Origin of the sequence: Streptomyces sp. 891-h, from assembly GCF_022760275.1 — a bacterium.
Lineage (GTDB): Bacteria > Actinomycetota > Actinomycetes > Streptomycetales > Streptomycetaceae > Streptomyces > Streptomyces spirodelae.
This window is the reverse complement of the sequence record NZ_CP050693.1, coordinates 1,890,190-2,351,562: the sequence shown is the minus strand read 5'-3', so window position 1 is coordinate 2,351,562 and position 461,373 is coordinate 1,890,190. Positions and strand designations below refer to the sequence as shown.

General features: G+C 70.9%; 377 protein-coding genes, 5 tRNA genes, 3 rRNA genes, 3 pseudogenes and 2 riboswitches (2 of these 390 cut by a window edge). Of the genes and pseudogenes, 262 read left to right on the top strand and 126 right to left on the bottom strand.

Features of this window, described 5'->3' with window-relative positions; all coding sequences use genetic code 11:
- From HC362_RS09910 to HC362_RS09895, 4 genes are all read right to left on the bottom strand, one after another.
- Window positions 1-129, bottom strand: partial view of a rodlin gene (locus HC362_RS09910; RefSeq protein WP_243088463.1) — the start only. Its footprint begins 279 nt before the window's first position; the window shows 129 of its 408 coding nt (coding positions 1-129); its start codon is at window positions 127-129; its stop codon lies beyond the left edge, outside the window.
- A 747-nt stretch (window positions 130-876) separates the two neighbouring features.
- The gene (locus HC362_RS09905) at window positions 877-1,515 is read right to left on the bottom strand and encodes a chaplin family protein (protein WP_243083538.1); all 639 of its coding nucleotides are present in this window, start codon (window positions 1,513-1,515) and stop codon (window positions 877-879) included.
- A 152-nt stretch (window positions 1,516-1,667) separates the two neighbouring features.
- Window positions 1,668-1,904: a chaplin gene (locus HC362_RS09900; RefSeq protein ID WP_243083536.1), complete on the bottom strand. Its 237-nt coding sequence runs from the start codon at window positions 1,902-1,904 to the stop codon at window positions 1,668-1,670.
- A gap of 323 nt (window positions 1,905-2,227) precedes the next feature.
- Window positions 2,228-2,629 (bottom strand): rodlin, encoded by a 402-nt coding sequence (locus tag HC362_RS09895; protein WP_243083535.1) that lies wholly within the window; start codon window positions 2,627-2,629, stop codon window positions 2,228-2,230.
- A gap of 512 nt (window positions 2,630-3,141) precedes the next feature.
- Here HC362_RS09895 and HC362_RS09890 point away from each other — a divergent pair.
- Window positions 3,142-4,143, top strand: a complete 1,002-nt coding sequence (locus HC362_RS09890; protein ID WP_243083534.1) for a universal stress protein — start codon at window positions 3,142-3,144, stop codon at window positions 4,141-4,143.
- Window positions 4,144-4,519: 376 nt separating this feature from the next.
- Complete coding sequence (locus HC362_RS09885) at window positions 4,520-5,632, top strand: hypothetical protein (RefSeq protein ID WP_243083533.1); 1,113 nt, start codon at window positions 4,520-4,522, stop codon at window positions 5,630-5,632.
- A gap of 101 nt (window positions 5,633-5,733) precedes the next feature.
- On the opposite strand, the gene HC362_RS09880 is transcribed toward HC362_RS09885, so the two are convergent.
- The 4 genes from HC362_RS09880 to HC362_RS09865 all read right to left on the bottom strand — a co-directional run bounded on the left by HC362_RS09880 (window position 5,734) and on the right by HC362_RS09865 (window position 9,096).
- Window positions 5,734-6,834 carry a branched-chain amino acid aminotransferase gene (locus tag HC362_RS09880; RefSeq protein WP_243083532.1) on the bottom strand — a complete coding sequence of 367 codons (1,101 nt, stop codon included), beginning with the start codon at window positions 6,832-6,834 and terminating at the stop codon, window positions 5,734-5,736.
- Between the two features lie 274 nt (window positions 6,835-7,108).
- Window positions 7,109-7,438 (bottom strand): hypothetical protein, encoded by a 330-nt coding sequence (locus HC362_RS09875; RefSeq protein WP_243083531.1) that lies wholly within the window; start codon window positions 7,436-7,438, stop codon window positions 7,109-7,111.
- 327 nt (window positions 7,439-7,765) lie between these two features.
- Window positions 7,766-8,245 carry a hypothetical protein gene (locus HC362_RS09870; protein ID WP_243083530.1) on the bottom strand — a complete coding sequence of 160 codons (480 nt, stop codon included), beginning with the start codon at window positions 8,243-8,245 and terminating at the stop codon, window positions 7,766-7,768.
- A 779-nt stretch (window positions 8,246-9,024) separates the two neighbouring features.
- Window positions 9,025-9,096, bottom strand: a tRNA-Arg gene (locus HC362_RS09865).
- Between the two features lie 149 nt (window positions 9,097-9,245).
- On the opposite strand from HC362_RS09865, the gene HC362_RS09860 reads away from it, so the two are divergent.
- The 24 genes from HC362_RS09860 to HC362_RS09735 all read left to right on the top strand — a co-directional run bounded on the left by HC362_RS09860 (window position 9,246) and on the right by HC362_RS09735 (window position 34,767).
- Window positions 9,246-9,701: a response regulator gene (locus HC362_RS09860; protein ID WP_243088462.1), complete on the top strand. Its 456-nt coding sequence runs from the start codon at window positions 9,246-9,248 to the stop codon at window positions 9,699-9,701.
- Between the two features lie 227 nt (window positions 9,702-9,928).
- A complete protein-coding gene (locus HC362_RS34895) occupies window positions 9,929-11,116 on the top strand; it encodes a DALR anticodon-binding domain-containing protein (protein ID WP_279240085.1) in 1,188 nt (395 codons plus the stop codon).
- A gap of 36 nt (window positions 11,117-11,152) precedes the next feature.
- Window positions 11,153-12,544 carry a diaminopimelate decarboxylase gene (lysA, locus tag HC362_RS09840; protein WP_243083527.1) on the top strand — a complete coding sequence of 464 codons (1,392 nt, stop codon included), beginning with the start codon at window positions 11,153-11,155 and terminating at the stop codon, window positions 12,542-12,544.
- A gap of 108 nt (window positions 12,545-12,652) precedes the next feature.
- Window positions 12,653-13,951: a homoserine dehydrogenase gene (locus HC362_RS09835; RefSeq protein ID WP_209264742.1), complete on the top strand. Its 1,299-nt coding sequence runs from the start codon at window positions 12,653-12,655 to the stop codon at window positions 13,949-13,951.
- Window positions 13,952-14,078: 127 nt separating this feature from the next.
- The gene (gene thrC, locus HC362_RS09830; RefSeq protein ID WP_243088460.1) at window positions 14,079-15,203 is read left to right on the top strand and encodes a threonine synthase; all 1,125 of its coding nucleotides are present in this window, start codon (window positions 14,079-14,081) and stop codon (window positions 15,201-15,203) included.
- Between the two features lie 352 nt (window positions 15,204-15,555).
- A complete protein-coding gene (gene thrB / locus HC362_RS09825) occupies window positions 15,556-16,572 on the top strand; it encodes a homoserine kinase (RefSeq protein WP_243083526.1) in 1,017 nt (338 codons plus the stop codon).
- 403 nt (window positions 16,573-16,975) lie between these two features.
- Window positions 16,976-19,078, top strand: a complete 2,103-nt coding sequence (rho, locus tag HC362_RS09820) for a transcription termination factor Rho (protein WP_243083524.1) — start codon at window positions 16,976-16,978, stop codon at window positions 19,076-19,078.
- Window positions 19,079-19,561: 483 nt separating this feature from the next.
- A complete protein-coding gene (locus HC362_RS09815) occupies window positions 19,562-20,734 on the top strand; it encodes an LCP family protein (RefSeq protein WP_243083522.1) in 1,173 nt (390 codons plus the stop codon).
- Window positions 20,735-20,937: 203 nt separating this feature from the next.
- Window positions 20,938-21,162: a 50S ribosomal protein L31 gene (gene rpmE / locus HC362_RS09810; protein ID WP_209264572.1), complete on the top strand. Its 225-nt coding sequence runs from the start codon at window positions 20,938-20,940 to the stop codon at window positions 21,160-21,162.
- Between the two features lie 134 nt (window positions 21,163-21,296).
- Window positions 21,297-22,367 carry a peptide chain release factor 1 gene (gene prfA / locus HC362_RS09805; protein ID WP_209264744.1) on the top strand — a complete coding sequence of 357 codons (1,071 nt, stop codon included), beginning with the start codon at window positions 21,297-21,299 and terminating at the stop codon, window positions 22,365-22,367.
- Between the two features lie 19 nt (window positions 22,368-22,386).
- Complete coding sequence (prmC, locus tag HC362_RS09800; protein ID WP_099884256.1) at window positions 22,387-23,232, top strand: peptide chain release factor N(5)-glutamine methyltransferase; 846 nt, start codon at window positions 22,387-22,389, stop codon at window positions 23,230-23,232.
- Window positions 23,232-23,879, top strand: a complete 648-nt coding sequence (locus HC362_RS09795; protein WP_209264574.1) for an L-threonylcarbamoyladenylate synthase — start codon at window positions 23,232-23,234, stop codon at window positions 23,877-23,879. Before prmC ends, HC362_RS09795 begins: the two co-directional genes overlap by 1 nt.
- On the top strand, window positions 23,879-24,541 hold the full coding sequence (locus HC362_RS09790) for a protein-tyrosine-phosphatase (RefSeq protein WP_243083521.1): 663 nt from the start codon (window positions 23,879-23,881) through the stop codon (window positions 24,539-24,541). Before HC362_RS09795 ends, HC362_RS09790 begins: the two co-directional genes overlap by 1 nt.
- Before the next feature lie 112 nt (window positions 24,542-24,653).
- The gene (locus HC362_RS09785) at window positions 24,654-26,006 is read left to right on the top strand and encodes an MraY family glycosyltransferase (protein ID WP_243083519.1); all 1,353 of its coding nucleotides are present in this window, start codon (window positions 24,654-24,656) and stop codon (window positions 26,004-26,006) included.
- 266 nt (window positions 26,007-26,272) lie between these two features.
- A complete protein-coding gene (locus HC362_RS09780) occupies window positions 26,273-26,698 on the top strand; it encodes a hypothetical protein (protein ID WP_209264576.1) in 426 nt (141 codons plus the stop codon).
- Between the two features lie 221 nt (window positions 26,699-26,919).
- Window positions 26,920-27,747 carry a F0F1 ATP synthase subunit A gene (gene atpB / locus HC362_RS09775; RefSeq protein WP_243083517.1) on the top strand — a complete coding sequence of 276 codons (828 nt, stop codon included), beginning with the start codon at window positions 26,920-26,922 and terminating at the stop codon, window positions 27,745-27,747.
- A gap of 78 nt (window positions 27,748-27,825) precedes the next feature.
- Window positions 27,826-28,080: an ATP synthase F0 subunit C gene (gene atpE, locus HC362_RS09770; protein ID WP_243083516.1), complete on the top strand. Its 255-nt coding sequence runs from the start codon at window positions 27,826-27,828 to the stop codon at window positions 28,078-28,080.
- Window positions 28,081-28,122: 42 nt separating this feature from the next.
- Window positions 28,123-28,686 carry a F0F1 ATP synthase subunit B gene (locus HC362_RS09765; protein ID WP_209239159.1) on the top strand — a complete coding sequence of 188 codons (564 nt, stop codon included), beginning with the start codon at window positions 28,123-28,125 and terminating at the stop codon, window positions 28,684-28,686.
- Window positions 28,683-29,498 carry a F0F1 ATP synthase subunit delta gene (locus tag HC362_RS09760; protein ID WP_243083515.1) on the top strand — a complete coding sequence of 272 codons (816 nt, stop codon included), beginning with the start codon at window positions 28,683-28,685 and terminating at the stop codon, window positions 29,496-29,498. Before HC362_RS09765 ends, HC362_RS09760 begins: the two co-directional genes overlap by 4 nt.
- Before the next feature lie 156 nt (window positions 29,499-29,654).
- Window positions 29,655-31,226 carry a F0F1 ATP synthase subunit alpha gene (gene atpA, locus HC362_RS09755; protein WP_243083514.1) on the top strand — a complete coding sequence of 524 codons (1,572 nt, stop codon included), beginning with the start codon at window positions 29,655-29,657 and terminating at the stop codon, window positions 31,224-31,226.
- Between the two features lie 2 nt (window positions 31,227-31,228).
- Window positions 31,229-32,167: a F0F1 ATP synthase subunit gamma gene (locus HC362_RS09750; protein ID WP_243083513.1), complete on the top strand. Its 939-nt coding sequence runs from the start codon at window positions 31,229-31,231 to the stop codon at window positions 32,165-32,167.
- 2 nt (window positions 32,168-32,169) lie between these two features.
- Window positions 32,170-33,612: a F0F1 ATP synthase subunit beta gene (atpD, locus tag HC362_RS09745; RefSeq protein WP_209264583.1), complete on the top strand. Its 1,443-nt coding sequence runs from the start codon at window positions 32,170-32,172 to the stop codon at window positions 33,610-33,612.
- Window positions 33,613-33,775: 163 nt separating this feature from the next.
- Window positions 33,776-34,159, top strand: a complete 384-nt coding sequence (locus tag HC362_RS09740) for a F0F1 ATP synthase subunit epsilon (RefSeq protein ID WP_243083512.1) — start codon at window positions 33,776-33,778, stop codon at window positions 34,157-34,159.
- 149 nt (window positions 34,160-34,308) lie between these two features.
- Window positions 34,309-34,767 (top strand): DUF2550 domain-containing protein, encoded by a 459-nt coding sequence (locus tag HC362_RS09735; protein ID WP_209264746.1) that lies wholly within the window; start codon window positions 34,309-34,311, stop codon window positions 34,765-34,767.
- Between the two features lie 52 nt (window positions 34,768-34,819).
- Here the strand turns inward: HC362_RS09735 and HC362_RS09730 are convergent, their stop codons facing one another.
- Window positions 34,820-35,506 carry a response regulator transcription factor gene (locus HC362_RS09730; protein ID WP_243083511.1) on the bottom strand — a complete coding sequence of 229 codons (687 nt, stop codon included), beginning with the start codon at window positions 35,504-35,506 and terminating at the stop codon, window positions 34,820-34,822.
- Window positions 35,503-36,834, bottom strand: a complete 1,332-nt coding sequence (locus tag HC362_RS09725; RefSeq protein ID WP_243083510.1) for a histidine kinase — start codon at window positions 36,832-36,834, stop codon at window positions 35,503-35,505. Before HC362_RS09725 ends, HC362_RS09730 begins: the two co-directional genes overlap by 4 nt.
- Before the next feature lie 250 nt (window positions 36,835-37,084).
- Here HC362_RS09725 and HC362_RS09720 point away from each other — a divergent pair, with 250 nt between their 5' ends.
- Both HC362_RS09720 and aac(3) read left to right on the top strand, forming a co-directional pair.
- Window positions 37,085-37,726, top strand: a complete 642-nt coding sequence (locus HC362_RS09720; protein WP_243083509.1) for a hypothetical protein — start codon at window positions 37,085-37,087, stop codon at window positions 37,724-37,726.
- A 39-nt stretch (window positions 37,727-37,765) separates the two neighbouring features.
- Window positions 37,766-38,617, top strand: coding sequence for an aminoglycoside 3-N-acetyltransferase (gene aac(3) / locus HC362_RS09715; RefSeq protein WP_243083507.1), 852 nt, complete (start codon window positions 37,766-37,768; stop codon window positions 38,615-38,617).
- Window positions 38,618-38,653: 36 nt separating this feature from the next.
- On the opposite strand, the gene HC362_RS09710 is transcribed toward aac(3), so the two are convergent.
- The 5 genes from HC362_RS09710 to HC362_RS09690 all read right to left on the bottom strand — a co-directional run bounded on the left by HC362_RS09710 (window position 38,654) and on the right by HC362_RS09690 (window position 42,454).
- Window positions 38,654-39,505: a hypothetical protein gene (locus HC362_RS09710; protein WP_243083505.1), complete on the bottom strand. Its 852-nt coding sequence runs from the start codon at window positions 39,503-39,505 to the stop codon at window positions 38,654-38,656.
- Window positions 39,506-39,533: 28 nt separating this feature from the next.
- Window positions 39,534-40,163, bottom strand: coding sequence for an HAD family phosphatase (locus tag HC362_RS09705; protein WP_243083504.1), 630 nt, complete (start codon window positions 40,161-40,163; stop codon window positions 39,534-39,536).
- Window positions 40,160-40,732: a cob(I)yrinic acid a,c-diamide adenosyltransferase gene (locus HC362_RS09700; RefSeq protein ID WP_243083502.1), complete on the bottom strand. Its 573-nt coding sequence runs from the start codon at window positions 40,730-40,732 to the stop codon at window positions 40,160-40,162. Before HC362_RS09700 ends, HC362_RS09705 begins: the two co-directional genes overlap by 4 nt.
- Before the next feature lie 69 nt (window positions 40,733-40,801).
- Window positions 40,802-41,557, bottom strand: a complete 756-nt coding sequence (locus HC362_RS09695) for an ABC transporter permease (RefSeq protein ID WP_243083501.1) — start codon at window positions 41,555-41,557, stop codon at window positions 40,802-40,804.
- A 108-nt stretch (window positions 41,558-41,665) separates the two neighbouring features.
- Window positions 41,666-42,454: an ATP-binding cassette domain-containing protein gene (locus HC362_RS09690; protein ID WP_243083499.1), complete on the bottom strand. Its 789-nt coding sequence runs from the start codon at window positions 42,452-42,454 to the stop codon at window positions 41,666-41,668.
- A gap of 80 nt (window positions 42,455-42,534) precedes the next feature.
- On the opposite strand from HC362_RS09690, the gene HC362_RS09685 reads away from it, so the two are divergent.
- The 5 genes from HC362_RS09685 (at window position 42,535) to HC362_RS09665 (ending at window position 49,374) form a co-directional block, all read left to right on the top strand.
- Complete coding sequence (locus HC362_RS09685; protein ID WP_243083498.1) at window positions 42,535-43,188, top strand: TetR family transcriptional regulator; 654 nt, start codon at window positions 42,535-42,537, stop codon at window positions 43,186-43,188.
- A 187-nt stretch (window positions 43,189-43,375) separates the two neighbouring features.
- Entirely contained in the window at window positions 43,376-44,224 is an 849-nt protein-coding gene (locus tag HC362_RS09680) for a 3-hydroxyacyl-CoA dehydrogenase family protein (RefSeq protein WP_243083496.1), read from the top strand.
- 405 nt (window positions 44,225-44,629) lie between these two features.
- Window positions 44,630-45,013, top strand: a complete 384-nt coding sequence (locus HC362_RS09675; RefSeq protein WP_243083494.1) for an STAS domain-containing protein — start codon at window positions 44,630-44,632, stop codon at window positions 45,011-45,013.
- Between the two features lie 106 nt (window positions 45,014-45,119).
- Window positions 45,120-47,645: an ATP-binding protein gene (locus tag HC362_RS09670; protein WP_243083492.1), complete on the top strand. Its 2,526-nt coding sequence runs from the start codon at window positions 45,120-45,122 to the stop codon at window positions 47,643-47,645.
- 118 nt (window positions 47,646-47,763) lie between these two features.
- The gene (locus tag HC362_RS09665; RefSeq protein ID WP_243083489.1) at window positions 47,764-49,374 is read left to right on the top strand and encodes a PH domain-containing protein; all 1,611 of its coding nucleotides are present in this window, start codon (window positions 47,764-47,766) and stop codon (window positions 49,372-49,374) included.
- On the opposite strand, the gene nucS is transcribed toward HC362_RS09665, so the two are convergent.
- Window positions 49,326-49,988, bottom strand: a complete 663-nt coding sequence (nucS, locus tag HC362_RS09660) for an endonuclease NucS (RefSeq protein WP_243083486.1) — start codon at window positions 49,986-49,988, stop codon at window positions 49,326-49,328. The genes HC362_RS09665 and nucS overlap by 49 nt on opposite strands.
- A gap of 218 nt (window positions 49,989-50,206) precedes the next feature.
- Between nucS and HC362_RS09655 the strand changes: the two genes are divergently transcribed.
- Window positions 50,207-50,599, top strand: a complete 393-nt coding sequence (locus HC362_RS09655; protein ID WP_243083484.1) for an SCO5389 family protein — start codon at window positions 50,207-50,209, stop codon at window positions 50,597-50,599.
- 204 nt (window positions 50,600-50,803) lie between these two features.
- Here HC362_RS09655 and HC362_RS09650 read toward each other — a convergent pair whose 3' ends face one another.
- Window positions 50,804-51,874 (bottom strand): LLM class flavin-dependent oxidoreductase, encoded by a 1,071-nt coding sequence (locus tag HC362_RS09650; protein WP_243083483.1) that lies wholly within the window; start codon window positions 51,872-51,874, stop codon window positions 50,804-50,806.
- 232 nt (window positions 51,875-52,106) lie between these two features.
- Here HC362_RS09650 and HC362_RS09645 point away from each other — a divergent pair, with 232 nt between their 5' ends.
- Complete coding sequence (locus HC362_RS09645) at window positions 52,107-52,469, top strand: ATP/GTP-binding protein (protein ID WP_243083481.1); 363 nt, start codon at window positions 52,107-52,109, stop codon at window positions 52,467-52,469.
- 38 nt (window positions 52,470-52,507) lie between these two features.
- On the opposite strand, the gene HC362_RS09640 is transcribed toward HC362_RS09645, so the two are convergent.
- The 7 genes from HC362_RS09640 to mce form a co-directional block, all read right to left on the bottom strand.
- Window positions 52,508-53,437, bottom strand: a complete 930-nt coding sequence (locus tag HC362_RS09640; RefSeq protein WP_243083480.1) for an ABC transporter permease — start codon at window positions 53,435-53,437, stop codon at window positions 52,508-52,510.
- Complete coding sequence (locus tag HC362_RS09635) at window positions 53,437-54,780, bottom strand: ABC transporter ATP-binding protein (RefSeq protein WP_243083478.1); 1,344 nt, start codon at window positions 54,778-54,780, stop codon at window positions 53,437-53,439. Before HC362_RS09635 ends, HC362_RS09640 begins: the two co-directional genes overlap by 1 nt.
- A gap of 127 nt (window positions 54,781-54,907) precedes the next feature.
- Window positions 54,908-55,678, bottom strand: a complete 771-nt coding sequence (locus tag HC362_RS09630; protein ID WP_243083476.1) for an ABC transporter permease subunit — start codon at window positions 55,676-55,678, stop codon at window positions 54,908-54,910.
- Window positions 55,675-56,745: an ATP-binding cassette domain-containing protein gene (locus HC362_RS09625; protein ID WP_243083474.1), complete on the bottom strand. Its 1,071-nt coding sequence runs from the start codon at window positions 56,743-56,745 to the stop codon at window positions 55,675-55,677. Before HC362_RS09625 ends, HC362_RS09630 begins: the two co-directional genes overlap by 4 nt.
- A gap of 205 nt (window positions 56,746-56,950) precedes the next feature.
- Window positions 56,951-57,901: a cellulose-binding protein gene (locus HC362_RS09620; RefSeq protein WP_209264603.1), complete on the bottom strand. Its 951-nt coding sequence runs from the start codon at window positions 57,899-57,901 to the stop codon at window positions 56,951-56,953.
- Between the two features lie 125 nt (window positions 57,902-58,026).
- Window positions 58,027-61,854, bottom strand: coding sequence for a polarized growth protein Scy (scy, locus tag HC362_RS09615; protein WP_279240084.1), 3,828 nt, complete (start codon window positions 61,852-61,854; stop codon window positions 58,027-58,029).
- A 413-nt stretch (window positions 61,855-62,267) separates the two neighbouring features.
- Window positions 62,268-62,711 (bottom strand): methylmalonyl-CoA epimerase, encoded by a 444-nt coding sequence (gene mce, locus HC362_RS09610; protein WP_243083472.1) that lies wholly within the window; start codon window positions 62,709-62,711, stop codon window positions 62,268-62,270.
- Window positions 62,712-62,847: 136 nt separating this feature from the next.
- Here mce and HC362_RS09605 point away from each other — a divergent pair, with 136 nt between their 5' ends.
- Both HC362_RS09605 and meaB read left to right on the top strand, forming a co-directional pair.
- Complete coding sequence (locus tag HC362_RS09605; RefSeq protein WP_243083470.1) at window positions 62,848-64,047, top strand: acetyl-CoA C-acetyltransferase; 1,200 nt, start codon at window positions 62,848-62,850, stop codon at window positions 64,045-64,047.
- A gap of 112 nt (window positions 64,048-64,159) precedes the next feature.
- The gene (gene meaB, locus HC362_RS09600; RefSeq protein WP_209264607.1) at window positions 64,160-65,119 is read left to right on the top strand and encodes a methylmalonyl Co-A mutase-associated GTPase MeaB; all 960 of its coding nucleotides are present in this window, start codon (window positions 64,160-64,162) and stop codon (window positions 65,117-65,119) included.
- Between the two features lie 46 nt (window positions 65,120-65,165).
- Here meaB and HC362_RS09595 read toward each other — a convergent pair whose 3' ends face one another.
- The gene (locus HC362_RS09595) at window positions 65,166-65,870 is read right to left on the bottom strand and encodes a PepSY domain-containing protein (protein ID WP_243083468.1); all 705 of its coding nucleotides are present in this window, start codon (window positions 65,868-65,870) and stop codon (window positions 65,166-65,168) included.
- Window positions 65,871-65,995: 125 nt separating this feature from the next.
- On the opposite strand from HC362_RS09595, the gene HC362_RS09590 reads away from it, so the two are divergent.
- Both HC362_RS09590 and HC362_RS09585 read left to right on the top strand, forming a co-directional pair.
- Window positions 65,996-66,676, top strand: a complete 681-nt coding sequence (locus HC362_RS09590) for a response regulator transcription factor (protein WP_243083466.1) — start codon at window positions 65,996-65,998, stop codon at window positions 66,674-66,676.
- Window positions 66,669-68,207 carry an ATP-binding protein gene (locus HC362_RS09585; RefSeq protein ID WP_243083464.1) on the top strand — a complete coding sequence of 513 codons (1,539 nt, stop codon included), beginning with the start codon at window positions 66,669-66,671 and terminating at the stop codon, window positions 68,205-68,207. Before HC362_RS09590 ends, HC362_RS09585 begins: the two co-directional genes overlap by 8 nt.
- A gap of 42 nt (window positions 68,208-68,249) precedes the next feature.
- Here the strand turns inward: HC362_RS09585 and HC362_RS09580 are convergent, their stop codons facing one another.
- From HC362_RS09580 to HC362_RS09560, 5 genes are all read right to left on the bottom strand, one after another.
- Complete coding sequence (locus HC362_RS09580; protein WP_209264611.1) at window positions 68,250-68,726, bottom strand: MarR family transcriptional regulator; 477 nt, start codon at window positions 68,724-68,726, stop codon at window positions 68,250-68,252.
- A gap of 145 nt (window positions 68,727-68,871) precedes the next feature.
- Window positions 68,872-69,663, bottom strand: a complete 792-nt coding sequence (locus HC362_RS09575) for an AIM24 family protein (RefSeq protein ID WP_243083462.1) — start codon at window positions 69,661-69,663, stop codon at window positions 68,872-68,874.
- Window positions 69,663-70,313, bottom strand: a complete 651-nt coding sequence (locus HC362_RS09570; protein ID WP_243083461.1) for an AIM24 family protein — start codon at window positions 70,311-70,313, stop codon at window positions 69,663-69,665. The genes HC362_RS09575 and HC362_RS09570 overlap by 1 nt, the downstream gene beginning before the upstream one ends.
- The gene (locus HC362_RS09565) at window positions 70,313-70,957 is read right to left on the bottom strand and encodes an AIM24 family protein (protein WP_243083460.1); all 645 of its coding nucleotides are present in this window, start codon (window positions 70,955-70,957) and stop codon (window positions 70,313-70,315) included. The genes HC362_RS09570 and HC362_RS09565 overlap by 1 nt, the downstream gene beginning before the upstream one ends.
- A gap of 9 nt (window positions 70,958-70,966) precedes the next feature.
- Entirely contained in the window at window positions 70,967-72,604 is a 1,638-nt protein-coding gene (locus HC362_RS09560) for a transposase (RefSeq protein WP_243083459.1), read from the bottom strand.
- A 273-nt stretch (window positions 72,605-72,877) separates the two neighbouring features.
- Between HC362_RS09560 and HC362_RS09555 the strand changes: the two genes are divergently transcribed.
- The 5 genes from HC362_RS09555 (at window position 72,878) to HC362_RS09535 (ending at window position 76,387) form a co-directional block, all read left to right on the top strand.
- Entirely contained in the window at window positions 72,878-73,276 is a 399-nt protein-coding gene (locus HC362_RS09555) for a DUF3817 domain-containing protein (RefSeq protein ID WP_209264615.1), read from the top strand.
- On the top strand, window positions 73,273-73,599 hold the full coding sequence (locus HC362_RS09550) for an MTH1187 family thiamine-binding protein (RefSeq protein WP_243083458.1): 327 nt from the start codon (window positions 73,273-73,275) through the stop codon (window positions 73,597-73,599). The genes HC362_RS09555 and HC362_RS09550 overlap by 4 nt, the downstream gene beginning before the upstream one ends.
- 20 nt (window positions 73,600-73,619) lie before the next feature.
- A complete protein-coding gene (locus HC362_RS09545) occupies window positions 73,620-74,159 on the top strand; it encodes a MarR family transcriptional regulator (protein WP_243083457.1) in 540 nt (179 codons plus the stop codon).
- A 71-nt stretch (window positions 74,160-74,230) separates the two neighbouring features.
- Window positions 74,231-74,566 carry a DUF3817 domain-containing protein gene (locus HC362_RS09540; protein WP_243083456.1) on the top strand — a complete coding sequence of 112 codons (336 nt, stop codon included), beginning with the start codon at window positions 74,231-74,233 and terminating at the stop codon, window positions 74,564-74,566.
- A gap of 120 nt (window positions 74,567-74,686) precedes the next feature.
- Entirely contained in the window at window positions 74,687-76,387 is a 1,701-nt protein-coding gene (locus HC362_RS09535) for a methylmalonyl-CoA mutase family protein (protein ID WP_243083455.1), read from the top strand.
- Window positions 76,388-76,423: 36 nt separating this feature from the next.
- On the opposite strand, the gene HC362_RS09530 is transcribed toward HC362_RS09535, so the two are convergent.
- From HC362_RS09530 to HC362_RS09520, 3 genes are read right to left on the bottom strand one after another with little or no spacing between them, the layout of a single operon-like run.
- Window positions 76,424-77,860 carry a HAMP domain-containing sensor histidine kinase gene (locus tag HC362_RS09530; protein WP_243083454.1) on the bottom strand — a complete coding sequence of 479 codons (1,437 nt, stop codon included), beginning with the start codon at window positions 77,858-77,860 and terminating at the stop codon, window positions 76,424-76,426.
- Window positions 77,857-78,564, bottom strand: a complete 708-nt coding sequence (locus tag HC362_RS09525) for a response regulator transcription factor (protein ID WP_243083453.1) — start codon at window positions 78,562-78,564, stop codon at window positions 77,857-77,859. Before HC362_RS09525 ends, HC362_RS09530 begins: the two co-directional genes overlap by 4 nt.
- Before the next feature lie 36 nt (window positions 78,565-78,600).
- Window positions 78,601-79,317 (bottom strand): TetR/AcrR family transcriptional regulator, encoded by a 717-nt coding sequence (locus HC362_RS09520; RefSeq protein ID WP_243083452.1) that lies wholly within the window; start codon window positions 79,315-79,317, stop codon window positions 78,601-78,603.
- 200 nt (window positions 79,318-79,517) lie between these two features.
- Here HC362_RS09520 and HC362_RS09515 point away from each other — a divergent pair, with 200 nt between their 5' ends.
- The 4 genes from HC362_RS09515 to HC362_RS09500 all read left to right on the top strand — a co-directional run bounded on the left by HC362_RS09515 (window position 79,518) and on the right by HC362_RS09500 (window position 83,925).
- Window positions 79,518-80,477, top strand: coding sequence for a tetratricopeptide repeat protein (locus tag HC362_RS09515; RefSeq protein ID WP_243083451.1), 960 nt, complete (start codon window positions 79,518-79,520; stop codon window positions 80,475-80,477).
- 684 nt (window positions 80,478-81,161) lie between these two features.
- On the top strand, window positions 81,162-81,779 hold the full coding sequence (locus tag HC362_RS09510; protein WP_243083450.1) for a DUF6230 family protein: 618 nt from the start codon (window positions 81,162-81,164) through the stop codon (window positions 81,777-81,779).
- A gap of 111 nt (window positions 81,780-81,890) precedes the next feature.
- Complete coding sequence (locus tag HC362_RS09505; RefSeq protein WP_243083449.1) at window positions 81,891-82,475, top strand: DUF6114 domain-containing protein; 585 nt, start codon at window positions 81,891-81,893, stop codon at window positions 82,473-82,475.
- Window positions 82,465-83,925, top strand: a complete 1,461-nt coding sequence (locus tag HC362_RS09500; protein WP_243083448.1) for an MSCRAMM family adhesin SdrC — start codon at window positions 82,465-82,467, stop codon at window positions 83,923-83,925. The genes HC362_RS09505 and HC362_RS09500 overlap by 11 nt, the downstream gene beginning before the upstream one ends.
- A 108-nt stretch (window positions 83,926-84,033) precedes the next feature.
- Here HC362_RS09500 and pyk read toward each other — a convergent pair whose 3' ends face one another.
- The 3 genes from pyk to pta all read right to left on the bottom strand — a co-directional run bounded on the left by pyk (window position 84,034) and on the right by pta (window position 88,927).
- On the bottom strand, window positions 84,034-85,455 hold the full coding sequence (gene pyk / locus HC362_RS09495) for a pyruvate kinase (RefSeq protein WP_243083447.1): 1,422 nt from the start codon (window positions 85,453-85,455) through the stop codon (window positions 84,034-84,036).
- A 70-nt stretch (window positions 85,456-85,525) separates the two neighbouring features.
- Entirely contained in the window at window positions 85,526-86,746 is a 1,221-nt protein-coding gene (locus tag HC362_RS09490; protein WP_243083446.1) for an acetate kinase, read from the bottom strand.
- Between the two features lie 42 nt (window positions 86,747-86,788).
- Window positions 86,789-88,927, bottom strand: a complete 2,139-nt coding sequence (pta, locus tag HC362_RS09485; RefSeq protein WP_243083445.1) for a phosphate acetyltransferase — start codon at window positions 88,925-88,927, stop codon at window positions 86,789-86,791.
- A gap of 356 nt (window positions 88,928-89,283) precedes the next feature.
- Between pta and HC362_RS09480 the strand changes: the two genes are divergently transcribed.
- A complete protein-coding gene (locus tag HC362_RS09480; RefSeq protein WP_243083444.1) occupies window positions 89,284-90,309 on the top strand; it encodes an ATP-dependent 6-phosphofructokinase in 1,026 nt (341 codons plus the stop codon).
- A 101-nt stretch (window positions 90,310-90,410) separates the two neighbouring features.
- Here HC362_RS09480 and HC362_RS09475 read toward each other — a convergent pair whose 3' ends face one another.
- Complete coding sequence (locus HC362_RS09475; protein WP_243083443.1) at window positions 90,411-91,604, bottom strand: MFS transporter; 1,194 nt, start codon at window positions 91,602-91,604, stop codon at window positions 90,411-90,413.
- 137 nt (window positions 91,605-91,741) lie between these two features.
- Here HC362_RS09475 and HC362_RS09470 point away from each other — a divergent pair, with 137 nt between their 5' ends.
- The gene (locus HC362_RS09470) at window positions 91,742-92,698 is read left to right on the top strand and encodes a LysR family transcriptional regulator (RefSeq protein WP_243088458.1); all 957 of its coding nucleotides are present in this window, start codon (window positions 91,742-91,744) and stop codon (window positions 92,696-92,698) included.
- Here HC362_RS09470 and HC362_RS09465 read toward each other — a convergent pair.
- Window positions 92,611-93,435 (bottom strand): carbohydrate ABC transporter permease, encoded by an 825-nt coding sequence (locus tag HC362_RS09465; protein WP_209264750.1) that lies wholly within the window; start codon window positions 93,433-93,435, stop codon window positions 92,611-92,613. The two genes, HC362_RS09470 and HC362_RS09465, sit on opposite strands and share 88 nt — an antisense overlap.
- A gap of 213 nt (window positions 93,436-93,648) precedes the next feature.
- Between HC362_RS09465 and HC362_RS09460 the strand changes: the two genes are divergently transcribed.
- Window positions 93,649-94,284 (top strand): LAETG motif-containing sortase-dependent surface protein, encoded by a 636-nt coding sequence (locus HC362_RS09460; RefSeq protein ID WP_243083442.1) that lies wholly within the window; start codon window positions 93,649-93,651, stop codon window positions 94,282-94,284.
- A 193-nt stretch (window positions 94,285-94,477) separates the two neighbouring features.
- Here the strand turns inward: HC362_RS09460 and HC362_RS09455 are convergent, their stop codons facing one another.
- The 4 genes from HC362_RS09455 to HC362_RS09440 all read right to left on the bottom strand — a co-directional run bounded on the left by HC362_RS09455 (window position 94,478) and on the right by HC362_RS09440 (window position 99,283).
- Window positions 94,478-95,377 carry a sugar ABC transporter permease gene (locus HC362_RS09455; RefSeq protein ID WP_243083441.1) on the bottom strand — a complete coding sequence of 300 codons (900 nt, stop codon included), beginning with the start codon at window positions 95,375-95,377 and terminating at the stop codon, window positions 94,478-94,480.
- Window positions 95,374-96,732 (bottom strand): ABC transporter substrate-binding protein, encoded by a 1,359-nt coding sequence (locus tag HC362_RS09450; RefSeq protein ID WP_243083440.1) that lies wholly within the window; start codon window positions 96,730-96,732, stop codon window positions 95,374-95,376. Before HC362_RS09450 ends, HC362_RS09455 begins: the two co-directional genes overlap by 4 nt.
- 200 nt (window positions 96,733-96,932) lie before the next feature.
- A complete protein-coding gene (locus HC362_RS09445; protein WP_243083439.1) occupies window positions 96,933-97,634 on the bottom strand; it encodes a response regulator in 702 nt (233 codons plus the stop codon).
- Complete coding sequence (locus tag HC362_RS09440; RefSeq protein WP_243083438.1) at window positions 97,631-99,283, bottom strand: sensor histidine kinase; 1,653 nt, start codon at window positions 99,281-99,283, stop codon at window positions 97,631-97,633. The genes HC362_RS09445 and HC362_RS09440 overlap by 4 nt, the downstream gene beginning before the upstream one ends.
- 174 nt (window positions 99,284-99,457) lie before the next feature.
- Here HC362_RS09440 and HC362_RS09435 point away from each other — a divergent pair, with 174 nt between their 5' ends.
- Window positions 99,458-100,861 (top strand): cation:dicarboxylase symporter family transporter, encoded by a 1,404-nt coding sequence (locus HC362_RS09435; protein WP_279240083.1) that lies wholly within the window; start codon window positions 99,458-99,460, stop codon window positions 100,859-100,861.
- A 131-nt stretch (window positions 100,862-100,992) separates the two neighbouring features.
- Here the strand turns inward: HC362_RS09435 and glgB are convergent, their stop codons facing one another.
- From glgB to HC362_RS09405, 6 genes are all read right to left on the bottom strand, one after another.
- The gene (glgB, locus tag HC362_RS09430; RefSeq protein ID WP_243083437.1) at window positions 100,993-103,242 is read right to left on the bottom strand and encodes a 1,4-alpha-glucan branching enzyme; all 2,250 of its coding nucleotides are present in this window, start codon (window positions 103,240-103,242) and stop codon (window positions 100,993-100,995) included.
- Between the two features lie 36 nt (window positions 103,243-103,278).
- Window positions 103,279-104,646, bottom strand: a complete 1,368-nt coding sequence (locus tag HC362_RS09425; protein WP_243083436.1) for a maltokinase — start codon at window positions 104,644-104,646, stop codon at window positions 103,279-103,281.
- Window positions 104,647-104,891: 245 nt separating this feature from the next.
- Window positions 104,892-106,601, bottom strand: coding sequence for a maltose alpha-D-glucosyltransferase (gene treS / locus HC362_RS09420; protein ID WP_209264639.1), 1,710 nt, complete (start codon window positions 106,599-106,601; stop codon window positions 104,892-104,894).
- On the bottom strand, window positions 106,588-108,645 hold the full coding sequence (locus HC362_RS09415; protein WP_243083435.1) for an alpha-1,4-glucan--maltose-1-phosphate maltosyltransferase: 2,058 nt from the start codon (window positions 108,643-108,645) through the stop codon (window positions 106,588-106,590). The genes treS and HC362_RS09415 overlap by 14 nt, the downstream gene beginning before the upstream one ends.
- 352 nt (window positions 108,646-108,997) lie before the next feature.
- A complete protein-coding gene (locus HC362_RS09410; RefSeq protein ID WP_243083434.1) occupies window positions 108,998-110,599 on the bottom strand; it encodes a M4 family metallopeptidase in 1,602 nt (533 codons plus the stop codon).
- Between the two features lie 294 nt (window positions 110,600-110,893).
- Entirely contained in the window at window positions 110,894-111,505 is a 612-nt protein-coding gene (locus HC362_RS09405; RefSeq protein WP_243083433.1) for a TetR family transcriptional regulator, read from the bottom strand.
- Window positions 111,506-111,620: 115 nt separating this feature from the next.
- Between HC362_RS09405 and HC362_RS09400 the strand changes: the two genes are divergently transcribed.
- The 5 genes from HC362_RS09400 to HC362_RS09380 all read left to right on the top strand — a co-directional run bounded on the left by HC362_RS09400 (window position 111,621) and on the right by HC362_RS09380 (window position 117,421).
- Window positions 111,621-112,697, top strand: a complete 1,077-nt coding sequence (locus tag HC362_RS09400; RefSeq protein WP_243083432.1) for an NAD(P)/FAD-dependent oxidoreductase — start codon at window positions 111,621-111,623, stop codon at window positions 112,695-112,697.
- A 265-nt stretch (window positions 112,698-112,962) separates the two neighbouring features.
- Window positions 112,963-114,174 carry an Ig-like domain-containing protein gene (locus tag HC362_RS09395; protein WP_347568429.1) on the top strand — a complete coding sequence of 404 codons (1,212 nt, stop codon included), beginning with the start codon at window positions 112,963-112,965 and terminating at the stop codon, window positions 114,172-114,174.
- 274 nt (window positions 114,175-114,448) lie between these two features.
- Window positions 114,449-115,723 (top strand): Ig-like domain-containing protein, encoded by a 1,275-nt coding sequence (locus HC362_RS09390; RefSeq protein WP_243083430.1) that lies wholly within the window; start codon window positions 114,449-114,451, stop codon window positions 115,721-115,723.
- A gap of 120 nt (window positions 115,724-115,843) precedes the next feature.
- Window positions 115,844-116,635: an enoyl-CoA hydratase-related protein gene (locus tag HC362_RS09385; protein ID WP_243083429.1), complete on the top strand. Its 792-nt coding sequence runs from the start codon at window positions 115,844-115,846 to the stop codon at window positions 116,633-116,635.
- Between the two features lie 285 nt (window positions 116,636-116,920).
- Complete coding sequence (locus HC362_RS09380; protein ID WP_243088456.1) at window positions 116,921-117,421, top strand: ATP-binding protein; 501 nt, start codon at window positions 116,921-116,923, stop codon at window positions 117,419-117,421.
- Window positions 117,422-117,470: 49 nt separating this feature from the next.
- On the opposite strand, the gene HC362_RS09375 is transcribed toward HC362_RS09380, so the two are convergent.
- Window positions 117,471-118,115 (bottom strand): dihydrofolate reductase family protein, encoded by a 645-nt coding sequence (locus tag HC362_RS09375; RefSeq protein ID WP_243083428.1) that lies wholly within the window; start codon window positions 118,113-118,115, stop codon window positions 117,471-117,473.
- 262 nt (window positions 118,116-118,377) lie between these two features.
- On the opposite strand from HC362_RS09375, the gene HC362_RS09370 reads away from it, so the two are divergent.
- From HC362_RS09370 to HC362_RS09345, 6 genes are all read left to right on the top strand, one after another.
- Window positions 118,378-118,710 (top strand): plasmid stabilization protein, encoded by a 333-nt coding sequence (locus HC362_RS09370; RefSeq protein WP_209264648.1) that lies wholly within the window; start codon window positions 118,378-118,380, stop codon window positions 118,708-118,710.
- A 504-nt stretch (window positions 118,711-119,214) separates the two neighbouring features.
- Window positions 119,215-119,736, top strand: coding sequence for a DUF1360 domain-containing protein (locus HC362_RS09365; protein WP_243083427.1), 522 nt, complete (start codon window positions 119,215-119,217; stop codon window positions 119,734-119,736).
- Between the two features lie 112 nt (window positions 119,737-119,848).
- Window positions 119,849-120,385, top strand: a complete 537-nt coding sequence (locus HC362_RS09360) for a DNA starvation/stationary phase protection protein (RefSeq protein ID WP_243088455.1) — start codon at window positions 119,849-119,851, stop codon at window positions 120,383-120,385.
- Window positions 120,386-120,676: 291 nt separating this feature from the next.
- On the top strand, window positions 120,677-122,758 hold the full coding sequence (locus HC362_RS09355) for a SpoIIE family protein phosphatase (protein ID WP_243083426.1): 2,082 nt from the start codon (window positions 120,677-120,679) through the stop codon (window positions 122,756-122,758).
- A 100-nt stretch (window positions 122,759-122,858) separates the two neighbouring features.
- Window positions 122,859-124,601 (top strand): glycosyltransferase family 2 protein, encoded by a 1,743-nt coding sequence (locus HC362_RS09350; RefSeq protein WP_243083425.1) that lies wholly within the window; start codon window positions 122,859-122,861, stop codon window positions 124,599-124,601.
- A 77-nt stretch (window positions 124,602-124,678) separates the two neighbouring features.
- Window positions 124,679-125,521 carry a potassium channel family protein gene (locus tag HC362_RS09345; protein WP_243083424.1) on the top strand — a complete coding sequence of 281 codons (843 nt, stop codon included), beginning with the start codon at window positions 124,679-124,681 and terminating at the stop codon, window positions 125,519-125,521.
- Window positions 125,522-125,658: 137 nt separating this feature from the next.
- Here HC362_RS09345 and HC362_RS09340 read toward each other — a convergent pair whose 3' ends face one another.
- The 7 genes from HC362_RS09340 to gcvT all read right to left on the bottom strand — a co-directional run bounded on the left by HC362_RS09340 (window position 125,659) and on the right by gcvT (window position 132,627).
- The gene (locus HC362_RS09340; protein ID WP_243083423.1) at window positions 125,659-126,129 is read right to left on the bottom strand and encodes a hypothetical protein; all 471 of its coding nucleotides are present in this window, start codon (window positions 126,127-126,129) and stop codon (window positions 125,659-125,661) included.
- Window positions 126,126-126,896 (bottom strand): NAD(P)H-binding protein, encoded by a 771-nt coding sequence (locus tag HC362_RS09335; protein ID WP_243083422.1) that lies wholly within the window; start codon window positions 126,894-126,896, stop codon window positions 126,126-126,128. The genes HC362_RS09340 and HC362_RS09335 overlap by 4 nt, the downstream gene beginning before the upstream one ends.
- Before the next feature lie 83 nt (window positions 126,897-126,979).
- A complete protein-coding gene (locus HC362_RS09330; protein WP_243083421.1) occupies window positions 126,980-127,951 on the bottom strand; it encodes a sigma-70 family RNA polymerase sigma factor in 972 nt (323 codons plus the stop codon).
- A 91-nt stretch (window positions 127,952-128,042) separates the two neighbouring features.
- Window positions 128,043-129,425: an L-serine ammonia-lyase gene (locus HC362_RS09325; protein WP_243083420.1), complete on the bottom strand. Its 1,383-nt coding sequence runs from the start codon at window positions 129,423-129,425 to the stop codon at window positions 128,043-128,045.
- Window positions 129,426-129,549: 124 nt separating this feature from the next.
- Window positions 129,550-130,824, bottom strand: coding sequence for a serine hydroxymethyltransferase (gene glyA / locus HC362_RS09320; RefSeq protein ID WP_243083419.1), 1,275 nt, complete (start codon window positions 130,822-130,824; stop codon window positions 129,550-129,552).
- A gap of 127 nt (window positions 130,825-130,951) precedes the next feature.
- Window positions 130,952-131,332 carry a glycine cleavage system protein GcvH gene (gene gcvH / locus HC362_RS09315; RefSeq protein WP_243083418.1) on the bottom strand — a complete coding sequence of 127 codons (381 nt, stop codon included), beginning with the start codon at window positions 131,330-131,332 and terminating at the stop codon, window positions 130,952-130,954.
- A 140-nt stretch (window positions 131,333-131,472) separates the two neighbouring features.
- Window positions 131,473-132,627: a glycine cleavage system aminomethyltransferase GcvT gene (gene gcvT, locus HC362_RS09310; RefSeq protein WP_243083417.1), complete on the bottom strand. Its 1,155-nt coding sequence runs from the start codon at window positions 132,625-132,627 to the stop codon at window positions 131,473-131,475.
- A 182-nt stretch (window positions 132,628-132,809) separates the two neighbouring features.
- Window positions 132,810-132,931: riboswitch (glycine riboswitch) on the bottom strand.
- A gap of 261 nt (window positions 132,932-133,192) precedes the next feature.
- Between gcvT and HC362_RS09305 the strand changes: the two are divergent.
- Window positions 133,193-133,723 (top strand): annotated as a pseudogene (locus HC362_RS09305) (AAA family ATPase); the annotation flags it as partial.
- A 187-nt stretch (window positions 133,724-133,910) separates the two neighbouring features.
- On the opposite strand, the gene HC362_RS09300 reads toward HC362_RS09305, so the two are convergent.
- Window positions 133,911-134,687 carry a hypothetical protein gene (locus HC362_RS09300; protein ID WP_243083416.1) on the bottom strand — a complete coding sequence of 259 codons (777 nt, stop codon included), beginning with the start codon at window positions 134,685-134,687 and terminating at the stop codon, window positions 133,911-133,913.
- A 165-nt stretch (window positions 134,688-134,852) separates the two neighbouring features.
- Here HC362_RS09300 and HC362_RS09295 point away from each other — a divergent pair, with 165 nt between their 5' ends.
- From HC362_RS09295 to HC362_RS09245, 11 genes are all read left to right on the top strand, one after another.
- Window positions 134,853-135,656, top strand: a complete 804-nt coding sequence (locus tag HC362_RS09295) for an enhanced serine sensitivity protein SseB C-terminal domain-containing protein (RefSeq protein WP_243083415.1) — start codon at window positions 134,853-134,855, stop codon at window positions 135,654-135,656.
- A gap of 117 nt (window positions 135,657-135,773) precedes the next feature.
- The gene (locus tag HC362_RS09290; RefSeq protein ID WP_243083414.1) at window positions 135,774-136,565 is read left to right on the top strand and encodes an enhanced serine sensitivity protein SseB C-terminal domain-containing protein; all 792 of its coding nucleotides are present in this window, start codon (window positions 135,774-135,776) and stop codon (window positions 136,563-136,565) included.
- A 384-nt stretch (window positions 136,566-136,949) separates the two neighbouring features.
- A complete protein-coding gene (locus HC362_RS09285) occupies window positions 136,950-137,948 on the top strand; it encodes an ABC transporter permease (RefSeq protein WP_243083413.1) in 999 nt (332 codons plus the stop codon).
- 68 nt (window positions 137,949-138,016) lie between these two features.
- A complete protein-coding gene (locus HC362_RS09280; protein WP_243083412.1) occupies window positions 138,017-139,768 on the top strand; it encodes an ABC transporter substrate-binding protein in 1,752 nt (583 codons plus the stop codon).
- 161 nt (window positions 139,769-139,929) lie between these two features.
- A complete protein-coding gene (locus tag HC362_RS09275) occupies window positions 139,930-140,928 on the top strand; it encodes an ABC transporter permease (protein ID WP_243083411.1) in 999 nt (332 codons plus the stop codon).
- Complete coding sequence (locus HC362_RS09270; RefSeq protein ID WP_243083410.1) at window positions 140,925-142,070, top strand: ABC transporter ATP-binding protein; 1,146 nt, start codon at window positions 140,925-140,927, stop codon at window positions 142,068-142,070. The genes HC362_RS09275 and HC362_RS09270 overlap by 4 nt, the downstream gene beginning before the upstream one ends.
- A gap of 26 nt (window positions 142,071-142,096) precedes the next feature.
- Complete coding sequence (locus tag HC362_RS09265) at window positions 142,097-143,230, top strand: dipeptide ABC transporter ATP-binding protein (protein ID WP_279240178.1); 1,134 nt, start codon at window positions 142,097-142,099, stop codon at window positions 143,228-143,230.
- An 85-nt stretch (window positions 143,231-143,315) separates the two neighbouring features.
- Window positions 143,316-144,008 (top strand): trimeric intracellular cation channel family protein, encoded by a 693-nt coding sequence (locus tag HC362_RS09260; RefSeq protein WP_243083408.1) that lies wholly within the window; start codon window positions 143,316-143,318, stop codon window positions 144,006-144,008.
- 24 nt (window positions 144,009-144,032) lie between these two features.
- Window positions 144,033-144,884 carry a thioesterase family protein gene (locus HC362_RS09255; RefSeq protein WP_243083407.1) on the top strand — a complete coding sequence of 284 codons (852 nt, stop codon included), beginning with the start codon at window positions 144,033-144,035 and terminating at the stop codon, window positions 144,882-144,884.
- An 86-nt stretch (window positions 144,885-144,970) separates the two neighbouring features.
- Window positions 144,971-145,447, top strand: coding sequence for a DNA starvation/stationary phase protection protein (locus HC362_RS09250; protein ID WP_243083406.1), 477 nt, complete (start codon window positions 144,971-144,973; stop codon window positions 145,445-145,447).
- Between the two features lie 80 nt (window positions 145,448-145,527).
- Window positions 145,528-146,715: a cysteine desulfurase family protein gene (locus tag HC362_RS09245; protein WP_243083405.1), complete on the top strand. Its 1,188-nt coding sequence runs from the start codon at window positions 145,528-145,530 to the stop codon at window positions 146,713-146,715.
- A 71-nt stretch (window positions 146,716-146,786) separates the two neighbouring features.
- On the opposite strand, the gene HC362_RS09240 is transcribed toward HC362_RS09245, so the two are convergent.
- Window positions 146,787-147,527 (bottom strand): peptidoglycan recognition family protein, encoded by a 741-nt coding sequence (locus tag HC362_RS09240; RefSeq protein WP_243083404.1) that lies wholly within the window; start codon window positions 147,525-147,527, stop codon window positions 146,787-146,789.
- Window positions 147,528-147,642: 115 nt separating this feature from the next.
- On the opposite strand from HC362_RS09240, the gene mnmA reads away from it, so the two are divergent.
- A complete protein-coding gene (gene mnmA, locus HC362_RS09235; protein WP_243088454.1) occupies window positions 147,643-148,725 on the top strand; it encodes a tRNA 2-thiouridine(34) synthase MnmA in 1,083 nt (360 codons plus the stop codon).
- Window positions 148,726-148,772: 47 nt separating this feature from the next.
- Here the strand turns inward: mnmA and HC362_RS09230 are convergent, their stop codons facing one another.
- Window positions 148,773-149,297, bottom strand: a complete 525-nt coding sequence (locus HC362_RS09230; RefSeq protein ID WP_243088453.1) for a TIGR00730 family Rossman fold protein — start codon at window positions 149,295-149,297, stop codon at window positions 148,773-148,775.
- 157 nt (window positions 149,298-149,454) lie between these two features.
- Here HC362_RS09230 and HC362_RS09225 point away from each other — a divergent pair, with 157 nt between their 5' ends.
- On the top strand, window positions 149,455-149,832 hold the full coding sequence (locus HC362_RS09225; RefSeq protein WP_243083403.1) for a hypothetical protein: 378 nt from the start codon (window positions 149,455-149,457) through the stop codon (window positions 149,830-149,832).
- On the opposite strand, the gene HC362_RS09220 is transcribed toward HC362_RS09225, so the two are convergent.
- Entirely contained in the window at window positions 149,813-151,324 is a 1,512-nt protein-coding gene (locus tag HC362_RS09220) for a class I SAM-dependent methyltransferase (protein WP_243088452.1), read from the bottom strand. The two genes, HC362_RS09225 and HC362_RS09220, sit on opposite strands and share 20 nt — an antisense overlap.
- A gap of 489 nt (window positions 151,325-151,813) precedes the next feature.
- Here HC362_RS09220 and HC362_RS09215 point away from each other — a divergent pair, with 489 nt between their 5' ends.
- The 5 genes from HC362_RS09215 (at window position 151,814) to HC362_RS09195 (ending at window position 159,507) form a co-directional block, all read left to right on the top strand.
- On the top strand, window positions 151,814-152,845 hold the full coding sequence (locus HC362_RS09215; RefSeq protein ID WP_243083402.1) for a rod shape-determining protein: 1,032 nt from the start codon (window positions 151,814-151,816) through the stop codon (window positions 152,843-152,845).
- 74 nt (window positions 152,846-152,919) lie between these two features.
- On the top strand, window positions 152,920-153,609 hold the full coding sequence (locus HC362_RS09210) for an SDR family oxidoreductase (protein ID WP_243083401.1): 690 nt from the start codon (window positions 152,920-152,922) through the stop codon (window positions 153,607-153,609).
- A gap of 4 nt (window positions 153,610-153,613) precedes the next feature.
- Complete coding sequence (locus HC362_RS09205) at window positions 153,614-154,660, top strand: methionine synthase (protein ID WP_279240082.1); 1,047 nt, start codon at window positions 153,614-153,616, stop codon at window positions 154,658-154,660.
- A gap of 14 nt (window positions 154,661-154,674) precedes the next feature.
- Window positions 154,675-156,912: an NAD-dependent DNA ligase LigA gene (ligA, locus tag HC362_RS09200; RefSeq protein ID WP_243083400.1), complete on the top strand. Its 2,238-nt coding sequence runs from the start codon at window positions 154,675-154,677 to the stop codon at window positions 156,910-156,912.
- 294 nt (window positions 156,913-157,206) lie between these two features.
- On the top strand, window positions 157,207-159,507 hold the full coding sequence (locus HC362_RS09195; RefSeq protein WP_243083399.1) for a bifunctional diguanylate cyclase/phosphodiesterase: 2,301 nt from the start codon (window positions 157,207-157,209) through the stop codon (window positions 159,505-159,507).
- Between the two features lie 128 nt (window positions 159,508-159,635).
- On the opposite strand, the gene HC362_RS09190 is transcribed toward HC362_RS09195, so the two are convergent.
- The 5 genes from HC362_RS09190 to HC362_RS09170 are packed head-to-tail and all read right to left on the bottom strand — an operon-like array spanning window position 159,636 to window position 163,452.
- Entirely contained in the window at window positions 159,636-160,670 is a 1,035-nt protein-coding gene (locus HC362_RS09190) for a serine hydrolase domain-containing protein (protein ID WP_243083398.1), read from the bottom strand.
- Window positions 160,667-161,596, bottom strand: a complete 930-nt coding sequence (locus HC362_RS09185) for a hypothetical protein (RefSeq protein WP_243083397.1) — start codon at window positions 161,594-161,596, stop codon at window positions 160,667-160,669. Before HC362_RS09185 ends, HC362_RS09190 begins: the two co-directional genes overlap by 4 nt.
- Window positions 161,593-162,561 carry a hypothetical protein gene (locus tag HC362_RS09180; protein ID WP_243083396.1) on the bottom strand — a complete coding sequence of 323 codons (969 nt, stop codon included), beginning with the start codon at window positions 162,559-162,561 and terminating at the stop codon, window positions 161,593-161,595. Before HC362_RS09180 ends, HC362_RS09185 begins: the two co-directional genes overlap by 4 nt.
- Window positions 162,558-163,262 (bottom strand): hypothetical protein, encoded by a 705-nt coding sequence (locus HC362_RS09175; protein ID WP_243083395.1) that lies wholly within the window; start codon window positions 163,260-163,262, stop codon window positions 162,558-162,560. The genes HC362_RS09180 and HC362_RS09175 overlap by 4 nt, the downstream gene beginning before the upstream one ends.
- A 10-nt stretch (window positions 163,263-163,272) precedes the next feature.
- A complete protein-coding gene (locus tag HC362_RS09170; RefSeq protein ID WP_243083394.1) occupies window positions 163,273-163,452 on the bottom strand; it encodes a hypothetical protein in 180 nt (59 codons plus the stop codon).
- Window positions 163,453-163,700: 248 nt separating this feature from the next.
- Here HC362_RS09170 and gatC point away from each other — a divergent pair, with 248 nt between their 5' ends.
- Genes gatC through gatB form a run of 4 tightly spaced genes read left to right on the top strand, consistent with a single transcriptional unit; the run spans window position 163,701 to window position 167,284 of the window.
- Window positions 163,701-164,000, top strand: coding sequence for an Asp-tRNA(Asn)/Glu-tRNA(Gln) amidotransferase subunit GatC (gatC, locus tag HC362_RS09165; protein ID WP_243083393.1), 300 nt, complete (start codon window positions 163,701-163,703; stop codon window positions 163,998-164,000).
- A gap of 5 nt (window positions 164,001-164,005) precedes the next feature.
- Window positions 164,006-165,502: an Asp-tRNA(Asn)/Glu-tRNA(Gln) amidotransferase subunit GatA gene (gene gatA / locus HC362_RS09160; protein WP_243083392.1), complete on the top strand. Its 1,497-nt coding sequence runs from the start codon at window positions 164,006-164,008 to the stop codon at window positions 165,500-165,502.
- Window positions 165,499-165,744, top strand: coding sequence for a hypothetical protein (locus HC362_RS09155; RefSeq protein WP_209264708.1), 246 nt, complete (start codon window positions 165,499-165,501; stop codon window positions 165,742-165,744). The genes gatA and HC362_RS09155 overlap by 4 nt, the downstream gene beginning before the upstream one ends.
- Before the next feature lie 31 nt (window positions 165,745-165,775).
- Window positions 165,776-167,284, top strand: coding sequence for an Asp-tRNA(Asn)/Glu-tRNA(Gln) amidotransferase subunit GatB (gatB, locus tag HC362_RS09150; RefSeq protein ID WP_243083391.1), 1,509 nt, complete (start codon window positions 165,776-165,778; stop codon window positions 167,282-167,284).
- 110 nt (window positions 167,285-167,394) lie between these two features.
- Here gatB and HC362_RS09145 read toward each other — a convergent pair whose 3' ends face one another.
- Window positions 167,395-168,360 (bottom strand): MBL fold metallo-hydrolase, encoded by a 966-nt coding sequence (locus HC362_RS09145; protein WP_243083390.1) that lies wholly within the window; start codon window positions 168,358-168,360, stop codon window positions 167,395-167,397.
- A gap of 93 nt (window positions 168,361-168,453) precedes the next feature.
- On the opposite strand from HC362_RS09145, the gene HC362_RS09140 reads away from it, so the two are divergent.
- Window positions 168,454-168,888: a DoxX family protein gene (locus tag HC362_RS09140; protein WP_243083389.1), complete on the top strand. Its 435-nt coding sequence runs from the start codon at window positions 168,454-168,456 to the stop codon at window positions 168,886-168,888.
- An 81-nt stretch (window positions 168,889-168,969) separates the two neighbouring features.
- Here HC362_RS09140 and HC362_RS09135 read toward each other — a convergent pair whose 3' ends face one another.
- Genes HC362_RS09135 through HC362_RS09125 form a run of 3 tightly spaced genes read right to left on the bottom strand, consistent with a single transcriptional unit; the run spans window position 168,970 to window position 172,192 of the window.
- The gene (locus tag HC362_RS09135) at window positions 168,970-169,722 is read right to left on the bottom strand and encodes an AIM24 family protein (RefSeq protein ID WP_243083388.1); all 753 of its coding nucleotides are present in this window, start codon (window positions 169,720-169,722) and stop codon (window positions 168,970-168,972) included.
- A gap of 31 nt (window positions 169,723-169,753) precedes the next feature.
- Entirely contained in the window at window positions 169,754-170,440 is a 687-nt protein-coding gene (locus HC362_RS09130; RefSeq protein ID WP_243083387.1) for an AIM24 family protein, read from the bottom strand.
- 12 nt (window positions 170,441-170,452) lie between these two features.
- A complete protein-coding gene (locus HC362_RS09125; RefSeq protein WP_243083386.1) occupies window positions 170,453-172,192 on the bottom strand; it encodes a TerD family protein in 1,740 nt (579 codons plus the stop codon).
- Between the two features lie 423 nt (window positions 172,193-172,615).
- Between HC362_RS09125 and HC362_RS09120 the strand changes: the two genes are divergently transcribed.
- From HC362_RS09120 to HC362_RS09105, 4 genes are all read left to right on the top strand, one after another.
- The gene (locus HC362_RS09120; protein ID WP_243083385.1) at window positions 172,616-174,910 is read left to right on the top strand and encodes an MMPL family transporter; all 2,295 of its coding nucleotides are present in this window, start codon (window positions 172,616-172,618) and stop codon (window positions 174,908-174,910) included.
- Window positions 174,870-175,457 carry a hypothetical protein gene (locus tag HC362_RS09115; protein WP_243083384.1) on the top strand — a complete coding sequence of 196 codons (588 nt, stop codon included), beginning with the start codon at window positions 174,870-174,872 and terminating at the stop codon, window positions 175,455-175,457. The genes HC362_RS09120 and HC362_RS09115 overlap by 41 nt, the downstream gene beginning before the upstream one ends.
- Before the next feature lie 191 nt (window positions 175,458-175,648).
- The gene (locus tag HC362_RS09110; protein ID WP_243083383.1) at window positions 175,649-175,843 is read left to right on the top strand and encodes a hypothetical protein; all 195 of its coding nucleotides are present in this window, start codon (window positions 175,649-175,651) and stop codon (window positions 175,841-175,843) included.
- A 42-nt stretch (window positions 175,844-175,885) separates the two neighbouring features.
- On the top strand, window positions 175,886-179,119 hold the full coding sequence (locus HC362_RS09105; protein WP_243083382.1) for a helix-turn-helix transcriptional regulator: 3,234 nt from the start codon (window positions 175,886-175,888) through the stop codon (window positions 179,117-179,119).
- On the opposite strand, the gene HC362_RS09100 is transcribed toward HC362_RS09105, so the two are convergent.
- The 3 genes from HC362_RS09100 to HC362_RS09090 form a co-directional block, all read right to left on the bottom strand.
- A complete protein-coding gene (locus HC362_RS09100; RefSeq protein ID WP_243088450.1) occupies window positions 179,007-179,249 on the bottom strand; it encodes a DUF6191 domain-containing protein in 243 nt (80 codons plus the stop codon). The genes HC362_RS09105 and HC362_RS09100 overlap by 113 nt on opposite strands.
- Before the next feature lie 22 nt (window positions 179,250-179,271).
- A complete protein-coding gene (locus HC362_RS09095; protein WP_243088449.1) occupies window positions 179,272-180,402 on the bottom strand; it encodes a PQQ-dependent sugar dehydrogenase in 1,131 nt (376 codons plus the stop codon).
- Window positions 180,403-180,671: 269 nt separating this feature from the next.
- On the bottom strand, window positions 180,672-181,667 hold the full coding sequence (locus HC362_RS09090; protein ID WP_243083381.1) for an aldo/keto reductase: 996 nt from the start codon (window positions 181,665-181,667) through the stop codon (window positions 180,672-180,674).
- Window positions 181,668-181,811: 144 nt separating this feature from the next.
- On the opposite strand from HC362_RS09090, the gene HC362_RS09085 reads away from it, so the two are divergent.
- The 6 genes from HC362_RS09085 (at window position 181,812) to serA (ending at window position 192,019) form a co-directional block, all read left to right on the top strand.
- Window positions 181,812-182,789, top strand: coding sequence for a 2-hydroxyacid dehydrogenase (locus HC362_RS09085; protein WP_243083380.1), 978 nt, complete (start codon window positions 181,812-181,814; stop codon window positions 182,787-182,789).
- A gap of 339 nt (window positions 182,790-183,128) precedes the next feature.
- Window positions 183,129-186,458 (top strand): EAL domain-containing protein, encoded by a 3,330-nt coding sequence (locus tag HC362_RS09080; protein WP_279240081.1) that lies wholly within the window; start codon window positions 183,129-183,131, stop codon window positions 186,456-186,458.
- Between the two features lie 283 nt (window positions 186,459-186,741).
- On the top strand, window positions 186,742-188,604 hold the full coding sequence (locus HC362_RS09075) for an acetolactate synthase large subunit (protein ID WP_243083379.1): 1,863 nt from the start codon (window positions 186,742-186,744) through the stop codon (window positions 188,602-188,604).
- A 31-nt stretch (window positions 188,605-188,635) separates the two neighbouring features.
- Window positions 188,636-189,160, top strand: a complete 525-nt coding sequence (gene ilvN / locus HC362_RS09070) for an acetolactate synthase small subunit (protein WP_099884516.1) — start codon at window positions 188,636-188,638, stop codon at window positions 189,158-189,160.
- 82 nt (window positions 189,161-189,242) lie between these two features.
- Complete coding sequence (gene ilvC / locus HC362_RS09065) at window positions 189,243-190,241, top strand: ketol-acid reductoisomerase (RefSeq protein WP_209264727.1); 999 nt, start codon at window positions 189,243-189,245, stop codon at window positions 190,239-190,241.
- Window positions 190,242-190,429: 188 nt separating this feature from the next.
- On the top strand, window positions 190,430-192,019 hold the full coding sequence (gene serA, locus HC362_RS09060; RefSeq protein ID WP_243083378.1) for a phosphoglycerate dehydrogenase: 1,590 nt from the start codon (window positions 190,430-190,432) through the stop codon (window positions 192,017-192,019).
- Window positions 192,020-192,141: 122 nt separating this feature from the next.
- Here the strand turns inward: serA and HC362_RS09055 are convergent, their stop codons facing one another.
- Window positions 192,142-193,344: a helix-turn-helix domain-containing protein gene (locus tag HC362_RS09055; RefSeq protein WP_243083377.1), complete on the bottom strand. Its 1,203-nt coding sequence runs from the start codon at window positions 193,342-193,344 to the stop codon at window positions 192,142-192,144.
- A 246-nt stretch (window positions 193,345-193,590) separates the two neighbouring features.
- Between HC362_RS09055 and HC362_RS09050 the strand changes: the two genes are divergently transcribed.
- The 3 genes from HC362_RS09050 (at window position 193,591) to HC362_RS34890 (ending at window position 196,652) form a co-directional block, all read left to right on the top strand.
- Window positions 193,591-194,517: a proline dehydrogenase family protein gene (locus HC362_RS09050; protein ID WP_243083376.1), complete on the top strand. Its 927-nt coding sequence runs from the start codon at window positions 193,591-193,593 to the stop codon at window positions 194,515-194,517.
- Between the two features lie 45 nt (window positions 194,518-194,562).
- Complete coding sequence (gene pruA / locus HC362_RS09045) at window positions 194,563-196,194, top strand: L-glutamate gamma-semialdehyde dehydrogenase (RefSeq protein ID WP_243083375.1); 1,632 nt, start codon at window positions 194,563-194,565, stop codon at window positions 196,192-196,194.
- A gap of 329 nt (window positions 196,195-196,523) precedes the next feature.
- The gene (locus HC362_RS34890) at window positions 196,524-196,652 is read left to right on the top strand and encodes a hypothetical protein (RefSeq protein ID WP_019355765.1); all 129 of its coding nucleotides are present in this window, start codon (window positions 196,524-196,526) and stop codon (window positions 196,650-196,652) included.
- A gap of 151 nt (window positions 196,653-196,803) precedes the next feature.
- On the opposite strand, the gene HC362_RS09040 is transcribed toward HC362_RS34890, so the two are convergent.
- On the bottom strand, window positions 196,804-198,399 hold the full coding sequence (locus HC362_RS09040) for a metallophosphoesterase family protein (RefSeq protein ID WP_243083374.1): 1,596 nt from the start codon (window positions 198,397-198,399) through the stop codon (window positions 196,804-196,806).
- Window positions 198,400-198,527: 128 nt separating this feature from the next.
- Here HC362_RS09040 and HC362_RS09035 point away from each other — a divergent pair, with 128 nt between their 5' ends.
- From HC362_RS09035 to cimA, 7 genes are all read left to right on the top strand, one after another.
- Complete coding sequence (locus HC362_RS09035) at window positions 198,528-199,595, top strand: 3-isopropylmalate dehydrogenase (RefSeq protein WP_243083373.1); 1,068 nt, start codon at window positions 198,528-198,530, stop codon at window positions 199,593-199,595.
- A 258-nt stretch (window positions 199,596-199,853) separates the two neighbouring features.
- Window positions 199,854-200,960, top strand: a complete 1,107-nt coding sequence (locus tag HC362_RS09030) for a branched-chain amino acid aminotransferase (protein WP_243083372.1) — start codon at window positions 199,854-199,856, stop codon at window positions 200,958-200,960.
- A 166-nt stretch (window positions 200,961-201,126) separates the two neighbouring features.
- Window positions 201,127-202,773 (top strand): alkaline phosphatase D family protein, encoded by a 1,647-nt coding sequence (locus HC362_RS09025; protein WP_243083371.1) that lies wholly within the window; start codon window positions 201,127-201,129, stop codon window positions 202,771-202,773.
- Window positions 202,774-203,298: 525 nt separating this feature from the next.
- On the top strand, window positions 203,299-203,757 hold the full coding sequence (locus tag HC362_RS09020) for a type VII secretion target (protein WP_243083370.1): 459 nt from the start codon (window positions 203,299-203,301) through the stop codon (window positions 203,755-203,757).
- Between the two features lie 92 nt (window positions 203,758-203,849).
- Window positions 203,850-206,075, top strand: a complete 2,226-nt coding sequence (locus HC362_RS09015; RefSeq protein ID WP_243083369.1) for a hypothetical protein — start codon at window positions 203,850-203,852, stop codon at window positions 206,073-206,075.
- Between the two features lie 197 nt (window positions 206,076-206,272).
- Window positions 206,273-206,770 carry a hypothetical protein gene (locus tag HC362_RS09010; RefSeq protein ID WP_243083368.1) on the top strand — a complete coding sequence of 166 codons (498 nt, stop codon included), beginning with the start codon at window positions 206,273-206,275 and terminating at the stop codon, window positions 206,768-206,770.
- A gap of 412 nt (window positions 206,771-207,182) precedes the next feature.
- On the top strand, window positions 207,183-208,787 hold the full coding sequence (gene cimA / locus HC362_RS09005) for a citramalate synthase (RefSeq protein WP_243083367.1): 1,605 nt from the start codon (window positions 207,183-207,185) through the stop codon (window positions 208,785-208,787).
- A gap of 135 nt (window positions 208,788-208,922) precedes the next feature.
- On the opposite strand, the gene HC362_RS09000 is transcribed toward cimA, so the two are convergent.
- From HC362_RS09000 to ureA, 4 genes are all read right to left on the bottom strand, one after another.
- On the bottom strand, window positions 208,923-209,471 hold the full coding sequence (locus HC362_RS09000) for a TetR/AcrR family transcriptional regulator (RefSeq protein WP_243088447.1): 549 nt from the start codon (window positions 209,469-209,471) through the stop codon (window positions 208,923-208,925).
- Window positions 209,472-209,611: 140 nt separating this feature from the next.
- Window positions 209,612-210,652, bottom strand: a complete 1,041-nt coding sequence (locus tag HC362_RS08995; protein WP_243083366.1) for an agmatine deiminase family protein — start codon at window positions 210,650-210,652, stop codon at window positions 209,612-209,614.
- A gap of 50 nt (window positions 210,653-210,702) precedes the next feature.
- Window positions 210,703-212,406, bottom strand: coding sequence for an urease subunit alpha (locus HC362_RS08990; RefSeq protein WP_243083365.1), 1,704 nt, complete (start codon window positions 212,404-212,406; stop codon window positions 210,703-210,705).
- On the bottom strand, window positions 212,403-213,146 hold the full coding sequence (ureA, locus tag HC362_RS08985; RefSeq protein ID WP_243083364.1) for an urease subunit gamma: 744 nt from the start codon (window positions 213,144-213,146) through the stop codon (window positions 212,403-212,405). The genes HC362_RS08990 and ureA overlap by 4 nt, the downstream gene beginning before the upstream one ends.
- A 183-nt stretch (window positions 213,147-213,329) precedes the next feature.
- Here ureA and HC362_RS08980 point away from each other — a divergent pair, with 183 nt between their 5' ends.
- From HC362_RS08980 to HC362_RS08970, 3 genes are all read left to right on the top strand, one after another.
- Complete coding sequence (locus HC362_RS08980) at window positions 213,330-214,832, top strand: cytosine permease (RefSeq protein ID WP_243083363.1); 1,503 nt, start codon at window positions 213,330-213,332, stop codon at window positions 214,830-214,832.
- 270 nt (window positions 214,833-215,102) lie between these two features.
- Window positions 215,103-216,743 carry an acyl-CoA carboxylase subunit beta gene (locus HC362_RS08975; RefSeq protein WP_243083362.1) on the top strand — a complete coding sequence of 547 codons (1,641 nt, stop codon included), beginning with the start codon at window positions 215,103-215,105 and terminating at the stop codon, window positions 216,741-216,743.
- 11 nt (window positions 216,744-216,754) lie between these two features.
- Window positions 216,755-217,012 carry an acyl-CoA carboxylase epsilon subunit gene (locus HC362_RS08970; protein WP_243083361.1) on the top strand — a complete coding sequence of 86 codons (258 nt, stop codon included), beginning with the start codon at window positions 216,755-216,757 and terminating at the stop codon, window positions 217,010-217,012.
- 166 nt (window positions 217,013-217,178) lie between these two features.
- On the opposite strand, the gene HC362_RS08965 is transcribed toward HC362_RS08970, so the two are convergent.
- Entirely contained in the window at window positions 217,179-217,352 is a 174-nt protein-coding gene (locus tag HC362_RS08965; protein WP_243083360.1) for a hypothetical protein, read from the bottom strand.
- A 578-nt stretch (window positions 217,353-217,930) separates the two neighbouring features.
- On the opposite strand from HC362_RS08965, the gene HC362_RS08960 reads away from it, so the two are divergent.
- From HC362_RS08960 to HC362_RS08900, 13 genes are all read left to right on the top strand, one after another.
- Complete coding sequence (locus HC362_RS08960; protein WP_243083359.1) at window positions 217,931-221,971, top strand: nitrate- and nitrite sensing domain-containing protein; 4,041 nt, start codon at window positions 217,931-217,933, stop codon at window positions 221,969-221,971.
- 9 nt (window positions 221,972-221,980) lie between these two features.
- Entirely contained in the window at window positions 221,981-222,394 is a 414-nt protein-coding gene (locus HC362_RS08955; RefSeq protein ID WP_169729596.1) for a roadblock/LC7 domain-containing protein, read from the top strand.
- Between the two features lie 67 nt (window positions 222,395-222,461).
- Complete coding sequence (locus tag HC362_RS08950; RefSeq protein ID WP_209268846.1) at window positions 222,462-222,872, top strand: DUF742 domain-containing protein; 411 nt, start codon at window positions 222,462-222,464, stop codon at window positions 222,870-222,872.
- A 67-nt stretch (window positions 222,873-222,939) separates the two neighbouring features.
- Window positions 222,940-223,524: an ATP/GTP-binding protein gene (locus HC362_RS08945; RefSeq protein ID WP_243088446.1), complete on the top strand. Its 585-nt coding sequence runs from the start codon at window positions 222,940-222,942 to the stop codon at window positions 223,522-223,524.
- 483 nt (window positions 223,525-224,007) lie between these two features.
- Window positions 224,008-227,199: a nitrate- and nitrite sensing domain-containing protein gene (locus HC362_RS08940; RefSeq protein ID WP_243088445.1), complete on the top strand. Its 3,192-nt coding sequence runs from the start codon at window positions 224,008-224,010 to the stop codon at window positions 227,197-227,199.
- Window positions 227,200-227,209: 10 nt separating this feature from the next.
- Complete coding sequence (locus tag HC362_RS08935; RefSeq protein ID WP_180289953.1) at window positions 227,210-227,623, top strand: roadblock/LC7 domain-containing protein; 414 nt, start codon at window positions 227,210-227,212, stop codon at window positions 227,621-227,623.
- A gap of 93 nt (window positions 227,624-227,716) precedes the next feature.
- On the top strand, window positions 227,717-228,457 hold the full coding sequence (locus tag HC362_RS08930) for a DUF742 domain-containing protein (RefSeq protein WP_243083358.1): 741 nt from the start codon (window positions 227,717-227,719) through the stop codon (window positions 228,455-228,457).
- Window positions 228,438-229,034, top strand: coding sequence for an ATP/GTP-binding protein (locus HC362_RS08925; protein ID WP_243083357.1), 597 nt, complete (start codon window positions 228,438-228,440; stop codon window positions 229,032-229,034). Before HC362_RS08930 ends, HC362_RS08925 begins: the two co-directional genes overlap by 20 nt.
- A 131-nt stretch (window positions 229,035-229,165) precedes the next feature.
- Window positions 229,166-229,957 (top strand): fumarylacetoacetate hydrolase family protein, encoded by a 792-nt coding sequence (locus HC362_RS08920; RefSeq protein ID WP_243083356.1) that lies wholly within the window; start codon window positions 229,166-229,168, stop codon window positions 229,955-229,957.
- Window positions 229,947-231,452 (top strand): glutamate--tRNA ligase, encoded by a 1,506-nt coding sequence (gene gltX, locus HC362_RS08915; protein ID WP_243083355.1) that lies wholly within the window; start codon window positions 229,947-229,949, stop codon window positions 231,450-231,452. Before HC362_RS08920 ends, gltX begins: the two co-directional genes overlap by 11 nt.
- A 165-nt stretch (window positions 231,453-231,617) precedes the next feature.
- Window positions 231,618-231,689, top strand: a tRNA-Gln gene (locus HC362_RS08910).
- A 46-nt stretch (window positions 231,690-231,735) separates the two neighbouring features.
- Window positions 231,736-231,808: transfer RNA gene (locus tag HC362_RS08905), tRNA-Glu, on the top strand.
- A 33-nt stretch (window positions 231,809-231,841) separates the two neighbouring features.
- Window positions 231,842-231,914: transfer RNA gene (locus tag HC362_RS08900), tRNA-Glu, on the top strand.
- Between the two features lie 59 nt (window positions 231,915-231,973).
- Here HC362_RS08900 and HC362_RS08895 read toward each other — a convergent pair.
- Entirely contained in the window at window positions 231,974-232,615 is a 642-nt protein-coding gene (locus HC362_RS08895) for a MerR family transcriptional regulator (RefSeq protein WP_243083354.1), read from the bottom strand.
- 102 nt (window positions 232,616-232,717) lie between these two features.
- On the opposite strand from HC362_RS08895, the gene HC362_RS08890 reads away from it, so the two are divergent.
- A complete protein-coding gene (locus HC362_RS08890) occupies window positions 232,718-233,206 on the top strand; it encodes a DUF4188 domain-containing protein (protein ID WP_243083353.1) in 489 nt (162 codons plus the stop codon).
- Between the two features lie 124 nt (window positions 233,207-233,330).
- On the opposite strand, the gene ndgR is transcribed toward HC362_RS08890, so the two are convergent.
- On the bottom strand, window positions 233,331-234,047 hold the full coding sequence (ndgR, locus tag HC362_RS08885; protein WP_099884559.1) for an IclR family transcriptional regulator NdgR: 717 nt from the start codon (window positions 234,045-234,047) through the stop codon (window positions 233,331-233,333).
- 166 nt (window positions 234,048-234,213) lie between these two features.
- Between ndgR and leuC the strand changes: the two genes are divergently transcribed.
- From leuC to HC362_RS08865, 4 genes are all read left to right on the top strand, one after another.
- The gene (gene leuC, locus HC362_RS08880) at window positions 234,214-235,638 is read left to right on the top strand and encodes a 3-isopropylmalate dehydratase large subunit (RefSeq protein ID WP_243083352.1); all 1,425 of its coding nucleotides are present in this window, start codon (window positions 234,214-234,216) and stop codon (window positions 235,636-235,638) included.
- 40 nt (window positions 235,639-235,678) lie between these two features.
- Window positions 235,679-236,272 carry a 3-isopropylmalate dehydratase small subunit gene (leuD, locus tag HC362_RS08875; RefSeq protein WP_243083351.1) on the top strand — a complete coding sequence of 198 codons (594 nt, stop codon included), beginning with the start codon at window positions 235,679-235,681 and terminating at the stop codon, window positions 236,270-236,272.
- 296 nt (window positions 236,273-236,568) lie between these two features.
- Window positions 236,569-236,823 carry a hypothetical protein gene (locus HC362_RS08870; protein ID WP_243083350.1) on the top strand — a complete coding sequence of 85 codons (255 nt, stop codon included), beginning with the start codon at window positions 236,569-236,571 and terminating at the stop codon, window positions 236,821-236,823.
- A 124-nt stretch (window positions 236,824-236,947) separates the two neighbouring features.
- Entirely contained in the window at window positions 236,948-237,577 is a 630-nt protein-coding gene (locus tag HC362_RS08865) for an HU family DNA-binding protein (RefSeq protein ID WP_243083349.1), read from the top strand.
- 249 nt (window positions 237,578-237,826) lie between these two features.
- On the opposite strand, the gene HC362_RS08860 is transcribed toward HC362_RS08865, so the two are convergent.
- Together HC362_RS08860 and cofC are read right to left on the bottom strand one after the other, a co-directional pair.
- On the bottom strand, window positions 237,827-238,030 hold the full coding sequence (locus HC362_RS08860; RefSeq protein WP_209267777.1) for a hypothetical protein: 204 nt from the start codon (window positions 238,028-238,030) through the stop codon (window positions 237,827-237,829).
- Window positions 238,031-238,039: 9 nt separating this feature from the next.
- The gene (gene cofC / locus HC362_RS08855; protein WP_243083348.1) at window positions 238,040-238,681 is read right to left on the bottom strand and encodes a 2-phospho-L-lactate guanylyltransferase; all 642 of its coding nucleotides are present in this window, start codon (window positions 238,679-238,681) and stop codon (window positions 238,040-238,042) included.
- 279 nt (window positions 238,682-238,960) lie between these two features.
- Between cofC and HC362_RS08850 the strand changes: the two genes are divergently transcribed.
- The 3 genes from HC362_RS08850 (at window position 238,961) to HC362_RS08840 (ending at window position 242,153) form a co-directional block, all read left to right on the top strand.
- On the top strand, window positions 238,961-239,815 hold the full coding sequence (locus HC362_RS08850; protein ID WP_243083347.1) for a lysophospholipid acyltransferase family protein: 855 nt from the start codon (window positions 238,961-238,963) through the stop codon (window positions 239,813-239,815).
- Window positions 239,812-240,858: an NAD(P)H-dependent glycerol-3-phosphate dehydrogenase gene (locus HC362_RS08845; protein WP_279240080.1), complete on the top strand. Its 1,047-nt coding sequence runs from the start codon at window positions 239,812-239,814 to the stop codon at window positions 240,856-240,858. Before HC362_RS08850 ends, HC362_RS08845 begins: the two co-directional genes overlap by 4 nt.
- A 158-nt stretch (window positions 240,859-241,016) precedes the next feature.
- The gene (locus tag HC362_RS08840) at window positions 241,017-242,153 is read left to right on the top strand and encodes a D-alanine--D-alanine ligase family protein (RefSeq protein WP_243083346.1); all 1,137 of its coding nucleotides are present in this window, start codon (window positions 241,017-241,019) and stop codon (window positions 242,151-242,153) included.
- Between the two features lie 67 nt (window positions 242,154-242,220).
- Here the strand turns inward: HC362_RS08840 and HC362_RS08835 are convergent, their stop codons facing one another.
- Entirely contained in the window at window positions 242,221-242,700 is a 480-nt protein-coding gene (locus tag HC362_RS08835; RefSeq protein ID WP_243083345.1) for a DUF3515 domain-containing protein, read from the bottom strand.
- Between the two features lie 65 nt (window positions 242,701-242,765).
- The gene (locus HC362_RS08830) at window positions 242,766-242,999 is read right to left on the bottom strand and encodes an Lrp/AsnC ligand binding domain-containing protein (protein ID WP_019355801.1); all 234 of its coding nucleotides are present in this window, start codon (window positions 242,997-242,999) and stop codon (window positions 242,766-242,768) included.
- A 256-nt stretch (window positions 243,000-243,255) separates the two neighbouring features.
- Between HC362_RS08830 and HC362_RS08825 the strand changes: the two genes are divergently transcribed.
- Both HC362_RS08825 and thiD read left to right on the top strand, forming a co-directional pair.
- Window positions 243,256-244,302 carry a thiamine-phosphate kinase gene (locus HC362_RS08825; RefSeq protein ID WP_243083344.1) on the top strand — a complete coding sequence of 349 codons (1,047 nt, stop codon included), beginning with the start codon at window positions 243,256-243,258 and terminating at the stop codon, window positions 244,300-244,302.
- Window positions 244,303-244,315: 13 nt separating this feature from the next.
- Complete coding sequence (gene thiD, locus HC362_RS08820; RefSeq protein ID WP_243083343.1) at window positions 244,316-245,167, top strand: bifunctional hydroxymethylpyrimidine kinase/phosphomethylpyrimidine kinase; 852 nt, start codon at window positions 244,316-244,318, stop codon at window positions 245,165-245,167.
- A 145-nt stretch (window positions 245,168-245,312) separates the two neighbouring features.
- On the opposite strand, the gene rpmB is transcribed toward thiD, so the two are convergent.
- Window positions 245,313-245,498 carry a 50S ribosomal protein L28 gene (rpmB, locus tag HC362_RS08815; RefSeq protein ID WP_016470082.1) on the bottom strand — a complete coding sequence of 62 codons (186 nt, stop codon included), beginning with the start codon at window positions 245,496-245,498 and terminating at the stop codon, window positions 245,313-245,315.
- A 281-nt stretch (window positions 245,499-245,779) separates the two neighbouring features.
- On the opposite strand from rpmB, the gene HC362_RS08810 reads away from it, so the two are divergent.
- The 9 genes from HC362_RS08810 (at window position 245,780) to mutM (ending at window position 255,356) form a co-directional block, all read left to right on the top strand.
- The gene (locus HC362_RS08810; protein WP_243083342.1) at window positions 245,780-247,495 is read left to right on the top strand and encodes a DAK2 domain-containing protein; all 1,716 of its coding nucleotides are present in this window, start codon (window positions 245,780-245,782) and stop codon (window positions 247,493-247,495) included.
- Between the two features lie 95 nt (window positions 247,496-247,590).
- On the top strand, window positions 247,591-249,867 hold the full coding sequence (recG, locus tag HC362_RS08805) for an ATP-dependent DNA helicase RecG (protein ID WP_279240079.1): 2,277 nt from the start codon (window positions 247,591-247,593) through the stop codon (window positions 249,865-249,867).
- Between the two features lie 168 nt (window positions 249,868-250,035).
- The gene (rsmD, locus tag HC362_RS08800) at window positions 250,036-250,635 is read left to right on the top strand and encodes a 16S rRNA (guanine(966)-N(2))-methyltransferase RsmD (RefSeq protein WP_243083341.1); all 600 of its coding nucleotides are present in this window, start codon (window positions 250,036-250,038) and stop codon (window positions 250,633-250,635) included.
- A gap of 53 nt (window positions 250,636-250,688) precedes the next feature.
- Window positions 250,689-251,168: a pantetheine-phosphate adenylyltransferase gene (gene coaD, locus HC362_RS08795; RefSeq protein WP_243083340.1), complete on the top strand. Its 480-nt coding sequence runs from the start codon at window positions 250,689-250,691 to the stop codon at window positions 251,166-251,168.
- Window positions 251,169-251,257: 89 nt separating this feature from the next.
- Window positions 251,258-252,436 carry an ATP synthase F0 subunit B gene (locus HC362_RS08790; protein ID WP_243083339.1) on the top strand — a complete coding sequence of 393 codons (1,179 nt, stop codon included), beginning with the start codon at window positions 251,258-251,260 and terminating at the stop codon, window positions 252,434-252,436.
- 161 nt (window positions 252,437-252,597) lie between these two features.
- Window positions 252,598-253,203 carry a DUF177 domain-containing protein gene (locus HC362_RS08785; protein WP_243083338.1) on the top strand — a complete coding sequence of 202 codons (606 nt, stop codon included), beginning with the start codon at window positions 252,598-252,600 and terminating at the stop codon, window positions 253,201-253,203.
- 2 nt (window positions 253,204-253,205) lie between these two features.
- On the top strand, window positions 253,206-253,379 hold the full coding sequence (gene rpmF / locus HC362_RS08780; RefSeq protein ID WP_016470089.1) for a 50S ribosomal protein L32: 174 nt from the start codon (window positions 253,206-253,208) through the stop codon (window positions 253,377-253,379).
- A gap of 19 nt (window positions 253,380-253,398) precedes the next feature.
- Window positions 253,399-254,367 carry a ribonuclease III gene (gene rnc / locus HC362_RS08775; RefSeq protein ID WP_243088442.1) on the top strand — a complete coding sequence of 323 codons (969 nt, stop codon included), beginning with the start codon at window positions 253,399-253,401 and terminating at the stop codon, window positions 254,365-254,367.
- 128 nt (window positions 254,368-254,495) lie between these two features.
- Window positions 254,496-255,356 (top strand): bifunctional DNA-formamidopyrimidine glycosylase/DNA-(apurinic or apyrimidinic site) lyase, encoded by an 861-nt coding sequence (gene mutM, locus HC362_RS08770; protein WP_243083337.1) that lies wholly within the window; start codon window positions 254,496-254,498, stop codon window positions 255,354-255,356.
- Window positions 255,357-255,365: 9 nt separating this feature from the next.
- Here mutM and HC362_RS08765 read toward each other — a convergent pair whose 3' ends face one another.
- Window positions 255,366-256,259, bottom strand: coding sequence for a CAP domain-containing protein (locus HC362_RS08765; RefSeq protein ID WP_243083336.1), 894 nt, complete (start codon window positions 256,257-256,259; stop codon window positions 255,366-255,368).
- Between the two features lie 251 nt (window positions 256,260-256,510).
- On the opposite strand from HC362_RS08765, the gene HC362_RS08760 reads away from it, so the two are divergent.
- The 4 genes from HC362_RS08760 to HC362_RS08745 all read left to right on the top strand — a co-directional run bounded on the left by HC362_RS08760 (window position 256,511) and on the right by HC362_RS08745 (window position 262,939).
- A complete protein-coding gene (locus tag HC362_RS08760) occupies window positions 256,511-256,801 on the top strand; it encodes an acylphosphatase (protein ID WP_209267797.1) in 291 nt (96 codons plus the stop codon).
- 310 nt (window positions 256,802-257,111) lie between these two features.
- A complete protein-coding gene (locus HC362_RS08755; protein ID WP_209267763.1) occupies window positions 257,112-257,318 on the top strand; it encodes a hypothetical protein in 207 nt (68 codons plus the stop codon).
- Between the two features lie 322 nt (window positions 257,319-257,640).
- A complete protein-coding gene (gene smc / locus HC362_RS08750; protein ID WP_243083335.1) occupies window positions 257,641-261,267 on the top strand; it encodes a chromosome segregation protein SMC in 3,627 nt (1,208 codons plus the stop codon).
- Window positions 261,268-261,505: 238 nt separating this feature from the next.
- Window positions 261,506-262,939 carry a sugar porter family MFS transporter gene (locus HC362_RS08745; protein ID WP_243083334.1) on the top strand — a complete coding sequence of 478 codons (1,434 nt, stop codon included), beginning with the start codon at window positions 261,506-261,508 and terminating at the stop codon, window positions 262,937-262,939.
- A gap of 97 nt (window positions 262,940-263,036) precedes the next feature.
- On the opposite strand, the gene HC362_RS08740 is transcribed toward HC362_RS08745, so the two are convergent.
- Window positions 263,037-264,056, bottom strand: a complete 1,020-nt coding sequence (locus HC362_RS08740; RefSeq protein WP_279240078.1) for an LLM class flavin-dependent oxidoreductase — start codon at window positions 264,054-264,056, stop codon at window positions 263,037-263,039.
- A 109-nt stretch (window positions 264,057-264,165) separates the two neighbouring features.
- Here HC362_RS08740 and ftsY point away from each other — a divergent pair, with 109 nt between their 5' ends.
- Window positions 264,166-265,392: a signal recognition particle-docking protein FtsY gene (ftsY, locus tag HC362_RS08735; RefSeq protein WP_243083333.1), complete on the top strand. Its 1,227-nt coding sequence runs from the start codon at window positions 264,166-264,168 to the stop codon at window positions 265,390-265,392.
- 85 nt (window positions 265,393-265,477) lie between these two features.
- Here ftsY and HC362_RS08730 read toward each other — a convergent pair whose 3' ends face one another.
- The gene (locus HC362_RS08730) at window positions 265,478-266,182 is read right to left on the bottom strand and encodes a bifunctional DNA primase/polymerase (protein WP_243083332.1); all 705 of its coding nucleotides are present in this window, start codon (window positions 266,180-266,182) and stop codon (window positions 265,478-265,480) included.
- Window positions 266,183-266,529: 347 nt separating this feature from the next.
- Here HC362_RS08730 and HC362_RS08725 point away from each other — a divergent pair, with 347 nt between their 5' ends.
- The 6 genes from HC362_RS08725 (at window position 266,530) to HC362_RS08700 (ending at window position 274,860) form a co-directional block, all read left to right on the top strand.
- On the top strand, window positions 266,530-268,158 hold the full coding sequence (locus HC362_RS08725; protein WP_243083331.1) for a hypothetical protein: 1,629 nt from the start codon (window positions 266,530-266,532) through the stop codon (window positions 268,156-268,158).
- Between the two features lie 243 nt (window positions 268,159-268,401).
- Window positions 268,402-269,712, top strand: a complete 1,311-nt coding sequence (locus tag HC362_RS08720) for an ammonium transporter (RefSeq protein WP_243083330.1) — start codon at window positions 268,402-268,404, stop codon at window positions 269,710-269,712.
- Window positions 269,709-270,047 carry a P-II family nitrogen regulator gene (locus HC362_RS08715; protein ID WP_099884599.1) on the top strand — a complete coding sequence of 113 codons (339 nt, stop codon included), beginning with the start codon at window positions 269,709-269,711 and terminating at the stop codon, window positions 270,045-270,047. The genes HC362_RS08720 and HC362_RS08715 overlap by 4 nt, the downstream gene beginning before the upstream one ends.
- A complete protein-coding gene (locus HC362_RS08710; RefSeq protein WP_279240077.1) occupies window positions 270,044-272,611 on the top strand; it encodes a [protein-PII] uridylyltransferase in 2,568 nt (855 codons plus the stop codon). Before HC362_RS08715 ends, HC362_RS08710 begins: the two co-directional genes overlap by 4 nt.
- A gap of 138 nt (window positions 272,612-272,749) precedes the next feature.
- Complete coding sequence (gene ffh / locus HC362_RS08705) at window positions 272,750-274,309, top strand: signal recognition particle protein (RefSeq protein ID WP_243083329.1); 1,560 nt, start codon at window positions 272,750-272,752, stop codon at window positions 274,307-274,309.
- A 32-nt stretch (window positions 274,310-274,341) separates the two neighbouring features.
- Window positions 274,342-274,860 (top strand): GNAT family N-acetyltransferase, encoded by a 519-nt coding sequence (locus tag HC362_RS08700; RefSeq protein WP_243083328.1) that lies wholly within the window; start codon window positions 274,342-274,344, stop codon window positions 274,858-274,860.
- Between the two features lie 55 nt (window positions 274,861-274,915).
- On the opposite strand, the gene HC362_RS08695 is transcribed toward HC362_RS08700, so the two are convergent.
- Window positions 274,916-275,725 (bottom strand): SAM-dependent methyltransferase, encoded by an 810-nt coding sequence (locus HC362_RS08695; RefSeq protein ID WP_243083327.1) that lies wholly within the window; start codon window positions 275,723-275,725, stop codon window positions 274,916-274,918.
- A gap of 299 nt (window positions 275,726-276,024) precedes the next feature.
- Here HC362_RS08695 and HC362_RS08690 point away from each other — a divergent pair, with 299 nt between their 5' ends.
- The 16 genes from HC362_RS08690 to HC362_RS08615 all read left to right on the top strand — a co-directional run bounded on the left by HC362_RS08690 (window position 276,025) and on the right by HC362_RS08615 (window position 290,111).
- Entirely contained in the window at window positions 276,025-276,690 is a 666-nt protein-coding gene (locus HC362_RS08690) for a hypothetical protein (RefSeq protein ID WP_209267753.1), read from the top strand.
- Window positions 276,691-276,889: 199 nt separating this feature from the next.
- On the top strand, window positions 276,890-277,348 hold the full coding sequence (rpsP, locus tag HC362_RS08685) for a 30S ribosomal protein S16 (protein ID WP_209267752.1): 459 nt from the start codon (window positions 276,890-276,892) through the stop codon (window positions 277,346-277,348).
- A gap of 2 nt (window positions 277,349-277,350) precedes the next feature.
- Window positions 277,351-277,590 (top strand): RNA-binding protein, encoded by a 240-nt coding sequence (locus HC362_RS08680; RefSeq protein ID WP_099884612.1) that lies wholly within the window; start codon window positions 277,351-277,353, stop codon window positions 277,588-277,590.
- 145 nt (window positions 277,591-277,735) lie between these two features.
- On the top strand, window positions 277,736-278,416 hold the full coding sequence (gene rimM / locus HC362_RS08675; RefSeq protein WP_243083326.1) for a ribosome maturation factor RimM: 681 nt from the start codon (window positions 277,736-277,738) through the stop codon (window positions 278,414-278,416).
- A complete protein-coding gene (trmD, locus tag HC362_RS08670; protein ID WP_243083325.1) occupies window positions 278,413-279,216 on the top strand; it encodes a tRNA (guanosine(37)-N1)-methyltransferase TrmD in 804 nt (267 codons plus the stop codon). Before rimM ends, trmD begins: the two co-directional genes overlap by 4 nt.
- Before the next feature lie 242 nt (window positions 279,217-279,458).
- The gene (rplS, locus tag HC362_RS08665) at window positions 279,459-279,809 is read left to right on the top strand and encodes a 50S ribosomal protein L19 (protein ID WP_209213468.1); all 351 of its coding nucleotides are present in this window, start codon (window positions 279,459-279,461) and stop codon (window positions 279,807-279,809) included.
- A 44-nt stretch (window positions 279,810-279,853) separates the two neighbouring features.
- The gene (lepB, locus tag HC362_RS08660) at window positions 279,854-280,570 is read left to right on the top strand and encodes a signal peptidase I (RefSeq protein WP_243083324.1); all 717 of its coding nucleotides are present in this window, start codon (window positions 279,854-279,856) and stop codon (window positions 280,568-280,570) included.
- A 475-nt stretch (window positions 280,571-281,045) separates the two neighbouring features.
- Window positions 281,046-282,035 carry a signal peptidase I gene (gene lepB / locus HC362_RS08655; protein ID WP_243088439.1) on the top strand — a complete coding sequence of 330 codons (990 nt, stop codon included), beginning with the start codon at window positions 281,046-281,048 and terminating at the stop codon, window positions 282,033-282,035.
- Between the two features lie 4 nt (window positions 282,036-282,039).
- Window positions 282,040-283,119, top strand: coding sequence for a signal peptidase I (gene lepB / locus HC362_RS08650; protein ID WP_243083323.1), 1,080 nt, complete (start codon window positions 282,040-282,042; stop codon window positions 283,117-283,119).
- A gap of 112 nt (window positions 283,120-283,231) precedes the next feature.
- Entirely contained in the window at window positions 283,232-283,969 is a 738-nt protein-coding gene (gene lepB / locus HC362_RS08645) for a signal peptidase I (protein WP_243083322.1), read from the top strand.
- Window positions 283,970-284,008: 39 nt separating this feature from the next.
- Entirely contained in the window at window positions 284,009-284,332 is a 324-nt protein-coding gene (locus HC362_RS08640) for a DUF2469 domain-containing protein (protein WP_027735391.1), read from the top strand.
- A 422-nt stretch (window positions 284,333-284,754) separates the two neighbouring features.
- Window positions 284,755-285,111: a YraN family protein gene (locus HC362_RS08635; RefSeq protein ID WP_209267792.1), complete on the top strand. Its 357-nt coding sequence runs from the start codon at window positions 284,755-284,757 to the stop codon at window positions 285,109-285,111.
- A complete protein-coding gene (locus HC362_RS08630) occupies window positions 285,111-286,730 on the top strand; it encodes a YifB family Mg chelatase-like AAA ATPase (RefSeq protein ID WP_243083321.1) in 1,620 nt (539 codons plus the stop codon). The genes HC362_RS08635 and HC362_RS08630 overlap by 1 nt, the downstream gene beginning before the upstream one ends.
- A 320-nt stretch (window positions 286,731-287,050) precedes the next feature.
- Window positions 287,051-288,319 (top strand): DNA-processing protein DprA, encoded by a 1,269-nt coding sequence (gene dprA, locus HC362_RS08625; RefSeq protein WP_243083320.1) that lies wholly within the window; start codon window positions 287,051-287,053, stop codon window positions 288,317-288,319.
- Window positions 288,320-288,616: 297 nt separating this feature from the next.
- Window positions 288,617-289,471: an RNA polymerase sigma factor WhiG gene (whiG, locus tag HC362_RS08620; RefSeq protein WP_243083319.1), complete on the top strand. Its 855-nt coding sequence runs from the start codon at window positions 288,617-288,619 to the stop codon at window positions 289,469-289,471.
- 100 nt (window positions 289,472-289,571) lie between these two features.
- On the top strand, window positions 289,572-290,111 hold the full coding sequence (locus HC362_RS08615) for a TetR/AcrR family transcriptional regulator (RefSeq protein WP_243088438.1): 540 nt from the start codon (window positions 289,572-289,574) through the stop codon (window positions 290,109-290,111).
- Window positions 290,112-290,361: 250 nt separating this feature from the next.
- On the opposite strand, the pseudogene HC362_RS08610 reads toward HC362_RS08615, so the two are convergent.
- Window positions 290,362-290,775: pseudogene (locus HC362_RS08610) on the bottom strand (M23 family metallopeptidase); the annotation flags it as partial.
- Window positions 290,776-291,553: 778 nt separating this feature from the next.
- On the opposite strand from HC362_RS08610, the gene rpsB reads away from it, so the two are divergent.
- From rpsB to HC362_RS08565, 9 genes are all read left to right on the top strand, one after another.
- Window positions 291,554-292,456, top strand: a complete 903-nt coding sequence (gene rpsB / locus HC362_RS08605; protein ID WP_243083318.1) for a 30S ribosomal protein S2 — start codon at window positions 291,554-291,556, stop codon at window positions 292,454-292,456.
- 159 nt (window positions 292,457-292,615) lie between these two features.
- A complete protein-coding gene (gene tsf / locus HC362_RS08600) occupies window positions 292,616-293,452 on the top strand; it encodes a translation elongation factor Ts (protein ID WP_243083317.1) in 837 nt (278 codons plus the stop codon).
- A 195-nt stretch (window positions 293,453-293,647) separates the two neighbouring features.
- Complete coding sequence (gene pyrH / locus HC362_RS08595) at window positions 293,648-294,403, top strand: UMP kinase (RefSeq protein ID WP_243083316.1); 756 nt, start codon at window positions 293,648-293,650, stop codon at window positions 294,401-294,403.
- Window positions 294,404-294,637: 234 nt separating this feature from the next.
- Entirely contained in the window at window positions 294,638-295,195 is a 558-nt protein-coding gene (gene frr, locus HC362_RS08590; RefSeq protein WP_209267741.1) for a ribosome recycling factor, read from the top strand.
- Between the two features lie 39 nt (window positions 295,196-295,234).
- Window positions 295,235-296,443 (top strand): phosphatidate cytidylyltransferase, encoded by a 1,209-nt coding sequence (locus HC362_RS08585; RefSeq protein WP_243083315.1) that lies wholly within the window; start codon window positions 295,235-295,237, stop codon window positions 296,441-296,443.
- 69 nt (window positions 296,444-296,512) lie between these two features.
- A complete protein-coding gene (gene rlmN, locus HC362_RS08580) occupies window positions 296,513-297,619 on the top strand; it encodes a 23S rRNA (adenine(2503)-C(2))-methyltransferase RlmN (RefSeq protein WP_243083314.1) in 1,107 nt (368 codons plus the stop codon).
- Between the two features lie 93 nt (window positions 297,620-297,712).
- Window positions 297,713-297,829, top strand: a riboswitch (TPP riboswitch).
- Window positions 297,825-298,901, top strand: coding sequence for a thiamine ABC transporter substrate-binding protein (locus tag HC362_RS08575; RefSeq protein ID WP_243083313.1), 1,077 nt, complete (start codon window positions 297,825-297,827; stop codon window positions 298,899-298,901). (Overlaps the previous riboswitch by 5 nt.)
- Window positions 298,902-299,098: 197 nt before the next feature.
- Complete coding sequence (locus tag HC362_RS08570; protein ID WP_243088437.1) at window positions 299,099-300,745, top strand: iron ABC transporter permease; 1,647 nt, start codon at window positions 299,099-299,101, stop codon at window positions 300,743-300,745.
- Window positions 300,746-301,786, top strand: a complete 1,041-nt coding sequence (locus tag HC362_RS08565) for an ABC transporter ATP-binding protein (protein ID WP_243083312.1) — start codon at window positions 300,746-300,748, stop codon at window positions 301,784-301,786.
- Here HC362_RS08565 and HC362_RS08560 read toward each other — a convergent pair.
- The 4 genes from HC362_RS08560 to HC362_RS08545 form a co-directional block, all read right to left on the bottom strand.
- On the bottom strand, window positions 301,764-303,017 hold the full coding sequence (locus HC362_RS08560) for a hypothetical protein (RefSeq protein ID WP_243083311.1): 1,254 nt from the start codon (window positions 303,015-303,017) through the stop codon (window positions 301,764-301,766). The genes HC362_RS08565 and HC362_RS08560 overlap by 23 nt on opposite strands.
- Complete coding sequence (locus tag HC362_RS08555; RefSeq protein WP_243083310.1) at window positions 302,999-303,778, bottom strand: ATP-binding cassette domain-containing protein; 780 nt, start codon at window positions 303,776-303,778, stop codon at window positions 302,999-303,001. The genes HC362_RS08560 and HC362_RS08555 overlap by 19 nt, the downstream gene beginning before the upstream one ends.
- 137 nt (window positions 303,779-303,915) lie before the next feature.
- Window positions 303,916-305,322: an aspartate aminotransferase family protein gene (locus HC362_RS08550; RefSeq protein WP_243083309.1), complete on the bottom strand. Its 1,407-nt coding sequence runs from the start codon at window positions 305,320-305,322 to the stop codon at window positions 303,916-303,918.
- On the bottom strand, window positions 305,307-305,795 hold the full coding sequence (locus HC362_RS08545; protein WP_209267733.1) for an Lrp/AsnC family transcriptional regulator: 489 nt from the start codon (window positions 305,793-305,795) through the stop codon (window positions 305,307-305,309). The genes HC362_RS08550 and HC362_RS08545 overlap by 16 nt, the downstream gene beginning before the upstream one ends.
- 170 nt (window positions 305,796-305,965) lie before the next feature.
- On the opposite strand from HC362_RS08545, the gene HC362_RS08540 reads away from it, so the two are divergent.
- A complete protein-coding gene (locus HC362_RS08540; RefSeq protein ID WP_209267732.1) occupies window positions 305,966-307,399 on the top strand; it encodes a gamma-aminobutyraldehyde dehydrogenase in 1,434 nt (477 codons plus the stop codon).
- Window positions 307,400-307,486: 87 nt separating this feature from the next.
- Here HC362_RS08540 and HC362_RS08535 read toward each other — a convergent pair whose 3' ends face one another.
- The 3 genes from HC362_RS08535 to HC362_RS08525 all read right to left on the bottom strand — a co-directional run bounded on the left by HC362_RS08535 (window position 307,487) and on the right by HC362_RS08525 (window position 309,742).
- Window positions 307,487-307,852 (bottom strand): zinc-ribbon domain-containing protein, encoded by a 366-nt coding sequence (locus HC362_RS08535; RefSeq protein WP_243088436.1) that lies wholly within the window; start codon window positions 307,850-307,852, stop codon window positions 307,487-307,489.
- Between the two features lie 73 nt (window positions 307,853-307,925).
- Window positions 307,926-308,675, bottom strand: a complete 750-nt coding sequence (locus HC362_RS08530; protein ID WP_243088435.1) for a glycerophosphodiester phosphodiesterase — start codon at window positions 308,673-308,675, stop codon at window positions 307,926-307,928.
- A gap of 29 nt (window positions 308,676-308,704) precedes the next feature.
- Complete coding sequence (locus tag HC362_RS08525; protein ID WP_243083308.1) at window positions 308,705-309,742, bottom strand: adenosine deaminase; 1,038 nt, start codon at window positions 309,740-309,742, stop codon at window positions 308,705-308,707.
- A gap of 118 nt (window positions 309,743-309,860) precedes the next feature.
- On the opposite strand from HC362_RS08525, the gene HC362_RS08520 reads away from it, so the two are divergent.
- The 7 genes from HC362_RS08520 (at window position 309,861) to HC362_RS08490 (ending at window position 318,527) form a co-directional block, all read left to right on the top strand.
- Entirely contained in the window at window positions 309,861-310,619 is a 759-nt protein-coding gene (locus HC362_RS08520) for a DUF4190 domain-containing protein (protein ID WP_243083307.1), read from the top strand.
- A 351-nt stretch (window positions 310,620-310,970) separates the two neighbouring features.
- Window positions 310,971-312,494: a gamma-aminobutyraldehyde dehydrogenase gene (locus HC362_RS08515; RefSeq protein ID WP_243083306.1), complete on the top strand. Its 1,524-nt coding sequence runs from the start codon at window positions 310,971-310,973 to the stop codon at window positions 312,492-312,494.
- 145 nt (window positions 312,495-312,639) lie between these two features.
- Window positions 312,640-313,881, top strand: a complete 1,242-nt coding sequence (locus tag HC362_RS08510) for a spermidine/putrescine ABC transporter substrate-binding protein (RefSeq protein ID WP_243083305.1) — start codon at window positions 312,640-312,642, stop codon at window positions 313,879-313,881.
- Between the two features lie 74 nt (window positions 313,882-313,955).
- A complete protein-coding gene (locus HC362_RS08505; RefSeq protein ID WP_243083304.1) occupies window positions 313,956-315,152 on the top strand; it encodes an ABC transporter ATP-binding protein in 1,197 nt (398 codons plus the stop codon).
- A complete protein-coding gene (locus tag HC362_RS08500) occupies window positions 315,149-316,120 on the top strand; it encodes an ABC transporter permease (protein ID WP_243083303.1) in 972 nt (323 codons plus the stop codon). Before HC362_RS08505 ends, HC362_RS08500 begins: the two co-directional genes overlap by 4 nt.
- On the top strand, window positions 316,120-316,965 hold the full coding sequence (locus HC362_RS08495; protein ID WP_243083302.1) for an ABC transporter permease: 846 nt from the start codon (window positions 316,120-316,122) through the stop codon (window positions 316,963-316,965). The genes HC362_RS08500 and HC362_RS08495 overlap by 1 nt, the downstream gene beginning before the upstream one ends.
- Window positions 316,966-317,102: 137 nt before the next feature.
- On the top strand, window positions 317,103-318,527 hold the full coding sequence (locus HC362_RS08490; protein ID WP_243083301.1) for an FAD-dependent oxidoreductase: 1,425 nt from the start codon (window positions 317,103-317,105) through the stop codon (window positions 318,525-318,527).
- A 7-nt stretch (window positions 318,528-318,534) separates the two neighbouring features.
- On the opposite strand, the gene HC362_RS08485 is transcribed toward HC362_RS08490, so the two are convergent.
- Together HC362_RS08485 and gabT are read right to left on the bottom strand one after the other, a co-directional pair.
- On the bottom strand, window positions 318,535-319,059 hold the full coding sequence (locus HC362_RS08485) for a phosphatase PAP2 family protein (RefSeq protein ID WP_243083300.1): 525 nt from the start codon (window positions 319,057-319,059) through the stop codon (window positions 318,535-318,537).
- A gap of 674 nt (window positions 319,060-319,733) precedes the next feature.
- Window positions 319,734-321,092 carry a 4-aminobutyrate--2-oxoglutarate transaminase gene (gene gabT, locus HC362_RS08480; RefSeq protein ID WP_243083299.1) on the bottom strand — a complete coding sequence of 453 codons (1,359 nt, stop codon included), beginning with the start codon at window positions 321,090-321,092 and terminating at the stop codon, window positions 319,734-319,736.
- Window positions 321,093-321,645: 553 nt separating this feature from the next.
- On the opposite strand from gabT, the gene HC362_RS08475 reads away from it, so the two are divergent.
- From HC362_RS08475 to HC362_RS08425, 11 genes are all read left to right on the top strand, one after another.
- A complete protein-coding gene (locus HC362_RS08475; protein WP_243083298.1) occupies window positions 321,646-323,727 on the top strand; it encodes an ATP-binding protein in 2,082 nt (693 codons plus the stop codon).
- Between the two features lie 105 nt (window positions 323,728-323,832).
- The gene (locus HC362_RS08470) at window positions 323,833-325,992 is read left to right on the top strand and encodes a PucR family transcriptional regulator ligand-binding domain-containing protein (protein WP_243083297.1); all 2,160 of its coding nucleotides are present in this window, start codon (window positions 323,833-323,835) and stop codon (window positions 325,990-325,992) included.
- A gap of 295 nt (window positions 325,993-326,287) precedes the next feature.
- Window positions 326,288-327,742, top strand: a complete 1,455-nt coding sequence (locus HC362_RS08465) for an aldehyde dehydrogenase family protein (protein WP_243083296.1) — start codon at window positions 326,288-326,290, stop codon at window positions 327,740-327,742.
- A 223-nt stretch (window positions 327,743-327,965) separates the two neighbouring features.
- Entirely contained in the window at window positions 327,966-328,571 is a 606-nt protein-coding gene (locus HC362_RS08460) for a TetR/AcrR family transcriptional regulator (RefSeq protein WP_243083295.1), read from the top strand.
- A complete protein-coding gene (locus HC362_RS08455; protein ID WP_243083294.1) occupies window positions 328,568-329,494 on the top strand; it encodes a phosphotriesterase in 927 nt (308 codons plus the stop codon). Before HC362_RS08460 ends, HC362_RS08455 begins: the two co-directional genes overlap by 4 nt.
- Window positions 329,495-329,640: 146 nt before the next feature.
- The gene (locus HC362_RS08450; protein WP_243083293.1) at window positions 329,641-330,411 is read left to right on the top strand and encodes a metallophosphoesterase; all 771 of its coding nucleotides are present in this window, start codon (window positions 329,641-329,643) and stop codon (window positions 330,409-330,411) included.
- A 107-nt stretch (window positions 330,412-330,518) separates the two neighbouring features.
- Entirely contained in the window at window positions 330,519-330,665 is a 147-nt protein-coding gene (locus HC362_RS08445) for a hypothetical protein (RefSeq protein WP_243083292.1), read from the top strand.
- Window positions 330,666-330,910: 245 nt separating this feature from the next.
- On the top strand, window positions 330,911-332,251 hold the full coding sequence (locus HC362_RS08440) for a histidine kinase (protein WP_243083291.1): 1,341 nt from the start codon (window positions 330,911-330,913) through the stop codon (window positions 332,249-332,251).
- Window positions 332,252-332,273: 22 nt separating this feature from the next.
- Window positions 332,274-332,963: a response regulator transcription factor gene (locus HC362_RS08435; protein ID WP_243083290.1), complete on the top strand. Its 690-nt coding sequence runs from the start codon at window positions 332,274-332,276 to the stop codon at window positions 332,961-332,963.
- Window positions 332,964-333,288: 325 nt separating this feature from the next.
- Entirely contained in the window at window positions 333,289-335,214 is a 1,926-nt protein-coding gene (locus HC362_RS08430; protein WP_243088434.1) for an acyl-CoA dehydrogenase family protein, read from the top strand.
- Window positions 335,215-335,345: 131 nt separating this feature from the next.
- Window positions 335,346-335,585, top strand: coding sequence for a hypothetical protein (locus tag HC362_RS08425; RefSeq protein ID WP_243083289.1), 240 nt, complete (start codon window positions 335,346-335,348; stop codon window positions 335,583-335,585).
- 75 nt (window positions 335,586-335,660) lie between these two features.
- Here HC362_RS08425 and HC362_RS08420 read toward each other — a convergent pair whose 3' ends face one another.
- Window positions 335,661-337,361 carry a translation initiation factor 2 gene (locus HC362_RS08420; protein ID WP_243083288.1) on the bottom strand — a complete coding sequence of 567 codons (1,701 nt, stop codon included), beginning with the start codon at window positions 337,359-337,361 and terminating at the stop codon, window positions 335,661-335,663.
- Window positions 337,362-337,644: 283 nt separating this feature from the next.
- Here HC362_RS08420 and dxr point away from each other — a divergent pair, with 283 nt between their 5' ends.
- The 6 genes from dxr (at window position 337,645) to HC362_RS08390 (ending at window position 345,045) form a co-directional block, all read left to right on the top strand.
- Window positions 337,645-338,949, top strand: a complete 1,305-nt coding sequence (dxr, locus tag HC362_RS08415; RefSeq protein ID WP_243083287.1) for a 1-deoxy-D-xylulose-5-phosphate reductoisomerase — start codon at window positions 337,645-337,647, stop codon at window positions 338,947-338,949.
- Window positions 338,946-340,250, top strand: a complete 1,305-nt coding sequence (locus HC362_RS08410) for a site-2 protease family protein (protein WP_243083286.1) — start codon at window positions 338,946-338,948, stop codon at window positions 340,248-340,250. The genes dxr and HC362_RS08410 overlap by 4 nt, the downstream gene beginning before the upstream one ends.
- Before the next feature lie 168 nt (window positions 340,251-340,418).
- Window positions 340,419-341,576 carry a flavodoxin-dependent (E)-4-hydroxy-3-methylbut-2-enyl-diphosphate synthase gene (ispG, locus tag HC362_RS08405; RefSeq protein ID WP_243083285.1) on the top strand — a complete coding sequence of 386 codons (1,158 nt, stop codon included), beginning with the start codon at window positions 340,419-340,421 and terminating at the stop codon, window positions 341,574-341,576.
- Between the two features lie 144 nt (window positions 341,577-341,720).
- A complete protein-coding gene (locus tag HC362_RS08400; RefSeq protein WP_243083284.1) occupies window positions 341,721-342,566 on the top strand; it encodes a GNAT family N-acetyltransferase in 846 nt (281 codons plus the stop codon).
- A gap of 85 nt (window positions 342,567-342,651) precedes the next feature.
- Entirely contained in the window at window positions 342,652-343,221 is a 570-nt protein-coding gene (locus HC362_RS08395; protein ID WP_243083283.1) for a GNAT family N-acetyltransferase, read from the top strand.
- Between the two features lie 114 nt (window positions 343,222-343,335).
- Window positions 343,336-345,045 carry a proline--tRNA ligase gene (locus tag HC362_RS08390; RefSeq protein WP_243083282.1) on the top strand — a complete coding sequence of 570 codons (1,710 nt, stop codon included), beginning with the start codon at window positions 343,336-343,338 and terminating at the stop codon, window positions 345,043-345,045.
- Window positions 345,046-345,101: 56 nt separating this feature from the next.
- Here the strand turns inward: HC362_RS08390 and HC362_RS08385 are convergent, their stop codons facing one another.
- The 3 genes from HC362_RS08385 to HC362_RS08375 all read right to left on the bottom strand — a co-directional run bounded on the left by HC362_RS08385 (window position 345,102) and on the right by HC362_RS08375 (window position 347,307).
- Complete coding sequence (locus tag HC362_RS08385) at window positions 345,102-346,055, bottom strand: aminoglycoside phosphotransferase family protein (protein ID WP_243083281.1); 954 nt, start codon at window positions 346,053-346,055, stop codon at window positions 345,102-345,104.
- 65 nt (window positions 346,056-346,120) lie between these two features.
- A complete protein-coding gene (locus HC362_RS08380; RefSeq protein WP_243083280.1) occupies window positions 346,121-346,630 on the bottom strand; it encodes a ferritin-like domain-containing protein in 510 nt (169 codons plus the stop codon).
- Window positions 346,627-347,307 (bottom strand): hypothetical protein, encoded by a 681-nt coding sequence (locus tag HC362_RS08375; protein WP_243083279.1) that lies wholly within the window; start codon window positions 347,305-347,307, stop codon window positions 346,627-346,629. Before HC362_RS08375 ends, HC362_RS08380 begins: the two co-directional genes overlap by 4 nt.
- A 302-nt stretch (window positions 347,308-347,609) precedes the next feature.
- Here HC362_RS08375 and rimP point away from each other — a divergent pair, with 302 nt between their 5' ends.
- The 9 genes from rimP (at window position 347,610) to HC362_RS08330 (ending at window position 359,629) form a co-directional block, all read left to right on the top strand.
- Window positions 347,610-348,170, top strand: a complete 561-nt coding sequence (rimP, locus tag HC362_RS08370) for a ribosome maturation factor RimP (RefSeq protein ID WP_243083278.1) — start codon at window positions 347,610-347,612, stop codon at window positions 348,168-348,170.
- 2 nt (window positions 348,171-348,172) lie between these two features.
- On the top strand, window positions 348,173-349,198 hold the full coding sequence (nusA, locus tag HC362_RS08365) for a transcription termination factor NusA (protein WP_243083277.1): 1,026 nt from the start codon (window positions 348,173-348,175) through the stop codon (window positions 349,196-349,198).
- Between the two features lie 148 nt (window positions 349,199-349,346).
- A complete protein-coding gene (locus tag HC362_RS08360) occupies window positions 349,347-349,643 on the top strand; it encodes a YlxR family protein (RefSeq protein ID WP_243083276.1) in 297 nt (98 codons plus the stop codon).
- Window positions 349,644-349,798: 155 nt separating this feature from the next.
- The gene (infB, locus tag HC362_RS08355; RefSeq protein WP_243083275.1) at window positions 349,799-352,840 is read left to right on the top strand and encodes a translation initiation factor IF-2; all 3,042 of its coding nucleotides are present in this window, start codon (window positions 349,799-349,801) and stop codon (window positions 352,838-352,840) included.
- A 145-nt stretch (window positions 352,841-352,985) separates the two neighbouring features.
- The gene (locus HC362_RS08350; protein WP_209268425.1) at window positions 352,986-353,282 is read left to right on the top strand and encodes a DUF503 domain-containing protein; all 297 of its coding nucleotides are present in this window, start codon (window positions 352,986-352,988) and stop codon (window positions 353,280-353,282) included.
- Between the two features lie 105 nt (window positions 353,283-353,387).
- Entirely contained in the window at window positions 353,388-353,888 is a 501-nt protein-coding gene (rbfA, locus tag HC362_RS08345) for a 30S ribosome-binding factor RbfA (RefSeq protein WP_209268424.1), read from the top strand.
- A 3-nt stretch (window positions 353,889-353,891) separates the two neighbouring features.
- Entirely contained in the window at window positions 353,892-354,818 is a 927-nt protein-coding gene (truB, locus tag HC362_RS08340; protein ID WP_243083274.1) for a tRNA pseudouridine(55) synthase TruB, read from the top strand.
- Window positions 354,819-355,051: 233 nt separating this feature from the next.
- Entirely contained in the window at window positions 355,052-358,561 is a 3,510-nt protein-coding gene (locus tag HC362_RS08335; protein WP_243083273.1) for a S1C family serine protease, read from the top strand.
- 120 nt (window positions 358,562-358,681) lie between these two features.
- A complete protein-coding gene (locus HC362_RS08330; protein ID WP_243083272.1) occupies window positions 358,682-359,629 on the top strand; it encodes a bifunctional riboflavin kinase/FAD synthetase in 948 nt (315 codons plus the stop codon).
- 92 nt (window positions 359,630-359,721) lie between these two features.
- Here the strand turns inward: HC362_RS08330 and HC362_RS08325 are convergent, their stop codons facing one another.
- The 3 genes from HC362_RS08325 to eccE all read right to left on the bottom strand — a co-directional run bounded on the left by HC362_RS08325 (window position 359,722) and on the right by eccE (window position 365,280).
- On the bottom strand, window positions 359,722-363,075 hold the full coding sequence (locus HC362_RS08325; RefSeq protein ID WP_243083271.1) for an SCO5717 family growth-regulating ATPase: 3,354 nt from the start codon (window positions 363,073-363,075) through the stop codon (window positions 359,722-359,724).
- A gap of 112 nt (window positions 363,076-363,187) precedes the next feature.
- Window positions 363,188-363,892, bottom strand: a complete 705-nt coding sequence (locus HC362_RS08320) for a hypothetical protein (protein ID WP_243083270.1) — start codon at window positions 363,890-363,892, stop codon at window positions 363,188-363,190.
- Complete coding sequence (gene eccE, locus HC362_RS08315; protein ID WP_243083269.1) at window positions 363,892-365,280, bottom strand: type VII secretion protein EccE; 1,389 nt, start codon at window positions 365,278-365,280, stop codon at window positions 363,892-363,894. Before eccE ends, HC362_RS08320 begins: the two co-directional genes overlap by 1 nt.
- Window positions 365,281-365,530: 250 nt before the next feature.
- Here eccE and eccB point away from each other — a divergent pair, with 250 nt between their 5' ends.
- The 11 genes from eccB (at window position 365,531) to HC362_RS08260 (ending at window position 382,367) form a co-directional block, all read left to right on the top strand.
- Window positions 365,531-367,048, top strand: coding sequence for a type VII secretion protein EccB (gene eccB / locus HC362_RS08310; RefSeq protein WP_243083268.1), 1,518 nt, complete (start codon window positions 365,531-365,533; stop codon window positions 367,046-367,048).
- 138 nt (window positions 367,049-367,186) lie between these two features.
- The gene (gene mycP / locus HC362_RS08305; RefSeq protein ID WP_243088433.1) at window positions 367,187-368,422 is read left to right on the top strand and encodes a type VII secretion-associated serine protease mycosin; all 1,236 of its coding nucleotides are present in this window, start codon (window positions 367,187-367,189) and stop codon (window positions 368,420-368,422) included.
- A gap of 218 nt (window positions 368,423-368,640) precedes the next feature.
- Window positions 368,641-369,180 (top strand): hypothetical protein, encoded by a 540-nt coding sequence (locus tag HC362_RS08300; RefSeq protein ID WP_243083267.1) that lies wholly within the window; start codon window positions 368,641-368,643, stop codon window positions 369,178-369,180.
- Window positions 369,181-369,213: 33 nt separating this feature from the next.
- On the top strand, window positions 369,214-371,052 hold the full coding sequence (locus tag HC362_RS08295) for a hypothetical protein (RefSeq protein ID WP_243083266.1): 1,839 nt from the start codon (window positions 369,214-369,216) through the stop codon (window positions 371,050-371,052).
- Between the two features lie 163 nt (window positions 371,053-371,215).
- Complete coding sequence (locus tag HC362_RS08290) at window positions 371,216-372,283, top strand: S8 family serine peptidase (protein WP_243083265.1); 1,068 nt, start codon at window positions 371,216-371,218, stop codon at window positions 372,281-372,283.
- A 70-nt stretch (window positions 372,284-372,353) separates the two neighbouring features.
- Entirely contained in the window at window positions 372,354-372,740 is a 387-nt protein-coding gene (locus HC362_RS08285) for a hypothetical protein (RefSeq protein ID WP_243083264.1), read from the top strand.
- Between the two features lie 112 nt (window positions 372,741-372,852).
- The gene (locus tag HC362_RS08280) at window positions 372,853-373,167 is read left to right on the top strand and encodes a WXG100 family type VII secretion target (RefSeq protein WP_243083263.1); all 315 of its coding nucleotides are present in this window, start codon (window positions 372,853-372,855) and stop codon (window positions 373,165-373,167) included.
- A gap of 161 nt (window positions 373,168-373,328) precedes the next feature.
- Entirely contained in the window at window positions 373,329-375,773 is a 2,445-nt protein-coding gene (locus HC362_RS08275; protein ID WP_243083262.1) for a PQQ-binding-like beta-propeller repeat protein, read from the top strand.
- A gap of 1,237 nt (window positions 375,774-377,010) precedes the next feature.
- Window positions 377,011-377,940: a PQQ-binding-like beta-propeller repeat protein gene (locus HC362_RS08270; RefSeq protein WP_347568425.1), complete on the top strand. Its 930-nt coding sequence runs from the start codon at window positions 377,011-377,013 to the stop codon at window positions 377,938-377,940.
- Between the two features lies 1 nt (window position 377,941).
- Window positions 377,942-380,200, top strand: a complete 2,259-nt coding sequence (locus HC362_RS08265) for a serine/threonine-protein kinase (RefSeq protein WP_243083261.1) — start codon at window positions 377,942-377,944, stop codon at window positions 380,198-380,200.
- 76 nt (window positions 380,201-380,276) lie between these two features.
- On the top strand, window positions 380,277-382,367 hold the full coding sequence (locus HC362_RS08260) for a serine/threonine-protein kinase (protein ID WP_279240177.1): 2,091 nt from the start codon (window positions 380,277-380,279) through the stop codon (window positions 382,365-382,367).
- A 17-nt stretch (window positions 382,368-382,384) separates the two neighbouring features.
- On the opposite strand, the gene HC362_RS08255 is transcribed toward HC362_RS08260, so the two are convergent.
- Both HC362_RS08255 and eccCa read right to left on the bottom strand, forming a co-directional pair.
- Window positions 382,385-382,651, bottom strand: a complete 267-nt coding sequence (locus HC362_RS08255) for a DUF397 domain-containing protein (RefSeq protein ID WP_243083259.1) — start codon at window positions 382,649-382,651, stop codon at window positions 382,385-382,387.
- 109 nt (window positions 382,652-382,760) lie between these two features.
- On the bottom strand, window positions 382,761-386,732 hold the full coding sequence (eccCa, locus tag HC362_RS08250; protein ID WP_243083258.1) for a type VII secretion protein EccCa: 3,972 nt from the start codon (window positions 386,730-386,732) through the stop codon (window positions 382,761-382,763).
- 298 nt (window positions 386,733-387,030) lie between these two features.
- Here eccCa and eccD point away from each other — a divergent pair, with 298 nt between their 5' ends.
- The 6 genes from eccD (at window position 387,031) to HC362_RS08220 (ending at window position 394,230) form a co-directional block, all read left to right on the top strand.
- Window positions 387,031-388,557 (top strand): type VII secretion integral membrane protein EccD, encoded by a 1,527-nt coding sequence (eccD, locus tag HC362_RS08245; protein WP_243088431.1) that lies wholly within the window; start codon window positions 387,031-387,033, stop codon window positions 388,555-388,557.
- 93 nt (window positions 388,558-388,650) lie between these two features.
- A complete protein-coding gene (gene rpsO, locus HC362_RS08240; RefSeq protein ID WP_016470189.1) occupies window positions 388,651-388,941 on the top strand; it encodes a 30S ribosomal protein S15 in 291 nt (96 codons plus the stop codon).
- Between the two features lie 330 nt (window positions 388,942-389,271).
- Entirely contained in the window at window positions 389,272-391,530 is a 2,259-nt protein-coding gene (locus tag HC362_RS08235; protein ID WP_243083257.1) for a polyribonucleotide nucleotidyltransferase, read from the top strand.
- Window positions 391,527-392,933 (top strand): pitrilysin family protein, encoded by a 1,407-nt coding sequence (locus tag HC362_RS08230; protein WP_243083256.1) that lies wholly within the window; start codon window positions 391,527-391,529, stop codon window positions 392,931-392,933. Before HC362_RS08235 ends, HC362_RS08230 begins: the two co-directional genes overlap by 4 nt.
- Before the next feature lie 69 nt (window positions 392,934-393,002).
- The gene (dapB, locus tag HC362_RS08225; RefSeq protein ID WP_243083255.1) at window positions 393,003-393,755 is read left to right on the top strand and encodes a 4-hydroxy-tetrahydrodipicolinate reductase; all 753 of its coding nucleotides are present in this window, start codon (window positions 393,003-393,005) and stop codon (window positions 393,753-393,755) included.
- Window positions 393,756-393,777: 22 nt separating this feature from the next.
- Complete coding sequence (locus tag HC362_RS08220) at window positions 393,778-394,230, top strand: tetratricopeptide repeat protein (RefSeq protein WP_243083254.1); 453 nt, start codon at window positions 393,778-393,780, stop codon at window positions 394,228-394,230.
- Between the two features lie 97 nt (window positions 394,231-394,327).
- On the opposite strand, the gene HC362_RS08215 is transcribed toward HC362_RS08220, so the two are convergent.
- Both HC362_RS08215 and HC362_RS08210 read right to left on the bottom strand, forming a co-directional pair.
- Window positions 394,328-394,882, bottom strand: coding sequence for a PH domain-containing protein (locus HC362_RS08215; RefSeq protein ID WP_243083253.1), 555 nt, complete (start codon window positions 394,880-394,882; stop codon window positions 394,328-394,330).
- A 137-nt stretch (window positions 394,883-395,019) separates the two neighbouring features.
- Window positions 395,020-395,256 (bottom strand): hypothetical protein, encoded by a 237-nt coding sequence (locus tag HC362_RS08210; protein ID WP_209268405.1) that lies wholly within the window; start codon window positions 395,254-395,256, stop codon window positions 395,020-395,022.
- 275 nt (window positions 395,257-395,531) lie between these two features.
- On the opposite strand from HC362_RS08210, the gene thyX reads away from it, so the two are divergent.
- The 8 genes from thyX (at window position 395,532) to HC362_RS08165 (ending at window position 406,746) form a co-directional block, all read left to right on the top strand.
- Window positions 395,532-397,178 carry an FAD-dependent thymidylate synthase gene (gene thyX / locus HC362_RS08200; protein WP_347568424.1) on the top strand — a complete coding sequence of 549 codons (1,647 nt, stop codon included), beginning with the start codon at window positions 395,532-395,534 and terminating at the stop codon, window positions 397,176-397,178.
- 283 nt (window positions 397,179-397,461) lie between these two features.
- A complete protein-coding gene (dapA, locus tag HC362_RS08195; protein WP_243083252.1) occupies window positions 397,462-398,361 on the top strand; it encodes a 4-hydroxy-tetrahydrodipicolinate synthase in 900 nt (299 codons plus the stop codon).
- Window positions 398,362-398,535: 174 nt separating this feature from the next.
- Complete coding sequence (locus HC362_RS08190) at window positions 398,536-400,221, top strand: ribonuclease J (protein WP_243083251.1); 1,686 nt, start codon at window positions 398,536-398,538, stop codon at window positions 400,219-400,221.
- Window positions 400,222-400,664: 443 nt separating this feature from the next.
- Window positions 400,665-402,196 (top strand): 16S ribosomal RNA (locus HC362_RS08185).
- Window positions 402,197-402,494: 298 nt separating this feature from the next.
- Window positions 402,495-405,615, top strand: a 23S ribosomal RNA gene (locus HC362_RS08180).
- 60 nt (window positions 405,616-405,675) lie between these two features.
- A 5S ribosomal RNA gene (gene rrf / locus HC362_RS08175) occupies window positions 405,676-405,792 on the top strand.
- The 16S, 23S and 5S rRNA genes sit together here, the layout of an rRNA operon.
- Before the next feature lie 98 nt (window positions 405,793-405,890).
- A complete protein-coding gene (locus HC362_RS08170) occupies window positions 405,891-406,604 on the top strand; it encodes a DegT/DnrJ/EryC1/StrS family aminotransferase (protein WP_243083250.1) in 714 nt (237 codons plus the stop codon).
- Between the two features lie 69 nt (window positions 406,605-406,673).
- Window positions 406,674-406,746, top strand: a tRNA-Thr gene (locus HC362_RS08165).
- A 93-nt stretch (window positions 406,747-406,839) separates the two neighbouring features.
- Here HC362_RS08165 and HC362_RS08160 read toward each other — a convergent pair.
- Window positions 406,840-409,461, bottom strand: a complete 2,622-nt coding sequence (locus tag HC362_RS08160) for a SpoIIE family protein phosphatase (protein ID WP_243088429.1) — start codon at window positions 409,459-409,461, stop codon at window positions 406,840-406,842.
- Between the two features lie 464 nt (window positions 409,462-409,925).
- Between HC362_RS08160 and HC362_RS08155 the strand changes: the two genes are divergently transcribed.
- The 9 genes from HC362_RS08155 to HC362_RS08115 all read left to right on the top strand — a co-directional run bounded on the left by HC362_RS08155 (window position 409,926) and on the right by HC362_RS08115 (window position 425,156).
- Window positions 409,926-415,607, top strand: a complete 5,682-nt coding sequence (locus HC362_RS08155) for a HAMP domain-containing protein (RefSeq protein WP_243083249.1) — start codon at window positions 409,926-409,928, stop codon at window positions 415,605-415,607.
- 248 nt (window positions 415,608-415,855) lie between these two features.
- A complete protein-coding gene (locus HC362_RS08150) occupies window positions 415,856-416,551 on the top strand; it encodes a response regulator (protein WP_243083248.1) in 696 nt (231 codons plus the stop codon).
- Window positions 416,552-416,749: 198 nt separating this feature from the next.
- Window positions 416,750-419,572 (top strand): DNA translocase FtsK, encoded by a 2,823-nt coding sequence (locus tag HC362_RS08145; protein ID WP_243083247.1) that lies wholly within the window; start codon window positions 416,750-416,752, stop codon window positions 419,570-419,572.
- 276 nt (window positions 419,573-419,848) lie between these two features.
- Window positions 419,849-420,652: a helix-turn-helix domain-containing protein gene (locus tag HC362_RS08140; RefSeq protein ID WP_243083246.1), complete on the top strand. Its 804-nt coding sequence runs from the start codon at window positions 419,849-419,851 to the stop codon at window positions 420,650-420,652.
- A gap of 157 nt (window positions 420,653-420,809) precedes the next feature.
- A complete protein-coding gene (gene rimO / locus HC362_RS08135) occupies window positions 420,810-422,519 on the top strand; it encodes a 30S ribosomal protein S12 methylthiotransferase RimO (protein WP_243083245.1) in 1,710 nt (569 codons plus the stop codon).
- Window positions 422,516-423,385, top strand: a complete 870-nt coding sequence (gene pgsA, locus HC362_RS08130; RefSeq protein ID WP_243083244.1) for a CDP-diacylglycerol--glycerol-3-phosphate 3-phosphatidyltransferase — start codon at window positions 422,516-422,518, stop codon at window positions 423,383-423,385. Before rimO ends, pgsA begins: the two co-directional genes overlap by 4 nt.
- Complete coding sequence (locus HC362_RS08125) at window positions 423,382-423,969, top strand: CinA family protein (protein ID WP_243088428.1); 588 nt, start codon at window positions 423,382-423,384, stop codon at window positions 423,967-423,969. The genes pgsA and HC362_RS08125 overlap by 4 nt, the downstream gene beginning before the upstream one ends.
- Before the next feature lie 130 nt (window positions 423,970-424,099).
- Window positions 424,100-424,480 (top strand): helix-turn-helix transcriptional regulator, encoded by a 381-nt coding sequence (locus HC362_RS08120; RefSeq protein WP_019360111.1) that lies wholly within the window; start codon window positions 424,100-424,102, stop codon window positions 424,478-424,480.
- 412 nt (window positions 424,481-424,892) lie between these two features.
- Entirely contained in the window at window positions 424,893-425,156 is a 264-nt protein-coding gene (locus HC362_RS08115) for a hypothetical protein (protein WP_243083243.1), read from the top strand.
- On the opposite strand, the pseudogene HC362_RS08110 reads toward HC362_RS08115, so the two are convergent.
- Both HC362_RS08110 and HC362_RS08105 read right to left on the bottom strand, forming a co-directional pair.
- A pseudogene (locus tag HC362_RS08110) lies at window positions 425,058-425,562 on the bottom strand (SDR family oxidoreductase); the annotation flags it as partial. The gene HC362_RS08115 and the pseudogene HC362_RS08110 sit on opposite strands and share 99 nt — an antisense overlap.
- 89 nt (window positions 425,563-425,651) lie before the next feature.
- Window positions 425,652-426,500: a DNA-formamidopyrimidine glycosylase family protein gene (locus tag HC362_RS08105; RefSeq protein ID WP_243083242.1), complete on the bottom strand. Its 849-nt coding sequence runs from the start codon at window positions 426,498-426,500 to the stop codon at window positions 425,652-425,654.
- Between the two features lie 156 nt (window positions 426,501-426,656).
- Between HC362_RS08105 and HC362_RS08100 the strand changes: the two genes are divergently transcribed.
- On the top strand, window positions 426,657-427,280 hold the full coding sequence (locus tag HC362_RS08100) for a MarR family transcriptional regulator (protein ID WP_243083241.1): 624 nt from the start codon (window positions 426,657-426,659) through the stop codon (window positions 427,278-427,280).
- 99 nt (window positions 427,281-427,379) lie between these two features.
- Here HC362_RS08100 and HC362_RS08095 read toward each other — a convergent pair whose 3' ends face one another.
- Window positions 427,380-432,260: a crosslink repair DNA glycosylase YcaQ family protein gene (locus HC362_RS08095; RefSeq protein ID WP_243083240.1), complete on the bottom strand. Its 4,881-nt coding sequence runs from the start codon at window positions 432,258-432,260 to the stop codon at window positions 427,380-427,382.
- Window positions 432,261-432,344: 84 nt separating this feature from the next.
- Here HC362_RS08095 and HC362_RS08090 point away from each other — a divergent pair, with 84 nt between their 5' ends.
- The 3 genes from HC362_RS08090 (at window position 432,345) to HC362_RS08080 (ending at window position 434,428) form a co-directional block, all read left to right on the top strand.
- Complete coding sequence (locus tag HC362_RS08090; RefSeq protein ID WP_243083239.1) at window positions 432,345-433,202, top strand: AraC family transcriptional regulator; 858 nt, start codon at window positions 432,345-432,347, stop codon at window positions 433,200-433,202.
- Between the two features lie 132 nt (window positions 433,203-433,334).
- On the top strand, window positions 433,335-434,126 hold the full coding sequence (locus HC362_RS08085; RefSeq protein WP_243088427.1) for an AzlC family ABC transporter permease: 792 nt from the start codon (window positions 433,335-433,337) through the stop codon (window positions 434,124-434,126).
- A complete protein-coding gene (locus HC362_RS08080) occupies window positions 434,123-434,428 on the top strand; it encodes an AzlD domain-containing protein (RefSeq protein WP_243083238.1) in 306 nt (101 codons plus the stop codon). Before HC362_RS08085 ends, HC362_RS08080 begins: the two co-directional genes overlap by 4 nt.
- A gap of 64 nt (window positions 434,429-434,492) precedes the next feature.
- Here the strand turns inward: HC362_RS08080 and HC362_RS08075 are convergent, their stop codons facing one another.
- Complete coding sequence (locus HC362_RS08075; protein ID WP_243083237.1) at window positions 434,493-435,398, bottom strand: hypothetical protein; 906 nt, start codon at window positions 435,396-435,398, stop codon at window positions 434,493-434,495.
- A 79-nt stretch (window positions 435,399-435,477) separates the two neighbouring features.
- Between HC362_RS08075 and HC362_RS08070 the strand changes: the two genes are divergently transcribed.
- The 3 genes from HC362_RS08070 (at window position 435,478) to recX (ending at window position 437,904) form a co-directional block, all read left to right on the top strand.
- Window positions 435,478-435,672: a DUF3046 domain-containing protein gene (locus HC362_RS08070; protein ID WP_243083236.1), complete on the top strand. Its 195-nt coding sequence runs from the start codon at window positions 435,478-435,480 to the stop codon at window positions 435,670-435,672.
- Window positions 435,673-436,017: 345 nt separating this feature from the next.
- Complete coding sequence (recA, locus tag HC362_RS08065; RefSeq protein WP_243083235.1) at window positions 436,018-437,184, top strand: recombinase RecA; 1,167 nt, start codon at window positions 436,018-436,020, stop codon at window positions 437,182-437,184.
- Window positions 437,185-437,187: 3 nt separating this feature from the next.
- On the top strand, window positions 437,188-437,904 hold the full coding sequence (recX, locus tag HC362_RS08060) for a recombination regulator RecX (RefSeq protein WP_243083234.1): 717 nt from the start codon (window positions 437,188-437,190) through the stop codon (window positions 437,902-437,904).
- A 151-nt stretch (window positions 437,905-438,055) separates the two neighbouring features.
- Here recX and HC362_RS08055 read toward each other — a convergent pair whose 3' ends face one another.
- From HC362_RS08055 to HC362_RS08030, 6 genes are all read right to left on the bottom strand, one after another.
- The gene (locus HC362_RS08055; protein ID WP_243083233.1) at window positions 438,056-440,134 is read right to left on the bottom strand and encodes a glycoside hydrolase; all 2,079 of its coding nucleotides are present in this window, start codon (window positions 440,132-440,134) and stop codon (window positions 438,056-438,058) included.
- A gap of 70 nt (window positions 440,135-440,204) precedes the next feature.
- A complete protein-coding gene (locus HC362_RS08050; protein WP_243083232.1) occupies window positions 440,205-441,947 on the bottom strand; it encodes an FAD-dependent monooxygenase in 1,743 nt (580 codons plus the stop codon).
- Between the two features lie 226 nt (window positions 441,948-442,173).
- Window positions 442,174-443,067, bottom strand: a complete 894-nt coding sequence (locus tag HC362_RS08045; RefSeq protein ID WP_243083231.1) for an amino acid ABC transporter permease — start codon at window positions 443,065-443,067, stop codon at window positions 442,174-442,176.
- Window positions 443,064-443,711, bottom strand: coding sequence for an amino acid ABC transporter permease (locus tag HC362_RS08040; protein ID WP_243083230.1), 648 nt, complete (start codon window positions 443,709-443,711; stop codon window positions 443,064-443,066). The genes HC362_RS08045 and HC362_RS08040 overlap by 4 nt, the downstream gene beginning before the upstream one ends.
- Window positions 443,712-443,874: 163 nt before the next feature.
- Window positions 443,875-444,786: a glutamate ABC transporter substrate-binding protein gene (locus tag HC362_RS08035; RefSeq protein WP_243083229.1), complete on the bottom strand. Its 912-nt coding sequence runs from the start codon at window positions 444,784-444,786 to the stop codon at window positions 443,875-443,877.
- 211 nt (window positions 444,787-444,997) lie between these two features.
- Window positions 444,998-445,783 carry an amino acid ABC transporter ATP-binding protein gene (locus tag HC362_RS08030; protein ID WP_243083228.1) on the bottom strand — a complete coding sequence of 262 codons (786 nt, stop codon included), beginning with the start codon at window positions 445,781-445,783 and terminating at the stop codon, window positions 444,998-445,000.
- A 351-nt stretch (window positions 445,784-446,134) separates the two neighbouring features.
- On the opposite strand from HC362_RS08030, the gene HC362_RS08025 reads away from it, so the two are divergent.
- Entirely contained in the window at window positions 446,135-446,860 is a 726-nt protein-coding gene (locus tag HC362_RS08025) for a response regulator transcription factor (protein WP_243083227.1), read from the top strand.
- 26 nt (window positions 446,861-446,886) lie between these two features.
- A complete protein-coding gene (locus HC362_RS08020) occupies window positions 446,887-448,314 on the top strand; it encodes a HAMP domain-containing sensor histidine kinase (protein WP_243083226.1) in 1,428 nt (475 codons plus the stop codon).
- Here HC362_RS08020 and HC362_RS08015 read toward each other — a convergent pair.
- Entirely contained in the window at window positions 448,280-451,345 is a 3,066-nt protein-coding gene (locus HC362_RS08015; protein WP_243083225.1) for a glycoside hydrolase family 38 C-terminal domain-containing protein, read from the bottom strand. The two genes, HC362_RS08020 and HC362_RS08015, sit on opposite strands and share 35 nt — an antisense overlap.
- Window positions 451,346-451,421: 76 nt before the next feature.
- A complete protein-coding gene (locus HC362_RS08010) occupies window positions 451,422-452,420 on the bottom strand; it encodes a TAXI family TRAP transporter solute-binding subunit (protein WP_243088426.1) in 999 nt (332 codons plus the stop codon).
- A gap of 363 nt (window positions 452,421-452,783) precedes the next feature.
- On the opposite strand from HC362_RS08010, the gene HC362_RS08005 reads away from it, so the two are divergent.
- From HC362_RS08005 to HC362_RS07995, 3 genes are all read left to right on the top strand, one after another.
- Window positions 452,784-453,212 carry an ATP-binding protein gene (locus tag HC362_RS08005; protein WP_243083224.1) on the top strand — a complete coding sequence of 143 codons (429 nt, stop codon included), beginning with the start codon at window positions 452,784-452,786 and terminating at the stop codon, window positions 453,210-453,212.
- A gap of 84 nt (window positions 453,213-453,296) precedes the next feature.
- Window positions 453,297-454,814, top strand: coding sequence for a tRNA (N6-isopentenyl adenosine(37)-C2)-methylthiotransferase MiaB (gene miaB, locus HC362_RS08000; protein ID WP_243083223.1), 1,518 nt, complete (start codon window positions 453,297-453,299; stop codon window positions 454,812-454,814).
- A gap of 193 nt (window positions 454,815-455,007) precedes the next feature.
- Entirely contained in the window at window positions 455,008-455,715 is a 708-nt protein-coding gene (locus HC362_RS07995) for a class III extradiol dioxygenase subunit B-like domain-containing protein (protein WP_243083222.1), read from the top strand.
- A gap of 159 nt (window positions 455,716-455,874) precedes the next feature.
- Here HC362_RS07995 and HC362_RS07990 read toward each other — a convergent pair whose 3' ends face one another.
- A complete protein-coding gene (locus tag HC362_RS07990) occupies window positions 455,875-456,147 on the bottom strand; it encodes an antitoxin (RefSeq protein WP_243083221.1) in 273 nt (90 codons plus the stop codon).
- Window positions 456,148-456,202: 55 nt separating this feature from the next.
- A complete protein-coding gene (locus HC362_RS07985; RefSeq protein ID WP_243083220.1) occupies window positions 456,203-456,544 on the bottom strand; it encodes a hypothetical protein in 342 nt (113 codons plus the stop codon).
- 182 nt (window positions 456,545-456,726) lie between these two features.
- On the opposite strand from HC362_RS07985, the gene miaA reads away from it, so the two are divergent.
- The 4 genes from miaA to HC362_RS07965 all read left to right on the top strand — a co-directional run.
- Window positions 456,727-457,686 (top strand): tRNA (adenosine(37)-N6)-dimethylallyltransferase MiaA, encoded by a 960-nt coding sequence (gene miaA / locus HC362_RS07980; protein WP_243083219.1) that lies wholly within the window; start codon window positions 456,727-456,729, stop codon window positions 457,684-457,686.
- Window positions 457,687-457,794: 108 nt separating this feature from the next.
- Window positions 457,795-458,337, top strand: coding sequence for a hypothetical protein (locus HC362_RS07975; protein ID WP_243083218.1), 543 nt, complete (start codon window positions 457,795-457,797; stop codon window positions 458,335-458,337).
- Between the two features lie 35 nt (window positions 458,338-458,372).
- Window positions 458,373-459,254: a diaminopimelate epimerase gene (gene dapF / locus HC362_RS07970; protein WP_243083217.1), complete on the top strand. Its 882-nt coding sequence runs from the start codon at window positions 458,373-458,375 to the stop codon at window positions 459,252-459,254.
- Window positions 459,255-459,435: 181 nt separating this feature from the next.
- On the top strand, window positions 459,436-461,373 hold the 5' portion of the coding sequence (locus HC362_RS07965; RefSeq protein ID WP_243083216.1) for an HD domain-containing protein. The gene runs 327 nt beyond the window's last position; only the first 1,938 of its 2,265 coding nucleotides appear in the window; the start codon lies at window positions 459,436-459,438; the stop codon falls past the right edge of the window.

Here is a 461,373-nt window from a genome sequence, read left to right as displayed (position 1 = left end):
GTCGGCGCCGTTGCCGTTGACCGTGGTCGGGCCGTGGTCGTTGCCGGTGGCCAGCGCCTGCGGGGCGGCCATGGCGGAGATGCCGACGAGCGACAGGGCCACCGTTGCGGTGGACAGGGCCTTCTTCATCATGGGTTCTACCGTTCTTCCTGGAATGGTGCGGAAGTCTGGGACGTCGGGTCTAACTGACTTCCGCCTCATGAGTTTTTCCTTTTCACCTGAATGGTGAGTGCGCCGTGACCCGAAAATGCGTTACCGGCGCGGGGCTTTCACTCGACCGGCGGAAGTCCTCCCAGCAGATTCCGGCCGTCGATCAGTTTCCCGCTCTTGAGGGGACGCTTCACCGCCTCCACCAATGCGTCGAACTGCGGACCTTCCACACCCACCGGAGGAGAGGCGGAAAGCAGCTCGCCACTTCCGAGCGCGTAATCGAGACCCCCGTTCAAACTCGCGCGAGGTCCGGCAGGCGGCCCGCTCGCAAAGGCGGGCGACGCTGCCCCCAGAGCCATCACAGAGCCCGCGATGGCGGCGGCCGTCCTTCTGTATTTCATAGGGTCTTTCTTCTCCCGGAAACTGTGTGATGTTCCGACGGTCCGCCCGGCGATCGATGGCGCGGCAAGCCGGAAACCGCACGCAGCGTGCATTACGCATCGGGCCGTACAGCTCGGGTCGCACAGCGCGCGACTCCCCACCCTTTTTTCGGGGCTGCGCATGCGCGGAACCGCGCGGATCGCGGAACTGCTCACAAAGCGAGAGTTCCGCGATCCGCTTATGTCCTCGCGTATGTCCTCGCGCGCGAAGAGAGCCGGCCGACGCGAAGAGAGCCGGCCGACCGGGCGCCGAGCCACAGTCGACGGGGCAGGCTGACCGGACGGGTCAGGCGCCGCGCCGGAGCGAGCGGCGGTAGAGCACCACGCCGCCCAGCAGCGTGCCCACACCGAGCGCCGCCGTACCCCAGGTGCCGCTCCCGCCGGTCGCCGCCAGGACATCGGACGCCGGGGCCTCGGGCTCCGGCTGGGGAGCGCCCGGGGCGGCCTCGTGGGCCGTACCGGCGGGCGGCATCTCCTTCTCGGCCTTCGGAGCACGCTCGTCGGCCTGCGGGGTCGCGGGCTTCTCGACGCGGTTCTCCACCGGCTCAGCGGGCCGCTCCGGAGCGCGCTCGGGCGGCTGCTCCTCGGCGCTTCCCGGTGGCTGCTCCTCCTCGGCCTGCTGCGGCGGCTTCGACGGCTTCTCCTGCGGCTTGTGGTGGTGCGGAGGGTGCTTGGCCGGGGCGTGCCCGTTGAAGCAGTTGTTGCCGAACGCCGGGTTGAGCAGCGCCACGATGTTCAGCGTGTTGCCGCAGATGCTGGCCGGTAGATGCACCGGAGCCTGGACCACGTTGCCCGATCCGACGCCGGGGGAGCCGGCGGCGCCACCACCGGCTCCCGCATCGGCCTGTGCGTATCCGGCTGCACTCGCGAGCGCTCCCGTAGCGGCGGCAGCGGTCAGGAGGCTGTTGCTCAAGACCTTTCGCATGGTCTCTTCCTGCTCTCAGTCTGGTGCGGAAGACGCGGAATTCTCCGAATCCCGTATCCGCGTATCAGGAAACCGGACGGCTCCGGCGCGTGGGCTCCACTCCCCGCACCGGAGCCGTCCGAACTGGTTCCCGCGCACGAGGGCGGGGAATGTCAGTCGGCGACGCAGGTGTTGCCGAACGCCGGGTTGAGCAGGGCAATGATGTTGACGGTGTTGCCACAGACCTGAACCGGAATGTGGATCGGAACCTGGATGACATTGCCCGAGATGACACCGGGGGAGTCGGCGGCGCCGCCCTGGGCACCCGAGTCTGCGAGGGCCGGAGCAGCGGCGGTGCCCAGGGCCATCAGCGTGCCTGCGGCAACGGTCGCGACCTTCGTGTACTTCACGTGGGAGTCCTTTCTCAAGCGGGGTTTCCCTGGACCACGGATTTCGTATGTCCACGAGTGCTGGCTGATCGCCCGCAACTCCGCTGTCGCCATTCGTAACGATGCCGCGATCCGTACGACACGAGTTATGCCGAATTACCTTCTTCATCCCTCCATTGGCGTAATGATGGGCACGGCTGCGTCACTCGATGTGAGTGTGTGCGCCTATGTGCACCCCCACCCGAGGGATGACGTCCGGTAATTGACTCGGAAAACAGCGGAAGGCCCGGGGCGAACGCCCCGGGCCCATTGCCCGCGTTCCGCTCTGGCCGCGGCCGTGCCGCTCAGCGGTTTCCGGTGCCGTTACCGGAGAGGAGGGGAATGTCCTGCAGGAAGTGCGACAGCGGCTCGTCGCCCTTCGTCTGGGTGGAGTTCTCGACGCACGTCTGAGTCTGCTTGCTGGACAGGAGGTTGATGTCCTGAACCGTGATCGGAATGAGGCCGATGAGCGAGCCCAGGTTGAGCTTGTCCGGCAGGGCGATGCACGGCTTGTTCAGCGAGCCCTGGATCAGCGCGAACTGCGGGCTCCAGTTCCCGTAGGTGGCCGAGTTGCCGTACATCTGGTCGGCGCCGTTGCCATTGATCGTGGTGGCGGCCTGGTCGTTGCCGGTGGCCATGGCCTGTGGAGCAGCCACGCCGACGACGGCTGTGGCGGCCGCCGCGGTGGCGAGCGCGTGCTTGATCATTGAAGTCCTCCTGACGTGGAGCTCGGACGCGGAGCGCACTGGACAACTTGGCTAAACCGGGTTAGTTGCGCATATTCACCCGGACGACAACACTCTGACCAGCCGATATGTGATCCTCGGTTGATCATTCCGGCCCTTTCCCACCCTCCTCCCGGCCCTTTTTCCATCCCCTTTTCCGGCCTTACTCGGAGCCGTTCAGCGGGCTGCCCGGTGGGCCGTTCGCACGCCTTCTGAAGGCCGTCCGTCGACCGTCTTCCGCCCGTCTGTCGGTCGGCTGTTCGCCGTCTGTCGGCCGTCTTCCGACCGGCTTCGGGTCGAGTCGTCGGCTGCCCCTCGACCGAGGAGCCCGCCCGTTCGGTGCAGTCGTTCCTGCCGTAACGGCGCATGGGCGGTATGCATGGAGGCGGTATGGATGGAGAGTCACGCAGGGGCGTGCGGCACCGCGCAGCGCGAGGCACGGAGAACGAGGCGCGGGGTGCGGCGGCAGGCGGGTCCCGGAAGGGAGCACGGCCGTGAGCGGGACCGTTGTGGTGGGCGTCGACGGCTCTCCGTCGAGCCTGGAGGCCGTCGATGTCGCCGCGCGAGAGGCGAGGCTCCGCGGGGGTTCGCTGCGCGTCGTGCACGCGTTCGTCTGGCCGACGACGAAAGTCCCGCTCGGCTCGTCCGCCACGGGACCGCCCGAAGAGGGCATGCGCAGCCTCGCCGACCGCACAACCGAGGAGGCCGCCGCCCGCGCCAAGAGCGTCCAGCCGACCGTGGAGGTCACCCACGCGGTCGTGCCGGGCGAGCCGCTATCCGTCCTCGCCACCGAGTCGCGCGACGCCGAGCTGGTGGTCGTCGGAACACGCGGGCTCGGCGGCTTCACCGGGCTGCTCGTCGGCTCGGTCGCCGTGTACCTCTCCGCACACGCCGAGTGCCCCGTGCTGGTCACCCGCGGCAGGAAGCACCCCGACGGGCCGGTGCTGCTCGGAGTCGACGGTTCCGAAGTGGGCGACGCGGCCGTCGGCTGGGCGTTCAAAGAGGCGTCGCTGCGCGGTGCCGCACTCGTGGCACTGCACAACTGGAACGCCTGGATGGGACCGATCGGGGTGGGCCCCGGCATCCAGGTGCCCACCTACTACGACGTGGACCTCTACCGGGCCGAGGAGGAGCGGGTACTGGCGACGGCGATCGCCGGGTGGCGCGAACAGTACCCGGACGTCGAGGTGACGCCCCGGCTCGTCCAGGAGTACACCAGGCAGGCACTGATCGCCGCCAGCGAGGAGTCCCAACTGCTGGTCGTGGGTGCGCGCGGCCGGGGCGGTTTCACCGGGCTGCTGCTCGGATCGGTGAGCCAGGCGGTGCTGCACCACGCGCACTGCCCCGTAGCGGTCGTACGGGCGCACCGCGAGCACGGGCATGGACTCGGGAACGGGCATGGACCCGGGCACGGGCATGGACGCGGACTCGGGCACAGGCACGGGCATGGCGGACATCGGCGCGGGCCCACGCAGGGGAACGAGGCCGCGGACTGAGACGAAGGCGACGGAGGGAGGCGTGCCATTCCGTGCCCGGACGTCCGCTACTGGGCATCGCTTGGCCAGATTCCCAGCCGACCCGATGTCTGTGAAGGGGAGTTGAGGCATCCTGCTCGGAGCGTGAACCAGTAGGTTCCGGGCCCGGACACCGACGGGGGTCCGTGTCCGCCGCCCGGCGACTCCGACCGCGACCATCCCGTCGGCCTTGCACTCGGGAGCCCCCACAACCATGTGTGCCTGCTGTCGCCCGTGCCTCCTCCGACGCCTGTCCCGGCGCCCGAAGAGCAACCCTGTACGCCGCAAACCGGCGCGCGGCGAGCCACGTCGCAACCCCCACCGGCGGGCGAGCCGTTCCGGGGCCTCCATCGCCACCGTGCTGGCCGTCGCGGCTGTTCTCCTCATCGGTACGGCGACCGGATGCGGCAGCGGAGACAGCCGTACCGACGGCCGTGCCAACGGTGGTACGAGCGCGCCGACGTGCCGCCCCCGCGCGGCCGTGACCTTCGCACAGGCGCGTCGTATCCTCGGCCGCTACGAGAGAGTCGCGGCCACGGCCGACCGGGAACGGGACGCCGCCCTGCTGGCCGATGTCGCGGCGGGCAACGCCTTGGAGCGCTCGAAGGCTGCCTACCGGCAGTACGCCTCACTCCCCGAGCGCGAACGGGCCGCGCTCACCCGCCCCGCCCACTACCGCGACCCGGAGTTCCATATCCCGGCAGGCGCTTCGTGGTTCCTGGTGACCGCAACCCGTATCCGTCCCACCCCGCAGCCCACCGTGCTGGTCTTCGAAGCGGAGCGGGGAGAGCACGCTCAACACACCGAGCACACCCCGCGGGCAGAGCGTGCGGAGCGCGCAGAGCGGGTAGAGCGGGCAGAGCGCGCCGACCAAGTGGACAGGCGAAAGCACGGCGCCGGCCGCAAGAAGAGCATCGGCGACGCGGCCTCATGGCGCCTGCGCGCCGCGCTCCCGCTGCAGGCCGGACCTCTGCCGCGCATCGCGACGACACCGTCAGGGCTGGCGACCGAGGCGGACCCCACCTCCCGGGCCCGTACGCCGCGCCCGTACGACATCCCGACGATGTACGAGGACCTGTGGCAGACGGGCGGCACACAGGAGGCCGCAGCACTCGCCCCCAACGCCGTGACGAAGGAGGCCCGGTCCACCTATCGGCACCGCGACGACGAACTCGGCGCCGAGGGGGCGCGAAGACGCTTCGTACCGACGCGGCCGCGCCATCGCGACAGCTATGCGCTGCGCACCGCGGACGGGGGAGTGCTGGCGGTCGTACCCCTCGCACACCAGCAGCGGCTGCGCGTCACCCGTCCCGGCTACCAGCTGACGCCGTCCGGCGAGGAGGCCGTCTACGACCCGACGCCGCGCTCCACCGTCATCAGCACCTTTCACGGCCAAGCTCTCGCTCACCTGCCGCGCAGCGGACGGCCGGCTGTGCTGTCGGCAAAGTACGCACTTGTCGACTCACGATGAGCACCCGGCCGAGGGCTCGAAATGCTGATGTGGACCTGGCCGAGAAACGCTGAAAAGTGCTGAACGCGGCACCAGCCTGTCAGAGGTGCGCGCTGGACGCCCTAGCACACGCGGTGCAGCCAGCCGTGCGTGTCCTGAGCACGGCCGTACTGGATGTCCAGCACATGCTCGCGCAGCTCGACCGTCTTCCTGCCCGGTGAGCCGTCACCGACGGTGAACTCGTATCCCTCGCCGCCGTCTCCCTCACCCTTGAACCCGGTGATCGGGGTGACCAAAGCCGCCGTACCCGCGGCGAACACCTCGACGAAGGTGCCGTCCGTGACGCCCGCGCGCAGCTCCCCGATGCTGACCGAGCGTTCCACCGGGGTCAGGCCGTGCTCGCCGGCCAGCGCCAGCAGGGTGTCGCGGGTGACGCCTTCCAGAATGGTGCCGAGCTCGGGGGTGACCAGCCGGCCGTCCGAGGTGACCAGGAGGAGGTTCATCGTGCCGGACTCCTCCAGATTTCCCTTGCCCGCACTGTCGAGGTACAGCACCTGGTCGCAGCCGTGCTCCGCCGCCTCGCGCTGTGCGGCCAGGCTCCCGGCGTAGTTGCCGCCGCACTTGGCAGCACCCGTACCACCCTCGGCCGCGCGCGTGTATGTGCTGGTCACCCACAGGGTCACGCCGGTGACACCGGACTCGAAGTACGGCCCGGCCGGGCTCGCGATCACGGCGTACTCGACGCGGGAGGCCGGTCGTACGCCCAGAAACGCCTCGGACGCGAACATGAACGGCCGCAGATAGAGGCTCTCCTCGCCCTCGGGCGCCGGAACCCACGGCTCGTCGACCTCCACCAGCGTGGCGACACTGGTGACGAAATCGTCCTCCGGCAGCACCGGCAGTGCCAGCCGCCGGGCGGAGCGGGCGAAGCGGCGCGCGTTCACCTCCGGCCGGAACAGCCACACGCTGCCGTCATCGTGCCGGTATGCCTTCAGGCCCTCGAAGATCTCCTGCGCGTAGTGCAGCACAGCGGCGCTGGGATGGAGCTGATACGGCTCCAGCGGGCCCACTTCGTGTCCCTCCCAGCCGCCCTCGGCCGTCCAGGTGGCCGCGGCCATATGATCGGTGAAGTGCCGCCCGAATCCGGGCGCCGCCAGGATCGCCGCCCGCTCCTCGGCCCCGACGGGCCGCCCGCTCCGCACCACGGCAAATTCAGCACTCACACCGACTCCTCCCGCCGCCACCCGCCACCTGGCGCTCGGCACCCGTCGCCCAGCACCCGTCATCACCCGGCACCGTCATCAGTACCGGCGCTGTCGCCGTACGACGCCCGGGCATCGTAAGTCGCCGGACCTCTCCACGACACGGCTTTGCACCCGGCACGGCGAGGCGCGCGCCTCGCCGTGCCGGGTGCGGCTGGACGGCGATGGGGCGGCTGGAGGGGATAGGGGGTGGCGCACGTACCGGTGCTCGCCCCCCCGCACCCCTTCTGCCGTTTTACGTCAAGCAGTCGTACGCGTACTCGGCGGTACCGCTGCCCTTCCAGTACACGGTGCCCGTTCCGTACGCGGGAATCGTCACGCACTTCGGGTTCTTGCCGGAGCTCAACTGCACGGAGCCGTCGATCTCCACGCCGCAGTCATTGCGCAGCGAGGCCCAGCCCGGCCCCTGATCGGTCAGCTCGGCGCAGGCACCCAGTATCTGCGGCGCCGCAGCCCCCGGCTCGGCGGCACCGGCGGCACCGGCGGCACCGGCGGCTTGAACAGGTACGACGACCAAGGTGGCGCCGGCCACCAGCGCACCCAGAGCGCGCGGAAGTCGGAACATGAACAGTCCTCCCCGTTGGCAGGTGCGGAAACAGACGTCACCGCCCGACCCGCACCCCCGGACGCGCCCTCAGCGGCGGCCGACCATCCGCCGCGCGACCTACGTGCGTACGCTCACGTACGCAACTGGTCTCGACCGATCATGACCACCGAGCCAGATCTTCACCCACCCCCCACCCCACCGCAAGCCCCCACCACGACTCACCTGGGCGCCAACTGCCCTGGCTGTCACTCCTGTTGGTCGGCCCCACCCCTGGCTCCGGCTGGGCCGCATTCGACCCCACCGTCACTCGAAAGACGCCACAGCACTCCCGTCCAGGACGTGAAATCACCGCACGTCGGCCGACGCGAGCTTTATGAAGCTCTCCAGCGCTTCCCGCGCACCGGTGCCACGAGCGTTCAGCTCTTGCTTGCTGGTGGCTTCGTGAGCCGCGGAGGTGAGGTCGTAGGCCCGCTGGGCCGCGTCCGTCAGAGACTGCTCGCTCGCTATGAGCTGGACCCGGAACAAGGCATGAAGGGCCACGCCACGCAGACGGTACGCCTCGACCCGGGCATCGAAGCAGGCCGAGCTCTCCGGGTCCTCGTTCTTGCGGTGCCAGCGATCGTGCTGCCCGCGACGGAACTCGGTCACCGCGCCGGCGAAGTCGCTGTAGACGGCCATCCGCTCGGCACGCAACTGCTGTTGCACAACGAACCGCTGATCCCGTGCCGCTGCTCTTCGCTGGAACACATGCGTCAGCCCCGCACCCAGGAGCGTCCCGCACACCGCGATGAGAGTCGAAAGAGCGCCATCCACGACCAGCAGCACACCACAAAGATCATCCCACTGCGACCACGGGCTGGCTCAGTTGCACCCGACAGGATCCGAACCTGCCCACCGACTACCTGCGGTCAGGGTTCGGAACACTTGGTGACCAGCGGCGGAGGACGAACGGCCGGCGCGGTAGTGAGTACGGAGACGCGCAAGCAGCGAGTACGACCCTCCGCGCTCAGCTCGCTGGCCGAGTCAGCCACCGGGAGTCCCCCGGGGGGCGAGAATCGGCGCCCGGTGACTCGAGCCCACCGACACTGCACGCTGAGCCGTCGATCATCCCTGCGCAGGCAGATACGACGGAGCTGAGGTCAAGCTGGTGCGCGGTGCGCGTTCCTGCTGAGCACACGGCCCCTCACCGCCTACGCGCCGGGGCTGCCCCAGCAGGGGCGGAACCGTCGAGCCTCCCGGAGCCTCTTGACATGGGCCACATTGCGTGGAAACTGGGAAATACACCAGAAAACCGGGGAATTGCACCGGCAGTGGAGACGTCCACTGGCAGGAGATTCCCGCAGGCTCTGGCCAGGCCCCCGAAGCCCCTCGCTACCGGAGCCTCAGCGACGACTGAGGCAGATGGCAACGGTGAGGACTCCGGGGACTGTTTTATGTCACGGCAGCAGAGATGAAGAGCGAGTGACAGCCCCCAAGCCCCGGACTGTTCCGGGGCTTTCGCCGTACTGGGGGCTGTCCGGCAGCCGCATCCCGCTGCACAACGAAAAACGCCCCGCAACCAGCATCCAACCTGGTCACAGGGCGTTTCGGTACTTAAATCAAAGTACCCCCGGCAGGATTCGAACCTGCGCACACGGCTCCGGAGGCCGTTGCTCTATCCCCTGAGCTACGGGGGCGTGGCCGTCTTGGCGGCGACAGGTAGAACACTACCAGGTCACCGGGGGTGGGGAGGAACGGGTTGTGCGGGAGGGTGGGGGCGGGGTGGAAATGGGCAAAACCCGGACGCAGGTGGAGAGGCGCGCCTACGCTTCTGGATGTGCCAGGTATGTCCGGCCGGGTGCTTGTTGTGGACGACAGCAGCGTCATCCGGCAGTTGATCAGGGTCAACCTCGAGCTTGAGGGCTTCGAGGTGGTGACCGCCGTCGACGGTGCCGAGTGCCTGGACGTGGTGCATCGAGTCCGGCCCGATGTCGTGACGCTCGATGCGGTGATGCCGCGTCTGGACGGGGTGCGTACGGCGGAGCGGCTGCGGGCCGATCCGCGTACGCGGCACCTGCCGCTCGCGCTCGTGAGCGCGTGCACCGAGCTGGAGGGCGGGGGTGTGGTCGGCGGCGAGAGAGGGGTGGACGCGTTTCTCGGGAAACCGTTCGAGCCCATGGACCTGGTGCGGATGGTGCGCCGCCTGATGCACGGGAGATCCGGCGGGGCGGGTGGAGACGATGACGGTCCCGCGGGTGCCGACGATGCCTTCGATGTCGTCTCCGAGGTCGTCGAACCGTAGGACCGAGCAAGAGGGCTGCGCGCGGGGGCGGAGGGGCGGAGGGGGCGTCGGTGGGCCCGAAGCGGTTGAGGAGCCGGGGCGGGCTCGCCGTGGGCACCCCGCTCCCGGTGCCGAGCGTCGTCCTCTCGCCGCACTGTGTGACCAGCGCCGCCGTGGTCGGTCGCGCTCGCGTCCAGGTGCCGAAACCGGCTCGCGCGTACCCACCCCACCTCCCATACGCTTGCTCTGTGACCCCCGCCCAGCTCTCCCGCGCCATCCGGCACACGCTGCCCCGTGTGCTCCCGGGTGAAGGCGCGGACGATCTCCGCGGCCGTACGCGCGTGGTCGTCGAGTCCCCGCCTCGGCGCGGTGACGGTGACTACGCGACCGGGGTCGCGTTCCAGGCCGCCGCGGCCTGTGGGCGTCCGGCGCGCGAGGTCGCGGAGGCGCTGGCCGCGCGACTGGTGCGGGACGAGGAGGCGATCGCGGCTGCCGAGGTCGTCGGCGCCGGTTTCGTGAACGTCACGCTCACGTCCGCCGGGCGTATAGCGCTGCTGCGCACCCTCGCCGATTCCGGACCGGACGGTGCTCTCGCCGAGTCCGCCTCGGTTGGCCATGCGTCCGCCGAGCCCGCCTTCGTCGGCCACCGCTCCGCCGAGCCCGCCGCGGTCGGCGCGGTCGGCGCGGTCGGCGCGCTTGCGGGGTCCGCCTCGGCCGGTGCTCTCCCCGGGCCCGCCGTGGCTGGCCACGAGGCAGCCGAGCCTGCCTCGGGCGGCACCTTCGCCGAGCCCGCCGTGGCCGGCCACGCGACCGTCGAATCCGCCTCGGCCGGCCACGGGCCCGGCGAATCCGCCTCCGCCGGCCACGTGGCCACCGAGGCCTGCATGGTCGGCGCCCCCGCCGAGGCCGCCCCTCCCGTCGAAACCCTCGCACCCCCCGCCCACCCCGGGCCCCCCGCACCCCGCGAAGCCACCCCACTCCCCACCCCCACCGATCACCCCGCACACGACATCGCCCGGTGGGCAAGGGTCACCGGGGAGGACCCCAAGCAGCTCGCCGTGCGCACCGAGCGGTGCAGCTCGCTCTTTCGGGTGCAGTACGCGCATGCGCGGATCTGTGCGTTGCTGCGCAACGGGCGCCGGCTCGGGCTGTGGCCCGAGCCGGCGAGCGCGGTGCCGCTCGGTGCCGCCGGTGCGCGGCTGCTGGCCCTGCTCGCCGACCGGGCGCGGATCACCGCGCCCGGCCCGCTGGCGCGGCATCTGGATGCCGTCGCGGGGGCGTTCGCCGTGTTCCATGACGTATGTGAGCCGCTGCCCCGGGGTGAGGAGAAACCCGGGGCCGTCCACCGCGGTCGGCTGGCCCTCGCCGAGGCCACCGGAGCGGTGCTGGCAGGCGGCCTGTCCCAGCTCGGCGTCACCGCACCCGCACATCTTTGAGACTTTGATCAGCAAAAGGGACACAGGGACACGATCATGAGCCGTTCCGCACACCCCGCAGGCCCCCGGCACGCAGACGTTCTGCCGGAGGGGCACTACACCGCGCCGCCGGCCGACCTCAACTCGCTCGACTCGCGCGTGTGGGCGCAGACCGTCGAGCGGACGCCGGAGGGGGCCGTCAGCGTCGGCGGGCTGGATGTCCGCTGGATCGCGGAGGAGTTCGGCACTCCCGCGTATGTGATGGACGAGACCGACTTCCGCGCCCGGTGCCGCGCCTGGCGTGAAGCGTTCGGGCAGGAAGCCGATGTGTTCTACGCCGGGAAGGCGTTCCTCTCCCGCGCGGTCGTGCGCTGGCTGCACGAGGAGGGGCTGAACCTCGACGTGTGCTCCGGCGGGGAGCTGGCGACCGCGCTGGCGGCCGGTATGCCGGCTGAGCGCATCGCGCTGCACGGCAACAACAAGTCGAACGAGGAGATCACCCGGGCCGTCGAGGCGGGCGTGGGGCGGATCGTGCTGGACTCGTTCCAGGAGATCGCCCGGGTCGCGCATGTCGCCGAGCGGCTGGGGCGGCGGCAGCCGGTGCAGATCCGGGTCACGGTGGGCGTCGAGGCGCATACGCACGAGTTCATCGCGACCGCGCACGAGGACCAGAAGTTCGGCCTGGCGCTGGCCGGGGGCCAGGCGGCCGAGGCGGTGCGCCGGGTGCTGATGCTGGACAGCCTGGAGCTGACCGGTATCCACTCGCACATCGGCTCGCAGATCTTCGACATGGCGGGCTTCGAGGTCTCGGCCCGTCGGGTGGTGGGGCTGCTGACGCAGATCCGGGACGAGCAAGGGGTCGAGCTGCCGGAGATCGACCTGGGCGGCGGCCTCGGGATCGCGTACACGCCCGAGGACGACCCGCGGGAGCCGCACGAGATCGCCAAGACGCTGGGTGACATCGTCACGCGCGAGTGCGAGGCGGCGGGCCTGGCGGTGCCGCGGCTCTCGGTGGAGCCGGGGCGTGCCATCGTGGGGCCGACGGCTTTCACGCTGTACGAAGTGGGCACGCTCAAGGAACTGGAGGGGCTGCGCACGTATGTGAGCGTGGACGGCGGTATGTCGGACAACATCCGCACGGCGCTGTACGACGCCGAGTACAGCGTGGCGCTGGTATCGCGGGCCTCCCAGGCGGAGCCGATGCTCAGCCGGGTGGTCGGCAAGCACTGCGAGAGCGGTGACATCGTCGTACGGGACGCGTTCCTGCCGGCGGACCTGGCGCCCGGCGATCTGCTGGCGGTGCCCGCGACCGGTGCGTACTGCCGGTCGATGGCGAACAACTACAACCACGCGCTCCGTCCGCCGGTCGTCGCGGTACGGGACGGGCAGGCGCGGACGATCGTCCGGCGCGAGACGGAGGAAGATCTTCTGCGACTCGATGTCGGGTAGCGAGATATACGTCCCACATACTGGACCAGGCGTGGAATCTCCGTTTCGGTAAGTGAGACTTGACAACCAACTGCTGTTGACGGGACAGACGGAAAAAGAGGTCAGATGATGCGTACGCGTCCGCTGAAAGTGGCGCTGCTGGGCTACGGGGTTGTCGGCTCAGAGGTGGCACGCATCATGACGACGCACGCCGAAGACCTCGCACAACGTATCGGCGCCCCCGTGGAGCTGGCGGGGGTCGCCGTACGCCGTCCCGACCGGGTCCGCGAGGGTGTCGACCCCGCGCTGGTGACCACCGACGCCGCGGGACTCGCGGCGCGCGAGGACATCGATGTGGTGGTCGAGGTCATTGGCGGCCTCGAACCCGCGCGGACCCTGATCACCTCGGCCTTCGAGCACGGCGCCAGCGTCGTGACGGCCAACAAGGCGCTGCTGGCCGAGGACGGCTCCACCCTCCACGAGTCCGCCGAGAAGTACGGCGTCGACCTCTTCTACGAGGCCGCCGTGGCCGCCGCCATCCCGCTGGTCCGCCCGCTGCGCGAATCCCTGGCGGGCGACAAGGTCAACCGGGTCCTGGGCATCGTCAATGGCACGACCAACTTCATCCTCGACCGGATGGAGTCCACCGGGGCCGGCTACAGCGAGGCGCTGGACGAGGCCACCGCGCTCGGCTACGCGGAGGCCGACCCCACAGCCGACGTGGAGGGCTTCGACGCGGCGGCCAAGGCCGCCATCCTGGCCGGCATCGCCTTCCACACCCGGGTACGCCTGGACGATGTGCACCGCGAGGGGCTGGCCGATGTGACGGCGGCCGACATCGCCTCCGCGAAACGCATGGGGTGCACCGTGAAGCTGCTGGCCATCTGCGAGCGCGCCGAGGACGGCCGCTCGGTGACGGCCCGGGTGCACCCCGCGATGATCCCGCTCAGCCACCCGCTGGCCTCGGTGCGCGAGGCATACAACGCGGTCTTCGTCGAGTCCGAGGCGGCCGGGCAGCTGATGTTCTACGGCCCGGGAGCGGGCGGCTCGCCCACCGCCTCGGCGGTACTGGGCGACCTGGTGGCCGCCTGCCGCAACAAGCTCAACGGCGGCAGGGGTCCGGGCGAGTCCGCCTACGCGCAGCTCCCCGTCTCGCCGATGGGCGAGGTGGTCACCCGCTACCACATCAGCCTGGACGTGGCCGACAAACCCGGCGTGCTGGCGCAGGTGGCCACGGTCTTCGCCGAGCACGGCGTCTCCATCGACACCGTGCGGCAGAAGGGCAAGGAAGGCGCGCACGACGGAGCCTGGCTCGTCGTCGTCACCCACCGGGCCCAGGACGCGGCGCTCGGCGCGACGGTCGAGGCCCTGCGCGGCCTCGACACGGTGCGCGGGGTGGCCAGCATCATGCGGGTCGAGGGGGAGTGAACGTGCCGAGCGCCGCGACCGACCGGCGGCGCGGAGCGCGAGCAGCCCGGCGCGGTGGGCAGCGTCGGACAATGGTCAGTAAGGGAGCCAAGGAACAGTGACCGTCATGGAGCCTCCGATGTCACAGATGCGCGCCGCAGGCGACGCCGACGCCTCAGCCGCGCCCGCCCCCGGGGCGGCGGGGCTCGCCGCGGGGCGCCCGCAGTGGCGCGGCATCATCGAGGAGTACCGCGACCGCCTGCCGGTCGCCCCCGAGACCACCCCCGTCACACTCCGTGAAGGCGGCACCCCGCTGGTGCCGGCCCAGAAGCTCTCCGAGCTGACCGGCTGCGACGTCCACCTCAAGGTCGAGGGCGCCAACCCGACCGGTTCCTTCAAGGACCGCGGGATGACGATGGCCATCACCCGCGCCAAGGAGGAGGGGGCCCAGGCCGTCATCTGCGCCTCCACCGGGAACACCTCGGCGTCGGCCGCGGCCTACGCCGTACGGGCCGGGATGGTCTGTGCCGTCCTGGTGCCCCAGGGGAAGATCGCGCTGGGCAAGATGGGGCAGGCGCTGGTGCACGGCGCCAAGATCCTCCAGGTCGACGGCAACTTCGACGACTGCCTCGAGCTGGCTCGCGGGCTGTCGGACAAGTATCCGGTGGCGCTGGTCAATTCGGTCAACCCGGTGCGGATCGAGGGGCAGAAGACGGCCGCGTTCGAGATCGTGGACATGCTCGGGGACGCGCCCGACATCCACGTCCTCCCGGTGGGCAACGCGGGCAACATCACCGCGTACTGGAAGGGCTACCGGGAGTATCACCAGGAGGGGCCCGCCACTCGCACCCCGCGGATGTGGGGCTACCAGGCATCCGGTGCGGCGCCGATCGTGCGTGGCGAGGCCGTCAAGGAGCCGAGCACCATCGCCACCGCCATCCGGATCGGCAACCCGGCGTCCTGGACGCTGGCAGAGCAGGCGCGGGACGAGTCCGGCGGCTTCATCGATTCGGTGACCGACCGTCAGATCCTGCGGGCCTACCGGCTGTTGGCCGCACAGGAAGGCGTGTTCGTGGAGCCGGCCTCCGCGGCGTCGGTCGCGGGTCTGATCCAGGCGGCCGAGCAGGGCAAGGTCGAGGCGGGGCAGCGCATCGTCTGCACCGTGACCGGCAACGGCCTCAAGGACCCCGACTGGGCGGTTGCGGGCGCGCCGCAGCCCATCGTCGTCCCCGTCGACGCTGACGCCGCCGCCGAGCGCCTCGGCCTCGCCTGAGCAGCGCGACACCTTCCGCCACTGGTCTGAACCGGTTGGGTTCAGGTCGGTTTCCCGGGGCCGGTACACGGGGCAGAACCTGTGTGCCGGTTCCGTCCCGGGCGGCAACGGACCGGTGCGCCGTACGTGTGTACCGTCGTGTGTACCGCGCGGAAGCACGGGGAGGCTCGCGACACGCATCGTGCGCCTCCCGTGCGCCCTATGTCGCCAGTGAACCCACCTTCGATAGGCTGAGTTTCACCCCGACTCCCGTACGTCCCCACCGCGGGTGAGCGCGGAGCCGTGACCGGTCCGGCGCAGCCGCGGTCGAGGGGATGCTCCGCAAACCCAAACCAAGGAGAGTCATCGAGAGATGGCCGGTCCCGCGTTCCGCGCCGCCGCCGTCCGGGTGCGCGTCCCCGCCACCAGCGCCAACCTCGGCCCCGGCTTCGACGCCCTGGGCCTCGCCCTGGGGCTGTACGACGACGTGGTGGTCCGCGTCGCCGACTCCGGTCTGCACATCGACATCGCAGGGGAGGGCGCCGACACCCTGCCCCGCGACGAGAACCACCTGCTCATCCGGTCCCTGCGCACCACCTTCGACCTGCTGGGCGGGCAGCCGCGCGGCCTGGAGGTGGTGTGCGCCAACCGCATCCCGCACGGCCGCGGCCTGGGCTCCTCCTCCGCCGCCATCTGCGCCGGCGTGATGGCGGCCCGCGCCGTGACCACCGGCGGCGAGGCCCGGCTGGACGACACCGCGCTGCTGGAACTCGCCACCGAGATCGAGGGCCACCCCGACAATGTCGCCGCCTGCCTGCTCGGTGGATTTACCCTGGCATGGACGGATGGGGGAGCGGCCCGCGCGCTGCGGATGGAACCCGCCGCGTCCCTCGTCCCAGTGGTCTTCGTTCCGGCGAAGCCCCTGCTCACACAGACCGCGCGTGGGCTGCTGCCCCGCTCCGTGCCGCACGTGGACGCGGCGTTCAACGCGGGGCGCGCCGCGCTGCTCGTCGAGGCACTGACGCGCCGCCCCGAGCTGCTGCTGGCCGCCACCGAGGACCGGCTGCACCAGGAGTACCGCGCCCCGGCGATGACGGAGAGTGCCGACCTGGTCGGGCGGCTGCGCGCGGACGGCGTCCCCGCCGTGATCTCCGGCGCCGGCCCGACGGTCCTGGCGCTGGCCGCCGACGACGGCGAGGCCGACAAGGTCTCCCGGCTGGCGGGAGAGGGCTGGACGGCCAACCGGCTGGCCCTCGACCTGGCGGGAGCCAGCGTCCTGCCGCTGTCCGCAGGCGGCCGGACCAGCGAAAACGCCGGAAGCAAGGGCTTGAGCGGGACCGAGGACGAAAACGGAAACACACCGGGAGGCACGGGCAGCGGGCCCCGGTGAGAGCGGGTTGCGGATCTTTGAGAGGGGGAATGTTTGTTGGATCCGGTAGTGTTAACCTCAAGTCTGCACTCGCAGTCTCGTGGGCCCCGCACAGGAAAGTGCGATGGTTCGAAGAGTGCGGTGCTTGCGTGTTCCCCTGGCAGCCCCAGCAGGGACCACCTCTTCTCCCAGGAGCCTCCCACACTGCTCGGCCCACTGCCGGGCAGGGGCGAACACGCTCCGGAGCCGACGTGAAGGACATCCATGTCGAGGCTTCACGCCGAACCCACGTACTGATCTCCCCGCCGTACATCCAGGCGGGACCACCGCCCCGGTCAGGTCCGCGAACACAGGACCCCATCCGGACAGCACAACCGGTCGCCGAGCCAGACTGGCCGACGTCCGCTCCAGGGAAGGACCCTTCGTGAGCGACACCACCGATCTGATGGGCGTGAACGCCGATACCGCAGCCGACGGTGCCGCGGCGCCCGCCGCTACGGACGCATCAGCCACGCCTGCCTCCGGTGCCGCACCCAGGCGTCGGCGCTCCGGCACAGGGCTCGAGGGCATGGTTCTGGCCGAGCTCCAGCAGGTCGCCTCCAGCCTCGGCATCAGGGGCACCGCGCGGATGCGCAAGAGCCAGCTGATCGAGGTCATCAAGGAGCGCCAGGCGGGCGGCAGTTCGGACTCCGCGCCCGCCGCCTCGGGCAAGAGCGCCAAGGCCGCCGACAGCAAGGCAGCCGACACCAAACAGAGCAAGGTCTCCGACAGCAAGCAGGGCAAGGCCGCCGAGAACGGCGCGCCCGCCGAGGAGACGAAGCCGAAGCGCCGCGCCACCTCCCGCGCCCGTACCGGCGACGCCGAGGCCGCGCAGCAGGACGCGCAGGGCAGCCAGCAGCAGATCGACATCCCCGGCCAGACCGAGGGCGACGCCAAGGCCGCCCAGGAGGGCGGCCGTGGCCGCCGCACCAAAGCCGAGGCCGCTGCCGACACCGCCGAGGGCCGTACGGACGCAAAGTCCGGCGGCGAGAGCGGCAAGCAGGGCGCCCAGGACGGCAAGCAGGCGGCTCAGGACGGCAAGTCCGAGCGGTCCGAGAAGGATGGCAGGGACGGCAAGGGCGGCCCCTCCGGCGACGGCAAGCAGCAGCAGGACCGTCCCTCCAAGCGCGAGCGCCAGCGCGACCGCGACCGCAACCGCAACAAGAACGACGGCGGCGGTGGCGGCCAGCAGAACCAGGCCGGTGGTGGCGGCGGTCGCCGGGACGGCCGGGACGACTTCGACGACGAGGGCGGCGGCGGCCGTCGCGGGCGGCGCGGCCGCTACCGCGACCGCAGGGGCCGGCGCGGCGGCCGGGAGGACTTCGAGCCGCAGATCGCCGAGGACGACGTCCTGATCCCCGTCGCGGGCATCCTCGACATCCTCGACAACTACGCGTTCGTGCGCACCTCCGGCTACCTGCCGGGGCCCAACGACGTGTACGTCTCGCTGGCCCAGGTCCGCAAGAACGGCCTGCGCAAGGGCGACCACGTCACCGGCGCCGTGCGCCAGCCGCGGGAGGGCGAGCGGCGCGAGAAGTTCAACGCGCTGGTCCGCCTCGACTCGGTCAACGGCATGTCGCCCGACGACGGCAAGGGCCGTTCCGAGTTCAACAAGCTCACCCCGCTCTACCCGCAGGAGCGCCTGCGGCTGGAGACCGAGCCGAACCAGCTGACCTCGCGGATCATCGACCTGGTCTCGCCGGTCGGCAAGGGGCAGCGCGGTCTGATCGTGGCCCCGCCCAAGGCGGGCAAGACCACGGTGCTGCAGTCGATCGCGAACTCCATCACCCGGAACAACCCCGAGTGCCACCTGATGGTCGTCCTGGTGGACGAGCGTCCGGAAGAGGTCACCGACATGCAGCGGTCGGTCAAGGGCGAGGTCATCTCCTCGACCTTCGACCGCCCGGCCGAGGACCACACCACCATCGCCGAGCTGGCCATCGAGCGGGCGAAGCGGCTGGTGGAGCTGGGCCACGACGTGGTGATCCTGCTGGACAACATCACCCGGCTCGCCCGCGCCTACAACCTGGCGGCGCCGGCCTCGGGCCGTATCCTCTCCGGTGGTGTCGACTCGACGGCGCTCTACCCGCCGAAGAAGTTCTTCGGCGCGGCGCGCAACATCGAGGACGGCGGCTCCCTGACGATCCTCGCCGCGGCGCTGGTGGAGACCGGCTCCCGGATGGAGGAGGTCATCTTCGAGGAGTTCAAGGGCACCGGCAACATGGAGCTCAAGCTCGACCGGAAGCTCGCCGAGAAGCGGATCTTCCCCGCGGTGGACGTGGACGCGTCCGGCACCCGTAAGGAAGAGATCCTCATGGCGAACGAGGAGCTCCAGATCGTCTGGAAGCTGCGGCGCGTGCTGCACGCCCTTGACCAGCAGCAGGCCATCGAGCTGCTGCTGGACAAGATGAAGCAGACGAAGTCCAACGCGGAGTTCCTGCTCCAGATCCAGAAGACGACACCGACCCCGGGCAACGGCCAGGACTGAGACCGACGGACGGAGTCCGTCGCAGCGTTCCGAAGCGTGGGAGGCCCCCAGGGCCGAGCACTGCGAGGGGCGCGGATGGAGGAGGGGCTCCAGAAGACGACACCGACCCCGGGCAACGGCCAGGACTGAGGTCCGCGGGTCCGGGGTCACCCGGACGGATGACGGCGAGGGCCGTCCCACCACACACGGTGGGGCGGCCCTCGCCGTCCGTTTTGGCTGCTGAGAGCTTGCCCACAGGCCCTCCTCGCCGGTAACCGGTGTCGTCTCGGCAGGCGCGGGTACGTCGTCGCAGGTAAAACGGGAGTAGTGCCGCGTTGCGGCCCGGTCCGTACGCCGCTGTCCCGTCACGTGCTCTCACCGTGCGCGATGGTCCGCTGTGCAACCCTTCCGGCGAGACGCAGCGTCCCCACGGGACAACGTCTCCACCGGACGACGTCCACACAGGGACAACGGCGCCACGAGGCAGGACTGAGGGAAGTGACCATGGCGGGCGACAGCTACGAGGGCGACACGGCGGGAGCACGCCGCTCCCGGGGCATACGAGCCTCCGGCCGTCGTCGCAGGCCGCTCAGCGGACGCCGGCGCGCAGTGCGGGCCGCAGCCTGGACCGTCGCGGGCGCGGTCGCGCTCGGCGGGACGAGCCTGGGGTTCGTCTATTTCAAGCTGGACGGCAACATATCCGGGGTCGACATCAACGCGGCCCTGGGCAAGAACCGGCCCGAGGACGTGCCGAACGGCTCCATGGACATCCTCGTGCTCGGCTCGGACAGCCGCGCCGGGGCCAACGCGAAGTACGGCAAGAACGAGGGCGGCGCCCGCTCGGACACCGCGATGGTGCTGCACATCAACGAGAAGCACGACAAGGCCAGCGTCGTCTCGATACCCCGGGACACCGTGGTGGACCGGCCCAGCTGCAAGGGCGACAAGTCGGAAGGCGGGAAAAACGTTCCGCCGCAGCGGGCCATGTTCAACTCGGCCTACAAGGTCGGCGGCCCGGCGTGCGCGGTCAAGACGGTCGAGTCCCTCTCCGGCGTCCGGATGGACCACTACCTCGAGGTGGACTTCGCCGGGTTCCAGCGGCTGATCGACACCCTCGGCGGCGTCGAGATGACCACGCACAAGGCGATCCACGACAAGGACAGCCACCTGAACCTCAAGGCGGGCACCCACCGCCTCGACGGCGAGCAGTCCCTGGGGCTGGTCCGCACCCGGCACGGCGTGGGCGACGGCAGCGACCTGGGCCGTATCCAGCTCCAGCAGGCGTTCCTGAAGGCGCTCATCGACCAGGTCAACAGCGTGGGCCTGTTCAGCAGCCCGAAGAAGCTCTACGACCTGGCCGACACCGCCACCTCGGCGGTCACCACCGACTCGGAGCTGAACTCGGTCGGCAAGCTGACCGGCCTGGCGAAGATGCTCAAGGGGATCAAGTCCGACGACATCCAGATGACGACGCTGCCGGTCGAGTACGACCCGCAGGACCCGAACCGGGTGATACAGGTCGACTCCAAGACCAAGAAGGTCTGGTCCGCGATCAAGCACGACCAGCCGGTGCCCAAGTCAGCGACGAAGGGTTCGGCGGCCGACAAGACCGATATAGGCGGGGTCGTGCGGGAAGAGCGCGGGACCGTGGAGGCCGGCAGCCAGAAGCAGGATTAGGGCCTCCTGCCCGGGGCCGCTCCGAAGCCTGTGCTGGATTCGGGCTGCCCTTGGCCGTGCGTTGCAGGGCGCGTGGGGAATAACCGGGTGCCGCCCCCGGTTTTGGGGGGTGCGGGAACCAGTGGCAAACTGGACCGTCGGCCCCGGTTCACGGGAAACAACCCGTCTCCCGACCCGGTGCCCTCCCGAACCTAGGAGTGACCTTGAAGCGCGACATCCACCCCGAGTACCGCGAGACCCAGGTGAGCTGCACCTGTGGCAACTCGTTCACCACGCGTAGCACCATGTCGGAAGGCGTCATCCGCGCCGACATCTGCTCGGCCTGCCACCCGTTCTACACCGGCAAGCAGAAGATCCTCGACACCGGTGGCCGCGTGGCCCGCTTCGAGGCCCGCTTCGGCAAGAGCGCCGGCAGCGCCAAGAAGTAGCGACACCGCAGCGCCGGTCCGCGGCTGCCCCTGCCGGGCAGCGCGGCCCGGCGCTCTTTTGGTGCTCAGCGCCCCGGCGCCGGCCGCCCCCGCGGCGAGGCGGCGCCTCCACTCATCAGTAAGGGATGGCCACGATGTTCGAGGCGGTCGAGGAACTCGTCGGCGAGCACGCCGACCTGGAGCGGCGGCTCGCCGATCCGGCGATCCACGCCGACCAGGCGGGTGCCCGTCGGCTGAACAAGCGCTACGCCGAACTCACCCCCATCGTCACCGCCTACAGCGAGTGGAAGCGGACCGGGGACGACATCGGCACCGCGCGGGAACTGGCCGCTGAGGACTCCGACTTCGCCGACGAGGTCAAGGAGCTGGAGCGGCGCAGGGAGGAGCTGACCGAGCGGCTGCGGCTGCTGCTGGTCCCGCGCGACCCCAGCGACGACAAGGACGTCATCCTGGAGATCAAGGCGGGCGAGGGCGGCGACGAGTCCGCGCTGTTCGCCGGTGACCTGCTGCGGATGTATCTGCGCTACGCCGAGCGCAACGGCTGGAAGACCGAGCTGATCGAGTCCAACGAGTCCGACCTGGGCGGCTACAAGGACGTCCAGGTGGCGGTGAAGTCCAAGGGCGCGACCGAGCCGGGGCAGGGCGTATGGGCGCGGCTGAAGTACGAGGGCGGGGTGCACCGCGTGCAGCGGGTGCCCGCGACCGAGTCCCAGGGCCGTATCCACACCTCAGCCGCCGGTGTCCTGGTGCTGCCGGAGGCCGAGGAGGTGGATGTGGAGATCAACCCCAACGATCTGCGCATCGACGTCTACCGCTCCTCGGGTCCCGGCGGCCAGTCGGTCAACACCACCGACTCGGCCGTGCGCATCACCCACGAGCCGACCGGCATCGTCGTCTCCTGCCAGAACGAGAAGAGCCAGCTCCAGAACAAGGAGCAGGCCCTGCGCATCCTGCGCGCCCGGCTGCTGGCCGCGGCGCAGGAGGAGGCCGAGAAGGAGGCCTCGGACGCGCGCCGCAGCCAGGTACGTACGGTCGACAGGTCCGAGCGGGTGCGCACCTACAACTTCCCGGAGAACCGGATCTCCGACCACCGCGTCGGGTTCAAGGCCTACAACCTGGACCAGGTGCTGGACGGCGAACTCGACCCGGTCATCCAGGCCTGTGTGGACGCGGACTCCGCGGCCAAGCTGGCCGCCGCTCAGTGACGCCCGGGAGGGGGACGGAGTGAACGTGCTGCTCGCCGAGGTGGCGCAGGCCACCCAGCGGCTGGCCGACGCCGGCGTGCCCTCGCCGCGCTTCGACGCCGAGGAGCTGGCCGCCTGGGTACACGGTGTCTCACGGGGCGAGCTGCATCGCGTCGCGGACGCCGACTTCGACGCGCGCTACTGGGAGGCGGTGGCCCGCCGCGAGGCCCGCGAACCGCTCCAGCACATCACCGGGCGGGCCTTCTTCCGCTACCTGGAGCTGCACGTCGGAGCCGGGGTCTTCGTGCCCCGTCCGGAGACCGAGTCCGTGGTCGGCTGGGCGATAGACGCGGTACGGGCCATGGATGTGGCCGAGCCGCTGATCGTGGACCTGTGCACCGGCTCCGGCGCCATCGCGCTCGCCCTGGCGCAGGAGGTGCCCCGCTCCCGGGTGCACGCCGTGGAGCTGGACGAGGCGGCGCTGGTGTGGGCGCGCAAGAACGTCGAGGGCTCGCGGGTGACGCTGCACCAGGGGGACGCACGCACGGCGCTGACCGAGCTGGACGGCCAGGTCGACCTCGTGATCTCCAATCCCCCCTACATCCCCCTGACCGAGTGGGAGTATGTGGCGCCGGAGGCCCGCGACCACGATCCGCAGATCGCGCTGTTCTCCGGCGAGGACGGCCTGGACGTCATCCGGGGCCTGGAGCGCACCGCGCACCGGCTGCTGCGCCCGGGCGGCGTCGTGGTCATCGAGCACGCCGACACCCAGGGCGGGCAGGTGCCCTGGATCTTCACCGAGGACCGCGGCTGGGCCGACGCCGCGGACCACCCCGACCTCAACAACCGGCCCCGTTTTGCCACCGCACGCAGGGAGGTGCCGTAATGGCACGGCGATACGACTGCTCCGACGCGACCGATCGCGCGACCGGGCTGCGTGAGGCGGCGTCGGCCGTCCGGCGCGGAGAACTCGTCGTGCTGCCGACGGACACCGTCTACGGCGTCGGCGCCGACGCGTTCAGCTCCGACGCGGTCGGCGACCTGCTGGAGGCCAAGGGCCGTGGCCGCGGTATGCCCTCGCCGGTGCTGGTGGGCTCCCCGAACACCCTGCACGGCCTGGTCACGGACTTCTCCGAGACGGCCTGGGAGCTGGTCGACGCCTTCTGGCCCGGAGCCCTCACCCTGGTGGCGCGCCACCAGCCGTCGCTGACCTGGGACCTGGGGGAGACCCATGGCACGGTGGCCGTGCGGATGCCGCTGCACCCGGTCGCCATCGAGCTGCTGACCGAGTTCGGCCCGATGGCCGTCTCCTCGGCGAACCTGACCGGGCACCCGGCGCCGATGGACTGCGACGCGGCCCAGGAGATGCTGGGCGAGTCGGTCGCCGTCTACCTGGACGGCGGCCCCACGCCGGACAGCGTGCCCTCGTCCATCGTGGACGTCACCGGCTCGGTGCCCGTACTGCTGCGCTCGGGCGCGATCGACGCCGACGAGCTGCGCAAGGTCGTACCGGGCCTGGAGGTGGCCCCGTAGTGACCGCCCCACCCGGGCGTGGGCCGGCCGAGGCCGGCGGCATAAGCGGCGCCGACGGCGCGTTCCGTATCCTCCACGTCTCCACAGGCAACGTGTGCCGCTCGCCGATCACCGAGCGGCTCACCCGGCATGCCCTGGCCGAACGGCTCGGGGAGGCCCGCATGGGCGGACTCGTGGTCGAGAGCGCGGGCACCTGGGGGCACGAGGGCGCGCCGATGGAGGAGAACGCGGTTGCCGTGCTGCTCGAACACGGCGCGGACGCCTCGGACTTCACCGGCCGGGAGCTGCTGGACGAGCATGTGATCCGGGCCGACCTGGTGCTGACGGCCACCCGCGACCACCGGGCGCAGGTGATCTCCATGGGCCACTCCGCGGGCCTGCGCACCTTTACGCTCAAGGAGTTCACCCGGCTGGTGCGGGCCATAGACCCCGCGACGCTGCCGGCCGCCGGCAGCCCCGAGGGCGTGGTGGAGCGCGCCCGCGCGCTGGTCCAGGCGGCGGCCGCGCTGCGCGGCTGGCTGCTGGCGCCCAGCCCGGAGGCGGACGAGATCTATGATCCGTACGGCGCGCCGATCCCGTACTTCCGCAGCGTCGGCGAGGAGATCAGCAACGCGCTGGACCCGGTGGTGACCGCGTTGACGGGGGTCCCGGCGCACACGTAGAAGCACAGCCAGAACCAGCGGGCGGGAGCGAGCGTGTCCTATGGTGTGGGCCTGATCGGCCCGCCCGGGTGGGCCTGCGAACAGCCCGCGAGACCATTGGGGAGCCCGTTCCGTGCGTGAATATCTGCTGACGCTGTGCGTCACGGCCGCGGTCACTTATCTGCTGACCGGGCCGGTGCGGAAGTTCGCCATCGCGGCGGGCGCGATGCCGCCGGTACGGGCCAGGGACGTGCACCGGGAGCCGACCCCGCGACTGGGCGGCATCGCGATGTTCGGCGGGCTGTGCGCCGGGCTGCTGGTGGCCTCGCAACTGACCAACATCGGCGAGCTGTTCACTCTTTCCGACGAGCCCCGGGCGCTGCTCTCCGGCGCCGGTCTGATCTGGCTGATCGGCGTACTGGACGACAAGTGGGGCGTCGACGCGCTGGTGAAGCTCGGCGGGCAGATGATCGCCGCCGGTGTGATGGTGCTGCAGGGGCTGACGATCCTGTGGCTGCCGGTGCCGGGTGTGGGCAATGTCGCGCTCACCCCCTTCCAGGGCACGCTGCTCACGGTCGCGCTGGTGGTCGTCACCATCAACGCGGTCAACTTCGTGGACGGGCTGGACGGCCTGGCGTCGGGCATGGTGTGCATCGCCGGTGTGGCGTTCTTCATGTACGCCTACCGCATCTGGTACGGCTACGGCATCGAGGCGGCGGCCCCGGCCACGCTCTTCGCCGCGGTGCTGATGGGCATGTGCCTGGGCTTCCTGCCGCACAACATGCACCCGGCGCGGATCTTCATGGGCGACTCCGGCTCCATGCTGATCGGCCTGGTGCTGGCGGCGGGCGCGGTCTCGATCACCGGCCAGGTGGACCCGGACGTGATGGTCGAGCACACCGGTTCGGTGAAGTCCGCCGTGCACACGATGGTGCCGCTCTACATGCCGCTGCTGCTGCCGCTGAGCATCATCGCCATCCCGGTCGCCGACCTCGTGATGGCGATCGTGCGGCGGACCTGGAACGGGCGTTCGCCGTTCGCGGCCGACCGGGGGCATCTGCACCACCGGCTGCTGGAGATCGGGCACTCGCACAGCCGTGCCGTGCTGATCATGTACTTCTGGGCCGCGCTGATCGCCTTCGGTGCCGTGGCCTTCTCGGTGCGCTCCTCCAGCCTGGCGATCGTGCTGGCGATCGTCCTGTTGAGCGCTGTGGGCCTGGTGGTGCTGCTGCTGCCGCGCTACACGCCCCGGGTGCCCGCGTGGGCCCAGCGGATGCTGCCGCCCCGGTACCGGCGTGCGCGCCGGGAGGCGGAGGAGACGGAGGCCGCCACCACCCCGCCGGGACCCGGTGAGGACCCGGCGCCCACGGGGGAGACGGCCGAAGAGGCGGAGCTGGAGCCCGCGATGGCCGGGCTGAACGGTGCCACGGCCGTCGGGGAGCGTCGGCAGTTCACCCGCCCGAAGAAGATCAACACCCATGACTGAGTGCGCCGATGGCCCAGGAATCGCCCAATAGCAGACATACCGGCCGCCGTCAGCGACGGACGCGTACTGTCACACCTGCGTGTGACAGGGGGCACACCAAGTAGGTAAAGACCTCATCAAATAGTTTGTGATACCGTTCACGAAACCCGGTGGCCAGCCGAAGTGTCGCACTCCCGCAGGCCCTTCTGCCGGGAGGTCCGTCCTCCACGCCGGGGCTACGCTCGTCATCGACGACCCACGTCCCCCGATTTCCCGGAGCACACCACATGCAGTCGAACGACGCACGCATGCTCCTGCACTGCGCCGTCCCGACCGCCCTCGCCGGTGCCGTGGCCGCAGCGATCAGCGCCGTGTTCGCCTCAGGCAAGGGCGCCATCGGCGCCGCGGCCGGAGCGCTCGTCGTGATCCTCTTCATGGGTCTCGGCCTTTACGTCCTCCAGCGGACGGCCCGCTCCTTTCCGCACCTCTTTCAGGCGATGGGCCTGCTGTTGTATACGACGCAGATTCTGCTGCTGTTCGTGGTGCTGGTGGTCTTCCGGGATACGACCCTTTTCGACACCTCGACCTTCGCGTTCACACTGCTCGGCGCCACCGTCGTATGGGTCGCGGCGCAGGGCAGGGCGCATCTGAAGGCGAAGATCATGTACGTGGAACCCTCCTCCGGCTCCGGTGAGAAGGCCAGTGCCACGTAGGGGCGGGATAAGCGCTCGTTCGAGCAACTGCTATCGTCCGTTGCCAACTGCGGCGCAGCAGACGGGGACGGCGGAGTTCCACCCGGTTCCGGAATCCACGGGACGGAACGGACACTCCCGCCTCCTGATCAGCCGCCGCCCCCGATTCGTAAGACCAAGACCAGTGCCGTTCCGTGGCCGCACGCCGCGCCGACACAACGAGGTAGCCGTTTTCATGCGCCATGCAGAAGGAGCCCGCGGTGAGTGCTGACCAGATGCTCGCCTTTGAGACCGACTGCCACCTTTTCAGTGGCTGCGGCTTCGAGGCTCCAGGGCTCCACTCGTTCGTCTTCGAGCCGATGTTCAGCATCGGCGGATTCGACTTCAACAAGCCGATCCTGCTCGCCCTCGTGGGCACGCTCGCCATCGTCTGGTTCTTCTGGGCCGCCTTCAACAGGCCCAAGGTGGTGCCCGGCAAACTGCAGATGATCGGCGAGGCCGGCTACGACTTCATCCGTCGCGGAGTGGTCTACGAGACGATCGGCAAGAAGGAGGGCGAGAAGTACGTCCCCTTCGTCGTCGCCCTCTTCTTCTTCGTGTGGGTGATGAACCTGTGGGCGGTCATCCCGCTCGCGCAGTTCCCCGTCACGTCGATCTTCTCGATCCCGCTCGGTCTCGCGCTGGTCGTCTACATCACCTGGGTCTCGCTCACCTTCAAGCGGCACGGTTTCGTCGGCGCCTTCAAGAACTTCACCGGCTACGACAAGTCGCTCGGCGGGGTGCTGCCGATGGTCGTGGTCATCGAGTTCTTCTCGACCCTGATCGTGCGCCCCTTCACGCACTCGGTCCGGCTCTTCGCCAACATGTTCGCCGGTCACATGCTGGTGGCGCTGTTCACCATCGCGACCTGGTACATGCTCAACGGCATCGGGATCGCCTACTCGGCCGTGTCCTTCATCATGACCATCGTGATGATCGCCTTCGAGCTGTTCATCCAGGTCATCCAGGCGTATGTGTTCGTCCTGCTGACCTGCTCCTACATCCAGGGCGCGCTCGTCGAGGAACACTGAGCAAGCCCGTATCCCGCACACCCCCAAGCTGTCCGGCGGCCAACCCCCGCCGGTCCGTACAGAGAAGGAAGTAACGGCATGTCCGCTGCTCTCGACATGGTCAACCTCGCCGCCTCCGAAGGCGTCACCGGCAACCTCGGTTCCGTCGGTTACGGTCTCGCCGCCATCGGCCCCGGCATCGGCGTCGGCATCGTGTTCGGTAACGGCACCCAGGCGCTGGCCCGCCAGCCCGAGGCCGCCGGTCTGATCCGTCAGAACCAGATCCTCGGCTTCGCCTTCTGTGAGGCGCTGGCCCTCATCGGCATCGTCATGGGCTTCATCTTCCGCTCCTGACGCACCGAGCGAACGAACCCATTTCCGACGGAAGGCACTGACGTGAACGCCCTGGTAAACATGGCGGAGACCGAGGTTCCGCAGAACCCGCTCATCCCGCCGATTCCAGAGTTCGTCATCGGCCTGATCGCATTCGCCATCGTCTTCTTCTTCCTGTGGAAGAAGCTCCTTCCGAGCATCAACAAGGTGCTGGAAGAGCGTCGTGAAGCCATTGAGGGCGGCATCGAGAAGGCCGAGGCGGCTCAGCAGGAAGCTGCCGACGTACTCCAGCAGTACAAGGACCAGCTCGCCGAGGCCCGCCACGAGGCTGCCCGGCTGCGTGCCGAGGCCCAGGAACAGGGCGCCGCGCTCATCGCCGAGATGCGCGCCGAGGGCCAGCGGCAGCGTGAGGAGATCATCGCCGCCGGCCACGCCCAGGTCGAGGCCGACCGCAAGCAGGCCGCGGCCACGCTCCGCCAGGACGTGGGCAAGCTCGCCACCGACCTGGCCGGCAAGCTCGTCGGCGAGTCCCTTGAGGACCACGCCCGGCAGAGCCGTGTCATCGACCGCTTCCTCGACGGGCTCGAAGAGGCTGCCGAGGCCGACGCCAGCGGAGCCGCCCGATGAATGGAGCGAGCCGCCAGGCGCTTGCCGCCGCGCGCGAGAGCCTCACCGCGCTGACCGACTCCACGTCGGCCGACGCCGCGGCTCTCGCCGACGAGCTCGCCGCCGTCACCGCGCTCCTGGAGCGCGAGGTCTCGCTTCGCCGGGTCCTCACCGACCCGGCGAAGGACGGCGAGGCCAAGGCATCGCTGGTGCAGCGGATCCTCGGCGGTCAGCTCAGCGGCCCGGCCGCCGACCTGGTCTCCGGGATGGTCCGCTCCCGCTGGTCGGCCCCGCGTGACCTGGTCGACGCCGTCGAGGAGCTGGCCGACCTGGCCGACCTGGTGGCGGCCGAGCGTGACGGCTCGCTGGACGACGTCGAGGACGAGCTGTTCCGCTTCGGGCGGACCGCTGCCTCCTCGCCCGACCTGCGTGCGGCGCTGGCCAGCCGCACGGCTCAGCCCGAGGCCAAGCGCGCCCTGGTGCACCAGCTGCTGGGCGGCAGGGCCAGGCCGGCCACCGAGCGTCTGGTCACGCGGCTGGTCACTCAGCCGCGGGGACGTAGCCTGGATGGTGGGCTCGAAGCACTGTCCCGGCTCGCAGCCGAGCGGCGGAACCGTTCGGTCGCCGTCGTGACCTCGGCGGTGCCGCTCAGCGACGAGCAGAAGCGGCGCCTGGGTGCCGCGCTGGCCAAGCTGTACGGCCGCCAGGTGCACCTGAACCTGGACGTGGACCCCGAGGTCCTCGGCGGGATCACGGTGCGGGTGGGCGACGAGCTCATCAACGGCTCGGTCGCCGACCGGCTGGACGAGGCCAAGCGGCGGATGGCGGGCTGAAGCGAGCGCGGCAGGACCCGGCGCCCGGCGCCAACCAACTCAACAAGCACGAACGCGGCCCGAGTTGGGCCGTACAAGGGAGTCGGGGGAAACACCGAGTCACCCCCCGGAGCCCGAAGGAACTTACGGGCCCAACAAGGAGAGCAGGGAACCCAGATGGCGGAGCTCACGATCCGGCCGGATGAGATCCGGGACGCGCTGGAGAACTTTGTCCAGTCGTACACGCCGGACGCGGCCTCGCGCGAAGAGGTCGGTACGGTCAGCGCTGCCAGCGATGGCATCGCGAAGGTCGAGGGGCTGCCCTCGGCCATGGCGAACGAGCTGCTGAAGTTCGAGGACGGCACCCTCGGCCTCGCCCTCAACCTCGAGGAGCGCGAGATCGGTGCGGTCATCCTCGGTGAGTTCAGCGGCATCGAAGAGGGCCAGTCGGTGCAGCGGACCGGCGAGGTCCTCTCTGTTCCGGTCGGCGACGGCTACCTCGGCCGCGTCGTCGACCCGCTGGGTGCCCCGGTCGACGGCCTCGGCGAGATCGAGCCCGAGGGCCGTCGCGCCCTGGAGCTGCAGGCCCCCACGGTGATGCAGCGCAAGTCGGTGCACGAGCCGATGGAGACCGGCTACAAGGCCGTCGACACCATGACCCCGATCGGCCGCGGTCAGCGCCAGCTGATCATCGGTGACCGCCAGACCGGCAAGACCGCGCTGTGCGTCGACACGATCATCAACCAGCGCGACAACTGGCGCTCGGGCGACCCGGACAAGCAGGTCCGCTGCATCTACGTCGCCGTCGGCCAGAAGGGCTCCACCATCGCCTCCGTGCGCGGTGCGCTGGAGGAGGCCGGTGCGCTGGAGTACACGACCATCGTCGCGGCCCCGGCCTCCGACCCGGCCGGCTTCAAGTACATCGCCCCCTACACCGGCTCGGCCATCGGCCAGCACTGGATGTACCAGGGCAAGCACGTGCTGGTCGTCTTCGACGACCTGTCCAAGCAGGCCGACGCCTACCGCGCCGTCTCGCTGCTGCTGCGCCGCCCGCCGGGCCGTGAGGCCTACCCCGGCGACGTCTTCTACCTGCACTCCCGGCTGCTGGAGCGCTGCGCGAAGCTCTCCGACGAGATGGGCAAGGGCTCGATGACCGGTCTGCCGATCGTCGAGACGAAGGCCAACGACGTCTCGGCGTTCATTCCGACCAACGTCATCTCCATCACCGACGGCCAGTGCTTCCTGGAGTCCGACCTGTTCAACGCGGGCCAGCGCCCGGCGCTGAACGTCGGTATCTCCGTCTCCCGTGTCGGTGGCTCGGCCCAGCACAGGGCCGTCCGCCAGATCACCGGTTCGCTCCGTGTGGACCTGGCCCAGTACCGCGAGCTGGAGGCGTTTGCCGCCTTCGGTTCCGACCTGGACGACGCCTCGAAGGCGGCCCTCGAGCGCGGTAAGCGGATGGTCGAGCTGCTCAAGCAGCCGCAGTACCAGCCGTTCGCCACCGAGGACCAGGTCGTGGCCATCTGGTCCGGCACCAACGGCAAGATGGACGACGTTCCGGTCGAGGACATCCGGCGCTTCGAGCGCGAGCTGCTGGACTACATGCACCGCGACGAGCAGGCCCTGATGACCGGCATCCGCGAGGGCGCGAAGATGTCGGACGACACCATCCAGGCCCTGAGCGACGCGGTCGACAAGTTCAAGACGCAGTTCGAGACCTCGGACGGCAAGCTGCTGGGCGAGGGCTGAGCATGGGTGCCCAGCTCAGGGTCTACAAGCGGCGGATCAAGTCCGTCTCTGCGACCAAGAAGATCACCCGGGCGATGGAGATGATCGCCGCCTCGCGCATCATCAAGGCGCAGCGCAAGGTGGCAGCGTCCGAGCCGTACGCGAAGGAGCTGACCCGTGCGGTCACCGCCGTCGCGCAGGGTTCCGACGCCAAGCACCCGCTGCTGACCGAGACCGAGCAGCCCAAGCGGGCTGCGGTGCTGCTCATCACGAGCGACCGCGGTCTGGCCGGCGGCTACAACTCCAACGCCATCAAGGCGGCCGAGCAGCTGAACACCCGGCTGGCCGCCGAGGGCAAGGAGGTCGACAGCTACATCGTCGGCACCAAGGGCGTGGCCTACTACGGCTTCCGCAACCGGCCCGTCAAGGAGTCGTTCACCGGCTTCACCGACAACCCGACCTACGCCGACGCGAAGGCCGTGGCCGCGCCGCTGATCGAGGCGGTGCGGGCCGAGTCCGCCGAGGGCGGTGCGGACGAGCTGCACATCGTCTACACCGAGTTCGTCTCGATGATGACGCAGACCGCGGTGGACGCCCGGATGCTGCCGCTCTCCTTCGACAAGGGCACCGAGTCGCTCGGCGTGGGCGACGGCGCCGCCAAGGGCGGTGCCGCGGTCATGCCGCTGTACGACTTCGAGCCGTCGGCCGAGGACGTGCTGGACGCGCTGCTGCCGCGGTACGTCGAGTCGCGCGTCTACAACGCCCTGCTCCAGGCGGCGGCCTCCAAGCACGCCGCCACCCGCCGGGCGATGAAGTCCGCGACCGACAACGCCGAAGAGCTCATCAAGTCGCTGACGCGGCTTGCCAACGCGGCCCGCCAGGCCGACATCACCCAGGAAATCAGCGAGATCGTCGGTGGGGCGAGCGCGCTGGCTGACGCTAACGCGGGGAGTGACCGCTAACCATGACCACCACAGTTGAGACGGCCGCTGCGACGGGCCGCGTAGCCCGGGTCATCGGCCCGGTCGTCGACGTGGAGTTCCCCGTCGACGCCATGCCGGACATCTACCAGGCGCTGACGGTCGAGGTGCTCGACCCGGCCGAGGACGGCAAGAAGAAGACCCTCACCCTTGAGGTGGCACAGCACCTCGGTGAGGGGCTGGTCCGCGCCATCTCCATGGAGCCGACCGACGGTCTGGTCCGCCAGGCCCCGGTGACCGACACCGGCGCGGGCATCACGGTGCCCGTCGGTGACGTCACCAAGGGCCGGGTCTTCAACACCCTCGGCAGGATCCTGAACGAGCCGGAGGCCGAGTCCGAGGTGACCGAGCGGTGGTCCATCCACCGCAAGGCCCCCGCCTTCGACCAGCTCGAGTCCAAGACCGAGATGTTCGAGACCGGTCTGAAGGTCGTCGACCTGCTGACCCCGTACGTCAAGGGCGGAAAGATCGGCCTGTTCGGCGGCGCGGGCGTCGGCAAGACCGTCCTCATCCAGGAAATGATCATGCGTGTGGCCAAGCTGCACGAGGGCGTTTCCGTGTTCGCCGGTGTCGGCGAGCGCACCCGTGAGGGCAACGACCTGATCGAGGAGATGGCCGACTCCGGCGTGCTCCCGCAGACCGCGCTGGTCTTCGGTCAGATGGACGAGCCCCCGGGGACGCGTCTGAGGGTCGCGCTGGCCGGTCTGACCATGGCGGAGTACTTCCGCGATGTGCAGAAGCAGGACGTGCTGTTCTTCATCGACAACATCTTCCGCTTCACCCAGGCAGGCTCCGAGGTCTCCACCCTGCTCGGCCGGATGCCCTCCGCGGTGGGCTACCAGCCGAACCTGGCGGACGAGATGGGTGTGCTCCAGGAGCGCATCACCTCGACCCGCGGTCACTCCATCACCTCGATGCAGGCGATCTACGTGCCCGCCGACGACCTCACCGACCCGGCCCCGGCGACGACGTTCGCGCACCTGGACGCCACCACGGTGCTCTCGCGTCCGATCTCGGAGAAGGGCATCTACCCGGCGGTGGACCCGCTGGACTCCACCTCCCGGATTCTGGACCCGCGCTTCGTCTCCCAGGAGCACTACGACTGCGCCGAGCGCGTCAAGGGGATCCTGCAGAAGTACAAGGATCTGCAGGACATCATCTCCATCCTCGGCATCGACGAGCTGTCCGAGGAGGACAAGCTCACGGTGTCCCGCGCCCGCCGTATCGAGCGCTTCCTGTCGCAGAACACCCACGCGGCGAAGCAGTTCACCGGTCTCGACGGATCGGACGTTCCGCTGGACGAGTCGATCGCGGCCTTCAACGCGATCGCCGACGGTGAGTACGACCACTTCCCCGAGCAGGCGTTCTTCATGTGCGGTGGCCTCGACGACCTCAAGGCCAAGGCGAAGGAGCTCGGCGTCTCCTGACGCCGGACTCCGGAACCCCGGCGCTCTGCTCGCGCCTCCGCGCGCGGTCGCACCGGCCGTGCGCGGATGTGCGCCGGTTGTGCACCGCGGCGGGGGCGGGTACGAGTACCAGCCCCCGCGCCGCACCCCTTATCCTTTCCCCATCCCAGTCTGAGGAGCCACAGTGGCTGAGCTGCACGTCGAGTTGGTCGCCGCCGACCGCAAGGTCTGGTCGGGCGAGGCCAGCCTGGTCGTCGCGCGTACCTCCTCGGGTGATATCGGTGTCATGCCCGGCCACCAGCCGCTGCTCGGCGTGCTGGAGTCCGGCCCGGTCACCATCCGCACGACGGGTGAGAGCGGCAACGGCACCGTCGTCGCCGCGGTGCACGGCGGGTTCATCTCCTTCGCCGACAACCAGCTCTCGCTGCTCGCCGAGATCGCGGAGCTGACCGACGAGATCGATGTCGAACGCGCCGAGCGCGCGCTGGAGCAGGCCAAGTCCAAGGCCGACGAGGACGCCGAGAAGCGCGCCGACGTCCGGCTGCGAGCGGTGACGGCCGCACGCTGACGTTTGTCGCGTCACACCCGGCGCACGACGACCCTCAGCCGCGGGCGGTCCCGGAATCTTCCGGGCCCGCCCGCGGCTGAAGCCATACAGCAGGGTTTGAGAGACTTGTCGCGCGGCAGGTCCCGGAGCAAGCGAGGAGGTCGGTGAAGATGGTCCTCGCTCTGCTGCTGTGCGGCGTGGTCGTCCTGCTGGTGATGGCGGGACTCTTCGCCTTCGGGGTACGCCGGCGGCTCATCCAGCGGTCCGGCGGCACGTTCGACTGCAATCTGCGCTGGGCGGTCTCCGAAGCCGAGGCGGCCGACCCCAAAGGGAAAGGCTGGGCGTACGGCATCGCCCGCTACAACGGGGACCGCATCGAATGGTTCCGCGTCTTCTCCTATGCCCCCAGGCCCCGCCGCCATCTGGTGCGCGGGGCCATTGACGTTCTCGAGCGGCGTTCCCCGCGCGGCGAGGAGGAGCAGGCGCTGCTCTCGGACGCCGTGGTGCTGGCGTGTGCCGTGGGCCCCGAGCGGCTCCGCGTCGAGCTCGCCCTGAGCGAGGACGCCCTCACCGGCTTCCTCGCCTGGCTGGAGGCGGCGCCGCCCGGCCAGCGGGTGAACGTGGCCTAGGTTCCCCGGCCGACGGGACGCGGCCGACCCGCGTCCCGGCGCCGCGGTCCCCTCACGGCGCCGTGATCCCCCACTCCTGCGCCAGTACGGCGGCCTGGGTGCGGCTGCGCAGCTCCAGCTTGCCCAGCAGCCTGCTGACGTGGGTCTTCACGGTGCCCTCTGCCATGGCGAGGCGGGCGGCGATCTCGGCGTTCGACAGCCCCACGCCCAGGCAGCCGAGCACCTCCCGCTCCCGGCGCGTGAGGTCCGCCAGCCCGGTCGGCGGCTCCGCGGCAGCACGCGCGGCCCCGGACCGGTCCGGGGCCGCGGGCCCCGCGAACTCGGCGATCAGGCGGCGGGTCACGGCGGGTGCGATCATGCCTTCGCCGCGTGCGACCGTACGGACCGCGTCGACCACTGCCGCCGCCTCGCTGTCCTTGAGCAGGAAGCCCGCGGCGCCCGCGCGCAGGGCGCCGAAGACGTACTCGTCGAGGTCGAATGTGGTGAGCACCAGCACATCGGCGAGACGGTCGCCGGTGATCTGCCGGGTGGCCGTCACCCCGTCGACGCGGGGCATCTGGATGTCCATCAGCACCACGTCGGGCCGCAGCTCCCGGGCGAGCCGTAGGGCCTCCTCGCCGTCGCCCGCCTCACCGACCACCTCGACATCGGGAGCGTTGCGGAGGATGAGCACGATCCCCGTGCGTACGGCGTGCTGGTCCTCGGCGACCAGCACGCGGATGGTCCGGGAAGTTGTCACGGCTCCGTCTCCCTCTTCTCCCGCCGGCTGTCATGTTCTTGCCTGTTCTCGTGCCGGCCCTCCGGCCGGTCCGGCTCGTGCGGTGCGGGCAGCACCGCGTGGACGCGCCAGATCCGCTCGCCGCCAGGGCCCGTAGTCGGCCCCACCGTCAGCTCGCCGTCCAGCAGCTCCACCCGCTCCCGCATCCCGACGAGCCCTGCCCCGGCCCCGGGCGCCCGCGGGGAGCCGTCGTCCACCGGTGCTCCGTCCAGCGGGCTGGCGACACATATGCCGAGGAGCTCCGCGCGTACGGCGTCGCGGTGGAGCTCCACGGTGACGGCGCCGGGAGCCGCGTGCTTCAGCGCGTTGGTGACGGCCTCCTGGACGACGCGGTAGGCCGCCAGCTCCACCGGTGCGGGCAGCCGCTCCTCCTTGGCACGCAGATCCGTCAGCGTGAAGGTGCGGCCGTCGCCCGCCATCGCCCGGGCGCGCGCCAGCAGCGCTTCGAGCCCGTCGAGGGACGGCGTCGCGGCCGGCTCCTCGCGGCCGCTCGCATTGCGCAGCAGTCCGATGAGGCGGCGCATCTCGGCCAGCCCCTGGACGCTGTTCTCGCGGATGACGCCCAGTGCTTCGCGGGTGGCCCCGTCGCTGTGCTGCGGCTCGGGAAAGGAGAGCGCCGCCGAGGAGTGGATGGCGATGGCCGAGAGGTGGTTGGCGACGACGTCGTGCAGCTCCCGCGCCATCCGTGCGCGTTCGGCGTCGACCGCCTGCTTGCGGTCCATTTCCGCGAGGAGCGCCGTCTGCTCGGCCCGCTGCCGCTCGACGGCCGCCTTGTCGCGGTGGTTGCGGATCATCTCACCGGAGGTGGTCGGGACCAGCAGCACGCCGGCGCAGGCGGCGCCGAGCAGCAGCATCTCGGGTTCCTGGAAGACGACCAGCAGCCCGGCCGCGACGAGCACGGTGACCGCCACCGAGGAGCGCAGTACCGCCCGGGAGAGCCGGGGCGAGCCGTACAGCACGGCCGCGTAGAGCACGTCGGTGAACAGCACCATGGTCGCCAGCAGCGAGCCCGCCGCCAGGTCGGCCGCCTCGGCCGCCACGCCCAGCAGCAGCGCGTACGGCTGCCCGGTGGACCGCAGCAGCGAGGCCACGCACATCATGCCCAGCGGCACCAGCGCCAGCCAGCCCGGAGCAGCCTTCCACAGCGGCGAGCTCCCCAGGTCGAACCACCACAGCAGCAGGCCGCCCGCCGCACCGGTGAACGCGATCAGCCCGTCGTCCGCCGACGGGCGCACAGCGCGCAGCCCGCACCGCGTGGGTGCGGGCTTTACGGCAGCGGCGACGGGCATGGCTTCATTCTCCCGGGCCGGCAGAGCGGGACTGTCACTCGCCCGGCTGATCGGCCGCGCTGGGCCACTGCATCTTTCGATGCAGTCGGCCGCGGTGCGAATCGTCTGGGACGACGACGCCCGGCAGGGCCCCGGGCGGCAGGGTTGGAGGGGTAGCCGGTCGCCGCGTCCGCCACGGGGGGAGGGCGGGGCGGCCGGCAGCTGTTCGCCATCACCCCTGCCGGGGGATACGCCAGGAGGGCGTTCGTTCATGATCGTGACACTGATCATCGCCTGCGAGGTGGGCTTCTGGGTGCTGCTCGCGGTGGGCCTCGCGCTGCGCTACCTCGCGCGGATGCCACGCACCGGTGCGGCGGTCCTGCTGTGCGAGCCGCTGCTGGAGGTCGTCCTGCTGATCGTGACCGCCGTCGACCTGAAGAACGGCGCCGAGCCCGACTGGAAGCACGGACTGGCCGCCGTCTACATCGGGTTCACCGCGACGCACGGGCACTACATGGTCAAGTGGGCGGACGGCCACGCCCTGCACCTGCTCGGCAAGGGCCCGCGCCCGGCCGGGCCGCCCCGCTACGGGACCGCGCGGGCGGTGCACGAGTGGAAGATGGGCGCGCGGGGCATCGGTGGCGCCGCCATCGCTGCCGCGCTGCTCCAGGCCGCGATCTGGTACGTGGGCGGGGGAGAGCAGAGCGAGCCGCTGCGGGCATGGCAGCAGCGGATGGGAATGGTGGCCGTCATCTGCCTGCTGATCGCGGTGAGCTACACGGTGTGGCCGAAGCAGCCGAAGCAGCCGAAGCAGCCGAAGCAGCCGAAGCAGCCGAAGCAGCCGAAGCAGCCCGAGGAGCTGAAGCAGCCCGAGCAGCCCGGGGATGCCGGGACAACAGCTGTCCGGAAATAATCGGCGGCCGGGCGGCGGCGGTCCTCGTACGCTCGCCGTATGGACGAACGCGTGCTGATGGAACGCTCCCAGGGACCCGTCACCCACAGCAGGCTGGTGCGGGAGCTGACCGCGCTGGGGCTGCGGCCCGGTGACACGCTGATGTTCCACACCGCGCTCTCGGCGCTCGGCTATGTGCCGGGAGGCCCGCTCACTGTCATCTCGGCACTGCGCGAGGTGCTCGGCGAGGAAGGCACGTTGCTGGTCTACAGCGGCTGGAACGACGCGCCGCCGTACGACTTCACCGACTGGCCCGCGCCCTGGCAGGAGGCCGTGCGGGCCGAACACCCCGCCTACGACCCCGGGCTGAGCGAGGGCACGCACGACAACGGCCGCCTCCCCGAGGCCCTGCGGCGGCTGCCCGGGGCGCTGCGCACCCGGCACCCCGACAGCTTCGCGGCGCTGGGCGCCCGGGCGCAGGCGCTGATCGACGCGGTCCCCTGGGACGACCCGTACGGCGCGGGCGGGCCACTGGGCAGGCTCGTCGCCGCCGGTGGCCGGGTCCTGCTGCTGGGTGCGCCGCTGGACACGCTCACGGTCCTGCACCACGCCGAGGCGCTGGCCCAGGCCCCCGGCAAGCGTCATCTGACCTACGAGGTCCCGGTGCTGGACGCCGAGGGCGACCGTGTGTGGCAGCGGTACTGGGACATCGACACCGAGGACGAGGCGTTCGACTACGGCCAGGTCGTTCCCGAGGGCGTCTGGCCCTTCACCGTCATCGCGCGGGAGGCGCTCGCCGCGGGTGTCGGCCTGCGCGGTCGGGTCGGCGCTGCCGAGTGCCACCTGTTCGAGGCGCCTGAGCTGGTGCGCTTCGGAGTGGAGTGGATCGAGCGGAACATCACCGCGGCGTAGCGGGTCCTTCCGCGGTTCCGGGGCGGCGGCGGACCGTCACGCGCCGGGGTCGCGGCCGGGAGCCTCCTTGGAGTCCGGCTGCTTCAGTGCCTCCAGCGTCGCGCGGGTGTCCTTCTTCATCCAGCCCGCGACGGTGGATTCGGACGGCGGCTCGAAGTCCTCGTCGATGCCGCCGCCGAACCAGCTCCAGCTCATCTCGTACGTCATCCACCCGGCACGCACCTCCAGCATGAGCCTGCCCAGGCTGTCGCCGCGCTGCTCCTTGATCAGGTACGCCTCGTCACCGAAGCCGTCGACGGGGGAGACCTCGTACTGGTACGTGCCGGACTCCTGGTCCTCCCACGTCCGCTGCTCGGAGGCGAACTCGGGCGCGGGGTCACTCTTCTTGTGCCAGGTCACCGTGGTCGAGACGTAGGTGGTCGGGGGCGTCTTCGAGGTCTCGCCGTGCTCGATCAGTGTGCGGCTGCATCGGCTGATGTCGAGGCCCTTCTGCCGCGAGGAGTAGCCGTCCGGACTGTCCGAGGAGGACTCCTGGATCCGGTATTCCTGCTGGAAGGACTCGAGCTTCGCCGTCTCGCACATGTCGTGGTGGAAGCGGTAGCCCTTGAAGTCGGCCTCGGCCGAGTCGGAGGCGCCCTTGTCCAGCGCGCCGGTGGCCATCAGCGTCGCGGCCCAGGTGACCGAGGCGACCACCACGCCGCCCAGCGCCCACAGCCAGCGTGGCCCGCCGCCGCGCACCGGCCCGCCCGGCGGCGGTCCGGGCGGCCCTGGCGGGCCGGGCGGCGGAGTCTGCGGCTGCGCGTACGGGTTGAACTGGTACGCGGGTGTCGCGGTGGAGGTGGGCTGCTGTGCGTACGGCTGCTGTGGCTGGGCCCCCGGTATCGCCATGCGCGGCACAGTACCCGCTGACCTACGGTCAGTCTCCGTCGGGGCCGGGCAGCCTGGCGGCGAACGCCTCGATGGCGGCGCGGGTGCCGGCGGAGTCCGTGTGCAGGTGGCCCGCCATGCCCAGGGCGCGCGCGGTCTCGACGTTCTCCGGGACGTCGTCGACGAACAGCGACTCCTCGGCCGTGGCGCCCAGCAGTTGGAGTGTGTGCCGGTAGATGCGCGGATCGGGCTTGGCGAAGCCCACCTCGCAGGAGAGCACGGCCTCGTCGGCGACGGACAGGCGCGGGGCCAGGTTGGGGCGGGCGTCCGGCCAGGCGTTGCTGACGAAGGCGATACGGGCCCGCCCCCGCAGTGCGGCCACCGCGTCCAGCAGCGCCCGGTCCCAGACGGGATCGCCCGCCAGATCCCGGCGCAGTTCGGCGAGGCCGCCCTCGTCCAGCGCGAGCCGCTGGCGGACCACCGACCACCAGGCGGCGCCGCTCATCCGGCCGACGAGCACCTCGGTGTCGTTGCCCGCGTAGACGGCCGTGACGAAGTCCCGCTCCGTGATGCCCAGCCGGGCCGACCACTTGGCGGCGGCTGCCGGCAGCATGTCCTCCACCAGCACGCCGCCCAGGTCCATCAGCAGCGCGGGCCGACCCGGCACCGGTGAGCTCACCGCTCGCCGCCCGGCACCCACAGCACGTCGCCGACCGGCTTGTTGGCCGTACGCGCGAGGATGAACAGCAGGTCGGAGAGGCGGTTGAGGTAGGTCGCGGTCAGCGGGTTCATCGTCTCGCCGTGCTCCTCGAGCGCCGCCCAGGTGGAGCGCTCGGCGCGGCGGACGACGGTGCACGCCTGGTGCAGCAGCGCCGCGCCCGCCGTACCGCCCGGCAGGATGAACGAGCGCAGCTTCTCCAGCCCCTCCAGGAAGCGGTCGCAGTCGGCCTCCAGCTTGTCGATGTAGGCCTGCTCGACCCGCAGCGGCGGGAACTCGGGGTTGTCCACCACGGGCGTCGACAGGTCGGCGCCCACGTCGAACAGGTCGTTCTGCACCCGCAGCAGGACGGCACTGATCTCCTCGTTCAGCTGTCCGAGGGCCAGCGCCACCCCGATCGCGGCGTTCGCCTCGTTGGCGTCCGCGTACGCCGCGATACGGGAGTCGGTCTTGGCGGTGCGGCTCATGTCGCCGAGCGCTGTGGTGCCCTGGTCGCCGGTTCGGGTGTAGATCCGCGTGAGGTTAACCATGCGCCGAGCGTAACGGGGCCCCCGGACGCGGGGGCTGAGGCCCGGCGCCCCCGGGGAGGGGCAAGGGCGTTACGCGCTCACCTTGCGGAACACCCGCGTGCCCAGACCCAGCGACACGACGGCCAGGGCGGCAGCCACCGCGGCTCCGAGGATGACGGAGCCGTCCCCGTAGTCCCCCGTGAAGGCGTGCCGCACCGCGTCGACGACGTACCGGAAGGGCACGAAGCGCGAGAGCGTGTCCAGCCACCCCGGTGCCAGTGTCATCGGCAGCAGGATGCCGCTCAGCAGCACGGCGGGCATGTTGAGGGAGCTGACGACGGGGGCGAACTCCTGCGGCGAGTTGACGCGCATGGCCAGCGTGTACGACAGCGAAGCGAGCGACGCGGCGAGCAGGCCGACCAGGACGAAGCCGATCAGCACTCCCGTCACGGGGGCGCGCAGCCCCATCGCGACGCCGACCAGGACGAGCAGCAGCGACTGCGCGAACAGCTGGAGCGAGTCGCGCACCAGCCGGCCCAGCAGCAGCGCGAGCCGGCTGACGGGGGTGACCCGCATCCGCTCGACCACGCCGGTGTGCTTCTCCATCAGGATCGTGAACCCGGCGAAGGCGGAGGAGAACAGGGTGAGCTGGACGAGGAGCCCCGGTACCAGCGTCTGCCAGGAGTCGCCGTCCCCGCCGAGGTGGAGGTCTTCCAGCAGCGGGCCGAAGAGGACGAGGAAGAGCAGCGGCTGGAGCGCCCCGAACAGCAGCCCGAGTTTGGAGGAGGCCGTCTGCCGGATGTAGCGCCCGGCGATGATGCCGGTATCGGTGAACAAGTGGGACATACGAGGTGTCCGTTCTCTGTGGGGTCGTCTGCCTGGAGTGGGGAGGCGTTCTTCGCCGGTCGCCGGTCGCCGGTCGCCGGTCGCCGGTCGCCGCGCCGCGACCGTCGCTCATACGGCGACGGGGGCCGCTTCCTGCTCGCGCTGTGTCTCGCGTCCGGTGAGGGCGATGAAGGCGTCCTGGAGGCTGGCGTCCGCCGAACCAGCGTGGGCGTGCTTCAGCTCTGCGGAGGTGCCCTGCGCCACGACGCGGCCGTCGTCCACGATGACCAGCCGGTCGGCGAGCGCGTCGGCCTCGTCGAGGTAGTGCGTGGTCAGGAAGACGGTCATACCGCGCTCGTCGCGCAGCCGCCGCACGAGCTGCCACAGGTCGGCGCGGCTTCCCGGGTCGAGACCGGTCGTCGGCTCGTCGAGGAAGAGCAGCGCGGGGCTGTGGGTGAGTGCCATGGCGATGTCCAGCCGGCGCCGCTGGCCGCCGGAGAGGGCGCCGCAGGGCCGGTCCAGCAGGGCGCTCAGGCCGAGTTCACCGGCCAGCTCCTCGGTGCGGCGGGCTGCCTCGCTCCGGCCGAGCCGGTAGAGCCTGCCCTGGGTGGTCAGCTCCTCGCGGACGCTGACGGTGGGGTCGACGCCGCCGGACTGTGCGACGTAGCCGATGCGCTTCCGCACTCCCGTGGGGTCGGCGACCAGGTCGTGGCCGGCCACGGTCGCCGTCCCCGAGGTGGGCGGCAGCAGTGTGGTGAGCATCCGGAGCGTGGTCGTCTTGCCGGCTCCGTTGGGGCCGAGGAAGCCGAGGATCTCGCCCTGCTCGACGGTCAGGTCGATGCCGCGTACGGCCTCGACGGTGCGGGACTTGGTGCGGAAGGTCCGGGTCAGCCCGGTGGTGTGGATGGCTGCTGGCATGGCCCAAGAAAAACAGAGTCACTTAAAAGTTGCAACCTCCCCAAAATTTGAGAGGCCCCATCTTGGCCTACGATGAGGGCATGACCAGCACAGCCCCCGAGGGCCGCAGAGAACGGAAGAAGCGCGAGACCCGCCGGCGGATCTCCGACATCGCCACGGGGCTGTTCATGGCGCGCGGCTTCGACGCGGTCACCATCGCGGAGATCGCCGAGGCCGCGGACGTCTCGGTCAACACCGTCTACAACTACTTCCCGGCCAAGGAGGACCTCTTCTTCGACCGCGAGGAGGAGATGGTCGACCGCGCGGCGGCGCTGGTGCGCGACCGCGCGCCGGGCCAGTCGGCTGCCGCCGCCGTACTGGGCAGGCTCCGCGAGGACATCGCCGAGCAGAACCTGTACGCGGGCATCCGGGACGGTTTCGGCGAGTTCATGTGCGTGGTGCGGGAGTCGCCCGCGCTGGTCGCCCGGCTGATGGTGATGCACCACCGCACCGCGAACCGGCTCAAGGACACCCTGGTCGCCGAGACGGGCGCGGCCCCCGGCGATCCGATGCCCGAGCTCGTCGCCTACGAACTGGTGAACCTGGTCAACCTCGTGACGCGCGGCGCCACGCTGAGCATCGCCGACGGAACCTCACCCGAACAGGCCGCGCGGGAGGCGCTCGCCAAGGTGGACGCCTTCGAGTCCTTCGTCACCGGCGAGTTCCTCAACTACGCGACGAAGCCCGGCCGGTGAGCCCTCCCGGCCCCCGCCGCCGGCCTGGTGTGACGTCCGCCATGTGAGACGTGATACGTGTCTCTTCGTCCCCCACGTCCGCCCGTAAGGCGCTAATGTCCGCCCAACGGACGGTCATTCACAAGGCGCTGGGGCTCGCCGCAACAGCGGGCGCGCGGCCCGGCGGGACGAAGTGAGGGTGAAGAACGTGGCGAAGAAGCTCGCCGTCATCGGAGCCGGACTGATGGGCTCCGGAATCGCACAGGTCTCGGCCCAGGCCGGCTGGGACGTGACGCTCCGCGATGTGACGGACGAGGCGCTCACCCGTGGCACGGACGGGATCAAGGCGTCGTACGACAAGTTCGTCTCCAAGGGGAAGCTGGAGGCCGCCGACGCCGAAGCGGCACTGGCCCGGATCACCACCACGACGGACCTGGACGCCGCGGCCGAGGCGGACATCGTCGTCGAGGCCGTCTTCGAGAAGATCGAGGTCAAGCGGGAGATCTTCGCGGCCCTCGACAAGCTCGCCGGAGAGGAGGCCGTGCTGGCCTCCAACACCTCGGCCATCCCCATCACCAAGATCGCCGCAGCCACCAGCCGGCCGGAGCGGGTCGTCGGCACGCACTTCTTCTCGCCGGTGCCCATGATGGCCCTGTGCGAGCTGGTGCGCGGCCTCAAGACCAGCGACGAGACGCTCGCCACCGCGCGGGCGTTCGCCGAGTCGGTCGGCAAGACCTGCGTCGTCGTCAACCGGGACGTCGCCGGCTTCGTCACCACCCGCCTGATCTCCGCGCTGGTGGTGGAGGCGGCCAAGCTCTACGAGTCCGGCGTCGCCTCGGCCGAGGACATCGACACCGCTTGCCGGCTCGGCTTCGGCCACGCCATGGGGCCGCTGGCCACCGCCGACCTGACCGGCGTCGACATCCTGCTGCACGCCACCGAGAACATCCACACCGAGTCCCAGGACGACAAGTTCGCCCCGCCGGAGCTGATGCGGCGCATGGTCGACGCGGGCGACCTGGGCCGGAAGGCCGGACAGGGCTTCTACTCGCACTGAGCAGGGCTTCCACTCGCACTGAGCCGTCCGGTACCGGGCAGAACGGCGAAGCGGCTCGGCCCCGGGGCGCGGCCCCGCGGTGTGGACCCCGGAGGGCGGGGCGGCCGCCCCGTCCGGCTCTCGTGCTCCCTCACGGGGGTGAAATCCGGTATCGGTCAGGACACGGACGGCAACCACACCGCTGCGGCGTCAGTCATCAGTAGTGAAGCCCGCCACAACAAGTGAAGAAGACGGCCACAGCACGAGACGGTCACCACGAGGCGGCCACGGCGACACGACGGGCCACCGCCCGGCCGGCGGCGACAGCGGGCGTCCGGCGCGCCGACGTCGGCGCCGGCGCCGGACTCGGGCACCGAGAGCACACGCAAGCGCCGAAAAGCGACGGAACCACTCCGGGGAGCGCATATGCACATCAGGGGCGACCACGCCGAGCTGGTCGTCGGAGGTCGTCTTGACGTCCGCAGCGCGGCGGACGCCCGTACGGTCCTGCACGCAGCCGTCGACTCGGGCGACGGCGACCTGGTGCTGGACCTCGCCGAGCTCGACTCGTGGGACGCCACGGGGCTCGGCGTGATCATGGGCGCCCACCGCCGCGCGGGTCGGTGCGGCCGCAGGCTCGTCCTGCGCGAGGTGCCCCCACAGATGCAGCGCCTGCTGGTGGCCACCCGGCTGCACCGCATCCTCGCCATCGAGACCACGGCGCCGGGCGGCGGCTCCCCGGCGGCTTCGGGCGCCACCCGGGCGAGCAGGTCCCGCTCCGCACAGCCCGGGATTCTGGCGAAGCCATGACAATCAGGCCGGTACCGTCCCCGCGCGTCGCCCCTTCCTGGACAATGGAGGCCGCGCACCGGACCGGCCCCTCCCGTTCGGTCGGGCGCGCCACCTCTTGGGAGACATGACGACGATGGAACGGCACGGCAGCGAGCGACACGCACCCGGGGACGAGCAGGCGACCACCGGCGGCGGGACGAGCGGCGGAACCGGCAATGAGGCGGGCGCCGGGACGGCCGGCGAGCCGGCCCGTGCCGTCCGGCTCGTGGCCGACCAGTACCTCGTGACGGTCAACCCCGTCGACGGCAGCGAGATCGAACCCTGCCCGCCCGGGGAGCGGCACGGCACCCCGCCAAAGCGCGCCTCGCAGGAGCGCCCCGTCCCACAGGCCTCCGCCGCCGCTGCGCTGCCGCCCGGCAGCCTGCTGGAGCGGGACGAGGAGCGCGACCGGCTCTCCCGGCTGCTCTCCCGCGGCCGCTCCGTCCGGCTCACCGGCCCCGCCGGATCGGGCCGCAGCGTCCTCCTGGACGCAGTTGCCGCCGATGTGGCCTCGCTCGCACCCGACGGAGTCGTCCGCCTCAGCGGCTACCGGCGCACCCCCAGCGACCTGATGTACGACCTGTTCGCCGCCGTGCACAGCGCGCCCCTGCACCGCCCGGGCAAGGCGGAGCTGGTCGGCGCGCTCGGCCAGGTCGGCGCGGTCGTCCTCGTCGACGACCTGGAGTTCGGCGGCGCGGCCCTGGACGAGCTGCTGCGGGCCACTCCCGAGTGCGCCTTCCTCTTCACCGCCACACCCGACGCTCCCGCCCCGGCCCCCGGCAGCTACGTCGAGGAGATGTTCCTGCCGGGGCTCAGCCGCACCGCCTGTATGGAGCTGATGGAGCGGGCCGTCCACCGCCAGCTCACCGACGACGAGGCCGACTGGGCGGCCGACCTGTGGTTCGGCTCCGAGGGGCTGCCGCTGCGCTTCGTCCAGGCCGGGGCACTGCTGCGGCTCCAGGGCAGCGGCAGTCTCGTGGCCGAACTGCCGGACGATGTGGCACTGGCCCCGCTGCTGGCCGCGGCGCTGACCGAGGCCGGACGCGGAGCACTGCGGCTGGCCCTCGCGCTCGACGGGGAGCTGCCGCACTCCGACCACCTCCCGGCGCTCACCAACGACCCGCAGGCCGAGGACAGCGTCACCGAACTGCTGACCTCCGGGCTGATCAGCCCGGCAGGCGGCCACTTCAAGCTCGCCGCCGGTGTCGCCGCCGAGCTGACCGACGCCGGGTTCGCCGACGGCCGCGCCGCCTACGCGCTCGCCGCCGCACAGCACTACAGCTGGTGGGCCGGGCAGTCCTCGGTCACCGCCGACCGCGTCGCACTGGAGGCCGACGCGCTGCTGGCCGCCGTACGCGCCACCCAGCGCGACGGGAACGCCAACGCGGCGGTCCTGCTGGCCCGTACCGTGGCGCCCGTACTGGCGGCCGGGATGCGCTGGAGCGCCTGGGAGCGGGTGCTGCGCTGCGGCCAGGAGGCGGCACGGGCCTCCGGCGAGCTCGCCGAAGAGGCCTACTTCCATCACGAGCTGGGCATCCTCGCCCTCTCCGCCGGCAACCCGGAGCGGGCCCGCTCCGAGCTGGAGACGGCCCTCGGACTGCGCGGCACCCTGGCCGAGCAGCGCGGCATGGTCGCGGCCCGCAGAGCGCTGGCACTGGTGACCGACCGGCTCGCCGCGACCGGCACCCGGGGACCGGCCGCGCTGCCGTCCGCGCCCGCAGCCGGGCTGCCACCGGCACCGGGCACGACTGCGGCGACCGCACAGCAGGCTGCCGGGACAGGCACGGCTGACACCCCCGGGGACACCCCGGCCCTGGGCGCTCCCGGGGCCGTGGCCGCGGCAGGTGCCGAGACCGACGCGGCCACCACGACGGTGATGTCGGCCGCCGCGGCTCAGCAGCAGCCGGGAGAGACGCTGGTCTCACCGGCGGACGGCGCTCACGACGCGACCGGCTCCGCCTCACACGGCGCGCGCTCGGGCGGGCGGCACACCGCACCGCGCGGCTGGCGCGCCTTCGCCAGCAGCAAGCGGAACCTGGCAGCGGCAGGTGCCGGAGCACTGCTCGCCGCCGTTCTCGGCACCGTCGTCACCCTCGGCACGGTCTCCGACGACAGCCCCCCGGACTCCGTCAAACCGGACGCCGGCACCTCCCAGGACGACGAGGACAACGCCCCCGGCGACGAGTCCCCCGGCGACGACGGCCGGAGCGGACAGCCCGACCGGCCGCAGCCGGCGGCCGGCAAGCCGTCGCAGGACCCCGAGGCGCCGACCACCCCGCAGGACAACGGGGAGCCCGAGAACGGGCCGAGCTCGCCCCGGGACTCCTCCAGCGCCCCCGGCGACCCGGGCAGCTCGCAGCAGCCGCCGTCCTCGCCCCAGCGCCCGCCGTCCTCGCCGAACCGGCCCCCGTCCTCCTCGCCCGAGGACCCGCCCTCCTCGCAGGACCCGTCGCCCAGCCCCAGCGACGACCCGTCCTCGCAGGACCCGCCGCCGAAGACCCCGACCGGCAGCGCGGACGACACCGCCACATCGACCGACCGCTCCCCGAGCAGCGGGCAGAGCACAGGCTCGGCCTCAGGCTCCGGCTCGGCGGACCCTTCGGCGTCGTAGCAGCGGGCGTCCGCCGGGTGTCCGGGCCGGTTCTGCCGTACATCGGCAGTGACGCTCGCCGGGAGGCTGCCGCACCGTGCACAGGCGCGGACGACCCCGCAGCGGCAGGATTCGCACCATGACCGAGGGCCGAGAAATGATCTGCCGTCCCCGCTGGAAGCGCACCCTGTGGTCGTGCGCCGGGGTCGGTGCTGCCGGTGCCGCCGGTGCTGCCGCGTGCGCTGTGGGCCTGGCGCACCGGGGCGGGCCGTGGGGCGTGTGGGCGGCCGTCGCGCTGTTCTTCGCGCTGACGGGCGCGGCGGCGCTGTACGCGGTCACCGCGCGGGTGACCGCCGACGCGCACGGCCTGCGCTCCCGTACGCTGCTGCGCCGGTGGAGCGCGCCGTGGACCGACGTCGTCGATCTGCGGGTGTATCTGCGGCACGAGCTCAACCACCGGGCCGAGACCACCGGCCGGGTCAGCGTGGTGCTGCGGGACGGCCGCAAGCGCCTCCTGCCCCTGCCACGCGGCCTCTACGAGGACGCGGACTTCCGCGCCACGCTGGAGGAGCTGCGCGGACTGCACCGCCGCCACGGGGCACCCGGTTCCGACCACCTCCCCGTGCTCTCGTACCGCACCCGGGGACGGCCCTGGGCGGGGGCGCTGAGCCTGTTCGTGCTGCTGCTCGCGGGCGCGGGCGTCGCCGCCTCGTACGTGCCGGACGCCGGCTCGTACGAGCGGGCGTGGCAGACGGCCGCACCCTGCACGGCACAGACGCCCGCCGATGAGCGAGGGGACTGCCTGAGCCGCGTGCCGGCCGTCATCGCGCGGACCGACGCCGACCGGCCCAAGCAGCGGGGATGGCTGTACTTCGACGGCGGCCGGCCGCTGGAGCGGATCGGCGTCTCTCGCGACGCGGCGCTCGCGTTCGAGGCAGGCGACCACGTCGAGGTGACCGTCTGGCACGGCCAGGTGATGAAGGTGGCGGGGGAGGGGCACGTCTGGAGCGAGCACGTCCCCGGCGCCGGAGATGTGGCAGCGCTGGCCGCCGCTCTCGCCCTGGCCGCGGGCTACCCCGGCGCCAAGGTGGTGCTGCGGCTGCGCGGGCGACGGCGCCCGGACGACGAAGTCCTCCCCTCGGCACTCCCGTTCGCGGGCGCGCTCGTGGGTTCGGCACTGTGGCTGGTACCGCTCTGCTACCTCCACCCCGCCGACCCGTTCGCCTCCGGCGGGGTGACCGCGTGGACGGCCGGGGGCTCGGTGGGCACGCTGGTCCTCTTCGGCTGGGCCTGGCGCGCCACCCGGCTGCGGACCCCCGCTGCGGCCCGCGAGGCCGAGGCGGCCCCTTCCTCCTCCCCGGAGGAGGAAGGCGAAGTCTTCCTTCCCGCACGCTTCCTGGAGCACACCGCGTACAACCCGCGCGGCTTCGGTACCCACATCGTCATCGGAGGCGGTCCGCCCGCGGTGACGCCCCACTCAGGACCGGGCCGGTTCGCGGCCAAGCCGATCCCGGTGGAGCGGCTCACCGTCGGCCAGGTGCGGCGCGTCAGGGGCGACGACGGCGGCACCGTCCCCGGCAACTGGCACATCGCCGAACTCGACGACGCGGGGGAGCCGGTGCGCCTCGCGGCGGCACCGGCCGATCTGACCCGGATCCTGCGTGCGCTGGAATCCGAGCCACCGCCCGCGGGCAGCGGCCCTCAGAACAGCCGGAGTTTGTCGTCCTCGATACCGCGCAGCGCGTCGTAGTCGAGGGTGACGCAGTCGATTCCGCGGTCCGTGGCGAGCACCCGGGCCTGGGGTTTGATCTCCTGGGCCGCGAAGACGCCCTTGACGGGGGCCAGATGCGGGTCGCGGTTGAGGAGTTCCAGGTAGCGGGTGAGCTGTTCGACGCCGTCGATCTCGCCGCGGCGCTTGATCTCGATGGCGACGGTCGTCCCGTCACCGTCCCTGCCCAGGATGTCCACGGGGCCGATGGCGGTGGGGAACTCGCGGCGGATCAGTGACCAGCCCTCGCCGAGGGTCTCCATCCGGTCGGCGAGGAGCTCCTGGAGGTGTGCTTCCACGCCATCCTTGATCAGGCCCGGGTCCACGCCCAGCTCGTGGGAGGAGTCGTGCAGTATCTCCTCCATCGTGATGATCAGTTTCTCGCCTGCCTTGTTCTCCACCGTCCAGCGTTTGTCGTCTCCCTCTTTCAGGGTGCACGGGGGAGACATCCAGTTGAGGGGCTTGTACGCACGGTCGTCGGCGTGGACGGACACCGAACCATCCGCTTTGACCAGGATGAGTCTGGGCGCCGAGGGCAGGTGCGCGGTGAGCCTGCCGGCGTAGTCGACAGAGCAGCGGGCGATGACGAGACGCATGGTCGGTCACGCTACTTGACGGCCCCTGCGGTGCGCGATTCGCCCCCGGATGGGGTGTTCGGCAATGGCGCGAGTATTCCCATTCTCGTGCTGCTCTCACCCTGGTGGCCGTACGGTAAGGCTGGGCGTCGCCGTCCGAGGTTGAGCGATTACGCGGTGATGTCCCTTCACCCCCAAGAGACCCGGCTTCCGGGCCCGGGTCGCGAGAGGAGAAACCCATGTCGCTCGACGTCCCACCTGCGCTGTTGGATCAGGCAGAGCGTGGCGAGGTGGATGAGGCGGCGTTCATCGACTGCGTCCGCACCTCCCTCCCGTACGCCTGGGAGATGGTCAGTTCGCTCGTCGCTCAGTTGAAGGTGGACGGCGGCGAGTTCGCCGACAACCAGACACCGCCGCCGGATGAGCAGCACCGCGGGCAATTGCTCCGCGCACTGGCCAGCGACGCCATCCGGGGTGCGCTGGAGCGCCACTTCGGCGTGCGCCTCGCTTTCCAGAACTGCCACCGTGTCGCCGTCTTCCCGCTCGACGCCTCGGCGGACGACCGGCTCGCCCGGTTCACCTCCATACGCGGTCAGCTCCTCAACCAGTCCCCGGAGCTGCGCGACTGCTGAGCGGTCCGGACGGCGGACGGAGCCATGAGGCGATTGCGGCGGTGGAGTGTCACCGCCGCAACCGTCGGCGGCGTGCCGGGAGCGCGCTCCGCACACGGCGGAACCGCTCTCCACACCCGGCGGACCGTGCCGGTGGCATGGGCCGCCTGCAACGTTTTTCAGCCTTTGCTGCGGGGGTGCCGACAGCCGTGCCCGCTGCCCGGCTCAGCCGAGCAGCGGGAGCACCTCACCGGCCAGCCGGTGCACGTTCCGCAGCGTGCCGTCGCGCTCGCCGCCGCCCTCGACCAGCAGCGCGAAGCGGCCGATTCCGGTGCGCTCCGCCGTCGCCGCGAGCCGGTCGGCGCACAGCCGGGGCGCGCCCACCGGGTGCAGATCGCACAGCAGCTCCGTATAGCCGACCGGGTCGCGCATCGGACGGGGCCTGCCGTCGACGGTCACATGCTGGCCCAGTCCCTCGCGCAGCCAGCCGGGCATGGCCTTGGTGAGCGACCGCCGGGCCTCGTTGTGCGAGTCGGCCACCTGCACCACGCCCGCCGACACGTGCCGCCCGGCAACCGCCTCCACAACCTCGGACGGGTGCCCGGCCTCCAGTGCCGTACGCCGCCACAGGCGGGTCATGTCCGCCTTGTCCTCGTCCCCGCAGTGCATGCCCAGCAGCATGGGCAGCAGCCGTTCGGCGGCCAGCCGCACCGACCCCGGTGAGGTGCAGGCGACGACCACACCGGGACCGCCCTCCTCCCCGGCTCCGCGGGCACCCGTGGCCGGCCCGCGGGGCAGGGCGGCGCTCTCCGGGCGCGGCACCACCTGCACCTCGCGGAAGCGGTAGCGCTCCCCGTCCGCGCTCACCCTGGGCTCGCGCAGCCAGCGCAGCAGCAGGTCCAGCGCCTCCGGGAAGCCCTTCTCGTAGGCGCTCAGCCCGCCGCCGAAGACCTCCAGGTCCACCCAGGGCCCGCCGCGTCCGACGCCGAGCGTGAAGCGGCCACCGGAGAGCAGGTGCAGCAGCGCGGTCTGCTCGCCGAGCGCCACCGGGTGCGTGTTGGGCAGCACACTGACGGCCGTGCCGACGCCGATCCGCCGGGTACGCCCCAGCAGGACCCCCGCGAGAGTCACCGCCGAGGGGCACACGCCGTACGAAACGAAGTGGTGCTCGGCCAGCCAGACCTCGGCCAGTCCCGCCTCCTCCGCCGCCTCGGCAGTGCTCACCGCACGGTCCAGCGCCTCGTCCTGCCCCTGACCCGGGAACTGCGCACCCAGGACAAAAGCTCCAACTCGCATTACCCACCGCCCTTGTGACTGCCCGCAGCCGTCCGGTCCGGCCAGGGCAGGGGCCCCGGAAGGCCGGGCACCCCACCCGGCAATAACGTGCGGACGGGCGCCGAGGGCACGGCCTGACATGCCATTCATCAGATGAACGCCAGTCGGCCCGTGCCTGTGGACAGCCGCGGGCGCCCGCCGCCCATCTGCGTACGCTGGACTCGTCCTACGCTGTCGACCCCGAGGTGCCCACGTGTCCCCGCGTCGTAACCGCTCCCGCAGCGGTGCCGTCAAGTCAGCCAAGGCCGCCCGCACCGGCTCCGGGGTGCGGCGCGGTGGCGAGGAGCCCAGCGAGCGGGAGCGCTTCGGCCTGGAGCGCACCGAGGACTGGCGCGGCGAGGAGTGGGCGGTCCGGCAGATAAGCGGCGGAGCCGCGGTCAAGCACTACCGGTGCCCCGGCTGCGACCAGGAGATCCCGCCCGGCGTCCCGCACGTCGTCGCCTGGCCGCTTCAGGGCGATGTGGCCGACCGCCGCCACTGGCACCGCGCCTGCTGGAACGCGCGGGACCGCCGGAGTGCCAGACTCCAGCGGTCCCGTAACGCGCCCCGCTACTGAGCGGGCAGCGGCATGCGGTGAGCAGCCCCGGCGGGCTGCTACACGTCGCGCTTGTGCAGCAGCGCGTAGGCCACCCCGAGGACGATCAGCGTGACTATCGCCAGACCGCCGAGCAGCGGCCAGCCGGTGGCGTCCTGGTCGTCGCTCATCGGGATGCGGTAGAGGGAGGCAAGGCCGTTGAGCGGGGAGTACTCGACCAGCTTCTGGCCCACGTCCCTGAGTGCCTCGCTGGTCTGCATCAGCGGCCCGACCACCACGGGCAGCAGAATGGCGCCCATCATCGTGGTGATCGCGCCCGCCGAGTGGCGCAGCAGGGCGCCCACCGCCAGCGACAGCAGTCCCAGCAGCGCCACGTACAACCCGGCGCCGATGGTGGCGCCCAGCCACTCGCCGCTGGAGGCGACCAGCGTCCCTCCTTCGACTGTCCCTCCGAAGGACCCCTCCTCCACGTACGAGGGAACCTGCTGGTCGCTCAGGAGTGCGGAGTTGACCAGCGCGGTGAGGCTGCAGGCCAGCGTCGTCATCACGAAGGCCAGCCCGAAGAAGATCAGCGCCTTGGCCAGCAGCACCCGGCCGCGCTGCGGGCAGGCGGTGAGGGTGGTGCGGATCATTCCGGTGCCGTACTCGGAGGTGATGACCAGCACGCCGAGCGTGACCACGCCGAGTTGGCCCAGCATCAGGCCGAACAAACCGGTGGAGAGCAGCGGCATCCCGGTGTAGGTCTCGCCGCTCAGTGTCCCCGCCGTGAGCAGCCCGATGCCGACGACCAGTGCGAACATCACGCTGAGCGTCCACACGGTCGAGCGGACCGTGCGGATCTTCGTCCACTCCGCGACGAGCGCGTGACCGAGGTGGGTACGGGCCATCGGGATCGGCGAGCTGTAGGGGGCGATGCCGTTCGGCCAGTTCGCCTGCGGGGCCGCCTGGCCCTCGTACGCCGCCTGGCCCTCGTACTGCTGGGTGCTCATCAGGCGTCCTCGCCTTCGTTCTTGGCGGTGCTGGTCGCGTCGCCGCCCGCGGCTGCGGGGGCGCCCTTGGCCATCGGTCCTGCCGGGGGTGCGGTGGCGCCGGAGGCGTACGGGTTCGGGGCGCTCGCTCCGTCCGCCGGGGCCTGCGGCGCTCGCATCTGGAGCGTGCCGCCCTCGGGGGCGCCCGGTTGCGGGACGGCGCCGGGCTGCGGTGCCGTGCCCGGCTGCGGGGCTCCGGGCTGCGGGGCTCCGGGCTGGGGAGCCGCCTGCTGGGCCGCGTACGGATTGCCCTGCGGGACCGGCGGCATCTGCGGGGCCGCCGCCATCCCCGGCGCCGCCTGCGGGGGCACCATTCCCGGCGGTGCCGCCGTGGGCGCTGCCATCGCGGGGGCACCGACCGGCTGTTGCAGGCCGGCGCGCATGTCGGTGGTCGAGCGGTAGTCGACCGAGCCCTGGGTGAGCCGCATGTACGCCTCCTCCAGGGACGCCTGGTGCGGCGACAGCTCCCACAGCCGGACGTCGGCGCCGTGCGCCAGGTCGCTGATGCGCGGCAGCGGCAGCCCGGTGACGCGCAGCGCGCCGTCCTCCTCGGGCTGCGCCTGGCCGCCCGCCTCCTGCAGCGCCGAGACCAGCTTCTCGCGCTGCTCGGGCTCTCCGTCGGGGGTGCGCACCCGGGCGAAGCCGATGGAGTTGCGCTCGATGAACTCCTGCACGGGCATGTCGGCCATCAACTGTCCGCGCCCGATGACGATGAGATGGTCGGCGGTCTGCGCCATCTCGCTCATCAGATGGCTGGAGACGAACACCGTCCGGCCCTCGCTCGCCAGCCTCCGCATCAGGTTGCGGACCCACAGGATGCCCTCCGGGTCCAGCCCGTTGACCGGCTCGTCGAAGAGCAGCACCTGCGGGTCGCCGAGCAGCGCGGCCGCGATGCCCAGGCGCTGCCCCATGCCGAGCGAGAAGCCCTTGGAGCGCTTCTTGCCGACGTCCTGGAGCCCCACCACGCCCAGCACCTCGTCGACCCTGCGGGCCGGGATGCCGGACAGCTGGGCGAGGGAGAGCAGATGGTTGCGCGCGCTGCGGCCGCCGTGCACGGCCTTCGCGTCGAGGAGCGCACCGACCTGGCGGGGTGCGTTGGGCAGGTCACGGAAGTTGTGGCCGCCCACGGTCACCCGGCCGGAGGTCGGTGTGTCCAGCCCCAGGATCATGCGCATCGTGGTGGATTTCCCGGAGCCGTTGGGCCCCAGGAACCCGGTCACGGCCCCCGGCCGCACCTGGAAGGACAGGTTGTACACGGCCGTCTTGGCGCCGTAGCGCTTCGTCAGGCCGTACGCCTCGATCATCCTTTGCCCCTGGACGCAGTTCGGGGCTCGATCGCCCCCGGACATGGCCTAGGAGGTTACGGGGCTCCGAAATGGTTCCCTACGGCGGCCCCCGCCAGGCGCACGCGGCGAGCGGGGGCCGCCGGGCTCAGGCGTCGCGCTTCTTGAGGACGACGAAGCCGGCCACCAGCGCGGCTGCCGTCCACGCGACCATGATCAACAGCCCCTCCCAGGGCCCGTACGGCCGGTCCAGGGTGTCGGGCACCACGGCCATCACCGTCGTACCCGCCTGGTCCGGGAGGTACTGGCCGACCTTCTTGGTCGCCTCCACATTGCCCAGGATGTTGGAGATCAGGAAGAAGAACGGCATCAGGATCGCGAACGCCAGCAGCGGGCTGCGCAGTACGAAGGTGATACCGACGGCGAACATCGCGATCAGCGCCATGTAGAGACCGCCGCCGACCACGGCACGCAGCACTCCCGGCTCGCCGATGCCCACCCCGTGCGAGCCCAGCAGGGCCTGTCCGAGGAAGAAGGCGCAGAAGCTGGTGACCATGCCGACGACCAGCACCAGTACCCCGGCGATCAGCACCTTGGACCACAGGAACGTGGCCCGCTGCGGCACGGCGGCCAGCGAGTTGCGGATCATCCCGGTGCTGTACTCCGCCGAGACGATCAGCACGCCGAACGCGATCATCGCGAGCTGGCCGATGCCCATCCCGGCGAAGCTGGTGTAGGTGGCGTCGAACGTCACCCGGTCCGCGGTGGACATGTCGTCGAAGGTGGAGGCGGTCACCCCGCAGATCAGCGCACCCAGACCGACGGAGACGAGCAGCGCGGTGGTGAGCGTCCACACGGTGGAGCGGACGGAGCGGACCTTGGTCCACTCGGACTTGAGCACTCGGGTGGTGTGACTCATCCTCGGCGCCCCTTCTTCCAGTCCTCGCCCCAGGCGGACGGTGCCTGCGCCCCCGGTGGGGGCTGTGTCCCCGGCGGCTGCTGTGCCCCCGGTGGTGCCTGCGCCCCCGGTGGCGGCTGGATTCCCGGCGGTTGCGCTCCCGGTGGCGCGGCCGGGGCGCCCGGGGCGTGGGCGTGGTACTCGACACTCTGGGCCGTCAGCCGCATGAACGCCTCCTCCAGGGAAGCCCGCTGGGTGCTCAGCTCGTGCAGCACCACCCGGTGCTCGGCGGCGAGTTCGCCGATCCGCGGCGCGTCCCCGCCGTCCACCTCCAGGGCACCGTCCGTACCGGTCACCGGCCGCAGCCCGGCCCCGACGAGGGCGTCCCGCATCCGCTCGGGCTCGGGGGTGCGGACCCGCACATGCGTACGCGAGTTCTCCGCGATGAACTGCGCCATCGAGGTGTCAGCCAGCAGCTTCCCCTGACCGATGACGACCAGGTGCTCGGCGGTCTGTGCCATCTCGCTCATCAGATGGCTGGACACGAAGACCGTGCGGCCCTCCCTGGCGAGCTGCTGCATCAAGGTGCGGATCCAGTGGATGCCCTCCGGGTCCAGCCCGTTGACCGGCTCGTCGAACATCAGGATGCGCGGGTCGCCCAGCAGCGCGGCCGCGATACCGAGCCGCTGGCCCATGCCGAGCGAGAAGCCCTTGGGTCGCTTGCGCGCCACATCCTGCAGGCCCACCATCTCCAGCACTTCGCCGACCCGGCGCTCCGGGATGCCGTTCGACTGGGCCAGACACAGCAGATGGTCGTAGGCTCTGCGGCCGCCGTGCACGCCCTTGGCCTCCAGCAGCGCACCGATGCTGTTGAGTGGCTCGCGCAGCTCGCCGTAGTGCTTGCCCTCGATACGCACATCGCCCCGGGTTGGCGCGTCCAGGCCCAGCACCATCCGCATCGTCGTCGACTTGCCCGCCCCGTTCGGGCCCAGGAAGCCGGTGACCGTACCGGGACGTACGGTGAAGGTGAGACCGTCGACAGCGAGCTTGTTCCCGTACCGCTTGGTGAGGTCTCGCAACTCGATCATTCTTCGACGCTAAGGGGCGGCATCGGCCCTCGCCACTTGTGCGCATTATCCGCACATCACCCGCACATGTGAAACGCTGTGCGCCGCTTGCGGGCTGTGGGGCTGTGAACGTGGCTGCCCCTTTCGGCGTGTCGCAGCGTGCGGGTTCGTGGGTGGCTGGTCGCGCCGTTCCCCGCGCCCCTTCGGGGCGCGGGGAATCTTGGCGTCAGCGGGTCTGCTGGGCCGGGACCGAGCGGCCCGCGGCTTCCTCGTCCCCGACCTCCTCGCCGGGCTGGCCCGCCGCCGCCACAGCGGCGCCGGTGAGCGTGGCCAGCATCTCGCGCACGTTGGTGAGCTGTGCGTTGATGCTGTCGCGGCGGTTGGTGAGCGCGGCCAGCTCCCGCTCGGACTCGCTGCGCACCCGGTCGGCCTTGGCGTTGGCGTCGGCGACGATGTCCTCGGCCTGGCGCTGCGCGGTCTCGACGGTCTGCCGGGCCCGGCGCTCCGCGTCCGTGCGCAGCTTCTCGGCCTCCAGGCGCAGCTGCTCGGCGCGGTGCTCGATCTCGGCGAGCCGCTTCTCGGCCTTGGCCTGACGGGAGGCCAGGTCGCGCTCGGACTGCTCGCGGCGCTTGGCCAGGTTGGTCTCGAAGTCGGCGGCAGCCTGGGCCGCCTTGGCGCGGGTGTCCTCGAAGAGGGTGTCGGCCTCCTCGCGCTTGGACTGCGCGTCCTTCTCCGCCTCGCTGCGCAGCGACGCGGCCTCGCTCTTGGCCTTGTCGACGATGCGGGCGCCCTCTTCCTCGGCCTTCGCCTTGCGCTCGGCGGCGAACGCCTCGGCGTCGTTGCGCACCTGCTGCGCCGCGCCCTCGGCGAGTTCGCGGTGCTGCTCGGCGGCGCGACGGGCCTCCTCGCGCAGGTCCTTGGCCTCTTCCTCCGCGAGGCGGAGGATCTTCTCGACACGGGCACCGAGACCGGCGTACGACGGCTCCGCGTCGTTGACCTGAGCCTGGGCGTTCTGCGTTTCGAGGTGGAGTTCCTCGATGCGCTTTTCCAGAGAGGTGATACGGGCCAGGGCGCTGTCACGGTCGGCGACGAGCTTCGTGATGCGGTCGTCCACCTGCCCGCGGTCGTAGCCACGCCGCACGAGCTCGAAGCCGAAGGGGGAGGAAGTGTCGCTCATGGGGTTCCTGTCGAGTCAGACGGGTTATCAGACGGGGGAGTGATAGAGGGAATCCTAGGGGTCGAAGCGGCGTGTCATCGAGCTTATGCGTGTTTGATCTGGAGAATGTGCCCTCATTCGAGTGGCTAACTCTCCGAACCCTTGCCACTCGAACGAGTTGTACCAGCGCCAACGCCCGCTGTCACACCACCCTTTGTGCCGGTGTCACGTCCGCCCTTTTTGCCGGAAGCTGAGGCAGCGCCGGGAGATGCCGCGCCGGAGCCCGAACCGCGCCCCGACCCGCCGGAGCCGGAGCCGCCGGAGCCCGAAGCGGAATCGGAAGCGGAATCAGTATTGCCCGAGTTGCCGGAGCCCGACCCGGCCGCTGCGGCGGCACCCGGCGTCTCGAACGACTCCAGCGCCTCCAACACGTCCTGCACGCGGGAGATCTCCGCGTTGATGTCCTCCTGGCGCCGCATCAGCACATCCAGCTCGCGCTGTCCGGCCTCCACCGTGCGCCGGGCCTCCTCCGTGGCCTCCTCGCGCGCCTGCTGGGCCTCGCGCAGCATGGCGGCCTTCTTCTGCTCGGCCTCCTTGAGCAGCCCCTCGGCCTTCTTGACGGCGGCGATACGCACCCGGCCGGCCTCGGCGTCCGCGTCCGCGCGCAGCTCCTCGGCCTTCGCCCGGGCCTCGGCCAACTGCTCCTCGGCGGCCTGTACGAGCTTGTCGCAGCGCTCGCCCGCCGACTGCATCGCCTCGGCCGCCTCCCGGCGGGCCCGCTCGTGCAGCTCCTCGACCTCCGCCTCCACCCGGGCCCGCAGCTCCTCAGCGCGCTCGCGGATCGCACTGGAGTCGCTGCGCGCCTCCTCCAGCATGGTGTCCGAGTCGGAGCGGGCCTTCTCCACCAGCTCCCGGCCCTCGGCCCTGGCCTCGGTCACCAGCCGCTCGGACTCGGTACGCGCGGCCCCGACCATCGAGTCGGCCTGCTCCTCGGCGGCCGCCTGGGTGCGCAGCGCCTCCTCCTGGGCCTTGGCGAGCAGTTGGTCGGCCTGTTCCGCGGCCTCGCCGCGCTTGTTGGCGGCCTGTTCGCGGGCCTCGTCCAGCAGCCGCTGGGCCTCGGCGCGTGCCTCCTCGCCGAGCCGCTCGGCCTCGGCGCGGGTCTGCTCGCTGAACTGCTCGGCGTCGGCGCGCAGCTGGGCGCCGACCCGCTCGGCCTCGGCGCGCGTCTCCTGGCTGAACTGCTCGGCCTCGGCGCGGGTGTTCCGGCTGTACTTCTCGGCCTCCGCGCGGGTCTCGCTGTCGAACTGCTCGGCCTCGGTCCGGGTCCGCGCGGCCTCCTCCTGGGCCTTGGCGAGGAGCTGGTCGGCCTGTTCCGCGGCCTCGCCGCGCTTGTTGGCGGCCTGTTCGCGGGCCTCGTCCAGCAGCCGGTCGGCCTCGGCGCGTGCCTCCTCGCCGACCCGCTGCGCGTCGGCGCGGGTGCGCTCGGCCTCCGCCATCGCGTCCGAGACGGTCCGCTCCGCCAGCGACTTGGCGGCCTCGGTCTCCTCCTGCGCCTCCCGGCGCAGCGTCTCGGCGGCGTGCTCGGCGGCCGACCGCAGTCCGGCGATCTCCTCCTCGGCCTCCGCGCGCAGCCCCGAGACGGAGTCCCGCACCTGCTGCGCCGTCTCCTCGGCGGACGAGACGAGTTCGGCCGCGCGGCGCTCGGCCTCCTCGGTCAGCCGCTCGGCCTCCTCGTGGGCCTCCGCGACCCGCTTGCGGGCGGCGGCCAGCAGCTCCTCGCTCTGCTCGCGGGCCTCGGTGCGCTCCTGGTGCGCCTCCTCGCGGGCCGCGGTCAGCAGCTCCTCGGCCTCGCGCCGGCGGCGGGCCGCCTCCTCCTGGGCCGCGGTGAGCGCCTCGGCGGCCTCCGCGTTGGTCCGCTCGGCGGCCGCGTCCGCCTCGGCGCGTACCCGGTCGGCGGTGGCCTTGGCCTCCTCGCGCAGCCGTTCGGCCTCCGCCGCTGCCTCGCTGCGCAGCTGGACGGCGACCGACTCGCCCTCCGCGCGGGCCTGCGAGGCGTCCGAGGCCGCTTCCGTGCGCAGCCGTTCGGCCTCTTCCTCGGCCTGCTCGCGCAGCGTGCGCACCCGCTCGGCCGTCTCGGAGCGCAGCCGTTCGGCCTCCGCCCTGGCCTCGTCCCGCAGCCGCTCGGCCTCCGTACGGGCCTCGGTCAGACCGGACTCGGCCTGCGCCAGCTTGGCCTCGGCCTCCTCGCGCAGCCGGGCCAGCTCCGTCTCGGTCTCGGCCTTGCGCTCGCGGAGCGCCTGCTCGGTTTCCTCGCGGGTGCGCCGCGCGGCCTCCTCGGCCTCCGTACGCGTCTGCTCGGCCTGCTCCTCGGCCTGCGAGCGCAGCTCCTCGGCCTCCGTACGGGCCCGCTCCAGCGCCTCCTCGGCCTGCTTGCGCAGCGTGGTGGCCCGCTCGATCGCCTCCGTACGGACGCGCTCGCTCTCCGTGGTGGCCTCGGTACGGGTCTCCTCGGCGTCGGCTTTCGCCTTGCCCAGCAACTCCTCCGCGCGGTTGGCCGCCTCCTCGATCTGCTGGACGGCGTCACGGCGGGCCTCGCCGCGGATCTTCTCGCCCTCCTCGACCGCCTCGGCCCGCAACTGCTCGGCCTCGCCGCGCAGCCTGCGCGCCTCCTCCTGGAGCTCGACCGTCCTTTCCCGGTACTCCTTGGTGTCGTCCTTGGCGGCGCCCTTGAGCTGCTCGGCCACGTCGTGCGCCTCGGCGCGCAGCCGGTCGGCCTCCTCCTCGGCCTCCCGGCGCAGCCGCTCCGCCTCCTCGGCGGCCGACTTCGTGGTGGCCTTGGCCTCCTCCGAGGCGCGGTTGAGCACGTCCTCGGCCGTACGGGCGGCCTCGGCGAGCTGGTTCGCCGACTCCTCGGCCGTGGTGGTGCGGGCCTTCTCACGGGCCTCGGCGATCATCCGCTCGCCCTCGGCCCTGGCGTCCTCGCGCAGCTGCTCGGCCTCGGCCTTGATCGCCTCGGCGTCCTTGGTGGCCTGCCCCACCAGCCGCGCCACCTCGGCCTTGGCCGTACGGGTGCGCTGCTCGTTCTCCGACTCGGCGTCCGCGAGCCGCTTGCCCGCCTCGTCCTCGGCCTCCTGGAGCTGCTCGGAGGCCTTCTCGCGGGCCTCGCGCAGGGCCTCCTCGGCCTCCCGCATCCGCTCCTCGGCACGGCGCATCAGCTCGGCCGACTCGCGCCTGCTGGTCTCCACCTCGCTCGCGGTCGAGGTACGCAGCTGCTCGGCGTGGTCGGTGGCCTCCTGCGCCTGTGTGGAGGCGGCGTTCAGCAGCCGCTCGGCGTCCGCGCGGGCCCGCCGCAGGATCGACTCGGCCTCGCTGCGGGCCTGCTCGGCCTCCGCGCTCAGCCGCTGCCGCGACTCCTCGGTCAGCCGCTGCGCCTCGGCCCTGGCCTGGGCGAGCGACTGCTCGGCCTCGGCTCTGGTCTCCTCCATGAGCCGACGGGCCTGCTGCTCGGTACGGGTGCGCAGCTGCTCGGCCCAGGCCACGTTCTCGTTGACGTGGTTCTCCACCGTGGCGCGGCGCTCGGCGAGCTCCTGGTCGAGCTGCTGGCGGCGGCGTACCGCCTCGGCGTGCAGCTCGGCCTCCAGCCGGGACTGCTGCTCGGCCTGTTCCTGGAGCAGCCGCTGGGTCTGGGCGCGCGCCTCGCGCAGCTCCCGCTCGGCGTCGGCGCGCATCTGGTCGGCCTGGAGCTGGGCGTTGCGGAGCAACTGCTCGGCCTGCTGGGAGAGGTTGTCGTACCCCGCAGGGCGCGTGGCCAGGGCGCGGCGCGCCTCGTGCAGCTTGGCGCGCAGCACTTCGACCTGGTAGCCGAGGTCGTCGGCATGCTCGACGGCCCGCTCCCGCTCTTTCTTCAGCCGCTCCATCTCGGCCTCGAACTGCGAGAGGTGATCGTCAGCCTCGTAGCGGTCGTAGCCCCGCACTGCGCGGTCCCATCCGTCCCCTGGTAGTCGTGGAGATGATCCGAGCCCTGCCCCTGGAGAAGTGTCCCGGACTTGAGGGACACGTCTCCCGGAAATGGTGTCAGATCATCGGCGGAACGTGGACCGAGCCCCCAGCCCGGAGATCTCTGTACGGGTGGGGAGGGCCCGCCCCGGCCGGAAGCCCACTCTACCGGGCGTGCAGGCAGACGTCAGTGGTCCGTTGGTGCGGCTGAGGCTGCAGTTCCCCGGGGGACGACCTTTGGACCCCCGGCCGGGCACTGTGCCGCCTTCAGTGGGATTGGTCGCCGGGCGTGGCGGCGGTGACCAGTTCTGTGAGCACCCGTGACAGTCCTTCGCGTGCAGGCTGTGTTTTCCCGGGGGCCCCGGACCCCCAGCCGGGCCTGGGGGCCGCCTCAGTGCGCGTCTTCGTCGCCGGGCGTGGCCGCGGTGACCAGTTCCGTGAGCACCCCGTGACAGTCCTTCGGGTGCAGGAAGGTGATCCGTGAGTCCATGGAGCCGCGGCGGGGCTCGTCGTAGAGGACCCGGATGCCCTTGTCGCGGATGGCCTCGGAGTCGCCGTCGACATCGGCGGTGCCGAACGCGATGTGGTGGACGCCCTCGCCGTTCTTGGCCAGCCATTTGGCGACCGCGGAGTCCTCCCGGATGGGCTCCAGCAGCTGGAGGTAGGACGCGCCGCCGTCGTCCGTGCCGTTGATCCGCAGCATGGCCTCGCGGACGCCCTGCTCCTGGTTGACCTCGGTGTGGAACACCTGGAAGCCATAGGTGCGAGAGTAGAAATCGACGGTGGCTTCGAGGTCGCGGCAGGCGATTCCGATGTGGTCGATACGCGTCAGCATGGGGAACAGTGCAGCGCTCTCCGCGCGGTTACGCAACGTGCGCACGGTCACACTCACCGACCGGTGACCCGAAGTGGTACCGCTCAGTATCTTGAGTGGTAACCCTCGTTAACTTCCCCGCGGAAGGGATCCGCCGATGACTGCCTCCTCCAGCAGCACCACATCCGTGATCGTCGCAGGAGCACGTACGCCCATGGGGCGGCTGCTCGGTTCGCTGAAGTCCTTCTCCGGTGCCGACTTGGGCGGCTTCGCCATCAAGGCCGCGCTGGAGCGGGCCGGGATCGGCGGGGACCAGGTCGAGTACGTGATCATGGGCCAGGTGCTCCAGGCCGGAGCCGGGCAGATCCCGGCGCGCCAGGCCGCGGTCAAGGCGGGCATCCCGATGAACGTCCCGGCACTGACGGTGAACAAGGTGTGCCTCTCCGGGCTCGACGCCATCGCGCTCGCCGACCAGCTGGTGCGCGCGGGCGAGTTCGACGTCGTCGTCGCCGGCGGCCAGGAGTCCATGACCAACGCGCCGCACGTGCTGCCCAAGTCGCGCGAGGGTTACAAGTACGGCGCCCTGGAGGTGCTGGACTCCATGGCCCACGACGGGCTCACCGACTCCTTCGAGGGAATCGCGATGGGCGCCTCCACCGAGAAGCACAACGCCCGGCTGGGGATCCCGCGCGACGTGCAGGACGAGATCGCGGCCCGCTCCCACCAGCGCGCGGCCGCGGCGCAGCGCGACGGGCTGTTCGCCGCGGAGATCACCCCTGTGGAGATCCCGCAGCGCAAGGGCGACCCCGTGCTCTTCTCCGAGGACGAGGGCATCCGGGGCGACTCCACCGCCGAGTCGCTGGGCAAGCTGAAGCCCGCCTTCGCCAAGGACGGCACGATCACGGCGGGTTCCGCCTCGCAGATCTCCGACGGCGCCGCCGCTGTCGTGGTGATGAGCAAGGCGAAGGCCGAGGAGCTCGGTGTCGAGTGGATCGCCGAGATCGGCGCGCACGGGAATGTCGCCGGGCCCGACAACTCGCTCCAGTCGCAGCCCTCCAACGCCATTCAGCACGCGCTGAAGAAGGAGGGGCGCTCGGTGGAGGACCTCGATCTGATCGAGATCAACGAGGCGTTCGCCGCCGTGGCGCACCAGTCGATGAAGGATCTCGAAGTCGGCCCCGAAAAGGTGAATGTGAACGGCGGCGCCATTGCCCTGGGCCACCCGATCGGGATGTCCGGGGCGCGCATCGTCCTCCACCTCGCGCTGGAGCTGAAGCGGCGCGGGGGCGGTCTCGGCGCCGCGGCGCTGTGCGGGGGCGGCGGCCAGGGCGACGCCCTCCTCCTCCGCGTCCCGTAAGGACACGACCGGCGCGCCCCGTCAGGACCGGGGCGCGCCAGCGGGGGCCGGGCCCGCGCAGCAGGGGACGGAGACAGGGGCGGAGACCCCACGAGCAAGGGAGCGGTCTCGGATGGCGGATGTCGCAGCTTTGGTGGAGAGCGCCCGGCAGGGCGCGCCCCGCGCGGTGGCGCGGCTGATCTCCCTGGTCGAGGGGGCCTCCCCCCAGCTTCGCGAGGCCATGGCTGCCATAGCCCCGCACTGCGGCAACGCCTACGTGGTCGGGCTCACCGGCTCCCCCGGCGTCGGGAAGTCCACCACCACCTCGGCGCTGGTCAGCGCCTACCGGGCGCAGGGCAAGCGGGTCGGTGTGCTGGCCGTCGACCCCTCCTCGCCGTTCTCGGGCGGGGCGCTGCTCGGTGACCGGGTGCGCATGGGTGAACACGCCTCCGATCCGGGGGTCTACATCCGTTCGATGGCCACCCGGGGCCATCTCGGTGGTCTGGCCTGGGCCGCTCCGCAGGCGATCCGGGTGCTGGACGCGGCCGGCTGCGAGGTGATCCTCGTCGAGACGGTCGGTGTCGGGCAGTCGGAGGTCGAGATCGCCGCGCAGGCCGACACCAGCGTCGTACTGCTCGCGCCCGGGATGGGTGACGGCATCCAGGCCGCCAAGGCCGGAATTCTGGAGATCGGTGACGTCTACGTCGTCAACAAGGCCGACCGGGACGGCGCCGACGCCACCGTTCGCGAGCTGAACCACATGCTCGGCCTCGGCGAGGCCCGGCAGCCGGGCGACTGGCGGCCGCCCGTGGTCAAGACGGTGGCTGCGCGTGCCGAGGGCGTGGAGGAGATGATCGCCGCGCTGGACAAGCACCGCGGCTGGATGGACGAACGCGGCGTGCTCGCCGAGCGCCGCGCGGCGCGGGCCGCGAAGGAGATCGAGACCATCGCCGTCACCGCGCTGCGCCGCCGAATGGGGGAGCTGCGCGGCGGCAAACGCCTCGACGCGCTCGCCGCACGCGTGGCCGGCGGAACGCTGGACCCCTACACGGCCGCCGACGAACTGGTCGAGGGGGTCACCGAGGGAGGGTGACGCCCTCGACCGGGGCGGGGGTCGCCAGTGACCTGGGCGCTGGTCGTCAGTCGTCGTCCCCGGCATCCTGCTCGTCGTCGGCCTGCTCGGTCTTGTGGTGCAGCACCTTGCCGGAGGCGCCGTCGAGGGCGAACTCGTGCTCCGTGCCGCGCTTGTCGACGGTCTCGGCCTCCCACTGGCCCTTGTCCTTGCCGTCGTCCTCCAGGCTGACGGAGGTGACGGTGCCCTTGGTCGCCTCGGCGGCCTTCTTGCCGGCCGCCGCCGCGTCCAGCTCGGCGTGCTGCACGGGGGAGCGGTCGTCGTCGTGGTGCCTGTCGATCCGGTTCTGGACGACGTTGCCCTTGATGGCGTCGATCCTCACGTCGTGCCACTTGTTGTCCTTGCCGAGGACGTCGGCCTCCCACACCAGCCGGTCGCCTTCGGTGTCCAGCTCCAGTTCGGTGATGCTGCCGGGCACCTCCTTGAGCACGGAGTCGGCCGCCCGGCCGAAGGAGACGCGGGCGTCGCCGGTGTCCTCGGCCCTGTCGGCGCGGCCGCCGTCCCGGTCGTCGCGCCCGTCGTCGTCCTTGTGGTCGTCCCGGTCGTCGTTCCGGTCGTCGTCGTGGTCCGTCGTGCGGACGGTCGACTGGGTCGCGGAGGCCGCCTTGCCGTCCGTCTCGCCGCCGTGGCCCGCAACCCCGAAGGCGGTCGCCGTACCACCTCCGACCAGCGCGGCGGCGGCGACGGTGGCGATGATGACCTTGCGCTTCATGACGTTCGACTCCTCGGGTCGTTCGCTGCTCTCGCTTTCGATGACTCCACGGTGGCCGACCGTTGCTGAACGTAAGCTGAAGCTACCTGAAGCCCTCTTCAGCCGCGATTTGGCAGGGTGTCCATGTGCGCCTGTTGATCGTGGAGGACGAGCGGAGACTGGCCCGGTCGCTCGCCAGGGGACTGATGGCCGAGGGCTTCGCCGTGGACGTCGTGCACGACGGTGCCGAGGGCCTGCACATGGCGGTCGAGAACGAATACGACCTGATCGTTCTCGACATCATGCTTCCGGGGATGAACGGCTACCGGGTCTGCGGTGCGCTGCGTGCGGCCGGGGACGAGACGCCGGTGCTGATGCTGACGGCCAAGGACGGCGAGTACGACGAGGCCGAGGGGCTGGACACCGGCGCCGACGACTACCTCACCAAGCCGTTCTCCTACGTCGTCCTCCTCGCCCGGGTCCGGGCGCTGCTGCGCCGCCGTACGCGGGGTGCCAAGGCGGCCCTGCGGGTGGGCGAGCTGACGGTCGACCCCGGCGCGCAGCGCGTCACGGTGGGTGAGCGCGAGGTGCAGCTGACCACCAAGGAGTTCTCCGTACTGGAGTACCTGGCGGTACGCGCCGGGGAGGTCGTCGCCAAGACGGAGATCCTCGAACACGTGTGGGACTTCGCCTATGAGGGTGACGTCAACATCGTCGAGGTGTACGTGAGCGCCCTGCGGCGCAAGCTCGGACCCGGCTGGATCGGCACGGTGCGCGGCGCCGGGTACCGGCTCGGGGACGGCAGCGGGGGAGCACGCCGTGCGTAGGGCCTCCGTACGGGTCCGCGCCGCTGTCGGAGCGACCCTCGTGGTGGCGGTGGCCCTCGTCGCCGCCGGCTTCCTGGTGGTGGCCACGCTCCGCGGCGGCCTCGCCGACACGGCACGGCTCAGCGCGCAGAACGCGGCGCGCGGTGTCGCGGCCCAGCTCGCCGACGTGCCCGACGCCGAGGTCGGACAGGTGGACGGGCTCGACGGCGACGAGCCCGCACAGGTGGTGGACGCCGACGGAAAGGTCCTCGGCGCGAGCGACCCGCTGGAGGGGCGCGCTCCGATGGCACGCTTCGCACGCGTCGAGCGACCCGACGACGAGGACGAGCAGGACGCGGCAGCCCCGGAGCCCTCCGGCCCCGACGACAAAGCCGACCCCGACGATGCCCCCGACCCGGACGACGCCGCTGATGCGGCTGATGCCGACGACGACGGCGGCACCGGCACCGACAGCAGGACCGACACCGAGCCCAGGACCAGGACCCTCACCTTTCCGGTGGACGACGACGGCGAAGTCACCTACGACAAGGAGGACATCGCCGGCCACCAGAAGTTCAGCGTCGCCGCGGTCCAGGGGCGTACCCGGGACGGCACGCCCGTCACCGTCTACTCCGGCGCCTCCCTCGGCGCCCAGCAGGAGGCCGTCTCCACGGTGACCCGCTCCATGCTGTTCGGGCTCCCGGTGCTGCTGCTGGTCGTCGCGGGCGTCACCTGGCTGGTGACGCGGCGTGCCCTGCGGCCCGTCGAGGGCATCCGGCAGGAGATGAGCGCGATCACCGCCAGCACCGACCTTTCCCGCCGGGTCCCGGAGCCGGACGCGCGGGACGAGGTCGCCCGGCTGGCCCGTACGACGAACGAGACGCTGGCCGCGCTGGAGGCGTCCGTGGAGCGGCAGCGCAGGTTCGTCGCCGACGCCTCCCACGAACTGCGCAGCCCCATCGCGTCGCTGCGCACCCAACTGGAGGTCGCCGCGGCCCACCCCGAACTCCTCGACCTGGACGAGGCGGTCGAGGACACCGTTCGGCTCCAGACGCTCGCCGCCGACCTGTTGCTGCTGGCCCGGCTGGACGCGGGGGAACGGCCGGCCGAGGGGCGGGTGGCGATGGACGCGCTGGTGCGGGAGCACCTGGCGCAGCGCGCGGCTGACCCGCATCCGGTACGGGTCGAGGTGCTGGAGGGCGGCGAAGTGCGGGGGTCGTCGGGGCAGTTGTCGCGGGTGCTGGCGAATCTGCTGGACAACGCGCAGCGGCATGCGCGCTCCGAGGTCTCGGTGAGCGTACGGCGGGAGGGCGACGGCCTCACCGTCGCCGTCGCGGACGACGGCGAGGGGGTGCCAGAGGCCGAACGGGAGCGCATCTTCGCGCGCTTCGTCCGGCTGGACGCGGCGCGCTCCCGCGATGAGGGCGGAGCCGGTCTTGGCCTGGCCATCGCCCGCGACGTCGCCGAGCGCCACGGCGGCACCCTCCGGGCGGAAGGCTCCTCCGAGGGAGGGGCCACCTTCATGCTGCGCCTGCCCCTGGCGGGCGACTAGGACGGGGGCCACGCCCCGAAGGGGCGCATACGCGGCGCACTCCTAGACGCGGCCCCTCTCACTCCGCAGCTTTTCCGCGATGGGGCGCAGAATGCGCTCCAGGTGGGCCAGGTCCGACGGTGCGATGCTGTCGATGAAATGGCGCCGCACAGAGTCGACATGGTGCGGCGCCACCGTACGCATCGTGTCCCAGCCGTGCTCCGTCAGCACGGCGAACAGCCCCCGTTTGTCGGACTCGCAGGACTCGCGCCGTACCAGTCCGGCCTTCTCCATCCTGGTGATCTGATGGGACAGCCGGCTCTTGGACTGCAAGGTGGCCGAGGCCAGGTCGGTCATCCGCATGCGGTGCTCGGGCGACTCCGAGAGATTGACGAGTATCTCGTAGTCGTTGAGGGTCAGCCCGAAGGGTTGCAGGTCGCGCTCCAGTTGGTAGCTGAGCAGCCTGCCGACGTCGAGATGAGTGCGCCAGGCGCGCTGCTCGTCCTCGGTGAGCCAACGGGTGCGGTCGTCGGTGTCCATACCGTGAGACTCTACCCACGTTCGCACACGCGTGCTTACACCGAGTGGCGCCAAGATGCCGCAGCGTTGCGATCGAGACGGCGACCCGGGCGCGGGGAAGGGCACGTATCGGCGCGGCCCCCGCATCGCCGCGGCCCCGCCCGCCTCAGAGGCCCAACCTGCGTTGAAGGCCGCCGAGCTGGCCCGGCAGCTGCGGAGTGCGCTGCCCGCCGTGGTCCCCCTGGCCGCCGGCGCCGCCACCGGGCACCCCCGGCTGCTGCGGTACGGCACCCGCGTCGCGCTCCTCCATCAGCACCTCGGACGACTGGATCAGTACGGTCCCGGCGCCGACGAACTCGAACTGGTGTTCCTCGCCCGACACCCCGCCCAGCCCGGTCATGGCCCGCAGTCCGCCCAGGACGCCCTTGAGGTACTGGTGGTCGTAGTGGTGGCACGGCGAGGGACAGTCCGCCCAGCCGACCAGCGCCTGCGGATCGACCCGCACCGGCGGCTCCACGAAGTGGACCTCCCCGTTGGACGCCGCCACGAAGCGGCCCGTGCCGATCAGCGTGAGGAAGCCGGGGACGATCGACTGCTTCAGCGAGAGCGACGGCTCGAAGGCGAGCAGATTGCCGGAGCGGACGGTGAGATTGCCGTCCTCGAGGTCGTAGGAGTTGACGTCGAAGGCGCGGTCGGCCAGCAGCAGCTTGCCCCGTCCCTGCGCGACGACCCAGTCCGAGGCGTGCAGCGGCGAGTGGAAGCTGCTCGCGACCAGCCGGTCCAGCGGGCCGTGGCCGATGCCGTGGAAGTCGATCTGCCCGTAGTAGGCGATCATCTTCCCCTTCTGCAGGAACCACTGGCCGTCCAGGTCCACGGAGAAGGCGTACGGGTTGACGTTGTCGTTCGCGGGCAGCGTCGTCGCGTCGTACACCTGATAGCCCTGCGGTGGCTGGGACATCACAGCTTCTCCTCACTGGCCTGTACGAACACTGCCCCGCTGCCGGACAGTTCGAGCTGGAACGCCTCACCTGAGCCGCGCCCCACCATGTCGCGCCAGCCCAGCGCCGAGGACAGTTTGTTGCGTACGTCGCCGAAGTGCGCCACATACGCCTGCGGGTCGACATGGACGGGACGGCCGGGGCTGATGGGCAGCTGGATGATGCCGCCGTGCGCCATCACCGCCGCCGAGCCCCTGCCCGCCAGCGTCGTGGTGAACAGGCCCTGCCCGGAGACCTGGCCGCGCACCATGCCCATCACCCCGCCGTCCCTGCCGAGGAAGAGGGTGCCCTGCTGGAGGCTGCCGTCGAAGGCGAGCAGCCGGTCGGCCTCCACACACAGGGTGTCCCCGTCCAGCTCGATCACCTGGATGTGGTGACCACCGTGGCCGAACATCACGGTGCCGTCGCCCTCGACGGTCATCAGCGGCGCCGCCTCGCCCGCGACCCGGCGGCCGATCATCGACATCAGCCCGCCCTGGCCGCCCTGCATATTGGGGGTGAAGGTCACCTCGCCGGTGTAGCCGACCATCGCGCCACGCTGGCTGAACATCCGCTGCCCCGGCAACACCCGGGCCTCGACGAGCTTGCCGGACAGCTCACGGAACGGCATCAGACCTCCCCTCCCAGCGTGTTGCGCTCGCTCGGCTGTACGTACACCACGCCCTCGCCCTCGAAGCGGATCTGGAACGCCTCGCCGGAGCCCTCGCCCATCAGCGTGCGGAAGTTCACCCCGGACTGGAAGCTCTGCCGCAGGTTCCCCTGGTGCGCCACGTAGGCGCCCGGGTCGACCTGGAGCGGGGTCTGCGGGGTGACCCGCAGCAGCACGGCGGGCCCGTCCGACATCAGCGCGGCCTGCCCGGTCCCCTCCACTGTCGTGGTGAACAGCCCGTTGCCCTGGGAGGCGCCGCGCAGCCCGGTGAAGCTGGTGCCGGTGCGCAGGCCGCCGTCGGTGCACAGCAGATTGCTCGCCTCGACGTGCAGCTTCTCGCCGCTGAGCCGTACCAGGGTGATATCGGCCGCCCGGTCGGCGAAGTAGCAGGTGCCCTGCCCCTTCACCTCCATCACCGTCAGCTGTTCGCCGGTGATCCGGCGGGTGACCATGCCGCGGACGCCCTCGCCCCCGCCGCTCATCTTCTTGAACGCCATCTCGCCGTCGTAGGCGACCATCGAGCCGTTCTTCGCCTTGACCGCGTCGCCGCCTCCGCCGAGCGTGACGGCCAGCACCTTGGTGCCCTCGAGTCGGAACTGAGCCACGCGACGAACCTACCGTTTCTGGAAACTGAGCGGGAGTGAGTCCTGTTGCCAGGTCTCATGCTCAGCCGAACACCCCGAACGGTGGTGGGTGTTCTGGTCGCCCGCTTTCGCTCCGCGTCCGGGCGGCACGCATCTGGTGCGTGGTCCGGGGATGCGGGGGCGGGGTCCCTCACGCCCCGGGGCGCCCGGTGCGGCCTGGACGGTCCGATGCCCGTACCCATCGCTCTGGTGGGTACGGGGCGGTGCCGTCCGACGCCGGATCGAGTGTCCCAGGGCGCGCCGTCCGATCGCCACGGCGGCAGCGTCGTGGCGCGTGGTCTTCCTGTGCTTGGTGGTGAGGGGTTTCTGCCAGTGCTGGGCGCCCCAGCGGCTGGTGTAGGCCGGGTCCACGGCCACGAGGGGGATGCCGAGTTCGGCGGCCATGGATGCCAGCCTTGCCCGCAGGCGGGCGACGGGCAGGCCGGAGATGAGTTTGCGGAAGCGTTTTCGGTGGCCGTGCTTCTCCCGAGTGGTCTCGGCGGTGAAGCCCAGGTCCTCGACCGCGATCGCGAGGTGGTGCCGTTTGGCCCAGTGCAGGAGGCGGATCAGGGCGTGGCGGACCTGGGCGTCGCGATGCTGCGTAGGGCCGGTGAGGGCGTAGTCGAAGCGGCGTGGGCAGCCGACCGGGTTGCCGTGCGCGTCCAGGCGCCAGGCGGCGAGGTGGTCGGCGTTGGTATCCACGCCGATCAGACCGTTGGCCCGTGCGGTGGCCAGGGGCTCGGTCTTCACCGGGGGGACGGTCCAAGAGGCGGTGAGGTACCAGCGGCCCCGGTCGGTGTCCTCGTGGATGCGGTAGGCCACCGCCCGGTTCGCCTGCACGCGATCGCGCCAGGTCTCGCCCCGGTGCGCGAACGCGACGCGGGCGGCCAGCAGATAGCGGCCGTGCGCGGTGTTGGCAAGGTGGGCGAGCGGGGCCGGGAGCTTGATGCTGATCTCCCCGTTCGGGCTGACGCGGATGGTCTCGTTCCCGTAACGCTTGCCGGACTCGCCGTCGGCCTGCAGGAAACGGCGGGAGGCCTCCCACCGGCGGCGCCACTCCTGCTGGGGGAGTCCGGCCTGTGCAAGGTGGTGGCGGGTGGTCAGCAGCCGCTTCCCGCCGCGCACCACCCGCACCCGCCCGGCCTCCCGGTCGGCCCGGGCGGCGGCCAGCCGGTCTTCCAGCACCCGCAGGCGGCGCGACTTGGCGAACCACTCCTGCTTGCTGCGGTAGCCGCCCGCCGCCCGCTTCGTCCCCTTGGCCCCGACAGGGAGCTGCAACCGGCGTCGGATCGTGTCGGTCCCGGCCTCCAGGCTCTGCACGTGGGCGGCCTGAGCGCGCCGGGCCAGCCCCCACTGATCATGCGTCGACTTCGTGATCGCCCCTGCCCAGCGGGAGGACGACCGGCTGGTCAGCGCCCGCTTGCGCTGCGCCCACTGCTCGCTGTCGTGATCCAGCCCGGCCGCGCACCGCGCCTTCAGGTCGCGGGCGGCCAGCGAGCCGAGATGGCCGCCGACCAGCCACAGCACGTTCTCATCCTGAGCGGTGAGGCCTTTGCGCCGGTCCCGGACCGCAACCCCCGCGGGGCCGGGCACCACGAACGGCGCCGCCACCTCCCGCAGCCCACCCAACCCCGTCACCCCCCGGCCGGCTCGAAGATCTCCCATCGCCGCGTTCAACGACCACCGCCAGCAGAAGGTCACAGATTCGATCTGAGAACTCCCGTTCCCCTCCGGGATGCGCGCGAGCACCACAGCCAGGACGCTCACTCATGCACGCCAGAGCAGCTCAAACACCGTCAATAGGCAGCAGTTACCTACCCTGCGGGCGGGGTTAGATTGCAGGGCTGCCACAATGGCCGAAGCTTGTGCATCCCTTCACAAAACGATCCCTGAGGACCTGCCGTGGCCATACTGGAAACTCCTAGCGGCCTGCCGCCCAAGGCGGTCTCAGCGCTGCGCCGTCTGCGTCTCACCTCGGTGCCCGAGGGAGCCTCCTTCCTCCTGCTGCTCGTCTGCTCCGTGCTCAAGCGGACCACCGACTTCAACGCCGTGCCGGTCATGGGCGCCATCCACGGCATCCTCTTCATCCTGTATGTGATCTTCTGGGCCGACGCCTGGAACCGGATCAAGTGGCCCTTCGGCCGGGCGGCGCTCTACTTCCTGCTGTCCGTGCTGCCCACCGGCGGCTTCTTCGCGGACAAGATGCTCCGCAAGGAAGAGGAGGCAGGCGTCATCGCCGCGCGTGCCCGCAAGGAGCAGGCGGGAACGGTGAGCAGCGGCGGAAGCGCGGTGAGCTCATGATCGTCGCCTTCTCGGTCACCCCGCTCGGGGTGGGCGAGGACGTGGGCGAGTACGTGGCCGACGCCGTGCGCGTGGTCCGTGAGTCGGGGCTGCCGCACCGCACCGACGCCATGTTCACCTCGCTGGAGGGCGAGTGGGAGGAGTGCATGGAGGTGGTACGGCGGGCCGTCGCGGCGGTCGAGGCGCGCGCCCCGCGCGTCTCCCTCGTTCTCAAGGCCGATATCCGGCCCGGTGTGGTCGACGGACTCACCTCGAAGGTCGAGACGGTCGACCGGTACCTCGCCGGTGGCCCGGAGAGCGAGACGGCTTCTGCCGACACATGACCGGCCGGTAGGGTCTTAGGGTGCCCAAGCCGCTCAGTCTGTCGTTCGACCCGATCGCCCGTGCCGATGAGCACTGGAAGCAGCGATGGGGCTCGGTGCCGTCCATGGCCGCGATCACCTCGATCATGCGCGCCCACCAGATCCTGCTGTCCGAGGTCGACGCGGTGGTCAAGCCGTACGGGCTGACGTTCGCGCGGTACGAGGCGCTGGTGCTGCTCACCTTCTCGCAGAAGGGCGAGCTGCCGATGTCGAAGATCGGCGAGCGGCTGATGGTGCACCCCACCTCCGTGACCAACACCGTCGACCGGCTGCAGACCGCCGGGTTCGTGGAGAAGCGGCCCAACCCGAACGACGGCCGGGGCACGCTGGCGGCCATCACCGAGAAGGGCCGCGAGGTGTGCGACGCGGCCACCAAGGACCTGATGGCCATGGACTTCGGGCTCGGCGCCTACGACACCGTCCAGCTCGACGAGATCTTCGACCTGCTGCGGCCGCTGCGGGTGGCGGCCGGCGACTTCGCCGAGGGCCCCGGGCGCGGCCCCGGGACGCCCGAGCGCTGACCCGGGCCCCGGGCCCCTGCGGAGCCAGGGCGGTGGAAGACCGCCCCTGTCGGACGGTTACGCTCGATTCCATGAAACGAAGCGTGCTGACCCGCTACCGCGTCATGGCGTACGTCACAGCGGTGCTCCTCGTCCTGCTGACGCTCGGCGTGATCGGCAAGTATCTGCTCAGCATGGACGGCGCCGACGGCTTCACCAGTGTGGTCGGCATCGCGCACGGCTGGCTCTACATCCTGTATCTGATCTTCGCCTTCGACCTCGGCCAGAAGGCGAAGTGGCCGCTGGGCAAGCAGCTGTGGGTCCTGCTGGCGGGCACCGTGCCGACCGCCGCGTTCTTCGTGGAACGCAAGGTCACCCGCGAGGTCGCTCCGCTGGTCGAGACCGCTGCCGCACCCGTCGAAGCCTGAGCTCAGCACTCCGCGGGTAACCATTTGCCCCCGAACGCGGCGGGCGCGAGAACGTGTGCGGGCCCACATTGGTGGCGGCGGTCATCGCTTTTACTTGGACGTCCTAGTAAATTCGACAGCATGGATGCTGACGCCATCGCACAAGGCCGCCGCCGCTGGCAGGAGCGCTACGACGCCGCACGCAAGCGGGACGCGGACTTCACCACGCTCAGCGGCGATCCCGTCGAGCCGGTTTACGGACCCCGGGACGGCGACACCGTCACCGGTTTCGAGCGCATCGGGTGGCCGGGGGAGTTCCCCTTCACCCGCGGGCTGTACCCGACCGGATACCGGGGCAGGACCTGGACCATCCGCCAGTTCGCCGGGTTCGGCAACGCCGAGCAGACGAACGAGCGGTACAAGATGATCCTGGAGGCGGGCGGCGGCGGACTGTCCGTCGCCTTCGACATGCCGACGCTGATGGGCCGCGACTCCGACGATCCGCGCTCGCTGGGTGAGGTCGGCCACTGCGGGGTCGCCATCGACTCGGCCGCCGATATGGAAGTGCTCTTCCGGGACATCCCGCTCGGCGATGTCACCACCTCCATGACGATCTCTGGTCCGGCCGTACCGATCTTCTGCATGTATCTGGTCGCCGCCGAGCGGCAGGGCGTGGACCCCGCGGTCCTCAACGGCACCCTGCAGACGGACATCTTCAAGGAGTACATCGCGCAGAAGGAGTGGCTCTTCCAGCCCGAGCCCCATCTGCGGCTCATCGGCGATCTGATGGAGCACTGCGCGCACGGCATCCCCGCGTACAAGCCGCTGTCGGTCTCCGGCTACCACATCCGCGAGGCCGGGGCGACCGCGGCGCAGGAGCTCGCCTACACGCTGGCCGACGGCTTCGGCTACGTCGAGCTGGGACTCAGCCGCGGGCTGGACGTCAACACCTTCGCGCCCGGCTTGTCCTTCTTCTTCGACGCCCATCTCGACTTCTTCGAGGAGATCGCCAAGTTCCGCGCCGCGCGCCGGATCTGGGCCCGTTGGATGCGGGACGTGTACGGCGCCACCAGTGAGAAGGCGCAGTGGCTGCGCTTCCACACCCAGACCGCCGGTGTCTCGCTCACAGCCCAGCAGCCCTACAACAACGTGGTGCGCACCGCCATAGAGGCCCTCTCGGCGGTGCTGGGCGGCACCAACTCGCTGCACACCAACGCACTGGACGAGACCCTCGCCCTCCCCAGCGAGCAGGCCGCCGAGATCGCGCTGCGCACCCAGCAGGTGCTGATGGAGGAGACCGGCGTCACCAATGTCGCCGACCCGCTGGGCGGCTCCTGGTACATCGAGGCGCTGACCGACCGGATCGAGGCCGACGCGGAGAAGATCTTCGAGCAGATCAAGGAGCGCGGACGGCGCGCCGTGCCCGAGGGGCGGCACCCGATCGGTCCGATCACCTCCGGCATCCTGCGCGGCATCGAGGACGGCTGGTTCACCGGTGAGATCGCCGAGTCCGCCTTCCGGTACCAGCAGGCGCTGGAGAAGAACGACAAGAAGGTCGTCGGCGTCAACTGCCACACCGGGTCGGTCACCGGTGACCTGGAGATCCTGCGGGTGAGCCACGAGGTGGAGCGCGAGCAGGTGCGGGCCCTCACCGGCAGGAAGACCGCACGGGACGACGCCGCGGTGCGGCGGACCCTCGCCGCGCTGGTCGGGGCCGCGCGGGGCGAGGGCAACATGATCGAGCCCATGCTGGAGGCGGTACGGGCTGAGGCCACGCTGGGCGAGATCTGCGGGGCCCTCCGCGACGAGTGGGGCACCTACACCGAACCGCCGGTGTTCTGACCGAGCTGGTCCGGCAGCGGAGCGTGCCTCAGCGGTTCATCCGGCTTCCTCCGGGAAGCTGAGGCGGAAGAGGGCGCCCCCGTCCAGGGGGCGCTCGGCCGTCAGCCGGGCGCCGTGGGATTTGGCGATCTGCCGGGCCATGGCCAGCCCGAGGCCCGAGCCGGGCAGTGAGCGGGCGGCCTCGGAGCGGTAGAAGCGGTCGAAGACGTAGGGCAGGTCTTCCGGCGCGAGGCCCGGCCCGTGGTCCCGTACGGTGATCTCGCGCGCGCCGTCCGAGGTGCGCAGCGCCACCTCGACCCCCGCGCCTGCCGGGCTGAACTTGGCCGCGTTGTCCAGCAGGTTGGACAGCAGCCGGGACAGTCGCGCGGGCACGCCCGGCACGGCGGCCTGCTCGGTGCCGGGCGCCACGTCGAGACGGAAGGCGGTCTCGGGCCAGTGGTCGCGGGCCGCCGCCACGGTGTGCCGGACCAGCGGCGCCAGTTCCACCGGCTCGACCAGCGGCTGCGGCTCCTCGTCGCGGGCCAGCTCGATGAGGTCGTTGACCAGGGCTGTCACCGCGCGGAGCTGGCGGGACAGCGCGGCTGCCGCGCGGTCCCGCTGCGCGTGCGTCAGCCGTTCGGAGCGGGCGAGCAGTTCGGTGTTGGTGCGCAGCGCCGTCAACGGGGTGCGCAGCTCGTGCGAGGCGTCGGCCACCAGCCTGCGCTGCGCGGCGACGGACTCCTCCAGCGCCTCCAGCATGGTGTTGAAGCTGCCGGCGAGCCGCGTCAGCTCGTCCTCCCGGCGTCGGCCGGGAGCCGGGGCCCGGCCGCCGGAGCCGGCCGGTGGCAGCTCGATGCGGTGTCCGGGGTCGCGGGTGCGGGAGATGTGTTCGGCCGCCTCGGTCAGTCGGGCCACCGGCGCCAGGCCGGTGCGCGAGACCCAGTAGCCGAGGCCCGCGGCCACCAGCACTCCGGCGCCGCTGACGGCGCCCAGGAGCAGCGCGGCCTGGCGCACGCCCTGCTCCACGGTGTCGGACCGCAGCGCGACCTGGAGGGCGCGGCCGTCCTCCAGCGGGGTGGTGAGCATCAGGGCGGGGTGGCCGTCCACGGTCACCTGGCTGTAGTACGCGCCGCGCTGACCGGCCGCGACCTGCCGGGTGGCGTCGGTCACCGGCAGCGGATAGCGCGGGCCGTCCGCCGGGTCGTCGGCGGCGCGGGCCGGTACGGCCTGGGCGCATGCGGGTGCGGCCAGGTAGCGGCAGTCGCCCGCGAGCACCTGGGGGCCGCTGCTGTCCCGGGTCTCCTGGGTCGACCGGTTGGCGGACTGGGTGAGGCCCAGCTCGACCTGGTGGAGGAGCTCGTAGCGGATGACGAAGAACGCGGCCGCGCACACCCCCACGGCGACGAGCGCGACGGCGCCGGTCGCGGCCAGTGCCAGCCGGGTGCGCAGCGGCCGGTGCCGCCGCCAGCGGCCGGGCGCGGGGGCACCGGTCACGCTTCCTCCAGTCGGTAACCGACCCCGTGCACGGTGTGCAGCAGACGGGGCTCGCCGCCCGCCTCCAGCTTGCGCCGCAGATAGCCGATGTAGACGGCGAGCGAGTTGGAGTCCGGCCCGAAGTCGCGGCCCCACACCTCTTCCAGCAGCACCTGGCGCGGCACGGTGCGGCCGGCGTGCCGCATCAGGAGTTCCAGCAGCGCGCACTCGGTCTGGGTGAACTCCATGGTCCTGCCGCCGCGGCTGCCCGTCCTGGTGGCCGGGTCCAGCTCCAGCGCGCCGTGGACCAGTCCGTCGGCTTCGTCGCGCGCGGGCGCTGTCCGGCGCAGCAGCGCGCGGACCCGCGCGGTCAGCTCGTCCAGCGCGAAGGGCTTGACGAGGTAGTCGTCGGCGCCCGCGTCCAGCCCGCCCACCCGGTCGCTGATCGCGTCCAGCGCCGTCAGTACGAGAACGGGTGTGCGGTCGCCCAGGGCGCGCAGTCGGCGGCAGACGGCGAGACCGTCGAGGGCGGGCATCATCACGTCCAGCACGATGGCGTCCGGGTCCCGGTCGGCGACGGCGGTCAGCGCGGCGAGGCCGTCGGCGGCCGTGCCGACCTCGTGGCCCTCGACGGTGAGCGCGTCGGCGACGGCAGCCCGTACCTCCGGGTCGTCGTCGACGACCAGCACTCTCGCGGGCGGGTGGGGTCTGTGCCGGGTTGCCATGGGCCCAGGTTCGCAGAGCCGGCTCTCACAACCTTCTTATCCCTCGCCGGGTGGCTGCCCGGCTCCCGCTTCCGGCGAGGAGGGCGGCGGGCCCGGCGCCTCGGGCGGTCGGGGCCCGGGTCCGGGCGAGACGGCACCGAGGCCGTCCAGCAGCAGCGTGGCGAACTGGCGGGCCCATGCCTCGTCGACGGGACGGTCGCTCACCAGCGACCTGTGCACCACAGCGCCGGCGATCACATCGAAGATGAGGTCGACCACCTGTGCCGTCTCGGCGGGGTCGGCGGGATCGGGCGGCAGCTCGCCGCGCCGCTGGGCCCGCGACCTGCCGTCCAGGACCAGTCGCTTCTGGCGGTCCACGATCGCCTGGCGGATGCGTGAGCGCAGTGCCTCGTCGGTGGTGGACTCCGCCAGGACGGCCATCAGCGCCGTCTTGGTCTCCGGGCGGCGCAGCAGGGCGGCGAAGGAGAGCACGACGCCTTCCACGTCGGCGCGCAGACAGCCGCGGTCGGGCAGTTCCAGTTCGTCGAAGAGGACGGCGACCGCGTCGAGGACCAGTTCGCTCTTGGCGGCCCAGCGCCGGTAGAGGGTCGTCTTTGCGACCCCGGCGCGGTGGGCGACCTCGCCCATGGTCAGCCTGCCCCAGCCGACCTCGACCAGCGCGGCGCGGGTCGCGGCCAGGATCGCCCGGTCGGCCGCGGCACTTCGCGGGCGTCCGCGGCGTTGGGAGGAGTGCGGGTGGTCGGGGGCGGCCATGCGCCGACCTTACCGATCGGTACGGACCGTGCCGAGTGAGGTGGATCACCGCGTGCCCGAGCGGGTGGCCCTTGCGGGGGCGCGGCCCCGACAAGTTACGCTACGACCCGTAGCGGAATGACCCCCGCGACAATCACACGCCGGGTGGGGACCTGGCGACCACTGCACACGCGGCCGCGGGAAGGGGGGAGACTGGACCCATGCAGCCACGCAACATGTCCATGAGCGGAGTGGTCGACCTCGCCGCGGTGAAGGCGGCCGGTGAGGCCAAGCAGAAGGCGGAACAGGACCGCGCCCGGGCGGCGCAGGGGGACGGCGCCCCGGGACCGTCCGGTCTGGTGATCGACGTCGGTGAGGCGGAGTTCGAGGCGGAGGTGCTCCAGCGCTCCGCCGAGGTGCCGGTCGTCATCGACTTCTGGGCGGAGTGGTGCGAGCCGTGCAAGCAGCTCTCACCGCTGCTGGAGCGGCTCACCCAGGAGTACGCGGGCCGGCTGCTGCTGGCCAAGATCGACGTCGACAAGAACCAGATGCTGATGCAGCAGTTCGGCGTCCAGGGCATCCCGGCGGTCTTCGCGGTGGTGGCCGGGCAGGCGCTGCCGCTGTTCCAGGGTGCCGCGCCCGAGCAGCAGATCCGCGCCACGTTCGATCAGCTCGTCCAGGTCGCCGAGCAGCGCTTCGGCATCACGGGCCTCCAGGGCGTTCCGCAGGAGGAGGCCGCCGAGCAGCAGGCCGAACCGCAGGCGCCGGAGGACCCGGTGCTGGCGGCGGCGCAGCAGGCGCTGGACTCCGGCGATCTGCCCGGCGCGATCCAGGCGTACCGCAACAAGCTGGCGGACGAGCCCGCCAACGTGGAGGCGAAGGTCGGTCTGGCGATGGCCGAACTCCTCTCCCGGGTGCAGGACTTGGACGCCCGTCAGGTGCGCAAGGACGCCGCCGACCGGCCGGACGACGTGGCCGCCCAGTTGAAGGTCGCGGATCTGGACATGGCAGGGGGCCATGTGGAGGACGCCTTCGGGCGGCTGGTGGACACGGTGCGGCGTACGGCCGGTGAGGACCGGGACGCGGCGCGGGTACGGCTCCTGGAGCTGTTCGAGGTGATCGGGCCGGAGGATCCGCGCGTCGTCACCGCGCGTGCGGCACTCGCTCGCGCGCTGTTCTGACCTGCCCGTACCGACGGTCACGCGCCCGTCGCCACTCATTGATTTAGCGACAACGGCGGCCGCACTTTGCCAAAACTTGGCAATCGCGGCCGCCGTTACTCATGGTTACGAAGGCTCGCAGAAACGTCCCGCCTTGCCCGGTTGATACGCGTTGGCGCCCCCGGGTGCCGGCAACCCTGCGTCGCCAACACATACCCCCCGGCGGCCCTGGGGTTATCCAGCCGTTACTCGTAAGTAACGAACCCCCTTGTGCGGCGGGCTCAGATGGACCACGATCGGCCACGCTCGGTTCATCGCCCCACAGCCCGGCATCCATTCGGCGCCCGGGGTGATGGTCCCCACCGAGTGGACCGGCACCGCACGATCCGCACCACCACACACCTTTTCCACCCGCCGGTCCCCGGGACAGGGGGGTCCCTGCTCCACGGCAGGGCCTGTCCCTACAAAGCAAGGTTGCGCGAGAGCGTGGCCCGTGGTTGTCGCTCGGGGGTGATCGTCGGCGGCTCGGACGTGACGTACGTGAGGACGGCACGGACAGTCTCGGCGCTCTCCGTTCCGAGGACGTAGCTCGTCTCCCTCCCCAGCCCGGTGGCCGGGAGGTACCCCCACGGCAGGAGCGGCCCGCTGAGCACAGGCGGCACGGCTCTCCGAGCCGGAGATGTACGTCCGAGAAGGAGGAAAGTCATGGAGTCCCTGGCTCGTGGCGGGACCAGATGGAAGCGGTTCGCCGTCGTCATGGTGCCGAGCGTGGCCGCTACGGCAGCGATCGGTGTCGCCCTCTCGCAGGGTGCGCTGGCAGCGTCGTTCAGCGTCTCAGGTCAGCAGTTCAAGGTCACAGCGGACACCCTGGACGGCGACGGTTTCGTCCAATACGGCGCGCTCGACAGCACGGAGAAGGGCAAGAAGCCCGTCACCGTCGTCGGCATGAACTCGGCGAAGATACGCAACCTTTGCCAGTCCGTCGTCGTCCCGGTGCCGATCTTCGGCGATGTGTCGATGAAGCTCAACGCAGGCGGCAAGGGCAGCCCCCGCGTCGAAGCGAAGAAGCTCTACATCGACGCCGACGACCTGAGCACCAACGGTACGTTCAAGAACATCGACATCGGCGTCAGCGTGGACAAGACCACCAAGGGTCCTGGTCCGCACAAGGGCGACGCCTATGCCAAGGGCTCTTTCTCCCAGCAGGCGGAGAGCGTCCACTTCACCGACGTCAAGCAGCGCGCGTGGGCCACAACGGCCGGCACCTTCAAGCTCAGTGGCCTCCACATGAGCGTCAAGAAGGGCGCGCACGAGTGCTACTGACGTGAGCCCCGGGCGCGGAGGGCGAGGGCGTCCGCTCCGTCCCGCCCTCCGCACCCGTAGGGTCCGCCGCACCTAAGCAAGTTCTGTGCCAGTTCCGAGGAGCCCGTACCCATGAGCGCCGACACGCGACAGAGTCTGACGACCGGATTCGGCCACAAGAGGCAGTCCTTCCGGCACTGGCGCGGCCAGCGCCCGTTCTGGGGCGGAATGCTGACGCTGCTGGCCGGCATCCCGATCATGTACGTCCCCTACCAGAACCTCACCCTGGGGTCCTTGACGATCCGGATGTCGACGACGGCGGGCGCGGGCTCGCTGATCATCGGTGTCCTGCTGGTCGTCCTCGGGCTGACCATGTGGTTCCAGCCCCACTCGCGGGTGTTCGCGGGCGTAGCCGCGATCCTGCTCTCGCTGGTCTCCCTCGTCGTGTCCAACTTCGGCGCCTTCCTGATCGGCTTCCTGCTCGGACTGATCGGCGGAGCGCTGGGCGTCTCCTGGGCTCCGGGCAAGCCGGTCGAGGCCGGGCCCGCCGCACAGCCCGAGTCCCCCGACCGCGGTGAACAGGCGGAGTTCGCCGCCGCTGACGCCGGTACGAACGCCGCGACGGGCCCGGTGAGTGACAACACAGCAGTCTCTGGAGCGTCCCCCGCCGACGGGGCCGACGCGCACGACGGGAACGGGAGGCACCGTGCCGGGTGACCAGGTCCACGAGGGGGAGGGCGCGCGCGAACACGGCGCGTCCGGCGCCCGGGGGAGAACCGGACCCCGGCACGCGGCCCCCAGGAAGCCGCTGCTGACCCGGTTCCACCTGCCCGCGGGCAAGGCGATAGCCCTGGCCGCCATGCCCTCGGCGGTGCTGATGGGCGTGGGGCTCACCCCGCAGCTGGCCAACGCCAAGCCGCTCCCCAAGAACCCGTTCAAGGGCGACTCGTGCGTCTCCATCTCGGAGCAGCAGGAGACCGAGAAGGAGAAGCAGGAGCGCAAGGAGCGGGCCGAGAAGCTCAAGGAAGACCTCGCCCGCGAGCAGGCCAAGCGTGAGAAGGCCGCCGAGGAGGCTGCTCGCAAGGCCGCCGAGAACGCCAAGGAAGGCGCCGACAGCGCCAAGGACAAGGCCACGGGCGGTACGTCGGACGAGAAGTCCGGCGACGCCTCACCCTCGCCCTCACAGCCCTCCGGCGGCTCCTCCGACGCCCAGCCGTCCCCCTCGCCCACGCCGTCCACCAGTTCGGGCGACAGCTCGACCGGCTCGCAGGACGACGAGGAGAACCCCTGGTACGACCCGCTGGGTGTGGGCAAGACCCTGGACGGTGTGCTCAGCCCCGACAAGGACCAGCCCTCCTCCAGCCCCACGCCGAGCCCCTCGTCGGGTTCGGGCTCCGACTCGGGTGACGGCAGCAGCTCCACCGCGCCCAAGGACGGCTCCGGCGGCAGCAAGAGCGGCAGCTCGGGCGGGTCCGGGTCCGCCGACTCCGGCTCGGACACCAAGTCGGACTCGGCGAAGAAGGACAGCGCGTCCGAGAAGGACGGGCAGGACAGCAAGTCCGAGGACGACAAGAGCGGCAAGGACGGCGAGTCCGGCAAGGACAGCGAGGGCGACAAGGACGCGGCCGACAGCGGGGTCGACAAGAACGACGGCACCGCACGCGACTTCGACCCCGACAAGGACGCGGGCAAGCCGTTCCCCTGCCCCGAGAAGATGAGCGTCAAGGGCAAGGACGAGCAGACCCCGGCCCAGATACCCGACGACCCCTGGTATCTGGAGGCATCCTCCCTCGCCCTGATGGGCCTGGACTACGAGGGCGTCGTCAACATTCGCAAGCCCAACGGCGAGACCAAGCAGGCCCTCAAGTTCACCGCCGACGCGGTCGACATCGGCGATCTGCACCAGCTGGTCAAGGCCGACGGCGTCACGTACCACGTGCAGGCGTCCAAGGGCTCCACCTCCACCATCCGCGGCGGCAAGGTGACGATGTACACCGAGGAGCTGAAGGGCAATCTGTTCGGGCTGATCCCGGTCACCTTCACCCCCGAGACGCCGCCGCCGCTCAATGTGCCCTACGCCTACTTCACCGATGTGTCGGTGCGGCAGGCGGGCCAGTTCGGCGGCACCCTCACCGTCCCCGGACTCCACAACTCCATCAGCAAGTGAGCCGGTGAGGCTCCCCGAGTAACCCCCTCACGAAAAGACCCGCACCCTCCCGGGCGCGGGCCTTTTCGTGTGCTCGGGCGGCGCCCGGCGTCAGGCGGTGCCCAGGTGTCAGGCGGTGCCCAGGTGGTGGACGCGGACCATGTTGGTGGTGCCGGGGACACCGGGCGGGGAGCCGGCCGTGATCAGCATGGTGTCGCCCGTCTCGAAGCGCTGCAAGCGCAGCAGCTCGGCGTCGACCAACTCGACCATCTCGTCCGTGTGGTCGACGTGCTTGACGACGAACGTCTCCACGCCCCAGCTGAGCGTCAGTTGGTTGGCCGTGGACGCCTCCGTGGTGAAGGCGAGGATGGGCTGGCTCACCCGGTAGCGGGACAGCCGCCGGGCCGTGTCACCGGACTTGGTGAAGGCGACCAGGGCCTTGCCGTCGAGGAAGTCGGCCATCTCGCAGGCCGCGCGGGCGACCGAACCGCCCTGGGTGCGCGGCTTCTTGCCGGGCACCAGGGGCTGGAGGCCGCGGCTGAGCAGTTCCTGCTCGGCGGCCTCCACGATCTTCGACATCGTCTTGACGGTCTCGATCGGGTACTGGCCGACCGAGGACTCCGCCGAGAGCATCACCGCGTCGGCGCCGTCCAGCACCGCGTTGGCCACGTCGCTGGCCTCCGCGCGGGTGGGCCGCGAGTTGGTGATCATCGACTCCATCATCTGGGTTGCCACGATCACCGGCTTGGCGTTGCGGCGGCACAGCTCGACGAGGCGCTTCTGCACCATCGGCACCTGCTCCAGCGGATACTCGACCGCCAGGTCACCGCGGGCCACCATCACGCCGTCGAAGGCCAGCACGACCTCCTCCATGTTGGAGACGGCCTGCGGCTTCTCGACCTTGGCGATGACCGGCACCCGGCGGCCGACCTCGTCCATCACCCGGTGCACGTCCCGCACGTCGGAGGCGTTGCGCACGAAGGAGAGCGCGATCATGTCGGCGCCCATCTTGAGCGCGAACTTCAGATCGCCGATGTCCTTCTCGCTCAGTGCCGGGACGTTCACCGCCGCGCCGGGCAGGTTGATGCCCTTGTGGTCGGAGATGACGCCGCCCTCGATGACGATGGTGCGCACCCGGGGTCCCTCGACCTCCACGACCTGGAGGGCGACGTTCCCGTCGTTGATCAGCACCGGGTCGCCCTTGGAGACGTCGCCCGGCAGTCCCTTGTAGGTGGTGCCGCAGATGGTCTTGTCACCCGCCACGTCCTCGGTGGTGATGGTGAACTCCTCACCGCGGACCAGCTCGACGGGGCCCTCGGCGAAGGTCTCCAGCCGGATCTTGGGGCCCTGCAGGTCGGCGAGCACGCCCACCGGGCGGCCCGTCTCCTCGGCGGCCTTGCGGACGCGGTGGTACCGCTCCTCGTGCTCGGCGTGGGAGCCGTGGCTCATGTTGAAACGGGCCACGTTCATGCCCGCCTCGATCAGCGTCTTGAGCTGATCGTAGGAGTCGACGGCGGGGCCCAGGGTGCAGACGATTTTGGAACGGCGCATGGTGGCGATCCTATCGTTTTGTTTAGGTACTGAACGATTCGGGGGCGGCTCCCCCAGGGGTCAGGGCCGCTCAGCTCGGGGCGACCAGCGCGTATGTCTGCTCTGCGATCTCCAGTTCCTCGTCGGTCGGTACGACGGCCACCTTCACCCTCGCGTACTCGGGCGAGATCAGCCGGGCCTCCTTCCCGCCGGCCGCGTTCAGCTCGCCGTCCACGGCCAGGCCCAGCTCCTCCAGGCCCGCGACGGCGGCCTCGCGCACGGGCGCCGCGTTCTCACCGACCCCCGCGGTGAAGACCACGGCGTCGACCCTGCCCAGCACGGCGTAGTAGGCGCCGATGTACTTCTTCAGCCGGTGGATGTAGATGGCGAAGGCCAGGGTGGCCGCCGCGTCGCCCGCGTCGATCCGGCGGCGGATCTCCCGCATGTCGTTGGCGCCGCACAGCCCCAGCAGGCCACTGCGCTTGTTCAGCAGCTCGTCCACCTCGTCCACGTCCATCCCGGCCACCCGGCCCAGGTGGAAGACCACCGCCGGGTCGATGTCACCCGAGCGGGTTCCCATCACCAGGCCCTCCAAGGGGGTCAGCCCCATGGAGGTGTCCTCGCACCGCCCGCCGCGCACCGCGGACGCCGAGGCGCCGTTGCCCAGGTGCAGCACGATCAGATTGACCTCGGCCGGGTCCTTGCCCAGCAGCTCGGCCGCCTTGCGCGAGACATAGGCGTGCGAGGTGCCGTGGAAGCCGTAGCGGCGCACCCGGTGCGCGTCCGCCGTCTCCACATCGATGGCGTAGCGGGCCGCGTGCTCGGGCATCGTGGAGTGGAACGCGGTGTCGAACACGGCGACCTGCGGCAGATCGGGGCGCAGCCGCTGTGCCGTACGGATGCCGGTGACGTTCGCCGGATTGTGCAGCGGCGCCACCGGGACGAGGCGCTCGATCTCCTTGAGCACGGCGTCGTCCACCACCGTCGGCTCGGTCAGCTTCAGTCCGCCGTGCACCACCCGGTGGCCGATCGCGGCCAGGTCGGGGGAGTCCAGGCCGAGCCCGTCGGCGGCCAGCTCGTCCGCGATGGCCTTCAGCGCCGCGTCGTGGTCGGCCAGCCGCCCCTCGCGCGTGCGCCGCTCGCCGCCGGTGGCCAGCGGCTCGTGGGAGACGGCGGAGGTCTCCTCGCCGATCCGCTCCGCGAGGCCGGCGGCCAGCCGAGTGCGGTCGGCCATGTCGATCAGCTGGTACTTCACCGACGACGAGCCGGAGTTGAGGACGAGAATCCGGGTGGGGCTGGTCGGGCTGGTCACGTCAGGAGAGCTTTCTGGACGGGGACAGGACTGGGGAGCGGGTCAGGTGCCCGGCGCGGACTCGTCCTGCGCCTGGACGGCCGTGATCGCGACGGTGTTGACGATGTCCTGCACCAGGGCTCCCCGGCTCAGGTCGTTGACGGGCTTGCGCAGGCCCTGCAGCACCGGGCCGACCGCGACGGCCCCGGCCGAGCGCTGCACGGCCTTGTAGGTGTTGTTGCCGGTGTTCAGGTCGGGGAAGATCAGCACGGTCGCCTGCCCCGCCACCCTGGAGCCGGGCAGCTTGGTCGCGGCGACCGAGGGCTCCACGGCCGCGTCGTACTGGATAGGCCCTTCGATCAGCAGGTCGGGGCGGTGCTCGCGGACCAGTTCGGTGGCCCGTCGCACCTTGTCCACATCGGCGCCGGAGCCCGAGGTGCCCGTCGAGTACGACAGCATCGCGATCCTGGGCTCCACCCCGAACCTGGCCGCCGTGGCCGCCGACTGGATGGCGATGTCCGCGAGCTGCTCGGCGTCCGGGTCGGGTACCACGGCACAGTCTCCGTAGACCAGCACGCGGTCGGCCAGGCACATGAAGAAGACCGAGGAGACGATCGAGGCCTCCGGCTTGGTGCGGATGATCTCGAAGGCGGGCCGGACCGTCGCAGCCGTCGAGTGGACGGCGCCGGAGACCATGCCGTCGGCGAGCCCCTCGCGGACCATCATGGTGCCGAAGTACGAGACGTCGGAGACCACGTCGTGCGCCAGTTCGTAGGTGACGCCCTTGTGGGCGCGCAGCTCGGCGTACGACTCGGCGAAGCGCTCCCGCAGCGGGGAGGTCTGCGGGTCGACGATGCGCGCCGTGGCGCCGCCGGGACCCGCCGAGGGGTCCGCCGGGGCCTCGTCGTCGGCGAGCAGATCGAGGTGGATGCTCAGCTCGGCGGCCCGCTTGCGCACGGCGCCCGGCTCGCCCAGCAGCGTCAGGTCGCAGATGTTGCGGCGCAGCAGCACCTCGGCGGCGCGCAGCACCCGCTCCTCGGTGCCCTCCGGCAGCACGATGTGGCGCCGCGCCGCGCGCGAACGCTGCACCAGCTCGTGCTCGAACATCATCGGCGTGACCCGCTCGCTGCGCTCCACCGACAGCCGCTCGGAGAGGAGCGCGGCGTCCACATGCGTCTCGAACAGGCCCAGCGCGATCTCGGCCTTGCGCGGGGTGGCGGCGGTCAGCTTGCCCTCCAGGGACAGCAGCGCGTCCGCGGTCGGCATGGAGCCCTCGGGTACCACCAGCACAGGTGTGCCGGGGGCCAGCCGGGAGGCCAGCGCCAGGGTCTGGTCCCCGGGATGCTCGTCCAGGGTGAGCAGCACTCCGGCGATGGCGGGGGAGCCCGCGGAGTGGGCTGCCAGCGCGCCGATGATCAGGTCCGAGCGGTCGCCCGGCGTGACCACGAGACAGCCCTCGGTCAGGGCGGGCAGGAAGACGGGCAGGTGGGCGCCGCCGAAGACCAGGTTGCGTACGTCGCGCGAGAGCCCCGCGTGGTCGCCGAGCAGCACCTTGGCGCCCGTCGCCTCCTTGACCTGGGCCACCGTGGGCGCCGCCAGGGCCGGCTCCTCCGGCAGCACGAAAACCGGCTCCGGTAGCCGTTCGGCCAGCCCCCGTACCGCGGCGGCGGCCTCCGGGTCGGACACCCGGTTGGCGACCATCGCGATCAGGTCGGCGCCCAGCGAGGCGTAGGCGTCGTGTGCGTTGCGCACCTCGGCGACCACCGCCTCGGGGGACTGGTCCCGGGCGGCGACGACGGGCAGCACGGCCGCGCCGAACTCGTTCGCGAGCCGCGCGTTGAGTGCCAGCTCGGCGGGGAGCCCGGTGTCGGCGAAGTCGGTGCCGAGGACCAGCACGGCCTCGTACGCGTCGGAGACCTGGTGGTAGCCGTCCACCAGGCGGGATATCAGCTCGTCCGTGCCCTGCTCGGCCTGGAGCGCCGCCGCGTCCTCGTAGCTCATGCCGAAGACGGAGGAAGCGGGCTGGGTGAGCCGGTAGCGGCTGCGCAGCAGGTCGTACAGCCGGTCGGGCCCGTCGTGCACCAGCGGCCGGAAGACTCCCACCCGGTCCACCTGCCGGGTCAGCAGTTCCATGACTCCCAGCTCGACGACCTGCCGGCCGTCGCTGCGTCCGATGCCGGTCACGTACACGCTGCGCGTCACGCGCTGTCTCCTCCGGGTCGCGGGCGGTCCAGGTCCGTTGTGGTCGGTCGAGATCGCTCCGGGGTGATTCTCGAGCGATATCGCCTGGAAAACACCCGTAAAGGCACGGCTATACCCTTGACAATACCTGCGCTTGTGGCTACGCCGCTCGTCAGGTGGGTGGTCCGCGGTCCGGGCCGCGGGGACCGGACCGCGGTGGTCCGGATGCTGAGCGGGGCCCATGCCCTCGCCTTCAAGACGTGAAACAATCGCACCGGCTCACACGGACCAGCGGCACCCCGGACAGTGAGGTCCGACCGTGCCCCAAGCGGCCCGTCCCCCCGGCGGGCATCTACGGAGCAGGAGAAGCGAACCCCATGCGCATCGGAGTCCTCACCGCAGGCGGAGACTGCCCCGGTCTCAACGCCGTGATCCGATCCGTCGTGCACCGCGCCGTGCACGACCGCGGCGACGAGGTCATCGGCTTCGAAGACGGATTCAAGGGCCTGCTCGAGGGCCGCTACCGCCCCCTGGACATAAACTCCGTCAGCGGCATCCTCGCCCGCGGCGGCACCATCCTCGGCTCGGCCCGGCTGGAGCGGGACCGGCTGCGGGAGGCGTGCAACAACTCCGAGGAGCTGATCGGCCGCCTCGGCCTCGACGCCCTCATCCCCATCGGCGGCGAGGGCACGTTGACCGCCGCCCGTATGCTCGCCGAGATCGGGCTGCCGGTCGTCGGCGTCCCCAAGACGATCGACAACGACATCTCCGCAACCGACCGCACCTTCGGCTTCGACACCGCCGTCGGTGTCGCCACCGAGGCGATGGACCGCCTCAAGACCACCGCCGAGTCCCACCAGCGCGTCATGGTCGTGGAGGTCATGGGGCGGCACGCGGGCTGGATCGCGCTGGAGGCCGGGATGGCGGCCGGCGCCCACGCCATCTGCATCCCCGAGCGGAACTTCGAGGTCGACGACCTGGTCAAGATGGTCGAGGAGCGTTTCGCGCGGAACAAGAAGTTCGCCATCGTCTGCGTCGCCGAGGGCGCCCACCCGGCCGAGGGCTCCATGCCGTACGAGAAGGGCATGATCGACCAGTACGGCCACGAGCGCTTCGCCGGGATCGGCAACCGGCTCGCCGTCGAGCTGGAGCACCGGCTCGGCAAGGAGGCCCGGCCCGTCATCCTCGGCCACATCCAGCGCGGTGGTACTCCTACGGCGTACGACCGGGTGCTCGCCACCCGCTTCGGCTGGCACGCGGTCGAGGCGGCGCACCGGGGCGACTTCGGTCAGATGACCGCCTTGCGGGGCACCGAGATCGTGATGGCGCCGCTCGCCGACGCGGTTTCGGAGCTGAAGCGGGTGCCGCAGGACCGGATGGACGAGACCGAGGCGGTCTTCTGAGCCGCCGCCGGGGAGGGGGTGCCCCTGGCTGTTGGTTGCGGGCTGCGGGTTGTGTGTGGCTGGTCGCGCCGTTCCCCGCGCCCCTGCGGGGCGCGCCCCCTCTACGCGGTGGGGCTCTTCGTTGCGGCGAGCACCGCCAGTGCGCAGGCGGCCAGCGCTGCGCCCAGTAGGAGGACCCAGGGCAGTGGGGCCGTGTCCACCACTCGGCCGCCGACGAAGGCGCCGAGTGCGATGGAGGCGTTGAAGACGGAGGCGAACAGCGCCCCCGCGGGCTCGCGTTCCGCCGGGGCCGCGGCGAGGACCCACGTCTGGGCGCTGACCGAGAGCCCGCCGTAGGCCAGGCCCCACAGCAGCAGTACGGCGACGGCGAGCCCGGTGGCCGAACCGGCCGCCGCCAGCAGCGCCGTCATGGCCGCGATCCCCGCGCCCAGCGTAAGCAGCGTGCCGCGCGGGTGGCGTGCCGCGCGGGCGCCTGCGGCGAAGTTGCCGGCGATGCCCGCGGCGCCGTACGCCAGCAGCAGCGCCCCGATCAGCGCGGGCGCGACACCGGAGATCTCCTCCAGCACCGGCCGGACATAGGTGTAGGCGGCGAAGTGCCCCGTCACCACCAGCGCGAGGAAGACGAATCCGGCGCGCAGCCGCGCGTTGCCGAACAGCAGCAGCAAGGTGCCGGGACGCACCGGGCGCTCGGCGGGCAGCGCGGGCAGCAGCAGCGCCAGGGCCAGCGCGACGGCCACCGCGAGCCCCGCAGCGGCGCCGAACGCGGCGCGCCAGCCCGCCACTTCGCCCAGCATGGTGCCCGCCGGCACGGCCAGTACGCTCGCGATGCCGATGCCGCCGAACACGGCCGCCAGCGCGGTGTTCAGCGAGCGCTGCGGCACCAGCCGTACCGGGAGGCTCGCCGCCAGCGCCCAGACGCCGCCCAGCGCGACGCCCACCAGTACGCGCGCTGCCAGCAGCACGGTGAGGTTGGGCGCGAGGGCCGACAGCGCGTTGGCGACGGCCAGCAGCAGCGCCAGCCCGGCCAGTGGGACACGGCGGTCGAGTCGGCCCGCGGCCAGCGGGACGAGGGGCGCGGCGAGGGCGGCGACGATGCCGGTGAGCGTGACGGTCAGGCCGGCCGAGCCCTCCGAGACGCGCAGACTGTCGCCGATACGGGTGAGCAGCCCGACCGGCAGCATCTCGGCCGCGGTGACCGCGAAGGTCGCCGAGGTGAGCGAGACGACGCCGAGCCAGGCCCGCAGGGGCGTGCGCTCCGGCGCCGTCGAGGGGGTGGAGGAGAGGGTCTGTGTCATGCCCTCCAGCCTTCGGCCCGCGCCGGGAGGGAACAACGGCGGACTTCTCATCCTTCCATGAGCGGGGCTCATCGACGCGGCAGGCCGAGCAGAAGGAGGCCGAGTTGGACGGCGGCACCAGAATCCGTTCGCTGGAGATGAGAGAGCTGGAGTGCTTTCTCGTCCTCGCGGAGGAGCTGCACTTCGGGCGCACCGGTGAGCGGCTGTACGTGTCGCAGAGCAGGGTCAGCCAGCTGCTGCGCTCCCTGGAGAGCCGGATCGGGGCGCGGCTGGTGGAGCGCACCAGCCGCCGGGTGGAGCTCACCCCGCTCGGCTCCCGTTTCCTCGCGCAGCTGCGGCCCGCCTACGGGCTGCTGGGTGAGGCCGTGGACGAGGCACGCGCTGCGGCACGGTGCGTGGCAGGGCGGCTGCGGCTGGGGTTCCTGGGCAGCGCCAACCACCGGATGACGGCGGCGCTCGGCCTCTTCCACGCCCGCCACCCACGGGTGGAGACCGACATCGTGGAGATCACCATGGCGGACCCGTTCGGGCCGCTGCGGCGCGGCGAGGTGGACGCGGCCGTCGTGCTCCTGCCCGTCGAGGAGCCCGATCTGGTGGTGGGCCCCTGCTTCAATGAGCAGCCGTGGATGCTGGCCGTCTCCCCGCACCATCCCTTCGCCGGGCGCGGCTCGCTGGACGCCGAGGACCTCACCGACTGCCCCCTCATCGCCGCCGCGCCCCCGGCGCCCGGCTATTGGCGGGACCACCAGGCGCCGCCGCGCACACCCCGGGGCCGCACTGTTGCGCGCGGTCCGGCTGTGGCCACGCTCCAGGAAGGGCTGGCCAACGCCGCTGCGGGGCGCGGAGGCATGCTGCTGTGCCGCCCCACCGCTGAGGCGCACGCCCGTGCGGATATCGCCTACGTACCCGTCGAGGGGTTGCCTCTCTCGGAGCTGGCGTTGGTGACCGTGCGGGGTACGGACACCGCGCTGCTGCACGCCTTCACACGGACAGTGGCCGACGCGGCTCAGCCCTTGACCGCCGCGCCCAGCGCGAAGCCGCCCGCCAGCCGGCGGGAGACGAGCACGTACAGCAGGATCACCGGGGTCGAGTAGAGGATGGAGAAGGCCGCCAACTGGCCGTAGACGACCGCGCCGTAGTTGCCGAAGAAGGTGAAGATGCTGACCGAGGCGGGCATCTGCTCCGGGCTCAGCAGCAGCATGAACGGCACGAAGAAGTTGCCCCACATCATCACGAAGCTGTAGATCGCCACGACCGAGACGCCCGGCCCCATCAGCGGCAGTACCACCCGCAGCAGTGACTGCCACCACGAGGCACCGTCCGTCCAGGCCGCCTCCTCCAGTACGCGCGGCACGCCGTCCATGAAGTTCTTCATCAGCCAGATGGCGAAGGGAAGTTGCGAGGCCGCCAGGAACAGGGCTGTGCCGTACAGCGTGTCGATCAGGTTGATCTGCACGAACAGCCCGTAGACCGGCACCATCACGGCTGTGACCGGCAGGCAGGTGGTGAACAGGATGGTGAGCAGGTACGGGCGGCTGAAGCGGGACCGGAAGCGCGAGAGCGGGTAGGCCGCCAGCGCCGCACACGCCACCGTCAGGGCGGTGGCGCCGCCGCACAGCAGCAGGCTGTTGCGCATCGGCGTGAAAGTGATCTCGTCGGTCAGTACGGCCGAGAAGTTCTCCAGCGTGGGGGAGTCCGGCGGTCGTACCCGCAGCGTCGCCTCGGCGTCCAGGGAGGCGAGAACCAGCCATGCGAGCGGCGTCACGAACGCCGCCAGGACCACCACGAGTCCGGCGTCGGCGGCGAGCCGCCCCCGGGCGCGCCTGCTCAACTTCACCGAATCGCAACCTCCTTCGAGTGGAGCGGGCGCCGCCCCCGCGACCTGCGGTCATGGAGGTTCCGTGTAGGTGCGGCGAACTGGGCCTTGGCCGACAACAGTTGGATATTGCGGGGTCCGTGTGTCGTGCGTTGCCGATGCGAGTACCGTGCTGTCACCCGCCGTACGTGCATCTCGTGCGGTCGTGGTCCTACCGGAAGGAAAACGATGACAGCACTGCGCCTCAGATGGCAGCGGTCGGTCGCCATCGCGGCGACCGGTGCCGCGGCGTTCGTCGGCACCGCGATAGCGGCTGCCCCCGCCCAGGCACACACCCCCCAGTGGTCGGTGACCTGTGACTCGGTCTCGATCGATCTCAAGCAGTACGCACCGGAGGGCAACAAGGTCACCGTCAAGGCCGGCGACAAGGTGTTGATCGACGACACCTTCGGCCGCACCTTCCACAAGAAGGTGGACCTGCCCGAGCACAGCAAGCCGCTGGACGTCACGGCCAAGGTCGTGGCCTCGGACGGCGACCAGTTCTCGTGGGGTCCGGAGACCAAGACGTCCCCGGTGTGCGAGAAGCCCTCCGAGACCCCGGCCCCCTCGCCCAGCGAGTCGGAGTCCACCCCGCCGTCGCCCAGCGCCAGCCCCTCACAGAGCGCGAGCGAGAAGCCGGAGCCGAGCGCTTCCGAGCCCAGCAGCAGCGCCCCGGCCGAGAAGCCGCAGGGCGGCGGTGACGACCTGGCCGAGACCGGTTCGTCCAGCAACACCCCGATGATCGCCGGCATCGCGGCCGCCGTGGTCATCGCCGGCGGCGGCCTGGTGGTCTTCGCGCGCAAGCGCCGCTCCTCGCAGAGCTGATCACGGCGCCGACCGCGCCGGGGCTGTCCCCCGTGCAGCCCCGCACCGCTCCGTCGGGTGACTGACGGGCAGTCCGTACCACCGCCCGGCGGCCGGTCCCGACCGGCCGCCGGGCGTTCTGTACGCGCCGGCGGCCCCGCGTACGCCGAGCAGTGCCCCGTCCGCTCCTGCCGCCCGCCTCCGTCCGGCGGCCTCACGGTGCGGTCACCTCCTCCCGCATCAGCCGCAGATAGACGGCGGAGAACAGCGCCCCCACCACAAGCAGCAGCAGCGCGACGGCCGTTCCATAGCCGATGAGCGACTTGGTGAACGCCTGGTCGTACATGAAGACCGGCAGGGTTTCGCTCCGGTGGGCCGGTCCGCCCTTGGTCATCGCCCAGATCAACCCGAAGACGGACAGCGTCTGGAGCGTGTTGAGCATCAGATTGGTGCCGATGGAGCGGCGGATCATCGGCAGCGTGATGTACCACAGCCGCTGCCAACCGCTCGCGCCGTCCACCTCGGCCGACTCGGTGACCTCCTGCGGGATCTCGGCCAGCGCCGCCGAGTAGACGAGCATCGAGAACGCCGTGCCCCGCCAGACGTTGGCGAAGGAGACGGCCAGGATCGGCAGCGTCACCAGCCAGTTCTGGGTGGGCAGCTGCAGCCGCTCCAGCACCGCGTTGAGCTGGCCCTCCCGGTGGAAGAAGGAGTACAGCAGAAACCCCGCCACGATCTCCGGCAGCACCCAGGCGCTGATCACCACGGCCCCGGTGGCCGTTCGCACCGTCCTGGAGGCCCGCCGCATCAGCGAGGCGAGCGCCAGGCCCAGCGTGTTCTGGCCCAGGATCGAGGAGACCAGGGTGAAGACCAGGGTGAGGACGACCGCGTTGCGGAAGTGCGGGTCACCGAAGGCGCGGGTGAAGTTGTCCAGCCCCACGAACGACACCGACTCCTGCCCGGTGAGCCGCATGTCGGTGAAGGCCAGCACCACGCAGTAGCCGATCGGGCCCGCCAGGAAGAGCAGCAGCACGGTGGTGGCGGGCGCCAGCGGCAGCCAGCGCAGTACCCCGGTGCGCACCCGTGCGGGCCGGTCGGTCGTGGCGGTGGTCATTTGGTGACGGTCGCGCCGTCGGCGATCCCGTCCAGCTGCTCGTCGTACGCCTTCGCCGCCGCCTGCGGTGAGGAGTCACCGGTGGCCACGGCCTCGGTGGCCTCCGCGATGGCCGCCGAGACCCGCGGATAGGCGGGCAGCGCGGGGCGGTAGTGGGTGTGCTCCACGCGCTCGGTGAAGAACTTTATGCCCGGCATGGACTTCCGGTAGCGCGGATCGTCGGCCACGTCCTGCCGCACCGCCACCTGGGAGCCGCGGATGCACCATTCGACCGCGTTCTCCTTCGTCTGCATGGTGCGGATCATCTTCCAGGCCAGATCCGGGTTGTCCGAGTGCCGGGGGATCGACCAGGTCCAGCCGCCGGACATGCTCACCTCGCCGGGCGGCCGGCCGTGCTGGGTGGGCATCGGCGCCAGCCCCATCGTCTCCTTCCACTCCGGCCACGGCTTGCCACCCGTCTTGATCCAGAACTGGCTCAGCCAGGAGCCGTCCAGCGCGATGGCCAGCTTCCCCTTCGGCAGCAGCTCGGTGGCGACGTCCGTGGTGACGTTCGGATCGACCATCTGGTCCTCGTCGGGGCCGAGATGCTGGCTGTAGACGGTGTCGAGGAACTTCAGGCTCTCCCGGAAGCCCTTGCCGCCCTTGACCCATTTCTTGGCCTTCGGGTCGTAGAGCGGGTCCTCTCCGGTGCCGTAGAGCAGCATTTCGAAGCCCTGCATGGCTGTTGCCTCACCGGCGCCCTTGCCCGCGTAGACATTGAGCGGGATGACGCCGGGCACCTTCCGCTTGAGGGTGCGGGCGGCCTCGAGTACCTCGTCCCAGGTCTTCGGGCGCCAGTCCTGCGGGAGGCCCGCCTTCTTGAACAGCTTCTTGTTGAACCAGAGGCCCCTGGTGTCGGTGCCGTCCGGCACCCCGTACGTCTGCCCGTCCGCCGCACCGGCCGCCCGCTTGGCAGCGGGCTCGAACTGCTTCCAGTCGTCCCACTTGGCGAGGTAGTTGTCCAGGGGGCGCAGATAGCCGCTCTTGATATCGGAGTTGATCAGGAATGTGTCCTCGTACACCAGGTCGGGCGCCGTCTTCGGAGAGCGCATCATCTGCTGGATCTTGGTGTAGTAGTCCTGCTGCGTCGCCTGGATCGGCACCAGGTCGACCTTCTTGCCCGGATAGCGCTTCTCGAACTTCTCCGCCACGAACTTGAGATAGTCGTCGCGGAAGGTGACCTTGTTGTCGGTCTCCTTGTGGAACGCGATGCGCACGGTGTTCTTGTCACCGGCCCCGCCACCGCCGCAGGCGGTGAGGGTCGCGGCGGCGAGGGCTGTTGCGAGAGCGAGGATCTGCGGAGCGGTGGGGCGCACGGGCATGCCTCCTCGGACCAGGCGGGTCCTGAGTACGGTGGCTCTGCGGACCCTTTGTGGTCAATATCCGTGCGAGGGCGAACAGTTGAGGGCTGATGAGGGGGTGCCCCTTGCTGCGCGTTGCAGACCGCGGGTTGCGCTGTGGTTGCGCGCGCAGTTCCCCGCGCCCCTGACGGGGCAGCCCCCCATGCGGGGGACGGCTACGGGCGCCAGACGTAATGGTGCTCGGGCCGCCCAACTTGGCCGTAGCGGGAATGCCGGTCCGCGCGGCCCGCGGCGACGAGGTACTCCAGATAGCGGCGGGCCGTGATCCGGTTCACCCCCAGCGCTGCCGCCGCCTCGCTCGCCGTCAGCCCGGCAGCAGCCGCATCCCGCAGTTGAGCCGTGATCCGCGTGAGCGTGGGCGCGCTCAGCCCCTTCGGCAGCGTCGAGGCGGCCGGTACGGCGTGCAGCACCGACAGGGTACGGTCCACCTCGTCCTGGCTGATCGCCTCGCCCCGCGTCTCGGCCGTGGCCCGGAAGTCCGCGTACCGCAGCAGCCGGTCGCTGAGCGTACGGAAGGTGAACGGTTTGAGTACGTGCTGGACGACGCCGAGCGAGACGCCTTCACGAATCATCGTCAGGTCGCGCGCCGAGGTCACCGCGAACACATCCTCCGAGTGGCCCGCAGCGCGCAGTGAGCGCAGCAGGTCGAGGCCGCTGCCGTCGGGCAGATACAGATCGAGGAGGATCAGATCGATGCCGCCGGTCTCCGCCGTCGCCGCCTCCTCCAGGGCGCGGAGCGCCTCCGCCCGCGAGTGGGCCTTGGCCGCCACCTCGAAACCGGGCACCCGGGAGACGTAGAGGGCGTGCGCGTCGGCCGCCACGGGGTCGTCCTCGACGACCAGTACGCGCAGGGTCATCGGAGCACCTCCTTGGGGAGTGCCTCCTGGCGCAGCGGCAGCCGCACCTCGAATTCGGCGCCCGCATCGGGCAGATCGCGGGCCCGCACCCGGCCCCCGTGGCGCTCGGCGGTCTGCCGTACGAGGGCGAGGCCGATGCCGTGTCCCCGGCCCGGCTTGGTGGTCCAGTCCCGTTCGAAGAGGCGGTTCCCGGCCTGCGGCGGCAGCCCTGGACCGTCGTCGGCGACGCGGAGGACGAGCTCGCCGGGCGCCGGGGTGGCGGCATGCTGGACGGTGACGGTGACCTGCCCGGCGGGGGAGACGGCCTCCACCGCGTTGTCGATCAGATTGCCCAGCACCGTCACCAGGTCCCTGGGTGGCAGGCCGGATATCTCCTCGATGGCGGAGTCATCGGTCAGCGTCAGCTCCACGCCGCGCTCCTTGGCCTGCGCCGCCTTGCCCAGCAGCAGCGCGGCCAGTACGGGTTCGCGCACGGCGCTGACGACCCGGTCGGTGAGGGCCTGGGCCAGCTCCAGTTCCTCGGTGGCGAAGCGTACGGCTTCGGCCACCCGGCCCAGTTCGATGAGGGAGACGACGGTGTGCAGCCGGTTGGCGGCCTCGTGGGCCTGGGACCGCAGTGCCTCGGCGAAGCCGCGCACCGAGTCCAGCTCGCCCGCCAGGGCCCGCAGTTCGGTGTGGTCGCGCAGGGTCACCACGGTGCCGCGGTGCTCCCCGCCGTCGACCGGCGCGGTGTTGACGACGACGACACGATCGCCGGTCAGATGGACCTCGTCCACCCGCTCCTCGTCGGCCAGCAGCGCCGCGGTCAGCTCGGGCGGCAGACCGAGTTCGGCGACGGGCCGGCCCACCAGCGCCTCGTCACCGTCCCGGCCGAGGAGCAGCCGCGCGCCGTCGTTGACGAGCGCGACCCTCCCCTGCCCGTCCAGCAGCAGCAGGCCCTCGCGCACCGCGTGCAGCGTGGCCTGGTGGTAGGCGTACAGGCGGCTCAGCTCGGCCGCGTTCATCCCGTGCGTATGGCGGCGCAGCCGGGCGTTGATCACGTAGGTGCCGACGGCGCCCAGGGCCAGCGCCCCGCCCGCGACGGCGAGGACGGCGGTGAGCTGCGCGCTGACCTGCCTGCCGATGGTCTCGACCGCGATCCCGGCGCTGACCAGGCCGATGATCCGGCCCTGGTGCCCGTCGTGCGAGGCGGCCCGGATGGGGGTCACCACCCGCACCGAGGGGCCCAGGGTTCCGGTGTAGGTCTCGTCGAAGGTGCGGCCCTTGAGCGCAGGGCCGATATGGCCGACGAACCGCTTGCCGATCCGGTGGGGATCGGGGTGCGTCCACCGGGTGCCGTCCGTGTCCATGATCGTCACAAAGGTGACGCCGGTGTCGCGGCGGACCTGCTCCGCGTACGGCTGCAGCCGCTTGCTGGGGTCGGGCGAGCCGATCGCCTCCCGGACGGAGGGAGAATCGGCCACCGCCTGTGTGGTCGCCCGGGCACGGTGCGTGGCCGCGTCCCTGGCCTGCGACTTCGCGGAGACGTACGCGAACACCGCGCAGCCCACGACCACGGCGGTGACCAGCACGACCTGCATCGCGAAGAGCTGGCCCGCCAGGCTGCGCGGGTGGGACCGCACAGGTGAGCGGGGGCGGGGAACGCGCATTCTCTCAGTCTGCCGTGGCTTGTTCCGTGCACGTAATGCACGTAAGGGTGACGCACATCGCACCGTGTTGCATAGTCGCCGGGACTCAGCACGATCCGGATTCGCAATCGACCGTCCACCTGGACGTTCCCGCGAAGACGTCGTGAAGTGACCCATGGACGAGGAGCCCCCGACGTGTCGAAGAAGACACCGCAGCAGGCCGCAGCGGGCGCTGCGCCGGAAGCACCACGCGCGAAACGGGACCGTACGCACTACCTCTACATCGCGGTGATCGGCGCCGTGATCCTGGGCGTGATCCTGGGCCTGACGGCACCGGGCGTGGCCACCGAGCTGAAACCGCTCGGCGAAGGGTTCGTCAGCCTGATCAAAATGATGATCTCCCCGATCATCTTCTGCACGATCGTGCTGGGCATCGGCTCCGTCCGCAAGGCGGCCAAGGTCGGTGCCGTCGGCGGGATGGCGCTCGGCTACTTCCTGGTGATGTCGCTGGTAGCGCTGGCCATCGGGCTGGCCGTCGGCAATGTGCTGGACCCTGGTGAGGGGCTGCATCTGACCGACGCGGCGCGGGACGCGGGCGCCTCACAGGCAGGGGAGAGCCAGGGGACGGTCGAGTTCCTGCTCGGCATCATTCCCACCACCTTGGTCTCCGCCTTCACCACGGAGCAGGTCCTGCAGACCCTGCTGGTCGCGCTGCTCGTCGGCTTCGCGCTGCAGGCCATGGGCAGCGCCGGGGAGCCGGTGCTGCGCGGCATCGGGCACATCCAGAAGCTGGTCTTCCGGGTGCTGGCGATGGTGATGTGGGTGGCCCCGGTCGGCGCGTTCGGTGCCATGGCAGCCGTGGTCGGGGAGACCGGCGTGGACGCGCTGAAATCCCTCGCCGTGATCATGCTCGGCTTCTACACCACCTGTTTCCTGTTCGTCTTCGTCGTGCTCGGGCTGATCCTGCGCGCCTTCACCGGCGTCAATATTTTCGCGCTCTTCAAGTACCTGGGCCGGGAATTCCTGCTGATCCTCTCCACCTCCTCCTCCGAGTCGGCGCTGCCGCGGCTGATCGCGAAGATGGAGCACCTGGGCGTCAGCAGGCCCGTCGTCGGCATCACCGTGCCGACCGGCTACTCCTTCAACCTCGACGGCACCATGATCTACCTGACCATGGCCTCGATCTTCGTCGCCGAGGCCATGGGCAACCCGCTCGGCATCGGCGAGCAGATCTCGCTGCTGCTGTTCATGTTCGTCGCCTCCAAGGGCGCGGCCGGGGTCACCGGCGCCGGCCTGGCCACCCTCGCGGGCGGCCTCCAGTCCCACCGTCCCGAACTGGTCGACGGCGTCGGTCTGATCGTCGGGATCGACCGCTTCATGAGCGAGGCCCGCGCGCTGACCAACTTCGCCGGCAACGCGGTGGCCACCGTGCTGATCGGCACCTGGACCAAGGAGATCGACCGGGGGCGGGTCCAGGAGGTGCTGGCCGGGCGGCTTCCGTTCGACGAGCAGACGCTGTCCACGGCGCACGGGCCGGCACCGGCCCACGACCCCCTCACCAAGAGCGAGCCCCTGGACCGGGTGCCCTCCCAGGCCTGACGTACCCCGCATGCGGGCCGCGCTTGCCCACCCTGCGCAAGCGCAAGAGGGTGGCCATTCAGGGGCGCGGGGAACTGCGCGACAAGCCACAACGGGCCCGCAGTCCGCAACGCACGGATAGGGGCAGCCCCTCACGCAGCCGGGCGCAGCCACAAGGTGGCGAGTGGGGGAAGCGTCAAGGGGAGGGACGCGGGGCGGCCGTGAGCCGGCTCGGGCTCGATCCGGAGCGGGGTCGCATTGCCGACCCCGCTCCCCCCATAGCGGACCGCATCGGTGTTGAGGACCTCACACCACACGTCCCACCCCTCAGGAACCCCTAGGCGGTAGCCGCCCCGCACCACTGGACAGAAGTTGCAGACCGCCAGCAGCGGGCTCCCATCGGCGGCGAACCGCAGAAAGGCGATCACGTTGGCGTCCGCGGCATCCGCGAGCACCCAGGCGAACCCGGCGGGTTCGCCGTCCTGCTCCCACAGCGCCGCCGTCGCCAGGTACGCAGCGTTCAGCGCGCGCACCAGGTCGCGTACTCCCCGGTGATCGGGCTCGGCGGGGTAGGAGGGGTCCAGCAGCCACCAGTCGGGCCCGTGCTCCTCGGACCACTCGGCGCCCTGCGCGAACTCCTGCCCCATGAACAGGAGCTGCTTGCCGGGGTGGGCCCACATGAAGGCCAGGTAGGCGCGGTGGTTGGCGCGCTGCTGCCACCAGTCGCCGGGCATCTTTGCCACCAGCGACCGCTTGCCGTGCACCACCTCGTCGTGCGAGATCGGCAGGATGTAGTTCTCCGCGTAGGCGTACGCCAGCGAGAACGTCAGCTCGCCGTGGTGGTGTTTGCGGTGCACCGGGTCCTTGGCCATGTACTCCAGCGAGTCGTGCATCCAGCCCATGTTCCATTTGAAGCCGAAGCCGAGCCCGCCGAAGCCGCCCTCGCCGACGTGGTGGGTCGCGCGGGTCACCCCGGGCCATGCGGTCGACTCCTCGGCCGCCGTGATCACCCCGGGGCAGCGCCGGTGGACGGTGGCGTTCATCTCCTGGAGGAAGGCCACCGCTTCCAGGTTCTCGCGGCCGCCGTACACATTGGGCGTCCACTGCCCCTCGCCGCGTGAGTAGTCCAGGTAGAGCATCGAGGCGACCGCGTCCACGCGCAGCCCGTCGATGTGGAACTCCTCGCACCAGTAGACGGCGTTGGCGACCAGGAAGTCGCGCACCTCGCGCCGGCCCAGGTCGAACTCCAGGGTGCCCCAGTCAGGGTGCTCGGCCCGCGCCGGGTCGGGGTGCTCGTACAGCGGCGTCCCGTCGAAGCGGGCCAGCGCCCATTCGTCCTTGGGGAAGTGCGCCGGCACCCAGTCCATCAGCACCCCGATCCCGGCCCGGTGCAGCGCGTCGACCAGGTACCGGAAGTCGTCCGGGGTGCCCAGCCTGGCCGTCGGCGCGTAGAAGCCCGTCACCTGGTAGCCCCACGAGCCGCCGAACGGGTGCTCGGCGAGCGGCATCAGCTCCACGTGGGTGAAGCCCAGGTCCTTGACGTACCCGGGGAGTTGCCCGGCCAGCTCCCGGTAGGACAGCCCCGGCCGCCAGGAGGGCAGATGTACCTCGTACACCGACAGCGGCTCCCGGTGCGGTGCCGCGTCGGCGCGCGCGGCCAGCCACTCCTGGTCGTGCCAGACGTACCGCGAGGACTCCACCACCGATGCCGTGGCGGGCGGGCACTCGGTGCGCCGCGCCATCGGGTCGGCCCGCAGCGTGTGCGAGCCGTCGGGTCGCGCGATGTCGAACTTGTAGAGCGCGCCCGTGCCGACCCCGGGCAGGAACAGCTCCCATACGCCGGACGAGCCCAGCGAGCGCATCGGCGCCGCGGTCGGGTCCCAGTGGTTGAAGTCCCCGGCGATCCGTACGCCGCGCGCGTTGGGCGCCCAGACGGTGAAGCGGGTGCCGGCCACCGAGTCGACGGTCATCGGATGCGCGCCCAGCGCCCGCCACAGCTCCTCGTGCCTGCCCTCACCGATCAGATGCAGATCCAGCTCGCCGAGCGTGGGCGGGAACCGGTAGGGGTCGGCCGTGGTGATCTCGTCCTCGCCCGGTTCCGCGCCGTACCGGACCACGAGTTCGTACGCGGGCACGGAGTCCGGGGCCGACGGCAGGACCCCGCCGAACAGCCCGTCGCCCTCGTCCGCCAGCTCCACCCGCCACCGCCCGGCGACGACGGTGACGGCCCTGGCGTACGGCCGCAGCGTACGGATCACGACCCCGTCAGGCCCCGGGTGCGCGCCGAGCAGCGCGTGCGGGTCGTGGTGCGTACCGGCCAGCAGCCGGACTCGCTCCTCGTCGGGCAGTGGGGCCGGGGCCTCGGCCCTGCCGGGCTCGGACGGCGGCTTGTCGAGGGCCACGTGCTTCCTCCAGGTGGGACGGTGGCGAAGAATCGTTCATGCAGAGGGCGCGGAAGACGGTGCCGCCAGCCGCCGGACGGCGGAGAGCGGGATACCCAGCCACGCGGGCCGGTTGCGCGCCTCGTACAGCACCTCGTAGACGGCCTTGTCCGTCTCGTACGCGCGCAGGAGCACGGTCTCCTCGCGCGGGTCCCGGCCGCACGCCTCCGCGTATCCGGCGCAGTACGCCGCCCGGTTGGCAGCGGCCCACGCACGGGCGCGGGCCGACTCGGCCCCGGCCGCCGGGCCCTGGCAGGCGGCGTAGTCGAAGGAGCGCAGCATGCCCGCGATGTCCCGCTCCACGGGCTGCGGAGCGCGGCGCTCGGACAGCGGACGGGCGGGCTCGCCCTCGAAGTCGATGAGCGTCCAGCCCTCCGCACCCGCGCCGCCCTCATGGGCCAGCGCCTGGCCCAGATGGAGATCGCCGTGCACGCGCTGCGTGTGCAGCCCCCGGCCGTGTGCGCCGAGCGCGGCCAGCGCGCGGAAGGTCTCCAGCAGCGCCGCCCGGTACGGCCGCAGCGCGGGCACCGCCGCACTGGCCGCCTCCAGGCGCCCCGCCATCCCCTCCGCCGTCCGCTCCAGCTCGGGGCCGGTCAGGGTGCCGGTGGGCAGTGCCTCGGCCAGTCCGGTATGGACCCGCGCCGTCGTACGGCCCAGCGCGTGGGACGCCGCGGTGAAGTCCGCCCCTCGGGCTCGCGCGCGCAGCGCCAGCTGCCAGCCGTCCCGGGTGCCGGCCAGATACGGCTGGAGGATGCCCAGGGTGCGGTCGCCCACGTCGGCGGTCGACTCGAACCATGCCAGGGGTGCGGGGACGTGGGGGCAGCCCTGCCGGGCGAGCGCGTGCGTCAGCTCCAGGTCGGGGTTGATGCCCGGCTCCACGCGGCGGAACAGCTTCAGTATCGCCGCGTTGCCGTATATCACCGAGGAGTTGGACTGCTCGGCGTCGAGGGGGCGGGGGGTGGTGGGCCGCGCGGGGAGCGCGGCCCACCGCTCGGCCCGGAAGAAGCGCAGCTGTCCCAGGCTGCCCGGGGTACCCAGCCGTTCCAGCAGGAGGCTGGTCAGGCGTGGGTCCTGCAACGCCTCGTAGACGGACGCGCCGCGTAGCGGCCCTGTGGTGGGCCGCCCGATGAGGGCGGGCGCCAGCTCGGGTGGCAGTACCTCCCTGATGCCGAGCAGCAGTTGGTAGCAGTCGCCGGGTGGCGATACGCGGATCAGCAGATGCAGGAGTCCTGGGGCGCCGCCTCGGTACGGCAACAGTTCGGTGGCCGCCACCATTGAGAGGCCCTCGATCGGGCGCCCCTTTCCTGCGTACCACCGCTGGTGCGGTAACCAGGTCTGTATGACGTCTAAGCAACTGTCCGACATGGCGTACCTCTCCACAAGTTGCGTACCCGGCATGCTGGGCTGCGCTTGCCAGCCCTGCTCCCCCAGACTCCGTCCGGGAGGTACCCCCAGGGCGCAGACTGCCCAAGCACAGTGCAAGAGCTGGCCCTTCAGGGGCGCGGGGAACTGCTCCCCCAGCCTTCGGCCGGGAGGTGCCCCCACAGCCACAACACACCCGCAGACCGCACGCGGCAGCAAGGGGCAGCCCCTCATCAGGAGCGGCCTCATCAGCTCTTGCGCAGCCGGAACCAATAGAAGCCGTGGCCCGCGAGCGTCAGCAGATACGGGAGCTCTCCGATGGCGGGGAACCGGACCCCGCCGATCAGTTCCACCGGAACCCGGCCCTGCCACGCCCGCAGATCCAGCTCGGTCGGCTGCGGGAACCGCGAGAAGTTGTGGACGCACATCACCAGGTCGTCGCCGCCGTCGGGCAGTCTCAGCTCCCGCAGGAACGCCAGCACCGCCGGGTTGGACGAGGACAGCTCCTCGTACGAGCCCAGCCCGAAGGCGGGGTTCTGCTTGCGGACCTCGATCACCCGCCGGGTCCAGTGCAGCAGTGAGCTCGGCGAGCTCATGGCGGCCTCGACGTTGGTGACCTGGTAGCCGTGTACCGGGTCCATGATGGTCGGCAGGAACAGCCTTCCCGGGTCGCAGGAGGAGAAGCCCGCGTTGCGGTCGGGCGTCCACTGCATGGGGGTGCGGACGGCGTCGCGGTCGCCGAGCCAGATGTTGTCGCCCATGCCGATCTCGTCGCCGTAGTAGAGGATCGGCGAGCCGGGCAGGGACAGCAGCAAGGCGGTGAAGAGCTCGATCTGCTTGCGGTCGTTGTCCAGCAGTGGCGCCAGCCGCCGCCGGATGCCGATGTTGGCACGCATCCGCGGGTCCTTGGCGTACTCCGCGTACATGTAGTCGCGCTCCTCGTCGGTGACCATCTCCAGGGTCAGCTCGTCGTGGTTGCGCAGGAAGATGCCCCACTGGCAGCCGGAGGGGATGGGCGGCGTCTTGGCGAGGATCTCGGAGACCGGGTACCGGGACTCGCGGCGTACGGCCATGAAGATGCGCGGCATCACGGGGAAGTGGAACGCCATGTGGCACTCGTCGCCGCCCCTGGCGTAGTCGCCGAAGTAGTCGACCACGTCCTCCGGCCACTGGTTGGCCTCCGCCAGCAGCACCGTGTCGGGGTAGTGGGCGTCGACCATCCGGCGCACCCGCTTGAGGAAGGCGTGCGACTGCGGCAGGTTCTCGCAGTTGGTGCCCTCTTCGGCGTAGAGGTAGGGGACCGCGTCCAGCCGGAAGCCGTCGATGCCAAGGTCCAGCCAGAACCGCAGCGCGGAGATCATCTCGTCCTGGACGAGGGGGTTCTCGTAGTTGAGGTCCGGCTGGTGGGAGAAGAAGCGGTGCCAGTAGTACTGCTTGCGCACCGGGTCGAAGGTCCAGTTGGACACCTCGGTGTCGACGAAGATGATGCGCGCGTCCTGGTACTGCTTGTCGTCGTCGGCCCAGACGTAGTAGTCGCCGTAGGGGCCGTGCGGGTCGCGCCGGGACTCCTGGAACCACGGGTGCTGGTCGCTGGTGTGGTTCATGACGAAGTCGATGATGACCCGCATGCCGCGCTGGTGTGCCGCGTCCACGAACTCCACGAAGTCGGCGATGTCTCCGAACTCGGGGAGCACGGAGGTGTAGTCGGAGACGTCGTAGCCGCCGTCCTTCAGCGGGGATTTGAAGAACGGGGGCAGCCACAGACAGTCGACGCCGAGCCACTGGAGATGGTCCAGCTTCGCCGTGAGCCCTTTCAGGTCGCCGATGCCGTCCCCGTCGCTGTCCTGGAAGGAGCGGACGAGCACTTCGTAGAAGACGGCGCGCTTGAACCAGTCAGGGTCGCGGTCCTTGGCGGGTGTGTCCTCGAAGGTGTCGGGGACGGGCTCATTGACGATCATGAGTGGGTGACCCTCCGGTCGGTGAGGACGGTCGCAGGGTGAGGATGTGGGCCGCGGCTGGGGACTCACCTCCCGGCGTGAGCCGCACATAGTTGTCCCTGCCCCAGTGATAGGTCTCTCCGGTGAGCTCGTCGCGCACCGGGAAGGACTCCGCACCGCTCAACTGAGCGGCACTCAGTCCGGATGCGAGTCGCGTCATGTCCAACGACACCGTCGCCTCGTGGGTGTGGTGCGGGTCGAGGTTGACGACGACCAGCACGGTGTCGGGCGCTGTGCCGGAGCCGGGCGGGGTGGCGTGCTTGGAGTAGACGAGGATGCTGTCGTTGTCGGCGTGGTGGAAGTGCAGGTCCTGCAGCTGCTGGAGCGCCGGGTGGCGGCGGCGCAGCCGGTTGAGCGTGGTGATCAGCGGAGTGATCGAGCGGCCCTCGCGGTCGGCTGCCGCCCAGTCGCGGGGACGGAGCTCGTACTTCTCCGAGGACAGATACTCCTCGCTGCCGGGCCGCGCCGGCGTGTTCTCGCACAGCTCGTAGCCCGCGTACATGCCCCAGGTGGGGGAGAGGGTCGCGGCCAGCACGGCGCGGATCTCGAACGCGGGGCGCCCGCCGTGCTGGAGGTAGGCGTGCAGGATGTCCGGGGTGTTCACAAAGAAGTTGGGGCGCAGATAGGCGGCCGCCTCGCCGGTCAGCTCCGTCAGATACTCCGTCAGCTCCTGCTTGGTGTTGCGCCAGGTGAAGTAGGTGTACGACTGCTGGAAGCCGATCCGGGCCAGGGTGTGCAGCATGGCGGGGCGGGTGAACGCCTCGGCGAGGAAGAGCACATCGGGGTCGGTGCGGTTGATCTCGGAGATGACCTTCTCCCAGAACACCACCGGTTTGGTGTGCGGGTTGTCGACGCGGAAGATCCGCACGCCGTGGTCCATCCACAGCCGCAGCACCCGCAGCGTCTCGCGCAGGATGGACTCGGCGGCGGCCGGATCGTCGTCGAAGCTGAGCGGGTAGATGTCCTGGTACTTCTTCGGCGGATTCTCGGCGTGGGCGATCGAGCCGTCCGGCCGCTTGCGGAACCACTCGGGGTGCTCCTTGACCCAGGGGTGGTCGGGCGAGCACTGGAGGGCGAAGTCGAGGGCCACCTCCATACCCAGGCCGCGTGCGCGCGCCACGAAATGGTCGAAGTCCGCCATGGTGCCCAGGTCGGGGTGGATCGTGTCGTGGCCGCCGGCGGCGGAGCCGACGGCCCAGGGCGAGCCGACATCGTGCGCCGAGGCGGAGCGGGTGTTGTCCGGTCCCTTGCGGTGGGTGTCGCCGATGGGGTGGACCGGCGGCAGATAGACGACGTCGAACCCCATGGCGGCCACCGCGTCCAGCCGCTGGGCGGCCGTCCGCAGCGTGCCGCTGACCGGCGGTTCGCCCTCCCGCAGCACGGCGCCCTCGGAGCGCGGGAAGAGCTCGTACCAGGAGCCGAACAGCGCCCGGCGGCGCTCCACCTGGAGGGGGAGCGGCGGTGCGCAGGTGACGAGCTCGCGCAGCGGGTGGCGGTCGAGGACGGCGGTCACCTCGGGTGTGAGCGCCGCGGCGAGCCGGGCGGCCGCCGGCCTGGCGCTGTCGCGCAGCGCGGTGGCCGCCTCCAGCACGACGGACCGGCCGGCGTGCTCGGGGACCCCGGCGGCGGCGTGCTCGTGCAACGCGGCGCCCTCGGCCAGGACGAGTTCGGTGTCGATACCGGCCGGGACCTTTGTCCGCGCGTGCTGCCGCCAGGTGGTGACCGGGTCGCTCCACGCCTCCACCGTGCAGCTCCAGCGGCCCTCGGCCTGCGGAGTGACCTCGGCGCCCCAGCGGTCGGTGCCGGGCGCCAGCTCGCGCATCGGCGTCCAGGGGCCCCGCCGTCCGTCCGGGCCGCGCAGCACCACATTGGCGCCGACGGCCTCATGGCCCTCGCGGAAGACGGTCGCCGTGACCGGGACGGTCTGGCCCACCACGGCTTTCGCTGGACGGTTTCCGCACTCCACGAGGGGGCGGACATCGAGCACGGGAATACGACCGATCATGGGCTCACCTATGGGGCGTAACGGTGTATAAGGGGCGCGCTTCTGCGTACTGTGTCACCTGCGGAGGACTGCTGTCCGGGCGTGGGCATGACGGCTCCTGCCCCCGTCACTCGGGTGGCGGGGCGTGCCGGATACGGGCGGCGAGTCGATGACGTCCGACAAGTGCCGCAGTTCCCGACAGTACGTGATGATTCCGTGACCGCAAAGGGCGCTTGCGTGATCAAATCGCCCTGCAGAGGCGGGAGTTGAGCAGGCATATTGCCCCGGCAACACCCACCCGCGTACGCACACGAACGGGCCCCGCCCCCAGAAGGGGACAGGGCCCGTGAGCCGAGTGTCAGAACCGAGGCGATCAGCTGCCGGTGACGTTCACCGCGGTCCAGGCGGCCTTGACCGCCTTCACCTCGGCGCTGTCCTTGCCGTACAGGCCGGTGGCCGCCTTGATGGTCGCGTTGCGCGCGCCCGCGTAGTCCGTCGTCGACGTCATCTGCTCGGTCAGCGCCTTGAACCAGATCTGCTCGGCCTTCTTGATGCCGATGCCCTCCAGCTTGGAGCCGTCCTTGGTCGGCGAGTTGTACTTCACGCCGTTGACCTCACGCTCCCCGCTGCCCACGGACAGCAGGAAGAAGAAGTGGTTGGCGATGCCCGAGGAGTAGTGGACGTCCACATCGCCGGCCTCGGGGCTCCAGTAGTCCAGCGAGTCGCCGTCCTTGCTGGGCTTGTCCATGTAGCGCAGCGGGGTGCCGTCGCCGTTGATGTCGATCTTCTCGCCGACGAGGTAGTCCGGCACGTCCTCGGGGCTGTTGGCGTGGAACTCGACCGCGGCGGCGAAGATGTCGGAGGTCGCCTCGTTGAGGCCGCCGGACTCGCCCGCGTAGACCAGGTTCGCGGTGGTCGAGGTGACGCCGTGCGACATCTCGTGCGCCGCGACGTCCAGCGAGGTGAGCGGCTTCTTGTTGCCCTCGCCGTCGCCGTAGGTCATGCAGAAGCAGGAGTCGTCCCAGAAGGCGTTCACATAGCCGTTGCCGTAGTGGACCCGGCTGAGCGCGCCCTTGCCGTCGCCCGCGATGCCCTCGCGGCCGTGCACCTTCTTGTAGTAGTCCCAGGTCTCGCCCGCGCCGTAGTGGGCGTCGACGCCGGCGGTGGCCCGGTCGTTCGTGGTCCCGTCGCCCCAGACGTCGTCCTTGTCGGTGAAGACCTTGCCCTTGCCGCCCTGGCCGCCCTTGAGGTCGGAGGTGCTGTTGCCGCCCCGGCCGGTGTCGACCATCTTGAACTTGCCGGCCTTGCCGGAGGTGCCGATCTCGACCTTGCCGCTGTACTGGCTGTTGCCGCTGCCCTCCTTGATCCCCTGGAACTGGAAGAGCTTCTCGCCGGTCTTCGCGTCCGTGATCACGTGGAGTTCGTTGGGCGCGCCGGACTTCTGGAAGCCGCCGACGACGGTCTCCCAGGCCAGTCGGGGCTTGCCGTCGGCCGCCCAGACGATCTTCCGGGGCGCCTTGCTGCCCTTGGCCTTCGCGGTGGTGGGCTTGTGCGCGGTGGAGGCCGAGGTCTTCACCGCGATCTTCGCGTTGGTGGCCTTGGTGGCGCCGGTGCGCTTGCCGCCGGGGGACTTGTGGACCACGAGGTCGCCGCCGAGCACCGGCAGTCCGTCGTAGGTGCGCTCGTAGCGGACGTGGGTGGTCCCGTCCTTGTTCTTGATGACGTCCTTGACGTGGAGCTTCTCCTTGGCGCCGAGGCCCAGGGCGCGTGCGTCGGCGGTCTTCGCGGCCTCGGTGTCCGCCGCCTTGACCAGCTTGGTGTGCTGGGTCGCGGTCAGCTGCGCGGGCAGCGCGCCGTTCGCGGAGGTGGTTTTGCTGGGCGCCGCGCCTGCGGTTCCCGCGGTGACACCCGCCGCTACCAGGGCCGCCGTTGCGGCGAGGGCGGATATCCGCTGCTTGGAGGTGAGAGGTCTCACGTCGGTGGCTCCTTCTGCCATGGGGACCGGGCGGCATGGGCGATCAACCGTCCGGGCAGAACTGAAGTGCGGTGCGCGACACGGACGTACGAATGAAGGTCGTGCTGTTGTGCGAGTCCCGCGGCGCGTTCAGGTGAGCCTGCCATTTGCGACATGGGCATGTCACTGGGGCGTCACCGCTCTGATCACAGGTTGGCCAGATTCTGTTCGTTGATACGAAACCTGTGCCCGCATAGCGGACAAGTGGGAGAGGTGCCTCCGTCGGAGCGCCGGTGCCCGAGGGGTGACGGCGCTTCAGGTATCGGTCGCGTGCGACTCCGAGTCCGAGCGGGAGGGGTAGACGGTCTCCAGGACGGTGCGGACATAGCGCGCCGGGTCGTCCAGCCCGGTCGCCGCCAGCGTCCGCTCGCCCCTGGCCAGCAGATGCGGCAGCGCGGCGTGCATGGCGAGGGTGACCATGGCGGCGCGCTCCGGGGTGACGGGGAGCCCAGCGGCACGCTGCGCGGCCTCGAGCATGGTGAAGTCCGAGGCGGCCATCGGATCGATCACCTCGGCGAGCCACGGCTTGCGCGCCGCCTCCGCCTGGAGCTCCAGGCAGGCGAGCAGCCGGGACCTGCCGGGACCTGCCACGTTCTCCAGCAGGCCGGTCAGCAGCGCGTGCAGCCCCGCACGGCCGGACGGCGGCCCCGCGGCGGCGAGTTGGTCCGCGAGGGCGCGGTACTGCTCGACACACCGCTCCGCCACGGCGCCCAACAGCGCGTCGCGGCTCGGGAAGTAGTTCTTCGCCGTTCCCGGGGGCACCTCGGCCGCGGTGTCCACGGCGCGGTGCGTGAGTCCGCGCCCGCCCTCGGCGGCCAGCACCTCGATGGCGGCGTCCCGCAGCCGGTCGCGGCGGTCCGGATTCATCGCTGCTCTCCTCGCGGCTGTGCTCGAACGGGTGTTGGCGACACTACCCCAGGCGTGGTACCACAGGTGTGGTGGTCGGCTGTCTCGGGCCGGCCGGATGCCAAGGGGAGGCGTCATGCACAGCACGTCCGTACCGGGTGCGGCAGCACGCACAGCCGTGGTCGTCGGCGCGGGAGTCGGGGGACTGGCGACCGCGCTCGGGCTGCGGCGCGCCGGATGGCAGGTCACCCTGCTGGAACGGCGCACCGCACTGGAGCGCTACGGCACCGCGCTCGGCATCCACCCCACGGCGCAGACCGCACTCGGCCGGCTCTCGGCGGACGTTGCCGCGGCCCTGCACCGCAACGGCGTGCCCTACCGCACCGCCCACGTACGCAGGCCCGACGGCAGCGCGCTGGCCAGGCTGCCGCTGGACCGTATCGAGCGGAAGACCGGCCGCCCCGAACTCCTCATCTTCCGCCCGTACCTGATCGATGCCCTGGTCGGAGCCCTGGAGGCGTACGGCGACGTGTCGCTCGAGCTGGGCGAGCGCGTCGAGGACCCCGCCGGGCTCGCCCGCGACCACCACCTGGTGGTCGGCGCCGACGGCATCAACAGCGCCGTGCGCACCGCCTTCTTCGGCACGCGCAGCCGCCCCCGCCACGTCGGCACCGTCGCCTGGATCGGCACCGCCGACCGGGTGAGCCCGGTGCACGGCGAAACCTGGGGGAGGGGCCGCTTCTTCGGTATGACGCCCGTCGAGCCGGGACGCACCAACTGGTACGCCGTCGCCCCCGAAGCCACCACGGCCGACGAGCTGCGCGGACTCTTCGCCCGCTGGCACGACCCGATCCCCCGCATCCTGACGGAGACCGACCCGGCCGACCGGCTCCGGTACGAGATGCGTCACCTGTACCCGGCGCTGCCGTCCTTCGTGCACGGCGGCCGGGTTGCCCTCGTCGGCGACGCGGCGCACGCCATGACCCCCAACCTCGGCCAGGGCGCCTGCACGGCCCTGCTCGACGCCGAAGCCCTCACCCGCGCCGTCGAACGGCACGGCGAGCCGGGCGGACTGCCCGCTGCGCTGCGCGCCTACGACGCGGAACGCCGCCGCAGGGCGCAGCGCACCGCACTGGCCTCCCGTACTCTGCACCGCCTCATGACCACCCGCCACACCCGGACCCGCGACCGGCTGCTGCGCCTTACGCCGTGACCCGCACGGCCCCGGCGCGGCTCAGGCTCCTTCCTTCCGGTCCTTCCCGGAGGGGAAACCTCGCTCACACGTGTGATCGCGGTGTCCCCGCCGCACGCGCTTCGTTGGTCCGTTCGTCCGCGTGGGTTGGACAGCGGAAGAGCGCCGGGCAGCAGGCACGCACAGAAGCGGGGACGGTATGGGACGGGGCGCACAGCGCACGACGGCAAGAGATGGCGGGGTACCGCACAATCGCGCGCCCCGCGCGCGGCGCAGGCTGCGCGCCGTGGTGGTCGCTCTCCTGCTCGCGCTGCTGTCCGCCGCGCCCGTCGGGTGCGGTGTCATGGACGACTCCAAACCGCCGGGCGACGCCATCCGGGTGACGCCGCACGACGGGGCCGACAGCGTTCCCACCGACGCCCGGGTCGAGGTCTCCGTACCCGAGGGCGAGCTGCGCAGCGTCCGGATGCAGCGCCAGGGGAAGGACGCCGGACGGGCCATCGCGGGCCGGTTCTCCGCCGACCGGCGGCGCTGGCACCCGCTGCCGGCCTCCGACGCCAACGCCACGGGGCGCGGCGGTGCGGGGCGCGGCGACAAGTCGGTGCTGCAACTGGCCAGCACCTATGTGGTGGACGTGGTGGCCATCGACGGTGAGGGGGACCGGGTGATCCGGCACGCCACCTTCTCCACCCGCGTCCCGCCGCACCGCTTCGTGGGCTACTTCCGGCCGGAGGACCGGCAGACGGTGGGCACGGCGACGATCGTCTCGATCGAGTTCAGCCGCCCGATCACCGACCGGGCAGCGGTGGAACGCGCCATCAGCGTCACCTCCCGCCCCCGCGTGCCCGTCGCCGCGCACTGGTTCGGGCGCACCAGGCTCGACTTCAGGCCCCGTACGTTCTGGCAGCCGGGCACCGAGGTCGTCCTCGATCTGCGGCTGCGGGATGTGCGCGGGGCGCCCGGCGTCTACGGCACCCAGCGAAAAAAGGTGCGGTACACCATCGGCCGCGACCAGCGCAGCATCGTGGACGTACGCCGCCACACCCTGACCGTGCAGCGCGGCGGCCGCACCGTCGACCGGCTGGAGATCACGGCGGGGACGAAGAAGAACCCCACCTACAACGGTCTGATGGTCATCAGCGAGAAGTTCCCGGAGACCCGGATGAACGGGGACACCGTGGGCTTCGGCGGGGAGTACGACATCAAGGACGTGCCCCACGCGATGCGGTTGACCCGCAGCGGCACCTTCCTGCACGGCAACTACTGGGCGCCCCGGCGCACGTTCGGCGAGAAGAACACCAGCCACGGCTGTATCGGCCTGCAGGACGAGCGCGGCGGTGACGACAAGTCACCGGCCGGGCGGTTCTTCCGCCAGTCGCTCGTCGGCGATCTGGTGACCGTGCGGGGTTCGCACGACCGGACCGTGACCGCCGACAACGGGCTCGGCGGCTGGAACATGCCCTGGGAGAAGTGGGTCGCGGGCTCGGCCCTGAAGTGAGCCCCGGGCACTGCGGCATACCCGGCAGCCCGGGCGCCCAGGGCCTCGGCCTCCTTCCGCCTCCTTCCGGCCTCCCCAAAAACGCGACCGAACGGTGACCCGCGCGCGACGCTCCCTGTCACCGGTGTGTGGTTATCTAACAAGGCGGACGCGCGCTGCCTTTCCTGTGGCCTGGTCTCCCGTCGGAGCCCCACACGCCGGGCGGCGCGGCGTTGTGTTTTCGGGGGCGCACACGGGTGCGCGAAGCCGTGTGAGGACAAGGGGTGGGGCCGTCTTGGATCTGAAGACAGTGGCCAGGGACAAGCTCAAGTGGCAGACGATACGGGGGGACAGCCGGGCCCAGGTCATAGGCGGCTCCGCCGTCGGCCTCGTGGTGCTGCTGGTCGTCCTGCTGCTCACACTCACCACCTGTGGCGGTGGCGGAGGCACCGGAGCCAGCGCCAAGGGCAAGGACGAGGACAAGCCGGCGAAGGGCCCCTCCGAGGCGGTCGTCACCGTGACGCCCAAGGACGGCGCGGACGGCGTGCGGACCTCCGGCGCCCTGAAGGTGGCGGCAGACAAGGGCAAGCTGACCAAGGTCACCGTCCAGGACAGCAAGGGCAAGAAGATCAAGGGCGAGCTCGCACAGGGCGGCACGGTCTGGCGGCCTGCCACCCACCTCGCGGCCGGCACCAAGTACACCGTGGACGCCGTGGCCGAGGACTCCGAGGGACGCGCCTCGGCCAAGCACGCCGCGTTCACCACCTTTGTGCCGCAGAACACCTTCGTCGGCTACTTCACGCCGGAGAACGGTGACAAGGTCGGCGCGGGCATGCCCTTCTCGATCAACTTCAACCGGCCGGTCGCCAACCGCGAAGCCGTCGAGAAGGCGATATCCGTCTCCGCCGACCCCCAGGTCGAGGTGGCGGGCCACTGGTTCGGCAACCAGCGGCTCGACTTCCGCCCCGAGAACTACTGGAAGTCCGGCACCAAGGTCACCGTCGACCTCAACCTGAGCGGCGTCGAGGGCTCCGACGGTGTCTTCGGAACGCAGCGCAAGACGGTGAAGTTCACCGTCGGCAGGCAGCAGATCAGCGTCGTCGACGCCAAGAAGAAGACGATGACCGTCACCAGGGACGGCAAGAAGATCAAAACCCTCCCGATCACCTCGGGGCGCCCGGCCAACCCCACCTACAACGGCAAGATGGTCATCAGCGAGAAGCACCCGGTCACCCGGATGAACGGGGACACCGTCGGCTTCGGCGGCGAGTACGACATCAAGGACGTGCCGCACGCGATGCGCCTGAGCACCTCGGGCACCTTCATCCACGGCAACTACTGGATGGCCAAGTACCAGTTCGGCAAGGTCAACGGCAGCCACGGCTGTGTGGGTCTGTTCGACATGCGCGGCGGCGGGAACAACGGGACCCCCGGAGCCTGGTTCTTCAACAACTCGCTGATCGGCGACGTGGTCGAGGTCAAGAACTCGCAGGACGACACGATCAAGCCGGACAACGGCCTCAACGGCTGGAACATGTCCTGGGAGAAGTGGACGGCGCCGCAGCGGTAGCCCGCCCGCTGCGGCTGCGTGCGGCCCCGGTGCTGTGAGCTTCCCCGGTGCTGTGAGCCCCCGGTGCTGTGAGGAACGGCACCGGGGCCGCCGCGCGTAACGGCCGTTAACCTTCCCTGCATGACCGACAACGAACCCAGCGGCGCCACCGCGCGCCTCGAGGTCGCCGACGGCGTCGGCACCATCCGGCTCGACCGGCCGAAGATGAACGCGCTCGACATCGCCACCCAGGACCTGCTGCGCGAGCTCGCCGAGGAGGCGTCACGCCGCGACGACGTACGGGCCGTGGTGCTCTACGGCGGCGAGAAGGTCTTCGCGGCCGGCGCGGACATCAAAGAGATGCGCGAGATGGACCACGGCGCGATGGTCCTGCGCTCCCGCGGACTCCAGGAGGCGTTCACCGCCGTCGCCCGCATCCCCAAGCCCGTCGCCGCGGCCGTCACAGGGTACGCGCTCGGCGGCGGCTGCGAGCTGGCGCTCTGCGCTGACGTACGGTTCGCGGGCGAGAGCGCCAAGTTGGGCCAGCCGGAGATCCTGCTCGGGCTGATCCCCGGCGCGGGCGGCACCCAGCGGCTGTCCCGGTTGGTGGGCCCGGCCAAGGCGAAGGACCTGATCTTCACCGGCCGCACGGTCGAGGCGGACGAGGCCGCGCGGATCGGCCTGGTGGACCACGTGGTGCCGGACGCCGAGGTCTACCAGCAGGCGCACGCCTGGGCCGCCCGGCTGGCGCGGGGCCCCGCGTTGGCGCTGCGCGCGGCCAAGGAGTCGGTCGACTTCGGTCTCGAGGCCGACATCGAGACCGGCCTGGCGATCGAACGGAACTGGTTCGCGGGCCTGTTCGCGACCGAGGACCGCGAGATCGGCATGCGCAGCTTCGTCGAGGAGGGCCCCGGCAAGGCGAAGTTCCGCTAGGCGGTGCGCCGCCCCCCTCTCGGAGGGGGTGGTGGGGGGTGGCGTACGCGCGGGAGCAGCGAGCGCCCCACCGTGTGGGGGAATTTCCCGTTGGCGGTACGCCCGCTTTCGCGGCTCATTTGTGGCGCCTTGTGATCACTTGCATACGGGATGTCATTCCAGGTCAGAGCGCGCCTGTGCGCTCCCAGGGCCCCGCGGCCCCTCCCGCGCGGGGCCCTGGACCGCGCGCTTCCGCCTTCTTGGAAACCCCGGAACCGCCCCCGGGGGCTCTCACCTGCCGCCATGATGGGGGCCATGGCGGGTCAGGGAGATGTGGCGAGCGTGACCGAACGGGTTCCGGAAGACCCAGTGGAGACCTGGGACGCCGAGCCGGTGAGTACCGTTCTCGACCGGGTCGGTGATCCCACCGTGGCGGAGGTGCCGCTGCTGAATCTCCCCGAATCGGCCCGCCTCGCGCGCCGCTTGGCCCAGGCCGCCCTCCAGCAGCGCTGGGCGCTGCCGACGCAGCGCACCGAGTACACGGTGCTGCTCGTCTCCGAGCTGGTCGGCAACGCCGTGCGGCACACCGGAGCGCACACCATCGGCATCCGGATGCTGCGGCGCTCGGGCTGGATCCGTGTGGAGGTCCGCGACCCCTCGCGCGGACTGCCCTGCCTGCTGCCGGTCGGTGAACTGGACACCAGCGGCCGGGGCCTCTTCCTGGTGGACACCCTCGCCGAGCGCTGGGGCGTGGACCTGCTGCCACGGGGCAAGACGACGTGGTTCGAGATCCGGGCAGCGGACTGAGGGGTCGCGGGGGCCGTCCGGGGATCACCGGGGGAACACCGTCCTGGTGTCACTTCCGCCAGAACAGGTGGTGTGTCACTCCGCTCGGGCTGGGCACGACCTCCAGGTGGAACCGGTCGAGCAGTTCGTCCGGTGTCTCCCAGAGCCTGAGTCCCGAGCCGAGCTGCACCGGTGAGACGGCCACGTGCATGGTGTCCACGAGGTCGGCGTCGAGGAACTGCCGGATGGTGGTCACCCCGCCGCCCAGCCGGACGTCCTGGCCCTGCGCCGCCTCCCGGGCCTGTTCCAGTACCGAGGCCGGGTCACCGGCGACGAAGTGGAACGTGGTGTCGGAGAGCGTGAACGAGGGGCGCTCGTGGTGGGTCATCACGAACACCGGGGTGTGGAACGGGGGCTCGTCACCCCACCAGCCGCGCCACTCGTGGTCCTGCCAGGGTCCCCGCTGCGGCCCGAACTTGTTGCGGCCCATGATCTCGGCGCCGATGCCGTGTGCGAAGTCCCGGGTGAAGTAGTCGTCGAGGCCCCGGCTCCCCCCGGGATCGGTGCGCATGGGCCAGCTCGCGGTGGCACCGGCCCAGGCGAACATCCTTCCCGGGTCAACATGCCCGAACGGCTTTTCGAGACTCTGGTCCTCACCTGCGGCTACGCCGTCACTTGAGACGTTGAAATTCTGGACTCTCAGCAGCTGGGCCACCTGTTCCTCCTCGTGTCGTCGGTGACAGTGGTGAGACCCGCCGGCTCGGCAGAACTCATCGCCGCGGCCATGGCCGATTCCTCGGCGGCCCGAAGACCAGGTGTGGCGCCCGGTGCATGTGGAACCCGGGCGCTGAAGCGTGCCGGTGCGGTCGCCGTCCGGACCGCGAGAGCGGAATATGGAAACGGTCGAAAGCGCCAATAGCGGACAGACGTCCGGCAGCCGACCGCGACAGCACCAGACCGCAGAACACGGAGGAACCATGCCTGCAGGGTCGAACCGCAAGCGCGAGCGTCAGTACGAGCACATCAAGGAAGGCGCCAAGCGGCAGGGCGCCTCCACCGGGCGGGCCAAGGAGATCGCAGCCCGCACGGTGAACAAGGAGCGCGCCCAGAAGGGCGAGGCCAAGCGGGCCAGCCGCACGTCCGTGCAGGACAAGCCGGCCCCCAAGCGCGGAGGCCAGCGCTCCGGCAACCGCACAGGCCCTGCGGGGCCCACCCGGGACCAGCTCTACAACGAGGCCAAGCAGCGCGGCGTCAAGGGCCGCTCCCACATGAACAAGGACGAACTGCAACGGGCCCTTGGCCGCCGCTGACCGCCCGCGCATACGGCGTGCCCGGCACGCCGACCGGGCGCAAGGCCCCCTGCCGGGGCCTTGCGGGGCCCGGCAGGGGGCCTTGCGGGACCCGCGTGCGCTGTGCCGGGCTCGCAGGTCGGGCCGGACTCGTACGGCGCGGGCGTACGGGTGCGTTGTGACCCGCACGTCGGCCGTGTCGTACGCCGAACCGGACTCGACCACGAGCCCGAGCCCGTACGCCGGACCTGGCCGGACCCGTGCGGTGCCGGACCGCGTCCGCGCCGCGTCGGACCCGTCCGTGCCACGCCGTACGGGCACCGCGTCACGCCGGTTCCGTCCCGCGCGGGGTCGGCTCCCGTCCCGAGCCGGGCCGACCGGTGCCGAGCCGGGGCACCCGCCAAGCCGGGCCGCCTCAGTCGACCGGCCGCCCCGGCCGACCGGCCCCGCAGAGGCGCGCCGGGCTCTGCCCGGCCCCCGCAACCCCCAATCGCAGCACCTGTCCACGTCACGGGAGGCAACCGCATGCAGCGCACAGCCCGCGAGGTCGTACGGGCGCACGAGCACGCGTACGCTCCCGACGCCGAGCGCCCGCTGGGCGGGTATCTGACCGTGTTCTCCTCGTTCGCCACCGGCGTCGTGGGAGCCACGCTCGCCGCCCGCAGGGCAGGGCGCCGCGCGCCCGAGGACCTGCGCCCCCGCGAGCTGGTGCTGCTGACGCTGGCCACTCACAAGCTGGCCAGGATGGTGGCGAAGGACGCGGTGGCCAGTCCGCTGCGTGCGCCCTTCGCCCGCTACCGGGGCACCAGCGCGCCCGCCGAGGTGGCGGAGGAACCGCGCGGGAAGGGGCTCCGGCACGCCGTGGGCGAACTGGTGACCTGCCCGTTCTGTCTGTCCCCCTGGGTGGCCTCCGCGCTGCTCATCCTGCGCGCGGCCGCTCCGGCCGCCGCACGTACCTGTCTGACCGGACTGTCGGCCGTCGCGGGCGCGGACTTCCTGCAGTACGCGTACGCCGCCGCGCAGCAGCGGCACTCGCCCGACGACTGACCGTCATCCGAACTCTTCTGCCGACTACCGCCGACTACCGAGCTTCCGAGGATTGGAGCGCACCGTGGCAGCACACACCAACGGATCGAAGCCGTCCTACACCGTCCCGGGCATGTCCACGGCCGACGGTGGCAGCGTCATCCAGCTTCTGCGGATGCGGCTGCACGCCCTCAACGACCTGGCGCTGACCCTGAAGCATGTGCACTGGAACGTGATCGGACCGCACTTCATCGCCGTCCACGAGATGCTCGACCCGCAGGTCGAGGCCGTCCGCGAGATGATCGACAACACGGCGGAGCGCATCTCCACGCTGGGCGGCTCCCCCTGGGGCACCCCGGGCGTGCTGGTCGCCGAGCGGACCTGGGGCGACTACACACTCGGACGGGCCGAGGCCATCGAACACCTCGGCGCCCTCGATGTCGTCTACACCGGCGTGATCGAGGACCACCGCAAGGCGGTGGAGGCCACCGACACCTCGGACCTGGTCACCCAGGACCTGCTCATCGAGCACCTGCGGAAGCTGGAGCTCTTCCAGTGGTTCGTCCGCGCCCACATCGAGAGCTCCGGCGGCAAGCTGTCGACGGGGCCGCACGACTCCGAGTCGGACGCCGCCGAGAAGGCCGCCAGCCAGGCCCGCGGCAAGCCCTGATCCCGGCCCGCCCCTCAGGGCTCCCGCCCCCAGGGTCCCGGCCCCTCAGAGCCCCGCTCTTGCGGACCCCCGCCCCGGCGCGGGGGTCCGCAGCTGTCGCGGCCCGGCCGTCCGCCTCTGTCGCGGAGAGGGGCCGTGGGCCACTCACGCTTACGGGTCACTGCCGTGCTCCTCGACGGGCGGCGGGGGACCGGGGCCCGCATCATGGGGGAGGTGGCCCCGCCAGGCGCGCCGCCGTGGCTGTCGCCGAGCGGGGACTCAGCACCGGGGCCACGCGATCGGGAGACAGCGATGCACCGCTTCCGCGAACCGAACACGGGGCCCACCCGGCACGGGGACCCGCCGGTCGCCGCCCATGTCGCGCTGGCCGTCAACGGCATGGGCAGCTTCTGCTGGGACCTGCTCAGCGGCCAGATGCGGTACGACGACTCGGGGCTCGCGGTTCTGGGGTTCAAGCCGGGGGAGTACGACAACCGGCCGGCGACCATCGCCGAGCGGATGCTGTCCCAGGAGCTGCCCGAGATCCAGGCGCAGGTCGGCCGGGCACTGAAGGAGCGGACGGGCTACAGCCTCTACTTCCGCGTCCGTCTTCCCGACGGCTCGCTGCGCTGGACGCACACCCAGGCCACCGTCATCTGCGACGACACCGGCAGACCGGCGCAGGTCATCGGGATCGTCCGGGACGCCAGCCAGGAGCTGCAGGCCGTCGACCAGACGCGGGAGCTGCGGCAGGCCAAGAGCGACCGGCGCCGGCAGGCCGACATCGTGGGGCATGTCAACGACGCGCTGGCGCCCACCGTGACGGTCGACGACGTCGCCGAGGCCCTCACCACCACCCGGCTGGTCCAGCGGCTCGGCGCGGCCAGCATCATCCTGGGGCTGGTCGACGGCGGGCGGATGGAGCTGGTGGGCTCCAACGGCGTACCCGACGACCTCATCCGCGACTTCCACCTCTCCCGCATCGCCTCCCCGCTGCCGCTCAGCGAGGCCGTCCGCAGCCGGGAGCCGGTCTTCGTCACGGACCGTGAGGAGTTCGCCCAGCGGTACCCGGGGCTGCGCAGATACCTGGAGCTGATCCCCCGGACGACAGCCGCCGTCTTCCTCCCGCTGATCGCACACGACACCGCCATCGGCGCCGTCGGCCTCTCCTACGAGGGCAAGATCCGCTTCACCCACGACGAGCGCACCGTGCTCACCGCGCTCAGCAACACCATCGCCCAGTCGCTCCAGCGCGCCCTCCTCTTCGACCAGGAACACGAGCTCGCCGCCGGACTCCAGACGGCGATGCTCCCCGGACACATTCCGCACGTGCCCGGGCTGGCCATGGCGACCCGCTACCGCCCGGCCAGGGCGCGCGGCGGCATCGGCGGTGACTGGTACGACGCCGTCACGCTGCCCGACGGCCGGGTCGCCGCCGTCGTCGGCGACGTCCAGGGCCACGATGTGACGGCCGCCGCCGTGATGGGACAGCTCCGGATCGCGCTGCGCGCCTACGCCGCCGAGGGGCATCCGCCGCTGACCGTCATGGCCCGCGCCTCGGCCTTCCTCGCCGAGCTGGACACCGACCGGTTCGCCACCTGCCTCCTGGTCCTGTTCGACCCCCGTACCGGGGTGGCCGCGAGCGTCCGGGCCGGGCATCCGGAACCCGTGCTGCGCCGGCCGGACGGCAGCTGCGTCTGGGTCGACAGCCCCGGCGGGCTCCCACTGGGGCTGGCCGCACCGTCGGCCCAGCCCCCGTACACGATGTCCGAGACCGTGGTGGAACCCGGCTCCACACTGCTGCTGTTCACCGACGGCCTCATCGAGTCCCGCACCCAGGACATCGACGAGGGCCGGGCCCGACTGCTGGACGCGGTACGGTCCGGGCCCGTACGCCCCGACGCGCTCGCCGACCATCTGCTGCGCACCATGAACGGCTTCACCGGCGAGGAGGACGACGTCGCGCTGCTGCTGTTGCGCCGGGCCTCCGGCAGGCGGGCCGCGGCGCCGCAGATGGCCGTCACCATCTCGCCCAGCGACCCGCGCTCCCTGCACGCGGCACGGCAGGCCCTGCGCACAGCGCTGGAGCGCTGGTCGATGGGCTCCCTCGCCGACACCGCCGAACTGCTCGCCAGCGAGATGGCGACGAACGCGCTGCTGCACACCGAGGGCGACGCCACCTTGACCGCACGCCCGGTGCGCAACGGCGGCCGTGCCCTGCGGATCGCCGTCACCGACACCTCACCCGCCTCCCCGCAGCGCCGGGCCGCGACCGAGCAGTCCACCTCGGGGCGCGGCCTGATGCTCATCGAAGAGCTCGCCACCGACTGGGGTGTCGAACCGCGCGGCAACGGCAAACGAGTGTGGTGCGAGATCCCGCTGCATCCGCACTAGGCCGCGGACCGCCGGACCGCTACCCCGGCCACGGTGATTGACAGCTGGTCCGCGGGGCACCCGGGCGGGACGCCGCAGACGACCGGAGGAAGCCGCCGCAGTGCACACCGCAGAACCGCCCGCGCACCAGGAGCCCCTCAAAGTCAGCATCGTCGTCCCCACGTACAACACCGGAAAGACGGTCCTCACCGGGCTGCGCTCCTTCCTGGCGCAGACCATGCCCCGCTCCGAGTTCGAAGTCATCTACGTGGACGACGAGTCGAGCGACGACACCGTGGCGCTGCTGGAGGACGAGATATCCCGGCAGGGCGCCGAGGCGACGGCGCGCGTGATCCGTGCCGAGCACTCCGGATGGCCCGGGCGCCCCCGCAACACCGGGACGGATCTGGCACGCGGCGAGTTCGTGCACTACGTGGACGACGACGACTACCTGGCCCCCGAGGCGCTGGAGCGGTTGTACGCGCGCGCCCGGGAGACCGGGGCCGACATCGTCATCGGGCGGATGGCCGGGCACGGACGGCGGGCGCCGCGCGCCCTGTTCGAGAAACCGATGACCTCCTGCGACCTGCGCACCGACCCCGCGCTGCTGGCCTCCATGACGGTGCACAAGCTCTTCCGCCGCGCCTTTCTGCGCGAGCACCGGCTGCGCTTCCCCGAGGGGAGGGTGCGGCTGGAGGACCACATGTTCACGCTGCGCGCCTTCCTCCTCACCGACCGGGTGGCCACGGTGCACGACTACACCTGCTACCACTGGGTGCGGCACACCGACGGCCGGCACAACGTCAGCTACCGGACCATCGAACCGGGTCCCTACGTGGAGAGCATCCGGCGGGTCCTGGCCGTCCTCGACGCGCCGGACACCTGTGTGCCGCCGGGCCGGCACCGCAACCGGCTGGTCGCCAAGTGGTACGGCAAGAAGGCGCTCGACCGCATCGCCGGGAAGCGGCTGCTGGACCAGCCGGCCGAGCGCCGGGCCGAGTGGATCGAAGCCGTCGGCGCGCTGGCCGCCGAACTGCCGCCGGAGGCGGACACATCCCTGCCCACCCGGCTGCGGATCGTGGCCGCCCTCGCCCGGCACGGCGACCACGCGCTGCTGGAGGAGCAGGCGCGCTTCGAGGCGGGCATCGCACACCGGCCCCGGGTGGAGTCGGCGTGGTGGCGGGAGGACGGCCGGCTCACGGTCCGCTGCTCGGCACTGCTGGTACGGGGAAAGGGCAGGAAGGCCGCACCGCTCGCCTTCCTGCGGGACGGCGAGCGCCGGGTACTGAGGCTGCCGCCGCGGGTCGCCGCAGTCCAGGAGGCCGCCGCCCGGGCCGACTTCGCCAAGGCCGTACGGCGCAGCAACGTACGCGGTCAGCTGCGCCACCGTGAGGGCGGCACCGTACTGAACCTGCCCACCACCTGGCGGGTGGTCGAGGTCCCGGTGGAGGAGGAGCACGAGAGGCGCGGAGCGTCCCGACGACTGTGGGCGAGAGCCCTACGGGAGCGGCCGGCTGCCCTCTTCGCAAAGCTGGCCGCCCGGCTGCCGGGACCCGGCCGCCGCCCCGATCGCACTCCGCAGGACCTGTGCACGCTGCGGTTCGAGGCGGAGTTCACCGTGGACCCGGCCACGGCCGACCACGGCCACGGCCTGGAGGCCGGCACCTGGGACGTGCGCTTCCAGGTGGGCTGCGGCGGCTGGCGCAGCTCCCGGCCACTGCCCGGCCACACCATCGACGTACCGGAACCCACCGGCGAGCAGTCCGGGCACTCCGAGCCCACCGGCGAGCACGCCGGGCACGCCGCCGGACAGGTGCCGTCTCCCCGGCGGCGCCAGGAGGCCGGCACGGCGGCCCGCACCTGAGGCCCGGAGCCGAGGCAAGGAGCTGAGGGCGGGAGCCGAGCCGGCCGCCCGGTGGGCTCTGTATCGTGCGGCCCGTGATGGACGAGCGCACAGAGACCTCTCAGCCGGAGACCTTCGCGGCCGCCAAGGCGGCGCCGGAGCCGCCGCAGCGGTTCTCGGCGGTGGATGTCGTGCTGACGGGCGCGGTGCTGGTCTTCCTGGTGGCCTACGCCTGGCCGATACTCCAGCCGGACCTGAGCCACGGCTGGCGGGCCGCGTGCGCCTGGGCCGGCTGGATCACGTGGGGGGTCTTCGCCCTCGACTACGTGGTCAGGCTGGTGCGCGCCACCGACCGCTGGGCCTACTTCAAGAGCCATCTGTTCGCGCTCGCCACCGTGGTGCTGCCGGTGTTCCGGCCGCTGCGGATGCTGCGTCTGCTGACGGTGATGAGCGTCCTCAACCGCCGTGCCGCCGTCACCCTGCGGGGCCAGGTGACCACCTACGCGGCCGGAGCCACCGGGCTGCTGATGCTCTGCGGCGCGCTGGCCGTGCTGGACGCCGAGCGCGGGGCCGAGGGTGCCACCATCGAGAGCTTCCCCGACGCCGTCTGGTGGACCTTCGCCACCGTGACGACGGTCGGCTACGGGGACTACTACCCGGTGACGCCCACCGGACGGCTGGTCGCCGTACTGCTGATGATCGCGGGCATCGCGGTGCTGGGCGTGGTGTCCGCCTCTCTCGCCTCCTGGTTCATCGAACGCGTCTCGGCGGCCGGCGCCGAACAGGAGACGGCCACCCGCCAGGAGATCCGCGAGCTCACCGAGATCGTCCGCGCCCAGCAGCGCCAGCTGGAGGAGCAGCGCGCCCTGCTCACGGCCGCGGGAGTCCCCGACAACGAAGGCCTGGACCTGGGCGCCCCGTCAGCCCGCCGAGGAGGATGACGGGGAGCAGCCCGGGAACAGGAGCCACACCGGCCCTGAGGGGTCAGGTCAGCACTCGATGACGTTCACCGCGAGCCCGCCGCGCCCTTTCGCGGAGGGCACCGTGCGCTCCGCGTGGATGCCCGGCGGCTTCTTCCTCAACCACCACGTCGATCCGACCCGGTTCGGTGCTCCGCGACCTCGGCGTCTCCAGGGGCCGGGCCGCCGCGTTCCGCGGGAGGCCGCGGCGTCGCCAGTGCCAGTAGCGCCGCGGGCAGGACGACGGCGATCGTCAGGGCGAGCAGGAGCGGGGTCCGCTGGGACGGGGCGAGGTGGTGGAGCAGGCGTATGTGGATCACCAGGTGGGGGACGGCGAACGTGAGGTACACGGCCAGGGCCATGCGGACCATGTCCCGCCGGAGTACGACGGCGGCGGTGGCGAGCGCGACCGACGTGGCCAGGCTCATCGCGCCGTAGTCCGCCATGAGGTGGGAGTTGTACGCCATCCCCATGCCCACCCAGGGGATCGCGAAGAACGAGCGGGGCGCGAGCAGCGCCCAGCCGCCGACACCCGCCTGCACGAGGGCGAGGAAGGCGAGACCCACACGGAGCCACCGGCGGGAGTTCACGAGTGCTCCCTCAGACGGCCGTTCAGGTACGCGTCGAAGGTGATGCGACCCTCCGCGCGTTCCGGGGCGAGGTGGGCGCCCGCGCGGTAGGCGCGGAAGGCGCCGCCCGGGACGCGTACGGGCAGCACCGGGCGGTGCCGGCCGCCATGGGCCCGCAGCCAGACGCGGGCGAGATCGCGGGCCGTGCGGACCTCGGGGCCGCCCATGTCCTCGGCCCGCCCGTTCCGGGGCGGTGCTGCGACGAGGGCGGTGAGGCGGTCGGCGACGTCGCGGGTGTCGACGGGCTGGAGGCTGACCCCGGCGGGCGCCAGGAGGACGGGAAGCCGCCGCTGGGCGGCGTACACCCAGGCGACGAGGTCGTGGAACTGAGTCGTGCGCTGCACGGTCCACGGCAGTCCCGAACGTTCGAGCATCCGCTCGCACTCCTGCTTCGCGCGGTAGTACGGAAGGCCGATGCGGTCGATGCCGACGATGGAGACATGGAGCAGATGCGGTGCTGTGCGGCACCGTCGGGCCGCCTCGACGAGGTGGCGCATCGCGTCCGTGTCGCGGCGCCCGTTGGTCGTGGCGCAGTGGACGACCGTGTCCGTCCCGTCGAGCGCCGCGTCCAGCCCCTCTCCGGTCAGCAGGTCGCCGCGGAGAGCACCGGGGTCGGAGTGTGCTGTGCGGCTCAGCACACGAACGGTATGTCCAAAGGCGCGGAGCCGGGGAACGAGTGCGCGGCCCAGCCTGCCGGTGCCGCCGGTCACGAGGATCTGGTGCGTCATGGGTGTCCTCCGGGGAGAGTTGTCGGATCACCCGTTACGAACCGGACGGCACCGGCGGACGTGACACGGTCCTGTGGAGAGTTTCAGGCCGTGACGGGAGGCAGGCGCTTCTGGGCGAAACGCAGCTTCTCGGGGCTGGCGATGACGCGTACCGCGCGCACCAGGCCGTCGGGGGCCGTTTCCGGGACGACGACGGCGACCAATGCGGAGCCCGCGAGCGCGAGTCCGGCCGGGGTTCCGTTGATCTCCGAGATCGTGATCCGGAGGTCCAGGTCCGTCGTCCGCCGGGCCCCCACCAGGTAGTGCGCCACCCGGGAGCGGCCTGTGACGGGGCGCCGGGCGGCGCGTATCCGGCCTCCGCCGTCCACCCACACGGTCACGTCCTCGGCGAGCGTCTCCTCCAGGGCGGCGAGGTCGCCTCGTTCGGCGGCGGCGAGGAAGCGGGCGACGAGCGCGCGACCGCGCGTACGGTCCGTCTCGCCGGAGGGGCGGGCCGCCCCCACCTGGCGCGTCGCCGCCACCTGCCCGAGCCGTTGCCGGGCCCGGCGATGCAGTTGGCGGCTGTGCGCCTCCGAGACGGCGAGGACCTCGGCCACCTCGCGGTGGGTGTAGCCGAAGGCTTCGCGCAAGACGAAGACGGCGCGCTCCGCAGGGTTGAGACGTTCGAGCAGTACGAGAAGGGCGAGTGCGACCGAGTCCCGCCGTTCGGCGGTGTCGAGCGGGTCCAGCGGTCCCTGGTCGGGACCGGCGCCGGTGCCCGTCGGTACCGGCTCGGGCAGCCAGGGGCCCGCGTAGCGTTCGCGCCGGGCGCGGGCCGAGGTCAGGCGGTTCAGGCAGAGGTTCGTGGCGACCTTGGCCAGCCATGCGCGGGGCGCGGCGACGGGTTCGGCATCGCCGCGCCGGTGCCCGCCTCCGCGGTCGTGCCAGCGAAGGTACGTGTCCTGGACGATGTCCTCTGCTTCCTCGGCCGAACCCAGCATCCGGTAGGCCAGGCCGAACAGCGCCGTGCGGTGCCGCTCGAACTCCTCGCTCCCACCAGCTTCTTCAGCGTGCACCTCTCCACCCAACCAGCAGCCCTCATGCGTGACAGCACTGAAACGTGACAGCACTGTAGAGACGCGAATCGCTCGGTCAGAGCAGGCGTGCTCAGCACTCGATGACGTTCACCGCGAGCCCGCCGCGGGCCGTCTCCTTGTACTTGACCTTCATGTCGGCGCCCGTGTCGCGCATGGTCTTGATGGCCTTGTCGAGGGAGACGTGGTGGCGGCCGTCGCCGCGCAGCGACATGCGGGCCGCCGTGACGGCCTTGACGGCGGCCATGCCGTTGCGCTCGATGCAGGGGATCTGGACGAGGCCGCCCACCGGGTCGCAGGTGAGGCCGAGGTTGTGCTCGATACCGATCTCCGCGGCGTTCTCGACCTGTTCCGGGCTGCCGCCGAGGATCTCGGCGAGGCCGCCTGCGGCCATGGAGCAGGCGGAGCCCACCTCGCCCTGGCAGCCGACCTCGGCGCCGGAGATGGAGGCGTTCTGCTTGAAGAGCATGCCGATGGCGCCCGCGGCGAGCAGGAAGCGGACGATGGCGTCGTCGTCGGTGCCGGGCACGAAGTGGTGGGCGTAGTGCAGGACGGCGGGGATGATGCCGGCCGCACCGTTGGTCGGCGCGGTCACCACGCGGCCGCCCGCCGCGTTCTCCTCGTTGACGGCCATGGCGTAGAGCGTGGTCCACTCCATGGCGTGCGCCTCCATCTGGCCCTCGGCGCGTAGCTGGCGTGCCGAAGTGGCGGCGCGGCGGCGGACCTTCAGACCGCCGGGCAGGATGCCCTCCTGGGCCAGGCCGCGTGCCACGCAGTCCCGCATCACCTGCCAGATCTCCAGCAGGCCCGCGCGGATCTCGTCCTCGGTGCGCCACGCCTTCTCGTTCTCCAGCATGAGGCGGGAGACCGAAAGACCGGTCTCCTGGGTGAGACGCAGCAGTTCGTCACCGGTGCGGAAGGGGTGGCGCAGTACGGTGTCGTCCAGCTTGATCCGGTTCTCGCCCACCGCGTCCTCGTCCACGACGAAGCCGCCGCCGACCGAGTAGTAGGTCTTCTCCAGCAGCGGGGTGCCGGTCTCGTCGTAGGCGAAGAGGGTCATGCCGTTGGCGTGGTACGGCAGGGAGCGGCGCCGGTGCAGGACGAGCTGGGTGCGTTCGTCGAACGGGATCTCGTGGGTGTCGCCTATCTCGGCGGCGAGGAGGCGCAGCCGGCCCTCCTGGCGGATGCGCGCCACGCGGTCGTCCGCCGTCTCCACATCGACGGTGCGCGGGGACTCGCCCTCCAGCCCCAGCAGCACGGCCTTCGGCGTGCCGTGGCCGTGTCCGGTCGCACCGAGGGAGCCGAACAGCTCGGCGCGCACGGAGGCGGTGTGCGCCAGCGCGCCCTCGTTCTTCAGCCGGCGCGCGAACATCCGGGCGGCGCGCATCGGGCCCACGGTGTGGGAGCTGGAGGGGCCGATGCCGATCGAGAACAGGTCGAAGACCGAGATTGCCATGGTGCGGCTCCATGCCCTCGCGGGCGTGAGTGCGATTTCTTGGTGCGGCGTGGTGCGCGGGTCCTGCTGCCGCGCGGTGCCGCCGGTGCCGGAGGGGCCGGGCGGCCCCTCCGGCGGGCGGCGCCTACTTACCCAGGGTGGGGTACAGCGGGTGCTTCTCGGCGAGCGCGGAGACGCGCGCGGCGAGCGTCTTGCCCTTGGCGTCGTCGAAGCCCGGCAGCAGGGCCTCGGCGATGATGTCGGCGACCTCGGTGAAGTCCTCGTCCTGGAAGCCCCGGGTGGCCAGCGCGGGCGTGCCGATGCGCAGGCCCGAGGTCACCATCGGGGGCCGCGGGTCGTTGGGTACGGCGTTGCGGTTGACGGTGATGCCGATGTCGTGGAGCCGGTCCTCGGCCTGCTGACCGTCCAGCTCGCTGTTGCGCAGGTCGACCAGGACCAGGTGGACATCCGTGCCGCCGGAAAGTACGGAGACCCCGGCGTCGACCGCGTCCTGCCGCAGCAGGCGCTCGGCGAGGATGCGTGCGCCGGAGAGCGTGCGCTGCTGCCGGTCCTTGAAGTCGTCGCTGGCGGCGACCTTGAAGGCGACGGCCTTGGCGGCGATCACATGCTCCAGCGGGCCGCCCTGCTGGCCGGGGAAGACCGCCGAGTTGATCTTCTTGGCGTGCTCCTTCTTGGACAGGATCACACCACCGCGCGGGCCGCCGAGGGTCTTGTGCGTGGTGGTCGTCACGACGTCGGCGTGCGGCACCGGGCTGGGGTGCAGCCCGGCGGCGACGAGACCGGCGAAGTGCGCCATGTCCACCATCAGGTAGGCGCCCACCTCGTCGGCGATCCGGCGGAAGGCCGCGAAGTCGAGCTGGCGCGGGTAGGCGGACCAGCCCGCGATGATCAGCTGCGGGCGGTGCTCCTTGGCCAGCCGCTCGACCTCGTCCATGTCGACCCGGCTGGTCTCGTCGTCGACCTTGTAGGCGACGACGTTGTACAGCTTGCCGGAGAAGTTGATCTTCATGCCGTGGGTGAGGTGCCCACCGTGCGCCAGGTCCAGGCCCAGGATGGTGTCGCCCGGCTTGAGCAGCGCGAACATCGCGGCCGCGTTCGCCTGGGCGCCCGAGTGCGGCTGCACATTGGCGGCCTCGGCGCCGAACAGCGCCTTGATCCGGTCCCTGGCCAGGTCCTCGATCACGTCGACGTACTCGCAGCCGCCGTAGTAGCGGCGGCCGGGGTAGCCCTCGGCGTACTTGTTGGTGAGGACCGACCCCTGGGCCTCCATGGAGGCGACCGGAGCGAAGTTCTCCGAGGCGATCATCTCGAGGGTGGACTGCTGGCGGTGGAGTTCGGCGTCGACGGCGGCGGCGACGTCGGGGTCGACCTCGTGGAGAGAACCGTTGAGAAGCGACATGGAAGAACCGTCCCTGTCAAGTGGCGGCGGAGTGGGCAAGCGGCCTCGGGCGGTCCGAGGCGGACCCCGGACGAGCGGGCGGGCCGGCTCGTCCGGGGGCGTGCCTCGGTCACCCGAGGCGGGCGCCTCAGCTGCCTGAGGCGAAAGCGGCGTACTCGTCGGCCGAGAGCAGGTCGTCCGGCACCTCGGAGACCCTCACCTTGAACAGCCAGCCGCCCTCGAGCGGGGCGGAGTTCACCAGCGCCGGGTCGTCCACCACGTCCTGGTTGACCTCGGTGATCTCACCGGAGGCCGGGGAGTAGAGGTCGCTGACGGACTTGGTGGACTCCAGCTCGCCACAGGTCTCGCCCGCTGTGACGGTGTCGCCGACCTCGGGGAGCTGGACGAAAACCACGTCACCGAGCGCATTGGCGGCGTGCTCGGTGATACCGACCGTCGCGACGCCGTCCTCGGCGTCCGACAGCCACTCGTGCTCCTTGCTGTAGCGGAGCTGCTGGGGGTTGCTCATGACTCTGATTCTCCCGGATGCGAAAGGTGCAGTGAAAACGGTCTTGGCAGGTGGAACGGGGGGCTCGAACGCGGCCCCGGGCGGCGGTGGGAGGGCCAGGCGCCTCTCGTGGAGGATCTTGGGCCCCCTTGCGGCGGGTCTCAGCCCCTCTTGTAGAAGGGCAACGCCACCACCTCGTACGGCTCTTGGCTGCCCCGGATGTCGACCGTGACCCCCTTCGTCCCGGGCTCCGCGTGCGCCGCGTCGACATACGCCATGGCGATCGGCCTGCCCAGCGTGGGGGAGGGCGCGCCGGAGGTGACCTCGCCCACAGTGGCGCCGTCGGCCACCACGGGGTAGCCGGCGCGCGGCACCCGGCGCCCCTCGGCGATCAGCCCGACCAGCTTGCGCGGCGGCGCGGTCGCGGCGCGTTCGGCGGCCGCCTCCAGCGCGTCGCGCCCCACGAAGCGGCCCTCGTTCGTCGTCTTCTCGAACTTGACGATCCTGCCCAGTCCGGCGTCGAAGGGCGTCAGCGAGGTGGACAGCTCGTGCCCGTACAGCGGCATGCCCGCCTCCAGGCGGAGCGTGTCGCGGCAGCTGAGCCCGCACGGCACCAGGCTCGCGTCCTTGCCGGCCTCCGTCAGCGCCTCCCAGACGGCGACGGCGTCGTCGGGGGAGACGAACAGTTCGAACCCGTCCTCGCCGGTGTAACCCGTCCGGGCGATGAGCGCGGGCTTGCCGGCGACGATGTCGCGCTCGCCCGCGTAGTAGCGCAGCCCGTCGACGTCGTAGCCGGTCAGCTTCTTGAGGATGCCGGCGGCTGCCGGGCCCTGGACGGCGAGCAGCGCGCACTTGTCGCGGTCGTCCCGCACCTCGGCGCCGTAGCCGTCCTGCCGCTCGACCAGCGCGTCCAGGACGGTCTGCGCGTTGGCCGCGTTGGCGACGACCAGATACTCCGGCTCGTCCTGCTGACCCAGCCGGTAGACGATCAGGTCGTCGAGGATGCCGCCGTTCTCGTCGCAGATCATCGTGTAGCGGGCGCGGCCGACGGCGAGCTTGGACAGATTGCCGACCAGCGCGTAGTCCAGCAGCGCGCCGGCCTGCGGCCCGGTGATGGTGATCTCGCCCATATGGGAGAGGTCGAAGAGGCCGGCGGTGGAGCGGACGGCCAGATGCTCCTCGCGCTCGCTGCCGTAGCGAAGCGGCATGTCCCAGCCCGCGAAGTCGGTCATGGTGGCGCCCAGCGCGCGGTGCGTGGCGTCCAGCGCGGTCTTGCGCGGGGCGGCGTTGTTGCTGGTGGCCGGTGGCTCGGTCATGCAGGCTCCCAGAGTCCCAATGAGTCCCCAAAGGGGTATGACGCGGATGTCCTCCCCATCTGTCATCGGAACCTGAGAGGTTCGCCGACAGCTCCCGAACGGCTGGAGCCCGGCTTGCACCTTGGGTGGGACCACCGGCCCGCGCCGGGGCGTGGGCGCGACGGTCCGCTTTTCAGATCTGCCTAGCCTGCGCGGTAACGGGGCCTGAGAGATTCAAGGGAGGATCTTGCTCCTTCGGCGCCTCGGCGTGCGGCTGACGTGCGATGACTGCTGCCGCCGCCGGGGACTCTCCCGCGCGGGTTCGAACGGCCGGTATGGAGTTGAGTGCGCACATCATCGCACGGGTGAGCGGGCCGTGGCTGCCCCTGAGCGAGGGCTGTTCGCCTTGAATCACATTACCTTTCCTTTACATACTGGGGGGAGGCGGTGGCCGAGCCGTCGCCCTCGGAGGGGAGATCCATTGGGCAGCCTGTGCAGTGCCGACGTAAGGCCGAGGAGCGCGCGGGCGGGCCCTTCGGCCCGCTCAGTGATCCGCCACGACCTCCGCCGTACCGCGGCGGTACGGACCCTGTGCTATCGGAGAGGGGATGTGGTGGTCGTCTCCGGCCTGCCCGGCGGCGGCAAGTCCACCCTCATCAAAGCCGCGGTCCCGGCGTGCGGCGACGTGGTCCGTATCGACTCCCAGGACACCAGAGAGCGCTGGGAGCGCCGGATGCCGCACTGGCTGCCGTACGACGTCTACCGGCCGCTGGTACGGCTGGCGCACTACGCGGGGCTGCGCGCGGCCCTCCGCTCCGGCGCCGCCGTGGTGGTGCACGACTGCGGTACGCAGAGCTGGGTGCGCCGCTGGCTGGCCCGGGACGCGGTGCGCCGCGGCAGGTCGCTGCATCTGCTGCTGCTCGATGTGGCACCCGAGGACGCGCTGGCCGGGCAGAGCGCCCGCGGCAGGCGGGTGTCCGCCTACGCCTTCCGCCGCCACCTGCGTGCCGTACGCCGGCTGCGGGCCGCCGCCGAGTCGGGTCGGCTGCCGCGCGGCTGCGTCTCCTCGGTGCTGCTGGACCGGGGCGCGGCCCAGACGCTGCGGTCCGTGCGCTTCGAGGCGCTGCCCGACTCCGTGCCGATGGCGGTCTCCACGCATGTGCGGCCGGCGCACGCGCGGACGTTCACGCCGACCGTGCCGTCCGCGCGGGCCGGGCCGACGACGCACGCGGTCCCGCCGCCCGCGAGGGACGACGGGATCGCGGAGGGGGACACCAGTGACCAGGCTGAGAGGACGCCCGGGATCAGTGTCCCCCGACCGGGGTGAGCGGCTTGTGGGCCTGCGGCTGGAGCGCCGGTGACTGGGGCGCCGCGCCCTGGCCCGGCTTTCCGTGCGCCTGCCCCTGCGCGGGGTGCTGACCGGCGGGCTTGCCGGGCTTCGCGGGTGCCGGCTTGCCGGGCTTCGCGGGTGCGGGCTTGCCGGGCGCGGGCTTCGCGGGCTTCGCGGGCTTGGGGTGGGCAGGCTTCTGCTGCTGTGCGGGCTTGTGCGCGTCACCGGGCTCGGCCTGCTGCTGGCCTGCGGGCTTCTGCTCCTTGGGGTGCTGCGGCTCGGGCTTGTGCGACTGCGGCTTGACCGGCTTTACGGGCTTGGGCTTTGCGGGCTTGGGCTGGGCGGGCTTTTGCTGCGTGGCCGGTTTGTGCTGTTCGAGGAGGTCGTCCTCAGGGCCCGCGGGCTTCTCCTGACCCTTCGCCGGCTTCTGCGGCCCGGCGGGCTTCTGCGCCTGACCCGGCTTCTGCGCCTGGCCGGGCTTGTGGGCCTGACCCGGCTTGTGCGCCTGACCGGGCTTCTGTACCTGACCCGGCTTCTGCTCCTTGGCGCCGTCGGCCCCGGACGGCTCGGGCTTGCCGTGCTCCGTCCCGGTGTCGTTGTCGGCGGGTTGATGGACTCCGGGCCGGTGTCCGGGCGTGTGGTCCGCGGGCAGCGAGGAGGCCGCGGCAGAGACCGCACCCGCCGCGCCGATGGCGAGCGAGCCGGCCAGGGAGACGGTGACGGCGGTGGCGCTGATTCTGTTCACGCGCATGTGCTCTCCTCCAGTGAGCGTGCCGGATGGCACGAAATGGGACGCAAACCACTTTTCGGGCGATGAGGAGCTGATGCAACCGGAGCGTCGCCGGACGTGGTGAACCCCGTGCGCCGGTGCTCCCTCGAAGAACCGTGCGCGGAGAGCATGGATAGGCTTGTCCGTATGACAGTTCCCTCGCAGCCCCAGCCGCAGCAGCCGCAGCACTTCGGGCCCGGGCACGGGGGCGGCTGGCCCGGCAACGAGCTGGAGGAAGCCCTGGCCGCCTCGGTCCAGGTGCCGCACGCTGGCGCCCGGCTGCTGGAGGTGCTGGGCCGCAGCAGCGTATGGGTCCCGCTTCCGGAGGGCGGCAGTCGGCAGAGCCGGGAACTGGACCTGCCCACCATGGAGTTGGACGGCGCCGTCTATGTGCCGGTCTTCAGCTCCGAGGAGCAGTTCCTCAGCGTCGTCGGCTCGCACATGTCCTTCACCATCGCTCCGGCCAGGGAGTTCGCCCGCGGTCTTCCCCCGGGAGTGGGTATCGCCGTGAACCCGGAGGGCACGGTGGGCGTGCCGCTGCCCGCAGAGGCCGTCGCGGAGCTGTGTGCCAACACCCCGGCCGAGCAGGCGGCAGCCGGTGTGGCGCGGGGCGCACGGGTACGGCTGTTCGAGCCGGACTGGCAGGACGACCCGCTCTCCTTCCTGGCCGCGGCCTCGGCCGAGCTGGCCGCGCTGCCGGCCGTACGGACGGCCCGGCGGGGGCTCGCCAGCATGGAGGGCGATCCGCCAGCGCTGTTCATCGGGATGGAGCTGGACCTGCTGGACCCCGAGACCCGGCAGGCGGCACACGACGCGCTGGGCAGGGCGCTGAACGTGGCACAGGTGCGCTGGCCGGTGCAGATGGTGCTGCTCGACGCGGCCGACGACCCGGTGGTGGACTGGATGCGGCAGTGCGTACGCCCCTTCTACACCCGCGAGACCCCCTCCTGAGCACGCAGCCGAGCTGAGTACGAGTACCGATGTCCGGGCCGCTCTTAAGCTGGTTGGATAGCGGTGTGGGGTGACGAGTCGGGCAGGAACGGCGGCAGTGTGGGAAGGGCGGCCCAGGTGAGCGCGGGTGGAAGCGTCGAACAGCTCCTGCGACGGGTGTCGCCCGGCGCGTACGACACCTACCAGAACTACGAAGCTCTGCTCCAGGCGCTCGCGGGCAGCCAGGTGTGGATGCTGCTGTGGAACGGCCAGGCCGGTTCCCCCGACGCGCAGTACGGCAACATGGAAGTGGCCGGGTACGGCTACGCGCCCTGTGTGACCTCGGCCCAGGAGTTGGCGTCCTCGGGCTGGAACCGCGCGCACGAGGTGATCGGCGGCCGGGACATCGCCGCTGCGCTCTTCCCCGACCGCTGGGGGATCTGGCTGAATCCGCACGCCCCCGGCGGCGGTGTGGGCATCCCCTGGCTGGATCTGCGGCGGATCGCGGTCGGCCTCGACCAGCTGCCCGCCGGGCCCCTGCGGATCAGCGAGCCGACGCTGGACATCCCGCAGTTCTATGCGCTGCTGACGCAGAACGCACACCACACGCCCGCCGTCCGGTCGCTGCGCCGCGCCTGGGTGCGGCCCGCGCTGGGCGTCCCGTATCTCGCCGTCGGGCTGGACCTCTACGACAGCTCTCCGGCGTCCGTCGAGGCCGCCCGGCGGATGATGGCCCAGTCGGTCACCGCGGTGCCGGACGGGCTGCCGGTCTCCAGCGTCGCCATGGCGGACGACTACGACCCGGTGGCGATGTGGATGCGCAGCCAGTCCCGGCCATTCTTCGACCGGGACGTGCGGGCTCCAGCGGCCTACGACGCGTCCCGTCAGCCGGCGCCCGGCTTCGGTTACGGCTACCCGCGCCCCTTCTGAATCAGGCCAGGACCCCTGGTCGGAACCGGCGGGCAAACCGGTCTGGACCAGGGCGGAAACCGGTCTGGACCAGACCGCATTCCGGACGTTTTTCCGGTGCTCCAGACGGTCCAGATCCGGACAAAATCGCGGGCTTCACACCGCTCAACGTCAACATCCGTCCGCATAACGGAACATGACGCGTCACATCACAGTTGCGCATCCTTTCCCCGGGAGGTCTGGCGACTGATCGGAAGCGCGATGAAGACTCCCGAGCCATAAGCCACCAGGAGGCCACAGTTCGGCCTACCGCCAAAACGGCTTGCGAACGTCTTCAGAATTTTGACCGCTACAGCGGTGTGCGTGGACTGGTCAACTGCCGGTCGAGAAGGGGTCCCCAACACGATGACGGCACCACTGCACGAGGAAACGGCCGCAGACAGCGCGGTCGTGGAGCCGGCCCTGAAGAAGGCCGAGAAGGCGATCGAGGGCCGCTCACTCGGCCGGATCGCCTGGGAGCGGCTCAAGCGTGACAAGGTGGCGCTGATCGGTGGCAGCATCGTGCTGCTGCTCATCCTGGTCGCGATCTTCGCGCCGGTGATCGCGGCGCTGACCGGACAGTCTCCGAACGAGCGGCACGAAGATCTGATCGACCCGCTCTTCAGCACCCCCAAGGGCGCGCTGGGCGGCATCTCCGGCGACCATCTGCTGGGCGTCGAGCCGGTCAGCGGCCGCGACATCCTCACCCGCATCGTCTACGGGGCGCGCGTCTCGATCCTCGTCGGCTTCCTCTCGGCCTTCGTCGCCGTCATCTTCGGCACCATTCTCGGCACGCTGGCCGGTTACTTCGGCGGCTGGCTCGACGCGCTGATCAGCCGCGTGATGGACATGCTGCTGGCCTTCCCGCAGCTGCTGTTCATCATCTCCCTGATCTCCGTCATGCCGAACGACCTGCTCGGGCTGAGCGGCACAGGCGTGCGGCTGCTGGTGATGATCCTGGTCATCGGCTTCTTCGGCTGGCCCTACATCGGCCGCATCGTGCGCGGCCAGGTGCTCTCGCTGCGCGAACGCGAATACATCGAGGCGGCGCGCAGCCTGGGCGCGGGGCGCGGCTACATCATCAGCAAGGAGCTGCTGCCCAACCTCGTCGCGCCGATCACCGTCTACATGACGCTGATGATCCCGACCAACATCCTCACCGAGGCGGCCCTCAGCTTCCTCGGCGTGGGCGTCAAGCCCCCGACCGCCTCGTGGGGCTCGATGCTCTCGGACGCCGTGTCGTTCTACGAGTCCGACCCGATGTACATGATCATTCCCGGCGTCGCCATCTTCATCACGGTGCTCGCCTTCAACCTCTTCGGCGACGGCGTCCGCGACGCACTGGACCCGAAGGGCACCCGTTGATCCCCCATCCCAGACCCCGGCTCAGCGCAGCTCGTGCGGGCCGTGACCTACCACGGAGGTTGCGAGACGTGACAACCCTACGCACATCGAGGCGCCGATTGGCCGCGCTCTCGGCCGTCGCCGCCGCCACGCTGCTGGCCACCACGGCCTGCGGCGGGGGCGACAGCGACAGCGAGGGCGGCGGCGAGTACAACGCGGGCGTCAACAAGGTCGCCAACGCCTCGAACAAAAAGGGCGGCACGCTGAAGTTCGTCGGCGTGCAGGACGCCGACTCCTGGGACACCACCCGGATGTACTACGGCTTCGTCTTCGACTTCGCCCGTTTCTACAGCCGTCAGCTGGTGAGCTACAGCCCCAAGCCGGGCAAGAAGAGCCTTGACCTGAAGCCGGACCTGGCGACCGACAACGCCCAGATATCCGAGGACGGCAAGGTCTACAAGTACACCCTGAAGGACGGCCTGAAGTGGGAGGACGGCAAGCCGATCACCTCCCAGGACGTCAAGTACGGGATCGAGCGCCAGTGGGCGCAGAAGACCCTCTCCGGCGGCCCCACCTACATCAAGGACGTCCTGGACCCGGACGGCAAGTGGAAGGGTCCCTACGAGGACAAGGGCGGCTTCGACGGCATCAAGACGCCCGACAAGAAGACCATCGAGTTCCATCTGCCCAAGCCCAACGGTGACTTCGAGCAGATGCTGGCGATGCCGACCAACTCGCCGGTGCGCGAGGACAAGGACACCAAGTCCAAGTACACCCTGCACCCCTTCTCCTCGGGTCCGTACAAGTTCAAGTCGTACACCCCGAACAAGTCGCTGCTCCTGGTGCGCAACAAGCACTGGGACCGCACCAGCGACCCGCTGCGCAAGGCGCTGCCTGACAAGATCAAGGTCACGCTGCTCACCAACCCCGACGAGCGCGACAAGCGCCTGATCAACGGTGACGCCGACCTCGACCTGAACCAGCGCGGCATGGAGGTCCAGGGCCGGCAGACAGCCCTCAAGCAGCACAAGGGCAATGTCGACAACCCGCAGACCGGCTTCATCTCGTATGTGGCCTTCCCGCAGAGCGTGAAGCCGTTCGACAACATCCACTGCCGCAAGGCCGCCATCTACGGCGCCGACCACAAGTCCGTGCAGACCGCGCGCGGTGGCCCGACCGCCGGTGGCGAGCTGGCCGTCAACATGCTGCCGCCCACCGTGCCGGGCCAGGACCCGAACGACGACCAGTACGGCATCCGCAAGAACGGCGGAAAGGCCGACGTCGCCAAGGCCAAGGAAGAGCTCAAGAAGTGCGGTAAGCCGAACGGCTTCAGCACCACGCTGGCCGTGCGCAACACCGACAAGGCCGATGTGAAGTCCGCCGAGGCGCTCCAGGCCTCGCTGAAGAAGGTCGGCATCAAGGTCGAGATCGACGAGTTCGACGGCGCCCAGGGCTCCTCGATCGTCGGCAACCAGGCCACGGTCAAGCGCAAGGGCTACGGCATGGTCCTCTACGGCTGGGGCCCGGACTTCCCCAGCGGCCAGGGCTACGGCATCGAGCTGTGGCACAGCTCCAAGATCCGTGACAACGGCAACAACAACTACGCGCTGATCGACGACCCGAAGATCGACAAGGGTCTCGAGGACGCGATCGCCGAGCTCGACCCGGAGAAGGCCGCCAAGATGTACGGCGAGGTCAACCACGAGGTGATGAAGGGCGGTTACTACCTCCCGCTGACCTACCTGAAGGTTGTCCAGTGGCGTTCCGACCGGCTCACCAACGTCTACTCGGCCGACTCCTTCAGCGGCTGGTACGACTTCGCGTCCCTCGGCGTCAAGTGACCCTCATGGTCACTGGTTCATCGAAGTTCGCCACCGATATCACCATCTGACGGCGCCACCCGCCGCTGGCACGAAGGGCAGGTGAAGGCCGCTACGGCGGCCCGGCAGTCCGCTCCCCGACCGGGGGCGGGCCCGGGCCGCCGACGGGCGGCCGGAGAGCAGTGCTCACATACCTCATCAGGCGGCTGTTCGCCGTCGCAGTGATGCTGGTCGTCATCATCCTGGCGGTCTTCTGCATCTTCTTCCTGATCCCCAAGTGGACGGGGATCGACCCGGCCACCATGTTCGTCGGCAAGCAGGCCGACAAGGAGAGCGTCGAAGCCGTCCGCGAGAAGCTCCAGCTCGACGATCCGGTCCTGATTCAGCTCTTCGAGTTCTTCAAGGGCCTCCTCGTCGGCCGGGACTACACCTCCGGGGGCGACACCACGCACTGCTCGGCCCCCTGCTTCGGCTACTCCTTCCGTACCGAGCAGGAGATCTGGCCGACGCTGACCGACCGGCTCCCGGTCACCCTCTCCCTCGCGCTCGGCGCGGCCGTGATCTGGCTGCTGATCGGTCTGACCGTCGGCGTGCTCTCCGCGCTCAAGCGGGGCAGCCTGTGGGACCGGCTGGCCATGACCGGCGCCCTGGCCGGCGTCTCGCTGCCCGTGTACTTCACCGGCCTGATCTCGCTGGCGGTCTTCGCCTACCAGCTCGACCTGGTGAGCAACTCCTTCACCCCGTTCGGTGATGACCCGGCCAAGTGGTTCAGCGGCATGATCCTGCCCTGGATCACCCTCGCCTTCCTCTTCGGCGCGATGTACGCCCGGCTCACCCGGGCCACCATGCTCGAGGTGATGGGCGAGGACTACATCCGCACAGCGCGCGCCAAGGGGCTCAAGGAGCCGGTCGTCATCGGCAAGCACGCCATGCGCTCCACCATGACGCCGGTCCTCACGCTCCTCGGCATCGACATCGGCGCCCTGATGGGCGGCGCGATCCTCACCGAGACCACCTTCAGCATCCCCGGACTCGGGCAGGCCGTGCTCAAGGCGATCACCGACCGCGACCTCCCGCTGATCCTGGGCGTCACCCTCATCACCGCAACCGCCGTCGTCATCGCGAATCTCATCGTGGACCTGCTGTACGGCGTGATCGACCCACGAGTGAGGCTGGGATGACCGACCACGAACACAAGTCCCCCAAGGACACCGAGCCGGCCAAGGCATCGGACCTGACCGGCACCGGCACCGCACCCGGCGAGGTGGCACTGGACAAGCAGCCGCCCAAGGCCTTCCTGGAGGTGCGGGACCTGCGGGTGCACTTCCCCACCCAGGACGGCCTGGTCAAGTCCGTGGACGGGCTCTCCTTCACGCTGGAGAAGGGCAAGACCCTCGGCATCGTCGGCGAGTCGGGCTCCGGCAAGTCCGTCACCTCGCTCGGCATCATGGGCCTGCACACCGTGGGCCAGTACGGCAGGCAGCGCCCCCGGCTCTCCGGCGAGATCTGGCTGAACGGCCAGGAGCTGCTGAGCGCCGACCCGGAGGCGGTGCGCAAGCTGCGCGGCCGGGAGATCTCGATGATCTTCCAGGACCCGCTCTCGGCGCTGCACCCCTTCTTCACCGTCGGCCACCAGATCGTGGAGGCGTACCGCGTCCACCACGACGTCGACAAGAAGACGGCACGCAAGCGCGCAGTCGAGCTGCTCGACCGGGTCGGCATCCCGGAGCCGGCCAAGCGCGTGGACAGCTACCCGCACGAGTTCTCCGGCGGGATGCGCCAGCGCGCGATGATCGCGATGTCGCTGGTCAACAACCCCGAGCTGCTGATCGCGGACGAGCCGACCACGGCGCTGGACGTCACCGTGCAGGCGCAGATCCTCGACCTGATCCGGGACCTGCAGAAAGAGTTCGGCTCGGCCGTCATCATCATCACCCACGACCTGGGTGTCGTCGCCGAGCTCTCCGACGACATCCTGGTGATGTACGGCGGCCGCTGCGTCGAGTACGGCACCGCCGAGCAGGTCTTCTACGAGCCGCAGCACCCCTACACCTGGGGGCTGCTGGGCTCGATGCCGCGTATCGACCGGGACCGGTCCGAGCGGCTCATCCCCGTCAAGGGCTCGCCGCCCAGCCTCATCAACGTCCCGTCCGGCTGCGCCTTCAACCCGCGCTGCCCGTACGCGGACGTCCCCGAGGGCGACATCACCCGCACCACGCGGCCCGAGCTGCGCGAGGTGAAGCCCGGGCACCTGGCCGCCTGCCACATGGCGCAGGAGGACAGGGAGCGGATCTGGAACGAAGAGATTGCCCCGAAGCTGTGAGCGCTGTGAGTGAGGACGACGAGCCGATGACGAAACCCGCGAAGTCCCCGGGCTCCGAGCAGACGGCCGGCTCCACGACCGCGCCGGGCGGCCTGGGCACGAAGGACGAGCCGCGCGAGGGGGAGCCGCTGCTGAGGGTCAGCGGGCTCAAGAAGCACTTCCCCATCACCAAGGGGCTCTTCAAGCGGCAGGTCGGCGCGGTCCTGGCCGTCGACGGCCTCGACTTCGAGGTCCGCGCCGGTGAAACGCTCGGCGTCGTGGGCGAGTCCGGCTGCGGCAAGTCGACGATGGGCCGGCTGATCACCCGGCTCCTCGAACCGACCGACGGCACCATCGAGTTCGAGGGCAAGGACATCACCCATCTGGGCGTCAGCGGGATGCGGCCGCTGCGCCGCGACGTCCAGATGATCTTCCAGGACCCGTACTCCTCGCTGAACCCGCGGCACACGGTCGGCGCCATCGTCAGCGCGCCGTTCAAGCTGCAGGGCGTGCAGCCCGAGGGCGGCGTCAAGAAGGAGGTCCAGCGGCTGCTGGAGGTGGTCGGGCTCAGCCCCGAGCACTACAACCGCTACCCGCACGAGTTCTCCGGCGGCCAGCGGCAGCGCATCGGCATCGCCCGGGCGCTGGCGCTGAGCCCGAAGCTGGTGGTGGCCGACGAGCCGGTCTCCGCGCTGGACGTCTCCATCCAGGCGCAGGTCGTCAACCTCCTGGACGACCTGCAGGAGGAGCTCGGCCTGACCTACGTGATCATCGCGCACGACCTGTCGGTCATCCGGCACGTCTCGGACCGGATCGCGGTGATGTACCTGGGCAAGCTCGTGGAGCTGACCGACCGGAAGTCGCTGTACGACACCCCCATGCACCCCTACACGCGGGCGCTGCTGTCCGCGGTGCCGGTGCCGGATCCGCGCCGCAAGGCGGCGGACAGCCGGGAGCGGATTCTGCTGCAGGGCGATGTGCCGTCGCCGATGAATCCGCCGTCCGGGTGCCGGTTCCACACCCGCTGCTGGAAGGCGACGGAGGTGTGCCGTACGAAGGAGCCGCCGCTGGTCGCGCTGGCTCCGGGCCACAATGTGGCCTGCCACCACCCGGAGAACGCGCCGGATCAGGAGCCGGGTGACACGAAGCTGCTGCGCGAGGCCGGGGCCGGTAAGAGCTGAGCTCCCCGGGGGCCGGGCCAGGTTTCCGGCCCCCTTCCGGGCGCCTCCCGGAGAGGGCGACAAGCCGTACGGATACAAAGGTGCGGTGGAAACCCTCTTCAGTCCTCCGCTGCAGCACTCGCTGGACATCGCCGGGATCTTCGTCTTCGCCATCTCCGGCGCCCTCCTGGCCGTCCGCCGCAACTTCGACGTCTTCGGTATCGCCGTGCTCGCCGAGGTCACCGGCCTCGGCGGGGGGCTCTTCCGTGATGTCGTCATCGGTGCCGTGCCCCCGGCCGCCTTCACCGACCTGGGCTACTTCCTGACGCCCCTCGTCTCCACCGTCCTGGTCTTCTTCCTCCACCCGGAGGTCGAGCGGATCAACAAGGCGGTGAGCGTCTTCGACGCGGCCGGACTGGGCCTGTTCTGTGTGACGGGCACGCTCAAGGCGCACGAGTACGGGCTGAGCCTGACCTCGTCGGTCGTGATGGGGCTGGCCACGGCCGCCGGGGGAGGCGTCCTGCGCGACGTGCTGGCCAACGAGGTCCCCTCCCTGCTGCGCTGGGACCGCGAGGTCTACGCGGTACCCGCGGTGGTCGGCGCCAGCGCCGTCGCGCTGCTGATCCATCTGGACGCGGTACGCCCCAGCACCACGGTGGGCGCTGCCCTGCTGGCCTTCGTCCTGCGGCTGCTGGCCCTGCGCTACAACTGGCGGGCGCCGCGCGCGTGGAAGCGCAGCAGCGCGACCGTGGACGCGGAGGCGGCCGGCTCCACACCCGACGCGCCTACCCACGGGTAACAAGCCCGGTGTACGGTGCCTCCCATGTCCGACGCACCTTCCCAGATCACCCGGCAGGCCCCCGCCGACGGCAGCGAGTTCGACCGCGACACCGCGGTGCGCACCAGCGAGCCCGGCGTCCACGAGGCGCTGCTGTCCCCCGGCTGGGCGATAGGCAAGGCCCTCAATGGCGGCTACCTGCTGGCCGTGGTGGGCCGCGCGCTGCGCCAGGCGCTCCCGCACCCGGACCCGTTCACCCTCACGGCCCACTACCTGACCGCCACCGTCGCCGGCCCCGCCACCGTCCGCACCTCGGTGGCCCGCAGCGGCCGTACCGTCTCCACCGCCTCCGCGGGGCTCTTCCAGACCGACGAGCGGGGCCGGGAGGTCGAACGCATCCGGGCCCTGGCCACCTACGGCGATCTGGCGGCGCTCTCCGACGACGTCCGCACCAGCGCCAAGCCGCCCGCCATGCCACCGCGCGAGCAGTGCTTCCGCGCCACCGACCACCCCGGCGGGGACGCCGCCGTGCCCGAGATGGGGCGCCGCCTCGACCTGCGGCTCGACCCGGAGACCTGCGGCTGGGCGCTCGGAGCGCCCAGCATGCGCGGCGAGATCCGGGCCTGGCTCGAACTCGCGGACGGCCGCGAACCGGACCCGCTCTCCCTCCTGATGGCCGTGGACGCGCTGCCGCCCACCGGCTTCGACCTGGGGCTGACCGGATGGGTGCCCACCGTCGAACTCACCGTCCACGTCCGGGCCCGCCCCGCGCCGGGCCCGCTGCGGGTCGCCATCACCACCCGCAACCTGGCGGGCGGCTTCCTGGAGGAGGACGCCGAGGTGTGGGACACCGCCGACCGGCTGGTCGCGCAGTCCAGGCAACTGGCACGGGCATAGCACCAGTCTGGCGTGGCCCAGGTCCGCTTTCGTCGGATGTGCTTACTTTGGGAGAGAAAGAGACTGTCCGAGAGAAAGCGACGCACGTGACTTACACAGTGAAGAGCACGCTTCCCGAGTCGGATCTCAAGACCGTCGCCGAGGCGCTGCAAGGCACGCTGGTGGACCTGATCGACCTCTCCCTCGTCGCCAAGCAGATCCACTGGAACGTCGTCGGGCCGCGCTTCCGGTCCATCCACCTCCAGCTCGACGAGGTTGTCGACACCGCCCGCCAGTACTCCGACACCGTCGCCGAGCGCGCCTCGGCGCTCGGCGTCAGCCCCGACGGCCGCTCCACCAGCGTCGCCGGCGGCAGCGCCATCGCCACCGTCAAGGACGGCTGGCTCCCCGACAACGACGCCGTCCGCCTCATGGTCGAGGCCCTCGGCGCCGTCATCACCAAGGGCAGGGAAAGGATGAAGGCCGTCGGTTCCGTCGATCCGGTCACCGAGGACGTCTTCATCCAGCTCATCGGCGTCCTGGAGAAGGAGCACTGGATGTTCCAGGCGGAGAACCGCGGCTGAGGGGGCGGGCGGTCAGCCGGGCGGGTGCGCTGCCACGCGCCGGTCGTGCGCCCCATGGGGAACCGTAGGATTGGGGAACCATGGCTGACTCCGCCCACCCCGCCTACCTCGACCACGCCGCCACCACGCCCATGTGGCCCGAAGCGGTGCGGACGATGACCGAACAGCTCGCGGTCGTCGGCAACGCCTCCTCGCTGCACGGCGCAGGACGGCGTGCGCGGCGCACGGTCGAGGAGTCCCGGGAGTCGCTCGCTGCCTCGCTGGGCGCCCGGCCCAGCGAGGTGGTCTTCACCGCGGGCGGCACCGAGGCGGACAACCTCGCCGTCAAGGGGCTCTACTGGGCGCGCCGGGACCAGGACCCGCGGCGTACCCGGGTGCTGGCGGGCCCGGCGGAGCACCACGCCGTGCTGGACGCCGTCGAGTGGCTGGCCGAGCACGAGGGTGCCCGCGTGGAGTGGCTGCCGGTCGACGGGTACGGCAGGGTGCACCCGGACGCACTGCGCGAGGCCATCGAACGCGACCCGGCCGACGTCGCGCTGGCCACCGTGATGTGGGCCAACAACGAGATCGGCACCGTCGCCCCGGTGCCGGAACTGGCGCGGGTGGCCGCCGAGTTCGACATCCCCCTGCACTCGGACGCCGTCCAGGCCTTCGGCCAGCTCGACCTCTCCTTCGAGGAGTCGGGGCTGGCCGCGATGGCCGTCACCGGACACAAGACCGGCGGCCCCTACGGCGTCGGCGCGCTGCTGCTGCGGCGCGAGTTCACCCCCGTGCCCCTGCTGCACGGCGGCGGCCAGGAGCGGCACGTCCGCTCCGGCACCCTGGACACCCCCGCCGTCGCCGCGTTCGCGACGGCCGCGCGGGTGTCCGTCGAGCGCCGGCCCGACTTCGTCCGCGAGGTGGGCGCACTGCGGGACGCGCTGGTGGCCGCCGTGCGCGATGCGGTGCCCGACGCGGTGCTCAACGGCGACCCCGACCCGGCCGGGCGGCTCCCGGCCAACGCGCACTTCTCCTTCCCCGGCTGCGAAGGGGACTCGCTGCTGCTGCTCCTGGACGCGCAAGGGATCGAGTGCTCGACCGGGTCGGCCTGCACGGCGGGCGTGGCCCAGCCCAGCCACGTCCTGCTGGCCACCGGCACCGATCCCGACCTGGCTCGGGGCACGCTCCGCTTCTCGCTGGGCCACACCTCGACGAAGGCGGACGTGGACGCGCTGGCCAAGGCCATCGGCCCGGTCGTCGAACGCGCCCGCGCCGCGGGCCTGAGCTGAAGGGGCGCCCCGTATGGGGGGCTGCGCTTGCCCACCCTGCGCCCCTGGCGCAGACTGCCCAAGCGCGCGGTCTATTTGTCCCGCAGCGTGCTCTCCACCTTCATTTCCCTCCGGACCAGCCGCAGATATTTGTCCCAGTCCCAGTGCCGACCAGGGTCCGTATGGTCGGCACCCGGCACCTCGTTGTGACCGATGATGTGCTTGCGGTCGGCAGGAAACCCGTACCGCGCGCAGATCCCGGCCGTCAGCCTCGCGGAGGACCGGTACATGGCGTCCGTGAAGTCCTGCGGGCGGTCTATCCAGCCCTCGTGCTCGATGCCGATGCTGCGCTCGTTGTACTCCTTGTTGGCCGCGTGGAAGGCCACGTCCAGCTCGCGGATCATCTGGATGATCTGCCCGTCCTGGCAGACGATGTAGTGCGCCGCCGCCTGGTGTGCCGGGTCCCGGAAGACCTTCACGGCGGCCGCCGCGCTGCCCTGCGCCACGTGCACGACCACCCGGTCGATGCCGTAGTCGGCGGGCCGGTCCCCGCGGCGCATGTTGGCGTCGGCGGCGGCCACCCACCGGGCGCGGGCGTCGTCGACCTCGCCCTCCATCCGGGGCTTGTCGTTCCCCGGCATCCGCCACCACCAGCGCTTGACCTCCTGCTGGGTGGCCACGCCGAGCACACCGAGGCCGACCGCGGTGGTGCCCGCGATCAGCAGCCTGCGCCGGGCGACACCGCGCCCGGTCTGCCGGCCGCCGTCCGGACCGTCGTGCTCCGGTCCACCGGACTCGCCGCCGGTCCGTCCTTCATCCTCCGCCTGTCCCATGCGCTCCCTAACGCGTTCGGGTCACCGGGTGGTTCCGTCTACCCTGGAGGGCGCTATGACTACTGCATCCTCGCGGGGGACCGCCTCCGCGCGCCCGCTGCGCGTCCTGGCCGCCATGTCCGGCGGCGTCGACTCCGCCGTCGCGGCGGCCCGAGCCGCCGAGGCCGGACACGACGTGACGGGCGTGCATCTGGCTCTGTCCGCCAACCCTAAGTCGTTCCGTACGGGAGCGCGCGGCTGCTGCACCATCGAGGACTCGAACGACGCCCGCCGGGCCGCCGACGTCATCGGCATCCCCTTCTACGTGTGGGACCTGGCGGAGCGCTTCCGTGAGGACGTCGTGGAGGACTTCGTCGCGGAGTACGAGGCAGGTCGGACGCCCAATCCCTGCCTGCGCTGCAACGAGAAGATCAAGTTCGCCGCGCTGCTGGACAAGGCCCTCGCGCTGGGTTTCGACGCCGTGTGCACCGGCCACTACGCCACTGTGGTGACGCGTGAGGACGGCCGCAGGGAGTTGCACCGTGCGAGTGACGCGGCCAAGGACCAGAGCTATGTGCTCGGGGTGCTCGACGAGCGGCAGCTCGCCCACGCGATGTTCCCGCTGGGCGACACCCTCACCACCAAGGAGGAGATCCGCGCCGAGGCCGAGCGGCGCGGCCTGTCCGTCGCGAAGAAGCCGGACAGCCACGACATCTGCTTCATCGCCGACGGCGACACCCAGGGCTTCCTCGCCTCCCGGCTGGGCCGGGCCGAGGGCGACGTCGTCGACGAGTCCGGCACCAAGGTGGGCACCCACGACGGCGCATACGGCTTCACCATCGGCCAGCGCAAGGGCCTGCGGCTGGGCCACCCGGCGCCGGACGGCAAGCCGCGCTATGTGCTGGACATCTCCCCGGTCGACAACACGGTCACCGTCGGGCCCGCGGCCTCCCTCGATGTCGCCGCGCTGACGGCGGTACGGCCCCGCTGGTGCGGTGCGCCCCCGGCCGACGGCCCCCGTCCCTACACGGCGCAGCTGCGGGCGCACGGCGCCGAGACGCCGGTGGAGGCGGAGCTGGTCGGCGGCGAGCTGAGGGTGCGGTTCGCCGAGCCGGAGCGCGGCGTCGCCCCGGGCCAGGCGATCGTGCTGTACGACGGCACCCGGGTGGTCGGCTCGGCCACCATCGACCGCACGGAGCGTGCCGTTCCGGCTGTGTGACCGGCGGGCCCTCTCGCCCCTTCGGGGACGGGGCCGGGGGCCGCGGCTCAGGCGCCCAGCAGTTCCAGCGCCTGCTGGCCGTCGTCCGCGAAGGTGACCAGGTCGGCCAGCGGAATGGGCAGGAAGCCCTCGGCCTCCATCCGGGCCATCTGCTGCCGCAGCCCGTCGTAGAAGCCGGCGGTGTTCAGCACGACGACGGGCTTGGCGTGCATACCGTGCTTGCGCAGCTCCAGGATCTCGGTCGCCTCGTCCAGCGTCCCGGTGCCGCCGACCAGGACCACGACGGCGTCCGCGCGGTCGAGCATCAGCGCCTTGCGCTCGGCGAGGTCGGCGGTGACGATCATCTCGTCGGCGTCCGGCCGGGCGACATCGCGCAGGAACTCCACCGAGATGCCGATGAGGCGGCCGCCCGCCTCCTGCACGCCGTCGGCCACCACCTTCATCAGCCCGGAGTCCGAGCCGCCCCACACGAGGCTGTGCCCCCGCTTGCCGAGGAGTCCGGCGAACTCGCGGGCCGCGTCGGTGTAGACGCTCTCGAGCTCGGCGGCCGAGCAGAAGACGCAGATGTTCATGGGTGCAGCAGAGGCCATGACGGCCAGCTTACGGCCGGATTCCGACGCCGAGTAGTCGGGTGGCGGGGGTCGTCGTACGCCGGTTCGAGTGTGGCGTGGCACACTACGGCAGTCCGGCCCCGGGGGCAGGGAGGGCCGTCAACCGACAGGTGGGGGAGTGAAGTTGCGAGCACGGCGGCGTTGGATCTGGCTGGGCGCGGTCTGGGCGGTGCTGGTGGTGACCGGCGGCATCCTGACCCTCAGCTGGCAGGAGGAGCCGAAGCCCTCGTTCGGCTGGCGCGAGATGGACGACGAGTCGGGGTCGGCCGGGCGGGATGCCGGCTACTCCGGCAACCCCATGCACGGCAGCCTGCCGTCCGGCCCGCCGAGCCCGTCGAGCCCGCCGGAGCTGTACGGCGAGCTCGTCCCGTCCCTGAAGGCGGTGCCGGACAAGGGCTTTCTGCACGGACCGACCCGCTCTCCCCTGCCGTTGGACGGGGAGAGCGGGCCGGCACCGGCACCCAGCCCGTGGCGGGTCAGCCCTTCAGCAAGGTGAAGCGGAAGATGCCCCAGGTGAGACGGTTCTTCTGGCCGCCGTCGACCCAGTGCGCGAGCCCCCTCTTCATCTGGCTCAGATAGTCGCTGCTGACCTTGGAGGCGAGCCCTTCGGCCTCCTGCCGCTCGGTCTCCTCCAGCACCCGTCCGTAGTGCCTGACGAGCTGCTCGCGCAGGTCCTCGAAGCCCTCGCGGGAGTCCTCGTGCTCGGTCGGGGTGAAGCCGAGGCGGGTGAGCTCCCGCTTGTAGAAGCCGGGTGAGCCCATGTCGTCCAGGTGGATGCGGTCGAGGATGGGCTGGATGGCGCCGAGATCGGTGCCGTCGGCGGCCATCGGGTCGGTGAAGACCAGCCGCCCGCCGGGTTTGAGAACCCGCCGGATCTCCTCCAGCACCCGGATACGGTCCCCGCTGTGCAGGAATGCGTCCTGCGACCAGACCACGTCCACGCTGGAGTCGGGGAACGGCACGCTCTCGAACGAGCCGTCCACGACTTCGATCCGGTCGGTGAGGCCGCGGGCCGCGTTGAGTTCCTTGTGGCGCTGGTTCTCCACCTCGCTGAGGTTGAGGGCCTGCACCGAGCAGCCGAAGGTGTCGGCCAGATAGCGGGCCGAGCCGCCGAAGCCCGAGCCGAGGTCGAGAACCCGGGACTCCTTGGTGAGACCGAGCCCGGAAGCCATGCGCTCGACGGTGCGGCGGCTGGCGTCCGCGATGGGCTCCTTTGCATCGGCGTAAATGCCGACGTGTATGTCCTCGCCGCCCCACACGGAAGAATAGAAGGTGTCGGCGTCGGGGGAGTTGTAGTAACTCCGCGCCGTACTCACGGCACCGCCGTAAGCCCCTTCTCCTTGATCTTCCATCCGGTATTCCTTCTCCGCGACATGCACGAAGAAGTCGGGCTGCTCGTCCCGGTAGGTGTGCTGGAAGTCGCCGTACGTCTCGATGCGCTGGAACCCGACCTCGGACATGAGGCGCCGCGTGTAGTCCTTGCGGAGCGGGAACATGTTGAGGTGGTACACCGAACTGTCCGGGAAGCGGTACCGCATGCGGCACAGCCCCTCGTCCATGTATTCCGGCTCCACCGCGACGTCTTCGCCGCAGTAGTAGTAGGTGTGCTTGCTGGAGTAGCCGCGGTCCAGAATCGCGTCGTAGTTGCGCTGATCCAGGATGAGGATTCCGTCGTGCTTCAGCATCGCGTAGAACTCGGCCAGCGCCTTCCGCCGGTCGCGTTCCGAGAAGAGATGCGTGAACGAGTTGCCGAGGCACACGATGGCGTCGTACTCACCGTGAACGTCCCGGTTGAGCCATCGCCAGTCGGCCTGTACGACCCGCAGGATGTGGTCGCCGTGCTTCATTCCGTTTTCGAACGCCATCGCGAGCATATCGGCGCTGCCGTCCGCGCTCACGGTTTCGAACCCGGCTTCCAACAGCCGTACCGAATGGAACCCGGTCCCTGTCGCGACGTCGAGGACGCTCCTTACGCCCCGCTTTCGCAGCAGGTCGATGAAGAAATTTCCCTCGCTCTCCGCTCGCTTCTCCCAATCTATGAGAGAATCCCACTTCTCCACGAAGCTGGGGACGTATTCCTCTGTGTAGTGTCCGGTCTCCCGGACCTCGACGGGGTTGTCTCCGAATTCCTGAGCCGGTCGCGCGGAAATGACGAAACCTCCAGTGGTAGAGACGGTGGCCCAAGGCGCGGTCGCCGAGGACGCACCAGGCTTCGGGCTCGGTGAACCGCGCGTGGTCTCCGCTGCATAGCTATCCACCGCCCGGAGATCTATGCCACCAACTCGCCTGAGCATGCGTGCGATTGTCCGGAAAACGCGCTCCGACCAGCATCTTTGCGATTCAAGATTGTCTGCCGCACGGTGCGGCCCACCTGCCGCAGCAAACAGGACAGTTGGGTATGCTGCGGATGGCAGCACCACAATTCCGTACGACTCGTGCAACCCCGTACAACACAGCACCGAACCAGGCGAGTACACATGGCTAAGCGCACCCACTCCGCCCTCTCCGCCGCCTCCTCCCCGTTCCGCGGCCGGGACATCGGCATAGATCTCGGTACGGCCAACACGCTGGTGTACGAACGCGGCCGGGGCGTGGTCCTGGACGAACCCTCCGTCGTCGCGATCGACACGAACACCGGAAAAGTGCTCGCGGTCGGCGCCCAGGCACGGCAGGCCGTGGGCCGGACGCCGGGAACCATCACTGCCACCCGGCCTCTCAAAGGCGGCGTGATCACCGACTTCGAGGCGACGGAAGGCATGCTGCGGTATTTCATCCGCGCGGTCCGCGACGGAAAGGGTCGCGGCAGGTCGCCCCGGGTGGTGGTGTGCGTGCCCAGCGGCGTCACCGGAGTCGAACGGCGCGCCGTGGTGCAGACCGCCGGCCGGGCGGGCGCCCGCTCGGTGCGGCTGATCGAGGAACCCATAGCTGCGGCCATCGGCGCCGGACTGCCGGTGCACGAGGCGCGCGGCTCGATGGTCGTGGACATCGGCGGAGGCAGTACGGAGATCGCCGTGATCTCGCTGGGCGGCATGGTCGTATCCCGCTCCGTGCGGGTGGCGGGCGACGCGCTGGACTCGGCGATCGCCTCCTGGATCGAGCGGGAGTACACCATCGCGGTGGGCGAGCGGACCGCCGAGGAGATCAAGATGTCGCTCGGCAGCGGCGAGTTCGTCCCCGTACGCGGCCGCGACAAGCACTCCGGTATGCCCAAGGTCGTCCAGCTCTCGCCCGAGGAGATCGGCGAGGCCGTCGAACGCCCGGTGCGCTCCATCGTGGCCGCGGTGCAGGCCGCCTTCGAGGAGTGCCCGCCCGAGCTGTACGGCGACATCATGGAGCGCGGCATGGTGCTGACCGGGGGCGGCGCGCTGCTGCACGGCCTGGACGAGCGGCTGATGAAGGAGACGGGCATGCCGGTGACGATCGCCGACGAGCCCCTGGGCTGCGTGGCCCTGGGCACCGGCCGCTGCCTGGAGGAGTACGACAAGCTGGAGTCGATCTTCGCGGCGTGAGAGCGCACGCGCCCTGCCAGGGGCGCGCGGAACCACGCGAGCTGCCCAGAGCGGCTGTGCGGGATCATGGGGGCATGGCAACACACGTGATCACAGGCGCGGGCTCCGGGATCGGGGCCGAGGTGGCACGCCGTCTCCAGGAGCGCGGCGACACCCTCTACCTGCTGGCCCGGGACGCCGGCCGGGCCAAGGAGCTGGCCGGCCGGTTCGACGGCGCCCGCACGCTGGTCGGCGACCTGGCCGAACCCGAGCGGCTCTCCTGGGCCTTCGAGCACCAGACGCTCCCCGAGGACGTCGACTCGCTGCTGCACATCGCGGGCGTCGTCGAGCTGGGCGCGGTCGGGGACTGCACCCCGAAGCTGTGGCAGGCCACCCTCGCCGCCAACCTGGTGGCCCCCGCCGAGCTGACCCGGCTGCTGCTGCCGCAGCTGCGCCGCTCCCGCGGCCACGTCGTCTTCGTCAACTCGGGCGCCGGCCTGCGGGCCAACCCCGAGTGGGGCGCGTACGCGGCCAGCAAGCACGGCCTCAAGGCGCTGGCGGACGCGCTGCGCGGCGAGGAGAGCGGCAACGGCCTGCGGGTCACCTCCGTCTACCCGGGCCGTACCGCGACGCCCATGCAGGAGAAGGTGCACCGCCAGGAGGGCAAGGAGTACGACCCCGGCAGGTGGATCCCCGCCGAGGCGGTGGCGACCACCATCCTGACCGCCCTCGACCTGCCCAGGGGCGCGGAGGTCACGGACCTGAGCGTCAAGCCCGGAGGCTGAACCGGTGAGCAACGAGAACCCGCCACCCGCCTGGGGCCCGGCGGCGGCCAGCGGTATCGGCTCCATGCCGGGCACCGACGCACGCGAGGCCGCCAGGACGGTCACCGGTTCGCTGGAGGAGCCGCAGCACCTGCCGTACCTCCCCGAGCTCCCGGCGCGGGGCCCCGGCGCCGACATGCTGGGCCGCACGGCAGGGCTGCTGGCCGAGCTGTACGTCCATCTGGAGCCCAGCGGGTGGCGGATCAGCGACCGGCCGGGCCGGGACACCAGACGGGCCCGCGCCTGGCTGGGGGAAGACCTCGACGCGCTGGAGGAGTTCACCCAGGGGTACGGCCAGGGTGAGCGCCCGCGCGGCGTGAAGGTGTCGGCCGTCGGCCCCTGGTCGCTCGCCGCCGGCCTGGAGCGGCGCAACGGCGAGGCCATGCTGGGCGACCACGGCGCCGTCCGCGACCTGGCGGCCTCGCTCACCGAGGGGCTGGCCGCACACCTGGCTCAGGTGCGCCGCAGGGTGCCGGGCGCCGTCCTCGTGCTGCAGCTGGACGAGCCGTCGCTGACGGCCGTGCTGCGCGGCAGCGTGCCGACGGCCAGCGGCTACCGCACCCATCCGGCCGTGGACCGCGCGGTGGTCGAATCCACCCTCCGCGAGGTGCTCGCCGTCCACGAGGGGCCGACCGTGGTGCACTCGTGCGCTCCCGACGTGCCTCTCGGGCTGCTGCGCCGGGCCGGTGCGGACGGTATCTCCCTGGACTTCTCGCTGCTCACCGAGCGTGACGACGAGGCGATCGGTGAACTGGTCGAGGGCGGCGGGGTGCTCTTCGCCGGTGTCGTACCCGGCGCCGAGCCGGCCGGCGGGGCATTGTCAGACCCTGCCGGTAGCGTCGGGGGTGTCAGGTCGTTGTGGCGCAGGCTCGGGCTGTCTCCGGGGCTGCTGAGCGAGTCCGTGGTGGTCACCCCCACATGCGGGCTCGCGGGAGCCTCACCCGCGTACGCGCGTGCGGTGCTCGCCCACTGCGCCCGGGCGGCACGAGCACTCGCTGACAACCCTCAGTGACGGGAGGACCAACGGTGGCCGGCGAACAGGACGGAGCGGTCCCCGCTGAAACGCGGCAGGACGCAGGTGTCCCCGCGCAACAGCGGGAGGAGCACCAGCGCCTCGCGGAGCAGATCGAGGAGCACCGCTTCCGGTATTACGTCAAGGACGCTCCGGTCGTCAGCGACGCCGAGTTCGACCGGCTGCTGCGCGAGCTGGAGGCGCTGGAGGAGAAGCACCCCTCCCTGCGCACCCCCGACTCCCCGACGCAGAAGGTCGCCGGGCGCTATGAGACCGAGTTCACGGAGGTGGCGCACCGGGAGCGGATGCTCTCGCTGGACAACGCGTTCGACGACGGCGAGCTGGGCGAGTGGGCGGACCGGGTGGCACGCGAGCTGGAAGGGGTGGAGTACCACTTCCTGTGCGAGCTGAAGGTCGACGGCCTCGCGGTGAACCTCACCTACGAACACGGGCGGCTGACCCGTGCGGCGACCCGCGGCGACGGCCGCACCGGCGAGGACATCACGCCCAACATCCGCACCATCGCCGATGTCCCCGAGCGGCTGACCGGCGAGAACCTGCCCGAGCTGGTCGAGGTGCGCGGCGAGGTGTTCTTCCCGATGGAACGCTTCCAGGAGCTGAACGCCCGGCTGGTCGAGGCGGGCGAGAAACCGTTCGCCAACCCGCGCAACGCGGCGGCAGGCTCGCTGCGTCAGAAGGACCCGCGGGTGACCGCCACCCGCCCGCTGCACATGGTGGTGCACGGCGTCGGAGCCCTCCAGGGCTTCGCCAAGGAGGACTTCGAACGCCTCTCGAGCGTCTACCACCTGCTGCGCGAATGGGGCCTGCCGACCTCCGCGCACGCCAAGGTCGTGGACGGACTGGAGGGCGTACGCGAATTCATCTCCTACTACGGCGAACACCGGCATTCGGTGGAGCACGAGATCGACGGCGTCGTCGTCAAGCTGGACGAGATCCGTCTCCAGGGCCGGCTCGGCGCCACCTCCCGGGCGCCACGCTGGGCCATCGCCTGGAAGTACGCGCCGGAGGAGGTCAACACCAAGCTGGTCGACATCCGCGTCGGCGTGGGCCGCACAGGGCGGGTGACGCCGTACGCGGTGGTGGAGCCGATCACGGTGGCCGGCTCCGAGGTCGAGTTCGCCACCCTGCACAACCAGGACGTCGTCAAGGCCAAGGGTGTCCTCATCGGGGACACGGTCGTACTGCGCAAGGCGGGCGACGTCATCCCCGAGATCCTGGGCCCGGTCGCCGATCTGCGGGACGGCAGCGAGCGGGAGTTCGTGATGCCGGCCGAGTGTCCCGAGTGCGGATCGCCGCTGCAGCCCATGAAGGAGGGCGATGTCGACCTGCGCTGCCCCAACGCCCGCTCCTGCCCGGCCCAGTTGCGCGAGCGGCTGTTCTACCTGGCGGGCCGCAAGGCGCTGGACATCGAGCACTTCGGCTATGTCGTCGCCAGCGCGCTGACCCAGCCGCTGGAGCCCGCCGAGCCGCCGCTGCGCGACGAGGGCGGGCTGTTCGACCTGACCGTCGAGGACCTGCTGCCCATCGTGGCGTATGTCGTCGACCCGGACAGCGGGCTGCCCAAGCGCGACCCCAAGACCGGCGAGGAGAAGACCGTCACCCTCTTCGCCAACCAGAAGGGCGAGCCCCGCAAGAACACCCTGGCGATGCTGGAGAACATCAAGGCCGCCAAGGAGCGTCCGCTCGCCCGGATCATCACCGGGCTGTCCATCCGGCACGTCGGGCCGGTCGCAGCCGAGGCGCTGGCCCGCGAGTTCCGCTCCCTGGACCGGATCGCAGCCGCCGAGGAGGAGGAACTGGCCGCCACCGAGGGCGTGGGGCCGACCATCGCCGCCTCGCTCAAGGCGTGGTTCGCCGAGGACTGGCACCGCGAGATCGTCGAGCGGTGGGCAGCCGCCGGAGTCCGGATGGAGGAGGAGGCCACCGGCGAGGAGGGGCCGCGCCCGCTGGAGGGGCTGACCACGGTCGTCACCGGCACCCTCGCCTCCTACACCCGGGACGGCGCCAAGGCCGCGCTCCAGGAGCGCGGCGCCAAGGTCACCGGATCGGTGTCGAAGAAGACCGACTTCGTCATCGTGGGGGAGAACCCTGGCTCGAAATACGACAAGGCGGTGCAGGCGAAGGTGCCGATTCTGGACGACGACGGATTCGCCGTGCTGTTGGCCGAGGGGCCACAAGCCGCCCGCGAGGCGGCGCTGGTCACTGGGGAAGAGGAGGAAGCGGACGCCTGACGGCGGAGGGTGCCACCAGGGGTGAGTCCGGGGCGCTCCCCAACGCCCCTACCGCACCCCGCCGTTCACGCACAGGCCACATCCAGCCACCCGCGCCCCGCCCCTCACGGGTACGGCCCCGGGCCGCTCAGCACCAGCGGCCGTACGACGCACCGGAGTTGGGCACGATCGGCGTAGACGCATTCAGGGCAACAGCGGCCGATCGCTGCCCCTCTCCCCAGGCAGCGGCCTACTGTTGACATAGACGCCTGTCGTGGCGAGGGGCAGGCGTGGACGGCTGCGAGAGGGACCAGGATGCTGGATTTCTCCGGGGGATCCAGGCCCCCGTTCTCCCGCCTGCCCTCGGACGGCACCCGGGGCGTGGCGGGACGAGACGCCGGGGCGGGCAGGTCCGGGGGCAGGACGGCGAGCGGCAGGACGGCGAGCGGCAGGACGGCGAGCGGCAGGACGGGGGCGCGCGGCGACGCGGCCACCGGCGGACGACCGGACGGCGGAGGTTCTCCGTCGAGCGGCACGGCGGGCGGCACGTCGGGCGGCGGCGAGGAAGCGTGGCTCGCACGGCTGGTCGCGCTGCGCCCGCCGCTGCTGCCCGTGCTGGCCGTGGCCGCCGCTGCGCTGGCGCTGGCCGCCGGTACGGCGCGGGTGCTGTGGCGGGGCCACGCGCTCTTCCCCGACGGCGCGGCCGGCTGGTCGTTCGCGCTGCTGACCGGCTGTGTGGTGGCGCATCTGGTCACCATGAGCCGGGACCGCTGGTGGGGCGGTACGGGCTCGGGGCCCGCGCTGACGCTGGCGATCCTGCTGCTGCACGGCTGGGTGCCGGCGCTGCTCGTCAGCCTCGCCGTCGTCGTCCTGGTCGGTGCGGCGCGTCGGACCAGGTGGCGGCAGGCCCTTGTGCACGGGGCCATCGACATCCTGGGCATCGGCGCCGCCGGCCTCGTCCTCACGCTGTGCGGCCTGCACCCCTCGGTGGAGCATCCCTGGCGGCCCGACACCTGGTCGGCGACGGCAGTTGCCGTGATCCCGCTGGTCGCCGGCGTCTATCTGCTGGTGACCAGGGCCTTGCAGTGGTTCTGCTTCGCGCCGCGCACCCGCGGGCTGCCCTCGGCGCTGCGCACCGCGCTGGTACGGCAGGGCCTGGTGGCCGTCGCGCTGCTGGGCATCGCGCCGCTCATCGTCGTCGTCGCCGTCCACAAGCCGCCGCTGCTCCCGCTGTTCGCCGTTCCGCTGATCGCGCTCGACTCCACGCTGCGCATCGCCCGCGCCCGCGCCGAGGAGCAGCTCCGCGACCCGCTGACCGGGCTGCCCAACCGGCTGTGGCTGCTGGAGCGGGCCTGGGCCGCGCTGGACGAGGCCGAACGTACCTCGGCGCGCTCCGCGCTGGTCCTCATCGACCTCGACCGCTTCCGCTCCGTCAACGACACGCTCGGCCATCTGGCCGGCGACCGGCTGCTGTTGCAGATCGCCGAACGGCTGCGCGCCGCGCTGCCCCGCGGTGCCGAGGCGGCCCGGCTCGGTGGGGACGAGTTCGCCGTGCTGCTGCCCGTCGCCGACTCCACCACCAGCGCCCAGCGCATCGCCCGCAGCCTGGTCTCGGCGCTCAGCTCCCCCCTCGACCTGGACGGGCTGACGCTGGTGCTGGAGGCCAGCGCCGGGGTCGCCGTCTACCCGGAGCACGCCACCGAGGCCGAGGGGCTGCTGCGCCGCGCCGATGTGGCGATGTACGAGGCCAAGCGCGACCGCACCGCCGTCGAGGTCTACGAGGCCACCCGCGACGGCAACACCCCCGACCGGCTGGGCCTGCTGGCCGACCTGCGCCGGGCGCTGGACGCGGGCGAGGTCGAGCTGCACTACCAGCCGAAGGTCGGCTTCGACGGCACCGTCTCCGGCCTCGAAGCACTGGTGCGCTGGGCCCACCCCGAGCGCGGCCGGGTCCCTCCGGACGAGTTTATCGCCATCGCCGAGACCTCCGGGCTGATGCCGAGGCTGACGGAGTACGTACTGGAGACGGCCCTCGCCCAGGTGGCGCGGTGGCGCGCGGGCGGGCTGACGGTGCCGGTCGCGGTCAACGTCTCACCGCGCGACGTCCACTCGCCGGGCTTCGCGGGCGCCGTCGCGGCACGGCTCGCCCGGCACGGGGTACCGCCCGGCGCGCTCCAGTTGGAGATCACCGAGCATGTGCTGCTGGAGGACCCGCAGCAGGCGGCCGACACCCTGGCCGGACTGACCGGACACGGCGTCAAGATGTCGCTGGACGACTTCGGTACGGGCTACTCCTCGCTGGTCCATCTGCGGCGGCTGCCGGTGAGCGAGCTGAAGATCGACCGGTCGTTCGTGGCACGGCTGGCGGTGGACACCGAGGACGCGGAGATCGTGCGCTGCACCGTCGATCTGGCGCACTCGCTGGGGCTCCTGGTGGTCGCCGAGGGCGTCGAGGACGACGAGACGTGGGAGCGGCTGCGGGATCTGGGCTGCGATGCGGTGCAGGGGTGGCTGGTGGCCGCGGCGATGCCCCCCGGGGAGACCACCGCGTGGTTGCGGGCCCGCGAGGTGCCGGCGGCGCGGACGTTGCCGTCCCCGCCTGCGCGGACTCCCTGACGGCGCCGGAGGGGGCGCCCCGAAGGGGCGCGGGGAACTGCGCGCCCGGCCACGACGCTACCGACGGACTGCGGACGGCGGACGGCGGGCAGGGGCAGCCCCTCACCAGGACAGGAGAGGGGCTCCGCTCAACGGCCCTCCCCGGCGAGCGCGTACAGCAACTCGTAAGCGGTCGGCACCAATCGGCAGGCCCGGCCGCGGCGCGTGGCCACCGCCGCGAGCCCCGTACCGGACGCGGGGTGGTAGCCGCAGAACGCCTGCTGGCCGAAGGTGGCGCCGGCGTGGAAGAGCAGCGGGCCGCCCGGCGCCGGGTGCTGGAACCAGGCGAGGGTGTGGGTCTCGCCGCGCCGGCCGCCCCGGCGCAACTGCGGCACCTGCACTTCCTTCAGGGGCCCGCTCAGCGGCGTACCGGCCGGGTTCAGATGGGCCTCCAGAAAGCCGAGCAGGTCGTCGGGGGTGGCCCGGACAGCGCCTGCCGCGGTGAACGCACCCATGTCCGTGGCGGGGACGGGGGAGTGGCCGTCCGCCCGGTATCCGACGGCGTCAGCCCCTTCGGGCCCGGGCCGCAGCGTGGTGCCGGTCAGCCCCAGTGGCCGCAGCACTCGGGTGCCCAGCAGCGCCGGGTACGCCACCCCGGCAGCACGGGCCAGTGCCGGGCCCAGCAGCGAGACGCCGAAGTTCGAGTAGATCCAGCGTCTGCCCGCCGGATACCGGGGCCGGGTGGCGGCGAACGCGTCCAGCAGCCGTTCGGTGTCGTAGCGGGCGTAACCGCTCTCGTAGGGGCGCAGCAGCGCGCCGGGCATCAGCCGGTACGGGATGCGGGGCAGTCCGGAGGTGTGGGTGGCCAGGTGGCGCAGTGCGATGTCGCGGGAGGCCCGGTGCGGCAGCCGCAGGCTGGACGGCAGATGGGCGGCCAGCCGGTCGTCCTGGCCGAGCAGCCCCTCGGCGGCCAGTGTGGCGAGGAGCAGCACGGCGTACGTCTTGGACACCGAGCCCAGCTCGTAGCGCAACGCCTCGCGCGGGGTGGTGGACTCGGCGACGCGCCCCCCGGTCACCACGGTGCGCTTCCCGCGCCGGGTCACGCCCAGCACCACGTCCGGCGCGTCGATACGGGCCACCGCGCGGGCGAGCCGGTCCTTGAGCGCGGCTCCTGCACGGTTCATGTGCCACCCGCCGACAGCGACCGGGAGGTGGCCATCGCGGAGGCGAACGCGGCGACCAGTGTGGGGTGGTGCACGATGTCGAACACGTCGGACGGGTCGCCCTCCGGCATCGGTCCGCACACCGGCATCGCCCCCGTCTCGGACTGCGCCGTCGCGTACTGCTCCCACAGCTGCCCGTCCAGCGCCGGGCGGGGCAGGCAGGCGTCGACGATGAGGAGTTCGCCGAGCAGGTCCCAGTGCTGGAGCTCGGCCCAGTCCGCTGCCCAGGCGGGCAGATACAGCTCCAGGTAGTCGGCGAGCTGGGGCGGCAGCCGGTCGGGGTCCTCGCCCCAGTTGGTGAGGTGGAAGACGGTGTGGGTGATGTCGTAGGCGATGTGCAGATGGACCGTCCAGGGCTCGGGGCGCCGGCCGAGCCAGGTGGCAGCGGTGGCCTCGGCGAAGTCGCCGCTCGGTGTCAGCCCCATTCTGCGCTCGGCGTTGAGGACGCCCAGCCGGCGGCTCGGGGGCATTTCCAGCGCGCGCCAGGTGGCAGTGCGCCGGGGGATGTCCAGTGCGGCTTCGAGACCGGGGTGCCGGTAGCCCAGTTCGTGGAAGACCGCGTAGATCTCCAGGGACACAGGGGAGAAGGGCTCGTTGTGCTGGTGTGCGGCCAGCACGTTGCCGCCGTCCAGCAACTCCCGCCAGGCGAAGTCCAGCAGCGCTCCGGCCCGTGCCCCCTGGCGGCTGCCGGCCACGCCCTCCCGGAAGAGCATCCGCATGTTGATGGCCAGCTCGCCGATCGGCTTGAGGCGTTCCACCAGCGCGTCGCCGCGCGCCAGGTCGGCCTCGGTCAGCCTGAAGTAGTCGCGGTGGGCGTCGAGCCAGGTCAGCGCGCGGTCGCCGACGGCGTGCAGCAGCGCGGGGGGAGCGGTGGTGAGCACGGTCATCCGAGGGCCTCGCTCTCCGGGATCGGGGCCGCGGTCCTGGCCAGGGTCGCGGCGTAGGCCAGTACGAGGGTGGAGTGGTAGCAGGCGAAGAAGGCGTCGACCGCGGAGGCGCCGGGCGGGGGCGCGGCACCCTGTTCGGGGAGGGCGCCGTCGGCAGCTCTGGCGTCGGCCAGCCGCTGCCAGGCCACCGCGTCGAACGGCGCGCCGGGCAGACATGCGGTCACGGCCAGCAACTCGCCCACCAGATCCCACAGCTGCTCCTCCAGCCAGCTCTCGATCCAGGCGGGCAGCCACAGCCGCAGGTAGTCCGCCGCCGCGCCGGTGAGCCGGGCCCGGTCGCGGCCCCAGTCGGTGAGGTGGAAGACGTCGTGGGTGAGGCCGTAGGCCGTTCTGCACTCCAGCAGCCAGGGCTCCGGCAGCCGGCCCAGCCCGGTGTGGGCCAGCACGGCGCCGAAGTCCGCGTGGCGCGGCAGCCCGATCCGTTCCTCGGCGTTGAGTACGGCCAGTGTCCTGGTGTGGTCCTCGCGCGCCACCCGCCAGCCGCGCAGCGCGGTGGTGGTCCGCATCAGTTCGTCGACGGCGGCGTTGCGGAGCCCCGCCCTGGCGAAGACGCCGTACAGCTCCACCGGGTAGGTGGCCTGCGGCTCTCCCCGGACGAGTTCGGCGAACAGGTCGCCCTCGCGGGTCTCCTGCCAGGCGTGCGAGAACAGCCGCTCCGCCTGGCCGCGTACGGCGGTCAGCGGGTGGCAGGCCGCGATCAGCGCCGTCAGCTCGGCGAGCTCGCAGAGCGGTTTGAGGGTCACGTTCGGGTCGGCGGTGGTGGTGACGTCCGCGGGCAGCCGGAAGCGGTCGCGGTTGCGCTCCGTCCAGCCCAGGCTCTCGCTCACCAGGGCGTCGAGGAGCTCCGCGTCCGCGCTCCCGTCCTGCGGAGGGTGTGCGGGGGCCGCCCTGCGGGTGGCGGTCACCGGGCCCGTCCGAAGAAGATCTGCGCCGCGGTGACATGGACTGCGACCCTGGGGTCGTCGCTCATCTGCCGTACGAAGCGCAGCCCGTCGTCCAGGCCGAGGGTGGCCGGGGTCTGCGGCATCCTCGCCAGCCACCGGCCAAGACCGGCCGACTGCAGCCAGTCGCGGCGGCGGACGGCGCGGACGAAGCCGCGGGCCAGGTCCTCGGTGCGGTCGGTGAGCCGGTCGGTGAGGCCGAGCGCGAGTCCGGGCAGCGCCAGCGACGCCAGCTGGGACACCCGGTGGGACAGCCGGGGCCAGGGGTCGGACGCGAGCCAGTCGGCCTCCGGCTCGGGCGGGTCCGGCAGGCTCGTGGCGTGTCCTGCCAGGAACGCGCGGGACGCCTCGACCAGCCCGCGGTAGCTCCACACCGAGACGGCGGAGGTCTCACCGGTGGGAGGGAAAGCGGTGAGCGCGCTTTGCACCATTGCCGCGTCCGCACTGCCCGCACCGTCGGCGCCGGGGTGACCGTCCAGCGCGTACGGGGCGAGAGCGTCGGCGCCCAGCACCCGGACAGCTGCGGGGGAGAGCGTGTCGTCCTGCCGCAGGGTCCTGGAGAGCGCATAGGGATCGCCCTCGCCGCGGAGGGCAAGGGCGATCTCGGATGCGGCATCAGCGATCACCGCGCTCAAGGCGGCTGCTCCCTGTGCCTGTTCCGTCAAGACGGCCCCCTTACTTGGTGTCCGTCTTGGGACGGGGGGTCGGCGGAGAGACGAGCAGCAGAGCCGCCAGCAGCACCGCGCCCGCGCACTCCCGGGAGTCGCGGAAGACACCGTCCGGTTCGGGGGCGTTCATCAGGCCCTCGACCTCGGCGGCCAGTGCGGTGGTCTCGGTCGGAGCAGTGCGGTCCATAGGCATAAGATCACTCCTTTTCCTTTGGGGACAGCAGCCTCCATCGTGACGTCACTCTCAAATGCCCGCAATTCGGGTAAATCGGGCAGAACTGTATCCCGTCTGACCAGGGACGATGCGGCTGCCCCCGGTGCAGTCGGCGGTGTACGCCCGGTCGGGCCCGCGGGAGCGAAAGCCGTTCCCGGGCAGTCGGGGGCGACCCATAGGATTGGGGCGGACCATCCGACACTCACCCAGAGGACCGCTGCATGCCTGGCATCTCGCGCGAGGAGGTCGCCCACCTCGCGAAGCTGGCGCGCCTGGAGCTGAAGGACGAAGAGCTCGACCACTTCGCCGGACAGCTCGACGACATCATCGGCGCGGTAGCCGCCGTCTCCGAGGTCGCCGACGACGCTTCCGTACCGCCGACCTCCCACCCGCTCCCGCTCACCAATGTCATGCGACCGGACGAGGTCCGTGCGTCGCTGACCCCGCAGCAGGCGCTCTCCGGCGCCCCGGCGCAGGAGCAGCAGCGTTTCAAGGTGCCGCAGATCCTGGGGGAGGAGTGACGGCGATGGCCGGGGAACTGATCAAGCTGACCGCCGCCGAGCTGGCGGCGAGGATCGCGAGCGGTGAGGTCACCGCCGTCGAGGCCACCGAGGCCCACCTGGCCCGGATCGGGGCCGTGGACGAGAAGATCAACGCCTTCCTCCACGTGGACCGCGAGGGCGCACTCGCCCAGGCCCGCGAGGTCGACGCCAAGCGCGAGCGCGGCGAGAAGCTGGGCCCGCTGGCGGGTGTGCCGCTGGCACTCAAGGACCTGTTCACCACCGAGGGCGTGCCCACCACCGCGGGCTCCAAGATCCTGGAGGGCTGGATTCCGCCGTACGACGCGACGGTCACCAAGCGCCTCAAGGACGCCGACGTCGTGATCCTCGGCAAGACCAACATGGACGAGTTCGCCATGGGGTCCTCCACCGAGAACAGCGCGTACGGGCCGACGGCCAACCCCTGGGACCTCACCCGTATCCCGGGCGGCTCCGGCGGCGGCTCCGCCGCCTCGCTCGCCGCGCACATGGCGCCGCTGGCGATCGGTACGGACACCGGCGGCTCGATCCGCCAGCCCGCCGCGGTCACCGGCACGGTCGGCGTGAAGCCGACCTACGGCGGCGTCTCCCGCTACGGCATGATCGCCTTCTCCTCCTCCCTGGACCAGGGCGGGCCGTGCGCCCGTACGGTGCTGGACGCGGCGCTGCTGCACAGCGTCATCGCCGGCCACGACGAGAAGGACTCGACCTCCATCGCGCAGCCGGTCCCCGACATCGTCGAGGCGGCCCGCAACGGCTCCGCGCAGGGCATGCGCGTCGGCGTCGTCAAGGAGTTCCGCGGCGAGGGCTACCAGGCCGGGGTGATGCAGCGGTTCGACGAGTCGGTGGAGCTGCTGCGCGAGCTGGGCGCCGAGATCGTGGAGCTGTCCTGCCCCTCGTTCACCAAGGCGCTGGCCGCCTACTACCTGATCGCCCCCTCCGAGTGCTCGTCCAACCTGGCCCGGTTCGACGCCATGCGCTACGGGCTGCGCAGCGGTGACGACGGCAGCCACTCGGCCGAGGAGGTCACGGCGCTCACCCGCGAGGAGGGCTTCGGGCCCGAGGTCAAGCGCCGCATCATGCTGGGCACCTACGCGCTCAGCTCGGGCTACTACGACGCCTACTACGGCTCGGCGCAGAAGGTCCGCACGCTGATCACCCGGGACTTCGAGAAGGCGTTCGAACAGGTGGATGTCGTCGTCTCGCCGACCACGCCCACCACCGCGTTCCCCCTCGGGGAGCGTGTCGACGACCCGATGGCGATGTACCTCGCCGACCTGTGCACCATCCCGTCCAACCTGGCGGGCAACTCCGCCATGTCCATTCCCTGCGGGCTCGCGCCCGAGGACGGGCTCCCGGTGGGGCTGCAGATCATCGCTCCCGCCATGGCCGAAGACAGGCTCTACCGTGTCGGTGCGGCCGTGGAGGCCGCCTTCCAGGCACGTTGGGGTCACCCGCTGCTAGAGGAGGCACCGTCGCTGTGAGTTCGAAGCTGCAGAAGGCCAAGGGGTTCAAGAAGTCCAGGGCCGGGCTCTACTTCTCGATCGCCGGTTCGCTCATCAGTGTCCCCGGCACCGTCAAGCGTGCCAAGGAGGCCAGGAAGGAAGGGGACACGCTCCAGCTGATCGATGTGGCGGTCTCCGCCGCCGGCATCCTCACGGGCGTGGTCCTGCTCGTGCGCGAGCTGCGGCGCCTGGACGGCGACGACATCCTCGCCGACGACTGACCGGCCGCAGGGGTAGAAAGGTAAGTTTTCCGTGACCGTCACCGAACTGGTGTCGTACGACGAGGCGCTGGCCTCCTACGACCCCGTGATGGGCCTCGAGGTCCACGTCGAGCTCGGCACCAGGACCAAGATGTTCTGCGGCTGCTCGACCGAGCTGGGCGCCGAGCCCAACAGCCAGGTCTGCCCGACCTGCCTGGGCCTGCCCGGCGCGCTGCCCGTCGTCAACAAGGTGGGCGTGGAGTCCGCCATCCGTATCGGCCTCGCGCTGAACTGCCAGATCGCCGACTGGTGCCGCTTCGCCCGGAAGAACTACTTCTATCCGGACATGCCGAAGAACTTCCAGACCTCCCAGTACGACGAACCGATCGCCTTCGACGGCTATCTGGACGTCCAGCTGGAGGACGGCGAGGTCTTCCGCGTGGAGATCGAGCGCGCCCATATGGAGGAGGACACCGGCAAGTCCACCCACGTGGGCGGGGCGACCGGCCGCATCCACGGCGCCTCGCACTCGCTGCTGGACTACAACCGCGCCGGCATCCCGCTCATCGAGATCGTCACCAAGCCCATCGTGGGCGCGGGCGAGCGGGCCCCCGAGGTCGCCAAGGCGTACGTCGCCGAGCTGCGCGAGCTCATCAAGGCGCTCGGCGTCTCCGAGGCCCGCATGGAGATGGGCCAGATGCGCTGCGACGTCAACCTCTCGCTGCGCCCCAAGGGCACCGAGAAGTTCGGCACCCGCAGTGAGACCAAGAACGTCAACTCGCTGCGCAGCGTCGAGCGTGCGGCGCGGTTCGAGATCCAGCGGCACGCCGCCGTGCTCTCGTCCGGCGGCACGATCATTCAGGAGACCCGGCACTTCCACGAGGACGACGGCTCCACCACCTCGGGCCGGGTCAAGGAGGAGGCGGAGGACTACCGCTACTTCCCCGAGCCCGACCTGGTGCCCGTCGCACCCTCCCGCGAGTGGGTCGAGGAGCTGCGCGGCACGCTCCCTGAGCTGCCCCGGCTGCGGCGCAAGCGGCTCCAGGAGGAGTGGGGCATCTCCGACCACGAGATGCAGTCGGTGCTCAACGCGGGCGCCGTCGACCCGATCGTCGCCACCGTGGACGCGGGCGCCCCGGCCGACCAGGCCCGCAAGTGGTGGATGGGCGAGTTGGCCCGGCGCGCCAACGAGGACGGCGTCGAGCTGACCGCGCTGCCCATCACCCCCGAGCAGATCGCCCGGATCTGCGCGCTGGTCGCCGAGGGCTCGCTCAACGACAAGCTCGCCCGGCAGACCATCGAGGGCGTGCTGGCCGGTGAGGGCGGCCCGGACGAGGTCGTCGAGAAGCGCGGCCTGAAGATCGTCTCCGACGAGGGTGCCCTGGGCACAGCCGTGGACGAGGCCATCGCCGGCAACCCGGACATCGCCGAGAAGGTGCGCGGCGGCAAGGTCCAGGCGGCCGGAGCGCTGGTCGGCGCCGTCATGAAGGCCACCAGGGGCCAGGCGGACGCGGCCCGCGCCCGCCAGATGATCCTGGAGAAGCTGGGCGTGGAGGGCTGACGACGCTCTTGTGACGCTGCCTTCGTGAGACGGCCGCCGAGGGGCGGGGCACCAGGGATGGGTGTCCCGCCCCTTGTCGAGTTTCGTCACCGGTCCGGCCGGTTACGAAATCACCTGTCCGCGGCGAACGCCACCATCGCGGGCAGCACGGCGGCTATCGGCTCAGGATCCGCACCGTCCAGATGGCGGTACTCGGTCCCGATGGTCACCACCAGCCGCTCGGGCAGCCCGAGTTCGGGCCAACGGCCCTCCCCGACCATCGCCTGGGCGGCCTCGACGGCGGACATCCCGCGCGCGTGCAGGGCGTGCGCCCGCTCTCGCACCTGTCCGAGGTAGTCGATGTGGGAGCGCAGCCCGGCCCGGTCGAGCACCGGCCCATGCCCCGGAACGATGGTCTCGGCGCCGCTCTCCAGTACCGCCTCGCACGCCCCGATGACGTTCGCCAGCGGCCCCGCCCAGTGCACCGCGTGGTCGCCGGGCTCCTCGGGTGTCGAGGCGAAGACGATGTCCCCGGTGAACACGGTGCCGTGATCGGGCAGATGAACGACCAGATCCCCGGTGGTGTGCGCGGACGGCAGGCTGGTCAGCACGACGGGGTGACCTCCGACGGTCAGCTCCAGCTCCCCCTCGAACACGGTCGTCGGCGCGACGACCTGGGTCCGGGACCAGTCGAAGTGCCCGAAGTGCGTGGCGAGATACCTGCCGACCGGCGACTCGGCACCCGCCCCCTCGATCATCTCCCGCAACTGCTGCGGACTCGGCTCGATCTCGATGTGGTGCCGCGCCTCCCGGGTGGCGATGACCTCGGCCCCGGGCACGACATCGGCACCCCATAGATGATCGCCATTGGCGTGTGTGACGACGATCCGCGCTATCTCACCGCCGCCCAGCACTTCCCTGGACGCCGCGAGGAACGCCTCGGCCAGCGGCCGGTCGTACGGCGTATCGATCCACAGCCCCTCTCCGTCGTCCCCCACCAGCACCCCGCAGTTGGCCAGCCCCCAGCCCCGCCGCGGCGGCTTCCAGAGATGGAGACCGTCACCGAGCGCGCGCAGGGAGGAAGGAGAGAGAGCCATACGTCCGATTATCCCGCCGCACCGATGAGTTCCGGCACCGAGCCCGGTCTGTCCTTGCAAGAGCCGTACCGCACCCCCTTGAAGGAGACCGCGATGTCCGAGACCTACGCCGCCGCGCCCGCCGCCACCGTTTCAGAGGGCGTCCGCAGCCGGCGCAGCGAGATCACGGTGAAGGTCCTCACCGTCCTGCTCGCCCTGTTCCTCGGCCTGGCCAGCGGCCTGCCCAAGCTGTTCCGGGCCGAAGCCGCCACCGAGGCGTTCGACAAGATCGGCTGGGGCGACTGGTTCATGTACGCCGTCGGCTCGCTGGAGGTGCTGGGCGCCGTCGCTCTGCTGATCCCGATCCTCTCCGGGGCCGCCGCGCTGGCCTTCATCGGACTGATGGCCGGCGCCACCGTCTTCAACCTGACGGTGCTCGACGCGCCCGAGGCCGTGATCACGACGACCCTGCTGGCCGCCGTGCTCGCCTACATCGCCCGCTCCCGCCGCGCCCACACCGCCCAACTGCTCCGCCGTCTCCGCCCGTGACTCCGTCCGGCCCTACCTGATGTGACCGACAAACCGTGCCCACGCCTCGTATCCGAACACGAGCGTGGGCCGGTCCGATCCTCAGTTGCTGAAGATGTTGCCCTGGTTGTGGCCGCGGGCGCCCTGCGCGCCCATGCCGTACTGGGCGGCCAGGCCGCCGCCGATCTGCGCGTTCTGCGGGGGCAGCAGCTCGCTCGGCTGGACGAGGGCGTAACCCTGGCCCATGAAGGAGAGCTCCCAGCCCTCGCCGGTGTTGCCGCGGCGGCGCCAGACCCCTTGGGAGGAGGTCTGGGCCTGCATCTGGACGCGCAGCCCGCTGGACCAGGCGACCACCGCGTCGGAGTCGGCGTTGACGTAGGTGTCCGGGGTGACGTTCAGCAGCAGCGGCTGGCCCGAGGTCATCAGCGCGACCTTGCCCTGGCCGGTGATGTTGAGGTTGTAGGCACCGGTGCCGGAGATGCCGAACTGGCTGTCCACGGAGATGACCTCGTGGTGGAGGGTGGAGTCCAGGGCCAGGACGTAGGAGGCGTCAACCGTCAGACCGTCCCGGTCGACGTCCACCACGTGCACGTACTGCGCCAGGTTGGCGAGGAAGACCGTCCCCTGGCCGGAGCAGCGCATCAGGGGCAGCTGCTCGCGGGCGGGACCGCGGCGCCCGCCACGCGGCTGGTACTCGGCGTCGAACTCCAGCAGCCCCTGGTAGGCGACCATGGCGCCCTTGCGGGCGAGCACGTCGTCGTGGCCGGTCAACTGCACCCGCAGCAGCTGCGGGTTCTGCATCGCGTAGCGGTCCTGGGTCTGGACCTCGGCGTATCCGAAGAGCGAACTCTGCACGGCTGTTCTCCCTATTCCCCGTCGGCTTCCGTCAGCCCCGGACCCGGATGCGGTCCGTGCTGTCCTCGCTCGGCTGGACGACCACGAAGCCCTGTCCGGAGAAGGCGATCTGATACGCCTCGCCGCTGCCCCGGCCGATGAGCGCTCCGGCCTTCATGCTGCGCTTGCCCTTCATCTTCAGGCCGCTGGACCAGGCCACCAGTGCGTCCGGGTCCACATACGTCTCGTCCTCGCCGCGGCCGCAGTCGACGACCACCGGCGTGCCGCGCGAGGTCAGCGCGACCCAGCCGGTGCCGTGGATGCCGACATTGAACAGCCCCTGGCCCGCGAACTTGGCGAGCCCCTTGACCCGCTCGACACCCCACCGCAGGTGGGCGTCGAAGGCGAGCAGATTGGTGCCGTTGACCGACAGCGACTCCTCGTTGAGGTTGACGCACACCACGTCGGCGCCGTAGTCGGCCAGGTAGAGCAGGCCGTCGCCGCGGCAGAGCATCAGCGGGTTCTGCTCGCCGGTCAGCCACTGGGAGGCCATCTGCCGCACGGCCGGAGGATTGGCCTCGTACTGCACGAAGCCCTCGTACGCGACCATCGAGCCGGGCCGCGCGAACAGGTCCTGGCCCGACTGCATGGCCACCTTGACCATGTGGGACCCGTGGTTCTGCATCCGTGCTGCCACGGGGGCGGGCGCATAGCCCGCGAGCGGTGCTGGCTGGTTCATGACGGGCTCCCCCTAGACCTCGTACGGCTGGACGACGATGAAGTTGCCGGGCGCACCGCGGAACTGGAGGTTCACGGTCTCCCCGCTGTGTCCCGGATAGGCGTTGCGGTGCAGCCGCACCTGGCTGGTGACGATCACCTGGGCCGCCGCCGACCAGGCCACCACCGCCTGTGCGTCGGCGAACGTGGTCGGGGTGACGGGAAGCACTACGGGGGTGCCCTGCGTCTTGACGACCACCGTGCCCGTGCCGGAGAACTGCATCGTGAACAGCGCGCCGCCGGGGATGCCGTGGCCCTCGATCCGGCGGACCTCGTGCTGCAGCGACTCGTCGAAGGCGAGCACGTTGTCGGCCGAGACGCAGAGCCCGTCGCCCTGGAGCTCCACCGGGTGGACGTGCGCCGCGTTCTCGGCGAAGAACACCTGGCCGCGCCCACTGCAGCGCATCAGCTGCATCTCCTGGCCGGTCGCGTTGCCGACGACACGGCCGGTGAAGCCGGCGCCCTTGTAGGAGAAGTCGACCTTCCCCTGGTAGAGCACCATGCTGCCCTGCTTGGCGAGCACGGGCTGACCGTCGATACCGATGTCCGCGCGGACGAGCGACGGGTTCTGCAGCGTCCACCGCTGGCCGGTCGGCACCTCGTGGAACTTCTGCAGCACCGCGCCCATGCCGGCGGCCGGCCCCTGCGGAATCTGCGGGGCACCGTAGCCGCCGCCCGGCGCCTGCTGGGCAAACGGATTGGAGAGCTGCTGCCCGACAGGCGGCGCGCCAGGAGGCCCGGGCGGTCCGGGCGGGCCCGGCTGCTGGGGCTGCGGGGCTTGCGGCGCCTGCGGCGGGTGGATGGGCCCGGCCATGGTGGGTGCGCCATGGACGTCGGGCGCCGTGGGCTGGGGCGCCTGCGGTGCCTGCGGCGCCTGCGGCGCGAACGGCTGCTGAGGGGCTTGCGGTTGCTGCGGCACCTGAGGCTGCTGCGGCGCTTGGGGCTGCGGCGCCTGCGGGGCCGGCGGAGCTTGCGGCGCCGGGGCCTGCGGAGCCTGGGCTCGGGGAGCCGGAGCGGGCGCAGGCGCAGGCGCAGGCTGGGCCGCCGGAGGCTGAGCCGCCTGCGGCCCCGGCGCGGGACCCGGCGGAGGTGCGAAACCCGGCGCGGGCTGCTGCTGCGGCGCCGCACCCCCTCCCGGTGGCGCGAACCCGGGCGCGGCCTGCGGCTCGGGCGCCTGCTCCTCCTCCAACACCTCGCCGCCGAAGTGCTTCAGCAGCGCGTCGAGGCCACCGTCGAAACCCTGCCCGATCGCCGCGAACCGCCAGATGTCGTTCTTCCGGTAGATGTCACCGAGCATCACGGCGCGTTCGGTGGTGAACTCCGAGCCGTCGAAGGGATAGCGGGCGACCTCCTCGCCGCCCGCCACCAGCCGGATGTACCCGGGACCGATCTGCGACATCTGCCCGGCGCCGTCGATCGTGGCCGTGAACGAGAGCCGCTGCACCTGCGGGGGAATCCGCTCCAGCGTCACCCGGAAGGATTCGGTGTCCCCGGCCTGCGCCCCGAGGAGCTGCAGGGATTCCTCAGGCGATTTGGGCTGGTTGAAGAAGATGAAGTAGCGGTCGTCGGAGAGCCGCTCCTCCCCGTCCAGCCCGAAACAGCTGATGTCGAAGGAGAGTCCGGCTCCGGCGATCTGCACACCCACATACAGATCCGTGCCCGCCGTCAGATCACTGATCTTGGCCTTGTGGCCGCGCTGCAATTCCCTGGGCATACGTAACGACCGTCCCCCATCCCGTGTGGCGCCTGTATCGAGCAATCCGGCCTTCGTCCGGCTCTCCCACCCCACGGTGCGGTTGCCGAACGGCTCACACAGGCTAATGGGTATGACGACCCGGGTACCGGGCGCGTTCCCGGACAGCGCGGCCGTTCCCGATTGCATCCGGGGCACCCGTTTCGCGGTGAGGACGCGGTTACGGGCTGAGACGCCGGGTTGCGGGTGCTGTGGGTATTGCCACAAAGGGGTCAATCGATCTTTTCGGGGTGGCACGCTGCTGGAAAGCGGTCCTTGAGGCGAGGTGATCGATTGCCTCGGACCCCTCCTCCCGGCTTGCGACCGGGAGACCCCCAGATGCGGCGGACAGGGGCGCCGCACCCACTCCGTGCCCGTACGACCCCCGGGAGCAGGCGACCGCCCGTGACCGCACTTGCCCGCTGGTGCCTGAGGCGCCGCCTTCTTGTCCTGCTGCTCTGGCTCGCCGCGCTCGCCGGTGCCGTGACGGCCTCGTCACTCGCCGGCAGCGCCTACTCGGACGACTACGGTGCCCAGGGCACCGAGTCCGGGAAGGCGGCGCAGCGTCTGGAGACCGCTTTCCCCGACCGGGCAGGCGGCAGCGACACGATCGTCTGGCACACCGACAAGGGCAGTGTGCGCGCGACCGCCGTCCAGGAGCGGATGACCGAGACCCTGGACAAGGTCGAGCACCTGCCGGGTGTCGCCTCCGTGGAGTCCCCCTACGGAGCCCAGGAGCAGGGCAGGATCAGCCAGGACGGCCGTACCGCCTACGCCGACCTCACCTTCGACCGGCCCACCGACGAGCTGGGCGAGAAGAAGGTGCGGCACGTCGTGGAGACCATCCGGGACGCTTCGGGCCCGGGGCTCCAGGTGGAGGCCGGCGGCTCCGGGGCGGCGACGGCCGAGGCGCCCAAGGGGCACCTGGCCGAGATCATCGGGCTGGCGGCGGCCGCCGTCGTGCTCTTCCTGGCGTTCGGCTCGCTGGCCGCCACCGCCCTGCCGCTGATCACCGCTGTGGTGGCCGTCGGCACGGCGGCGGCTTGTATCGGGCTGCTCAGCCAGGTGATGACCGTCGCCGACTTCGCGCCGATGCTGGGCATGCTGATCGGGCTGGGCGTGGGCATCGACTACGCGCTGTTCATCGTCACCCGGCACCGAAGAGGGCTGCGTTCCGGGCTGCCGGTGGTCGAGGCCGCGCGCCGCGCCGTGACGGTGTCGGGACGCGCGGTGGTCTTCGCGGGCGCCACGGTCTGTATCGCGCTGCTGGGCATGTTCATCCTGCGGCTCAGCTTCCTCAACGGCGTCGCGATCGCCGCCTGCCTGACCGTGCTGCTCAGCGTGGCCGCCTCGGTCACGCTGCTGCCCGCGCTGCTGAGCTTCATCGGGATGCGGGCGCTCAGCCGCCGCGAGCGGCGGCAGCTGACCGAGCACGGGCCGCGCCCCGACCGGCCCACCGGCTTCGCCATGCGCTGGTCGGCCTTCGTGGAGCGGCATCCCAGGCTGCTGGGCGCGGTCGCCGCCGTGCTGATGGCCGTGCTCGCGCTGCCGGCGCTCGGGCTGCACCTGGGCACTTCTGACCAGGGCAACGACCCGGCCGCCAGCACCACCCGCAAGGCGTACGACATGCTCGCGGACGGTTTCGGTCCGGGCACCAACGGTCCGCTGACGCTGGTCGGCGAGCTGGACGGGGCGGGCGACAAGCTCGCCTTCGACCACCTGCGCGAGAGCGTCCGGGACACCGAGGGCGTCGCGCAGGTCAGCGGGCCCGAGTTCAACGGGAGCGGCGACACCGGCGTGATCACCGTGGTTCCGGACAGCTCTCCGCAGTCCCGGGACACCTCTGAGCTGGTGGACCGGCTGCGCGAGGACGTGCTGCCCCAGGCCGAGGAAGGCTCCACCATGGAGGTCCTGGTCGGCGGCACGACCGCGGGCCACGACGACTTCGCCGACATCATCGTCGGCAAGCTGCCGCTCTTCGCCGGAGTGGTCATCGGGCTCGGCTGTCTGCTGCTCCTGCTGGCCTTCCGCAGCATCGGCATCCCCATCAAGGCGGCGGTGATGAACATAGCGGCCGTCGCCGCGGCCTTCGGCATCGTGGTCGCCGTCTTCCAGTGGGGCTGGGGCAGCGAGCTGCTCGGCCTGGGCAGCGCGGGGCCCATCGAGCCCTTCCTGCCCGTCATCATGATCTCGGTGCTCTTCGGGCTGTCCATGGACTACCAGGTCTTCCTGGTCAGCCGGATGTACGAGGAATGGCGGCTGACCGGGGACAACAGACGCGCTGTGCGGGTGGGGCTCTCGGAGACCAGCCGGGTGATCAACTCGGCTGCCGTGATCATGATCTCCGTCTTCGGCGGCTTCGTGCTCAGCGGCGACCGGCTGATCGCCATGTTCGGCATCGCGCTGGCGGCCGCTGTGGCGCTGGACGCGTTCGTGCTGCGTACGCTGCTGGTTCCGGCGCTGATGCACATGCTGGGCGGCGCCAACTGGTGGCTACCGCAGTGGCTGGACCGCAGGCTGCCACGGCTGAGCATCGAGCCGGATTCGGTCGACGACAGCACCGAGGAGGACGCGCTGGCGAGCGCGGACGTACCGGTGGTGGGACAGCGCACCGGCCCTCTCATCGGTCTCTCAGAAACCGCACCTACGGTGGCCGCCAATGGCTACCGAAAGCACGAAGACCAAGCAGAGCGGGACTGAGAAGTCCCTCGCCGACGACCCGGCCGACGAGGCGGTCAGCGAGCCCGCCGACCAGCTGGTCACCGAGCCGGCCGACCCACAGGACACGGCGTACGACGAGCGCGACCCCGACGCTCCCGGCACCGCGCCGGGCCGGCCCGGCGACTGGAAGGGCGGCGCGTTCGCCGTCGTCAGCGCCGGTCTCGGCCTCGCCTCGCTGACCGGCACCGCCTTCAGCGACATGCTGCGCGAGCGCAAGGCCCTCATCGAGCAGATCAACAGCGGCGCCCAGGGCGGCGGCGGCTCGGCGGCCGACCAGGTCAACGCCGTCTATGGCGCGCCCTGGCACGCGGCGGCCGTCGTCAACGGGATCTCCGCCGTACTCGCCCTCGTGGTGGGCGGCCTCGTGCTGGCGACGCTCAGCGGCCGGCCCGGGGCCCGCGGCTGGGTCAAGTCCGTCGCGCTGGGCGGAGTGGTACTCGGCCTGCTCGGTCTGGTCGTCGCGGGCGGTATGTACTTCGACCTGCTCGCGGCGCAGCCCGAGGTGCCCTCCTCGCCCGGCGGATGAGCCCTGGCGCGGATGAGTCCCGGCCAGTGACCGGCGCCTGGGTACTCGGTCCGGTGGCCTAGGACTCCTCCGCCGCCGTCCTAAGGCCCTCGGGCCCACCAGGACAGGTCAGTTGCCCGATGTGCCGGTACCCCCTCAGCGAGCAGTCTTGGAGCACAAGATCCGCACTGCTCCACGAGGGGGATACCGAGATGCTGTACGACCCGAGCACCAGCCAGTACCAGTTCCGGGCCGACGAGCTGCGCCGCGAGGCGGAGCACGAGCGGCTGGTCAGCGCCGCCCGCGAGGCCCGCAGGGAGGAGCGGGGCACCTGGCGCTCCCGGTTCCTCGGCCGCGGACGGCCGAGCCAGGACGGGAACGAGCGGGTATGGGTCCGCGCCGCGTGAGGGCCACCGGCGGCGGATGATCGCCGATAAGGCAGGTGCCCTATGTCGGCCCCGGATGCGATGCTGAGCGACGTGCCCCTGCAAACCGCTGTCAGCCCCGTGTTCGTCGGCCGCACCGCCGAACTGGCGGCGCTCACCAAGGCCCTCACCCGCGCAGGTACGGGCGCGCCCCAAGCGCTGCTCCTCGGCGGCGAGGCCGGCGTGGGCAAGACCCGGCTCCTGGAGGAGTTCCTGGAGCGGGCCCGTACGGCCGGCGGTTTCACCACACTGGGCGGCTGTCTCGAACTGGGCGCCGACGGCCTCCCCTTCGCGCCCTTCACCACGGCGCTGCGCGGCCTGCGCAGCGCCGTGCCGCCCGCCGTGCTGGCCGCAGCGGCGGAGGGCAGGGAGGCCGAACTGGCCCGGCTGCTCCCGGACCTGGCGGTGCCGGGCCCGGCGGGACCGCAGCGCGAGGAGTACGACGACGGCGCCGACGGCGGCCGCGCCCGGCTGTTCGAGGCGACGGCCCAGCTGCTGGAACGGCTGGCGGCCGACCGCACTCTCGTCGTCGCGCTCGAAGACCTCCAGTGGGCCGACCGCTCCACCCGGGAACTGCTCGGCTACCTCTTCCGCTCCGTACGCGCCTGCCGGCTGGTGCTGCTGGCGACCTACCGCACCGACGACATACACCGGCGCCACCCGCTGCGCCCCTTCCTCGCCGAGCAGGACCGGCTGCGCACCGTCCTGCACCTGGAGCTGCCACGGCTGACCCGGGCCGAGGTGCGCGCCCAGATCACCGGTATCAACGGCACCGAGCCCGCGAGCGGGCTCGCCGAGGAGATCTTCCGCCGCTCCGAGGGCATCCCCTTCTTCGTCGAGGAGCTGACGGCGACCGAGGCGGCCTGCGCCATCAGCGACTCGCTGCGCGATCTGCTGCTCGTCCGCGTCGAGGCGCTGCCCGAGTCGGCGCAGCGGGTGGTGCGGCTCGCCGCGGGCGGCGGCTCGGCGGTCGAGCACGCGTTGCTGGCTGCCGTCGCCGGGCTGGGCGAGGACGCGCTGCTGGAGGCCCTGCGCTCGGCGGTGGGCGCCAATGTGCTGCGCCCCACCGGGGACGGCAGCGGCTATCTGTTCCGGCACGCCCTGCTGCGCGAGGCGGTACGAGAGGATCTGCTCCCCGGCGAGCTGGCCCGGATCAGCCGCCGCTACGCCGAGGCCCTGGAAGCGGAGCCTTCGCTGGTGCCGTCCGAGGAGCGGCTGGCTCGGCTGGCGCACTACTGGCACCGCAGCCGGGACGCGGCCAGGGCGCTGCCCGCCGCGCTCTCCGCCTCCGTCGAGGCCCGGCACCGGCACGCGTACGCGGAGGAGCACCAACTCCTCGAGCGGGCGATCGAATTGTGGGACGAGGTGCCCGAGGAGGCCAGGGCCGGGCTGCCCGCGCTGCGCGTCCCGCGGACCTTCCCCGTGGCCGGTACCTCGGGCTGGGCGGACAGGCACCCCTTCTCCCATCCGCCGCGCTTCATCGAGGTGCTGGCCGAGGCCGTCGTCGCCGCCCGGATCAGCGGGGACGTGGCCCGCGCGAAGGCGCTGGCGCGGCGCGCGCTGGCCCGGCTGGACGAGACGAAGGATCCGCTCACCGCCGCGTGGTTCCAGCTGAAGCTGGGGATGCTGCTGGAGGACACCGGCAAGGGCGACGGCTGGGCGCAGATCGCCAAGGCGCAGGAGCTGGTCCGCGGGCTGCCGCCGTCCGCCGTGCACGCCGAGGTGCTCTCCAGCGCCGCGAGCTGGGGCATGGTGCACCGCCCCGGACGGGAGGCGCTGGCCACGGCCGTACGCGCGGTGGAGCTGGCCCGGGTGGTGGGCGCCACCGCCATCGAACTGGGGGCCAGGGTCACGCTGGGCACCCTGCTCGCCGAGTCGGGGGACCTGGAGGAGGGCCTGGCCGAGCTCGCCCGGGCGCGGGACGAGGCGGACGAGGCGGGCGTCACCTCGGTGATGACCTGCGCCGCCGTCAACATCGCCGGCACGCTGGAGGCGGTGGGCCGCTCCGCGCAGGCGGCCGAGGAGGCCGCACGCGCGGCCCGCGTCGCCCACGAGCGCGGCCGCCCCAACTCCTACGCGGGGGCGCTCGCGGGGCAGGCCGAGGCGCTGCTGTCGACGGGGGAGTGGGAACGGGCGGCCGAACTCCTCGACCTGGCCAAAGGGGCGGCGCGAGTGGCCGACGTACGCGCCTGGGTCGCGCTGCTGCGCGCCCGGCTGGCCCGCGACCGTGGCGATCTGCCCGGGCTGGCCGACGCGGTCGAGGAGGCGGTGGCCACCATGGGCTCCTCGCCCGCCGTCGAGCCTCAGAAGGTGGTGGCGCTGCGGTACTTCACCATGGTGCTGGCCGCCGAGCGGGGCGAGCTGGTCAAGGCACGCGCCGAGCTGGCCGCGGCCCTGGAGGCCGGTTTCCCGCCGGGCGCCCACCCCTACGCCTGGGCCCTGCTGTACGCGGCCGCGTCCCTCGAGGCGGAGCTGCGTGGCCTGCCCGACGCCGAGCGGGGACGGGGCGATGTGCTGGCCGGAGTGCGCCGCGCGGCCCGCAGCCTGCCCCGCCCCGCGCCGGTGTGGGAGGGGTGTGCGCTCCTGCTGGAGGCCGAACTGAAGCGGGCCGAGGGGGAGAACGAGCCGCAGCTGTGGGAGGCGGCCGCGCAGACCCTGGAACCGGTCGGCCGGCCGGTACCGCTGGCCCGTGCCCGGCTGCGCTGGGCCGAGGCGCTGCTGGAGCGCGGGGGCGGCAGGCGTGCCGGCTCACGGACCCCTGACCACCTGCTGAGGCAGGCCCACTCCGTCGCCGCCCGGCTCGGCGCTGCACCGCTGCGGGCCGAGGCCGAACAGCTCGCGGTACGGGCGCGGATCGCGCTCGACGGAGCCGACGGCGGGGGAGCGGCAGAGCGCGCCCCGGCGGGCAAGGGAGCCGCGCAGCCCGCCGACCCGGCCGAGTCGTTCGGGCTCACCCGGCGCGAGCGCGGGGTGCTGGAGCTGGTCGCCGAGGGCCGCAGCAACCGTCAGATAGCCGAACGGCTGCACATCGCGCCGAAGACGGCGAGCGTGCACGTCTCCAACATCCTGGCCAAGCTGGGCGTCGCCACCCGCGGCGAGGCGGCGGCGATGGCCTTCCGGCTCCGGCTGGTCGGCCCGAACGGGGTCAGCGGCTCTGCGCCGACCCCGGCTCCGGCCTCACCTCCGGCGTCCACTCCGCCTCGGGCTGCCGTGCGGGCTCCGGCTCCGGATCGGTCCGTTGCCCGGGCGGACGGATGAGCACCTGGCCCGAGGCCAGGTCGATCGGCCCCTTGCCGGGGTCTGCGCTGCCCTCCTCGACCCGGGTGTGCTCCAGCCGCCGCTGCTCGTCGTCGGTGTGTTTGCGGCCCGGCGAGAACAGCTCCTCCATCAGATTGAACATCCGACCATCCTCAGCGCACCTTGAGTCGCAGGATGCGGTCGTCCCCGCTCTCCGGTGAACCACGCCCGTCCGTCTCGCTCGTGATCAGCCAGAGCCCGTCGCCACCACCGGTGCCGTGGTCGGCGACAACAGTCCGGAGCCGTCCGTACTTTCCCTTCAGGAACGCCTGAGGGGGCGCCGCGGGTTCCGCGCCCTTGAGCGGAATGCGCCACAGCCGCTCGCCGCGCAGCCCCGCCATCCACACCGACCCCTTGACGACGGCCAGCCCGCTGGGGGACGCCTCGGCGGGCCGCCACTGCTCGAGGGGGTCCCGGAAGCGCTCGTCGTCGCTCTTGCCCTCGGCGTCCGGCCAGCCGTAGTTCTCGCCCGGTTCGATCAGATTGAGCTCGTCCCAGGTGTCCTGGCCGAACTCGGAGGCCCACAGCCGCTTGTCGCGGTCCCAGTCCAGGCCCTGCACATTGCGGTGCCCCCAGCTGTAGACGACCGAGTCCGGCTCGGGGTTGCCGTGCCCGGCCGGTTCGCCCTCGGGCGTCATCCGCAGGATCTTGCCGCCCAGCGACTTCTTGTCCTGGGCGTTCTCGCCGTTCCCGGCGTCACCGGTTCCGGCGTAGAGCATCTTGTCCGGGCCGAAGGCGATCCGCCCGCCGTTGTGGAGCAGGCTCTTGGGGATGCCCTTGAGGATGGTGTCGGGCGCGCCGAGCTGGTCGCCGGGCTCCTTCTTGTCGTCGTAGACCATCCGCACGATGCGGTTGTCGGACGCGGAGGTGAAGTAGGCGTACACCATCTTCCCTGCCTGCGGCCCGTCCGGTGGGACGGCCAGCCCCATCAGCCCGCCCTCGCCGCCGGGTTCGACCCCCGGCACGGTGCCGACCTCGGTCTTCTTGCCGCTGTCGCCGTCGATGTGCAGGATCTTCCCGGTGTCCCGCGAGGAGACCAGCAGGTCGCCGCCGGGCAGCGGGGCCAGCCCCCAGGGGCTCTTCAGGCCGGTCGTGAGGGTCTTGACGACCTTCACGGAGCCCTTGGCGGGCGCAGCGCTCCCGCTCGGGGCCGCGCTGGAGTTGCTCCCCTCGGGTGACGGCTCGTCTCCCGCGCCGCCGCCCCCGCCCGAGCACCCCGCGCTCAGCGCCAGCGCACAGGCCATCCCGATGCTCACCCGTGTCGTACGTCGCACCTCGTGGCTCCCTCATCCCCTGGTAAGCGGCTCCCTCACAGGGGACCACATCGCCCCCGCCTCCCGCCCCACCCGACGCGGGTCCACTCTGCCGGGAAGGGCTGCCCCTGTTCGCCGGTCGCGGTCCGCGAGTGTCCTGTGGTGGCTGGGGGGACCTTTCGGCCGAAGTCCCCCAGCCTCCGGCCGGGAGGTGCCCCCAGGGGAGCAGTTCCCCGCGCCCCTGACGGGGCGCGGTCCTCCTAGTCCCAGGAGCCCTGCGCCGGGGGGAGGGCCGCGATCTCCGCCAGGTCGTCGGCGGTCAGCACCAGGCCGGCCGCGCGGGCGTTCTCGGTGACCCAGTGGGCCTTCTTCGTGCCGGGGACCGGGATCACGTGCCGGCCCTGGGCGAGCACCCAGGCGAGGGCGATCTGCGCGGGAGTGGCGTTGCCGTGGCGGCGGGCGACCCGGCGCAGCCCGGCCACGATGGGCTGGTTGGCGGCCATCATCTCGGCGGTGAAGCGCGGATGCCGGGCGCGTACGTCGTCCGGCTCGAAGCCGCCTCCGGTGGTGAGCGCCCCGGTCAGATAGCCGTTGCCCAGCGGCATGGCGGCCAGGAAGCCGATGCCGCGCGCCTCGCACCAGGGCAGCAGGGTCTCCAGCGCCTCGCGGGACCAGACCGAGAGTTCGGCCTGTACTCCGCTGACGGGGAAGACCTGCTGGACCCGTTCGAGCTGCCGTATGGTCCCGTCGTGAATACCGGCGCCCGCTCGTCGGTCCGCGCGGGCGCCCACGGCGCAGAAGCCCAGCGCGCGCACCTTGCCCGCGGTCACGAGCTCGGCCATCGCACCCCAGGTCTCCTCGATCGGTACCTCGGGGTCGGCGCGGTGCAGCTGGTAGAGGTCGATCACCTCGGTCTGCAGCCTGCGCAGCGAGGCGTCGCAGGCGCGTCTGACGTAGCTGGGCCGGCCGTTGGCGACGATGTGCTGCTCACCCACCAGCAGCCCGCACTTGGTGGAGACGAAGGCGTCGGAGCGCCGCTCCTTGACCGCGCGCCCGATCAGCAGCTCGTTGGTGAAGGGGCCGTACATATCGGCGGTGTCCAACAGGGACATCCCCGCGTCCAGCGCCGTGTGCACCGCGCGCAGCGAGCTCTCGCCGCGCTGCTCGGTGGTGGAGTAGGCCCAGCTCATCGGCATACAGCCGAGGCCCACGGCACCCACGCCGAGAGCTGCCGCACCAATTGTCCTGCGCTCCACCTGGTTCCCGCTCCCTCCCGGACGGCCCCCAACGTAACGGTTGCCCCCGGGGTCACACACGTTCGCTCCTGCCACACCCTCCCCCGGACCCGGCCCGGAGGGTGCCCCGGCCTGTCGGCGCGGTGCGCCGACTAGTCTCTCCCCATGTCTGATGCGACGGAGATCTGGCTCTCGCTCCCGCCGGAGAGCGTCGAGGGCCTGCCGGACACTCTGACGTACCGCTACTGGGCCGGAGAGGAGGAGTTCCCCGCGGACCCCGCCGACTGCGCCTTCTACGTCGTGCCCTACTACGTGGGTGCCGAGGTCGCCGTACGGCCGCTCGCGCGGATGACGGGTGTGCGGGTCGTCCAGACCCTCACCGCGGGGGTCGACCACATCGCCTCCGCCATCCCACGCCTCCCCACCGGTACGCGGGTGTGCAACGCCCGGGGTGTGCACGACGCGAGCACCGCCGAACTGGCCCTCGCACTCACCCTCGGCTCCCTGCGTGACCTGCCCGGATCCGTCCGCGCCCAGGACCGTGGCGAGTGGCTGCCCGGCTTCCGTCCGGCGCTCGCGGACCGCACGGTGCTGATCGTCGGTTACGGCGCCGTGGGTGAGGCGATAGAGAAGCGGCTGCTGCCCTTCGAGGTGGCCGCCGTGCACCGCGTCGCCCGCTCGGCGCGGAGCGCTCCACTGGGTCCGGTACGGCCGCTGAGCGAGATCGGTGAACTACTGCCGGAGGCGGACGTCGTGATATTGGCGACCCCGCTGACCGAGCGGACCCGCGGCATGGTCGACGCGGACTTCCTCGCCCGGATGAAGGACGGGGCGCTGCTGGTCAACGTCGCGCGGGGCGCCGTGGTCGACACCGAGGCGCTGTTGGCGGAGACGGGGACGCCCGCTTCTTCCCTGGGCGCGGAAGACGGGGTTCCGGGGCGGCTCCGTGCGGCGCTCGACGTGACCGATCCGGAACCCCTGCCCAAGGATCATCCGTTGTGGCGGACGCCCGGAGTGCTGATCACTCCGCACCTCGGAGGGATCACTTCCGCCTTCTACCCCCGTGCCAGAAGACTTCTCAGCGCGCAGCTGAGGCGCTGGGCGGCCGGTGAGGAGCTGGAGAACACGATGGCCGTGGCGTAGTTCCGGTAAACGCCCTCAGGCCGCGAGAGGCCACGCTACGGATGCGTACGACTGCACCCTGTACCGAGCTTCCCTCTTATGGTTACGGTCTGTATTGGGACTATGTCCCTGAGTGACGAACCTGGTGTATCGTCCCGAGCGGGGGGCGAAACCCGGACACGAGGGGGGCGACGGGCGAATGCACGATCAACGGACGAACTGGTGCGCGGGACGCATGGACAGCGCCCGCGGGCATCCCAACTGCCGGACACATCCCCCGCGTTGCGGCGTCTCGCCGTACGCGTCCCGCAACGGCCGGGCCGGCTCCGTCAAATGGCCCCCGTCTCCACGGGTGGCGCGATGACTACGCATGAAGCGGCTCCCAGGCGGAGCCCGTACCGGAGCGGGGCACCGAGCGCGCACCCCACCGAAGCGGTCCGGAGCGAGGCCGCACAGCAGGCGCCGCGCCAGTTGCACACCCAACCGACGCCGTCAACCCGGCCGACCCGGTCACCCTGGCCGAAGCGGTCGCTCCGCCCGAAGCGGCCGACGCCGTCGGAGCCCTGCGGAGGAGGCTCCGGAGGCGGCTCACGTACCGGTCTGCTGCCCCAGTTGGCGCTGATCGTGGTCTGCGCGGCCTACGCCGTGGGCGCCGCCTTCGGCTGGGGTTCCGAGACCGTCGCCGTCTTCATGGGCGACTTCGGGCTCAGCGCCGCAGCGCTGCTGGCCGGCGTCTCGTGCCTGTGGTACGCGCGTACCCAGCGGCGGGAGGCAGCCCAGGCCGCCGCGCAGGAACCGGCCACGACGCGCGCCAGGCTGGAGGCCAGCCGCCCGGCGTGGGTGCTCTTCGGGGTCTCCTCGCTGATGGCGGGGTTCGGCAACGGGGTATGGGGCTGGTACGAACTGGTGCTCGGCCAGCAGGTGCCGCGCCCCTCCCTGGCCGACTTCTGCTTCCTGCTGTTCGCGCCGCCGGCCATCGTCGGGCTGCTGGTGCTCGCCAAGCGCCCGGTGACCCGCGCCGGCTGGGTCTGCCTCAGCCTCGACGCCTGGCTCATCGGCGGCTCGCTGCTGACCCTGTCCTGGTCGCTGGCCCTGGCCCACACGGCCTACTGGGCGGGCGACTCGGTGGCCAGGGCGGCGCTCAACCTGGCCTATCCGCTGCTGGACATCGTGCTCGTCAGCATGGTGCTGGCGCTGCACTTCCGGCGCTCCTCGGCACACCGCAGCGCGATCAACACCGCGATCGGGGCGCTCGCCCTCACGGTGCTGTGCGACGCGCTGTTCACCTCGCCGATGCTGCGCGAGAACTACACCTCCGGGCAGCTGCTGGACGCCGGCTGGTTCGCGGGCTCGTTGCTGCTGGCCTACGCGCCCTGGGTCGGCAAGGGCGGTAAGGGCAGCAGCGGTGGCTTCGGCGACAGGCGGGGCGGCAAGGAGAAGAAGGGGAAGGTGGACCCCGTACCCGCGCAGCCGCTGGCCGCCACGGACCGGCAGGCCGAGGCACGGGCCACCCACCCCAGCCGCCCCATCTCCGGCTCGCTGAGCGCGCTGACGCCCTACCTCGCGGCCGCCGTGTGCACGCTGGGCATCCTCTACAACTCGGTGGACGGACACGACATCGACCGCGTCGTCCTCTACACGGGCTGCACCGTCGTCCTCGCGCTGGTGCTGCGCCAGGGCATCATGCTGCTGGACAACATCACCCTGACCCGGGAGCTGGCGCAGAAGGAGAACCACTTCCGCTCCCTCGTCCAGGGCTCCAGCGACGTCATCATGATCACCGCCGCCACGGGCATGCTCCGCTACGTCTCACCGGCGGCCGCCGGGGTCTACGGGCGGGACGCCGAGGACATGGTGGGCTGTGAGCTCTCCTCCCTCGTACACCCCGAGGACCTGGGCCAGGTCAACCACGAGCTGCGCCGGTTCCTGGCGGCCTCGGCCGACCAGGAGTCCAGCACCCGGATCGAGTGCCGCTTCCGGCACGGCGAAGGGCACTGGCTCAACGTCGAGTCCACGGTCAACCGCTACCAGGGCGGGCTGATCTTCAACAGCCGGGATGTCACCGAACGGGTGAGACTCCAGGCGCAGTTGCAGCACAACGCCTCGCACGACGCGCTCACCGACCTGCCCAACCGGGCCCTGTTCACCGAGCGGGTCAGGCAGGCCATCGGCGGCCGGCGCGGCGGCGACTGCGGCACCGCGGTGCTCTTCATCGACCTGGACGGCTTCAAGGCGGTCAACGACACCGTCGGCCACCAGGCGGGCGACGAACTGCTGGTGCAGGCGGCACGGCGGCTGCACGACTCCGTACGCTCGGGCGACACCGCCGCACGGCTGGGGGGCGACGAGTTCGCCGTCCTCATCCGCGGCGACGGCGAGCCGGGCCGGATGCCGGACGCCGAGCGCGAGCTGCGCATCCACGACATCGCCGACCGGCTGCGGATCACCCTCTCCGACCCGTACCGGGTGGAGGGCACGGAGGTGCGCGTCGCCGCCTCCATCGGCATCGCCTTCGCCGAGCCCGGCATCACGCCGAGTGCCCTGATGCGCAACGCCGACCTGGCGATGTACCGCGCCAAGCAGGCGGGCAAGGGCCGGGTGGAGCTGTACGCGCCGCAGATGCAGGCCGAGGTGGTCAAGCGGGCCGAGCTGGCGGCCCGGCTGCGCAGCGCGCTGCACGACGGCGAGTTCGCGCTGCTGCACCAGCCGATCGTGGAGCTGGCCAGCGGCAAGATCACCGCCATCGCCGCCGAGGCACGCTGGCGCTCGGCCCAGGGCATCCTGTTCACCCCCGCCGAGTTCCTGCGCACCGAGGGCGCCTCGGCGCGGGAGGCGCGCGGTGTCGGCGGCGAGCGGGCCGCCGAGGTGAGCCGCTGGCTGCTGGAGGAGGCGGTGCAGCAGGCGGCGGCGCGGCAGCGCGCAGGGTACGGGGCGCCGGTGACCGTACGGTTGCCCGCGCGGCGGCTGACCGAGCCGGGCATGGAGCCGCGCTCCATCGGTGCCCTGCTGGCCCGCCACGGGCTGGCCGCGGCGCCGGGCCCCACCGGTGGCACCGCGCTGGGCGCCCCCGCGGCCAATGCCGGGGTGCCGGGGGCTCCGGGTGCGCTGATCCTGGAGCTGTCGGACAGCGATCCGCGTATCCCGCTGGACGAGCTGGAACGCCGGCTGACGGCCCTGCGCCGGCTGGGGGTGCTGATCTCGCTGGACGGCTTCGGCAGCGGCTATGCGGCGATCTCTGCGCTGCGCAGGCTGCCGGTGGACATCCTGCGGCTGGACCGGGGGCTGACGGACGGCATCCTGGAGTCCACCCGGCAGCGCAAGATCACCTCCGGGCTGCTGCGGATCGCGGGGGACCTGGGGCTGACCACCGTCGCCGAGGGCGTCGACCTGCCGGAGCAGGCCACGCTGCTGCGTGAGATGGGGTGCACACACGGTCAGGGCGCGGTCTTCTCCGGGCCGCTGGACGAGCACCGGCTGCGTACGGCGCTGGCCCGCGGGGTCTACGCGGTGCCCGAGTCCACCCGCAGCGGTGGTGCCTCCGGGTACGGCGAGGAGCACCCGGAGGGCCGGGGCACGGCCGTCGCCGTGGCGGGGGCGCTGCCCGTGGCGCGGGGCGCGGGCACCCTGTCCGTGCGCCAGGAGAGTGCGGGGGACTCGCTCACGCACTCACCGGCGTCGCCCAAATGCTGAGACGGCCGTCCCACACACTTGACACCCGGGGCTTGACGGGGAGAAGGTCAGTGCCATGCGCACCCGAATTCTCGTACTTGGACAGCGCGTCGGCTGACCGCGGGACCATCCCTCCCGCGACCACCAGCGGCGCGCTCCCCTCGCTTGCCTCACGGCACGGGGGGTTTTTTGTTGCACCAGCGCCTGCGGCTCCGCAGCAGCGGCAGTCCGGAAAACCCGCCCAGCACGAGCGTCCATCCCCACCACGAGCGTCAACCCTCACTCTCCGAGAAGAGACAATCCGATGACCGATCAGGCCACCGGGGCCCCGAAACCGCAGCCGCGGGCCCGTAACAGCGGACAGCCCAATTCCGTTCCGGCCCAGGCCGCCCCCCGCATCACGGGCGCCCAGTCCCTCATCCGTGCTCTCGAGGAAGTCGGCGCCGACACCGTATTCGGCATCCCCGGCGGCGCCATCCTGCCCGCCTACGACCCGATGATGGACTCCTCCCGGGTCAAGCACGTCCTGGTCCGCCACGAGCAGGGCGCCGGTCACGCGGCCACCGGCTACGCGCAGGCCACCGGCAAGGTCGGCGTCTGCATGGCCACCTCGGGGCCCGGCGCCACCAACCTGGTCACCCCGCTCGCCGACGCGCACATGGACTCCGTGCCGCTGGTCGCCATCACCGGGCAGGTGGCCTCCGGCGCGATCGGTACCGATGCCTTCCAGGAAGCCGACATCTGCGGTATCTCGATGCCGGTCACCAAGCACAACTTCCTGGTCAAGGACCCCGACGAGATCCCCAGGATCATCGCCGAGGCGTTCCACATCGCCTCCACGGGCCGCCCGGGGCCCGTCCTGGTCGACATCGCCAAGGACGCTCTCCAGGGCGAGACCACCTTCCAGTGGCCGCCCACCGCCGAGCTGCCCGGCTACCGCCCGGTGACCAAGCCGCACGGCAAGCAGATCCGGGAGGCAGCCAAGCTGCTGGCCGAGTCCCACCGCCCGGTGCTCTACGTCGGCGGCGGCGTCCTGAAGGCGGGTGCGACGGCCGAACTCAAGGTGCTCGCCGAGCTGACCGGAGCACCGGTGACCACCACCCTGATGGGCATCGGCGCCTTCCCCGACAGCCACCCGCAGCACCTGGGGATGCCGGGGATGCACGGCACCGTCGCCGCGGTCACCGCGCTGCAGAAGGCCGACCTGATCGTCGCCCTCGGCGCCCGCTTCGACGATCGCGTCACCGGCAAGCTGGACTCCTTCGCGCCGCACGCCAAGATCGTCCACGCCGACATCGACCCCGCCGAGATCGGCAAGAACCGCGCCGCCGACGTGCCCATCGTCGGCGACGCCCGCGAGGTGCTGGCCGACCTGGTCGTCGCCCTGCAGAGCGTGGCGGCCGAACACCCTGAGGCGCCGGGCGACCGCTACGCGGACTGGTGGGCGCTGCTGGACCGCTGGCGCAAGACCTACCCGCTCGGCTACGACCTGCCCGAGGACGGCTCGCTGGCCCCGCAGCAGGTCATCCAGCGCATCGGCGAGCTGGCCCCCGAGGGCACGATCTTCGCCGCGGGCGTCGGCCAGCACCAGATGTGGGCGGCGCACTACGTCACCTACGACCAGCCGGCCACCTGGCTCAACTCCGGCGGCCTGGGCACCATGGGCTACGCCGTCCCGGCGGCGCTGGGCGCCAAGGTCGGGATGCCCGACCGCGCGGTGTGGGCCATCGACGGCGACGGCTGCTTCCAGATGACCAACCAGGAGCTGGTCACCGCGGCGCTCAACGGCGCACCCATCAAGGTCGCCATCATCAACAACGGCGCGCTGGGCATGGTCCGCCAGTGGCAGACCCTCTTCTACAACCAGCGCTACTCCAACACCGTTCTGCACAACGGCGAGGAGGGCGAGCCGAGCCGGGGCACCCGCGTCCCTGATTTCGTCAAGCTCGCCGAGGCCATGGGCTGCGTCGGCATCCGCTGCGAGGACCCCGCGCAGCTCGACGCGGTCATCGAGAAGGCCAACTCCATCAACGACCGGCCCGTCGTGGTCGACTTCATCGTCCACGAGGACGCCATGGTCTGGCCGATGGTGGCGGCAGGAACCTCCAACGACGAGGTCATGGCGGCGCGCGGCGTCCGGCCCGACTTCGGCGACAGCGACGACTGACGGCCACCGGCAAAGGAAAGGCATGTCCCCGATGTCCAAGCACACGCTCTCCGTGCTGGTGGAGAACACCCCCGGCATCCTGGCCAGGATCGCCTCGCTCTTCTCCCGCCGCGGCTTCAACATCGACTCGCTCGCCGTCGGTGTGACCGAGCACCCCGACATCTCGCGCATCACCATCGTGGTGAACGTCGAGGACCTGCCGCTGGAGCAGGTCACCAAGCAGCTCAACAAGCTGGTCAACGTCCTCAAGATCGTCGAGCTGGAGCCGTCCTCGGCGGTCCAGCGCGAACTCGTCCTGGTCAAGGTCCGCGCCGAGGGCGAGACCCGCTCGCAGATCGTGGAGATCGTCCAGCTCTTCCGCGCCAAGACCGTGGACGTCTCCCCGGAGGCCGTCACCATCGAGGCCACCGGCAGCGCCGACAAGCTGGAGGCGATGCTGAGGATGCTGGAGCCGTACGGCATCAAGGAACTGGTGCAGTCCGGCACCATCGCCATAGGGCGCGGCGCCCGCTCCATCACCGACCGGAGCCTCAGGGCGCTGGAGCGCTCCGCTTGACCGTCCGCCCCTGGGGCGCCCCGTCAGCCCGGCCGCGTAGGTTGGGCCCACACCGAAGACTGAGTACAAGGAGAAACACCCCGTGGCCGAGCTGTTCTACGACGACGACGCCGATCTGTCCATCATCCAGGGCCGCAAGGTCGCGGTTCTCGGATACGGCAGCCAGGGCCACGCCCACGCGCTGTCCCTGCGCGACTCGGGCGTCGACGTCCGGGTCGGTCTGCACGAGGGCTCGAAGTCCCGTGCCAAGGCCGAGGAGCAGGGTCTGCGCGTGACCACGCCCGCCGAGGCGGTCCAGGAAGCGGACGTGATCATGATCCTGGTCCCGGACCCGGTCCAGGCCAAGGTCTACGAGGAGTCCGTCGCCCCCCACCTCAAGGATGGCGACGCGCTCTTCTTCGGCCACGGCCTGAACATCCGCTACGGCTTCATCAAGCCCCCGGCCTCCGTCGACGTGTGCATGGTCGCCCCCAAGGGCCCGGGCCACCTGGTCCGCCGCCAGTACGAGGAGGGGCGCGGCGTGCCGTGCATCGCGGCGGTCGAGCAGGACGCGAGCGGCAACGCCTTCGCGCTGGCGCTGTCGTACGCCAAGGCCATCGGCGGCACCCGGGCCGGTGTCATCAAGACCACCTTCACCGAGGAGACCGAGACCGACCTGTTCGGTGAGCAGGCCGTGCTGTGCGGCGGTACGGCCGCGCTGGTCAAGGCGGGCTTCGACACCCTGGTCGAGGCCGGCTACCAGCCGGAGATCGCCTACTTCGAGTGCCTCCACGAGCTGAAGCTGATCGTGGACCTGATGTACGAGGGCGGCCTGGAGAAGATGCGCTGGTCGGTCTCCGAGACCGCCGAGTGGGGCGACTACGTCTCCGGTCCGCGCGTGATCAACGACCAGACGCGGGCCGAGATGAAGAAGATCCTCGGCGAGATCCAGGACGGCTCCTTCGCCAACAACTGGATGGCCGAGTACAACGCGGGTCTGCCCAAGTACAACGAGTACAAGAAGGCCGACGAGGACAGCCTGCTGGCCAACACGGGCAAGAAGCTGCGCTCCCTGATGAGCTGGGTCGACGAGGAGAAGTAACCCTCACCCTGTCGTGGGCAATCGGTCCGTCCCGCACCTCGCGCGTACGGACCGATTGCCCACGCCCATGAGCTGGCGCCGATAGACTGCTGAGCCACAGGCTCACAGCGTCGTGCGTCTGCCTCCTCCCCAGCCGCCCCGCAGGGAACCCGCAGGAAAACGCGCCGTCCCAAGAATGTGGAGACCACGTGAGCAAGCCCGTAGTACTCATCGCCGAAGAGCTGTCGCCCGCGACCGTCGACGCGCTGGGCCCGGATTTCGAGATCCGGCACTGTGACGGCGCCGATCGCGACGAACTCCTCCCCGCTCTCGCCGATGTGGACGCCGTCCTCGTCCGCTCCGCCACCAAGATCGATGCCGAGGCCATCGCCGCGGCGAAGAAGCTCAAGGTGGTCGCCCGCGCCGGTGTCGGGCTCGACAACGTGGACGTACCCGCCGCCACCAAGGCGGGCGTGATGGTGGTCAACGCCCCCACCTCCAACATCGTCACCGCAGCCGAGCTTGCCTGCGGCCTGCTCATCGCCACGGCCCGCAACATCCCGCAGGCCAACACCGCGCTCAAGAACGGCGAGTGGAAGCGCAGCAAGTACACCGGTGTGGAGCTGAGCGAGAAGACGCTCGGCGTCGTCGGCCTCGGCCGTATCGGGGTGCTGGTCGCCCAGCGCATGTCGGCGTTCGGGATGAAGGTCGTCGCCTACGACCCGTTCGTGCAGCCCGCGCGGGCCGCGCAGATGGGCGTGAAGCTGCTCTCGCTGGACGAGCTGCTCCAGGTCGCGGACTTCATCACCGTCCACCTGCCCAAGACCCCCGAGACGCTGGGGCTCATCGGCGACGAGGCGCTGCACAAGGTCAAGCCGAACGTACGCGTCGTCAACGCGGCCCGCGGCGGCATCGTGGACGAGGAGGCGCTGGCCTCGGCGCTCAAGGAGGGCCGCGTGGCGGGCGCGGGTCTGGATGTGTACGCCTCCGAGCCGTGCACCGACTCCCCGCTGTTCGCCTTCGACCAGGTGGTGTGCACCCCGCACCTGGGCGCCTCCACCGGTGAGGCGCAGGAGAAGGCGGGCATCGCGGTCGCCAAGTCGGTGCGGCTGGCGCTGGCGGGCGAGCTGGTGCCCGACGCGGTCAACGTCCAGGGCGGGGTGATCGCCGAGGACGTGCGCCCGGCGCTGCCGCTCGCGGAGAAGCTGGGCCGGATCTTCACCGCGCTGGCGGGCGAGGTCGCCGTCCGGCTGGACGTCGAGGTCTACGGCGAGATCACCCAGCACGATGTGAAGGTGCTGGAGCTCTCCGCGCTCAAGGGCGTGTTCGAGGACGTGGTGGACGAGACGGTCTCCTACGTCAACGCGCCGCTGTTCGCACAGGAGCGGGGCGTCGAGGTGCGGCTGACCACCTCCAGTGAGTCCGCCGAGCACCGCAATGTGGTGACCGTGCGCGGCACCCTGGCCAACGGCGAGGAGGTCTCAGCGTCCGGCACCCTGTCCGGGCCCAAGCACCTGCAGAAGATCGTCGCCATCAACGAGCACGGCGTCGACCTCGCGGTCGCCGACCACATGGCCTTCCTGCGCTACAGCGACCGCCCCGGCGTCGTCGGCACCGTCGGCCGCGTCCTGGGCGAGGCCGGCATCAACATCGCCGGCATGCAGGTCTCCCGCGCCGAAGAGGGCGGCGAAGCGCTGGTCGCCCTGACGGTGGACGACACCATCGGGGCCACGGTCCTCGCGGAGATCGGTGAGGAGATCGGCGCCACCCATGCTCGGGCGGTGAACCTCACGGAGTGAGGTTCCGGTGAGGGGTGCCCCCGGTGGTCGGTTGCGGGGTGCGGGTTTGTTTGTGGTCGCGCGCGCCCACGCGGCGGAGCCGCATATCCGCCACAGCCCCGCGCCCCTGATGGGGCGCCCCGCTAGGACAGCCGGGCCGTCTTCAAGGCCATGTGCAGCAGGAGGCGGTCCTCTCCCTCGTCCAGGTCGAGGCCGGTGAGGCGTTCGACGCGGGAGAGGCGGTAGTAGAGGGTCTGGCGGTGGATGCCCAGCGCTGCCGCCGCACGGCCCGCCTGGCCCGCGCAGTCGAGGAAGACCTCGGCTGTGCGGGCCAGTTCGCTGTGAGCGGGGCGGAGCAGTTCCCGTACAGCGGGGTCGGGCAGGCAGTCCGCTGTGCGGGGGATGCCGGTCAGCAGCCGGTAGGGACCGATGGCGTCCCACTCGGCGAGGCCGCCCGGTACGGCTGCGGCTGAGGCGGCCCTCGCCGCGGCGCGCGCCTCGTGCCAGGCCGCGGGCAGGTCGGTCAGGCCGGTGCGTGGACTGCTCAGCCCCGCCGTGAGGCCCGCGCCGCCCGCGGCCTCGCCGGTCGCGGCCCGGCCCGCCGAGCGCAGCAGCCGGTCGGCCGCGGTACGGGCCGCCTCCAGGCCGTGGGGAGTGCGCAGCCGTACCAGCGCTGCCAGTGCGCCGTCGCGTACGCACTGCGCCGCGAGCCGGGGGAGGGCGGTGGGCAGCGGCCCCGCGCCCGGGTCCTCTTCCTCCGGCCACGGCACCACCGCCACCAGTACCAGCGGCCCCGACGCGGCCTCGCCGACGGCGGCGGCCAGCGCGGCGACGGCCTCCTCCCGTGCCGCGCCGCCGCGTTCGGCGAGCGCGGCGTGCAGGAACCGGCCCGTCCGCTCCTCGGAGCGGGCGTCGGCTGCGAGCTGGGCACCGGTGCGGTCGGCGACGGCCATCGCGGCGGCCAGTCGTGGATCGGTCAGCTCCAGTTCTCCGTCGTCCAGCAGCCAGATGTAGCCGTGCACGACCCCGTGGTCCCGCACCGGCAGACAGATCCGGCCGTGCACCACCCCGGCGGCCGGGTCCGGCGGGATACGTACCGGGCCGCTCGCCCTGGCGATGCCGAAGCTCTCGAAGAAGGCCCGCACGGCAGGGGTGGAGCGCCGCTGGAGGATGGTGCGGGTGCGCACCGCGTCCAGCTCCAGGCCGGTGGCCTGCTCCTCGTCGCCCTCGGCCGCGCCCTCGTGCGCCCCGAAGGCGATCAAGGAGAAGTCCCGCCCCTCCAGCGTCGCCGGGGTGCCCAGCAGCTGGGAGACCTCGTCGATCAGCGCCTGATAGTCCTCGCGCATGGGCAGATCTCCTCGGGGGCTCGGCTGGGCTGGGCTGGATCGGTAAGGGGCAGGGGCGGGGCGGCTCGGGGCGGTGTTCGCCCTCCATTCTCATACACGTGTCTGAGAGCCGGACCACGGACGCGTGACACCTGTCGATGGTCCGGCTCGTGGCGCGATCCTTAACTTCTTAGTGGCTCCCGCGTCACGCCTTCGCTGCGCGCACGCCATCGAGCCACCCACAAGAACAATCCGTGGAGGTGCCCCGTGCTGGGACCCGTGCTCCTCGCCGCCGCGCGCAGCGACAGCATCCGCCGCCTCGTCTCGGCCGCTCCGGTGACCCGCCCCATGGTGGACCGGTTCGTGGCGGGCGAGCAGCTCGATCAGTGTCTGGCCTCGGTGACGACGCTCGCCGAGCGCGGTATGCAGGTCACCATCGACCATCTGGGCGAGGACATCACCGACCGGTCGGAAGCCCTCCGCAACCGTGACGCCTACCTCGCGCTGACCGACGCGCTGGCCGGCGCCGGGCTCGCGGAGCACGCCGAGATGTCGGTCAAGCTCTCCGCCTTCGGGCAGGCGCTCCCGGGCGGGCACGACCTGGCGGCGGAGAACGTGCTGCCCGTCGTCGAGGCAGCCACCGCGGCTGGGACGACGGTCACCCTCGACATGGAGGACCACACCACCGTCGACTCCACGCTCGCCATACTCGGGCAGCTGCGCGAGCGCTTCCCCGGCACCGGCGCCGTGCTCCAGTCGTACCTCTTCCGTACCGAGGAGGACTGCCACGCACTGGCCGGCGAGGGCTCCCGGGTCCGCCTGGTCAAGGGCGCGTACAACGAGCCCGCCGAGGTCGCCTTCCAGGACAAACGCGAGGTCGACCGGGCGTATGTGCGCTGCCTGAAGATCCTGATGGCCGGCAAGGGCTACCCCATGGTGGGTTCCCACGATCCCCGCATGGTGGCCATCGCCCAAAATCTGGCCGAGCGTTACGGTCGAAAGCGGGACGAGTACGAATTCCAGATGCTGTACGGCATCCGCGGAGCCGAGCAGGAGCGACTGGTCGCACAGGGTCACCGGATGCGTATCTACGTCCCCTACGGCACCGACTGGTACGGCTACTTCATGCGACGCCTCGCTGAGCGCCCCGCGAACATGGCCTTCTTCCTGCGGTCCCTGATCACCCGCAGCTGAGACGCCGGCAGAACCGACCGCCCGAACCCGACACAAGGAGCAACCGTGGACGCTGTGACCCAGGTCCCCGCCCCGTACAACGAGCCGGTGCACACCTACGCGCCCGGCAGCCCCGAGCGTGCGCGCCTGGAGGCCAAGCTCAAGGAGCTGGCGGACAACCCCCGTGAGCTGCCGATGACCATCAACGGCGTCAAGCGCATGGGCGGCGGCGAGCGCGTCGACGTCGTACAGCCGCACAACCACCAGAAGGTGCTGGGCACCTTCGCGACCGCCACCCGGCAGGACGCGCAGGACGCCATCGACGCGGCGCTCGCCGCGGCCCCGGCCTGGCGTGCGATGTCCTTCGACGACCGGGCCGCGATCATCCTCAAGGCCGCCGAGCTGCTCTCCGGGCCCTGGCGCGAGACGATCGCCGCCTCCACCATGCTCGGCCAGTCCAAGACGGCCCAGCAGGCCGAGATCGACGCGCCCTGCGAGCTGATCGACTTCTGGCGCTTCAATGTGCACTTCGCCCGCGAGCTGATGACCGAGCAGCCACTGGTCCAGCCCAACGGGATCTGGAACCGCATGGACCACCGCCCCCTGGAGGGCTTCGTCTACGCGATCACCCCGTTCAACTTCACCGCCATCGCGGGCAACCTGCCCACCGCTCCGGCGCTGATGGGCAATGTGGTGGTCTGGAAGCCGTCCCCCACCCAGACCCACTCCGCGGTGCTGCTGATGGAGCTGCTGGAGGAGGCCGGGCTGCCCAAGGGCGTCATCAACCTGGTCACCGGTGACGGCAAGGAGGTCTCCGAGGTCGCGATCCCGCACCCGGAGCTGGCCGGTATCCACTTCACCGGCTCGACGGCCACCTTCCAGCACCTGTGGAAGAGCGTCGGCGAGAACATCTCCACCTACAAGTCCTACCCGCGCATCGTCGGCGAGACCGGTGGCAAGGACTTCATCGTCGCGCACTCCTCGGCCGACCAGGCCGTACTCAAGACCGCCATCACCCGTGGCGCCTTCGAGTACCAGGGCCAGAAGTGCTCGGCCGCCTCCCGCGCCTACCTGCCCCGCTCCATCTGGGAGGGCGGCTTCAAGGACGCGCTGGCCACCGAGGTGCAGGGGCTGGCCATGGGCGATGTGACGGACCTGTCCAACTTCATCGGCGCCGTCATCGACGACCGCGCCTTCGCCAAGAACAAGGCCGCCATCGAGCGCGCCAAGGCCGACCCGACCTGCGAGATCCTGGTCGGCGGCACGTGCGACGACAGCGTCGGCTACTTCGTCTCGCCGACGGTCATCGTCTGCTCCGACCCGGAGAACGAGGTCTTCAAGACCGAGTACTTCGGCCCGATCATCGCGATCCACGTCTACGAGGACGAGGACTGGGACGCGATGCTGGACCAGATGGAGTCCGCCTCGGCGTACGCGCTCACCGGCGCCGTGCTCGCCAAGGACCGCGCCGTGCTGGCCTCGGCCTCGGAGAAGCTGCGGTTCGCCGCCGGCAACTTCTACCTGAACGACCGGCCCACCGGGTCGATCGTCGGGCAGCAGCCCTTCGGCGGTGCCCGGGCCTCCGGCACCAACGACAAGGCCGGTTCGAAGTTCAACCTGATCCGCTGGTCCTCGCCGCGCGCGATCAAGGAGACCCAGGTCGCGCCGACCGACTACCGGTACCCGCACATGGGCTGATGCCCCCGTGGCCCCTGTGCGATGAGGGCCCGGCTCCCTCTCCGACCCGTACGGAGAGGGGGCCGGGCCCGCCCTTTTGAGCTGCGGCGGTGTGGGACTCGTCTCAGATAGTAGGAAGCCCAACTAATTGGCGAGACATCACGGCTCTCGGCTTCTATCTTTGTAGGAAGCCGATCGTCTCGCTCGACCGAGCGCTTCGCGGATGTGACGCCCGTGCGTCCCAGGCAGGTGACCCCTGCCGCACCGGTTGTCCCCGCGCCTTTGGCTGTCCGGCAGATCTCTCCTTGCGTCCTTGCGTCCACGCGTCGTGCAGAAGGAGTTGTATTCCTATGGCCACGCCCACAGCCACCCACGTTCCCGCCTCCCGCGTCCGCCGCTCGCGGGCTGCGGCCCGCCTCCGTGAGGAGGACCGCCGCAAGGCGGCCGAAGCCCTCCAGCGCGCCTTCGACCGCCGCTGACTGCGGGGCGGCCCAGCCGCTTGCGGGGTTGCCCTCGGAAGCTCGCGTACCCCGCAATGGGGGCTGCGCGCTCAGGGGCGCGGGGAACTGCGCGAGCGACCACAACGCGCCCGCAGCCTGCGACGCGCAGCAAGGGGCACCCCCTCCCCAGTCAGCGGCGTACCACGAAGTGGTCTACGCGGCGGCCTGAGCCGGACAGCGCTGTCACCGAGAGCGACGGCCGTCGCCCACCCCGGCACTCGACCGCGAGGAACGAGAACCCCGTGTAGCGGACCCGGGACCAGTCCACCTCGCCCCTCTCCTCGCGGCGGCCCTTCGTCCAGCGGATACCGCGAACGCTGTCCCGCTCCTCGACGTGCCCCTCATAACTGTCCGGCGCCGAGAAGTCGTACAGCTCCCTGCCACCCCCACCGGCGGTGACATATACGGTGCCGTCCCGCTTGGGGTCGGTCACATCGCCAACCCGCACCGCCCTCGTCGGCTTTCCACCCCGTAGGGGATCCGTCCGTTCGTACACATGGTTGTGCCCGTTGATCACCAGGTCGACGTGGTGCTGTTCGAACAGCGCCACCCACGCGTCGCGCACGCCGCCGTCCGAACCGTGGGTGGCGGTCGAGTACGCGCAGTGGTGGAAGAAGACGACGACGAAGTCGATCCCCCGGGCGGCCCGCATCCGTTTCAGCGTCCGCTCCAGCCACCTGGTCTGCGCCCCGTCGGTGTAGCCGAGGTTGGCCGGGATCTCGTAGGAGACGTCGTTCGCGTCGAGGGCGATGACCCCGACGTTCCCGTACTCGAACGCGTAGACGCCCGGTGCCCTGGCCGGGGCGGGACCGTTGCCGGGCAGGGACCAGCGGGCGGCCTGGCCGCCGTAGCCCTCGGGGGAGTACCACGCCTCCATGTCGTGGTTGCCGGTGGTCACCATCCACGGCACGCGGGAGGCGACCGGCTCGGTCTGGGCGAGGTACTGGTCCCATACCCGCGCGTCATAGGTGTCGGACTTCCTGCCGTGCCCGGTGTCGTCGGCGTAGCAGATGTCGCCCGCGTGCAGATGGAAGGCCGGGTTCTGGCCGAGCAGCAGCTGATTGGTGGTGAGCGCGTCCGGGCCGACGCCCTGGTCACCGAGGGCGGTGAAGACGAACGACTCTCCGCCGCCGTCCGGCGCGGTGGTGAACGAGCCCACGGTGCCCAGGCGTTCGGCCGAGGCGGGGTCGAAGCCCTCGTGGCCGACGCCGTAGTAATAGGTGGTGCCCGGACGCAGCCCGTCCAGGCGGGCGTGCAGGTAGAGCTGCTCGACGGCGGGCAGGTTGCGGCCGAGCGACGGGGTGTGCAGCGCGCGTACCTCGGCGGCCACCCTGCTCTCCAGCTCCCACGGCCTGGGCCCGAACCGCAGATACGGCTTCCGGACCGCGAACGGCACCTGCCAGGAGACCCGCATCTGCGACCTCGGATCCGCGCCGAACGCCAGATGGCGGCCGAACGGCGCCACGTGCCTGCCGTCCACTGTGGCGCGGGACAGCACCGGCTCAGGAGCGCCGCCGACGGTGCGCCCGGCGCCCTGGCGGAGCGCCGCGTCCGAGCCGAGCACCAGTCCGCCGGCTCCGGCGGCGCCCGCGGCCGCCAGCCCTCCGCCGCGCAGCACTCCGCGCCGGGTCAGCTTCGCGCGCAGGTACTCATGCTGCTCCGCCATGCTCATCCGTGCGGCGAGGCGGGCGGGGACGCCGAGGTCGGGCAGATCGTTCGCGGCCATGGACACCAAGCTCCCAGCGGGTGCCAACTGCCGGAAGACACCGGCGGATACACGCCGTGAACGGCATGCGTCGTCCGTCATACGGACAGCTTTATGTCACAGCCTGGGACGGGGAGTATCGTCCGCCCATGGTTTCAGGAACGGCATCCCGCACGGAGCGCACCATCGACCTCGCTGTGATTCCCGGTGACGGAATCGGCCCGGAGGTCGTCGCCCAGGGCCTCAAGGTCCTCACCGCCGTCCTCCCGCAGGACGTCAAGCTGGAGACGCACGAGTACGACCTCGGCGCCAAACGCTGGCACGCCACGGGTGAGACCCTCACCGACGAGGAGCTGGAGCGGCTCAAGGCGCACGACGCGATCCTGCTCGGCGCCGTCGGCGACCCCGGGGTCCCCTCCGGCGTGCTGGAGCGCGGACTGCTGCTGAAGCTGCGCTTCGCCTTCGACCACTTCGTCAACCTGCGTCCCTCCAAGCTCTTCCCGAACACCACCTCCCCGCTGGCGGGCCGCCCGGAGATCGACTTCGTCGTCGTCCGCGAGGGCACCGAGGGGCTCTACGTCGGCAACGGCGGCAGCGTCCGCAAGGGCACCCCGCAGGAGGTCGCCAACGAGGTGAGCGTCAACACCGCGTTCGGTGTGGAGCGGGTCGTGCGCGACGCGTACGCGCGAGCGCAGGCGCGGCCGCGCAAGAAGCTGACGCTGGTGCACAAGAACAACGTGCTGGTGCACGCCGGTCACCTGTGGAAGGACACCTTCGACCGGGTCGGGCGCGAGTACCCCGAGGTGACCACCGACTATCTGCACGTGGACGCGGCCACCATCTTCCTGGTGACCGACCCGGCCCGGTTCGACGTGATCGTCACCGACAACCTCTTCGGCGACATCATCACCGACCTGGCCGCCGCCGTCAGCGGCGGTATCGGCCTGGCCGCCTCCGGGAACATCAACCCCACCCGCGAGTTCCCGTCCATGTTCGAGCCGGTGCACGGCTCGGCGCCCGACATCGCCGGCACGGGGAAGGCCGACCCGACCGCCACGGTGCTCTCCGCCGCGCTGCTGCTGCGGCACCTGGGCTACGAGGCCGAGGCCGAGCGGATCGACGAGGCCGTCTCGGCGGATCTCGCCGAGCGGAGCACCGGGACGGCACGGAGCACCGACGAGATCGGCGACGCTCTCGCAGCCCGGGTGGCCGGCTGACATCTCGCAGCTGACGCCGTACGGCGGACGTCTCCCGGCTGACATCTCGCGGCTGAGTCTCCCGGCTGACGCGTCGCACGGCGTCCCGCCGCGGCCGCGCAGGCTCCCTCCCATACCTTTCCCACCCCTTTCCCTCAGCGGTTGACCCCTGCGGGATAATCAAGGGGTGGGACCGCCCTGGGAGGGAGCATCCGGCGCTTCGGCGTCCACCCCGTGAGGAAGTGGCTGGTCCGCAAACGACTAGCTAAGGACGCGGACATGACGACGCCCCGTATCGCATTCGACCTCAAGCCCGCCGCTCAGCCCCTCGGCGCAGCCGAGCGCGAAGCGATACTGGCCGACCCCGGATTCGGGCGGTACTTCACCGACCACATGGTCACCATCCAGTGGACCGAGGGCCGGGGCTGGCACGACGCCCGGTTGCAGCCCTACGCCCCGCTGCAGCTGGACCCGGCGAACATGACGCTGCACTACGCGCAGTCGATCTTCGAGGGGCTGAAGGCGTACCGGCAGCCGGACGGCTCGGTGAAGGTGTTCCGTCCCGACGCCAACGCCCGCCGCTTCCAGCGCAGCGCGCGCCGGATGGCGATGCCGGAGCTGCCGGTGGAGACGTTCATCGAGGCGTGCGACCTGCTGGTCACCCAGGACAAGGCGTGGGTGCCGGGCGGGGGCGAGGCGTCGCTGTATCTGCGTCCGTTCATGTTCGCCACCGAGGTGGGCCTGGGCGTCAGGCCGGCCAACCAGTACACGTTCATGGTCATAGCTTCCCCGGCGGCCTCCTACTTCCCCGGCGGCGTCAAGCCCGTCTCGGTGTGGCTGTCCGAGGAGTATGTGCGGGCCGCCCCCGGCGGTACCGGGGAGGCCAAGTGCGCGGGCAACTACGCCGCCTCGCTGGTGGCCCAGGCCGAGGCCGCCGAGCAGGGCTGCGACCAGGTCGTCTGGCTGGACGCCGTGGAGCGCCGCTACATCGAGGAGATGGGCGGTATGAACCTCTACTTCGTCCACGGCAGCGGCGCTGACGCGCGGATCGTCACCCCGGAGCTGACCGGGACGCTGCTGCCGGGCATCACCCGCGACTCGCTGCTGCGGATCGCCGCCGACCTGGGGTACGAGACGGGCGAGACGCGGATCACCAGCGACGAGTGGCGCGCGGGGAACGCGGACGGCTCGATCAGCGAGGTCTTCGCCTGCGGTACGGCAGCGGTGATCACTCCGGTCGGCGAGGTGAAGTCGGCGCGCGGCGAGTGGAAGGTCGGCGACGGCGGTGCGGGGGAGATCACCATGAAGCTCCGTGAGGCGCTGCTGGCGATCCAGACCGGCCAGGCGGAGGACAAGCACGGCTGGATGCACACGCTGGGTTCCTGAGGGGTAGGTCCTCACGGACATCGTGGGGCGTATCACGGTAAGCCCGGAACCGACGCCGCGTACATGTACCTGACATGCAGCGGTCGGACTTCCGTAGCTGAAGAGCCTTTCGGCAGCGCTGTCATGACGGTGTCATCGACTGCCTCCCGGGAGGGCCGAGATCCAGATGCCGAGTCATGGGACGACCCAGCAGGATCAGGAGACTCAGCACGAACTCAGACAAGCGGCGGCGGCACTGGGCCGCCGCCGCTTGTTGACCGTCACGGGCGCCGCCGTGGCGCTCGCCTTCACCACCAACCTTCCGGGCAGCGCCCAGGCGGCCGAAGCGGACGCGCGCACCGCGGTCAGCGCCGACCCCTTCACCCTGGGAGTCGCCTCCGGCGACCCGCTGCCCGACTCCGTGGTGCTGTGGACCCGGCTCGCGCCCAAGCCGTACGAGCCCGGCAGCGGTCTGCCGAAGGCGCGGATCGCCGTGCGCTGGGAGCTGGCACACGACCGGCGCTTCCGCCGCATCGTGCGCCGCGGGACGGCCATAGCGCACCCGGAGCTGAACCACGCGGTGCATGTGGAGCCCGGGGGACTCGGTCCCGACCGCGTCTACTACTACCGCTTCCGGGTGGGCAGGTGGCTCAGCCCCGTGGGGCGTACCCGTACGGCGCCGGCGCCCGGTGCCGACCTGAACGAGCTGCGGCTGGCTGCCGTCTCCTGCCAGGCCTACCACCACGGCTACTACACGGCCTTCCGGCACGTCGCGGACGAGGACGTGGACCTGGTCTTCCACCTCGGCGACTATCTGTACGAGTACGCCGTCGACGCGCACGGCGGTGCCCGCGCCTACACCGACCGCGAGCTGCCGGCCCACTTCAACCGGGAGACGGTCTCGCTGGAGGAGTACCGGCTGCGGTACGCGCTCTACAAGGCGGACCCGGACCTGCGGGCCGCACACGCCGCGCACCCCTTCCTCGTCACCTGGGACGACCACGAGACGGAGAACAACTACGCGGACGACATCCCCGAGGACGGCAGCTCCTCCGAGGACTTCCTGGTGCGCAGGGCCGCCGCCTACCGCGCGTACTGGGAGAACCTGCCGCTGCGCAAACCCCAGCGCCCCAAGGGCCCCGATATGCAGCTCTACCGCAGGGTGCGGTTCGGCAAGCTCGCGCAGTTCGACATCCTCGACACCCGCCAGTACCGCTCCGACCAGGCGTACGGCGACGGCTGGCACCACCCGGGGCCCGAGTCCACCGACGCGTCCCGCACCATGGTCGGCGCCACGCAGGAGCGCTGGCTGATCGACGGCTGGCGGGCCTCGGACGCCGTCTGGAACGTGGTGCCCCAGCAGGTCACCTTCTCCGAGCGGCGCAGCACCAGCGGCGCCGACTACAAGGTCAGCATGGACGCCTGGGACGGCGCTCCGGCCTCCCGCGAGCGGCTGCTGGCCGGTGCCCAGGCCGCCGGGGTGGAGAACCTGATGGTGCTGACCGGGGACGTGCACCGGGGGTACGCGTACGACATCAAGCGCGACTTCGGCGATCAGAACTCCCGCACGATGGGCACCGAGATCGTGGCGACCTCCATCACCAGCGGCAAGGACGGCGAGGACAAGCCCGCCAACTGGGACAGCTATATGGGCGCCAACCCGCATCTGAAGTTCTACAACGGCCACCGCGGCTACGTGACCGTGCGGCTGGACAAGCGGCAGGCGCGTGCCGACTTCCGCACGGTGGCGGTCGTCACCGAGCCGGGAGCCCCGGTCTCCACCGCCGCCTCCTTCGTCACCCGGGTCGGTGACCAGGGGCTGCACCAGGTGTGACCGGAACGGAGTCCGGGCGGAGTGCCGGCTGCCGCTCGTCGAGCGGCGGCCGAGGTGGCGTTCCGCCCGGTCTCCCCCGGAAGGCGGCCGACCGGCGACGCCTGAGCGTGACGCCACTGCCTCAACCGGGCACAGGCCATGGCCCGACTCGTCGTCGGCTGACGCCACCGTCGTACGGCCGGCCCCGGTCCGCCAAGCGCCGCACGCCCATCCGCCGGGCGAGGCGCGCCCCTGCGTCGAGTGGCGCTGAAGAGCCGGCTGGACTCGTGGACCGGGGAGGGATCGAGGCGGGGCGGCGCCTGCTGCGACGTGCATCGCCGCCCCGGGACCCTTGGTACGAGGTCCGACAACCGCAGTTCATCTCCCACTGAGCGGGGCCGTGCTGCGGCTGTTGCCCTGTGAGCGGAGTGTATTCTTCCGTGCCGCAGAGTGACGAATGCTGATACCGTCGGCTGAATGGCGCGGGCATGACCCATGCGCGAGAACACCAGGACGGCGTGTCAGCAAGTCACAGGAGACGGGAAGTTGTCCTTCGAGGCGGAGTGGGCCGGACACATGGCCAAGGCGAAGGCGGAGCAGGACACCCGCATGCGGCTCAACGGGGCACCCCCTGGCGAGGTCGATCCCGCCGGGAACGGCAAGCCCAGGCTGCACGTGACCCCGTCGGTTCTGCGGAGCAAGGCCGGTGACGCGGAGGAGGCCGCGCGTGCGTTCATGCGCGCCGACAACGAGGCGATAACGGAGACAGGGCAGGTGAAGGCGAGCCTCTCCGGATTCGAGTGCGCTGCCGCATTCGACACCTTCGAAGAGCGCTGGAAGGACCAGATGCGCTATCTCCGCAACCGGTTACGGGAGAACGTCGCCGAGGCGTTACGCCAGGCATCCTTCAGCTTCAAGAACCGGGACCAAGCGGTGAAGGACGAGATGGACGGCGCCGCCAGGGGCAACGAGGGGGCCAAGAAGTTGGGCGAGAGCCGGCACTGATGCTCACCTTCCACACTCTGATCTCGGCGGACTTGGAGCCCTTACGGGAGGCTGTCGCAAAGTGGCGGAGGCTGCCGGAGAAGTTCCGGACGGTGGGCACCTACTTCTTCGATCACGTACAGTCTCCGCTCACGAAATCCGACTGGCATGGCGAAGCGGCGAACGCGGCGAAACGGGCCTTCTGGGACATCACGTTTCGTGTCGAGGCAGCTGCCGACGAGGCGCAAGATGTGCACGGTTTTCTGGAGAGCGCCTACCACAAGCTCCACAGCTGTCAGAAAAAGCTCAAGGAGCACAAGGAGCACTTGGACCGGAGCACGCACCTCCGGATCGACGGAACAGGAAAGGTCCGTCGGCAGACGGTGATGCCTGACGACGACTCCGGAGGAAAGGGCCCCCTCTTAGCGTCTGATGACAGCGCCGACTTCTACAACCGGGAGATCTCCCGGATCATGGAGGATGCCAGAGATGCCGACCGGCTCCTCAAGTGGTCTCTGAGCCAGGACCCCAACGGTCGCGACAGGAGCTTCACCTCCAAGGGTGTCAACAGCCTTGAGGACGCGCGTCGAGCCCGCCGTGAGGCAGCGAAGGACGCCCGCGCGTTCACCAAGCTCGCCGAGACCGACCACCGTGCCCTGACCTCGACCGAGCTGAAACGCGCGACTGCTTACCTTCGCAAGCACGAGGGCGACCCGTACTTCGCCGAGAAGGTCGTCACTGACCTCGGCGCACGCGGAACCCTGGCGTTCTGGCAGCGCAACGCCGATGAGCCCCAAAGGGACGATGCCCGCTCCAAGACCCTGGCCAAGCTCCAGAAATCGATGAGCCTCACCCTGGCCACCGCGTCCCACTCCGACAGTGCGGCTATGAAGGAGTGGAAGCACGATGTCATTCGGTTGGGAACAAAACGCTTCACGGACACCAATTTTTCCGACGACAGCCTGGCCCCCGGACGCTCGGCCAAGGGACCGTACGGCTTCCAGATCATGAGCAGCCTCATGCGGGACGGCGAATTCGACAAGCGGTTCCTGAAGGAATACGGCAAGGGATTCGAGGAAAACGGCAAACATGTCCCGGGCCTCATCGATTTCGACAAGAAGGCAGCAGCCAAGGGAAGCCTGAAGGACTTCTGGCACCCGGACGGCTACGACCCCGTCCTCAACCTCGGCAAGGGCAGTGACCACGGCCTCGACCCGATGGCGGGGTACATGGAAGCGCTGGGGCACAACTCGGAGGCGGCGCAGGAGTTGTTCGGGAACAAGCATTTCGCTGGAGCACGCAGCAGTCCAGTCGATCCCGATCTGAAGTATTTGCTTCAAGATCGCGAATGGCCCAACGGTGATCCGACGGGAAGCGGTAAACGCGGCTACGGATACGACGAACTGGGCCATGCGCTGGAGGCAGGAGCACTCGGCCGTCCATACGACGAGCCGGAGTTGGGCGTGCACAAGTCCGCTGCCGGGGCGAGCATCATGCACCAGGCCGTCAAGATCGTGGGGGAAGACTCAGCTTTTCTGGATGAAAAAATTCACCCTGGGCGGGAGCATTTGAGCGACAGCCTGGCCAAAATGGGAGCAGGGTACATCGACAACCTGAACTGGTCCGCGTCCATGGACTCCCAATCGCCGTATGGAGACGAAGTGCGTGACGCTGCTTTCGGGTCTGTCAGCGGGGAAGGTGCTATCAAACTCGCTCCGAGGGATGTGCGCGATTTCATGTCGGTGGTGGGGGCCACGGAGGAAGGACACCATATTCTCTCGGGTGCCCAGCAGGAGTACACGGCAAGAATTCTCGATTCTGACCCGGGGCCTGGCAAGGCTTCGATGCTGGCCATTGAAACAGGGGCCGAGAATCAGGGTCGCCTTGACCGTTCTCGATTCGATTCCATCGTCGGTGACAGTGACGAGGTGAAATCGGAGCAGGCCAGAAAGCTGGAAGAGGCGGCTACCTGGAAAAAGTACGGAATCGGCCAGGGGGGCGGTGTTGTTTCAACTGGCGTGGAGAGTCTAGTCCAGGGAACCACAAAGGCGAGCTATGCCGTTCCCATCGTCGGTTCTGTTGCCGAGGCGTTCACCACTGAACGAGAAATCATGATCGACAGAGGCGTTGAGCGTGAGCAGGAGAGGTTCGATATTCGCGTGGATGCTGATGTTGAGAAGGTGAGGTCAGACTTCGGAGAGGCGGGTCGGGCAAGGAGTAAGGAACCTCTGAATCTGTACCTCGATGCTCATCCCGAGCTCGAGCGTAGCGACTGGTTCGATCAAGCCGAGTTCCGTCGCAAAGAGGCGTACGCGCGTGGGAGTTCCGGGTCACTCTAGGGGAGGCTCTCGAAGTGAGAAGAGGACCGATGCGTGCGCTATCGGTTGGTGTTTCTGCCTCCGTGGTTTCCCTGTTCATGGCTTCATGCGTATCGGGTAGTGAGTCAAGCCGTAGCCCTTCACCCAGCAGGACTACAACAGGGGCACCAGAGTTGATTTACAGGAACACATGCAGCGGAATCCTCAGAGGTGACATCATGAAAGAGGTAAAATCTAAACCTCCGGCGAAGAAAAAGGAACTGGGTAACGGAATCCAGTATCTTTACAGCGGTGGCGGTTCGATGAATCGTGATATGACGACCCACAAAGGAGCAACCCCCAGCGGCGACTACAGCGGCTGTGCGATCGGCGATCTGAAAGAACACACCCTCATCGAGATCGAGGAGAACTGGGGCCCTCAGACCTTCCCCCGGTCTGCCGAGAAGGCCGGAGAGACGACCTCCTACCAGCGGCTTCCCAACAAAGGCAAATTCGACCGTTTTCAACTGCTGGTCGATTGCCGACGTCCGGACCTCGTTCGCAAGTCCGAGCACAAGAAGCAACTCGCGATGCGGGTCACGCTCGCTGATCGCCTGGACCTCTCCGAAAAGACCCGTGCCGCCCTGCTCACCAACGCCGCCGAGCTCCTCACCGGCATTCTGAAGTGCGAGAACAAGGTCACCTACCCAGCACCGGAGTCCGTCGAATTCCGCTGAGTCGGCACCGTCGGCTGCTACGGCCAGGCCTGTGTGCCGTCAGCCGGGGGCCATCAAGCGCAGCGGTGGTCACCAGAAGCCGCGCTCTCACGAGCCCGCCACGCCGGCCAGGGGCTTTCCGGATGGTGAGACACCCCGCGTTGTGGTGGGTGGCTCGTGCCAGAATGCCGACGTGCCCTCGTTCGTCATGATTATTGGCAGCAGGCGCGCCGGTCCGCAGTGACCGCCTGCCGTGGCAGAACCCCTACGGCAGCCGGACACCGTGCCCCAGACCCGCGCGCAGACCTCTCGCACCCGCGAGGGGTTTTTTCGTTTTCCGGCCCACCCGGCCGAAGGCGGAGGCGCGAGGGATGATGGGGGCAAGTGGAGCGCTTCCTTCCGCAACCACTGAACCCAGCAGGAGCCATCAGCCATGACCCCCGACGACAGTTTCCACGTCTTCGACACCACCCTGCGTGACGGAGCACAGCGCGAGGGCATCAACCTGACCGTCGCCGACAAGCTGACCATCGCGCGCCACCTGGACGAGTACGGCGTCGGCTTCATCGAGGGCGGCTGGCCGGGCGCCAACCCGCGCGACACCGAGTTCTTCGCGCGCGCCCCCAAGGAGATCGACTTCCAGCACGCGCAGCTCGTCGCGTTCGGCTCCACGCGCAGGGCGGGCGTACCCGCGCAGATCGACCCCCAGGTCAAGGCGCTGCTCGACTCCGGGGCACCCGTGGTCACCCTCGTCGCCAAGGCGCACGACCGCCATGTCGAGCTGGCCCTGCGCACCACGCTGGAGGAGAACCTGTCGATGATCGCCGAGACGGTCGGTCATCTGCGGGAGCACGGCCGCCGGGTCTTCGTCGACTGCGAGCACTTCTTCGACGGCTACCAGGCCAATCCCGGCTACGCCAAGCAGGTCGTGCGCGCCGCACACGAGGCGGGCGCCGACGTGGTGGTGCTCTGCGACACCAACGGCGGCATGATCCCCGCCCAGATCCAGGCCGTCGTGCGCACCGTCGCCGCCGACACCGGGGCCCGGCTGGGCATCCACGCGCAGGACGACACCGGCTGCGCCGTCGCCAACACGCTCGCCGCCGTGGACGGCGGCGCCACCCATGTGCAGTGCACGGCCAACGGCTACGGCGAGCGCGTCGGCAACGCCAACCTCTTCCCCGTCGTCGCCGCGCTGGAGCTCAAGTACGACAAGCGCGTACTGCCCGAGGGCGCGCTGGCCGAGACCACCCGGATCTCGCACGCCATCGCCGAGGTCGTCAATCTGACCCCCTCCACCCACCAGCCCTACGTCGGCACCTCCGCTTTCGCCCACAAGGGCGGGCTGCACGCCTCCGCGATCAAGATCGATCCGGACCTCTACCAGCACATCGACCCCGAACTCGTCGGCAACACCATGCGGATGCTCGTCTCCGACATGGCGGGGCGCGCCTCCGTCGAGCTCAAGGGCAAGGAGCTGGGCTACGACCTGAGCGGCGACCGCGAACTGGTCGGGCGCGTGGTCGAGCGCGTCAAGGAGCAGGAGCTCAAGGGGTATACGTACGAGGCCGCCGACGCCTCATTCGAACTGCTGCTCCGCGACGAGGTGCACGGCGGGACCACGGGGACCGCGCCCCGGTTCTTCCGCGCCGAGTCCTGGCGCGCCATCGTCGAGCAGCGGCCCGACGGGATGCAGGTCAACGAGGCGACGGTCAAGCTGTGGGCCAAGGGCGAGCGCATCGTCGTCACGGGTGAGGGGAACGGCCCCGTGGACGCGCTGGACCGCGCTCTGCGGGCCGGTCTTGAGCGGATCCACCCCGAGCTGGCGAAGCTGAACCTGGTCGACTACAAGGTCCGCATCCTGGAGGGCGCGCACGGGACGTCGTCCACGACGCGGGTGCTGTTGTCGATGAGTGACGGCAGTGGGGAGTGGACGACCGTGGGGGTGGGGGACAACGTGATCGCCGCCTCTTGGCAGGCGCTGGATGACGGGTACACGTACGGATTGCTGCGGGCGGGAGTTGAGGCGCACGACTAGGGAGGCCGCCGATGCTGGGGAGGGGGTGCCCCTGGCCGTCCGTTGCAGGCCGCGGGTTGTTTGTGGCCGGTGGGGGTACCTCCCGGCCGGAGGCCGGGGGAGCAGTTCCCCGCGCCCCTTCGGGGCACCAGGAGTTCAGCCCTCGCCCGGTGTGAGGGACTCGTCGAAGTGGTCCCGCACATGGCTCAGGGCCAGGGCCCTGTCCACCCCTGGCAGTCCCACCACCAGATGGGTGCCGAAGCCGTCGAGGAGCGCGCGGGTGCGGGTGGCGAAGCGATCGGCGTCGACCGGCGCGAACTCGCCCTGTGCCATGCCCTCGACCAGCAGCGCCACCAGGTCCCGGTGCCAGCTCAGCTCCAGCTCCAGTTGGCGGGACCGCACCTCGTCGTCGCCGGACTGCGAGCGGTTCCACACCTCCAGCCACAGCGCCCAGTGCGGGTCCCGGTGGCCGTGGGGCAGATAGAGCTCCACCAGCGCGTCCAGCCGCTCGCGCGCCGGTATCCGCCGGGCCAGCGCGGCGCGCCGCTCGGCGCCCAGCTGCTCCTCGCTCCACTGGAGGGTCTGCAACAGCAGTTCGTCCTTGGTCTTGAAGTAGTAGACGAGATGGCCGCTGCTCATGCCGACCTCGCGGCCGAGCGCGGCCATGGTGAGCCGGTCGAGACCGCGTTCGGCGATCATCTCCATGGCGGCGGCCAGCACCTGCTCCTTGGGCTGCGCAGCACGCCGGGGACTCCGCCGGCGCCTGCCCTCCGTCTCTGTGACCACCGCTGTGTCCCTCCAAGCCCCTCCGCGAGCCGCCGACCGTTCAGCCTAACCGGGCCGTCTCACACCCGGGGCTGCTGCTGGGTGATGCAGTGGATGCCGCCCCCGGCGGCGAACACCGTACGCGCGTCCACCAGTGTGACCGTCCGGCGGGGGAACAGGCGGCGGAAGATACCGGCCGCGTGCTCGTCGCGCGGGTCGCCGAAGCCGCACAGTACGACCCCGCCGTTGCACAGGTAGTGGTTGACGTAGCTGTAGTCGACCGGTTCGCCGTCCTCGGTGTGCGTCACCGTCGGCGCGGGCAGCTCGACCACCTCCAGCTGCCTGCCCTTGGCGTCGGTGGCCGCGCGCAGCAGCTTCACCGTCTCCTGGCACAGGTCGTGATCGGGGTGGGCGGGGTCGGGCTGGGTGTGCGCGACGACCACGCCGGGTGCGGCGAAGGCGGCCACCAGATCGACATGGCCGCGGGTGCCGTAGGTGCCGTAGTCGGCGGTCAGCCCGCGCGGCAGCCAGATCGCCTTGCGGGTGCCCAGCAGCGCGTGCACCTCCGCCTCGACCTGTTCGTGCGTCCAGCCGGGGTTGCGCTCCGGGCCCAGCTGCACGGTCTCGGTGAGCAGCACCGTGCCCTCGCCGTCCACATGGATGCCGCCGCCCTCGTTGACCAGCCGCGAGGAGCGCACGGGGGCGCCCGCCTGCCCGGCGACGTACGCGCCGATCAGCGCGTCCCGCTCCCAGCGGGCCCACGTCTGGGCGCCCCAGCCGTTGAACGTCCAGTCCACGGCGGCCAGGCGGCCGCCCTCGGTGACGAAGGTCGGGCCGATGTCGCGCATCCACGCGTCGTCCAGCGGCTGCCCCACGACCTCGATCTCCGGACCGAGCCGTGCGCGCGCCCCGGCCACATCGCCGGGGTCGGCCACCACGGTGACCGGCTCGAAGCGGCGTACGGCACGGGCGACCGACGCCCACGCGGTACGGGCCTCGGCCAGCACCTGAGCGTCCTCGAACGTCGGGTTGGCACCGGGCCACGCCATCCAGGTGCGCTCGTGCGGCGCCCACTCGGGCGGCATGTGCGGGGCGGCGGCGTCGGACGTGCGGTTGCTCATGGGGGCGATTCCTCGGGGTGTCGTCAGATGTGGGTCAAGAGCTCGGGAGCTCAGAGGAAGTAGAGGCGGTTGAGCGGGACGCTCTCGGCCGCCTTCGAGCGCAGCGGCTCGCCGTCCAGCGTCACCAGACCGGTGCGCTGGTCGACCTCCACCGCGCCCAGCCGCGCGTTGTGCACCATGTCGGCGGGGCCGATGCCGCGCGTGCCGCGTACGGCGACCCGGCGCCGGCGCGTCGGCAGCGTGTCGCCGCCCCGCTCGACGGCGGCCTGCGAGACGAAGGCGACGGACAGCTCGGCGGGCGCCCCGCCGTGCGCCCCGAACAGCGGGCCGAGCACCAGGGGTTGGCTGGTGTCGGTGGCGGCGTTGGGGTCGCCGGTGACGCCCCAGGCGGGAAAGCCGGACTTGAGGACCAGCTGCGGTTTGGCGCCGAACCAGGCCGGGTGCCACAGCACGATGTCGGCCAGCTTGCCCGGCTCCAGCGAACCGATCTCGTGCGAGAGGCCGTGTGCCAGGGCCGGGTTGAGGGTGAGCTTGGCGATGTAGCGCAGGACGCGCGCGTTGTCGTCCGTACCCGCTTCGCGGAGGCGCGCCGCGTCCTCCAGCTCGCCCCGTTCCGCCTTGAGCTTGGCCGCCATCTGGAACGTACGCCGCACGGTCTCGCCGGCGCGGCCCATGCCCTGCGCGTCGGAGGAGGTGATGCCGATGGCGCCCAGGTCGTGCAGTACGTCCTCGGCGCCCATGGTGCCCGCGCGGATGCGGTCGCGGGCCATGGCCGCGTCCCCGGGCAGGTCGGTCTTCAGGTCGTGCACCGAGACGATCATCCCGTAGTGCTCGGCGACGGCGTCCCGGCCGAACGGCAGCGTCGGGTTGGTGGAGGAGCCGATGACGTTGGGGACCCCCGCCATCCGCAGCACATTGGGGACGTGGCCGCCGCCGCAGCCCTCGATGTGGAAGGCGTGGATGGTGCGGCCCTCCAGCACAGCGAGGGTGTCCTCGACGGCCAGCGCCTCGTTCAGCCCGTCGCTGTGCAGCGCGACCTGTACGTCGTACTCCTCGGCCACCCGCAGCGCGGTGTCCAGCGCCCGGTGGTGTGCGCCCATGTCCTCGTGCACCTTGAAGCCGCAGGCACCGCCCTCGGCCAGCGCCTCGACCAGCGGTGCAGGGTGCGAGGAGGAGCCGCGGCCCAGGAAGCCGATGTTGACCGGCCAGGCGTCGAAAGCGGAGAACGCGTGTCCCAGCGCCCAGGGCGAGTTGACGCCCACGCCCCACACCGGGCCGAACTCCTGGCCGATGATCGTGGTGACGCCGGAGGAGAGCGAGGCCTCCATGATGCGCGGCGAGAGCAGATGGACATGGGTGTCGACGGCGCCCGCCGTGGCGATCAGCCCCTCGCCGGAGACGATCGAGGTGCCGGTGCCCACGACGACGTCCACGCCGTCCACCGTGTCCGGGTTGCCGGCCCGGCCGATGGCGTGGATGCGGCCCTCGCGGATTCCGATGGACACCTTGCGTATGCCCTGCACGGCGTCGATGACCAGCACATTGCTGATCACCACGTCGCAGGTCTCGCGGACGGCCGCCGCCTTGAGGTGGAGCCCGTCGCGGGCGGTCTTGCCGAACCCGGCCAGGAACTCGTTCCCCGGCTGCTGGGAGTCGGACTCGACGCGGACGACGAGCCCGGTGTCGCCCAGCCGTACCCGGTCGCCCGCGCGCGGCCCGTGTACGGCCGCGTACTCGTGTGCGTCCACGCTCATGCCTCTCCCTCTCCCTTTCCCTCTCCGGCCCGGCCGCCTTCGGCCTCGGCGCCCAGATAGCCGCAGGCCGCCGCGCGCCGCAGAGCCTCCTCGCGGGCTCCGGGCGCGTCCAGCGGGCCGTCCACCAGACCGGCGAAGCCGATGGCCACCCTCTCGCCGCCCAGCGGGACGAGCCCCACCTCGGCGGTGCCGCCCGGATCGAAGCGCACCGACGAGCCTGCGGGCACGGCGAGCCGCATCCCGTAGGCGGCGGCCCGGTCGAAGGCCAGCCGGGGGTTGGCCTCGAAGAAGTGGAAGTGCGAGGTGACGCTGACCGGCACCTCGGCGGTGTTGCGCACGGTCAGCGAGACCGTGGGCTCCGGCTGTGCGTACGCCGCGCCGGTGCCCTCCTCCTCGCCGGCGGGCAGCACGGCGCCGGGGCCCTGCCCGGTCCCGGAGGCGGCGACGGGGGAGGGGATCACCGCGAGCCGGGAGCCGTCCTCGAAGACGGCCTCCACCTGGATCTCGGTGAGCACCTCGGCCACGCCGGGCAGGACGTCGTCGGGGCCCAGCACGGCGCGCCCCGCCTCTATCGCCTCGCCGAGCCTGCGCCCGTCACGGGCGGCCTCGCAGACGGTGTCGGCGACGAGCGCCGTGGCCTCCGGCACATTGAGCCGCAGTCCTCGGGCCCTTCTGGCCCGTGCGAGCTCGGCCGTGCCGAAGATCAGCAGGCGGTCCCGTTCGGTCGGCCCCAGCCGCACGGCTCTCCCACCTTCCGGTCGTGGTGAATGCGTCCGTCGTGTCTTGCTGCGTGCTCGGCCAGCATTTAGAGCATCGCTCAAATAGTCAAGTCTTCGTATCTCCCCATTGACCCCGCTGCCCCTGATGCTTCAGATTGAGCGCTGCTCAAACCAAATGCCGGCCACACCCCGACAGGGAGCACCATGCAGATCGAGCAGCACGGCGTCGATGTGATACCGGAGGCCGAGCGCACCGGCCGCCCGCGCGACATCGTCAGCTTTCTCATCGGATCGAACCTGGCGCTCGGCGTCGTCATCTTCGGCTGGTTGCCGGTCTCCTTCGGGCTGGGCTTCTGGCCCGCCGTCTCCTCACTGGTGGTCGGCACCCTGGTCGGCACGGTGCTGGTCGCGCCGCTCGCGCTGGTCTCGCTGCGCACCGCCACCAACCTCTCCACCAGCAGCGGCGCCCAGTTCGGCGTACGCGGGAGACTGCTCGGCTCGGCGATCGGGCTGCTGCTCTCGCTCGGCTACACCGCCCTCACCCTCTGGGTCGGGGGCGACGCCATGGTCGGCTCGCTCGCCCGGCTGTTCGGGATGCCCGACTCGGCGGCCGGCTACGCGCTCGTCTACGCGGTGCTCGCCGTGTGCACCGCGGTGTGCGCCGTCTACGGCTACAAGCTGCTGCTGCGGCTGAGCCGGGTGCTCGCCATCGGTATGACCGCGCTGCTGGTCGTAGGGCTGTTCGCGTACGCGCCGCACTTCACCACCCAGGCGCCGGCCGGGACCGAGTACCTGCTCGGCGACTTCTGGACGACCTGGCTGCTGTCCGTCGTCGCGGCCGGACTCAGCGGACCGATCGCCTTCATCACCCTGCTGGGCGACTACACCCGCTACATGTCTCCGGCGCGGCACTCCTCGCGCCGCGTCTACCTGACCACCTGTCTCGGGCTGGTCGCCGGACTGCTGATCCCCCAGCTCTTCGGCACCTTCACCGCCGTCGCTGTGGACGCCGCCACCGACTACGCGGGACCGCTGGTCGCACAGGCGCCGTTCTGGTTCCTGGTGCCGCTGCTGCTGGCCGCCTCGCTCGGCTCGATCGGCAACGCGGGACTGATGCTCTACTCGATGGGGCTCGACCTGGACGCCATCGTTCCGCGCACCACCCGGACCAAGGCCACCTTCACCGTCGCGGCGGTGTCCACGGCACTGGTCTACCTCGGCCACTTCGTGTGGGACGCACAGGACGCGATGACCGCCTTCGTCCTGCTGCTGACCGCCGTTGGCGCGCCCTGGGCCGTGCTCGTGCTGATCGGGCATGTGCGCTGCCGTGGTGTCTACGACGCCGAAGCGCTCCAGGTGCTCAACCGCCGCTCCGTCGGCGGCCGTTACTGGTACACCGCGGGCTGGAACCTCCGCGCGACGCTCGCCTGGGCCATCGGCTCATCCGTCGGCCTGCTGGCCGTCGACACCCCTCTGTACACCGGCCCCCTCGTCCCCCGGCTGGGCGGCTTCGACCTGAGCTTCCTGCTCTCGTCAGCGGTGACGGCCGCCGCCTTCCTCGTGGTGACGGCGGGCGAGAAGCCGACGCTCCTCCCCGTGGCGCCCGCGGCCGCCACCGGTCCTGCGGAGTCCACCGAGCCGGCCGCGCCCGCTCCGGCGACGGCGGGCGGTGACGCGCACGGCCCGGCGGTCGCCCCGAGGTCCTGAGGGGCGCGTCCTGGCCATCCCGAGGGAACGTCCCGGCCGCGCCACCCCTACGGTGGGTGGCCTCCACACCAACACCGGCGGTCGGCGACACGAACAGTCGGCGGAGGGGGCTGTGGAATTCCCACAGCCCCCTCCCCGTCCAATGAGAGGGTTTCGCTCTGCCCAGGCCCCGCCCCCCAACGGTTCTGTCCAGCGCTGCCATGAAAGTGCCGCGGAGACTGTACGAATCTGACGACGGTGATCGGCGCCGCGGTTTCGTAGGGTCTATACATGACCGATCTGTCCCAGCCGTCGCCCCGGACCGAGCAGGCCGACCAGGCCGACGCCGGGGAGCCCGGCTCGCCCGGCTCCGTCCCCGCACAGGACACCCGCGGGCGCGTGGCCGAACTGCACGCGATCCGTGCCCAGGCGTACCAGGGTCCCAGCGAGCGGGCGACCGAGGCGCAGCACGCCAAGGGAAAGCTGACCGCCAGAGAGCGGATCGACCTGCTCCTGGACGAGGGCAGCTTCCGCGAGATCGAGCCGCTGCGCCGGCACCGTGCCACGGGCTTCGGGCTGGAGGAGAAGAAGCCGTACACCGACGGTGTGATCACCGGCTGGGGCACCGTGCACGGCCGGACCGTCTTCGTCTACGCGCACGACTTCCGGATCTTCGGCGGGGCGCTGGGCGAGGCCCACGCCACCAAGATCCACAAACTGATGGACAAGGCGATCGCGGCCGGAGCGCCGCTGGTCTCCCTCAACGACGGCGCGGGCGCCCGTATCCAGGAGGGCGTCGCGGCGCTGGCCGGCTACGGCGGCATCTTCCAGCGCAACACCAAGGCCTCCGGCGTCATCCCGCAGATCAGCGTGATGCTCGGCCCGTGCGCGGGCGGCGCGGCCTACAGCCCGGCGCTGACCGACTTCGTCTTCATGGTCCGCGACACCTCGCAGATGTTCATCACCGGACCCGACGTGGTGCAGGCGGTGACCGGTGCCGAGGTGAGCCAGGACGGTCTGGGCGGCGCCGATGTGCACGCGGCGACCTCGGGCGTGGCGCACTTCGCCTACGACGACGAGGAGACCTGCCTGGAGGAGGTCCGCTACCTCCTCTCCCTGCTGCCGCAGAACAACCGCGAGAACCCGCCGGCCGAGGCGACGGCCGACCCGGCCGACCGGCGCGGCGACGCGCTGCTGGACCTGGTGCCCGCCGACGGCAACCGGCCGTACGACATGCGCAAGGTCATCGAGGAACTCGTCGACGACGGCGACTTCCTGGAGGTGCACGAGCGCTGGGCGACCAACATCATCTGCACCCTGGCGCGGATGGACGGCGAGGTCGTCGGCATCGTCGCCAACCAGCCGCAGTCGCTCGCCGGGGTGCTGGACATCGAGGCCAGCGAGAAGGCGGCGCGCTTCGTGCAGATGTGCGACGCCTTCAACATCCCGATCCTCACACTGCTGGACGTGCCGGGCTTCCTCCCCGGCGTCGACCAGGAGCACGGCGGCATCATCCGGCACGGCGCCAAGCTGCTGTACGCCTACTGCAACGCCACGGTGCCGCGGATCTCCGTCGTCCTGCGCAAGGCGTACGGCGGCGCGTACATCGTGATGGACAGCCAGTCCATCGGCGCCGACCTGACCTTCGCCTGGCCCACCAACGAGATCGCGGTGATGGGCGCCGAGGGCGCCGCCAACGTCATCTTCCGCAAGCAGATCGCGGCGGCCGACGACCCGGAGGCCATGCGCGCCCGCATGGTCAAGGAGTACAAGGCCGAGCTGATGCACCCCTACTACGCCGCCGAGCGCGGCCTGGTGGACGACGTCATCGACCCGGCCGAGACCCGCGAGGTGCTCATCCGGTCCCTCGCGATGCTGCGCAGCAAGCACGCCGACCTGCCGTCGCGCAAGCACGGCAACCCCCCGCAGTGATGGGAGCACAGATGTTTCAGACCCCGAAGGAGCCTGGCAGTACGGGCCCGTTGAGCGACGAGGCGAACAGCGTGGTGCGCGTGGAGAAGGGGCAGGCGAACGCGGAGGAGCTGGCCGCGGTCACCGCGCTGTTGCTGGCCCGCGCGGCTGCCACCACGCGGGCCGGCGAAACGCGGACGACCGCCCGCCGCGGGCGCCCCACCAAGGCGGGGTGGCGCCGACTGGAACGCCAGCACGGCTTCCGCGCCCCCCACAGCTGGCAGGGCTGAAACGGCGCCAAGGGCTGCCCCCGCCTGTCCGCTGCGGGCGCGTCGTGGGCGTTCGCGCAGTTCCCCGCGCCCCTCAGGGGCGCGGGGAACTGCGCGACAAGCCAGAGAACAACCGAGCCTGCAACGTCGAACAGGGGCAGTCCCTGCTCAGAAGCCGTGGGAGGGCTCAGCTCGTGGGGGAGTCCACCAGTACGGTGCGGCGCGGGTTGGCGGTGCGCTCCGGCAGGGTCTCCCCTTCATCGGCGCCACCCTCGTGCGCGGCGACCGCCGCGGTCGTCAGCTCGTCGGCGTCCTTGAGATGTGCCAAGGTGGTGCGCCGCGGGTTGGCTATGTTCCGCATGGTCAGAGTGGACGTCACTGGTGCCCTTACCTCGCTCGGCTTGTCATTTCAATGTGAGATGTAAACGCCGAGAGTAGGCGCGCTATTCCCCACCGGAACGTGATCTAGGCAACGTCCGGCATGTGAGTTTGCTCACGAGGCCGTTACCAAAACCGACATAAGTAATCGTTGAAACCGGCAGCGTAATCGGGCACAGCGGGCCAAGAGGGCATTACACGCGCAGCGCCGGGTAGTTGGGCACGGCATGCGTCGCTCCGCCCCGTGCGCCCCGACCGGGAGAAACCCGGCATTTCGCTACGGATTTCGGACGTGCTGTACATTTTCCTGTGCGTTGCGTTACCGACGCCCAAGGGTTATCCACAGCCCTTGTTGGAGATCCGGCACTGTGCTGGAATTCCACGGACCGCCGCAGGACGAAACAGACCGGAGCGCGTCGCGCACACAGAGCGGCGCCGCGTGACGGTGATGAGGGGACGCGCCGGTCATCACGACCGCCATGGGGGCCTGGACCCCCACGACTCGATACCGTCCCGCCCGTCGCGAGCGGGGGGACGCCTGGTCCAGAGGTTGCGACGCTAGTGCAGGGACGTTTCAAGAGGGATGGCAGCGCTGAGGGAGCCCCGGAGGCGCAAGGCTCGGCCGGCGGTTCCCAGCCCCAGCGCGCCCAGGACGGCGGGCCCGCGGGTGGTGAGCAGGGCACGCCCTCCGGCGCGCAGGTGAGCACCGCCAACGGCGCCGGAAAGGGCGACACGGGCAAGGGTGACAAGCAGGGCAAGGCCGGAAAGGCCGCCAAGGGTGGCGGTGCGGCCAAGGGCAAGGACGCGTCCGAGGGCCCCGACCTCGGGTCCCGGGTAGCCCTGCGCAACTGGCGCATCAGCACCCGCCTGGTCTCCCTCCTCGCGCTCCCCGTCATCGCCGCCACCACGCTCGGCGGCATGCGGATCTCCAGCTCGCTGCAGAACGTCGACCAGCTCGACAACATGAAGCTCCTCACCGAGATGACGGAGCAGGCCACCAACCTGGCGGCGAAGCTGCAGGACGAGCGCGACAAGTCGGCCGGCCCGCTGGTGAGCACCGGCAACGAGAAGGACGAGTCCGTCGTCGCCCAGCGCGAGAAGACCGACAAGGCCTTCCAGTCCTTCAAGAAGGCCACCGGCGACATCGACAGCAGCGACAAGGCGATGGCGGGGGTCAACTCCACCGTCCTGGACATCCTGCGTCAGGTCGAAGCGATCAACTCGCTCCGCGAGCGCGCCTACCAGAACCCGGAGAACGTCTCCCAGACGGTCAACGCCTACAACCAGCTGATCGAATCGCTGCTCTCCCTCTCGCAGGACATGGCGCAGGCGACCAGCAACTCGGAGATGATCCGCAGCACCCGCGCGCTGGCCGCCTTCTCCAACGCCAAGGAATACGCCTCCATCCAGCGCGCGATCATCTCCGCCGGTCTGGCCCACCAGCCCAACCCGAAGCTCTCCGAGAACGACCGGCTCTACGCCCGCACCGCCGAGGACAGCGAGGCGGCCGAGATCGAGAGCTTCGGCCAGATCTACGGCGAGAAGGAAGCCGATGCCCTCCTCAAGCCGCTCACCGTCGGCGATGTCAACGTCCGGCTCGCGGACAACTACAGAAAGCGGATGCTGCACAGCCCGGACGCGATCCGGAAGCAGAAGCGCACCTACGTCGACTGGATGGACCAGGACGCGTCCAAGATCGACAACATGGGGAAGATCGAGCGCACTCTGCTGGAGCAGATGGAGCAGCAGGCGCGCGAGCTGCGTTCCGAGGCCCAGCGCGAGGCGCTGATCAGCGGTGCGCTCATCCTGCTCGTCCTCGGTATCTCGCTGGTCGGCGCCTTCGTGGTCGCCCGCTCCATGGTCCGCTCGCTGCGCCGCCTCCAGGACACGGCGCAGGACGTCGCGCGCAAGCGGCTGCCCGAGCTGGTCAAGCAGATGTCCGAGGCCGAGCCGCAGGACGTGGACACCTCAGTCGAGTCCGTCGGCGTGCACAGCCGGGACGAGATCGGAAAGGTGGCAGCGGCCTTCGACGACGTTCACCGCGAGGCCGTTCGGCTCGCCGGTGAGCAGGCGCTGCTGCGGGGGAACGTGAACGCGATGTTCACCAACCTCTCGCGCCGCAGCCAGGGCCTGATCCAGCGTCAGCTCTCGCTCATCTCCGAACTGGAGTCCCGCGAGGCCGACCCCGACCAGCTCTCCTCGCTCTTCAAGCTCGACCACCTCGCCACCCGAATGCGCCGCAACGGCGAGAACCTGCTGGTCCTCGCGGGCGAGGAGCCCGGCCGCCGCTGGACGCGCCCCGTCCCGCTGGTCGACGTGCTCCGCGCCGCCGCCTCCGAGGTGGAGCAGTACGAGCGCATCGAGCTCAACTCGGTGCCGGCCACCGAGGTCGCAGGGCGCGTCGTCAACGACCTCGTCCACCTGCTCGCCGAGCTGCTGGAGAACGCCACCTCGTTCTCCTCCCCGCAGACCAAGGTCAAGGTCACAGGCCACGCGCTGCCCGACGGCCGGGTCCTCATCGAGATCCACGACACCGGCATCGGGCTCTCCCCCGAGGACCTGTCCGCGATCAACGAGCGGCTGGCCAACCCGCCCACGGTGGACGTCTCCGTCTCCCGCCGCATGGGCCTGTTCGTGGTCGGCCGCCTCTCCCTGCGGCACGGCATCCGCATCCAGCTGCGCCCCTCCGACTCCGGTGGCACGACCGCGCTGGTCATGCTCCCCGTCGACGTCGCACAGGGCGGCGGCCAGAACGCCAAGGGCCGCCCCGGCACGGGCGCGCCCGGCGGCCAGGGAGGACCGCCGCCCCCGCAGACCCGCGGCGGCAGCAAGGGCGGCAACCTCGCGGCGGCGCTCCAGCGCGGCCCGCAGAGCGGCGCCCCCGGCGCACCGGGGCCCGGCCAGGGGAGCGGCGCCGGGCTCGGCGCCGTCGGCGACGCCTCCCGGATGGGCGCCCTGCCGGCGCGCGGCCAGGACGCGGGCGGAGGCCGCCCGGCGCTCCCCGCCAGGGACGGCAACCGCACCCCGGCAGGCACCGGCGGCGGCAGTGCCGTCGACTTCTTCGGCGCGCCGCCCAACCCGGGCCGCCCCGGCCAGGCACCGCCCGGTCCGGGCGCGGGCAACTCGCCGCTGCCCAACCGCGCCCAGAACCAGCCGGCGCCCGAGCTCCCCGGCGCTCCCACGGGCCAGGGGCCGCAGTCGTCCACCGGTACGGGGCAGTTCGCGCTGCCGCAGTCGGGTGGTCCGGCTGCCACGGGTGAGTACGCGCGTCCGGGTTCTCCGTCGGAGGGTCCGGGCAGCACCAGCGAGATACCGCGCATCGCCCCGGACGGTCCGGCCGACACCGGCCAGTACGCCCGCCCGGGTGCGCAGCAGGAGGGGCCGGGCACGGGTCAGTTCCCGCAGATCTCCCAGGGCTCTCCCGCCGATACGGGTCAGTACCCGCGGCCCGGTGCCCCGAGCAGCTCCGGTACGGGGCAGTTCGCGCTGCCGCTGTCGGGTGGTCCGGCTGCCACGGGTGAGTACGCGCGTCCGGGTTCTCCGTCGGAGGGCCCGGGCAGCACCAGCGAGATACCGCGCATCACCCCCGACGGCCCCGCCGACACCGGCGAGTACGCGCCCCCGGGAGCCCCGGACGGGCCCGGCCACACCGGACAGTTCCCGCAGCCGCAGCAGGGCGGCGGCTCCGCCGACACGGCCCAGTTCGCGCGGCCCTCCTTCGGCGACGGGCCGACCGGCCGCCCCGCGGAGGGCGAGCAGAACCGCCCGAGCTGGGCCCGGCCCGAGCAGGGTCCCGGTGACGAGGACACCCCGCGCGGCCACGACGAGCCCGAGGGCACCGGCGAGTACGCGGCGCCGGGGTATCCGGGAGGAAACGCGGCGCTGCCCGGCCGGAGCCAGGACGCCTCCGGCCCGCAGCAGGGCCAGGACCCGGGCGAGGGCATACCCTCCGGCCCTCCGGCGCCCGCGGACGCGCCGACGCCGATCTTCGCCTCCATGGAGTCGAACTGGTTCCGCGGCCCGGGCCGCCAGGCTCCGCAGTCGCCGGAGCGGCCCCAGCAGGCCGCCCCCCAGCAGGCCGGTCCTCAGCAGACCGGCTCCCAGCAGGACCGTCCCGACCAGGCGCGCGGCGCCGGCTCGGAGGGCATCCAGCGCACCGGTGCCGACGGCGCTCCCGGCCGGCAGCCGGGCGCCGCGCCCGCGCCGCGCCCGGGACAGCCCGCCGCTGCCGTTCCCCCGCTGCCGCAGCGCCAGTCCGCCCAGAGCACCGATGGCGGCACCGCCGGTGCGAGCCAGAACGGCGCCGCCGACCCGAGTTGGGGCGCCTCGCCCAACGACGAGCGCTGGCGGCGCGCCGAGCAGCTCCGCCAGCCGGCAGCCGGCGGAGTGACCACCTCCGGTCTGCCGCGCCGGGTGCCCCGCGCCAACCTGGTCGCGGGCACCGCGCAGCAGCAGTCCTCCGCACAGGCCGGTCCCCAGGTCTCCCGCTCGCCGGACGACGTGCGTGGTCGGCTGACCAATCTCCGCCGCGGTATCCAGCAGGGCCGACAGGCCGGTACGGACAACCGCGGCGCAGGTCCCACCTATCAGCAGGAGCGTTAGTTGAGTCCGATGAGCCAGGCTGCGCAGAATCTGAACTGGTTGATCACCAACTTCGTGGAGAACACCCCAGGGGTGTCACACACGGTGGTGGTCTCCGCCGACGGCCTGCTGCTGGCCATGTCGGAGGGCTTCCCGCGGGATCGCGCCGACCAGCTGGCGGCGGTCGCCTCGGGGCTCACCTCGCTGACGGCGGGCGCCTCCCGCATCTTCGAGGGCGGTGGCGTCAATCAGACGGTTGTGGAGATGGAGAGGGGGTTCCTCTTCATCATGTCCATCTCCGACGGCTCCTCGCTGGCCGTGCTCGCCCACCCCGAGGCCGACATCGGCCTCATCGGCTACGAGATGGCGCTCCTGGTGGACCGTGCAGGAAGCGTACTCACTCCCGACGTACGCGCGGAACTCCAGGGAAGCATTCTCAACTGATCATCACGCTCCCCCCACTTGAGCACCACAGTCCGTTCGCCGACCCCATGCCTCGCTCGGAGGAGCCATGACCCCGCCCGCTTCGCACGATCCGTACGGCGTGCACAACTCGCATGCGCCGTACGGAGGTGAGGGCGACCAGCCTCTGGTGCGTCCGTACGCCATGACGGGCGGCCGGACCCGGCCGCGCTATCAGCTCGCCATCGAGGCTCTGGTGAGCAGCAACGCGGACCCCATGCAGCTCCAGGGGCTGCTCCCGGAGCACCAGCGGATCTGCCATCTGTGCCGGGAGGTCAAATCGGTCGCGGAGATCTCCGCGCTGCTCGCCATCCCGCTCGGGGTGGCCCGGATTCTCGTCGCCGACCTCGCCGAGGCCGGGATGGTGGCCATCCACCAGCCGGGCAGCTCCTCGGACCCGGGCGGCGCCCCCGACGTGACGTTGCTGGAAAGGGTGCTCAGTGGACTTCGTAAGCTCTAGCCCGCAGATGGACCCTGCCGGTCGGCAGCCGACCCCGCCGGTGGGGCCGATGGGCTCCATGGGACAGATGAGCCAGCAGGGCTATGGCACGCCCGCGACCGGACGGTCCACGACCTCCGCGAAGATCGTGGTGGCCGGCGGATTCGGCGTGGGCAAGACGACCTTCGTCGGTGCGGTCTCGGAGATCAATCCGCTGCGCACCGAGGCCGTGATGACCTCTGCCTCGGCCGGTATCGACGATCTGACCCACACGGGGGACAAGACCACCACCACGGTGGCCATGGATTTCGGCCGAATCACCCTCGATGACGATCTGATCCTCTATCTGTTCGGTACGCCGGGTCAGGACCGGTTCTGGTTCATGTGGGACGACCTGGTGCGCGGTGCGATCGGCGCCGTCGTACTCGTGGACACCCGCCGGCTGGCGGACTGCTTCCCCGCGGTGGACTACTTCGAGAACAGCGGGCTGCCGTTCGTCATCGCCCTCAACGGCTTCGACGGCCACCAGCCGTACGCGCCCGAAGAGGTGCGCGAGGCCCTCCAGATCGGCCCGGACACCCCGATCATCACCACGGACGCACGCCACCGCGCCGAGGCCAAGAGCGGACTGATCACGCTGGTGGAGCACGCACTGCTGGCCCGGCTCAAGTAGCGCGAACCGGTGCTCCCGGCCGCCCCACGGGCCGGGCCCCGGGCGCGGTGCGGACCGGTGCCCGGCGGGCTGTGTTTTTCGCCATCCCGGGGAACCGTGACGGCTTCACGTTCATAACGTTTCGACAGAGAATTACAACCGCGTGAACACGCCGGGCGCGCGGAACGTCTCACTCTGCGTACGGATCCCGGGTTATTTGGCGCCGCACGGCCCCAATGCCCGTTTTTCCGCGGCCGGGTTTCCTTCTCTTTCCTCGCCCTCCGTAACGCGCCAACTGTTTGGAGGGAGCGGTCGTGACGTGCTGGAATTCCCTGAACTCAGCAGTAGCGCAGGCGCAAGGTGTCAGGGGGCGCCGCGCACCGAGAGGTGAGAAGTCGAGTGAGGCGAACGACCAGGGGTAAGTCGGGACCGGCACAGGAGGGTTCCGCACGGCAGGGCTCCGCGGAGTCCAGGGGCAACTTCACCCCGCCGCAGCGTGCGGCGATGCCGGGCGGTCCGCATGCCTCGGCCCCCCAGCCGCCGCCCGCGACCGGCACCGGCAGCCGGTGGTCCGCGCGCAACTGGCGCGTGCCCACCCGGCTGAACGCGATCCTGCTCATACCCGTGCTCGTCGCCCTCGTCTTCGGCGGCTTCAAGGTCAATTCCGATGTCTCCGCCTGGCAGGACGCCAAGGAGGCCCAGCGTACGGCCGAGCTCGTGGAGGCTGCAGCCGATTACGGCAACGCCCTGATCGACGAGCGCGACCGCACCGCCGAGCCGCTCCTCAAGGGCGAGAAGGACGACCCCGCGGTCAGGAAGGCCCGCGCTGCCACCGACCGCGCCGCCAAGGAGTTCAAGCGCGCCGCCACCCACCTCCCGGACAACCCGGGCCTCAAGCGCCGGCTCGCCGCGTTCGAGAAGGTCGAGCCCCGGCTGCCGGTGCTGCGCGAGTCCGCGTACACCAAGGCCATGAACGGGGTGGAGACCGAAGAGGGCTACGTCACCATCCAGCACCCGCTGATGGAGTTCGCCAACGAGCTCGGGCTGGGCACCGGGAACGTCACCTCCTACGGCCGCACCGTCTACGCCATCTCGCTGGCCAAGGCAGCCGAATCGCTGCAGCGCTCGCTGGGCACCCATCTGATGGTCAAGCCCGGCCCTGCCCGCGAGGACAAGCAGGCCCAGCTCACGGCGCTGGCCTCGTACCACTACCTGGAGCGCATCGCCCTGGGCGAGTTCACCTCGGGCGGACGCCCCGAGGACGTGCGGCTGCTCAAGGAGGAGTCGGCCAAGGCCAAGGCGGCCGGCCGGCAGCAGATGGAGGCGGCCAAGGAGCACGCGGCGGCGAAGGGCGAGAAGTTCGTCCCGCCGCCCTCCATGGAGAAGATGGTCGAGGCCATCGGCTCCGGCGCCGGCCCCCGCAAGCTGCGCGCCAAGGGCATCACCACCGAGAGCTACTTCAAGACCGCGACCGGCACCTTCGACGCCTACCGCGCCGTCGAGCAGAAGCTGGTCGAGAGTGCGGTCGCCGAGACGGAGCAGATCGCCTCCGACGCCCGCAGGAACGCCCTGGTGAACTCGGCGATCGTGCTGGTCGCGCTGCTCCTCGCGTTCGTCATCGCCGGCCGGATGGCCCGCTCGATGAGCCAGAGCATGCGCTCGCTGCGCACCGCCGCCTTCGACGTGGCACAGCAGCGGCTGCCGATGCTGGTCGACCAGCTCTCGCGCACCGAGCCGGGCCGGGTGGACACCCGCGTCCAGCCCATCCCGATCACCAGCCGTGACGAGATCGGCGAGGTCGCACGCGCCTTCGACCAGGTGCACCGCGAGGCCGTCCGGCTCGCTGCCGAGCAGGCGCTGCTGCGCGGGAACGTCAACGCGATCTTCACCAACCTCTCCCGCCGCAACCAGGGCCTCATCGAGCGCCAGCTCGAACTGGTGACGGAGATGGAGAACAGCGAGGCCGACCCGGACCAGCTGGAGAAGCTCTTCCGGATGGACCACCTGTCGACCCGTATGCGCCGCAACGGCGAGAACCTGCTGGTCCTCGCCGGTGAGGAACCGGGCCGCCGGTGGACGGAGCCGGTGCCGCTCGTCGACATCCTGCGCGCCGCCTCCTCCGAGGTGGAGCACTACGAGCGCATCGAGATCAGCGGCATCCCCGAGACGGAGATCCACGGACAGGTCGTCAACGACCTCGTCCACCTGCTCGCCGAGCTGCTGGAGAACGCGGCGTCGTTCTCCTCGCCGCAGAGCAAGGTGCGGGTCACCGCGACGCGGCTGCCGGACGGCCGGATGATGATCGAGATCCATGACAAGGGCATCGGTCTGACCGCCGAGGACTTCGCGGACATCAACCACAAGCTGGCCAACCCGCCGACGGTGGACGCCGCCGTCTCCCAGCGGATGGGCCTGTTCGTGGTGGGCCGGCTGGCCGACCGGCACGGCATCCGCGTCCAGCTGCGCCCCTCCGGCGAGCAGGCGGGCACCACCTCGCTGGTGATGCTGCCCGATGCCATCACCCACGGCGGCGGAGGCGAGGAGGGCCCGGGCCCCGAGGAGGACTTCACCGTCTCCCGGATCGTGCCCGAGCAGCCGCGCCAGGCCGGCGCGCTGGATTCCCGCTCCGCGGCCGAACTCGGCTTCGACGACTCGCGCTACGGCTCGGAGGAGGCGCCCGCACCGCTCGGTGCCGTCAGCCGCTCCCGGTTCCGCGAGGAGCGCCGGGCCGCGCTGGAGGCACCCGGCTCCCAGCAGCAGGAACCGGGGCTTCAGGAACCGGGGCAGCCGGAACCGCAGCAGACCCAGCAGAGCCCGCAGCAGCCTTACGCGCAGGATCGGCCGCAGGAGGACGCCTACGCCCAGGGCGGGCCGTACGACCCGGCGCAGGGCCGGCCGTACGACCCCGGGCAGGGGCAGCCGTACCACCCTTACTCGCAGGGCGACCCGTATCAGCAGGGGTACGAGGCGTACGAGCAGACCGGTGAGATCGCCGCTCAGCAGTACACCGGCGGCTACGACGGCGGATACGGCCAGGGCTACGGCGGGCCTGCCCCCCAGCAGCTCCACGACGCCTCCACGACCGGCACCGGAGGATACGAGCCGCAGCGGCTCCAGCCTCAACCTCCCGGTCACGAACGCCAGTACGCACCGCAGCAGCCGGAAGCGGAATCCGCTCCTGGCGTTCCCCAGCGGGATGATGAGCGTGTAGGTTTCGACCGTCCGGGTTCCCTCCCCAGCGGTTTCGGCTCCACGACGGACGCGGGTCTCCCGCGACGTGACGCGGAGCGCGGGCAGCAGGAGGGGGGACCGGAAGCCCAGCACCAGGCCCGTACGCCGGGCTGGGACGCCCCGGCCGAGCCGGCCGCGGGGCAGCCGTCGCAGGAGGAAACCGGAACCCACCAGTGGAGCGAGAACGACGAACGCTGGAACAGGGCGGGCCAGTTGCGTGCCCCCCAGTCCGGCGGTGTCACCTCGTCCGGATTGCCGCGCCGGGTGCCCAAGGCCAACCTGGTCGCGGGCGCAGCGGAGGAGAGCTCGCAGGGCGGCCCCTCGGTCTCCCGCGCGCCCGAGGACGTGCGCGGCAGACTGAGCAACCTGCACCGCGGTGTCCGCCAGGGACGCACCGCGGGCGACGGCAACCAGAATGACCGACAGGGCTTCGGCCCCGGCAGCACCTACGATCAGGAGCGTTAGTGTGAGCCCGATGAGCCAGGCGGCGCAGAACCTGAACTGGTTGATTACCAACTTCGTGGAGAACACCCCAGGGGTGTCCCACACGGTGGTGGTCTCCGCCGACGGACTCCTGCTCGCGATGTCCGAGGGCTTCCCGCGTGACCGCGCCGACCAACTGGCGGCGGTTGCCTCGGGGCTCACCTCGCTGACCGCGGGCGCATCCCGGATCTTCGAGGGCGGTGGGGTCAACCAGACGGTTGTGGAGATGGAGAGGGGGTTCCTCTTCATCATGTCCATCTCCGACGGCTCCTCGCTGGCCGTCCTCGCCCACCCCGAGGCCGACATCGGCCTGGTGGGGTACGAGATGGCGCTGCTGGTCGACCGTGCCGGAGGGGTGCTGACCCCGGACCTGCGAGCGGAACTGCAGGGCAGTCTTCTCAACTAGGGACAACTGTCCCACGGCAGTGCGCAACGCGGCCGGGCGCCATAAGGTGCCGTGAGCGCAACGGTCGTATGTCCGTGAGTCGGAGGAGGAAACGTGGCAACGCCCCCAGGAGGTCCGTCGTCGTACGGCAGTGGTCATGCCGACCAGCCGCAGGACGTCCAGTCGGCCGCGGCCCCGGGCGGGGACGCGCCCTTCCTGAACCGTTTCAACTTCCCCTCGGCTCCCAGCGAGTACGTCCAGCGGTCGGCCGACCAGCAGCCGTACCCGCACAACCAGCCGCAGCAGCACGGACAGCCGCAGCACGGGGGGCAGCCGCAGCAGCACGGGGCGCCGCCTCCGCACGGCGGTCAGCCCCAGCACGGCGGGCAGCCGCCGCAGCGGCACCCGCAACACCAGCAGGACCCCCAGACCCGCATCCAGCCGGTGCAGCCCGGACCCGGTGACAGGCAGGCAGGCACCCAGCGTGCCGCCGACCAGTCCCCGCCGCCGCAGCAGCCGCTGGTGCGTCCGTACGCGATGACGGGTGGCCGGACCCGTCCCCGCTACCAGCTCGCCATCGAGGCGCTGGTGCACACCACGGCGGAGGCCGCACAGCTCCAGGGCCAGCTCCCTGAGCACCAGCGGATCTGCCGCCTGTGCTACGAGATCAAGTCGGTCGCCGAGATCTCGGCACTCCTCACCATCCCGCTCGGCGTCGCCCGGATCCTCGTCGCCGACCTGGCCGAGGCCGGACTTGTCGCCATCCACCAGCCGGGCGGTGACGAGACCACCGCCGACGGTCAACCAGACGTGACACTGCTCGAAAGGGTGCTCAGTGGACTTCGGAAGCTCTAGCGCCGGGCCCGTCGGGGGTACGACAGCCCGTTCGACGACCTCCGCGAAGATCGTGGTGGCCGGCGGATTCGGCGTGGGCAAGACGACCTTCGTCGGTGCGGTCTCGGAGATCAACCCGCTGCGCACCGAGGCCGTGATGACCTCTGCCTCGGCCGGTATCGACGATCTGACCCACACCGCGGACAAGACCACCACCACGGTGGCCATGGACTTCGGCCGGATCACCCTGGACCAGGACCTGATCCTGTACCTGTTCGGTACGCCGGGTCAGGACCGGTTCTGGTTCATGTGGGACGACCTGGTGCGCGGTGCGATCGGCGCCGTCGTACTCCTGGACACCCGCCGGCTGGCGGACTGCTTCCCCGCGGTGGACTACTTCGAGAACAGCGGGCTGCCGTTCGTCATCGCCCTCAACGGCTTCGACGGCCACCAGCCCTACTCGCCGGAGGAGGTCCGCGAGGCGCTGCAGATCGGCCCGGACGCGCCCATCATCACCACGGACGCACGCCACCGCGCGGACGCCAAGAGCGCGCTGATCACGCTGGTGGAACACGCGCTGATGGCTCGCCTGCGCTAGGGGCTCCCGCTTCCGGGGTGCCCCTGGTACGCACAATCGCGCTGCCCAGCCGATGGCACCCCGCCAGTGCGGTTGCGGTGGGTGGAATACGCTGGGCTCCAGCCCAGTGACCCCCGCATCGAAGGACCCCCGTGCGCATCGCAAGATTCTCTCTGGACGGAACCGTAGGGTTCGGCGTCGTCGAGGGCGAGCCCTCATCCCCTGAGGGCCCCGTCCTCGACATCATCAAGGGCCACCCCTTCGCAGAGTTCGAGCGCACCGGACAGAAGCTCCCCATGCGGGACGAGAAGGTCCGCATCCTGCCGCCCACCCTGCCCAACAAGGTGGTGGCGATCGGCAGGAACTACGCCGAACACGCCAAGGAGCTCGGCAACGAGGTGCCCGAGACCCCGGTGACCTTCCTCAAGCCGTCCACCGCGGTGATCGGTCCCAACGACCCGATCGGCTACCCCTCCTTCTCCCAGGAGCTGCACCACGAGGCGGAGCTGGCCGTGGTCATCGGCCGGCTGTGCAAGGACGTGCCCCGCGAGCGCGCCAAGGACGTCATCCTGGGCTACACCTGCGCCAACGACATCACCGCGCGCGATGTGCAGCGCACGGAGAACCAGTGGGCCCGCGCCAAGGGCTTCGACGGCTCCTGTCCGCTGGGCCCCTGGACGGAGACCGAGCTGGACCCGTCGGACATCGGCATCATGTGCACCGTCAACGGCGAACAGCGCCAGCTGGGCCGCACCAGCGAGATGATCCGGCCCATCGAGGACCTGATCGTCCACATCACCCAGGCCATGACCCTGCTGCCGGGTGACGTCATCCTCACCGGCACCCCCGCGGGCGTCGGCCCCCTGAACGTCGGCGACGAGGTCGCCGTCACCATCGAAGGAATCGGCACTCTCACCAATAAGGTGATCAAGCGTGACTACTGAGTTCTCCGGAGGGGAAGGGACCGCGGACACGGACGTCCGCGTACGTTTCTGTCCCTCCCCGACCGGTAACCCCCATGTGGGTCTGGTCCGTACCGCCCTGTTCAACTGGGCGTACGCCCGGCACACCGGCGGCACCCTGGTCTTCCGCATCGAGGACACCGACGCGGCCCGGGACTCGGAGGAGTCCTACGAGCAGCTGCTGGACGCGATGCGCTGGCTGGGTCTCGACTGGGACGAGGGCCCCCAGGTGGGCGGTCCGCACGGTCCCTACCGGCAGTCGCAGCGGATGGACATCTACGCGGACGTCGCGCGCAAGCTGCTGGACGGCGGCTACGCCTACCCCTGCTACTGCACGGCCGAGGAGCTGGAGCAGCGCCGTGAGCAGGCCCGCAAGGAGGGGCGCCCCTCCGGCTACGACGGCCGCTGCCGCGAGCTGACCGGCGAGCAGATCGCCGCCTACGAGGCCGAGGGCCGCAGCCATGTCGTCCGGTTCCGGATGCCGGACGAGCCGATCACCTTCACCGACCTGGTACGCGGCGAGATCACCTTCCAGCCGGAGAACGTCACCGACTACGGCATCCTGCGTACCAACGGCGCCCCGCTGTACACGCTGGTCAACCCGGTCGACGACGCGCTGATGGACATCACGCACGTGCTGCGCGGCGAGGACCTGCTCTCCTCCACGCCCCGCCAGATCGCGCTCTACAAGGCGCTGATGGAGCTGGGCATCGCCAAGCGTGTCCCGGAGTTCGGACACCTGCCCTATGTCATGGGCGAGGGCAACAAGAAGCTCTCCAAGCGCGATCCGCAGTCCTCCCTCAACCTCTACCGGGAGCGGGGCTTCCTCCCCGAGGGCCTGCTCAACTACCTCTCCCTGCTGGGCTGGTCGATCGCCGAGGACCGGGACATCTTCTCCAGGGACGAGATGGTCGCCGCCTTCGACATCCACGAGGTGAACGCCAACCCGGCGCGCTTCGACCTGAAGAAGTGCGAGGCCATCAACGCCACTCACCTGCGCGAGATGCCGCTGAAGGACTTCGTCGCCGCCTGCGAGCCGTGGCTGAGGGCCCCGTACGCGCCGTGGCCAGAGGAGAACTTCTCCCAGCAGGCGTTCGAGGAGCTGGCCCCGCTGGCCCAGACCCGCCTCACCGTCCTGGCGGACATCACCGACAACGTCGACTTCCTCTTCCTGGACGAGCCCGTGTGGGACGAGAAGTCCTGGCAGAAGGCGATGAAGGAGGGCTCGGCCGACCTCCTGCGCACGGCCCGCACCAAGCTGGAGGGCGCCGACTGGAACTCTCCGGAGGCCCTCAAGGACGCCGTCCTGGCCGCCGGCGAGGAGCACGGCCTCAAGCTCGGCAAGGCCCAGGCCCCGGTCCGGGTGGCCGTCACCGGCCGCACGGTGGGTCTGCCCCTGTTCGAGTCCCTCCAGGTCCTGGGCAAGGACCGCTCCCTGGCCCGCGTCGACGCGGCCCTGGCCAAGCTCGGTTCGTAGCTGCCGAGGTGGGGACGGTGCCCCTCGGCGGGCGCCCGGAACTCGTTTTGGAGCACCGTCCTCGATCAGGTAATGTTCTTCCTGTCGCCGAACGGGGCAGGCCGCAAAGGCCGGAACCGGGAGGCGGTCACCCAGACAAAATCCCCACAGGGGGTTGCGTTTCGGTGGGCTATGGTGTAATTGGCAGCACGACTGATTCTGGTTCAGTTAGTCTAGGTTCGAGTCCTGGTAGCCCAGCAAGATCCGCGTTGTGTTCAGCAGTGTTCACCTTCTGCGAGATCGAGCCCCCGTTGTGTAGCGGCCTAGCACGCCGCCCTCTCAAGGCGGTAGCGCCGGTTCGAATCCGGTCGGGGGTACGGATCCTGCCCTTGCGGCCGGATCATGGTGAGGCCCCCGTTGTGTAGCGGCCTAGCACGCCGCCCTCTCAAGGCGGTAGCGCCGGTTCGAATCCGGTCGGGGGTACTCGATCACGAAGGCCCCGCACCCCAAGGTGCGGGGCCTTCGGCGTGTGCCGCTCGGTTTCAGTCCTCGAACCGCCGCGCGGACTCCTCCACGTGTGCCAGCCGCCGCAGGCTGAGCAGTACCGGCTCGTACAGCACGGTCAGCGCCACGCTCGCTTCCACCTGTGCCGCCCGGTCGGGAAAGCTCTCCAGCAGGTCCAGTTCGGCCTCCGCGGTGCGCTCGGCGGCCCGGGCGCACGTGGTCAGATGGTCCGCGTCACAGGGGTAGCCGAGGCGCGCCAGCGTCGCGACCGCCGCGGTCAGCGCCTGGCCGGGAGGGGAGTCGGGGCCTGCGGCCTGCCAGCCGAGCCGGTCGAGGAGGGCGCTCACCTCGCGCCGCGCTTGCTCCGTCTCGTCCGGTCCGCTCCCGTCCTGATCCGGCGGCACGGGTCCGGGCAGCGCCCAGGCCGCCGTCCCCAGCCGTTCGTGCTGGGAGAGCGACTCGTCGTCCACGGCGGCCAGCACCTCGCGAGCCGTCGCCACCGGCATCCGGCCCACCTGGATCAGCGCCCGGATCAGCCGCAGCCGGCGCAGGTGCTCCTCGCCGTACTCGGCCTGCGTGGCGGCGACCCTGCGGCCGCGCGGGAGCAGCCCTTCGCGCAAGTAGAACTTGATCGTCGCGATCGGGACGCCGCTGTGCTCGCTCAGCTGGGCCATGCGCATGGAACCGCTCCTGGAATTGTCTGGCGCCGAGTGTTGGAAAGTGGCACTATCCAATCATGCCGAAGCGCGGACCGCCCGCGCCGGAACGCACCAGGGGGACAGATGACATCTCGGATACTGAACGGTCGCAGGACGGCGGACACGGCAGGCGAAGTGACGGTCTTCCTGATCGGGATGCGCGTCAACCGGTTCCGCGCGGTGCGGCGTTGGCTTCCGGTGTTCGCGGCGATGCCGAGGATGCTGCGCGAGCTGCGCGCCGACCCCGAGGCGGGGCTGCTCGACAGCAGGCTGGTCACCAGCGGGCCGCGCGAGTTCGGGGTGATCCAGCACTGGGAGTCGACGGAGAAGCTGCTGGCGTACGCGGCCGCCACGGACCGTGAGCACCGGCCCGCGTGGGCCGCCTTCAACCGCCGGGCCCGGGACGCCAAGGGCGCGGTGGGCATCTGGCACGAGACCTACGTCGTACCGGCCGGGTCACACGAGAGCATCTACGTCGACATGCCGCCCTACGGCCTGGCGGCCGCGCACGGCAGCGCTCCGGTGGGGCGGCGGAACGACCGCGCGGGACAGCGGCTGACGGCCGCGTCCTGAAGGCCCTGACGGGCCCGCCGGGCGGCCGCTCCTCCGCGGTGTCGGGTTGTCCTCGGGGATCCTCGTCGGTCCGGTCGCCGCACGGCTGCTCACGCGGTCCGCTCAGCCTCGCAGGGACCCGGTCTCAGCCCGGTCGGCGCAGCGATTCGCTGAGGCGGGCAGCGGCGTCCACGATGGCCTGGGCGTGCATCCGTCCCGGGTGCCGGGTCAGTCGCTCGATGGGTCCGGATACCGAGACGGCCGCCACCACGCGGTTGGAGGGGCCGCGTACGGGCGCCGAGACGGAGGCGACGCCCGGTTCGCGCTCGCCGATCGACTGCGCCCAGCCCCGTCTCCGTACGCCCGAGAGCGCGGTGGCGGTGAACCGTGCGCCCTGCAGGCCGCGGTGCAGCCGCTCCGGTTCCTCCCAGGCCATCAGGATCTGCGCGGCGGAGCCCGCCTTCATGGGGAGGGTGGAGCCGACCGGCACCGTGTCGCGCAGGCCGGAGAGGCGCTCGGCGGCGGCCACGCAGATGCGCATATCGCCCTGGCGCCGGTAGAGCTGGGCGCTCTCGCCGGTCACATCGCGTAGGTGGGTGAGTACCGGGCCCGCCGCCGCGAGCAGCCGGTCCTCGCCCGCCGCCGCGGCCAGCTCGCCCAGCCGCGGCCCGAGGATGAAACGGCCCTGCATGTCGCGGGCCACCATGCGGTGGTGCTCGAGAGCCACCGCGAGCCGGTGCGCCGTGGGGCGCGCGAGACCGGTCGCTGAGACCAGCCCGGCGAGGGTGGCCGGACCGGACTCCAGAGCGCTCAGTACCAGAGCTGCCTTGTCGAGAACGCCGACGCCGCTAGAGTTGTCCATGCGTCGATACTCATGTCTCAGAGTGTGAAACGCAAGTTCAATTTTCCCGGCGACCCGCCAACCTTGAAGAACGGCCGCCGCTTCTCGGGGGTCCCCCCGGCTGAGGGCCGGGGGAGGAACTGGTCTCGACATGTGGTCGGCGGCGCTGCCGGCCGGAGGGAATGCGATGGGACGCACACTCGCGGAAAAAGTCTGGGACGACCATGTCGTCAGGCGTGTGGAAGGCGAGCCGGACCTTCTCTTCATCGATCTGCACTTGCTCCACGAGGTGACCAGTCCCCAGGCTTTCGACGGACTCCGCAAGGCGGGCCGTGCCGTACGGCGCACGGACCTGACCCTCGCGACCGAGGACCACAACACCCCGACCCTCGACATCGACAAGCCGATCGCCGACCCGGTCTCGCGCACCCAGTTGGAGACCCTGCGCAAGAACTGCGCGGATTTCGGGGTTCGCCTGCACCCGCTCGGTGACGTCGAACAGGGCGTCGTACACGTCGTCGGACCGCAGCTCGGGCTGACCCAGCCCGGGATGACGGTGGTCTGCGGCGACAGCCACACCTCCACCCATGGCGCTTTCGGCGCGCTCGCCTTCGGCATCGGCACCTCCCAGGTCGAGCACGTGCTCGCCACCCAGACGCTGCCCATGGCGCCGTTCAGGACCATGGCGGTCACCGTGAACGGCGAGCTGCCCGAGGACGTCACCGCCAAGGATCTGATTCTCGCCATCATCGCCAAGATCGGCACCGGCGGTGGTCAGGGCTATGTGATCGAGTACCGCGGCGAGGCCATCGAGAAGCTGTCGATGGAGGCGCGGATGACGATCTGCAACATGTCCATCGAGGCGGGGGCGCGCGCCGGGATGATCGCCCCGGACGAGACCACCTTCGCCTACGTCCAGGGCCGCGAGCACGCCCCCCAGGGCGCGGACTGGGACGAGGCCGTCGCCTACTGGAAGACGCTGCGCACCGACGAGGACGCCGTCTTCGACCACGAGGTCGTCATCGACGCTTCCGAGCTGGCACCGTTCGTCACCTGGGGCACCAACCCGGGACAGGGTGCCCCGCTGTCGCACTCGGTGCCCGACCCGGCCTCCTTCCAGGACGCCAGCGAGCGGTACGCGGCCGAGAAGGCGCTGGACTACATGGGCCTGAGCGCGGGTCAGCCGCTGCGCGAGGTCGCCGTCGACACCGTCTTCGTCGGCTCGTGCACCAACGGCCGTATCGAGGACCTGCGTTCGGCCGCCGCCGTGCTGGAGGGCCGCAAGGTGGCCGACGGCGTGCGGATGCTGGTCGTACCCGGCTCCGTGCGGGTCGCGCTCCAGGCCGTCGAGGAAGGGCTGGACAAGGTGTTCACCGCGGCGGGCGCCGAGTGGCGGCACGCCGGCTGCTCGATGTGCCTGGGCATGAACCCCGACCAGCTCCAGCCGGGTGAGCGCGCCGCCTCCACCTCGAACCGCAACTTCGAGGGCCGGCAGGGCAAGGGCGGGCGCACCCATCTGGTATCGCCGCAGGTCGCTGCGGCGACAGCGGTACTGGGCCACCTGGCCTCGCCCGCCGACCTGGCCGACGTCCGCGAGCCGGCTGTCGCCTGACGGGCCGACGGACCGAGGAATCCGAAGGGATACGGAAGACATGGAAGCCTTCACCACACACACCGGCCGGGCCGTCCCGCTGCGCCGCAGCAACGTCGACACCGACCAGATCATCCCGGCCCACTGGCTCAAGAAGGTCACCCGCGACGGTTTCGAGGACGGCCTGTTCGAGGCGTGGCGCAAGGACCCGGAGTTCGTGCTCAACCAGCCGGCCCACCAGGGCGCCACGGTGCTGGTCGCCGGGCCCGACTTCGGTACCGGCTCCTCGCGTGAGCACGCCGTCTGGGCGCTGCAGAACTACGGCTTCAAGGCCGTCATCTCCTCGCGGTTCGCCGACATCTTCCGGGGCAACTCGCTCAAGAACGGCCTGCTCACAGTGGTGCTGCCGCAGGAGACGGTGGACGCGCTGTGGGAGCTGACCGAGGCGGACCCGGCCACCGAGGTGACCGTGGACCTGGTGAGCCGCAAGGTGGTGGCGCCCGGCGTCGAGGCGGACTTCGAACTGGACGAGAACGCCCGTTGGAGGCTGCTGGAGGGGCTGGACGACATCAGCCTCACCCTGAAGAACGAGGACGCCATCGCGGAATTCGAGAAGTCGCGGGCCTCCTTCAAACCGCGCACGCTGGCCGCCTGAGCTCTCCCTGGCAAGCGTCCCGCAGCACCACCGCGCCCCCGCCGCACCCGGCGGGGGCGCGGTGGTGTTGTGCGGCACGTGTGCGCGCACGCGTGCGCTGACGATTGACGTGAATTAGTCTTGACGTCGGCTCCTGTCGCACTAAGGCACAGTGTTGTTCGCGACTCGCCCGCACGACTCGCCGGGAGGTGTCAACAAAGGCTCTGCCCAGTGGAGTTGGCGCTCACACCTGGCGCATTCCCGCCTAGGCTGACCCGCTGGAAGCGACAACTCATCCCAGATGGCACAATCACCGCATGGAACGCGACGGTCAACTGGAGCTCTACGACCGACTCGCCGCCCGACTCAAGGAAGCGCACTCCCGGGTGTGCTCCCCGCAAATTCCGCAGAGCGCACGGGTGCCGCTGACCCGGAAGCTGCTCGTCATCACCGCGGCTTCCAAACACGATCTCGCCGACGCCGAACGGCGTCTGGAGCGCCTGATGGCCGACGTCGACGAGGGGCGATTCAGCTCCGGCCAAGGGGACGTGTGCGCGGACGGAACTCCGTGACGGGCGAGTTCGTTGCGGCACAAGGGTGATTCGCCCGTTTCGTGTTTGATTTGCGGTATATATCTGCCTAACGTGCGAAAAAGCTGAACACATTCGTTCCGGCAATGTCTCCGAAGGGGAAGACGTGAACAAGGCGCAGCTCGTTGAAGCTATCCAAGATGACCTCGGTGGACGCCAGCAGGCCGCGGATGCGGTCGATGTAGTCCTGGACGCGATCGTTCGTGCGGTCGTCGCCGGTGAGCGTGTTTCGGTCACCGGCTTCGGCTCTTTCGAGAAGGTCGACCGCCCGGCCCGTTACGCCCGCAATCCGCAGACCGGCGAGCGGGTCCGGGTGAAGAAGACCTCCGTGCCGCGCTTCCGCGCGGGTGCGGGCTTCAAGGACCTGGTGAGCGGGGCGAAGAAGCTCCCCAAGAACGATGTCGCGGTCAAGAAGGCCCCCAAGGGCAGCCTCTCCGGTGGCACCGCCACCAAGAAGGCCACGGCCAAGAAGGCGGGCGCCAAGAAGACGACCGCGAAGAAGGCCACGCCGGCCAAGAAGACCACGGCCAAGAAGACCACCCCGGCGAAGAAGACCACGGCCAAGAAGGCTCCGGCGAAGACCACCGCCGCCAAGAAGACGACGGCGAAGAAGGCCCCCGCCAAGACCACCGCCAAGAAGGCCCCGGCGCGCAAGAGCACCGCCACCAAGGCGCCCGCGCGCAAGACGGCCGCCCGCAAGACCACCGCCAAGAAGACCACGTCGCGGCGGCGGTAACCCGCCTCGCGGGTCAGCTGAGGAATCGATCCCTCCCATGTGGCGGCGCCGCCGTCGACAGAGCAGGGGATCCACCCCGGTCCCACAGCCGGGAGAGAACGCGGCCCTCACGGGCCGTCACGCCAGCGCCGGGCCGGGCTCCCTCGGGGGAGCCCGGCCCGCGGCGTTCGCGCTGCTGAGAACGGCCGTACGACAGCCATCGCAGCGGCCGAAGCGGGCCGCGGGGGCCTCACCGCGCGGCCGCGCGCCTCACAGGGTCTGGAGCGTCACCAGGGTGATACGGCGGTCGTCCCGCTCGCCCTCGACCTCGATACGGACCCGCTGGCCGGGACGGAGCAGGCGCAGCCCGCCCGCGTCGAAGGCGGGGGCCTCGAAGGGAAGCGGGGTGCCGTCGTCCAGCAGCACGCTGCCGGACCGCGACTGAGGGTCGTAGGTGTACGCCGTGGCCTGCATACCGGCAGCCTAGCGGCCCGGCTCCGGGACGGGCCCGGCCAGGAGCGCCGAGGTGGAACCGCCGACTCCCAGCTCCAGCGCGGTGCGCAGATCCTCGGGCGTATCCACGTCCTGGCGCACACTCGCCACCCCCGTCACCGGGAGTTCCACGGCGCCGGACGCCCGGTGCCGGGCCCGGGAAGGGCCGCCGAAAGCGGGGGAAAGCTCAGTCCGTGGCAGGGCCGTCAGCACAGTTGTGCCGATTTCCGCGGCGTCCGGAAGAAAAGCACGGGAAAATCCGGAAGCCGCATTCAGTACCCGTTCCAATTCCGCAGGCCGCAGGGCCGGCAGATCCGCGTTGAGCGCCGCGACGGGCGTATCGGGCTCCGCGGCGCGTGCCGCGGCCGCTCCGTGCGCGAGCGCGGCGTTGAGCCCGTCGCCCGGCAGATCGGGCACCGTGCGTGCCCCCAGGGCCCGCAGTTCGCCCGCCGCCAGTGAATCGTCAGTGACAACCACCACACCGCGCACCGCCGCACACTCCAGGGCCGCGCGCACGGTGTCCTGTGCGAACGCCAGCGCGAGCTCGGGCACAGGGAGGCCCTCCGGGGCTCCCGCCAGCCGACTCTTGGCCCGGAAGAGAGGCTTCAGCGGCACCACGAGAGTCCACGTCACGGGCGTCACGTATGGCTGCATCGGCCCCATTCTCGCCTGCCCGCGAGCGGCGGACCGGGGGTGGGGTTACCGTGTGCCACACAGCCGGGCACGGACAGTGTGCTCGACAGTGAGGCAGTCCGCGGCGACACTTGTGCGGTTGTCGATTTGCCCCCAGAGGAAGGGCCCCACAAGGAGCCCCCTAAGGAGATGGTGTCCGGGTGTCCCGCCAAACCGTGTCCGCCCCGGGAGCAACCCCAGGACCCTCGGCAGGAAAAGCCGAGCCGAAGGGGGAGTGCAATGCCGGGGAGTGACGGTAAACGCAGGAAGATCGGCTTCTGGTACCGCTTGGCGGCGTTCCTGCTGAAACCCCCGCTGATCCTGCTCTTCAAGCGGGACTGGCGCGGAGTGGAGCACATTCCGCAGGACGGCGGCTTTATCACCGTCGTCAACCACAACTCGTATCTCGACCCGCTCTCCTACGCCCACTTCCAGTACAACACCGGCCGGGTCCCGCGGTTCCTGGCCAAGGTGGGTCTGTTCAAGGGCGGCTTCGTGGGCGCCGCGATGCGCGGCACCGGGCAGATTCCGGTCTACCGCGAGTCGGCCGACGCGGTGGGCGCCTTCCGGGCCGCTGTGGAGGCCATCGAGAAGGGCGAGTGCGTCGCCTTCTACCCGGAGGGCACCCTCACCCGCGACCCGCAGATGTGGCCGATGACCGGCAAGACCGGCGCCGCCCGGGTCGCGCTGCTGACCAGGGCGCCCGTCATCCCCGTCGCCCAGTGGGGCGCCAACCTGGCGATGCCGCCCTACGCCAAGGAGAAGAAGCTCAGGCTCTTCCCCCGCAAAACCCTGATCGTGCAGGCGGGACCGCCGCTGGACCTGTCCGCGTACTACGACCGCGAGCCCACCGCCGAGGTGCTTCGCGAGGTCACCGACGTCATGATGGACGCCGTCACCGAGCAGCTCGCCGCCGTCCGCGGCGAGCCGGCGCCCGCCGAGCGGTTCGACATGCGCAAGGCGGCGGTCCAAAGGCGCGAGCAGCGGGCCGCCCGGGAGCGCCCGGCCCAGCTGCGCGGGGCTGACGGACAGCAGGAGCCGGCCGGTCAGGCGCCGGCCACAGCCGAGGCGGCAGAGGGAGAGAAGAACGCGTGAGCCGGCAGGACGGGCAGCAGGACCGGCGGCAAGGGGAACAGCGCAGGAAGGCCGCCGTGTTCGGCACCGGTTCCTGGGGCACCGCCTTCGCGATGGTGCTCGCCGACGCCGGGGTCGAGGTGACCCTGTGGGGCCGCAGGGCCGAGGTCGTCGAGCAGATCAACACCACGCGCCGGAACCCCGGATACCACCCCGACACCGAGCTCCCGGCCCGGGTGCGGGCCACCACCGACCCGGCTGAGGCCGCCCGGGACGCGGAGTTCACGGTGCTCTCCGTACCGTCCCAGACCCTCCGCGCCAACCTGGAGTCCTGGCGCGGGCTGCTGCACCCCGGCACGGTGCTCGTCTCCCTGATGAAGGGGATCGAACTGGGCACCGCCAAGCGGATGAGCGAGGTCATCGAGGAGGTGGCCGGTGTCCCCGCCGAGCGGGTTGCCGTACTGACAGGGCCGAACCTCGCCCGCGAGATCGCCGCGCGCCAGCCGGCCGCCGCCGTTGCCGCCTGCGCGGACGAGGAGGCGGCACGCGCGCTGCAGGGCGCCTGCCACACCCCGTACTTCCGGCCCTACACCAGCACCGACGTGGTCGGCTGCGAGCTGGGCGGTGCCGTCAAGAACGTCATCGCGCTGGCCGTGGGCATCGCCGACGGGATGGGCCTGGGCGACAACTCCAAGGCGTCGCTGATCACCCGGGGCCTGGCCGAGACCACCCGGCTCGGCCTCGCCATGGGCGCCGAGGCCCACACCTTCGCCGGTCTCGCCGGGATGGGCGACCTGGTGGCCACCTGCTCCTCGCCGCTGTCGCGCAACCACACCTTCGGCACCAACCTGGGCCGGGGCATGACCCTGGAGGAGACGATCGCGGTCACCGAGCAGACCGCTGAGGGCGTCAAGTCCTGCCAGTCCGTGCTGGACCTGGCGCGCCGGCACGGGGTGGAGATGCCGATCACCGAGACGGTGGTGGAGATCGTCCACAAGGGAAAGCCGCCGCTGGTGGCGCTGAAGGAACTGATGGCTCGCAGCGCCAAGCCGGAGAACGGGTAGCCGCCTGTTCCGGTCCGATGAAGGGGTGCCCCTTCCTGTCGTACGCGGGCTGTCCGTCCGCAGTGCCCCCAGGGGAGCAGTTCCCCGCGCCCCTTCGGGCGCGGCACAAGGTGTCGGCGGAGTGCCGGGGTGGCGGGACGCGGTAAAGTCCCAGCGATATGAGCAGCCAGAGCCCCGCCCCCAAGCCCCGAGTCGCCGTCGTCTTCGGCGGACGCAACTCAGAGCACCAGATCTCCGTCCTCACGGCCGGCGCGGTGCTCAGCGCCATCGACCGCGACAAGTACGAGGTGCTGCCCATCGGCATCACCGCGGACGGCCGCTGGGCGCTGGCGGCCGACGACCCGGCCCGGATGGCCATCGAGGACCGCGAGCTGCCCACCGTCGAGCAGCTCTCCGAGTCGGACACCGGCGGCGTGCTGCTGCCCGTCTCGCCCGGCAGCCGCGAGGTCGTGCACACCGAGCCGGGGCAGGTGCCCAAGGCGCTGGGTGAGATCGACGTCGTCTTCCCTGTGCTGCACGGGCCGTACGGCGAGGACGGGACCCTGCAGGGGATGCTGGAGCTGGCCGGGGTGCCCTATGTCGGCTCGGGTGTGCTCTCCTCGGCCGTCGGCATGGACAAGGAGTACATGAAGCGGATCTTCACCTCCTTCGGGCTGCCGGTCGGCCCCTATGTCACCGTCCGGCCCCGGGAGTGGGAGACCGATCCGGCCGCGGCGCGCAAGAAGATCGTCGACTTCGCCTCCGAGCAGGGCTGGCCGGTGTTCGTGAAGCCGGCGCGGGCCGGCTCCTCCATGGGCATCACCAAGGTCGAAGGGCTGGGCGGGCTGGACGAGGCCGTGGAGACGGCGCGGCGCCACGATCCGAAGATCATCGTGGAGTCCCTGCTGCGCGGCCGGGAGATCGAGTGCGGCGTCCTGGAGTTCGAGGACGGCCCGCGTGCCAGCGTCCCCGCCGAGATCCCGCCGGTCAGCAACCACGACTTCTACGACTTCGAGGCCAAGTACATCGACTCCGCCTCCGGCATCGTGCCGGCGCCGCTGACCGAGGAGCAGACGGCGCGGGTGCGGGAGCTGGCCGTACGCGCCTTCGAGGCCGCCTCCTGCGAGGGGCTGGTGCGGGCCGACTTCTTCCTGGGCGAGGACGGCGAGTTCGTCATCAACGAGATCAACACGATGCCGGGATTCACCCCCATCTCGATGTATCCGCGGATGTGGCAGGAGACCGGGGTCAGCTACCCCGAATTGGTCGACCGCCTCATCCAGTCGGCCCTCAACCGCCCCACCGGCCTGCGGTAGGCGCTGGGGCGCTGGGTGGGGGCGTTGAGTGGGCGCTGACGCCGCCGGGGGCGCTCCGTGACTCCGGTCAGAGCTGCCGCTTCGGCACCGTGCGCCGGACCGGGTCGCTCAGATCGGCGAGCGCCTCGGCCTCGGGCGCGTAGTCGTCGGGCACGGTCAACTCGACGTTGGCGACGCGGTCGGTCGTGGTGAAGCGGTAACCGCCGTCCTGCTTCTCGATCAGCCAGGAGACCCCGTTCACCTCCGCCGCGTCGGCTGTGGGGTTGTACTCTTCGTCACCTGGGGTGAGCTTGGCGGGCCTGGGCACGCCGCAGCGCAGCTCGATGGCCGGGTCGCCCCACACCGCGGTGTAGTCGGAGGCGGGGTCGGCCTCGCCACGCCGCTGCCCGTCCACACGCGCGGGCAGTGCGTCGTGCAGTGCACGGCAGACCTTCGCCGCCCTGCCGGAGGGGCTGGGCGGGGTGGGACCCGTCTGGCCTGTGACCGAACAGCCCGCCGTGAGCAGGGCCGACGGAACCAGGAGCGCGCCCAGGGCCGCAGCGGGCACGGTCCGGAGGGAACGAGGGGAGGCAGCCCGGCGTCGAATGCTCACCGGGCGAGCATACGGGGGGCCTAGAGATGGACGATCGGGCAGGTCAGCGTGCGGGTGATGCCCTCCACCTGCTGCACCTTGGCGACCACCATGCGGCCGAGGTCGTCCATCGTCTCCGCGCGGGCACGCACGATCACATCGTACGGACCCGTTACATCCTCGGCCTGGATCACGCCGGGGATCTTGGAGACGATCTCCGCGACGGTCGAAGCCTTGCCAACTTCGGTCTGAATCAAGACGTACGCCTGGACCACGGAACCTCCACGGGGGCTGCGAGGATCATGCGGGGCGAGAGAGAAACGCCACCGTACCGCGTCGCCCCCGCCACGGGGAGACCACAGCGCCGCCCTCGTGGCGGCCGGACGCACGGGCAGCAGGGGGCAGCGGCGGGGCGCGGACGGACCGGGGGCACCACGGCGGGTGGGGCAGCCGCCGGACGGACACGTACCACCGGCGGGTGGACGAGGCACGGGAGCACACGATGAGCGAAACGAGCGAAGGGGCAGAGCAATGCGGGATGTGAACGGCGGTACCGCGTCGGAGCCTGCGCACCCCGCGGCGGCCCCCTACGGGCCCGTTCCGGGGCGGACCAAGGGCACCGTGGGCGAACTGGGGGAGTTCGGCCTCATCCGGGAACTGACCTCCCGGCTGACCACAACCCCCGCGGTCCGGATCGGCCCCGGGGACGACGCGGCTGTGGTGGCCGCACCCGACCGGCGCGTGGTGGCCAGCACCGACATCCTCGTCGAGGGACGGCACTTCCGGCGCGACTGGTCGACCGCCTACGACGTGGGGCGCAAGGCCGCGGCGCAGAACATGGCCGACATCGCCGCCATGGGAGCGGTTCCCACCGCGCTGCTGCTCGGCCTGATGGTCCCCGCCGACCTCCCCGCGAACTGGCCCACCGAGCTGATGGACGGCATCCGGGACGAGGCGCAGGTCGCCGCCTCGGCCGTGGTCGGCGGCGACGTGGTGCGCGGCGACACCATCGCCGTCTCCATCACGGCCCTGGGCGATCTGCGCAACCGGGAGCCGGTCACCCGCTCCGGGGCGTGCGCAGGCGACGTCGTGGCCGTCACCGGTTGGCTGGGCTGGTCGGCGGCCGGGCACGCGGTGCTCTCCCGCGGCTTCCGCTCACCCCGCGCCTTCGTCGAGGCGCACCGCCGCCCCGAGCCCCCGTACCACGCCGGGCCCGCAGCCGCCGGGCTGGGCGCGACCGCGATGACCGACGTCAGCGACGGACTGGTGGCCGACCTCGGACACATCGCCGAGGCCAGCAAGGTCCGCATCGACCTGCGCTCCGCCGACCTGGACATCCCCGCGCAGATGGCCGACATCGGGCAGGCCGTCGGTGTCGACCCGCTCCAGTGGGTGCTCACCGGGGGAGAGGACCACGCCATCGTCGCCACCTTCCCGCGCGACCAGAAGCTCCCGGCGCGCTGGCGCGTCATCGGCGAGGTGCAGGGCGCCTCGGCGCGGCCGCGCGTCACCGTGGACGGCGCCCCCTGGGCCAAGGCCGGCGGCTGGGACCACTTCTCCGACGACGGGGAGCACTGAGTACGGTCGTCCCATGGACGATGTGAACTCCCGTGCGGGCGGTGCGCGCGTACAGCGCCCGGGGCCTCCCGGCCCGCCGCCCCGTGTGCTGACCGTCGCCGGGTCCGACTCCGGCGGCGGCGCCGGCATCCAGGCCGACCTGAAGACCATGCTGGCGCTCGGCACCCACGGCATGAGTGTGATCGCCGCCGTCACCGCGCAGAACTCCCTGGGCGTGCAGGGCTCTTGGGAGCTTCCGGCGGAGGCGGTCCGCGCGCAGTACCGCAGCGTCGTGGACGACATCGGGGTGCACGCCGTCAAGACCGGCATGCTGGCCTCGGCCGAGCTCGTGCAGACCGTCGCCGAACTGCTCGCCGGCACCGAGGCGCCGGTGGTCGTCGACCCGGTGGGGGTCTCCAAGCACGGGGACCCGCTGCTGGCCGCAGAGGCGGTGGACTCGCTGCGCGGCAAGCTGCTGCCCGTCGCCACCGTCGTCACCCCCAACCTCGACGAGGTGGCCCAGCTGACGGGCGTCCGGGTCGCCGACGAGACCGGGCTGCGCGAGGCCGCGGCCGCCGTGCTGGCCCACGGATCGCGCTGGGCCCTGATCAAGGGCGGGCACCTGCCGGGCGAGGCCGTGGACCTGCTCACCGACGGCAGCGAGGAGCACTGGCTGCGCGTGCCGCGTCACGACAACCGGCACACCCACGGCACGGGCTGCACCCTGGCCAGCGCGCTCGCCTCGTATCTGGCCAAGGGGCTGCCGGTGCCCGAGGCCGCACGGGCCGCCAAGGAGTACACGACGGGCGCCATCGCGGCGGGCTTCCCACTGGGCGCCGGACTGGGGCCCGTGGACCACGGGTGGCGGCTGGGCGAGCGCGGCTGAGCGCCCGCGCGTACGCGGCGGCGTACGGCTCCATGGAAACGCCCCGGACCTGCGGAAGCCTCCGGACACACAAAAACCGGCCCGCCTGTGCGGGCCGGTTCTGCGTTCGGCTCGGCGTGAGCCGCGCTGCGTTACGTCGAGGACGTCAGCGCGACACCTTGCCGGCCTTGATGCACGAGGTGCAGGCGTTGAGGCGCTTCGGCGTCCCGCCGACCACGGCACGCACGCGCTGGATGTTCGGGTTCCAGCGACGGCGGGTGCGGCGGTGCGAGTGGGAGATGTTGTTGCCGAACTCCGGCCCCTTGCCGCAGACGTCGCAGTTCGCAGCCACGGGTCACTCCAAAGACTTCAGATGCACGTACGGTGAATCCCGGCGACGCAGGACCAGATGACCGGCTGTGCCAGGGGGATCGTTACCGACCGGAACGAAACATCCGGATCAGGCAACCGGAGCAGCATACAACGGACGGTCTCGAACAGTGAAACCACGGCCTTCGTCCCGGTCCCGACCTGGGCTTCCGCCCGGCTCCCCACTAGCCTTCCCGCAACACAGCAGCCCCGGCCGCCCCACCGGTCGCCGGCCCGGCCGCCGCCCCGAAGGAGGTCCCGCACGTGCCGCTACCGCTCGACGCCGCCGCGGTACGCCGCTGGAGCGCCCTCGGCCGCGAGTCGCTGCGCGCTCATTGCGCGCGCATGGACGCCATCAACGTCTTCCCGGTCGCCGACGGTGACACCGGAACCAACCTGTCCCTCACCTTCGAGGCGGCGGTCGCGGCGCTCCCGGCCGGGGAGCCGACGGCAGCACAGCCGACGGCCGCCGAGGCGCTGCGTGCGATGGCGCGGGCCGCGCTGCTGGACGCCAGGGGCAACTCGGGCACCATCCTGGCCGAGTACCTGCGCGGTATGGCACAGGGCCTCGCGGCGGAGGGCGGCGAGCCGTCCGGGGCGCTGCCGCGCGCCCTGCGGTACGGGGCGCGTGCCGCGTACGCCGCTGTCGCGCACCCCGTCGAAGGCACGATGCTGACGGTGGCGGCGGCCGCCGCCGACGCCGCCGAGTCCGGGGGCGATCCAGCGGTCGCGGCGTACGAAGCGCTGGCCGCCACCCCCGGGAGGCTGGCGGCCCTGGCCCGTGCGGGCGTGGTGGACGCGGGCGGGCTGGGCCTGACGGCGCTGGTGACCGCGCTGTGGGCGGCGCTGGGCGAGCGCGTCCCCCAGCAGCCGGCGTCCGCGACGGCGCCTGGAGCGGTGCCCGGAGCGGCGCCCGGTACCGGCCCGGTGGCGTGCGCCGGAGCGGACCTGGCACCGGCGGTGTCCGTCGCCGACGGCTCGCCGCAGGCACCTTTCCACCCCGAGTTCGAGGTGATGTACCTGCTGGAGTCCGCCGACCCCGAGGCCGTCGACGCGCTGCGCGACCGGCTCGACCAGCTCGGGGACAGCCTGGTCATCGGCGGCGGCGAGGGACTGTGGAGCGTGCACGTCCACGTCGGCGACGCCGGGGCAGCCGTGGAGGCGGGCCTGGCGGCGGGACACCCGTACCGCATCCGCATCACCCACCTGCCGACCGCCGAGAGCGGCACCGGGGAAGCGGCGGCTGCCCAGGACGGCGCCGAGGGGGCCGTACGGGGCGGCGCACCCTGTGGCATCGCGGAGGAGACGCCCGAGCAGGGCACCCCGGCGCGTGCTGTCGTCGCCGTCGTGCCGGGGGACGGGCTGGCCGCGCTGTGCCGGCAGGCGGGTGCCGCCGTGCTGTCCGCGGCGGATGCCGTGCAGCAGGACGCGCTGGTCGCCGCGGTACGGGCGACGGGGGCCGCCGAGGTGGCGCTGCTGCCCAACGAGACCGAGCTGCACCCGGTGGCGGCGCGAGCGGCCGACGCGGCGCGCGCCGCTGGCGTCAGGTGCGCCGTCATCCCCACCCGGGCCGCCGTCCAGGGGCTCGCGGCGCTCGCCGTGCACCAGCCCGACCGCCGCTTCGACGAGGACGTCGTCACCATGACCTCGGCTGCCGGAGCCACCCGGTACGGCGAAGTGACCGTCGCCGAGCGGCAGTCGTGGACGACGGCCGGTGTCTGCCAGGCCGGGGACGTGCTCGGGCTCGTCGAGGGAGACGTGGCGGTGATCGGTGGCGACACCGTGCGGGTCGCCACCGAGGTGCTGGCCCGGATGCTGGCGGCCGGGGGAGAGCTGGTCACCCTCGTCGTCGGCGCGCGGGCCCCCGAGGGGCTCGCCACGGCGCTGGAGCACTATGTGCGCACCAGCCACCTCGCCGTGGACACGGTCGTCTACGAGGGTCGGCAGCAGGAGACACAGCTGCTGATCGGCGTCGAGTAGCCACTGTCGGCCGGCAGCTGCTCTCTCCTGGCGAGGAGAAGGCTCTCCTGGCGAGGGACAGCGGCGCTGTCACCCCCGTCCGGCAGGATGGGACCGTGCCCTCGACTGAAACGACGCGAAGCGAACCCCTCCAGGAGCCGCTGAAGGCGCTGCTCGGCGGCAACACCGCGAAGGTGATGTCCGAGCATCTCGGGCTGCGCACGGTCGGCGACCTGCTGCACCACTACCCGCGCCGCTACGCCGAGCGCGGCGAGCTGACCCGGCTGTCCGAGCTGCCGCTGGACGAGCACGTCACCGTCGTCGCGCGGATCCACGACGCGCGAGTGCACAAGTTCAACCGGGGCAAGGGGCAGCGCCTGGAGGTCACGCTGACGGACGGCAGCGGACGGCTCCAGCTCGTCTTCTTCGGCCGCTCGGTCCACTACCACCAGCGCACGCTGCTGCCGGGCAAGCGCGGCATGTTCGCCGGCAAGGTCGGGGTCTTCAACCGCAGGCTCCAGCTCTCGCACCCGGACTACAAACTCCTGGACGAGGACAGCGACGAGGAGACGGTGCAGCAGTTCGCCGGCGCGCTGCTGCCGCTCTACCCGGCGTGCAAGCAGCTCTCGTCCTGGAACATCGAGCAGTCCGTCGCCACCGTCCTCGGTGCGCTGGAGGCCACCGGCTGGCGCGGGCTGAGCGACCCGCTGCCCGGGGCGCTGCGCGAGCAGCGCGGACTGATCGCGCTCCCCGAGGCGTTCGAGAAGGTCCACCGGCCGTGCAGCAAAGCGGACATCGCCGAGGCCCGTGCCCGGCTCAAGTGGGACGAGGCGTTCGTCCTCCAGGTGGCGCTCGCCCGGCGGCGCGCCAAGGAGACCGAACTGCCCGCCGTGCCCCGGCAGCCGGTCCCGGGCGGCCTGCTGGACGCGTTCGACGCGCGGCTGCCGTTCACCCTCACCGACGGACAGCGCGAGGTCAGCCGGGAGATCTTCGCCGATCTGGCCACCGAGCACCCCATGCACCGGCTGCTCCAGGGAGAGGTCGGCTCCGGCAAGACGCTGGTGGCACTGCGGGCCATGCTCGCCACCGTGGACGCGGGCGGCCAGGCGGCGATGCTCGCGCCGACCGAGGTGCTGGCCCAGCAGCACCACCGGTCCATCACGGAGATGATGGGCGAGTTGGCCGAGGGCGGGATGTTGGGCGGCGCCGAGCAGGGCACCAAGGTGGTGCTGCTGACCGGTTCGATGGGCGCCGCGGCCAGGCGCCGGGCGCTGCTGGACCTGGCGACCGGCGAGGCCGGCATCGTGGTGGGCACCCACGCGCTGATCGAGGACAAGGTCACCTTCCACGACCTGGGCCTGGTCGTGGTGGACGAGCAGCACCGCTTCGGCGTCGAACAGCGCGACGCGCTCCGCTCGAAGGGCAAGCAACCACCGCATCTGCTGGTGATGACGGCGACGCCCATCCCCAGGACCGTCGCCATGACCGTCTTCGGCGATCTGGAGACCTCCGTCCTGGACCAACTCCCCGCTGGGCGCTCCCCGATCGCGACCCACGTCGTGCCGGTCAGGGACAAGCCGCACTTCCTCACCCGGACCTGGGAGCGCGTGCGCGAGGAGGCGGAGGCGGGGCATCAGACGTATGTCGTCTGCCCGCGGATCGGCGACGACGAGGAGACGGCATCGGCGAAGGGGGCGGCCGCGAAGCGGGCCGCGGACGAGGAGCAGTTCCCCGGAGGCGACGCGGACGGGGACGAGGGCGCCGACAGCGAGGAGAAGCGTCCGCCGCTGGCGGTCCTCGACATCGCCGACCAGCTCGCCTCCGGCCCGCTCGCCGGGCTGCGGGTCGCGGCCCTGCACGGACGGATGCAGCCCGAGGCGAAGGACGAGGTGATGCGGCGGTTCGCCGCGGGCGAGGTCGATGTGCTGGTGGCCACCACCGTCATCGAGGTCGGGGTGAACGTGCCCAACGCCACCGGCATGGTGATCATGGACGCGGACCGCTTCGGCGTATCCCAACTGCATCAGCTGCGCGGTCGCGTCGGCCGGGGCTCGGCCCCCGGCCTGTGCCTGCTGGTGACGGACATGCCGCAGGAGAGCCCGGCACGGGCCCGGTTGCAGGCCGTCGCGGCCACGCTCGACGGTTTCGAGCTCTCCCGCATCGACCTCGAACAGCGCCGCGAGGGCGATGTTCTCGGCCAGGCGCAGTCGGGGGTGCGCTCCTCGCTGCGGATGCTCGCCGTCATCGAGGACGAGGAGGTCATCGCCGAGGCCCGCGAAGAGGCCACGGCCCTGGTGGCCGCCGACCCGGAGCTGGCCGGCCACCCTGAGCTGCGCACGGCGCTGGCAGCGCTGCTGGACGAGGAGCGCGAGGAGTACCTCGACAAGGGCTGAAGCGCCCGCACGCCAGGCGCGCACCCGGCGTGGGCTCCTGGAGGCAGGGTCCAAGGTTGGACCCTTTGCTACGACGGGCAACGCGCCGCGTGGGATCCTGACCCTGGGTGTCCGCCGAACATGAGCACCCGCACACCACCAATCCACCCACACAAAGGACCCGCACTCATGACCCGCGTCATCGCCGGAGCCGCAGGCGGGCGGCGGCTGGCCGTCCCACCGGGCACCGGCACCCGGCCCACCTCCGACCGGGCCCGTGAGGGCCTGTTCTCCAGCTGGGAGTCGCAGTTGGGGGGCGCCGCGGGCTGGCAGGGGCTGCGGGTGCTGGATCTGTACGCCGGCTCGGGCGCCGTCGGCCTGGAGGCGCTCTCCAGGGGTGCCGCGTACGTACTGCTGGTCGAGACGGACACGCGTGCGGTGCGCACCATCAAGGAGAACGTGCGAACGGTCGGACTGCCGGGCGCACAGGTGCGGTCGGGCAAGGCCGGCCACGTCCTCGCGGGAGAGCCGCCCGAGCACCCGTTCGGCCTGGTCTTCCTCGACCCTCCGTACGCCGTCACCGACGACGAACTGCGGGAGACACTCCTCACACTCCGCGCGAAGGGCTGGCTGGCACCCGGTGCCTTGGCCACCGTGGAGCGCAGCACCAGGGGCGGTGATTTCCGCTGGCCGGAGGGTTTCGAGTCGCTCAGATCCCGTCGTTACGGCGAGGGAACGCTTTGGTACGGTCGCGCCGCCGCGCGGGAAGTTACTCGCGCGTCATGCTGAGATCACCTGAGGCAGGGCCCCGTGCCCGCCGTGAGGAGAGCGAGGAAGTGCCAGTGCGCCGCGCAGTCTGCCCGGGGTCCTTCGACCCCATCACCAATGGCCACCTCGACATCATCGACCGCGCCTCCCGGCTGTACGACGTGGTCCACGTCGCCGTGATGATCAACAAATCGAAGCAGGGGCTCTTCACCGTCGACGAGCGCATCGACCTGATCCGCCAGGTCACCGAGGGCTTCGGAAACGTCCAGGTGGAGGCGTTCCACGGGCTGTTGGTCGACTTCTGCAAGGAGCGCGACATCCCGGCCATCGTCAAGGGGCTGCGCGCGGTCAGCGACTTCGACTACGAGCTGCAGATGGCCCAGATGAACAACGGACTCTCCGGCGTCGAAACGCTGTTCGTCCCGACCAACCCCACCTACAGCTTCCTCTCCTCCAGCCTCGTCAAGGAGGTCGCCACCTGGGGCGGTGACGTCTCCCACCTGGTCCCGGACGCCGTCAACCGCGCGCTGGCCGAGCGCCTCACCGCACCGTGACCCCGGTCCTGCGACCGTGACCTGCCCGGATTCGCCGGTTTCGGGCAAGGAGTAACGGGCCCGCGCCCACTGGCCGTACAGTCGCCTGCGTGGACGTACAGCAGAAACTCGACGAGATCGTGGCGACCGTCGACGGCGCGCGCTCGATGCCCATGTCCGCCTCCTGCGTGGTCAACCGGGCCGAGCTGCTCGGCATGCTCGAGGAGGTGCGCCAGGCGCTGCCCGGCTCGCTCGCCGAGGCCCGCGAGGTGATCGGCGGCCGTGAGCAGGTCGTGGCCGAGGCGCACCAGGAGGCGCAGCGCATCATCGAGGCGGCTCAGGCCGAGCGCGCCGCGCTGGTGTCCGGCACGGAGGTGGCCCGCCGCGCCCAGGAGGAGGCCGACCGCATCCTGGGCGAGGCCCGCAGGGAGGCGGGCCAGATCCGCGCCGAGGCGGACGACTACGTCGACAGCAAGCTGGCCAACTTCGAGGCGGTGCTCTCCAAGACCATCGGCTCGATCGAGCGCGGCAGGGAGAAGCTGCTGGGCAGCGGGCCCGGGGCCGAGGAGTGGCACGAGGAGTACGCGCACGACGCCCCCGAGCGCACCGGCGACCCCCGCGAGCTGCAGCGCCGCGCTGACAGCTACGTCGAGGCGCGGCTCGGTTCCGTCTCAGCCGTGCTCGCCAAGACGCTGGAGGCGGTGGGGCGCGGCCGGCTCAAGCTGCACGGCCATGACCCCGCCGACGAGCTGGCGGCGCACATGGCCGCGCAGGACGGCGCCGAGAACTACAGCGGGCACACCAGCGACGCCGACTACCTCGCCGGGCTCGCCACCACCGACCCGGCGGCGCAGGCGGCCCAGGACCAGCAGCTCCCGCAGCCGCCCGCCCAGCCGCCGCAGGCCCCGCACATCCCTCCGCAGCCGCAGGGGCAGCCGGTCGCCGCCGACCCCTACTACGGGCAGCAGCAGATGCCGTACGACGGCGGTCAGCAGCACCACGACCCTTACGCGTACGCGCAGCAGGCCCAGCAGGAGGCGTACTACGCACCCCAGCAGCACGATCCGTACGGCTACGGTCAGCAGCAGGACGGGTACTACCCGCAGCAGCAACAGCAGCAGCACTACCAGCCGCAGCCCGAGCACGAGCCCCAGCACCATTCACAGCACCAGCACCACTCACCGCACCAGCCACAGGCGCAGCTCGACGAGACCAGCCTCTTCGACACCAGCATGATCGACATCGACCAGCTCAGGGCATACGAGCAGCGGCACGGCCAGGGCGGCTGACCCCCGGGCCCGGTGCGGGGCGGCACCACGGGCGCGGATTGGGTCATGGCGGAGCCGTCAAGTATCCTGTCTCTTCGGCCGTGAGTACGTGCGCGGCCTCGGCCCCACCCCGTAGAAAGCAGGAAGCCCTGAAATCCCCCCTCGACCACCGTGCTCCTCTCGTGTTCGACACGCGCGAGCTGGGGCGGCGTCCTGGTGCGATGAAGCGGCTCACCCGCGAGGTGGAGTCCCCCGGCGATCTTGGTGTGGAGTTCATCAAGGTTCCCGACGGGGCGACGATCGAGCTGGACCTCCGCCTGGAGTCGGTCATGGAAGGGGTGCTCGTCACGGGCACCGCCCGTGCACCGCTGACAGGGGAGTGCGTAAGGTGTCTGGAGCCGCTCGACCAGAGGGTCGAAGCGGACTTCCAGGAGATGTTCTCCTACCCCGAGGCCGACGACCGGGGCCGCCCTGTGGCGGAGCCCGCTGACGGCGAAGGGACCGAGGGGGAAGAGGACACCCTCTTCCTCGAGGGCGACCTGTTCGACCTCGAACCCGTGCTGCGTGACGCGGTGGTGCTCGCACTGCCGCTGCAGCCGGTGTGCCGCGAGGACTGTCCAGGCCTGTGCCCCGAGTGCGGGGCCCGGCTGGCGGACGATCCCGACCACGGGCACGAAGACGCCGTCGACATCAGGTGGGCGGCACTGCAGGGACTCGCCGAGACCATGACGGACGGCGAGAAGGACAACGAGCCCCGCACCGACGGGGATGACTCACAGGAGAAGTAGCCGTGGCTGTTCCGAAGCGGAAGATGTCGCGCAGCAACACGCGCCACCGCCGGTCGCAGTGGAAGGCTGCGGTCCCCACCCTGGTGAAGTGCGAGCGCTGCCGCGAGCCCAAGCAGCAGCACATCGCGTGCCCGAGCTGCGGCACCTACAACAAGCGCCAGGTCCTCGAGGTCTGATCGGCTGGTGACAGGCTCAATGTCCAACGCCGGCACTCCTCAGAACCCCGCTCCCGGGAAGGGAGGAGATTCTGCGGAGCTGGTGGACGCGGCCTCGTCCCACGCGGTTCTGGAAGGGCGGCTCGGTTACCAACTGGAGTCCGCCCTTCTGGTGCGTGCGCTGACGCACCGCAGTTACGCGTACGAGAACGGCGGGCTGCCCACCAACGAGCGCTTGGAGTTCCTCGGTGACTCCGTCCTCGGACTCGTCGTCACCGACACCCTCTACCGGATGCATCCGGACCTTCCGGAGGGCCAGCTCGCCAAGCTGCGGGCCGCGGTGGTCAATTCGCGCGCCCTCGCGGGCGTGGCCCGGGGGCTCGACCTGGGCGCCTTCATCCGCCTCGGCAGGGGCGAGGAGGGCACCGGAGGCCGGGACAAGGCGTCGATCCTCGCCGACACCCTGGAAGCGGTCATCGGCGCCGTCTATCTCGACCAGGGCCTGGAGGCGGCCTCCGAACTGGTGCACCGCCTCTTCGACCCGCTCATCGAGCGCTCCTCCAACCTCGGCGCAGGCCTGGACTGGAAGACCAGCCTCCAGGAGCTGACGGCCGCCGAGGGACTCGGCGTACCGGAATACCTGGTCTCCGAGACGGGCCCGGACCACGAGAAGACCTTCACGGCTGCTGCCCGCGTCGGTGGTGTCGCGTACGGCACCGGCACAGGACGCAGCAAGAAGGAGGCGGAGCAGCAGGCAGCCGAGGCCGCTTGGCGCGCGATCACGGCCCGCAGCGAGGCCGCGGCCAAGAGCGCCCAGGACGCCAAGGGCGCCGCTGCCGACAAGGGCGCCGCTGCCGACAAGGGCGCTCCCGCCGAGGAGGGCGAGTCGGCGGGCAAGGGCGTGCCGGCCGCCAAGAGCGGTGGCTCGGCGCCGTCCGTGCCGGACACCCAGCGGAGCGAGCCGGCGGAGCCCACCGAACCCACCGAGGGCACCACCGCCTCCCGCTGAACGCGCCCGCGCCCGCACCGCACGCACGCCCCGAGCGCCGACCGCGTCGCTCGCACCGGCCGTCCCTCCCGGGGCGGCCGGTGGTGTTCCCGGCCCCGGATGCGGGGCCCTGTCAGACGAGGAGTCCCGTGCCCGAGCTGCCGGAAGTCGAGGTCGTCCGTCGCGGCCTGGAGCGCTGGGCCGGCGGCCGCACCATCGCCGCCGCCGAAGTGCTCCACCCCCGTGCCATCCGCCGCCACACCGCCGGACCACTGGACTTCACCGCGCGGCTGGCGGGCCGTCGTATCGCCGCGGCCAGGCGCCGGGGCAAGTATCTGTGGCTGCCCGTCGACGACGGCTCCCACGCGCTCCTCGCCCACCTCGGGATGAGCGGGCAGCTGCTGATACAGCCGCCCGGCGCCCCCGACGAGCGGCATCTGCGCGTCCGGTTCACCTTCGAGGACGCGGACGGCGGCGAGCTGCGCTTCGTCGACCAGCGCACCTTCGGCGGCCTCTCCCTCCACCCGGCCGCCGAGGACGGGCTGCCCGATGTGATCGCGCACATCGCCCGCGACCCGCTCGACCCGGACTTCGACAAGGCCGCCTTCCACGCGGCCCTGCGCCGCCGCCGTACGACGATCAAGCGCGCTCTGCTGGACCAGTCGCTGATCAGCGGCGTCGGCAACATCTACGCCGACGAGGCGCTGTGGCGCTCCCGGCTGCACTACGACCGCCCCACGGCCACCCTGACCCGGGCGCGGACCACCGAGCTGCTCGGGCACGTACGGGACGTGATGACCGCAGCGCTCGCCCAGGGCGGCACCAGCTTCGACAGCCTCTATGTGAACGTCAACGGCGAGTCCGGCTACTTCGAGCGCTCACTGGACGCCTACGGCCGCCAGGACGAGCCCTGCAGGCGCTGCGGCACCGCGATGCGGCGCAGCGCCTGGATGAACCGCTCCAGCTACTTCTGCCCTCGCTGCCAGCGCGCCCCCCGCGCCACGGCCTGAGCCGCACCCTCAGAAGCCGAAGTCCTGCGTCCACCAGGGGCCGCCCTCGGCGAAGTGGGCACCGACGCCCAGGGTGCGGTAGTCGCAGTTGAGTATGTTGGCCCGGTGGCCTGGGCTGTGCATCCACGAGTCCATGACCGAACGCGCGTTGGCCTGGCCGCGCGCTATGTTCTCGCCACCCAGGTCGCTTATGCCCGCGGCCTCGGCCCGGTCCCAGGGGCTCTTGCCGTCGGGTGAGGTGTGCGAGAAGAAGCCGCGCCGAGCCATGTCCTCGCTGTACTCGCCGGCCAGTTCGGCGAGCCGGCGGTCGGCCTTGAGCGGCCGGCAGCCCGCCTTGGCCCGTTCCTGGTTCACCAGTGCGAGGACCTCGCTCTCGGCGGCGGCCTCCTGATCGGCCGCCGCGGTGCTGCCGCCCGCGGCCTTGCCCGGCCCGGTCCTGGTGTCGTCGTCCGAGCGGGAGCCGCGCCCCTTGCCGTGCGGGCGCTCGGGGGTCTTCGACGGCCGCGACGAGGGGGTGGCCTCCGGCTTCTCACTGGGCCGGGCGTGGTCCCGGGTGGGCGTCGGCCGGGGGCTTGGGCTGCGCTCGTCGTCGTGGCCGGGGGCCGTGGTGGCGGCCGGATCGGAGGGGGTGCCGGTCAGCGGCGGGGAGGCGGGTTCGCCGGTGCCGTCGGCCTGTACCCGGCCGTCCCGCGGGCCGCCGAGCCCGCCGGGCGCGGGTATCAGTCCCGAGGCCACTGCCACGGTGCCCATCGCGAGCGCCGCTGAGGCACCCAGCAGGCCGGTCCGTACCGGGGCCGCCGCGCGTCTGCGGCGTCGGCCCGCATGGTGCCGGGGTGCGGGCTGCCGCTGGGCGGGCTCAGGTGCGGCGGCAGGAGTGGGGGTAGCGCGTCGATGGCGGCCCATCAGTGCTGTCCTCACATTGCTCGGCGGTACGGCGGCACTGTCGCTTCCCTCTTCACCCCCGGGTGTGAGCGAGGTGTGAAGAGAGTTGCCGGGCAATGTACGGCATCCCCACGGGGCCTGATGTGTCCGCTCGGGAATTGTCCGGATAGCGTGCACCTATGGCTGCCATCAACCCGACCGAGCGCACGGACGGCACACCGCGCGAGAAGTTGAGTGAACAACGCGGCGAACAGCTGCCCGAACAGCCTGCCCTGGCACGGCCCGACGAGCCCGCGCGGCTGACCGCCTGGGTGCGGGGCGAGGTGCAGGGGGTCGGCTTCCGCTGGTTCACCCGGGCGGCGGCACTGCGGATCGGCCGCCTCGTCGGCTTCGCGCTCAATCTCGGTGACGGCCGGGTCCAGATCGTCGCGGAGGGCACCAGGGCGGACTGCGAGCGGCTGCTGGAGTGGCTGCGCGGTGACGACACGCCCGGACACGTGGACGGCGTCACCGAGATCTGGGACACACCCCGCGGGGGGTACCGCGGCTTCGCGATCCGTTGATCCAATACGGTTGCCATTCCCGCCGTACCGTGCAAAGCTGCCGCAACGAGTGAGCACCGTGGATCTTCCACCAGCCCCCGCGGACAGCCTTCTCCGGCGCCGGACGCCGTCGAGTCGAGGCAGGCCCGGGGGCGTGACGTGTGATCGTGTTGACCGTCAAACCATTTGGTGAGATCCTGAAACCCCGCGCACCTGAGCTGTTTGATCCAGAGAACCTTTAGTAAAAGTCCAGAACAGACCCTCAACGGTGCGAATCCCTCACGACCCACCAAACCCACGGTCGGTCACTCAGTGTGGAGGACCATCCATCATGGCAAAGGCGCTTCTCGGTCACGTCGGCGGCTACGACCCCCGAGTGCTCGCCGAGATGCGACGGCTACAGCAGCGTGTGCAGGACCTGGAATCCGAACTCGTACGGATGCAGGCCGAGAACGACGCTCTGTCCGCCGCCGCTCGGAACCGCGACTCGGTGTTCGAAGACATCGACGTGAAGACGGCCGAGCCTGCGCTGACCTGATCCACGCCCGCCGGGCAGGACGGGCTGAGCAGGACAGCCGTACTCAGAAATCTCAAGGGACGCTCCGGCGTCCCTTAGTTTTTGCCCGCCGGTCGTCCGCTGGTGTGGGGTGTGTGCTCATCAGGGTGCGTCTCGTTACGTCTCATCTGCCCTGGCCCCCTCCCGGTGAAACCCCCGCGCGAACACGCGCTGGAACCCCTGCGCGAACAGCGGGTGAACCATCCGCGCCGATACCGGGTCACAAGTGGGCGGAAAACCCGGCGCGGGACTCCGGGGCCGTCGGCGCGACATCCCCGGGCCAACCTCGGTAAGGTCCGGACGCGTGCACCTCAAGAGCCTGACACTGCGGGGATTCAAGTCCTTCGCCTCCGCCACGACGCTGCGCTTCGAGCCCGGCATCACCTGCGTCGTCGGCCCCAACGGCTCGGGCAAGTCCAACGTGGTCGACGCCCTCTCCTGGGTGATGGGCGAGCAGGGCGCCAAGTCGCTGCGCGGCGGCAAGATGGAGGACGTCATCTTCGCCGGGACCACCGGGCGCCCGCCGCTGGGCCGGGCCGAGGTCTCGCTGACCATCGACAACACCGACGGCGCGCTGCCCATCGAGTACTCGGAGGTCACCCTCACCCGGATCATGTTCCGCAACGGGGGCAGTGAGTACCAGATCAACGGTGACACCTGCCGGCTCCTCGACATCCAGGAGCTGCTCTCCGACTCCGGTATCGGCCGCGAGATGCACGTCATCGTCGGCCAGGGCCAGCTCGACGGGGTACTGCACGCCGACCCGACCGGGCGCCGCGCCTTCATCGAGGAGGCGGCGGGCGTCCTCAAGCACCGCAAGCGCAAGGAGAAGGCGCTGCGGAAGCTGGACGCCATGCAGGCGAATCTCGCCCGCGTCCAGGACCTCACCGACGAGCTGCGCCGCCAGCTCAAGCCGCTCGGCCGGCAGGCCGCTGTGGCCCGTAAGGCCCAGGTCATCCAGGCGGACCTGCGGGACGCCCGGCTGCGGCTGCTCGCCGACGACCTGGTCTCGCTGCGCGAGGCGCTGCGCACCGAGGTGGCCGACGAGGCCGAACTCAAGCAGCGCAAACAGGCCGCCGAGGCGGAGCTGAAGGAGGCGCTGCGCCGCGAGGCCGACCTCGAACAGCAGGTCCGCACCCTCGCGCCCCGGCTGGAGCGCGCCCAGCAGACCTGGTACGAGCTCTCCCGGCTGGCCGAACGGGTACGCGGCACCGTCGGCCTGGCCGACCAGCGCGTCCAGCACGCCGCCGCGCCCCAGCCGGAGGAGCGCAGGGGGCGCGACCCGGAGGAGATGGAGCGCGAGGCGGCCCGCGTCCGCGAACAGGAGGCCGAGCTGGAGGCCGCACTGGAGGCCGCCACCACGGCACTGGACGAGACGGTCGCACACCGTGCCGAGCTGGAGCGTCGGCTGGAGCAGGAGGAGCGCCGTCTGCGGGACGAGGCGCGGGCGCTCGCCGAGCGCCGCGAGGGGCTCGAACGCCTGCGCGGCAAGGCGGGGGCTGCGCGCAGCCGGGTCGCCTCGGCCCAGGCCGAGATCGACCGCCTGGCCACCGCACGTGACGACGCCCTCCACCGCGCCGAGCAGGCCGAGGCGGAGTACGAGGCGCTGCGCGGCGAGGTCGAAGGGCTCGACGAGGGCGACGAGCAGCTCGCCGACCGCCACGAGCAGGCCAAGCGCGAACTGGCCGAGGCCGAGGCCGGGTTCGGAGCAGCCCGCGAAGCGCTCACCGAGGCCGAACGCGAACGCGCGGCGACCGCGGCCCGCCATGACACCCTCGCTCTCAACCTCCGCCGCAAGGACGGTACGGCGGCGCTGCTGGCCGCCAAGGACCGCCTCACCGGGCTGCTCGGCCCCGCAGCCGAGCTGTTGACGGTGACCCCCGGTTACGAGCTGCCGATAGCGGCCGCGTTGGGGGCGGCTGCCGACGCGGTCGCGGTCACCGATGTGTCCACGGCGGCCGAGGCGCTGCGCCTGCTGCGCAAGGAGGACGGCGGCCGCGCGACGCTGCTGGTGGCGAGCGAGGCGGGTGGGCAATCGTTCCGCCGGGCCGCACCTTCCGGGCCGGGACCCGGCGGGGAGGGGCCCGTACCCGTCGACGGCAGCGGCTCCGCGTCCCCGCACGGCACCCCGGCCGTCTCGCTGGTGACCGCGCCGGAACAGCTCCGCGCCACCCTCGCGTATCTGCTCGGGAACATGGTGGTGGTCGGCACCCTGGAGGCCGCCGAGGAGCTCGTCAGGCGCCACCCCGGGTACCAGGCGGTCACCGCCGAGGGCGACCTCCTCTCGGCGCACCGTGCCAGCGGCGGCTCGGAGGGCGCGCCCTCCCTGCTCGAAGCCCAGGCGGCCGTGGACGAGGCGGCAGCACAGCTCACCGAGCTGGAGACCCGCTGCGAACGGCTGCGGGAGGCCCAGGCCGAGGCCAAGGAGGCCCGCAGGGCGGCGGCGGCCCGGGTGGAGGACCTGGCCCGGCAGCGCAGCAGCGCGGAGCGCGAGAAGTCCAAGGTGGCCGGGAGGGTCGGCACCCTCGCCGGGCAGGCGCGGGCGGCGCGAGGAGAGGCCGAGCGCGCGGCCGCGGCCGTCAGCAAGGCGGAGGAAGCCCTCGCGAAGGCCCGCCAGGAGGCCGACGAGCTGGCCGAGAGCCTCGCCACCGCGGAGGAGGCCCAGGAGAGGGAAGGGACCGACGACCCCGACACCTCCGTCCGCGACCGTCTCGCCGCCGACGGCGCCAACGCGCGCCAGACCGAGATGGAGGCGCGCCTCCAGGTCCGTACGCACGAGGAGCGGGTCAAGGCCATCGCCGGCCGCGCCGACGCACTCGACCGGGGTGCCCGTGCCGAGCGCGAGGCACGGGCACGGGCCGAGGAGCGCCGGGCACGGCTGCGCCACGAGGCCGAGGTCGCGCAGGCCGTGGCCGACGGTGCCCGGCAGCTGCTCGCCTGTGTCGAGGCCTCGCTGGAACGGGCCGGTGAGGAGCGCGAGAGCATCGAGCGGGCCAAGGCCGAGCGCGAGCAGACGCTGGCCGACGAGCGCAGCGCGGGCCGGGCCCTCAAGGAGGAGCTGGACAAGCTCACCGACTCGGTGCACCGGGGCGAGGTGCTCGGCGCGGAGAAGCGGATGCGCATCGAGCAGCTGGAGACCAAGGCCCTGGAGGAACTGGGCGTGGAGCCGGAGGGGCTGGTCCGGGACTACGGGCCCGACCAGTTGGTGCCGCCGTCCCCGCCCGCCGAGGGTGAGGAACTGCCCGAGGACCCGGAACATCCGCGCAACAAGCCGGTGCCGTTCGTCCGTGCCGAGCAGGAGAAGCGGCTCAAGGCGGCCGAGCGTGCCTACCAGAAGCTGGGAAAGGTCAACCCGCTGGCCCTGGAGGAGTTCGCGGCGCTGGAGGAGCGGCACCAGTTCCTCAGCGAGCAGCTGGAGGATCTGAAGAAGACGCGCGCCGACCTCCTCCAGGTGGTCAAGGAGGTCGACGAGCGGGTCGAGCAGGTCTTCACGGAGGCGTACCACGACACCGCGCGCGAGTTCGAGGGCGTCTTCTCGCGGCTCTTCCCGGGCGGTGAGGGGCGGCTGGTGCTCACCGACCCCGACGACATGCTGGCCACGGGCGTCGACGTGGAGGCCAGGCCGCCGGGCAAGAAGGTCAAGCGGCTCTCGCTGCTCTCCGGCGGTGAGCGGTCGCTGACGGCGGTCGCGCTGCTGGTGTCGATCTTCAAGGCGCGGCCCAGCCCGTTCTATGTGATGGACGAGGTCGAGGCGGCGCTGGACGACACCAACCTCCAGCGGCTCATCAGGATCATGGAGGAGCTCAAGGACAGCTCCCAGCTGATCGTGATCACCCATCAGAAGCGCACCATGGAGGTCGCCGACGCGCTCTACGGCGTCTCCATGCAGGGCGACGGTGTCTCCAAGGTGATCAGCCAGCGGCTCTCCTGAAACGGTCGGGAACCGTCAGGAAACGGTCGCTTCACTTCAGAAGTCGAACGATGATCGCTTCTTGTGTGCTCGGATTCGCAGAAGCTGACCTATTGACTTCATAAATTGAAGATTTACAGTCTGAGAAGCCGCCGTTAAGCAGGAGGCCAGCGCGCTACCCCCCGCGCAGGCCCGTCTTCGACCTTTGACGGTGGTGTCCCCGCCCGGCACTGTCGCCGGGGTACCTCAGGAGTAGATCTTGACCAGCACAGCGCAGGAAGCGCCGCAGTCGCGGCCAGGCACCGGAGCGCACACCGCGCCCCTCGGCCGTGTCGTCTTCATCACGGCCGCAGCCGCCATGGGCGGCTTTCTCTTCGGCTACGACAGCTCAGTCATCAACGGAGCGGTGGAGGCGATCCGCGGCCGCTTCGACGTCGGCTCCGCCATGCTGGCGCAGGTCATCGCCGCCGCGCTGATCGGCAGCGCCATCGGCGCCGCCGTCGCCGGACGAATAGCCGACCGCATAGGCCGGATCCAGGTCATGCGGCTGGCCGCGATCCTGTTCATCGTCAGCGCCGTCGGCTCGGCCCTGCCCTTCGCCCTGTGGGACCTGGCGATGTGGCGGGTGCTGGGCGGTATCGCCATCGGTATGGCCTCCGTCATCGGCCCGGCCTATATCGCCGAGGTCTCCCCGCCCGCCTACCGCGGCCGCCTCGCCTCGTTCCAGCAGGGCGCGATCGTGCTGGGCATCGCCGTCTCGCAGCTCGTCAACTGGGCGATCCTCAACCTCGCCGACGGCAAGCAGCGCGGTGACGTCGCCGGCCTGGAGGCCTGGCAGTGGATGCTCGGCATCATGGTGATCCCCGCGGTCGGGTACTTCCTGCTCTCCTTCGCCATCCCCGAGTCGCCGCGCTTCCTGATCTCCGTCGGCCGCAAGGACCGGGCCCGCGAGGTGCTGGCCGGTGTCGAGGGCGAACACGAGGGCCTCGACCTGCGGATCGGTGAGATCGAGACCGCGATGCGCAGCGAGCACAAGTCCACCTTCCGGGACCTGATGGGCGGCCGCTTCGGTCTGCTGCCCATCGTCTGGGTCGGCATCGGGCTGTCGGTCTTCCAGCAGCTCGTCGGCATCAACGTGGTCTTCTACTACTCCTCGACGCTGTGGCAGTCGGTGGGCATCAACCCGGAGAGCTCGTTCTTCTACTCCTTCACGACCTCGATCGTGAACATCATCGGCACCGTCATCGCCATGATCTTCGTCGACCGCATCGGCCGGAAGCCGCTGGCGCTGATCGGCTCGGTCGGTATGACCCTCTCGCTGGCCTCGGTGGCCTGGGCGTTCTCCGCCAAGACCGGCTCCGGCGACAACGTCTCGCTGCCGGACGCACAGGGCGTGGTCGCCCTGGTCGGCGCGCACACCTTCACCCTCTTCTTCGCCCTCTCCTGGGGTGTGGTCGTCTGGGTGCTGCTCGGCGAGATCTTCCCGAACAAGATCCGCGCCGCCGCGCTCGGTGTCGCCGCCTCCGCGCAGTGGGTCGCCAACTGGGTCATCACGGCCAGCTTCCCCAGCCTGTCGGAGTGGAACCTGTCCGCCACCTACGTCGGCTACACGATCTTCGCCCTGCTCTCGATTCCGTTCATCCTCAAGTGGGTGCCGGAGCCGAAGGGCAAGGCGTTGGAGGAGATGGGCTAAGCCCCCCGCCGCCCACTCCTCGTACGGCGCTGCCCCGGCTCCTTCGCCAGGAGCCGGGGCAGCGGGCTGTCCGGGTACCGGCAGGCCGGGGCGACGGTCACTCCTCGATCTCCTTCAGGTGTGGCATGACCTGCTCCACCAGCAGCCGCAGCGACCGCCATCCCTCCCAGGCCGGCATCCCGCCGCACAGCGGATGCAGCAGGATCTGCCGTGCTCCGGCCGGCTGCCGCTCCACCATCGACAGGCACTCCTCGGGGGTGAGGAAGCGGTAGACGCCCTCCGCGCGCAGCTCGGCCACGGTGGTGGCACGCGCCCGCATCACCGAGTGCACATCCGGCGTCTGCCACGAGGCGTACTGCCGTGCCTCGTACAGAAAGTGGTCACCCAGCTCCTCCCACGCCCGGTCCGGGTCCTCGGTCAGATGGACGGCCGGCAGCTCGGGTGGCGGCATCAGACACAGCGGAGCGCCGCCCGCCGCCGCACAGCGCTCCTCGTAGTAGCGCGCGAGCTCGGGCAGGTGTGCGGGCAGGAAGAGGGGCAGCCCCAGCCGTGCGGCGCGGCGCGCGGCGGGCCGCGAGCTGCCGCCGACGAACAGCGGCGGATGCGGACGGCTGTGCGGGCGCGGGGTGACGCGCACCGTACGGCCCCGGTAGCTGAACGGCTCGCCCGTCCAGGCGGCCAGCAGCGTCTCCAGCACCTCGTCCTGGAGGGCGCCGCGCCGGGAGAAGTCCAGCCCGAGCGCTTCGTACTCCTCGGGCCGGTAGCCGATTCCGGCCACCGTGACCAGCCGCCCGCCCCCGGCCAGGTCCAGCACCGCGATGTCCTCGGCCAGCCGCAGCGGGTCGTACAGCGGCGCCAGGATCGCGCAGGCCGTCACCAGCGTGCTGCGGGTGCGGCCCAGCAGGGCGCCGGCCAAGGCGAGCGGCGCGGGGAGCCAGCCGTCCGGCGAGCCGTGGTGCTCCTCGACGATGAGAGACGTCACACCGTGCTCGTCGGCGTAGCCCGCCAGCTCCAGGGCCGCCCGGTAGCGGTCCACCGGCCGCTCGGCCGAATCTCGGCCATCCGGCGGCTGTTCGGGCTGGACGAGGTTGAAGCGGACATTGGTCGTCACGGTCACGAGGACCTCCACCCGGGCAGACGGCAACGGCGAGTGCCGGACCGTAGCCCAGCACGCGCGAAGAGGGAATGGCGGTGAAGCGTTGACGGTGGCCGATACTGGAGCCGCTATGGAAATCGTCATCCTTGTAGTAGTCATCGCTGTGATCGCGCTCGCCGCGATCAGCGGGCTCGTGGTCACCGGCCGCAGGAAGAAGGCGGCCGAGGCCCAGCAGCCCGACACCTCCGAGAGCACCACCCAGACCCCCACCCGCACCGCGGAACCGAAGGTCGGAGAGGAGGCGGAGGCCCCGCCCGAAGGGGCCCGCCGTACGATCGAGGAGGTCGGCCTTCCCGAGGCCGAGGAGGCGGAGGCACCGGCCACCGCCGAGGCGGCGACGGCCGCCCCCGAGATCGAGACCCCGGCACCGACAGCGGGCCGCCTGGTGCGGCTGCGCGACCGGCTCTCCCGCTCCCAGAACTCCCTCGGCAAGGGCCTGCTGACCCTGCTGTCCCGCGAGCACCTGGACGAGGAGACCTGGGAGGAGGTCGAGGACACCCTGCTGACCGCCGACGTCGGAGTGGGCCCCACCCAGGAGCTGGTCGAGCGGCTGCGCGAGCGCGTCAAGGTGCTGGGCACCCGCACCCCCGAGGAGCTGCGCGGCCTGCTGCGCGAGGAGCTGCTCCAGCTGGTCGGCACCGATCTGGACCGTACGGTGCACACCGAGACCCAGGGTGCCGTCGACCGGCCCGGCGTGGTGCTGGTCGTCGGCGTCAACGGCACAGGCAAGACCACCACCACGGGCAAGCTCGCCCGGGTGCTGGTGGCCGACGGCAAGTCGGTGGTGCTCGGCGCGGCCGACACCTTCCGCGCCGCCGCCGCCGACCAGCTGGAGACCTGGGGCACGCGGGTCGGCGCCCGTACGGTGCGGGGCCCCGAGGGCGGTGATCCCGCCTCGGTCGCGTTCGACGCGGTCAAGCAGGGCACCGAGGCGGGCGCCGACGTGGTGCTGGTCGACACAGCGGGCCGGCTGCACACCAAGACCGGCCTGATGGACGAGCTCGGCAAGGTCAAGCGCGTCGTGGAGAAGCAGGGCCCGGTGGACGAGGTGCTGCTGGTGCTGGACGCCACCACGGGCCAGAACGGCCTGGTGCAGGCCAGGGTGTTCGCCGAGGTCGTGGACATCAGCGGCATCGTGCTCACCAAGCTGGACGGCACAGCCAAGGGCGGCATCGTCGTCGCCGTCCAGCGCGAACTCGGCGTTCCGGTCAAGCTCGTGGGCCTGGGCGAGGGCGCGGATGATCTGGCGCCGTTCGAGGCGGAGGCCTTCGTGGACGCGCTGGTCCGCGAGGGCTGAGACCGCTGAGACCATGCACGGTCGCCGCGGCGGAGACGGCTTCGCTCGCGGCGACCGCGCGTTGGGGGTGTGTTCCCCGCGCCCCTTACGGGGCGCAGCTCCGTCCGGCCCGCTGGCACACGTACGCCAGCGTGCCCAGCAGCAGGCGGGCCTGCGGGGGGCGGCCCGCGGCCTCCAGCGTCGGCGGACGCAGCCAGCGCACCGGGCCGAGACCGGCGAGGTCGGACGGCGGGGCCGTGATGTGCTCGCCCTCGCCCCTGCCGCGCAGGTCGAGATCGGCGTCGTCCCAGCCCATCCGGTAGAGCAGCTCGGGAAGCTCGGCGGCCGCGCCCGGGGCGACCAGAAACCATGCCCGACCGTGCGGCGTGGCCGCGACCGGACCGAGCGGCACCCCCATGCGCTCCAGCCGCACCAGCGCGCACTGTCCGGCCCACTCGGCGACCTCGATCACGTCGAAGGCGCGGCCCGTGGGGAGCAGCGTGGCGGCGCCGGGGACCGCGGACCAGGCGCGGGTGGCCTCATCGAGGGTGGCGCCCGCGGGCACCTCGAGCGAGGCGTCGAGCGGGTGGTCGCCGGGGGAGGGGCAGGCACTCGCGCCGCAGGAGCAGGTGACGCGGCCGCCCGAGCGGGTTGCCCGGGCGCCGGGGATCACGTCCCAGCCCCACAGGCTCGTGTATTCCGCGACAGTGGTGCACACCTGGGCGCGTTCGCGCCTGCGTGCGCCGGGCCGCAGCTCGCGGATCTCGCGGATGCCGCTGAGACCGCTGATGGCGCCGATCGTGAAGCCCATGCTCACTCCAACGGGTCCCGAATGCTTATGGTTACGGCAACGTTGCACACAGTGACGGACGGACTCCTGGGTGAGGACGGGAAGAGTGCGGATTCCTCTCCGTGGAGTTTTCCCCCAGGTGTCAAGTCAAGCGCGTCCGAGCGGTTCAGGGTTCATCCGAAGGGGTGGCGAATGGTGGCGATTCTGCAATTACACTCGCCCCACTCGTGATCGTAGGATTACTTTCGGTACACACAGTGGAGAGAGCGCGGCGGCGGACTATGCCGGAGGCATGGCGGGGTCGAGGGTGCGGCGGACGCGCCGGGGAGCGCGGACCGGCCGGCGCCTGAGCGCGTCACCGAGGCGGGATGGGGGCGTTACCAGTGGCTGAGCGAGGCCAGGCGAGCAAGAGCCCGAACGAGCGGCTGGGCTCGTGGTTCATGCGCAGTGGCTGGTCGAAGGGCGAGCTGGCACGCCAGGTCAACCGCCGGGCACGCCGGCTGGGCGCACACCACATCAGCACCGACACCTCCCGGGTGCGCCGCTGGCTGGACGGCGAACAGCCGCGCGAGCCCATCCCCCGCATCCTTTCCGAGCTGTTCTCCGAGCGTTTCGGCTGCGTCGTCGCCGTCGAGGACCTCGGGCTGCGTCCGGCACGGCAGTCCCCCGCGGCCTCAGGGGTGGACCTGCCCTGGGCCGGACCGCAGACCGTGGCGATGATCAGCGACTTCACCCGCAGTGACCTGATGCTGGGCCGCCGCGGCTTTCTGGGCACCTCGCTCAACGTCTCTGCGGGCCCCGCGCTGATCGAGCCGATGCAGCGCTGGCTGGTGCCCGGCACCGGCACCGAGGGCGGACCGACGGGGGACCAGCCGGGCCCGGCCGGGCACACCGTCCCCGCGCCCCGTGACGGACTGCGCGGCAGGGCGGCACGCGGCGGGCAGGGCCCGCACGCGGCGCGGCAGCGGCACGCGTACGGCGAGCAGGCCGAACCGTCTGCCGGTGGCGGACTGCGGCGCGGGCCGCGGCTGTCCGCACCGGAGCTGGAGCTGCTGGAGCAGACCACCGAGATGTTCCGCACCTGGGACGCGCAGTGCGGGGGAGGGCTGCGCCGCAAGGCCGTCGTCGGACAGCTGCACGAGGTCACCGACCTGCTCCAGGAGCAGCACCCCGAGCCCGTCAGGCGCCGCCTCTTCCGCGTCACCGCCGAGCTGTCCGAGCTGGCGGGCTGGATGAGCTACGACATCGGGCTCCAGCCCACCGCGCAGAAGTACTTCGTCCTGGCGCTGCACGCCGCCAAGGAGGCCGGCGACCGCCCCCTGGGGTCGTATGTGCTCAGCAAGATGGGCCGCCAGATGATCCACCTGGGCCGCCCCGAGGACGCGCTGGAACTGGTCCACCTCGCGCAGTACGGCAGCCGCGAGGGCGCCACCCCCCGCACCCAGGCCATGCTCTACGCCATGGAAGCCCGCGCCTACGCCAACATGGGGCAGCCCGGTAAGTGCAAACGCGCGGTGCGGATGGCGGAAGAAACGTTCTCCGACATCGACCGCTCGGACGCCGACCCCGACTGGATCAGGTTCTTCTCCGAGGCCGAGCTGTACGCGGAGAACGCGCACTCCTACCGCGACCTCGCCTACTCCTCCGGACGGAGCCCCACCTACGCCTCGCTGGCGCGCCCGGCCATGGAACGCGCGGTCGAACTGTTCGCACAGGAGGCCCGCGAGTCGGAGGGCGGCGGCCACCAGCGCTCCTACGCGCTCAACCTGATCGGCATGGCCAGCGTGCACCTGCTCCAGCGGGAGCCGCAGGGGTGCGTGGCCCGGGCGAGCGAGGCCCTCGGCGTCGCCAAGCGGCTGCGCTCGGAGCGGGTCAACAACCGGCTGCGCCGCACCACGGCAGGTGCCGTGCGCGAGTTCGGCGAGCTGGCCGATGTGGTGCAGCTGAGCGAGCGGCTCCGCGTGGAACTGGCCGACAGCGAGGCCGTGGCGGGCTGAGACCCCGAGGGCGCTCGGCAGCCACGTGCGGGCGCAGCGTACGCGCGTTGCCGCCGGGCAGCTCACGCTTCATCTCCTCGTAACACCGGCGGGCGGGTTTTCACGGCTTCGAAACACCGGGAGGCGACGGCCGAAACCGGGCTTCGGAAACCTTGCACGCAACCCGCCCCCCTGCCTCCCCGGCCCCGGCCGGGAGGTGCCGCACCGGCCCGCAGGGTCGCGTACCCCGAGGAGACGTCCACATTGAACGGCGCGGATACCACCTTCGTCCTGGTCAGCGCGTTTCTGGTGATGGTGATGACGCCTGGCCTCGCCTTCTTCTACGGCGGCATGGTCCGGGTCAAGAGCGCTCTGAACATGCTGATGATGTCCTTCATCTCGCTGGCGATCGTCAGCGTGCTGTGGGTGCTCTACGGATACTCGCTGGCCTTCGGCCCTGACACCGGCGGCGTCATCGGAAACCTGGACTTCATCGGCCTGAAAGGCATCTCGCCCGACTCCCTCACCGGGAAGGGCGGCATTCCGGTCTTCGCCTTCGTCCTCTTCCAGATGATGTTCGCGATCATCACCCCGGCGCTGATGAGCGGCGCCCTCGCCGACCGCGTCAAGTTCAGCGCCTGGGCGGTCTTCCTCACCCTGTGGGTGACGGTCGTCTACTTCCCCGTCGCGCACTGGGTGTGGGCCGAGGGCGGCTGGCTCTTCGACCTGGGAGTCATCGACTTCGCGGGCGGTACCGCCGTCCACATCAACGCCGGTATCGGGGCGCTGGCCGCGGTGCTGGTGGTCGGCAAGCGCATCGGCTTCAAGAAGGACCCGATGCGTCCGCACAGCCTGCCGCTGGTCATGCTCGGCACCGCGCTGCTGTGGTTCGGCTGGTTCGGATTCAACGCCGGCTCCGCGCTCGCGGCCGACGGCACCGCCGCCACCATGGCGCTCAACACCCAGCTCGCCACCGGCGCCGCCATGCTGGGCTGGCTGATCTACGAGCGGATCAAGCACGGCGCTTTCACCACGCTGGGCGCCGCCTCGGGCGCGGTCGCCGGACTGGTGGCGATCACCCCCTCCGGTGCCGCGGTCAACGCCATGGGCGCGCTGCTGATCGGCGTCGTGGCCGGCGCCGCCTGCTCCTGGGCGGTCAGCCTCAAGTACAAGCTCGGGTTCGACGACTCGCTGGACGTGGTCGGCGTGCACCTGGTCGGCGGCGTCATCGGCACCCTGCTGGTCGGCTTCCTGGCCGTGGACGGCGCCGGCGGCCTGACCCAGTTCGGCAAGCAGGCGCTCGGCGCCTTCTCGGTGATGGCGTTCTCCTTCGTCGTTTCCTGGCTGCTGGCCAAGCTGGTACAGGCCACCATCGGCTTCCGCGCCGACCCGGACGACGAGGCGGCCGGCGTCGACCAGGCCTTCCACGCGGAGACCGCGTACGACTTCAGCGCCGTCGGCGGCTCCTCGGTCCGCGACCGGGGCGGGCTGCCCGGTTCCGCAACCGCGGCCGGTGAGAGCGTGGCCGCGAACACCGCCCGTCACGACAGCCACGACAGCAAGGTGGACGCATGAAGCTCATCACCGCCGTGATCAAGCCGTACCAGCTCGACGAGGTGAAGGAGGCGCTGCGGGCCTTCGGGGTCCAGGGCCTCACCGTCACCGAGGCCAGCGGCTACGGACGGCAGCGCGGTCACACCGAGGTCTACCGGGGTGCCGAGTACACCGTCGACCTCGTCCCCAAGGTGCGCATCGAGGTGCTCGCCGAGGACGAGGACGCCGAACAGCTCCTGGAGATCGTGGTCAAGGCCGCACGCACCGGCAAGATCGGCGACGGGAAGGTGTGGATGGTGCCCGTGGAGACGGCCGTCCGGGTACGGACGGGTGAGCGGGGACCGGACGCGCTGTGAGGGACGCGGCGGCGGCACGGACGGCGGGGGCACCTGACGAGGTGCCCCCGGGGGAGGTCGGCCCGGCCGCGGAAACGCCTGCGGGGGGCGGCCCGGGCCAGGGCCCGGACCGCACGGGCGAGGGGTACGCGGCGGCCCGGGTACGGCTGCTGCGGGACACCGAGCTGTCCGGGCCCGACCGCCGCCGCGCCCTGGCCGGGCTGACCGACCGGTGGCTGGCCGGGCTCTTCGCCGCCGCGCCTGGCGGCACCGCGCTGGTGGCCGTCGGCGGCTACGGGCACGGCGAGCTCTCCCCCCGCAGCGACCTCGACCTTCTCCTGCTGCACGACGGCAGCACCGACGCCGCGGCCCTCGCAGCCCTCGCCGACCGCGTCTGGTACCCGGTCTGGGACCTCGGACTGGCGCTCGACCACTCCGTACGCACCCTGGCCGAGGCACGCACCGCCGCCTCGGACGACCTCAAGGTGCAGCTCGGCCTGCTGGAGGCCCGCCACGTGGCCGGGGACGAGGGCCTCACGGCCGAGCTGCGCACCGCCGCGCTCGCCCGCTGGCGCGCCGAAGCCCGCACCCGGCTGCCCGAACTGCGCGAGTACGCCGCCGAACGGGACCGGCGGCACGGCGAGTTGCGCTTCCTGCTGGAGCCCGACCTCAAAGAGGCACGCGGCGGACTGCGGGACCTCACCGCGCTGCGAGCCGTGGCCGCGTCCTGGCTCGCCGACGCCCCCCGCGAGGGTCTCGCCCAGGCCCGGGACACCCTCCTCGACGTCCGCGACGCGCTCCATCTGACCACCGGCCGCGCCACCGACCGGCTCGCTCTCCAGGACCAGGACCAGGTCGCCTCCGCGCTCGGCCTGCTGGACTCCGACACCCTGCTGCGCCGCGTCTACGAGGCCGCCGGGGCCGTCAGCTACGCCCACGAGGTGACCTGGCGCGAGGTGGAGCGGGTGCTGCGGGCCCGTACCGGCTCCCCGCGCGGTGCCCGGCTGCGCGGCCTGCTGGGCGCCAGGCGCTCCGGCGGACGTCCGGGCGCGCCCGCGCAGGAGCGCACCCCGCTGGCGGAGGGCGTGGTGGAGCACGAGGGTGAGGCAGCACTCGCCCTGCACGCCCGCCCCGACCGCGACCCCGTACTGCCGCTGCGTGCCGCTGCCGCCGCGGCCCAGGCCGGGCTCCCGCTGGCGCTGCCCGCCGTACGCAAACTGGCCCGTACCGCCCCCGACCTGCCCGTGCCCTGGCCCGCCGAGGCGCGCGAGGAGTTCGTCACCCTGCTCGGCGCCGGCGAGGCGACCGTCCCGGTGTGGGAGGCGATGGACGCGGCCGGGCTGATCACCCGGCTGCTGCCCGACTGGGAGCGGGTCCGCTGCCGCCCCCAGCGCAATCCCGTGCACCGCTACACCGTCGACCGCCACCTGGTGGAGACCGCCGTACGGGCCGCGGCGCTCACCCGCCGCGTCCACCGGCCCGACCTGCTGCTGACCGGCGCGCTGCTGCACGACATCGGCAAGGGCTGGCCCGGCGACCACTCGGTCACCGGCGAGACCATCACCCGGGACCTGGCGGCCCGCATCGGGTTCGACGCCGCCGACACCCGGACGCTCGCCACTCTCGTACGGCACCACCTGCTGCTCGTCGAGACGGCGACGCGGCGGAACCTGGACGACCCCGCAACCGTGCGGTCCGTCGCCGACGCAGTGGGCTCGCCCGGCACCCTGGAGCTGCTGCACGCCCTCACGGAGGCCGACGCGCTGGCCACCGGTCCGGCCGCCTGGTCCTCCTGGCGCGCCGCACTCGTATCCGACCTGGTCTCCCGGGTGGCCGCGGTGCTGGCCGGTGAGCCCGCGGCCGACCAGGCAGCGGACCAGGAGCTGACGGCGGAGGGCGAACGCCTGGCGATGGAGGCGTGGCGCACCGGCGGTCCGGTACTGGCGCTGCGCACCCAGAAGGCGGGACCTCCCGACGCGGGCCGGGACGGTGAGCACGGGCCCGAGCCGGTCGGAGTGGAGCTGTCCGTGGCACTGCCCGAGCAGTCGGGTGTGCTCCCGGCAGTCGCCGGAGTGCTGGCCCTGCACAAGCTGACCGTCCGGGCCGCGGATCTGCGACTGGCCCAGCTGCCCGGCGAGGTGGACGGCGAGACCCCGCGCGTGCTGCTGCTCACCTGGCGGGTGGCGGCGCAGTACGGGTCGCTCCCGCAGGCGGCGAGGCTGCGCGAGGACGTCGTCCGCGCCCTCGACGGCTCCCTGGGCCTCGCCTCCCGGCTGGCCGAGCGGGAGGCCGCCTACCGGCCGCGCCGCACCGGGGTGAAGCCACCGCCGCCACGGGCCACCGTCGTCCCGGGCGACTCCGCAGCGGCCACCGTCGTCGAGGTGCGGGCCCAGGACGCCCCCGGACTGCTGTACCGCATCGGCCGGGCCCTGGAGGAGGCCGGTGTGCGGGTCAGCAGCGCCCATGTGAGCACCCTGGGGGCCAACGCCGTCGACGCCTTCTATGTGACGGACGCAGCCGGGGCGCCCCTGACCGACCTGGCGGCGGCGCGCCTCGCACAGCACATCGAGACCGAGCTGCGCTGAACCCGTGCGGGGCCGGGGCGGGGCCGGGCCCTGGCCGGGTGCCGTCCCGGATCCGGACAGGCGGGATGGCCCGGCCCGCGAGGCGGCTACCCTTGGCAGAGATTGACTCCGCCACCGACCCGAGGACCGACGAGCGCTGTGTTCGATACCCTTTCCGACCGCCTGAGTGCGACGTTCAAGAACCTCCGGGGCAAAGGGCGCCTCAGCGAGGCGGACATCGACGCCACCGCGCGCGAGATCCGTATCGCCCTGCTCGAGGCGGACGTCGCGCTCCCTGTGGTGCGCGCCTTCATCAAGCAGGTCAAGGAGCGTGCGCTGGGGGCCGAGGTCTCCCAGGCGCTGAATCCCGCCCAGCAGGTCATCAAGATCGTCAACGAGGAACTGATCGGCATCCTCGGTGGCGAGACGCGGCGCCTGAGGTTCGCCAAGAACCCGCCGACCGTCATCATGCTCGCCGGTCTCCAGGGCGCGGGCAAGACGACCCTGGCGGGCAAGCTGGGCCGCTGGCTCCAGCAGCAGGGCCACACCCCGATGCTCGTCGCGGCCGACCTCCAGCGCCCGAACGCGGTCAACCAGCTCCAGGTCGTCGCCGAGCGCGCGGGCGTCGCCGTCTTCGCGCCGGAGCCGGGCAACGGGGTCGGGGATCCGGTCCAGGTCGCCAAGGACTCGATCACCTACGCGCGTGACAAGCAGCACGACGTGGTCATCGTCGACACCGCGGGCCGCCTCGGTATCGACCAGGAGTTGATGCAGCAGGCCGCCGACATCCGCGACGCGGTCAGCCCGGACGAGGTCCTCTTCGTCGTCGACGCCATGATCGGTCAGGACGCCGTCACCACTGCCGAGGCCTTCCAGGAGGGCGTCGGCTTCGACGGCGTCGTGCTCTCCAAGCTCGACGGCGACGCGCGCGGCGGTGCGGCGCTCTCGGTCGCGCAGGTCACCGGCAAGCAGATCATGTTCGCCTCCAACGGCGAGAAGCTGGACGACTTCGACGCCTTCCACCCCGACCGGATGGCCTCGCGCATCCTCGGTATGGGCGACATGCTCACGCTGATCGAGAAGGCGGAGCAGACCTTCAGCCAGCAAGAGGCCGAGAAGATGGCCGCCAAGCTGGCGAAGGGGCCCAAGGAGTTCACGCTCGACGACTTCCTGGCCCAGATGGAGCAGGTCCGCAAGATGGGCTCGCTCTCCAAGCTGCTCGGCATGATGCCCGGCATGGGTCAGATGAAGGACCAGATCAACAACCTGGACGAGCGCGAGGTCGACCGCACCGCCGCCATCATCAAGTCGATGACGCCCGCGGAGCGCGCGGAGCCGACGATCATCAACGGCTCGCGGCGTGCCCGTATCGCCCGTGGTTCCGGGGTGGACGTCAGCGCGGTCAAGAGCCTGGTGGAGCGCTTCTTCGACGCCCGCAAGATGATGTCCCGGATGGCCCAGGGCGGCGGCATGCCCGGTATGCCGGGCATGCCGGGTATGCCCGGCGGGGGTGGCGGCAAGAAGAAGGGCAAGCAGAAGAAGGCCAAGGGCAAGCGCCAGTCGGGCAACCCGATGAAGCGCAAGCAGGAGGAGCAGGCGGCGGCCGCGCGCCGGGAACAGGGCGGCGAGGGCGGGGCCTTCGGCATCCCTGGCCCCGGCCAGGACCCGGGCAACTTCGAACTCCCCCAGGAGTTCAAGGACATCCTGCCCCCGAAGTGAGCGTGCCGCGGCAAAGGCGGATGATGTCGTTCATGCGCGTATACATCCGCCCTCCGCGGCCCGCCGACGAGCAGCTCTACAGCGAGGCGGTCGTCCGCTCGGCAGACCATCTCCGCCCGTGGAACCCCGTCGAGCCGGACGGCTTCCCGGATCTGCTGCGCCGCCAGGGGCCCGCGCTGCGCACCTTCCTCATCCTCGACCGCGAGGACGAGGGCCTGGTCGGGCGGGTGAACGTTGCCAACATCGTGCGGGCCCGCTTCCGCAACGGCGCCCTGGGGTACGACAGTTACGTGCCCTACGCCGGAACCGGGCGGATGACCGAGGGGCTGCGGCTGGTCGTCGACCGCTGCTTCCAGCCGGGGCCCGACGGTCTGGGGCTGCACCGGCTGGAGATCAACGTCCAGCCGGAGAACGAGCGCTCCCTGGCCATGGCCAAGCGGCTCGGATTCCGGCACGAGGGCTTCTCGCCCCGGATGCTGTTCATCAACGACGCCTGGCGCGACCACGAGCGCTTCGCGCTGACCGTCGAGGAGTGGCCGGGCCTGGACTGACGGGTGACGGACGGTGCGGGCGGCGCCGTACGGCAGGGGCGGCCCGGGCGGCAGGTCACGTACGGGCGACGACGTACCGGAACAGGTTCGGCATCCACACGGTGCCGTCCGCGCGCAGATGCGGGTGGAGCGCCTCCACCAGCTCCTTGAGCACCTGCTCCTCGTCGGTGGCGCGCACCGCGCTGTCGTACAGCCCGGTCGACAGCAGCCCGCGCACCGCGGCGGCCATGTCCGCGTAGCCGAACGGGCAGGCGACCCGCCCCGACCCCTCGAGCCGCAGCCCACCGCCCGCCGCCAGCTCCTCCAGGTCGTCCCTGCCGCACCAGTCGGGTCCCGCCTCGGCGGGCTCGGCCAGCCGCGTCGCGACTCGCAGCGCGGGCGCCACCGCGCACCGCTCCATCGGCCCCCACCCGGCCAGTACGACAGCGACACCCGGGCCCAGCGTCTCCCGCAGCCGTACGAGCTCCTCCTGTCCCGGGAGCGTGCCGAACGCCGTCACCAGCGTCGGCCGAGCGCCGGCGGCGACCGCCTCCAGCGCCGTGCCGTGGGTGAGCCGCGCTTCCCGGTCCGGGCCTTCTCCCTCAGGGCCGAGCAGCCGCTGCCCTGCGAGTTCGAGGCGGGCGGTGTCGGTGTCCGCGCCGTGTACGCCCGCGCCGCGGGCGGCGGCCAGCAGCAGCGCGAGCCCCGTACCACAGCCCAGACCGAGCACCCGGCTCCCCGGCCCGGTCTCCATCCGTTCGTACACCGCTTCGTAGAGCGGAACCAGCATCCGTTCCTGGATCTCGGCCCAGTCCCGCACCCGCGCCGCGCTGCCGGCGCCGGGAAGGCGGATCGGGTGCTGGTGGTGTACGAGCGTGGGTGTCATCGCAACGCCCCAATCCGAAGATCCGTCCAGCGATTTGGTCCCCCGAGTGGTGCCCGTGCCCCGTATGCCAGGGAACTGCGTATCCTCCCCTGAGTCCAGGGGGTGCGCCGGGTTGTCTTCCACGCCCCCCCGCGTGCGCCCCTCGGCGCCCGGTGATACGTCCCGGCTTGGGGCGGCTGCGTGGGTTGGGCGGGCTGCGTGAGTTGGGAGAGCTGCGCGGGTTGCGCCCACATCTGCGTACCCGCACCCATCTTCCCGTGCATCACCGAGAACTGACTGGTACGTGCAAAATATTTGCGATGGCCCGTAATCGGAACACGAAGGCACCTCCGCTCGTTGGAGACGACGTGAGCACGACACCACCAGTTCTCGCCGCCGAGCTGGCAGCCGCCTGGGCCGACATTCAACGGCACCACCCCGAGCTGCCGGATCTGGCCGCGCCCGAATCACTCATCGGAGAGTCCTCGTCCGCCTGCGGCACCGGGCTCTCGTTCGAACGGCTGCTCCATGAGGCAGTCCACGGCATCGCCGCGGCCCGCGGCATCCGGGACACCTCACGGGCGGGCCGCTACCACAACCGCCGCTTCCTGGCGATCGCCGAGGAGCTCGGCCTTGATCACCCTGAGGAGCCGCACCCCAGCAGCGGCTTCTCGCTCGTGGTGCTCACGCCCGAGACGAGAAGGCGATACCGCCCCACCGTCGAGCGCCTCCAGCGGGCCCTGAAGGCGTACAGCGCCGCCACGGAGACCGACACCGGGCGCAGCTTCCGCGGCCCCGCCGCGCGGCACGGCTCCTCCGGGGGTGGTGTCCGGGTCAAGGCCGTCTGCGACTGCGGGCGCAACGTCCGCGTCGTCCCCTCCGTGCTGGCCCAGGCCCCGATCATGTGCGGAGCCTGCGGAAAGCAGTTCCGTATCCCCGCAGAGCCGGCCCCGGCGCCGGCTGCGGAGCCGATGGCCGTCGGCTGACCCCCGCGCGTCCGCCCGTCCGGGCCCGGGGCGGTTTCTGCCGGGCCCGTGCGGTGTGGCATCATGGTCGGCTGAACTCGGCAGCCGCACAGGACCCCTCTCTCCTCCGGCTGACGCGTCCATTCGGGCACCCGGCGCTACAACCCCACGTGGCAGTCCGCCGTGTCCACCCACGTCAAGACCAGGAGACACCACACCCGTGGCAGTCAAGATCAAGCTGAAGCGTCTGGGCAAGATCCGTTCGCCTCACTACCGCATCATCGTCGCCGACTCCCGTACCCGCCGTGACGGCCGGGCCATCGAGGAGATCGGCCTGTACCACCCGGTGCAGAACCCCTCGCGCATCGAGGTCGACTCGGAGCGTGTCCAGTACTGGCTCGGCGTCGGCGCCCAGCCGACCGAGCCGGTCGAGGCCATCCTCAAGGTCACCGGCGACTGGCAGAAGTTCAAGGGTCTGCCGGCCCCGGAGCCGATGAAGGTCGCCGAGCCGAAGGCCGACAAGCGCGCCCTCTTCGAGGCCGCTGCCAAGGAGTCCGCCGACGAGCCGAAGGGTGAGGCCATCACCCCCAAGGCGAAGAAGGCTGACAAGGCCGACAAGAAGGCGGACGCCGGCGAGTCGACCGACGCTTCGGCCGCCACCGAGTCCACCGAGGCCTGAGGATGCTCGAGGAGGCCCTCGAGCACCTGGTGAAGGGCATCGTCGACCACCCCGACGAGGTGCAGATCGCGTCCCGCAACCTCCGTCGCGGCCGTGTGCTGGAGGTCCGGGTGCACCCCGACGACCTCGGCAAGGTGATCGGCCGTAACGGGCGCACCGCGCGCGCTCTGCGCACCGTCGTGGGCGCGCTCGGCGGGCGGGGCATCCGCGTCGACCTCGTCGACGTGGACCAGGTCCGCTGAAGCGCAGCATGCAGCACCGGCACGGGCCGGGGACGGCAGCCAAGCCGTCCCCGGCCCGTTGTCGCGCCCGCACCTTTCTGAGACCAGCGACACCCCTGAGACCACCGACACCCATCGAGCACGGAACCGAGCACGGAGAAGCACAGTGCAGCTAGTCGTCGCGCGGATCGGCCGCGCCCACGGCATCAAGGGCGAGGTCACGGTCGAGGTCAGGACCGACGAGCCCGAACTGCGGCTCGCCCCCGGTGCCGTGCTGACCACCGACCCGCCCACCGCGGGACCGCTCACCATCGCCTCCGGGCGAGTGCACAGCGGACGGCTGCTGCTGCGCTTCGAAGGCGTGCACGACCGCACCGCGGCCGAGGCCCTGCGCAACACCCTGCTCGTCGCCGAGATCGACCCCGACGAGCGTCCCGAGGACCCCGAGGAGTTCTACGACCACCAGCTGGAGGACCTGGAGGTCGTGACGGTGGACGGCACGGTCGTCGGCCGTATCGAGAGCGTCGCCCACCTGCCGGCCCAGGACCTGCTGGTCGTACGCCGCGAGGACGGCGGCGAGGTGCTGATCCCGTTCGTCAGCGAGATCGTCCCCGAGATCGACCTGGAGGCGCAGCGCGCGGTCGTCGACCCGCCGCCCGGGCTGCTCGGTGAGGAGACCGGAGAGGCAGACGAGGTCGGCGGGACCGATGAGGCCGGTGGGCCCGGTGAAGCCGAGGAGACCGGGGAGGCCGAGGAGACCGGGGAGGCCGAGGAGACCGGCGGGTCGGGCGCGAACGGCGAAGCCGGGGGCGGGGCGGCGGGGCCGGGCCGGGAGAGCACCCGGTGAGGCTCGACGTCGTCACGATCTTCCCCGAGTACCTTGAGCCGCTGAACGTCTCACTGGTCGGCAAGGCCCGGGCGCGCGGCGTACTCGATGTCCGCGTGCACGACCTGCGGACGTGGACACACGACCGGCACAACACCGTCGACGACACGCCCTACGGCGGCGGCCCCGGCATGGTCATGAAACCGGAGCCCTGGGGCGAGGCGCTGGACGAGGTGCTGGCGACGGGCGAGCCGGATCAGGAACCGCCCGTGCTCGTCGTCCCCACTCCCAGCGGCCGCCCGTTCACCCAGGAGCTGGCCGTCGAGCTGGCGGACAAGCCGTGGCTGGTCTTCACCCCGGCCCGCTACGAGGGCATCGACCGCCGCGTCATCGAGGAGTACGCGGACCGGCTCGATGTGCGCGAGGTCTCCATCGGCGACTATGTGCTCGCCGGCGGGGAGGCCCCCGTCCTGGTCATGGTCGAGGCCATCGCCCGGCTGCTGCCCGGCGTGCTCGGCAACGCCGCCTCCCACCAGGACGACTCGTTCGCACCGGGCACCATGGCCAACCTGCTGGAGGGCCCCGTCTACACCAAGCCGCCCGAGTGGCGCGGCCGTGGCATCCCCGAGGTGCTGCTGAGCGGCCACCACGGCAGGATCGCCCGCTGGCGGCGCGACCAGGCGTTCGCACGGACGGTGGCCAACCGGCCGGACCTGATCGAACGCTGCGACCCGGAAGGCCTCGACAAGCACGACCGGGCCACCCTGGAGGGGCTGGGCTGGCGGCAGGGCACGGACGGGCGCTGGCACCCGGCGGAGTAGGGGCGCCGGGTTCGCAGGTGTGTCCCCCGGCTTCGGGTGAGGCCCGGCCGCCGGTGAGGCCGTGCGGAACAGGCGGCCGATTTTGGCCGCGCGTGCTGCCCATGGAAGAATGAGCTGTTGCCTCACCTCCGGCGCGCGACCCTGCCACAGGGGGACCGACGCCCGCCGAGAGTGGCGGCTCCCAGGATCACCACCACGATTCCGTTGATGACCTGTGGCATCAGCGAGGAAAGCAGACGGACATGTCCCACCTTCTCGACAGCGTCGACTCCGCCTCCCTGCGCAAGGACGTACCGGCCTTCCGCCCCGGTGACACGGTCAACGTGCACGTCCGCGTCATCGAGGGCAACCGCTCCCGTGTCCAGCAGTTCAAGGGCGTCTGCATCCGCCGCCAGGGCTCGGGCGTGCGGGAGACCTTCACGGTCCGCAAGGTCAGCTTCAGCGTCGGCGTCGAGCGCACCTTCCCGGTCCACACCCCGATCGTCGAGAAGATCGAGGTCGTGACCCGCGGTGACGTCCGTCGCGCCAAGCTGTACTACCTGCGCGAGCTGCGCGGCAAGGCCGCCAAGATCAAGGAGAAGCGCGAGAGCTGAGCTCGCGTCCTCGGCGCCCGGCGAGCCGGTTAGGCTTCCGCTCGATGGAGACCGAGGAACAGCACGACACACCGGAGCGCGACCGTTCCTCCTTTCCCGTACCGGGAAAGAAGGACAGGTCGCGCTCTGTGCGTCTGGGGCTGTCGGTGGGATCCGTGCTGGTGGCGCTCTTGCTGACGAGCGCGTTCATCGTGCAACCTTTTCTGATCCCGAGTTCCTCGATGGACCCGACCCTGCGCGTCGGGGACCGGGTGCTGGTGAACAAGCTGGCCTACCGGTTCGGCGACGGTCCGCAGCGTGGGGACGTCGTGGTCTTCGACGGCACCAACTCCTTCTCAGGGGAGGCCGACCCCGACGCGAACCCGGTGATCACGGCGCTGCGCAAGGCCGGCGCCGCGACGGGGTTGGTGCCGCCCTCCGAGACCGACTATGTGAAGCGCGTGATCGGAGTCGGCGGCGACCGGGTGCGCTGCTGCGACAGACGGGGGAGGATCGAGGTGAACGGCCGGCCCGTGGACGAGGACTACCTGCACCCGGGCAACGCGCCCTCCGCAGTGCCCTTCGACATCAGGGTCCCCGAGGGACGCCTGTGGGTGATGGGCGACTACCGCTCACGCTCCAGCGACTCCCGTGACCACCTCGGCGACCCCGGCGGCGGCACCGTTCCGGTCGAGCGGGTGATCGGACGAGCCGACTGGATCGGCTGGCCACTGAGCCGCATCGGATCGGTGCCTGCGGGGGCAGGCGGCGGCGATGGCTGAGCCGGAGCGCCCCTTCGGGGACTTCGGGGATTTCAGGGACTTCGGGTATGAGGGTCCCGGTGGGTACCGGGCGGGGCCCGGGTGGTACGGGGCACCCGGCGCGTACGACCGGTGGCAGCAGCCTCGGCAGCCGTCCGGCTCTGATCCGGCCGGCTCGGACCCGTCCGCTCATGGTTCGCCGTACTCGAACGCGGAGCCGTATCCGCCGAGTGCGGAACCGTATCCGAACGAGCCGTACCCGAGTGCCGAACCGTATCCGCACGCGCGGCCCTATCCGCAGGCCGAGCCCTATCCGTACACGGAGCCGTACGACTATTCCCAGCCGTACCCCGACCCGGCACCCCCTGTGCGACCCGAGTCGCACGTGCCTCCCGAGGCGCACGCGCAGCCCGCGGCCCGTGCTCCCGGGGCCGGAGAGCCCGCGAGCGCGCTCGGGGACACCGCGACCAGCGGCGCCGAGGACCAGGAGTCGCCGCTGCGCCGGGCTGGCCAGGGGCGGGCCGATCGCCGTCGTGCCGCGAAGCGCATCAAGCGCCGCCGCAGGCTCTCCGCGACCAAGGAGATCCCGATACTCGTCGGCGTCGCGCTGCTGATCGCGTGGGTGCTCAAGACCTTCCTCGTCCAGGCGTTCGTGATCCCCTCCGGCTCGATGGAGCAGACCATCCGGATCGGGGACCGGGTGGCGGTGGACAAGCTCACCCCCTGGTTCGGCGCCAAGCCGCACCGCGGGGACGTGGTGGTCTTCCAGGACCCGGGCGGCTGGCTGAAGGACGAGAAGAAGGACACCGCGGACCCGCCGGCGGGGGTCAAGCAGGGCAAGGAGTTCCTGACGTTCATCGGGCTGCTGCCCTCGGACGACGAACAGGATCTGATCAAACGTGTTGTCGGCGTCGGTGGGGACACCGTGCGCTGCTGCGACAAACAGGGCCGCGTCACCGTGAACGGCAGGGCGCTGGACGAGCCGTACATCCATCCGGGCAACAAGCCGTCCCGGATGAAGTTCAAGGTGACCGTACCCGTGGGACGCGTGTTCGTGATGGGGGACCACCGCGCCAACTCGGCCGACTCCCGTTACCACTTGGAAGAGCCCGACCGAGGAACGATCGGGGAGGACCGAATCGTTGGCAGAGCGATTGTCATCGCCTGGCCGTTCGACCATTGGAGGCGGCTCGAAGAGCCGGATACCTATGCTTCGGTGCCCGATCCCGGTGGCGTGGCCGCCGCCACCTCCGTGAACCGGGACAATCGAGTGGCGCAACTCCCGTTCTCAGCGGAACTTCCGCTCGTTATGGGAATGGTGGGCCTGTACCGCTGGAGGAACAGGCGAATGCGCAGTGTGAGGAGTGGATGTGGGGGACTTGGCGGTCGGCAAGCGGTCCGGTTCCGGGTACCCGGAGGACGAACGTCCTGGTACGGACGGCAGGACGGGCGACGAAGGACCACCGGCCGTGGAAAGAGAGAGTGACAGTGTGACCGCCGATACTGACGGGACGGCAGCGAGCTCGGGTGCCGACGGGGACGGCCCGCGGGGTCCCCGCCCCGGCCCTGACCACCGGGCGCCGGACTCGGACGCGGGAGCGGCTTCGCCGACGGAGGGCCCACGCCTCCACAAGGACGTGGGCGACCGGAAGGGTCCGGATGACCAGCAGGATACGGACGGCAGGAACGATCCGGATGGCGAGAACGATCCGGGTGGCAAGAAGCCGGTGAAGAAGCAGCGCGCGTTCTGGAAGGAACTGCCGATGCTCATCGGCATCGCGCTCATCCTGGCCCTGATCATCAAGACCTTCCTCGTCCAGGCGTTCTCCATCCCCTCCGACTCGATGCAGAACACGCTGCAGCGCGGTGACCGGGTGCTGGTCGACAAGCTGACCCCGTGGTTCGGGTCCACGCCCGAGCGCGGCGAGGTCATCGTCTTCCACGACCCGGGCGGCTGGCTCCCCGAGGCGCATGTCGAGGAGAACTTCCTCCAGACAGCGCTCAGCTTCATCGGCCTGATGCCGTCCGCCAACGAGAAGGACCTGATCAAGCGGGTCATCGCGGTCGGTGGGGACACCGTCGAGTGCAAGAAGGGCGGCACGGTGCGGGTCAACGGCACCGCGCTGGACGAGTCCTCGTACGTCTTCCCCGGCAACTCCTCCTGCGACGACAAGCCGTTCGGTCCGGTCAAGGTGCCCAAGGGCAAGCTGTGGGTGATGGGCGACCACCGCCAGGACTCCCTCGACTCCCGCTACCACCAGAACCAGCCAGGGGACGGCTTCGTCCCGGAGAAGCAGGTGGTCGGCCGGGCGATCGTCAAGGCGTGGCCGATCGACCGCTGGGGCACGCTGCCGGTGCCCGAGACCTTCGACCAGCAGGGTGTCCAGTCGCGCGCGCTGAGCGCCGCGCCCGGCGCGCTCGGGCTCGCGGGCGCCGTCCCGCTGGTGCTGTGGCGGCGGCGCCGACGGCTGCACCAGGCGGCGCCCGCGGCGGGGACGAAGGCGGCCGCTTCCCCGGCCGGGACGGCTTCCCCCGCGCATTCCTCGTCCTACCCGTCGGCCGAGGGCTGACGGCCTCCTGTACTCCCCGGTAGGGTCAGCGGTCTGCGCCGAGGCAGACTGACGAGGCCTTCGGGACGCTCCGGAGAGCGGCGGGCGTCCCGGAGGGCGGAGGAGTGCGGAAGTGAGCAGTACGGAACGAACCGAAGAGGGCCGCAGCCGCCTGGGCAACCGACTGTCCGGGCTGGCCGTGGCCCTCGGGTCTGTGCTCTTCCTCGGCGGCTTCATCTGGGCTGCCGTCTTCTACAAGCCCTATACGGTGCCCACCGACTCCATGGACCCGACCGTCCGCTCCGGCGCCCGGGTGCTGGCCGAGCGGGCGGACGGCGACGAGGTGCGTCGCGGCGATGTCGTCGTCTTCCGGGACTCGGTCTGGGGCTCGGTGCCCATGGTCAAGCGCGTGGTGGGGGTCGGCGGCGACAAGGTGGCGTGCTGCGACCGGAAGGGACGGCTGACCGTCAACGGCGAGCCGGTCGACGAGCCCTATCTGCGCACCCACGGCAGCGACTCGCAGCGTCCCTTCGAACCCACGCGTGTGCCCAAGGGCAAGCTCTTCCTGCTGGGGGACAACCGGGAGGCCTCTCTCGACTCCCGGGTGCATCTGGAGGACGCCGACCACGGTGCCGTGCCGCGCTCCGCGGTCGAGGCCCGCGTCGACGCAATAGCCTGGCCCGTCGGCGCCTTCGGAATGCTGCCGGAGGCGGGCGGGTTCGCCGACATGCCCGGCGGGACCTCGGATCGCGGACCGCTCCCGCTGGCGCTGACCGCCGTGATCGCGGGGGCCGCGCTGGTGCTGGGCGGTGCCGCGTACGGACCGCTCGCGCGGCGGCGCGCGACATCGGCCCGACGCCGCCCAGGGTGACGCACAATGGGGGGACGCACGGCTGAAGGGGAACATGCCATGAGCGCCGAGGACCTCGAAAAGTACGAGACCGAGATGGAGCTGAAGCTCTACAGGGAGTACAGAGACGTCGTCGGGCTGTTCAAATACGTGATCGAGACCGACCGGCGTTTCTATCTGACCAACGACTACGAGATGCAGGTCCACTCGGTTCAGGGCGAGGTCTTCTTCGAGGTGTCGATGGCGGACGCGTGGGTCTGGGACATGTACAGGCCGGCCCGGTTCGTCAAACAGGTACGAGTGCTCACGTTCAAGGATGTGAACATCGAAGAGCTCAACAAGAGCGAGCTGGACCTGCCGGAGGACTCGGGCTTCAAGGGCTGACCTGCCCGCTCACCCGGCCGTTCACCCGGCCGTTCACTCCGGCGGGTGACGGAGTTGTCCACAACCGCCGGGTTCTCCACAGAAGCAGAGCAAGATCCCCAAGCCACCTCCGATGCCGCCACAGTCGGCGTCGGAGGTGGTGCCGTATGAACACCAGCGAGACGCGGAAGAGCGGCCGCCCGGGCATGAGCCGGGACCGTGCCGGGCAGCGGAATGTCGGCCGGGCGAGTGCGGGGGAGCGGAACCCCGGCCGGAGCGCCGGAGAGCGGAACGCCGGTCGGGGGAGTGCTGGAGGGCGGAGTGCCGGTCGGGGGAGTACCGGCCCGGGGAGTGCCGGACAGCGGACTGCCGGGCAGCGGACTGCCGGGCAGCGGGGCACGCGGCCTCGCCGGGCGTCGGCCCCTTCCTGTGCCAAGGGGGCTCTGGGGCGGTACGGAGAAGACCTGGCGGCGCGGCGACTGCGCGAAGCCGGCATGGCGATCCTGGAGCGGAACTGGCGCTGCGCCGAAGGCGAGATCGACATCATCGCGCGGGATGCGGACGCGGTCGTGATCTGCGAGGTCAAATCCCGCCGTGCCTCTCCCTTCCAGCACCCCATGGAGAGCCTGCCACCGATGAAGACGGCCAGGCTGCGGCGGCTGGCGGCACGCTGGCTCAGCGAGTGCTGGGTCGCCCGCTACGGCCGCCCTCCCACCGGCGGGGTGCGGATCGATCTCGTAGGGGTGGTCCTGCCGGACCGGGGCGCCCCCGTGGTGCAGCACGTGCGAGGGGTCGGCTGATGGCATTCGCCCGTACGTACGCAGTCGCACTGGTCGGGGTCGAGGGGGTGCCGGTCGAGGTGCAGGCCGATCTGGAGCCGGGTGTCGCCGCCTTCACCCTGGTCGGACTGCCCGACAAGAGCTTGACGGAGAGCCGGGACCGGGTGCGGGCCGCGGTGGTCAACTCCGGTGTGCCCTGGCCGCAGAAGAAGCTCACCGTCGGCCTCAGCCCCGCCTCGGTGCCCAAGGGAGGCAGCGGGTTCGACATCGCGGTCGCCTGCGCGGTACTCGCGGCGGCGGAACGGATCGACCCACGGGAGATCGCCGGTGTCGTGATGATCGGCGAACTCGGGCTGGACGGCCGGGTACTGCCGGTCCGCGGTGTCCTCCCCGCCGTGCTGGCGGCTGCCGATGCCGGATACCGGCAGGTGGTCGTGCCCGAGCAGACGGCAGCCGAAGCGGCGCTGGTCCCGGATGTCTCGGTGCTCGGCGTCCGTAGCCTGCGCCAGCTCATCGCGGTGCTGACCGACGAGCCGGTGCCCGAGGAGCCCGACCCGGCCGCCGAAGGACTCCCGGAGGCCGCACACGCCGGTCTGGCCGGCCTGCCCATGGCGGCACCGGGCCTCACCGGCCTGCTGGGCGAGGAGCGCCCCGTGGACCTCGCCGACGTCGCAGGACAGAGCCATGCGCGCCGCGCCCTGGAGATCGCTGCGGCCGGACGGCACCACATCTATTTCAAGGGCCCTCCCGGGGCCGGGAAAACCATGCTCGCCGAACGGCTGCCGGGGCTCCTGCCCCCGCTCAGCCGGAAGGAGTCGCTGGAGGTCACGGCGGTGCACTCGGTCGCGGGCGCCCTGCCGCCCGGCCAGCCACTGGTCGCCCGGCCGCCCTACTGCGCACCCCACCACTCGGCCACCATGGCGGCGCTGGTCGGCGGCGGCTCCGGGCTGCCGCGCCCCGGTGCCGTCTCCCTGGCGCACAACGGAGTGCTCTTCCTGGACGAGGCTGCCGAATGTGGAGCTCAGGTGCTGGATGCCATGCGGCAGCCGCTGGAGTCCGGGTATGTCGTCGTGGCACGGGCTGCGGGGATGATGCGGATGCCCGCCCGGTTCCTGCTCGCGCTGGCGGCCAACCCGTGTCCTTGCGGACGGCACGGCAGCACTGTGGGCGGGTGCGAGTGTCGGCCCGCCTCGGTGCGCCGCTACCGGGCGCGGCTGTCCGGGCCTCTGCTGGACCGTGTCGACCTCCGCGTCAGCGTGGAACCGCTCGCCCGCTCCGAACTGGCCGCTGTGGACGGCCGGGCCGAGTCGACAGCCGTTGTGGCGGCGCGGGTGCTGGAGGCCAGGGAGCGCGCGGCGGCACGGTACGCGGGCACTCCGTGGAAGACCAACAACGAGGTGCCAGGGCACGAACTGCGCACCCGTCACCCCGCCTGTCCCAAGGCCCTCACCGAGGCCGAGGACGAACTGGAACGGGGCCTGCTGACAGCGCGCGGCCTCGACCGGGTGCTACGGGTCGCCTGGACGGTCGCCGACCTGGCGGGCCACCCCCGGCCCACCCGGGACGACGTCAACGTAGCCCTGGCACTGAGGACCGGCGTCCGCCGGAGCCCCGCCCTCGTCCCGGACATCCCCGCATGACGGCCCGGAACCCGCGGCCGGGGACCGGCCGGACGGAAGCGGACGAGCCGGCAGCCGCTCCCCAGCACCGACGCAGCGAGGAGCGGCCACCCCAGAGGGCCGCACGCCCCAGGACAGCCGTGCGGCACCGGCCACGACCGCACTCGGCCACCTCCGCACCGACCACGCGACGGACCCACCCGGGCACCCGCACGGTGAGCCCGCCGGGCCGCACAGACGGGATGGACCCGACGGCCCGAACGGAACGGGTGGACCAGGCGGACCGGATGGAGCAAGCGGGGCGTGCGGACCGAGCGGACGGAGCGGGCCGGGCGGATCGGATGGGCCGGGCCGCCCGAGTCGACCGGACGAGCCGAGCCGACCGGGCTGACCGAGCCGACCGAGCCGACAACGGCGGCCCGGTTGACCCGGTGGGCCCGGCCGCGCCGGAGCGGGACCGTAGCGGTGCGGTGCCGGGGCCGGTTGAGGCGGAGCGGCTCGCGCGAGCGGCGCTGACGCGGATCGCCGAGCCGGGGGACGAACTGGTCGGACGGTGGCTCGCCACCTACGGGGCGTGCGAGGTGGTGGAGGCGGTGACCGGCAGCGGTCCGCCGCTCACCGGCGCCGGGGAACGGCGCTGGGCGGGACTGCGGCTGCGGGCCGCCCGTGCGCAGCCGCACACGGATCTGGCCGCCATCGTGGGAAGCGGCGGCCGCTTCGTCTGCCCCGGGGACGCCGAATGGCCCCGGCAGCTCGATGACTTGGGGCACGCGAGGCCGTTCGGACTGTGGGTGCGGGGAACGGCCTCGCTCCGGGTGTGGGCGCTGCGCTCGGTGGCCGTTGTCGGAGCCCGGGCCTGCACCGAGTACGGGGCGCACTGCGCGGCCCTGCTGGGCGCGGGGCTCGCCGAACGGGGCTGGACGGTCGTCTCCGGCGCCGCCTACGGGGTGGACGCCGCCGCGCACCGGGGAGCCCTGGCCGTGCGCGGGCCCACCGTCGGGGTGCTGGCGTGCGGCGTGGACGTCGCCTACCCGCCGGGCCACCAGGAGCTGATCCGCGCGCTGGGGGAGCGCGGTCTGCTGGTCGCCGAGCTCCCGCCGGGGGACCATCCCACCCGTAGCCGGTTCGTGCTGCGGAACCGGGTGATCGCCGCGCTCACCCGGGGAACGGTCGTGGTGGAGGCGGCTCTGCGCAGCGGAGCCCTGGTCACCGCCCGTCGCGCCCTCGGGCTGGGTCGGCACCTGATGGGGATGCCGGGTCCGGTCACCTCCGGGCTCTCCCAGGGCGTGCACGAACTCCTGCGCGGCGAGGCGACCGTGGTCACCGACGCCGCCGAAGTGATCGAGCAGGTGGGCATGGTGGGCGAGCTGGCTCCTGAGCGGCGCGGACCGGCCGTGCCGCGCGACGCCTTGAGTCCCGATGCGGCGCGGGTCCTCGAAGCGCTCCCCGGGCGCGGGGCGTACGACCCCGCCCGCATCGCGTGCTCCGCGGGCGTGCCACCGGGTGAGGTCCTCGCGCGGCTCCATGAGCTGCGGGCACTCGGCTTCGTCGAACGCGACGGGGACCGCTGGCAGTTGGCCCCGCGCCGCAAGGGGCACTCCATCGAGTGATGAGGCGGTCCTTGACCTGGGGCTATCGGGTGAAAGGCTGAGCTGTGCGCGCTCGCCGGGGCGGCACGGTCCCCGCAGGGCACCGCACCCTGGCCCCGTGCCCGGTCATCCGCACCGCGTCCGCTTCCGGCGCTGCCGAGCCACCGCGGAAAGGAGCACGCCAGCGCAGACTGAAAGAACGATACGTCGCAGACTGCGACGCCGTGGTCACGCTACGCTCACATCATCTCGCAACGAGACACACCAACCGCACACCAACAGACCACCACTACCCAGCAGAACGGCTCAAGGCGACGTATGCCTCAGCACACCTCCGGGCCCGACCGCACAGCCGCAGCGGCCGCCGCAGCCGCACGCACCGTGGTCGACGACGACACGCCCAGGACTGCGCCCAGCTCGCTGGATGAACTCTGGCGGTCCTACAAGGCCACGGCGGACAGCAGGCTGCGCGAACAGCTCATCCTGCACTACTCGCCGCTGGTCAAGTACGTCGCGGGCAGGGTGAGTGTCGGCCTGCCGCCCAATGTGGAACAGGCCGACTTCGTCTCCTCCGGAGTCTTCGGACTCATCGATGCCATCGAGAAGTTCGACCCCTCCCGCTCCATCAAGTTCGAGACCTACGCCATCACCCGCATCCGGGGGGCCATGATCGACGAACTGCGTGCCCTGGACTGGATCCCCCGCTCGGTGCGGCAGAAGGCACGCGCCGTGGAGCGCGCCTACGCCACTCTCGAAGCCCGGCTCCGCCGCAGCCCCTCCGAGGCGGAGGTAGCCGAGGAGATGGGTATCGAGATGGAGGAACTGCACGGTGTCTTCAGCCAGTTGTCGCTGGCCAACGTCGTGGCCCTGGAGGAGCTGCTGCACGTCGGCGGCGACGGCGGTGACCGGCTCAGCCTGGTGGACACCCTGGAGGACACCGCCGCCGACAACCCGGTGGAGGTCGCCGAGGACCGCGAGCTGCGCCGGCTGCTCGCACGCGCCATCAACACCCTCCCCGACCGCGAGAAGACCGTCGTGACCCTCTACTACTACGAAGGGCTCACCCTCGCCGAGATCGGCCAGGTGCTCGGCGTCACCGAGAGCAGGGTCAGCCAGATCCACACCAAATCGGTTCTGCAGCTCCGCGCCAAACTGGCCGACGCCGGCCGCTGACCGGACCGGTCGCCCCGCACCCGTGCAACTCTCGACCTCCTCTTCGTAAGCTAGGGGCGTGCCCAGGATTCGAGCGGCCTCCGTGGCCGAGCACCGGACCATGCAGCGCGCGGCCTTGCTGGACGCCGCCAGGTCTCTGCTGTCCGAGGGCGGTACGGAAGCCCTGACCTTCCCCGCCCTCGCCCAGCGGACCGGCCTCGCGCGCTCCTCCGTCTATGAGTACTTCCGCTCCCGCGCCGCAGTGGTCGAAGAGCTGTGCGCCGTCGACTTCCCGGTGTGGGCCGCCGAGGTCGAGTCGGCCATGCGGGCCGCCGCGAGCCCGGAGGGCCAGGTCGAGGCCTACGTCCGCACGCAGCTCGCCCTCGTGGGCGACCGCAGGCACCGCGCCGTCGTCGCGATCTCCGCCGGCGAGCTGGACGCGGGGGCCCGTGAGCGGATCCGCGCCGCGCACGGAGGGCTGATCTCCATGGTGGTCGAGGCCCTCGGCGAGCTCGGCCATGCCCAGCCCCGGCTCGCCGCCATGCTGTTGCAGGGCGTGGTGGACGCGGGGGTGCGCCGTATCGAGCTCGGGGCGGCCGAAGATCCCGAAGAGATCGCCGAAGCCGCCGTCTCCATGGCGCTGAACGGCGTGCGGGGCTGACGAGGAACCTGGGGAAGCCGCCCGCTCCGCGGTCTCCGGCCGACCGTCCTGTGCGGCGGGCGGTACCGGAGTCGGTGCCGCCGCCCCGCGCCGTGCCGCACAGCCGCCGGTGCGCCCAGGCCGCGCCCAGGGCGAGTGCCAGCGCCGCCACCCAGCCCGTCGCGCCCTGAGGCCTGCCCGGGGCCGCGGCCCACGATCCCGGGGCGAGCTGCAGGTCGGCCTCCCTCTCCGGCCGCCCGCCGCCGGAACCCGGCAGTGGCACTCCAAGGACCGGCAGCAGCCGCGAGGGGCCGCCGAGGAGCGCGCCCGGTAGGAGAGAGAGCGGGTCGAGGTAGCGGTCCCCGCGCAGCAGCCCCCAGTGCAGACAGGTGTGCGGACAGTGGCCGCCGCGCTGCACAGTCCCCACCTGCTCACCGGCCCGCACCCGATCCCCCTTGCGCACCGACGGCCGCACCGGCTGATACGTCGTCCGCAGCGGCGGTCGCCCGGTGCCCCTGAGCTCGATGGACACCACACCCCGCCCGGCCACCTTCCCCGCGAACGAGACCCGGCCGTCCGCCACCGCCCGCACCGGTCGGCCCGGACGGGCCGCGAGATCGACTCCGCGGTGGCCCGCCGCCCACGGCTCAGGCGGCGGATCCCAGCCGCGTGACACCCAAGGGCGTCGCGCACCGTCCGCACCCTCGACCGGCCACGCCCGCCCGGCCACCGCGCCGCCCCGCCGGTGCCCTGCGCGACGGTGTCCGACCTCCCGGCCAGCGCCGGTATTCGCGTCGGCGGGTATGACTCCCGCACCCGCGGGCGTGAGGAGATCGTCGGGTGCGGGAGGCCTCGTGGCCCGGACGGTGCCGGGCAGGGCGGCGGTCGCCTGTCCGGGCAGCCAGGCCACAGGCAGGACGGCGGCCAGTACGGCGACCAGCAGGGCCACCGCCGACACCGCGGCGCACCACACTGCCCGGCGTCCCACCCGGGGCCGCACCGGACCACCCGGCCGCCGAAGCCTCCGGCCGGACCCGGCCTTCTGGTCCAGGCCGGACCCAGCCCTCTCGTACTGGAGTCTGTGCTGATCCATGCCGAGAACGGTGGCGCGGTTTGCCCGTCGGCGGGGATCTTGGCCAGGATCTGTGGGTAACTGCCCAGTTGTGGACAACGCCGTCACCCGTCCGAGCGGATATGGCCGCGCACCGGCCGGCCCCCTGCCGGACGGCTGTCGGCCCCCGCCGGGGCGCGGCCGACCTCCCCGGTCCCGTACACTGCTGGTGCGGCCCGGGTGACCGGGCTGACTTCGCACGCCCCGCCACCCTCACCCGGTGGCCGCGCATCTCGGTCCCAGGAACGGTCCCGGCCCAGCCGGACCTCCCGGGCGGCGCGCCAGGGGCGTCAGGCAAGCGGGGGCCGTCCGGCCTCCGCTGACGACAACCGAGTAACCAAGGAGAACGGCCATGGCCGTCGTCACGATGCGGGAGCTGCTGGAGAGCGGCGTCCACTTCGGGCACCAGACCCGCCGCTGGAACCCGAAGATGAAGCGCTTCATCTTCACCGAGCGCAACGGCATTTACATCATCGACCTGCTCCAGTCGCTGTCGTACATCGACCGCGCCTACGAGTTCGTCAAGGAGACCGTCGCGCACGGCGGCTCCATCATGTTCGTCGGCACCAAGAAGCAGGCCCAGGAGGCCATCGCCGAGCAGGCCACCCGCGTGGGCATGCCCTACGTGAACCAGCGCTGGCTCGGCGGCATGCTGACCAACTTCTCGACGGTCTACAAGCGGCTGCAGCGCCTCAAGGAGCTGGAGCAGATCGACTTCGAGGACGTGGCCGCCTCCGGCCTCACCAAGAAGGAGCTGCTGGTCCTCTCCCGCGAGAAGGCCAAGCTGGAGAAGACCCTCGGCGGTATCCGCGAGATGCAGAAGGTGCCCAGCGCCGTCTGGATCGTGGACACCAAGAAGGAGCACATCGCCGTCGGCGAGGCGCGCAAGCTCAACATCCCGGTCGTCGCGATCCTCGACACCAACTGCGACCCCGACGAGGTCGACTACAAGATCCCGGGCAACGACGACGCGATCCGCTCCGTCACCCTGCTGACCCGCGTGATCGCCGACGCCGTGGCCGAGGGCCTGATCGCCCGCTCGTCGGGCGGCGCCGGTGAGGGCAAGGGCGAGAAGGCCGCCGGTGAGCCGCTGGCCGAGTGGGAGCGTGACCTCCTGGAGGGCGAGAAGGCCGCCGAGAAGCCGGCCGCCGAGGCCGCCGAGAAGCCCGCCGAGGGCGAGGCCCAGCCCGCCGCCGAGGCGCAGCCGGCCGCAGCCGAGGGCGAGCAGACGGCTGCCCCCGCCGAGCAGGGCTGACCCACGGGCCACGTGGATCACGTGGACCCCACAGGTTCGCGGTGAGACGGCGGGGGCCGGGCGCCCCCGCCGTCCAGCCGTGAGCTGAGCCGGTCCATGTGACTCCGATCCAACCCCACCGACTTTCTCACCGACTTTCCGAGAAGAGATTCACAGACCATGGCGAACTACACCGCCGCCGACGTCAAGAAGCTCCGGGAGCTCACCGGCGCCGGCATGATGGACTGCAAGAAGGCGCTGGACGAGGCCGAGGGCAACGTCGACAAGGCCGTGGAGATCCTGCGCGTCAAGGGCCAGAAGGGCGTCGCCAAGCGCGAGAGCCGTACGGCCGAGAACGGCGCGGTCATCGCCCGGATCGCCGACGACAACTCCGCCGGCGTGCTGGTCGAGCTGAAGTGCGAGACCGACTTCGTGGCCAAGGGCGAGAAGTTCCTCGCCGTGGCCGAGGCGATCGCCAAGCACGTCGAGGCCACCTCCCCGGCCGACATCGACGCGCTGCTCGCCTCCGAGATCGAGGCCGGCACGACCGTCCAGGCGTACGTCGACGAGGCCAACGCCACCCTCGGCGAGAAGATCGTGCTGGACCGCTTCGCGCAGTTCTCCGGCGCCTACGTCGGCTCCTACCTGCACCGCACCAGCCCGGACCTGCCCCCGCAGGTCGGCGTGCTGGTCGAGCTCGACGGGGCGAACGAAGAGATCGCCAAGGACGTCGCGCAGCACATCGCCGCCTTCGCCCCGGCGTACCTGACCCGCGAGGACATCCCGGAGGAGACGGTCGCCAACGAGCGCCGTATCGCCGAGGAGACCGCCCGCGAGGAGGGCAAGCCCGAGCAGGCCCTGCCGAAGATCATCGAGGGCCGGGTCAACGGCTTCTTCAAGGAGAACACCCTCCTCGACCAGCCCTTCGCCAAGGACAACAAGAAGTCCGTGCAGAAGGTCCTCCAGGAGGCCGGTGTCTCGCTGAAGCGCTTCGCCCGCTTCCGCGTCGGCGCCTGAGAGCCCGTTCCTGACGCATCCCGCAGGCCGGTTCTGTTCGCTCGGAGGTGGATACACCGAGCACCGCGCACAGAACCGGCACGGGCCCGATAAGGTCGGGCACAGGGCAGTTGTGACGAGGAGGCCATTGCCGCAGAGGGAACCGCGAGGATCCGACGGCAGTGGCCTCTTTCGTATGTGCACGAGGAGATCTCCATGACCAGCAATGACACCGGCAAAGACAGTGACCATCGGCGACGCTTCCTGCTGAAGCTCTCCGGCGAGGCGTTCGCCGGCGGCGGCGGACTCGGTGTCGACCCCGATGTCGTGCACAAGATGGCCCGGGAGATCGCCTCGGTCGTCCGTGACGGCGCCGAGATGGCCGTCGTCATCGGCGGCGGCAACTTCTTCCGCGGCGCCGAGCTCCAGCAGCGCGGTATGGACCGGGCCCGCTCCGACTACATGGGCATGCTCGGCACCGTCATGAACTGCCTGGCGCTCCAGGACTTCCTGGAGAAGGAGGGCATCGACTCACGCGTCCAGACCGCCATCACCATGGGCCAGGTCGCCGAGCCGTACATCCCGCTGCGCGCCATCCGGCACCTGGAGAAGGGCCGTGTGGTCATCTTCGGCGCCGGTATGGGCATGCCGTACTTCTCCACCGACACCACCGCGGCCCAGCGTGCTCTGGAGATCAACGCCGAGGTGATGCTCATGGGCAAGAACGGCGTGGACGGCGTCTACGACTCCGACCCGGCGCGGAACCCCGCGGCGGTGAAGTTCGACGCGCTCGAGTACGGCGAGGTCATCACGCGCGACCTCAAGGTCGCCGACATGACAGCGATCACCCTCTGCCGTGACAACAAGCTCCCGATCCTCGTTTTCGAGCTGCTCGCCGAAGGCAATATCGCCCGCGCGGTCAAGGGTGAGAAGATCGGCACTCTGGTGAGCAACCAGGGCACCCGGGTCTGAGCGGCCCCGTCGACGGCCTCGCGGTCCGGCGGAGCGGCGTCCGCCGGGATCGTCCGGCTCCGTCGGCAACACCGTGGCGTACGAACGGCCCGGTACGGGGATGGACAACAGCCTGCCGGTCGGACACCGTGCAGGAATCAGGGCACTGCGGGGGCCGGGGCTCCCGCGGGGCGGCCGTCAGCTCACAGCCCCGGATGAAGCAGTCAGGCTCATTCATCGAACCAGGAGCACGTGGTGATCGAAGAGACCCTCCTCGAAGCCGAGGAAAAGATGGAGAAGGCGGTCGTCGTCGCCAAGGAGGACTTCGCCGCTATCCGCACCGGCCGTGCGCACCCGGCGATGTTCAACAAGATCTTGGCGGAGTACTACGGCACGATGACGCCGATCAACCAGCTGGCGTCGTTCTCCGTCCCCGAGCCCAGGATGGCCGTGGTGACTCCGTTCGACAAGAGCTCGCTGCGCAACATCGAACAGGCCATCCGCGACTCGGACCTGGGCGTCAACCCGTCGAACGACGGCAATATCATCCGGGTGACGTTCCCCGAGCTGACCGAGGAGCGCCGTCGGGAGTACATCAAGGTCGCCAAGAGCAAGGGCGAGGACGCCAAGATCTCCATCCGCAGCATCCGGCGCAAGGCCAAGGAGACCATCGACAAGGCCATCAAGGACGGCGAGGTCGGTGAGGACGAGGGCCGCAGGGGCGAGAAGGAGCTCGACGACACCACTGCCAAGTACGTCGCACAGGTGGACGAGCTGCTCAAGCACAAGGAGTCCGAGCTGCTCGAAGTCTGAGCCCACCGTCTCAAGGTCCGAGGTCGAAGGCTGCAATCTGTGAACGACTCATCCTGGGGAGCGCCGCAACCGGACGCGGGGAACGCCCGGTACTGGGGTCCGCCCGAGCCGGGCCACGCCACCCCTTCGGCGATGCCCCGCCCGGGCGATGGTCACCTGTCCGCCCACGACGTGACCGGCACCGTGCACGATGTGGGCGGCGGCGCGTCGCAGACTCAGCGTATGCCCATGGTGTCCGACCCCGGGAGCCCCGGTGACGCGTCAGACGGCCACGAAGGCCGCCACCGTCGCCACGGCCCCGGTTTCACAGGCCCCGCCGGTCCACCCGGCGGCCCGCAGCCGAACGACCCGAACGGGGCGGAAGGCGCCTCCCGGCAGCCGGGCGCCCCGTCGCCCGCGCCCTCCGGAGAGAGCAGGACGGGCCAGGGCAAGAAGCGCGCCGGCCGGGATCTGCGCGCCGCCATAGGGGTCGGCCTGGGGCTCGGCGTGGTCATCCTGGCTGCGCTCTTCTTCTACAAGCCGGTCTTCCTCGGCGTCATCGTGCTGGCGGTCGTCGTCGGGCTGTGGGAGCTGACCTCGCGGCTGCGGGAACGCAAGAGCATCAGAGTGCCGCTGGTGCCGCTGGCGCTCGGCGGCGCGGCCATGACGGTCGCCGGATACGTACGGGGCGCGGAGGGCGCGTGGGTGGCCATGGCGCTCACGGCGCTCGCCGTACTGGCGTGGCGGATGACCCAGCCGGCGGCCGACTATCTGCGGGATGTGACCGCGAGCCTCTTCGCCGCCTTCTACGTCCCCTTCCTCGCCACCTTCGTCGCCCTGATGCTGGCCGCCGACGACGGGCCGAAGCGGGTGCTGACGTTCCTGATCCTCACCGTGGTCAGCGACACCGGCGCCTACGCGGTGGGCTGGCGCTTCGGACGGCACAAACTGGCGCCCCGGATCAGCCCCGGCAAGACCCGCGAGGGGCTGATCGGCGCGGTGACGTTCGCCATGGTGGCGGGAGCGCTGTGCACCCAGTTCCTGATCGACGGCGGAAGCTGGTGGCAGGGCCTGCTGCTGGGCCTGGCGGTCTCGGTCAGCGCCACCCTGGGCGACCTGGGCGAGTCGATGATGAAGCGGGACCTGGGCATCAAGGACATGGGCACCTTGCTGCCGGGACACGGCGGCATCATGGACCGCCTCGACTCGCTGCTGCCGACCGCTCCGGTGGTGTGGCTGCTGCTGGTGATCTTCGTCGGCGCGGGCTGAGCGTACCTGGTACCCGGCCCCGCAGCCCGGGGCCGGGGACGCCCGCGGGTCTGCGACACTGGTGAAGTTATGCCTGCCCCTGGAGAACTCACGTTCGTCGCCCCGCGCGGCGCGAAGAAGCCGCCCCGCCACCTCGCCGACCTCTCCCCCCAGGAGCGCCGGGAGGCGGTCGCCGAGATCGGTGAGAAGCCGTTCCGCGCCAAGCAGCTCTCGCAGCACTACTTCGCGCGGCTGGCGCACGCCCCTGAGCAGTGGACCGACATCCCGGCCGCCGCCCGGCAGAAGCTCGCGGACCAGCTGCTGCCCGACCTGATGAGCGTGGTGCGGCACATCAGCTGCGACGACGACACCACCCGCAAGACGCTGTGGCGGCTGCACGACGGGACGCTCGTGGAGTCGGTGCTGATGCGGTATCCGGACCGGGTCACCATGTGCATCAGCTCGCAGGCCGGATGCGGGATGAACTGCCCGTTCTGCGCCACCGGGCAGGCGGGTCTGGACCGGAACCTGTCCACCGCCGAGATCGTCCACCAGATCGTCGACGGAATGCGCGCCCTGCGGGACGGCGAGGTGCCGGGGGGACCGGCACGGCTGTCGAACATCGTCTTCATGGGCATGGGCGAGCCGCTGGCCAACTACAAGCGGGTGGTCGGCGCCATCCGGCGGCTGACCGACCCCGAGCCGGACGGCCTCGGGCTCTCCCAGCGGGGCATCACCGTCTCCACGGTCGGCCTGGTGCCCGCGATGCTGCGCTTCGCCGACGAGGGCTTCAAATGCCGGCTGGCGCTCTCCCTGCACGCGCCCGACGACGAGCTGCGTGACACCCTCGTCCCGGTCAACACCCGCTGGAAGGTGCGCGAGGTCCTGGACGCCGCCTGGGAGTACGCGGCCAAGTCCGGGCGCCGGGTCTCCATCGAGTACGCGCTGATCAAGGACATCAACGACCAGGCGTGGCGGGCCGACCTGCTGGGCCGGCTGCTGAAGGGCAAGCGGGTGCACGTCAACCTCATCCCGCTCAACCCGACCCCCGGCTCCAAGTGGACGGCCTCCCGGCCCGAGGACGAGGCGGAGTTCGTGCGGACGCTCGAATCGCACGGTGTACCGGTGACTGTGCGGGATACCCGGGGCCAGGAGATCGACGGTGCGTGCGGTCAGCTCGCGGCGACCGAGCGCTGACCTCTGACATCTGGCTTCCGGCCGCTGATCTCTGGCCGAAAAGGCCCGACTGATAGTGTTCGAACGGGCCGCACCGGCGGCCCGCCAAAACCGAACAGCCGACAGGGGAGCGCTCACAGCGCTGAGAGTGCGACCGTACGCCCCGTACGCGTCGCAGACCCTCGAACCTCGCCCGGGTCATGCCGGGTAGGAAGTCGATGCACTGATGATGAAGCACGCGCGGCGCGCTGCCGCCGCCACCACTGCTGTCCTCACCCTCGCCCTCCTCGCCACCGCGTGCGGTGGCTCCGGTGACAGCGGGGACCCCAAGACCGTCCGACTGGTCACCCACGACTCGTTCGCCGTCTCGAAGTCCGTGCTGAAGGACTTCGAGAAGCGCAGCGGCTACAAGGTCAAGGTGCTGCGAGGCGGGGACGCCGGGGCCGCCGTCAACCAGGCGGTGCTCAACAAGGGCAACCCCCAGGGCGACGTCTTCTTCGGCGTCGACAACACCCTCCTCTCGCGCCCCCTCGACAAGGGCGTCTTCACCTCCTACAAGGCCAAGGGGCTCGACAAGGTCCCCGAGCGGCTCCAGGCCGACCCGGACAAGCACCGGGTCACCCCGGTCGACACCGGCAACGTGTGTGTCAACTACGACCGGGAGTGGTTCGCCGACAAGAAGCTCGACCCGCCGCGCACCCTGCGGGACCTGACCAAGCACCGCTACAAGAACCTGCTGGTGACCGAGGACGCCGCCAACTCCTCGCCCGGCCTGGCGTTCCTGCTGGCGAGCGTCACCGAGTTCGGCGAGAAGGACTGGCAGGACTACTGGAAGAAGCTGCGCGGTAACGGGGTGGAGGTCGCCGGCAGCTGGGAGCAGGCCTACAACGACCGCTTCACGGGCTCCCGCGAAGGCAAGGGCAAGGGCGACAAGCCCCTGGTCGTCTCCTATGCCTCCAGCCCGCCCGCCGAGGTCATGGGCGTGAAGAACCCGCCCGAGCAGGCGCCGACGGGTGTCGCCAAGGGCACGTGCTTCCAGCAGACCGAGTACGCCGGGCTGCTCGACGGCGCGAAGAACACCAAGGGCGGCAAGGCGCTGCTGGACTTCCTGCTCAGCAAGCGGTTCCAGGAGGACCTGCCGCTGAAGATGTTCGTCAGCCCCGCCCGCGCGGACGCCGAGCTGCCGAAGCTGTTCACCAAGTACGGCGAAACGGTCGACGACCCGGCCACCCTGGACCCGAAGAAGATCGCTGAGCACCGTGAGCAGTGGATCAAGACGTGGACCTCGCTCGCGGTGAAGTAGCGGGCCCGGGCTCTTCCGCCCCCTCGGGCTCTTCCGGCGCCCAGGGCACCTCCGGCACCCCGGAAGTGCCTGGGGCGCCGGATCCCTCAGGTCTCACGGGCCTGCCCGCCCCCTCGCCGGGAGAGGCCGTCCCCTCGCCGGGAGCGGCCGCCGCTGTGCCGCGCCGCCGGGGCGCAGGCTGGGTGCGGCTCGCGCTGATGGCCGTACCGATGGCCTTCTTCGCGGTCTTCTTCGGCTACCCGGTGGTCGCCATCGTGGGGCGCGGGCTGCGCGAGGGCGGACAGTGGCAGCTCGGCCGGATCGGGCAGGTGCTGAGCGACCCGGACATCCTCCAGGTGCTCTGGTTCACGCTCTGGCAGGCCGCCGCCTCGACGGCGTTGACGCTCGCGCTGGCGCTGCCCGGCGCGTATGTGTTCGCACGGTTCGACTTTCCGGGCAAGCGGCTCCTGCGTGCCGTGGTGACAGTTCCGTTCGTTCTGCCGACCGTGGTGGTCGGCTCCGCCTTCCTGGCGCTGGCCGGACGCGGGGGAGTGCTGGACGAATGGCTGGGTGTGCGGCTGGACACCAGCGTGTGGGCGATCCTGCTGGCGCACGTCTTCTTCAACTACGCGGTCGTCGTGCGCACTGTCGGCGGCCTGTGGTCCCAGCTGGACCCGCGCCAGGAGGAGGCCGCACGTGTGCTGGGAGCGGGCCGGTTCACCGCCTGGCGACGGGTCACCCTCCCGGCACTGGCGCCGTCCGTGGCAGCCGCCGCGCTGATCGTGTTCCTGTTCACCTTCACCAGTTTCGGCGTCATCCAGGTGCTGGGCGGCCCGCGTTACGCCACGCTCGAAGTGGAGATCTACCGGCAGACCGCCACCCTGCTGGACCTGCCCACGGCGGCTGTGCTGACGCTCGTCCAGTTCGCCGCCGTCGCTGCCCTGTTGGCGGTGCACGCCTGGTCGCTGCGCAAGCGCGAGACGGCGCTCAGTCTCGTTCCCGCTGAGCACACCGCACGGCGTCCGGCCGGTGCCCGCCAGTGGACGCTGCTGTGCTCGGTGCTGGGGGTGCTGCTCCTGCTGACCGTCGTACCGCTGCTGGTGCTGCTCCAGCGGGCCTTCGAGGGGCCGGACGGATTCGGGCTGGCCTCTTTCCGCGCACTGACGGCACAGTCGGACAGTGCGACCTTTGTCGTCGCACCTCTCGCGGCCGTCGGCAACTCCCTGGCGTACGCCGCCGTCGCGACCGCCATCGCCCTGGTGGTGGGCGGGCTGGCCGCCGCCGCGCTCACCGTTCCGCGCTCCCGGTTCCGCTCGAACGAGGGGACCTCCAGGGCGGAACGGCTGGTGCGTGGTTTCGACGCCCTGCTGATGCTGCCGCTGGGCACCTCGGCCGTCACTGTCGGCTTCGGCTTTCTCGTCGCACTGGACGAGCCCCCGCTCGATCTGCGGTCGAGCTGGATCCTGGTGCCCCTGGCGCAGGCGCTGGTGGGCGTCCCGTTCGTCATCCGCACCATGCTGCCCGTGCTGCGCGCCGTGGACGTACGGCTGCGCGAGGCCGCCGCCGTGCTGGGCGCCTCACCGCTGCGCGCCTGGCGTGAGGTGGACCTCCCGCTGGTACGGCGGGCGCTGTTGGTGGCCGCCGGGTTCGCCTTCACCGTCTCGCTGGGCGAGTTCGGCGCGACAGTGTTCATCGCCCGCCCCGACACCCCCACCCTGCCGGTCGCGGTGGCCCGGCTGCTGGGCCGCGCGGGGCAGTCCAGCTACGGCCAGGCCATGGCGCTGAGCACCATTCTGATGCTCGTCTGCGCGGGCGTGCTGCTCGCGCTGGAGCGCGTACGGACCGAAGGTCAGGGGGAGTTGTAGATGCTGCGGCTTGACGGTGTGACCGTGCGCTTCGGCGAGCGGACGGCGCTGGACGCGGTCGATCTGGAGGTGGCCGAACACGAGACGGTGTGCGTACTCGGGCCCAGCGGCAGCGGCAAGTCGACCCTGCTGCGCGTCGTCGCCGGTCTCCAGCAGGCCGACGCGGGCCGGGTGCTGCTGTCGGGACGCGACCAGACGGGGGTGCCCGCGCACCGGCGGGGCGTCGGCCTGATGTTCCAGGACCACCAGCTCTTCCCCCAGCGCGACGTCGCGGGGAACGTCGCCTTCGGTCCGCGTATGCACCGGGCGGGCCGCGCCGAGACCGAGCGCCGCGTCGCCGAACTGCTGGAGCTGGTCGGGCTGCCGGGCGCCGGCCGGCGTGCCGTGACCGCGCTGTCCGGAGGCGAGCAGCAGCGCGTCGCGCTGGCCCGCGCGCTCGCGCCCGAGCCGAGGCTGCTGATGCTGGACGAACCGCTGGGCCAGCTCGACCGTGGCCTGCGCGAACGCCTCGTCGTGGAGCTGCGCGGCCTCTTCCAGCGGCTGGGCACCACCGTTCTCGCCGTCACACACGACCACGGGGAGGCGTTCGCACTCGCCGACCGTGTGGTGGTGATGGAGAACGGGCGCATCGCACAGACCGGCACCCCGCTGGAGGTCTGGCAGCGCCCGGCCTCCCCGTTCGTCGCCCGCTTCCTGGGCTTCCGCAACATCGTCCAGGCCACCGTGCACGGCGAGACAGCCGCCACCGTCTGGGGGAAGCTCCCGGTCCCCGAGGGCACCCCGCAGGGCAGCACGCTGCTGCTCGTCAGGCCGGGCGGGGTGCTGCTGCGCGCACCCGAGGAGGGGCTGCGCTGCACGGTGGAGGCCCGGACGTTCCGCGGCGGTGACGCGTCCACGGTGACCGCGCTGCTGCGCCCGGACGAGGGACCGGCACTGGAAGCCGCCTGCACCCTGCGGGACGCGCCGGAAGAGGGCGCCGAAGTGGGTGCCCTCTTCGACCCGCGCGAGGTCGTCGCGCTCAGTGCGGAGGCAGCGCAGTGAACATCCCGGCCAGCACGGCCGGCCCCGCGAAGACCACCGAGGTGACGCAGGCGCGCAGCAGCGTCACCGCACGCACCAGCCCCTGGGGCGCCCCGATCCGCTCCAGCAGCCCCCGCAGCGGCGCGCGGGCTCTCCTGGCCCTGACCAGCGCGGCCAGCGCCGCCCCGGCGACGCAGCACCCCGACAGCGCCACCGAAGCGCCCACCAGCGGCCCCGGCAGGACGGCTGCCCCGGCATCGGTGAGCCGCGCCCGGACGAGGGCCACGAGGGCCGCCCCGACCGCGCTCAGCGCACCCAGTTCGCGCCCCAGGAAGGGCGCCTCACGGATCAGCGTGCGCCCCGTCAGCAGTCGTACCGGTCCGGGCCGCACGGCGCCCAGCAGCCGCCCGCTCAGCATCACCAGACCGGGACCGGCCAGCACCAGCCCGAACGCGGCGAGCAGCCACCCGGCGGCCAGCGGTGAGGCCGCCACGTCCTCAGCGGGGAACGTCCAGCCTCCCAGCCCGGGGGAGCCGCCGGCGGCCGCGTCACGGGCCGCGTAGGCCGCCAGCAGCAGCCCACCGGCGGTGAGCACGGCACCGACGAGCAGCCCGACCCGGCAGGAGACCTTCCGTGGCTCGGTGGTGGCGCGGGTTTCGGACCCGGCTCCGGCCGCGGAGGCCGCGGCCGCCGCTCCGGTGTCCTCCGTTCCTGTCCACGGCCGCGGGGCGCCGGGCCTGGCTCCCCAGGCGGCCGCGAGGGCGGCCAGCAGCGGCACGGTGCTCAGCAGGGTGGCGGCAGCGGGTGTGGGCAGCGACAGCTCGGGCAGTGGGAGCCGCGCCAGGGCGTCGGGCAGCTGCGGCACGGTCAGCACGCCGGAGCTGCCCGCGATGCCGCTCCGCGCGGCCACCAGCAGTGCTGCCGCGCTGCCCGCGACGGCGGGCAGGGCGGCGGTACGCGCGACCAGCAGCGGCAGGCGCGCCGGCCCCAGTCCGGCCGAGTCCAGCCCGCAGCGGGCCTCGGTGCCCGGCTCCGTACGCGCGAGGGCCGCGGCCAGGTGCGCGGTGACGGCGAGGGGGACCAGGCACCACGCGAGCCGTACCAGCGCGGCGGCCCGCTGGTCGGGGTTGTCCAGGGCGAAGGAGAGCGTGGCCAGCAGGAGCAGCCCCAGTCCTGCCGAGGCGCACACCAGCAGCAGCCGGAGCAGGAGTGCCAGGGGTGGCGCCGCGAGGGTCAGACGGAGAGTGAGCACGCTGCCGCGCTTTCTGAGCCCGCGGGGACGGCGGCCGGGGTGCCGGGGGGCGGGGTGCGCGCCCGGCGGCCGTCGGTGAGCCCGACGATGCGGTCGGCGAGCGCGGCTCCGGTCGCGTCCGCGGTGCGTGCCGCTTGGTCGAGCGTGAAGTCGTGGCTGGCCAGCAGCACGGTGATGCCGTGTGAGCGGGCCGCCGCGCTGAGCGCCCGCAGCACCTGGGCCCGGTCGCTCTGGTGCAGCGGTGCTGTGGGCTCGTCGGCGAAGAGCACGGTGGGGGAGTGGACCAGGGCGCGTGCGACGGCGACACGCTGGCGCTGTGCCTGGCGCAGTGCGGAGGGAGGTTTGCTCGCGCAGTCGCCGACATCGAGCCGCTCCAGCCAGGCGTGCGCCGCGCTGCGGGCGGCGCGGTAGCTGCTGCCGTGCAGCAGGAGGGGGAGTGCGGCGTTCTCCCAGACTGTGAGTTCCGGGACGAGGCGTGGGCTGCTGTCGATCCAGCCGAAGCGGTGCAGCCGCAGTCGCTCGCGCGCTGCCCTGCCGAGGGTGTGCACCGGGGCGCTGTTGAACCAGACCTCGCCCTTCAGGGGCAGCAGCTGTCCGGACAGACAGCGCAGCAGTGTGGTTTTTCCGCTGCCCCGGGGACCGGCGACGGCGACGATCTCGCCCTCCCTGACACCGATCGAGACGCCCTGCAGCGCGGGTGAACCGTCGTAGGCGTAGTGCAGTCCTCGCGCCCAGAGCACGTCGTCCGGCGGGGCGGCCATGGGGCACCTCCACTCAACATCGCGAGCCGTCATTCCCTCCGGAGGGTGAAACGAGGGGCGGGGGCATCGGTCACTTAACCGATGCCCCCGCCCCTCGTGCGGCCGTGCGCGCCTGCCGACCGGTGAGGCGCCGCCGGTTACAGCTTCGTCCACGCCTCCGTGAGCACGGCGCGCAGGATCTGCTCGGCCTCGTCGAAGACCTTCTGGTCGGAGATCAGCGGCGGGGCGAGCTGGACCACCGGGTCGCCCCGGTCGTCGGCGCGGCAGTACAGCCCGTTCTCGTACAGCGCCTTGGACAGGAAGCCGTACAGGACGCGCTCGGACTCCTCGTCCGTGAACGTCTCCTTGGTGGCCTTGTCCTTGACCAGTTCGATGCCGTAGAAGAAGCCGTTCCCGCGTACGTCGCCGACGATCGGCAGGTCGTGCAGCTTCTGCAGGGTGCTGTAGAAGTTGGCCTCGTTGTCGAGCACGTGCTGGTTGAGGCCCTCGCGCTCGAAGATGTCGAGGTTGGCCAGGGCGACGGCGGCCGAGACGGGGTGGCCGCCGAAGGTGTAGCCGTGCAGGAAGGTGTTGTCACCCTTGTAGAACGGCTCGGCGATGCGGTCGGAGATGACCGCGGCGCCTATCGGCGAGTAGCCGGAGGTCATGCCCTTGGCGCAGGTGATGATGTCGGGCACGTAGCCGAACTTGTCGCAGGCGAAGACCGTGCCCAGCCGGCCGAAGGCGCAGATGACCTCGTCGGAGACGAGCAGCACGTCGTACTGGTCGCAGATCTCGCGGACCCGCTGGAAGTAGCCGGGCGGCGGCGGGAAGCACCCGCCCGCGTTCTGCACGGGCTCCAGGAAGACCGCGGCGACGGTCTCCGGGCCCTCGAAGAGGATCTGCTGCTCGATCTGGTCGGCGGCCCAGCGGCCGAACGCCTCCGGGTCGTCACCGTGGATCGGGGCCCGGTAGATGTTGGTGTTGGGCACCTTGTGCGCGCCGGGCACCAGCGGCTCGTACGGCGCCTTGAGGGCGGGCAGCCCTGTGATGGCCAGGGCGCCCTGCGGGGTGCCGTGGTAGGCGACGGCGCGGGAGATGACCTTGTGCTTGAGCGGGTTGCCGGTCAGCTTGTGGTACTGCTTTGCCAGCTTCCAGGCGGTCTCGACGGCCTCGCCGCCGCCGGTGGTGAAGAACACCTTGTTCAGGTCGCCCGGGGCGTGGTGTGCCAGCCGCTCGGCCAGCTCGACGGCCTTGGGGTGCGCGTAGGACCAGATGGGGAAGAAGGCGAGGTCCTGGGCCTGCTTGTTGGCGGCCTCGGCCAGCTCGGCGCGGCCGTGCCCCGCCTGGACGACGAACAGGCCCGCCAGGCCGTCGAGGTAGCGCTTGCCGTCGGTGTCGTAGATGTAGACGCCCTCGCCGCGGGCGATGGTCGGAACCGGCGCCTGCTGGTACGACGACATGCGGGTGAAGTGCATCCACAGGTGGTCGTTCGCGGTGCGGGAGAGGTCCTTGCTCCCCTGACCGGCGTGACTGTCCTTGCTCACTGTTATCGCGTTCCCCATGTGTAGGTCTGCTTGCGCAGCTTGAGGTAGACGAAGCTCTCCGTCGACCGCACGCCCGGCAGCGTCCGGATGCGTTTGTTGATCAGTTCGAGGAGATGGTCGTCGTCGTGGCACACGATCTCGACCAGCAGGTCGAACGAGCCCGCCGCGATCACGACGTAGTCGACCTCGTCGATCTCGGCGAGCGCGTCGGCGACCGGTTCGACGTCCCCGTCGACGGTGACGCCGAGCATCGCCTGGCGCATGAAGCCGACGGTGAGCGGATCCGTCACGGCGACGATCTGCATGACGCCCTGCTCCTGGAGCTTCTGGACGCGCTGCCGCACCGCCGCCTCCGACAGGCCCACGGCCTTGCCGATGGCGGCGTACGGACGCCGTCCGTCCTCTTGGAGCTGTTCGATGATTGCCAGGGACACGGCGTCCAGGGATGAGGAGCCGCCTGTCTTCTTCGAGTCGCGAGCCACGGTTGCCACTGTGCATGAGACATCCTCCGTCCCGCAACCCTGGAGCGATGTAATCCGCAGACAATCGGGCGACTAAACACTGATTCCGTTGTTCGGTGGCGTTGGGCATATCGAAAACGTTGCCCGGCCGGTTAGGGTGGCAGTCTCACCCAATGGACAACGGAGCAGGAGGGGTGCAAGTGACCACCGAGCTGCGTCGACTGCGCAACTACATCGACGGGGAGTTCAGGGACGCCGCTGACGGCCGGACCACCGAGGTGGTCAACCCGGCGACGGGTGAGGCGTACGCCACGGCGCCGCTGTCCGGCGCCGCCGACGTCGACGCCGCGATGGCGGCGGCCGAGGCCGCCTTCCCCGCCTGGCGGGACGCCACGCCCGGCACCCGGCAGCAGGCCATCCTCAAGATCGCGGACGCGCTCGAGGCGCGCGCCGACGAACTCCTGGCCGCCGAGTGCGAGAACTGCGGCAAGCCGCTGGAGCTGACCCGGCAGGAAGAGCTGCCGATGATGCTCGACCAGATCCGCTTCTTCGCGGGAGCGGCGCGGATGCTGGACGGCAAGTCCGCCGGCGAGTACATGGAGGGCCTCACCTCCTTCGTGCGGCGCGAGCCGATCGGGGTGTGCGCCCAGGTCGCGCCGTGGAACTACCCGGCGATGATGGCCGTGTGGAAGTTCGCCCCGGCGCTCGCCGCGGGCAACACCGTCGTGCTCAAGCCCTCGGACACCACCCCCGCCTCCACGGTCTTCATGGCCGAGGTGATGGGCGAGATCCTGCCCAAGGGCGTCTTCAACGTGGTGTGCGGCGACCGGGACACCGGCCGGCTGCTCGTCGAGCACAAGACCCCGGCGATGGCCTCGATCACCGGTTCGGTGCGCGCCGGTATGGAGGTCGCGGCCAGCGGTGCCAAGGACCTCAAGCGCGTCCACCTGGAGCTGGGCGGCAAGGCTCCCTGTGTCGTCTTCGACAACGCCGACATCCAGGCGGCCGTCGAGGGCATCAGGGACGGCGGTTTCTTCAACGCAGGGCAGGACTGCACCGCCGCCACCCGCGTACTGGTCCAGGAAGGGGTCCACGACGAGTTCGTACAGGCCCTCGCCAAGGCAGCCGCCGAGGTCAAGACCGGCGACCTGAGCGACGAGGACTGCTTCTACGGCCCGCTGAACAACCCCACCCACCTGGAGAAGGTCGAGGGCTTCATCGACCGCCTGCCCGCACACGCCAGGGTGGAGACGGGCGGCGAGCGCGTCGGCGACAAGGGCTACTTCTACGCGCCCACCGTCGTCTCCGGGCTCAAGCAGGACGACGAGATCATCCAGAACGAGGTCTTCGGCCCGGTGATCACCGTCCAGAAGTTCACCGACGAGGCGCAGGCGGTCCAGTGGGCCAACGACGTCGAGTACGCACTGGCGTCGTCGGTGTGGACGACCGACCACGGCACCGCGATGCGGATGTCCAAGGCGCTGGATTTCGGCTGCGTGTGGATCAACACCCACATCCCGCTCGTCGCCGAGATGCCGCACGGCGGCTTCAAGAAGTCGGGCTACGGCAAGGACCTGTCGATGTACGGGCTGGAGGACTACACGCGCGTCAAGCACGTGATGACGGCGCTGTGAGCCGACCCGCTCACTGAGAGCACGTACACATCGGGGCCCGCACCCTCTCGGGATGCGGGCCCCGTCGTACGTGCCCGGCGTCCCGCCTCAGGACTGGTACGGGTTCTGCGGCTGCTGCCCCGCGAACGGGTTGCCGCTCTGGGCGCCCGGCTGCGGCGGGACTCCGCCCATGCCCTGCTGCCCACCCGGCATGCCACCCGGAGCGGAGCCCTGGGTGGTGCCCTGGGCCAGCAGCTGCTCGGCCGACTCCTTGGAGATCTCCGTCTGCGCGCCGCAGAAGGTGCACTGGATCGAGTGCTTCGCAGGCGCGATCGGGAAGAGCGGGATGAAGAAGAGCGAGAACTTGGTCACGCGCTTGCGCAGCGGGTGCGCGGACGGGTTGCCGCAGAAGCCGCAGAGCAGGTTCAGCATGGCCAGCTGCACCAGCTTGCTGCTCGTACCAAAAATGATCACAGCGGTTTCCATTCACGAGTGCGTAGACAGCGCATACGAGCCAACCATCCGCAGACGCTCGCCGTAAGCCACTTCATGTAACAGCACTGCCCCAACTGGCGCTCCCGCTGCCGGCACTGCCCCGACTCCGGCGCCCCGGAGAGGATTCCAGCGCACTCACCAGGCGGGCGATGTGGTTGGTGGTGATCGCGTCGACGCCCATCGCGGCCAGCCTGCGCATGGTGCGTACCCGGTCGGCCGTCCAGGCGGAGACCAGCCGCCCTTCGGCGTGCGCACGGGCGACCAGCTCGGGGGTGAGCAGCCCGAAACGGTAGTTGAGCCAGCGGGGCCGCAGATCCTCCAGCAGCGTAGGACGCACCGGCGCCGCACGCTCCCAGGTGAGCGCCACCTCGGCGTCCGGATCCACGGCCCGCACCCGCCGCATCGCCTCCGGACCGCCGCAGTAGTAGACGCGCTCCGCGGCGTCCGCCTCGCGCACCGCGGCGACGGTGGCCCGTACGGCAGCCGGGTCCGGCAGATCGACCAGCGTGCGGACCCCCTGCGTGACTGCCAGCGCGTCGGTCAGCGTGGGCACTGCCTCCGCCAGCTCCGCCAGCCGCTCGTGGGTGAGCGACGAGAGGGGTACGTCGTGCCCCCACAGCCGCTCCAGCGTCCGGTCGTGCAGCACCACGGGCACCCCGTCCCGGGTCAGCCGTACATCCACCTCGACAGCGTCGGCGCCCGCCGCGACGGCGGCACGGAACGAGGGCAGGGTGTTCTCACGCGCCGCGAAGGGCGCCCCCCGGTGTGCCACCGCGGCCGGCCTGGCGCGGGGGCCGCCCAGCGGTGGCCCGGCTCCCTCGGCGCCCTCCGTCACCTCGTGCGCTGCCAGGTCGCCAGGTAGCTGTCGATCTCCTCGCACAGCCGGGCCTTGCCCGCGTCGTCCAGGAACGACACCTTCACCGCGTTCCTGGCGAGCGTGGCGATGCCGGGCGCGTCCAGGCCCAGCAGCCGCGCGGCGATGCCGTACTCGGTGTTCAGGTCGGTGCCGAACATCGGCGGGTCGTCGCTGTTGACGGTCACCAGGACCCCGGCCTTGGCCATCTCGGCGATGGGGTGGCTCTCCAGCGTCTCCACGGCCCGGGTGGCGATGTTCGAGGTGGGGCAGACCTCCAGCGGAATGCCGCGCTCGGCCAGGTGTTCCAGCAGCCTGGGGTCCTGGACGGCGCTGGTGCCGTGGCCGATGCGCTCGGCGCGCAGCGAGGTCAGCGCGTCCCAGATGGTGCCAGGACCCGTGGTCTCGCCGGCGTGCGGAACGCTGTGCAGCCCGGTGGCCAGCGCGCGGTCGAAGTAGGGCTTGAACTGCGGCCGCGGCACGCCGATCTCCGGCCCGCCGAGCCCGAAGGAGACCAGCCCGTCGGGTGCCATCTCGGTGGCGATCCGGGTGGTCTCCTCGGCCGCCTCCAGCCCCGCCTCGCCGGGGATGTCGAACGTCCAGCGCAGCACCACACCCAGCTCCCGCTCGGCGGCGCGGCGGGCGTCCTCGATGGCCTCCAGGAAGGCGCCGTCCGGGATGCCCCGGCTCACCGAGCTGTACGGGGTGACGGTCAGCTCCGCGTAGCGGATCGACTGCCGCGCCATGTCGCGGGCGATCTCGTACGTGAGCATGCGCACGTCTTCCGCGTCCCTGATGAGGTCGACGACCGACAGGTAGACCTGGATGAAGTGCGCGAAGTCGGTGAACGTGAAGTACTCGGAGAGGGCGTCGGCGTCCGCCGGGACGCCGGCCTCGGGATGGCGGGCCGCGAGCTCGGCCACGATCCGCGGCGAGGCGGAGCCGACGTGGTGCACGTGCAGCTCGGCCTTGGGCAGCCCGGCGATGAAGGCGGCCAGATCGGAAGGATGGGACAAGAGAGGCCTCCGGCTGAGTTGCGGGTCCGGATCATCGTAGGCGGCCGGGGCGGGAAGCGGTGTCCGAGATGCGGCATAGCATGAAGGACAGGGAACGGGAGGAGAGGAGAGGGACGCGATGGACAAGGGGGCAGGGCATCTGCCGCCTGCCGGAGCGCCCGGGCAGGCGAGTGGGGGGACGAGCGGCGGACACGGCGGCGGTCAGGGGGACGAGAAGCCGCCTCCGATACCGCCCGCGCCGGACGGCCCCGGCCGGTCCTACGGCGCACAGGCACCACCCATGTACGGCCCGCAGGGCGGCGCTGCCGCAGCGGGGGCCCAGGGGGCGCAGAGCGGATACGGCGGCGGACCGGGTGGCTATGGCGGCGGACCGGGTGGCCATGGAACGGCCGGCGGGTACGCGGGCTACGGCGGGCAGGCGGGATATGGGGGCCAGGCCGGCTATGGTGCCGGGCCCGGCCAGGCCGGTTACGGCGCCGGAGCGTACGCACCGTACGGATACGGGTACGGCTGGCAGGGGCCGCCGCCTCCGGTCGGCAAGTCGGTCGCGGCCATGGTGGTCGGCATCGCCAGCGTGGTGCTGGTCGTCACCTGCTGGGGCAGCTTCCTCGCCGTCTTCTCCTCCGTCGTCGCACTGGTGCTGGGCGTCAGCGCCCGGCGCGGAGTGGAACGCGGGGAGCTGGGCGGCAGCGGGCAGGCGACCGCGGGGTTCATTCTCGGGATCGTCGGGCTCGTGCTCTCGGTCGTGGTCAGCGTGCTGCTGATCCTCGGCCTGACGGTCTGGTCGGACGACTCCGAGGGCGGGTCGGGCGGCGGCGGTAGCGGCGACTCGTATGACGCGCGCGGCTCGCACGCCGTACTGGTGCTCAGGCGCTGAGCGTCCGCGCCTGCTCAACATGAGCGCGGCGCAGGAGGGTTGTGGCAGGGCGGCTTCTTCCGCGGAGGGCGGGAGGGGCCGCCCTTCGGCTGTCCCCCCCCCGCACGTGTGTGGCCCTGTCGCCCGGCGCCGCCGCAGAGCCGCAGCGGGCCTTCCCATCGCGCGGTGAAAGGTGCATCGGAGTATCGATTCCGTGGCGTAATCAAAAGATAACTACGGAATCCCTTGTTGGATGGTCGAACCCCTGTCAGGATCGGCTGCCAACAGTGGTCCGGGCAACGGTGCCGTGTCAGGTGAGCCGTGCTTCAGGACCACCGGAGAGGCCGTACGCCGCAGTGGTCAGGAGTCCCGATGGTCCAGCGCTTCGATGTGTCCGAACGGTTCGCCGCGGGCGCCCAGTACGTCGCGGGAAGGCTCGGTTCCGGAACGTCGGGCCGTTCGCACGCGGTGGTGGACCCGGCGACCGGCGAAGAGCTCTACGCCTTCGAACTGGCGAGCGCCGACGACGTCGACACCGCCGTCCGCGCGGCCGAGGAGGCGCTCCCCGAGTGGGCGGGCGCCACCCCGGCAGAACGCTCCGAGGCCATGCACCGCTGGGCGGCACGACTGGGCGAGCTGACGGACGAGTTCGTATACGCCGAGTCCCTCCAGTGCGGCAAGCCGGTGAAGCTGTCCGCCGAGTTCGACGTCCCCGGCTCCTTCGACAACGTCGCCTACTTCGCGGGCGCCGCCCGTCACCTCACCGGCACGGCCGCGGCCGAGTACAGCGGCGAGCACACCTCCTCGATCCGCCGCGAACCGCTGGGCGTCATCGGCTCCATCGCCCCCTGGAACTACCCGCTCCAGATGGCGGCCTGGAAGATCCTCCCGGCCGTGGCGGCAGGCAACACCATCGTCCTCAAGCCCTCCGAACTCACCCCCCTCACCTCGCTGATGTTCGCGCAGGCCGCGCACGAGGCGGGCATCCCGGCCGGAGTCGTCAACATCGTGACGGGCGCGGGCCGGGACGCGGGCGAGGCACTCGTCGCCCACCCCGGCGTCGCCATGACCTCGTTCACCGGCTCCACAGCCGTCGGCAGGCGGGTGGCCGAGATCGCCACCACGGCGTCCCGCGCCGCCAAGCGCCTCCACCTCGAACTCGGCGGCAAGGCACCGTTCCTGGTGTTCGACGACGCCGACCTCGATGCCGCGGCACACGGCGCGGTCGCGGGCGCGCTGATCAACACCGGCCAGGACTGCACAGCGGCGACCCGCGCCTATGTCCAGCGCCCGCTCTACGACGCGTTCGTCGCCGCCGTCGCCGACCTGATGAGCCAGGTACGCGTCGGCGACCCGTTCGACGCTCGGACGGACCTGGGGCCGCTGATCTCGCACGCCCAGCGCGACCGGGTGGCCGGCTTCGTGGACCGGGCCCGCTCCTACGCCACCGTCGTCACCGGCGGCGAGGCCCCCGGCGGTGAACTCGCCAAGGGCGCCTACTACCGGCCGACCCTGATCACCGGAGCGCCGCAGGACAGTGAGGTGGTCCAGCAGGAGATCTTCGGCCCCGTGCTCGTCGTCCTCCCCTTCGACACCGACGACGAGGGCCTCGCCCTGGCCAACGACACCCCCTACGGCCTCGCCGCCTCCGCCTGGAGCCGCTCCGTCTTCCGTACCGGCCGTGCCGCGCGGGAGCTCCAGGCCGGGTGTGTCTGGCTCAACGACCACATCCCGATCATCAGCGAGATGCCGCACGGCGGATACAAGGCCTCCGGCTACGGCAAGGACATGTCCGCCTACTCCCTCGAGGAGTACACGCAGATCAAGCACGTCATGTCGGAGACGACGGGTGCGGTGCGCAAGGACTGGCACCGCACCGTCTTCGGGGACCGCTGAGTCCGGACCCCGCCGAGCGCCTGCGCTGCCGCGCCTGCTCTTCGCTTCCCACCCCGCCGCTTCCCGTCCCCTCTCCGCTACGCCGAACCCCCCACACACCACCCCACACCCCCTTCCCCGTTCTCCTTCCAGGAAGGCGGTCCCCATGGACCTGTACGAAGGACTGCCGGAGCCCGTCGCCAAGGCGTGGGAACGCGGTCTGACCAGTGGCCGCGCCGCGATGTCCCGGCGCCGGCTGCTGAAAGCCGCCTCCCTCGCAGCGGCCGGCTCCACCCTCGCCGCCTGTGGCATACCGCCCGCCGCCGGCAACAAGGGCGGCGACGGCCCCGAGGACACTCCCGACCACTCCCGCGAGGAGAAGGTACTCAACTTCGCCAACTGGCCGCTCTACATCGACGTCGACGAGAAGAACAAGAAAAAGCGCCCCACCCTCGACCGCTTCGAACGACAGAGCGGCATCAAGGTCAAGTACGTCGAGGACATCAACGACAACAACGAGTTCTACGGCAAGATCAAGCCGCAGCTCGCCGCGGGCCAGGACACCGGCCGCGACCTGGTGTGCCTCTCCGACTGGATGGCGGGGCGGGTCATCCGCCAGGGCTGGGCGCAGCGCCTCGACCCGGCCCACCTGCCGCACGCGGTCACCAATCTGGAGGACCGCTTCCGCGCCGCGGCCCACGACCCCGGGCGCCAGTACAGCTACCCCTGGGCGGGCACCGCCTGCATCGTCGCGTACAACAAGAAGGCCACCAAGGGGAAGAAGGTCACCAGCGTCACCCAGCTGCTGGAGGACGAGTCCCTCAAGGGCCGGATATCCATGCTGACGGAGATGACCGACACGATCGGGCTGACGATGCTCGACATGGGGGTCGATTCCGAGCACTTCTCCGAGGACGACTTCGAGGCGGCCATCGCCCGCATCCAGAAAGCCGTCGACCGCAAACAGCTCCGCCGCTTCAGCGGCAACGACTACATGGACGAGCTCAACTCCGGCGACATCGCCGCCTGTCTCGCCTGGGCAGGTGACGTGGTACAGCTCCAGCTCGACAACCCCGATGTGGAGTTCGCCGTCCCGGAACGCGGCTACCTCTTCGGTACGGACGACCTGCTCGTCCCCGCCAAGGCCCGGCACCGCAGCAATGCCGAGGCGCTGATCGACTACTACTACCAGCCCAAGGTGGCCGCCGAGCTGGCCGCGTGGGTCAACTACATCTGCCCCGTCACCGGCGCCAAGGCCGAGATGGAGAAGATCGACAAGGAGCTGGCCGACGCCCCGCTGATCTTCCCCGACGAGAAGATGATCGCCAAGGGCAAGAACTTCCGGCCGATGAGCGCCAAGGAAGAAGCACGGTACGAGGAGAAGTTCTCCAAGCTCATCGGGGCCTGAGCCGCCCGCGTCCCTGCCCGCCGGGCCTGCTCCCCTCCAGCTGTGGGACCGGCCCGCCTCCCCGAGGACCGGCCATGACCATCACTCTTTCCGGTATAACCAAGACCTTCGGCGACTTCACCGCCGTCCATCCGCTCGACCTCACCGTCCCCGAGGGCTCCTTCTTCGCCCTGCTGGGCGCCTCGGGCTGCGGCAAGACCACCACCCTGCGCATGATCGCGGGCCTGGAGGAGCCGACGTCCGGCAGCATCCTGCTCGGCGACGACGACATCACCCACCTCCCGCCGCACAAGCGCCCCGTCAACACTGTCTTCCAGAACTACGCGCTCTTCCCTCATCTGGACGTCTCGGAGAACATCGCCTTCGGGCTGCGGCGCCGCGGGGTGAAGTCCGTGAGCAAGCAGGTCGCGGAGATGCTCGACCTCGTCCAGCTGGGCGATATGGCCCGCCGCAAGCCACGCCAGCTCTCCGGCGGACAGCAGCAGCGCGTGGCACTGGCCCGCGCGCTGATCAACCGCCCTCAGGTCCTCCTCCTCGACGAACCGCTGGGCGCCCTCGACCTCAAGCTGCGCCGCCAGATGCAGCTGGAGCTCAAGCGCATCCAGACGGAGGTCGGCATCACCTTCGTGCACGTCACCCACGACCAGGAAGAGGCCATGACCATGGCCGACAGCGTCGCCGTGATGTACGGCGGGCGCGTCGAACAACTGGGTCCGCCCGCCGAGCTGTACGAGAACCCCCGCTCCACCTTCGTGGCCAACTTCCTGGGGACCTCCAACCTGATCGAGGCGCAGGTGGTCTCCGGTGCCACCGCGGAGTCGGACGAGCTCCGCCTCCGGACGGTGGGCGACGACACCGCCCTGCGGCTGCCGGCCGCCCGCTGCGCCGTCGAAGGCGTGGAAGAGGGCGCGAAGGTGCTGGTCGGCGTGCGGCCGGAGAAGATTTCCCTCACCCACACCGACGGCCCGGACACCGCCTCCGGAAGCGCTGCGGAAGGCGTTTCCGCAGGTGTTCCCGCAGATGTTCCCGCTGGCGTTCCCGAGGGCCACAACCGGCTCACCGGGCGGATCACGGACGCCAGCTACCTCGGCGTCTCCTGGCAGTACCTCATCGAGACCCCGGCGTGCTCCGAACTCACCGTCTACGAGCAGAACGTGGCGCGGGACAGCCGTCTCACGCCCGGCGCGCACGTCGTACTCCACTGGCGCCCGGAGCACACCTTCGCGCTGGACGCGGCACAGGACGCGGCGGCGGGCGAGGAGGCCATATGACTGCCGTAGCGCCCCCCTCGCCCTCCGGTCCCGCATCCGCAGGCGCGGCGCCCCCGGCCGGGAAGGACCCCGACGGCGCGGTCACCGACGCCGGTGCCGGCCGGGCGCGCCGGAGACTGACCCCCTACTGGCTGCTGCTGCCCGCCGGGCTCTGGCTCGCCGTCTTCTTCGTCGCGCCGCTCTTCTACCAGGCGTCCACCTCCGTGCAGAGCGGCTCGCTGGAAGAGGGCTTCCGCGTCACCTGGCAGTTCTCGAACTACACCGACGCCCTCGGCACCTACGGCGAGCACTTCGTCCGCTCGTTCTGCTACGCGGCCGTCGCCACGGCGCTGTGCCTGCTCATCGGCTATCCGCTCGCCTACATGATCGCTCTGCGAGCCGGCCGCTGGCGCAACCTGGTCCTGGTCATGGTGATCGCGCCGTTCTTCACCAGCTTCCTCATCCGCACCCTGGCCTGGAAGACCATCCTGTCCGACGGCGGCCCGGTCGTGGGCGCCCTCAGCTCCCTGCACATCCTCGATGTGACCCACTGGCTGGGGCTGACCGCCGACGACCGCGTGCTGGCCACTCCGCTCGCGGTGGTGTGCGGGCTGACGTACAACTTCCTGCCGTTCATGATCCTGCCGCTCTACAGCTCGCTGGAGCGGATCGACACCTCGCTGCTCGAAGCGGCCCGTGACCTCTACGCCAAGCCGTCCACGACGTTCCGCAAGGTGACCTTCCCGCTCTCGCTGCCCGGCGTGGTGGCCGGCACCTTGCTCACCTTCATCCCGGCTTCCGGCGACTACATCAACGCCCAACTGCTGGGCTCCCCCAGCGAGCAGATGGTCGGCAACGCCATTCAGAAGCAGTTCCTCAACGTCCTCGACTACCCGACGGCGGCGGCGATGTCCTTCATCCTGATGGCGCTCATCCTGATCATGGTCAGCGTCTATATGCGCAAGGCGGGAACGGAGGAGCTGGTCTGATGTCCACCACCGCCCCGACCTCACCCCGAGCCGGCTCCCACGCGCCGGCCGCACCGGTGCGCTGGCTGCGCAGGAACGCCGTCGTGCTTGTCGGATGCGCGGCCCTGGCGTATCTGCTGGTGCCCAACCTGGTCGTACTGGCGTTCTCCTTCAACAAGCCTGCGGGCCGCTTCAACTACGCGTGGCGCACCTTCTCGACCGACGCCTGGACGGACCCCTGCGGCGTCGCCAACATGTGCGGCTCGCTGGGGCTCAGCCTGCGGATCGCGGTACTGTCCACGCTGATCGCCACGGCGTTCGGGACCTTCGCGGCCTTCGCACTGGCCCGCTACCGCTTCCGGGGCAAGAGCACCACCAACGCGCTGATCTTCCTCCCGATGGCCATGCCCGAGGTCGTGATGGGCGCCTCACTGGGCACCCTCTTCCTCAACACGCGCGTCCAGTTCGGGTTCGTGACCATCCTGATCGCGCACGTCATGTTCTGTCTGAGCTTTGTGGTCGTCGCCGTCAAAGCGCGGGTGATGAGCATGGACCCCCGCCTCGAAGAGGCCGCACGCGACTTGTACGCCGGGCCCTTCCAGACCTTCTGGCGGGTCACGCTGCCGCTCGCCGCGCCCGGTATCGCCGCCGGCGCGATGCTCAGCTTCGCCCTGTCGTTCGACGACTTCATCATCACCCAGTTCAACGCGGGGCCCTCGACGGTGACCTTCCCGATGTTCGTCTGGGGCGCGGCCCAGCGCGGTGTTCCCGTACAGGTCAACGTGATCGGCTCGGCGATGTTCGTGCTGGCGCTCGTCATCGTCCTGGGAGGCCAGATCGCGGCCAACCGCCGCAAGAAGGCCTGACCGCCGCGGATCGGTCCGAATACCGCCAAGCCCCCGAACTTGCCGGACCGCCCACCGCGAAGCCCGCGGGAACAGAGAAGAACGAAACGAAACCAGGAGCCGATGACCGTGAGCAGTACCACGAGGAGTCGATAACCGTGAGCGATGCCGTGGCTTCCCAAGCTGCCCTCCGCTCCCTCGCCGACGCCCAGCCAACCCCGTACTGGCTGGACGACCCCGACCACCGGCCCGCCCCCCGCCCGGCACTCGTCGGTGACGAGGAGTGCGACCTTCTGGTCGTAGGCGGCGGCTACAGCGGACTGTGGACCGCGCTGCTGGCCAAGGAGCGCGACCCCGACCGCGACGTGGTGCTCATCGAGGGCGAGGAGGTCGGCTGGGCCGCCTCAGGGCGCAACGGTGGCTTCTGCGCGGCCTCCCTCACCCACGGCTTCGGCAACGGACTCGCCCGCTGGCCGGGCGAGATCGCGGAGCTGGAGCGGCTGGGAGCGCGCAACCTCGACGCCATCGAGGAAGCCGTCGCCCGCTACGGCATCGACTGCGACTTCGAGCGCACCGGCGAGATCGCCGTCGCGACCGAGCCCCACCAGGTGGCCGAACTGGAGGAGTGGGAGCGGGAAGCACGCGCCCTCGGGGTGGGGGAGGGGCTGACGCTGCTGGACCGCGACGCGGTGCGCGCCGAGGCCGATTCCCCGACCTTCCTCGCCGGCCTCTGGGACCGTACGGGTGTGGCCATGGTCAACCCGGCCCGGCTCGCCTGGGGCCTCAAGCGCGCCTGCGAACAGGCCGGCGTCCGCTTCCACGAGCACAGCCCGGCCACCCGGCTGGGCGCCCACGACGCGGGGATCGGCGTGACGACCCCCTACGGCCGGGTACGCGCCAGGCAGGTCGCCCTCGGCACCAACGCCTTCCCCTCCCTGCTGCGCCGGGTGCGGCCCTACATCGTCCCCGTGTACGACTATGCGCTGATGACCGAGCCGCTCAGCGAGGAGCAGCGGGCGGCGATCCGCTGGCACAACCGCCAGGGCCTCAGCGACAGCGCCAACCACTTCCATTACTTCCGCATCACCGCGGACAACCGCATCCTGTGGGGCGGCTACGACGTCCTCTACCACTACGGCAGCCGCATCTCCCGCGACTACCACCAGCGCCCCGAGACCTTCGCCAAGCTCGCCCGGCACTTCTTCCGCTGCTTCCCGCAGTTGGAGGGCATCCGCTTCACCCACAGCTGGGGCGGCGCCATCGACACCTGCTCGCGCTTCTCCCCCTTCTTCGGCACCGCCATGGACGGCTGCGTCAGCTACGCGGCCGGCTTCACCGGGCTCGGTGTCGGCGCCACCCGCTTCGGCGCCGAGGTGATGCTCGACCTGCTCGCGGGGGAGCGGACGGAGCGCACCGCGCTGGAGATGGTGCGCAAGAAGCCGCTGCCGTTCCCCCCGGAGCCGGTGCGGTGGGCCGGAATCGGCCTCACCCAGTGGTCGCTGGCCCGCTCCGACGCCCAGGCCGGACGCCGCAACCTATGGCTGAAAACCATGGACAAGGTGGGCCTGGGCTTCGACAGCTGAGCGGTCGTTACCGGCGTTCGTCTGCCATCTGACCGTCCCCGGTGTTCCGTTGCCCGCTGTGGGTTCGGCGGGCGGTCGCGGCTGCCGCGTACAGCAGCAGCACGCTGAGGCACCAGCCGGCCACCACGTCCAGCGGCCAGTGGTAGCCGCGCCACACCAGACCCAGCCCGTTGCCGACCACGAGCGCGGCCACGAGCGTCCACACCGGCGCTCGGGCCGCGCGGGGCAGAGCGGGGGACAGCAGAAGCAGCGCGCCACCGAGCGCCACAGCCGCTGTGGCCGCATGCCCTGACGGGTAGAAGCCTCCGCCACCCAACGGGCCCGAACGGTCCGTCCATGCCTTCACACCCGCCACCAGCGGTGCCATCAGCCCCACCGCGACCGCGCAGCACAGGACCGGCGGCCAGGTGCGGCCTCGCGAGCGCAGCAGCGACAGTGCCATCGCGACGGCGAGCAGCGGCAGCGCCACCTCCATGTTGCCCACGTCCGCCAGCACCTCGGCGAGGGCACTGGACGGTGCCGTACGGCGCATGGCAGCGCCCAGATCCTCGTCCCCGCGGGCCAGCGGTCCGTGCGTGAGGACCTGCCAGGTGCCCAGAACCAGGACCAGGGCGCACAGGGAGCAAAGGGTGCGGACCCACGCTCCTGCGCGCCGGGCAGGGCGTCGTGGGGCGGGTGCGGCGGAACGGGCCGGGAACGTGGCCGGCCGCCCGGGAACCGGGGGGACAGTTCCAGGGCGGCCGTGTCGACCGGGTTTCCGCCGGTCCCGGGGGGTGTGGGACAAGCGGCTATCCGATCGGTGAGGAACGTGCGCGAGGGCACGACCGGGCCTGCCTTGGGGAGAGACCGGCTCGGGCCAGGAGGCTGGAGGTGGCCCTCCATACCTCTCGGCGACTCCTGAAACCGTACGGCAGCGGGGCAGGGCCCGACAGGCGCATTACGCACCGGACATCGGCCCCGCACACATTCTTCACCGGTACCGCTCCCCTGCTGGTCACCGCGCTCATGCGCCGCCTGTGCCGCCCCACGGTACAGGGCGGCACAGGCGGCGGAACGCGAAAGTGCGGGCGCCGGAGCGCCCGCACTTGGACCGCGCCCGGACCGTACTCGGACCGCGCGGCGGTCGGATCGGACCGGGCCGGGCCGGACCGGATCCGACCGGATCGGAATGGAGGTCAGTGAGGCGAGGGCCTCACGGGCAAGGCCTCACAGACCGGTGATCGCGTCCTCCAGGACGTCGAGGCCCTCGTTCAGCAGGTCCTCACCGATGACCAGGGGCGGCAGGAAGCGCACCACGTTGCCGTAGGTGCCCGTGGTCAGCACCAGCAGGCCCTGCTGGTGGCAGGCCTTGGCCAGCGCGGCGGTGGCCTCCGGGTTGGGCTCCTTGCCGCCCGGCTTCACCAGCTCGATGGCGAGCATGGCGCCCCGGCCGCGGACATCGCCGATGATGTCGGACTTCTCCGCCAGCTTCTCCAGCCGCGGCTTCATGATCTCCTCGATGCGCCGGGCCCTGGCCGGCAGGTCCAGCTCGCGCATCGTCTCGATGGAACCGAGCGCCGCGGCGCAGGCCACCGGGTTGCCGCCGTAGGTGCCGCCCAGGCCGCCGCTGTGCGCGGAGTCCATGATGTCGGCCCGGCCGGTGACAGCGGCGAGCGGCAGACCGCCCGCGATGCCCTTCGCCGTGGTGATCAGGTCCGGGACGAGGCCCTCGTCCTCGCAGGCGAACCACTGGCCCGTACGGCAGAAGCCGGACTGGATCTCGTCCGCCACGAAGACGATCCCGTTGTCCCGCGCGAACTGCTGGATGCGCGGCAGGAAGCCCTTCGCCGGGACGATGAAGCCGCCCTCGCCCAGCACCGGTTCGATGATGATGGCCGCGACGTTGTCCGGGCCGATCTGCTTGGTGATCTGGTCGATCGCCTGGGCCGCGGCCTCCTCGGCGCAGTTCTCCGGGCCGGTCAGCCAGCGGTAGGGGTAGGCGACCGGAACGCGGTAGACCTCAGGCGCGAACGGGCCGAAGCCGTGCTTGTACGGCATGTTCTTCGACGTGAGCGCCATCGTCAGGTTGGTGCGGCCGTGGTAGCCGTGGTCGAAGACGACGACGGCCTGCCGGCCGGTGTGCGTACGGGCGATCTTGACGGCGTTCTCCACCGCCTCGGCGCCCGAGTTGAACAGCGCGCTCTTCTTCTCGTGGTCACCCGGCGTGACCTTGGCCAGCTCCTCGCAGACCTGCACGTACGGCTCGTACGGCACGACCATCGCACACGTGTGGGTGAAGTCGTTGAGCTGCTCCGTCGCCCGGCGTACCACCGCCTCGGCGCTGTTGCCGACGGAGGTCACGGCGATGCCGGAGCCGAAGTCGATGAACGAGTTGCCGTCCACGTCCTCCAGGACGCCGCCGCCGGCCCGCCGCGCGAAGACCGGCAGCACCGTCCCGATGCCGTTGGCCACCGATGCCTGCTTGCGCGCCATCAGCTCCTGCGACTTGGGCCCGGGGACGGCGGTGACGACACGCCGCTCCTGGGGGAGGGCAGGCCCTCCGGACAGTTCCGTCTTTCCGGTCATAGCGCACTCCTCGGGAGGAACGGGGGTCTGGCACTTCGCAGGCTAGGGGCACGCGCGCGGCCGACACATGCACCGCTCCGGAGAAGTACGGGCGGTTTGTTGGCCACCACGGACATAGGCGCGATCGCGAGGGCGATCGCGCCCGGCTGGTGTGGCCGGAGCGGCCGGTGCGCGCTCACGTCCGTTTCCACGCCTTTCGGGGGGCTGCGGCAGCACCGTCCCGACGGGCGAGACGCTGCCACGGGCCAACTGACGTGGTCGGCCGCTAGATTGGGTGCAGGAGGGCGTCGGCCCGCGAGAGCCGACGCGTCGGGGCGTCAGGGAGCTGAGGCAGCACATGGACATGGGGCTTCCCCACCGGAAGCAGGGCACAGGCAGCACGCACCACACTGCCCCCGCCCCCACCGGCCCGCCCCCGGCACCGCCCACGCCCGCACCGCCGCCCCCTGCTGCCCCGCCAACCGTTGACCCACCCACCGTTGACCCACCCACCGGGGGCGCCACCATTCCCGCCGCGCGCGGGGTCGAAGCGGGCTCGGCGGGACCGCCCCCCATGCCCCCGAGCGCGCCCCAGGCAGGCCCCCCGCTGGCCGACTGGCTGCGGCTGCCCCGCCCGGAGGCGGCCCCCGGAATCTGGCGCTGCGGCTACACCCCGCGCCCCCCGGAAGACCCCGACCGCATCCCGGCCCGCCAACTCGTCAGCGGCGCGATCATCTCGTTCCTGATGGGGTGGCTGCTGTGGTCGTTGCTGTGGAACGGGTATCTGGGCAGCTACTGGAAATGGCCTCTCCTCGCCCTCACACCTGAGTCGTGGCGGGAGGAGGACGGTAACCAGATTCTGTTCGTCTGGTCGACATGGCTGTACAGCGGCGCGCTCCTTCTTGGCCTCGCCTTCTTCTTCGGCCGCATCGGCCGCTGGGACGAGCTCGCTCGCCGCGTCTGGGCGCGGATGAAGGGCGAGGGAGGCCGACGGTCGGGCGGGTTCGTCCCGGACGAGGTGCCGGCCGCAGGGGCGGCGCAGGCCCCGGCCCCTCCCGCGCACCTCGACCCCGTCCAATGGCCCGACCTGCGGGCCGGAGGTGCGAACGAGGCGGCCGAGCGGCTCGCCGAGGATCTGCGGGCGGGGAGGATGTCCGACGTCGACCATGCGCGTATCGAGCGGGCCTGGCAGACCGTGCGGGCCAGGCCGCAGCGGCTGGGCGCCTTCGTGGAGAACGTCCTGCAGCAGGGCGCGGCGGCGTGTGGGCACCCGTCGGGTGCCCGGGATCTTACGGTGCGGGCCGCCCGGCACGATCTGTCGCTGCGCCAGGTGCGGATCGGGCGGGCGGCCGATTCCGACCGGAACCCGCACGACTACCGGGGCGCGGGCATCGCGCTGGACCCGTCGCTGCTGGGCACATCGGCGCTCGCGGTGGGGCCGCCGGGTACGGGGAAGACGAGCAAGCTGGCCCGCCCGGTGGTGGAGTCGCTGTGTCTGCAGGCGCTGGCGGGGCAGGCGGCCGTGATCGCGGTGAGCCCCGCGGGCTCGCATTTCGTGCCCGACGACTCGTTCGACCTCGTCCTGCGGCTGGGCCACGCGGGCTCCACGCACGATCTCGACCTCTACGGCGGTACGACCGATCCGGACGAGGCGGCGGGGATGCTCGCCGAGGCGCTGGTCGGGGATCTGGTGGCCGCGCTGCCAGGGGGCGACAGCCGGCGCGCCGCCACGACGCTGGCCCAGCTCATCGGGCCGTTCGCGGCGGTGCACGGGCGGTTTCCCGCCGTTCCGGAGCTGCGTGAGCTGCTGGACGGCGCTCCCGGCGCCCTCGACGCGCTGCGGGAAGCGCTGCGTGCCGACGGGCAGCAGGGGCAGCTGCGCGAGCTGGACGCGTTCGAGCGCCAGTCCGGGCGGGCGGGGGACATCGCCGCGCTGCTGGCGGACCGGATCGCGTTGCTGGACAGGCCGGCCTTCGCCGACTTCTTCCTGCCGGAGGGCAGCCCCAGGGCCGAGGGGCGGCGCCCGTTCTCGCTGCGGGCGCTGGAGCATCCGCTGCGGGTCCGGATCGACCTCCCGGAGCGGGCGCACGCGGAGGCGTCGCGCATTCTGGCCCGGCTGGTTCTGGCGCAGTTCACGGAGTGTGCGGTGGCGCGCGGTGATCAGTCGCTGTTCGCCTGTCTGGTGCTGGACGACGCGGCGCAGACGGTCACTCCGCAGGCCCTGCGGGGGCTGCAGCGGCTGCGCTCGGTGCACGCGGGTGTTCTGCTGACGCTGCGGGCGCTGGACGATGTGCCCGAGCCGCTCCGTGGCCCGCTGCTGGGTGCGGTGGGGTGCCGGATGGTGTGTGCCGGGGTGACCCCGTGGGACGCCGAGCGGTTCGCCGAGGTGTGGGGTACCGAGTGGGTGCAGACGCGTACGGTCACCAACCGGCAGCTGGTCTCGGACGAGCCCGTCACGCGCGTCCTGCACGCGGTGCGGCGGCTGGCGACCGGCAAGCATGTCACAGCCGAGTCGGTGACCGTGCGCAGCGAGCAGCGGGAGCGCTGGTCGGCCTCCGATCTGGCCAATGAGCTGCAGCCGGAGCACGCGGTGCTCTCCGTCACCACGGTGCGGGGGGAACGTACGCCGCCGATCCTGACAAAACTGGGAGAGTGAGCCCAGGGCTGGGGGAGTGAGCGCAGGAGGGAGCCGCAGCCCTGAACCGAGGCCACATAGGTGAGGGGCCGAATACAGGCAGACGGCTGTACGGTGAAGTGCGTTATGCCACCGACTCTTGCCACGCTCGTCCAGAACTCCGCGCTCCGCCTCTCCGTGCTCGCGGGGCACGACAGGCTGGATGCCGCCGTGCGGTGGGCGCACGCCAGCGAGCTCGCCGATCCGACGCCGTACATGGACGGCGGGGAGCTCATTCTGTTCACGGGGCTCAAGCTGGACGCGGCCGACCCCGAGGCCATGCGCGCCTACGTGGAGAAGCTGGTGAGCAAGGGCGTGGTGGGGCTGGGCTTCGCCGCGGGCGTCAACTACGACGGCGTCCCACAGCCCCTCGTGGACGCCTGTCGGGAGGCGGAACTCCCGCTGCTCGAGGTGCCCCGGCGCACCCCGTTCATCGCGATCAGCAAGGCGGTCTCGGCGGACATCGCCGCTGAGCAGTACCGCGCTGTGACAGCAGGTTTCGACGCACAGCGCGAGATGACCCGCGCCGCGCTCTCCCGGGAGGGGCCTTCCGCGCTGCTCGCCCGGCTGGCCTCGCAGGTCGACGGATGGGCCGCGCTCTACGACGCCTCAGGTTCGGTCGTCGCCACGGCCCCTGCCTGGGCGGTGCGGCGGGCGGCCCGTTTCGTCGGTGACGCCGAGCGGCTGCGGGACCGTCCCACGCCCGCCAGCGCGGTGGTCAGCGAGGCGGACAGCGGGGACGACCGGGTCGAGCTCCAGTCGGTCGGCAGCGGCCGACGCGCCAAGGCCGTGCTGGCCGTGGGCACGGCGGCGCCGCTCGGTACGGCCGAGCGGTACGCGGTGAACTCGGCCATAGCGCTGCTGACCCTGACCATGGAGCGGTCCCGCGCGCTGCAGGAGGCCGAGCAGCGGCTGGGTGCGGCTGTGCTCAAGATGCTGCTCGTCGGCGAGGGCGAGCACGCGCGCGCCGTTGCGGGGCAGCTGTACGGCGGGCTGCTGGACGCCCCGATGCGGGTGATCGTCGCAGAGCCCGCGTCGGCTGCGGCGGCGCGCTTCGCGCAGGAGTCCATCGCGGCGGTCCACACCTCCGCCTCGTCGCCGTCGGCCCCGGCGGTGCCCACCCCGTCCGCGGCGCGTCCTTCGCCGGTGTCCAGCGGCTATCTGGCCCGTGCGGGCGAGCCGTGCGGGCTGGCCGACCTGGCCGCCACGGCGGGCACGCCCGGGGCCGTCTCGGCCGCCGCCGATGCCGCCAGGGCCGCTGTCCCGAAACCGGCGGGGAAGCCGGCCACGGCGAAGGGCGCCACAGGGAAGTCGTCGGCGGCCGATCCCGCGGCCGCGAGAACCGGTGCAGCCAAGGGCGCCGCGTCCCGGCCTGCCGCGCAGTCGGCGAAGTCGCAGGCTGCCGCCGGGCGGGACACCTCGGCGTCGTCCGCGGCGTCGTCCTCGGTTCCGTCCGTAGCGTCGGGGACCTCGCCGACGTCCTCCGTACCCGCCACCGTCACCGCTCACCTGTCCGCCGCCACGTCGTCCACCGCCTCCGGCACCGCTCCGGCGGCCTCCGGCGTGGTGGTCGGCGCGGGTGGCGGCCCCCAGGCCGACGCGTCCGACACCGGGCGGCTGGGCCGGATCGTCTGGCCTCTCGAAGAGCTCGCCGACGCGGTCGAGACCGCGGCGGCGCGCAACGGCGAGGCCGTGCTGGTGGTGCCCGACGGGGCGCGCCTGGTGGTGCTCGCCTCGGACGGCGGCGCGGCCGTGGCCGCCTGCGCGGAGTTCGCCGCGACGGCTGACGCCGCGCAGCCGGGCCGCCGTCCCGGTGGGGGCGGCGAGGAGGGGCTGGCGATCGGTGTCTCCGCGCCCGTGGGCCTGTCCGCCGCAGCTGTCGCGTTCAAGCAGGCCGACCAGGCGCTGTCCGTGGCCAGGCGGCGCGGTGTGGCCCTGGTGGAGCACGAGGATGTCGCGGCGGGCTCGGTGCTGCCGCTGCTGGCCGACGACGCGGTGCGGGCTTTCGCCGACGGACTGCTGCGCTCGCTGCGCGAGCACGATGCGAACGGCAGGGGGGATCTGGTCGCCTCGCTGCGTGCCTGGCTGTCCCGCCACGGCCAGTGGGACGCCGCCGCCGCCGAGCTGGGTGTGCACCGTCACACCCTGCGGTACCGCATGCGCCGGGTCGAGGAGATCCTGGGCCGCTCCCTCGACGACCCGGACGTGCGTATGGAGCTGTGGCTGGCCTTGAAGGCGACCGGCTGAGCGCCTCCTGTCCCGTCCCGGAAGCCCCCTCCGCTTCCGACCAGCCCCCGACCGCATCAAGGCACCCCCGCGCACCCACTGCCGCGGGCGTCCTACGGCGCGACCGTCGGCCCTCACGAAACACCGGTAGGGGACATCGCGGGGGTCTCCGGCGTACCGGGACAAGACGTACAGCGACAATCCGTAGTGCCGCGCCGTCCAAGTGCTCCATCCCGGCGAAGAAGCGGGCGGGCCCCGACGCCCTACCGTGGAGCTGGAACTGAGCCCCTCTCCCGCATCCGGAAGGCGATCCGCAGTGACGACAGCGACTTCTCCTCACGCATTCTGGCTCGCCGGCCGCAAGGCCACCGGCGACAGCACGCTCGATGTCACCTCGCCCTGGGACGGCAGGCACGTCGGCACCGTCAGCATCCCCACGTCCGAGCAGGTGGAGGAGGCCGTGGCCGCCGCGGCCGGGGTGGCCGACGAGTTCTCCGCCACCCCGGCGCACGTCCGTGCCGCCGCGCTCGACCACATCACGCGCCGTCTCGTGGAGCGTACGGACGAGATCGCGCAGCTGATCTCGGCGGAGAACGGCAAGCCCATGAAGTGGGCGCGCGGTGAGGTCGGCCGCTGCATCTCCGTCTTCCGCTGGGCTGCCGAGGAGGCCCGCCGCTTCAACGGGGGCGAGGCCCAGCGGCTCGACTCGGACGCGGGCGGCACGGGCAGGCTCGCCTTCACCCGGCGCTTCCCCTACGGCCCGGTGCTGGGCATCGCGCCGTTCAACTTCCCGCTGAACCTGTGCGCCCACAAGGTCGCCCCGGCGCTCGCGGTCGGCACCCCGATCATCCTCAAGCCCGCGCCCGCCACCCCGCTGTCCGGGCTGATCCTGGGCGAGCTGCTGGCCGAGACGGAGCTGCCGGCCGGTTCGTGGTCGGTGCTGCCGGTGCCGAACGACCAGATGCCGGGGCTGGTGCAGGACGAGCGGCTGCCGATCATCTCCTTCACCGGCTCGGCGCCGGTCGGCTGGTCCATCCTGGACTCCGCGCCGCGCAAGCGCGTCACGCTGGAGCTGGGCGGCAACGGCGCCGCTGTCGTCCTGGCCGACTACTCCTCCGAGGCGGACCTGGACTGGGCGGCCCAGCGGATCGCCACCTTCTCCAACTACCAGGCGGGCCAGTCCTGCATCTCCGTGCAGCGGGTGGTCGCGGACGCCTCGGTCTACGACCGGCTGGTGCCCAAGGTGGTGGCGGCCGTCGAGGCGCTGAAGACCGGTGACCCCTCGGACGAGACCACCGATGTGGGCCCGCTGGTCAGTGAGGACGCCGCACGCCGTGTCGAGTCCTGGATCGGCGAGGCCGTGGCCGCCGGCGCCAAGGTGCTCACGGGTGGCAAGCGGGACGGTGCGACGGTGGAGCCGACCGTGCTGGAGAACGTGCCCGCCGACACCCAGATCGGCTGCGAGGAGGTCTTCGGTCCGGTGATGTCGTTCGTGAAGGTGAACGGCGAGAAGGAGGCGTTCGCGGCCGTCAACGACTCCAAGTACGGGCTGCAGGCCGGTCTGTTCACCCACGACGTGCAGGTCGCCTTCCGTGCGCACCGGGAGCTGGAGGTCGGTGGTGTCGTCGTCGGCGACGTGCCGTCCTACCGTGCCGACCAGATGCCGTACGGCGGCGTCAAGGAGTCGGGTGTGGGCCGCGAGGGTGTGCGGTTCGCGATGGAGGACTACACCTACGAGCGCGTCATGGTGCTGACCGGCCTCGACCTCTGAGTCCTCCGAGTCCCCCGAGCCCTCCGAGCACTCTGAGTCCTCCGAGTTCTCGGCGTCTCAAGAGCCACTTCCGGGTCCGACCGCCTGTCGCCTGTCCGGCCGACTCCTGCCGGGCAGGCGGGCGGATACGGAACGCGACTGCTGCCGCTCCCCCCTCCCCCTGCGGCAGCAGTCGCGCGGTCGTTTCGGGGGACGGCTGTACTGGTGTTGTGTACCTACCAGTATGTACAGTGTTGCCATGAGCGGTACCGACACGGCCCGGAAGCTGATCGAGGCCACCCAGGAGCTCCTGTGGGAGCGCGGCTACGTGGGCACGAGCCCTCGCGCCATCCAGCAGCGCGCGGGTGCCGGCCAGGGCAGCATGTACCACCACTTCGGAGGCAAGCCCGACCTGGCACGGGCAGCGGTGCGCAAGAGCGCCGAGGAGATGCGCGCGGCAGCCGACGCCGACCTCTCGCGCGAGGGGAGCGCCCGGGAGCGCGTACGGGCCTATTTGAGCCGCGAACGTGCCGTGCTGCGCGGCTGCAGGGTAGGCGGACTCGCCCAGGACCCGGACGTGATCGCGGACCCCGGGCTGCGCGCCCCGTTGCGGGAGACCTTCGACTGGCTGCGCGGCCGACTGACGGAGGTACTGGAAGAGGGGCGGGCGGCAGGCGAGTTCGGCCCGGGCTTCGACCCGGCCGCCACGGCGGCCACCATCGTCGCCGTCGTCCAGGGCGGCTATGTACTCGCGCGCTCGGCCGGCGACCCCGGCCCCTTCCACCAGGCGGCCGACGGCCTGCTGCGGCTGCTGGACGCCACCGCGACCAGTGGGGACGGTGCCTCGTGAAGCACGGCGAAGAGCGGGCGGTCCCGGCCGTCCGCACCGTGGAGGGCGACATACCGGGTACGGAACTCGGCGTCTGCGACGCGCACGACCATCTGTTCCTGCGCAGCCCTCAGCTCCCCGGCCAGGAACTCGCCGACTCCGAAGCCGCCGAGCAGCAGCTGCGGGCGTTCGCCGGGCACGGCGGGCAGAGCCTTGTGCAGTGGACGCCCCACGGGATGGGCCGCCGCTCCGGGGCGCTGGTGGAGCTGGCCCGGCGCACGGGCGTACGCCTGGTCGCCGCGACCGGGCTGCACCAGGCACAGCACTACCCAGGGGAGCTGCCGTCCGATCCGGCGCGGCTCTTCGTCGAAGAGCTGACCGAGGGGGTACGCGGTGCTGTCTGCGGTGAGTCGCCCAGGGCGGGCTTGATCAAGGTCGCAGGCGACTTCCACGGGCTCGGCGCCCACGCGCGGCGGACGATGGCGGCGGCGGCCGAGGCACACCACGCGACAGGTGCGCCGATCGCCGTCCACCTCGAACTGGGCACCGGCGCGGCGGACGTTCTGGCGTTCCTGTGCGACGAGCACGAAGTGCCGCCCTCCAGCGTGCTGCTGGGCCATCTGGGGCGCTGTCCGGATGTGCGGATGCAGCGCGAGGCGGCGCGGTCTGGTGCGTGGCTGGTTTTCGACGGCCCTTCGCGCACCCATCACGCCACTGACTGGCGCCTTTTCGACAGCCTCGCCGATCTGTTGGAACAGGGCTACGGCAGCAGTGTGCTGCTGGGCGGTGACACGGTGACGGTGACCGCGCGAGCGGAGACCGGAGTGCCGTATGTGACGCGTGTCCTGCGGCCCCGCGTCGCCAGGGAGCTGGGCGACGAGGCGGCACGGCGGATCTTCGTGGACAACCCCGCCCGCGCTTTCGCCGTCCATTGGAAGAGCTGAGCGCCGTCCACGGGATGAGCCGAGCACCGCGGTCCGCGATCCAGGGGTGATCCGACCGCGGGCCCTGGAAACCCACCAAGCGGGATCGCCGCCGAGCGGAACTCGAAGTGCACGCCTGAGCCACACGACGAAGCGAGGACCAACGAATGTTCGCCTTTGCGCAGTTCAGCGACATCCATCTCGGCCAGGACAGGGGAGACGGTGGCGCACGCGCCCGCGAGCGCACCGAACGCGTGCTCGCCTACCTGGCCGGACTGCCTGGCAAACTCGACGCAGTCCTGCTCACCGGGGACATCGCCGACCACGGCGAGGAGGCCGAATACGCCCTGGCGGCGAAGCTGTTCGCCGACCACGGGGTGCTGCCGCTGATCTGTCCGGGCAACCACGACGCACGCGGCCCCTACCGTTCCGTCCTGCTGAACGGTGATGCGGCCGATGTCTCACCCGTCAACCAGGCGCACCAACTGCTGGGCGCTACCTTCCTGATGTGCGACTCCAGCGTGCCCGGCAAGGGCCACGGCTATCTGGACGACGCCACCCTCACCTGGCTCGACCAGGCGCTGGCCGGAGCGCCGGACGACAAGCCCGCCTTTGTCTGCTTCCACCATCCGCCGCTCGCACTGCACGGACAGTACGTCGACCCGATCCGGCAGTTCGGCGAGGAGCGGCTGGCAGAGGTGGTCGGCAGGCATGGCAATGTGGCGGGACTGTTGTGCGGGCACAGCCACACCCCGGCCGTCACCACCTTCGCCGGCCTGCCGCTGGTCGCGGCGCCCGGCGTGGTCTCCACCTTGAAGATGCCCTGGGAGGGCGAGGAGGGCGGCCCGATCGACTACGAGCTGCCGCCGGTGATCGCCTTCCATGTGTACGACGACGAGGGCAGGCTGACGACCCACTTCCGTGTCGTGCCTGAGTGATCTCCCCCCTGCGCGCTGTCGGATCGCACTACAGTGCTTCGAGAACGCGGGTTTGAGGTACTCGTGTGCGATCGGCGGCTCGGAGACCCGCAGGGGAGATGGGGTTCATGCGGCTACGCGAGGAGTGGCGGCGCCGAGGGCTCGGCCGCGCCCTGACCATCGGCATCGCGGTTGTCGCACTGCTGCTGTTGGTCGTCACAGTCGTGCTGATGCTCAGCGGCCACTCGGCGGCGTCGAACAGCACCACGCCCTGAGGCTGCTCTGCGGCCACGGTTCCCCCGTTCCGTGACCCGCCCCCGTCCCTCGGGGCGTGGCGCTCTTCCTGACATCCGAAGGTACGCGGCCCGGGTTGGCCGGTCGTCACCGTACGGCGGTAAGTGGAAGCTGTCCTTCTGCGGTACTGGACGACCGCCCTCGTACCAGTGCGGTAGGCAGCGGCTGCTCCACACAGCGCGTCCGGTGGATGAGGGCGCCGCGGGTGGGTCGTTACGCTGCGACGATGCGGAGCACGACGGCCTGGACCCGACTGCGCCAGTGGGCTGAGCGCGTGCCGGCGGTGGCGTACGACAGCGCCATCACGCTCGCCATCACGACGGTCAGCCTGCTGCTGGGCAACGACCGGGTCCCGGCGGGCTGGTCGGGGCTCGACGCCACGGGCGTGGCGCTGACCTGTGCGGTGAACCTGCCGCTGGTCGCCCGCCGCCGCATCCCGTTCACGCTGTGCCTGGTGGTACTGGCCGTCTGGACCGTGTACGTGGCGCTCGACTACTGGCCTGTCGTCAACACCCTCGGCCCGCTCCTCGCCCTCTACACGGTCGCCTCGATGCGTCCCCTTCGCGAGGCGGCGCTGTGCGCGCTGCTACTGGCGGCGGTGTGGAACTTCGCGGGAACGACAGGCCAGGAGAGCTCGTGGGCCACCGTGCTCGGCCAGAGCGTGCTCTACACCAGCGTCATCTGCGGCTTCGGCTATCTGGCGCGCAAGTCGGCGCAGCGCAACGTCGAGCTGGCCCGGTTGACCGGCCAGTTGCGCCGTGAGCGGGCGGGTGCCGAACGGCGTGCTGTCGCCGAGGAGCGGGTGCGTATCGCGCGTGAACTGCACGACGTGGTGGCACACCACATGTCGGTGATATCGGTGCAGGCGGGGCTGGCGGGCTATGTCTTCGACACCGACCCGCAGACCGCGCGCGGCGCGCTGGGCACCATCGCCGACACCTCGACCGAGGCGCTGGCCGAGCTGCGCCGTCTGCTGGCAGTGCTGCGCGTGGAGGGCGGGGACCGGCCAGGGGACGGCGGACCGCGGCTCGTCCAGGGCACCGACGACCAGGCGGAGTTCGGCCCGGCGCCCGGTCTCGACCAGCTCCCGGAACTCGCCGACCGGGTACGCGGCGCAGGCGTCCCGGTGCAGTTCACCGTCGTCGGCGAGCCGCGCCCCCTGGCGCCCGGCGCGGGGCAGTGCGCCTACCGCGTCGTCCAGGAAGCGCTCACCAACGTGCTCAAGCACGCCTACCCGGCGCAGGCCGCCGTCACCGTCACCTATGAGCCGCGGGAGTTGACGGTGACGGTCACCGACGACGGCGGCGCACACCACGGCCGGCACCGAAGCCCCACCGGCGGCCGTACACGCGGCGACGCGAAAGGGGACCGCGCCGAGCGCGCGGGCCATGGCGCGGTCGGCGCGGGCCGCCGGGGGCTTCCCATACCGCCGGGTACCGGCTCGCCGCCGCCGGGCGGGCACGGCTTGATTGGGATGCGGGAGCGCGCAAGGATCTACGGGGGCCGGCTGCATGCCGGGCCACGGGCGAGCGGTGGATTCGAGGTACGGCTGATCCTCCCCGCCTGACGGCCAGGAGGGGACACACACGGTGACGACCAGGGTGCTCGTCGTCGACGACCAGGTGCTCATCAGGGCGGGCGTCGCCGCTCTGCTGCGCGCCGCACCGGACATGGAGGTGGTCGGCGAGGCGTCCGACGGTGACGAGGCCGTCCAACTCGCCGCAGAGCAGCGGCCCGACGTCATTCTGATGGACATCCGGATGCCCGGCACCAGCGGTATCACCGCCACCGAGCGCATCCTGGAGGCGAGTGACGAGCCCCGCCCCCGCATCCTGGTGCTGACCACCTTCGACCTGGACGAGTACGTCTACGCCGCGCTGCGCGCGGGGGCCTGCGGGTTCCTGCTCAAGGACACCGGGCCGCAGCGGCTGCTGGCGGCCATCGCCGCCGTCGCCGAGGGCGACACCCTGTTCTCGCCGAGCGTCACCCGCCGCCTGATCGAGGCGTACGCTCCGCAGCCGGACCCCGCGGGCCCGCCGCCCGAGACGCTCGATGTGCTCACCGGCCGGGAGCTGGACGTGCTCCGTCTGGTGGCGGGCGGGCTCTCCAATCCGGAGATCGCCGAGGCCCTGGTCATCAGCGAGTCCACGGTCAAGACGCACCTCAACCGCACGATGGCCAAGCTGGACATCGGCAGCCGCGCGCAGGCCGTCGTGCTCGCCTACGAGACCGGGCTGGTCACCCCGGGCGGCGGCCACACCGGCGGCCCGGGAGCCTAGCGCCTGTCCGGCGGACCGCGCCTGCCCCGCAGGGGGCGTAGGGGAGCGCAGAGGTGCGCGCCCCGGAGAGGCGCGGGGAACCGCGCGACCAGCCACGATCCACCCGCAGCCTGCGACGGGCCGCAAGGGGCAACCCATTCCCAGCCACATCCGCCGGGCACGCCCCAGTGGCGCAGCAGGTCCGGGCTTCTCGTGCGCGGCGTCTGGTACGTCCGGGATGAATCGGGTACATACGACCGAGTAGCACCCGTCGGTAGTCGCCGGGGCGGTCCGGTCACCGTCCGTCCCGCACCGCGTACCTCCACACCGTTTCGAGGTGAGTGAGATGACCGTCTCCGAGCGTGAAGCACGCGAAGTCGCCGAGGCAGCCCGGGAGAAGGACTGGCGCAAGCCCAGCTTCGCCAAAGAGCTGTTCCTGGGCCGTTTCCGCCTCGATCTCATCCACCCGCACCCGGAACCGGCGGCCGACGACGTGGCACGCGGCGAGGAATTCCTGACCAGGCTGCGCGAGTTCGCCGACGCGAAGATCGACGGTCCGCTGATCGAGCGCGAGGACCGGATCCCGGACGAGGTGCTCACCGGCCTCAAGGAGCTGGGCGCGCTCGGTATGAAGGTCGGCACCGAGTACGGCGGCCTCGGCCTCACCCAGGTGTACTACAACAAGGCGCTGGCGCTCGTCAGCTCCGCCAGCCCCGCCGTGGGGGCCCTGCTGTCCGCGCACCAGTCGATCGGCGTGCCGCAGCCGGTGAAGCTGTTCGGCAGCCAGCAGCAGAAGGACACTTTCCTGCCACGCTGTGCGCGCAGCGACATCTCCGCCTTCCTGCTCACCGAGCCGGACGTGGGCTCCGACCCGGCCCGGCTGGCCACCACGGCCGTGCCGGACGGTGAGGACTACATCCTCGACGGGGTGAAACTGTGGACCACCAATGGAGTGGTCGCCGACCTCCTGGTCGTCATGGCGCGTGTCCCCCGGCCCGCCGAAGACGACCCGCGCCGCGCCGAGGGCCACAAGGGCGGTATCACGGCGTTCATCGTCGAGGGCGACTCGGAGGGGATCACGGTCGAGAACCGCAACGCCTTCATGGGACTGCGGGGCCTCGAGAACGGCGTCACCCGCTTCCACCGGGTGCGGGTGCCGGCCGCCAACCGGATCGGCCCCGAGGGCGCCGGCCTCAAGATCGCGCTGACCACCCTCAACACCGGCCGGCTCTCGCTGCCCGCCACCTGTGTGGGATCCGGGAAGTGGTGCCTGAAGATCGCCCGCGAGTGGTCGCAGGCGCGGGTCCAGTGGGGCAGGCCGGTGGCCGAGCACGAGGCCGTCGGCAGCAAGATCTCCTTCATCGCGGCGACGACGTTCGCCCTGGAGGCGGTGCTCGACCTGTCCTCGCAGATGGCCGACGAGGACCGCAACGACATCCGTATCGAGGCCGCGCTGGCCAAGCTCTACGGCAGCGAGATGGCCTGGAAGATGGCGGACGAGCTGGTGCAGATCCGGGGCGGCCGCGGTTTCGAGACGGCCGAGTCGCTCGCGGCCCGCGGCGAGCGCGGCGTCCCCGCCGAGCAGCTGCTGCGCGACCTGCGGATCAACCGCATCTTCGAGGGCTCGACGGAGATCATGCACCTGCTGATCGCCCGGGAGGCCGTGGACGCGCATCTGTCCGTCGCCGGTGACCTCATCGACCCGGACAAGTCCCTCACCGACAAGCGCAAGGCAGCCGTCGCTGCGGGCACCTTCTACGCCAAGTGGCTGCCCAAGCTGGTCGCAGGACCCGGGCAGCTCCCGCGCACCTACGCGGAGTTCGGCACGCTCGCCGGACATCTGCGCTACGTCGAGCGCACCGCGCGCAAACTCGCCCGCTCGACCTTCTACGCCATGTCCCGCTGGCAGGGCCGGATGGAGACCAAGCAGGGCTTCCTGAGCCGCATCGTGGACATCGGCGCCGAGCTGTTCGCGATGAGCGCCGCCTGCGTACGGGCGGAGAAGCACAGCCGGGACGGCGGCGACGGGCAGGCGGCCCGCCAACTGGCCGACACGTTCTGCCGGCAGTCACGCCTCCGCGTGGAAGAGCTGTTCGGACGCCTGTGGAGCAACACCGACGACCTGGACCGCAAGGTGGTCCGCGAGGTGCTGGACGGCTCCTACACCTGGCTGGAGGAGGGCGTCATCGACGCCTCCACGGAGGGCCCCTGGATCGCCGACGCCGCTCCCGGACCGTCCCGGAAGGAGAATGTGCACCGCCGGATCCCGTAGCCGTCCCTCAGCGCTCCGGTGCGCGCAGGCCAGGGTCTCCGGCAACCGCGCCCGGCGAGCCGTCCGGCCCCGTGGTGCAACTGCCCGTCGAAGCGCCGTTCTTCGAGGACCGCGACGACTAACAGGCCACCGTGACACGGGCGCTCGGGGCGCGGCGGGGGCGCCCCGGCGGGGTGGTGCGCCCCCTGGTGGTCGCCGTCAGCGGAATCGGCGGTGTCGGCAAGAGCGCACTGGGACTGCGGCTTGCGCACGCGATCTGCCGCGAGCGGGGGTGCGACGCGCTGTACGTCGATCTGGACGACGTACGCCGGGACGGCGCGGTGGCCCCCGCACGCACTGGCCGACCTGGCGGAAGAGGCGGGGGACCGTGAGACGGCCGGGACCCACCGCGCGGCCGCCCACGCCATCGAGACGCGCGCGGGCGGCACCGTGGGCTCCGCCTAGCCTCACGCTGTCTCCGGCACGGGGAGGGGGCGCAGGACCGCCACCACGCGCTGCCCTCCCACCTCGCACCGGACCCGCTGTCCGGCAGGCACGGCAGCGGGGCGTTTCACGAGCCAGGCGTGCACCCCGCACAGCACCGCGACCGGATCGATCGCAGCCGCAGCGTGCGCCCCGCCGTCGTCCTCGCTCTCGCCCTCCCAGTGCACAGCCAGCAGCCCACCGTCCCGCACCCGTAGCACACACCGGTTGCCGCCGACCACCGCTGCGGCGGTACGGCACGCCGGATACGCCGCGAGCACCTCCGCGCTCCACTGCCGCACCGAGGCCGGGGCTGTGCTCCGGTCCCAGTGCCGGTACAGCAGCCCGGCGCTCTGCACATGGCGCAGCCCGGCCCAGTCCTCCTCGGCCGCCAGATGGTCGCCCGGTTCGCCGGACACCGGGCGCCGCATCACCCGCACAGCGGCCCCGTCGGACTGCTCCCCGCCGCCGTCCACCTCACAGTCCACTGCGAAGGTGCACAGCGCGGGCGAGCGCAGCGCCACGGCGTCCGGCACCGGCAGCGGTTCGGGTTCGGCGGGCACGCGCGGCGGGGAGAGCTCCAGCAGCGCGTACAGGCGCCGCTGCAGCTCTTCCACCGCCCTGCCCTCCCGGGCGAAAGCCTCGGCGGCAACCTCACGCACGGCCTCGCCGCTGTGCCCGGCCAGTGCCCTTTCCAGTTGCTGCCGGAGGGGCTGCCGCATGTCGAGCCGGGGAGCCGACTCCAGCAGCCGGGCCATGGGTGTGCCGGGCAGCAGCTCCTCGCCGCCGTCGCAGGCGCCCAGCACAGGGAGGCCGAGCGCGGCCGCGTACAGGGCGGTGGAGCCGTGGTCGGTGACGACACAGTCCGCCGCGACCAGCAGAGCTGCCCACTCCTCGTACGGTCGGGGCAGCAGGACCCCGGCCTTCCGCTCGGGAGTGAGGTCCTGGCTGAGCCCGAACTGCTGTTTGCATGCGTGCACGTTGGGGTGCAGCACCAGTGCCGTCCGGTAGCTGTCGTACGGCAGCTCTGTCGCCAGCCGCAGCGGCAGCTCGGGACGGCGCTCCAGCAGCGACTCGGGCCCCCAGGTGGAGAGGACGGCGACCAGCCTGCGCCCGGCGACGCGCAGTGCGTGCCGGTAGCGCTCTCTGCGCGGCAGCGACTCCAGCAGCCGGTCGAGCGTCGGATCGCCGACGACGGCGGCTTGTGCGGCGGCTCGTGGCGACTGTGCGGCGAGCCGGTCGAGCTGTCCCGGGTGGGCGAGGGCGTGCAGCTGTGCGAGCGGTCCGCTGTCGGGGCGCAGCAACTCACCGGCGTTGAGGCCGTTCGGGGCATCAGGCCCTGCCGCTCGGCCCACGGTGACGGGTATGCGCTTGCTGAAGCCGGCACCGTGCGGAAGCAGGGTCAGCGGGCCACGCAGCCGGTGGAGTTCACCGCGCGCGGAAGCCGCGAGTATCAGCGAGAACGGCCGCTCGGTGGCCTCTTCCCACGGCAGCTGCCGTGCCCGCAAGGCCTCCAGCGCCGCCAGCGCCTCGGCACAGAACCGCGATCCGGGCACGAGCGTGAAAAACGGCTCGATCCGCCGGTCGCCCGCGAGTGCGGGCGCCGCGTCCAGCAGCCGGTGCAGCGTCGTCGCCGTCCTGACGACGAACAGCACACTGCGGCTCTCGGTCGCCGCGCGCCTCACGCCCCGGCTCCCGGCTCCCGGCTCCCGGCTCCCGGCCGAGCATCAATCCTGGTGGGCCGTGCGCGACCGTGAATGCCACTTCGCTGACCGAGTGGGGGCCGGGGATGATCGCTCGACGGCATGAGCGCGATCGTATCGACCGACAGGCCGGTCGAGGTCCGCGGTCGCAGAAGTCCCGTACGGCACTCGCGGCAGACGCGTTGCGAGCCGTGCTCCTCGCGTGCCCGGCCTCGCACCCGGTGCGCTGTGAGGGCGCGTCCGAGGAGCGGACACAATAGGGGGCATGACCGACTCCCTCGCTGACCCGCATCTGCGCTACCCCGGCACCGAGCCTTCGGAGCACTCCGGAGACGGCACTGGCCCGGGAGCGGAGTCGCAGGCGGGTGCACCGCGCGACATCGTGATCCTCGGCTCGACAGGTTCCATCGGTACGCAGGCCGTCGATGTCGTGCTGAAGAACCCCGGACGTTTCCGGGTCACCGCGCTGGCCGCCTCCGGCGGCCGGGTCGGACTGCTGGCCGAGCAGGCCCGCCGGCTGGGGGTGCGCACGGTCGCCGTGGCCCGCGAGGAGACGGTGCCCGCACTCCGTACGGCGCTGCGCGAGGTGTACGGCGGCGCCGAGCCGCTGCCCGAGGTGCTGGCGGGTCCGGACGCCGCCACGGAGCTGGCCGCCTCCCCGTGCCACACCGTGCTCAACGGCATCACCGGCTCCATCGGGCTCGCTCCGACCCTTGCCGCGCTGAAGGCGGGCCGGGTGCTGGCGCTGGCCAACAAGGAGTCCCTCATCGTCGGCGGGCCGCTGGTCAAGGCGGTGGCCAGGCCCGGCCAGATCGTGCCCGTCGACTCGGAGCACTCCGCGCTCTTCCAGGCCCTGATGGGCGGCGCCCGCTCCGAGGTGCGCAAGCTGCTTGTCACCGCTTCCGGCGGCCCGTTCCGCGGCCGGAGCAGGGCGGAACTCGCCGATGTCACCCCGCAGGAGGCGATGGCCCATCCCACCTGGGACATGGGCCCGGTCATCACCGTCAACTCAGCCACCCTGGTGAACAAGGGGCTCGAGGTCATCGAGGCCCATCTGCTCTACGACATCCCGTTCGACCGGATCCAGGTCGTGGTCCATCCGCAGTCCGCGGTCCACTCGATGGTGGAGTTCACAGACGGTTCCACCCTTGCCCAGTGCGGCCCTCCGGACATGCGGCTGCCCATCGCGCTCGGCCTGGGCTGGCCGGAGCGGGTGCCCGACGCCGGACCCGTGTTCTCCTGGACCGAGGCGATGTCCTGGGACTTCTACCCGCTGGACCGGGAGGCGTTCCCCTCCGTCCCGCTGGCCTGCCGGGTGGGCGCGCTGGGCGGCACCGCGCCCGCCGTCTTCAACGCGGCCAATGAGGAGTGCGTCGAGGCGTTTCTGGCCGGAAGGCTGCCGTTCACAGGCATCGTGGATACGGTGGCGGCTGTGGTCGACGAGCACGGCACACCGGACGGAACCGGGCTGACCCTTCCCGATGTCCTCGCCGCAGAGACCTGGGCGCGAGCCCGCGCCCGTGAACTGGCGGCAGAATCCGCCACAGCGACAGCGGAGGCCCGCGCATGACGGCGTTCATGACCATTCTCGGCATAGTCGTCTTCGTCGTCGGTCTGCTCTTCTCCATCGCCTGGCACGAGCTGGGGCACTTCTCGACGGCCAAGATGTTCGGGGTCCGGGTGCCGCAGTTCATGGTGGGCTTCGGCCCCACCCTGTGGTCCAAGCGCAAGGGCGAGACCGAGTACGGCATCAAGGCCGTTCCGCTCGGCGGCTACATCCGCATGATCGGCATGTTCCCTCCCGGCGACGACGGTGCCGTGCGGCAGCGCTCCTCCTCGCCCTTCCGGGGCATGATCGAGGACGCGCGTGCTGCCGCGTACGAGGAGCTCAAGCCCGGTGACGAGCACCGGATGCTCTATACGCGCAAGCCGTGGAAGCGCGTCATCGTGATGTTCGCCGGGCCGTTCATGAACCTGGTGCTGGCGGTGGTGATCTTCCTGACGGTGCTGATGACCTTCGGCATCAACACTCAGACGACCACCGTCTCCACCGTCTCGGAGTGTGTGATCCCCGCCTCCGCGCAGACCGACAAGTGCCCCAAGGACGCCAAGGACTCCCCGGCCAAGGCGGCGGGACTCGAGCCGGGTGACAAGATCGTCGCCTTCGACGGGCGGCCGGTCGGGGAGTGGGGCACGCTCCAGCAGCGCATCCGGGACACCACGGGCCCCGCCACGCTCACCGTGGAGCGGAACGGCGAGAGGCGCACCCTGCACGCCGACCTGATCGAGAACAAGGTCGCCAAGTCCGACGGCCACGGCAGCTACGTACCCGACGAGTACGTCACAGCCGGCTTCCTCGGCTTCACCCCGGCCAGCGGCATCGTGCAGCAGTCCTTCCCGCAGGCCGTGGACCGGATGGGCGACATGATGGCCAACGGCGTGCAGGCGCTGATCGACCTGCCGGGCAAGGTGCCCGACCTGTGGAACGCGGCCTTCGACGGAGCCGAGCGCAAGCAGGACTCGCCGATGGGCGTGGTGGGCGCTGCCAGGGTGGGCGGCGAGGTCTTCTCGCTCGACATCCCGCCGAGCCAGCGGGTGGCGACGATGCTGTTCCTGGTCGCCGGGTTCAACCTGAGCCTGTTCCTGTTCAACATGCTGCCGCTGCTGCCGCTGGACGGCGGTCATATCGCCGGTGCCCTGTGGGAGTCGCTGCGGCGGAATCTGGCCAGGGTCTTCCGCAGGCCGGACCCGGGCCCCTTCGATGTCGCCAAGCTGATGCCGGTGGCCTATGTGGTGGCCGGGATCTTCCTCTGCTTCACTCTTCTGGTGCTCGTCGCGGACGTGGTGAATCCGGTCAAACTGACCGGCTGATCGCACGGAAGTTCCAGCCTGGACGCCCGTGTGATTCCTGCACGGGCGTCACCTTTTGCGGCATTCTCCAGTGAGCGATGTGCTCCGCGCCAGGCCGGTGCCGTAATCTCGGGGGCCTGGAGCCCGTCGAACCCGGGACTTGAACGACACCGTTGGGGTTGCACGCTGATGACAGCGATTTCGCTCGGAATGCCGGACGTCCCGGCCAAGCTCGCCGACCGCAGGGTCAGCCGGAAGATCCAGGTAGGAACGGTCGCGGTCGGGGGAGACGCGCCCGTGTCCGTGCAGTCCATGACCACGACCCGCACCTCTGACATCGGCTCGACACTGCAGCAGATCGCCGAGCTGACGGCCTCCGGCTGTCAGATCGTCCGAGTGGCATGTCCCACACAGGACGACGCCGACGCGCTCGCCACCATCGCCCGCAAGTCGCAGATCCCGGTGATCGCCGACATCCACTTCCAGCCGAAGTACGTCTTCCAGGCGATCGACGCCGGCTGCGCGGCCGTCCGTGTCAACCCGGGCAACATCAAGCAGTTCGACGACAAGGTCAAGGAGATCGCCGCGGCGGCCTCCGCCGCCGGCACTCCCATCCGGATCGGCGTCAACGCCGGCTCGCTCGACAAGCGGCTGCTGGAGAAGTACGGCAAGGCCACCCCCGAGGCGCTCGTGGAGTCCGCGCTGTGGGAGTGCTCGCTGTTCGAGGAGCACGGCTTCCGCGACATCAAGATCTCCGTCAAGCACAACGACCCCGTGGTGATGGTCAACGCCTACCGGCTGCTGGCCCAGCGCTGCGACTACCCGCTGCACCTCGGCGTCACCGAGGCGGGCCCCGCCTTCCAGGGCACCATCAAGTCCGCCGTGGCCTTCGGGGCGCTGCTGAGCGAGGGCATCGGAGACACCATCCGGGTCTCCCTCTCGGCACCGCCCGCCGAGGAGGTCAAGGTCGGCATCCAGATCCTGGAGTCCCTGGGGCTGCGCCAGCGCGGCCTGGAGATCGTCTCGTGTCCGTCCTGCGGCCGGGCCCAGGTCGACGTCTACAAGCTCGCCGAAGAGGTCACCGCGGGCCTCGAGGGCATGGACATGCCGCTGCGCGTCGCCGTCATGGGCTGTGTCGTCAACGGCCCGGGGGAGGCCCGCGAGGCGGACCTGGGCGTCGCCTCGGGCAACGGCAAGGGCCAGATCTTCGTCAAGGGCGAGGTCATCAAGACGGTGCCCGAGTCCAAGATCGTCGAGACGCTGATCGACGAGGCCATGAAGATCGCCGAGCAGATGGAGAAGGACGGCGTCGCCTCCGGCGAACCTGTGGTGACGACCGCGGGCTGACCCGCCCCCGCCCCCGTCCGCCCCTCGCGGAAACCGCCGTGCGGCCGGACACGGCCGCGCGGCGGCGGCCTTCCGTATGCCCGGGTACAGTGCCAACAGATTGTTCCTTACGCCCACGGGCCGCACGGTGAGGCACCGAGACCGTTGTTGACCACCACTTCCCTCAAGGTCGTCGAACCGGCCGAGCTGGCGGACGCGCTCGCCGTTCTGCGCCGGGAGCCGGTCAACAACGCGTTCGTCGCCGCCCGGGTGCAGAACTCCGGACTCGACCCCTGGCGCCTCGGCGGCGAGATGTGGGGCTGGTACCGGAACGGCAGACTGGAAGCCCTCTGCTACAGCGGAGCCAACCTCGTCCCCCTGTGCGCCGGCCCCGAGGCCGTCCGCGCTTTCGCCGAGCGGGCCCGCCGCCAGGGCCGCCGCTGCTCGTCCATCGTCGGCCCGGCAGGCCCGACAGCGGCGCTGTGGTCGTACCTGGAGCCGCACTGGGGCCCGCCCCGCGAGGTGCGCCCCCACCAGCCGCTGCTGGTCACCGACCGGGTGCCCGGGGACGTGGCCCCCGACCCGCTGGTGCGCCGTGTCGCCAAGAACGAGATGGACCTGGTGATGCCCGCCTGCGTGGCGATGTTCACCGAGGAGGTCGGCATCTCCCCGCTGGCCGGTGACGGCGGACTCGTCTACCAGGCACGGGTCGCCGAGCTCGTCACCACAGGACGCTCCTTCGCGCGCATCGAGGACGGCCGCGTCGTCTTCAAGGCCGAGATCGGTGCCGTGACCGCCCACGCCTGCCAGATCCAGGGCGTCTGGGTGGCCCCTGAGCGGCGCGGCGAGGGCCTGTCGGAGACCGGTATGGCCGCCGTCATCGACTACGCGCTGCGCGAGGTCGCCCCGCTCGTGAGCCTCTACGTCAACGACTACAACGCCCCGGCGCGCGCCGCCTACCGGCGCGTCGGCTTCCGCGAGGTCGGCGCCTTCATGAGTGTGCTGTTCTGAACGTGGCGCGCCCCGCGCGTGCGCTCGAGCGCCGGCGGCGCCGCTTCCGTGGCGGCGCCGCCGCACAGGAAGTAGCCTCCCGGCCATGCCGCACACAGCCGGGGGACAGCTCCCGGATCCCCGGACAGTGGTCACAGGGCCGCTCGACCTGGCAGCCCGCGTCGACGAGGCGCTGGCCGTACAGGCCGTCGCCTTCGGACTGACCGACGAGGAGATCGGGGTCCGCAAACACATCGTGCTGCGTCATATGACCTCACCGGACGCGCGGGCCCTGGGCGCGACCACCGAGGAGGGCCGCCTCGTCGGCTTCGTCTACGGGATGCCCAACGACCGCTCCCAGTGGTGGTCGACGGTGGTGGAGCCGTACTTGCGCGAACAGGGCTGTGAGGACTGGCTGGACGACACGTTCGTCATCACGGAGCTGCATGTGCACCCCGCCTTCCAGCGCCGCGGCATCGGACGTGAGCTGATCACCCGTCTCACCGACGCGGCCACCGAGCCCCGCTCCCTCCTGTCGGCCCTCGACCTGGACAGCCCGGCCCGCGCCCTCTACCGCAGCCTGGGCTACCGCGACCTGGCCCGCCGGGTCCAGTTCCCCAGTGCTGTGCAGCCCTATGTGGTGATGGGGGCGTGGTTGCCGTTGGCGCGGGGGTGAGGTGAGGCCCCGGGAGGGGCCGATCTCGTTTCCGTGCGGGCGGGCCGGGCCGATAGGCTCCGTATCGACGTGTTCCGTCACTCATCGCGAGTACAGCCCCGAGCAGGAGTCCCCATGGCAGCCCGTGTCCAGCGTTTGTCCAGGTCGATGCTGAAGACGCTGCGTGACGACCCGGCCGACGCGGAGACGCTCAGCCACAAGCTGCTGGTCCGCGCCGGGTACGTACGCCGTACCGCCGCCGGGATCTGGACGTGGCTCCCGCTGGGCAAGAAGGTGCTGGAGAACGTCACCCGTATCGTCCGCGAGGAGATGGACGCCATCGGCGGCCAGGAGGTGCTGCTCCCGGCGCTGCTGCCCAAGGAGCCCTACGAGGTCTCGGGGCGCTACGAGGAGTACGGCGACCTGCTCTTCCGCCTCAAGGACCGCAAGGGTGGCGAGTACCTCCTGGGCCCCACGCACGAGGAGATCTTCGCGCAGGTCGTCAAGGACCAGTGCACCTCGTACAAGGACCTCCCGGTCATCGTCTACCAGATCCAGACCAAGTACCGGGACGAGGCACGTCCGCGCTCGGGCATCCTGCGCGGCCGTGAGTTCACGATGAAGGACTCCTACTCCTTCGACGTCTCCGACGAGGCGCTGGCCGAGTCCTACGCCGCGCACCGCGTCGCCTACCAGCGCATCTTCGAGCGCCTGGGGCTGGACTACCGCATCGTCTCGGCTGTCTCCGGCGCCATGGGCGGCTCCGCCTCCGAGGAGTTCCTGGCACCCGCCGCGGCCGGCGAGGACACCTATGTGCAGTGCCCGCAGTGCGGTTACGCGGCCAACACCGAGGCCGTCTCGGTCACCGTGGCGCCGTCCTCCACCGAGGGCCACGACCCGGTGGAGAAGCTCGACACCCCGGACACCCCCACCATCGAGACCCTGGCCGAGTACCTGGGTGTGCCGGCCTCGGCGACGCTGAAGAACCTGCTGGTGAAGGTCGACGGCGAGATCACGGCGGTCGGCGTCCCCGGCGACCGCGAGGTCGACCTGGGCAAGCTCGCCGAGCACCTGGCGCCCGCCACGGTCGAGGTCGTCACCGCCGAGGACTTCGAGGGGCGCGGCGACCTGGTGCGCGGCTACATCGGCCCGCAGGGCGGCATGGCGGGTAAGGCGTTCCGCTACCTCGCCGACCCGCGCGTGGCCCCCGGCACCTCCTGGGTCACCGGCGCCAACGAGGAGGGCAAGCACGCCCGCAATGTGGTGTGCGGCCGGGACTTCGAGGTCGACCAGTACCTCGACGTCGTCGTGGTCGAGCCGGGCGACCCCTGCCCCAAGTGCGGTGCGGGCATCGAGTTGGACCGTGCCATCGAGATCGGTCACATCTTCCAGCTCGGCCGCAAGTACGCCGACGCGTTCGAGCTGGACGTGCTCGGCCAGGACGGCAAGCCGGTCCGCGTCACCATGGGCTCCTACGGCATCGGCGTCTCGCGCGCCGTGGCGGCGCTGGCCGAGCAGCACGCCGACGAGCAGGGCCTGTGCTGGCCCCGCGAGGTGGCGCCGGCCGATGTGCACGTGGTCGCGGCGGGCAAGGCGCAGCAGACCGAGGCGGCGCTGGAGATCGCCGAGCGGCTGGGCGAGGCAGGTGTGCGGGTGATCGTGGACGACCGTACGAGCGTCTCCCCGGGCGTGAAGTTCACCGACGCCGAGCTGATCGGCGTGCCGACCATCCTGGTCGCCGGACGGGGCATCAAGGACGGCCTTGTCGAGCTGAAGGACCGGCGCACGGGGGAGCGCGAAGAGCTGCCCATCGACGAGGCGGTCGCCCGCCTCAGCCAGGGCTGAGGGCCCACAGCGGAACAGCAGCAGTGGGGCCCCGCGAGAGCAGGGGCCCCACGCCGTCACAGCCAGGCGGCGAATTCCAGCAGCATCTCCGCGTCCGCCGTGCTGCCACCCGCGTACTGTCTGCACGCCGACTCCACCGCGCGGTACAGCGTCCACTGGCGCACCCTTTCGCGCGGTACGTCCAGCGAGTCGGCGAGTTTGTTGACGCGGCGACGGGTGACGGCAGGGGCGCCGGAGGACGCCATCAGATCGTGCAGCCGGTCCCGGACCAGCCGCGCCAGGTCGTAGGCGGGCTCGCCCACCAGAGGGTCGGGCCCCACGGTCAGCCAGTGCGCCCGCTCCCCGGGCGCGGAGGCGGCCAGTACGGCGCCCTGCCGGAAGTCACCGTGCAGCAGCACGGGCTCGCCCTCGGGAGGCTCGGCCAGCATCGCCTCGCGGGCTTCCAGCGCGGCGGCCACCAGCGGCTCGGCGTCCGGCGGTACCGCGGAGCGCATCTGTTCCGCCTCCACGGCGGTGTGCTCGGCGACCGTCTCCAGGTCGTGGTCGACGGGCGGCGGCACCCACAGGCGGCGTACCACCGAGACCGCCTCCAGGGTCGCCTTGGCCTCCGGTAGCGAGCGCAGCGAGACCTCGCACCGCAGACGTTCCAGCAGCAGCGCGCCGTCGTCCGGCGCCGCCCGCAACACCCGTACCGCACCCAGTCCGTGCCAGGCGGTGAGTGCTTCGTACTCGCGTGCGGTCCGTACCGGCGCGGGTGCGCCGTCGGGGGCCGGCAGTTTGAGCGCCGCCGGTGTGCCGTCCGCCTGCCGCACCAGTACCACCACACTGCTGCGCCCGCCGGGTGTCACCACCCGTTCGGCCACCAGCTCCCACTGCTCCAGCCACCGCTCCAGGAGTGCGGAGAGCCCACGCAGCCAGTCCTGTGCCGCGGTGGCAGCGGCGGCGCCCTGCTGGGCGGCCAGGGCACGCACCAGCCGCTGCGGGGGTTCGAGGGGCAGCACGGAAGCCATTCCTCACGGGCCTTTCGTCAGGGCTTGCGAACGTGTGCGCACGGCTTGCGCACACGGCGGCGTGGTCACAGGGCGCCGGGCGCTTCGGAGCCGGTCGGTGCTCCGGAGGGGGAGGCCGGCGAGTCCCCGGCGCCCAGTTCGGTGAGGCCCGGGAAGGCCACGCCGCCGCCCTTCCAGCGCACCGAGCGGACGGCGGCCTCGCGCAGCGCCTCGGCGGCGGTGCGCCGCCGCGCCCCCTCGCTTGCCCGCACCAGGTCCGCGTACACCCCCGCTATGCGGTCCTCCAGCTGGGCAGCGAGGCGTACGGCGGCCTGGCTGTCGGGCACCGCGAAGGGCAGCGCGTAGGCGGCCGCGGCGGGCTCCGGCTCGCCGTCCAGCGAGCGGACGGAGCGGCGCAGCGCGTTCCGGCGGGTCCGGTGTGCCTCGTAGCACTCGCGGACCTGGCTCTTGCGGCTCTCGTCGATCCGCCCGCCGACGACTCCGTAGCCGTACACGGCGGCGTGTTCGGCGCGCAACGCGGCCTGGAGTGCGGCCAGTTCCCTGGTGCGTTCCGTTTCCCTGGTGTGTTCCGTCATCTGTCCGCCGCCCCCTCGTCGGCCCCGCCGCTGTCCCCGCTCGCCTTCTTGCCGTGCTCGTCCAGCAGATACCTGTGCGCCGCGCCGCAGGCGGCCACCGAGGCCAGCAGGCGGGCGAACTCGGGCGGCGCGCTCTCCAGCGCCCTGGTACGCGCGTCGGCCAGCCGGCGCTCGGCCTCGGCGAGCGCCGCGAACGCGGCCTTCTCGCTCTTGGGCACGGACGCGGTGTCCGGGCTGGGCGGCCGCTCGGAAGGGCTGTTCCTCCCGTCAGGCCGGCCCGAGCGGGTCGGCCTGGGCGAGCCGCCGGAGGGCGACCTGGTCCCCGGCGAGCCGGACGGACCCGGCGAGGGCTCGGTGGTGCCGGACTCGCGGCCCCGCAACACCCGCACGTGGCGGGCGACCTCCTCGCGCAGCGGGCGCAGCGGTGCGGCGAGCGCCGGGTGCACCTTGATGGTGCCGTCGTAGCGGGCGAGCAGGTGCTCGCTGTCGCGAGCCGCGCTTCCGCGCAGCCGGCGCGCCGCGTCCGCGCTCTCCCCGTCGGCGCTCTCCGGGCCCTCCTGGTCCGTACAGGCCGATACGAGCGGCAGGCCGAACGCGGCGGAGGTGGCGCTCAGTGCGCCGGTCAGTATCGACCTGCGGCGTGGTCGTGCCGCCGCCGGTGACGGCGTGAGCGACATGTGCACTCCCTGGATGTGGGCGAACGAACGGCCAGACGGACTGCGGCCTCGCCCGGACTTGTGACCGCAGTGGGGCGCTGGTCACGCCCCGCGAGGGTACCCGGGGATGTTCCCGCGGCCGCCCGGGGCCACCCTGTGCCGGGCCGCTCCGCACCCGTACGCCGTACAGTGCCGCGTGCCGATCCGGTCGTGCGTTTCCCCACCGGGTCGGCGCAGCCCGCCACAGACGATAGGCTTGGGCGGCGACACGCCCCTGTCACAAGGCCCCCTACAACAGCACACGCGGCCGAGGAGTCACCCGGATGAGCACCACCCAGAGCGAGAGGCTGCGCGGACTGCTGGAACCGCTCGTCAGCAAGAGGGGGTTGGATCTCGAAGAGATCGATGTGACCCCGGCCGGAAAGCGACGCGTGCTGCGTGTCGTCGTGGACGCCGATGACGGGGTCCAGTTGGACACCTGCGCGGAGCTGAGCCGCGCCTTCTCCGAAGTGCTCGACGAGAGCGACGCGATGGGTGGCGCCCCCTACGTGCTGGAGGTCACCTCCCCGGGAGCCGACCGCCCGCTGACCGAGCAGCGGCACTTCCGCCGCGCCGTCGGGCGGCTCATCAAGGCGCAGCTGACCGAGGCGGCCGGCGGCGGCGAGCTGACGGCCCGCCTCACCGCCGTCGACGACGCGGGCGTGGATCTCCAGGTGCCCGGCGTCAAGGGGCGCAAGCCCACGGACCGCAGACTCGCCTTCGACGAGATCGCCAAGGCCCGGGTCGAGATCGAGTTCAACCGCAAGGCCGCGGAGCAGCCGCGGCGCACCTCCGCGGCCGGCGACGCCGAAGCCGCCGGGAACGAGAACGAGGAGGAGGCGTAGCCGTGGACATCGACATGAGTGCCCTGCGCGGGCTGGTCAGGGAGAAGGAGATCTCCCTGGACCTGTTGGTCGAGGCGATCGAGTCGGCCCTCCTCATCGCGTACCACCGCACCGAGGGCAGCAGGCGGGACGCGCGCGTCGAGCTGAACCGCAAGACGGGCCACGTCACGGTGTGGGCCAAGGAGAGCCCCGAGGAGCTCGAAGAGGGCGCCGAGCCGCGGGAGTTCGACGACACCCCCACCGGCTTCGGCCGGATCGCCGCGACGACGGCCAAGCAGGTCATCCTGCAGCGGCTGCGGGACGCCGAGGAGGAGGTCACCTTCGGCGAGTACGCGGGCCGCGAGGGCGATGTCGTCGCGGGCGTCGTGCAGCAGGGCAAGGACCCCAAGAGCGTGCTGGTGGACATCGGCAAGCTGGAGGCCATCCTGCCGCCGCAGGAGCAGGTCCCCGGTGAGGACTACGCGCACGGCACCCGGCTGCGCACCTACGTCGTCCGCGTCGCCAAGGGCGTGCGCGGGCCGTCGGTGACCCTCTCGCGCACCCACCCCAACCTGGTCAAGAAGCTCTTCGAGCTGGAGGTCCCGGAGATCGCCGACGGCTCGGTGGAGATCTCCGCCATCGCCCGCGAGGCCGGCCACCGCACGAAGATCGCCGTACGGTCCACCCGCTCCGGACTGAACGCCAAGGGCGCCTGCATCGGTCCGATGGGCGGCCGCGTGCGCAATGTCATGGCGGAGCTGCACGGCGAGAAGATCGACATCGTGGACTGGTCCGAGGACCCGGCCGAACTGGTCGCCAACGCCCTCTCCCCGGCGCGGGTGAGCAGGGTGGAGATCCTCGATCTGGCGGCACGCTCCGCGCGGGTCACCGTGCCCGATTACCAGCTGTCACTGGCCATCGGCAAGGAGGGCCAGAACGCCCGGCTCGCAGCCCGGCTCACCGGCTGGCGGATCGACATCCGTCCTGACACCGCCGAGGCGACGAGCGGGGACGATCACTCCCAGGGCCGCGCCGCCGAGCAGGGCTGAGCCGACGCGCAGCAACCCAGCTGAGTCGCCCGGTAGCAGCCTGTAGCGATCACGGAGCGCGTCCGGGCGGGCGCGTCCGGCTGCGAATGAGTAACGGCGCCCTTACCCCCCAACGGGTTTCGGGGCTTCGGGGAGGTAGACTTAATCAGTGTCTGGCCGGACGCGTGGTCGGGCGTGCCCTCAGCGGACCTGCGTGGGCTGCCGGGAGCGCACCGACAAGGATGTTCTGCTGCGAGTGGTGCTGATCGGGGGAAGCCTGATCCCCGATCTTCGCGGTAGGCTGCCCGGTCGGGGTGCATATGTGCACTCCGTTCCGTCCTGTCTCGAGCAGGCCGTCCGGCGCCGGGCATTCAACCGGGCCTTTCGAGGTCCGGGTCCGTTCGACCTCGCGGAGCTGCGGGAGCACGTGGAGCGGAACGCACAGACCAGCACCGAAAGACTGTAAGCACAGCCCGTACGGAACCTCCGTTCGGGGAGAGGTACCTCGCGAGTGGGAAGTAGGTCGAGATTGCGATGAGCACTCGATGAGTACGCGATGAGTACGCCCATGCATCAGTAGCGAAGGTCCGGCGGACGATCCCCCGGGCCGTAAGGAGCGAAGTGGCTAAGGTCCGGGTATACGAACTCGCCAAGGAACTTGGAGTGGAGAGCAAGGTCGTCATGGCCAAGCTCCAAGAACTCGGTGAATTCGTCCGTTCGGCGTCCTCGACGATCGAGGCGCCGGTAGTCCGCAAACTGACAGACGCGTTCGACGCGGGCTCCGGCGGTGGCGCCAAGAAGTCCGCAGCGAAGCCCGCGGCGCCCAAGAAGGCTGCCGCCAAGCCCGCCGCACCCAAGCCGGGTGCGAGCGCGCCGAAGCCGGGTGCACCGAAGCCCGGTGCCCCCAAGCCGGGCCCCGAGGCCCCGGTGACCCCTGCCCCGAGCCCCGCACAGGGCGAGACGGGTGCGGCCGAGGCTCCTAAGCCCGGTGCCCCGAAGCCCGGTGCGCCCAAGCCGGGGCCCGCACAGCCCGCAGCGCCCGCGAAGCCGGACTTCCAGGCGCCGCCCGCCACGCCGGGCGCCCCCAAGCCGGGCCAGGCACCGCGCCCTGGCGGCCAGGCTCCCAAGCCGGGCCAGGCCCCCAAGCCGGGTCAGACGCCGCGTCCGGGCGGCCAGGGCCGTCCGCAGGGTGGCCAGGCCCCCAAGCCGGGTGCGCGCCCCTCAGGGCCGCGTCCGGGCAACAACCCCTTCACCTCCGGTGGCTCCACCGGGATGGCGCGCCCGCAGGCGCCTCGTTCCGGCGGTGCCCCCAAGCCGGGCGCTCCGAAGCCGGGTGCGCCCAAGCCGGGCCAGGGTCCCGGCGGCGCGGGCCAGGCGGGTCCGCGTCCGCAGGCTCCGGGTGGCGGTCGCGCCACGCCGGGCAACATGCCTCGTCCGCAGGCCCCGCAGGGCGGTGGCCCGCGTCCGGGTGGTGGCGGCGGTAACCGTCCGAACCCGGGCATGATGCCGCAGCGTCCCGCCGCGGGCCCGCGTCCGGGTCCCGGCCGTGGCGGTCCCGGCGGCGGTGGCCGTCCGGGTGGCGGCGGTCGTCCCGGCGGTGGCGGCGGCTTCGCCGGACGCCCCGGTGGCGGTGGCGGCGGTCGTCCCGGTGGCGGCGGCGGTTTCGCCGGTCGTCCCGGCGGCGGTGGCCGTCCCGGTTTCGCCGGTCGCCCGGGTGGTCCCGGTGGCCGTGGTGGCACGCAGGGCGCGTTCGGCCGTCCCGGCGGTCCGGCCCGTCGTGGCCGCAAGTCGAAGCGGCAGCGGCGCCAGGAGTACGAGCAGATGCAGGCGCCGTCCGTCGGCGGTGTGATGCTGCCGCGCGGCAAGGGCGAGACCGTCCGGCTGTCGCGTGGTGCCTCGCTCACGGACTTCGCGGAGAAGATCAACGCCAACCCGGCGTCGCTGGTCCAGGTGATGTTCAACCTGGGCGAGATGGTCACCGCGACCCAGTCCGTCTCCGACGAGACGCTGCACCTCCTCGGCGAGGAGATGAACTACGTCGTCCAGATCGTCAGCCCGGAGGAGGAGGACCGCGAGCTTCTCGAGTCCTTCGACATCGAGTTCGGCGAGGACGAGGGCGGCGAGACGGCGCTCATGCCGCGTCCGCCGGTGGTGACCGTCATGGGTCACGTCGACCACGGTAAGACGAGGCTGCTGGACGCGATCCGGAAGACCAACGTCATCGAGGGCGAGGCCGGCGGCATCACCCAGCACATCGGCGCGTACCAGGCGTCGACCGAGGTGAACGACGAAGAGCGCAAGATCACCTTCATCGACACCCCCGGTCACGAGGCGTTCACCGCCATGCGTGCCCGCGGTGCCAAGTCGACCGACATCGCGATCCTGGTGGTCGCGGCCAACGACGGCGTGATGCCGCAGACCGTCGAGGCGCTCAACCACGCCAAGGCGGCCGACGTGCCGATCGTCGTCGCGGTCAACAAGATCGACGTCGAGGGCGCCGACCCGACCAAGGTCCGCGGCCAGCTGACCGAGTACGGGCTGGTGGCCGAGGAGTACGGCGGCGACACGATGTTCGTCGACATCTCCGCGCGCCAGGGCCTGAACATCGACGAGCTGCTGGAGGCCGTGGTCCTGACCGCGGACGCCTCGCTCGACCTGCGGGCCAACCCCGACCAGGACGCGCAGGGCATCGCGATCGAGGCCCACCTCGACCGCGGCCGCGGCGCCGTGGCGACCGTGCTGGTCCAGCGCGGCACGCTGCGGGTCGGCGACACCATGGTGGTGGGCGACGCCTACGGCCGGGTGCGCGCGATGCTCGACGACAAGGGCGAGAACATCAAGGAAGCGGGTCCCTCGACCCCCGTCCTGGTGCTCGGTCTCACCAATGTCCCGGGCGCCGGCGACAACTTCCTGGTGGTGGACGAGGACCGTACGGCCCGGCAGATCGCCGAGAAGCGCGCGGCGCGCGAGCGCAACGCGGCCTTCGCCAAGCGGACCCGCCGCGTCTCCCTTGAGGACCTGGACAAGGTGCTCAAGGCGGGCGAGGTGCAGCAGCTCAACCTCATCATCAAGGGCGACGCGTCCGGTTCGGTCGAGGCCCTGGAGTCCTCGCTGCTCCAGCTCGACGTCGGCGAAGAGGTGGACCTGCGCATCCTGCACCGCGGTGTGGGTGCGGTCACCGAGACCGACATCGACCTGGCGACCGGCTCCGACGCCATCGTCATCGGCTTCAACGTCCGCGCCGAGGGGCGTGCGACACAGCTGGCCGAGCGCGAGGGTGTGGACGTCCGCTACTACTCGGTGATCTACCAGGTCATCGAGGAGATCGAGGCGGCCCTGAAGGGCATGCTCAAGCCGGAGTACGAAGAGGTCGAGCTGGGCACGGCGGAGATCCGCGAGATCTTCCGCTCGTCCAAGCTGGGCAACATCGCGGGTGTCATCATCCGCTCCGGCGAGGTGCGCAGGAACACCAAGGCCCGCGTCATCCGGGACGGCAAGGTCGTGGCGGAGAACCTCAACATCGAGGGCCTGCGCCGCTTCAAGGACGATGTGACCGAGATCCGCGAAGGCTTCGAGGGCGGTATCAACCTCGGAAACTTCAACGACATCAAGGTCGACGACGTCATCGCGACATACGAGATGAGGGAGAAGCCGCGAGGCTGACCTGCTCCCTCGAACCGGGGCCGACCGGCGGAAGATATTTCCGTCGATCGGCCCCGGCCGTTGCGTGTACGGTGCCAGTGACTGGCACGCCCAGCCTCCGCTGGGCGGTACCCCAAGGCCCCACGGGTGGCATGACCCGCACTGTATGTACGTAGGGACGCTGTCCTTCGATCTGCTTCTCGGCGACGTGCGGTCGCTCAAGGAGAAGCGCTCCGTCGTCCGCCCCATCGTCGCCGAGCTGCAGCGCAAATACGCGGTCAGCGTGGCGGAGACGGGCGAACAGGACCTCTACCGCCGGGCTCGTATCGGGCTGGCGGCGGTGTCCGGGGACGCGGGGCACCTCAGTGACGTGCTGGACCGCTGCGAGCGGCTGGTCGCCGCGCGTCCTGAGATTGAACTGCTGTCCGTGCGGCGGCGGTTCCACGGCGACGACGATGACTAGCCGCTCTGTCGCGGTTGGTCGGAAGCGGTCGCGGCTACTCAGAACAGCAGTAACGCAGGATGCAGCAGCGCGTGAGCGCATGGCGCAGAGCAAGGAGACGGACCAGTGGCCGACAATGCGCGGGCGAAGAGGCTGGCGGACCTCATCCGTGAGGTGGTCGCCGAGAAGCTGCACCGGGGGATCAAGGACCCGCGGCTCGGCACACACGTGACCGTTACGGACACCAGGGTCACCGGCGACCTCAGGGAGGCGACGGTCTTCTACACCGTCTACGGCGACGAGGAGGACCGCAAGGCCGCGGCAGCGGGTCTGGAGAGCGCCAAGGGCGTGCTCCGCTCCGCCGTCGGCTCGGCGGCCGGCATCAAGCACACGCCGAGCCTCACGTTCGTCGCTGACGCGCTCCCGGAGACCGCCAAGACCATCGACGAGGCGCTCGCCCGGGCCCGGGCCGCCGACGAGGAGGTCCGCAAGGCCTCCTCCGGTGCCTCGTACGCGGGCGAGCCCGACCCGTACCGCAAGCCGGGCGAGTCCGCTCTCGACGACGAGGAGCCGCCCGCCGATGCGGACGGCGGGGATGCTTCCGGCGGCAAGGACGAGAGCGCCTGACCTGTGGCACGCAAGAGAGACAACGGACCCGGCGGGCTGATCATCGTCGACAAGCCTGCCGGGTTCACCTCGCACGACGTGGTGGCCAAGCTGCGCGGTATGGCCCGCACCCGCCGTGTCGGGCATGCGGGGACCCTCGACCCGATGGCCACCGGCGTACTGGTCATCGGCACCGAACGGGCCACCCGGCTGCTCGGCCACCTCGCCCTGACGGAGAAGGAGTACGTGGCGACCGTCCGGCTCGGTCAGGAGACCGTCACGGAGGACGCCGAGGGCGAGATCACCGCCGCGCGGGGCGCCAAGGACCTGGACCGGGAGCGCGTGGAGGCAGCGGTGGCCACGCTGACCGGACAGATCTCGCAGGTCCCCTCTACCGTCAGCGCGGTCAAGGTGGACGGCAGGCGCGCGTATGCGCGGGTGCGCGAGGGCGAGGAGGTCGAGCTGGCCGCCCGGCCGGTCACCGTCTCCTCGTTCGTGGTGCACGACGTGCGGGAGGAGACCGCCGAGGACGGCACTCCGGTCACCGATCTGCTGGTGTCCGTGGTGTGCTCGTCCGGCACCTATGTGCGCGCACTCGCCCGCGATCTGGGCGCAGCGCTGGGCACGGGCGGCCATCTGACCGCACTGCGGCGCACCCGGGTCGGCCCGTACGGGCTCGACGGTGCCCACACCCTGGAGCGGCTCCAGGAGTACGTGGACGCCGAGGAGCCGCTGCCCGTACTGCCGTTGGGCGAGGCCGCGGCCGCCGCTTTCTCCCGCTGGGACGTGGGCGAGGAGCAGGCGCGGCGCATCGGCAACGGCGTCCAGCTGCGGATGCCGTCGGACGCCGTCGGACCGGGCCCTGTCGCGGTGTTCGGCCCGGGCGGGCAGTTCGTCGCGCTGGTGGAGGAGCGGGGCGGCAGGGCGAAGAGCCTGGCGGTCTTCGTGTAGCGGCTCACGGTCTTGTGGCTCCCGGTCTGGCGGCCCACGCTGCCGGGGCGACTCCCCCGACGGGTGAAGCGGCGGGGATATCCCTGTTCGCCGGTCGGTTCACCCGAGTGGGCGGGCGCTCGGGGTGAAGCGCGGGCGCGGGTGGGGGCGCGTTCGGCGCCGGACCTGTCGCCACTGATCAACTCCGCTCTACGGTCGACGCGGCGGTGAGGGCCGGCGCGGAGGTTCGAGCGATGTCGACGGTGTGCGGGAGACCCACCCTGGTTCGCATCCGCGATCTGGCGGGACGGCCGCGCGGTCTGGGCTTCGTCGCCGACGGACTCGGCACGGTCGTCACCAGCCACGAGGCGGTCGACGGTCTCGGCAGGGTCGTCCTGCACGCCGGGGACGGCACCCGCAGCACCCTCGTCGCGGGCGACCGCGACATCACGCCGGTGCCGCGGTGGAACCTGGCACTCATCCGCACACCTGGACTGCACCACCTCGACCCGCTGGTCATCGGCGGAGAACGGACACACCCAGGCACCCCGGCGGTACTGCTGACCGAGGACGAGGCGGTGCGCACCACGCTGACCGGGACCGTGTCCGCCACCTACACCTCCACCGCCCGCTACCACGCCATGGAACGGGTGCTCCAAGTGGAGCTGCCGGAGGCCGCCGGTGTCCCGCTGCGGCTCTCCCGCACGGCGTCGGGAGCCCCCGTCGTGGACGCCTCGACCGGGGCCGTCCTCGGCGTCCTGGGCACCGCCCTGCACGCGACCTCGGGGCGGCGCGGAACGTTCGCGGTGCCGCTGCGGGCGGCGGGCACGGCGGCACCCGACGGCCCGCTCGGGGTGCTGCTGCGGCGCAACGGGGCTGCGGTGCCCGGATTCGGGCCCGATCTGAACCTGGCCGGCGTGCTGCGGCTGACGGCCGCCTGTGTGGGCCCCGCGGTCGAGCGGTGCGCCCACGCGGTGACCCGGCCGGAAGTCGCCGAGGCCTTCGAGATGTTCGCACACAGCGGTGCTTCCGTCCTCGCACTGGTAGGCGCCCCCGGTACGGGCCGCACCACCGAACTGGCCGCTGCGGTCGCCCGGAGGGCCCGGGCGGCCGCCCCCGCGCCGAGCGTCTGGCTGCGCGGCGCCGACCTGCGCCCGGACGACACGGGCCTCGGCGACGCGGTCGGCCGCGCGCTCGCAGCGGTCGCGCCCTGCCCCGGAGACGCCCACAGTGCGGACCCCGATCTGGTGGCCCGTCTCGCGTCCGCTGCCGGCCGGCCGCTGCTCGTACTGCTGGACGCGCCCGAGGAGATGCCCCTCCAACTCGCGAACGCGCTGCCGCAGTGGACCGCCCGTACGGCGAGCTGGCTGAGAGCCTCCGGAGCGCGGCTCGCCGTCGCCTGCCGCCCCGAGCACTGGGAACAGGCGGCCGCGCTCTTTCCCGCCGACATGCTCTACGCACTCGCCGGTACCGACGGCAGTGTCCGGGTGGGCGGTCTGCCGAGACGGCAGGCCGCCCGCGCACAGACCGCCTACGGACTGCCGGACGGCCTCCTGGCACCCCGCGACGCCGGGCACCCCCTGGCGATGCGGATGCTGTCCCAGGTGCGTGCCGCGCAAGGCGCACTGTGCGGACGGCGACCACCGGGTGGGTCGGATGCGGACCCGGCCGACGGGGAGGGTGAGCGGGCCCCTGCCCGGCACGAGATCGTCTCCGCCTTCCTCGACCTGCTGTGCCTCCGTATCGCGCAGCGCCTCACCTCGTGCACCGAGGGCGAGGGTTCGGACGGTGAGGGCTCGGACGGCGAGGGCTCGGAGGGAGAGGACGCCGGGGCCGTACGGCGGCTCGCGGCCCGCGTCGCGGGCCGGCTGCACGAGGCCGCGCGGCGCTGCCTCGGGTCGGGGCAGGGAGACCTGAGCCGCGCCGCCTTCGACGAACTCTTCCCGCGGCGCGGTGGCTGGGCGTCCGCCGTGCTGGCGGAGGGCGCGCTGGCCCCGGCCGGCGAGGGATACCGGTTCGTGGACGAAGAATTCTCCGACTGGCTGCAGGGCTGCCACCTGGATCTCGATGGTGCGCTGGACGCGCTCGTGGGCAACCGGGGCCAGGGCGACGCGACCGAGGCGCCGCCGGTGCCGCACCACCGCATCGGACCGGTCGTCCAGGCGTTGCTGCTGTGCGACCGGAGAGACGGCGCGGTCGCGCTCACTCCCCGGCTGCGACGGCTGGCCGACTGCTTGCCTGGACAGGCTCCTGCACCTGGCGAGGCGGTCTGGTGGGCGGTGCACCTGCTGGCCGGGACGCTTCCGCTGCTGCCCGACGCGAGCCCGTATACGCAGGTGCTGGCGTGCCTGGCGCGGCGAGTGGCAGAGCGGCAGGAGAGCGCCATGGTGCGGGAGCACTTCGGGCCCCGTTTCTGGCGCGGACTGCCGCTCACGGTGACCGACAAGGCCGAACTGCTGCGGCACCTGCTGCCCGCCGACCCACCGGCGGACCGACCGTGCGAACAGGGCCGCAGCCTCGACCTGCTGGAGGAACTGCTGATCGCCGAACCGGTCGCCGTGCAGCGGCTGTTGTGCGAGTGGTTCAGCGACCAGCGGCCGCTGCGGCGGCGTACGGACGTGGAAAGCCGCACCGTGCCCACCGTCGCGACCGCGGCGCAGGCGCTGCTGTACACCCACCGGAACCGCGCCGCCGACGACCTTGCCGACGCCCTTGTGGACGCCGCACACCCGCGCGCCGACGAACTCCTGGCCGAGCTGGTGCACGACGAACTCTCCGTCATGTGCCGAGCTGTCGAGCGGTGGGCCCATGACAGCCGAGACGGCCGCGACAGCCGCTGGACGGCCGCCGCCCGCCACGGCGTTCAGGCCGCGCGCCTGGCCCGGAGCGAGACCGACCGGAAACCGCTGCGGTCCGCCGCGCTCGCGCTGCTGCACCGCCGCGCGGGCACCGACCTGCGCACGGCTGCTCTCACCATGCTCGTACGGGACCCGCATCCGCGTGGCCGCACGCGGCACATGGGGGCCGCGCTGCGCCGCTTCTCCGACACCGGGGACGCACAGCTGGCCGCTTCCCTGGGTGCCGCACTGACCACGCACCCGGAGCCGGTCCTCGCCGCCTTCCGCTCGCTGCTGACCGAGCCCGGCGACCCGTCGGCGCAGTCGGAGGCCGTACGGGCGCTCGCACGCGTACGCACCCCGGCACTGGCCCGCCGGGCCGCCGCGCTCGTACGCGCATACGCCGAGCTCCGTCCGTGGCGGGCGCGCGAGGACGTGGCCGCCTACGTGGGCCACCGGCTGCGGCACGGGCCTGGCGCCCGCGCGGTGCTGCTCCCCCTGGTGGCGGAGCTGCTACGCGAACAGGAGCCGCCCCTCAGGGCGGAGCTCGCGCGGGTGCTGGGCATGGGGGAGGGGCCGCTGCGCGACGAACTGCTGGACCTGCTGCTCGCCCAGGAGCGCGACGTGTCCGTCCTGGAGGCCGCCCTCGAGGCCGTGTCCCGACGTGCGACCGCCCCCCGTCCGCGGCGCCTGCCCACAAGCGGAACCGGCCCGCCCAGCGGCAACGGCCACAGGGCCGAGGCATGGGCCGACAAGAAGGCGGTCAAGAGGGCTGACAGGAGGGATGACCAGAGGGCCGACCAGAAGGCCGGCACAAGGGCCGACCAGAGGGCCGGGGAGGCGCTGGTGCGGCACATCGGGACGGAGGGCCGGTACGGCGCCGAGAGCGGTCTCCTTCGGCGGGGCGCTCACGGCGCCCACCCGTGAGCCGCCCGGAGGTGGGTCCGTGCGGGCCGGGGGTGCGGGGCATGGCACCCTTGGACCGGCGAGACCCGCCATCACCATGGGCACAGGCACTGGCGAACTAGGTAGCGACGAGGAGCAGACGTGCAGCGCTGGCGTGGCTTGGAGGACATCCCCGAGGGCTGGGGGCGCAGCGTCGTCACCATCGGCTCGTACGACGGGGTGCACCGGGGGCACCAGCTCATCATCGGGAGGACGGTGGAGCGCGCCAGGGAACTGGGCGTCCCGGCTGTCGTCGTCACCTTCGATCCGCACCCCAGCGAGGTCGTCCGGCCGGGCAGCCACCCGCCGCTGCTCGCACCGCACCACCGACGGGCCGAACTCATGGGCGCGCTGGGCGTCGACGCGGTCCTCGTCCTGCCCTTCACCTCCGACTTCTCCAAGCTGTCGCCCGCCGACTTCGTGGTCAAGGTGCTCGTCGACAAGCTGCACGCACGCAGCGTCGTCGAGGGCCCGAACTTCCGCTTCGGCCACAAGGCGGCCGGCACCGTCGCATCCCTCACCGAGCTGGGCGAGACATACGACTACGACGTGATCGTCGTCGACCTGTTCGAGCGCACGGAGAGCGGCGAGGCCTTCTCCTCAACGATGGCCCGGCGACTGGTGGCCGAGGGCGACATGCGCGGCGCGAGCGAGGTGCTCGGCCGTCCGCACCGCGTCGAGGGCTTGGTGGTGCGCGGAGCACAGCGCGGACGCGAGCTCGGCTACCCCACGGCGAACGTGGAGACGCTGCCGCACACCGCCGTCCCCGCTGACGGCGTGTACGCGGGCTGGCTGACCGCCGCTGGCGAGGCGATGCCCGCCGCGCTCTCCGTCGGCACGAACCCCCAGTTCGACGGCACCGAGCGCACCGTCGAGGCGTACGCCATCGACCGGGTGGGCCTGGACCTGTACGGGCTGCACGTGGCCGTCGACTTCCTGGAGTACATCCGGGGCCAGGAGAAGTTCGAGACCCTCGAAGCCCTCAAGGCCCGGATGGCGCAGGACGTCGACGAGGCCCGGCGCCTGGTGGCGGCGGTGGCGGAAGACTGAGCCCGCGGGGGCGTGGCCGCGGGCTCACGGGCCCGCAGCCTGCCCCGGGTGCGTGACGAGGTGAGGGGCGGCGGACCACGGTCCGCCGCCCCTCACCTCTGCTGCCAGCCGCTGCCGGGCTGGGGCTGTCCCGGGTGCCCGGGGGCCCCGGGGTGCGGCTGCCCAGGCTGCGCGGGGCCCGGATACCCGTAGCCGCCGCCCGCCCCGTACGGCGGTTGGGGCTGCTGCTGTGCGGGCGGCGGACCCGCGGCAGCACCCGGGTGCCCGGGCTGTGCGGGCTGGCCCGGTACGCCGCCCTGCCCCGGCATCGGCGGGGCCAGCTGCGGCGGCGGGTTGCCGTCCGCTGTCCACAGACCCTGCTCCTGCTGGGCGCGCGCGAAGTCCTCGGCGACCATCGCGGAGAGGTTGAAGTACGCCTCACGGGTACGGGGCCGCATCATGTTCAGATCCAGCTCGGCGCCCGCCGACAGGTGCTCGTCGAACGGGACGGTGATCACACCGCGGCACCGGGTCTCGAAGTGGGCCACGATGTCCTCGACCCGGATCATCTTTCCGACCTCGCGCACGCCGGAGATCACCGTGATGCTCCGCTGCACCAGCTCCGAGTAGCCGTGCGCGGCGAGCCAGTCGAGCGTCGTACTGGCGCTGCTCGCACCGTCGACGGACGGCGTGGAGATGATGATGAGCTGGTCGGCGAGGTCCAGCACACCGCGCATCGCCGAGTAGAGCAGGCCCGTTCCCGAGTCGGTCAGGATGATCGGGTACTGCCTGCCCAGCACATCGATGACGCGGCGGTAGTCGTCGTCGTTGAACGTCGTCGAGATCGCCGGGTCGACGTCGTTGGCCAGGATCTCCAGCCCGGACGACGCCTGCGAGGTGAACCGGCGGATGTCCATGTAGCTGTTGAGATACGGGATCGCCGTGACCAGGTCGCGGATGGTGGCACCGGTCTCGCGCCGCACCCGGCGGCCGAGCGTACCCGCGTCCGGGTTGGCGTCGATGGCGATCACCTTGTCCTGGCGCTCGCTGGCCAGCGTCGAACCCAGGGCCGTGGTGGTGGTCGTCTTCCCCACACCGCCCTTGAGGCTGATGACCGCGATCCGGTAGCAGGACAGCACCGGAGTGCGGATGACATCCAGCTTGCGCTGCCGCTCCGCCTCCTCCTTCTTGGCGCCGAACTTGAACCGCGAGCTCTTGTGCCCCGACTGGGGGCGCGGCTTCTTCTTGTTGTTGATCAGCCGGTCGGAGGAGAGCTCAACTGCCGCCGTATAGCCCAGCGGTGACCCCGACTGGTCCACCCGGCGCGGGTCAACGGCGCCGGGATGCGGCTGCAGGGGCTGCTGTGCCTGGGCTGGTGGCTGTGCCTGAGCCGGTGGCTGGGGCTGGGGTGCGCTGGGCTGTTGAGCATGGCCGGGTGGCAGCTGCCCTGGAGCCGACGGCTGGCCCTGACCCGGCGCGGGGGCCTGGGGCTGCGGCTGGGACGGGGGCGGCTGGGGCGGCTGGGACTGCTGCTGCGGCTGTGCCGGGCTCGGGGCCTGCTGTTGCTGGGGCGTTCCGGGCTGAGGCTGACCTGGGTAGCCGTAACCGTGCTGAGGCCGACCGGCCTGCTGCGGACCGGCCTGCTGCTGACCGTGCGGCGGCACGGGCTGGTTGGGCCCCTGCTGGTGCTGCTGCCCTGGCTGGGCCTGGCCGGGCACCGAGTGCCCCGGTTGCTGCTGCGCGGGTGGCATTCCGGCGCCGGCCTGGGGCTGCTGCTGCCCTGCCTGCGGATAGCCGTAGCGGCTCTCCTGCGGCTGGCCGCCCGGCTGTTGCCCCTGGCCCGGGGGCTGGTGCGGGAACTGCTGCCCCTGGCCCTGCCCCTGGTGCGGAGGCTGTTGTGCGTGGTGCGCCTGGTGCGGGATCTGCGGCGCCTGCGGATTCTGCCCGGCTTGCTGGGGCTGCGGCTGCTGGTGTGCGTACGGTGCCGACGGCATCCCCTGCGCCGCCGCAGGCTGCTCGGCCGCGCCCGGCCATGCCGTGCCCGGCGGCGGTGCGGCGGCAGGCTGGAAGTCCGGCGGCAGCGGCGGCAGTTCCTGTGCGCCTCCCGCACTGCTTCCGTCACCCTCGCCGGACGGGGCCGCCCAAGGGGCCGCCTCCTGCGGTACTGCGGGGGCGAGGGGATGGGGCGGCACAGCGTCCTGCGGCTCCGCGTCCTGCGGCTCTGGCGGCGTCGGTGCGGGCGCTTCCGCGTACCGACGCTGCTCGGAGGGTGTGTCCAGATCGAAGTCGTACGCGGCGGGGATCGCGTCCTGCGGCTCGTCCGGTTCGTCCGTCTCCCGCGGTTCGGAGCGGTCGACCGCGCCTTCGCCGTCACCGCCCTCGGGCTGTGCCGGATTCGCGGAGGCCTCTTCGCTCTCGCGCTGTTCCTTGGCGGCGTACGCGGCCATCTCCCGGCGCAGCGCGGACGCGGAGAAGCGCATGGTGGCGCCGTCCTCGGCCGGGCCCGGGGACGGCGGTTCCTCGGTCTCCGGTGCCGTGGCGGACGTGACGGGAGCCTGCGGCGGCTCGACGGGCTCCGGAGCAGCGGAGGCCGCTTGACCGGGTTCATCCGTGGGCTGTTCGGGCTCCGTCACGGCAGGAGAGGGAGCGCGCCAGCTCGGCGCGGCCGCACGGTCCACATCCGCACCGTCCGCGCCCGCCAGGTCCGCGTCACCACGCGCGGCATCGCGACCGGCCACATCACCGTCGGCCGCATCACCGTCCGCCGCATCGTCACCGGCCACATCCGCACCGAAGGAGTCCGGCCCCAGGTCGTCAGCAGTGTCGGCGGGCATGCCGGTGAGCGGACGCTCACGCTCGGCCTCAGCCGTCGTCGCGGCTTCCGCAGGTCCCGAAGCGTGCTCCGGCTCCGACTCGTCCGCCGCTGCTTCCGGCTCGTCGGCCCGCGGCTCGCTGAACGGCTTCAGCGAGGGGAAGGCGGGCAGCTCCGCTCCCGGTGCTTCGCCCTCGGTGGAGCCGGAGGTGCCGTAGGTCCCGGCGGCACCAGGCGACTCGGCCGGCTCGAAGCCTGCCGAGGGAGCGCTGTCGGCCGACGGCGGAACGTCCGCAGTCGACGGGCCTGCCGGCGGAGACGGCGGACCGGACGAACTCGCCCACCAGTCACCGTCGTTGAATCCCGCACTGCCGTAGGCCGGTTCGCCCGCAGCGCGGCCTTGCTGCCCCGTTCCGGGCATCGGTGCCGACGCGTCGGGCGCCGGTGCGCTCGGCGGCGGCGGTGCACTGGGAGGCGTCGTCTCCTGCGGCTCGGGCCTGCTCGCCGCGTCCTGGGTGTACCAGGCAGGCGGCGTGTAGTCGATGGTGAACTGGCCCGTGGCCTCCGGCTCGCTCTCGGCATCCGCTTCCGCGTCGAGCTGGTCGGAGCCGGGCATGGTCCCGCGGACGCGGATCTCGTCCCGGTCGCTGCTCACAATGCCTCCTGCTGTGGTCATTCACCCCGGTTTGTCACGCGCCCGCCCACGCGCGTCAGTCCAGCCTAATCATCGCAAGTGTCACTCGGGCAGTGCGGTCCGGCGACCGGCGTCAGTCCAGCCGTCGCGGCGTCCCCAGCAGCCCCGACTCCGCGTCGGTCGGCTGCGTGAGCGCGTACTGCCTCTCGCGTCGTGTGCACCAAAGAGTGACACCGTCGCCCAGCGTGGAGAGCGCCTCCACCTCCTGCGGCGGCAACTGCATGATGCGGCCGATCTGCTGCGCCTCATCCGGTGAGACCCGCTGAACGCCGACCAGCGCCGCGCCGCGCAGCAGCCGGGGGGCGACAGGGCTCAGATACGGCAGCAGTGTCAGCACCGACTGCCACGGCATCGCCGCGACACGGCCGCGTGGAGGCCGCATGCCGCAGTCCCGGATGACCAGCACCGGGCTGCTCACCGTGGGGCCCATGGGCGGTACCCGGCCCACGTCGTAGAGCGAGATGCACTCCTGGCCGGCGCCCGCCGCCTGCACCAGATGCGTCCACACCTGTGCCCGGCCGGTCTCCACCGCCACCCGTGCGCCCGTTCCGGCCAGCCGCAGCGCCAGCACCTGCGCCGTCCACAGGCCGCCGACGAGCACCACGTCGTACGGGGACGGGTGGTGGAAGCCGATCACCTGGGGGCGGCCCTCCGCGTCGTTCCCGACGACCACGCCGTCGTCCCCGATGGGCAGCGACAGTGCGCCCAAATGGTCCGCGGGCACAGCGTGTTCCATACGGTGCGGCCCCAGCAGCCCTTGCGTGTAGCGGCTCGCCATCAGCGCACACCCCCCAGCGGCAGCGTCGCGAAAGCGCCCGGCAGCTGCTCCCGGTCGAGGCGCACCAGCCCGACCCGCGCCGAGCGGGCGGCCCGTTCCAGATGCCGGCGGGCACCGGCCAGCTCGTTGTCCGATCGGCCGGTCAGCCGCACATGGCCGCTGACCGTGACCGCGCTGCGGCGCGCCGAGCGGCCCAGCGTCACGCTGAACGTCGTGGTGAGCGTCGGCGCCGAGGTCAGCAGCGCCACCAGGCGCGGCAGCGGGGTGGCAGCACGGCCCAACTCGGGCCAGCGGCCGACCGCGTAGGTGGTGTGCCACCGGTCGTCGCACCGCCAGGTGCGCGCCGACTCGGCGGTACGCCGCGCGGGAGCCGCGTCCGGGCGGCTCGCCCTGGCCGTTGCCGCCGGGCTCACGCAGGCGGAGGTGGCGACCGCGGCCGTCAGCTCCTGCTCGTTGAGCACCGTGGCGACGAAGCCGGCTCCCGTCACCCGGCTGGCCAGATGGTCGGCGGCGCGCACCAGGCAGCGCTGCGCGCCCTCCAGGCCGCCTCCGCGCGCCTCGACCGCCTCCGGGCACAGCTCCGGATCGAACTTCAGCGCCACCCAGGTCAGCCGCAGCGCGGGCGACCCGGTCTGCTCCTGCAGCGGCTCGTAACTGCGCCGTGCCACCGACTGGTCCGGCAGGTGGGGCGCCGGTGCGGGCTGTACGTGCTGCACCAGCTGGACGGACTCCAGCGCGATGCCGTCCACATCGAGCGCGTCGTGCATCAGCCCCAGCGGCAGCGCCCGCGCCCCGAAGGCGGGGCGCAGCGCGCTGGGTGCGGCCTCTATCCGCACGACGGCCGTCAGGAAGGTGCCGTCACCCAGCATCCCTGTGGTGCGCCGCTTCTTGTCCACATAGGCGTATGTGCGCAGCGCCGGAGCGCACTCGACCAGCGGGAGGAAGCTGGCGTCGACCCGCTCGCCCTCCTCGTTCAGCACCATCGCCGGCGTCAGCGGCTGGGACGCCGAGCGCTTGCGCGCCCGCAGCGCCAGCAGCGTGCCGAACCAGTCGTGAACGGAGCGCTGATGCCTGCGGATCACGGCCAGCGCCACCAGCACGGCGGCGACGACGACGCCGGGCACCAGCAGCAGCCGGTCGATGGCGGCCGCGATCAGCAGCACGGCGGCGGCCAGCTCCAGCAGCACCAGTTGTTGCAACTGAAACGGTCCCAGACGGCTCGTACGCGACTCGGTGCGCAGCGTCGTCGAGGCAGGCACCCGAGGGGCCGGCCGTGGGGCCTGAGACCCCCGGGACGCGGACGCGGCGGCTCCCGGGCGCCGGGACGCACCCGGCCCAGAGCGGCTCGTGGCGCCGGCCGCACCGCGCGCCCGCGTCGCAGATCCCATCCGAGAAGGCCCCCTCATGTCCGAATTCGCCCCACTCGTCGGGGGCGTTGGGCGGGCGATCACGATACCGGAGCGGCACAAGGCAATCCCCAACCGGCATAGTAGGTGCCCGGTCCGACAATCGGCAGCGCCCGCGAGCGTCGCGCGGACCGGCGAGCGGTACCGTTCCGGACCGGCCGGGGCTCTCAGGGTCCCTCAGGGCCGGACGGTGCGGGGGACAGCAGGTACTTCAGGGGAGCGTCTTTCACTCATGGCATCACGGCGCGACGAGCTCAATGCCTATACCTTCGCCAAGAAGCGGCTGGTGGCGGCGTTCCTCCAGCCGTCACCGACCGGCACGGAGGAGGGCGCACCCCGCCCGTTGCGCGGCATCCTGCCCGGCGTCGTCGTCGGCGCGCTGATCCTCGTCGGGTTCGGCGCCTGGGGCATGTTCAAACCGAAGGCCCCAGAAGGCTGGGACACGCCCGAGGAGAAGGTCATCATCGGCTCCGAGTCGACCACCCGGTACGTGGTCCTCAAGACCAACGGGAAGCCCCAGCTCCACCCGGTGCTCAACCTCGCCTCCGCCAAGCTGCTCCTCGATCCGGGCAAGGGCGAGGTCGTCAAGGTCGACGAAAAGGTCCTCGACAAGGGCGACATCCCGCACGGCGCCACCCTCGGCATCCCCTACGCCCCCGACCGGCTCCCCGAGGAGAAGGAGGCGGGCGAGAAGAAGCGCTGGGCCGTCTGCGTACGGCCCAGCCAGGGCGACCGTGCCGTCCAGAAGGCAGCATTCGTCCTCGCCGACCGCGACCAGGACAAGGTCGAGGGCAAGAACCGGCTGCGCAAGGGTGAGCTCATCTTCGTGCAGGGCCCCGACGACCGGCTGTACGTGGTCGACAAGGCCGGCTGGAAGTACCGCATCGCACAGGACGACACCCTGCTGACCATCCTGGTGGGCAACCGCAAGCCGCAGCGCGTCTCCCGCGAGTGGCTCGCCACCCTGCACACCGGCCGCCACATCTCCTTCCCCCAGGTCCCCGGCCAGGTCGGCGCCGACGCGGGCATCTCCGGCCTGGACCCGAACACCAACAAGGTCGGCACCGTCATCAAGGCGCCGTCCGGCAACCACATGCAGCACTACATCGTGCTGTCCGGCAGGGTCCTGCGGATCAGCGACTTCATGGCACAGCTCCTGCTCTCCTCCAAGCAGCTGCTGCCGCTCAAGCAGAACGGCGAGGCCATCAAGGTCAACGCCAGCGCCTTCTCCGCGTCCGGGGACTGGGGCGAAAGCCTCAAGTGGCCCAAGGACGAGAGCTACGCCGTCAACTCCGCCAGCACCCGCTCCGGCAGCCGCAACGTCGCCTGCAACGTACTGCGCAAGGTCGACAAGAAGACCGGCGCCACCACGCTCAGCACCTGGGTGGGCAAGGAGTTCCCCGAACAGCTCCCCGCCGGCACCTCCAGCGCCTACGTCACCCCCGGAACCGGCCAGCTCTTCCGCCAGTTCAAGGGCCGCAGCCCCGGCGACGGCGGCATCTTCCTGGTGACCGACACCGGCCTGCGCTACGCGATGCAGAACAACACCGACAGCGAGGAGGGCGAATCGGGGATCGGTGAGGACAAGAAGTCCGAGAAGAAGCAGCAGCAGACCGAGACCCAGAACGCCCAGCGCCGGCTCGGATACGAGAAGGTCAAGCCCGCGCCCATCCCCGCCACCTGGGCCGCCTTCCTGCCCACCGGGCCCCGCCTGTCCACCGGCGACGCACGACAGCCGCAGGGCTCCTGAGGGGTGGCACGGATGGACAGGATCGACGGGGCGACGAGGCCCAGTAGCAGCCGCCGTACGACGACACCCGTGAGCGGGGACCGGCGGCCCGGCAGCGCACTCCTGTGCCGACTGCTGCGGCTGCGCCGACTGGGGGCGGTGGCCGCGGCGACAGCCGTCACAGCCTCCACCCTGACCGTCACCGCGGCCCCTCCGGCAGCCGCGGACGCCAGCACCCAGTGCAGCTTCCCCGCCAAGCCCTTCAAGGGCCGCCCCTGGTCGCTCCAGCGGGTCCTGCTCAACGAGCTGTGGCAGAACACCGACCAGGGCGCGGGCGTCCGGGTCGCGGTCATCGACACCGGTGTCGACATCAAGAACGAACAGCTCAAGGACGCCGTCGACGCCGACGCGGGCAAGAACCTGCTGCCCAAGAAGCCGAAGAAGGACGAGGAGACCGGCCGTGCCACGCCCCGCGGCAAGGCCAACGGCACCAGCGACGAGGTCGGCCACGGCACCAAGGTCGCCGGCATCATCGCCGCACGTCCGGCCGAAGGCACCGGCTTCGTGGGCCTCGCCCCCAAGGCGACGATCATCCCGATCAAACAGAACGACGCCAACGGCAGCGGCACCGCCGCCACTCTGGCCGACTCGATCGACTACGCGGTCGAGGCCGACGCCGACATCATCAACATCTCCCAGGACACCGCCGAGGCGCTGCAACCGGACTCCGAACTGGAGCAGGCGGTGCGGCGGGCAGTAGAGGCGGACGTCGTGGTCATCGCCTCAGCGGGCAACGACGGCCTGGGCGGCAGGGACAAGAAGACCTACCCCGCCTCCTACCCCGGCGTCCTCGCCGTCGCGGCCTCCGACCGCAACAACGAGCGCGCCCCGTTCTCCCAGGCCGGCGACTTCGTGGACGTGGCGGCCCCCGGCGTCGACATGGTCTCCACCGTCCCCGGGGGCGGCCACTGCGTCGACAACGGCACCAGCTTCTCCGCCCCCTACGTGGCCGGAGTCGCGGCCCTGCTCCGCGCGAAGCACGGCAAGGGCCCCGACAAGTGGACCCAGCAGAACATCGTCGCCCAGATCGAGCAGACCGCGGAGCGCTCCATCCCCGGCCACGACCGCCTCGTCGGCTGGGGCGTCGTCGACCCGGTGGCGGCCCTCACCAAGGACGACAAGCGCATCACTCGCCCAGTGGCCGAAGAAGGCGTCGAAACGGTCGAGAAACCGACCCCGGCCAAGCTTCAACTCGGCGAAACCGAGCAAGAACGGAACGAGAGGCTGGGAACCTACGTCCTTGTAGGGGGCGGCACCCTCGTCGCGGTGGTCGCGGGCTCCTCGCTCATCTACCGCGACTGGCGCCGCCGCAAGCGCCCGGCGACCACCCGCTGAACGGGAACCGACACCCCACCGGTGTCGGAGGCGGCTGATAGAAGAGAGGCATGTGCCACGCCTGTGTCACACGTTACGGTCCTGCTACGAGCAACTACTCACAGCTCATTTGCAGTTGGAACGTGCCGGACACAACTACTACAGTGACATGAGCGCTGCCCGGCCGGACCACGAAGACCGCCGGACAGCGGATGAAACGGGGCAGAAGGGGGGAGCCCATGGGGCAGTTGGGGCCCGACGGCAAGGAGATGCCACCGCCGGTGCTGTCGCCGGTGAAGGCGTCGCCCTCCTCGAAGGAGGGCCTGGAGCGGCGTGCGGAAGCGCTGAAGAAGCTGAAGACGCGTATCGACGGGGTCATCTCGGAGTTGGACACCTCCCCCGCCGCGAAGCACAAAGTCTCCTGCAGGCGCGTCACCAGGAAGTCGCTCAGCGGGGAGAGTATCCCCTACACGGAAGCGGACGACCTCTTCGCCAAATACGCCGAGGTGCACGAAACCCTCACGCTCCTCTCCTCCACCCTCCGGGACCAGATCGACGCGACGGGCATCGCCATCAAGGGTGCTGACGAGGGCTTCGACGCCTTGGATGAGGAAGAAAAGCGTCGCTTCTGGCAGATCCAGGCCCGGGTGGAAGCGGCGGAGAGGAAGCTGAAGCACCCGGACGGTGAGGGGCAGCACGGCGGCAAGGGTCAGGACAAGGGTGGCGAGACGCCTACCGAGAACAAGCCCAGAGGAAACGCCGACGAGATCGAACACTGATCGGCAGGCGCACACCCGGATTCAGGAGGACAGATGGGCGACAAGGGGAAAAAGGAACCTGTTGACCCGTTCACAGGGCAGGGGTACACGGCGGACGAGATGCCGGAGGACCCCACACTCCCGATGGAATTCAGCCCTTTCCTGCAGCCGCCGACCACGCAGAAGCCCGAGCTTTTCCGTGCTCCCGGCGCCGGCCCCTTGGCCCCACCCGCTGCCGGCTCGAGTGGAACCACGGACTTCGAGCCCTACCGCCTCAACCAGATGGTGGATCTCGTCGAGGACGCTTCCCCGCAGGACCTGGAGGACGTCGGGGATGCCCTCTGGGACGCTGCTCGCGCCATCAGGAAGGCCGCGGAGGAGCTGAAGACCTACTTCGACGGGGTGGAGCCCGACTGGAAGGGAGAGGCGAAGGAACAGTTCTCCAAGTGGGCCACAGGCCTTCACCGGGACACCCTCAAGCTCAGCGAGTACGCGGGTGCCGCGGGCACCCAGCTCAAGGCGGCCGGCTTCGGTCTGTCCATGGTCAAGGCCTCGATGCCGAAGCGGGACCCGGAGGAGGACAAGGTTTTCGGGCCTTACCTTCCTCCCAAAATCACCAGCAAGTCCACGCCGAAGGCACGCGAGCGGGAGAAGAACCGCCAAGAGGCCATCCAGCAGATGAACAAGCTGAGCTCCTACTACAAGGTGGCGCTAACGAACATCCAGGCCGCGGAGAAGAACAAGCCGGTGTTCGGAACGATGCCGGACGTGGGAGTGCCTCCGGCATCTCGGGGAGATTTCCTCCCTTCCCCTCCTGGCGGTGCTGGTGGAGGCAGGGATGGCGCAGCAGCGCCCCATGCCGCTGGAAGCCCGGCGACGGCAACCCCCCATGCAGCTGCGCCCTACGTGCCGCATGGCGACGAGGGGGTCAGCAGGGTCGATTCCGTCGCACCCCACTATCGCCCTCAGGCGCCTGTTCTTCCGGAGGCGTCTGTCGGGACGGACATCGACAGCGCTCCTCCCGCACCCGTCGTGAAGCCGATGGAGCCCGGCACTCCACCCCAGATGCCTCCGACAACCAGCCAGCCCGGCCTGCCGCCCGGTGGGCCTCCCAGCCCTGGTCCTGTCATCGTGCCGCCGGGTAGTGCGCCTCCTGGCCGCGTAGGCCCTGGCCGAGTGGGTCCCACCGGTCCTGGACCGCAACGTCCCTACGTGCCACCGCCCATGAACCCGGGCCGCACCGGACAGACGGGGCCGACTGGTCCCGTCGGACGCCCGGGGCCGATGCGCCCGGGCCCGGTCGGTCCGGTCCCGCCGCCCGGGCAGGCCGGCCGACAGGCCGGCAACAACAACGGACCTCGGCCCCTCGGGCGCCCGGGAATGATGGGCGTTCCGCCGGCCACGACGGGGCCCACTACCGGCGGTCGAGGAACGAACTCCGGCGCCCCTCGGGCTGTTCAGCGCGGCGGAATCGTCGGTGGTACACCGAACCAGTCCGGATCCGGTGCGAAGCCGTCGGCCTCACAACGGCCGCAGGGCACGGTCATCGACGGGCAGGGAACTCCGGCTGCTCGGCGGCTCACCGGCATGGCCCCGCCTGTCAATGCTCTGGGCTCGGGGGGAGTCGGCGGCACGGGCGGCGGGCGTTCGGAGAAGAACCGTAGACGACCGAGCGACCGGAACGGCATTGTCGGAGAGCCGCGCGACGGTACCGGGAATCAGGAGCCCGATCCTCGCAGGTCCATCCCCGGCGGTTCCGGTCTCGTCATCGGAGGACAGACCTCTTCGCCGAAGAAGCAGCGTGAGACGCCGCGGCGCACGGACCCCTCGTCAGAAGAGGGACAGAAGAGGCCGACCGGACAGCGTGGCAGTGTGCCGCCAGTCATCGAGTAACCAAGTGAGAGCAACAATGACGGCAAGTTTCCGGCAACACCGACCAAGGCGTCGTCTCCTCACTTGGGTTGCCGCAGTCGGAGCTTGGGCGGTCTGCACGGTCGGGCTGGCTCCGGCCGCCAGCGCGGACGGAATCCAGTCCAAGGAGTGGCACCTCAAGGTCATGCAGGCCGAAAAGATATGGAAGGTCAGCACCGGCAGCGGAGTCAGAGTAGCCGTTATCGACGGCGGAGTTGACCCGTCCAGCAAGGCGCTCGAAGGTCGTGTCCTGCCCGGGAAGGACCTTTCGGGAGCTCCTGGCGATGAAACGCGTGATGAGAGTGGCCATGGGACGACGATGGCCGAATACATTGCAGGATCCGGCAAAGATGGCAGCATAAAGGGTCTCGCGCCAGATGCGAAAATCATTCCATTTCGGACCACTATCAAGGGAATGAAAGGCGCGGACACCACCAAGGACAACCTCGGCAAGGCCATCAGGGCGGCGGCTGACAGCGATGCCAAGATCATCAACATGTCGCTCGGCGGGGCTCCTCATCCTGCCGTCAAGGAAGCCGTTCGGTATGCGACGAATAAGGGGAAGCTTCTTATAGCCAGCACCGGAAATGATGCCAAGAAGGGCAACCACGACAACTATCCGGCAGCATATCCTGATGTGGTGGCCGTGGCGGCTACCGATAAGGCCGGAAAGGTCGCTGACTACTCCAACTACAGTCAGCACACGGTCCTTTCCGGGCCGAGCGTGGATCTCCCTGCCTGGTGTGATGGCAAGAAGCAGAAATACTGCCCCGGAGGCGGCACCAGCACGGCGTCCGCCCTCGTCTCGGCCTCCGCAGCCCTGATCTGGTCCCACCACCCGGACTGGACCTCGAACCAGGTGCTCCGCGTCATGATCAAAACCGCCGGCCTGAAGGGGGACAAGCCCAGCAAGTACGTGGGGTACGGAGAGGTCCGCCCACGTATGAACCTCCTGGAGGGCGAGGGCGATCCCGGCGACCCCGACATCAGTCCGCTCACTGGCGAGCGGACACTCAACACGAAACCGGACAAGTCGAGTTCAGAGGCCAAGGGCTCCGACAAAGAGGCTGCCCCGGACAAGGTCAAGGTGGCAGACTCGGAGCGGGAAGGCGGCGGCAACTCGGGATTGTGGGTGGCTGCTGGTGCGGGTGCAGCAGTGCTTGTCATCGGAGGGGGAACTGCTCTCGCGATCAGGCGCGCTCGTCGTGGATAACCACAATGGCTAACCACAACATCAACACTCAACCGGTGCGCCGAAGGCGCATGAACCGTAAGGAGGCGCAATGGGTGACAGGCAGAATGTAGATGACGAGACTCTCAAGTCGTTGGTGACCGAGCTCGAAGGAATGATGGGGGGCATCTCGGGGCGAGTCAGGCGCCTGAATGAGCTCATCGACAACCTCGAGGGTGCTTGGCAGGGAATCGGAAAGGGAGCCTTCGACCGCGTCCAAAGGGGGCTGAACGACGACCTGCGCGTCCAGCGCCGGATCATGGAAGGCTTCGTCGGATCGATCCACGGGAACCTCGGCATCAAGAACTCGAACGAGGATGACATCGTCCAGAGCATGCAGAAGCTCGGAAGCAGCGGTGAAAACTTCTCGGCGACCGGGCCTGACACCACGCAGGGTTCACTGGCCGGAGCCTACTCCTCCAAGCTCAGCCAGATGTGACAGTCGCGCCAGCGCCGACTCTCCAGAAACGAGCCGCAGTAACACAAACAGCTCAGCGCGGCATCATGGCCGCGCTCCTTTCAGGTCGCGAGCCGAGATGTAGGGGAATCACATGGGGTACAACAACGGCGATCATCTCAAGGTCACATACAGCAGCCTGGAAGCTGCCGCCGATGCCATCATGAAGGAGGCGAAGAACCTTCGAGCTGACATGGAAAAGGTTCAGCAGAAGGTTCGCTCTGTCTCCGAGATCTGGGAAGGCGAGGGACAGCAGGCCTACCAGCAGGCTCAGCACGGCTGGGATCAGAAGGCTGACGACATCCAGAACCGCTTGCTGGCCATCGCTGCCGAGGTCCGGCGCGCCGGTCATCTGTACCTCGCAGGGGACAAGCGTGGAAGGGCGCTGTTCGAGCAGTACAACCAGTAGCTGACCGAGCAGCATCTCGCTTGTTGAGGCGAGTCGGGGTGGGCGAGTGCGGGAGGCGCCCACCCCGGAAGTTGAGCAGCGCCAACGCCACCCGCACCGGACTGCGGCAAGAAGCTACTCCCGATCGGGTGGTAAACCAGGCAAGGAGGAGGGCACGCCACGTGGAGGCGCTGCGCCCAGATGACCCTCGCGTTCTTGGCCCGTACCGGCTATTGAGCCGCTTGGACGATCCGTTCGGCGTTGTCCCTCCCGCGTATCAGCGATTCCTCGCCCGGGCGACGGCCGACCAGACGACAGTGGTCATCACCAGCCTTACCAACGAACTGGCCGCGGACACCGAATATCGGGCCCGATTCCGAGCCGAAGCCGAGAATGCCCGTCGCCTGGCGGGGGCAGCCATCGGACTCGCGTCGATCGTGGATGTCTCAACGCCTCAGGAACCCAGGCCGTGGTACGCCGTGTCGCGGGTGCCCGGTATCGCCCTGCCCAGCGCCCTGGTAGCGCAGAAGGGCCCCCTTCCAGAGCGCACGGTCCGGGTCATGGGGGCTGTGCTGGCCGAGCGCCTTCGGCAGTTGCATGCCGCCGGTCATGCCCATGCTGGTGTGACCCCGCTTGCGGTCTTCCTGAGCGCAAGCGGCCCGGTTCTGAGTGACTTCGGCGCCGTACGGACAGCCGGCCCGGACGGTGAAGAGCGGTCCCGCGCGGCTGGTCTGCTCGCGGAGTGCACGCCACCTGAACAACTGGCCGGAGGGCGACCACGTCCGCTCGGAGATGTTTTCGGGTTGGGGTGTGTCCTTGCCTACGCTTCAACCGGTCAGCTGGCTCCGGAATTGCCCGAGGTTCCGCTCTGGGTGCGGCCTATTGTGTCCGCATGCCTCAGCGCTGATCCAGCGGCACGGCCGCAGCCGTCATCGGTTGCTGAGGAACTGATGGACGGCATCACCGGTGGGCCCGGTGGGACACTACCAAGCGGCACCCAGGAGTACGCAGCCGACGCGGTGAGACGCGCACTCTCCTACGGGTGGTTGCCCGCACACGTCGTCAGGGCACTTGCGGAGCAGACCGTCCACCTCCTGGCGGCCGAACCGCAACCTCAACCCGCCGTGGGGATCTCTCAACAGGGCGAACAGCAAAGACTACAGCGCGGTACTGACCAGGTCTCTCACTCCGCAGCCACACAGTCCGCGACTACTCATGAGGCAACAACGACGGACCGTGCGGCCGGTGCAGTCAAGGCCGGTGCGGTCAAGGATCGTCCGACCGCAGTCGACGCGCCGGTGGCCCCGGCCGCGAAGTCTTCTCCGATCTCGCGGCTCACCCCTTCCCGGCGTCTCGTCCTCACTGGGCTGACAGCGGGCACGACAGGGGCAGCAGTCGGGTTCGGGATGGTCGCGGGCGGCGCTTTTGGAAAGAAGCGCAAGACCGTGAGCGGCCAACGCGTCGAGGGTGTCGCACCACGCCCCCTCTGGCAATTCCGCCTCAAGGACTCCGCACCGAGCAAGCTGAACCCTTTTGTCTGGCGGGACCGAGTCGTTGTCGTGGGCGAGGGGATTGATACGGCAGGAATCGACCTGCGCAACGGCAAGCGTCGCTGGACGGTTGAGGATCTCCTCTTGGAGGAACAGCCGGTGGACGCCGGTAACGGCATTGTCTTGCTACAGGGAGAACCGCCTACCTTTGTCTCCGCGTGGGGAGGCGCTGTTCGGTGGCAGGAGCGGAAATACGATACGAGTGACGTGAAGTTGGTCCGCTCTCTCGGGGTCAAGGGTGGCGTGCTGTTCTGCTTCCTCACTGTCGAAGATGAAACCGGCCTGGAAGAGCATCCGTTCGCTGCCGCCTACGATGTCGTGAAACATCGTGAGATATGGCGGACGAAGCTGCCCAAGGGGTTCTTCGATCCGGGCGAGGAGTGGGCCTCGGCGGGTGGCTCCCCTGATGGCGATGCTTTTATTTCGCTTAAGGACACGATCGTCGTTCCGCAACCTCCAGCAGCAGGCGGCATTGCTGCGGGCAGCACGGAGGAGGAGGGTGCGCACAAGCGATTCATTGGTTTTGACCGCCGCGACGGCTCCGAGCAGTGGTCGAGGAGGTACAAAGGTACGCCGGCTACGGCGTCCGTGCATCGTCTACCGACAAGTTCGGGCCATGCTGTGTTGTCGTCGACGGGCGCTGAACTGCGGTCTTTCGACGTCACCTCAGGGAGGACCTTGTGGGTGGCGAAAGTCCCCGCCGGCTCGAATGACGGGTCATACAGTAAGCCGGTTGTTCACGGTGGCCGGATCTATGTCGCTGACGGGGGCGCGGCCGTGACAGCCTTCGACGTGCGCACGGGTCGGGTTGTATGGCACCGAGATCCCGGAAGCCTTACGGGCGGCACCGAGGGGGAGCCCGAGGTCGCTGTATCGGGCTCTGGCCGCACCGTGCTGGTATTGCTAGGGCCCGAAGTTCTCACTTTCTCCGCGGAAGATGGGCGCATGGTGTGGCGCTTCACTGACGAGCCAGGCCGTGCGGGCGACGGTGAGATGTCCTTGCGACACATGGGGCTGGCGAAGAACACACTGCTGGTTCTGAACGGGCGGACGTTGCACGCGCTGCCCGTCACATGACCGGCTGGAGACGCATGAGGAAGGGCTGCTGGGGCGCCCTTCCGTGCGCCCGGAAACCGAGTGCGTCGCATTTTCTGGAAGGAGAGGGCCGCGTATGGAGCCCCCTCAGCACAACGACTCGTTTCGTGTCCTCTGTTCCTGGGAAGCCAGGCCGGACCAGCAAGGGGTGGCGCACACCGTTTTGCATATTGCGTTGAGGGAGACCGAAGTCTCCTCGCTCGGCCCGGTTTTCTTGTGCGCGCTCTCCCCGCGCTTCGCAGAGAACCCTGCGTATCGAGTCCGGTTCCGCGCAGAGAGCGAGAAGGCACGGCGCATGGCTGGCCCAGCCGCGGTTCCGGTCGTCGACGTCGCACCGACTCGGGCTCAGGTGCCGTGGTCCGTATCTCCGTACGAACCCGCGCTGCCGCTCCCTGAGGCCTTGAAGGCGCAAGGTGGCCCCTTGCCGCAGGCGACGGTTCGGGCGCTCGGTGCTGCAGTGGCCCGAACACTGGCGCGCGCTCACGCCGACGGTCTCGTGCACACCGGGATTGCCCCCTCCAGCGTCCTGCTGACCGGGCGGGGCGTCTTGTTGTTCGGATTCGGGGCCATGCGCGTAGCCGATGCGGGTGCGGACAGGAACGAGCTGCAGAACAGCTCCGAGTCGCACACCCCACCCGGCGACATTTTCAGCTTGGCTGCCCTTCTTCGTCACGCGGCTACGGGTGGGAGCAGCAGCCGGCTCGGGTCCGACTGGCCGGCCGATTCCCAGGCCCTACTGGCTGCCTGTATGGCGGATAAGCCCTCCGATCGTCCGACCGCTGCTGCTCTCGCGGCACAGCTCGGCCCTCTCCCCGAGCAGGGGTGGCTGCCTGAGACGGTCAGTCGTGCATTGAGCGAGCAGGCGCAGACGGTACGCACAGCTCAACGAGAGCGGCGGGTCGCACCCGACTCCTCCCGCTCCGCGGTGGACGAGGACAGCACCCGTCAGCTGCCGCGCAACCGCGACCGGACTCGCCGGGCGCTACTGGTCGGAGGCGCCTCGGCGTTCGCTGGACTTGCGTCCGGCGGAGCTGTCGCGTTTGCCGTGAGCGACGCACCGGTGCGGAGGCCACGGCCCACCCCGGGCAGACGGTCCCCGGGAGTGGCCCCGAGGCCGCTGTGGCAGCTGGACCTGCCCGGACCTCCCTCGAGATCGACAGAAGTGCTCACCTGGCGCGAGGATGTCGCGGTTTTTTCGCACACGAAGGGGGCCACAGGCGTGAATCTGCGTACAGGTGAGCGCATATGGGCCTATGCAGAAGCTCCGGTTACCGGCACGCCGCTGAGACTCGGACCTGAACGGGTACTCCTTCCCGGACGAGTCCCCAAGGTCGTTTCCGAACGAACCGGTGATGTCGTGTGGTCCGGCGATGCCTATGGGCCGGGCGAATCCCTCGCATTTCAGTCGGCGCTTGCGGCGGCCAAGGACACCCTCTGGTTCCTGGCCCGCTCGGAGCAGGGGCACGAGGCGGTCGCCTACGACGTGAGTGAGCATAGGCAGCTCTGGCGGAGGAGGATTTCCGAGAGAGACGGGAGCATGGCGCTCCTGCTGCCCAAGGTCCTTCTTATCGGCGACACCAAAGGCACTTGTCGGGTGCTTGACAGGAAGAGTGGTGACAAGCTGGGGAAACGCACGTACAACGACGTTCCGCAAGGTGGATCTGCCACATATACGGCCATATCAGCCAATCGGCTTCTGATCGCAGGGGCAGGCGCTCTCGCCTCGTATCGCGTAGCCGGTGGCGACCCCGAGTGGACCCTTCGAGCTGAGGAGAAGACCGCCGTTTTCGGCCGCCCGCTGTTTGCACAGAGATCTCCCGGGATTCTCTACGTCACCGACAGCCTCGGAACCACGCGTGCCCTGAACCGGGCAACCGGCGACACCCGCTGGGAAGAACGGGCGCTCTTCGAAAGCGAGGCCGACGGCGAGGCTCCTTTGTCCGCCCTGAGCGCGTCGGGACGGACGCTCCTCGCTGCCGACGGGGCCTCCATCGATGCATACAGGGCGCGGGACGGACAGCCCCTGTGGCACTACACGCCCGTCAGCAGCGGCCGCCGGAAGAGGTACGCAGGCCGACTGATCGGCCGGGCGCCGAGGATGGTGCTGGTAGCAGATCAACGACGCGTTCATGCGCTCCCGGTGGAGTGAGATGCCTGTCTCTCCTCTCACCAAGGACGACCCTGACGAGCTCGGCCCCTACCAGCTGCTCGGACGCCTGGGCAGCGGCGGCATGGGCACCGTCTACCTCGCACGCTCCGGAGGCGGTCGGACCGTAGCGCTCAAGACGATGCACGCGTGTCTGGGAGCCGACCTGGAATTCCGCAGGCGGTTTCGCCTGGAGATCGACGCGGCGCGCGTACTCGGCGGACGCTACGGAGCAGCGGTCGTGGATGCCGACCCGCACGCGGATACGCCTTGGTTGGCGACCGACTACGTTATCGGCCCCCCTCTCGACAACGCTGTGGAGCGGCACGGAAACCTTCCGGAGGCCTGTACGCGTGCCCTGGGGGGCGAGTTGTGTGCCGCGCTCAAACAATTGCACGGGTCTGGAGTGGTTCACCGGGACCTGAAACCCTCCAATATTCTCTTGACCGTACATGGACCGAAAGTTATCGACTTCGGGATCGCTCGCGCCGTCGGCGACACTCGGTTGACCCGGCCTGGAGCCGCCGCCGGGACTCCCGCCTTCATGTCGCCGGAGCAGGCAACGGGCGGCGAACACGGTCCTCCGGGCGATGTGTTCGCCATCGCAGGAGTCCTGGTCTTCACGCTCACCGGAAGAGGCCCCTTCGGAGGAGGACAGACCGCTGACCTGCTCTACCGCGTCCGTTACGCGGATCCAGACCTCACCGATGTGCCCCACGGACTGGTCGATCTGCTGTCGCACTGCTTTGAGAAGGAGCCGGAGAAGCGTCCCTCCGTGGAGCGGTTGAGCGAAGCCTTGCAGGAAGCGACTCGCTCCGAGACCAGTGATGACGAGTCGGACGGCCGCAAGGAACTGTTCGCCGCTCTCCTGCCCGAGCCGGTACTCCACGACATTGCTCTGCGCTGTGAGGAGGCATGTGGTCCTGCTCCGGAGAGGGCGGTACCTTCCACAAATGAGCAGCTCGGTACAGAGGGTGGCGTCTCTGAGGCCGGTCTCGGTCGCCGTCGAATGCTTGCACTGTCCGCTGCTGGTGCGGCGGCCCTGGCGGGAGTCGCCTACGTTGCCCATACCTTGTTGGACGACGGGACGGAGGCACGGGACCAGGGCAAGGCGGCGGACGGAGCCTCGCCCAGCGCACGTCCCCCCGGCACACCACCACGCCCCGTCTGGCGGCAGTCGATCCCGGAAGCCGGCCCGGAGGCGGCTCCGTCTGCGGTAGGAGACGCTGTCATCGTTCCGACCCGGCGAGGGCTCGTCGGTCTGGATGCCAAGGGCGGCAAGGAATTGTGGATGCTCGAAGGGATAACGGAGGCCTCGCAGTTGGCCCTCGACGGCCGACGCCTTTTTGTACCGCGTGACGCCGCCGCGGGCGAACTTCAGGTGGCGCAGGTCGATTTCCATGGCGGAGCCTTCGAGCGGACAGTGGTAAAGGACAAGCAGTTCCAAGCGTCCGGTGCCATGCTGCTGGCCGCGCGGGACAACGGCCTGTATCTCATTGCGCAGCTGAGCGACTCCGATCCGACCGCGCACGAAGGGTGGCGACTGCTGCGATACGACATCTCGTCAGGGAAGGAGCGCTGGCGCCGCCGTCTGGCCGCGCAGTGGACCCCTGACACAGCAACCAAAGGTGTCGCCGCGGCACTCTCGGGAAAGTTCCTCATCCTCCTGCGGGACGGAAGAGCGGGGGTCGTGGACACGCAGAACGGCCGAACGTTGTGGGAGAAGAAGATCCCCACTGAGAAGCGGGAACGCGACAACGGCCCCAGGCCGGGGCAGCTTGCGTACTCCTCCGCACACCTTTTTGTCGGCTCGAACGAGGTTCTCGCACTACGTCTGCGTGATGGACATGTTTCATGGCGGTTCGGAAAAGACCGCTCAGACAAACGGGGGAAGGGCTTTGAGGAGGGAGAGGACCGCCGCTACGGACCACCCACCCTCAAGGACGACGTGATCTATGCGATGGAAGGCATGCGCGGCTGGGTGGCTTTGGACGCGCAGGACGGGCGACTTTTGTGGGAGGAGAAGGAGACCGGCCAGCCTGCCGAGATGTACAGCGCTCCCGTTGTCGGCAAGAAGAACGTGTACGGGACGGTCGACAGCAGCCGCTTCGTCTCGGCAGTAGGGCGGCGGTCCCACTCTGCGGCCTGGACTCTCAGCGGCACCCGGCCGCGGGGGCTGGGGCGGGCCATAGCAGTGCATCCCGGCCGGAAGCTCGTCGTTGCGCTCACGGGAAGCACGGTCATCGCGCTCCCTCTGGAATGAACCGGGGCCACCCCCTCCGACGACAGCCGACCGCTGTCAACAACAACGAGTACCTGCCATTCGTAGGAGACCGTACGTGAGACCTCTTGGCCCCGGAGACCCTGTTCGACTCGGCCCGTACCGGCTCATCGGTGTACTTGGGGCGGGCGGTATGGGTCAGGTGTACCTGGGACGGGACGGCTCTGCGGCCCTTGTCGCGGTCAAGGTCCTCAGGCCCGAGTTCGCCGATGAGGCCGCGATGGTGCGCAGATTTGTCCGGGAAGCCGAGATGGCTCGGGCCGTCACGAGCGAGGGAGTGGCCCGGGTACTTGCTGCGCACGTGGACGACGGGCGTATGTGGATCGCCTCGGAGTTCCTTGCTGGACCGACTCTGGAAGACGCGGTGCAGCGTCACGGCCCGCTCGGTGCGGCAGCGCTGGCCTCTTTGGGAGCCGCGCTGGCGGTCACCCTCCGAGACATCCACGCCACCGGCCTTGTGCATCGCGATTTCAAGCCGTCGAACATCGTGCTCACCTCTGCCGGGCCCCGCGTGATCGACTTCGGTATCGCGCGGCCCGAACACGGACTCACCCTTACCTCAACCGGACAGACACCCATCACTCCGGGATATGGCTCTCCGGAACAGGCGCTGGGCCGACGCTCCGGGCCGAAGGCAGACGTGTTCTCACTCGGAGCTGTCCTGGCATATACGGCACAGGGCCGACCCGCATTCGAAGGCACCCATGTTGCTGCGGTGCAGTACGAGGTGGTGCACGGCGAGCCGAAGCTGGACCGAGTGCCCGCACATCAACGGGCGTTGATCGCCGCTTGTCTGGCCAAGGAGCCCGGGCAGCGGCCCTCTCCGGAGGAGATCGCCGCGGGTCTGGCGCCGTCCCGTCACGTGGTCTTGCCGTGGCGGACAGAGCCGTGGGCACACGAGATTGCAGCGCGCGAGGAGACTGCCAGGCGGGCAGCCACCTTTCCCGGCGATCCGCCCGGCAGGCGTGACGGGACGAGCCGCCGTAGGGCGCTGGCATTGATGAGCGGTGGTGGCGCCTTGCTCGCGACCTTGGGCGGCGGTGCGTACTGGCTCGGGGCCGGTCGTCAGCAGGAGAACGCCGAGTCCACCAAGCCGACAGGGAATTCCTGGCAAGCCGAAGTACGCCCTGAGCCGACAACTCAAGGTGAGACTCCCCAGGCGCTGTGGGGGCCGACCAAGGCAGAGAGCGGCACGAAAGGGGCGGCCACAGTTCTCAGATGCGCCCGCGACGTCGTCCTCGTGGGCGGAGAAGAAGGATTGCACGCCTACGGGGTTATGGACGGAAAACCCCGCTGGAATCTTCAGGAGGCCGATGCCGCGGCGGGTTGTCTGACAGTCTCGGATGCTCTGGCGCTGAGCGTCGACCGGAACGGCCGGCTCCTCGGAATCCGGCCCAGGGACGGTCAACAACTCTGGTCCACAACGGCGGACGCCGCCCACCTGCTGGCTTCCGAGGGGGCAGCTGCCTACTGCGTGACCCGGGACGGGCGACTGCGCGCCGTGAATTTGAAGCACCGCGAGACCCTGTGGACGGTGCGTTCCCCCGCACGTTCCACCGAAGACGACCCCGTTCGAGCTACCGCGGCGCACGGACTGCTCGTGCTGTGCGGTACTGACGGGACAGTGACCGCTGTGCGGACCCGCACCGGCAGGCGCGCCTGGACCGTACGTGGACAGTCAGACAGCGCGCTGCTGCCGGCGATCCACGGACGCACTGTCTTCCTCGGCGGCCGGTCACTGATCGCCCTGGGGCTGGGAGACGGAAAGAAGAAGTGGTCTCGCCCCTCCGACTCTCCCAGCAAGCAGGACGCACCAGGCTGGACGGCTGCCACGGTCTCGGGGGCCGCGTTGTACGCGGCCGATGGCACCGAACTGCGCAAAATCGCGCTTTCCGACGGCCGCCAGATATGGGGGTGCCCCCTGCCGATCGACCTGCCTCCCACCGATCCGCCCGTGGTGCAAGCCCGCAGCGTGTGGATCGCCCTCGACCGTTCCGGAGGGGCTGGGGTCATGGCCGTACGGGCGAGAGACGGGAGCAGCGCATGGCGATATGGGGCAGGCCCTGAGGGGAAGCTCCTGCTGACGGCCGCCGATAAGCGGGTCTTCGTGCTGCGCGGGGAGGAACTGACCGCGATGCCCGTCTTCTGACGCAGCACCGCGAACTCTCATTCCTGCGCCGCCGTCCCCCCATCCCCCGGCGCCCGCTCCAGATCGAACTCCCCGTCCCGTGCCCCCAGCACGAACGCCTCCCACTCGGCGGCCGTGTAGCGCAGCACCACGTCCGGCTCTTTCGAGTTGCGCATGGCGACGGCGCCGCCGGGGAGGTGGGCGATTTCGACCCGCTCGTCCTCAGGGCTGCCGGGGGCGCTCTCCCAGACCGCGTCGGAGATGTCCATGGCGTACAGCTCTTCCTTTTCCTGCTGAGTCCCCACAGCAGTTCTCCTTCCTGGAGTTTCTCGAGTTCCTCGAGTTCCTTGAGCCTCCGGCTTCGGAGTGTCAGCCTACGTGGACGCGGCGCGACCATGCGCCGCGTCCAAGGGCTCACGTCTCGTCCGGCAGCCATCCCAGTTGCACCAGCGGCGTCCCCCGCTTGCGGGAGACGAAGAAGCCGCGCCCCGGCGGCATGGGGTGGGGGCGGACATTGCCGAGCAGGTCGCCCTCACCTGGATCGCCGGACAACACCACGCCCTGTGCTCCGAGTTCCTTGATGCGGGTCATGAAGGACTCGAACATCGACCGGGAGGCGCCGGCGGAGCTGCGGGCGATGATGAAGCGGACGCCGACGTCGCGGGAGAAGGGCAGGTGCTCGGTGAGGACGGCGAGCGGGTTGCCGCTGGAGGTGGCGACCAGCTCGTAGTCGTCGACGATGATGAAGATCTGCGGGCCCGTCCACCAGCTGCGGTCACGGAGCTGCTGCGGGGTGACGTCGGAGGACGGGGCGCGGCGGTCCATCAGATCGCGGAGCGCGTTCATGTGCGTCTCCATCGTGTTGGACATCGGCGCGTACTCCAGCAGATGGCTGTCCGGGATGGCGCCGAGGAGGGAGCGCCGGTAGTCGCCGACGACGATCTTCGCCTCGTCGCCCGAGTACCGCTCGGTGATCTGCTTGACGAGCAGCCGCAGCAGCGCCGTCTTGCCGGATTCGCTCTCGCCGAAGACGAGGAAGAACGGGTCTGTCTCGAAGTCGACGAAGACGGGCTCCAGGTTGTTCTCGTCGATGGCGAAGGCGACCCCGCGCTCGGGGTGCGCACCGCCGCCGGGGAGGCGGCCGGCCGGGAGTTCCCTCGGGAGCAGCCGGACCTGGGGCGCCGGGTCGCCCTGCCAGTGGGTACTGACGGCGTTGCACATCTCGGCGCTGGCGTCGGCGAGTTCGTCGTCGGAGTCGACGCCGTCGATGCGCGGGACGCCGGCCATGAAGTGCAGCGCGTCCATGGTCTGACCGCGTCCTGGCACGCCGGGCGGGACGTTGGCCGCGACCTTCCGGTTGAACTCGGAGTCCATGGTGTCGCCGAGCCGCAGCTCCAGCCGGTTCATCAGCAGGTCCTTGAGCGCCGCGCGCACCTCCATGTTGCGGGACGCTGTGACGACCAGGTGGACGCCGTAGCCGAGGCCGCGGGCTGCGATGTCGTTGACGATGTCGCCCAGGCCCTCGTAGTCGTTGCGGAAGTTGCCCCAGCCGTCGATGACCAGGAACACATCGCCCCACGGCTGGTCGGTGATCTCGCCCCGGGAGCGGCGCCTGCGGTAGGTCGAGATGGAGTCGATGTTGTTGGCGCGGAAGTACTCCTCGCGGCGGTTGAGGATGCCGTAGACCTCGGCGACCGTGCGCCGTACCCGTTCGGGGTCGAGGCGGGAGGCGATGCCGCCCACGTGCGGCAGTCCGGCGACGGCCGACATGCCGCCACCACCGAAGTCGAGCCCGTAGAACTGCACCTCGGCGGGGGTGTGGGTGAGGGCGAACGACGAGATCAGCGTCCGCATCAGGGTGGACTTGCCGGACTGCGGACCGCCGACGACGAGCATATGGCCCGCGGCGCCGGAGAAGTCGAGGTACAGCGGGTCGCGGCGCTGTTCGAAGGGCTTGTCCACGAGGCCGACGGGGACGACGAGCTGTCCGCGCCGGGGGTAGTCGGGCGCCGTCAGACCGCGGCCCTCGACGGGCTCCAGCGGCGGCAGCAGTTCGTCCAGGGGCGAGGCGTTGTCCAGCGGGGGCAGCCACACCTGGTGCGCGGGGGTGCCCTGGCCTTCCAGCCGCCGTACGACGACATCCAGCACGGTGTCGGCGAGCGCGTCGTCGTCGGCGCCGGTGTCGGGCTGCGCGGGCACGGGCGCTGTCTCCGGGTCGGGCCGCTGTACGGGCACCTCGGCGGCTGTGAACAGCACGGGCCGCCGGTTGGGGGCCAGCGGTCCGGCCGGCAGGTCGTCGCCGCCGGCCCGGTAGACGCCGGAGACGTAGGCGGCCTTGAAGCGGGTCATCTCGTCGGTGCCGAACTTCAGATAGCCGGAGCCGGGCACCGAGGGCAGGTGGTAGGCGTCGGGGACGCCGAGCGCGGCGCGGGACTCGGCGGCGGAGAAGGTGCGCAGGCCGACCCGGTAGGAGAGATAGGTCTCCAGGCCGCGCAGCCGGCCTTCCTCCAGCCGCTGTGAGGCCAGCAGCAGGTGCACACCCAGGGAGCGGCCGATGCGGCCGATCTGGATGAACATGTCGATGAAGTCCGGCTTGGCGGTGAGCAGCTCGCTGAACTCGTCGATGACCAGGACTAGCGACGGGATGGGGGAGAGGGGGGCTCCGGCGGCGCGGGCCTTCTCGTAGTCGTGGATGTTGGCGTAGTTGCCCGCGTCGCGCAGCATCTCCTGGCGCCGGTTGAGCTCGCCGCGGATGGAGTCGCCCATGCGGTCGACGAGGGTCAGGTCGTCCGCGAGGTTGGTGATCACGGCGGCGACGTGCGGCATGTGCGCCATTCCGGCGAAGGTCGCACCGCCCTTGAAGTCCGCGAGGACGAAGTTCAGGGTCTCCGAGGAGTGGGTGACGGCCAGGCCGAGCACCAGGGTGCGCAGCAGCTCCGACTTACCGGAACCGGTCGCGCCCACGCACAGCCCGTGCGGCCCCATGCCGTCCTGCGCGGCCTCCTTGAGGTCGAGCATCACCGGCTGGCCGTCCTCGCCCACGCCGATGGGCACCCGCAGCCGCTCGGCCTGCGAGCGCGGCCGCCAGGTGCGGGAGACATCGACGGAGGCGGCGTCGCCCAGGTTGAGCAGGTCGGTGAACTCCAGTTTGGCCAGCAGCGGTTCGTCACCGTCGTCGCCGGAGCCGACCCGCAGCGGTGCCAGCTGCCGCGCCACCGCCTCGGCCGCCTCGTAGGAGAGGAAGTCGGGGGTTCCCTCGTAGACCATGCCGTGGCCCGACTCCAGACGCAGGGTGCGCGGCTGTACGACGACGGACAGTCCGCCGCGCGGTGCGTCGATGTCGCCGGGGACGATCTCGACGATGGTGACGCCCTGGAGGCCCTCCTGCGCGGCCAGCTGGGAGTTGGGGAGCACCGTCGTGCCGTCCAGGACGACGACGAGGTGCGGCGCTTCCAGCACCGGGTCGGCCGCGGCGCTGAACCGGGGCCGTCCCTCCAGCCGGGCGGCCAGCAGTTCCTCGAGCTCGAGGGTGTCGCCGACGATCAGCCGCCGCGCTCCCGCACCGTCGGCCTGGTCCTTGGCCTGCGCGTGCGGCAGCCACTTGGCCCAGTCCCAGGCGCCGTAGCTCTCGCGGTTCGCGGCGACCGCGATGACCAGGTCCTCGGGGGAGTGCATCGCGGCGAGTGAGCACAGCAGGGCACGCGCCGAGGCGTACACGGAGTCGGGGTCGCCGCTGACGGTCATGTGGTAGAAGGCCCGCAGCGACACGGCCATCGGCAGCCCGTCGAGGGTGGCGTGGGTGTTGATGAACTGGTGCATCGCGCCGGCCGTCAGCGGCTCCAGCTCGTCGACCGGCGCGGTGTCCGGACTGATCAGCGGAGTGGCCAGCTGCTGTACGCCGAGTCCGACGCGCACCTGGCCGAAGTCGACGTCGGAGGGGCGCCGCTCCCACACCCTGCTGCCCTCGGCCACCAGGGACCACAACTGGTCGGGCGCGGGGTGCAGATAGAACTGGGCGTCGCGCTGCTTGAGCGCGGTCTTGCGGACCGCGCGGCGGGTCTGGGCCAGGTACCTGAAGTAGTCGCGCCGCGACTGCGCCATCTCGCCCTGGGTGCCCCGGCGCATCCGCACCACCATGGCGATGACCATGGTGACCGTGGAGAACAGCATCAGGACACCCATGATCTTCATCATCGGGTGGGAGTTCATGCCGGGCATGAGGAAGTAGACGCTGGAGCCGCCCATGCCGAGCATCGGCAGCACCTGCATCCACATGCCCTCCTGATTCGCCTTGGGCAGCTCAGGGGGCGGCTCCAACCGGAGCTCCTCGGCGGGCACTTCGGGAGGCAATGCCCGAGGCGGACGCTTGACGACGATCTGGGTCACTCGCGCACCAATTTCCCTTGCGTTCCCTAGGGTTCCCTGCGTCCGGGTTCCCCGCGTCCCTGGTGCGGAAGGGACGGTTCGGTGCCGGCACCCGGTGGCGACGGTCCCTTCAGGACGGTCCCCCTCCGCGGCTGGCGATCCTAGTGGCACAGTGAGTTGACCGGGAGCGGTAGGGTGTCGCGCGCTGCCGCGATGACCGTGGCGGCGGCCCAGGGGCTCGCGAGCGGACGCCCGGCCCACTGACGCCCAGCACACGTTCGAGCAGGTGCCCAGCAGGCTCTTCGAGGGGGACACACAGGTGAGTACGACGGCTTCCGCCGCGGCCACCGGATCCGGCGGGCAGCCGGGTTCCGGCGGTGCCCGAGGTGCGGCCGGTCCGTCCGGCCGGGCAGCCGGGTCGGCACTGGACACCGGCTTCAGCCGGGTGACCATCGTCGCACCGGACAGCCGGATCGATGTCGCGCTCCCCGAGGACATCCCGGTCGCCGACCTCTATCCCGAGATCCTGCGGCTGTCCGGGCAGAGCCCGGCCGAGGGCGCCCCGGTCGGCTACCACCTGGTGCGCCGCGACGGCACGGTCCTGGACAGCTCCCGTTCGTTCGCGGCCCAGCGCATCCTGGACGGCGAGGTGCTCAGCCTGCGCCCGTTCGCCGAGTCGCTGCCGCCCGCCGTCTTCGACGACGTCTCCGACGCGGTCGCCTCGGCCGTCACCCGGGACCGCCGGCTGTGGGGCGACGGGATGCTGCGCGCCGCCGGGCTGATCGGCGGTGGCGTACTGCTGGCGCTGATGGCGCTCGTGCTGTGGTTCTCCGACCCGGCCGGGCACGACATGCACGGGCTCGCCGGCGTACTGGCCGCCGTCGCGGGTGTGCTGCTGATGGCACTGTCCGCCGTGCGGGCCCGCGTCTACGACGACCGGGCCACCGCCATCGCGCTCGGCCTCGCCGCCATGCCGCACCTGATGGTGGCAGGGAGCGGGCTGCTGCCCCTGGAGGACGGGCTGGGCATCGGCAGGCTGCAGTTCCTGCTGGGCTGTGTGACCGTGCTGCTGGCCTCCAGCATCCTGATCGCGCTCACCCCCAACGGCGACGGCCCGTTCGTCGCCGCGGCCTTCACCGCCACCATCGGCACCCTGATCACCTTCATCGCGATCGTGAGCGACCTGCGCCCGGTCGAGACGGCCGCCATCTGCGCGCCCGTCGCCGTCGGCGTCCTGGCGTTCCTGCCGGGCCTCTCCACCCGCTTCGCGCGGCTGCCCATCGGCTTCGAGGCCACGCGCACCCAGATGAGTGACTACGACGCCGACCCGGACGCCGCCCCGCAGACCCAGGGGCCGATCGACGCGGAGCGGATCGCGGCCCAGGCGCGGCGCGGCCACGAGCTGCTGGTCGGCCTGGTGGGCGGCTGCGCCGCCGTGGTCGTCGTCTCCAGCGCGGTGCTCAGCTTCTCCGGCTCCGGATGGGGGCAGCTGCTCACCCTGGCGACGGGCATCGCGATGCTGCTGCGGGCCCGCCTCTTCCGCTACACCTCGCAGGTCAGCAGCTCCCTGGTCGCCGGTCTGGTGGCGCTGGTGCTGCTCGGGGCCGGTCTCGCCGGGGATTTCCCGGCCGGCGGTGACGCGCTGCGCACCGTGTGGCTGAGCGCCGCGCTCGCCCTGGCCGCGGTGCTGGCCGTGGCCATCGGGCTGACGGTCCCCGACAAGGGTGTGACCCCCTTCTGGGGCAGGTTCGTGGAGATCATGGAGACGTTCGTCCTGCTCACGCTGGTACCGCTGTGCCTGGCGGTGATGAACGTCTACTCGGCGGCCCGCAGTCTCACCAGCTAGCCACTGGTACCCTGTACCGGCCTCCCGAGTATCGAAGCCTCCCCTGTGAAGAAGACCAGGGGCGCTCGGCGGCCAGAACCCCGAGGAGTACGAGTGTCGTCTCTCGACGCCGCGACGAAGAAGCAGATCATCTCCGAGTTCGCCACCAAGGAGGGTGACACCGGCTCCCCCGAGGTCCAGGTGGCGCTGCTCTCCCGTCGCATCAGCGACCTGACCGAGCACCTGAAGACCCACAAGCACGACCACCACTCGCGCCGTGGTCTGCTGCTGCTGGTCGGCCAGCGTCGCCGCCTGCTGCAGTACCTCGCCAAGAAGGACATCCAGCGCTTCCGTGCGCTGGTCGAGCGCCTCGGCATCCGCCGCGGCGCGGCGGGCGCCCGCTAGTACGTGACGAAGGGAGCGGTTCCCGGACCCGGGAACCGCTCCCTTCGCCGTATCGCAGTACGGCCGCTCGCCACATCGCAGTACGACAGCCTCTCGCGGACCGTCGAAGCTTTGTAGTCTTGTCACGCGAGACAAAGTCGTAGGACAGCACAGACAGCATGAGGAAGGAGCGCGCCCGAGACGCCGGTCCTCGGTAGTGGCCCCCGGACCCGTGGAGACCCCGCGGAGGCACCGGGAGCTTCGATCGAAGACCGGCCCGCACCGGGAGCGCTCCGCCAGTACACAGTCCGCCGCAGACGAGCAGCGGACGCAGACGAGGAGATATTCCTGGTGGAGAACGAGACCCACTACGCCGAGGCCGTCATCGACAACGGCCCCTTCGGCACCCGTACCATCCGCTTCGAGACCGGCCGCCTGGCCAAGCAGGCCGCCGGTTCGGCCGTGGCCTACCTGGACGACGACACCATGGTGCTGTCGGCCACCACCGCCTCGAAGCAGCCCAAGGACCAGCTGGACTTCTTCCCCCTGACTGTCGACGTCGAGGAGCGGATGTACTCGGCCGGCAAGATCCCCGGCTCCTTCTTCCGGCGTGAGGGCCGCCCGTCCGAGGACGCGATCCTCACCTGCCGCCTGATCGACCGCCCGCTGCGCCCCTCCTTCAAGAAGGGCCTGCGCAACGAGATCCAGATCGTCGAGACGATCATGGCGCTCAACCCCGACCACCTCTACGACGTGGTCGCCATCAACGCCGCCTCCTGCTCAACGCAGCTGGCCGGCCTGCCCTTCTCCGGCCCGATCGGCGGCACCCGCGTCGCCCTGATCAAGGGCCAGTGGGTCGCCTTCCCGACCCACACCGAGCTGGAGGAGGCCGTCTTCGACATGGTCGTCGCCGGCCGTGTGCTGCCCGACGGCGACGTGGCCGTGATGATGGTCGAGGCCGAGGCCACCGAGAAGACCATCGAGCTGGTCAAGGGCGGCGCCGAGGCACCGACCGAGGAGGTGGTGGCCGCCGGTCTGGAGGCCGCCAAGCCCTTCATCAAGGTGCTGTGCAAGGCACAGGCCGACCTCGCAGCGAAGGCCGCCAAGCCCACCGGCGAGTTCCCGATCTTCCTCGACTACCAGGACGACGTCCTGGAGGCGCTCACCGAGGCCGTCCGCGACGAGCTCGCCCAGGCGCTGACCATCGGGGGCAAGCAGGAGCGCGAGAGCGAGCTGGACCGCGTCAAGGCGCTCGCCGCCGAGAAGCTGCTCCCGCAGTTCGAAGGCCGCGAGAAGGAGATCTCCGCCGCCTACCGCGCGCTGACCAAGAACCTGGTGCGCGAGCGCGTCATCAAGGAGAAGAAGCGCATCGACGGCCGCGGCGTCACGGACATCCGTACGCTGGCCGCCGAGGTCGAGGCCATCCCGCGGGTGCACGGCTCGGCGCTGTTCGAGCGCGGCGAGACCCAGATCCTGGGCGTCACCACGCTCAACATGCTCCGCATGGAGCAGCAGCTGGACACCCTCTCGCCGGTGACCCGCAAGCGCTACATGCACAACTACAACTTCCCGCCCTACTCCACCGGTGAGACGGGCCGCGTCGGCTCGCCCAAGCGCCGCGAGATCGGCCACGGCGCGCTCGCCGAGCGCGCCCTGGTGCCGGTGCTGCCGACCCGCGAGGAGTTCCCGTACGCGATCCGGCAGGTCTCCGAGGCGCTGGGCTCCAACGGCTCGACGTCCATGGGCTCGGTCTGCGCGTCCACGATGTCGCTGCTGAACGCCGGTGTGCCGCTCAAGGCCCCGGTCGCCGGTATCGCCATGGGCCTGATCTCCCAGGAGATCGAGGGCGAGACCCACTATGTGACGCTGACCGACATCCTCGGCGCCGAGGACGCGTTCGGCGACATGGACTTCAAGGTCGCCGGCACCAAGGAGTTCGTCACCGCGCTCCAGCTCGACACCAAGCTGGACGGCATCCCGGCCTCCGTGCTGGCCGCGGCCCTCAAGCAGGCCCGCGACGCCCGGCTGCACATCCTCGATGTGATGACCGAGGCCATCGACGTCCCGGACGAGATGTCCCCGAACGCGCCGCGGATCATCACCGTGAAGATCCCGGTGGACAAGATCGGTGAGGTCATCGGCCCCAAGGGCAAGATGATCAACCAGATCCAGGAGGACACCGGCGCCGACATCACCATCGAGGACGACGGCACCATCTACATCGGTGCCGCCGACGGCCCGGCTGCCGAGGCGGCGCGCGCCACCATCAACGGCATCGCCAACCCGACGATGCCCGAGGTGGGCGAGCGCTACCTGGGCACCGTCGTCAAGACGACCACCTTCGGCGCCTTCGTCTCGCTGCTGCCCGGCAAGGACGGTCTGCTGCACATCTCGCAGATCCGCAAGCTGGCCGGCGGCAAGCGCGTGGAGAACGTCGAGGACGTCCTGGGCGTCGGCCAGAAGGTCCAGGTCGAGATCGCCGAGATCGACCAGCGCGGCAAGCTGTCCCTGATCCCGGTCCTCGACGAGGCCGAGTCCGACAGCGGCTCCGCCGCCGAGGGCGCCGAGGCGTCCGAGTCCACCGGAACCGAGGACGAGACCGCGAAGTGACGCGTACGTTCCGCACGACGGCCCGCCCCGCCATCCCGGCAGGGCGGGCCGTCGCCCGTACCAAGACCACGGCGAAGACCCGCACCCGGACCCTGATCCCCGGGCAGAACGGCGCGGGAACCGTCCGCAAGAGCGTGCTCCCCGGCGGGCTCCGGGTGATCACCGAAACGCTGCCGACCGTCCGCTCGGCCACCTTCGGCATCTGGGCACACGTCGGCTCCCGCGACGAGACGCGGGCGCTCAGCGGTGCCACGCACTACCTGGAGCACCTGCTCTTCAAGGGCACCGAGCGGCGCAGCGCGCTGGAGATCTCGGCGGCGCTGGACGCGGTGGGCGGCGAGATGAACGCCTTCACCACCAAGGAGTTCACCTGCTACTACGCGCGGGTTCTGGACGCCGACCTGCCGCTGGCCATCGACGTGGTCTCCGACATGCTCACCAGCTCCGTCATCGACCCGGCCGAGGTCGAGTCCGAGCGCGGCGTGATCCTCGAAGAGATCGCGATGACGGAGGACGACGCGGGCGACTGCGTCCACGACCTGTTCGCGCACACCATGTTCGGCGACACCCCGCTGGGCCGCCCTGTCCTGGGCACCGTGGACAGCGTCAACGCCCTCACCCGCGACCAGGTGGCCCGCTTCTACCGAAAGCACTACGACCCCACCCGGCTGGTGGTCGCCGCCGCCGGAAACCTCTCGCACGAGAAGGTCGTCAGGCAGGTGCGGGCCGCGTTCGACCGTGCCGGAGCCCTCGACCGCACGGCCGGCGCCGATCCGGTCGGCCCCAGGTCCGGCAGCCGGACCCTGCGCGGCGGCGGCCGCGTCGACTTCCTGGACCGGCCGACCGAACAGGCCCACCTGGTGCTCGGCATGCCCGGCGTCTCCCGCCACGACGAGCGCCGCTGGCCGCTCGCCGTGCTCAGCTCGGCGCTCGGCGGCGGTATGAGCTCCCGGCTCTTCCAGGAGATCCGCGAACGGCGCGGCCTGGCCTACAGCACCTACGCGTACACCTCCGGCTACGCCGACTGCGGCCTCTTCAGCGTCTATGTGGGCTGCCGCCCCAGCCAGGTGCCCGACGTGCTCAAGATCTGCCGTGAGGAGCTCGACAGCGTCGCACAGCACGGGCTGAGCGACGACGAGGTACGTCACGCCATCGGCCAGCTCTCCGGCTCCACGGTGCTCGGCCTGGAGGACACCGGTGCGCTGATGCACCGCGTCGGCAAGAGCGAGCTGTGCTGGGGCGAGCAGATGTCCACCGACGACATGCTCGGCAAGATCGCCGCCGTCACCCCGGAGGACGTCCGCGAGGTCGCCCGCCAGGTGCTGGACCGGCGCCCCTCGCTGGCGGCCATCGGGCGGCTCACCGACCGCCAGACGGCCCTCCTGCACGAGGCCGTGGCCTGAGTCCAGAGTCCTGAGCCGGAGCCGGATGTCCCCGGCCTCTCCCCCTCTCACACGTAAGGAACGAGCACAATGAGCAAGCTGCGGGTAGCCGTCCTCGGTGCCAAGGGCCGGATGGGCTCCGAGGCCGTACGCGCCGTCGAGGGCGCCGACGACATGGAGCTGGTCGCGGCCCTCGGCAGCGGTGACCCGCTCAGCGCGCTGACCGAGGCGGGCACCCAGGTCGCCGTCGACCTGACCCGCCCGGACGCCGTCATGGGCAACCTGGAGTTCTGCCTGGCCCACGGCATCCACGCCGTCGTCGGCACCACCGGCTGGACCGACGAGCGGCTGGCGACCGTACGCGCCCAGCTCGCCGAGTCGCCCGGCACCGGAGTGCTCATCGCCCCGAACTTCGGCATCGGAGCCGTGCTGACGATGCGCTTCGCGCAGCAGGCGGCCCGCTTCTTCGAGTCCGTCGAGGTCGTCGAGCTGCACCACCCCGGTAAGGCCGACGCGCCCAGCGGCACGGCTGTGCGCACCGCCCAGGTCGTCGCCGAGGCCCGCGAGGCCGCCGGTCTGCCGGCGCAGCCCGACGCGACCACCACCTCGCTGGAGGGCGCACGGGGCGCCGACGTCGACGGGGTGCCCGTGCACGCGGTGCGGCTGCGCGGCCTGGTCGCGCACCAGGAGGTCCTGTTCGGCGACGAGGCCGAGACGCTCACCATCCGGCACGACTCCCTGCACCGCAGCTCGTTCATGCCGGGCGTGCTGCTGGGCGTACGGAAGGTGCCTTCGACCCCGGGGCTCACCTTCGGGCTCGAGCACTTCCTCGACCTGGACTGACCGGACGACGGAGCACAGCAGCATGCGCGCGAAGATCACCTACTTCCTCCTGGCCGCCGTCCTGGTCGTGTACTTCGTCCTGGTCGGCAGCCGGGGCGTGCTGCTGATCGAACAGGGCACAGCCGTCACCGTCGCCTTCGGTGTCGCCGTACTGGTGCTGCCGCTGATCGGCGCCTGGTTCCTGTGGCACACCACGCGCTTCGCCCGGCGAGCCGGTCGGCTCGCCAGGCAGTTGGAGGCAGAGGGCGGGCTGCCGGTCGACGAACTCGAACGCACGCCGTCGGGCCGTATCGACCGTGCTTCCGCGGATGCGGTGTTCGCGCGGCGCCGAGTCGAGGCGGAGCAGAACCCTGACGACTGGCGCTCCTGGTTCCGGCTCGCCGTTGCTTACCACGACGCCCGCGATACGCCGCGGGCGAGGAAGGCGATGCAGCACGCCATCGCTCTGCATGAGGCCGCCGCCCGCCACCGGTGAGGTGGTGCTCCTGAGGGGGTGCCCCTCTGCGCTTGGGCAGTCTGCGCCAGGGGCGCAGGGTGGGCAAGCGCAGCCGCCCAGGCGGGGCACGCGAACGTCACCCGCCCGTACGGGACTCCGCCGCCCAGGCCTCAATCACGTCGGCCGCCCGGTCAAATGCGCGCTGCCGGGACAGAAAGTCGGCATTGTGGCTGGTCAGCAGCGCCCGCTCGGAGCCGCCCGGCACCGTGGCAACCAGCGCCTGCCCCTGCACCGTACGCGGCAGCCCCAGCCACCGCACCGGCCGCTGCACCGTACGCACCGCCGCCACCTCGCTCCAGCGCAGTGTCGCTGTACGCAGCAACCCCACCTGCCGCAGTCCGTGGGAGCTGACCCACACACCGCAGCGCAGCAGCCGCACCGCGAGTACGACCAGCAGTACGCCGCAGCCCGCGCATATCGCGCCGCTCGGCAGCCCGCCGGCCAGGGTGATGATCAGTGCGGAGAAGAGCACATAGGAGGAGAGCAGCAGCAGAAGCGCGCCGCTGCCCACTCGCCAGGGGCCCGGTCGGTAGGGGCGTCGCCACAGATCGCGGTCGGCCTCGGCGAGGGTTACCGACTGGGCCGCGAGTACGCGGTCTTCACGGTCGGCTGTCAGAAAGGGCAGGGGCACGGCAGGGTCCTCGCTCGGTCACGACAGGCTGGGCCCACGGCTGCTCGCCGCAGCGTGTGAGTGGTGTGAGCGGTGACATTAGCGAGACCTGACGGACCCGGCCACCCCCGGGTGCGTTCCCGGGGGTGGCCGTGGGGTCATCGGCCCTCGGCCGCTGCCGGAGGCTGGTGCGAGGGCGTTTCGTGGTCGCTGAGCGCCGGCAGACCGAGCAGCACCGAGCCCACGAGCCCGGCGACGACGGTCAGCCCCACCAGGGCGCTGCCCGCGACCTCGCGGAAGCTGCGGCGGGCAGGGGGCGGCGGGGTGACATTGCTGCGGAACCGGTCGGCCTCGGCTATGAAGGCGAACGGGACGGACTCTCCGCGGCGGGACATGAAGGTGCGCTCCTGCAGTGATCGTTCTGGGTCGGTTATGGCTCTGCGTTGGTTATGAGGTGAACGTCCGGGTCGGCGTCCGAGTGCCCGCAACCGCCGGACCACATGTGAAAAATATCAACCGGGACGCAGAGGTATGTAACCGGGGTCGCGTTTCTTCGTCCTCGGACTCGTTTGTCCGCAAAAACATGGGCAAAACAGGCTACTCGCTCCGCTGTCAGCGCCTCCCCTTAGGCTGGCCCCGCTCAGCCAGACGTACGTGGAAGGACCAGCCGGTGACCGAAACCCCCGCCCCACCCGCCCCCAGTTTCCGCAGCGACATGACCGTCGAGCTGGTCAAGCACAGCGCTTCCGACACCGATGTGCTCTGGGCGGCCCGGGTCTCCACCGCGGGCGAGCAGTCCCTGGACGAGCTGAACAAGGACCCGGAACGCTCCAAGGGCTTGATCAACTATCTGATGCGGGACCGGCACGGCAGCCCCTTCGAGCACAACTCGATGACCTTCTTCATCAGCGCCCCCCTCTTCGTCTTCCGGGAGTTCCACCGTCACCGTGTCGGGTGGTGTCTGGCTGGTGACACAGAGATCACACTGGAGAGCGAAGCGGGGAACCTCCGGCGCAAGACGATCAAGGACTTGTACCAGCAATGGCACCACGGTGTGGAGGACCAGCTCCCTTGGTCCGCAGGGGGAGTGACCTGGCACACCAAGGCGGGCAAGTGGATGGCCCAGGTAAGGCGCCAGGGCGCTTGTCACTACCTCGGTCTCCACGAGAGCCGGGAGGCCGCCGAGAGCGCGGTACTGGAGTTCCGGGAGCAGCACCCGACCACCCGGTTGCCAAGGCTCGGCTCGGTGCGCCGCAACCACGTGCGGTGCTACGACGAGGAGACGCTCACCGCCCAGCGCGCTCGGATCGTCGACGTGATCGAGTCCGGGGTGAAGCGGCTGATCAGGATCACGACTGCTTCAGGCCGCGAGCTGCGTTGTTCGGTCGATCACGCGGTCTTCACCCCTGAGGGGTGGCGCAAGGCCGGTGAGCTCGCGGTGGGAGACGCCGTGATGGCCGCCGGCACGGCGGCGCGGCCGAGTGAACGGCTCGTACCGCCGAGTCTGCGCCGGGGCATCGGCGTGTGGACCTCGATGCAGCGTGAGCGTCTCATCGCCGAGCAGGATTCCTGCCATCTCTGCTCGCGTCAGTTCGCCCGGCAGGACCTCGCCCTCGACCACGTCATTCCTGTGGCGGACGACCTGTCGCGCGCTTTGGACGAAAGCAATCTCGCCCCCGCCTGCGCTGACTGCCATGCGACCAAGAGTGCGGGGGAGCAGGCGCGGGCGAAACGAGGCGGCAAGGTGGCGGTGGCCCGCCCGGACGAGATCGTCGCGGTGATCGAAGACGGTGAGGAGATGACCTACGACCTGTCGGTCGAGGGCCCCTGGCACAACTTCCTCGCGAACGGAATCGTCGTCCACAACTCGTACAACGAGGAGTCGGGCCGTTACCGGCAGCTCCAGCCGGTCTTCTACATCCCCGACGCGTCCCGCAAGCTCGTCCAGCAGGGCCGCCCCGGCAAGTACGAGTTCGTCGCCGGCACCGCGGAGCAGCACGAGCTGACCAGCCGCTCCATGGCCGAGGTCTACCGGAAGGCGTACGAGACGTACGAGGAGATGCTGGCGGCCGGCGTGGCCCGCGAGGTCGCCCGCGCGGTCCTGCCGGTGGGGCTCTACTCGTCGATGTACGCCACCTGCAACGCTCGCTCGCTGATGCACTTCCTCGGCCTGCGCACCCAGCACGAGCAGGCCAAGGTGCCCAGCTTCCCGCAGCGCGAGATCGAGATGGTGGGGGAGCTGATGGAGGAGCAGTGGGCCAAGCTGATGCCGCTGACCTATGCCGCGTTCAACGCCAACGGCCGCGTCGCACCCTGACCGCTGCCCGGTGCGAACCGTGCCGCACCCCTACCCGCCGGTCGGCGGGGTGTGAGAGGTGTCCGTATTGCACCCTTTGAAGAAGTTCATCTAGGGTGATTGTGCGGTCCCGGCACTGCCTGAACCCCCGAGCAGGCAGTGCCGGGGCCCCTCCGCACTCCCCACTCAGCGCCGGACCCCAGCCACCTCCCCGTCGCCTCCCCGCCGATTTCCCGGCGGATCTCCGCCCTATCGGCAGCCCCGAGGGAGCGTCGCGGGGTGCGCTGCGAGTAGCGTGGACCCTATGGCTCCGACCTCCACACCGCAGACGCCCTTCGGGCGGGTCCTGACCGCGATGGTCACGCCGTTCACCGCGGACGGCGCGCTCGACCTCGACGGCGCGCAGCAGCTCGCCGCCCACCTGGTGGACGCCGGCAACGACGGCCTTGTCGTCAACGGCACCACCGGTGAGTCCCCGACCACCACCGATGCGGAGAAAGCCCAGCTGGTCAAGGCGGTCGTGGAGGCCGTGGGAGACCGGGCCCATGTGGTGGCCGGAGCCGGCACCAACGACACCGCACACAGCCTCGAGCTGGCCCGCGCCGCCGAGAAGGCAGGCGCACACGGCCTCCTGGCCGTGACCCCGTACTACAGCAAGCCCCCGCAGGAGGGCCTCTACCAGCACTTCACGGCCATCGCCGACGCCACGGACCTCCCGGTGATGCTCTACGACATCCCCGGCCGCAGCGGTGTGCCCATCAACACCGAGACCTTCGTCCGGCTCGCCGAGCACCCCCGCATCGTCGCGAACAAGGACGCCAAGGGCGACCTCGGCCGCGCGAGCTGGGCCGTCGCCACCAGCGGCCTCGCCTGGTACAGCGGTGACGACATGCTCAACCTCCCGCTGCTGTCCGTGGGCGCCGTCGGCTTCGTCTCCGTGGTCGGCCACGTCGTCACCCCGGAGCTGCGCGCTCTGCTGGAGGCCCACCTGAGCGGCGATGTCGCCAAGGCGACCGAGATCCACCAGAAGCTGCTCCCGGTCTTCACCGGAATGTTCCGCACCCAGGGCGTCATCACCACCAAGGCAGCGCTCGCCCGTCTGGGCCTTCCCGCGGGACCGCTGCGCCTGCCGCTGGTCGAGCTCTCCCCCGAGGAGCTGGAACAGCTCAAGCACGATCTCGCTCACGGCGGGGTACATCTGTAGATCTCAGACTTCACAACTGCATACCGCCGGACAACGGCAGCAGTGCACAACCGTGCATGACCCAGCAGAACCAGCACGACACGTACGTACGAAACGTGCGTCCGCGTGCGCATCATGAATATCGCGCGCCACGTGCCCAGGCGGGTGCGTGGCGCGCGTGGTAAGGAGAGTCTTTTGAGTCATCCGCATCCCGAGCTTGGCCCACCGCCAAAGCTCCCCGAGGGCGGCCTACGGGTCACCCCGCTGGGAGGCCTCGGCGAGATCGGCCGCAACATGACCGTCTTCGAGTACGGTGGCAGGCTTCTGATCGTCGACTGCGGTGTCCTCTTCCCGGAGGAGGAACAGCCGGGCATCGACCTCATCCTCCCCGACTTCACCAGTCTGAGGGACCGCCTCGACGACATCGACGGCATCGTCCTCACCCACGGTCACGAGGACCACATCGGCGGCATCCCCTATCTGCTGCGGGAGAAGGCCGACATCCCGCTGATCGGCTCCAAGCTGACCCTCGCCCTGATCGAGGCAAAGCTCCAGGAGCACCGCATCCGGCCCTACACCCTCGAGGTGGAAGAGGGACACCGGGAACGCATCGGCCCCTTCGACTGCGAGTTCCTCGCGGTCAACCACTCCATCCCCGACGCCCTCGCCGTCGCGATCCGCACCCCGGCCGGCATGGTCGTCCACACCGGCGACTTCAAGATGGACCAGCTGCCGATGGACGGCCGGCTCACCGACCTGCGGGCCTTCGCACGCCTCGGTGAAGAGGGCATCGACCTGCTGCTCAGCGACTCGACCAACGCCGAGGTGCCCGGCTTCGTGCCGCCCGAGCGCGAGATCTCCTCGGTGCTGCGCCAGGTGTTCGCCAGCGCCCAGAAGCGGATCATCGTGGCCAGCTTCGCCAGCCATGTGCACCGCATCCAGCAGATCCTCGACGCCGCACACGAGCACGGCCGCCGGGTCGCCTTCGTGGGCCGCTCCATGGTCCGCAACATGGGCATCGCCCGCGACCTCGGCTACCTCCAGGTCCCGGCCGGCCTCGTCGTCGACGTCAAGACGCTCGACGACCTTCCGGACGACGAAGTCGTGCTGGTCTGCACCGGCTCCCAGGGCGAGCCCATGGCCGCCCTCTCCCGGATGGCCAACCGAGACCACCAGATCCGCATCGTGCAGGGCGACACGGTGATCCTGGCCTCGTCCCTCATCCCGGGCAACGAGAACGCCGTCTACCGCGTGATCAACGGGCTGACCCGCTGGGGCGCCAACGTGGTGCACAAGGGCAACGCCAAGGTGCACGTCTCCGGCCACGCCTCGGCGGGCGAGCTGCTGTACTTCTACAACATCTGTCAGCCGCGCAACCTGATGCCCGTCCACGGCGAATGGCGCCATCTGCGTGCCAACGCCGAACTGGGCGCGGCGACCGGCGTGCCCCACGACCGCATCGTGATCGCCGAGGACGGCGTCGTGGTCGATCTGGTCGACGGCAAGGCCAAGATCAGCGGCAAGGTCCAGGCCGGTTATGTGTACGTCGACGGTCTCTCGGTCGGCGACGTCACCGAGTCCTCCCTCAAGGACCGGCGCATCCTCGGCGACGAGGGGATCATCTCGATCTTCGTCGTGGTCGACAGCACCACCGGCAAGATCGTGGGCGGCCCCCACCTCCAGTCCCGTGGCTCGGGCATCGACGAGTCCGACTTCGCCGCGGTCATCCCGAAGCTCGACGAGGCCCTCGCCAAGTCGGCGCAGGACGGCGTCGCCGAGACGCACCAGCTCCAGCAGCTGGTGCGCCGTACGGTCGGCAAGTGGGTCTCCGACACCTACCGCCGACGTCCGATGATCCTCCCCGTGGTCGTAGAGGTCTGACGCCCCGTCGGCCCCAACACCTGCGTACGTTCGTGCGGGTGTTCGGGCCCATGGGTGGGCGGGGCGCCTCGATTTGCCTCCGGGCGCCCCGCTCAAGTACGTTTACATCTCCACCGCATCGGGAACCCGGAGCCGCCACGGCCCGGGGAAGGCCGATGGACAGGAATCCGAAATCGACTCGGAAACGAGCCGGAAAAAGATTCTGGTAAGGTTGGAGACACCGAAAGGGCAAACGTCCGGAGAGACCGGTGAAACGGTTTCGAAGTAAGCGTCCGTTCCTTGAGAACTCAACAGCGTGCCAAAAGTCAACGCCAGATATGTTGATACCCCGGCCCATCCTTCAGTGGTGGGTTGAGGTTCCTTTGGAAAATTAACAGCGAGGACGCTGTGAACCGTGGGGATTATTCCTCCCCTGGTTCCGCTCTTCCGCGAAGCGATAAGCATTCACGGAGAGTTTGATCCTGGCTCAGGACGAACGCTGGCGGCGTGCTTAACACATGCAAGTCGAACGATGAAGCCGCTTCGGTGGTGGATTAGTGGCGAACGGGTGAGTAACACGTGGGCAATCTGCCCTGCACTTCGGGACAAGCCCTGGAAACGGGGTCTAATACCGGATATGACCACCGGCCGCATGGTCTGGTGGTGGAAAGCTCCGGCGGTGCAGGATGAGCCCGCGGCCTATCAGCTTGTTGGTGGGGTGATGGCCTACCAAGGCGACGACGGGTAGCCGGCCTGAGAGGGCGACCGGCCACACTGGGACTGAGACACGGCCCAGACTCCTACGGGAGGCAGCAGTGGGGAATATTGCACAATGGGCGCAAGCCTGATGCAGCGACGCCGCGTGAGGGATGACGGCCTTCGGGTTGTAAACCTCTTTCAGCAGGGAAGAAGCGCAAGTGACGGTACCTGCAGAAGAAGCACCGGCTAACTACGTGCCAGCAGCCGCGGTAATACGTAGGGTGCGAGCGTTGTCCGGAATTATTGGGCGTAAAGAGCTCGTAGGCGGCTTGTCGCGTCGGATGTGAAAGCCCGGGGCTTAACCCCGGGTCTGCATTCGATACGGGCAGGCTGGAGTTCGGCAGGGGAGATTGGAATTCCTGGTGTAGCGGTGAAATGCGCAGATATCAGGAGGAACACCGGTGGCGAAGGCGGATCTCTGGGCCGATACTGACGCTGAGGAGCGAAAGCGTGGGGAGCGAACAGGATTAGATACCCTGGTAGTCCACGCCGTAAACGTTGGGCACTAGGTGTGGGCGGCATTCCACGTCGTCCGTGCCGCAGCTAACGCATTAAGTGCCCCGCCTGGGGAGTACGGCCGCAAGGCTAAAACTCAAAGGAATTGACGGGGGCCCGCACAAGCGGCGGAGCATGTGGCTTAATTCGACGCAACGCGAAGAACCTTACCAAGGCTTGACATACACCGGAAAGCGCTGGAGACAGTGCCCCCCTTTGGGTCGGTGTACAGGTGGTGCATGGCTGTCGTCAGCTCGTGTCGTGAGATGTTGGGTTAAGTCCCGCAACGAGCGCAACCCTTGTCCTGTGTTGCCAGCAACACCTTCGGGTGGTTGGGGACTCACGGGAGACTGCCGGGGTCAACTCGGAGGAAGGTGGGGACGACGTCAAGTCATCATGCCCCTTATGTCTTGGGCTGCACACGTGCTACAATGGCCGGTACAATGAGCTGCGATGCCGTGAGGTGGAGCGAATCTCAAAAAGCCGGTCTCAGTTCGGATTGGGGTCTGCAACTCGACCCCATGAAGTCGGAGTCGCTAGTAATCGCAGATCAGCATTGCTGCGGTGAATACGTTCCCGGGCCTTGTACACACCGCCCGTCACGTCACGAAAGTCGGTAACACCCGAAGCCGGTGGCCCAACCCCCTTTGTGGGGAGGGAATCGTCGAAGGTGGGACTGGCGATTGGGACGAAGTCGTAACAAGGTAGCCGTACCGGAAGGTGCGGCTGGATCACCTCCTTTCTAAGGAGCATCTTTGGCCGCTTCGGCGGTCCAGAGGCCCACTGCGTCAGCGAGTGTCTGACGGTGGGTTGCTCATGGGTGGAACGTTGACTATTCGGCACGGTCAGGGTGTCTGTTAGTACTGCTTCGGCGTGGAACGCAGGTGATCTGGTCGTGTCGGGCGCGCTGTTGGGTGTCTGAGGGTGCGGCCGTTGGTGGCTGTCCTTCTGCGCCGGTCCCAGTGAACTCAGCTTGTGTGGTTGGGGTGGTGGGTGGCTGGTTGTTGTTTGAGAACTGCACAGTGGACGCGAGCATCTGTGGCCAAGTTTTTAAGGGCGCACGGTGGATGCCTTGGCACCAGGAACCGATGAAGGACGTGGGAGGCCGCGATAGGCCCCGGGGAGCTGTCAACCGAGCTGTGATCCGGGGGTGTCCGAATGGGGGAACCCGGCAGTCGTCATGGGCTGTCACCTGCCGCTGAATGTATAGGCGGTGTGGAGGGAACGCGGGGAAGTGAAACATCTCAGTACCCGTAGGAAGAGAAAACAACCGTGATTCCGGGAGTAGTGGTGAGCGAAACCGGAGGAGGCTAAACCGTATGTGTGTGATACCCGGCAGGGGTTGCGCATGCGGGGTTGTGGGACTGCGCTTCAGTCGTCTGCCGGCGGCTGGGTGAGTTAGAAACCGTGTGGATAGGCGAAGGGCATGCGAAAGGCCCGGCGTAGAGGGTAAGACCCCCGTAGCTGAAATCTGCACGGCTCGCTTGTGTTGTTCCCAAGTAGCATGGGGCCCGAGAAATCCTGTGTGAATCTGGCGGGACCACCCGTCAAGCCTAAATATTCCCTGGTGACCGATAGCGGATAGTACCGTGAGGGAATGGTGAAAAGTACCGCGGGAGCGGAGTGAAAGAGTACCTGAAACCGTGTGCCTACAAGCCGTGGGAGCGTCGCAGGCAGTGTTCGCACTGTCTGTCGTGACTGCGTGCCTTTTGAAGAATGAGCCTGCGAGTTTGCGGCATGTTGCGAGGTTAACCCGTGTGGGGGAGCCGTAGCGAAAGCGAGTCCGAAGAGGGCGTTTGAGTAGCGTGTTCAAGACCCGAAGCGGAGTGATCTAGCCATGGGCAGGGTGAAGCGGAGGTAAGACTTCGTGGAGGCCCGAACCCACCAGGGTTGAAAACCTGGGGGATGACCTGTGGTTAGGGGTGAAAGGCCAATCAAACTCCGTGATAGCTGGTTCTCCCCGAAATGCATTTAGGTGCAGCGTCGTGTGTTTCTTGCCGGAGGTAGAGCACTGGATAGGCGATGGGCCCTACCGGGTTACTGACCTTAGCCAAACTCCGAATGCCGGTAAGTGAGAGCGCGGCAGTGAGACTGTGGGGGATAAGCTCCATGGTCGAGAGGGAAACAGCCCAGAGCATCGACTAAGGCCCCTAAGCGTGTGCTAAGTGGGAAAGGATGTGGAGTCGCAGGGACAACCAGGAGGTTGGCTTAGAAGCAGCCATCCTTGAAAGAGTGCGTAATAGCTCACTGGTCAAGTGATTCCGCGCCGATAATGTAGCGGGGCTCAAGTACACCGCCGAAGTCGTGTCACTCACACAATAGCTCTAACGGGTGTGTGGGTGGGTAGGGGAGCGTCGTGTGCCGGGTGAAGCAGCCGTGGAAGCGAGTTGTGGATGGTTCACGAGTGAGAATGCAGGCATGAGTAGCGATACATGCGTGAGAAACGTGTGCGCCGATTGACTAAGGGTTCCTGGGTCAAGCTGATCTGCCCAGGGTAAGTCGGGACCTAAGGCGAGGCCGACAGGCGTAGTCGATGGAGAACCGGTTGATATTCCGGTACCCGCTATGCAGCGTCAAACATCGAATCAGGTGATGCTAAGTCCGTGAAGCCCCTTCTGCTCTTCGGAGTGGGAGTGTGGTGGAGCCGACGGTCCGAGCTTGTAGTAGGTGAGTGATGGGGTGACGCAGTGAGGTAGTCCAGCCCGGGCGATGGTTGTCCCGGGGTAAGGGTGTAGCCCGTCAGGTAGGTAAATCCGCCTGGCATAGGGGTGAGACCTGATGCCGAGCCGTTTGTGGTGAAGTGGGTGATCCTGTGCTGTCGAGAAAAGCCTCTAGCGAGTTGTGTGGCGGCCCGTACCCTAAACCGACTCAGGTGGTCTGGTAGAGAATACCGAGGCGTTCGGGTGAACTATGGTTAAGGAACTCGGCAAAATGCCCCCGTAACTTCGGGAGAAGGGGGGCCACGCCTGGTGATCCAACATGCTTGGTGAGCTGGGGGTGGCCGCAGAGACCAGCGAGAAGCGACTGTTTACTAAAAACACAGGTCCGTGCGAAGCCGTAAGGCGATGTATACGGACTGACGCCTGCCCGGTGCTGGAACGTTAAGGGGACCGGTTAGTCAGGATTCGTCCTGGTGAAGCTGAGAACTTAAGCGCCAGTAAACGGCGGTGGTAACTATAACCATCCTAAGGTAGCGAAATTCCTTGTCGGGTAAGTTCCGACCTGCACGAATGGCGTAACGACTTCTTGACTGTCTCAACCATAGGCCCGGTGAAATTGCAGTACGAGTAAAGATGCTCGTTTCGCGCAGCAGGACGGAAAGACCCCGGGACCTTTACTACAGCTTGATATTGGTGTTCGGTTCGGCTTGTGTAGGATAGGTGGGAGACTGTGAAGCGGGCACGCCAGTGTTCGTGGAGTCGTTGTTGAAATACCACTCTGGTCGTGCTGGATGTCTAACCTGGGTCCGTGATCCGGATCGGGGACAGTGTCTGGTGGGTAGTTTAACTGGGGCGGTTGCCTCCTAAAGGGTAACGGAGGCGCCCAAAGGTTCCCTCAGCCTGGTTGGTCATCAGGTGGTGAGTGTAAGTGCACAAGGGAGCTTGACTGTGAGACTGACGGGTCGAGCAGGGACGAAAGTCGGGACTAGTGATCCGGCGGTGGCTTGTGGAAGCGCCGTCGCTCAACGGATAAAAGGTACCCCGGGGATAACAGGCTGATCTTCCCCAAGAGTCCATATCGACGGGATGGTTTGGCACCTCGATGTCGGCTCGTCGCATCCTGGGGCTGGAGTCGGTCCCAAGGGTTGGGCTGTTCGCCCATTAAAGCGGTACGCGAGCTGGGTTTAGAACGTCGTGAGACAGTTCGGTCCCTATCCGCTGCGCGCGTAGGAGTCTTGAGAAGGGCTGTCCCTAGTACGAGAGGACCGGGACGGACGGACCTCTGGTGTGCCAGTTGTTCTGCCAAGGGCATGGCTGGTTGGCTACGTTCGGGAAGGATAACCGCTGAAAGCATCTAAGCGGGAAGCCTGCTTCGAGATGAGGACTCCCACCCCCTTGGAGGGGTTAAGGCTCCCTGGAGATGACGGGGTTGATAGGCCGGATCTGGAAGCCCAGTAATGGGTGGAGGTGACCGGTACTAATAGGCCGAGGGCTTGTCCATAGAGGCTCGCGTCCACTGTGTTGGTTCTGAGACAACAACCTGGTTGTTGTTTCGCCGTGTTTCGGTGGTCATAGCGTGAGGGAAACGCCCGGTTACATTCCGAACCCGGAAGCTAAGCCTTTCAGCGCCGATGGTACTGCATGCGGGAGCGTGTGGGAGAGTAGGACACCGCCGAACTATCTTTGGAAGTCGTGGTCCCTGGACGTCAGTTCAGGGACCACGACTTTTTTGTGCGTCGTCACCGGCAGTTCACATTGCGTGGACATGATCCGACCATGGGGACAACACAGCTGACCGCAGCGGGCATCGGCGCCGGGGACGAGGTCGTGGTTCCGTCGTTCGGCGGGGCCGACGTGGCGCGAGCCGTCCAAGAGCTCGGAGCACGGCCTGTCTTCGCCGACATCGATGCCCACACCTACTGTCTCGATCCCTCGTCCGCCGAAGGTGCGGTGACCGCGCGGACCGCGGCCATCGTTCCCGTTCATCTCTTCGGCCAGGCCGCGGACATGGCCGCGCTGCGGGCCGCCGGCGAGCGGCGCGGTGTCCCTGTGGTGGAGTGGGAGCCCCTGCCCCGTACGGACGCGATCGACGCGGTGCGGCGGCGTCAGTACGCCACCTACCTCGGGCGCCGGCTCCGGGGTGTCGTTGTGCCGGAGGTCGGGGACGGTGCCGAGCACGCGTTCTCGGCGTATGCGGTCCGGGTGCCGGGGAACGGCAGACCGGATCGCGATGCCTTCCGCAGGGCGCTCAGGCTGCGCGGTGTCGAGTCCGACGTTCCCGTCCGGGTGCCGGCCCACCGGCTGCCGGAGTTCGCGCAGGATGTGCAGCGGACCGAGTGGTGCCCGTCCCTCCGGCTGCCCGAGGCGGAGCGGGCTGCTGACGAGTGCCTGACGCTGCCGCTGAGCGCGGCGATGACGAAGAAGGACCTGCAGCGCGTGGTGTCGGCCTGCAACGCGCTCGGGGGGCTGCTGCGGGAGCGCGTGAGCTGAGGTGTGGGCCGGTCCGGCGCCAGTTCGATCCATCGCCGTGGATCGGGTAAGATCTCTACCGCTGGCCGCGCCCCAATAGCTCAGTCGGCAGAGCGTCTCCATGGTAAGGAGAAGGTCAACGGTTCGATTCCGTTTTGGGGCTCTCTAGAAGCAAGTTGAAGGCCCCCGCCGTACGGCGGGGGCCTTCTTGTTTCCGGCCGCTCCTGTTCACAGCTGCTTCTGCTCCCGGCCACTCCTACTCCGGGACGCGCATCGCCAGGATGGCCATGTCGTCCGAGGGGGCGTCGCTGGCGAAGCGTTCGACGGCGCGCATGATGCGGGCAGCCACCGCGCCGGCGTTGAGGCCCGTGCAGGTGCCGAGGACGTCGGCCAGGCCGTCGTCGCCGAGCATCCGAGTGCCCTCGCGGCGTTCGGTCACGCCGTCCGTCACACACAGCAGCACGTCACCTGGGTCGAGGGACACGGTCTGCTCGTAGAGTTCCAGGTCTTCCATGACGCCGAGCAGGGGCTGGGGGTCGGCGGCGGGTTCCACGGTGCCGTCCTGGCGCAGGCGCAGCGGCAGCGGGTGGCCGGCGCAGACGACCTTCAGTTCGGCGCTGCCGTCCTCCTGGGGGCGCATCTCGCCGTAGAGGAGGGTGAGGAAACGGCTGCGCGCCCCCTCGTCCAGGATGGCGGTGTTGAGGCGCTCCAGTACGGCCGGACCGCCCAGGCCCTCCCGGGCGAGCAGCCGCAGCGCGTGCCTGGCCAGCCCGGTGACGGCGGCGGCCTCGGGGCCCGTACCGCAGACGTCGCCGATGGCGAAGCCGTAGACGCCTTCGCGGATCTCGAAGAGGTCGTAGAAGTCACCGCCGACCTCGTTGCCCTCGCCTGCGGCGCGGTAGATGACCTCGCGCTCGATCCCGCCTGTGATGTCGGGCAGTTCGGGCGGCAGGAGGCTGCGCTGGAGGGACTGGCTGATGGCGGTGCGCTCGGAGTAGAGACGTGCGTTGTCCAGGGCCAGCGCGGCACGGCGGGAGAGGTCCTCGGCCAGCTCCAGGATCTCCTGGCGGAACCGTTCGTCGGTGGGCTTGCCGAGGGTGAGCATGCCGATGACGCGGTTGCGCGCCACCAGGGGCAGCACGACGGTCTCGCCGCCGACCGCGGCCGCTGTGGCCAGGCTGGTGCCGGGGGAGAGCTGGTGGTCCTCGCCGTCCAGCGAGACGTTGCGCAGCGAGGTGCGCATGGCGGCGGAGTGCGCGGCCTCGGTGGGGGCCGCCCAGACGCGTGCTCCGGGGGTGGGGACCGGCTCGGGCGGCTCGACCTTGGCGAGCAGCGCCTTGAGGTTGTCGATGCGGTCCTCGTCCTCGTGCAGTACGTACGACAGCTTGGGGTCCGAGCCCTGGTCGGCGACGGTGTAGACGGCACACCAGGTGGCCAGGGTGGGGACTGTCATCTGGGCCATCAGGGCGAGCGTCTGGTCGCGGTCGAGGGTGCCGGCGAGCAGGTCGGAGGCTTCGACGAGGAAGGAGAGCGAGCCGCGGCGCAGGCGCTCCAGCTCGGTGAGGCGGGCCCGTTCGACGGCGAGGGCGATGCGGTCGGCGGCGAACTGGAGGCGCAGCGCCTCCTCGTTGGTGTAGCGCCCTGGGGCCTCGGTCGCGACGCCGAGGGAGCCGGTGAGCCTGCCCTCGACCTTGAGGGGGACGGTGACAACGGAACGCATGCCGGTGCCGTCCAGGAGCGGTACGGCGCCGGGGACGACGGTGAGGTCCTCGTGCACGGACGGCATCCGGGCCGATCCGTAGCGTCCGCTTCCGGTCTCGACGGGGACGCGGGCGAACCGCTGGCGGGCCGAGGGCAGGCCGGTGGAGGCGCGGACCTCCAGTTCGGTCTCGTCGTCGGTGGCCAGCAGCAGATAGGCGGAGTCGCCGTCGAGCATGTCCCTGGCGCGTTCGACGGTGCGCTGCAGGAGGCCGTCGAGGTCGTCGGGGGCCGGGGAGCCGATGAAGACCTCGAAGGGGTCGTCGGCCGACTGGTCCTGGGAGTCGCCGGCGGTGCCGGTGTTGTCGTGCGAGTGGACCCGGGGCGGGGACTGCAGGACAGCGCGTTCGTGCTCGCGCACCAGCAGACAGACCGTGGAGGGCTCGCCGTCGCTGTCGCGTACTCGCAGGTGGGAGGCGTAGACGGGGATGGTGCGGCCGTCCGAGCCGCGCATACCGTAGGAGCCCTCCCAGCGGGAGAGGCGCAGTGCCTCGGCGACGCCTGTGCCGGTGCCGGGGGTGTGGGGCCAGGCGGCGAAGTCGGTCAGGGGCTTGCCGACGACCTGGTCCGCCGGATAGTCGAACAGTTCGGTGGCGTCCTCGTTCCAGGCGCTGATCGAGCCGCTGCGGTCGACCTGGATGACGGCGACGCGGACGCGGGTGTCGGTGACCGGCAGCGCCGTGTCCGGGAGCGCGGGGCCCGCCGTACGCGTGCCCACCGGGCGCTCGGGAAGGTCGAGTCGGAACCAGACGCGCTTGTCCGACGCGGTGTAGTCGACGCCCCAGCGGGTGGCCAGCGCCGAGGCCAGCAGCAGCCCGCGGCCGCCCTCGCGGTCGGGGCCGGCGGGCTGCGGGTTGACCTCCTGGAGCGGCAGTTCGCGCTCCGGGTAGCGGTCGATGACCTCGATGCGGATGCCGTCCTCGTCGCGCAGACACAGCACCTCGGCGGCGGTTCCGGCGTGCACCACGGCGTTGGTGACCAGCTCGCTGGTGAGCACGACGGCGTCGTCGACGATGTCGGACAGGCCCCAGCCCTGGAGGGTGTCGCGTACGAAGCCGCGCGCGGTGGCGACGGAGCGGCCCACCGGTTCGAAGGTGGCGGCGGCTCGTGCGGTGATCACTGGTCTCCCCATGGATGTCCTGTCGGCCAGGCGCACTGGTGTGCGCTGTGCGGTCAGGGCCGCCGTGACGGTCCCCGCCTCCTCGTTCGGGCCTTGTTGTGAGCCCAGGGCGTCCGGGGGGACCCCGGTGGGGAGGCCCCCGCGCTCGGCGCTCTGCTCTTGCGTCACCGCAGCGCCCCTCCGTCGCCCTTCGTACTCACACCGCTGCCCCCTGCGAAGCCCCTACCCATTTGACCCGGTCGGGCACCCCGCCGACATGGGGGTGAACGGACAGCCGGGTGCCAGGTTACTTACGTATCCACGGCGAGTGGCCGCCGGATGCGGGTGATTTCCCACCGGGTCCGCGAACGCAGTGCGATATGCCATGCTGCCGAACTGTTATCGCCGGGTTCGGGCAGGGTGAAACACTGGGAAGGCTCGGAGTACAAGGGCCCGGGCAGGAAGGTCGACCCGCAGGAGGGGCAGTGGAGTCTGGCACCACAACCGCGCGTAGCGGCAACACGCGCGCGAAGGGCGGACGGTCCCGTCGAAGCGGGACGGTCGAGGTGGACGCCGCGGCCCTCAACAAGCTTCTGACCGGGCTGACGGCGATGCGGGACGGCAATTTCCGCAAGCGGCTGACCGTGACCGGTGAGGGCCCGATGGCCGAGATCGCCGCGGTCTTCAACGAGGTCGCGGACCAGAATCTGCACCTGACGGGTGAGCTGTCCCGGGTGCGGCGGGTGGTCGGACGTGAGGGAAAACTCACAGAGCGGCTGCAGACCGGCACGTGTGAGGGCTCCTGGGCGTCGGCGATCGACGCGGCGAACGCGTTGGTGGACGACCTGGTGTGGCCCGTCTCCGAGGTGGGCAGGGTGCTGACGGCCGTCGCCGACGGTGACCTGGAGCAGCGCATGGACCTGCGCTCGCGTGGGGCCGAGGGCGGCGGGCATCCGCTGCGGGGGGAGTTCCTGAAGGTCGGCCGTACGGTCAACGGCCTGGTGGACCAGCTCTCGGCGTTCACGGACGAGGTGACGCGGGTCGCCAGCGAGGTCGGGACCGAGGGCAAGCTGGGCGGCCAGGCGCGGGTGCGCGGAATGTCCGGTTCCTGGAAGGACCTGACTGATTCCGTCAACACCATGGCGTCGCGGCTGACGGCTCAGGTGCGGGATATCGCTCTGGTGACCACGGCGGTCGCCAAGGGTGACCTTTCACGCAAGGTGACCGTTCATGTCGCCGGCGAGATGCTGGAGCTGAAGAACACCGTCAACACGATGGTGGACCAGCTCTCCTCCTTCCAGTCCGAGGTCACCAGGGTCGCGCGCGAGGTCGGGACCGAGGGCGAGCTGGGCGGCCAGGCGCGGGTGCAGGGCGTCGCGGGCGTGTGGAAGGACCTGACGGACTCCGTCAACCTGATGGCGGGCAATCTGACTTCCCAGGTGCGCGAGATCGCCCAGGTGACGACGGCGGTGGCCAACGGCGACCTGTCGCAGAAGATCACCGTGAACGCGCGGGGCGAGGTGGCGCAGCTCGCCGAGACGATCAACGCGATGACGGACACGCTGCGCACCCTGGCGGACGAGGTCACGCGGGCCGCCAGCGAGGTCGGCACGGACGGCGTGCTGGGCGGCCAGGCGGTGGTGCCGGGGGCCGCCGGGATCTGGAAGGACCTGACGGACTCGGTCAACTCCGCGTTCCGGAATCTGACCGCTCAGGTGCGGGACATCGCTCAGGTGACGACTGCGGTGGCGAACGGTGATCTGTCGCAGAAGGTCACCGTGGATGTCTCCGGTGAGATGCAGGAGTTGAAGAACACCGTCAACACGATGGTCGACCAGCTCTCCGCGTTCGGCGCCGAGGTGACCCGGGTCGCCCGGGAGATCGGCGTCGAAGGTGAGCTGGGCGGGCAGGCGGCCGTGCCCGGCGCGGCCGGCACCTGGAAGGACCTGACGGACTCGGTCAACACCGCGTTCCGCAATCTCACAGGGCAGGTCCGCAACATCGCTCAGGTGACGACTGCGGTGGCGAACGGTGATCTGTCGCAGAAGGTCACCGTGGATGTCTCCGGCGAGATGCTCCAGCTGAAGAACACCGTCAACACGATGGTGGACCAGCTGTCCTCCTTCGCCGAGCAGGTGACCAGGATGGCCAGGGACGTGGGCACCGAGGGCCGGCTGGGCGGCCAGGCCCGCGTGGACGGCGTCTCGGGCACCTGGAAGGACCTGACGAACTCCGTCAACTTCATGGCCAACAATCTGACCTCCCAGGTGCGGCAGATCGCTCAGGTGACCACGGCGGTCGCGCGGGGTGACCTCTCGCAGAAGATCGAGGTCGATGCGCGCGGCGAGATCCTGGAGCTGAAGAACACCATCAACACGATGGTCGACCAGCTCTCGGCCTTCGCCGACCAGGTCACCCGGGTGGCCCGTGAGGTCGGTACGGAGGGCAGGCTGGGCGGTCAGGCGCAGGTGCCGGGCGTCGCGGGCGTGTGGCGGGATCTGACCGATTCCGTGAACGGTATGGCCGGCAATCTGACCAGCCAGGTGCGCAACATCTCGCAGGTGGCCACCGCGGTGGCCCGGGGTGATCTGTCGCAGAAGATCGACGTGGACGCGCGCGGCGAGATCCTGGAGCTGAAGACCACGCTGAACACGATGGTCGACCAGCTCTCGTCGTTCGCCGAGGAGGTCACCAGGGTCGCCCGCGAGGTGGGAACGGAGGGCATCCTGGGCGGCCAGGCGGAGGTCAAGGGTGTCTCCGGCACCTGGAAGGACCTCACGCAGTCGGTGAACTTCATGGCGAACAACCTGACCTCGCAGGTCCGCAACATCGCCGAGGTCACCACGGCTGTCGCACAGGGCGACCTGTCCAAGAAGATCACCGTCGACGCCAAGGGCGAGGTGCTCGCCCTGGTGACGACCGTCAACACCATGGTGGACACCCTGTCGTCGTTTGCCGAGCAGGTGACCCGGGTGGCCCGTGAGGTGGGCACCGAGGGCATTCTCGGCGGCCAGGCGCGGGTGCGTGACGTGTCGGGTATCTGGAAGGACCTGACCGACAACGTCAACATCATGGCCAACAACCTCACCAGCCAGGTCCGCAACATCTCCCAGGTCGCCACGGCGGTCGCCGGGGGTGACCTGACCAAGAAGGTCACCGTCGAGGCCAGCGGCGAGGTGGCGCAGCTCGCGGACACGGTCAACACGATGGTCACCACGCTCTCGTCGTTCGCGGAGCAGGTGACCCGGGTGGCCCGTGAGGTGGGCACGGACGGCGTGCTGGGCGGCCAGGCGCGGGTGCAGGGCGTCGCGGGCACGTGGAAGGACCTGACCGAGTCGGTGAACTCGATGGCGTCCAACCTGACCGGCCAGGTGCGGCAGATCGCCATGGTCACCACCGCCATCGCCAAGGGCGATCTCACCAAGAAGATCGACATCGAGGCCAACGGCGAGATCCTGCAGCTGAAGACGACCATCAACACGATGGTCGACCAGCTGTCGTCGTTCGCCGAGCAGGTCACCCGGGTGGCCCGCGAGGTGGGCACCGAGGGCCAGTTGGGCGGTCAGGCCCGGGTGCCGGGAGTCGCCGGTACGTGGAAGGACCTGACCGACTCCGTCAACGAGATGGCGGGCAACCTCACCCGTCAGGTGCGGGCGATCGCCGAGGTCGCCACCGCGGTGACCCGTGGCGACCACAACGTCCGTATCGACGTCGAGGCGGCCGGGGAGATCCTGGAGCTGCAGGGCTACATCAACACGATGATCGCCAACCTGCGGGACACCACGCAGGCCAACCAGGAGCAGGACTGGCTCAAGGGCAACCTGGCGCGCATCTCAGGACTGATGCAGGGCCGCCGCGATCTGCGGGACGTGGCGGGGCTCATCATGAGCGAGCTGACGCCGGTGGTCTCCGCGCAGCACGGCGCGTTCTTCATCTCGCTGCCGGAGGGCACTCCGGAGGGCGCGGTGGGCGTCGGCGCGGGGCCCGGTGAGGACGGCAAGTACGAGCTGCGGATGCTGGGCAGCTACGGCTACTGCACCGACAGCATGCCCACCTCCTTCCTGCCGGGCGAGTCGCTGGTCGGCACGGCGGCGAAGGAGAAGCGCACCATCGAGATGGGCAATGTGCCGCCCGGCTATCTGAAGATCTCCTCGGGGCTCGGCGAGGCGCCGCCCGCGCATCTGGTGGTGCTGCCCGTCATCTTCGAGGGCACGGTGCTCGGTGTGATCGAGCTGGCGTCCTTCCAGCCGTTCGGACAGATCCAGAAGGACTTCCTCAACCAGATCGCCGAGATGATCGCCACGAGCGTCAACACCATCAGCGTCAATATGCGTACCGAGCGGCTGCTGGAGCAGTCGCAGGAGCTGACGGCGCAGCTGAAGGAGCGCTCGGCGGAGCTGGAGAACCGGCAGAAGGCCCTCCAGGAGTCCAACGCGGCGCTGGAGGAGAAGGCCGAGCAGCTCGCACAGACCAACAGCGACATCGAGATCAAGAACCGGGAGATCGAGGAGGCGCGGCAGGTCCTGGAGGAGCGTGCCGAGCAGCTCTCGGTCTCGATGCGCTACAAGTCGGAGTTCCTGGCCAACATGTCGCACGAGTTGCGCACGCCGCTCAACTCGCTGCTGATCCTGGCCAAGCTGCTGGCGGACAACGCGGAGAACAACCTGTCGCCCAAGCAGGTCGAGTTCGCCGAGACGATCCACGGCGCGGGCTCCGACCTGCTGCAGCTGATCAACGACATCCTCGATCTGTCGAAGGTCGAGGCGGGCAAGATGGACGTCAGCCCGACGCGGATCGCACTGGTGCAACTGGTCGACTATGTGGAGGCCACCTTCCGGCCGCTGACGGTGGAGAAGGGGCTGGACTTCTCGGTGAGTGTCTCGCCGGAGCTGCCCGCCACGCTCCACACCGACGAGCAGCGGCTGCTGCAGGTGCTGCGCAATCTGCTGTCCAACGCGGTGAAGTTCACCGACAGCGGCGCCGTCGAGCTTGTGATCCGCTCGGCCCGCTCGGATGTGCCCGGCGCGATCCGCGAGCAGATGCTGGAGCACGGTTCGCTGCGGGACCCGGACTCGGAGCTGATCGCCTTCTCGGTGACGGACACCGGCATCGGGATCGCGCAGAGCAAGATGCGGGTCATCTTCGAGGCGTTCAAGCAGGCTGACGGCACCACGTCGCGCAAGTACGGCGGCACGGGCCTGGGGCTGTCCATCAGCCGGGAGATCGCACGGCTGCTGGGCGGTGAGATCCACGCGGTCAGTGAGCCGGGCCGCGGCTCCACCTTCACCCTCTACCTGCCGCTGCACCCGACAGAGCTGCCGCCGCAGGGCTACGGGCAGCTCGCCTCGGGCAGCGCCCCGTTGAGCCTGCCGGAGGCGCGTACGGGAGTCGCGGAGGCGCCGGCCGCCGAGCAGGAGGAAGCGGCGGCGCAGGCCGGGCCGGGCAAGGGCACCGGGACGGCTCCCGCGGCCCCCGAGCAGACCGCGGAGGAGGCGGCGCACTCACTGGCCGACCGGCGGCGGATGCGGGACGCCAGCGGCCAGGCGCAGCCCGAACTGCCCCCGGAGGCACGCCCGTCAGCACCGTCGGACAACGGTGCCGGCAGTGCGAACGGGACCGCCAACGGGGCGGTACGGGGCAACGGCGCGGCTGGGCGAGTGGCGGGCGCCGACGAGCAGCAGGGCGGCGCGGTGGCCGAGAGCGGCGGCGCGGCCGCCGAGGCACCGGGGCGGGAAGCGAGCGGGGGAGCGCAGGAGGCGCCCTCCACCGCGACGGGCGGCACCGGCGATCTGGCGGGCCGGAAGGTGCTCATCGTCGACGACGACATCCGCAACGTCTTCGCGCTCACCAGCGTCCTGGAGCAGCACGGCCTTCAGGTCCTCTACGCCGAGAACGGCCGGGAGGGCATCGAGGTGCTGGAGCAGCACGACGACGCGGCAGTGGTGCTGATGGACATCATGATGCCGGAGATGGACGGTTACGCCACGACGGCGGCCATCCGCAAGATGCCGCAGTTCGCCGGTCTGCCGATCATCGCACTGACCGCCAAGGCGATGAAGGGCGACCGGGAGAAGAGCATCGAGTCCGGTGCTTCCGATTACGTCACCAAGCCGGTGGACACTGATCACCTGCTGGATGTCATGAGGCGGTGGATGGACGGCGGGTGAATATGACACCGTGTCGATGAGGGCCATATGTTGACTCAGTGTGGTCAAGCGCGTGTGGAAACGCGGTAAACCGGGAACCTTTTGGTCCCCTGGGGCGTTTCTGCTACGTGCACAGTGACATCTCGGTGACAGGGTGTGGCGGACCGCAGGGTGCGGCTACCATGACCGGCACAAGGACGGGCGGCGGCGACAGGAGGCCGCTCCCAGGGGCGGCGTCCGAAAGGCTGCCGGGGCGAGGAGGACGGGCCATGGTGCAGAAGGCCAAGATCCTCCTGGTCGATGACCGGCCGGAGAATCTGCTGGCGCTGGAGGCCATTCTCTCCGCGCTCGATCAGACGCTGGTACGGGCATCGTCAGGGGAGGAAGCGCTCAAAGCGCTGTTGACCGACGACTTCGCGGTCATTCTGCTGGATGTCCAGATGCCGGGCATGGACGGCTTCGAGACAGCTGCCCATATCAAGCGCCGCGAGCGCACCCGCGACATCCCCATCATCTTCCTCACGGCCATCAACCACGGTCCGCACCACACCTTCCGCGGCTATGCGGCAGGCGCTGTCGACTACATCTCCAAGCCGTTCGACCCCTGGGTGCTGCGGGCGAAGGTCTCGGTCTTCGTCGACCTCTATATGAAGAACGTGCAGCTGCGCGAGCAGGCGTCGCTGCTGCGGCTGCAGTTGGAGGGCAACGGCGGCGAGCGGCGCACCGGCGCGAACGAGGACGGCGACGAGGCACAGGGCCTGCTGGTCGAGCTGTCCGCGCGCCTTGCCGCCGTCGAGGAGCAGGCCGAGGCGCTGACCAAGCAGCTGGGCGACTCGGCTGACGCAGCGGCAGTGGCGACCGCCGCCCACTTGGAGCGCAAACTGGCGGGGCTGCGCAGCGCACTTGACGCGCTCGGCCCGGGCGCGGACGGCGACCCCTCGACCCAGGTGCCCTCGCAGAACTGAGACCCCTCGCAGCACCGGGAGGGAGCAGTACGGCGCGCTTGAGGGGGAGCAGTACAACGCACTGAGCGGGAGCAGCACACCGCGCGCCCGGAACTGACGACGGGTCGGGGCCCGGCTGCGGAACGGCAGTCCCTGTGAGCTCATGCGGTACCCCGGTCATCCGTGCCTCGGATGCCCGGCCCAGGTAACCTCACACCTATGGCCTCACGCGCGTCGGGAACAGGAAAGGCTGCCAAGAAAGCACCCGCCAAAAAGGCTGCCCCGAAAGCCGCGAAGGCGGCCCCGGCGAAGAAGGCGCCGCCCAAGAAGGCACCCGCCAAGAAGGCGCCTGCCAAGAAGCCCGCGGCCAAGGGCGGCAAGGGCAAGGGCGCGCCGTCCCCCAGCAGCGGTGTGCTGAGGGTGCTCAAGGCCTGCTGGCTCGGCCTCGCGCACGCGGTCGGCGCCGTCCTGCGCGGTATCGGACGCAGCGGCAAGGCGCTTGACCCCGCACACCGCAAGGACGGCCTCGCACTGCTGCTGCTCGGTCTGGCGCTGATCGTGGCCGCCGGTACCTGGTCCAACCTCCAGGGCCCGGTCGGCGATCTGGTGGAGATGCTGGTGACCGGCGCGTTCGGCCGGCTGGACCTGCTGGTGCCGATACTGCTGGCCGTCATCTCCGTACGGCTGATCCGCCATCCGGAGAAGCCGGAGGCCAACGGCCGTATCGTGATCGGCCTTTCGGCGCTGCTCGTCGGGGTGCTGGGGCTCGTCCACATCGGTTGCGGCGCCCCCGGCAGGGGCGAGGGCGAGGACACGCTGCGGGACGCGGGCGGCCTGGTCGGCTGGGCCGTCTCCCGGCCGCTGATCGCCACCATGGGCGAGATGCTGGCGGTGGCGCTGCTCGCGCTCGTCACCGTCTTCGGGCTGCTGGTGGTGACGGCGACTCCGGTCAACGCCATCCCGCAGCGGCTGCGGGCCGCCGGGGTACGGCTGGGCCTCGTCCAGCCGGTGGCCGGGTACGACTACGACGTCGAACCGGACGAGGAGGAGCCGACTCCCGGGCGCCGGGCGCACAGCATGCGCAAGGAGCAGATCGCTCCCGCGCTCGCCGAGAAGGAGGCCCTCGATCGTCGTCGTCGCGCAGGCCGGCAGAGCAGGCGGGGTGCCGGAACGCAGGAGCCGCTGCCCGAGGACGGCGCGGTGGTCGGTGCGAGCGCCGGGGAGACCGAGCGGACGCTGGACGCGGTCGATCTGGCCGCCGCCGCTGCGGCCTCGCTGGACGGCGCCGTGGTCAACGGCATCCAGCCCTCGCCCGTGGTCGCCGATCTGACCAGCTCGGTTGCCAAGTCCCGCGGCAGGAAGGGGCAGGCCACAGGCGCCGACTCGGTGCCCGGTGCCCGGGGTGGGGGACGGAGCGGCGGGCGGGGTGGCGCGGACAGCGCCGGTGCCCGGCCCGGCCACGCCGACGACGAGGTCACCGAGCGGACGCCGGTGCCGGACCTGACCAGGGCGCCCGCGCCACCGGAGCCGGCCGAGCTGCCGCCGCGCGCCGAACAGCTCCAGCTGTCGGGGGACATCACCTATGCGCTGCCCTCCCTCGACCTGCTGGAGCGGGGCGGGCCCGGACGCTCCCGCAGCGCCGCCAACGACCAGGTGGTGCAGTCGCTGACCACCGTCTTCACCGAGTTCAAGGTGGACGCGGCGGTCACCGGGTTCACCCGCGGCCCGACGGTCACCCGCTACGAGGTGGAGCTGGGCCCCGGTGTGAAGGTCGAGAAGATCACCGCGCTGGCCAAGAACATCGCGTATGCCGTCGCCAGCCCCGATGTGCGGATCATCAACCCGATCCCCGGGAAGTCCGCAGTCGGTATCGAGATCCCCAACAGCGACCGCGAGATGGTCAATCTCGGGGACGTGCTGCGCTCGGCGGAGGCGTCGGGCGAGCACCATCCGCTGCTGGTCGGGCTCGGCAAGGACGTCGAGGGCGGCTACGTTTCCGCCAACCTGGCGAAGATGCCGCACATCCTGGTCGCGGGTGCCACCGGCTCCGGCAAGTCCTCGTGCATCAACTGCCTCATCACTTCGGTGATGGCCCGCGCCACCCCCGAGGATGTGCGGATGGTGCTCGTGGACCCCAAGCGGGTCGAGCTGACGGTCTACGAGGGCATCCCGCACCTGATCACGCCGATCATCACCAATCCGAAGAAGGCGGCCGAGGCGCTCCAGTGGGTCGTACGCGAGATGGACCTGCGCTACGACGACCTTGCGGCGTTCGGGTTCCGCCATATCGACGACTTCAACGAGGCGGTGCGCGCGGGCCGGGTCTCGGCTCCGGAGGGCAGCGAACGGGAGCTGACGCCTTACCCCTATCTGCTGGTCATCGTGGACGAGCTGGCCGACCTGATGATGGTGGCGCCGCGCGACGTGGAGGACGCGATCGTACGGATCACCCAGCTTGCGCGGGCGGCGGGTATCCACCTGGTGCTGGCCACCCAGCGGCCGTCGGTCGATGTCGTCACCGGCCTGATCAAGGCCAATGTCCCCTCCCGGCTCGGCTTCTCCACCTCGTCCCTGGCCGACAGCCGCGTCATCCTCGACCAGGGCGGAGCCGAGAAGCTCATCGGCAAGGGCGACGGGCTGTTCCTGCCGATGGGCGCCAGCAAGCCGATCCGGATGCAGGGTGCCTACGTCAACGAGCACGAGGTCCAGGCGGTCGTCGAGCACTGCAAGGCCCAGATGACGCCCGTCTTCCGGGAGGATGTGACCGGCGGCCAGAGCAAGAAGAAGGAGATCGACGAGGAGATCGGCGACGACATGGATCTGCTCTGCCAGGCGGCGGAGCTGGTCGTCTCCACCCAGTTCGGCTCCACCTCGATGCTCCAGCGAAAGCTGCGGGTGGGCTTCGCCAAGGCGGGGCGGCTGATGGACCTGATGGAGTCGCGGGGTGTGGTCGGCCCCAGCGAGGGCTCCAAGGCGCGGGACGTCCTGGTCAAGCCCGAGGAGCTGGACGAGGCGCTGACGGTCATCAGGGGCGGCGAGTAGGCCCACCCGGCACTGGCGGCACCCGCTGCACGGCGGGCACAGCTCACTCGAAAGGGCGAGCGAGGCAACCGTTTCCGTGGTCTATACGTCAAGTTGAGGGAAGGGACGGCTCAGGCGTCGGCGCACCAGGTGCGTGTGGGCGCCACCCGGCGCAGCTCGGTCATACGTACGCCATACATATGGCGTACAAAGTTGCTCCGCCCGCTTGCCCCACCCTTTTGCCCCGCCCCTAGACTGAACCTCCAGCAGGTGGCTACACGCTCGAAAGGCGCCCCCGTGTCCATCGGCAACTCCCCCCAAGAGGACCGGCCCCCGGTCGGTCGAGCCCTCCAGCAGGCCCGGATCGACGCACGGTTGACCGTGGAGGAGATCAGTACCTCCACGCGGGTGCGAGTCCCGATCGTGCATGCGATCGAGCAGGACGACTACTCCCGGTGCGGTGGGGATGTGTACGCGCGCGGCCACATCCGTACGCTGGCGCGCGCCGTCGGGCTGGACGGTGACGCCCTGGTCGCCCAGTACGACGAGGAACACGGCGGCCGTCCCGAGCCGACCCCACCCGCGACCCTGTTCGAGGCGGAACGTATCCGCCCTGAGCCGCGCGGGCCCAACTGGACGGCTGCGATGGTCGCCGCCATCGTCGCGGTGATCGGCTTCGTCGCCTTCACCCTCGTCAGCGGGGGTGGTGGGGAATCCGGCCAGCAGACCGCCGAGAAGGCGCCGTCCCCGACTCCCTCCAAGGGAGCCTCCGAGGAACCGTCCCCCTCCCGTTCGAGCGACCCCAAGCCCTCCGAGAGTGCCATCGCCGGGGCGCCCGCCGACAAGGTGACCGTGCGGATGACCGTGGAGAAGGACAGCAGCTGGGTCTCCGCCACGGACCACAACGGGCGGCTGGTCCACGAAGGAGTGCTCAGGGCGGGCCAGTCCAAGACCCTCACCGACGACAAGCGGCTCGACCTGGTGCTCGGCAACCCGGGCAGGGTGAAGCTGTACGTCAACGGCAAGGAGGTCAAGCACCCGAGCGAGCCCGGTCAGGTGCAGCGGCTCAGCTACACCCGTGGCGACCCGGAGGCCGGCTGAAGCGCTGACCGAGGCCGGCTGAAGCGCTGACCGGCGGATGCCGCGCTCGCTGACCGGTGGGCGCCGCGCTCCGGGTGACGAATCCCCCCGGAGCGGTGAGCTGCGCGGCCGGAACCTGGCGGCGGGCGGTGCCGGGGGGACGAAGTAGGCTGAGCCCATGCCCGAACGCCGTACCGTCGCCCTTGTCACTCTCGGCTGCGCACGTAACGAGGTGGACTCGGAGGAGCTCGCAGGCCGCCTGGCGGCGGATGGCTGGGATCTCGTCGAGGACGCCTCCGACGCCGATGTCGCCGTCGTCAACACCTGCGGCTTCGTCGAGGCCGCCAAGAAGGACTCCGTCGACGCGCTGCTGGAGGCAAACGACCTCAAGAGCGCGGCCCAGCAGGGCGAGGGAAGAACCCAGGCCGTGGTGGCCGTCGGCTGTATGGCCGAGCGGTACGGCAAGGAGCTGGCCGACGCGCTGCCCGAGGCGGACGGAGTCCTCGGCTTCGACGACTACGCGGACATCTCCGACCGGCTCCGGACCATTCTGAGCGGCGGAGTGCACGCCCCCCATGTGCCCCGGGACCGGCGCAAGCTGCTGCCCGTGAGCCCCGCCGAGCGCCAGGGTGCCGCAGTCGCGCTCCCCGGACACGGCGCTGCCGCGGGCGAGGGCACCTCCGCGGCGGGTGAGGGGCTCGGTGCCGAGGGGGCGTCCCATGCGTCCCAGGAGACCACCCGGGAAGCGGTCGCCGCTTCCGCACCTGCTGACCTGCCCGAGGGCCTCGCGCCCGCCTCGGGGCCGCGTGCCCCGCTGCGGCGACGGCTGGGCAGCAGCCCGGTCGCCTCCGTCAAGCTCGCCTCCGGCTGTGACCGGCGCTGCTCCTTCTGCGCCATTCCCTCCTTCCGGGGCTCCTTCATCTCCCGTCGTCCCTCCGACGTCCTCGGGGAGACCCGCTGGCTGGCCGAGCAGGGCGTACGCGAGATCATGCTCGTCTCGGAGAACAACACCTCCTACGGCAAGGACCTGGGCGACATCCGCCTGCTGGAGACGCTGCTGCCGGAGTTGGCTGCCGTCGACGGCATCGAGCGGGTGCGGGTGAGCTACCTCCAGCCCGCCGAGATGCGGCCCGGGCTGATCGACGTACTGACCGGCACCGAGAAGGTGGCGCCCTACTTCGACCTGTCCTTCCAGCACTCGGCGCCCGGCGTACTGCGCGCGATGCGGCGCTTCGGCGACACCGACCGCTTCCTCGGGCTGCTGGAGGAGATCCGCAAGCGGGCCCCGCAGGCCGGTGTGCGCTCGAACTTCATCGTCGGCTTCCCCGGCGAGAGCGAGCAGGACCTGGCCGAGCTGGAGCGATTCTTGACCGAGGCCCGCCTCGACGCGATCGGTGTGTTCGGCTACTCGGACGAGGAAGGCACGGAGGCCGCCTCCTACGAGGAGAAGGTGCCGGCCGACGAGGTCGCCGAGCGGCTCGCACACATGTCCAGGCTCGCCGAGGAGCTGACCGCGCAGCGCGCCGAGGAGCGTGTGGGCGAGACCGTACGGGTACTGGTCGAGGCTGTGGACGAGGAAGAGGGCCCGCTGGGACGCGGCGCGCACCAGGCCCCCGAGACCGACGGCCAGGTGCGCCTCGCGCTGCCTGCGGCCCTCGCCACGGAGACGAGCGAGGCCGGTGAGGCGGACGAGGCGGGCCCGGTGCCGGCGGTGGGCCGGATGGTCGAGGCGCGGGTCGTCGCGGCCGAGGGCGTCGACCTGGTGGCCGAGCCGCTGGTGACGGCTTCAGCGGGGCACGGTGCCGTGCCGGCCGCCCGCTCGGGTGCGACTGGAGTCAGTGGTGCCGCCGGTGTGCCTCGCGAGGTGAGCGGGGAGGCGGGCAGATGACCGGAGTCCCGGCCTCCGCGGCCCGGCGTGGCACCGTACCGAAACCCAAAGCGGCGAGCACCGTACGCCCTGTGAGTCTGTGGAACATCGCGAACATCCTGACCATGGTGCGGCTGCTGCTCGTGCCCGCTTTCGTGCTGCTCATGGTGGCCAACGGCGGGCACGACCCGGCCTGGCGCTCGTTCGCCTGGGCTGCCTTCGCCATCGCCATGATCACCGATCTGTTCGACGGTGAGCTGGCCCGGCGGTACAACCTCGTCACCGACTTCGGGAAGATCGCCGACCCCATCGCCGACAAGGCGATCATGGGCGCCGCGCTGATCTGCCTCTCCGCCCTCTCCGACCTGCCCTGGTGGGTCACCGGTGTGATCCTCTTCCGCGAGCTGGGCATCACGCTGCTGCGCTTCTGGGTGATCAGACACGGGGTGATCCCGGCCAGCCGCGGCGGCAAGATGAAGACCCTCGCGCAGGGCGTCGCCGTGGGCATGTACGTGCTGGTGCTGACCGGCCCGCTGGCGACCCTGCGATGGTGGGTGATGGCCGTGGCTGTCGTCCTGACCGTGGTCACCGGCCTCGACTACGTACGCCAGGCCGTGGTGCTGCGCCGGGCCGGGATGGCGGCCGAGCGGGCCGGTGCGGTGGCCGGGCCGGCGTCCGAAACGGCGGAGTCGGCCGGGGGCGGTGACGAGATGGCGGCCGACAGCGGCGACGAGGATGACGCGGGCCGGACGGGGAACACGGGAGACTCAGGAAGCGCCGGAGACGCCGGGAACGACGGTGAGACCGGAAACGGTGAGGTCGTCGGGACCGGCGGAGGCGAACAGGACGCAGGAGACGCGGGGAACACAGGGGGTGAACGGCCCTGACGGAGGTGAAGTCGCGGGTCGGCGGTGTACTGGCGCTGCTCACCGAGCGCGGTCAGACGCTCGCCGTTGCCGAGTCACTGACCGGCGGCCTGGTCGCCGCCGAGATCACAGCTGTCCCTGGGGCCTCGCGAGCCTTCCGTGGTTCCGTCACGGCGTACGCGACCGCGCTCAAGAGGGATGTACTCGGCGTGAACCGGGCACTCCTTGAGGAGCGGGGTGCTGTCGACGCCGAGACCGCGTGCCAGATGGCGCAGGGCGTACGCAGCGCACTGGGCGCCGACTGGGGCCTCGCGACAACAGGTGTGGCCGGGCCCGAGCCCCAGGACGGGCAGCCGGTCGGAACGGTTTTCGTCGCTGTCGCCGGTCCCACGTCCGGGGCAGTGGTGGAGAAACTGCGGCTCGAGGGCAGCTTGAGCGGCGATCGAGCCGGTGACACTGGTGAGGAAGCCGGGGAACGTGTGCGTGCCGGTATTCGTACGGAGAGTGTTCGAGGAGCACTGGAGCTGCTCTACAAGGAACTGATCGAAAATGCTGGAGGGCAGGATAGGGAACAGACCGGGGGGAATGGATGTTTGCAGCCCTGAGTGAACACGACATCGCTCCCCGCACGGCTGCGTGCCAAGGCGGTACGGTGGAGCCTGAAGGAGTCGGGGCCAACTGGCCGTCCCGATACAGGCTGTGGAAGACGCCGCGCGTTGAGAGGGAGGAGCACCGATGATTCTGCTCCGTCGCCTGTTGGGTGACGTGCTGCGTCGGCAGCGCCAACGCCAGGGTCGTACCCTGCGCGAAGTCTCTTCGTCCGCCAGGGTCTCGCTCGGTTACCTCTCCGAGGTGGAGCGCGGCCAGAAGGAAGCCTCGTCCGAACTGCTCTCATCGATCTGTGACGCGCTCGATGTGCGGATGTCCGAGCTGATGCGAGAGGTCAGTGACGAGCTGGCGCTCGCGGAGCTGGCCGAGTCCGCGGCGAGCGACGCCGTGCCCGCGCCCATGCGGCCGGTGCTCAACCCGCTGTCCGTCACCTCGGTCACCGGAGTGCCCGAGGAGCGGGTCACGATCAAGGCGCCGACGGAGGCCGTGGACGTGGTCGCGGCCTGAGGGCCGTGTGCCGGTCCGTGGTGCGCCCGCGGCCGAGCCCGCTCCGGCGTACGACGTACGGGGCGTGGCAGGCGCCGTGTGAGACGTGCGACGACAGGTCCCGCTGGAGGACACCCGGCGGGGCCTTCGTGCATCTGGAGAGGCCCTGTGGCGGCTCGTACCTGGTGCCTCGCGCAAGAGTCCTGGGTTGAGGATTGAGCCTCTTGCGCGAGGCCGAGGAGAAGAGGGCGCTCGCCGCACGCAGACGTGCACGGAGCGTTCGTCGCACTGTGTGACCTACGTTCCGTGGTCGCGCGGTCGCCAGGAGTGCGGGACGATGGCGGGGTACTCGACTTGGTCGACGGTCTCGCGTCCTTGCCGCACACGGCGTTTCCGCCCGGTGCGGACCGGCACCGTCGCGGGAGGTGGCGGCATGACGGCTGTGAGGCCCTTGCTGCTGTGCCGCTGGGTGCTCGGCAGCGCTTGTGCCGTCGGGTGGCTGTGCGCGATATGGCGGGTGGCCGTCGGGGAGGGCGGCCCGGTCGAAGCCTCGGTGACGGCCGGGGGGTGGGGGCTGAGCGTGCTGCCCGTACACGTGGCGCAGGATCTGCCCCGTCGTGAAGGGCGCGGCGTCCGAGGCCAGATGCAGCACCGTATGCGCGACTTCCAGCGCCTCACCGACCCTCCCAGGCGGTGACATCCGCGACAGCGTCTCCTCGACGCGTCGGCGGCTCGCCGCGTCGTCCCATTACGTCATAAGAGTGCGCACCCAGCCGGGTGCCACCGCGTTGACCCGGATGCCGTGCTCGCCGTTTTCGGTGGCGAGGCTCTCCTGGTGAGCTGGACCACGGCGGCCTTGGCTGCCCCGTAGCACAGCAGCCCGGCGGAACCGGTGTCGACCGCGCCGAGCGCCGCGCGGTCGGGTTACGTCCGACGGATGCGTCCAGGCTTCGCCGCCGGCTTGCGTGATCAAGTCCGCTGTGCGAGTCAGCCTTCTCGTCCCGGTCAGCGCAGTGCACCGCTGCGCCCGCCTGCGCCAGCAGGACGGCGGTCGCGCGGCCGCCGCCGGCGGCGCCCGTCGCCAGAGCGGTGCGTCCGGTCAGGCCGTAGGCCGGAAGCCTGCCGGGGGCCGGTTGGCGGCCGTGTGCCCGGGAGTCTCATGGTGAACGACGCCGAAGAAGCTGGCGGGTAGTCAATTGGTCTGCGGAGCTGGACCCTTGTGGGATGCGCCGGCCGGTGGCGGTTGACAGTGCGGGCAGTACCAGACGGTACGTGGACGCTCCGGCGGCCCGTGGGAGCCCGTGCGGACAGGCGTACCGCAGCGGTAGCAGGGGCGGTTCTCCCGGCCGTAGACAGCCAGATTGCGGTCGGGTCGCGGGCTGTTGGTCGTACGTCGGCGCACGCTGTCCTTGTTCGCCTCCAGCAGCCGCTTGGCCGCCGCGAGCAGCCGGGCGGGCAGCGGATGCGGCAGCGAACCCACCGGCGCCCAGGGCGAGGTCCGGGCCAGAAAGCACAACTCGGCCGCGTAGACGTTCCCGATGCCGGCCAGGTTGCGCTGGTCCAACAGGGCCTCGACCAGCGGCCGCTCCGGGTCCCGGAGCAACCGCCGCTCAGCCTCGGCCGTGTCCCAGTCGGGACCCAGCAGATCAGGGCCCAGATGTCCGACGACGGAGAACTCCTCCACCGTCCGCAGCAGTTCGAGCACGGGCAGCCGGATCCCGGCCGCCGTGTGCGCGCCGGTGGCCAGCAGCGCACGGATCTGATGGGACGGCCCGAATCCACCGGAGAGGCTGTCCTTGCCCACGGGATTGGCCCTGACCCGCCAGGCGCCCTCCATGCCCAGGTGCGAGTGCACCGTCAGACCGCCCTCGATCCGCATCAGCAGATGTTTACCGCGCGGGGTGACGTCCAGCAGCGTACGGCCGGCCAGATCGACCGTCGCCAGTCGGGGCACCCGGAAATCGGTACGGGTCAGCGCGTGCCCGGCCAGCGCGGAGTGCAGGGTGCGCGCCGTACGCCAGACGGTGTCTCCCTCGGGCATCCGACCGCCATCCCTTCCATGATCTACCGGCATGCTGGGGGCATCACATGCCTTCACCGGCCCTTGAGGACATATGCCCATGATCGCAGGAGCCACCGACACAACCAGGGGCAGCGAGGAGAAGTGGGAGACGATCACGGGATACGATCCGGGGCCATGGGGCAGTGGGGATATGAACGACAGCACGACGCGCTCGACGTGGACGGAGAGGCCGAGGCCGAGCGGAGGGACGCGCTCGAGGGAGTGCGGGACTGGGTCGACGACCATGTGGACCGGTGGCAGCCGGTGCTGCCCTCGCTCAATCCCCACATCGAGGGCGCCGTCACCCGTATGCAGTTCCTCGCCGACCACCTGCGGCGTGCGGGGGAGCGCGCACTGGCGGAGCTCGGACTGCGCCGGGAGGAGCACGAGGCGCTGCACATGCTCGCCGGGCACGGCGGACGCAGGAACCTGACCCAACTCGCCCTCGACCTGGGGGCGGCCCCCAACACCCTGGCCGAACGGCTGGACGTGCTGGAGAAGCGCGGCTTCGTGACCCGTACGGCCACCGGCGGCAGGGGCGCTGCCGCAAGCGGGCAGGACGACGAACTCGAACTGACCGAAGAGGGCCACTCCACCTGGCTCGCCGCCATCGAGGCGGCAGGCGAGGAGGAACGCCGCCTGTTCAGCGCGCTCGACTGGCACGAACAACGCCTCCTCGCCGGACTGCTCCGCCAGATCATGCTGGCGACCGGGTCCTACGAGGCGGACGGCGAGGCCGACGAGAGCGGGGACGCCTAGAGCCTTCCGGCGGATCACGCGTACCTCGCATGGGGCTCGCTTGTCGGCCCCCAAGCGCGGTGCAGGGGTGCGCGCCCCGAGAGGGCGCGCGGACAACCGCTAACCCGCACGCAGCCGCAGGCCGCGCGGGGTCGGGTGGAAGCCCGCGGCCTCCAGCGTCGTGGCCAGCGGTGAGGAGAGCGCCGCCGTGCCGTTGACGCGCTCCACAGTGACGGTACCCAGCGCACCCTGGCGCGCTGCCAGGGCCAGCGCCTCGACGGCGGCCGTGAGCCGGGCGGCACCGGCCTCGCCGTCGATTCCCGCAGCCGACAGCGGCTCCGCGTCCCCGGCAACGCCCTCGGGCGTCTCGGGGCCGTGCGTCCAGGCGAGCAGCGTCTTGCCGCCCCGCTCGACGTACAGCGTCAGCACACCGTCGACCACAACCACCAGCGCGCCCGCCTTGCGTCCCGGCTTGTGCGTGGCGCCGGGCGGGGGCGGCGGCCAGGGCAGGGCGGCCCCGTAGGCGTTCGCAGGGTCGGCGGCAGCCAGCAGCAGCGCACGTGGCCCCGTGCGGGCGCCGGTCGAACGGCCGCGCCCGCGCGATCCGGCGTACGCATCCTGAGCTCCGTCTGGGAACGTACCCAGGGCGCCGCCCTCCCGTTCGCGTGCCGTACTGACGGCGCGCAGCCTGTCCACAGCGCCGTCCATCGCGAACTGTGCGGCGCCCAGGCCCTCGACCACATAGCCGCGCCGTGCCTGCCCGCTCTCCTCGAAGGCCGACAGCACCCGGTACGCGGCGGAGAACCCACCCTCCACCCCCTCGGCGGCCACCGCGCCGCGCGTCACCACACCGTGCCTGTCGAGCAGGGTGTGGGCCAGCGCGTGGGCCCGGTGGGTCGGTTCGCTCTCCGGGGCGGGCAGCAGCGACCAGCGGCCCGCGACGGTCGGCGGAGCCGAAGCCGGCGCCCGCCCAGGACCCCGGCGGCCCACACCGCTGCCCGCGGCCACCGCCGCCGCGGTGAACGACCCGTAACGCCCGCGCGGTGTCGGCCGCTTGGCGCGGTGCGCCGTCGAACCCGCCGTACGGCCCGAACCCAGCAGGGCCCGCAGCGGCGCGAGCGTGTCACCGGTGACCCTCCCCGACCACACCAGGTCCCACAGCGCCTCGGTGAGCTGCGGATCGGTCGCCTCCGGCTGCGCGGCGCGGGCCCGTTCCGCGATCTGTCGGAAGAAGAGACCGTATCCGCCCTCCAGTGCGGAAAGCACCGCCTGGTGCACCGGAGTCAGCTCCAAAGGATGCGGCTCGGGCAGCAACAGCGGGGCCGTTTCGGCGAGGTGGAGGGAGATCCAGCCGTCCTTGCCCGGCAGCGCGCCCGCGCCCGCCCAGACGACCTCTCCGGAAGCGGTCAGCTCGTCCAGCATGGGGGCGGCGTAGTCCGCGACCCGGCCCGGCAGCACCAGCTTCTCCAGCGCGGACGCCGGAACGGGCGCTCCCTGCAACTGCTCGACCGTGCGCAGCAGTCCCTCGACGCCGCGCAGGCTGTTGGTGCCCACGTGCTGCCACTGCGGCAGAAAAGCAGCCAGTGCCTGCGGGGGGACGGGCTCCAGCTCCTGCCGCAGCGCCGCCAGGGAACGGCGGCGCAGCCGGCGCAGTACGCCCGCGTCACACCACTCCTGGCCGATCCCGGACGGATGGAACTCGCCCTGCACCAGCCGCCCGCCGGCCGCCAGTCGGTGCAGCGCCCCGTCCGCGACAGCGGTACCGAGCCCGAAACGGGCAGCGGCGTCGGCCGAAGTGAACGGGCCGTGCGTGCGGGCGTACCGCGACAGCAGATCCCCCAGGGGGTCGGCGACCGGCTCGGTGAATGCCTCGGGCACGCCGACGGGCAGCGCCGCACCCAGCGCGTCCCGCAGCCGTCCCGCGTCCTCCACGGCCGCCCAGTGCTCCTGCCCCCCGATCCGTACCCGGATGGCCCGGCGTGCCGCCTCCAGCTCCGGCGCCCAGCCGGGCTCGGCCCCGCGCTCCGCCAACTCCCCGGACGTGAGCGGGCCCAGCAGCCGCAGCAGATCCGCCACGCCCTCCACGTCCTTGAGCCGGCGGTCCTCGGTGCGCCACTGGAGCTCCGCCTCCAGCTCGTGCAGTACGTCGGCGTCCAGCAGCTCCCGCAGTTCGGCCTGTCCCAGCAGCTCCGACAGCAGCCGTGAGTCCAGGGACAGCGCGGCGGCCCGGCGTTCGGCCAGCGGCGAATCGCCCTCGTACAGATACTGCGCGACATAACCGAACAGCAGGGAGCGCGCGAACGGGGACGGCTCCGCTGTGGTGACCTCGACAACCCGCACCCGGCGGGACTCGATATCGCCCATCAGCTCCGTCAGGCCCGGCAGGTCGAACACGTCCTGCAGGCATTCGCGCACCGCCTCCAGGACGATCGGGAAGGACCCGAACTCGCTGGCCACCTGCAGCAGCTGAGAGGCGCGCTGACGCTGCTGCCACAGGGGAGTGCGCTTGCCCGGGCTGCGGCGAGGCAGCAGCAGCGCGCGGGAGGCGCACTCGCGGAAACGGGCCGCGAACAGCGCCGAGTTGCCCACCTGGTCGGTGACCGTCTGCTCGATCTCCGACTTGTCGAAGAGCACATCGTTCACACCCAGTGGCGGCTGGTCCAAGTCGGCACCCGGCTCCTGCGCCGTCGAGAGCCCGGCCTGGGGCAGCGGGCCGAGCTCCTGGCCGGGCGTGCGCGGGGGACGCGGCTCGCCGTCGAACAGGTCGAGATCCATCAGCTCGGCGTCCGGCAGCCGCAGCACAAGACCGTCGTCGGCATGCATGACCTGGGCGTCCATGCCGTACCGCTCCGTCAGGCGGGCACCGATGGCCAGCGCCCACGGCGCGTGCACCTGCGCGCCGAAGGGGGAGTGCACCACGATGCGCCAGTCGCCCAGCTCGTCGCGGAACCGCTCCACCACGATCGTCCTGTCGTCCGGCACATGGCCGGCCGCCTCGCGCTGCTCCCCCAGGTAGGCCAGCAGGTTGCTGATCGCCAGCGCGTCCATGCCGGAGGCCGCCAGCCGCTCCTCGGCCTGCTCGCGGGTGAGCGAGCCGATCTCGCGCAGGAAGGCGCCCAACGCCCGGCCCAGCTCCAGCGGCCTGCCCAACTGGTCACCTCGCCAGAACGGCAGCCGGCCCGGCACCCCCGGCGCCGGGGTGACCAGCACCCGGTCCCGGGTGATGTCCTCGATCCGCCACGTCGTCGTGCCCAGGGTGAAGACATCGCCCACCCGGGACTCGTAGACCATCTCCTCGTCCAGCTCACCGACACGGCCGCCGCCCTTCTTCGGGTCGGCACCCGCCAGGAACACCCCGAACAGTCCGCGGTCCGGAATCGTGCCGCCGGAGGTGACGGCCAGCCGCTGCGCACCGGGGCGGCCGCTGACCGTGTTCGCCACCCGGTCCCACACCAGACGCGGGCGCAGCTCCGCGAACGCGTCGGAGGGATACCGCCCGGCGAGCATGTCCAGTACCGAGGTGTAGGCCGACTCCGGGAGCGCGGCGAACGGGGCCGCTCGCCGCACCAGGGCCAGCAACTCGTCCACATCCCAGGAGTCGACCGCCACCATGGCGACGATCTGCTGGGCGAGGACGTCCAGCGGGTTGGCCGGGATGCGCAGCGCCTCGATGGCGCCCTCGCGCATCCGCTCGGTGACCACGGCGGACTGCACCAGGTCGCCCCGGTACTTCGGGAAGACGACGCCCGCCGAGACGGCACCCACCTGGTGGCCCGCTCGCCCCACGCGTTGCAGCCCGGAGGCGACCGAGGGCGGTGATTCGACCTGCACCACCAGATCGACGGCGCCCATGTCGATCCCCAGCTCCAGGCTGGAGGTGGCGACCACGGCGGGCAGCCTGCCGGCCTTGAGGTCCTCCTCGACCTGGGAGCGCTGCTCCTTGGAGACCGAACCGTGGTGCGCGCGGGCGATCAGGGGCGGCGCACCGGTGACCGCGCCCGCGTTGCCCATCAGCTCGGCCGGGGAGTGGTCCTCCGGCATGGGCTCGCCGGTGGCGCGCTCATAGGCGATCTCGTTCAGTCTGTTGCACAGCCGCTCGGCCAGTCGCCGGGAGTTGGCGAAGACGATGGTCGAGCGGTGCTCCTGGATGAGGTCGGTGATCCGCTCCTCAACCGACGGCCAGATCGACGGCTTGCCGCCCCCGCCCGGTCCGGAGCCGTCAGGCCCCGCCGCGTCCTGTGCCGGGGAGCTGCCCAGCTCGCCCATGTCCTCGACGGGCACCACGACCGAGAGCTCGAACCGCTTGCCCGAGGGCGGCTGCACGACCACGGCGTTCCTCCGCGGCGAGAGGAAGCGGGCCACCTCGTCCACGGGGCGCACGGTGGCCGACAGGCCGATACGCCGCGCCGGGCGCTCCAGCAGGTGATCGAGTCGCTCCAGGGAGAGGGCCAGATGCGCGCCGCGCTTGGTGCCGGCCACCGCGTGCACCTCGTCGACGATGACCGTCTCGATGCCGGAGAGCGCCTCCCGGGCGCCGGAGGTCAGCATCAGGAAGAGCGACTCGGGCGTGGTGATCAGGATGTCCGGCGGACGGCGGGAGATGGACCTCCGTTCGGCCGCGGGGGTGTCACCGGAACGGATGCCGACCTTGATCTCCGGCTCCGGCAGGCCCAGCCGCAGCGACTCATGGCGGATACCCGTGAGCGGACTGCGCAGGTTGCGCTCCACATCGACGGCGAGCGCCTTCAGCGGGGACACGTACAGCACCCGGCAGCGCTTGAGCGGGTCGGCCGGCGGCGGTGAAGCGGCGAGCCGGTCCAGCGAGGCGAGGAAGGCGGCCAGCGTCTTGCCCGACCCGGTCGGCGCCACCACCAGCGCGTCCGACTCCTCGGCCAGCGCACGCCAGGCCCCCTCCTGAGCAGCGGTGGGCTCGCTGAAGGCGCCCGTGAACCATGCACGGGTCGCCGGTGAGAAGGCGTCCAGCGCCGATGTCCGACCCATGCTCCCCATCGTGCAGCACGGCACTGACAGCGGCCGGGCCGCGGGTGCGGGCGGCCGTGCCGGGCCGGGCGGAGAATGGGGAGCATGGCCCAGGGGGAGACGGAGAGCGCGCACTACTGGCAGTCACCGAAGCTGCCCGGTGTCGACCTGCTGCGCGCCCGCTACATAAGCAAGATCTTCTCGCGGCACACCCATGAGACCTATGTGATCGCCGCGATCACCGAAGGTGTGGAGGCGTTCCACCACGGTGGAGACGTGCACAAGGTGGGCCCGGGAGGACTGGCACTGATCAACCCGGACACGATGCACACGGGGCACGCAGGAACGCCCGAGGGATGGTCCTACGAGGTCCTCTACCCGGACCCCTCCCTGGTGGCCGGGATCGCGGCCGAGACGACCACCATCCGGGGCACCCCCGGATTCAACGTAGCGGCGGCCGACGATCCCGTCTCCTCCCGCCAGGTGCAGGCCATACACCGGGCGCTGGAAGAGGGCAACGCGCTGGCCGCCGACACCCTCATGCACGCGGTTGTCGCCCGGCTGCTGCGACTGCACGGCGGCCCGCTGCCCGAACGCACGATCCACACGGCGGGCGCCCGGTACGCGCTGCGGGCCCGCGCGGTCCTGGAGGAGCGGATGGCCGACCCGCCGTCCCTGGAGGATCTCGCCGCCGAACTGGGGACCAGCCCCTTCGCGCTGCTGCGCGCCTTCCGCCGGATGTACGGGATGCCGCCGCACACCTGGCTGACGGACGCCAGGGTGCACCGGGCGCGCGCCCTGCTGGACGCGGGACTCCCGGTCGCCGAGACCGCCACCGCTGTGGGCTTCACCGACCAGTCCCACCTGACGCGGCACTTCGGACGGATCATCGGCGTCCCGCCGGGCGCCTACCGGCGTGGACGTGCAAGAACGTACAAGAACGCGGGGCGCCCCATTTCCTAGCGTGAGCGCGTGCCACAGCAGAGAGAAACCTTCGACCCACCGGAGGCGCCAAACGCCTCCGCCCCGGAAACCACCGGCATACCGGACGCATCCGAGCAGACGCTGTCCGAGCAGGCTCTGTCAGAGCAAGCTCTGTCCGACCAGGCTCCGTCAGAACCCACCCAGGACGGCCGGGACGACCGCGCTGTCGTACGGGACGCGCTGGGCGTCGGGATCGCCGTCGGACTCTCCGGCTTCGCCTTCGGCGTCACCGCTGCCGGTGCCGGAATCTCCCTCGCCCAGACGTGCGCGCTGAGCCTTTTCGTCTTCACCGGTGCCTCGCAGTTCGCCCTTGTCGGCGCGCTGGCCGCCGGAGGCGGCCCGCTGACAGCCGCTGCCGGTGCCTTCTTCCTGGGCTTCCGGAACGCCTTCTACGGGCTGCGGCTGTCCCGGCTGCTGGGGCTGCGCGGCGGTGCGCGGATCGCGGCGGCGCACTGGGTGATCGACGAGACCTCCGCCGTCGCCCTGGCCCAGCGTGGCCGGCACGCGGTCCGGCTGGGCTTCACCGTCACCGGGGCGACGCTCTTCACCCTCTGGAACCTCACCACCCTGCTCGGCGCGCTGGGCGCGGAAGCGCTGGGCGACACCGACGCCTGGGGCCTGGACGCGGCAGGACCGGCGGTTTTCCTCGCACTCCTCGCACCGATGCTGCGCACCGGGGTCGAGCGGACGACGGCGGGCCTCGCCGTCGTCCTGGGCCTGGGGCTGCTGCCCGTGCTGCCGGCAGGCGTGCCGGTGCTGGTAGCCGCCCTTTCGGCGCCCCTCGTCCTTGTGGCGCGCAGGTTGCCGGCGGGCCGCGGAGTGCTCTCCGGGCAGCGGGGAGTGCTCTCGGGGCAGCAGGCGGAGCATGACGGGGAGCGGACAGCGAAGGAGGAGTCCCGGTGAGTGTGTGGATCGCTATCGGAGTCACGGCCCTCGGCTGCTACCTGGTGAAGCTGCTCGGCCTCTCGGTGCCCGCAGGGGTGCTGGAGCGGCCGCTGGTCCAGCGGCTGGCCGCGCTGCTGCCCGTCGCGCTGCTCGCGGCGCTGATCGTGCAGCAGACCTTCGCCGACCGGATGACACTGGTGCTCGATGCCCGGGCCGCGGGGCTGGCCGCCGCTGCTGTCGCGCTGGTGCTGCGGGCACCGTTCCTGGCGGTCGTCGCCGTCGCCGTCCTGGTCACCGCAGGCATCCGGGCTCTGGGCTAGCCGCCCGGTGACGGGCTCGGGCCGGAGCGAGCACTGGACCGGCTCCGAGCCCGTCACCGAAGCACTAAAGACGCCCGTACGCGCGCAAGGTGTGCAGTGCCTCAAGGGTGACCAGCGGGCGGCCCTCGAGAGCGGTCCCGGGCGCCCATCTGCGCCAGTTGATGTCCCAGCCGCCGTCGTCCTGCTGGCGGCTCAGCAGGTGGTCGAGTCCGCGTTCCAGTTCGGCGTCCGAGAACCAGCGGCGGGCCAGCGAATCGGGACTGCGCGCGAAGTCGGTCACGTAGGAGTACTCGCCCGGCGCATAGCCGTCGGGGAGCGGGAAGTCCGCCGTGCGCCTCGGGTCCGTCACCACCAGCCGCTGCTCGCGCACCAGCGTGCCGAGGCGCCCCGCGGCGGCCTCGGCGCGGGGGCGGTCCGGTACGCCGTCGAGGAAGGCGAGCGCGGCGCGCACCTCGTACGGGTGGGTCTTGTCCAGGGTCTCGATGGTGTTCCAGCAGTAGTCGGTGGCGCGGAACAGCCAGGCGTGCCAGACGCTGTTGCGGTGCAGCGTGCCGACCACCGGCCCGGTCGCCAGCAGATCACTGGGCGGTGAGTCCGGCACCGGGATCCAGGGCGCGGCGGGATAGCCGCGCAGCGAGGGATGCACGGCGGGCAGGGCGCCCTCAGGGGTGGAGACCGCCGTCAGATAGCGGCCGATGCGTTCCACCCGCTGTCCTGCGCAGCGGCCGATGCTGTCCAGTACCCGCACGGCGGCGGCGGTGTGCAGCGGCTGGCTCACGGGACCGCGCAGGTCGGGCTCCAGCGCGTGGCCGTAGCCGCCGTCGGCGTTGCGGTAGGCGTCCAAGGCCGTCTCGACAGCGCTCGGGTCGCCGTTCAGGAAGTCGTGCTCGAAGCGCCGCTGTTCCAGCACGCGCGCTGTCAGCCAGATGAAATTCTCCGCGCGGGAGAGAACCGATCCACAGGGAGCCATTCTCCGACCGTAGGCCCGAGCGGTCGCCAGGTCACTGCTGTCGGCGAGAGCCAACCCTTGAGGGCGGGATACTGGAGTCATGCGGTTGACGGACTTCTGGCAGCGGATGGCGGAGCACTTCGGCGAGGCGTACGCCGACTCCTTCGCGCGTGACCATGTGATGGCCGGTCTCGGTGGCCGGACGGTGCACGAAGCGCTCGCCGCGGGCTGGGACGCGAAGGACGTCTGGCGCGTGGTGTGCGAGGTCATGGAGGTCCCCGCGCACAAGAGGTGAGCCCCGCGTACCGGAGCTTCGCTCCGGCCGTGCGTGTGACGCTCTTCGCCTTCGGGGGCGGTATCCGGATGACGAACGGGGTGGATGAACGGGGCGGTCCGGGCTCGGCGTACGGTCACTGGCACGTGTACCGGCACGTTCCTGACCTGCGGTTTTCCGTGTTTTCCACAGGAAGGCGGGGTGACTTGACGCCAAAATCGAACATGGATTCTTATAGAGACTCCGGCGAGCACGCCCGCTCAGGCCACGGCCCAGTGAGCGCGGGTCCGGACCGATTGTCAGTGGCAGGCGCTAGCGTCTTGAGACGTGAAGCGATCGACTCAAGCAAACAACCGGGTGGCACCCATGGCAGGAACCGACCGCGAGAAGGCGCTCGACGCCGCGCTCGCGCAGATTGAACGGCAATTCGGCAAAGGCGCCGTGATGCGCATGGGCGAGCGGCCGAACGAGCCGGTCGAGGTCATCCCCACCGGGTCGACCGCCCTTGACGTGGCCCTCGGAGTCGGCGGCCTCCCCCGCGGCCGCGTCGTCGAGGTGTACGGACCGGAGTCCTCCGGTAAGACGACCCTGACTCTGCACGCGGTGGCCAACGCCCAGAAGGCGGGCGGCACGGTCGCCTTCGTGGACGCCGAGCACGCGCTGGACCCCGAGTACGCCAAGCGTCTCGGCGTCGACACCGACGCACTGATCCTCTCCCAGCCGGACAACGGCGAGCAGGCCCTCGAGATCACCGACATGCTGATCCGCTCCGGCGCGCTCGACCTGATCATCGTCGACTCGGTGGCGGCCCTGGTGCCCCGCGCCGAGATCGAGGGTGAGATGGGCGACTCCCACGTCGGCCTCCAGGCCCGGCTGATGAGCCAGGCGCTGCGGAAGATCGCCGGTGCGCTCAACCAGTCCAAGACCACCGCGATCTTCATCAACCAGCTCCGCGAGAAGGTCGGCGTGATGTTCGGCTCTCCGGAGACCACCACCGGTGGCCGCGCGCTGAAGTTCTACGCCTCGGTGCGGCTCGACATCCGCCGCATCGAGACCTTGAAGGACGGTACCGAGGCTGTCGGTAACCGCACCCGCGTCAAGGTCGTCAAGAACAAGGTGGCACCGCCCTTCAAGCAGGCCGAGTTCGACATCCTCTACGGCATGGGGATCAGCCGCGAGGGCGGCCTGATCGACATGGGCGTGGAGAACGGCTTCATCCGCAAGTCCGGCGCCTGGTACACCTACGAGGGCGACCAGCTCGGCCAGGGCAAGGAGAACGCCCGCAACTTCCTGCGGGACAACCCCGACCTCGCCAACGAGATCGAGAAGAAGATCAAGGAGAAGCTGGGTATCGGCGTACAGCCGCAGGAGCCGGCGGGCGAGCCCGGAGCGGACGCCGCGGGCAGCACCCCGGCAGCGGCTCCCGCCGGGAAGGACGACGCGGAAGCGGCAGCGGCCAAGGCTGTTCCGGCCCCGGCGGCCAAGGCGGCGAAGACGAGCAAGGCGTCCAAGGCCGCCGCGGCCAAGAGCTAGTCCGTGACACGGCGCAGCGACTGGCCGGAGTACACCCCTTCCCCGGACCCGCCGCCGTCCTCCGCCCCTTGGGGCGACGGCATCGTGGCGGACATCCAGGACGGCGATGGTCCCGCTTTGTCGAGGGCCGAAGCGGGGCCATCGCCTGCGTCACCCCGGCGCGGGGGCCGGGGCCGGGCCGGGGACCGGGCCCCGGAGCGGGAAGCCGAGCCGAAGGACCCGGTCGAGCGGGCCAGAGCCATCTGCCTGCGGCTGCTCACCGGCACGCCCAGGACGCGCCGGCAACTCGCCGACGCGCTGAGCAAGCGGGAGGTGCCCGAGGAGGCGGCCGAGGAGGTGCTGGCCAGATTCGAGGACGTCGGCCTCATCGACGACGCCGCCTTCGCCGACGCCTGGGTGGAATCCCGGCACCACAGCCGGGGGCTGGCCCGCAGAGCGCTCGCCCGCGAGCTGCGGACCAAGGGCGTGGACTCCACAGTGATCGACGAGGCCGTCGGTCGGCTCGACTCCGAGCAGGAGGAGGAGACGGCACGCGCCCTGGTGGCGCGGAAGCTGCGCTCCACCAGGGGGCTCGACAGAGAAAAGCGCCTCCGACGGCTCGCCGGGATGCTGGCCCGCAAGGGCTACTCCGAAGGCCTCGCCCTCCGGGTCGTCCGGCGCGCGCTGGAGGAGGAGGGCGAGGACCCGGAGTTGCTGGAGGAGCACTTCCCCGGCGTGTGAGGCCGCACTTCGGGGCGGAACGGCGGGGCGCACCGGCACCTGGGGCCGGGGGAGGCCCCGGCCTGGGGCGGGGGATACCCGGTGCCGGTGCTGGACGGCGGCAGCCCAACGGAGTGCGCGCACTCCGCGCGGCCGGTCCACGGTGGTGTGCTCAGCCCCTGGACGGGCAGAGGCGCCGCGCCTTGGACTCGTTCTTGAGCTTCGCGTCCACGCAGCCGCCCGGGAGCCCGGCGTATGCCTTGGTGCCGAAGTTGGCCGTCACGGTGAGGGTGCCGCGCCCGAAGACGGAGCGCTGGACCTGGTGGTCGCCGGTCAGTCGGCGGAAGTCGGTCATCCGTTCGGTGCCCGCCGCCCGGTGCAGAGGCGCGAAGTAGCGCTGCAGTCTGGCCATCTCCTTACCCGTCGATTCCAGGTTCGCGTCCCCCAGCACGAAGTTGAGAGGGGTGTTGTAGAGCACCGACATCAGCGCGCGGTCCGACTTCTGCGCTGGGAGCTTGTCATAGGGGATCTCCCAGCGGTCCGTGTTGACCACCGAGTCGTGCAGCGCCGTCTCGTACAGCGGGACCCGATAGGCCGGATCGAACATCGACTTCGCCAGTGACGTGGGCAGCTCGGTCGCCTTGAAGAACTGGCCGGGCGCGTCGGCCGGATAGTAGCCGCCCCACTTCTTCTTGTCCTGCTGGAAGGCCCACAGGCCGTCGTTGACCGGGGTCTGTGCGCCGTGGTCGAACGCGAGCACCGGTGCGGACCAGGAGACGGCGGACTCCGAGCCGACGACGAAGCCATGCTTCTCGGCGAGGGTGCGCATGCGTGCCATCCGGTTTGCCCGGTCCTGCTTCCTGGTCATCGGGTGAGCCTCGGAGAAGTCGCTGAAGAGCTCGCCGGCGGCGTCGACGTCCAGGAAGACGCTGTTGGCGCCGTTCCTGGTGATCTTCTTCGTATGTGCGGCCAGATAGTGCTTCGTGGGCTCGGACCTGGCGAAGGCCTCGGAGCTCAGGTAGCAGCCGCGACCGCCGAACCCTGTCTTGGGCTCGCCCTTCCAGTTGCGTACGCAGTAGTCGGGGTAGACCGATCCGGGCCACTTCGCCACCGGGGTGTCGGCGGTCTTCGGGTCCTGGCCGTTGGCGTAGGAGTCGTAGGGGCCCACGAGGTAGCCCTGCTTCTTGGCCGCCGTCACCGCCTCTCTGCTCATGGGATGGCCGTCGGCGTCGTAGCCGAGCCACAGCCGGGTGTTGCCCTGTTCGCGCAGCCTGCGCACGGCTTCCGCGCTCCGGGCCTTGCCCCAGAGATAGGCGTGCTGGGCGCCGAGCAGCTTTGCGACCCGGGGGTTCTCGGCGATCTTCTGCTTGAGTGTGTGCAGTTGGCCGTGCTCGCGGAGCCAGCGGTGATAGTCGGCGGCCGGTGCGACGGGCGAGGCCGAGGTGAGGGAGAAGGTGACGGTGTAGTCGAGGGTCTTCTCCCGGCGGGAGAATGCGTGCTTGGCGGTCGCGTGCAGCTTTCCGCCCGTGGATGCGAAGGCCAGTGAGGTGCCCACGCTCTCCGGGACGAGATAGCTGACGCCGTGTCCTCGCGTGGTGTAGCCCCACAGCGGCAGGGTGAGGGAGCCGGTGGCCAGGTCGGCCTCGGTGCCGGCGAGGCCCGCCTGCTCGGAGTTCCAGAACGTGTCCCTGGCCGGTACGGACAGTCCCTCACCGCGGGGCACCTGTAGCGCGGCGTCCTTCCCGCCCGTTCCGGCGCCCTTGCCGGTGACCGGCCATGCGAGCGTGCCGTCCCGCTGCGAGCGCACTGTCATTCGCAGCCGTCCCCGTTCGCCGGCCGCCGTGACCCTCAGCCCCTTGGCGGGGTACGACCAGGAGGCGCGGGTGCCGTCGACCTTGACGGCGCTCGGCTTGCCCAGCTTCTCGGCGTGGGCCGCCGCGCCGGAGACCGGTACGGCCGCGCCGCTGTCGGTACGGCCGGTCACCCGCAGCGAGGCGGTGTCGACCGTGGTGGTGCCGCCCGCCACCGGAATGTCGACCGCGCTTCCGTGGACGCGGGGCGGTGCGGAGCCGGGGGCGTTCCGGCCGGGGCCGACGCCGGGACCGGGGCCTGCGAAAGCGGCGTAACCCGCCGAGGCGGTGGTGACCGTCACGGCGAGCGCCGCTGCGATCCCGAGGGCGCGATTGCGGCGTCGGCGCGCGGCCCCGGGTTGTTGGGTCTCCCCGTGCGGGGCGTTCTCCGGTTCTTCCATGGTTGGTCAGCATGGAGAGGGCGGCTAAGAGGTTTCTAAGAGCAACCCGGGTGGCGATAGCGCACGCCTCTCACGAGTACGCCCCTCCGCGTACGGCCTCCGCGCAGGTGCGCAGGGCGTTGAAGCGTCCCGCCGGGAAGGCCGCTGCCAGATGCCCGTCGGCGCGGATGGCCAGCACGGTGTGCGCTGCCGCCCCGGGGTAGTTCTCAGCGACCAGCAGTGTGGCGCGCAGCGGCAACCCGGCAACAGCGGCGGCCAGTTCGGGCATCATGCCCGCTGTCAGCCAGTGCCGGCTGTCCCAGACCCCGGTGCCTGGTGCCACCAGCAGCACCAGCAGCTCTCCGCCCGCGCCGCCCAGCCACTCGTACAGGGCGCCGCGCGAGCCGTCAGTAGCCGTGACGGAAACGTCGCACACGGGTGCTCCCGGCGCCGTCCCGACGGTCACCTCGGCAACGCTTCCGCGCCCCGGAGTCAACGGCGTACGGGTGTAGGCGGGCGGGGCTCCCAGCAGCCCCCGCCCGAGGTGGCCGTCGGTCAGCAGGCCCAGGTGGGTGCGTGCGCCACCGGGCAGCAGCGCGCGCAGTCCACCGCCGCGGCGTACGACCGGCAGCGCCTGGTCGACGGCGCGCAGCCGGGCGACCATGGCGCCGCGCCGTTCCGTCTCGTAGCTGTCCAGCAGCGTGTCCGCCGCCGCGCCGTGCCCGTGGTGCCAGGCCAGCGCGAGTTTCCAGGCCAGGTTGGAGGCGTCCCGCAGACCTTCGTCGACGGCCTGCACCCCCAGCGCACCGGTCAGGTGTGCGGCGTCCCCGGCGAGGAAGACGCGGTCCACGCGCCAGTGCCGGGCCAGCCGCTGGTGCGCGGTGTGCACGCCGGTGTCGACGAGCTCGTACGGCCCGATGCCGCTGCTCGCACCCGCTCCGTCGGGGCCGGCTCCTGGTCCGCCCCCAGCGGCGGGCCGGCGAGGCGTGCCGGACGTGCCGGGCCTGCCCGCTCTGCCGGCCCTGCCGCCGACCGGTGCGGCAGCCGCCTTGGCCGACTCACGCAGCGATTCCTCGGACCAGACGGCGAGGGTGTCCGCCACCCGTTCCAGCATCTCCTCGGGCGTCACCAGCTCGCCGCGCGGAGGCAGCAGCCAGTCCAGCCGCCACCGGCCCTGGGGCAGCGGGCGGGCCGTCACCTCACCCGGCGTACCGCCCGGGTCGCGGTGCAGGAGTGCCGCTCCCACGTCTCCCGGCTCCCACGCGCCGTCCTCGTCGTACTGCCCCTCCTCCCAGGGCAGCCGCACCCGCAGGGCCGCGACCGCGTGCCGTTCGACGGCCGTACGTCCGGGGAAGCGCACCCCGAGCAGTTTGCGGACCATCGAGCGTGCGCCGTCGCAGCCGACGGCGTAACTGCCCCGCCACCAGGTGCCGGAGGGGCCCCGGGTGTGTGCCGTGACACCGGTCGCGTCCTGTTCGAGCAGGTCGACATGGCTGTCGGTGACGATCCGCGCCAGCTTCTCCTCAGCGAGGGCGCTGCGCAGCGTGCGCTCCAGCGCGTGCTGCTCGACGTGCACCGGTGCCTGCTCCGGTGCGAGCTCGATCTGCTCGACCTGCTGCGTGCGGCGCCGGGTGCGCCAGGAGCGCCAGCGCAGCCCGGGCAGCGGGGGCAGCACGGCAGCGGTGTCCGGACGCAGTATGCAGCTGCGCGCCGCACGAGGTGGCGGGTTGCCGTCGGTGGAGTCGAGGACGAGGGAGGGGACGGCGTGCCGGGCGAGCGCGAGGGAAAGGGCGAGCCCGACGGGACCGGCCCCGACGACGATCACCGGATCCACAGTGTGGAAACCTCGCAGCCCTGCTGGTGCTGACGGGGGCCGGGTTTCTCCGGTGGTGGAGCCTGGTGCACGATCACGCTGGTATGCAACCCATTGCCTGAGCATGCGTCAAGTGACGCCATAAGATGCCGACGCGGCCCATGGAACGGGCGGGTGCCCGCGCCATGGACCGCGTCGGAGTGGTGTACGGCGGACTGGTGTACGGGAGGCAGGGTCCCGGACTCGCTCAGTCCTTGGACACGTCGCTCGGCTTTGCCACGTCCCCGGGAGCGGCGACCTCCTCGGGCTGCTCGGCTGCCGCGGGGACGATTCCCGCCTTGGACCTGCGCCCGCGCTGCTCGACGAACTTCGCCAGCCAGGCCAGGACGAGGCACAGCCCGATGTAGATCGCGCCGAAGACGATGACTGTCTGCACGGTCGGATAGACGCCGCCCACCGGGGTGTTGTTGGCGATGAGCCGGGCCGAGTACAGCAGCTCCGGGTAGAGGATGATGTAGCCCAGCGAGGTGTCCTTCAAGGTCACCACCAGCTGGCTGATGATCGACGGCAGCATGGAGCGCACGGCCTGCGGAAACAGTACCGAGGCGGTCACCTGGGTCTTGCGCAGACCGAGCGCGTAGGCCGCTTCCACCTGTCCCTTGGGCACCGCGTTGACACCGGCGCGCAGCACCTCGGCCTGGACGCAGCCGTTGTAGATCGTCAGGCCCAGCACGAGCGCCCACATGGGCGTCATGTCGCCGAGAATGCCAACCCACAGCGCGAAGATGGTGATGAGCAGTGGGATCGACCGGAACAGGTCGATGAAGACGACGGCCACCCAGCGCACAGGCTTGTGGTCCGACAGCCGCGCCACACACAGCACCACGGCGAAGGCCAGGGAGAACACGCCCGCCAGCGCGAACACCTTCAGGGTGGAGAGCAGGGCATCGAAGATGTTCTGGCGGATGCCCGCGTAGTTGAAGATGTCCCACAGCTCGCCCGCGAACTGCCCCTTGTCGTACAGCCGGTAGCAGACCCAGGCGATCAGGGCGACGAGGCCGATGCTGCCGACGACGGAGTAGATCAGGTTGCGGACGCGCGCCTTCGGGCCGGGCGCGTCGAACAGGACGCTCGCACTCATCGGGCGACCTCCAGACGGTTCTCCAGCAGCCGGAAGAGGCCGTTGATGGCGTACGTGATGATCAGGTAACCCACGGTGATCCAGATGAAGATCACAGCGATGTCGTAGCCGTCGTTGCTCAGCGTCTTCTGGATGTTGAACAGGTCGACGTTGTCGAAGGCGCCGGCGATCGCGGTGTTCTTCGTCAGGGCGATGAATATGCTGCTCATCGGGGGCACGACCGTACGGGTGGCCTGGGGGAGCACCACGATCCGCATGGTCTGGGTGAAGGTCATGCCGATGGCGCGGGCGGCTTCCGCCTGGCCCATGGGCACGGTGTTGATGCCCGAACGGACGGCCTCGGCGACGAACGACGAGGTGTAGAAGCCGCACGCGCACACGGCCAGAATGAAGGAATCGACGCCGGGGAAGAGCACCTTGGGCACGACGAAGAAGGCCACCAGGAAGAGCAGCGTCAGCGGGGTGTTCCGCAGGACGTTGACCCACAGCGTGCCGAATATGCGCAGCGGGGGCACAGGCGAGACGCGGAAGCCCGCGATCACCAGACCGAGCACCAGGGCGAGCAGCGCACTGACGACCGTCAGCCACAAGGTGCCGAGGAATCCCTCGCGGAACAGCGCCAGGTTGTCGAGAAGTACGTTCATGAATTCTCCGCGAGGAGTCGCGTAGGGGCGGCGGGAAAGGCCGGACCGGGCACGGGTTGGTCACCCGGCGGGTGGGAGGGAACGCCGGAGCAGACAATGTGCCCGGAACAGAACCACGCCCCGCCCCGCGCGGCGCTGAGGCCGGGGAGCGGGGCGTGGGTCATCACTTCTCGGTGATCTCGGGCGGCGTCTTGAACTTGGAGCCGGACTTGCCCAGCGTGGCTTCGAACGCCTTCTTGTAGTCGCCGTTGTCCTGGTGCTTCTTGAGCGCGTCGGCGACGGCCTTCTGCAGCGCCTTGTCGCCCTTCTTCAGACCGACACCGTAAGGCTCGTCGGAGAACGGCTTGCCGACGACCTTGAGCTTGCCGGGATTCTGCGCGGCGTATCCCATGAGGATCGCGTCATCCGTGGTGACCGCGTCGACCTGGCCGTCGAGCAGCTGCGAGACGCACTCCGAGTACTTGCTCAGCTCCGTGACCTTGGCGCCGTACTTGGGCTCCTTGATGGTCTGCAGCGGGGTGGAGCCGACGATGGAGCAGACCTTCTTGCCCTTGACGGAGTCCGGGCCTGTGACCTCCTTCTCGTCCTTGCGGACGAGCAGCGAGGCGCCGGCGTGGAAGTACGGGCCCGCGAAGTCGATCTGCTTCTTGCGCTCGTCGTTGATCGTGTAGGTGCCGATCATGAGGTCGACGTCGCCCTTGGAGACGGTGGTCTCGCGAGCGCCGGAGTCGACCGTCTTCCACTCGATCTGCTTGGGGGTGAAGCCCAGGTCGGCCGCGATCATCTTGGCGATCTCGATGTCGAAGCCGGAGTACTTCTTGGTCGACTGGTCCTGGAAGCCGAGGTAGGGCTGGTCGGCCTTGGCGCCGATGACGATCTTGCCGCGCTTCTGGGCCTTCTTCAGGACGGCCGAGTCGATCTTGACGTCCTTGGCGACCTCGTACTTGGGCAGCGCCTTCTCGTCCGTCTGGTCCTTGGGCTTGTCGCCCGCGGAGCCTTCCTTGCCACCGCAGGCTGCGGTGGCGGCGAGAGCCAGGACAGCGGCTGCCGCCGCGGCGGTCTTGTGGAACTTCATGGTGAACATCCCTTGCTTGAACAGTCGTTGGCCCGGTGCGCTGCCCGCCCGGCGCCCTGCCCCGGAGGGGCGGGGTCGTACGTGCGGGCCTCAGCGGTGAAGACTCGGCGGTGACACCGAGTGGTGCAGGCTGACGGTGCAGGTCTGGCAGGGCAGGCCTGACGGTGCAGACCCGGTGGCGCCCACCGGGGGGTGGGCCCGTGGTGCGGGCTCAGTGGTGCAGGATCTTCGAGAGGAAGTCCTTGGCGCGGTCGCTGCGCGGGTTGCTGAAGAACTGATCCGGGGTGGCCTCCTCCACGATCCGGCCGTCCGCCATGAAAACCACGCGGTTCGCGGCTGACCTTGCGAAGCCCATCTCGTGCGTGACGACGACCATCGTCATTCCGTCCCGGGCCAGTTGCTGCATGACCTCCAGGACTTCGTTGATCATCTCCGGGTCGAGGGCCGAGGTCGGCTCGTCGAAGAGCATCACCTTCGGGTCCATCGCCAGTGCCCGGGCGATCGCGACGCGCTGCTGCTGGCCGCCGGAGAGCTGTGCGGGGTACTTGTCGGCCTGGTTGCCGACGCCGACCCGGTCGAGCAGCGTACGCGCCTGCTCCTCCGCCACCCGCTTGTCCGTCTTGCGGACCTTGATCTGGCCCAGCGTGACGTTCTCCAGCACCGTCTTGTGCGCGAAGAGGTTGAAGGACTGGAAGACCATGCCGACGTCGGCACGGAGCTTGGCCAGGTCCTTGCCCTCCGCGGGCAGCGGCTTGCCGTCGATCGTGATGCTGCCCGAGTCCACCGTCTCCAGCCGGTTGATGGTGCGGCACAGCGTGGACTTGCCGGACCCGGAGGGGCCGATCACGACGACGACCTCGCCGCGGGCGATGGTCAGGTCAATGTCCTGGAGGACGTGCAGCGCACCGAAGTGCTTGTTGATGTTGTCCAGCACGACCAGCTTGTCGGTCGCGGGCTCGGGACCGCCTGCGTCCTTGGTCACCGATACTTCGCTCATCGACGTGTAGCTCCGTCCTCGTCGGTTGCGAGGACCTTAGTGAGCGGCCGGCGTGACCGTCATTATATCTGAGCTGAAATTGAGCATAACGATCCGGCTGCGGCCCGGCACAGTGGGTAGAGGGGGCAGTGAAGGGGGCGACGCGGGGTGACCGGGGCTTCTCCGGACCGTCCGCCCCCTGGTCGGGCAGCGGGCCCGGAGGCCGTTGTGGCTGTATGACGGTCGTCGTACCGGCTGTATAACGGATGCCCGCCTGTTCCCGGTGACCCCTTGACTCACCTGCGCCGATCGGCGTGGATGCACTGTCGGAATCGTTCGCCGGAGGCGGTGGGAAGAACAGGAGGGCGTCGGGTGAGACTGCTGCTCGTCGAGGACGACGACCGCGTCGCCGCGGCGCTCTCCGCGGTGCTGGCGCGGCACGGCTTCGAGGTCACACATGTGCGCAGCGGCGCCGAGGCGCTCCAGGAACTGCTCGTCGGCGGTCAGGAGGGGCCCGGTTTCGCCGTCGTCCTGCTCGACCTGGGCCTGCCGGACCAGGACGGTTTCGAGGTGTGCGGCCGCATCCGCCGTACCAGCTCCACCCCGGTGATCATGGTGACCGCACGCGCCGACGTACGGTCCCGGATACACGGGCTCAACCTGGGCGCGGACGACTACGTCGTCAAGCCGTACGACATGGGCGAGCTGCTCGCCCGTATCCACGCAGTCAGCCGCCGCACGGCCGTCGAGGAGGCCCCCGCGGCCGGGGAGCGGACGGCAGCGCAGGGAGCGGACGGAGCCGGCACGCTGCGGCTGGGGGCCGTGACCATCGAGCTGCCCACCCGGCAGGTCAGCGTGGACGGCGCGCCGGTGCCGCTCACCCGCAAGGAGTTCGACCTGCTGGCGCTGCTGGCCCAGCGCCCCGGTGTCGTCTTCCGGCGCGAGCAGATCATCAGCGAGGTCTGGCGCACCAGCTGGGAGGGGACCGGCCGCACCCTCGAGGTGCACGTGGCCTCGCTCCGCTCCAAGCTGCAGCGGCCCGCCCTGATCGAGACGGTACGCGGGGTGGGCTACCGCATGGCCGCTCAGGGCGACTGACCCCAGGCCCGGACCGGACCGACGACGTGCGCAGCCGCCTCCTCCCGCTTCTGATCATCCTGCTGGCCGGAATCCTGCTCGCGCTGGGCTTCCCGCTGGCGCTGAGCCAGGCACAGGCACAGCAGCAGCGCGTGGTGGTCGACAGGATCGACGACACCGCGCGCTTCGCCTCCCTCGCGCAGTTCGTCACTTCCACCAGCCAGCCCGACGAACGCCGCGCCACCCTGCAGCACGAGCTGAACCGCTACCACGACCTCTACGGCATCCGGGCCGGCGTCTTCTACCGGGACGGGCGCACGATGGCCGCCTCTCCCGCCGACTGGCGAGTGCCAGGAGAGGGGCAGGAGGGCGGGAAGAAGGGCAGGCCGGACGGGGCACGCGCCTTCGCCGAGGCGCTGGCCGGACGACGCAGCCACGACCCGCCCCAGGTGTGGCCCTGGCAGAGCGACGGCCGGATCGCAGTCGCCTCTCCGGTCATCAGGGACGGCGATGTGGCGGCCGTGGTGCTGACCGACTCGCCCACCGGGCCGATGCGCTCGCGGATCATGCGCGGCTGGCTGGCCATCGCCGCCGGGGAGGCCGCCGCGATGCTGCTGGCCCTGGCGGCGGCGCTGCGCCTGACCGGGTGGGTGCTCAAGCCCGTGCGGACGCTGGACCGGGCAGCGCACGAGATCGCCACCGGGAAGCTCACCTCCCGTGTCGTCGATTCGGTCGGGCCTCCCGAACTGCGCAGACTGGCGCACTCCTTCAACGAGATGGCGGGCAATGTGGAGAGCGTGCTGGAACAGCAGCGCGCCTTCGTCGCCGACGCCTCGCACCAGTTGCGCAACCCGCTCTCCGCACTGCTGCTGCGTATCGAACTGCTCGCCCTGGAGCTGCCCGAGGGCAACGAGGAGATGGCCTCCGTACGGGCCGAGGGCAAGCGGCTGGCACGGGTGCTGGACGATCTGCTCGACCTGGCCCTGGCCGAGCACTCCGACACCGCACATGTGCAACTGACCGATGTCGCCGACATCGCCGCGGAGCGCGTCGCGGCCTGGCGCCCAAGTGCCGAACAGAAGGGCGTGGAGCTGACACTGGCCGGGCAGTCGGCCGCCACCGGGTGGGCCGACCCGGTGGCGCTCTCCAGCGCGCTGGACGCCGTCGTCGACAACGCGGTGAAGTTCACCCCTGACGGCGGAACCGTCACGGTCACCGTACGCGCGGAGGGCGACAGCGTGACCGTCGAGACGGCCGACGCCGGGCCCGGGCTGACCGACGAGGAGCTGGAGCGGGTGGGTGACCGCTTCTGGCGCAGCAGTCGCCACCAGAACGTCTCCGGCTCCGGGCTCGGCCTGTCCATCACCCGCGCGCTGCTGGCCGGGAGCGGCGCGGTGCTGTCCTTCGCGCACAATGACCCGCGGGGCCTGCGGGTGCTGATCACCGTGCCCCGGAACGCCCCAGACGCAGAGTGAGGATCTGGAAGGGCCGCAGTGTCACCCGTACCCCGGCCTCCTCCACGGTGTGGTGCGCCCGGGGGTCGGACAGTGGGCGCTCCAGCAGGTCGGTCTCGGTCACCGAGGTGACGGGGAAACCGGGAGCCAGCAGCGCGCTCGCCCGCCCGCCCAGCGACTCGTAGAGGCGGACGACCACATCGCCGCTGCCGTCCTCGGCCAGTTTCACGGTCTCGGCGACGATCCGGTCGGCCTGTTCGCCCTCCAGCGAGATCAGGGGGGTGACGTGGCTGCCGTCGCCTTGGACGGTCCGCTCGGGCAGGTTGATCCAGTGGCCCTCGCGTACGGCGTCCTGGAGCGTGGCGCCGGGAACGAGTCCGTAGCGCAGCCGGTGCCGCCCCTGGTCCGTCTCCGGGTCCGGGTAGCGGGGAGCGCGCAGCAGCGAGAGGCGGACCGTGGTGGTCTGGCCGCCGTCCTCGCGGATGTCGCGGGTGACGTCGTGCCCGTACGTCGAGTCGTTGACCAGCGCGGCGCCCCAGCCGGGCTCTTCCACGTGCAGCCAGCGGTGCGCGCAGATCTCGAACTTGGCAGCCTCCCAGGAGGTGTTGGTGTGGGTGGGCCGGAAGACGTGCCCGAACTGTGTCTCCGCTGCGGAACGGTCGGCCTTCACATCGAGCGGGAACGCCGCCTTGAGCAGCTTCTCGCTCTCGTGCCAGTCGACGTCGGCCTCCATGAGCAGCACCGAGCTGCCGGCCTGGAGAGTCACTGTCTGCACCACGGCCGACCGGCCGAAGGACCTGGCGACCCGGACGGTGGCACTGTTCCCGTCGGCCTCGGCGACGGTCAGCTCATCGGCGTGCGTCAGATCGGTGGCAGTGTGCCGGTAGAAGACGTCGACATCCCAGGCGTCCCAGTGGTTGGGCAGGTCCGGATGGAGCTGGAGGAGGTTGGCCGCCTGTCCCGGTGCGAGGGCTTCCCGCCCGGAGCGCTGGTCGAAGACGGAGACGACCAGACCGCGGCCGTCCACCTCCACGCGCAGCAGTCCGTTGTCCAGCGTCCAGCCGCCGCGAGCCCGCTCCGCCACGGTGACGGCCTGTGCCGTGGTTGCCTGCGCGACCCGGCCGTCGAGGGGTCGGGCGCCGCCCGCCGGGACGCCCCGGCGGCGATGCGGGGAGCCGTTGAGGACCAGCTCCCGGTCCCCGCGCCCGGCGAGGGCCTGCTGCGCCTGGTCGATGATCTCCGTCAGTTCCTCGGCCACGCGCGCGTACGTCTCGCGGGCCTCACGGTGCACCCAGGCGATGGAGGAGCCCGGCAGGATGTCGTGGAACTGGTGCAGCAGCACCGTCTTCCACAGCCGCTCCAGCCGCTCGTACGGATAGGCGTAGCCGCTGGTGCGCACGGCGGCGGTCGCGGCCCACAGCTCGGCCTCGCGCAGCAGGGACTCCGAGCGCCGGTTGCCCTGCTTGGTCTTGGCCTGCGAGGTGTACGTACCCCGGTGCAGTTCGAGGTACAGCTCGCCCTGCCACACGGGGGCGTTCGGGTACTCCTGGTGGGCCTTCTCGAAGAACGCAGCCGGCTTCTCCACGGTCACCCGCGGTGAGCCGTCCAGATCGCGCAGCCGGGCGGCGCGGCCCAGCATCTCGCGGGTCGCACCGCCACCGCCGTCACCGTGGCCGAAGGGTACGAGGGAGCGCGAGGCCGCCCCCTTCTCGCGGAAATTGCGTGCCGCGTGCGCCAGTTCCTCGCCGCTGAGGGTCGAGTTGTAGGTGTCCACCGGAGGGAAGTGGGTGAAGATCCGTGTGCCGTCGATTCCCTCCCACCAGAAGGTGTGGTGCGGGAAGGGGTTGGTGCTGCTCCAGGAGATCTTCTGGGTGAGGAACCAGGTGGACCCGGACAGCTTCACCAGCTGCGGCAGTGCCGCCGTGTAGCCGAAGGAGTCGGGCAGCCACACTTCGTCCGTCTCGATGCCGAACTCGTCCAGGAAGAACTTCTTGCCGTAGAGGAACTGCCGAGCCATGGCCTCGCCGCCGACCATGTTGGTGTCCGACTCCACCCACATGCCGCCCACCGGGACGAACCGGCCCTCGGCGACCTTCCGCTTGACCTTGGCGTACACCTCGGGCCGGTGCTCCTTGATCCAGGCGAACTGCTGGGCCTGCGACATGGCGAAGACGAACTCCGGATGGTCGTCCATCAGCGCGACCATGTTGGACGCGGTCCGGGCCACCTTGCGCACCGTCTCGCGCAGCGGCCACAGCCAGGCGGAGTCGATGTGCGCGTGTCCCACCGCGCTGACCAGGTGCGCCGACGCCCGCGCCGGGGCCGTCAGCGTGTCTGAGAGCCGCTCCCGCGCCCGGCCGGCGCTGCCGGGCACGTCCGCCAGGTCCAGGGCGTCCAGCGCCCGCTCCAGGGCCCGCAGCAGCTCCCAGCGGCGGGCGTCCTCCAGCGGGAGCTCACGCATCAGCGAGCCCGCCACCTCCAGGTCCAGGGCCAGCTCCCACACCTGCGGCTCGAAGACGGCCAGATCCATCCGTGCCAGCCGGTAGAGAGGCGTGCTGTCCGCCGTGCGGATGTCGCCCTGGTGGGTCGGTGTCTGCGGGGTGTTGACGATCGGATTGGAGGCGGCCTCGATGTACAGCTCGATCTCCTCGCCGCCGGCGGCGGTGTCCGCCAGCCGCACCCAGGAGTTGCGCGGATGCAGCCCTTTGACCGCTTCGCCGTCCGCCCGGTAGACGAGTCCCTCGCACTGGAAGCCCGGCATGTTCCGCTCGAAGCCGAGGTCCAGTACGGCCTCCACCGTCCGGCCCGCCCATGCGCGCGGAACCTGTCCCGTCACCCGGAACCAGGTCGTGCCCCAGGCGGGTCCCCAGGTCTCGCCGACCGCGGCCGGCCCGTAGGGCGCCGAGACGCCCTGTGCGACCGGCACCGGCTCTCCCGGCGCCTCCCAGCGTTCGACGGTCAGTGGCAGCGCGGAGGTGTGGACAGCGGGGCGTACCCGCTCGTCCAGTGCGCGGCGCAGCCGGTCCTCGACAGTACGGCGGTCGTCATGCATCGATCGGCTCCTTGGTGGGGTCGGGGCCTGGCGTCGGCAGCGACGTTCCGGTCAGGGCTCGGCCGAGCGGTGCAGGTCAGGGCTTGGCCGAGCGGTAGTAGCGGCGGGCACCCTCGTGCAGCGGCACGGGATCGGTGTAGATGGCGGTTCGCAGATCGACCTTCTGGGCGGCGTGCACCTCCCGTCCGATCTGGTCCCTGCTCTTGATGACGGAGCGGGTGATGCCCTCGGTCAGTTCGGGGTCCGTACTGTCGAGGGTCACCAGCAGGTTGGCGATGGCCACGGTCTTGACCGACCGTCCGCGCTGCACGGTGGGGTAGGCGTCGGGCGCCATCACGGCAGCGCGGTAGTAGCGCGTCTCGGGGCGCTGTTCGTGCAGCCGGGGCAGCAGGTCGCCGAGTTGCACCAGACGTATGTCGGTCCGCTCCGCCAAGCGCTCGATGGCGCCCGTCGGCAGCCCGCCCGACCAGAAGAACGCGTCCAGCTTCCCCTCGGACAGCAGCTTTGGCATCGTGTCGATGCCCTTGCGCACGGGGTGCACATCGTGGTCCATGTCCAGCCCCGCGGCCTTGAGCAGCCTCTCGGTCACCAGGGCGACCCCGGAGCGCCGCTCGCCGACTCCGACGCGCAGCCCCTTGAGGTCCTTGGCACTGTCGACCGGTGAGTCCCTGCGTACGACGAGGTGCATGTAGTCGTCGTACAGCCGGGCGCACGCCCGGATGTGAGAGGCCTTCTTGCCGCCCTTCTCCCGGTAGGCGGCGAGCGCGTCGGAGGCGGTGATGGTGAAGTCCGCCTCGCCGGAGACGATCCGCGCCAGGTTCTGCACCGAGCCCTGGCTCCGCTGCAGCGTCAGGTCCACCCGGGGCAGATCCCGCGCGAGCCGCTTCTTGAACAGGGTGCCGTAGCGCTCGTACACGCCGGTGCGCACCCCGGTGGCGAAAGTGATCTCTCCGCCGGGGGAGGGCGTGGGTGTCGGCCGCAGCCACCACACCAGCAGTCCGCACACCACGAGCACGGCGGTCGCGGCCCACAGGACGCGTTGCCGACCGGTGCTGAGTCCGCCCGGGCGGCGCATCGGACGGGACACCGTTCGCGGACGCAGGCTGGCCATGGAAAGGGATACTGCCAGCACCGCGGCCACGACGGGAATGGTGCGAGTCACCCCGTCGAGACGCCGGGTGCGAACGCGCCGATTCGCGAACTGCAAATTTCACACTGTCGCTTGCTGAGTGGAACTGCAGGGGCCATAGTGACGGTCAGACCACGTGTCACGGCCCTTCCGCGGGGCCGGGACCAGCTCGACGGAAGGCGCCTCCACGTGTACGCCGCCCCCGCTCGCAGGGATCCCGCAACAGCCTCCACAACAGCGCCTCCGGCGTCCGGCGGCGCCCCGCACCCGGCGGCGCCGCCCGGACGTACCGAAGACCCGGCCTGGCAGTTGCGTTTCCCCGCCCGGGAGCAGTACATAGGCCGGGCACGCGACGCCTTCGCCTCCTGGCTGCGGGAGCGCAAGGACCCGTCGATATCCGACGAGGTGGTCGACGATGCCGTGCTCCTGCTCTCCGAGCTGACGACCAACGCCGTCGTGCACACCCGTTGTCTGCCCGACGCCGAGCTGGTCTGCCGCGCCGCTCTGGCACCCCGCGAGACGCCCCCCGCCGCACTGCTGCGCATCGAGGTGCACGACCACGCCGAAGGTGACGACAGGCCGGAACTGAAGGACAGCGAGGCCGCCGACGAGAGCGGCCGGGGCCTGTGCATCGTGGCCGCGCTCGCCGCTGACTGGGGCGTGCGGCCCTCTTCCGTCACCGACGGGAACGCGGTCTGGGCGACTCTGCGGCTGCCTTCCGAACACGCCGCACAGTGACGTGAGTCACAGTGTGCCGTCCGGTGTCCGAGCGCACCCGACCAGGCGGCCGTGGCGGTCGGTGCGAACGCCTACCCTTGTCGCATGAGCAGTAGCGACCGGAGTCAGGCAGTGGACGTCAAGGGGACGTACGAGGTGCGCACCTTCGGGTGTCAGATGAACGTCCATGACTCCGAGCGGATGGCGGGCCTGTTGGAGGACGCCGGCTATGTCCGGGCGCCGCAGGGGGCCGAGGCCGCCGATGTGGTCGTCTTCAACACCTGCGCCGTACGCGAGAACGCCGACAACCGGCTCTACGGCAACCTCGGGCAGCTCGCCCCCAAGAAGGCCGCGCGCCCCGGTATGCAGATCGCTGTGGGCGGCTGCCTGGCGCAGAAGGACCGGGACACCATCGTCAAGAAGGCCCCCTGGGTCGATGTCGTCTTCGGCACCCACAACGTGGGGAAGCTGCCCGTGCTGCTGGAGCGCGCCCGCCTGCGCGACGAGGCACAGGTGGAGATCGCGGAGTCCCTCGAGGCCTTCCCCTCCACGCTGCCCACCCGCCGCGAGAGCGCCTACGCGGCCTGGGTCTCGGTCTCGGTGGGCTGCAACAACACCTGCACCTTCTGCATCGTCCCCCAGCTGCGCGGCAAGGAGAAGGACCGCCGCCCCGGCGACATCCTCGCCGAGATCGAGACGCTGGTCGACGAGGGCGTCAGCGAGATCACCCTGCTCGGCCAGAACGTCAACGCCTACGGCTCCGACATCGGTGACCGCGAGGCGTTCAGCAAGCTGCTGCGCGCCTGCGGACGCATCGAGGGCCTGGAGCGCGTGCGCTTCACCTCCCCGCACCCCCGCGACTTCACCGACGACGTCATCGCCGCCATGGCCGAGACGCCCAATGTGATGCCGCAGCTGCACATGCCGCTGCAGTCCGGCTCCTCGCGCGTCCTCAAGGCGATGCGCCGCTCCTACCGGCAGGAACGCTTCCTCGGCATCATCGAGAAGGTCCGGGCCGCCATCCCCGAGGCCGCGCTCTCGACCGACATCATCGTCGGCTTCCCCGGTGAGACGGAGGAGGACTTCGCCGAGACGCTGCACGTGGTGCGCGAGGCGCGGTTCGCCCAGGCCTTCACCTTCCAGTACAGCAAGCGCCCCGGCACGCCCGCCGCCGAGATGCCCGACCAGGTCCCCAAGGAGGTCGTCCAGGAGCGCTACGAGCGCCTGGTGGCCCTCCAGGAGGAGATCTCCTGGGAGGAGAACAAGAAGCAGGTCGGCCGCACGCTGGAGCTGATGGTCGCCGAGGGCGAGGGGCGCAAGGACGACGCCACCCAGCGGCTGTCCGGCCGCGCCCCGGACAACCGTCTGGTGCACTTCACCCGGCCCGACGAACCGGTGCGCCCGGGCGATGTCGTGACCGTCGAGGTCACCTACGCCGCACCTCACCACCTGCTCGCCGAGGGCCCGGCCAAGGCCGTGCGCCGCACCCGCGCGGGCGACGCCTGGGAGCGCCGCACCGCCGCGCCGCAGGAGCGGCAGGGCAGCGGCGTCATGCTCGGCCTGCCCACCGTAGGGGTCCCGGACCCGCTGCCCGCCGCCACCGGCGGCTGCGGCCTGGACTGACGACACGGGCGCGCCCCGCGCGCGCCCGGCGTGCCGGCGCATCCCGCCTCGGGTGCGCCCCCGGAGGCGCCCTGCCTCGGCGTACGCGGCAGGACGCGTCGGTGTCACGTGTTTCAGCCGATCTCGCACGCTCGGGTGAGTCACGGCGCGGGCAGGCTGGGAAGTGGTGCGTACGGCACTTAAGCTGCGCGCCATGCTTGTCGCCGCAGCCGTATGTCCCTGCCCCCCGCTGCTCGTGCCCGAGGTCGCGGGTGGTGCCGCTCCCGAGATGGACGCGGCACGCGCCGCCTGCTACGACGCCCTCGGCGTCCTGGCGGCGGCCCGCCCCGACCAGTTGTATGTGCTCGGCCCCGCGGAGCCCTCGGGGCGTGGCCCGCACCCACAGGGTGCGCGCGGGTCGTTCGCCGGGTTCGGCGTTCCCATGGAGGTGAGTCTGGGCAAGGGCGAGCCGGCACGGCGCGAGTTGCCCCCGTCACTGGCTGTCGGCGCGTGGCTGCTGGAGCGTACAGAGTGGACCTGCTGCCCTGTTGAGGGGCTCGGCATCGGGGAACCGCTCCCCAGGGCCCGCTGTGCCGAGACGGGACGCGAGCTGGCCGCCCGCGCGGACCGGGTGGCGCTCTTGGTGATGGGGGACGGCAGCAACTGCCGCACGCTCAAGGCGCCGGGCTACTTCGACGAGCGGGCCACCGCCTTCGACGCGGAGGCGGCGCGTGCGCTCGGCGACGCAGACAGTGCCGCGCTCCTGGCCCTGGACGAGGAGCTGGCCTACGAGCTGAAGGCCGCAGGGCGCTCGTCCTGGCAGACGCTCGCCGGCGCCGCGCAAGGGGCCGACCTGGCCGGCCGACTGCTCTACGACGAAGCGCCCTACGGCGTGGGCTACATGGTCGCGAGCTGGTCGTAGGCCGTCGTAGCCACAGTCCGGGGCGCTGAGAGTTCCGGCGTACGGAGAAGACGTCGCATACGGAGAAGGACAGGACGCTCACACAGGGCAGCGGGGGTGTGCGGTGCGCGTACGCACCGTTCACCCCCGCTGAGCGCCGACCGTTCCCTCCGGCCGGGATCAGGTCCTGGGCCCGCCGCTGCTGCTGCCGCCGCCCGCACCCGTGTCGGGGCCGCTCGAACCGCTCGGGCCGTTGCCCGAGCCGCCCTCGCCGCGACCTTCGTCGGCCAGCCGCTGCGCCGCGTCCTTCGCCTTCCGGGCGCCGGAGTCGATCTTGTCGCTGTACTTGCCCTTGGTCTTGGAATCCGCGAGCTTCGCGGCCTTGTCGACGCCCTGCTGGACCTTGTCGCCATGCTGGCCGAGCATGCCCTTGACCTTGTCCATGAAGCCCATCGCGATCCCCTTTCTCGACGCTGTCGCCGTACCGTACGGCGTTCGCCGCACGAGCCTATTGGCGGGCGTTCTCGCCCGTCTCGCTGTCGGCGGCCTGGTCGGCGGACGGCTGCTTGGGAATCCCCGGGTTCCCCGCACCGGACTCTGCCACCGCGTCCGCCGCCGGTGCTTCGGCCGCCTGGGCCTCCTCCGCCGAGCCGCCACTCGCGGCTGCCGCGTCACTCGTGGCCGCCGCTTCGTCACCCGCGGGCGCGGGGGCTTCGGTCTCGGCGCGCCGGGTCTCGCCCCGCTCCGCGCCGGGCTCGTCCGCTCCCGTTTCCCCCGCAGGGGTGGCCCGCTGGCTGTCCTGTGTTGACCTGCTGGACGAACGACGGAGAAGCTTCGCAAAAACGCCCATATCTACTCCAGATCCTACTCGTGTGGGCGAAATCCCGCGCCTTGCGGAGCGTCCCATTGCGCCGCCCCTGGGCACCGGTGCGGAAACCGGCTGTCGGAACCTCGCAACGGGCAACGACCCCGCGGGTGCCCCGTCACGTCGCTCGTTCGAGGAGCATCAGGCGGGTTTGCGAGACTTGACCCGTGAATGACGCAGCCGCCCCCCTTCCTGTCTCATCGGACTCCCCGCCGGTCGTCGCCGTCGTGGGCCCCACCGCGGCCGGTAAATCCGACCTGGGTGTCTTCCTCGCGCGAGAGCTGGGCGGCGAGGTCGTCAACGCCGACTCGATGCAGCTCTACCGAGGGATGGACATCGGTACCGCCAAGCTGACCGTGGAGGAACGGCGGGGCGTGCCGCACCACCTGCTCGACATCTGGGACGTCACCGTCGCCGCGAGCGTCGCCGAGTACCAACGGCTGGCCAGGGCCGAGATCGACAGGCTGCGCGCCCAGGGCCGGGTGCCCGTACTGGTCGGCGGCTCCGGACTCTACGTACGCGGCGCACTGGACGCCATGGAGTTCCCCGGAACCGATCCCCAGGTGCGGGCCCGGCTGGAGGCGGAGCTGGCCGAGCACGGCCCCGGCATTCTGCACACCCGGCTGGCGGCGGCCGACCCTGAGGCCGCTCGCGCGATACTGCCCAGCAACGGACGGCGCATCGTGCGGGCCCTGGAGGTCATCGAGATCACCGGGCGCCCCTTCACGGCCAATCTGCCGGGCCATGAGGCCGTCTACGACACGGTGCAGATCGGGGTGGACGTGGCCAGGCCCGAGCTGGACGAGCGGATCGCCCGCCGGGTGGACCGCATGTGGGAGACCGGGTTGGTGGACGAGGTGCGCGAGCTGGAGCGGCAGGGGCTGCGGGAGGGGCGTACGGCCTCGCGTGCCCTGGGGTATCAGCAGGTGCTCTCGGCGTTCGCGGGGGAGTGCACCCTGGAGGAGGCACGGGCGGAGACGGTCCGCGCGACCAAGCGCTTCGCGCGCCGTCAGGATTCCTGGTTTCGCCGCGATCCACGGGTGAACTGGCTCAGTGGGGCGGCGGCCGACAGGCGGGAACTGCCGGGTGCCGCGCTCGCGTTGCTCACGAAAGCGGTTACAGCCTGATCACGTGATGGCATCGGGAAGCCCTGAGCGACCGTCCCGTTACCCCTGGCGTGCCATCATCGACCATCGTTGACTGCCGTGAAGCCGGAGTTGGGAGGGCGCGTGGCAATGGAGGCCAGCCCTCGGGACAACTCCTCTCCCGCGGAAGCGGAGCCCCTCTCGGACCGTGAGCTGCTGCCGGTCGGTGACGAGCCCTTGGCCGACCGTGACGACACGGAAGAGCAGGAGCCGCTGCCGGGTCCGGAGCCGTCCTCGGGCCGTGAGCCGGACGAGTCCTCCGACGGGGAGCCGGGCCCGGAGCTCGACCCGCCGGTGGAGCCGCACGAGCTGCGCCCGCAGCGCAAGCTGCGCCTGTGGCAGCTCGCACCGATCGTGGTGCTCGGCGCGCTCGGCTCGCTGATGTTCGCCTTCCCGCTCGCCTTCGAGCCGGGCGGCAGCTCCGGAGCGGTCGTCTCGATGCTCGGACTCCTGCTGTGCGGCTGCGCCGCCGGCTGGGGCGTGATGGCGGCCCGCAGGGTGGGGCACACCTGGCCCGGCCTCCCGGCGCGCGGCTCCGGCGGGCGCCCCGACTGGCGGGTGGTCCTGATCTACGCCGTCGTCGTCTGCACCGTCGTCGTGCTGGCCGTCTGGCGAGTCGCCCGACTGCGCTGACCGGGCGGCCTCCGGATTCCCGTACGATCGGCAGCGTGACCAGCGCACCAGGCGTGCCGTTCCTCAAGGGCCACGGCACAGAGAACGACTTCGTGATCATTCCGGACCCGGACGGGCTGCTCGACCTCTCCCCGGAAGCGGTGGCCCGGCTGTGCGACCGGAGGGCGGGCATCGGCGGTGACGGCGTACTCCGCGTCGTCCGCTCGGCCGCCCACCCCGAGGCCAAGGACATGGCCGACGAGGCCGAGTGGTTCATGGACTACCGCAACAGCGACGGCTCCGTCGCGGAGATGTGCGGCAACGGTGCCCGGGTCTTCGCCCGCTATCTGGAGCGCGCGGGGCTGGCCCGGCCCGGCGAGGTCGCCATCGCGACCCGGGCGGGTGTGCGCAAGGCACACATCGCCGAGGACGGCGGCCACGTCACCATCGCCATGGGCGCGGCCGAGCTGACGGAGCCGGACGACGGAACGGACGAGATCACCGTCAGCGTCGCGGGGCACACCTGGCCCGTGCGCAAGGTGGGCATGGGCAACCCGCACGCGGTCGCGTTCGTCTCGGACCTGGCGGACGCTGGCCGGCTGCTGGAGGCGCCCACGGTGCGTCCGGCTGCCGCCTACCCGGCCGGGGTCAATGTCGAGTTCGTCGTCTCCCGGGGGCCCCGGCACGTCGCCCTGCGGGTGCACGAGCGCGGCGCGGGGGAGACCCGCTCCTGCGGCACGGGCGCCTGCGCCGTGATGGTCGCGGCAGCCCGCAGGGACGGAGCCGACCCGCGCAGGGACGGTGCGTCGGTGACCTACACCGTGGACGTGCCCGGGGGCCGACTGGAGATCACCGAGCGGCCCGACGGCGAGATCGAGATGGCCGGTCCCGCGGTGATCGTCGCGGAAGGCACCATCGACCCCGCGCTCCTCCCCTGAGGCTCGCGCTCTGACGGCCCGGACCGCACTCTGACGGCCCCCGCCCGCCCGACGGGCCGCCGACCCGCCGTCGCACGATGGGGTGATCCGCCTCACGCTCGGCCGGACCCGGTCAGCGGCCCGTGATGGGCTCGGTACCATCGCACCCCCGGCCCGGGGTGCACAGGAGCGGGAGGTGCCCATGAGCGCGGTGCGCAGTCTGCGGAAACTCAGCAGAGCGGCACTGCTGGGCGCCACGCCACGGGACTCCCTGCCGGACGCCATCGAACACGTCGCCAAGGTGCACAAGGCGCACCACCCCCGGGCCGATCTGCGACCGCTGCGCAAGGCCTACATGCTGGCCGAGTCCTCGCACAGGGGACAGATGCGCAAGAGCGGCGAGCCCTACATCACCCATCCCCTCGCGGTGACCCTGCTGCTGGCACAGCTGGGCGCCGAGACCACCACGCTGACCGCGTCACTGCTGCACGACACGGTCGAGGACACCGCCGTGACGCTCGAACAGGTGCGACGGGAGTTCGGCGACCAGGTCTGCTATCTGGTGGACGGCGTCACCAAGCTGGAGAAGGTCGACTACGGTTCGGCCGCGGAGCCGGAGACGTTCCGCAAGATGCTGCTCGCGACCGGCAACGACGTACGGGTGATGTCCATCAAGCTGGCCGACCGGCTGCACAATATGCGCACCCTCGGCGTGATGCGGCGTGAGAAACAGGTGCGCATCGCCAAGGTGACACGGGATGTACTGATCCCGCTCGCGGAACGGCTCGGCATCCAGGCGCTCAAGAGCGAGCTGGAGGACCTCGTCTTCGCGATCCTCCACCCGGAAGAGCACAGCAGGACGCGCGAGTTGATCCGTGAGCACAACTCGCACCCCGACCCGCTGACGGGTTTCGCCGCACAGGTGCGACGCACGCTGCGCGAGGCGGGCATCGCCGCACAGGTGCTGATCCGCCCCCGGCACACCGTCTCCGTGCACCGGCTGCGGCTCAAACGCGGGCAGCTGGGCGACTGCGACTTCGCCCGGCTGCTGGTCCTCGTGGACGAGGACGCGGACTGCTACGCGGTGCTGGGGGAGCTGCACACCTGCTTCGCCCCCCTCGTCTCGGAGTTCAAGGACTTCATCGCCGCGCCCAAGTTCAACCTCTACCAGTCGCTGCACACCGCGATCGCCGACGACGAGGGCAAGGTCGCCGAGGTGCTCGTACGCACCCGGCGGATGCACCAGGTGGCCGAGACCGGCGTCATCGCCCTCGGAGACCCGCACGCGGCCGCCGAGACAGCCCCGGACGCCGCCGAGGCGGGCGTGTCGGCCGGGACAGCGGACGGGGCGGGGGAGCGGACCGATCCGACCCGGCCCGGATGGCTCTCCCGTCTGCTGGAGTGGCAGAGCCACGCGCCCGATCCGAACACCTTCTGGCAGGAACTGCGCGACGAACTGGCGCAGGACCTGGAGATCACCGTGTACTGCTCCGTCCCCGGCGCGGAGGGCGTGGCCGGGGGCGCGCTGCCGCTGCCCGCAGCAGCGACCTGTGTGGACGCCGCCTACGCCCGGCTGGGCAAGGCGGCCCACCGCTGCATCGGGGCCCGCGTCAACGGGCGGCTGGCCGCACTCACCACGGTGCTCCGGGACGGGGACGCGCTCCAGCTCTTCCTGGAGTCCGGCAGCGGCGCCCCCTCGGGCCCCTCCCCGGAGTGGCTCGACCACGTACGCACGCCCTCCGCGCGGCTGGCCATCAGGGAGTGGCTCGCCGCACACGGCCGACGGGAGGCCGACCAGCCGTACGACGAGCGCCCCTTGGCGCCGGAGGACACGCGACAGGTGGCCGGCCAGAAGGTGTCCGAGAGGTCCTCCGGAGCAGTGCTCCCCGGAGCAGCGCACGACGAGCGCCGGCCGGAGCCGCAGGAAGACGCACCCCAGCAGCCGGACGCACCGCGGTGGGACGCTCAGCAGCCCCCGGAGGAGTACACCGAGTACGCGGAGTACGGCGAGAACATCCCCGTGGTGCCCGGCCACCCCGGCACACCCGTGCGCCTCGCCCGCTGCTGCACACCCGTGCCGACGGACTCGGTCACCGGTTTTCCGGTCCGGGGCGGCGCTGTGACGGTGCATCGCGACAGC

Bases quoted from the DNA above. Each gene is read 5' to 3' on its own strand.
- HC362_RS09145 (WP_243083390.1), bottom strand. From the start codon at position 168,360: ATGGCTCTCTCTCCTTCCTCCCTGCGCGCGCTCGGTGACGGTCTCCAT.
- HC362_RS09700 (WP_243083502.1), bottom strand. From the start codon at position 40,732: ATGGTTAACCTCACGCGGATCTACACCCGAACCGGCGACCAGGGCACC.
- HC362_RS09035 (WP_243083373.1), top strand. From the start codon at position 198,528: ATGGTTTCAGGAACGGCATCCCGCACGGAGCGCACCATCGACCTCGCT.
- HC362_RS09025 (WP_243083371.1), top strand. From the start codon at position 201,127: ATGCCGAGTCATGGGACGACCCAGCAGGATCAGGAGACTCAGCACGAA.
- treS (WP_209264639.1), bottom strand. From the start codon at position 106,601: ATGATCGTCAATGAGCCCGTCCCCGACACCTTCGAGGACACACCCGCC.
- thrB (WP_243083526.1), top strand. From the start codon at position 15,556: ATGGCCGGTCCCGCGTTCCGCGCCGCCGCCGTCCGGGTGCGCGTCCCC.
- HC362_RS08055 (WP_243083233.1), bottom strand. From the start codon at position 440,134: ATGGAAGAACCGGAGAACGCCCCGCACGGGGAGACCCAACAACCCGGG.
- HC362_RS08460 (WP_243083295.1), top strand. From the start codon at position 327,966: ATGTACAGTGTTGCCATGAGCGGTACCGACACGGCCCGGAAGCTGATC.
- gatA (WP_243083392.1), top strand. From the start codon at position 164,006: ATGGCCGGGGAACTGATCAAGCTGACCGCCGCCGAGCTGGCGGCGAGG.
- HC362_RS08010 (WP_243088426.1), bottom strand. From the start codon at position 452,420: ATGCGCCGCCCGGGCGGACTCAGCACCGGTCGGCAACGCGTCCTGTGG.
- HC362_RS09400 (WP_243083432.1), top strand. From the start codon at position 111,621: ATGCACAGCACGTCCGTACCGGGTGCGGCAGCACGCACAGCCGTGGTC.
- HC362_RS08565 (WP_243083312.1), top strand. From the start codon at position 300,746: ATGCTGCGGCTTGACGGTGTGACCGTGCGCTTCGGCGAGCGGACGGCG.
- HC362_RS08680 (WP_099884612.1), top strand. From the start codon at position 277,351: ATGCTCGAGGAGGCCCTCGAGCACCTGGTGAAGGGCATCGTCGACCAC.
- HC362_RS34890 (WP_019355765.1), top strand. From the start codon at position 196,524: ATGGCCACGCCCACAGCCACCCACGTTCCCGCCTCCCGCGTCCGCCGC.
- rimP (WP_243083278.1), top strand. From the start codon at position 347,610: ATGAGCACCACCCAGAGCGAGAGGCTGCGCGGACTGCTGGAACCGCTC.
- HC362_RS09445 (WP_243083439.1), bottom strand. From the start codon at position 97,634: ATGACCCTGCGCGTACTGGTCGTCGAGGACGACCCCGTGGCGGCCGAC.
- rpsB (WP_243083318.1), top strand. From the start codon at position 291,554: ATGGCCGTCGTCACGATGCGGGAGCTGCTGGAGAGCGGCGTCCACTTC.
- prfA (WP_209264744.1), top strand. From the start codon at position 21,297: ATGTTCGAGGCGGTCGAGGAACTCGTCGGCGAGCACGCCGACCTGGAG.
- leuC (WP_243083352.1), top strand. From the start codon at position 234,214: ATGGGACGCACACTCGCGGAAAAAGTCTGGGACGACCATGTCGTCAGG.
- HC362_RS08040 (WP_243083230.1), bottom strand. From the start codon at position 443,711: ATGAACGTACTTCTCGACAACCTGGCGCTGTTCCGCGAGGGATTCCTC.
- HC362_RS09625 (WP_243083474.1), bottom strand. From the start codon at position 56,745: ATGATCGAGTTGCGAGACCTCACCAAGCGGTACGGGAACAAGCTCGCT.
- HC362_RS08285 (WP_243083264.1), top strand. From the start codon at position 372,354: ATGGGTGACAGGCAGAATGTAGATGACGAGACTCTCAAGTCGTTGGTG.
- HC362_RS08955 (WP_169729596.1), top strand. From the start codon at position 221,981: ATGAGCCAGGCTGCGCAGAATCTGAACTGGTTGATCACCAACTTCGTG.
- HC362_RS08170 (WP_243083250.1), top strand. From the start codon at position 405,891: ATGGGGACAACACAGCTGACCGCAGCGGGCATCGGCGCCGGGGACGAG.
- HC362_RS09270 (WP_243083410.1), top strand. From the start codon at position 140,925: ATGACCGACCACGAACACAAGTCCCCCAAGGACACCGAGCCGGCCAAG.
- HC362_RS09365 (WP_243083427.1), top strand. From the start codon at position 119,215: ATGCAGCGCACAGCCCGCGAGGTCGTACGGGCGCACGAGCACGCGTAC.
- HC362_RS09710 (WP_243083505.1), bottom strand. From the start codon at position 39,505: ATGGCGATACCGGGGGCCCAGCCACAGCAGCCGTACGCACAGCAGCCC.
- HC362_RS09000 (WP_243088447.1), bottom strand. From the start codon at position 209,471: ATGGAGATGATCGCCGAACGCGGTCTCGACCGGCTCACCATGGCCGCG.
- HC362_RS08070 (WP_243083236.1), top strand. From the start codon at position 435,478: ATGCGGTTGACGGACTTCTGGCAGCGGATGGCGGAGCACTTCGGCGAG.
- rnc (WP_243088442.1), top strand. From the start codon at position 253,399: ATGTCCAACGCCGGCACTCCTCAGAACCCCGCTCCCGGGAAGGGAGGA.
- HC362_RS09125 (WP_243083386.1), bottom strand. From the start codon at position 172,192: ATGCCCAGGGAATTGCAGCGCGGCCACAAGGCCAAGATCAGTGATCTG.
- HC362_RS09040 (WP_243083374.1), bottom strand. From the start codon at position 198,399: ATGGCCGCGAACGATCTGCCCGACCTCGGCGTCCCCGCCCGCCTCGCC.
- HC362_RS09760 (WP_243083515.1), top strand. From the start codon at position 28,683: ATGAATGGAGCGAGCCGCCAGGCGCTTGCCGCCGCGCGCGAGAGCCTC.
- HC362_RS09100 (WP_243088450.1), bottom strand. From the start codon at position 179,249: ATGGAGGAGCTGTTCTCGCCGGGCCGCAAACACACCGACGACGAGCAG.
- dprA (WP_243083320.1), top strand. From the start codon at position 287,051: ATGGGCCGGGCCGCCCGAGTCGACCGGACGAGCCGAGCCGACCGGGCT.
- HC362_RS08485 (WP_243083300.1), bottom strand. From the start codon at position 319,059: ATGCGCCGTACGGCACCGTCCAGTGCCCTCGCCGAGGTGCTGGCGGAC.
- HC362_RS09130 (WP_243083387.1), bottom strand. From the start codon at position 170,440: ATGAACCAGCCAGCACCGCTCGCGGGCTATGCGCCCGCCCCCGTGGCA.
- HC362_RS09265 (WP_279240178.1), top strand. From the start codon at position 142,097: ATGACGAAACCCGCGAAGTCCCCGGGCTCCGAGCAGACGGCCGGCTCC.
- HC362_RS08100 (WP_243083241.1), top strand. From the start codon at position 426,657: ATGGGGCAGTGGGGATATGAACGACAGCACGACGCGCTCGACGTGGAC.
- HC362_RS08380 (WP_243083280.1), bottom strand. From the start codon at position 346,630: ATGACGGAACACACCAGGGAAACGGAACGCACCAGGGAACTGGCCGCA.
- HC362_RS09525 (WP_243083453.1), bottom strand. From the start codon at position 78,564: ATGGCAACCCGGCACAGACCCCACCCGCCCGCGAGAGTGCTGGTCGTC.
- HC362_RS09245 (WP_243083405.1), top strand. From the start codon at position 145,528: ATGGCTGACTCCGCCCACCCCGCCTACCTCGACCACGCCGCCACCACG.
- HC362_RS09030 (WP_243083372.1), top strand. From the start codon at position 199,854: ATGACGACGCCCCGTATCGCATTCGACCTCAAGCCCGCCGCTCAGCCC.
- HC362_RS09815 (WP_243083522.1), top strand. From the start codon at position 19,562: ATGGCGGGCGACAGCTACGAGGGCGACACGGCGGGAGCACGCCGCTCC.
- atpB (WP_243083517.1), top strand. From the start codon at position 26,920: ATGCAGAAGGAGCCCGCGGTGAGTGCTGACCAGATGCTCGCCTTTGAG.
- HC362_RS08500 (WP_243083303.1), top strand. From the start codon at position 315,149: ATGACTGCCGTAGCGCCCCCCTCGCCCTCCGGTCCCGCATCCGCAGGC.
- miaB (WP_243083223.1), top strand. From the start codon at position 453,297: ATGAGCAGTAGCGACCGGAGTCAGGCAGTGGACGTCAAGGGGACGTAC.
- HC362_RS08895 (WP_243083354.1), bottom strand. From the start codon at position 232,615: ATGCGCATGGCCCAGCTGAGCGAGCACAGCGGCGTCCCGATCGCGACG.
- eccE (WP_243083269.1), bottom strand. From the start codon at position 365,280: ATGGGATCTGCGACGCGGGCGCGCGGTGCGGCCGGCGCCACGAGCCGC.
- HC362_RS09895 (WP_243083535.1), bottom strand. From the start codon at position 2,629: ATGATCAAGCACGCGCTCGCCACCGCGGCGGCCGCCACAGCCGTCGTC.
- HC362_RS08035 (WP_243083229.1), bottom strand. From the start codon at position 444,786: ATGAAGTTCCACAAGACCGCCGCGGCGGCAGCCGCTGTCCTGGCTCTC.
- gabT (WP_243083299.1), bottom strand. From the start codon at position 321,092: ATGACCGGAAAGACGGAACTGTCCGGAGGGCCTGCCCTCCCCCAGGAG.
- HC362_RS08445 (WP_243083292.1), top strand. From the start codon at position 330,519: ATGCGGCTACGCGAGGAGTGGCGGCGCCGAGGGCTCGGCCGCGCCCTG.
- lysA (WP_243083527.1), top strand. From the start codon at position 11,153: ATGAGCCGTTCCGCACACCCCGCAGGCCCCCGGCACGCAGACGTTCTG.
- ilvN (WP_099884516.1), top strand. From the start codon at position 188,636: ATGTCCAAGCACACGCTCTCCGTGCTGGTGGAGAACACCCCCGGCATC.
- atpD (WP_209264583.1), top strand. From the start codon at position 32,170: ATGACCACCACAGTTGAGACGGCCGCTGCGACGGGCCGCGTAGCCCGG.
- HC362_RS08410 (WP_243083286.1), top strand. From the start codon at position 338,946: ATGACGGCGTTCATGACCATTCTCGGCATAGTCGTCTTCGTCGTCGGT.
- gcvT (WP_243083417.1), bottom strand. From the start codon at position 132,627: ATGACCGAGCCACCGGCCACCAGCAACAACGCCGCCCCGCGCAAGACC.
- HC362_RS09360 (WP_243088455.1), top strand. From the start codon at position 119,849: ATGTCCACGGCCGACGGTGGCAGCGTCATCCAGCTTCTGCGGATGCGG.
- HC362_RS08765 (WP_243083336.1), bottom strand. From the start codon at position 256,259: ATGGGCCGCCATCGACGCGCTACCCCCACTCCTGCCGCCGCACCTGAG.
- HC362_RS08030 (WP_243083228.1), bottom strand. From the start codon at position 445,783: ATGAGCGAAGTATCGGTGACCAAGGACGCAGGCGGTCCCGAGCCCGCG.
- HC362_RS08220 (WP_243083254.1), top strand. From the start codon at position 393,778: ATGCGCGCGAAGATCACCTACTTCCTCCTGGCCGCCGTCCTGGTCGTG.
- HC362_RS09335 (WP_243083422.1), bottom strand. From the start codon at position 126,896: ATGACGCACCAGATCCTCGTGACCGGCGGCACCGGCAGGCTGGGCCGC.
- HC362_RS09605 (WP_243083470.1), top strand. From the start codon at position 62,848: ATGACTGCCTCCTCCAGCAGCACCACATCCGTGATCGTCGCAGGAGCA.
- HC362_RS08015 (WP_243083225.1), bottom strand. From the start codon at position 451,345: ATGCATGACGACCGCCGTACTGTCGAGGACCGGCTGCGCCGCGCACTG.
- HC362_RS08520 (WP_243083307.1), top strand. From the start codon at position 309,861: ATGGACAAGGGGGCAGGGCATCTGCCGCCTGCCGGAGCGCCCGGGCAG.
- HC362_RS09110 (WP_243083383.1), top strand. From the start codon at position 175,649: ATGCTGTACGACCCGAGCACCAGCCAGTACCAGTTCCGGGCCGACGAG.
- HC362_RS08940 (WP_243088445.1), top strand. From the start codon at position 224,008: ATGCCGGGCGGTCCGCATGCCTCGGCCCCCCAGCCGCCGCCCGCGACC.
- HC362_RS09095 (WP_243088449.1), bottom strand. From the start codon at position 180,402: ATGGCCTGTGCGCTGGCGCTGAGCGCGGGGTGCTCGGGCGGGGGCGGC.
- pyk (WP_243083447.1), bottom strand. From the start codon at position 85,455: ATGCGCCGTTCCAAAATCGTCTGCACCCTGGGCCCCGCCGTCGACTCC.
- HC362_RS09215 (WP_243083402.1), top strand. From the start codon at position 151,814: ATGGCTAAGCGCACCCACTCCGCCCTCTCCGCCGCCTCCTCCCCGTTC.
- HC362_RS09355 (WP_243083426.1), top strand. From the start codon at position 120,677: ATGCACCGCTTCCGCGAACCGAACACGGGGCCCACCCGGCACGGGGAC.
- HC362_RS08840 (WP_243083346.1), top strand. From the start codon at position 241,017: ATGAGCAGCCAGAGCCCCGCCCCCAAGCCCCGAGTCGCCGTCGTCTTC.
- HC362_RS09425 (WP_243083436.1), bottom strand. From the start codon at position 104,646: ATGTCGGACAGTTGCTTAGACGTCATACAGACCTGGTTACCGCACCAG.
- HC362_RS08210 (WP_209268405.1), bottom strand. From the start codon at position 395,256: ATGTCCCGCCGCGGAGAGTCCGTCCCGTTCGCCTTCATAGCCGAGGCC.
- HC362_RS08630 (WP_243083321.1), top strand. From the start codon at position 285,111: ATGGCATTCGCCCGTACGTACGCAGTCGCACTGGTCGGGGTCGAGGGG.
- HC362_RS09595 (WP_243083468.1), bottom strand. From the start codon at position 65,870: ATGAAGCGCAAGGTCATCATCGCCACCGTCGCCGCCGCCGCGCTGGTC.
- thrC (WP_243088460.1), top strand. From the start codon at position 14,079: ATGCGCGCCGCAGGCGACGCCGACGCCTCAGCCGCGCCCGCCCCCGGG.
- HC362_RS09875 (WP_243083531.1), bottom strand. From the start codon at position 7,438: ATGTTCCGACTTCCGCGCGCTCTGGGTGCGCTGGTGGCCGGCGCCACC.
- HC362_RS08510 (WP_243083305.1), top strand. From the start codon at position 312,640: ATGGACCTGTACGAAGGACTGCCGGAGCCCGTCGCCAAGGCGTGGGAA.
- HC362_RS09055 (WP_243083377.1), bottom strand. From the start codon at position 193,344: ATGCGCGAGGACTATCAGGCGCTGATCGACGAGGTCTCCCAGCTGCTG.
- whiG (WP_243083319.1), top strand. From the start codon at position 288,617: ATGCCTCAGCACACCTCCGGGCCCGACCGCACAGCCGCAGCGGCCGCC.
- HC362_RS08470 (WP_243083297.1), top strand. From the start codon at position 323,833: ATGCCACCGACTCTTGCCACGCTCGTCCAGAACTCCGCGCTCCGCCTC.
- mce (WP_243083472.1), bottom strand. From the start codon at position 62,711: ATGCTGACGCGTATCGACCACATCGGAATCGCCTGCCGCGACCTCGAA.
- HC362_RS09170 (WP_243083394.1), bottom strand. From the start codon at position 163,452: ATGGACCGCACTGCTCCGACCGAGACCACCGCACTGGCCGCCGAGGTC.
- HC362_RS09540 (WP_243083456.1), top strand. From the start codon at position 74,231: ATGAAACGAAGCGTGCTGACCCGCTACCGCGTCATGGCGTACGTCACA.
- HC362_RS09630 (WP_243083476.1), bottom strand. From the start codon at position 55,678: ATGAGTCACACCACCCGAGTGCTCAAGTCCGAGTGGACCAAGGTCCGC.
- HC362_RS09505 (WP_243083449.1), top strand. From the start codon at position 81,891: ATGAGCGCCGACACGCGACAGAGTCTGACGACCGGATTCGGCCACAAG.
- meaB (WP_209264607.1), top strand. From the start codon at position 64,160: ATGGCGGATGTCGCAGCTTTGGTGGAGAGCGCCCGGCAGGGCGCGCCC.
- HC362_RS08120 (WP_019360111.1), top strand. From the start codon at position 424,100: ATGATTCTGCTCCGTCGCCTGTTGGGTGACGTGCTGCGTCGGCAGCGC.
- HC362_RS09285 (WP_243083413.1), top strand. From the start codon at position 136,950: ATGACGGCACCACTGCACGAGGAAACGGCCGCAGACAGCGCGGTCGTG.
- dxr (WP_243083287.1), top strand. From the start codon at position 337,645: ATGACCGACTCCCTCGCTGACCCGCATCTGCGCTACCCCGGCACCGAG.
- HC362_RS09655 (WP_243083484.1), top strand. From the start codon at position 50,207: ATGTCGCTCGACGTCCCACCTGCGCTGTTGGATCAGGCAGAGCGTGGC.
- HC362_RS09325 (WP_243083420.1), bottom strand. From the start codon at position 129,425: ATGGCAATCTCGGTCTTCGACCTGTTCTCGATCGGCATCGGCCCCTCC.
- HC362_RS09190 (WP_243083398.1), bottom strand. From the start codon at position 160,670: ATGAACCGTGCAGGAGCCGCGCTCAAGGACCGGCTCGCCCGCGCGGTG.
- HC362_RS09515 (WP_243083451.1), top strand. From the start codon at position 79,518: ATGCAGCCACGCAACATGTCCATGAGCGGAGTGGTCGACCTCGCCGCG.
- HC362_RS07990 (WP_243083221.1), bottom strand. From the start codon at position 456,147: ATGGGCTTCATGGACAAGGTCAAGGGCATGCTCGGCCAGCATGGCGAC.
- HC362_RS08725 (WP_243083331.1), top strand. From the start codon at position 266,530: ATGGGGGCGTTACCAGTGGCTGAGCGAGGCCAGGCGAGCAAGAGCCCG.
- HC362_RS08265 (WP_243083261.1), top strand. From the start codon at position 377,942: ATGCCTGTCTCTCCTCTCACCAAGGACGACCCTGACGAGCTCGGCCCC.
- HC362_RS09470 (WP_243088458.1), top strand. From the start codon at position 91,742: ATGAGAGAGCTGGAGTGCTTTCTCGTCCTCGCGGAGGAGCTGCACTTC.
- glyA (WP_243083419.1), bottom strand. From the start codon at position 130,824: ATGTCGCTTCTCAACGGTTCTCTCCACGAGGTCGACCCCGACGTCGCC.
- HC362_RS09195 (WP_243083399.1), top strand. From the start codon at position 157,207: ATGCTGGATTTCTCCGGGGGATCCAGGCCCCCGTTCTCCCGCCTGCCC.
- HC362_RS09230 (WP_243088453.1), bottom strand. From the start codon at position 149,297: ATGAACATCTGCGTCTTCTGCTCGGCCGCCGAGCTCGAGAGCGTCTAC.
- HC362_RS08640 (WP_027735391.1), top strand. From the start codon at position 284,009: ATGAGCGCCGAGGACCTCGAAAAGTACGAGACCGAGATGGAGCTGAAG.
- HC362_RS09650 (WP_243083483.1), bottom strand. From the start codon at position 51,874: ATGCGAGTTGGAGCTTTTGTCCTGGGTGCGCAGTTCCCGGGTCAGGGG.
- HC362_RS09140 (WP_243083389.1), top strand. From the start codon at position 168,454: ATGTCCGAGACCTACGCCGCCGCGCCCGCCGCCACCGTTTCAGAGGGC.
- dapB (WP_243083255.1), top strand. From the start codon at position 393,003: ATGAGCAAGCTGCGGGTAGCCGTCCTCGGTGCCAAGGGCCGGATGGGC.
- HC362_RS08075 (WP_243083237.1), bottom strand. From the start codon at position 435,398: ATGGCTCCCTGTGGATCGGTTCTCTCCCGCGCGGAGAATTTCATCTGG.
- HC362_RS09780 (WP_209264576.1), top strand. From the start codon at position 26,273: ATGCAGTCGAACGACGCACGCATGCTCCTGCACTGCGCCGTCCCGACC.
- HC362_RS09905 (WP_243083538.1), bottom strand. From the start codon at position 1,515: ATGCGAAAGGTCTTGAGCAACAGCCTCCTGACCGCTGCCGCCGCTACG.
- thiD (WP_243083343.1), top strand. From the start codon at position 244,316: ATGGACGATGTGAACTCCCGTGCGGGCGGTGCGCGCGTACAGCGCCCG.
- HC362_RS09695 (WP_243083501.1), bottom strand. From the start codon at position 41,557: ATGTCCCACTTGTTCACCGATACCGGCATCATCGCCGGGCGCTACATC.
- HC362_RS09010 (WP_243083368.1), top strand. From the start codon at position 206,273: ATGAAAGAGGTAAAATCTAAACCTCCGGCGAAGAAAAAGGAACTGGGT.
- HC362_RS08950 (WP_209268846.1), top strand. From the start codon at position 222,462: ATGACCCCGCCCGCTTCGCACGATCCGTACGGCGTGCACAACTCGCAT.
- HC362_RS09085 (WP_243083380.1), top strand. From the start codon at position 181,812: ATGTCTGATGCGACGGAGATCTGGCTCTCGCTCCCGCCGGAGAGCGTC.
- HC362_RS09550 (WP_243083458.1), top strand. From the start codon at position 73,273: ATGATCGTCGCCTTCTCGGTCACCCCGCTCGGGGTGGGCGAGGACGTG.
- HC362_RS09580 (WP_209264611.1), bottom strand. From the start codon at position 68,726: ATGGACACCGACGACCGCACCCGTTGGCTCACCGAGGACGAGCAGCGC.
- HC362_RS08320 (WP_243083270.1), bottom strand. From the start codon at position 363,892: ATGGCGAGCCGCTACACGCAAGGGCTGCTGGGGCCGCACCGTATGGAA.
- HC362_RS08290 (WP_243083265.1), top strand. From the start codon at position 371,216: ATGCAGGCCGAAAAGATATGGAAGGTCAGCACCGGCAGCGGAGTCAGA.
- HC362_RS08115 (WP_243083243.1), top strand. From the start codon at position 424,893: ATGACGGCTGTGAGGCCCTTGCTGCTGTGCCGCTGGGTGCTCGGCAGC.
- HC362_RS09795 (WP_209264574.1), top strand. From the start codon at position 23,232: ATGGCACGGCGATACGACTGCTCCGACGCGACCGATCGCGCGACCGGG.
- HC362_RS09750 (WP_243083513.1), top strand. From the start codon at position 31,229: ATGGGTGCCCAGCTCAGGGTCTACAAGCGGCGGATCAAGTCCGTCTCT.
- rplS (WP_209213468.1), top strand. From the start codon at position 279,459: ATGTCCCACCTTCTCGACAGCGTCGACTCCGCCTCCCTGCGCAAGGAC.
- atpE (WP_243083516.1), top strand. From the start codon at position 27,826: ATGTCCGCTGCTCTCGACATGGTCAACCTCGCCGCCTCCGAAGGCGTC.
- HC362_RS08300 (WP_243083267.1), top strand. From the start codon at position 368,641: ATGGGGCAGTTGGGGCCCGACGGCAAGGAGATGCCACCGCCGGTGCTG.
- HC362_RS09105 (WP_243083382.1), top strand. From the start codon at position 175,886: ATGTCGGCCCCGGATGCGATGCTGAGCGACGTGCCCCTGCAAACCGCT.
- HC362_RS08385 (WP_243083281.1), bottom strand. From the start codon at position 346,055: ATGGCTTCCGTGCTGCCCCTCGAACCCCCGCAGCGGCTGGTGCGTGCC.
- HC362_RS08870 (WP_243083350.1), top strand. From the start codon at position 236,569: ATGGAACGCGACGGTCAACTGGAGCTCTACGACCGACTCGCCGCCCGA.
- atpA (WP_243083514.1), top strand. From the start codon at position 29,655: ATGGCGGAGCTCACGATCCGGCCGGATGAGATCCGGGACGCGCTGGAG.
- HC362_RS08350 (WP_209268425.1), top strand. From the start codon at position 352,986: ATGTACGTAGGGACGCTGTCCTTCGATCTGCTTCTCGGCGACGTGCGG.
- ndgR (WP_099884559.1), bottom strand. From the start codon at position 234,047: ATGGACAACTCTAGCGGCGTCGGCGTTCTCGACAAGGCAGCTCTGGTA.
- HC362_RS09665 (WP_243083489.1), top strand. From the start codon at position 47,764: ATGACCGAGGGCCGAGAAATGATCTGCCGTCCCCGCTGGAAGCGCACC.
- HC362_RS09620 (WP_209264603.1), bottom strand. From the start codon at position 57,901: ATGAGCGACACTTCCTCCCCCTTCGGCTTCGAGCTCGTGCGGCGTGGC.
- nucS (WP_243083486.1), bottom strand. From the start codon at position 49,988: ATGCGTCTCGTCATCGCCCGCTGCTCTGTCGACTACGCCGGCAGGCTC.
- HC362_RS09480 (WP_243083444.1), top strand. From the start codon at position 89,284: ATGCGCATCGGAGTCCTCACCGCAGGCGGAGACTGCCCCGGTCTCAAC.
- HC362_RS08860 (WP_209267777.1), bottom strand. From the start codon at position 238,030: ATGCAGGCCACGGCGTACACCTACGACCCTCAGTCGCGGTCCGGCAGC.
- HC362_RS09475 (WP_243083443.1), bottom strand. From the start codon at position 91,604: ATGACACAGACCCTCTCCTCCACCCCCTCGACGGCGCCGGAGCGCACG.
- HC362_RS08495 (WP_243083302.1), top strand. From the start codon at position 316,120: ATGTCCACCACCGCCCCGACCTCACCCCGAGCCGGCTCCCACGCGCCG.
- HC362_RS09455 (WP_243083441.1), bottom strand. From the start codon at position 95,377: ATGACCACCGCCACGACCGACCGGCCCGCACGGGTGCGCACCGGGGTA.
- lepB (WP_243083324.1), top strand. From the start codon at position 279,854: ATGGAGACCGAGGAACAGCACGACACACCGGAGCGCGACCGTTCCTCC.
- HC362_RS09385 (WP_243083429.1), top strand. From the start codon at position 115,844: ATGACCGACAACGAACCCAGCGGCGCCACCGCGCGCCTCGAGGTCGCC.
- cimA (WP_243083367.1), top strand. From the start codon at position 207,183: ATGACCCCCGACGACAGTTTCCACGTCTTCGACACCACCCTGCGTGAC.
- HC362_RS07995 (WP_243083222.1), top strand. From the start codon at position 455,008: ATGCTTGTCGCCGCAGCCGTATGTCCCTGCCCCCCGCTGCTCGTGCCC.
- HC362_RS08690 (WP_209267753.1), top strand. From the start codon at position 276,025: ATGGCCCGTAATCGGAACACGAAGGCACCTCCGCTCGTTGGAGACGAC.
- HC362_RS08575 (WP_243083313.1), top strand. From the start codon at position 297,825: ATGATGAAGCACGCGCGGCGCGCTGCCGCCGCCACCACTGCTGTCCTC.
- HC362_RS09415 (WP_243083435.1), bottom strand. From the start codon at position 108,645: ATGATCGGTCGTATTCCCGTGCTCGATGTCCGCCCCCTCGTGGAGTGC.
- HC362_RS09240 (WP_243083404.1), bottom strand. From the start codon at position 147,527: ATGGGACAGGCGGAGGATGAAGGACGGACCGGCGGCGAGTCCGGTGGA.
- HC362_RS09720 (WP_243083509.1), top strand. From the start codon at position 37,085: ATGATCGTGACACTGATCATCGCCTGCGAGGTGGGCTTCTGGGTGCTG.
- HC362_RS09080 (WP_279240081.1), top strand. From the start codon at position 183,129: ATGACTACGCATGAAGCGGCTCCCAGGCGGAGCCCGTACCGGAGCGGG.
- HC362_RS08825 (WP_243083344.1), top strand. From the start codon at position 243,256: ATGCGGGATGTGAACGGCGGTACCGCGTCGGAGCCTGCGCACCCCGCG.
- HC362_RS08440 (WP_243083291.1), top strand. From the start codon at position 330,911: ATGCGGAGCACGACGGCCTGGACCCGACTGCGCCAGTGGGCTGAGCGC.
- HC362_RS09380 (WP_243088456.1), top strand. From the start codon at position 116,921: ATGGGGGCCATGGCGGGTCAGGGAGATGTGGCGAGCGTGACCGAACGG.
- ispG (WP_243083285.1), top strand. From the start codon at position 340,419: ATGACAGCGATTTCGCTCGGAATGCCGGACGTCCCGGCCAAGCTCGCC.
- HC362_RS08335 (WP_243083273.1), top strand. From the start codon at position 355,052: ATGTCGACGGTGTGCGGGAGACCCACCCTGGTTCGCATCCGCGATCTG.
- HC362_RS09535 (WP_243083455.1), top strand. From the start codon at position 74,687: ATGGATGCTGACGCCATCGCACAAGGCCGCCGCCGCTGGCAGGAGCGC.
- HC362_RS09725 (WP_243083510.1), bottom strand. From the start codon at position 36,834: ATGCCCGTCGCCGCTGCCGTAAAGCCCGCACCCACGCGGTGCGGGCTG.
- rimO (WP_243083245.1), top strand. From the start codon at position 420,810: ATGCCCGAACGCCGTACCGTCGCCCTTGTCACTCTCGGCTGCGCACGT.
- HC362_RS08700 (WP_243083328.1), top strand. From the start codon at position 274,342: ATGCGCGTATACATCCGCCCTCCGCGGCCCGCCGACGAGCAGCTCTAC.
- HC362_RS08295 (WP_243083266.1), top strand. From the start codon at position 369,214: ATGGGCGACAAGGGGAAAAAGGAACCTGTTGACCCGTTCACAGGGCAG.
- HC362_RS09460 (WP_243083442.1), top strand. From the start codon at position 93,649: ATGACAGCACTGCGCCTCAGATGGCAGCGGTCGGTCGCCATCGCGGCG.
- rlmN (WP_243083314.1), top strand. From the start codon at position 296,513: ATGCCTGCCCCTGGAGAACTCACGTTCGTCGCCCCGCGCGGCGCGAAG.
- HC362_RS08145 (WP_243083247.1), top strand. From the start codon at position 416,750: ATGGCCTCACGCGCGTCGGGAACAGGAAAGGCTGCCAAGAAAGCACCC.
- HC362_RS08890 (WP_243083353.1), top strand. From the start codon at position 232,718: ATGACATCTCGGATACTGAACGGTCGCAGGACGGCGGACACGGCAGGC.
- HC362_RS07975 (WP_243083218.1), top strand. From the start codon at position 457,795: ATGGAGGCCAGCCCTCGGGACAACTCCTCTCCCGCGGAAGCGGAGCCC.
- HC362_RS08980 (WP_243083363.1), top strand. From the start codon at position 213,330: ATGCAGATCGAGCAGCACGGCGTCGATGTGATACCGGAGGCCGAGCGC.
- HC362_RS08850 (WP_243083347.1), top strand. From the start codon at position 238,961: ATGCCGGGGAGTGACGGTAAACGCAGGAAGATCGGCTTCTGGTACCGC.
- HC362_RS09575 (WP_243083462.1), bottom strand. From the start codon at position 69,663: ATGTCCCAGCCACCGCAGGGCTATCAGGTGTACGACGCGACGACGCTG.
- HC362_RS08975 (WP_243083362.1), top strand. From the start codon at position 215,103: ATGACCGATCTGTCCCAGCCGTCGCCCCGGACCGAGCAGGCCGACCAG.
- pgsA (WP_243083244.1), top strand. From the start codon at position 422,516: ATGACCGGAGTCCCGGCCTCCGCGGCCCGGCGTGGCACCGTACCGAAA.
- ftsY (WP_243083333.1), top strand. From the start codon at position 264,166: ATGGAAATCGTCATCCTTGTAGTAGTCATCGCTGTGATCGCGCTCGCC.
- HC362_RS09295 (WP_243083415.1), top strand. From the start codon at position 134,853: ATGACAGTTCCCTCGCAGCCCCAGCCGCAGCAGCCGCAGCACTTCGGG.
- HC362_RS09345 (WP_243083424.1), top strand. From the start codon at position 124,679: ATGGACGAGCGCACAGAGACCTCTCAGCCGGAGACCTTCGCGGCCGCC.
- HC362_RS08990 (WP_243083365.1), bottom strand. From the start codon at position 212,406: ATGAGCGTGGACGCACACGAGTACGCGGCCGTACACGGGCCGCGCGCG.
- HC362_RS09185 (WP_243083397.1), bottom strand. From the start codon at position 161,596: ATGACCGTGCTCACCACCGCTCCCCCCGCGCTGCTGCACGCCGTCGGC.
- HC362_RS08555 (WP_243083310.1), bottom strand. From the start codon at position 303,778: ATGGCCGCCCCGCCGGACGACGTGCTCTGGGCGCGAGGACTGCACTAC.
- HC362_RS08045 (WP_243083231.1), bottom strand. From the start codon at position 443,067: ATGAGTGCGAGCGTCCTGTTCGACGCGCCCGGCCCGAAGGCGCGCGTC.
- HC362_RS08945 (WP_243088446.1), top strand. From the start codon at position 222,940: ATGAGCCAGCAGGGCTATGGCACGCCCGCGACCGGACGGTCCACGACC.
- HC362_RS09640 (WP_243083480.1), bottom strand. From the start codon at position 53,437: ATGAGCACCCAGCAGTACGAGGGCCAGGCGGCGTACGAGGGCCAGGCG.
- HC362_RS09405 (WP_243083433.1), bottom strand. From the start codon at position 111,505: ATGAATCCGGACCGCCGCGACCGGCTGCGGGACGCCGCCATCGAGGTG.
- mnmA (WP_243088454.1), top strand. From the start codon at position 147,643: ATGTCCGGCGGCGTCGACTCCGCCGTCGCGGCGGCCCGAGCCGCCGAG.
- HC362_RS08935 (WP_180289953.1), top strand. From the start codon at position 227,210: ATGAGCCAGGCGGCGCAGAACCTGAACTGGTTGATTACCAACTTCGTG.
- gatC (WP_243083393.1), top strand. From the start codon at position 163,701: ATGCCTGGCATCTCGCGCGAGGAGGTCGCCCACCTCGCGAAGCTGGCG.
- HC362_RS08965 (WP_243083360.1), bottom strand. From the start codon at position 217,352: ATGCGGAACATAGCCAACCCGCGGCGCACCACCTTGGCACATCTCAAG.
- HC362_RS08730 (WP_243083332.1), bottom strand. From the start codon at position 266,182: ATGGGCTTCACGATCGGCGCCATCAGCGGTCTCAGCGGCATCCGCGAG.
- HC362_RS09300 (WP_243083416.1), bottom strand. From the start codon at position 134,687: ATGCGCGTGAACAGAATCAGCGCCACCGCCGTCACCGTCTCCCTGGCC.
- HC362_RS09210 (WP_243083401.1), top strand. From the start codon at position 152,920: ATGGCAACACACGTGATCACAGGCGCGGGCTCCGGGATCGGGGCCGAG.
- HC362_RS09735 (WP_209264746.1), top strand. From the start codon at position 34,309: ATGGTCCTCGCTCTGCTGCTGTGCGGCGTGGTCGTCCTGCTGGTGATG.
- HC362_RS08150 (WP_243083248.1), top strand. From the start codon at position 415,856: ATGGTGCAGAAGGCCAAGATCCTCCTGGTCGATGACCGGCCGGAGAAT.
- HC362_RS09570 (WP_243083461.1), bottom strand. From the start codon at position 70,313: ATGCCGTTCCGTGAGCTGTCCGGCAAGCTCGTCGAGGCCCGGGTGTTG.
- gcvH (WP_243083418.1), bottom strand. From the start codon at position 131,332: ATGAGCAACCCCCAGCAGCTCCGCTACAGCAAGGAGCACGAGTGGCTG.
- HC362_RS08280 (WP_243083263.1), top strand. From the start codon at position 372,853: ATGGGGTACAACAACGGCGATCATCTCAAGGTCACATACAGCAGCCTG.
- HC362_RS08550 (WP_243083309.1), bottom strand. From the start codon at position 305,322: ATGGGGAACGCGATAACAGTGAGCAAGGACAGTCACGCCGGTCAGGGG.
- HC362_RS08505 (WP_243083304.1), top strand. From the start codon at position 313,956: ATGACCATCACTCTTTCCGGTATAACCAAGACCTTCGGCGACTTCACC.
- HC362_RS09075 (WP_243083379.1), top strand. From the start codon at position 186,742: ATGACCGATCAGGCCACCGGGGCCCCGAAACCGCAGCCGCGGGCCCGT.
- HC362_RS08970 (WP_243083361.1), top strand. From the start codon at position 216,755: ATGTTTCAGACCCCGAAGGAGCCTGGCAGTACGGGCCCGTTGAGCGAC.
- HC362_RS08395 (WP_243083283.1), top strand. From the start codon at position 342,652: ATGCCGCACACAGCCGGGGGACAGCTCCCGGATCCCCGGACAGTGGTC.
- eccB (WP_243083268.1), top strand. From the start codon at position 365,531: ATGGCATCACGGCGCGACGAGCTCAATGCCTATACCTTCGCCAAGAAG.
- HC362_RS09690 (WP_243083499.1), bottom strand. From the start codon at position 42,454: ATGCCAGCAGCCATCCACACCACCGGGCTGACCCGGACCTTCCGCACC.
- HC362_RS09520 (WP_243083452.1), bottom strand. From the start codon at position 79,317: ATGGCCGCCCCCGACCACCCGCACTCCTCCCAACGCCGCGGACGCCCG.
- HC362_RS08615 (WP_243088438.1), top strand. From the start codon at position 289,572: ATGCAGCGCGCGGCCTTGCTGGACGCCGCCAGGTCTCTGCTGTCCGAG.
- dapA (WP_243083252.1), top strand. From the start codon at position 397,462: ATGGCTCCGACCTCCACACCGCAGACGCCCTTCGGGCGGGTCCTGACC.
- recA (WP_243083235.1), top strand. From the start codon at position 436,018: ATGGCAGGAACCGACCGCGAGAAGGCGCTCGACGCCGCGCTCGCGCAG.
- rsmD (WP_243083341.1), top strand. From the start codon at position 250,036: ATGACCCGCGTCATCGCCGGAGCCGCAGGCGGGCGGCGGCTGGCCGTC.
- HC362_RS08515 (WP_243083306.1), top strand. From the start codon at position 310,971: ATGGTCCAGCGCTTCGATGTGTCCGAACGGTTCGCCGCGGGCGCCCAG.
- HC362_RS08995 (WP_243083366.1), bottom strand. From the start codon at position 210,652: ATGAGCAACCGCACGTCCGACGCCGCCGCCCCGCACATGCCGCCCGAG.
- HC362_RS08475 (WP_243083298.1), top strand. From the start codon at position 321,646: ATGCCCCCGAGCGCGCCCCAGGCAGGCCCCCCGCTGGCCGACTGGCTG.
- HC362_RS09370 (WP_209264648.1), top strand. From the start codon at position 118,378: ATGCCTGCAGGGTCGAACCGCAAGCGCGAGCGTCAGTACGAGCACATC.
- HC362_RS09670 (WP_243083492.1), top strand. From the start codon at position 45,120: ATGACGACGATGGAACGGCACGGCAGCGAGCGACACGCACCCGGGGAC.
- HC362_RS08430 (WP_243088434.1), top strand. From the start codon at position 333,289: ATGACCGTCTCCGAGCGTGAAGCACGCGAAGTCGCCGAGGCAGCCCGG.
- HC362_RS09835 (WP_209264742.1), top strand. From the start codon at position 12,653: ATGCGTACGCGTCCGCTGAAAGTGGCGCTGCTGGGCTACGGGGTTGTC.
- HC362_RS09860 (WP_243088462.1), top strand. From the start codon at position 9,246: ATGTCCGGCCGGGTGCTTGTTGTGGACGACAGCAGCGTCATCCGGCAG.
- HC362_RS09510 (WP_243083450.1), top strand. From the start codon at position 81,162: ATGGAGTCCCTGGCTCGTGGCGGGACCAGATGGAAGCGGTTCGCCGTC.
- HC362_RS08090 (WP_243083239.1), top strand. From the start codon at position 432,345: ATGGCCCAGGGGGAGACGGAGAGCGCGCACTACTGGCAGTCACCGAAG.
- HC362_RS07985 (WP_243083220.1), bottom strand. From the start codon at position 456,544: ATGGGCGTTTTTGCGAAGCTTCTCCGTCGTTCGTCCAGCAGGTCAACA.
- HC362_RS08715 (WP_099884599.1), top strand. From the start codon at position 269,709: ATGAAGCTCATCACCGCCGTGATCAAGCCGTACCAGCTCGACGAGGTG.
- HC362_RS09440 (WP_243083438.1), bottom strand. From the start codon at position 99,283: ATGCGCGTTCCCCGCCCCCGCTCACCTGTGCGGTCCCACCCGCGCAGC.
- pyrH (WP_243083316.1), top strand. From the start codon at position 293,648: ATGACCAGCAATGACACCGGCAAAGACAGTGACCATCGGCGACGCTTC.
- HC362_RS08570 (WP_243088437.1), top strand. From the start codon at position 299,099: ATGGCCGTACCGATGGCCTTCTTCGCGGTCTTCTTCGGCTACCCGGTG.
- HC362_RS08755 (WP_209267763.1), top strand. From the start codon at position 257,112: ATGGCAAAGGCGCTTCTCGGTCACGTCGGCGGCTACGACCCCCGAGTG.
- HC362_RS09255 (WP_243083407.1), top strand. From the start codon at position 144,033: ATGTCCGACGCACCTTCCCAGATCACCCGGCAGGCCCCCGCCGACGGC.
- HC362_RS08390 (WP_243083282.1), top strand. From the start codon at position 343,336: ATGGCAGCCCGTGTCCAGCGTTTGTCCAGGTCGATGCTGAAGACGCTG.
- HC362_RS08095 (WP_243083240.1), bottom strand. From the start codon at position 432,260: ATGGGTCGGACATCGGCGCTGGACGCCTTCTCACCGGCGACCCGTGCA.
- HC362_RS08695 (WP_243083327.1), bottom strand. From the start codon at position 275,725: ATGACACCCACGCTCGTACACCACCAGCACCCGATCCGCCTTCCCGGC.
- leuD (WP_243083351.1), top strand. From the start codon at position 235,679: ATGGAAGCCTTCACCACACACACCGGCCGGGCCGTCCCGCTGCGCCGC.
- HC362_RS09635 (WP_243083478.1), bottom strand. From the start codon at position 54,780: ATGATCGAGGCGTACGGCCTGACGAAGCGCTACGGCGCCAAGACGGCC.
- HC362_RS08375 (WP_243083279.1), bottom strand. From the start codon at position 347,307: ATGTCGCTCACGCCGTCACCGGCGGCGGCACGACCACGCCGCAGGTCG.
- HC362_RS08450 (WP_243083293.1), top strand. From the start codon at position 329,641: ATGTTCGCCTTTGCGCAGTTCAGCGACATCCATCTCGGCCAGGACAGG.
- HC362_RS09115 (WP_243083384.1), top strand. From the start codon at position 174,870: ATGGCTACCGAAAGCACGAAGACCAAGCAGAGCGGGACTGAGAAGTCC.
- HC362_RS09675 (WP_243083494.1), top strand. From the start codon at position 44,630: ATGCACATCAGGGGCGACCACGCCGAGCTGGTCGTCGGAGGTCGTCTT.
- HC362_RS09685 (WP_243083498.1), top strand. From the start codon at position 42,535: ATGACCAGCACAGCCCCCGAGGGCCGCAGAGAACGGAAGAAGCGCGAG.
- HC362_RS08105 (WP_243083242.1), bottom strand. From the start codon at position 426,500: ATGCCCGAGGGAGACACCGTCTGGCGTACGGCGCGCACCCTGCACTCC.
- tsf (WP_243083317.1), top strand. From the start codon at position 292,616: ATGGCGAACTACACCGCCGCCGACGTCAAGAAGCTCCGGGAGCTCACC.